The sequence below is a fragment of the Sulfitobacter sp. 1A13368 genome (assembly GCF_043557275.1).
In the GTDB taxonomy this organism is placed as follows: Bacteria; Pseudomonadota; Alphaproteobacteria; order Rhodobacterales; family Rhodobacteraceae; genus Sulfitobacter; species Sulfitobacter faviae.
In genome coordinates, this window is the sequence record NZ_JBIFFR010000003.1 from 1 (window position 1) to 443,379 (window position 443,379).

Below are 443,379 nucleotides of genomic sequence, written 5' to 3' on the forward strand. Positions count from 1 at the left end.
CATAAACCACGACGCATAACTGAGGGTGGGTCAAATCTCGGTGAAAATACCGGGTCAGTTCTCAGTGACAATCAACATCCAACAGGCCCAAGAGAGCGTCTAAGACTGACGTTCTGGCCCCACTGGTTGACGTGACAATGCCTACCTTGCAAATCTCATCGATAACCACGATGGGGTTCCCGACGCCCTTCTCTAGGATAGTCTGTACCGGTCGGCCGGGGGTGGAACTGCCCCAAGTGCGCTGGCTGCCCACCACGCTGAAGCCTTCCGTGGTGGCTGATACGTCAATAACCACGGAAGGCGTTTGGCTGAGTTCGCCCAAACGCCGAGCAAGATGGGATTTTCCGATCCCCGGCGGGCCGACCATCAGGGTTGGCGAGAACTTGATCCCTACCCCGCCAGATTGAACGTGCCTGCGCATATCAAACCAGATCTTTTCCGTTACCGGCTGCATCCAGGGCATTTCGTCGTGAAGGGCCGCTCCTAGGACGTCTACTTCATCCTCAGTCACAGGGCCTTTTAAGGTTACGCCCTTCGATACGTTCTTTAGAGGGGTGCGGTCCTCGTTCCTAAAGGTGCGCAGCGAAACGTAGTCCTTGCGGAGGTCGCGAATGAATTTTGCGCGGCGTTTGATCTTCACTTCATCTTCCGCACTCAACTCGATTTCGAGCTGATTGGCCTTCCTCATACGAAGGTGCACGAGGCGGGCCGTAAGGCGGCTTTCGACGCGGTCGTTTTCTACGGCAAAATGACGGACTCGGGAGAGAAAGGGAACTTTAACTGTCATGGAGGCCATCCGAAATAAATAATCAGATGGAGCTTCGCAGCACTGTAGCTATGGGAAAATGTGGACGCAGCCCCGCAAAGCCCCGGAAAAGGGGTATATCAATCGTTGAATGATATGAGGACGCTGCATGACATGGTTGTACTGATATGGACTATTGGGCTGTTTGGCAAGAGCGGATATGAGCTCCGTAAGCATGGCTCATCCGTTGAAAATTTCGAGACCTCTTCGCATCCACATGAACCGTTGGGGACAAGAGTTTTTCGCTCATGATGCCTTAAGTTGTAGCACCTTGAGGCTGATGGCATGCCTTAGAAACCGGAAACGACCCATTTGCCAATGCTGGGAGCCTCAATTTTAGATATCATGACCGGGGAGTTCCGGGCATAAATTTCGACAGGACTGAGGGCTGATACTGAAACAAATCGGTGAGCGGATAGATGGCCGAGATAATATTCCTCGATTTTGAAGCCTCAAGCTTGGGGGACGAAAGCTGGCCAATTGAGCTTGGTGTTTGCTGGCTCGATAATCAGGAAAAACTGCGTACGGTCTCGAAGCTCATCAAACCTCATTCCGACTGGAAGTTGAGCGCTTGGTCTGAAGCAAGTCAACGGGTACAAGGCATTGGCCTGCAGGAACTAAAAACTGCGGAACAGGCTACCGATGTAGCCCGATGGGCACTCGAACGCTTAAGCAGTTCATTGTTGTTAAGCGACGCCCCAGATTTTGACTTAAGATGGTTGAATCGCCTATTGGCCACTATAGACGCATGTGACGCCTTAAGAATAGAGAGCATACAAGAACACGCCGCAGCACGTTTTTCGGGTGGTGCCCTTGGGATGTTCCTCAAAGCCTACACTAGTAGTCGCTTTACTCATCGTGCAGCAGCAGATGCCCTCCGCCTTGGTCAAGCATGGAGATCAGCTTTGCGAAAACAGCGGCAGCGGACTAAGCCGCGCTAGCTCCGCAGTACCACAGTCAATGGCCTGCGAACCTGCGCACCGGCACGTCAAAACCTCACTAGTCATGAACGGACGCGGCGCCGCAGCTAACTAGTTGCCTCCCTTCGAAGGAAATGCAAGCATACTTTACCGAAAGCGCAATGTTAGGCATAATTGGTCGCGTCCCTAGAGTACGGTGCTTGCGGTGCAAACTTATAGGCTTCGTGTGCAGAATTATGCGAAGTGGGCGTGCCGAATTATTGGTCACAAGTCCTATTTTTTGCCAATGAAATCAGTGATAAGTGTGCAACGCTATACGCACCCCTACAGGGGGTGTAGGCGGGCGTATAGCCTCTGCCCCGCTGCCAAGTCTTAAAACGATAATCCGCCGCGCCGCTTAAACAGCGGCGCGGCGGATTTTTTTATATCAGGCGAGTTACCCGATGATACCGTTCAGCGTCTCGGAGGGGCGCATCACGCGGGCGGTTTTCTCCGCGTCGGTGTGGTAGTAGCCGCCCAGATCGACAGCCGTGCCTTGGGCCGTTGCAAGCTCGGACAGGATGTCGGCTTCCTTGTCGGCCAGTTCCTTGGCGACGGGCGCGAACTCTGCGGCGAGGTCCGCGTCATCGCTCTGCGCGGCGACGGCTTCGGCCCAGTAGCGCGCGAACCAATAGTGGCTGTCGCGGTTGTCGGGCTCACCCACCTTGCGCGAAGGGGAACGACCGTGGTCGAGGATGCCCTGCGTCGCGGTTTCCACGGCATCGCCCAGCACGCGCGCCTTCTCGTTGCCGCGGGCATCGGCGAGGAACTTCAGGCTTTCGCCAAGGGCGCAGAATTCGCCGAGGCTGTCCCACCGCAGGTGGTTCTGCTCCATCAACTGCTGAACGTGTTTGGGGGCAGAGCCGCCCGCGCCGGTCTCGAACAAGCCGCCGCCGTTCATCAGCTTCACGATGGACAGCATCTTGGCCGAGGTCGCCAGTTCTAAGATCGGGAAGAGGTCGGTCAGGTAGTCGCGCAGCACGTTGCCGGTGATCGCGATGGTGTTCTCGCCCTTGGTGATGGTCTCAAGCGAGGCGCGGGTCGCTTCGCGGGGGGCCATGATCTCGAACTTGTCGGCAACGCCCTGTGCCTCAAGGATGGGCTTGACGTAGGAGATCAGCTCGGCGTCATGGGCGCGGTTTGCGTCCAGCCAGAAGATCGCGCGGCAGCCCTCAGCCTTTTGGCGCGAGATGGCGAGGTTCACCCAATCCTCGATCGGCGCCTTGCGCGCGGAGGAAGAGCGCCAGATGTCACCGGCGTCGACCTTATGCTGGTGCAGCACGGTGCCGTCGTCGAGGATCATCTTGACGGTGCCCGCTTCGGCCAGTTCAAACGTGGTCGGGTGGGAGCCGTATTCCTCGGCCTTCTGCGCCATCAGGCCGATGTTCTGCACCGTGCCTGCGGTGGCCGGGTCGAGCTTGCCGTTCTCCTTGAAGAAGTTGATCGCCTCGTCATAGACGGGTGCATAGGAGCTGTCGGGGATCACGCAGTTGGCGTCATGCTCCTTGCCGTCCGGGCCCCAGCCCTTGCCGCCGGCGCGGATGAGCGCGGGCATGGAGGCGTCGATGATCACGTCGGAAGAGACATGCAGGTTGGTGATGCCCTTGTCGGAATCGACCATATACATCGGCGGACGTTCTTCCATGCAGGCGTCGATGTCGGCCATGATCTCGCTCTCGCCCTTCACGCGCTCCAGCAGGTCGCCGAGACCGGAGTTGGGGTTCACGCCCAGATCTTTGAGCTTTGCGCCATGCTTTTCAAAAACCGGCGCTAGGTAGGTTTTGACCGCGTGACCAAAGAGGATCGGGTCGGAGACCTTCATCATCGTGGCTTTGAGGTGCAGCGAGAAGAGGATGCCGTCTTCTTTGGTCTTCTCGATCTGGGTGTTGAGGAAGTCCTTCAGCGCGGCCGCGCTCATGAAGGTCGCGTCGACCACGGTGCCGGCAGGATACTCAAGCCCCTCTTTCAGCACCTTTTCCCCGTCCGCGGTTTCCAGCACGATCTTGGCGCCAGTCGCAGCATCAAGCGTGGCCGAAACTTCGTTGGAGAAGAAATCATTGCCCGACATGGATGAGACATGCGTCTTGCTGTCGGCGGCCCAGTCCCCCATGCGGTGCGGGTTGGATTGGGCAAAACTCTTGACGGCTTTGGCCGCGCGGCGGTCGGAGTTGCCTTCGCGCAGGACCGGGTTCACGGCGGAGCCTTTGGTGCCGTCATATTTGGCGCGCACGGCTTTTTCTTCGTCTGTGCTCGGCTCTTCGGGGTAGTCGGGTAGCGCGTAGCCTTGTGCCTGAAGCTCTTTGATCGCGGCGACCAGCTGCGGCACGGAGGCAGAGATGTTCGGCAGTTTGATAACATTGGCCTCGGGCGTCTTCACCAGACGGCCCAATTCCGCCAGATCGTCCGACTGGCGCTGTTCTTCGCTCAGATGCTCAGGGAAGGTCGCGAGGATACGGCCCGCGAGGCTGATGTCTTTCGTGCCGACGCTCACACCGGCGGCTTCGGCGAACTTCTTGATGATCGGCAACAGCGAGGCAGAGGCCAGCTCCGGCGCTTCGTCAACTTTGGTGTAGATGATATCGGACATGATTGCTCCAAATTGCTGCATTTGCTGCCCTGATAGCGGAAGAGGCGGCGAAGGTCGACGGTATACCGCAGTATGCGGTGGGGTCGTTTCAGGAAAAAGCGGATTTCAGCCTTTTGAACGGGTCACCTAGCGCAACCCGCGCACTGCCGCCTAGCGGGCCACGCTGCGCAGTTGCAGAATCTGCATCCCAATCGCCATGGCCGGGCCGATCCCCACCGCGAAAAGCAGCGTGCCGAGGCCCAGGGTGCCGCCCAAGGCCCAGCCGATGGCGACGACGGACAATTCGATGCTCATGCGGACCAGCGCGATGGGTTTGCCGGTGACCCGTTGCAGCCCCGTCATCAACCCGTCCCGTGGCCCGGGGCCAAGGTTTGCCACAAGATAGATCGCACCGCCAAAGCCGGTCACGAAGACGCCGGTCAGCGCCAGAAAGGCATTCGCCAGATAGCTGTCGAAGTGGGGCAGGATCGGCAGCGCATATTCCAGCACCAGCGCCACGATCACCGCGTTCAGAATGGTGCCGATACCGGGCGTCTGCATCAGCGGGATCCAGAGCAAAAGAACCACGGCGCTGATCAGGAAGGTCGCAAAGCCAAGGCTCCACCCCGTGATGCGGGTCACCCCTTCGGCGAAGACGGTCCAAGGGCTGACGCCGACGCCCGCCGTGACCAAAAGCGCCTCGCCCAAGCCAAACATCACCAGTCCCAGAACCAGAAACACCATCGAGGCCAATGGCGGCCTGAGCGTGAAGGCTTTAGGCGAACTCCACCGCAGCCGGGGAACAGAGGTGACAGACAGGAAACTCACGGCGCGACCTTTGGCGGGATGCTCAAGATGCCCTGTTGTTCCAGTTTACGTCAGAACCGGCAAGATCAATCTAGCCTGTGCCCCTCACCGCCAGTGCGAAAAGCCGAAGGTCATATAATCCTTCTGATAGGCCTCCGCCGTCAGCGCCTCGATCTCATCGTCATAGATATCGCCGAGCGTGAAGGGGCCGGGTTCCACCATCTGGGGCACGGCGGGGACGGTGGCATGGCCCTGCCCCGCAGCCAGAGCGGGGAGTTCGCTGGCCAACTCCTCTTCGCGGAGGATGCGGTCGGGCAGGCAGAACGCCCCGAACCCCGCAATGGCTTGGGCCTGAGAACACCATGCAGCATCCACCCGGATCGAGGTTTGCCCGGCCAGATTGCCTTTGAGAAACTTTAGGAAGGCGACAAAGGCTGCGCGATGCGCCTCGCGGTCATATTCGGCGTCGGGGCCATCCTTTGGCAGCGGCACCTTGTAGCGCCGCATCAGCGTGTTGCGCAGCTGGCGGTAACTGCCCTCCCCCGTGGTCAGGATATGGCGGCAAAAGGCATCATGCGCGCGCAGGGCGGGATGGCGCAGCACGGTAAAGCCGCGATGCCCGCGCATTTTGCGTTTCCACTGCCGCAGCTCTTTTTGCGACATCTTCTCGCGCAGTGCCTCACGCGGGACGCCATCGAGGGCGGCGAGCCAGTCCAGCACCTGATCCTGCGGGCCGGATTTAATCGGCAGATAGATCAAGCCGCTGGTCGCCGCCGCCACATAAGAGGGCACGTTCGGCCCGCGCCGTGGCTCGAAATTGGGGGTGCGGGTCAGATCGAAACGATCGAGCCGCGCCAGCGCCTCCAGCATCTCGTCATAGTTGCTGACCTTGGCCGAGATCGGGCTGGGGTTCTGTTTCTTGAGGTTCTTGTCCAGCCCCTCCAACTGCTCATCCACGCCAAGATAGCGTGCAAGCCCGTTCATCACCTCAACGCTTTGCAGGTCTTCGTAAGCCACGTAAAATGCCGTCTGGCCGGAGGTTTGCAAACGGTTCAGCAGCGTGATCTGGAACTGCTGAAGGGCATCCAAATGGGCGCTGAACTCATCTGCATCGAAGACGGCCTGCGCCACCTTCTGCGCCTTCATATCGGTCAGTTTCCACTGCCCCGTGGCCTGCGCGATCTTCCAACTGACATAGCTTTCGACCGGGTTGCGCGTGAGCACGATCTTGGCGCAGCGCTGATCCTCGACGATCTCATCGAAAACACGCGGATCGTGGTCGTGAAAATAGCGGAAGCCGCCCAAAGCATCCTGCTGTCCCCGGATCGCCGCCAGCAGCTTTTTGGGGTTTTCGTCCCGCGTGGCCTGATCAACGCCAAGGATGGGCTCGCTTTTGGGATAGCCCATGAAGAAAGGGTTGAACGCCTCCCCATGACAGGCGATCCCGGCAAAGGCGTTCAGGTTCGCCTCTAGGAAGTTGGACCCGGTCCGCATCTCGGCGAAGACCACGAAACTGTCGAATTTGTCGCGCATGGGTTATTTCACCAGATAGGGTTTGGGGGAAGGTTTGGCATCGGCGCTGCCCCCTTGGGCGACCGAAAAATCGCCGACCAAATAAGGGTGCATGCCTTGGTTCTTGAGGTTCTGGAGGAACTGGCCGAAGCCGTTCAGATCAACCATGCGCGGCGCCTCTGACAGGCGGCGCAGACGGGGGCGGCCAATTTCGTCAAGGATATCTTGCAAAGGCTCCATCGGCGCTTCGATGAAATCGGCCATGGTCCAGACCCGCACACGCGCCTTGGTATAGGGCGAATTCAGTACATCCAAATGCGTGCTTTCCGTCTTCTGCAGCTTGGCGGCCAGACGGCGGATATCTGCGAAATCAAGGTTCGAGCGGAACAGCGGCACCGCCCAAGCGCCGGTGATGACCGAAATATGCGCGTTCGGGTCCTTGGCCACACGCCAGTTGATGTCTTGATTGTCCATCGGGCCGAACTGAAAGCACTGACGCTCGCCCCGGGTGTTCCAAATCAGATTGGTCAAGAACGCACTGGCGTTGTGATCGCGCAGCACCGGGTTGTCCGACAAGGCACCGTTCAGCGCGGTTTCCCCGCCCGCGAAATGCACCCGGTCGGGGGCAAAGAGATGCCCATGCACGCGCGCCCCGCTGGCCCGGCTGAGCCAATGTTCAAAATCCTCGAAAATCTCGGTAAAGCCCTGAAACATCGAATAGGGCGCGGCAGTGACGCCATTCTCCCAATCCTCGTTTGGAAAACGGCTTTGCATATAAAGCCCCGCACGGCCCCGGGTGCGCCGCTCCACCGCCTTGGCAAAGATGCGGTCGATCTTGCCGGGGTTCGGCTCGGTCTTTTTCATCGCACCGGCAGGGTCGGTCAAGAAGGCCTCATAGAGCCTGTCGGCATGGGGCCAAATCTTGCGTGCTACGAAACAATCAGAGCGGCGCAAAAGCTGGAGGTGATCGTCGTAAAAGATATGCGGTTTGCCCTGAAAATCGAACTTAGACAGGGTCAGCGACCGGCTTTCGATCTTGCTGGAATAGAGCCGTGCAAGGGTCTGGAAATAGCTTTCGTCCGGGATCCAAACATGGCGAAAGAACTTGTCATAGGTGGGCCGGTCGGGGTCTTGCAAGATCGCCGACAGGGTGCGCCGGGTCAGGCACCACCATTGCGAGCCCATATGCGGCACGATCCCGCGCGGCATCCGGCGTTTTAGCCGCAGTAGGCGCTGCACCTCGACCGCGCGGTCGAACAGATAGCGGTTGCGCCGCCATGAAAAAGGGAAGCGCAGGGTAAACCGCTCTGCATCCAGCCCGCCCACGGTCCAAGGCACATCTGCCGTAGTGGCGCTTTCGATGAAATCGGTCTGGGGACGGTCGTCAAGATAGTCGATCAACTCCTGCACCGGGCGCAGCGGCAGGCAAGAGCCGGAGGCCAGATAGACATGGCGCACCTTGGGAAAGCGCGAGAGCATCATCTCCGCCGCCCCCTGAGAGGCGGCAACGATCCCCCAAGTGCCCCATTCGCAGCGCTTGCGCGGGCTAAAGCAGACATCCTTGAGATCCGACAGCGCCGCCACAAAGGCATCATGCGCCCGCCGGGGCACCGCCTTGTCGATATGGATCACCACCGGACAGCCCGCCGCCGCCCAATGCCGCGCGACCTGCTCGGCCCGGTCAAAAGCGTTGTGCACCAACATGACGATCCCGACGCTCATGCCCAGTTCCCCTTGGACATGAGGCCCAGGATCTCAAGCTGTCGCCAATTGATGTAGCGTTCCGACCATTTGCACCAAAGCTGCGGGTCGTCTTTCAGCTGTTCGGCATAGGCTTTGTATTCGACCGAAGCCGCGTAATGCTCGCTACGCTGCAACTCCTCCGCCGCCTTGGCCCCGAAGGTGTCGAGGAATTTGGCGTGCAAGAGGACGCCCGAGGCTTTCTCTCCGCCCCATTCGTCATAGACCTGATTAAGCCCGCGCGGCAGCAGCATATGGGTCGAGCTGACATAGGCATAGCGCCGATCCCATTTGACCAGCGGCACCTTGTTCAGCGCGGGCGCCTTGGCAGGCGCATCGGGGAAGAACACCCGCGCCCGTGGACCGCCCTGTATCCAGAGATTCCCAAACCGCCGATTGCGCGAAATGGTGTAATTGCCACTGTCGAACCATGCGGCGATCTCAATCGGGTTCTGCCCCGCCTGATAGGGCTCCTCGTCAAGCCGCCCCTTGGGATACATATCCAGCAGCATCGCCGAAAAGCTCTTGATCGAAGAGGCATCAAGCCAATCGGTCAGCGCCCGCAGGGGGCGCGTGTCACAAAAGGGGTAGACCAAAAACTCATCCGGATCGACCGTCAGCGCCCAATGGCCATGGGCGTATTTCATCTGCAACCAGTTCAGCCAATCCACCCCAAAGCGGGCGCGTTTGTAGCTGGCCTTGGCGCTCCAGACCGAGACATCGGGTTGCTTGGCCAGATAGTCGAGCGCGCCATCGTCGCTGTCATTATCGACAAAGAAGAAATGCCCGACGCCCATCTCGCGGTAGTATTTCAGGAAATAGGGCAGCCGGATCGCTTCGTTGCGCTGCGTGCAGAACAGCAGAATATCGTCGGCTTTGATCTGCGCCGTCCGGTTCGCCACAGAGGTCAACTCGCGCCGCTTGCGGAAGGCGCGGATGCGCCAGCGCTTGCGTTGCAGCCGCAACCGATATGACTGAATTAAGCCCAAACCGCCCCTTACCTATCGCGTCTGACCGCCCCTCTACCGCGCCATCACGTCGACTTTAACACGGTCTTGAAGTGTTCGGCCCATGTTGGCGCGATAAAAGTCGTCGCAGGGCGCGGGTCTGGCACAGATGCGGCCCATTCTTCGATTGTTCTGATCCATGAATAGGGTTCGCTCAGGGGCGCGTAAACGGCTTTGTCACCCAAGACCTCATGCAAGACCGGCAAATCGTTGCATAAAACACGCGTTCCAAGGCTCAGCGCCTCTGCCGGGGGCAGGCCAAACCCCTCTGCATGGCTGGGGAAGAGCATCCCCGCCGCCCCCTGCACCAAGGCCGCCAATCCTGTGTCGCTAAGGTTCGCTAGCTCTTGCGCAGAGCCGTTTTCGGGCAGCCGGTCGAGCCGGCCGAAAACCGCGCTGTTGTTCCACCCCCGCGCCCCGCAGATCAGCAAAAGCGGCGCATCGGGCCCCATCTTTTGCCACAGGTCCAGCAAAAACCCGTGGTTCTTGCGCGGCTCGATCGTACCGACAACGACGAAATAGGGACGCTCTGGCGGAAGCCCTGCAGGCAGCTCGCCAGCATCGGGCGCGGGCAGATCGACGCCAAGATGCGCGACGACGGCAGGCGGAACCCGCCCGCGCATCTGCGCCTCGCTGCGCTGACGCGTGTCTTGCGAGTTATAAACCACCAGATCGGCCTGCGCGCTCACCCGGTCGATCTTGGCCCGAAACGGCGCAACGGAGCCGGGGCGTTGGTAGGCGGGATATTCCAATGGGATCACGTCATGGATCAGAACGGCACTTCGCCCCCGCGCCTGTTTCACGGCGCCCAAAACCCGATCCGTCAGATTGCTGTGCCCGACATTCAGATAGGCAAATCCCGGCGGCAGATTCCGAGCGAGCATCGCGGGCAACCCGGCCGGAACGCAGCGCGCGACCGCCAAACGCCGCAAGTCGCTTTCCGCCCGGCTCAGCGCCACAGTACGCCCCCGCGGCAGGCGCGAAAGCAGATCCGCCCGCCCCCAAGGAACGCGGCTCGCAACCCGATCCTGAAAGCCCCGCATCCCATCGCGGTCCAGCAGGACATAGCCCAAAGCAGTGCGCGCCACTCCAAAAAGCGGCGCGTCCTCTGTCAAAAGATGTGAGAGATAGGCCAGTTCGACCCGATCCACCCCCGTCGCGCCCCGCCCGACCCGTCGCAAACTGCGCGTCAGGTCCAACAGCCGCGCGGGGGGAGATTGCTGCTGCAAAGGCCCGCTTCTTGCCCCTACTGCGCCGCGCGGTCGACTTGCGAGATGCCTTGCAGATAGGCCGCAAGATCGTCGCGCAATTCTTCACGGGCAAGGCCGAAGGCCACGGTCGCTTGCAAAAAGCCCGCTTTAGAGCCGCAATCGAACCGCTGCCCGCGGAAACGGAAGCCATAGACATCGCGGTCTTGCTCAATCTCTTGCGCGATCGCATCGGTCAATTGAATTTCACCGCCCGAGCCGGATTTCAGCTTGTTCAGGTTCTTTAAAACAGTCGGCGCCAGAATATAGCGTCCGATCACCGCAAGGTTCGATGGTGCTTCGTCGACGGCAGGCTTCTCAACCATGCCATTGACCTTCACACGATCACCGCGTTCTTCGCTGGTATCGAGAATCCCGTAAGAGGATGTGCGGGAAGGTTCCACCTCCATCGCGGCGACCATGCTGCCGCCGGTTTCTTCATAGGCCTCGACCATCTGTTGAAGACAAGGTTTTTCCGCCGCGATCACGTCATCCGGCAGCATAACGGCAAAGGGCTCATTGCCGATCAAACGGCGCGCGCACCAGACTGCATGGCCCAAGCCCAGCGCCTTGTGCTGGCGAATATAGGCGATTGCGCCGCTGTCCATATTGGTGCTTTGCAGCGTCTCCAGAAGCTCGGTCTTGCCCTTTTTGCGCAACTCCTGCTCAAGCTGCGGGGCGTGATCGAAGTAATCTTCCAGCGCGCCTTTGCCGCGCGAGGTCACGAAGATGAACTCCTTGATCCCGGCGGCGCGCGCCTCATCGATTGCATATTGAACCAAAGGCCGGTCGACGAGGGTCATAATCTCTTTCGGCACCGATTTGGTGGCGGGCAAAAAGCGTGTCCCCATGCCTGCAACCGGGAAAATCGCTTTTGTAACCTTCTTGCGCATTTTAATCCTTACCACTTATTCGAAATATACAGAACGCCACGGTCAATCCACCTGCGCTTCCTATCGGCGACAATCCTCGCCGAAACCGCGCTGTCTGGCAACTCGCTTAACTTCCCTTTGCAGCCTGTCGAGGCGCCGAGTTAAGCGGAAAACCGCGTCATCCCGTGTGGACTTTCCGTATATTCCACCTGTTTGCAGCCAAATAGCGTGGGCCGGATCAAAGGCAACGCGATGATAAAGCGCCGTCGGCGAAAGGTTGATGAGGGTCACGATCTCACCCGATAATGCCCGTTTTGCAGCCTTTGCCCGGTCTCGCGCCAGATTAATAGGCCGGGTGAACATGGCCACGCTGCGCCGGGCGCGGGCGGGAAAGGGGCGGAAAGCGCTGCTGGCTGTCTGCGGCAGGGTAACGCGGACGATAGGGCGCTTCCCCCCTTCGGCGTGCCCCTCGTCCAACCTGCGCAGCAGCCTTGGCACATCACGCGGCTCCAACCCGCCGCTTACCAGATGGCGCAGCAAACGGCGGCGCTCTTGGGCGCGAAGATGTGCCCAGTGCGCGGCACGGTCCTGTCTGGGCAGATGTTTACGATGGAACACAGCCCAACTCGCCCCGATATCGAAAAGATCGCGCGGCACGCGGTTGGCGCTTCGCATGGCATTGGCGGCGAAACCGTGGTGGACCTCGGCCAGTGGCACGATTGCCGTGGCATGGCCCGCCCGCGCCAGCCGCATGTTCAGATCGGTCTCATCAAGATAGTAGTGAAAGGCCGGGTCAAAGCCGCCCATTTCCACCAAGACTTCGCGCCGAAAGGCCATATTGGTGCCTTCGGTCTTGATTGCCCCCCCGGGCGAAGGGTGCAGGATGCTCGGAGTTTCAGGGTCGACATCGAGCGTTTCCGGCTCTCCGAGACCATTCAACCGGCGCGCACGATATTGGAACGAGATGCCGTTTCGCCCCCGGACGAAGCCGGTCATCGCCGCAACCTCGGGCTGTTGCGCAGGCTCCAGCAGGTGGCGCAGCCATTGCGGCTCGGGCACCGCGTCATCGTCGATAAAGGCCACGACCTCCCCCGCAGCCTCGGCAATCCCAAGGTTGCGCGCGACAGAGATATTCGGCCTGTCGAAAGGGACAAGTTTCAACGCCCCGGCGAAATGCATGGCACGGGCCACGGCAATCCCGGCAGGATCGGTCACGATGATGACCTCGAAAGGGGTATATTGAAGCTGTTCCACCCCCGTCAGGCAGCGCCGCAATGCTTCGGGCCGATTCCGGCTGGCGATCACGATGCTGACAGGCACGCCGCTTTCGAGCGTGGCACTGACGGGGGTGGCGGTCATTCCAGACCCATTTTCGCCATCATGGCTTCGAGCTTTGGCACGTCTTCGGGGTTGTTCAACTCCCAAAACTCGCGCCCCTTGGCCTCGACCTCCGCACAGAGTACGGCGCGGCCATTTTCAAGAAAACGCAACTGCTCCAACCCTTCCAACTGCTCCAAGGGGCCGACAGGCCAGCTTGGGTATTGGGCCAGTGCATCGGGGCGGTAGGCATAGACGCCGACGTGGTGGAAGACCGGGGTCATATCCGTCTCTGCGAAGGGCTTTCCGGTATAGGGAACGACCTCTTTCGAGAAGTAGAGCGCTTGATTATCGGCGCCGAAAACCGCCGTGGTGCCGCCCACGCGGCCCGCTTTGCGGTCGGCCAGAAGACTGTTCAACGTGGCCCCGTCACAGCGCAGAACCGGGGTGGCGATCTCGGCCTCGGGGTTGTCTTTCAACCCCTGCACCAACCCCTCGACAAACCAATGCGGCGTCAGCGGGGCGTCGCCCTGCAAGTTCACCACGATGTCATAACCCCCGCCCAGCGCGGCATGGGCTTCGGCACAGCGTTCGGTGCCGTTCGCGCAGGCCTCCGAGGTCATCACGACCTCGGCACCGAAACCTTCGGCGGCCTCCCGAATGCGGTCGTCGTCGGTAGCCACCACCACGCGGTCGACGCCCGACACCGCGCTGGCGGCCCGCCAACTGCGTTCGATCAGGGTCTGTTTCTGGCCCGACGCCCCGGTGAGCGCCACCAGCGGCTTGCCGGGGTAGCGGGTGGAGGCATAGCGGGCGGGGATGACGATCAGGACAGACATCAGCCCGCCTTCAACTCAACGCCCGGGGCATGGGCGATGAAGAAAGGGTTGGCGAAGTCTTCCTTGCCGTAGGTCAGCGGCGTGAGGTCGTCAAAGCGCACCACCGCGCCGCCTGCCCCGTTCAGCACCGCATGGCCCGCGGCGGTGTCCCACTCCATCGTGCGGCCCAAACGCGGGTAGAGATCGGCCTCTCCCGTCGCGACGAGACAGAATTTCAACGACGACCCCGCAGAAGTCATGTCCCGCACAGCGTATTTACCGATGTAATCATCGGTCGCCTGATCGCGGTGGGATTTGGAGGCGACGACCATCAGGGCCGCATTGTCGGGGTTAGAGACTGAAATCGCTTTGGTTTCGCCCACCGGCCCTTTGTCGAATGCGCCGGACTCTTCGACCGACTGGCCGTCGGCTTGGGTAAAGAACATCCGGGCTTTGGCGGGGGCATAGACCACGCCGCGCGTCGGCACGCCGCCTTCGACCAGCGCGATGTTCACCGTGAAATCCCCGCGGCGGTGGACGAACTCTTTGGTGCCATCCAGCGGATCGACGATGAGAAAGGTATCGCCCTTGGCGGAATGGGTCGCAGCCTGCTCTTCGGTCACCAACATCACATCGGGAAAAGCGGCGCGGAGCCCGTCGGAAATGATCGCATCGGCGGCTTCGTCGGCGGCGGTGACGGGGCTGTCGTCGGATTTCGATTTCACCTCGAAATCGTCCTGACCGTAGATCTCCATGATCTTGTCCCCGGCTTCCAATGCCAGCCGCCGCATTTCCGCGACCAGTTTCTCGTAATCCATTTTGCCTCCGGCCCTGCGGGCTGTCGTTGCTTCAATTTACTGTTTCCCTTATGCTGCGGAGCTAACGGAACAGCAAGAATTCCGTGCCTCGCTAGGGCTTCGTCAAGGACGCGCGCATGTTCCAGTCTTCCAGAAAGCCGAAATCCGGCATCGGTTCTGCCCTCGCCATCGCGGAACTGGTGTACCATTCCGTGGTGCGCAACGTGCGCAAACAGCACAACAATGCCTTTATCGCCATCGCGATGAACATGCTGCAAACGGTGATGTTCGTACTGGCCTTCTATGTGATGTTTTCGATCCTCGGGATGCGCGGCTCTGCCGTGCGGGGTGACTTCCTCATCTATCTCATGTCGGGGATTTTCCTCTACCTCACACATGTGAAAGCTTTGGGCGCGGTCGCGGGGTCTGAGGGACCGGCAAGCCCGATGATGCAGCACGCCCCGATGAACACGATCATCGCCATCGCATCGGCGGCAGTGGGCTCGCTCTATATCCAAGTGCTGTCGCTCTTCGTGATCCTGTTCATCTATCATGTGGCGGTCACCCCGATCACCATAGATCAACCTTTTGCCGCTTTCGGGATGATGCTGACCGCATGGTTTACCGGCTGCGCGCTCGGGCTGGTGATGCTCGCGATCAAACCGTGGTTTCCGTCCTTCGTGACGATTTTCTCTACCGTCTATCAACGCGCCAATATGATCGCCTCGGGGAAGATGTTCCTCGCCAACTCCCTGCCCGGCTATATGCTGGCGATGTTTGACTGGAACCCGCTGTTTCACAGCATCGACCAAGCGCGCGGCTTTGCCTTCATCAATTACAACCCGCGCTACACCAGTTGGGAATATCCGCTTTGGGTGGGTCTGGTGCTTTTGATGATTGGGCTGATGGGCGAATTCTATACCCGCCGCCATGCGTCCATCAGTTGGAACGCCCGGCGATGAGACTTCTGGCGCTCTTCCTCTGCCTTTGGGCACTGCCTGTCTGGGCGACGCAGGATGCTTGGCCCGCCCTGCATGACGTTAGCGGTGTCGCGGCGGATGACGTATTGAACATTCGCCAAGCCCCGAGTGCCAGCGCCCCGATCATCGGCAACTTCGAGCCTGACGCGCAGAACATCGAAGTGATCCGCCCCGATGACCATCACGGCTGGGGCTTGGTCAACACGGGCGAAGGGAGCGGCTGGGTCTCTCTGCGTTTCCTCACCCGGCAAGCGGGCCAATGGGCCGGTGCGATGCCACCCGTGGCCCATTGCGGCGGGACGGAGCCGTTTTGGTCTTTTGAGGTGACCGGCGAGGCGTTGAGCTACGATGCCATGGTGGGCGGTGCACGCGATTACCGCATCACGCAGTCTGGCCCGGCGCAGGGGCGGCGCGACAGTTTTCACATGATCGCCGAGGGGCGGCAGGGCGCGGCCATCGCCACGCTTACGGCGCGGGCCTGTAGCGATGGCATGTCGGATCGCGCCTATGGGCTGGCGGTCGACTTCCTTCTGCAGGGAAATGATGGCTGGCAACATCAGACAGGGTGTTGTTCGCTTAGCCACTGAAGCGACGGACTTTTTGAATAAGTCCGTCGCCGTTCTCTTTCAAAGAAAACGCTACTCCACCACGCGCAGCGTCAAGTTGATCCGCCCGCCTTTGGGCAGCAATGTCGAGGTGCCGGGTTTGATCCGGTCCACACCGTGATAGGTCAGCCGCGCGTCACCGCCCATCACCACCACATCGCCCGATTGCAGCCAGATCGATTCCGTCTTGCCCCCTCGGGTCAGGTTGCCGATCCGAAACAACCCATCATCCCCCAGAGAGACTGAGACCACAGGCCACTGAAAATCCGCCTCGTCCCGGTCTTGATGCAGCCCCATACGCGCATCGGCATCGTAGTAGTTGATCAGGCAGCATTCCGGGCGGCGCTCCAACCCGGTCAACTGATCCCAAATCGCCATAATCGGGACCGGGATCTCGGGCCAAGGCTGGCCGTCGGGATGTTCGGTGACGTAACGATACCCACGCCGATCCGAAAACCAGCCATAGCGCCCTGCCGCGCTCATCCGGACCGACATGCGCCCGCCGCGCGGCACTTCGGGGCGAAAGAACGGCGCCTGACGCACCACGCCGCGCACCGCCTCCAGCACCTCCTGCTGGGCCGCTCTTCCTAGAAATTCCTTGTGAATATCAAAGCCCCGGAGGCGCAAAGCAGTCATTTTTCGTTCTTCCTCACTCGTTTAGCAAAAACATCACGGAATCGCGACCATCCAGACCAGCCAATGGTTGCAGGGTGCAAATACCCTCCCTATATACGCTCCGAACCGTCGAAGGCACGTGGTCTTCGATGTCAACAGATCGGGGCAGGATGCCAAAACGGGTCCGCGCCTCGTGTCATCGCCTTAGATTCAAAGAGGGATCGAAACATGTCCAAAGTAATCGGTATTGACCTTGGCACCACCAACAGCTGTATCGCCATCATGGATGGCAGCCAGCCGCGTGTGATCGAAAACGCCGAAGGCGCGCGCACCACGCCGTCGATCGTCGCCTTCACCGACGATGAACGCCTTGTCGGCCAGCCGGCGAAACGCCAGGCGGTCACCAACCCCGAAAACACAGTCTTTGGCGTCAAGCGCCTGATCGGCCGCCGCAACGACGATGCGGACCTGGCCAAAGACAAAAAGAACATGCCGTTCAACGTCATCGACGGCGGCAACGGCGACGCATGGGTCGAAGCCAAGGGTGAGAAATACTCCCCAAGCCAAATCTCGGCCTTCATCCTCGGCAAGATGAAAGAAACCGCAGAAAGCTATCTGGGTGAGGAAGTCTCTCAGGCGGTTATCACCGTGCCTGCCTACTTTAACGACGCCCAGCGTCAGGCCACCAAAGACGCCGGCAAGATCGCCGGTCTCGAAGTGCTGCGCATCATCAACGAGCCGACAGCCGCCGCGCTGGCCTACGGTCTCGACAAAGAGAACACGCAAACCATCGCGGTCTATGACCTTGGCGGCGGTACATTCGACGTAACCATTCTTGAGATCGACGACGGCCTGTTCGAAGTGAAATCCACCAACGGCGACACCTTCCTCGGTGGTGAAGACTTTGACATGCGCATCGTGAACTATCTTGCGGAAGAGTTCAAAAAGGCCAACGGCGTCGACCTGACGCAAGACAAGATGGCGTTGCAGCGTCTGAAGGAAGCTGCTGAGAAGGCGAAAATCGAACTGTCCTCCTCCAGCCAGACCGAGATCAACCAGCCCTTCATCTCGATGGGCAAGGATGGCTCGCCGCTGCACATGGTCATGAAGCTGACCCGTGCCAAGCTGGAAAGCCTCGTTGGTGACCTGATCAAAGCTTCGATGAAGCCCTGCGCCGCCGCGCTGAAGGATGCCGGCCTGTCCGCGTCCGACATCGACGAAGTCGTGCTCGTGGGTGGTATGACCCGTATGCCGAAGGTGGCCGAAGAGGTCTCCAAATTCTTCGGCAAGGAGCCGCACAAGGGTGTGAACCCGGACGAAGTCGTGGCCCTTGGTGCCGCCATTCAGGCCGGTGTTCTGCAAGGCGACGTGAAGGACGTGGTCCTGCTCGACGTGACCCCGCTGTCCCTCGGTATCGAGACGCTCGGTGGTGTCTTCACCCGTCTGATCGACCGTAACACCACGATCCCGACGAAGAAGTCTCAGGTCTTCTCGACCGCCGAAGACAACCAGAACGCCGTGACCATCCGGGTCTTCCAAGGTGAGCGTGAGATGGCTGCCGACAACAAGATGCTCGGTGCCTTCAACCTTGAGAACATCCCGCCTGCGCCCCGCGGCATGCCGCAGATCGAAGTGACCTTCGACATTGACGCCAACGGCATCGTGTCGGTCGGCGCGCTCGACAAAGGCACCGGTAAGGAGCAGAAGATCACGATCCAAGCTTCGGGCGGTCTGTCGGATGCGGACATCGAACAGATGGTCAAGGACGCGGAAGAGAATGCCGAGGCGGACAAGTCCCGTCGCGAGCTGATCGAAGCGAAGAACCAGGCGGAATCGCTGATCCACTCGACCGAGAAGTCGCTGGAAGAGCATTCCGACAAGGTCGACCCGACCACCGTCGAGGCGATCGAACTGGCCATTGCCGCGCTGAAAGACGAGCTGGAAACAGACAACGCCGACAAGATCAAGAACGGCATCCAGAACGTCACCGAATCCGCCATGAAACTGGGCGAAGCCATCTATAAGGCCGCTCAGGAAGAGGGCGGCAGTGAGGACACGGCGCAGCCTTCGGATGCTCAGCAAGCCCAAGGTGGCGATGACGACATCCTTGATGCTGAGTTCGAAGATCTGGACGACGACAAGCGCGCGTAAGCGTGTGAAACGGAACCTGTGAAAGGGCCGGTCCGTCAGACGGGCCGGCCTATCACGTTCCAGCGCAGGAGCATGATAACCCATGGCAAAACGTGACTACTACGAGGTGCTTGGCGTTGCCAAAGGGGCCTCTGCCGACGAGATCAAGAAAGCCTATCGCCGCAAGGTGAAGGACCTCCACCCCGACCGCAACAAAGACAACCCCCAAGCCGAAGCCCAGTTCAAGGAAGTGGGCGAGGCTTATGACGTGCTCAAAGACGGTGACAAGAAAGCCGCCTATGATCGCTATGGCCACGCCGCCTTTGAAGGTGGCATGGGCGGCGGGCGTGCCGGCGGCGGCATGGGCGGCGGTCAGGGCGATTTCTCTTCGGCCTTTTCCGACGTCTTCGACGATCTCTTCGGCGACTTCATGGGCCAACGTGGCGGTGGCGGCGGACGCCGTGCCGCACGCGGGGCTGATTTGCGCTACAACCTGCGCATCTCGCTCGAAGATGCCTTTTCCGGCATGCAAAAGTCGATCACCGTCCCGGCCTCCGTCCAATGTGACGCCTGTGACGGCAGCGGTGCCGAAGGCGGCGCGGAACCTTCGACCTGCCCTACCTGTTCGGGCATGGGCAAGGTGCGCGCGCAGCAAGGTTTCTTTACCGTCGAGCGGACCTGCCCGACCTGTTCCGGCATGGGGCAGATCGTCAAGAACCCTTGCAAGAAATGCCGCGGCGCGGGCCGGGTTGAGAAAGAGCGCACGCTCTCGGTCAACATCCCCGCAGGCGTCGAGACCGGCACCCGCATCCGTCTCGCTGGCGAAGGCGAAGCGGGCATGCGCGGCGGGCCCTCGGGTGATCTCTACATCTTTATCGAGGTGGCCGATCACGAGTTGTTCGAACGCGACGGGCCGAACCTCTTCTGCCGTGTTCCGGTGTCGATGAGCACTGCCGCTCTGGGTGGCAATATCGAAGTGCCCACCATCGACGGGGGCCGTGGCCGCGTGCAGATCCCCGCGGGCAGCCAATCGGGCCGCCAGATGCGTCTGCGCGGCAAAGGCATGCCGCCGTTGCGTGGCGGTGGCGTGGGTGACATGATCATCGAACTGGCGGTCGAGACCCCGGTGAACCTGACCAATAGGCAGAAAGAACTGCTGCGGGAGTTCGAGGGCGAGGCCCAGAACAACAACCCCGAGAGCAGCAACTTCTTCTCTTCCGTCAAATCCTTCTGGGATTCGATGAAGGGTTAACCATTGGGGGGAGCCGTGGATGCGGCTCCCTTTTTTCGGCAGCGTGGTGAACGAAGTTTTAACCGTCCGTTAACCGAATAATAACCACTTTGGCGCGACACTCCGGGCATGACCCGTGCCCCGAGAACCTTGGCTGATCAGCCCCTCCCCTATCTGCTGGACGAAGCGCACAGCCCGCCGTCCAATACGGGCAAGCAACCTTCTTATATCGCGGATCACCGCCAACGCCTGCGCAGCCGTTTTATCGATGGCGGCGCGGCCGCCATGCCGGACTACGAGATGTTGGAACTTGTCCTCTTCCGTGCCATCCCGCGCCGGGATGTGAAACCGCTGGCCCGCGAACTGCTCGACCGGTTCGGCGATTTCAATCGCGTCATCACCGCCCCCGCCGCCCGGCTGCGCGATGTCAAAGGGGTCGGGGAGGCGGTGATTGTGGAGCTTAAGATCATTGAGGCCGCGGCACAGCGGCTGGCCCGGGCGAAGGTGCTGCAAAGGCATATCGTCTCTTCATGGGATGCGCTGCTGGACTATTGCCACACCACCATGGCCCATCTGGAGATGGAGCAGTTTCGAGTCCTCTACCTCGACCGGAAAAACATCCTCATCGCCGATGAAGAACAAGCGAAAGGCACGGTGGACCATGTGCCGGTCTACCCGCGCGAGGTTGCCAAACGTGCGCTTGAGTTGAACGCCAGCGCGATCATCCTCGTGCATAATCACCCCTCGGGCGACCCCAGCCCGTCACGGTCCGACATTGATATGACCCAACAGGTCGCCGCCGCCTGTGACGCCTTGGGGCTGACCCTGCATGACCACCTGATCATCGGAAAATCGCGCGAGCTCAGCTTTCGCAGTGAGGGGCATCTATAGTGGGGTGCGGTTAGCGCACCCAAACCTCGACTCGCCGGTTTGCTTGACGGCCCCATTCGCTGTCGTCACAGGCAATCGGCATCGCCTCCCCAAAGGCATCGACCCGCAGATCAATGCGCGACAGATTGGCGGTGACCGCAGCCGCGCTGACCGCGCGCTGCACCGCTTCGGCCCGGCGCAAGGCGATTTCGCGGTTGGCCCGCGCGGCCCCCTCGCCATCGCTGAAGCCCACGAACATCAATCGCCGCGCATCATACTGCCCCTGTTCCAAGGCCCGCGCCAATTGCTGCACGTTGGACCGCGACTGCGCATCAAGCCGGATCGACCCCGCCTCGAAGCGGAAAGAGGTGGTGAGCCGCGCCATCGGCACCAGCGTCGCCGTCATGCGCTGCAACTCCTCTAGCGGGGTTTCGACCCCCGCCGTGATGATTGCATTGGCAAAGCGGTTGCCCTGTTCCTCAACCGGGATTTCCTCGGGCGTTTGATCTACGAAACCGGCCCGGCGGATCACGATCTGGGCCGAAGGGCCGCGGGTGAAGGCCAGAAACTCGCGCGTGATCAACGGCAAGCGCCGGGCGGGGAAATAGAGGAACATCGGCGCGGTCAGCGGGTAGTCTTCGGTTTTGATCGTGCGCCGTGCGGCATCCAGCGCAAAACCGCAGTTGCCGCCAAGGGTCAGCACCTCGGTCTCACCCTGTTCGGCATAGCTGGTGATGCCAAGGGCAAAAACATCCCGCGCGACCGCTTCAGCCAGCGCATCGGGCATGGCATGGCGGGTGACATCGGCGCTCAGTTCCAGCCCGGCGGGGGTGAGCACCTGATCCACGATGGCTTGGCTCAACCCGCTGTCGGCGGTGGGCAGATGCAACTCAATCGGTGCGTCCGGCCCGCCGAGGCGCTGCCAATTCTTGATCTCGCCCGAGAACACCCGCGCCAAGGTCAGCGGCGAGATTTGTTTGACCGGATTGGACGGGGCGACCACGGGCACCACCGCATCAAGCGCCAGAACCCGGCTGCGATTGGCACCGGTCAGATCGCCCAAGCCTGCCTCGCGGGCATTGATCCGCTCTTCGCGGCGCACCTCGCGCAGGGCCATGACGACATCGGCCTCATCCGCCAGCAGATCGGCAAAGCCTTCGTTGGTATTGCTCGCCCGGAAATCGAACCGCGCGGCAAGCTTGCCGTCATCCTCACGCGAGAGCAGCAGCGCGAAGCGCCCGCTGTCCCCCTCTTCGCGGCTGACGGTATAGCCTTGGCGCGCGGCGAAGGCCTCGATCAGCGCGGGCATCAGCACCGCTCCCATGGTAGCGGAGCCCGAGAAGCGCACCTCGGCCACGAAATCTGCAAGGTTGGGGCAGCCCGGACCGGCGCAAGAGACACCGCTGCTGTCGACGGTCAACTCGCCATAGTCCGTCTCGACGCGGTAGAATTCGCCGTCGAACCCCAGCAGGGTGCCGCTGAGTTCGACGCTGCCATCGCGCGAGGTCAGTGCGATGTCCTGCGCCGCGGTTGCGCCCGCCGTAAAAAGCAAAAGTGCGGCGCTGATCGCCGCACGTTTCAACCCGTTCATCTAGACCTACCCGGTTGCGTCAGTTCTGCGCGACTTTCAGGTCTTGGAGCAAATTATTCAACACCAGAAAGTTGCCGACCGCGTCACAGTCCGGCACGGCGAGGGTCAGGTTCTGGGTTTTCACCGGATCATCGCCGCGCAGCTCCAGCGCCTGTGCTTCGATCTCAAGCCCGCAGTTCGCCTCGCTCACCTCAGCCTCCACGCTGAGCGCAACATCGCCCTCCTGCGCCGCTTTGGCGACCGGGAAGCTATAGACTTCGGCCATCAGCGGCTCAGAAGCCTCAATGTCGCCATTGCGGGTCATGAAGCCCCCTTCGCCCAGTACGGCGGCAGTCATATCGCGCGGCGCACCGGACCAGACGTGGCCCGCCTCACCGTAATCCGCGCCAAACTCGCGGGCGTGCAGCTCGAACCCCGCCGTGCCTTTCCATTGCAGCACGACGCGGTTGAAGTCAGAGAGTTCAGGGACCGAAGTCTGCGCCACCGCGCCATCACCGTTGCCGAAAGCGAGGATGAAAACAGCCTCTTCCGCCAAGGCCGGGACGGTGACGGACAACTGCCCTTGGTCATCGGTCACTTCGGTAAAGATCATCCCGTTGTGGTGCACGGTCAGCCGCTCATTTGGCAGGCAGGCGGCATCGAGGGTGAGTTTCACCATCGCGGCGGCGACGGCATCCGCTTCGGCAATGATATCGCAGGTCGCGGGGATCGCGGCGCCGTGGCTTTCCGGGGCGGGCGGCAGGCTTTGAGGCGCTGCGGCCTTAACCACGCGGTCATCCAGCGTTGGCAGCGCAATGGGACTGTCGAGCGCGGCAGAGGTCAGGGTGATGCCTTCAACTTCAAGCAACGCGCCATTGTCGGCCACCGGGCGCTGCGCCTCAGCCGCGCCATAGCGTTGCTGCGCGGTGTCGGAGCTTTGCATGACATAGCCAATGCCCACAGCACAGGCCAGAGTGCCGACAGCTGTCAGAATTTCTTTCGTGCGCCACATGACAAGTCTCCTTCAACGGATTCGTTAGAGACTTTATGGGCGCGGATCAGGGCCGGGGTATGGCCCTGATCCGCCAAGTTATGGGCGAAAAGGTGACGCCGCTCAGGTGATCTGACCGTGGCAGTGTTTGAACTTCTTGCCAGAACCGCAGGGGCAGGGATCGTTCCGGCCCGGGTTGCCCCATGTGGACGGATCGTTCTCGTCAAAGCCGGGGGCTGCGGCCTCGGCCTGTTCAGAGGCCTCATCCGCCGCTTCGCTCGCCGCAGCCTGCATGGCAGCCTGACGGGCGGCCATTTCCTGCATCATCTCGCGACGCTGCTCTTCGCTCATCGGCTGAATCTGGCCCAGCTTCTGGGTCACGTCCTGCCGCAGACTGTCGAGCATCGTCTCGAACAATTGGAAGGCTTCGTTCTTATACTCGTTCAGCGGGTCGCGCTGCGCGTAGCTGCGGAAGCCCACGACCGAGCGCAGATGTTCAAGCGTCAGCAGGTGATCGCGCCATTTGGTGTCGATGGCCTGCAACAACAACTGTTTCTCGATGTTGCGCATGTTCTCTTCGCCAAAGGCCTCGGCCTTCTTGGCCATTAGCTCATCCGTGGCTTTCATTAGACGTTCGCGGATCACCTCATCATCCACGCCATCCTCTTCGCACCATGCAATGATCGGCACGTCGACGTTCAACTGTTCGATCACCGCGGCATAGAAACCTTGGGTGTCCCACTGATCGGCATAAGTCTTGGGCGGCATATAGGTGTCGATCAGATCGTCGATCACCTGCTCGCGCATGTCGGTAACGATCTCATTGAGGTTGTCCGCCTCCATGATCTCGCGGCGCTGGCCAAAGATCACCTTGCGCTGCTCGTTCATCACGTCGTCGAACTTCAACAGCTGCTTGCGGATGTCGAAGTTGCGGCCCTCAACCTTGGCCTGCGCACGCTCCAGCGATTTGTTGACCCATGGGTGCACGATGGCTTCACCATCTTTCAGGCCCAACGTCGTCAGCACTTTCTCAAGCCGTTCCGAACCGAAAATGCGCATCAGGTCATCTTCGAGCGACAGGAAGAACGAGGTGCGGCCCGGGTCACCCTGACGGCCCGAACGGCCCCGCAACTGGTTGTCGATGCGGCGGCTCTCGTGACGCTCAGAGGCCAGAACGTAGAGACCACCGGCCTCCAGCACCTTCTGCTTCTCTTCGGCGTGCTGCGCTTCGATCTGGGCGCGGATGTTGGCCGGGTCGGCCTCAGGATCGGCATCCAGCGCGTCGAGCACTTTCAATTCGACGTTGCCGCCCAACTGAATATCGGTGCCGCGGCCCGCCATGTTGGTGGCGATGGTCACCGCGCCCAGCTTGCCCGCTTCGGCGATGATCTGCGCCTCTTGCTCGTGCTGGCGGGCGTTGAGCACATTGTGCTCGATCCCGGCGGCGGTCAGCATGGCGCTGAGCTGTTCGGACTTTTCGATTGAGGTGGTGCCGACAAGGCAGGGCTGCCCCTTGGCGTGGGCCTCTTTGACCCGTTCGATCATCGCCTCGTATTTCTCACGCGCGGTGCGGTAGACGGCGTCGTCTTCGTCCACACGGGCGATTGGCACATTGGTCGGCACTTCGACCACGCCGAGGCCGTAGATCTCGGCAAATTCTTCGGCTTCGGTCAGGGCCGTGCCGGTCATGCCGCCCAGTTTGTCGTATAGGCGGAAGTAGTTCTGGAAAGTGACGCTTGCGAGGGTCACGTTCTCGGGCTGGATGTCGACGCCTTCCTTGGCTTCGATCGCTTGGTGCAGACCGTCCGACAGGCGGCGGCCCGGCATCATGCGGCCGGTGAATTCGTCGATCAACGTCACCGCGCCATCGCGCACGATGTAGTCCTTGTCGCGCTGGAACAGCTTGTGCGCCCGCAGACCTTGGTTGACGTGGTGCACGATGGTCGTGCTTTCGGGATCGTAAAGGGTCATCCCCTCTTCGATCAATTCCCGCGCGCGCAACTGCTCTTCGAGGAACTCATTGCCCTCGTCGGTGAAGGTGACGTTGCGGGTCTTCTCGTCCAGCTCGTAATGCTCATCGGTGAGCGAGGGGATCAGCGCGTCGATGATCTGATACATCTCGGAACGGTCCTGCGACGGGCCGGAGATGATCAGCGGCGTCCGCGCTTCGTCGATCAGGATACTGTCGACCTCGTCCACGATGGCAAAGTTATGCCCGCGTTGCAGCATGTCCGACAGGTTCGACTTCATATTGTCGCGCAGGTAGTCGAAGCCCAACTCGTTGTTGGTGGCATAGGTGATGTCGCAGGCGTAGGCCGCGCGTTTCTGGTCCTCGGGCATGCCAGAATAGGCGACACCCGTGGTCAGGCCCAATGCGCCGAAAACCTTGCCCATCCATTCGGCGTCGCGTTTGGCGAGGTATTCGTTCACGGTCACCACATGCACGCCCTTATGCGTAAGCCCGTTGAGATAGGCCGCGAAGGTCGCGGTCAGGGTCTTGCCCTCACCGGTCTTCTGCTCGGCGATATTGCCCTGATGCAGGAAGATGCCACCCAGAAGCTGCGTGTCGAAGGCGCGCAGGCCGAGGGTGCGGCGGGCGGCTTCGCGGCAGTTGGCAAAGGCTTCGGGCAGCAGATCGTCAAGGCTTTCGCCCCCGTCGGCCCGTTTGGCCAATTCCGCGGTGCGCGCTTTGATCTCGTGGTCGCTTAGCTTTTCAAACTCGGGCTCCAGCGCATTGATCCGTGCCACAAGCGGCCGGGTCGCCTTGATCTTCCGGTCGTTTGGCGTGCCAAAGACCTTTTTGGCGATTGTTCCGATACCCAGCATGTAATCTCCCGCCGAAGTTATGATGTCTTGCGCCGATCTGGTTGCCGAGCGCCATGGCAGCCCATAGATAGTGGATGAGCCCGCGCCTCTCAGCGCCATAAGGCGATGTAAGGGGCGTGCCATACACTGTCAATGTAGCACCCTTGCTACGAAGGAAGCGATTGGACCCAACCATGCAAAAACCCCTCACTTTTCTGTCGTCTTTGGCGCTTGCCGCCGCTGTGGCGCTGCCTGTGGCCGCCCAGGACGAACCGGGTCTCGACACGGTTGTTGCCACCGTCAACGACACTGAAATCACGCTCGGGCATATGATCGTCGCCCGCGCGAGCCTGCCCCAGCAGTACCAACAACTGCCCGAGGACGTGCTGTTCAAAGGTCTGCTGGACCAGCTTGTGCAACAGACGGCCCTCGCCGACAGCTTTACCGGCGAATTGCCGCCGCGCGTGACCCTGTCTCTCGAGAATGAGACCCGCTCGCTCACCGCCGGTGAGGCGATCGAAGGCGTCATGGCTGAGCCGGTCAGCGACGAAGAATTGCAAGCGGCCTATGACGCGCAGTACAGCGACGCAGAGCCTGAGCCCGAGTTCAACGCCTCGCATATCCTTGTCGAAACCAAGGAAGAAGCCGACGCGATCAAAGCAGAACTCGACGGCGGCGCGGATTTTGCCGAGCTTGCCAAAGAGAAATCGACCGGCCCCTCCGGCCCCGGTGGCGGTTCCTTGGGTTGGTTCGGCCCCGGCATGATGGTGCCCGCCTTTGAAGAGGCTGTGACCGGCATGGAAGCTGGCAGCGTGTCGGAACCGGTGGAAACCCAGTTCGGCTGGCATGTCATCAAACTGAACGAGACACGCACCGCCGAAGCCCCCGCACTGGAAGACGTGCGCGAAGAGCTGGAAACCCAAATCCGCCAGACCAACGTGCAAGAGGCCATCGAAAGCCTGACCGACTCCGCCGAGGTTGACCGCAGCGCGGCCGAAGGCATCGACCCTTCCGTTCTCAACAACATCGAATGGCTGAACTAACTCATGGCTAAATCCCTGGCTGTCTCGCCGCTCGCCCCGGCCCGTTTTCCCGACCTGCCGGTTATCGACGGCGTGACTTTCGCCACCATCGCCGCTGGCGTGCGCTATCAAGGGCGCACCGATGTGATGTTGGCGAAGCTGGCACCCGGCAGTGCTGTGGCGGGGGCGTTCACGCGCTCTGCCACCCGCGCGGCCCCGGTGCTGGACTGCCAGGCAAAGATCGGCGGCGCCTCTGACGAGGGCGCCGCCATCGTCGTGAACTCCGGCAACGCCAACGCCTTTACCGGGCGCGGCGGCACCGACGCGGTCGAAGCGATCACCGCCGCCGCTGCCGAGGCCTGCGGCGTGCCGCAGGCGCGGGTCTTCACCTCCTCCACCGGTGTCATCGGCGACCCCCTACCGCATGAACGCATCACCGCCGTGCTGGGTGATCTGCACGACCAGCTTGACCCCGCGGGCATCGAGGACGCGGCGCGCGCCATCATGACGACGGACACTTTCCCCAAAGGGGCCAGCGCCAAGGTTGAGATCGGGGGCAAAACCGTCTCTATCGCGGGGATCGCCAAAGGATCGGGCATGATCGCGCCCGATATGGCCACTATGCTGGTCTATATCTTTACCGATGCGGTGCTGGCGACGGACGAGCTGCAACAGCGCCTTTCAACCCATACCGAAACAACGTTCAACTGCATCACCGTCGACAGTGATACCTCCACCTCCGACGCGCTGATCATGGCCGCAACAGGCGCCTCCGGTGTCGACGTATCGGGCAATGAAGCCTTTGACGCGGCGCTGCGGGTCGTGATGATGGACCTCGCACATCAGGTCGTCAAAGACGGCGAAGGCGCGCAGAAATTCGTCGAGGTGGCCGTGACCGGTGCCTCCAACGATGACGAGGCCAAGATCCACGCCATGGCCATCGCCAACTCCCCCCTGATCAAAACCGCAATCGCGGGCGAAGACCCCAACTGGGGCCGCGTCGTCATGGCCATCGGGAAATCCGGGGCCGCGGCGGACCGTGATCGTCTGTCGATCCGTTTCGGCGATATCGAAGTCGCGCGCGACGGATGGCGCAGCCCAGACTACTCCGAAGAGGATGCCGCCGCGCATATGAAGGGTCAGAACATCACCATCGGCGTCGATCTGGGCCTTGGCGAGGGGCAGTGCACGGTTTGGACCTGTGACCTGACCCACGGCTATATCGACATCAACGCCGATTACCGGTCCTGACCAGATGAAGACAGTGCTGGTTTCCGCCGCGGCCTTGATCGACATCGATGGCCGCGTGCTTTTGACCCAACGCCCCGAAGGCAAGCCGATGGCGGGCCTTTGGGAGTTTCCGGGCGGCAAGATCGAACCCGGAGAGACGCCAGAAGCGGCGCTGATCCGCGAGTTGCATGAGGAACTGGGGATCGAGACATGGGAATCCTGTCTTGCCCCGCTGACCTTTGCCAGCCACAGCTACAGTGATTTCCACCTTCTGATGCCGCTGTTCGCCTGTCGCAAATGGGGCGGCACTCCAGTTTCGCGCGAGGGGCAGACCCTGAAATGGGTGCGCCCAAACGAAATGCGCGCCTATCCGATGCCCGAGGCAGACGTGCCGCTTATATCAATATTGCGTGATTGGCTCTAGCGTAGAGTGGCAGAATTGCACTAGTGATCGCCAATCGCTCGGCATGTTGCGGATTTTTTAACCGAATGCGCACCATCCTGAGGCAGAGTTGTAACATCTGTATGAAAGGGTGCCGACATGTTGAGAACCATCGCAATCGGAAGTTCCATTTACGTTCAGGGTATCTTTGTAAAAATGTTGGCGGGCGGTCGCATGGCCGTTCAGGTCGACGGGAAGATTTTCGAAGGCAAGCCTGTCTGAAAAATCCCATCGGAACGCCTATTGAGGTGAACAAATAGGCGTTCCACCGCGTTTTCCCCGAGCATTTGGCAGGGGAACTTATGTCATCGAAGCGCGCTATCGTTATTCTGAATCGCGGTTCAGGCCGTCAAGACGGTGACCAAGCCGAAAACACGATCCGCTCCGCCTTTGCGCGGCATGGGATCACGGCGGAATTCATTCACATCGACAAACGCAACGACCCTGCCAGCGCCGCGCGGGAGGCGCTGTCTAGCGGCGAGGGGATCATTGCCGTCGCGGGTGGGGATGGCACAATCTCGGGCGTATCCTCGGCCATGGTTGACCACGACCGTCCGCTCGGCATCATCCCGCAGGGCACCTTCAACTATTTCGCGCGGTCGATGGGCATTCCAGAGAACCTTGAAGAGGCGGTCGACGTCATCGCCGCTGGTGACAGCCGCCCGGTGCATGTGGCGACGATCAATGGTGAGACCTTCTTGAACAACGCCAGCATCGGGGCCTATCCCGCTATCCTCAAAACGCGCGAAGGCATCTACCGCCGTTGGGGACGCAGCCGGATCGCCGCCTATTGGTCGGTGATCAAAGCCTTGATGGATTTCCGCACCTCGCTCAAACTGACCATCGTGGTCGACGGGAAAGAGAGCCAGTTGCGCACCCCGCTCGTTTTCGCAGTGAACAACGCCTTTCAGCTAGATCAAATGGGGCTTGATGGGCAGGACTGCATCGCGCGCGGTGATATGGTGCTGCTGGTCGCCCCTGATACCTATCGTTTCGGCCTGCTGCGCCATGCGGTGGCGCTGGCGACAGGCCGCGCGAAACACCACACGGACTATGAAATGCTCTGCGGGTCCGAGATCGAGATACGCATGAAGCAGCGCAAACGCTATGTCGCGCGGGACGGAGAGATTGCGGTGATGCGCGGCCCGTATCGGCTCACCCGTGCCAGTTCGCCCATCCATATCTTTGTGCCCTCCACGACTGGAAAGGCCGTGCGATGAGCCGTTTGATTCACCTATCCGACCTGCACTTCGGCAAGGACCGCCCCGACCTTTTGGTGCCGCTCCTAGAGGCGGTGAATGGCTATGACCCCGATCTGGTGATCATCTCGGGCGACCTGACCCAACGGGCGCGGGAAAAGGAATATCGCGCCGCGCGGGCCTTTATCGACAGGATCAACGCACCGGTGCTGAGCGTGCCGGGCAATCACGATATTCCGCTGCACCGCCCCTTTACCCGGTTTTTCGCCCCGTGGCGCTATTACCGGCGTTGGATCGATCACGACCTTACGCCGGTGCATGAGGGGGCGGATTTTGTCGCCGTGGGGATCAACACCGTCGACCGGTTCAAATGGCAGACCGGCAAACTGGGCCTGCGCCGTTTGGGCCGCGCCTGCCGCGCCTTGTCGCGCGGGGGGGAAAAGACCCTGCGCATCGCGGTTTGCCACCATCCGCTGGATCACCCCAACGAGACCCACAAGAAACCCATCCCCGGCGCGAAACGCGCGCTGAGGCGGCTCTTGGACTGCGGGGCCGACCTGATCCTCTCGGGTCATCTGCACATCTGGCACGCGGGCACCTTTGCCCATCCCGCGCCGGAGCGTGACGGTCATCTGGCGATCCAACTGCACGCGGGAACCAGCCTGTCTTCGCGCCAGCGGGGGGAGCCCAATGACTTCAACCTGATCGATATCTCGCCCCTGCACGTCAATCTGGCGCGGATCAGTTTCGATAACAGTAAGAAGGCCTTCACAAAAGCAGAGGCCCGGCAATTCGACCGGGCCTCTGGGGAATTCATCTTGTAAGCACTCGGCTTAGGCCAAGGTGCGGGTCACTTCTTCGCGCTCGAAAATCTCGATCACATCGCCGGGGCGGATGTCTTCGTAGTTCTCGAATGCCATGCCGCATTCCTGACCGGACTGAACCTCGGGCACTTCGTCTTTGAAGCGCTTAAGCGTTTTCAGCGTGCCTTCGTGGATCACGACGTTGTCGCGCAACAAACGCACACCGGCGCTGCGGCGGGCGACGCCTTCGGTGACCAGACAGCCTGCGACTTTGCCCACACCGGTGACCTTGAAGACTTCTTTGATATTGGCGTAGCCAATGAAGTTCTCTTTGATCTCGGCGCTCAGCAAACCGCTTGCGGCCGCTTTCACGTCATCCACAAGGTCATAGATGACCGAGTAGTAGCGGATTTCGACACCCTTCTGGTTCGCCGTGTTCCGGGCCGAGGCATTGGCACGCACGTTGAAACCCATGATCGGCGCGCCGGAGGCTTCGGCAAGGCCGACATCCGTCTCGGTGATCGCGCCCACACCGGAGTGCAGAACCCGAACGCGGACTTCGTCGTTGCCGATTTTCTCCATCGCCTGAACGATCGCTTCGGCAGAACCTTGCACGTCGGCTTTGACGAGGATCGGCAACTCGCTGACGTTCTCGTCCGCCTTGGCGTTGGCCATCAGCTGTTCCAGCGTCGTGGCGGCACCGGCAGCGGCGCGCTTATCCTTAGCGGCCTGCGCACGATACTCGGCAATCTCACGGGCCTGCGCTTCGGTCTCGGTCACGTTCAGCACGTCCCCGGCCTCGGGCGTGCCGTTGATGCCCAGCACCTCGACAGGCACCGAAGGCCCGGCTTCTTTGACGCGCTCGCCTTGGTCGTTGATCAGCGCACGGACCTTACCGTATTGCTCACCCACGACGAAGATATCGCCCTGACGCAGCGTGCCGTTCTGAACCAGCACAGTCGCGACGGGGCCGCGGCCCACGTCAAGCTGCGCTTCGATCACCGCACCCACGGCGGCCCGGTTCGGGTTCGCCTTCAGTTCGAGGATTTCCGACTGCAGCGCGATGGCTTCGAGCAGATCGTCCAGACCTTGGCCTGTCGCTGCCGAAACTTCGACGTCTTGCACATCGCCCGACATCTTCTCGACGATGACTTCGTGCTGAAGCAGATCGGTACGAACCTTGTCGGCATTGGCGGCGGGTTTGTCGATCTTGTTGATCGCCACGATCATCGGCACCTTGGCCGCTTTTGCGTGGGCAATCGCTTCGATCGTCTGCGGCATCACGGCGTCATCCGCCGCGACCACCAGAACCACGATATCCGTGACCTGAGCCCCGCGCGAGCGCATGGAGGTGAAGGCCGCGTGGCCGGGCGTGTCGAGGAAGGACAGCACGGTGCCGTTGTCGGTTTTCACCTGATAGGCACCGATGTGCTGGGTGATGCCACCGGCTTCGCCGGCCACGACCTTGGCGTTGCGGATCGCGTCCAGAAGCGAGGTTTTGCCGTGGTCGACGTGGCCCATGATCGTGATGACCGGGGGACGCGATTGCAGATCCTTCGGATCGTCCTCGACCTCTTTGATGACATCTTCGACATCGGCGTCGGAAACGCGCACCACTTTGTGGCCGAATTCCTCAATGATCAGCTCGGCTGTATCGGCGTCGATGGTTTCGTTCTGGGTCACCATCAGGCCGTTTTGCATCAGCGCCTTGACCACCGCGCCGGTCTTCTCGGCCATACGGTTGGCGAGTTCAGAGACCACGATGGCGGGCGGCAGTTGCACGTCGCGCACGATCTTTTCACGCTCGACCTGACCACCCATCGCTTTTTGACGCGCACGTTCTTGCTTGCGCTTCATCTGCGCCATGGAACGCTGACGACCACCTTCGCCACCGGCAAGCGCCTGATTGACGGTCAGCTTGCCCGCGCGGCGGCTGTCGCCACCCTTGCTGCGCTTCTTGCTGTCGTCGCGGTCACGGTCCGTGGTTTTGCGCGGTGTAGCGGCGGGCGCAGGTTTGTTGCCCGGCTCGCGTGCAGCGGCAGGTTCCGGCGCGGGGGCAGCAGCAGCTGCTTCGGCCTCTGCCTTGCGGCGCGCGTCTTCTTCGGCCTTGGCCTTGAGGCTTTCTTCGCGCTCACGCTCTTCGCGTTCCTTGGCCTCAATCTCGGCCCGGCGGCGCTCACGCTCTTCGGCGCGGGCTTTTTCCTCGGCTTCACGCTGCGCGGCTTCCTCGGCCTCACGGGCCTTGGCGGCCTGAACGGCCTTCAGACGGCGCTCCATCTCGGCATCGGTGATGCCTGCGGGGCGCTTCTTGGGATCGCCAATCGGCCCGGCGCCCGGACCTGTTGATTTCTGGCCACCCGGTTTGGGCACCACAACACGCTTGCGCTTGGTTTCGACCACAACGTTTTTGGTACGCCCGTGGCTAAAGCTTTGCTTTACGTTCCCCGGACGTGCGCCACCGCGCAGACCCAATGTTTTCTTGCCGTCACTATCGCTCATGAAGCTCGTCTATCCTTTCGGATGGCCGTTGCCACCCTCGTTTACGCGCACGCCTTTAAGTCTACCGGCTTCCTCTACAACACGTTGCGTGAGTCCACCAGAGGCGAGCGCCCCATGTATCACAGTTTGGCGACCGAATGCCAAACCCAATTCATCGGCTGTCAACCAACCGATGTAATGACCATAGTGTGGGGTGCTCAGCTTGGACTTGCCGCGCCCTGACCCATCTACGGCCTGTATCAATACTTCGGCCTCTTCGGTTTGCAACCAACCCTTGACCTTTTCGTAACCGGCGACCGCCTTGCCCGCCTTGCGCTGGAGCGAGATCAACTCGACCACCCGGCGCGCCAACTGCTGCTCGACTTCGTCGACCAGCCCGTCGGGCAGGGTGACCGGCTGTTTCGCCGAGCGGGAAAAAGCCTTTTTCTTGATGGCCAATTCCAGCGCCGCACGATCCGCCGCGACATAGATGCCCCGGCCCGGCAGTTTACCCAGAATATCCGGGTAAACCTGATTGTCCGGGCCGACCACGAAACGGATCAACCCATGTTTCGGCTGCACCTCGCCCGTGGCGATGCACTTGCGTTCCGCACCGTCCGAGCGGTCATTCGAGGCGCCACCGCGTCCCATGTGCAACCCCCGAGGCCCGCTTAGGCCTCGGCCTCCTCGGCGGTTTCGCCGTCTGTTTCTACGTCGTCTTCTTCCGCATCGTCCTCAAGCTCGGTCGGGTCGACCCAGCCCAGCATGACGCGGGCGGTCATGATCATGGCCTGCGCATCTTCGAGGCTGACATCGAAGGGCTCAAGCGCGCCGTCGTCTTTGACACGCTCGCCGTTGACCGTGGTCCAGCCGCCAGCCAGTTCCCAATCGGCACAGGTGGCGAAATCTTCCAGCGTTTTGACGTCGTCCTTGGCCAGCGCTTCTATCATTTGGGGGGTCAGCCCCTCAAATTCAACCAGGCTGTCTTCGACACCCAATGCGCGGGCGTTATCGAGCGCCGCTTTGTTCTGCGCTTCGAGCACATCGCGGGCACGGGCCTGCAACTCACCCGCCGTGTCTTCGTCCACACCGTCGATGACCAGCAGCTCGTCGACTTCGACATAGGCCACTTCTTCGAGGTTGGTGAAACCTTCGGAGACAAGAAGCTGGGCAAAGAATTCGTCGAGATCGAGGTTGTCCATGAACAGCTTGGTGCGCAGTTCGAACTCGGCCTGACGGCGCTGGCTTTCCTGCTCTTCGGTCATGATGTCGATGTCGAGACCGGTCAACTGGCTAGCAAGACGCACGTTCTGACCACGACGACCAATGGCGAGCGACAGTTGCTCTTCGGGCACGACCACTTCGATCTTGCCGGCTTCTTCGTCCAGAACCACTTTCGACACTTCCGCAGGCTGCAGCGCGTTCACAAGGAAGGTGGGCTGGTCTTCGTTCCACGGGATAATGTCGATCTTCTCGCCCTGAAGCTCGTTCACAACGGCCTGCACGCGCGAACCACGCATACCAACACAAGCACCGACGGGGTCGATGGAGCCGTCATGCGAGATCACGGCGATCTTGGCACGCGAACCGGGGTCGCGGGCAACCGCTTTGATCTCGATGATGCCGTCGTAGATTTCGGGCACTTCCATCTTGAACAACTCGGCCATGAATTCAGGCGCGGTGCGGCTCAGGAAAATCTGCGGGCCGCGCTGCTCGCGGCGCACGTCTTTGATGTAGACGCGGATGCGGTCGTTCGGGCGATAGCTTTCGCGGCCAATCTTCTCGTTCCGGCGCAGGATCGCTTCGCCCGCGCCCACGTCGACGATGACGTTGCCATATTCCTCGCGCTTGACCAGACCGTTGATGATGGTCCCGGCGCGGTCTTTGAATTCTTCGTACTGGCGGTCACGCTCAGCTTCGCGGACCTTTTGCAAGATCACCTGCTTGGCCGACTGCGCCGCGATCCGGCCCATTTCAACCGGAGGCACTTCCTCGACGAAAGTGTCGCCAACCTTGGGGTCGGCCATGTACTGCTTGGCCTGCTCTACGGTGAACTCGGCCTGATAGTTCTCAAGCTCATCATCCTCGACCACGGTGCGGACGCGGGTGAAGGTGGCCTTGCCGGTCTTGCGGTCGATGTCGACCCGGATGTCCATCTCGGCGCCATAGCGGGACTTGGCGGCACGGGCGAGGGATTCCTCCATCGCTTCGACGACCAGACCGGGGTCGATCATCTTCTCGCGCGCCACCGCCTCGGCGGTTTGCAACAGCTCAAGCTGGTTTGCAGATGTAATGGCCATTAGGTGTCTCCCTCAGCAGACTCTTCAGTCTCGATATCATCAAAATCGGTTTCGTCGATCGCACCAGACGCTTTGCGCTGGCGGAGCATTTCCTTGATCAGGTCGTCAGTCAGCACCAGCTTGGCATCGCTGAGCCAGTCGAACTGCAATCCGATGGTGCCTTCTTCGACATTGATCAGCACTTCGCCACCCTCGACGCCAGCCAGCTCACCCTTAAAGCGGCGGCGGCCGTCGATCAGCTCGGTGGTTTCGATCTTGGCCTCATAGCCTTCGAAAGCATCGAAATCTTTAAGCCGCGTCAGCGGTCGGTCGATGCCGGGGCTCGACACTTCAAGCGAATACTCATCCAAGATCGGATCTTCGACATCCAGCACGGCGCCGATGGCCTGCGAGATCTTGGCGCATTCATCCACTTCGATCCCGCCCTCGGGCCGGTCGGCCATGACTTGCAGGGTGGTGGACTTGCCCGACATCAGGCGCACGCGCACCAGTTCAAAGCCCATATCCTCGATCACCGGGGTGATGATCTCGGCCAGGCGGCGGTCGATGGCGGCTTTGGCGATCAGGTCATTCGACATGAGACATCCATTTTCACTGGGCACAAAAAAACGGGCGCGCGGCCCGTTCACGAATTCGGTGGAGCCTTCGGTGTGGACCCGAAAGCGCCGCTGTTGAAGGGGATATAGGCCGAATGCGGCGAAACTGCAACCCCTCTCAGCCGAACCACCACCGCTCGGGCGCGCGCAGGTTGTCCATCGGCGCTTGGCGTCCGGGGTTCGGCGGCTGGCGCAGATCGTCCGACAATGCGCTGACCCCGCCTGCGCTATCAGCCTGAAGGGTCACATCCCCCCGGTCGCGGTAACGGGGCCGCGCGGGTAAATCCGCTGCATCAACAAGCCCTTCGCTCAGCGCCTGCGCCCGCACCTCACGGGCGGGGAGCGACACCAGTTCGACCGTATCGAACCACCCGGCGGTGCCGTCCTTGTAATGCATCTCTACCCGTTCGGCCAAAACCTGACGTCCAGCGGAAAAGCGCCGCAGACGGTAAAGGCCGGTGCCAATCCCGGCCTCGGGCGCATGTGCGGGGCGGATCACATAGCGCGATTGCGCCAGCAAGAGCGGCAGGTCAGGATTCGCCGCCGCCAATGTGACCTGCACTTGCAGATCGTCCTGAACGGCGACCTCGGCCCCGGCCAGAAGACCGCGCAGACTGGCGACCACATCGCGGGCGGTCAGGGGGCTGCCGTCGTGAAAACGCACATCGGGGCGCAGATCGAACTGCCACTGCCGGGCGCCATCGCTGGCCTGCCAACCGGTCGCCAACTCACCCTTGAGGATGCCATTGCCGGTGACTTCGGTCAGCGTGTCAAAGATCATCCCCTGCCGCGCGACCTGCATGAAGAGCCCATCGCCATGGACCCAAGTATCCTCTCGCGTGGCACCTGAAAGCGCCAGCCGCAGACGGCCCCCGCGCCGGGGCGGCTCCCCCGCGCTAGCACCTGTCGCGGCCAGCAGGGCCGCCGCCGCACCGGTGGTGAAAAGCGCCCGGCGATCCAGCAGAGAGTTGCGCCCACTCATCGCTGTCCGATCCTATCCATCGTGCGCACCAATTCGGCACTGATCCCCGGCTCCGACAAGGCGTGGCCCGCATCCCGGATCATCCGCAGGTCGGCATTGGGCCAACGTTCGGCCAGCGCATAGGCGCCCGCAGGCGGGCAGATCATGTCATAGCGCCCCTGCACGATGACCCCCGGGATATGCGCGATCCGCCCCATATGTTCGAGGATCTGACCGTCGAACTCCAAAAAACCATTGTTGGTAAAATAATGGTTCTCCAACCGCGAAAAGGCCCGCGCATAGGCCGATGGCCCGCCATGCGACACCCCATCGGAATGCACCGAGGCCAGCGCGTTCTCCCAAGCCGCCCATGCGCGGCCATAGTCCTGCTCGACCCGCAGATCGCCCGAGAACAGCCGCCGGTGATAGGCCGCAATCAGATCGTCCCGCTCATCTTCGGGGATCAGGTTCACGAAACGCGCCCACAGTTCGGGCCAGAACCGCCCGGCCCCGCCGCCGTAGAACCAATCAAGCTCGGCCTGCGTCATCAGAAAGACGCCGCGCAGGATCAGATGGCGCACCGCTTCTGGGTGTGCTTGGGCATAGATCAGCGAAAGCGTCGCGCCCCAAGAGCCGCCGAAAACCATCCATTTGTCGATGCCAAGCGTGGTGCGAATCAGCTCGATATCCGCGACCAGATGCCATGTCGTGTTGTCAGTGACCGAGGCATGCGGGGTGGACCGCCCGCAGCCGCGCTGATCGAACAGCACCACGCGGTAAACCTTAGGGTCGAAATACCGCCGCATCGCCGGGCTGCAACCGCCGCCGGGGCCGCCGTGGAGCACCACGACAGGGATGCCCTCGGGGTTGCCGCATTGCTCGACATAGACCTGATGCCCCTGCCCTACGGACAACATCCGCTGGTCGAAAGGCTCAACCGGCGGATAAAGATGCGGCGCGCCGCGTTTTTGGTCGGGATACTTATCCATTGCCGCCCTATATAGTCATTGAACCCAAAAGAGCACAGGGAGATCAGAATGCAAGCGGATCAATCAACCATCGACCCCGCCGAGATCGCCAAATTCGAAGCCATGGCCGCCGAATGGTGGGATCTGAACGGCAAGTTCAAGCCGCTGCACATGCTGAACCCCTGCCGGTTGGACTATATCACCAGCCAGATCGCGGGGGAGTTCGACCGCGACCTGACGGCCCCTGCCCCCTTCGCGGGGCTGCGGATCCTCGACATCGGCTGCGGCGGCGGGTTGCTGTCCGAACCGATGGCGCGGCTCGGGGCCGATGTGGTGGGCGCGGATGCGGCGGCGGGCAACATCCCCGTGGCGCAGATCCACGCGCAGCAATCGGGGCTAGAGATCGACTACCGCCACACCACCGCCGAAGACATGGCCGAGGCTGGTGAGAAATTCGATGTGGTGCTGAACATGGAGGTGGTCGAACATGTCGCCTCTCCCATCGACTATCTGATCGCCTGCCGCCGCCTGCTGAAACCCGGCGGGCTGCACATCTGTTCGACCCTGAACCGCAATCCAAAGTCCTTTATGATGGCGATTGTCGGGGCCGAGCATGTGATGCGCTGGCTGCCCAAGGGCACCCATGACTGGAACAAGTTCATCACCCCAGATGAGCTTTTCGACCTGCTGAGCCGCGCGGGGCTTGAGCCTGTGGACCGCAAAGGTTTCGTCTTTAACCCCGTCGCATGGTCGTGGCGGCTTTCGGATCGGGATTTAAGCGTGAACTACGTCACCGCCAGCCTTAATCCGGGCCTCAACCCTGGCTCAACTGACGTCTGAGCGCGCGCAGGATCGGGAGCGTGGCGCGGACCTGTTCTTCGCCAAGCTCCCCCACCACGTTCGAGATCATCGGCGTGATCGCATTCACCGCCGCATCCCGCGCCTGCCGCCCGGCGGGGCTGATCGCGACCATCTTGCGCCGCGCGTCGTCCCAATCGGGGCGGATATGAACGTAACCGGCCCATTCGAGCTTGCTCAATGTGTTCGTCATCGCCCCGCGCGTGACGTTGAAGGTCTCGGCCAGTTGCGCGGGCGAGCGTTCGCCGCCGTGCCATGAAAGCGAGTTCAGCACCGAGAAATGCGAGATCTCCATCCCCCGCGGCAACACCCGTGTCAGGCGACTGCGCACCGATTGGTCGGCGGCCAGCAATTCTCCGAACAACATGATCGCAAGGGTGTTTTTATCGTCGGTCATTTTCGGTCCGGTCAGGGCGCGGCAAAGGGGCGGCGGTTGGCAAGGCTGGGCACTTTGGCGCGGGCCTTGTCACATTCTTCCATGTCCATGTCACAAAAGTAAACGCCGGGGGCTGTCCCGGCATCCAACACCACCTCCCCCCAGGGGGCCACGACCAGAGAATGCCCATAGGTGTCGCGGGTCTTATGCGCGGCGCTGGCATGGGTGCCGGTTTGCGCCGGTGCCAGCACATAGCAGCCATTCTCGATCGCCCGCGCCCGCAGCAGACTGTGCCAATGCGCGGCCCCGGTGACCGGAGAGAAGGCCGCAGGCATGGTCAGGATACGCGCGCCCGCCTCGGCCAACGCCTGATAGAGCGCCGGAAAACGCATGTCATAGCAGATCGACATGCCGATCTTGCCAAAAGGCGTCTCGGCCACCACGGCTTTGTCGCCGGGGCGGTAGCCTGCGGACTCGCGGTAGCTTTCAGTCTCATTGATATCCACATCGAACATATGGATCTTGTCGTAACGCGCCACGATCTCGCCCTGCGGAGAGATCACGAAAGACCGGTTGGCAAAGCGCCCGTCGCCGCCGCGCGTTTTCAAACCAAGCGACCCAATCAGCAGCCAGATGCCCGCCTTTGCCGCCTCTTCGCGCAGAGCGGCAAGGGTGACATCGTCTTCCTCATAGGCCAGCACGGCCTGCTGGTGGCTGCGGCTGGTGCTGACGCAATTCGTCACCTCGGGGGTCAGGACAAACTCGGCCCCGCCCGCCACCGCCTCGCCCAGCAGGGCGCGGGTCTCGATCAGATTGGCGGCGGTGTCATCCGAGACGTTGAGTTGCAGCAGCGCGATTTTCATCTGTCGCTCAGCAATGCATCCAACTTGCCGGCACGGTCCAGCGCATAAAGCTCATCGCATCCACCGACATGCACATCGCCGATGAAAATCTGCGGCACGGTGCGGGCACCGCCGGCGCGCTGGATCATCTCTTTCTTGCGCTCTGGCTCCGACAGCACATCGACTTCGTCAAAGGCTGCGCCCTTCTGGGTGAGCAGACGTTTGGCGGAATGGCAAAAACCGCAGAGCGGCGACGTGTAGATTTCGACAGGTTGCATAGGATCACCCTTTGAACAGTTAACGTTGCACAGTGATCTAGGTCTCTTTGGCCACGCGCGCCAGTGCCAGCACGAAAACGGGGCCGGACCCGGCGGCCAGACAAGCCTGCGTGCAGGCGGTCAATGTGGCGCCGGAGGTAAAGACATCGTCCACCAAGATCACCGGTCGCGTTATGATACGGTGCCGCCGCCGAGGATGCACGCGGATCGCCTGTTCCAACACGCGATACCGGGCTGCACGGCCCAAACCCTCCAACGAGGGCGTATGCCGGACCCGCTGCAACAGATCGGGGCACCAGCGGAGCCCGGTTTCCGCCGACAGCGCCTTGGCCAGCAGAGCCGATTGATTGTACCGCCGTTTTAGCAAGCGCAGCCAATGCAGCGGCACCGGCGCGATCAGCGCCTCTTGCGGCAGGATGCCTTGGGCCGCCTGCGCCATCCAGCGGGCCGCGGGGCGGGCGATCTCTTGCCGGTCGCTATGTTTCAGCGCCAGAACCAGCCTTCGCCCCATATCGCGGTAGATGAGCGCCGTGCGCCCCTGCGCCCAAGGCCGCGGCGTAGCAAGACAGGCATCACAATGGGGTGAACTCACATCCCCGCCGCCGGGCAGGGGCACGCCGCAGGCATCGCAGACCGTTCCCCCGATGAAGGCCGTATCGCGCCAGCAGGCGCCGCACAGGCCGAAATCCGCATCGACAAGCCCCCCGCAGCCCAGACAACGCGGCGGGTAGATAAGCGACACTGCTGTTTGAAGTCCCCGTGGCGGCATTCTATGTGTTCCCCATGACAGCACAGCCCACCCTGACCGACCCCAAGGCCCTCGCCCAGCACCGCGCCCGCGCGACGGCGCGGGGCATGTTCCTGCAACAGGCAGCCGCCGATGAGGTTCAGGATCGGCTGAGTTTGGTTAAGAAAACGTTTACCGCACCGGCCATCGTGACCGCCTTCCCCCAAATCTGGGCAGAGGCGTTCCCTAAGGCTAAGATCGTCGCCGAGGCCGAGGTGCTGGCACTGGAACCGCAGGCGCATGATCTGGTGATCCACGCCATGGGGCTGCATTGGGCGAATGACCCCATTGGCCAGTTGATCCAATGCCGCCGCGCGCTGCGCCCTGACGGGCTGTTACAGGCCGTGGCGCTTGGCGGGCAAACCCTGCATGAGTTGCGCGCCTGCCTTGGGCAGGCCGAAGCCGAAGTGACCGGCGGCCTGTCGCCCCGCATCGCCCCGATGGGAGAGCTGCGCGATCTGGGCGCGCTGCTGCAACGCGCCGGGCTGGCCCTGCCCGTGGCCGATAGCCAACCGCTGACCGTGGAATATGATGACGCATGGGCCCTGATGCGTGATCTGCGCGAAATGGGAGAGACCAACGCCCTGCAAGCCCGCCTGCGCCGCCCCACGGGCCGCGCCGTGCTGACCCGCGCGGCTGAGCTTTACGCCACGCATTTCACCGCCGCCTCGGGCCGGATCATGGCGACTTTCGACATGATCTTCCTTGCCGGTTGGGCACCGGACGAAAGCCAGCAGAAACCTTTGCGCCCTGGATCAGCGCAGCAACGGCTGGCAGATGCGCTGAATAGTCGCGAGGAACCCCTCCCCGATTGACCCAATCGGCAAAGCGGCTATCTCTGCGCGGATGATATGCGAGGAAACCCCCATGCAGGCAGCCCAGCCCCAATCCGCCCAAGCCGACGCCACCCGGCCCGAACACGGCCCCGGCGATCACCCCAAAGTCCCGCGTCCCAAGGTTGGTGTTCTGCTCGCCAACCTTGGCACGCCGGATGGCTATGACTATTGGTCGATGCGCCGTTACCTGAGCGAGTTCCTTTCGGACCGCCGGGTGATCGACTACAGCCCGTGGAAATGGCAACCGCTGTTGCAGACGGTGATCCTCACCAAACGCCCCTTTGCCAGCGGCGCGGCCTATAAGTCCATCTGGAACGAGGCCGAGAACGAAAGCCCGCTGGCAACGATCACCAAATCGCAAACCGCCAAGATCAAAGCGGCGCTTGAGGCGCGCTACGGGGCCGATGTGATGGTCGATTACGCCATGCGCTATGGCAACCCGTCGACCCGCTCCAAGGTCGAGGCGATGGTCGCCGCTGGATGCCAGAAGATCTTGTTTTTCCCGCTTTATCCGCAATATGCCGGGGCGACGACCGCAACCGCGAATGACGCTTTCTTTGCCGCTCTGGCGAAGGAAAAATGGCAACCCGCTTCGCGCACCGTGGCCCCCTATTTCGACCGGCCCGACTATATCGAAGCGCTGGCGCAATCGGTTGAGCGGGCCTATGCCGCGAAGGACAAGAAGCCCGATCTGCTGGTCTGCTCCTACCACGGTCTGCCGCAGCGCTATCTGATGGAGGGCGACCCCTACCACTGCCAATGTCAGAAAACGACGCGCCTGCTGAAAGAGCGTTTGGGCTGGCAGGACAGTGAGATCATCACGACCTTCCAGTCGCAGTTCGGCCCGGAGGAATGGCTGCAGCCCTATACGGTTGAAGAGGTCGCGCGTCAGGCCAAGGCGGGCAAGAAAAGCATCGCCGTCTGCGCGCCTGCCTTCTCGGCCGATTGCATCGAAACGCTGGAAGAGATCAACGAAGAGATCAAAGAAAGCTTTGAAGAGGCAGGCGGCGAGGATTTCACCTATATTCCCTGCCTGAACGACGATGCGGCGCATATCGAAACGCTGACCACAATCATTACCGAGAACTTGGGCGGCTGGCTGGACTAAGCCCCCGCCTTGGGGTCGCTGCGGCGGCCCCTTTTTTAGAACTTTGCGCAGAAAACAAAAAAGGCGGTGCATTGCACCGCCTTTTCCGTTTTATCGTCAGTTCCGATTAGTCGGAAGCAACAGCTGCGGCAACAAGAGCCAGCAGGATCAGGGGAACCAGGATGCCCGAGGACGAACCTGTTGTTTCTTCCACGATGACCGGTGCTTCTACGATCGGCTCGGCCAGCGAACCAGCAAAAGCAGTCGATGCAGCAGCGGACAGAGCAGCGGCGAGAACGAGTTTCTTCATAACATAACCTCCAGAATAGGCGTGCTGTATCATATACATACACGCACCCAAGACTTACCTCGTAATCCTGTTCTAAACAGTATCGGCAAAAGTTTGCAAACCCGGAATCAGCTATTGCATCAAGGAATCAGGGGGATGTCGTCAAATAAGCAACACCTGCGTGCCGACCTTTGTCAGGGCAAAAAGTTCGGCGATATGTTCGTTATAGAGCCCGATGCAACCATTGGAAGACTTACGACCAATTTTTCTTGTGTCGTGGGTTCCGTGGATACGATAGTAAGTCCAGCTGAGGTACAGCGCATGGGTGCCCAGAGGGTTGTCCGGGCCGGGGCCGACATAGGGCGGCCATTCGGGATTGCGCTTGAGCATCGACGGCGTGGGACGCCAGCTTGGCCCCTCGACCTTTTTGATGACACGGGTCCGGCCACGGCGCGTGAGGTCTTCGGTCAGCGGCACCGAAGAGGGGTAGAGTTTGTAAACGCTCTGATCCTCAGACCAGTAGTGCACCGCCCGGCTGTCGATATCGACCAGCACCGCGCCATTGCGCGTGTTGCTGAAATAGGGGCGCCAATCCAGCATCCGGAAACTTGAGACATTGCGCTTGACCGCTTCGGTCAGGTCACGCTCCGTCTCGGTCGTGGCGGTGGAGTTGAAGGAAGAGGTGCTTTGCGCCAGCGCGGGTGTGGCAAGCATCGCGGCGCTGCCAGCAAGGAAGCCACGGCGGCTCTTGATCGAAAAACGGTGAGCGGACATGGAGCGTCTCCAAAACTGAAATTATGCTAATTAATGCCAATTATATGGCTCGAAAGACGCAGTTTCAATTGAAACCGGGACTGCACGGCAGAGTCATGCCTATGTGCGTTTGAACTGCAACGCGCCCCGATGTAAGGCAGAAAAAACTTCATTGCGTGGAGCGCTCATATGATCCGTATCCTGTCCATTCTACTGGCGCTGACGGTTGCGCTATCTGCCTGTACCCCGTCCAGCACGACCAGCGGCAAAGCTGGCGGCACCTACCGCATCAGCCGCTCCGACGCGGGTACGATCCAATTCCGCATGCTCGACTCCGTCAATGCGCTGCGCAGCTCTGCCGGAGTGACGCCGCTGGCGCTGGATGCCAAGCTGAACGCCGCTGCCGCCACCCATTCGCGCGATATGGCGGTGCAAAACCGCCCCTGGCATTTCGGCTCTGACGGGTCCTCGCCCATCGATCGCATTCAGCGCGTGGGCTACACTGGCGGTCTGGTTGGCGAGGTGATCTCGGAAACCTATGAGACCGAGCTTGAGACCCTCGCCGCATGGATGGAGCAACCCGACACGCGCCGCATCTTGATGGCCCCCGATGGCCGCCAGATGGGTTTCGCATGGCATCAGGAAAACGGTGGCAAGATCTGGTGGACGCTGGTCGTCGGCAACTGATCTTTCACTGAACGAGCGTTTGATCCGGCCCCTGCGGGGGCCGGTGTCGTTTTGGCCGAGCCTTAAGGTGTAATCAGGATCGGCGTGCCATCGCGCACCATCGCGTAGACATCCTCGATTTCCTTATTGGTGACCGCGATACAGCCCCACGTCCAATCGTGCTTTTCCTTCTTCCGCGGGTCTTTCTGCCCGTGGATAAAGATATCGCCCCCTGGGCTTTTGCCCATGGCGCGGGCGTTTTCGATATCGCGCGCATTCGGGTAATCGATCCCGACGGAAAGGTGGAAACGGCTGTTCGGATTGCGACGGTCGATTCGGTACAGCCCTTCGGGCGTGCGACCATCCCCCTCAAAGGCTTTGTGGCCCACCGGAGCGAAGCCCAGCTTGATCCGGTAATCTTCGAGCACGCGGTTATGGTGCAACAGCATCATGCGGCGTTGGCTTTTGTTCACAACCACATAGGTCACTTCGGGACCGGTGTAGCGTTTGAACTTACTGCTACTGCACGCGCCAAGCGCCACCATAGCGGTGCCGCCAAGTATCATCGTCCTGCGTTTCATCACTGTGCCCTCAACGCCCCGGCCATTCCGGCCCTTTTTATCCGCGATACCATAGAGAGGGATTAATTTCACTCAAAAAGCAGTGATCCGCGGCGTCATATGGGGCCGTGGCTCAGCTTTCAGGCAGGGTCAGACAGGCGGCGAGTTCCACATGGGACGACCAGCGGAACTGGTCGACCACCTGCACCCAGTCCAGCCGATAGCCTGCCGCGACCATGTTCTGCACATCGCGGGCAAAGCTCACCGGATTGCAAGAGACATAGGCCACGCGCGGCACCTCGGCGCGGATGATCTCGGCCACCTGCGCTTCGGCCCCCGCGCGGGGCGGGTCGAGCACCACGGCATCGATCTTGGCCAGTTCATCCGGAAGGAGCGGTCGGCGAAACAGGTCGCGTGCCTCGGCAGAGAGCGGCTTGGCCCCCTTGGCCCGACGCCAGCCCCCTTCCAGCGCGGCGATCATCTCGGCATCGCCCTCCACCGCATGCACCCGCGCCTGCTGCGCCAAGGGCAGGGCAAAGGTGCCGCAGCCCGCGAAAAGATCGGCCACAACCTCGGCCTCGCCCACCGCATCCCTGACCGCGTCGAGCAGGGACGATTCGCCATGACGGGTGGCCTGCAAGAAGGCGCCCGGCGGCGGCGTGACCGGCGCATCGCCAAAGCGCTGTACGGGCGGCGCGCGCATCGCGATCACCTCGCCATCCCATGTCAGCCGAGCCAGAGATAGAGCCTCACAAGCCTGCGCCAATTGCTGGCGCAGCGGCCCGTCGAGCGCTTTGCCATTGGCGACAGAGACGTCCAGCCCCTCTTCCGACAGGGTGACCGTGACGGCCAATTCGGCCTTTCGGCTGGCGCCGATCAGCGCGAGTTCTTCGGCGACCTTCAGCCCCGGCAGCAAGGCGGGATCGACCAACTGACAGCCCGGCACCTCGATCAGCACGTCAGAGGCGCGGCCATGAAAGCCCGCCATGGCGCCCTTTTTCGTCCGCCGCGCGGCAAAGGTCGCCCTGCGGCGCGATTGCGCTTGGGAGGTTTGGATGGGGCGAAATTCTGTCTCTAACCCATGAGCCGAAAGCGCATTGCGCACCACATCGACCTTCCAAGCCGCCACGAAATCATCCGTGGCATGCTGCAACTGGCAGCCGCCGCAGGATTTGAAATGGCGACAGGGCGGTGCGACCCGCTGGTCGGAGGGGGTGACGATCCGCACATCGCGAAGCTGCTGCCCGTCGACAACGCCGGTGACGGTTTCCCCCGGCAGGGTCATCGGGGCAAAGATCGGACCTTCGGCGATGCCATCGCCGTGGTGGCCAAGACGCAAGATTTCATGTTCAGTCATAGCCTGCCCATAGCGCGCCAAAGGCGACTGGGAAAGCCTATTCCGCCGCCTTCACATCCAGAAACCCGCCCGACTGCCGATGCCAATAGCGCGCATAAAGCCCGTCTTGGGCAAGCAAATCGGCATGGCTGCCAATCTCTGCAATGCGACCTGCGTCCAGCACCATGATGCGGTCCATCTCGGTCAGGGTCGACAGGCGGTGGGCGATGGCCAGCACGGTTTTGCCCTCCATCACACGGTCTAGGGTTTGCTGAATGGCGGCCTCCACCTCGCTATCAAGGGCGCTCGTCGCCTCGTCCAGCACCAGTATCGGCGCGTCTTTCAGGATGGCGCGGGCCAAAGCGATGCGCTGGCGCTGGCCGCCGGAAAGCTTCACCCCACGCTCCCCCAAATGCGCGTCATAGCCGTGGCGACCTTTGTGATCTTCTAGTTGCTGAATGAACTCATGCGCCTCGGCGCGTTCGGCGGCGGCAATGACCTCGGCCTCGGTCGCATCGGGGCGGCCATACAGGATGTTGTCCCGCGCGGAGCGGTTGAACATCGCCGTCTCCTGCGTGACCATGCCGATATTGCGCCGCAGACTCTCTTGGGTCACCGTCGTAGTATCCACCCCGTCGATCAATATTTTGCCCTGCTCCGGTTCATAGAGCCGCAACAGCAGCGCCACGAGGGTCGATTTCCCCGCCCCCGAAGCACCGACGATGCCCAGCTTCTCACCCGGCCTGATGGTCAGTGAAATCCGGTCGATCCCACCCGTTTGGCGGCCATAGGCAAAGCCGAGATCCCGCAGTTCGATCTGCCCCGCCTCAACGACCAGATCCTTTGCATCAGGCCCATCGTCCAGCCTCACACGCGGCGTCAGGGTCCGCATGCCGTCTTCGACCTCACCGATGTTGGAATAAATCGCCATCAGCGTGAAAGACACCCAGCCGGTCATCTGCGCGATGCGGATCGCGATGGCGCCGGAGGCGACGATATCGCCCTCGCTTGCCAATCCGCGCTGCCACAGCAGGATCGTCCCGCCCAGCAACAGAACCGGCAAAAGCCCCGCAAGGCTCATCAGCGCCAGACGGAACCCGGCGGCGAGATAGCCGAACTCCAAGGCCCGGGCACGGAAGCTCTGCATCGCGGAAAGTGCCGCGCGGTCTTCGTGATCGGCATGGGCGAAAAGCTTCACCGTCTTGATGTTGGTGATCGTATCGACCACCTGCCCCGACACCATCGCCCGCGCCCCGGCCCGTCCCGCGGCCCGTTTGCGCACGCGCGGCAAGAACCAGTTGATCAGCGCCAGATACATCACCAGCCAGACGGAAAACCCAACCGCCACACGCCAGTCGATCGCCAAAAGCAAGGCGACCGACCCCGCCAGAGAGGCAAGCGCAAAGGCCACCACGTTGATCACCTCGGCGGCCACATCCGTCACCGCCCGCGCGGCCTGCATCTGCTTTTGCGCAATGCGCCCGGCGAAGTCTTCGTCAAAAAAATTGACGTTCTGCCCCAGCGTCCAACGGTGCAGCCGCGACAACACCAGCGGGTTTACATTGGGTTGCACCATGATCGCGTTGGAGGCCGAGGAGAGGCCAAACAGCACGGGACGCGCCACAAGGAAAAACGCAATCGCGCCCAAGACCAGAACCAGACTGCTGCCCTCAAAAAACCGCTCCGGCCCCGCGCTGACCGTGGCATCGATCACCTTGCCCAAAATCCACGCTGTGCCCGCCTCCATCGCGCCAGCGGCGGCAGATAGAAAGGCGGCGAGCCAGAGCACCGGCCAAGCGCCTGCAAGGCACCAGCGGATGAAGGCCCAGAGGGTCTGCGGTGGCGGCCCCTCGGCGGGGCGAAACGGGTTGATCCAGTTCGAAATGCTCACGTTTTTTCATCCAATGCGAGAAAACCGCCCGACTGACGGTGCCAGAAAGCTGCATATAGGCCAGCTTTCTGCAAAAGCGCGTCATGGCTGCCCTCTTCGACGATACGGCCCTGATCCAGAACCAGAATTCGGTCCATCTCGGCAATCGTCGACAGCCTGTGCGCGATGGCGATGACGGTCTTGCCCGCCATCATGCCATAGAGCGCTTCCTGAATGACGGCCTCCACCTCACTGTCGAGCGCGCTTGTCGCCTCATCCAGCAACAAGATCGGCGCGTCCTTGAGGATCACCCGCGCCAGCGTGATCCGCTGCCGTTGCCCACCGGACAGTTTCACGCCCCGCTCACCCACCCGCGCGTCATAGCCCGCGCGCCCTTCAGGATCGGTCAGATCGAGGATAAACTCATGCGCCTGCGCCTGTTTCGCCGCCGCGATCATTTCGGCCTCGCTGGCGTCGGGACGGCCATAGAGAATATTCTCGCGCACCGAGCGATGCAGCAGCGAGGAATCCTGCTGCACCATACCGATATGCCGCCGCAAACTCTCTTGCCGGACCTGTGCGATGTCCTGCCCGTCGATCCGGATTTCGCCCGTTTCGGCGTCGTAGAATCGCAGTATCAGCTTCACGAGGGTCGATTTTCCCGCGCCCGAGCGGCCCACAAGGCCAATCCTCTCGCCCGGCTGCACGGTGATATTGATGTCCTGAACCCCGCCGCTATCGCGCCCGTAGTGATGGCTCAGCCCCGCCATTTCAATCCGCCCATCGGTGAGTTTCAGCGGCGGCGCATCGCGGCGGTCGGTGAGGGCGAGGGGCTGGGCAATGGTCTCCATCCCTTCGGCAACGACACCCAATTCGCGGAAAAAGCTCGACAGCGCCCACATGATCCAGCCGGTCATGGAGTTAAGCCGCAGCGCCAGCGCGGCGGCAGCGGCGACGACACCGACGCTTGCCTCCGCGCCCATCCACAACACCAAGGCCCAGCCGACGACGCCCACGATCAACATGCCGTTGAGAAGGGTGAGCACCACATCCATGATGGTGAAGATACGCATCTCACCTTGAAACGTGCGCCGCGCCTCTTCGATGGCCTCGCCCGCGAAATCGACCTCCAGATCATGATGCGCGAACATCTTGACCGAATGGATATTGGTATAGGCATCCACCACACGCCCCGTCACCTGCGACCGCGCGTCCGACGCCGCTTTGGACGCAGGGCCGACCCGTTTGATCGTCCAAGCCACCAAGCCGCCATAGAGGATGAACCACCCCAAAAGCGGCACTAACAAACGGATATCCGAGGTAGAGAGCAGGATCGCCGCGCCGATCATATAGGCCAGCGAATAAGAGATCGCGTCAAAGACCTGAAAGACCACCTCCCCCGCTGCTGGTGGGGTCTGCATAATCCGGTTGGCGATACGCCCGGCGAAGTCATTCTCGAACCAGCCCACGGATTGCCGCAAGACATGGCGATGCGCCCGCCAACGGATCAACGTGCCGAAGTTCGGCAAGATCGCATTGTTCAAAAGCATCACATCGACCGCCTGCACCATGGGCCGCAGCAACAGCACGGCCAGCGCCACGAGGATCAGCTCGGTCCCATGTTCCGCCCACATCTGCGCAGGATCGCTGCCCAGCAGATCGACGATGCGGCCCATGTAGTAGATCAGGCCAACCTCAATCGCGGCGACGAGGATTGCCATCAGCCCGGCGAGGGCAAATACCTTTTTGAACGGCTGCGCATAGTCCCGCAGGAAGGGCCAGAGCCCTTGGGGCGGCACGTCCTTCTCGCGATAGGAGACATAGGGATCGACGAGGTTTTCAAAAAAGCGAAACATGGGGAGACCTTGAAAAACAGACGTGCAAAATGTTCGGCACCGCCCAAGAGTAGAGCCGCAAAGGGGCAATGGTTATGCCAGCTTAGCTGAACCAGATCCCGAGGTACATTTCGCCCATCTCCCTTGTAATGGGCTTTGGATAGACGAATTTCCCCGCGAGTCGACCTAGCTGCGCCGCGCCAATAGGTCCGCCCGGGTCAAGGTGAAGCCGGAGTCGACCCAAAGCTGCTCCAGCCGGGCAAGCTCTTGGCCCAAGGCCGGGCCTTTGAACGCGGGCATCAGGTCTTTGGCCGTTACTGGAAACCGAGCCGCCGCGGCGGTTTTTATTGTCTCTAACATGGCGGTTTCGGGCATCTGTTCCGCCATACAGCCCCGCAGCAAAGCCGCGCCAATGGCCACATCCGCCCCATGACGATAGGCAAGCTCAGGCAATGGTGGCCCTGCGAAGCCCTGCTCTTGCAGCATGGTGAGATGTTTGGCCTCTGCTTTGCTCAACCGCAGACGGTCGGTCAAACCCTCCCCGCCCAGCGCGGCCAGACGCACCAGCCAATCGGGATCAAGGCCAAGCTCTTGTTCGAAATGGACCAGCAGGGAAATCCAACGGTCATCACTCCCCGGTAAAAGCACGGGCAAAGCACCGGTTTGCCGCATCAGAGCCAGTGCGGGGGCAGGATCAGGCGCGCGGAGGAGTTTTTTGAACTCCTGCCCCACACGTTCCGCCGAGAGCGTCTCGAGCCCATCCAAATTCGACGCGATGGCATCCAGTGCCTCAGGCTCTGGCCCCACTTCAACGTCACCATACCACGCCATGAAGCGGAAATAGCGCAGGGTGCGCAGGTAATCTTCGCGGATACGCTGACCTGCGTCCTCGATGAAACGCAACCGGCGCGCGCGCAGGTCGGGCAGCCCGCCCAAGGGGTCGATCACACGGCCCTCGGGCGTGGCATAGAGCGCGTTCATCGTGAAATCCCGACGACGCGCATCGTCGGCGATATCGGTGGAAAAGGCGACGACAGCCCGGCGGCCATCAGTTTCTACATCGCGGCGAAAGGTGGTGATCTCAAAAGGTTTGCCTCCCGAGACCAGCGTCACCGTGCCATGGTCGATCCCTGTCGGCACGGCCTTGACCCCGGCGGCCTTAGCCAGCGCCATCACCGTTTCAGGCGTCGCCTCGGTAGAAAGGTCCACGTCGCTGTCTGGCAGTCCCAGCAGAGCATCGCGCACGCAGCCGCCGACGAAATAGATAGGATGCCCGCCATCCTGCACCACGCGGCAAACCCGCTGTGCGTCTTCGTCATGTAGCCAGCGCGTGCCGGTCGGAATCATTGGTTCATTCGTGTCGCCCATGCCCGCAACATACGCGCGGTCGCGCCCCAGATGTAATAGGGGCCGTAGGGAACGGCGTAATAATACCGCCGCTGGCCGCGCCAACGCCGGGAATGGACAAGGTAGTTGCTGGGGTCGAGTACATGGTCGAGCGGCACGCGAAACACCTCTTCGACCTCGCCGGGTTCTGACACCACGGTGAAATCGCGCGTCACATGGCCGATCACGGGGGTCACGCTAAAGCCGGTGACCGTCTCATGAGCCGGAAGCACGCCCAAGACATCCACGCTATCGCTCGGCAGGCCAATCTCTTCGCGGGCTTCGCGCAGGGCGGCAGCGATGACATCCGCATCCCCGCCGTCTTGCTTGCCCCCCGGAAAGGCGATCTGCCCGGGGTGATGTTTTAACGCCGAAGACCGTTTGGTCAGGATCAGTTCCAGCCGCGCACCGGTATCCACCACCGGGGCCAGCACCCCCGCAGGGCGCAGGGCACGCCCCTCGGGGAGGGTAACCTCTGGGTTCAAATCGAAATCAGAGGATTCCACCCCGGTCTGGGCAAGCGCCTCACGAAAGGTCTGGAACCGGTCGCTCACCTTAGGCCTTGGCGTCGAAACCGACCGTGGCCGGATCAAGGTCGTAATGCGCGCCGCAGAATTGGCAATCGGCGGTAACCCGACCTTCGTCCGTAGTCATCTTTTCGATATCACGGGCCGAGTAGATCGACAGGCTTTGCCGCACGCGGTCTTCGGAACAGGTACAGCCGAAACGCACCGGCTGGGGGTCATAGACCCGCGGTTGTTCCTCGTGAAACAATCGCAGCAGCAGATCGGTCGGCGGAACGCTGGGGCCGATCAGCTCCAAATCCTCAACGGTGCCGAGCAGGATGTTCACCCGGTTCCAATCCTCGGCCTCATCGCCCTCGACCAAGTCATCGGCCTTGAGGATATCACCGCTCCCCTCGCCCGAGGCCGCCAACGGCGAGCCTTTGGGCATATGCTGCAACATGATGCCACCGGCGCGCCAATGCTCCGGCTCATCCGGGCCGGACGATTTGCCAAAGCTCAGGGAAAAGCGGGTCGGCAACTGTTCGGACTGGGCGAAATAGGCTTCGGCACAGGCGGCCAGAGACCCACCGGCCAGCGGCGTGATGCCCTGATAGGGGGTCATGCCTTGGCCTTGGTCGATCATGATCGCAAAATAGCCTTCGCCGACCTGCTCGAACGGGGCGTCATCGGTCAGCCGGTCCGCATCATAGCTGGCATAGGCGCGGATGCGCGCAGGCTCGCCTTCCTTCTCGGGGCCGTAGTAATCGGTCGCGATCATCCGAACGGCACCTTTGGACTGCACTTGCAGCGACAGCTTCCAACGCAGTTTGATCGTCTGGCCGATCAATGCGGTCAGCAACGCCATCTCGGCCACCAGCGCTTCGACCTGCGGCGGATAGTCGTGCTGTTTCAGGATGCCTTCCAACACGCCATCAAGCCGCGCCACGCGGCCGCGCATGTCGACATCATCAAGCTGAAAGGGCAGAACGGTATCGTCCCACGCGATTTTAGTTCCTTGGGTCATCGGGTTTCCTTATCGGGGGCCGCTTGGCATACCGCGTCTATATAGGCGCAGCAACCCATGGAAAAAGGGGCAGCATATGATCCGACGTACAGGTGAGACACCACAGCCCAGCCAACGCTACACGCCGCGACCCGGCGTCTATGCCATTCTGCCGCTGCAACGCCGCTTTCTGATGACGCTGGAAATGGCGGAGGAGACCGAGGTGCAACTGCCCGGCGGCGGTATCGAGGCGGGGGAATCCCCGCTTCAAGCGCTGCACCGCGAGGTGCTGGAGGAAACCGGCTGGCGCATCGCCCGCCCGCGCCGGTTGGGAGCCTTCCGCCGCTTTACCTATATGAAGGATTACGACCTCTGGGCGCAGAAGATCTGCCACGTCTATGTCGCCCATCCCGTGCGCCAAATCGCCGCCCCGACAGAGCCGCATCACGCCACGCTGGTGCTATCGGCCAGCGAGGCGCTGGCAACCCTCACCAATGAAGGCGATCGTCTGTTCCTGCAACGCCACCTGCGCTAGGCGTTGCCGTGATACTCAAGCAATATCCCCGAGACATCATCGGGGAAATCGCGGCTAGCAGCGAATTCCGACAGCTTCCAAACCAGCGCACTCAGCAACGCCGGGCCGCTGAACCGGCGCAATTCGCCCAACATGCGCGCCAAACCCTCTTCGCCCAACATCTCCCCCCCCGGATCGGGGCATTCCGTCACCCCATCAGATAGGACCAACAAACGATCCCCCGGCGCCATCTGAAGCTTATAGTCCTCGAACCCGACTCCAGAAAGCAGCCCGACAGGGAAGCCCCCGGTGCCCGACTGTTCGACCCGCCCATCCGAGCGCAGCAAGGCGGGATGCGGATGCCCCGCCTGCGCGACAGTGACCTCCCCAGACGTGAGATCCGCAATCGCGAGCATCAGGGTGAAATAATGCTCCGTCTCCATCTCATGAAGAACAAGATCGTTCAGTTCCGCAATCACTTCGCCCGGTGGTCGCGCCGCGTAGGTCCCCCCGGGCAAAAGCGTAAGCGCAAGGTTCTGATCCGGCGTGGCCGCCGACAGATACCCCGCCAGCCGCGCCGTCATCAGGGCCGAACTGATCCCATGCCCAGACACATCCAAGCCAAACAGCCCCACGACCCCCGGCCGCACCGGGAAATACCCCACCAAATCCCCGCCAACATGCCCGGCAGAGCGCAGCATCATCGACAGATTGCCCCCCTCCATGGCGCGATAACGCTCCCGGAGCAGCGATTGCTGGAATTTCTTCGCCTCGACCAAATCCTTGTCGATCCGCGCATGCACCTGCCGCAGAATATCCAAAGTCTCGGTAGTCAGCTGGTTTTTCTGCGTCAGCTCCCGCTGCATGGCCAGAAAACGCGCCCCCGCCATTAGACGCGCGCGTAGCTCCGGCAGACCGGCGGGCCGTATCAGAACATCATCAGCCCCCGCATCAAGGGTGCAGTCCACCCCCTCCTGACTATCGGCCAACAGAATGACATAACTGCCGCGCCCTTGCGAAAGCTCCCGAAAAGCCCGGCAAAAATCGAGCCCCGATATCGCCCCACTGCAAAGTACGATATCAGGCCACCCCTGCGCGCAAAGGGCCAACGCCTCGGCTTCCGAGGCGGCAGAGACCACCTCATACCCCCATCCCTTCAGCGCGGTCGAAAGACAGGCCCGCCGGGTCTCATCCCCCTCGACCACCAAAACCAAGGACGCCACAGCAGGTGTCGCCACTGCTTCGGAAAGGCTGGGGATATCCAATTTCATGCGACACGATCCTGACAGACCCTGTCGAGTTAGCCTACCAAGCCTTTCCAGAAGGTGAATCCTTCCGGTCTTCCGCCCCTACAGAACGAACTGCGCCAAGGTTTCGTCGTTGGTGATATCCGTATAGGTAAAGCCCGATTGCCCCAACTGCTCGAGAAACGGTTTGAAATTTTCAGGCCGCCGCGTCTCGATCCCGATCAGGACCGAGCCAAAGTTTCGCGCCGATTTTTTCAAATACTCAAAGCGGCAAATGTCATCCTCCGGCCCCAGCAGCATCAGGAATTCCTTCAACGCCCCGGGCCGCTGCGGCATGCGCAGGATGAAATATTTCTTCACACCCGAATAGCGCTGCGCCCGCTCCTTGACCTCCGGCAAACGCTCGAAATCGAAATTACCCCCCGAGGCCACGCAAACCACCGTCTTGCCCACAATCTGATCGGCCACCTCACCGAGCGCATCGATCGATAGCGCGCCTGCCGGCTCCAACACGATGCCTTCGACATTCAACATCTCGTTGATCGTCACGCAGATCCGGTCCTCAGGCAGATGCACCACATCCGCCGGGTTCACCCCGCGCAAACGCTCAAAGGTCCGCGCGCCGATCTTGGCCACCGCAGCACCATCGACAAAGTTGTCGATCGGAGAAACATCAACCGGCGCCCCGGCTTCCAACGCCCGCGCAAGGCTCGGCGCACCGGCGGGTTCGACGAATGTATAGTCGCAGGCATCCCCGAAATAGCTGACCACCCCCGAAGACAGCCCGCCGCCGCCCACCGGCAAGATTACCCGGTCGGGCACCCGGCCCAACTGCGCGGCAATCTCCACCGCGACCGAAGCCTGCCCCTCGATCACGTCGTCATCATCGAAGGGCGACAGAAAATGCGCCCCCTCCTCCCGACAGAAATCCTGCGCTGCGGCCAGCGTGGCGTCAAAATAATCCCCCACCAGCCGGATCTCGACATTCTTACCGCCGAACATGCGGGTCTTCTGCACCTTCTGCTGCGGCGTCGTCACCGGCATGAAGATCACGCCGCGCACCCCGAAATGACTACAAGCAAAAGCCACCCCCTGCGCATGGTTCCCGGCAGAGGCACAGACGAAAACCCCCTGCCCCGGGATCACCTTGCGCATCGCATTGAAGGCCCCGCGCAGCTTGTAGGAGCGCACCGGGCTCAGATCCTCGCGCTTCAACCAGATATCCGCGCCAAATCGCTCCGACAGATGTTCATTGCGCAAAAGCGGTGTCGCCGGGAACAATGCCCGCAGCGCCTCTGCCGCCGCCTGTGCTTTTCGTGCAAATTCATCCGCCATCTGTGCTCTCCTTGCTGCCGTTCGTCGATAGGCGCGCAGCCAGCATAGGTCAACGCGGGCTTCAATCTTGCCCGCGCCCGCGAAAACCGCTACCTCGCAGGGCGAACTTGAAAGGAAACCCGTCATGTCCGCGCCCAAGAAAGTCGTGCTTGCCTATTCCGGCGGCCTCGATACCTCGATCATCCTCAAATGGCTGCAAACCGAATATGGCTGCGAGGTGGTGACCTTCACCGCCGATCTCGGCCAAGGCGAAGAGCTGGAACCGGCCCGCAAAAAGGCCGAGATGATGGGCATCGCGCCTGAGAACATCTACATCGAAGACGTGCGTGAGGAATTCGTCCGCGACTTCGTCTTCCCAATGTTCCGCGCCAATGCGGTCTATGAAGGTCTCTACCTCCTCGGCACATCCATCGCCCGCCCGCTGATCTCTAAGCGTCTGGTCGAGATCGCCGAAGAAACCGGCGCCGATGCCGTCGCCCACGGCGCCACCGGCAAGGGCAACGATCAGGTCCGCTTCGAGCTGGCCGCCTATGCGCTGAACCCCGACATCAAGGTCATCGCCCCCTGGCGCGAATGGGACCTGTCGAGCCGCACCAAGCTTCTGGCCTTCGCCGAGCAGAACCAGATCCCAATCGCCAAGGACAAGCGCGGCGAAGCGCCCTTCTCGGTCGACGCCAACTTGCTGCACACCTCCTCCGAAGGTAAGGTGCTCGAAGACCCGGCGGTCGACGCGCCCGACTACGTCTACCAGCGCACCGTGAACCCCGAAGACGCCCCCGACACGCCCGAATACGTCGAGATTGGATTCGAGCGCGGCGATGCGGTCAGCATCAACGGCGAAGCCATGTCCCCCGCCACGATCCTCACCAAGCTCAACGAACTTGGCGGCAAACACGGCTGCGGCCGCCTCGATCTGGTCGAAGGCCGTTTCGTCGGCATGAAGTCCCGCGGCATCTACGAGACCCCGGGCGGCACTTTGCTCTTGGAAGCGCACCGCGGCATCGAATCCATTACCCTCGACCGCGGCGCCATGCACCTCAAGGACGAGCTGATGCCGAAATACGCCGAGCTTATCTACAACGGCTTCTGGTACAGCCCCGAACGGACCATGCTGCAAGCCGCCATCGACGCGAGCCAAACCCATGTCACCGGCACCGTGCGCCTCAAGCTCTACAAAGGCCATGTCCGCACCGTCGGTCGCTGGTCCGATCACAGCCTCTACTCCGAGGCCCATGTGACCTTCGAAGACGACGCTGGCGCCTACGACCAGAAAGACGCCGCAGGCTTCATCCAACTAAACGCCCTGCGCCTCAAACTCCTCGCCGCCCGCGACAAACGCAGCAAAGGCTGAAGCACGGGACCCCAATCCCCCTTCATCCTTTCTCAAATACCACGGGGGTCCGGGGGCAGCGCCCCCGGCGGCCAGCCCCAGATAGAAACGCAAAAGGCCCGGACGCTCCCGCCCGGGCCTTTCTCTGAGCCGCCTACCGGATCAATCGGCAGTGACAACCGTCATCACCAGCTCCCCATTCGGTTTGATCGGCCCGTCTTCCTTGGCGCCCAACGTATATTCGAACACGCCGGTTTTCATGCCACCATCTTCGGAATGCACCATCAACATTAGCATGTCGCCCGAAGCTACGTCCTCTTGCAGGATCGCGACGACATCCATGTTCTCACCCGCGCGCAGCGGCGCATAGCCGACCACGGGGCCGGGCTTCATGTCGGCGTCGGTGCGGTGCACAACCAGCCAGCCATTCTCGCCCGCCATCACCTTATCGGCAGTGACGACGCCATTCGATACATCCTGACCCGAGGCTTCGACCATGGCCATTGCATGGGCATCCGCCCATGCGCCACCGGCGATCATGGACAGGGCGATTGCGGTGCTTGCAAATTTTTTCATCTGGTTTTCCCTCCGTTTGAAATAGCACCGTAGTCACGACAGCCCCGCGAAATAGTTTCGCGGTCTTCAGGAATTTTTCAGACGTTCCGCAAACAGCCGCTCATAGTAGGGCATGGCGGCCTCCAGAACTTCCGCCTCTGCTCCTTTAAGCTCGGGCAGTTCCCCCTCCGGCCCCGCGAAACCGGTGCTGCGATGGATCGCCCCATACCAATGCGGCGCCCAAACCCCATCCTCGGCCCGCCGCCCGGCGGGCCAATGCAGCATCGCAGGATCAAAGGGCAAGTCGATGGCGGCGCAAAGCCTGCGCAGCATCCCCTCCGGATCCGCGCGGATATCACCGCTGTCGATGACAAGTCCGCCCAACCGTTCGAAGAGCATGACTTGCCGGTCAAATCCGATATCCGCCAAACGGGGCGCTTCGCGCTTTTCCGCATAGCTTGCGATCACCCGGGCGGGATGGCGGATCAGGTGGATGTTCATGCAATCCTCGGCCCAATCGAGCGGGAAACTGTCGATCATATGCTGCGCCATATGTTTCATATAAAGATGCCGGGTGCCGTCTTGCACAAAGCCAATAGGCACAAGCGCGGGGTCTTGCTCTTGCGCCGCCAGAACCGCGTCGCGCATTGGATGATCCAGCCCCGTCGCCTTGAGATAAGCCGCGTAGAACGGCTCATCCATCGAGGTGAAATCCGCACGCGCTCCGAAACTATACATCATCGCAGTGCTGAGATTGCGTGGCCCTGACCACATCGCAATACGCATGAAAGGCTTCTCCCATTGCCGTTTCACCCGGAACGCTAGAAAGAACGCGCCCGCGCGCCAAGTGGTAAATTGCCTTCACCAGAGCGTGACTTTCCCCGCCCCGGCCTTGCGCTATCTCCGCCCCAGCGGCAAGCCTAGGCCTGAGGAGGACCGAAATGTTCCAAAAATCAATGTTCAAACCCGCCATCCTGACCCTTGCGATCACTCTGGGCCTCGCCGCGCAGAACCGACCTGCGGCGGCAGCGGAGACCGAGGTGCTGACTGTAGCGGGCGGCTGCTTCTGGTGCGTCGAAGCCGATTTCGAATCCGTCAAAGGCGTGAAAGAGGCCATCTCGGGCTTTGCCGGGGGCCGCACCAAGAACCCGACCTACAAAGAAGTCACCGGCGGCAACACCGGCCATTACGAAGCGGTGCAGATCCAATTCGACCCGGATGTGGTCAGCCGCAAGACACTGCTTGATCTCTTCTTCCGCTCGATTGACCCAACAGATGCAGGCGGGCAATTCTGTGACCGGGGCGAAAGCTACCGGACCGCGATTTTCGCGGGCAGCCCCGCCCAGAAAAGCGCGGCAGAGGCTGCCAAGGCAGAAGCGCAGGCCGCCCTTGGGACCAAGGTCGTGACGCCGATCCTTGGCGATGCGCCCTTTTACCCGGCCGATGATTATCACCAGGACTACTACAAAAGCAGCGACCGGCTGGCGTTCAGCAGTGTCGGCGTGGCTGTGAAAAAATCGGTCGCCTACAAACGCTACCGCAAGGGCTGTGGCCGTGACGCCCGCGTGAAACAGCTTTGGGGCAGCGCGGCCCCCTTCGTGAAGTAACCGCGCTCCAAAAGCCTAGCTGCGAAAATCGTGATCCCGGATCTCTTTCAGATCGGGGATCACATCCGCCGTGCCATGACGCGTGACCATCAAGGCCCCGGCGCGCATGGCCAGTTCAATCGCCTGCGGCATGGTCATCCCCCGGTCCAACCCGGCCAGCAGATAGCCGGTGAAAGTATCGCCCGCGCCGGTCGTATCCACCGCATCGACTTGATAGGCGGGGAAGCTTTCGACCAGATGTGCCTTGTTAGAGACCCATTCACAGCCCCCCGCCCCCAGCGTCACCACGATGTCGTCGATCGGCAGCTGCCGCAGCTCGCCCCCCGTCGCGGCCCGTAGCTGCGCCGCCTCGACCTCGTTCAGCACCAATAGGTCGATCTGTTCGAGGATCGCCGTCACCGCATCCGCATCGAAAGGGGCTGCGGCATAGGCCAGTCGCAGGCCTAGAGTTTTCGCCGTTCGCGCCGCGAACCGCTGCCCGTTGGTTTCATTCTGCATCAACAGCCAATCGCCCGAGGAAGCCTCGCTCAGCGCGGCCCCGATCATCTCGTCGGTGATCTCGTGATTGGTGCCGGGGAAGATGACGATATTGTTCTCCCCCCCCAGATCGACGGCAATGTTGGCGTGACCGGTCACGCCCTCCATCAAGGTGATATGCGCCGTTTCGACCCCATATTCCAAAAGCCGTTCCAGCGCCCAACCGCCATCGGCGCCCAACGCGCCGACATGCATCACCCGCGTCCCGGCCCGGGCGGCGGCGACCGACATATTGGCCCCCTTCCCACCCAGCCCCTGCCGAAAATCACGGGCTGAAATGGTCTCTCCCGGTCCCGGCAGATGGGGCAGCAGATAGAAGTTATCCGCGTTGATAGAGCCGAGGTTCCAGATCATCAGCCCACCTTACAGGCCGCGAGAATGGCCATGTTAAGGATGTCATTCGCCGTCGAGGTGGAAGAGCAGATCTGAATCGACTTATCGAGGCCCGTAAGGATCGGCCCGATCACCGTCGCCCCCGCCATCTCCTGCATCAGCTTGACCGAGATGCTGGCCGAGTGCCGCGCTGGCACCACGAGGATGTTCGCAGGCCCCGTCAGCCGCGAGAACGGATAATTCGCCTGACTGGCCGCGTTCAGCGCCACGTCGACGGTCATCTCACCCTCATATTCGAAATCCACCCCGCGCTGATCCAACACCTCGGGCGCGAGGTGCATCTTCTCGGCGCGTTCCGACACGGGATAGCCGAAGGTCGAGAAGCTGACGAAGGCGACCCGAGGCTCCAGCCCAAGATGCCGCGCCACGCGCGCGCCGCTTTCGGCGATATTCGCCAGATCGTTCTCATCGGGCCATTCATGCACCAAGGTGTCGGCGATAAAGACGATGCGCCCCTTGTGCAGCAACGCGGTGATGCCCGCGGCCCCGGCCTCGGCATTGGCATCGAAGACGTGGTTGAGCCGCTCCAAGACATGCGCCGACTTGCGGGTCGCCCCGGTCACCAGACCGTCGCCATGACCATGCGCCAGCATCAGTGCGGCAAAGACATGGCGGTCGCGCGAGGCGAGGCGGTGGATGTCCTTGCGGTCGAACCCCTTGCGCTGCAAACGGCCATAAAGAAAGTCTTTGTAGGTCGCCAGATGCTGGGTGTTGGCGGCGTTCACCACCTCCAACTCGCGCACCGCGTCGGCCATGCCTGCTTCTTCGAGCTTGGCGCGCACGTCGTCCTCCCGGCCCACCACCAGCGCCTTGCCCAAGCCTGCGCGCTGGTACATGACCGCCGCGCGCAGCACCTTGGGATCGTCCCCCTCGGCAAAGATCATCCGCGCCTGATTGGCCCGGGCGCGGGCGTTGATGCCGCGCAGGATGCTCGCCGTCGGGTCCATCCGCGACTTCAGCCCGACCTCGTAGGCGTCCATGTCGATGATCGGGCGCCGCGCGGCCCCGGTGTCCATGCCCGCCTTGGCCACGGCGGGCGGAATGCGGTGGATGAGGCGCGGGTCGAAAGGCGTGGGAATGATGTAGTCGCGGCCAAAGCTCAGCGTGCGGCCATAGGCCAGCGCCACCTCGTCTGGCACATCCTCGCGCGCCAGTTGCGCCAGCGCATGGGCGCAGGCGATCTTCATCTCGTCGTTGATGGCCCGGGCATGGATGTCGAGCGCGCCGCGGAAAAGATAGGGAAAGCCCAGCACGTTGTTAACCTGGTTCGGGTAGTCCGAGCGCCCGGTGGCGACGATGGCGTCCATGCGGACCTCATGCGCCTCTTCGGGCGTGATCTCCGGGTCCGGGTTGGCCATGGCGAAGATCACCGGGTTGTCGGCCATCGAGGCCACCATCGCAGGCGTCACCGCCCCCTTGACCGAGACGCCGAGGAAGACATCCGCGCCCTTCATCGCCTCTTCGAGCGTGCGCAGTTCGGTATTGGCGGCATGGGCCGATTTCCACTGGTTCATGCCCTCGGTGCGACCCTGATAGATCACACCCTTGGTGTCGCACATGATGCAGTTGTCGTGTTTCGCGCCCATCGCCTTGAGCAGTTCCAAACAGGCGATGCCCGCCGCCCCCGCGCCGTTGAGCACAATCTTCACGTCCTCGATCTTCTTGCCCGAGAGGTGCAACGCGTTGATCAGCCCGGCGGCACAGATCACCGCCGTGCCGTGCTGGTCGTCGTGGAAGACGGGAATGTCCATCTCTTCCTTCAGGCGCTGCTCAATAATGAAACACTCGGGCGCCTTGATGTCTTCGAGGTTGATCCCGCCGAAGGTCGGCCCCATCAGCTTGCAGGCGTTGATGAAAGCCTCGGTGTCCTCGGTATCAAGCTCGATGTCGATGGAGTTCACATCCGCGAAGCGCTTGAACAGAACCGCCTTGCCTTCCATCACCGGTTTGGAGGCCAGCGCGCCGAGATTGCCAAGCCCCAACACCGCCGTCCCGTTTGAGATCACGGCGACCAGATTGCCCTTGTTGGTGTAGTCATAGGCTGTCTCGGGGCTTTCGGCGATGGCCTCACAAGGGACGGCCACACCTGGGGAATAGGCAAGGCTCAGGTCACGCTGTGTGGTCATCGGCACGGTGGCCGAGATCTCGAACTTGCCGGGTGTCGGTTCGAGGTGAAAGGCAAGCGCCTCTTCAGAGGTGATACGGTTCTTTCTCGTCACGACATTACCTTTCTTCTGCTTAGGGATCTTCTTAGCCACGATCCGAGTTCAGCACAACGCAAGCCCCACGTCAGTGCAAATCGCATGACAAAGACCGCCCAAGGCCCCGCACCCCCTTTCGCTGCGCCGGGGGGTTTTGTAGGGTCCGCGCGGCAACAGGGGGCAGCCGTGCAGACAGAAAAAGTAACGCCAATGATGGCGCAATATCTCGAGCTTAAAGCGGACCACGCGGATGCGTTGCTGTTCTACCGCATGGGCGATTTTTACGAGATGTTCTTTGACGATGCCATCGCCGCGGCAGAGGCGTTGGACATCGCGCTCACCAAACGCGGCAAGCATCAGGGCAAGGATATCGCCATGTGCGGCGTGCCGGTGCATGCCGCCGAAGGCTACCTGCTGACGCTGATCCGCAAGGGGTTTCGCGTCGCCGTCTGCGAGCAGATGGAAAGCCCCGCCGAGGCCAAGAAGCGCGGCTATAAATCGGTGGTGAAACGCGACGTGGTGCGGCTGGTGACGCCGGGCACGTTGACCGAGGAAAGCCTGCTTGAGGCGCGCCGGCATAACTACCTCGCCGCCTTTGCCGAGGTGCGCGATGCTTGTGCGATGGCTTGGGTCGATATCTCGACCGGTGCGTTTCACGTGATGCCGCTGGCCCAAGTCCGGTTGGGGCCGGAACTGGCGCGGCTATCGCCCTCGGAACTGATCGTCTCAGAGGCGAAAGAGACGGAATTGCACGAGGTTGTCTCTGATTTCGGGATCGCACTGACGGGTCTGGCCCGTTCGGCCTTTGACAGCACCAGTGCGGAAAAACGGGTCTGCGACCTGTTTGATATTGCAACGCTAGAGGCTTTCGGCAGCTTCACCCGCGCCGAAGTCTCCGCCATGGGAGCGGTAATAGAATACCTCACTATCACCCAACGCGGCAAGCTGCCCCTGCTCCGCCCGCCTCAGAAAGAGGCCGAGGCCCGCACCGTTCAGATTGACGCGGCAACGCGGCGCAATCTGGAACTGACGCACTCGCTGAACGGGGGCCGCGCCGGGTCTTTGCTGTCGATCATGGACAATACCGTCACCGCCGGGGGCGCGCGCCTGCTGGAGCGGCGGATCTCAAGCCCTTCGCGTGTTGTCGATGTGGTCACCTCCCGCGCCGATGCGGTCAGCTTTGCCTATGACAATGCCCGCGTTGCCGAAGACATTCGCCAACGTCTGCGCAATGTGCCGGACCTTGACCGGGCGCTGTCACGCCTCTCGCTCGACCGGGGTGGACCGCGCGACCTTGCCGCGATCCGCAATGGGTTGATCGAAGCCGAGGCTTTGCACCTAAGCCTGACACAACAGGATCTCCCCGACCTGCTTCGCGAAGCTGCGGAAGGGTTGCAGGGCCATGGAGATCTTATTGACCTGCTGGATCACGCGCTGGTGGCCGAGCCCCCGCTGATGGTGCGCGACGGCGGATTCATCGCCCCCGGCCATGACGCCGACCTCGACGCCGCGCGCGAGCTGCGCGACGAAGGCCGCAGCGTAATCGCGGGCATGCAGCAGCAGTTCGTCTCTGATACGGGGATTTCGTCGCTCAAGATCAAGCACAATAATGTGCTGGGATACTTCGTCGAATGCACCGCGGCCCATGCCGAGAAGATGCTGAACCCGCCGCTGTCAGAGACCTTTATCCACCGGCAGACCACGGCCAACCAAGTGCGCTTTACCACTGTCGAACTGTCCGAGTTGGAGACGAAAATCCTCAATGCGGGCAACCACGCGCAGGAGATCGAAAAGCGGCTCTACGAAAGCCTTCGGAGCGCAATTCTAGAGCATGCCGCAGAGATCGGACAAGCCTCTGCCGGGTTGGCCGAGGTCGATCTGGCCACCGGTCTGGCCGACCTCGCGCGGAGTGAGAATTGGACCCGCCCGCGCGTGGATATGTCCCGCGCCTTCGACATCCAAGGCGGGCGGCATCCGGTCGTGGAACGCGCTCTGACCCAGCAATCGGGCGAGCCTTTCATTGCCAATGACTGCGACTTAAGTGCCGAGGGTGAAGCCGCGAATATCTGGCTCCTGACCGGTCCGAACATGGCGGGTAAATCGACTTTCCTGCGCCAGAACGCGCTGATCGCTCTGATGGCGCAGATGGGCAGTTTCGTGCCCGCCACTTCGGCGCATATCGGCGTTGTCAGCCAGCTCTTCAGCCGCGTCGGTGCCTCGGACGATCTGGCGCGGGGCCGCTCGACCTTCATGGTCGAAATGGTCGAGACCGCCGCGATCTTGAACCAAGCCGATGACCGCGCGCTGGTGATCCTCGACGAGATCGGGCGCGGCACGGCCACCTACGACGGCCTCTCTATCGCTTGGGCCACGTTGGAACATCTGCACGACGTGAACCAGACCCGGGCACTTTTCGCCACCCATTACCACGAGATGACGGCACTGGCCGGCAAACTGCCGGGGGTCGACAATGCCACGGTGGCGGTCAAAGAATGGGAGGGTGAGGTCGTCTTCCTGCACGAAGTGCGCAAGGGCGCTGCGGACCGCTCTTATGGCGTGCAGGTGGCGCAACTGGCGGGCCTGCCCGCCCCGGTGATCGCCCGCGCCCGTGTGGTGCTGGAGGCACTGGAGAAAGGTGAGCGCGAAGGCGGCGCGACGCAAAAGACCCTGATCGACGATCTGCCGCTCTTCGCGGCTAGCCCGCCCCCGCAACCAGCCCCGGCGAAAACGTCGCCTGTTGAGGAAAAGCTGAAAGAGATCATTCCCGATGAACTCTCCCCGCGTGAAGCGCTTGAGCTGATCTACAAACTAAAAGAGGCGGCCAAGTCCTGACCGCCTCTTTCGAAAGTGACTGACTGCGCGCTTAGCTCGCCGGGGTCGAAGACACCCCAACCTGCGCCGGGCGCAGCAGACGGTCGTGCAGCATGAAGCCTTCGGCGGCGACCTGAATGATCTCGCCCGCCACGGTGCCGGGCACGGGCGCTTCGAACATCGCTTCGTGATGCTTGGGGTCGAACTTGTCGCCAACCTCGGGCGCGATCACTTCGATGCCGTGCTTTTTGAAGACGTTCAGAAGCTCGCGCATCGTCAGTTCCACACCTTCCAGAAGCGGGCCAAAGGCCTCTTTCTGCTCATCGGTGGTGGTTTCCAGCGCGCGTTTCATGTTGTCATAAACAGGCAGCATGTCACGGGCCAGCTTCGAGCCGCCATAGTTCTCGGCCTCGCGACGGTCCTTGTCGGAGCGTTTGCGCGCATTCTCGGCATCGGCGAGCGCGCGCATGAAACGGTCGCGGTACTGGTCACGTTCGGCGCGCAGTTCCTCTACCGCAAGGGCTTCTTCGTCGATCTCGGCCATGTCTTCGGCGTATTCTTCAGCTTCGGCGCTGTCGATCTCGTCCAAAAAGTCGTTTTCTTTCGGCTCTGCCATGTTCCACCTCTAGTTCCGGTCGGAAATCAGCTTTCCCACCAGTTGTGCCGTGTAGTTCACAATCGGCACGATACGTCCATAATTTAAGCGTGTCGGGCCAATGACACCCACGGCGCCGATCACCTTACGATCAGCGTTCATATAAGGGGAAACGACCAGAGAGGAACCCGAAAGTGAGAAAAGTTTGTTTTCCGAGCCGATAAAAATTCGCACACCGTCCCCATCTTCGGCCAGTTCGAGGAATTCGGCGATGTCCCGCTTGCGCTCAAGATCATCGAAAAGACTGCGGATACGGTCAAGGTCTTCGGCCTCCGCCTCTCCGCCCAGCAGATTCGACCGACCGCGCACGATCAAACGCTCGGAATGCTCCCCTTCCGCGTCCCACAGCACCGCACCGCTCTCGACAAGCTGCTGTGCCAGCACGTCGATCTCCTGACGGCGCTTAGAGATCTCCTGCTTGATGCTGCGCTGCAACTCGCTGAGGGTTTTGCCTTCGACGAAAGCATTCAGGAAATTCGCCGCCTCGCGCATCGAACTGGGTGTCTGCCCGGGTGGCGGCGTGAATAGCCGGTTCTCCACATGGCCGTCGGAGAAAACAAGCACCACCAAGGCTCTATCAGGCGAGAGAGAAACGAATTCGATATGTTTGATCGGCGCTTCATGCTTCGGCGTCAACACGAGCGACGCACCATGCGTGACGCCCGACAGGGCCGATCCGATCCGGTCCAACAGCCCGCCGACATCAGAGGAATTATTCCCCAGTGTCGCGTCGATCTTCTCCCGGTCAAGCTCTGTCGGATCGCCGATCTCGATCATCCCATCGACGAACATCCGGAGCCCTAGCTGTGTCGGAATGCGCCCGGCTGAAACATGAGGGCTATCCAACAGGCCCATATATTCGAGATCCTGCATTACATTGCGGATTGTCGCCGCCGAGACCTTTTCGCTGAAGTCCCGCGTCAAGGTGCGCGACCCAACCGGATCGCCACTTTCCAGATAGCCCTCGACCACCCGGCGAAACACTTCGCGGGATCGGTCATTCATGTCTTTCAGCAATTCAGGCGTGTTTTTCATCGGTGCTCGCTCTCTTGTCTAATAAAGGTACAAGCCGGGCAAACGTCAATCGGGGTTGCATCAAAGCCTTGTGGGGCGGTATCCCCGGGCAACATCAAAAAGGATATGTCATGCGTCCCTCTGGCCGGAAACTCGATGAAATGCGCGCCGTCTCGATCGAGACAGGTTTCACCAAACATGCCGAAGGGTCGGCCCTGATCAAGATGGGCGATACCCATGTGCTCTGCACCGCAACGATCGAAGACCGCGTGCCGCCCTTCATCAAAGGCTCAGGTCTGGGGTGGGTCACTGCGGAATATGGCATGCTGCCCCGCGCCACTAACACGCGGATGCGCCGCGAAGCCGCCTCCGGCAAACAAGGGGGTCGCACGGTCGAGATCCAGCGCCTAATCGGTCGTGCCCTACGGGCCGGGGTCGACCGCTCAGCCTTGGGCGAGCGTCAGATCACCGTCGATTGTGACGTGCTGCAAGCCGATGGCGGCACCCGCTGCGCGTCCATCACCGGCGGCTGGATCGCGCTGCGTCTCGCCGTGAACAAGCTGATGAAAGCGGGCGATGTCGTTTCTGACCCGCTGGTCGATCCGGTCGCGGCGGTAAGCTGCGGCATCTACGCAGGCCAGCCGGTGCTCGATCTCGACTACCCCGAGGATTCCGAGGCGGGCGTCGATGGCAACTTCATCATGACCGGATCCGGCAAGCTGATCGAAGTGCAGATGAGCGCCGAAGGCTCGACCTATACCCGCGACCAGATGAACCAGCTAATGGACCTGGCCGAGAAGGGCGTCGGCGAACTGGCCACCATCCAAAAATCGGTTACCGCATGACCCGCAAGTTCACCCAAAATCGCATTCTGATCGCCACCCATAACGCCGGCAAACTGGCTGAAATGCGCCAGCTCTTCGCCCCCCACGGGGTCGAGGTGGTGGGCGCGGCAGAGATGAACCTGCCCGAGCCGGAAGAGACCGAAACGACCTTCGTCGGCAACGCCCGGATCAAAGCGCATGCCGCCGCCAAGGCGACCGGCTTGCCCGCATTGGCCGACGATTCCGGCATCGAAGTCGAAGCGCTCGACAATGCACCAGGCGTCTATACCGCCGATTGGGCCGAAACAGAGAATGGCCGCGACTTCGTCATGGCCATGACCAAGACGCGCAATCTGCTAGAAGAAAAGAACGCCCCTCACCCCCGCCGCGCCCGTTTCTGCGCGACCCTAGTCTTGGCATGGCCCGACGGCCATGACGAGGTTTTCGCGGGCAAGGTGAACGGCACACTGGTTTGGCCGATGCGCGGCGAACAGGGTCACGGCTATGACCCGATGTTCCAACCTGACGGCCACGAGGCCACCTTTGCCGAAATGGACGCCGAGCAGAAAAACAGCATCAGCCACCGCGCCGATGCCTTTGCGAAACTGATTGCAGGCTGTTTTGGCTGAAGATTGGGAACAGGGCGGCTTCGGCCTCTATATCCATTGGCCATTTTGCGAGGCGAAATGTCCCTATTGCGACTTTAACAGCCACGTTAGCCGCCAGATCGACCAAGCAGCTTGGCGGGATGCCTATCTCGCCGAGCTTCAGCGCGCTGCGGATGAGACACCGGGGCGCGTGCTCAATGCCGTCTTTTTCGGCGGCGGCACGCCAAGTCTAATGGACCCCGATGTCGTCGCAGACATCATCAGCGCCATCCGGGGCCACTGGCCCACGGCAAACGATCTGGAAATCACCCTCGAAGCCAACCCCGGCTCAGTCGAAGCGGGCCGCTTTGCCGCCTACAGACAAGCCGGAGTGTCCCGCGTGTCGATGGGCATTCAGGCGCTGAACGATCCGGATCTCAAACGTTTGGGTCGTCTGCATACGGCAAAAGAAGCGATGACCGCCTTCGACATTGCCCGCAGTACCTTTGACCGCGTGAGCTTCGATCTAATCTATGGGCGGCAAGACCAATCCGCCACGGAATGGGAAGCCGAGTTAAAACAGGCTCTATCCCTCGCGATAGACCATATATCGCTCTATCAGCTCACGATCGAACAAGGCACCGCCTTTGGCGACCGTTACGCCCGCGGAAAACTTCGCGGCCTGCCTGACGAAGATCTCGGCGCGGATATGTTCACCCTGACCCAAGACATCTGCAATGACATGGGCATGCCTGCTTACGAGGTGTCAAACCACGCCCGGGATGGCGCCCAATCGCGTCACAACCTGATCTATTGGCGCTATGGGGACTATATCGGCATCGGCCCCGGCGCCCATGGGCGGCTGACGCTGGACGGGCAGAAATTCGCGACAGTTGCTTATAGCAATCCACAGCGGTGGCTCGACGGTGTCGCAAAAGGCGAAACGGAGAAACCCCGGACTGCCCTGAGCCGAAGCGAACAGGCGACCGAGTTTCTCCTGATGGGCCTGCGCCTAAAAGAAGGCGTCGACCTTAGCCGTTACGCCGATATTGCCGGGCATGACATCGACGAAAAGGCCGTCAATCACCTGCAAGACATCGGCATGGCAGCACGCGAGAAAGACAGGTTAATTGTTTCAGATCAAGGCGTTATGGTCCTAAACGCCGTGATCGAAACGCTTCTGCCTTAAGAGCCGCCTAGGAGGCGGCAGATCTCATCCAGCTGGTCAAGCGTGGTATAGTGCAACGTCACCTTACCCGCTTCCTGACCCGGTTTATGGTCCAAACTAACCTTCATACCGAGGTTGGCTGACAGATCGCCTTCAAGCGCCTGCGTATCGGCATCCTTCGCTGGGCGCTGCGAGAGACGCTCCTTATTTACCATATTACCACGCTCGCCGGCCTGATCTTTCTTAACCAAAGCCTCGGTCGCGCGGACGGAAAGGCCGCCTTTGATGACCTGCTGCGCCAGTTTCAGCGGATCCTTCGCCGGAATCAGCGCCCGCGCATGGCCCGCGCTCAGTTCATTCTGGCGCACCATCTCTTGCACCGGATCTGGCAGGTTCAGCAGACGCAATAGATTGGCAATATGGCTTCGGCTTTTCCCAAGGGCTTCGGCCATCTTCTCCTGAGTATGGCCGAACTTATCCATCAACTGACGATAACCCGCCGCTTCTTCGACCGAATTCAGATCTGCCCGCTGGATGTTCTCGATAATCGCGACTTCCAGCACTTCGACATCGGTGAACTCGCGCACGATCACCGGAAGGCTATGGACCTTCGCGATCTGCGAGGCCCGCCAGCGCCGCTCACCCGCGACGATCTCAAAATTGCCATCGGCCAAAGCGCGGACGATCAGAGGCTGAATGACCCCCTTTTCTTTGATTGAGGCCGCGAGATCATCAAGATGCTCTTGCTCAAACCGCTTACGAGGCTGATCCGGGTTCGGTTTAATTCGCTCGATCGGAACGAACTGCTCCGCCGCCGCGGCCCCCTTGGCGGCCACGCTCTCTGTCTCCGCTACGTCTGCCATCAGTGCCGAAAGCCCCCGGCCAAGGCCCCGTTTGCGCTCTTGTTTGTCTGCCATACTGCCACCTTATTAACCATTGTTTCTTGTCAGCTCCGCCGCTAAATCGCGGTAGGCTTGGGCCCCTTTCGATGTGGGATCATAACTCAAAACGGGCATGGCAAAGCTCGGCGCCTCGCTCACCCGAACATTGCGCGGAATCACGGTTTGGAACACCAGTTCACCAAGGTTCGCCCGCGCGTCATTCTCAACCTGTTGCGACAGATTATTGCGGCGATCATACATGGTCAGTAGAACGCCCTCAATCCGCAGGTCTTTATTCCCGCTTTGCCGGACCTCTCTTATCGTCAACATGAGCTGAGAAAGCCCTTCCAACGCAAAAAATTCGCTCTGCAAAGGCACCAGGACCGAATGCGCCGCGATCATCGCATTCACCGTCAATAGGTTGAGTGAAGGCGGGCAATCGATCAAGATATAGTCGAACTTGAACTGATCCATTTGCGTCTGCCGGAGTGCGTCGTGCAAAAGGAAACTTCTCTTTTCATTCGAAAAGAGTTCGATGTCCGCAGAGCTGAGGTCAACCGTCGCCGGAACGATGAGCAGCCCTTCCGTTTCGGTGCGTTGAATGACATCCTGCGGAAGGCTATCGTCCAGCAAGAGATCATATGTCGTAAATTCGCGATCTTCGACTTCGATACCAAGCCCCGTAGAGGCGTTGCCTTGCGGATCCAGATCAACCACCAGAATACGCTTCCCCGCTTCCGCAAGCGCAGCGGCCAGATTGATAGTCGTCGTCGTTTTACCAACGCCGCCCTTCTGGTTTGCAACCGCAATGATTTTCGGTCCAGCTGGACGAGAAAGGTCAGACACGGGCGATATCCTTAATCTTTAGAATGGCAGCGTCCGAATTGGTCTTGCTGGTTACCGTCTCTAGGTCGTAAGTCCAATCCTGCCGCGCCTCAAGGTCTTCACGTTGCCAGCTTTGACCTTTAGGGAAAAGTGCAATGCCTCCGCGTTTAAGATGCAACTTGGCGAACCCTAACAGCTTCGTCAGATCGGCTAAAGCGCGGGCAGATAGCACGTCTGCTTCGAGACATTCGAGTTCTTCGATTCTCTCGGTTTTCACCTTTGCCGCAAGATCAAGTTCTCGAATGGCCGTCCGCAGAAAAGCTGATTTCCTTTGATCACTTTCAACCATGACTACATCGAAATTGCGTTCTGCTTGATTGAGGATCGAAATAACAATGCCCGGGAAACCTCCGCCGCTACCTAGGTCTACCCATTTCCCTGGCCCTGGAACAAGCTCAAAGATTTGGACGGAATCTAGAATATGGCGAGACCAAAGGTCGTCCAAGCTGCTCTTGGAAACCAAGTTAATCTTCGGATTCCATTTCCTCACGATTTCGGCAAAGGCTTTCAGCTTTTCCAATGTTTCACGTGAAACATCGAGGTCATTTTCGATGCTCATGCTGACTTCTTTCCGGCCCCGCGCTTCACACGAGCAAGTATCAAAGTCAGCGCGGCTGGTGTCATTCCATCAATGCGAGCCGCCTGTGCCATTGTTTCCGGACGCGCGGAAGATACCTTCGACTTCAGCTCGTTAGAAAGGCCTGCAAGATCATCGAAGGAAAAATCAGACGGTATACGAACGTTCTCGTCTTTCTTAAGCACATCGATCTCTTTCTGTTGTCGAGCGATGTAGGTTGCGTAGAGCGCGTCCCGTTCAATCTGCCGACGTATCTCGAATGGAGTTTCTTCCAGGCTGCGATCAAGTGGCAGCAAATCTTCAAACTCCACATCGGGAAATGCGAGAACCTGATAGCCGCTACGCTTTGAACCATCTTGGTTGACTTTGATACCGGCGCTCGCAAGCTCTTTCGGCGTATACTCCGTACCTTCCAGCTTCGCTTTTGTCTCCTCTAGGGAGGAAACTTTCTTCTCGAAGCTATCTCGGCGCGCGTCAGAAATACAGCCTAATTGAATCGCCAAAGGAGTTAGCCGCTGATCCGCATTGTCTGCCCGTAGCGACAGGCGGAACTCGGCCCGAGATGTGAACATCCGGTAGGGTTCCGTAACGCCCCGGGTCGTCAGATCATCGACCATAACCCCAATATAGCTTTCGGAACGGGTAAATGTCACCGCATCCCGGCCTTGGGCGCTAAGGGCGGCATTCAAGCCTGCTACGAGTCCCTGCGCGGCCGCTTCCTCATAGCCCGTCGTACCATTGATCTGTCCGGCGAGATAGAGGCCGGGTACGGTACGGACCGAAAGCGTCGATGAGAGAGCGCGAGGATCGACGTAGTCGTATTCGATCGCGTAACCGGGTTGCAGAATAGTTGCGTTCTCAAGGCCTACCATGCTTCGGACATAAGCTTCCTGCACATCCGCCGGGAGGGAGGTCGAAATGCCGTTTGGATAGACGGTATGATCATCCGCGCCCTCGGGCTCGAGAAAAACCTGATGCGACTCTTTATCGGCAAAACGGACGACCTTATCTTCGATCGAAGGGCAATAGCGCGGGCCTACGCCATCGATATGCCCGCCATACATTGCGGACCTATCGAGATTCTCTCTGATGATCTGATGAGTTTTCTCGTTCGTATGGGTAATACCACAGGCGACCTGGGAGGCTGAAACCTTATCGGAGAGAAAGGAAAACAGGACGGGGTCATCGTCCCCGGGCTGCGCTTCCAATATATCCCAATTGATCGTGCGGCCATCCAGCCGAGGTGGTGTCCCCGTCTTTAGTCGGCCCATCGTGAGATTAAAGGAATCGATCCGTTCGGCCAGTTTAACCGACGCTTTATCGCCCATGCGGCCGCCTTCGTGCGATACGTCGCCGATATGAATGACACCACGGAGGAAGGTCCCCGTCGTAAGAACCACTGACGCCGATTTTATGGTCGTTCCGTCTGCCAAGACTACCCCGGTAACGACTTCGCCGTCCATCAGGAAGTCGGTAACCTCTCCTTCAATGATGTCGAGATTCGCTTGCGCCTCAATCTCGCGCAGCATCTCTTTCCGGTAAATTTTCCGATCTGCCTGAGCGCGGGGACCCTGAACGGCGGGGCCTTTTCGACGGTTTAGCAAGCGGAATTGGATACCGGCCCTATCGGCAACGCGGCCCATCACGCCGTCCATCGCGTCGATCTCTCGTACCAGATGGCCCTTCCCTAGTCCCCCGATCGCAGGATTACAGGACATGACACCGATCCCATCGCGGCTCATCGTGACGAGTGCTGTTTGTGCGCCAACCCGCGCCGACGCGTGGGCTGCTTCCGCGCCCGCGTGGCCACCACCGATCACGATCACATCAAAATGTTTCACGTGAAACACTCCATCATTTACCTACGCAAAAGCTGGTGAAAATCTCATCCAGCAGGTTCTCGACGTCTATGCGGCCCACTAGGGTTTCCAGCGCGCGGATCGCGAACCGAAGCTCCGCAGCAGCCAAATCATAGAAATTAGGTCCGCGAGTCAGGATAACATCTACTTCAGCCAAACACGAGACGGCTTGCTGCAAAGCGACGCGATGCCGCTCATGGGTTGCCAGTCCGATGCTCGAACTGCGTTCCGAGAGCGTAGATTGAATGCGGTCAATGAGTTCCGACACGCCCTGCCCGGTCTTCCCTGAGATACCGTTCGCTTCAATACCAACGAGATCTGCCTTGGGGTGGAGAACAATATCCTCTTCCTCTGGTGTAAGGGCCAAGGCCTCACCCGGCGCCGCGAGGAACACCCGCAGATCTGCCGCCCCGGCGCGTTCGATTGCGCGCTCGATCCCGATGGCTTCAACTTTATCTTCGCTCTCACGCAGACCCGCCGTATCCAACAGGGTGACCGGCAGCCCGCCGAGGTCCATTCGAACTTCGATGACATCGCGGGTAGTGCCCGCGATTTCAGAGGTGATCGCTGCGTCGCGTCCCGCTAGCGCATTCAAGAGCGTCGACTTGCCTGCATTTGGCGCACCGATGATCGCGACCTCGAAGCCGTTTCGAACCCGTTCGGCGACATAGGTGCCTTCCGCTTCGGCCTGCAATTCCTTGCCGACCTTCGAGAGCAGCGCCTCTACCTCGGGGGTGACATCGACAGGCACCTCTTCGTCCGCGAAGTCGATCGTGGCCTCCAAAAGCGCAGCGGCGCGTATCAAATCTTTCCGCCAATCTTCGACCCGTGCGCCGAGGTGGCCCGATAAAACGCGAATCGCTTGCTTTCGCTGTGCTTCTGTTTCGGCTTCGATGAGATCTGCCAGCCCTTCAACCTGCGCGAGATCCAGCTTTTCATTCTCTAGCGCACGGCGAGTGAACTCCCCCGCTTCGGCCATCCGAGTTTCGGGGAAGGTCGAGAGCAGGGAAAGCATCGCCCGAACCACGGCGATAGAACCATGCAATTGAAGCTCGACCACATCCTCGCCAGTGAAGGAGTTTGGCCCGGGGAAGCTCAGGACCAAAGCTTGGTCGATAACCTCTCCGCCCGTGCCGCGGAGGTTTCGCAACACGCTTTCGCGTCCTTCAGGACGTTTGCCGGAAATCTCCTGCGCGATCGCGAAGGACTGTGGGCCGGAAATGCGGATCACCGCAACCCCGGCACGGCCCGGCGCTGACGCTTGGGCGAATATCGTGTCCATATTTCACTAACCTATTGTTATTACGAAATAACTCAGGTGTTCATGGAGTCGAAGAAGTCAGAATTCGACTTAGTTTGCTTTAGCTTGCCGAGCAGGAATTCGATGGCATCGGTGGTGCCCATCGGGTTGAGGATGCGGCGCAGCACGAAGGTTTTCTGCAGGTCCACTTTGTCGACCAGAAGGTCCTCTTTCCGGGTGCCGGACTTGAGGATGTCGATCGCCGGGAAGACGCGTTTGTCGGCGATCTTGCGGTCCAGCACGATCTCGGAGTTGCCGGTGCCTTTGAACTCTTCAAAGATCACTTCGTCCATGCGGCTGCCGGTGTCGATCAGCGCGGTGGCGATAATGGTGAGCGAGCCGCCCTCTTCGATGTTCCGCGCGGCCCCGAAGAAACGCTTCGGCCGTTGCAGGGCATTAGCGTCGACACCACCGGTCAGGACCTTGCCAGAGGACGGCACCACGGTGTTGAAGGCGCGGCCCAGACGGGTGATCGAATCGAGCAGGATGACAACGTCGCGCTTGTGCTCGACGAGGCGCTTGGCCTTTTCGATAACCATCTCGGAAACGGCGACGTGGCGCGTGGCGGGCTCGTCGAAGGTGGAGGAGACGACCTCCCCCTTCACTGACCGCTGCATGTCGGTGACTTCCTCGGGCCGTTCGTCGATCAGCAGGACGATCAGGTAGCACTCCGGGTGGTTCTTTTCGATGCTGTTGGCGATGTTCTGCAGCAGCACGGTCTTACCGGTGCGCGGCGGGGCCACGATCAGCGAGCGCTGGCCCTTACCGATGGGTGAGACCAGATCGATGATCCGCGCGGAGCGGTCCTTGATCGTAGGGTCATCAACCTCCATCGTCAGACGCTCGTCGGGGTAAAGCGGCGTGAGGTTCTCGAAGGCAACCTTGTGGCGCGCCTTCTCGGGCGCCTCGAAGTTGATCTTGGTGACCTCGGTCAGCGCGAAATAGCGTTCGGTGTCATCGGGCGCCTTGATCAGCCCCTCGATAGTGTCCCCGGTGCGCAGCGACCATTTGCGGATCATGTCGGGCGAGACGTAGATGTCATCGGGGCCCGGCAGGTAGTTCGCCTCCGGCGAACGCAGGAAGCCGAATCCGTCCTGCAGCACTTCCAACACGCCGTCGCCCGAGATCTCCCAACCGTCATCCGCGCGTTCGCGGAGAATCTGGAACATCATCTCGCCTTTACGCATGGTCGAGGCGTTCTCGATCTCCAGCTCTTCGGCCATGGCGAGCAGGTTTTTCGGCGTCTGCGCCTTGAGATCAGCGAGGTTCAGCGTTTCGGTTGTCATGGAGCATCCTGTTCAGCCGCAGCAGAATGCGGGCTGGTCGATCATTTGAATGTGGCAAGCAGAAACCGCCCCGGACGGGACAGTGGCGCAGATATAGGCGGCAGCGCGGCTTGAGTCAATTGCCTCAGAATTTCACGACCACCGAGAAGACGATCACGATCATCAGCAGCGTCGGCACTTCGTTTAAAAGCCGGAACTGACGGCCCGTGACGGTACTGCAGCCGCTTTCGACGGATTTGACCTGTTTTTTCAGCCAAACATGGAAAACCGTCATGGCGATGACACTGGCCCCCTTGGTCCATGGCCAGATCATCGTCCAATCCACGATTCCGGGCGTCAGAACGAGGGCGAGGCCGAAAACCCATGTCGCCATCATCGCGGGCCGCATGATGAACTGAGCGAGCTTGAATTCCATCATCGCGAAAGTCTCGTGCATCCGCCCGGCGGAGCCCGCCTGTTCGACATGATGCACGAAGAGGCGCGGCAGGTAGAAGAGCGCCGCCATCCAACTGATGACCGACACGATATGGAGCGCTTTGATCCATGGATAAGCGAGGCTGAGAAGATCGAACATGGGGAAGGCTCCGGTGTGCGTGCTTCTTTCTTAATAAATAAGAAAAGAGAAAAGATGTAGTTGATTGTAGGGCGCCTGAATCCTGTGGATTAATGATTTATACCGCCGCTTATCAACAGGTGAACAAACTTCGCGGCCCCCTGTGGATAAGCCGGCCCCGATTCGAGAATGTCGAACTTTCTCAAGATCTTGCTCGCGTATTTTCCGGGGGACAAAATGTATCAAAGCGGGGATAACCGGTGAAGTCTCGTGGTTATACGCACAAGCGGCTTATCCCTATTCATCGGGGTGGGAATCGGCGACAAAAACCGCGACTCGGGGCGAGATCTGCGGGCTTGTGCTGTCAACTTTTATCTCGCAGAACAAATCCTCAAGATTTGCGCCAGATCATCACAGGGTTATCCACATGCCGCAGAAAATCATCCTCGCCTCCGGCTCGGAGATCCGGGCGCAGCTTTTGGCGCAGGCCGCGATCCCGCATGAAGTGATCCCAGCCAAGATTGACGAAGAGATGATAACCGCCGCGCTGCGGGCCGAAGAGGCCAAGCCGCGCGACCTCGCCGATACCTTGGCTGAGATGAAAGCCCGCAAAGTGAGCGAGCGGCACCCCGGCGCGCTGGTTCTTGGCTGCGATCAGGTTTTGCAACATCGCGGAGAGATGCTGCACAAGCCGCATGATCGGGACGAGGCGATTGCGCAGCTTCACCGGCTGCGCGGGGATCGGCATTCGTTGCTCTCTGCCGCCGTGCTTTATGAAGACGGTGAACCGCTCTGGCGGCACGTCGGTCAGGTGCGGCTGCGCATGCGTGAGGCCAGCGACGCCTATATAGAAGACTACGTCGCGCGAAACTGGGAGAGCATTCGCCACGCGGTGGGCTGCTACAAGCTCGAAGAGGAAGGCGTGCGGCTCTTCACCCAGATTGAGGGGGATTACTTTCACGTCCTCGGTATGCCATTTCTTGAACTGCTGAATTACCTGACGCTGCGCGGAGACCTCACGACATGAGCCTGCCCAAAATCCCCCTCGCCGGTGTGATCGGATCGCCCATCGCGCATTCCAAATCCCCGCAGTTGCATCGCCATTGGCTGGAGACCTATGGCATCGCCGGTCATTACGTGCCGCTTGATGTCGCGCCCGACGATCTGGAAGAGGTGCTGAGAACGTTGCCCAAGATGGGTTTTGTCGGGGTGAACCTGACGATCCCCCATAAAGAAGCGGTGATGGAGATCGCGGATCTTATCACCGACCGTGCCACTCTGATCGGCGCGGCCAATACGTTGATCTTTCGCGCCGATGGCAAGATTCATGCGGATAATACGGATGGCTACGGCTTCATCGAAAACCTCAAGGCCGGTGCGCCGGATTGGGATCCGAAGGCCGGACCGGCGGCGGTCTTGGGCGCGGGGGGCGCCGCGCGGGCGGTTGTCTCGTCGCTTTTGGATGCTGGCGTGCCTGAGATCTGCCTGTCAAACCGCACCCGCGTCCGGGCAGAGCAGTTGCAGCGCGATTTCGGCGGCCGGGTCAAAGTCGTCGATTGGGTGCAAGCGGGCAATATGATCGATCACGCCAGTTTGTTGGTGAACACCACATCGCTTGGCATGATCGGCAAAGGCGCCTTGCGGGTGCCTCTGGATGGGCTGCGCTCCGGCACGGTGGTGACGGATCTCGTCTATGCCCCGCTGCGCACCCATCTGCTTGAAACGGCTGAGGATATGGGCTGCGTCACGGTCGACGGGCTGGGCATGTTGTTGCATCAGGCGGTCCCGGCGTTCGAGCGTTGGTTCGGCCAGCGGCCCGAGGTCGACCGCGCCACGCGAACGGCGGTGCTGCGCTGATGTTTCACCTCGGGCTCACCGGCTCCATCGGCATGGGCAAATCGACCACGGCAAAGATGTTTGCCGAGGAAGGCTGCGCCGTTTGGGACGCCGACGCGGCGGTGCACCGGCTTTATGCCCCGGGCGGGGCTGCCGCGGCGCCGATGCAGACGGCTTTCCCGGAGGCCATCGAGGGCGATGGCGTCTCTCGTGCCGCATTGAAAGAGATCATCGCCGCCGATCCGACCGCCCTGCCCCGGATTGAGGCCATCGTGCATCCGCTGGTGGCCAAAGACCGGGCGACGTTTCTGGCGCAGGCGGATAGCGACATCGCCGTGCTCGACATCCCGCTGCTGTTCGAAACCGGCGGCGAGGCTGCGATGGACGCCGTGGCCTGCGTGACGATCCCGGCAGAGGTGCAACGCGAGCGCGTACTGGCGCGTGGCACGATGACGGAGGCGCAATTCGACGCCATCCGCGCCAAGCAAATGCCCGCCGAAGAGAAGTGCGCCCGCTCGGACTATGTGATAGTGACCGACACGCTCGACCATGCCCGCGCGCAGGTGCGGGCGGTGATCCGCGACATCAGGGAAAGACTGCGCCATGCGTGAAATCGTGCTCGATACCGAAACCACCGGCTTTGACCCCGAAAGCGGCGACCGCATCGTCGAGATCGGCGCGGTCGAGTTGATGAACCATATGGCCACGGGCGAGACCTATCACCAATACATCAATCCCGAACGCTCCATGCCCGAGGAAGCCTTTCAGGTGCACGGGCTGGGCGATGACTTTTTGCGCGACAAGCCCAAGTTCGCGCAGATCGGGCGGCAGTTTCTCGACTTTATCGGCGATTCCAAGCTGATCATCCACAACGCCGCCTTCGACATCAAATTCCTGAACGCCGAACTGCGCTGGATGGGCCTGCCGCAAATCCCGTGGGAACAGGCGCTCGACACGCTTGAGATCGCGCGCAAACGCTTTCCGGGCTCACCCGCTTCGCTCGACGCTCTGTGCCGCCGCTTCGGCATCGACAACACCTCGCGGACGCTGCACGGCGCTCTGCTCGACAGTGAGATCTTGGCCGAAGTCTATCTGGAACTGATTGGGGGGCGGCAGCCGGATTTCGCGCTGTCCTCGGCGCCGGAGCGCAAGACGGGCGAGCCAGAGACGCGCTGGACCCCGAAACCGCGGCCCACGCCCCTGCCCTCGCGTCTGACAGAGGCCGAAGCCGCCGCCCATGCCGAATTTGTCGGCAAACTGGGCGACGACGCGCTGTGGAAACAGCTTGGCTGACGCTTAGGCGTCGGCTTTTGGCGGGTTTTCGGCCTGACGGCGTGCCACTTCGTTGCGATAGAGCGATAGGAAGTCGATGTTCTCAAGGTTCAGCGGCGGGAAGCCACCGTCACGCGTCACGTCGCTGACGATGCGGCGCAGGAAGGGGAAGATCATGCGCGGGCATTCGATCAGCAGATAGGGGTGCATCTGCTCTTCCGGCACGTTTTCGACTTGGAAGATACCGACATAGTCGATTTCCAGCACGAAAAGCGTCGCGTCGCCGTCTTTCGCCTTGGAGGTGATGTTCAGCTTGATCGCGGTCTCATACTGGTTGTCGCCCGAACGCTTTTTGGCGTCGAGGTTGACCTGAACCTGCACGTCGGGCTGTACATCCGCCGGGGCACCCTTTTGCGCCATGATGTTCTCGAACGACATGTCGCGGATGAACTGGCCCATCACGCGCATCTGCGGCTGCTTAGGTTGTGCGGTTTCGTTTTCTGCCATTTTCTGTGTCCTGTTGTGGTGAATTTCTTAAATCTACCCGGACTTAACAGGTCGGCACGGGCCGCTCAATCCTTAGTCCAGCCCGAGGGGCCCCTGGTCTGGCGCGGCTGTTCGGGAATTTCGTGAAAATCCCCGTCGATCACATCACCGCGCGGATCGCCGCGGCGTTGCGGCCCGGGCCGCGGCCCCATGCCGCCGGGGGTGCCAAAGCTTTGGACCTTCACCCGGTCGCGGATCGCGCGATAGGCGGCGGCGCGAAAGCGCGGCACCAGAAAGGCAAAGCCAACAGCATCGGTGAAGAACCCCGGCGTCAGCAGCAGCGCGCCGGAAAACAGGATCATCGCGCCATGCACCAAAGGCTCGGTCGGGTCGCGCAGATCATTGAAGGAACTGCGCAACTGCCCAAGCGCAAGCGCACCCTGAGACCGCACCAACCATGTGCCCAAAATGGCGGTCGAAACCACCACGGCCAGCGTCCAGCCAAGGCCGATGGCGCCACCGACTTGGATGAAAAGCGTGATCTCGATCAGAGGCACGGCGATAAATGCGATCAATAGCCACATGCGGCGGAGTCCTTTCGCTGGGGGCAGAGTGGACTTGCCCCGGTCGAACACCTACATAAGAGCTTAACTCGCATGTTTCCATGCCACCCCTGAATGAGGTTTCGATGAATTCTCCCCTGATACAGCTTCTGGTGCTTGCCGGTATCGCCGTATTCCTGATCCTGCGGCTGAAAAACGTGCTTGGCACGCGTGAGGGTTTTGAAAAGCCCCCGGTCACCGATCAAACGCCAACCGCCCGCAGCGGCCCCGCGTTCGAAGTGATCGAAGGTGGTCCGGATCTCGATATCACCGACCACGTTCCCGAAGACAGCCCCTCGGGCAAGGCCTTGGCCGAGATGAAGCGGGTCGAGCCGTCCTTTGGTGTCAGCGATTTCCTGCAAGGCGCGCGCGGCGCTTATGAGATGATCGTCATGGGCTATGAGCGGGGCGATTTGGCCGAAATTCAGCCGTTTCTGGCTGATGACGTCTATGAAAGCTTTGTTGACGGCGTCGCCGCGCGGGAGGACCAAGGTCTGACGATCGAGGCGACTTTCATCGGCGTGCGCGAGATGGAACTGATCGACGCCAAGATGGACGAGACCACGAAAGAAGCCGAACTCACCATCCGCTTCGTCGGCGAGCTGACCTCGGAGGTTCGCAACCGCGAGGGCGAGGTTGTCGAGGGCAGCAGCAAAGAAATCAAACGCCAAAAAGATACATGGGTTTTTGCCCGTGTCATGGGCTCGGATGATCCGAATTGGCTGTTGGTTTCCACAGACGGGTAGCGCGTGTGCTTGGCGCACTGGCGCTGTTGGGCGGTGTGTCGATGAACACGCCGTCCGCAGCAGAGGTGCATTATACCGTCATGGATTTCGACCAGCTTGAGGGCTGGGCCGAAGATGACCACGCCGCCGCCTTTGAGGTTTTCACCAGTACCTGCGGCGACATGAAAGACGTCGATTGGCGCGCGCTCTGTAAGCTGGCCAAGGATGGCCCCGACCCGCGGCAGTTTTTCGAATTGTTCTTTCGCCCCGTTCTGATGGAAGACGGCAAAGACGCGCTTTTCACTGGGTATTTCGAACCTGAGTTGGATGGTGATCTCTACCCCTCTGCCCGATTTCAATATCCCATCTACGCCATGCCCCCCGAGGCCGAGCAGATCCGCCCCTGGCTCACTAGACGCGAGATCCTAGATGGCGACGTGATGCGCGACCGCGGGCTTGAGATCGCTTGGGTCGATGACCCGGTTGAGCTTTTCTTTCTGCAAATTCAGGGTTCTGGCCGTATTCGCCTGCCCGATGGCAGCTATCTGCGGGTGGGCTATCGCGGCGCGAATGGTCATGATTACCGCTCGGTCGGGGTCGAATTGGTGCGGCGCGGGGTCTATGAGGCGCATCAGGTCAGCGCCGATGTCATCAAGAACTGGGTGCGTCGCAACCCCGAAGATGGCCGGGAACTGCTCTATCACAATCCCTCTTACGTATTCTTCCGCGAGGTCAGCCGCGTGCCCGCCGACAAGGGGCCGCTGGGGGCGATGAACCGATCCATCACCGCCATGCGCAGCATCGCGGTGGACCCGTCGCACGTGCCGCTCGGCGCGCCGGTCTGGATTGAGAAAGACGGGAAGAAACCCCTGCGCCGTCTGATGGTCGCGCAGGATACAGGCTCGGCCATTAAGGGCGCGCAGCGTGCGGATGTTTTCTTTGGCACCGGTGACAAAGCGGGCCGCGCGGCGGGCCGTCTGCGTGATCCGGGGCGGATGATGGTCTTGATGCCCATCCAACGCGCCTATGCTTTCCTGCCGGAGAGCGCGATATGAAACGGCGCCGCTTGAACGAAGACGATCTCGAACTTTGGCGCCGGGTGACCGAGCGGACCGAGAAGCTGGAGTTAAATAAGCTGTTCACGCCCGAGATCGACGCCCCCGCCCCTGCCCCGCCGCAGGTTCGGCGCGCCAAGATCGCCCTGCAGGGCAACAAGCCGCAGCCCAACATGAAAAAGCGCAGCAATGACCTGCGCCCGACGTTGGCCGAACAGATGAAAGCTGCGCCGGTTCAGATGGACCACAAGGCTTACGGAAAGCTCAAACGTGGCAAGCTGCGGCCCGAGGGCCGGATCGACCTACATGGCATGACCCTCGACCGGGCGCATCCGGCGCTCAATGGTTTCATCATGGATGCCCATGCCCGGGGTAAAAGGTTGGTGCTGGTGATCACCGGTAAGGGCAAGCGGCGCGACGACGGTGGCCCGATCCCCGTGCGCGACGGGGTGTTGCGCCATCAGGTTCCGCAATGGCTGTCGATGCCCCCGCTTAGCAGCCTCGTGCTTCAGATCGCGCAGGCCCATGTCAGCCACGGCGGCGGCGGGGCCTATTACGTTTACCTACGGCGCAACCGCTAGCCGCGCAGCAGCGGTTTGTAGTGCGCAATAGCCCATGCGGCCAAACCAGCCGCCAGCAGATAGTAAAGCGCAATTGGCAACATTTGCTGCGGGAAATCGACGCCCAAGTCGATAAACAGCCCCGTCACCCCCGGCCCGATGGCCGAGCCAAAGACCATCAGCGCGGCGGCGACCGCTTTAATCGACCCCACATGACGGGTGCCGAAATACTCGGCCCAAAAGGCCGCCGGGGCGGTGGATTGCATGCCTTGCCCCATGCCGAAAATCAGCAAACCGATCCCGGCCATCCAGAGCGTGTCGGCATAGGCCAGCACTGCGAATGACAGGGCAAAGGGCAGCATCATCACCGGCACCACGCGGCTGACGCCAAAGCGGTCAATCGCCCATCCCGAGAGGAAGGTCGAAGCCACGGCAGAGAGCGTATAGACCGGCATCAACGCCACGAATTCGACCAAGACCCAGCCCTTCACTCGGGTCAGATGCACCTGCTGAAAGAACAGAGCGGTGCCCCATGCGGCGGGGCCGATGGCCAGCGGAATGATCATCCAGAACAGGCCCGAGCGGAACATCTCTGCCCGGGTCCAATGTCGCCCTTTCATGCCCGCGCGCTGTGCCTGATCCGCCATGCTTTGCGGAGTGCGCTCTTGCCGCAGCAGCATCAGGATCACGGGGATCGTCAGCAACACCAGCACGGCGGCCAGCACCCAAAGGCTGCGCCAGTGAAAGCTGGCGAAAAGCGCCACGAAGATCACCGGCAAAAATGCCTGACCAGCGGCGAAACCCATCGAGGATAGGGAAAGCGCTTTGCCGCGTGAGGCTTCGAACCAGCGCACCATGGCGACCTGCCCAAGCTGAGACATCATCCCCTGCCCGGTCAGCCGCAAGGCGTAGATGACAAAGATCAGCGCAATCCAATTCGGCACCGCTGCCATCGCCAGACAAGCCCCCGCCAGCGCCAGCATCACGCCAAGGGCCAGCACCCGCACGCGAAAGCGGTCCGTCAGCACCCCGGCCCAGACCATGGTGATGGCCGAAAACGTCGTGCCGATGGTATAGATGCCGCCCCATTGGCCGTCGCTTAGGCCAAAGTCGCCCTTCACCGCCCCCGCAAAGAGCGAGATGAAATAGGTTTGCCCATAGGACGAGGTGAAGGTCAGCAGGAAACCGGCCAGTAGAAACAGCCAGTTGCGCTGCAGAAATGAGAGGTATTCCATGCCCCTTTCATCGCCGGGGCATGGAGGAAAGGAAAGCCCTAAAGAACGTAGCGGCTGAGATCGGTGGAGCGGGTCAGTTCGCCAAGGTTCTTTTCAACGAAATCGGCATCGACGGTGATCTCTTGCCCCGAGCGATCAGGCGCGTCGAAGGAGACTTCTTCGAAGACCCGTTCCATCACCGTGTAAAGCCGCCGCGCGCCAATATTCTCGACCGAGGTGTTGACCTCTGCCGCGATCTTGGCCAGCGCCGCGATGCCCTCTTCGGTGAAGGTCACGGTCAGTTCCTCGGTCCCCATCAGGGCGGTGTACTGCCGCGTCAGCGCATTGTCGGTTTCGGTCAGGATGCGGACAAAATCATCCTCGGTCAGCGCCCGCAGTTCGACGCGGATCGGCAGACGTCCCTGCAATTCGGGCAAAAGGTCCGAAGGCTTGGCGATATGGAACGCGCCCGAGGCGATGAAGAGGATATGGTCGGTCTTCACCGGGCCATATTTCGTCGAAACGACGGTGCCTTCGATCAGCGGCAGCAGGTCGCGCTGCACCCCTTCGCGGGAAACATCGCCACCGCGCGCGTCAGAACGGGCGCAGACCTTGTCGATCTCATCAAGGAAAACGATGCCGTTCTGCTCGACCGCTTCAATGGCGGCGCGGTTGACGGCTTCGTCGTCGAGCAGCTTGTCGGCCTCTTCGCCCACCAGCACGTCATAGCTATCGGCCACGGCCATGCGTTTTTTGGTGGTGCGGCCCCCCATGGCTTTGCCGAAAATATCGCCGAGGTTCATCATCCCCATGCCTTGCTGGCCGGGAATGTCCATCATCGGGAAGGGGCTGGAGGTATCGGCGACCTCAAGCTCGATCATCGTGTCGTCGAGTTCGCCTGCGCGGAGCTTCTTGCGGAACATCTCGCGCGTGCCGTCGCGGGCATCGGTGCCGGCGATGGCGTCGATGACACGATCCTCAGCGGCTTGTTCGGCCTTAGCTTTAACGTCTTCGCGCATGAACTCGCGGGTCATGGCGATAGAGCTGTCCACGAGATCGCGGATGATCTGTTCCACGTCGCGGCCAACATAGCCGACTTCCGTGAATTTCGTCGCCTCAATTTTAATGAAGGGCGCGCGGGCGAGCTTCGCCAAGCGGCGGCTGATCTCGGTCTTGCCGACGCCGGTGGGGCCGATCATCAGGATGTTCTTTGGGTAGACTTCGTCGCGCAGGTCATCGCTCAATTGCTTGCGGCGCCAGCGGTTTCGCAGGGCCACCGCCACGGCGCGTTTGGCGTCGTTCTGGCCGATGATATAGCGGTCCAGTTCGGATACGATCTCGCGGGGGGTCAGGTCGGTCATGCGGTGATTTTCTCCACGGTGAGTTTGCCGTTGGTGTAGACGCAGATGTCAGCGGCGATCGCCATGGCATCACGGGCAATGGTTTCGGCGTCCCGGTTGCTGTCCATCATGCCGCGCGCGGCGGCGAGGGCATAGTTCCCGCCCGATCCGATGGCGGCGACCTCATGCTCCGGCTCCAGCACATCGCCCGCGCCGGTGATGACCAGCAGGTCTTTCCCGTCGGTGACGATCAGCATCGCTTCGAGCTTTTGCAGGTATTTATCGGTGCGCCAGTCCTTGGCCAATTCGACACTGGCACGGGCCAATTGACCCGGTGTCGCTTCCAGTTTGGCCTCCAGCCGTTCCAGCAGGGTAAAGGCATCCGCGGTGGAGCCCGCGAACCCCGCCACCACGTCATAGCCGCCGGGGCTGAGCTTGCGCACCTTGCGCGCGGTGCCTTTGATCACGGTCTGGCCGAGGCTGACCTGTCCGTCACCGGCAATCACCACTTCGCCGCCTTTTTTGACGCCAATGATCGTGGTCCCGTGCCAACCGGGGAAATCGTCGTTCTGTGCCATGGGGCCTCCTGTCGCTTGGCGCTCTATATGGCCCCCGTGGCAGGGCAGGACAAGGGCAGCGCCGGTTGCGCGTGGGGCAGGGCTGCCGTTCGTGATGCGGGGGCACGCTTGCGGTGATGTGGCCAGAGGCTTTGCCCAAATGAAAAGGGCGCCCCGAAGGACGCCCGTTTTCGTAACTCAATGCCTAAGGCGTTAACCTTAGATGGATTCTTCGATCCAGCTTTGCAGGGCCGCCTTCGGGCGCGCGCCGGCGAGGTTGGACACGACCTGACCGTCCTTGAAGATGAACAGCGCCGGGATACCGCGCACGCCGACTTGGGCGGGCGAGTTCGGGTTTTCGTCGACGTTGACTTTGACGATCTTCACGCGACCGTTCATTTCATCCGACAGCTCTTCCAGCGAAGGGCCAATCTGTTTGCACGGGCCGCACCATTCGGCCCAGAAATCGACCAGAACCGGAATGTCCGAATTTTTGACTTCGGCGTCGAAAGTGTCGTCGGTGACTGCGACGGTTGCCATGATGCTCTCCTGACAGGAATGGGTTGAGGCCTGAACCTATGAATGCGCGGCAGTGGCGTCAAGATATGGCAGGGCACGCAGGGCATTTGTCACGATATCGTTGGGTAACACCATAAGCGCGGGGGTCGCGGTCCATAGAATGGCCGTCTCGATCCGCCGATCCGGGTAGATCTGGCGCAGCATATGAGCATAGGCCCCCATCTGGCGCAGCAGCCCGTCGGGGCAGGCCTCAGCCGTGCCGGGGACCACGCGGTTGGTCTTGAAATCGACAGCAAGGATGCGATCCTCGGCGATCACCAAACGGTCGATCGTGCCATGCAGGCGCTGGTCTCCGAGGCTGCCGGTCACGGGCACTTCGGCGAGGGTTGTCTCAGCGAACAGCGGGGCGAGGGCAGGGGTGTTCAGCACCGCTTCCGCCTCATCTTCCGCGCGGGCGATCATCTCGGCGGGGTGTGTGCGGGCCAACCGCTCTAGAAAGACTTCCCGGGCATCCGCGCCCATCAGTGGCAGATGTTCCAGCAACTCATGAACCAGCGTGCCATAGCTCAACGCAGTGTCCATATCGAGCCCGGCCTCACCCGCAAGCGCCTTGGCTCCGCCGAGATCCGAGGGCGACAGGGTCTTGTCCTCTCCCTTGGGGGAGGGGGCGGGGCGGGCGAAAACAGGGTCTAACCTGGGCGTTGTGACGGTTTTCTCTGGCGTCTCTATGATGTCGAGCGCATCCCAATCGCCCTGTTGATAGCGCAGCGTGCCATCGTCGCCCAAAGGCTCGGCCCGGAGCCGGGCCAGAGCGGCTGCGGTGATTTGATACCAAGAGGATTCATCTTTCGACAATTCCCCCGCCGCTGCCACGATCAGCCATTTTTCGGCCCGCGTCATGGCGACATAGAACAGGCGAAGTCGCTCTTGCAGCGCGGCCTCTTTCATCTCGTCCAGCCGGACGCGCATGGGCTGGGGCATGTCATCCGCCGGGGCTTTCCAGACGGGGGTGCCGTCAACGGTGATGATCTCATCCTTGATCGTCACATCGCGCCGCCCGGTGTCGGGCAGGATCACGATTGGCGCTTCCAGACCCTTGGCCCCGTGCACCGTCATCACCCGGATCTGGTTCGACGCGCTGTCGATCTGGCGTTTGATTTCCAGATCATCGGTCTGCATCCATTGCAAGAACCCGGTCAGGCTGGGCACCGTGCCGCGCTCGTAAGACAGCGCTTGGCTCAGCATCGCGTTGATCCCATCCTCGGCCTCTGGCCCCAACCGTGCCAGCAGTTTGCGGCGCCCATCGTGGCGGGTGAGGATGCGTTCGACCAGATCGTAGGGGCGTAGGTAATCGACCTGCCCGCGCAGGTCGCGCAGCACGGCGAGGGTGGCGGCGTGGGCCTCGGTCTGGTTGCGCAGCGCTTGCCAGAGGTGATCCTCCTTACGGTAATGGGCGAGGGTGAAAAGCTCTTGTTCCGACCAGCCGAAAAGTGGCGATTTCAGCGCGGTGGCTAGCGATAGATCGTCGTCCGGCGTTGCAAGGAACGACAGGATCGCCGCCAGATCGCGCACCGCCAGTTCGGCCCCAACCTTGAGCCTGTCGGCCCCGGCGATGGGCAATTCCGCCGCCTTGCAAGCGCGGATGATCTCGGAAAAGAGGGCCGAGCGGCGCTGCACGAGGATTAGAAAATCCCCCGGTTGGATGCGCCGCCGCGCTAACCCGCCCTTGCTGTCATCGGGGAGGTAATGCTCCTCGGTCGTCAACTCCTTGATGCGGCGCGCGATGCGTTCGGCCAGTTGCACCGTGTGATGCCGCGCGCTGCGTCGGTCGACGGGATCGGTCCAATCGCCTTCTTCGTCAGGGCCTGCCTTTTCGATGAAGGGCCAAAGATCGACGCGGCCGGGCAGGCGATCTTTGAAGGCCATATGGCCGTCATTGGTAAAGCCGGTCTGGATCGCGGGGTCGAAAACCCCATCGACCGCTTGCAAAATCGCCGAAGAGGAGCGGAAGGAATAGGCGAGGCTGCGGCGCTGGAAAAACTGCCCGGCCTCACCGATCTTTTGTTCGAATGTCGTGCCTTTGCGGTCCAGCTCTTCGGGGTCCGCGCCTTGGAAAGAGTAGATCGATTGCTTCTTATCGCCCACGACGAAGAGGGTGCGATCCACCTCGTTACGCGCCCCGGCGCCGGAGTAAAATTCATCCGTCAGCCGTTCGATCACGTCCCATTGCCGGGGCGAGGTGTCCTGCGCCTCGTCGACAAGGATATGGTCGATGCCGCCGTCGATGCGGAACAGCACCCAAGCGGCCACGGCCTTGTCGGTCAGCAATGCGCGGGCTTTGAGGATCAGATCGTCAAAGTCGAGCCAGCCGCGTTTTTGTTTCTCATCCGCGTAGCGTTCAAGAAAGCGGGCCGCGAAACGGTGCAGCACATAGGATTTGCGCGCCGCCTTTAGCGCCAGCCGCGCTTCGCGGGCATCTTCGACGCGTTGCATCAATTGCTCAAGCTGCGGCATCTGGTCGGCGATAACCTTTTGCGTCGGCTTGGTCGGGAAACTGCCGATCTTGGCGGTGAAGGGCGCCTTGGCGCCGCTGCCGGTCAGGAGGATGTTTTCAAGCTGGTGCAGGGCGGACAGATCATAGCGGTCGATCTCTTGCAGCGCCGCGCCCGCCTTGCCGTCATTGCCGCCTTTCGCCAGCAGATAGGGGATGATCTCGGCCATCATCGCCGCTTCGCTGCCAAGGAAAACCGAGGCCGCGATCTTGTCTTCGGTCAGGTCTTCGGGCTGGGCGAAAAGCGCTAGGATCTCGGCCCAAGAGCGGGGCGTGCTGAAGGCATCACGCTGGCCCACGATGCTGCGGGTGAGGCTGGCGAAATCTTCGCCCGTGTAGTGCCGCGCAATCTCGGCGACCAGCGGGGCGTCTTCGCCTTCGGCCATCTCATCGACGATCTCGGCCCGCAGCAGATCGGCGGCGCGGTCTTCGATCTCGGTGAATTGCGGGCTGACCTGCGCCTCCAGCGGGAAGCGGCGCAGAAGGGCCGCGCAGAAAGAGTGGATGGTCTGAATTTTCAGCCCGCCGGGCGTCTCGATCGCGCGGGCAAAAAGGGTGCGGGCATTGCGCAGTTGCTCGGGTGTCAATTCGCCCTGAACGCCAAGATCGGCCAAGGCGCTGCGCAGTGCCGCGTCCTTCAGCATGGCCCATTCGCCCAAACGTTTGAACAAGCGGTTCTGCATCTCCGAGGCGGCGGCCTTGGTATAGGTCAGGCAAAGGATGTGCTGCGGCTCCACGTCGTCGAGCAGCAGCCGTGCCACGCGGTCGGTCAGCACGCGGGTCTTGCCAGAGCCCGCGTTGGCGGTCAGCCAGGTGGAGGCATCGGGCCGCGCCGCTTCGATCTGGGCGCGGGTGGCATCGTTGAAATCACGCATCATTCCAGATCCTCCGGTCGGGCGGGGCTGGTGCCATCCCATTCCCCGAACCGCGCCAATTGGTCAAAGTTTCCGGCAAAGGCATCGCTTTGCACCATCCGCCGCGCGGTAAAGCCCTGACCCTCATCGAGGTAGCGCGAGAGCAGCGCGTGCAGACCGGCCAGCACCTCTTGCGGGTTTTCCTCCTCCAGCGGGGCGGGGACTTCGACGGGTTTCGACCCTAGACCGATAAAGGCGGCATGGGCCACATGGGCCACGCCCACCTCGGGAAAACCGCCCCGTTCGACCATCGCCGCTTCGATCAAGAGTTGCTTGTCGAACAGCCGCTGCTCCTTTTTGCCGGGCGGGGTGCCGGTTTTGTAGTCGTAGATCAGCACATCGCCGTCATCGGTCTGGTCGATCCGGTCGGCAAAGCCGCTGAGGGTAAAGCCGAGGTCGGCAAAGGTGTAGCTGCCCCGCGCGCCCTGTTCAAAAGCGACGGGGCTAGAGAACTCGGCGCGTTGGCTTTCGCGGGCGATGAACCAATCGGCGATCCGGTCGATACGGGCCAGCCACATGGCGCGGGCGGCGGGCCAGGGGGCTTCTTCCTCCAGCACCTCGGCGGCCACTTGCATCAGCGTGTCGCGGGTCAACCGCGCAGGATCGCGGGCCACCAGTTTGACGAAATCCTCCATGATGCGGTGCAGGACGATGCCGCGCACCGGCGCATCCGGCGATTGCACCAGCGGGTTGATCGGACGCAGTTTCAGGCTGTGTTTGGCATAGATCGCGTAAGGATCGCGGATCAGCGTCTTGATCTCGGTTACCGACAGTTTGCGGGGGCGCGCCGCGCGCGGCGGGCGGGGCGAGGGGCGCGTGGCCGGGGCGGTGCGCTCCACCGCTTCCAAGGCGCGCACCTGATCCAGCCAGTGGTTGCCACGCTGCTGCATGGCCTTCCACGCCTCCGGCCCGCCGGTGTCGCCCAAGCCGCCCAACAGGTTGCCCAAGCGGTTCAGCCAGCGTGATGGCACCATCTCGGCCTCGTCCGAGCGGATCGCGCGGGTGATCCAAACCTCGGGGCTGGCGATGGCCTGTTGATAGTCATGCGCCGACAGGCCGATACGCCGTTCGGGCAGCAGCAGCCCGGCCTTCTCGCGCATCTGACGGTTGAGCCATGGATCGGGCGGCGGCGCTTCGGGCCATGTGCCTTCGTTCAGACCGCCGAGGATGACCAGCTCGGCCCCCTGCACCCGCGCCTCCATCGTGCCCCAGATCATGATATCGGGATGCGGGGTATCGGCCTCGCGCACCTCTTCTTGGGCCAAGAGCGCGCCCAAGAGATCGGCATAATCGGCGGCGTTCATCGCCCCGCCGTGGGGGGCATGTTCCGTGAGGTTCGCCATCACCGCCTCGGCCGCGATGCCCGCGCCTTGCTGCCAAAGCAGGTGGTCGGGATCGGCGGATTGCCCGGCGGCGATCCTTTCGGCCAGCGCCAGATGCGCGGCGACGCATTCGGGCAGGGGCCGCTCTCCGGGGGTGTCGTGGCCGGGAAAAACCTCGCCCAGCCAAGCGACCCAATTGCGGAACCCGCTGGGGTCTTCCATCCGTTTCGCGGCGCGCTCTGCAATCTCGGCCAAGCCTTCGGCGTCGGGGTAGGGCAGCCCATGGCGGCGGATCTCATCCTCCAAGCGCTGGGTATAGAGCTGGTGGAAATTCCGCCCCGCGCCGCTGTGGGTCAGCGGGTGTTTCAGCAGGGTCAGCAGCGCTTCGGCATCCAGTTTTCGGACAAACAGCGCCGCCACATGGCGTAAGAACCGCCCCGGCGGGGAGAGTTGCAGCGGCATCCCGGCGCTGTCGTCGGGCAGAATGCCCCACCGGTCGAGCGCTGCGGTGACCTGCCGGGTGAGCATCCGGTCGGGGGTGATCAAGGCGGCCTTCACGCCTTCCTCGGCAGCTTGGCGCAGGCGCAGCGCGATGGCCAAAGCCTCGACCCGGGGGGTGGGTGCTTCGATCAGGGTAATGTCAGCGGTGGCACCTTGCAGGTCTTCCAGCTTCGGCCCTTCGTTCAGCCAAGCATGGGTGACGGGCGCAGGCCGAAGCGAGAGCGACACCAGCTTGTTGCGGGCGGTGGATACCGGAGGCATCTCGCACCACGGCGCGACCGCGCCACGCGCCACGCCGAGCATGTTCATCAGCTTGCGGAAGCGGTATTGTGGGTGATCCTCGGCCAGAAGCGCCTGATCCAACTCGTTCCAAACGGCGGTCGGCATCTCGAAATCGAACCCCGGCAGGATGATCGCGCCTTGCGGCAGGCGGGCCACGGCCTCCATCAGCAGCGCCGTGGTCCCGCGCGACCCGGTGGAGCCAGCAAGGATCACAGGATGCTGCGGCGGGCTGTCCTGCCAGCGGGCGATGATCCGGGAGACCAACTGCCGCCGACGTGCCTCGGCATCCGGGCGGGTGGTGGTTTGGCCGAGATAATCATGTGCAATGGCAAGGAACCGCTGCGCCCGCTCCCAATGGGCGGAGAGGTGGCCGACATCCAGCCCGGCCACCGTTTCGGGCGAGACCCCTTCGCCCTGCATCTCGTCGATCAGCCCCGCAAGACTGTCCGACAGCGCATAAAGCGAAGCGCGCGGCGCGAGATCCGGCGCGGCATCCAGCAAGTGCGACACCAGTTGAATGAGTTCCAACCGCCGTTGCAGCGGCGGTGTCGGCGCGGGCAGCGCAATACCGGGGGCCAATGCATCAAGGTCGGTGATCAGCCGGATGCGCGGTAGAAACCCCGCCGGGCCCGCATCGAAATCATGGCGCAACCGGCGGGCCATGCGGTTGGTGTTGACCAGCAGTTCGACACGGGCCATCGCCTCGGGCGGGCCATTTTCCAACCGGTCGCAAAGCCCGCGCACCAGTCCGCGCGGAAAGTCGACACCGGGGGCAAGGCCAAAGACGCGGGGGCTGTCCTGAGGCTCAAACATCGGCACCTGCCAATAGGCTTTCGGCAAGGGGAATGCCGCCCGGGTGCCCCACATCGCACCAGCGCCCGGGATAGGGCAGGCCAAAGAGCGTTTCGCGCTTAAGCATCATGTCCCACAACAGGTTGAGCGAGAATGCCTTGGCGTCGATATCGGCCAGCAGGTCGGTCTTGATGATCTGCACCCCGCCATAGACCTCACCCGGCCCGCGTTGCAGGCGGCCATCCGCGGCGCGGGTAAAGTCGCCCGTGCCGCCATGGCCAAGGGTGTTCTCCAACGGCACGGTCATCAAAAGCGCGTCCATCCGTGCCGGATCCCATGCGTTGCGGAGCATTTCGAGCGGGTTCGCCCCGGCCCAGATCGCGTCACTGTTCATGGTGAAAACGGGGCCCGTCCCCAACAGCGGCAACGCGTTGCGCAGCCCGCCGCCGGTGTCGAGAATCTGGGGCGTTTCGATCACCGTTTGTACATCCTGTGCTTTCAGATGTGCCTCTAACTGGTCGGGCAGGTAGTGCAGGTTCGCCACGATCCGCGCAGGCGTAATCCCGCGGGCAAGGTCGAGCGCATGGTCAATCAAGGGGCGCCCGGCGACCGGCACCATGGGCTTGGGCTGGTTCTGGGTGAGATGTTTCATACGCGTGCCGAACCCGGCCGCGAACATCATGATGGCGTCGGGATTGTCGCGCATTGGCTTTTCAGTTGCTCCAGAAATTCGGGGGTCGGCGGGGGCAGCACGCCTGCGATTGCCTCCGCCGCATCGGCAAGCGCGGGATGGCGCAGGTTATGTTGCAGATGCTGCCAGACGCGGGGGATTAGATCGACGTAATGCGGTTTGCCATCGCGCAGACAGAGGCGCGCAAAGATGCCCAAGATGCGCAGATTGCGCTGGGCGCCAAGCAGTGCATAGGCGCGGCGGAAGGGGGGGGCCGCCTGTCCGGTTTGGGCAAGGTAATCGTCGATGATCTGCGCCTCCACCGCCCGGGGCACATCGCGGCGGGCGTCTTGGAGGATCGAGACGAGATCATAGGCCGGGTGGCCGAGCAGCGCGTCTTGAAAATCCAGCAAACCGACCCGCGCCGCCCCTTCGCGCTCTGGCAGCCAGAGCAGGTTCTCGGCATGATAATCGCGCAGGATCACGACCTTTGGGCTGTCATCCAGCGCAGCGGCGAGGGGGTGGAAAGCCTCAGCAAAAGCGGCGTTTGCCTCTCGTCCACCCGCGGGTGCGTAGTAGTCGAAGGCGGGGGCTGCCATATCCGTCAGCCAATCGGCATCGCAAATCGGCAGTTCCGGCAGGGGGGCGGCGTGCAGTTTCACCAGCACGTCGGCGGCGGCGCGGTAGAGGGGGAGTTCCCGAGCCGGATCCGCGGCCATGAGCCGCGCAAAGAGGTCATCGCCGAGGTCTTCGATCAGCAGCAGACCGTTGTCATTGTCCGCATGATAAATCTCGGGCGCGCTGAGGCCACAGTCTGCCAGATGCGCGGCGACATGACGGAAGGGTCGCACGTCTTCACCGCGTTCCGGTGGGGCGTCCATCAGGATGGCCCGCGCTCCATTCGCTTTGCGCAACCGGTCATACCGCCGGTTGGAGGCATCGCCTGCCAGCAGCTTGCGGGAGGCTTCGGCCCAGCCCGCGGTTTGCAAAAAACCTTTGATCAATGCGGCGCGTTCGGTCATTTGCGCCACGCCGCCAGCTTCTCGGCCCAATCGCCGCCGGACCATTCTGCGGTCAGCCTGCGGCTGTCTTCTTCGGTGCCGGGGCTAAGGCTGATCTCTAGGGCATCGGCTGGGGCGAGCGGGCCCAGCCGATCCGGCCATTCCACCAAACAGATCGCATCGTGAAAGGCGTCGATCAGCCCGAGCTCCTCAATCTCATGGGTGGAGGTCAGCCGGTAGAGATCGGCGTGCCAGATCGCGCTGCTTGCCGTGTCGTAGGTCTGCACCAAGGTGAAGGTGGGCGAGGGGATATCCTCGGGGTGGTCGAGCAATTCGGTGATCAGCGCGCGGGCGAAATGGGTCTTGCCCGCGCCGACATCGCCGCTGAGCAGGATGACATCGCCGGGAGACAGGCGGCGGGCCAGTTGCCGGGCGCGCCCAGCGGTGTCATAGGGGCCGCTGAGCAGGAGGGAAAGGGTATCGTCGGACATGCCCCATGCTTAGCGTCCCGACGCGCAGCCGCAAGATTAAAGCGGCTGGGAGTGACCTAGTTGGAGGGTTGCCGCCGGTCGGCCGCCGAAGGAGCGTTAGTAGGCTCCGACCGGTCCGCGCCGACGGGGATCGGACAAAAGCGTATGAGCGTGGCACCCGATGCGATGGCCGAGACCTCGCAAGAAAGCGGCGCGCCCTGATGCGGGTAGATGGGCATGTTCCAGCCCGCGCGGTCGCCCCTGCCCATGACGAATTCCACAACATCGGGCCAGAGTGGATTGGCCGCCGACATTTCCTGCCAGACCCGGATCGCATCGTTGATGGTGATCTCGGCAAAGCTTTTGTCCGGGTCCTGTTTCCACCGGGCGCGATAGGCGGCGTTGCAAAAGGTCAGCACGCCGGAGGCGGAGAAGACGGCGAAACCATCTTCGAGCGTGTCGAGCAGGCTTTGGCTCTGTTCAAGTTCGGCCCGAAAATTGCGGGTCAGGGTCACCTCGGCGGTGATGTCTTCGATCAGGAAAGCGGTGGCGCCATCGGGGTGGGGCCGGCCCCGGATGCTGTAGGTCTGGCCGTTCTCCAGCGACCAAGTCTCTTGATAGCGGCCATCGGTTGCGGCGGCGATAACTTCGGCGATTTCGTGACGCCAATTCTTGTAATTCTTCGGCTCCGGCATGCGGCGGCTTTCGCGCAATTGGTCGAAGAAAGAGACAATCGTAGGCCGGGCGCTGAGAAATGGGGCAGGCAGATCGGTCAGGTCGACCAGCGCGGGGTTAAACAGGGCCAATTGCCCGTTGCGGTCAAAAATCGCGAGCCCGATGGACAGATGCGCAAAGGTTTTGGCGAGGGTTTGGACAAAGTTGCGCTGCGCCTCTTCGGCGGCGACCACGGCATTGATGCAGGTGGCGTGGTAGACCTGCACATTATCCTCGGTCGTGGTGGTGAGCGCGTACCAATCGGGCTTTTCCCCATCGCTACGCCGCAAGCAGACGCGGTTGGGATGGTCGGGCGAGGGGGTGCTGAACAAGGCGGCGCCGCCGCAGTCCGGGTCGGGTTGGACTTTGCGTTTCAAGGCCCCGTAGGCCCGGTTGTGCCAGATGATACGCCCGCTCGCGTCGGTCTGCCACGCGGGGTTCGGGCTGGTTTCGCTGGCCCGGCGCAGTGCGGCGAGTTTCTGAAACGTCCCTTCCGTGATCTCTTCGGTCGCGCGGGTCTGGGGCAGGTGCAGCCAGCAGAGCGCGTCGCGCCATGTGATGCGCAGCTCTGACGGGCTGTCGCCATCCTCTGCCCTAAGGGTCAACTTGCCGGTGGCCCCATGCCGGGGCGTGCGGGGAAATTCGGGAAACCGCGACAGCAGCGCATCGCGAATATCTTCCCACTGGTGATAGCCGGGTGCGAGGGCAAAGCGGGTCAGCGCGTCGTTGGAGCCATGAACCAACTGGCCCTCTTCGAACAGCAGGCTCATATCATCGATGCCGGGGGGTGCCGCCGCCGGTCGCCCCGCAGCCGCGCCGAGCCACCAAAGAGCGGCCAGCGCGGTGACGGAGGCGGCGGCAAGCACGATGATGACATCCGGCAATGCCACGACGGAGACCCCTTTCGGCAAATGCGACGCCCTATTTTGAGCCCCAATGGTTAACGGTGGGTTAACAAACGCGCCAATCCCGCCCTCAAGCCGTCAGACGCTGGTTCTCGCCCATCACGCTGTCATCGGGGCCAAGGTCCAGCAGGCGGCGTGGCCAGACGACTTCGACCACAGCACCGCTGCCAGCGGGGGGCAGCCCGCGCAGCCAACCGCTGTCCGATCCATTGGCAAAGCGCAACCGCGCGCCGGAGCGTTCGAGGAAGGTCTTGGCGATGAACAGCCCCAGCCCCATGCCCTCATATTCAGGCCGCGCCGTCTCGTTCGATGCACCTCCTCGGCGGCGCAAAAACGGGTCGCCGATGCGGCCCAGATGCTGCGGCGGGAAGCCCGGCCCGTTGTCGATGATCCGCACCGAGATATCCTCGGCGGACCATTCGGTTTCGATCCAAACCGTGGTTTCGGCAAAATCCACGGCGTTCTGCACCAGATTGCGCAGCCCGTGGATGATCTCGGGCTTGCGCGGGATCGTCGGGGCGCGGGCCGGGTCTCGGGCCATCGGATTGTCGGAAAAAATCACCGTCTTGCCGCGCTCCAGATGCGGCTCGGCGGCCTCTTTCACCACGGCGGTCAGCTGCGCGCGCTGCATGTGCAGATCGTCTTTCCCGATGCGGCCCATGTCGCGCAGGATATCCCGGCAGCGGTCGGCCTGATCGCGGATCAGCGCTGCGTCTTCTGCCAGATCGGGACGGTCTTCCAGATCGCCCAGCAGCTCGGTGCTGGCCAATTTGATCGTGGCAAGCGGCGTTCCCAATTCATGGGCGGCGGCGGCAACGACGCCGCTGAGGTCCGAGAGCTTCTGCTCCCGTGCCAGCACCATCTGCGTGGCCGATAGTGCGTCGGCCATGGAGTGGACCTCGGTCGTAACGCGCCGGGAATAGGCACTGGTAAAGACGATGGCGATCAGCAGCGCCGCCCAATGGCCAAAGACGAAGATGCCGGGCTGTCGCAGCACATCGCCTGATTGCGTCACCAACGGCAGATGCCACAGCGCCAGCACCGAGGCCGCGATAATCGCGGTGCCGCCCAGAACCAGTGTCGAGCGCAGGCTGAGCGCGGTGGCCGAGATCGTCACCGGTGCCAGCAGCAGAAGTGCAAAGGGATTGTGTAGCCCGCCGGTCAGCGCCAAAAGCGCGGTAAGTTGCAGCAGGTCGAAGAGCACCATGGCGAGGTTCTCGCGCTCGGACAGGCGTTTGTTCTGCGGAAAGACGAAGGCCGCGACGAGGTTGCCCACCACCGAGGCCCCGATCGTCAGATAACAAAGGCCAAAAGCCAGTTGCAGCCCAAGCGCCCATTGCGCCACGGTGACGGCGGTCAACTGTCCGGCGATGGCGAACCAGCGCAGCAGGATCATCGTGCGCAGGCGGATCCAACTGGCGCGGGTGCGCCCATCGAGGGGCCGGATATTTGCCTGCGTCATCTTAGCCCCATCACTTTATTGCGTCTTGCATCACCTGCCATCTAGCGTAGGTCTGCGGCGAAACACGATCAAGACCGGCCAGCACGGCGGAGGACTGACATGAAACGAATGATTGCATTTGGCGCAGCTGGGGTTGCGGCGGTATTTCTGGCCGGGACGGCTTTCATGGTGCTGCGGGGCGAGGACGATCCCTATGCCACCTGCCGGTCGAGCCAAGTGGCGGGCGGTGATATCGGCGGGCCGTTCGAGCTGGTCAACAGCGCGGGCGAAACCGTGACCGATGCCGATGTCATCAAAGAGCCAGCCTTGCTTTATTTCGGCTATACTTCCTGCCCCGATGTCTGCCCGCTGGACGTGGACCGCAACGCGGCAGCGACCGAAATTCTGGATGAGCGCGGCCAGAGCATCACGCCGGTCTTCATCACCGTTGACCCTGCGCGCGACACGCCAGAAGTGGTCGGTGATTTTGCCGAGGTGATGCACCCGCGTATGGTCGGGCTGACCGGCTCGCCCGAGCAAATCAAAGCCGCCAGCCAAGCCTACCGCACCTATTACAAAGTGCACCCCGAAGACGAGAATGGCGAATACCTCGTCGATCACTCGACCTTCAGCTATCTGGTCATGCCCGAAGAAGGCGTTGTCGACTTTTTTCGCCGCGAAGTACGGCCCGAAGAGATGGCCGACAGCATCGGTTGTTTTCTGGATCAACGCTGAAATTGACCCGCCGCCTTGGCCGCCCCATATTAGCCTTTGAGAGGGGATGTTGATGCAAGATATTTCTGACTTAGGCGCGGACCGCAGCTTGCTTTTGGTCGATGACGATGAGCCGTTTCTGCGCCGCTTGGCCAAGGCGATGGAGAAACGCGGCTTTGAGGTGGAAACCGCAGGGTCCGTCGCGGCGGGCAAAGCCATCGCCACAGCGCGCCCCCCGGCCTTTGCCGTGGTCGATCTGCGGCTTCAGGATGGCAATGGGCTCGACGTGGTCGAAGTGCTGCGCGACAAACGCGCCGATGCGCGGGTCGTCGTGCTGACGGGCTATGGTGCGATTGCCACGGCAGTGGCGGCGGTGAAATCCGGGGCGACGGATTACCTGTCTAAACCCGCTGACGCCAATGACATTGTGAATGCGCTTTTGGCCACTGGAGGGGACCTGCCCGAACCACCGGAAAACCCGATGAGCGCGGACCGCGTACGGTGGGAGCATATCCAAAGGGTCTATGAGCTTTGTGACCGCAACGTCTCGGAAACTGCGCGGCGGTTGAACATGCACCGGCGGACCTTGCAGCGCATCTTGGCAAAACGCTCGCCGCGCTAAAGCTCGAACCGTTTCCAGATTTTATCAACGCGGGTGCCATCGGCCAATGTGCAGTTTGGCAGCCGTTTGAAATCCTCGAAGCCGCGGCTTTGGTAATAGGCCAGCCCGCCCTGATTGTCGGCGCGGATGATGGCATGGATATGGGCATAGCCCAAGTCACGCGCGGCCCGCTTTGTCTGTTCGAACAGGGCCGAGCCGATGCCGAACCCCGTCTCTCCCAACCGTACGAAAGTTGCGACGTCCACACCGCCTTCGGGCAGGTCAGGGTGGGGTTCGATGTACTGAAAGCCTTTGATCTCACCGCGCCCATCTTCCGCCAGATACCACGCGCTGTCGGGCGCGGCCATCCAACCTTGCAACTCGCGCGGGGTGACGGGGCTGACCATGGCGGTGGTGCCGCCCTTGGCGATGATCGCGTTCAGCAATTCGGCCAAGGCGCGGGTATCGAGCGCCCCGGCGCGGCGGATGTGGATCACGCCATTTCGCGCAGCAGCGCTGCGTGGCGTTCGGTGAACTCGGCCCGTACCTCGACCGGCGGGCGGAGCAGGATGCTCAGCCCTTCCATCAGCGCCGCATCGGGGCGGCCAAAGAAACGGGTCGCCTCGGCCTCGGAAAAGCCGGCGATCTGGCTGGCCTCCATCCAAGCGCTGACGCGGTCGGCTTTCTTGATCTGCTGCTTGACCCGCACGGGCAAGCTGGCGGGGAGGCCAAAGCGGACATGCACGGCAGTGGTCAACCGTTCATCCAAAGCGCGATAATCCGGCCCGACGGCGGCCTTCACGGGTGAGATCATGTCGCCGATCACATATTCCGGCGCATCATGCAGCAACGCGGCGAGGCGCCATTTCGCAGGCGCACGGGGGGCGATGCGGGCGAAAATCGTTTCCACCAGCAGCGAATGTTCGGCCACCGAATAGGCATAGTCGCCCCGTGTCTGCCCGTTCCAGCGTGCGACAAAGGCCAGACCATGGGCGATGTCTTCGATCTCGACATCGACCGGCGTGGGGTCGAGCAGATCGAGCCGCCGACCTGACAGCATCCTTTGCCATGCGCGTGGTTTCTGCGCCATTCGCGGGGGTCCTTACCTCGTGAGCCTTGGGAACAAATCCCTGTCAAACCTGTTCATCCCACGAAGGAGATGATCATGAAACCCGTTTTTTCCGGTACGATAGTTGCAGTTACCTTGGCCACCCTCGCCGGTGCTGCACAGGCAGAAGAAGTCTGCATGCCCGCCAAGGAAATGAAGTCTGCCCTGATCGATTGGTACGGTGAAGAGCCGGTGCCGGGTCAGCGTAAAGACAACAGCCAGCTTTGGGCATCGGATCAGTCGGGGACATGGACCTTGGTCAAGACTTTGGCCGATGGCAATGCCTGCGTGCTGGCTCAAGGCGATGATTGGATGGCGGGCCTGTCGGGTGATAAGCAACTGGCCGCTCTTCTGGACTGATCCGGCGCGGCCTTCCCCCATTCACATTGAGAATTTGCGGCGAAGGTGCTAACCGCCCTGCAACACTTTAAACAGGAGCGCCGCATGGCCCACGACTATATTGTTAAGGATATCAATCTGGCGGCCTACGGGCGTAAAGAGCTGGACATCGCCGAGACCGAAATGCCGGGCCTGATGGCGCTACGCGATGAATACGGTGACAGCAAGCCGCTGAAAGGCGCCCGGATCGTCGGCTCTTTGCATATGACCATCCAGACCGCCGTTCTGATCGAAACGCTGGTCGCCCTTGGCGCCGATGTGCGTTGGGCGTCTTGCAACATCTTCTCGACCCAAGACCACGCTGCCGCAGCCATCGCCGAAGCGGGCGTGCCGGTCTTCGCCATCAAAGGCCAGTCGTTGGTCGAGCATTGGGATTACCTCGACAAATCTTTCATGTTCCCCGAAGGCCCGAACCTGATCCTCGACGATGGCGGCGATGCGACGCTCTACATCCTTCTCGGCGCGCGTGTGGAGAATGGCGAAGACGAGCTCATTGCCGTGCCGAAGTCCGAAGAGGAAGAGGCGATCTTCGCCCAGATCAAGAAGCGTATGGCGGAAAGCCCCGGCTGGTTCACCAAGATGCGCGACCAGATCAAGGGCGTGTCTGAGGAGACCACCACCGGCGTGCACCGTCTCTATGATCTCGTGAAACAGGGCCAGTTGCCCTTCCCCGCGATCAATGTGAACGACTCTGTCACCAAGTCGAAGTTCGACAACAAATACGGCTGTAAAGAGAGCCTCGTCGACGGTATCCGCCGCGCCACCGATACGATGATGGCGGGCAAGGTCGCCGTTGTGATGGGCTATGGTGACGTGGGCAAAGGCTCCGCCGCGTCTCTGCGCGGTGCGGGTGCCCGCGTGAAGGTCACCGAAGTCGACCCGATCTGCGCGCTGCAAGCCGCGATGGACGGTTTCGAGGTCGTGCTGCTGGAAGACGTGGTCGGCACCGCCGATATCTTTATCACCACCACCGGCAACAAAGACGTGATCCGCATCGAGCATATGCGCGAGATGAAGGACATGGCGATCGTCGGCAACATCGGCCACTTCGACAATGAAATCCAAGTTGCGGCTCTGAAAAACCACAAGTGGACCAACATCAAAGAGCAGGTGGACATGATCGAGATGCCGAATGGCAATCGTCTGATCCTGCTCTCTGAGGGTCGCCTGCTGAACCTTGGTAACGCCACCGGCCACCCGTCTTTCGTGATGTCTGCTTCCTTTACCAACCAAGTGCTGGCGCAGATCGAACTGTGGGAAAACACCGACAAATACGAGAATGACGTCTACATCCTGCCCAAGCATCTGGATGAAAAAGTTGCCCGTCTGCACCTCGACCGGATCGGCGTGAAACTTTCGAAGCTGAACCCAGAGCAAGCGGCCTATATCGGCGTGACGCCCGAGGGGCCGTTCAAGCCCGAGCATTACCGCTACTAAGCCGCGAAGAGTTCCCTCTTTCAGCATGTTTCAGCGCCGTCCCGGAGATCACCGGGGCGGCGTTTTTTTGTCAAGCAACTGCGATATATAGGAAAATCAGATCAATCGGCGGATTCAAGCACATATCTGCCAGCGGCGGAGGACGGGCGGAACATAGTCAATCGGGCGGTGTTTCATCCCCAGACCATTCAAAAGGAGTATCGAAGATGAAACGTACATTCCTGAAGTCCACCGTCGCCGCCCTCGCTCTGACCGCGGGCACCGCATTCGCTCAGACCGCCGACACCGATGCCGGTGCCGCCGCGGAAGCCGAGGCCACCATCTCGGGCGAGAACGTCACCAACACGGCCAACGATCTGACCGCCACTGTTGAGCAGCAGGCCGAGCGAACCGCTGAGATGTCGCGCGAAAATTCCGACGACTACGAGGGGACCAACGACCCCAACACCACCGATGAAATCCTGACCGCTCCGACACAGGGCGCAGAGTTCGAAGGTGATACCGAAGTCGACAACGAAGCGGAACTGACCGCCGAGACCGATGGCGTGACGCCGACAACCGATGCCGAAGCGGATCTGGCCGGAAACGCCGATTCAGAGTCGAATTCGACCCTGAGCACCGACACCAGCGGCACCGTCACCACCGAGACTGACACCGATCTGGCCGCCGACGAAGATGCCGATTTCGACAATGAAACCACAGCCGAGATCGAAGGCGAAGCCGAAACCGATCTGGATGAGAATGTCGCTTCCAACACCGAAGCGGACATGGAAACAGATGTGACACGCACCGACACCGGCATGAGCAACGCATTTTCCGGCATGGTCGTGGGTGATCTGGTCGGCCTGACCGTGGTCGAAGCCGATGGCGACAGCATTGGTGATGTCGACTATGTCATCAAGACCGACGATGGCTATGCCGCTGTTGTTGGCGTGGGCGGCTTCCTTGGCCTTGGCGAGCACACCGTCGCCGTACCGCTTGAGGAAATCTCCATGGCAGCCGAGAACGACCTGAAGCTGAGCTCCTGGACCAAAGCCGAGCTGGAAGCCCAGCCGGAAGTCGATGAAGACAACATCGAAGGTCTGGAAGACGACGTCCGCCTTGACGACGCCTCCTAAGCGACAGCCGATATCCTGACTGAGAGGCGCCCAATTCGGGCGCCTCTTTTTCTGGCGCCTCCGGGGTCAGCCCGCCGCGCCCGAAATAAATCTTTTGCAATACAGGGATATGGCCTTAGGCTCCGGTCTCAGGAACCCCTGACGGGCCGAAGACACTATTGGGAGAGATTTTATGGGCAAGCGTGACGAATGGATCGCCAAATACGCCGAAGACCTGAAGAACAAATGCGGCATGGAACCGGATATGGACCTTTTGACCAAGGTGACCATCGGCTGCGGACCGTCGATCTATAACGCCGACGCGCAGACGGTGTCTTCCAGCGATACGGCTGAGTTGAACACCGTAAAGGACAACTTCCTGATCAAGAAACTCGGCCTGCCGGATGATGAGCATCTTATGGGCGGCATTCAAAAAGTGATCGAGACCTATGGCCGGTCCGAGCGGAACAAGTACCGCGCGGTGGTCTATTACATGCTGATCAAACACTTCGGCAAAGAGTCCGTCTACGCCTGAAGGGCGGTGGGAAACCCTACCAAAACCTTACCTCAGACGCGCGCTTGGTTAAGCGCGCGTTTCGTTTTTGCGCGGGCTTTGATACAGTCGAAAGTTGAGTAAATCACCGGTTTCTGCTATCTCTCTTATATCGGCCAGAGCGGCTGGTAAGAGTTACGAACATGTGTGGTGGTTATGGGAGCACATGGGGTGAGAAGGGTTCTGGCGGGGTGCCGGAACCCTTTTTCGTTTTTCCGATGGCCGCGCCGGTATTAGGGCGCGGTCTTGCCCAAGGCGCAGATAAGCTGCCATTCCGCTTCGGTCACGGGCTGCACCGATAGACGCGAATTTTTCACCAGAACCATGTCCTCCAGCCTTGGGTCCGCTTTGATCGTATCCAAACTGACCGGCTGGTTGAACGACCGCACCGCTTTGATGTCCACACATTCCCAACGCGGGTCATCGGTGCTGCTGTCGGGATGAGCCTCGGCGCAGACTTCGACGATGCCGACGATCTCACGATCTTTCTGCGAGTGGTAAAAGAACCCGAGGTCGCCGACCTTCATCTCACGCATGAAGTTGCGGGCCTGATAGTTGCGCACACCGTCCCATTCCTCGCCCGCGTCGCCCTTGGCCTTTTGGTCGGCCCAGCTCCAAGTTGCGGGTTCGGATTTGAACAACCAATAGGCCATCAGCCGATCACCCGGTTCCAATGGGTCAGGGTCACGCTTTGGAACAAGCCGGCCTTGGCGTAGGGGTCATTCGCGGCCCAATCCTCGGCTGCGGCCATATCGGGCACGTCCAGAATGATGAGCGAACCGATCATGCCGCCTTCAGCATCCAAAAGCGGGCCAGCCTGCGCCACGGCATCGCTGGATTTCAGATAGGCCAGATGGTCGGGCCGGTTCTCCTGACGGATCGGCAGGCCATCGGCTTTGTCATGGGCGATCAGGGCAACAAACATATCATTCTTCCTTTAGGGGGCGTGTCAGCAAAGATTTCATGGCGCCAGCCACATCTAACTGGTTGTCGAGCAATCCGGCAACCGCGCGGGTGATCGGCATATCGAGTGCCGCTTCGCGGGCCAGCGCATCGACGGCGCGGGCGGTCGCGGCCCCTTCGACCGTGGTCGATGGGTCAAAGGGGGTGCCTTGGCCCAGCGATTGCCCCAAACGGTAGTTGCGCGATTGCTCGGAGGTGCAGGTCAGCGTCAGATCACCAAAGCCCGAAAGCCCGGCCAGCGTTGTCGGCTCGGCCTTCAGATGCGCGGCGAGGCGCTGCATTTCGGCATAGCCGCGGGTCATCAGCGCGGCGCGGGCGCTTTCGCCCAATCCGGCCCCTATCGCGGCCCCGCTGGCGATGGCGACGACATTTTTCAGCGCCCCGCCCAATTCCGCGCCGGTGGTATCCGTGGTGCGGTAAAGCCGCAGGTTTGCCGTGGTGAGTTCCGCTTGCAGCTGTTCGCCCGCCGCAGGGTCTGCACAGGCCAAGGTGAGCGCGGTGGGCAGGCCCCGTGCGATATCGGCGGCAAAGCTGGGCCCCGTCAGGATCGCGGCGGTCGCTTCGGGAATGGTCTCTTCGATCACACTGACCGGCCCCACGCCGCTGCTGAGTTCGATGCCTTTGCAGCAGGCGACCAAATGTTTCCCGTGAAGCGCTGCGCGATGTTCCTCCAACACGCTGCGCAGCTTTTGCATCGGCACGGCCAGCAAAAGGGTCTCGGCCTCAGCCGCTTGGACAAGGCTTTCGGTCACGCTGAGCCTATCGGGGAAAGGACAGCCGGGCAGGCGTTTGGCGTTCTCTCGCCGCGCGGCCATGTCCCCCGCGTCACGCGCCCAGAGTGTTACCGGCCTCTTGCCCGCAAGCGAAATGGCCAGCGCCGTGCCGAATGCCCCCGCGCCGAGGACGGAAACGCTCATGCCTTGGCCCCCTTCTTGCCGCTGCCCAACATCGACGGGCGCGCGGTGTCCAGCGGCCAGCGGGGCCGCGCGGCAAGGGTCAGGTCATCGGCATCCCGCAGCGCGGCCTGCTCTCCCGCCGCGAAGGCGATCATCGCGGCGTTGTCAGTGCAAAGCGCCAGGGGCGGGGCGACAAAGGCGGCCTCTTGCGCTGCCGCAACAGTCTCTAACGCGGCACGGATGGACTTGTTCGCCGCCACGCCCCCCGCCACGCAAAGGCTCCGCGCGCCCTGTGCCGGGTACTCTGCAAAGGCGCGGCGCGTTTTATGGGCCAGCACATCGACCACGGCGGCTTGGAACCCCGCGGCGAGGTCCGCTTGATCCTGTCGCGTTAGCCCGCCACGCTCTGCCACGCATTTGTCGCGCGCGCGCAGCACAGCGGTTTTCAAACCCGAGAAGGACATGTCGCAGCCCTCGCGATCCAGCAGAGGGCGCGGCAGAGCAAAGCGTTTCGCATCGCCCTCTTGGGCGCATTTTTCGATCGACGGCCCGCCCGGCTGGGGCAGGCCCAACAGCCGCGCGACCTTGTCAAAGGCCTCACCCGGGGCATCGTCGATGGTACCGCCGAGACGGTCGAAACTTTCCGGCCCGCGCACCAGCAGAAACTGACAATGCCCGCCCGAGACCAGAAGCATCAGATAGGGATAGGGCACATCATCGGTCAGCCGCGGGGTCAGCGCGTGACCCGCGAGGTGGTTCACCCCGTAAAGCGGTTTGCCCGTCGCCGCCGAGAGCCCCTTGGCGCACATCACGCCCGACACTACGCCGCCGATCAGCCCCGGCCCGGCGGTCACCGCGATGGCGTCGATCTGCGGCAGGCCGATCCCGGCTTCGGCCAAGGCATCCTCGACACAGTGGTCCAATTTCTCGGCATGGGCGCGGGCGGCGATTTCGGGGACGACGCCGCCAAAGTCGGCGTGCAGCTCGGTCTGGCCCGCCACGACCGAGGCCAGCACCTTGCCGCGCCCGTCCTCGTCCATACGCACCACGGCGGCGGCGGTATCGTCGCAACTGCTTTCCAAACCAAGGATCAAGCGGGTCTGAGACTGGGTAGAGGGCATGGGGGCTTTCCGTTGCAAGGCACCTGTACCGCAGGTAACACCGCTCTCACGCGCAAACAATGCCGGAGCCTTGCGATGCCGCAGCCAAGATTGCTTCTGACCCGTCCCCAGCCCGGTGCCGCGCAGTTTCTGGATCGGCTCTCGCCTGCGCTGCGCGACGGGGCCGTGATCTCTCCGCTGATCGAGATTACCGCAACGGGTGAGCCTGTCGATCTTTCGCCCTATGCCGGGGTGATCTTTACCTCGGCCAATGCCGTGGCCCATGCGCCTCTGGGGGAGGGGCGGCCTGCCTATTGTGTCGGCCCGCAGACCACGGCGGCGGCGGGCAAAGCGGGCTGGCAGGCGCAGATGGTCGGGTTGGATGCCGAGGCGCTGATCGCGACCTTGGCGGAACGCCCCCAGATCGGCCCGCTCTTGCACCTTGCCGGGCGGCACCGGCGGGCAGATATTGCCGGAATTTTAAGCGCCGCAGGTCTGAAAGTGGAAACCGCCACGGTCTATGACCAGACACTTCTGCCGCTCTCCACCGCCGCGCAGACCCTTCTAAAGGGCCCTAACCCTGTCATCGTGCCGCTGTTTTCTCCGCGCAGCGCGCAGCATTTCGCCCGCGAAGCAAGCTCGACGGAACGGGTCATCGCCCTGTCGATCAGCCGCGCCGCCGCTCAGGCGCTTGAAGCTCTGCCGCTCTATGCGCATGATGTCGCCACAGAACCCACCGGCGAGGCCATGGCAGAGACCGTTGAAAAACTATTCCGCTGCACCACCTTGCCTTGAGGGGCATAGGTATGCCGGGTAAGCTCGCCATTGCGAGTGAATGACAGGTTCAGAATCGAAAGGCGTGAGGCGTGGCAAAACCCAAAAAGACGGTCAGCAAAAGCGAAGCGGACAAGACCACAGCCGATCAGACGCCTCCCGCGGCGGACAAGGCGACCACGGCAGAGAAGGCCGAGGCCGCGAAGCCCAGCCAGACCGATGGTAAGGGGGCGGAGACGGCAAAACCCGACGCGCCGAAAACCGAGGATGTGAAGCCCGACGCGGCGAAAACCGAAACGGGCAAGGCCGACCCGTCGAAAACACCCAGCACCACGCCCACAACGGATAAAGCAACGGCAACGCCCGCCGCTGCGGCTAAGCCGGACGACAAAGCCCCGGCCAAGCCCGAAGGCGCCACACCCGTTAAAGACAAGCCCGAGAGTGCCACACCGGCGAAAGAGACGAAGCCCCAGACGGCTTCGCCCAAGGACGACCCCAAGACAAGCGCCACCAGCGCTGCACCCAAGGACAAACCGGTGCCCAAAGACAAACCGGCCGCTGATCCCGCGCCCTCACGCGCCTCGGCGGCCGCGTCTAAGCCGAGCGGTAGCTCATCCAAACCCGCGCCGGAAAAGGCCGAAAAGCCAAGCGCTGCCACGTCCAAACCGACGTCCCCACCTGCATCGACCTCGGTCCCTGAGCCTGCCCCGAAAGAGCGTAAGCGCAGCGTGTTCTTCCCCATGCTGCTCGGCGGTGCCATCGCTGCGGGCCTCGGCTTTGCCGCATCGGAGTATGACGTCTTGGGCACCCGGGCACAAAGCGCGGCAGAATTGCAGAGCGCGATGGAAGCGCAGCAGGCCCGCATCGCGGAACTGGAAGCCCGCGTTGAAGAGCCTGCCACCCTTCCGGAAAGCCTGCCGCAGGTCGACGCGCTGCGCGAGGAACTGACCGGCAGCCGCGAGGCCCTCTCGGCGCTGCAAAGCCAATTGGCCGAGATCGACAGCCGCCTCACTACTGTTGAAAAGCAACCCGCCACCGGCGGTGACAACCAAGTCGCGGTCGCGGCTTTTGAGCGTGAGATGGAAGCTTTGCGCGCCTCCGTCGCCGAACAGCGCAGCGAGATCGAGAGCCTGCTGGAAAACGCTCAGACCGCCGAAGAGGCTACCGCCGCCGCGGCGGAAGCGGCCCGTGCCCAGACTGCGATGACCCAGATGAACGCTGCAATCAGCGCCGGTCGCTCCTTCGAAGCGCCGTTGGCCGAGTTGCAGCAGGCCGGGGTCGAGGACATACCCGAAACCCTGCGTGAAAGCGCCGCGGGCGGTGTCGTCACCCTCGCCAATCTCCAAGCGCGCTATCCCGATGCCGCGCGGCAGGCGCTGGCCACCGCCCGTGCCGCCGTGCCGGAAGAGGGTGAAGGCGGCTTTGGCAACTTCCTGAAACGCCAACTCGGCGCCCGCTCGGTCGCGCCGCGCGAAGGGACGGATGCCGATGCTGTCCTGTCTCGCGCCGAAGCGGCGGTGCGCGATGGCCGTTTGACCGATGCGCTGGCCGAGATCGACACGCTGCCAGCCCCCGCGCAGGATGCGATGGCGGAATGGCTCGCCGATGCCCGCGGGCGTCAGGCGGCTGAAACCGCCGCCAATGAACTCTCCCAACGCCTGACGGCCAACTGAGGAACGAAAAATGCTCTGGTCTCTTATTAAAATCGTTCTTTTTGTCGTGCTGGTCGCCGCTCTGGCTTGGGGTGCAGGTTTCCTGTTGGAAAGCGAAGGTGGCATTCAGCTGACCGTGGCGGGCACGGAATATACCCTTGGGCCGCTGCAATCGGTGATCGCCGTTTTGCTGCTGATGCTTGCGGTTTGGGTGTTGCTCAAGATCGTGTCGCTGCTCTCGGCGGTCTGGCATTTCCTGAACGGCGATGAGACGGCGCTGTCGCGCTACTTTGACCGCAACCGCGAGCGTAAGGGCTATGAGGCGCTGTCGGACGGGTTGATGGCGCTGGCCAGCGGCGAGGGTCAGGTCGCGATGGCCAAGGCGGCCAAGGCCGACCGCTATCTCAAACGCCCGGCGCTGACCAATCTGCTGACCGCGCAGGCGGCGGAGTTGGCGGGGGACCGTCGCAAGGCCGAACGGACCTATCGCAAGCTGGTCGAAGACGAAAAGACCCGTTTCGTCGGCGTGCGCGGTATCATGAAGCAGAAGCTGGCCGACGGAGATACCGAAACGGCGCTGAAACTGGCCGAGAAAGCCTTCGCGCTGAAGCCCAAACATGAGGAAACCGGCGACACGCTCCTGAAGTTGCAGGCCGAGAAACATGATTGGACCGGTGCGCGTGGCACTCTGCAGGCCAAGTATAAAAACGGCCATCTGCCGCGCGATGTGCACAAGCGCCGCGACGCGGTTCTGGCGCTTTCCGAGGCGCGCGAGGTCATCGACGAGGGCAACAGTGTCGAAGCCCGTGAAGCCGCGATCGAAGCCAACCGCCTGTCGCCTGATCTGGTGCCCGCCGCGGTGATGGCTGCGCGCAGCTATATCGCGCAGGACAAGCCGCGCAATGCTTCCAAAGTGCTGCAAAAAGCGTGGAGCGTGCAGCCGCACCCCGATCTTGCCGCCGCCTTCGCCGAGATTCAGCCGGATGAGACACCGCCCCAGCGGATCAAACGGTTCCGCGCGCTGACCAAATCTCAGCCCGACCATCCCGAGACCAAGATGCTGCTGGCCGAACTGCACATCGCAAACGAAGACTTCCCCGAAGCGCGCCGGGCGCTTGGCAATCTGGTTGAGACCGATCCCTCGGCCCGGTCCGTCACCCTGATGGCGGCGATCGAGCGGGGCGAGGGCGCGCCGGACACCGTGGTCAAAGGCTGGCTGACACGCGCACTAAACGTCTCGCGCGGGCCGCAGTGGATTTGCGAGAACTGCCATCACATCCATGCCGAATGGGTGCCGATCTGCGAAAACTGCAAGAGCTTCGACACGCTGGAATGGAAGACGCCGCCGCTGTCGGAGGTGGCCATGCCGAGCGGTGTTCAGATGCTGCCCCTGATCGTCGGCGCGCCTGAAACGACCCCAACAGAAGGGGCATTGACCACGCGGCCGGAGGATATCGAAGAAGCGGAACTGGTGACCGAACCGGAAAAGCCGACCGATCCCGAGACGTCCAAGAAAGCGCCGGACCCTACAGCTTGATGTCGTAGGTAACCCAGTTGGTCCGGGCGGCCAGCCTGTCATAAACACCACGGCCGCGGTAGTTATCCTCGGCCGTGATCCAGCGGACGAGGCTCCAACCGCGTTTCTGGGCGATCTTCTTCACCTCTCCGATCAGCGCATCGGCAGCCCCGCTGCCACGGGCTTCGGGAGACACGAAAAGATCGTCGAGGAAACAGCCCGTCGCCGCAGCAAGCGGTCGGGCGAAATGCCGAAAATGGGTCAGTCCGATCACCCGTCCTTCAGCATCTTCGCAAACCAGCCCTTCGACCTCGGTCAGCGGATCATGCAGCCAAGACCAGACCCGCGCGCGCATCTCCGGCGTCTGCTCGACTTTATAGAATTCGGCATAGCCTTGATAAAGCCGCTCCCAATCGGCGCGGTCATGGTCTCTCACGGTTCGGATGGTAAGGTCGGACATGGCGGGCTCCCTTCGCTGGCTGCGCGATCTTTGCCCCAGTTGGTTCAGAAATCCAGCCCAAGGTCCAGCGTTGTCGCAGAATGTGTCAGCGCGCCCATAGAGATATAGTGCACCCCCGTCGCCGCGACCTCGGCCAAGCGCGGCAGGGTCATGTTGCCCGAAGCCTCCAGCACGATGCGCCCTTGCGCCATTTCGACCGCTTGCGAGAGCGTTGGCGTGTCCATATTATCCAACAGCACCACATCCGCGCCGCCTTCGTCCAAGACCTCTTGAAGCTGCGCCAGCGTGTCGACCTCGATCTCGACCCGGATCATATGCGAGGCATTGGCCTTGACCGCCTGCACCACAGGCCGGATGCCCCCGGCGGCGGCGATGTGGTTGTCCTTGATCAGGATCGCGTCAGAGAGGGAGAAGCGGTGGTTGAACCCGCCGCCATGCAGCACCGCTTGCTTCTCGACCATGCGCAGCCCCGGCGTGGTTTTGCGGGTGCAGGTGATCCGGGTCTCGGTCCCCTTCGTCTCGGCCACACAGGCCGCGGTGAGGGTGGCAATGCCCGAGAGCCGCCCGGCGAAATTCAGCGCCACACGTTCCGCCGAGAGGATCGCGGCGGCGGAGCCTTCGATCTCCATCAGCGTGTCGCCTTTGGCGATTTCGCTGCCGTCTTCTTTTAGCGTGCGCACCTCAAGCGTAGGGTCGACAAGGTGGAAGGCCAGCCGCGCGATCTGCATGCCAGAGACGACCCCCTCGGCGCGGGCGCGCAGCCGGGCGGTATAGGTCGTGCCCTCGGGAATTACGCTGCGGGTCGTGACGTCACCATAGGTGCCGAGGTCTTCCATCAAGGCGGCGCGGACCAGCGGCTCAAGGATCAGGTCGGGCAGGGCGGTGGTCATCTTCAGGCGTCCTCGGGGTTGGAGCGGCGGGCGGTGGCCTCGGCCAATGTCATGAAGCTGCGGGCGGCTTCGGGGAGCGTTTCGGGATAGTCCGTGCGGCAATGCGCGCCCCGGCTTTCGCGGCGGGCGAGGGCGGCGGTGGCGATGAGCGTGGCGGTGGCGGTCATGTTTTGCAACTGGGCACAATCGGGTTGCGCCGCTTCGATCTCGGCGATGGCCGTCAAGGCGCGGTGCAAGCCCGCCGCATCCCGCAGCACGCCGACCTCTGCGGTCATGGTTTGGCGCAGACGGGTGACGAGGGTCTCGTTCGGTGTCTCACCAGCAGACAACTCCGGCAGCTGTACGGCGTCATCGTCGCCCGCCTCGCATTCCTCAAGCATGTCCTGCGCCGCGCGGCGGGCAAAGACCAGCGCTTCGAGCAGCCCATTGGAGGCCAGACGGTTCGCGCCGTGCAGCCCGGTCGAAGACGCCTCTCCGCAGACCCAGAGCCCGGCGAGGCTTGAGCGGCCATGCGCATCGGTCGCGACACCGCCCATATGGTAATGCGCCGCGGCGGCGACGGGGATGGGCTGGGTCACCGGGTCGATGCCATTGCGCGCACAGGCGGCTGCGACGGCGGGGTAATCGGTCAGCACCGCCGCGCCCAAGGCCGCGCGGGTGTCCAGCATGGGGCGGAGCCCCGCTTGGGTCTGGGCAAAGATGGCGCGGGCCACGACATCGCGCGGGGCAAGCTCAGCAAGGGGGTGAACCGCCTCCATAAAACGCGCGCCTTCGCGGTTGATCAGATGCGCCCCGGCCCCGCGCAGTGCTTCGGTCGCCAAAGGGGCGGGGTCTTCGCCGCAATCGATGGCGGTGGGGTGGAACTGTACGAATTCCGCATCGGCAATGAGCGCGCCCGCGCGGGCGGCCATGCCGATCACCTGCCCGCGAATGCGGGCCGGGTTGGTCGTCAGCGCATAAAGCCCGCCAGACCCGCCGCCTGCCAGCAAGACCCCTGCGCCGTGCAGCATCACGGGGGCGGAGCCTTCGGGCCGTGCCAGTTCGACCTCGACCCCGGAGACCTTGGTACCGTCACTTTCCAAACCGCGGGCCAGCACCCCTTCGAGCACTTGGATCGACGGTGTTTCGCGCACCTTTTCGATTAGGGCGCGCATGATCTCGGTCCCCGCTTGATCGCCTTGCACGCGCACGACGCGGGCAAAGCTATGCGCCGCCTCGCGTGACATGACATAGCCACCATCGGCGCTGCGGTCGAAGGCGGTGCCGAAATCGGTCAGGGCGAGGATATGGGCGCGGGCCTCATCCGTTACGGTGGCGGCGACGCGCGGCTCGACCGTGCCCGCTCCGGCTTTGATGGTGTCGAGCGCATGGGCCTCGGGGCTGTCGGCCTGCGCCATCGCGGCGGCCACGCCGCCCTGCGCCCAAGCGGAACTGGCCCCTGACCCCAAAGGATCGGGCGAGATTAGCAAAACTGGGCGCGGCGCAAGACAAAGCGCGGCATAGAGCGCGCCCAGACCGGCCCCAACGATGATGATCCTGCCGGTTGTAATCTGCTCCACGCGCGCGCCCTTCAGAGGCCGAGTTCGCGGGAGAGGTCGATCATCCGTTGCACGGCCACCCGCGCCTTGCTGGCAACCTCGGCCTCTACCTCGACGGCGCCGGACATCGTGTGCAGCGACCAGAGCACCTTTTCCAGCGTGATCTTCTTCATGTAGGGGCACATGTTGCAGGGACCGACGAAATCGACCTCGGGCAATTCATCGGCGATGTTCGACGCCATGGAGCATTCGGTGACCAACATCGCCTTGGCCGGTTTTTCGCGGTGCACATAGTCGAGGATGCCGCTGGTCGAGCCGGAAAAATCCGCCTCCGCCACCACGTCGGGCGGGCATTCCGGATGCGCGATGATGCGGGTGTCGGGGTTCCACTCGCGGTAGTCGGCGATGTCTTTCGCGGTATAGCGTTCGTGCACGATGCAGGCGCCGTCCCACCAGACGATGCGCTTTTGCGGCACCTGTTTGGCGATGTTCTGGGCGAGGTATTTGTCCGGCGTCATGATGATCGTCTCTGCCTCAAGCGCAGCCACGATCTGCGCCGCGTTCGACGAGGTGCAGCAGATGTCCGACGCCGCCTTCACCTCGGCCGTGGTGTTGACGTAAGTGACAACCGGCGCGCCGGGATATTGCGCGCGCATCCGTGCGACGCCCTCGGCGGTAATGCTTTCGGCCAGCGAGCAACCCGCTTCCATGTCGGGGATCAGCACGGTTTTTGCGGGGTTCAGGATTTTCGAGGTCTCGGCCATGAAATGCACGCCGCATTGCACGATGACATCGGCCTCAACCTCGGTCGCCTTGATGGCGAGTTGCAGGCTGTCGCCGACGAAATCCGCGATGCCGTGATAGATGTCGGGCGTCATGTAGTTATGCGCGAGGATGACCGCGTTGCGCTCTTTCTTGAGCTTGTTGATCGCGGCGACATAGGGCGCATGAATGGCCCAATCGGGGGGCGAGACGACACGATCCATCTTGGCGTAGATATCGGCCATTTCAGCCGCCAGCGCTGGCGATGGCGCGAGGTCATAATGGCGCTCAAGCTCGCTGGGCGAAAAGATTTCATCACGCATGGTCGGTCCCCCTCCGGCCTTGGCGCGTGTCACGGCACCGCGCTGGACACCACACCCGGCGTGCTGGCCATAGACGACTGGCGGGGTTTGGGCAAGCCAATACCCTTTATGACAAGGGGTTGCTTGCTGGGGGCGTTAGGTGAATTTGCGGAACAAACGGGTCTGGTCGAACATGTCTTCCAGCCGTTCGGCCCGGTCCTTCGTATCGGCCCAGTTGATGTCCTGCATGGCCGAGATCACGCTCTCTACCAGCAGCAGCGTGGCCGCCGCGCTGTCCCAAGCTGAGGGCGCGACGATCCGGCTGGAGAAACAGATATCGGCAAGGCTATGCACCGGAGAGCGCCATTGATCCGTGAAGAGGATGATCTTGGCCCCTCGCGCATGGGCCATTTCCGCCAGCTTCAGCGTGTTGTTCTCATAGCGCCGCACGTCGAAAATGACAAAGACATCGCCTTCGCCCACGTCCAGCAGGTAATGCGGCCAAGCGTTTGATGTGGATTGGATATGTGTCACCCGGGGGCGGATGATCTGGGCGTGGAGGAACAGATACTCGGCCATCACATGGGTAATGCGCCCGCCCACGATATAGAGCGGGTGCGCGGTGTCGGCGATCATCGCGCAGGCACGGTCAAAGGTGGCCGGTTCGATCTGGCCGAGGGTGTGGCGGATGTTGTCTATCACCGCGTCGGTGAACCGGTTCAGCACATGGCCCGAGGGTGCGCCTTCAGCCCATGTGTCATGTTTGGCGATGGGGTTCTTGGCCTTGGCTTTAAGCTCTTCGCGCAGCTCGTTCTGAAACTCGGGATAGCCCTTGAACCCCAGCTTTTGCACCATCCGCGCCACGGTGGGGGTCGAGACATTGGCATCCTTCGCCAGCGCCGTCAGCGGGCCGAGGCCAGAGGCGGGGTAGTTTTCCAGAATCGAATGGGCGAGTTGCCGTTCCGCACGGGTCAGCCGGTCCAGCTCCTGCTGGATACGGTCGGAAATGGTCAGTGTCGGTTCAGCCATGGATGCCCCTCTTTTGACGAGTAATAACACAAACTGAACCGCGTTGTAATAAATTTGACATTATTCTGTTGACAGAAGCCCCCCGCCCGAATGAGGTTTGAACTAACTGAGGGGGACAGGGTGTCAGAACAGTCAGATCTTTCGAATGAAGCCGTCGAGGTGATCAATGCCGGGGCCAAGGCCCCGCTGGTGTTGGTCTGCGAACATGCGGCGCGTGAGATACCGGCCTGCTACGACGGTCTGGGGCTGGATGCCGCGGCCCGCGAAAGCCATGTGGCTTGGGATCCCGGTGCCTTGGGCGTGGCCCGGGCCATGGCGCAGGATCTGGATGCGGTGCTGGTGGCGGGGCGCGTCTCGCGTCTGGTCTACGATTGCAACCGCCCGCCCGAAGCCCCGGGCGCGATGCCAGCGCAGAGCGAGATTTTCGCGATCCCCGGCAATGCCACGCTTGATGACGCAGGCCGGGCCGAGCGGGTGACGCGCTATTACGAGCCTTTCCGCAAGACTTTGGCCGCGACGATCAAGCGGGTCGAGGCGCCTGCGATCGTCACGGTGCATAGTTTCACGCCCATCTACCACGGCAAACCGCGCAGCGTAGAGATCGGGATCCTACACGACAGCGATACGCGCCTTGCCGATGCGATGCTGGCCGTGGCGGCGGAGTTCACAGATCTGAAGGTTGAGCGTAACGAACCCTACGGCCCGCAGGACGGGGTGACCCATACGCTGAAAGAACATGGGCTCGCCCATGGTCATCCGCATGTCATGCTAGAGATCCGTAATGACCTCATCACGACCGAAGCCGAACAGCGGCAGATGGCCGAGATGATCAGCAATTGGCTCCGTGCCGCCATGGCTCGGCCCGAGATGGAGGAGGTCAAACCATGAGGTTCATCCGGGGCTATATCCGAGGCATCGACGCGATGAACCGGCGGATCGGGCGGATCATGATGTATGGCATCTTTGTCCTGATGGGGGTGCTGTTGTGGTCCACCGTCAGCAAAGCCTTCTTCGTCCCCTCGCTTTGGACGCTGGAAATGGCGCAGTTCGTCATGGTGGGCTATTACATTCTGGGCGGTCCCTATTCGATCCAACTGGGGTCGAACGTGCGGATGGACCTGCTCTATGGCGATTGGTCGCTGCGCCGCAAAGCGTGGTTTGACCTCTTCACCGTCTTCTTCCTGATCTTCTATCTCTGCGTGCTGCTCTATGGCGCAGTAAGCTCTACCGCCTATTCGCTGGGCTACTGGGGGACCGAGCCGTTCAGCTTTTTCGGTGGCCTGATCACCGGTAGTGAAGAGGTTGGCCATATGGAGCAATCCAGTTCCGCATGGCGTCCCTATCTCTGGCCGATCAAGGTCGTGATGATCGTCGGCATCTTTCTGATGCTGCTGCAATGTCTGTCCGAGCTCGCGAAAGACGTGCTGCGGCTCAAGGGTGAGGCCATCTGATGTCCTATGAAATGATTGCGACATTGATGTTCTCGTCAATGATGCTGATGCTACTGACCGGCCAGCGGGTGTTTGGCGCCATCGGCTTTATCGCCGTGGTTTCGGCGCTGCTGCTCTGGGGTGACAAAGGCGGCTATGACATCGGTTTCGCCGCCGCGATGAAGCTGATGAAATGGTATCCGCTGCTGACGCTGCCGATGTTCATCTTCATGGGCTATGTCCTCAGCGAGAGCCGCATTGCCGATGACCTTTACCGCATGTTCCACGTCTGGATGGGCGGGGTGCGCGGCGGGCTGGCGATTGGCACGATTGGCCTGATGGTGCTGATCTCGGCGATGAATGGGCTCAGCGTGGCGGGTATGGCGATTGGCTCGACCATTGCGCTCCCGGAACTGCTGAAACGTGGCTATGACAAAAGGATGGTCACGGGGGTGATCCAAGCAGGGTCCAGCCTTGGCATCCTCGTGCCGCCTTCGGTGGTGCTGGTGCTTTACGCGATGATCGCGCGGCAGCCGGTGGGGCAGTTGTGGCTGGCCGGGGTTATCCCGGGGTTGATGATGGCAGCGATGTTCATCGCCTATATCGTCATCCGCTGCCGGATGAATCCCGAACTTGGTCCCATCCTCTCAGCCGAGGATCGCGACATTCCCCGTGCCGAGAAACTGCGCCTTCTGCGGGCGGGCATCCTGCCGCTGGTGATCTTTGCGGTGATGATGGTGCCTTTCGTCAACGGTTGGACCAGCTTGGTCGAAAGCTCGGCCATCGGGGCTGCGGCGGCATTTTTTGCAGCGGTGCTCAAGGGCCGCATGACCCGCGAGGTTTTCGAGAACTCCGTCCGCAACACCTTGGGCATCACCTGCATGTTCATGTGGATCATCCTCGCCGCCCTCGCCTTTGGCGCGGTCTTTGACGGGCTGGGCGCGGTAAAGGCGATTGAGAGCCTGTTTACCGAGAAGATGAACCTCAGCCCCTGGATGATCCTGATCATGATGCAGCTTAGCTTCATCATCATGGGCACCTTCCTTGATGATACGGCGATGCTGGTCATCGTGGCGCCGCTCTATGTGCCCTTGGTTGGTGCGCTGGGCTTTGATCTGATCTGGTATGGTATCCTTTATACGATCACCACGCAGATCGCCTATATGACGCCGCCCTTTGGCTATAACCTGTTCCTGATGCGCGCCATGGCCCCGCCAGAGATCACGCTGCGCGACATCTATGCGTCGATCACGCCCTTTGTGCTGGTGATGGTCTTGGCGCTGATACTCGTCATGGTCTTCCCGGAGATCGCGACATGGCTGCCCGATTACATCTACGACAAATAACAATGAGAGCCGCGCAAAGACGGCCTGACATTTCAACAAAGGAGAGACGTATGACCACTCGCAGAAAGTTTCTATCCGGGGCCGCCGTCGCCGCCCCTGCGGCCCTCGCCGCGCCCTCCATCGTGCATGCCCAAGCGCCGATCAAATGGCGCATGCAGACCTATGCCGGCGCCGCTCTGGGTGAGCAGGTGACCAAACCGGCGGTCGATTACATCAACGCCGCCGCCAATGGCGAGATGGAGATCGAACTGTTCTACGCCGACCAGATCGTCCCCACCGGTGAGCTGTTCCAAGCCATGCAGCGCGGCACCATCGACATGGTGCATTCGGATGACGATTCCATGGCCTCGCCCACGCCGCTGCAACAATTCGGCGGCTACTTCCCCTTCGCCACCAAGCACATTCTCGACGTGCCGGTGCTGTTCAACCAGTACGGTTTGGGCGAAATCTGGAAAGAGGAATATGCCAAGGTCGGTGTTGAATGGCTGTCGGCTGCGGGCCAAGACCCCTGTAACTTCAACACCACCAAAGAGATCAAATCGGTCGCCGATCTGGACGGTCTGAAGCTCTACACCTTCCCCACCGCGGGCCGCTTCCTGTCGAAGTTCGGTGTGGTGCCGGTGAACATTCCTTACGAGGACGCAGAAGTCGCCGTGCAGACCGGCGAGCTCGACGGCATGGCGTGGTCCGGCATCACCGAAGACTACACCGTCGGCTGGGCCGATGTGACCGACTACTTCCTGACCAACAACATCTCGGGTGCTTGGATCGGGTCGTTCTTCGTCAACCAGCAGCAGTGGGCCGATTTGCCGGATCACCTCAAGCAGCTGGTCATGGCGGGGATCGAAGCGGGCCACACCTACCGTAACCAGTGGTACTGGGGCGGCGAGGCGCGTCTGCGGGCGCAGGGCGACAAGCTTAAGCTCAGCACCGTGCCTGCCGACGAATGGGCCGAGGTTGAAAACGCGGCCAAGGACTTCTGGACAGAGATCGCCGAGGAAGGCGAAGTGCACGCCAAGATCGTGCAGATCTTCCGCGACTATAACGAAGTCATCAACAAAGCCGGTCCGCCCTACACCAACGGCTGAACCGACAACCGGGGGCGCGCTGTCTGCGCCCCCGCCTTACCCCCTGAAGTGGACAGAACATGCCCGGCACACTGACATTCGACGCGCTGAAAAAACTGGTCAAAGAAGGATCCGTCGATACGGTTCTTGCGTGCCTTGTGGACATGCAAGGCCGGTTGATGGGCAAGCGCTTCCATGCCGTCAACTTCGTCGAGACCTCTTATAAAGAAACCCATTGCTGCAACTACCTGCTGGCCACCGACCTTGAGATGGCCACGCCCGAGGGCTTTGCCTCCACTTCGTGGGAGACGGGTTACGGCGACTATGTGATGCAGCCCGACCTCGACACGATCCGCCCGGTGCCGTGGCTGGAGGGCACGGTGATGGTGCTTTGCGACGTGCTGGATCACGATACGCACCAGCCGGTGCCGCATTCCCCGCGCGCCATGCTGAAGAAGCAGATCGCGCGGCTGAAGGAACTGGGTTTCGACGCCATGATGGCGACCGAGCTGGAGTTCTTCCTTTTCGAGCAGAGCTTTGACACAATCCGCAAGGGCGGCTACCGCGACCTCACGCCGATCAGCGGCTATAACGAAGACTACAACATCCTTCAGACCACCAAGGAAGAGAACGTGATGCGCCCGCTGCGCAACCATCTCTTCGCTGCCGGTCTGCCGATTGAGAACTCCAAGGGCGAGGCCGAGGCCGGTCAGGAAGAGCTCAACATCCGCTATTCACAGGCGCTTAATTGCGCCGATTATCACACGATTGCCAAACATGCGGTCAAGGAGATCGCGTGGCAGCAGGGCCATGCGGCAAGCTTCCTGCCCAAGTGGCACAAGGACCGCGTCGGCTCTTCCAGTCACGTCCATCAGTCGCTGTGGAAAGACGGCGAAGCGGCATTCTATGACAGCGAGGGTGAGTTGGGCATGTCCGACTTGATGCGCCACTATATGGCCGGTCTGATCGCCTATGCGCCGGAATATACCTATTTCCTCGCCCCCTATGTGAACAGCTACAAACGCTTCGCCAAAGGCACCTTCGCCCCGACCAAGACCGTCTGGTCCGTCGACAACCGCACCGCGGGGTTCCGCCTCTGCGGGGCAGGGACAAAGGGCGTGCGGGTCGAATGCCGTATTGGCGGATCGGACCTAAACCCTTATCTGGCGCAGACGGTCATGCTGGCTGCCGGAATCAAAGGGATCGAAGACAAGATGGAGCTTGCCCCGCCCACACGCGGCGATGCTTATGGCGAGTCCGACGCTGTCGATATCCCCCAGACCCTGCGGGCAGCAACCGAGACCCTGCGCGGCTCGACGTTCCTGCGCGAGGTCTTGGGCGACGATGTAGTGACCCATTACACCCGCGCGGCGGAATGGGAGCAGGAAGAATATGACCGGGTGGTGACCGATTGGGAAATCGCCCGCGGCTTTGAAAGGGCCTGAGAATGACGACGGTAAAATGTATCTCTCCGATTGACGGTTCGGTCTATGCGGAGCGCGAAACCCTGAGCACGCAGGCAGCGCAAGACGCTGTCGCCCGCGCGCGCCGCGCGCAAAAGGCATGGGCCGCGCGGCCCTTGCAGGAGCGTGTCGATCTGGTGATGGCTGCGCTGAAAGAGATTGAGAATTCCACCGACCGGATGACCGAGGAGCTGGCCCACCAGATGGGCCGCCCGGTGCGCTATGGCGGTGAGTTTGGTGGCTTGCAGGAGCGCACCAGCCACATGGCCAAGATCGCCCCCGATGCGCTGGCGCCCAAGGTGATTGAAGACAGCGACGCCTTCAGCCGCAAGATTATGCGTGAGCCGCATGGCGTGGTTTTCGTCGTCGCGCCGTGGAACTACCCCTATATGACCGCGAACAACACCATCGCGCCTGCGCTGATCGCGGGCAATTCGGTGATCCTGAAGCACGCCTCGCAGACCATTCTGGTCGGTGAACACCTCGCCGATGCCTACCGCGCCGCGGGCGTGCCGGAGGATGTGTTCCAAAACGTCGTGCTGAGCCATGACACCACCTCGGCGCTGATCGCCGACAACGCCTTTGATTTCGTCAACTTCACCGGCTCTGTTGGCGGTGGTCAGGCGATGGAACGCGCCGCGGCGGGCACTTTCACCGGTGTCGCCACCGAGCTTGGCGGCAAAGACCCCGCCTATGTCCGGGCCGATGCCAACCTCGACGCGGCAGTCGATGGCGTGATGGACGGGGCGATGTTCAACGCGGGCCAGTGCTGCTGTGGGATCGAGCGGATCTATGTGCACGAAAGCCTCTATGACGCCTTTGTCGAAAAGGCCGTGGCATGGGTGAATAACCTCAACCTCGGCAATCCGCTGGATCAGGCCACGACGCTTGGGCCGATGGCCAATGTACGTTTCGCCAATGAGGTTCGCGCGCAGATTGATGAGGCCGTGGCGGCAGGTGCCAAGGCGCATATCGATAGAATGCCCGCCGACGATGGCGGTGCCTATCTGACGCCGCAGGTGCTGACCGATGTGACCCACGAGATGCGCGTCATGCGTGACGAAAGCTTTGGCCCCGTTGTCGGCATCATGCCGGTCAAGGACGATGAAGAGGCCATTGCGCTGATGAACGACAGCCAATTCGGTCTGACCGCCGCGATCTTTACCGCCGATGCCGAGGCTGCCGAGGCCATCGGCCAGCGGTTGGAAACCGGCACCGTCTTCATGAACCGTGCCGACTATCTGGACCCGGCGCTGTGCTGGACCGGCTGCAAGCAAACCGGGCGCGGCGCGGGCCTGTCTGAACTGGGCTATCACGCGCTGACACGCCCCAAATCCTACCACCTCAAGAAAGCCTGAGACATGTCCCTGACTGCCAATTGGTCTTACCCCACCGCCATCCGTTTCGGCGCGGGCCGGATTAAAGAGATTGCCGAGGCCTGCGCCGCTGCGGGCATCAAGAAGCCGCTGCTGGTCACCGACAAGGGGCTGGCCTATCTGCCCATCACCCAGGCCACGCTGGACCTGATGGAGGCCGAAGGTCTGGGCCGCGCGATGTTTTCGGACGTTGACCCGAACCCGACCGAGATGAACGCCGAGGCGGGCATCAAGGTCTACCGCGACGGCGGCCATGACGGTGTGATCGCCTTTGGCGGTGGCTCCGGTCTCGATCTGGGCAAGGTCATCGCCTTCATGGCGGGCCAAACCCGCCCCCTGTGGGATTTCGAGGATATCGGCGATTGGTGGACCCGCGCCGATGCGGATGGCATCGCGCCTATCGTGGCCGTGCCGACGACCGCCGGCACAGGCTCGGAAGTGGGGCGCGCCAGCGTCATCACCAACTCCCAGACCCATGAGAAAAAGATCATCTTCCACCCCAAGATGCTCCCCGCTGTCGTGATCTGCGACCCAGAACTGACCGTCGGCATGCCGCCGATGATCACCGCAGGCACTGGGATGGACGCGTTCGCCCATTGTCTGGAAGCCTTCTGCTCGCCGCATTACCACCCGATGAGCCAAGGCATGGCGCTGGAAGGGATGCGTCTGGTCAAGGAATACCTGCCCCGCGCCTATGCCGATGGCAGTGATCTTGAGGCGCGCGGCCATATGATGTCCGCAGCCGCCATGGGCGCTACGGCGTTCCAAAAGGGTCTGGGCGCCATCCATGCCATCAGCCACCCGATCGGCGCGGTGCATCACACGCATCACGGCACCACCAACGCCGTGGTCATGCAGCCGGTTCTGCGCATGAACCGCCCCGCGATTGAGGAGCGTCTGGCCAAGGCGGCGGCCTATCTCGATATCGTGGGCGGCTTTGACGGGTTCTACGATTTCGTCGGCAAGCTGAATGAAGAGTTGAACATTCCCAGCTCGCTGACTGCCCTTGGCGTGACCGACCCCGACATCGACGCGCTGGTGGCCTCGGCCCTGCAAGACCCAAGCTGTGGCGGCAACCCGATTGAACTGACCAAAGAGAATGTCACGCAGCTGCTGCGCGACTGCTTCTGATCCGAAACAAAAAGGGGGGCCAGATGGCCCCCCTTTCGCACTGCGCTGAATGCGCGAATTACTCGGTTGCCTCTGCCGCCGCTTCGGTTTCGGTCACCTCCGGCCCGACGGAGACCAGATAGGCCCAAACGTCTTTCGCGTCTTCTTCGTCTCTCAGACGGTAAGACATTTTCGACTTGGCCCGTTTCGTATCAAGATACTCGGCCAAAAACCCCTTGGGGTCGGCGACGTAGCCTGTGAAACTCTCTTCGTCCCATGTCAGCCCGGCTTCGCCCGCAGCCACGATGGAATCGCCATAGCGGTAGTCTTCGACGGAACCCGCCACACGGTTGTAGATCCCATAAAGGTTCGGCCCCGTACGGCCCCCTTTTTGGATATCGTTGCCCTCATCATCCGAGATCATGTGGCAGCTTTTGCATTTACGAAAGACCTTTTCCCCGGCTTCGGCGTCACCGGAGGCATGGCTTTCCGCCCAAAGGGGCGTGGCCCCGAGGCAGATGGCGAAGATCGACGCGATACGCATGTTCATTGTGAGTTCCTTTGTCTGTCTGGCTTGAAACTAGCGTTTGGGGCGAAGGGGTAAAGGATGTTCACTGCGCCAAAAGGTAGCACGGGCGCAGGGCGGGCCGGTTAGCGGTTGAGACTAGGGGGAAATCCCCCGATAACTGCCGGTGAATTTCTTCTGCGCCGAGGGTGAGATGAACACAACGGTAAGCCGCATCTGATGGAGATCATGGTCCCCGCCTGGGTCGACGGCACCCTGCAACCGGTCGAAAAGCTCGCCGCGCATGAACGCGGTTTGCGGCATATGGCGGTTTCGGTCTTTGTCATCTCCAACGGCAAGCTGCTGATGCAGCGGCGCGCGCTTGGCAAATATCACACCCCCGGTCTCTGGGCGAACACCTGCTGCACGCATCCGCATTGGGATGAGCCGCCCGAGGACTGCGCCGCGCGGCGTTTGGACGAAGAGTTGGGGATCACCGGGCTGGTCTTGCAGCACCGGGGCCGGGTCGAATACCGCGCCGATGTCGGCGGCGGGCTGATCGAACATGAGGTGGTCGAGGTCTATCTCGCCCATGCCGCGCCGGATCTGACGATTACGGAAAACCCCGATGAGGTGTTGGCGACGCGCTGGATTACCCTTGGCGATCTACATGCCGACCTCGCGCAGCGCCCCGATGCATATACGCCTTGGCTGCGGATCTACATGGCCGAACACGAAGGTCTGATCCTTGGCGGCGGGGCGATGGAATAACAGAAAGGCGGGCCAGAGATGACCGACGACATGCAAGACCAAAAGACACGCGCGGCGGATTGGTTCCGCAAGCTTCGCGATGATATCGTTCAGGCGTTCCACGACATCGAAGCGCGTCATGTGGGCGAGGAAGAGGCCGGGCGTTTCGTGGTCAGCAACACCACCCGCACTGCCCCCGATGGATCGGACGCCGGTGGCGGTGAAATGTCGGTGATGCGCGGGGGCCGTGTGTTCGAGAAGGTGGGCGTGAATATCTCCACCGTCTACGGCGAGCTGGGCGAGCGGGCGCAGGCCGCCATGGCCGCGCGCAAGGGGCTGCCCGGCATGGCCGAAGATCCGCGTTTTTGGGCCTCGGGCATCAGTCTGGTCGCGCATATGCAAAACCCACATGTGCCTGCGGTGCATATGAACACCCGCATGTTCTGGACCCCGCATGCATGGTGGTTTGGCGGCGGCGCGGATTTGAACCCTTGTATCGAGTATGACGAGGACACCGACCATTTCCATGCCGAGATGAAGGCCGCCTGCGACCCGCATGGGGCCACGCTCTATGATGAGTTGAAGGCATGGGCGGATGAGTATTTTTACATCCCCCATCGCAAACGCGCGCGGGGTGTGGGTGGCATCTTTTACGATGACCGCAACAGCGGCGACTGGGAGGCGGATTTCGCGCTGACACAGGATGTGGGTCGCGCGTTCCTGCCCGCCTATGTGCCCGTGGTCGACAAAAGGCGCGAGATGCCGTGGGACATGGACGACAAGGACGTGCAACTGCGGCACCGGGGGATCTATGCTGAGTATAACCTTGTCTACGACCGGGGGACGAAGTTTGGTCTGGAGACGGGGCATGATCCGGACGCTGTGCTGATGAGCCTGCCGCCGATGGCGAAGTGGGTTTGAGCTAACCACCCCGGCCCGGAATCAAGCCGCAGGCGCCGGGCCATCGCCTGCCCGCCCGGACGGGTAGGAGATTTGGTATGGCTTGGCGTGACCTCGAGGGCGCACATCAAGGCTGATAGATAAAGTGGCTATAACAGCCGTCAGATCGCCCACCCGCGGGCAGGCGATGGCCCTCGATCTAAACTTTGGGCGTTGGCTTGTTACCCCCGCGTCCCGCGAACGGTATCAATCATCAACTGCACATTCTCCGGATCCGCATCCGGCGTGATCCCATGCCCCAGATTAAAGATATGCGGCCCCTTCGACAACGCATCGCAAATCGCCCGGGTCTCCTGCACCAGCGCATCCCCGCCCGTCACCATATGCGAGGATTTCAGGTTGCCCTGCACACAGCCATGCGGCTGCACATGTTCGGCCACCCACTCCGCACTCACGCCGTCGTCGACGGCGATACAGTCCGCCCCGGTGGCGGCATGTAGATTGGCGAAACGCGCCCCGGCTCCACGCGGGAAGGCGATCACGGGCACGCCCGGATGACGCGCCTTCAGCGCGCTGATGATCTGGCGCAGCGGCTCTGTCGAATAGCGGTCGAAATCCGTGCCTTCCAGCGATCCGGCCCAACTGTCGAAGAGCTTTACCACCTCGGCTCCCGCCTTGATCTGCATGTCGAGGTATTCGATCGTCGCCAGCGTGATCCGCTCCATCAGCGCATCGAACACCTCGGGGTTCTCGTCCTTTAGCGCATGGGCTGGCCCCTGATCCGGCGTGCCTTTGCCCGCGATCATATAGGTCGCCACCGTCCAAGGCGCGCCTGCGAAACCGATGAGCGTCGTCTCTTCGGGCAGTTCGCGCGACAGGATGCGCACGGTCTCGTAAATCGGGACGAGGTGGTCGTGAATGGCGTCCGCTGGTTTCAGCGCTTCCGTCTCGGCCTTGGTGGTGATCGTCGACAGTCGCGGCCCCTCTCCGGTGACGAACCACAGATCGGCGCCAAGCGCCTGCGGCACCAGCAGGATGTCGGCGAAAAGGATCGAAGCGTCGAAACCATAGCGGCGGATCGGTTGCAACGTCACCTCGGCGGCCAGTTCCGGGTTGTAGCACAGCGACAGGAAATCGCCCGCCTCGGCCCGGGTCGCGCGATACTCGGGCAGGTAGCGCCCGGCTTGCCGCATCATCCAGATCGGCGGTGTCGGCAGGGTTTCGCCCGCAAGGGCGCGCAGGATGGTCTTATTCGCAGTCATTATGGCGTTCCTATTTGTGGCAAACCCGTAGGTAGCGCAGGTACAGCAGTTGTCAGTTCATGTCGACGGGGGTAGGGATGCGTCATGACGTATCAGCTTCCCACCCCGGCCCGGCCTCTCAACATCGGCACACGCGGATCGCTTCTGGCGCTCGCGCAGGCGAATGAGGTGCGCGACCGGCTCGCCGCCGCCTTCGATCTCCCGTTCGAGGCTTTCTCCATCGTCGTGATCAAGACCACGGGCGACAAGATCATCGACCGCCCGCTGAAAGAGATCGGCGGCAAGGGGCTGTTCACCCGCGAGATCGAGGCCGCGCTGCTGGACGGCTCCATCGACATCGCGGTGCATTCGATGAAGGACATGCCGACGCTTCAACCCGAGGGGCTGCTGATCGACACCTATCTGCCGCGCGAGGATTGCCGCGACGCTTTCATCTCGCCGCATCTGAAATCCATCGCCGAGTTGCCCGAAGGCGCGGTCGTCGGCACCTCCAGCCTGCGCCGCCGCGCGCAAGTGAAACTGCGGCGGCCTGATCTGGAAGTGGTCGAGTTTCGTGGCAACTTGCAGACTCGTTTGAAAAAACTTGATGACGGTGTGGCCGAAGCGACCTTCCTCGCCATGGCCGGGCTGAACCGCTTGGAAATGGACGACGTGCCACAGGCTGCCGTTCACCCTGACGACATGCTGCCTGCCATCGCGCAGGGGGCCATTGGGGTTGAGCGGCGCGAGGACGACAGCCGCGCCGCCGAGATGCTTTCGGCGATCCATGACCGCAAGACTGGCGAACAGCTTGCCGCCGAACGCGCGTTCCTCGCCACCCTAGATGGCTCTTGCGAGACACCCATCGCCGGTCTGGCCGAACTCAACGGCAGCGAGATGCGCCTGCGCGGTCAGGTGCTGCGCCCCGACGGGTCTGATGCCATCGGCGATGACGTGACCTGCGCCATTTCCGACGGCGCCGCGGCGGGTGAGGCGATGGCCCGCAAGCTTCTGGCCGAGGCCGGACCGGGATTCTTTGACTGGCGCGAATGATCGGCAATCTCTTCACGCTGAAACAGCTTGAAGCGCTGATCTGGGTCGCTGATCTTGGTAGTTTCCGCCGCGCCGCTGCGCATCTGAACACGACACAGCCCAATATCTCGGCCCGGATTTCCGGGCTGGAGGCAACCTTGGGCGTCACCCTGATGCAGCGCGATGCCGGGTCGATCCGGCTCACCGAAAAGGGCACCGCACTGCTGGCCCAAGCCCGCCGCGTCCTGCGCGAAGCCGAAGCACTGGTCGAGACCGCCGCGCGGCCCGACCTGATCGACGACAGCCTCCGCCTTGGGGTGACCGAAGTGGTTGCCAGCACATGGCTGCGCCCCTTTCTGCGCGCGCTGGCCGATGCCTATCCCAATCTCACTGTCGAACTTACCGTCGATCTGTCGCGCGATCTGGATCAAGAGCTTGCCGCCCATGCGCTTGACCTGACCCTGCAAACCGCACCCTTCTCGACCCTGGCGAGCGGGCGGCTGGATCTGGCGACCTATGACTACATCTGGGTCGCCGCGCCGGAATTGGCCGCCCAGATCGGTCCCGCGCCCGACTTCGCCGCCATGCTGCGCCATCCGGTGCTAGGCCATGCGCGGCATACGCAGGCCCATTCCGATCTGATCGGCCATTTCGACGGCACGACTGCGCCGAAGGCCCGTTTGGTGCCCTCCAGCAGCCTGTCGGCGGCGATGAACATGGTGCTCGACGGGATGGGCGTGGCCGTGATGCCACGTGTGATGGTGGCAGGCGCGCTGGCCGATGGGGCGCTGCGGATTCTACCCGCCGCGTGGCACCCGCGCCCGCTGCAAGTCGCCGCGCGTTATCACGCGGATCGCACCCCCGCCTATGTCGCCCGCGCTGCCGAACTGGCCCGGGATTGCGCCCGAAGCTTCGATGCTGAGGATCGAAAAAACCTTTCGCACCCATAGAATATAATAATTTGTACCGATGCTGTGCCCACCCCTATCCTGCGCCCAAACAGGAGTGAGACATGGCATCAACCATCCGACTGGGCGTAGACATCGGCGGCACCTTCACCGACGTGGTGCTGGAAAAGGGCGGCGAGAGTTTCTCAACCAAGGTGCTGACCACCTATGCCGCGCCCGAGAACGCGATCATCGACGGGATGCATCAGGTCTGCGCCAAGGCCGGGATCACGCCCGCCGACCTCACGCAGATCATCCACGGCACCACGCTGGCGACCAACGCGCTGATCGAACGGCGCGGCGCCAAGACGGCGCTGATCACGACCCAGGGCTTCCGCGACGTGATCGAGATGCGCACCGAAAGCCGGTTCGAGCAGTATGATCTGAACCTCAACCTTCCCGAACCGCTGCTGCCGCGCCAGATGCGCTACACGGTGGAAGAGCGTGTCGATGCCACGGGGGCGGTTCTGCACCCGCTCGACCGGGCCGAGGTCGAGGCGCTGGCGGACCGCATCGCCGAAGCGGGTTATGAAAGCGTCGCGGTCGGGCTGATCCATTCCTATCTGAACGACGCGCATGAACGCATGGTCCGCGAGGTGCTGGAAGAGCGTCTGCCCGGTGTCATGGTGTCGATCTCCTCCGAGGTCTCGCCGCAGATGCGCGAGTACGAGCGCTTCAACACTGTGGTCGCCAACGCCTATATCAAGCCGCTGATGAAGAGCTACCTCGGGCGGCTCGAAGGGCGGCTGCAAGAAGAGGGCGTCTCCTGCAACATCTTCCTGATGCATTCGGGCGGCGGCATCATCTCGATCGAAAGCGCCGCCGAATTCCCGGTGCGGCTGGTGGAGTCGGGCCCGGCGGGCGGGGCGGTCTTTGCTGCTAACATCGCCGCGCGCTATGGGCTCGACAAGGTGCTGAGCTTCGACATGGGCGGCACCACGGCCAAGATCTGCCTGATCAAGAACCAGACGCCCAAGACCAGCCGGGTCTTCGAGGTGGCGCGGACCTATCGATTCAAAAAAGGCTCCGGCATGCCGATCTCGATCCCGGTGATCGACATGGTGGAGATCGGCGCGGGCGGCGGCAGCCTCGCCCATGTGGACGCCATGCGGCAGATCCGCGTGGGGCCGGAAAGCGCGGGCTCCGAGCCTGGGCCGGCCTGTTACGGGCGCGGCGGTCAGAAGCCCGCCGTGACCGATGCCGATCTGGTGCTTGGCAAACTCGATCCCGACAATTTTGCCGGCGGTTCGATCCGGCTCGAGACCGGCAACTCCGAGACGGCGCTGAGCCAAGCGATCGGTCAGGAACTCGACATGGACGCCGCCACCGCCGCCTTTGGTTTGGCCGAGGTGGTGGACGAGAACATGGCCAATGCCGCGCGCGTGCATGCGGTGGAAAACGGCGAAGACCTCAGCGATTACACGATGATCGCCTTCGGCGGCGCGGCCCCACTGCATGCCGGGCGGCTGTGCGAGAAGCTCGGGGTCGAGCGCCTGCTGGTGCCGCCCGGCGCCGGGGTCGGCTCGGCCATCGGCTTTCTGCGCGCGCCCTTCAGCTTCGAGGCCAACCGCTCGGTCTACATGAAGCTGTCGGATTTCGACGCGACCCGGATCAAGACGCTGCTGGTGGAACTGAGGGACGAGGCCACGGGCTTTGTCCGCAATTGCGATGCCGGGGCCGAGATCCTGTCGGAATACAAGGTCTACATGCGCTACAGCGGGCAGGGCTGGGAAATCCCCATCGTGCTGGACGAGGCGGACGCGCTAAACCCCGATGCCGCGCGTTTCGAGGCTTTGTTCGAGGCCGATTACGCCAAGCTTTTCGGCCGCACCGTCGAAGGCTTGGACATCGAGATCACGGTCTGGTCGGTCAATGCCACCACGCCGCCCGAGGCGGTCGCCCGCACCGCAGAGCAGTCCCCGGGTGCGGCGGCGGATGTGGCTCTAACACGGCGCATTTTCGACCCGGCGCTTTCTGAGTACTGCGAGGCCGACGTCGTGTTGCGCGGTCAGATGGCCCCGGGCCAGACCGCCCAAGGCCCCGCCGCCATCACCGAGGATGAGACGACGATCATCCTGCCCGCTTCGCGCCGCGCCATCTGCCAGCCCGACGGCTGCATCGACATCACCGTGAAAGGGTAAGCCCATGGCACAGACACATTCCAACGTCGCCTATCAAGTCATGTGGAACCGCCTCATCTCGGTGGTCGAGGAACAGGCGCAGGCACTGGTGCGCACTGCCTTCTCGACCTCGGTGCGCGAGGCGGGGGACCTTTCCGCGGGCGTCTATGACACCGACGGTCAGATGCTGGCGCAGGCGGTCACCGGCACGCCGGGCCACGTCAACGCCATGGCCGACGCGGTGGCGCATTTCATCCGCCGGACCGGGCGGGAGAACATCCTCGAAGGCGATGTCTATATCACCAACGACCCTTGGGAGGGCACCGGCCACCTGCATGACATCACCATGGTCACGCCCTCCTTCCACCGCGGCAAGCTGGTGGGGTTCTTCGCCTGCACCGCGCATATCGTCGACATCGGCGGGCGCGGGTTCGGCGCGGATGCGGCGAGCGTCTACGAGGAAGGTCTTTACCTCCCGATCATGAAGTTCGCCGATGCGGGCAAGGTGGACGAGACTTTGGTGCGGATCATCCGTGGCAACGTGCGCGAACCGGACCAGCTTATCGGTGACATCTACGCACTGACCACTTGCAACGAGATCGGGCATCGCCGCTTGGTCGACATGCTTGAGGAGTTCGACCTCGACGATCTCACCGGCATTGCGGAATTCATCCTCGAAAACTCCCGCCGTGCCACGTTGGAGCGGATCGCGGCGCTGCCCCGGCAGCAGGCGACTGGGGAGATGACGATTGACGGGTTTGACACGCCGATCACGCTGAAGGTCAAAGTCAGCATCGAAGAAGATCACATCCTCTCGGACTTCACAGGCACCAGCGGGATCGACAAGAAGGGCATCAACTGCCCGCTGGTCTATACCAAGGCCTACGCCTGCTACGCGTTGAAATGCGCCATCGCACCGGAGATTCCGAACAACGCCGCCTCGCTGGAGCCGTTCCGGATCACCGCGCCCGAGGACACGATCGTCAACGCCGTGCACCCCGCCCCCGTGGCGCTGCGGCATATCGTGGGGCATTTCGTGCCCGACACGGTCTATGCCGCGCTCGATCAAATTCTGCCAAACCTCGTGCCAGCCGAAGGCGCGGGCTGTCTGTGCAACTTTCAGGTCAGCCTGCGGCCCCGCACCGATACGCAAGCGCCCGCAGGCGCGCGCCGGGCCGAGGTGCTGACCTTCAACTCTGGCGGCTCGGGCGCCCGGCCGCAGCATGACGGGCTCAACGCCACGGCCTTCCCATCCGGCGTGATGACCATGCCGGTGGAGGCCACCGAACATGCCGGGCCTGTGGTGATCTGGCGCAAGGAGTTGCGCCCCGACAGCGGCGGCGCGGGTCGCCAGCGCGGCGGGCTGGGGCAATATATGGAAGTCGGTGCGCGCGAGGGGCATGAGTTCGACATGCAGGCGATGTTCGACCGCGTCGACCACCCCGCGCGCGGGCGACAGGGCGGCAAGCCCGGTGCGCCCACCACCATCGCCCGCGACGACGGCACGCCGATGCGCGGCAAGGGCAAGCAGTTCGTGCCGCATGGGGCGAAGGTGATGATGGCCTTTCCGGGTGGTGCCGGCTACGGCCCCGCCGAGGAACGCCCCAAGGCGCAGGTCAAACGCGACCTTCTGCGCGGCTATATCAGCGCCGAAGTGGCGGCGGCGGACTATGGGCTGAGCGCCGAGGACATCCGCGAGGTCCAAGACGCCATCCGCAAGGGCGCGGAACTGTGAAAGAGTGGCCGCTCAAAGGCTTATAAGCGCGAGGGGTCATTGACTGTTACAAAGCGCGGGTGTTCCTTGGCGGCATTATGCCAAAAGGAACACCCGTGATGTATGTGATTGATCCCCCCAAGCAAAGCAGCCTTGCCGTTCAAGGCACCAGCGACCGTTTCCCGGTGCGCCGCGTCTTTTGCGTAGGCCGCAACTATGAGGCGCATGTGCTTGAGATGGGCAATGACATGCGCGACCCGCCGTTCTTTTTCACCAAACCCGCCGATGCCACGCTGGATACCCCCTGCACCGTGCCCTATCCGCCGCTGACGGAGGATTTCCATTTCGAGGCAGAGCTTGTCATCGCCATCGGCAAGGGCGGCGCGAATATCGCGGAGGCCGATGTGATGGATCACATTTGGGGCGCATCCGTGGGCATTGATTTCACCCGCCGTGACCTTCAGGCGCAGGCCAAAAAGATGGGCCGCCCGTGGGACTGGTCCAAGGCCTTTGACAATTCCGCGCCCATTGCGCCGATCCTGCCCATGGCCGATGTTCCCTCGGTCGAGAAGGGTCGCCTATGGCTCGCGGTGAACGGCGAGATGAAGCAGGAGGCCGATCTGTCGCAGATGATCTGGTCGGTGCGAGAGCATACCGCCACCCTGTCGCAGGCCGTGACCTTGGCTCCGGGTGACATCATCATGACCGGCACGCCGGCCGGTGTCGCGGCGGTGCAGCCCGGCGATGTGATCACCGGGGGGGTCGACGGCATCTCCGAGTTCGAAGTCACCGTCGGCCCGCGCGCCTAAAGCGCGTCGCCCGGTCTAGGCCCCGGCCAGCGTGCGTTCGGCCCGCGCGCGGGCTTGGGCCGCCAGATCGGGCAGACCGGTCTTTTCATAGACCTCGCCCAGCATCAGGTTCAGCGGCACGCCATCGGGGTCATAGGTCCGGCGCATCTCAAGCACCTGCTGCGCGGCAGAGGCCCGTCCATCGCGCACCAGCGCGTCGAGGTGGATTTGCTCGAACAGGTCCCGCTGCGCATGGCTGCCGCCACATTCGGCCATGCGGGGCAGGGCCATGCCAAGCTCGCGGATCGCCGTGGCCCACTCCCCCTTGGCATGGGCGGCGATGCCCCGGGCGGCGGGCAGCGCGACTTCTGCCCATGCGGCGTGGTCATGGGCGGCAATCTCACTCGCACGACCTTCAATCGCGGTGAGCATCTCCGCCGCCTCGGTCCGCCCGGTGCGGCAAAGGGCATAGAGATATTGCAGCGTGAGGAAGGGGCTCACCGTATCCGCCCCCCGCGCCGCCACATGGTCGGCCACATCGCCCCAACGGTCGCCCACATCGACGCCCGCGAATTCCATCCGCGCCAGCAGGGACACGGCGCCGACTTGGTCTTGGGAATAGTCCTTTTCCAGCCCCCAGATATGCTGGTCATAGGCGGCGCGCACATCGTCGTGACGGCCCTGCGACAGGTAGAACAGCGCCAGATGCCACCAATTGTGGCTCCGCATGAAGGAGTTCAGATCGCTCCACGTCTCGGCCACGCTTTCCATGAAACGCGCGCCTTCGGCGACGCGGCCTTGCGTTAGCATCACATGGGCCAGCGCGTGATGCGCCCAAGGCTCATCATGGCGCAATTCCATCGCCCGGCGGGCAGCAGCCTCGGCCCGGTCGAGCAGATGGCATTGCTCATAACCAAAGGCGATCATGCCGTGGGTATAGGCGATGTCTTCGGCCTCGGGCAGGGATTTCAACGCTAGGCGCAACATGCCTGCGGCATCGCCGGTGTTGAACAGGTGGTATTGCGCCAGTTTCAGCATCGCCAGATCGCGCGGCCATTTATCGGTAATGGCATCACAGGCGGCGACGAGGGCGGGCACATCGCCGTCGATCCAATGCCCAACGGCGCGGATCACTTCTTGTTCGCGAGCATTCGCGCCGGGGGCTGCCTTGGCGCGGTCCAGATAGGGGCGGGCTTTCTCGGGCGCGATCGGGTGTTCGAGGAACATCCACAAGAGCGCGGCATAGGCATTGACCAGCGGCCCGTTGGGGTCGGCATCGGCGGCGGCGATGATGCCCGCGGCCTTGGGTTGGTAGGACAGGAAGCCGTGGATGAAGTCATTGATCGCCTGCAAGGTTTCCGGGCGGTCGGTAGAGGTTTCCAATCCGTAAAGGTCTTGTGTCATCTCGGGTCTCCGGCGGTGTCGTGGAATTGGCGCAGATGTTGGGCGACGGCCTCGGCGGCGTCCCAATGGATCGAATGGCCCGCCTCGGGCAGGGTGGTCTGGGTCACATTTGGGATCTCCGCAAAAGCCTCCTCGGCGGCGGCGCGGGGGATCAGCAGGTCTTCGGCCCCGTGGAGCACTTGGGTCGGGCAGGTCAGATCAGCGGGCCGTACCGTGGGGCGGAAACCGCGCAGCGCTTCGAGTTGATGGGCCATGGCATCCGCGCTCTGCGCATGGGGATAGGCCAGTGCTGCGGCGAGGGCGGCCTCGGTATTGTCAGGATCGGTGAAGAAACCGGGGGCGAAAATCCAAGGGTAGAGCGCGCGCAGCCAAAGCTGCTCCCCTTCCGGCGCGCGACGCACGGCGAGCAGCGCATCGAAGACTGCCATGGTCCGGGGTGCGCGAACCGGGGCAGAGGCGAGAACGCTCAGCGCTTGGATGCGATCCGGCGCGAGGCCAAAAAGCTCCATCGCCATCAGCCCACCCATCGAATGGCCGACAACGTGAAAGGTGTCATGCCCCAGATGATCCATCAGCGCCAGCGCATCCCGAGCCATCTGCGCGACAGAGGTTTCGGCATCCCAAGGGGTCGTGCGCCCGGTGCTGCGGTTGTCGGGCCGGATCAGGGTGAAGTGATCGGAAAGCAGCGGGGCCAAAGCGCCCCAACTCGCGCTGTCGCTCAGCATCCCGGCCAGCATCAAAAGCGGCGGGCCGCGCCCGTCGACCTCATAATGAAGTGAAATATCGGAGAGGGGCAGATCAGGCATTCAACGTGCTCCAACAAGGCAAAAGATCCCCATCGGCGGGGGTGGCCGCATAGATGGCGCGGGCGATGGCGCGCGACAGGCAGAGGGCCGCGGCATGGCCGATCAGCGCCACATCCCCCGCAGGCCGCGCCGCGGTCGAGAGAGAGAAGACCAGATCGCCGTCATTGGGCATATGTGCAGGCACCACGGCGCGGGCGATGCCGTCATGGGCCGCCACGGCGACGCGCTGGCATTCGGCCTTGGTCAGCGTGGCGTCGGTGGCGACGATGGCGATGGTGGTATTGGCGCGGGCCGACATGGCCGCCATCTTGCGGCTCTCGAAGCTCAGCCCCAACCCGGCGGATGGGTCCGGCCCCAGCCCGCCGAACTCTCCGTCGATCTCAAAGGGGGCGGCGTGGAAATAGCGGTCACCGGGGGTGGTAACGGCGCCCACCGGATTGGCCCCGACAAGCGCGCCGACCGTGCTGCCATCTGGCAATTGCAAACTGGCGGAGCCGAGGCCCCCTTTAACCATCGCGCTCAGCGCCCCGGTGCCCGCACCGACCGAGCCGATTTGAAAATCTTCGCCCGCCGCTTCCAAGGCTTGGCGGCCAAGATCGGCATAGGGGTTCTGCGCCCAATCCTTATCGCCGCCGTTCAGCAGATCGAAGAGGATCGCGCCGGGCACCAGCGGGATCAGCGCGTCGCCCACGCGAAAGCCGCGGCCCTGCGCGCGCAGGGCATCGACCACGCCCGAACAGGCATCCAGCCCATAGGCAGAGCCGCCCGAGAGCACCAGCGCATCGACCGCCGCGACGGTTTTGTCGGGGGCCAGCAGGTCTGTCTCGCGCGTGCCGGGCGCGCCGCCCATGACGTGGACAGAGGTGGTGAAGGGCGCATCGCCGATCAGCACGGTGCTGCCGGATTTCAGCCGCGCATCCTGCGCATTGCCCACCTTCAGCCCTGCCACATCGGTGATCAGGTTGCGCGGGCCGGGACGCATTGGCGCGCTCATGGCAGGCTCTTCACGTGAAACATCCCCGTAAGGGTGCGCATGGGGCAGGGGGCAAACAAGGGCATCGTCACTCCGGCGTTAATTTCGGGCGGAGTTTGCGCGCTTCCCCGGCGGATGCCAAGGCCCGAGGTGGGACAGGATGCCCCCGCCGGAGGGACGCCATAAAAATGGGCGCGCAGGTTGCCCCGCGCGCCCGATCCGTCCGGTGTGACCGTTTGGTTTACTTCTGCTCTTCGGCGACAGCGGCGGCGACGGCCTCTTCAAAGATGGCAAGCCCCTCTTCGACGATGGCGTCGGAGGCTGTCAGCGGCACCATCACGCGCACGGCGTTGCCATACATGCCACAGCTCAGCAGCAGCAGGCCGCGCTTCAGCGCATGGGCAATGACGCGTTTGGTGAAATCGGCGTCGGGCTTGGCGCTGTCGAAATCGGTCACGAACTCAACGGCGACCATGGCGCCAAGGCCGCGGATGTCCCAGAACCGGAAGGGGGCGGAACGCTCGCCAATCTCGGCAAAGCGGGCTTTGAGCGTTTCGCCCATCGCGGTCGAGCGGGCCAGCAAACCTTCGTCTTCGATCGCCTCGATGGCTGCCAGTGCCGCCGCGCAGGCCACCGGGTTGCCGCCATAGGTGCCGCCCAAGCCGCCGGGGGCCATAGCGTCCATCACATCGGTGCGGCCAATGACACCGGCCAGAGGATAGCCACCTGCCATGGATTTCGCCACGGTGATCAGGTCTGGCACCACGCCGGAATGCTCGATCGCGAACCATGTGCCGGTGCGGCCAAAGCCCGCCTGCACCTCGTCTGCGATCAAAAGGATGCCATGCTGGTCACAGATCGCGCGTAATTCCTGCATCATCTCGAATGGCACGGGGGTGTAGCCGCCTTCGCCGAGCACCGGCTCGATGATGATCGCGGCGACACGTTCGGGCTGGGCATCGGTGAGGAAGAGGTTCTTCAGCCCGGTCAGTGCGTCCTGCACGGCGATCCCGTCGCGGACAGAGGGGAAAGGAGCGCGGAAGACATCCGCGGGGAAGGGGCCGACGTCTTTCTTGTAGGGCGTGACCTTGCCGGTCATGCCAAGCGTCAGCAGGGTACGGCCGTGATAGCCGCCGGTGAAGGCGATGACGCCCGGGCGGCCGGTGGCGGCGCGGGCGATTTTCACGGCGTTCTCAACGGCTTCGGCGCCGGTGGTGACCAGCAGCGTCTTCTTGGGCGCGTCACCGGGGGCGAGCGCGTTCAGCTTCTCGGCCAGATCGACATAGGGCCCGTAGGGCACGACCTGAAAGCTGGTGTGGGTGTAGTGGTCTTCCTGCGCCTTGGCGGCCTCGACCACCTTGGGGTGACGGTGCCCGGTGTTCAGCACGCCGATGCCGCCGACGAAGTCGATGTAGCGGTTGCCTTCCACGTCCCACAGTTCGGCGTTCTCGGCATATTTCGCGTAGATCGGTGCGGCGGAAGCCACACCGCGCGGCACGGCGGCATCGCGGCGCGCGATGAGATCGGCGTTGGTCTGACCGTCGGGCTGGGTCGCGGGGTTGGTTTCGACCACGGAGATCTGCGGCGCGGCTTTGGCTTTGGCCGCGGATTTCCGGGGTGATTTCTTGACGGTGCTGGACATGGAACAGATACCTTATTGCGAAAGAGAGAGGGCAGTGACGTGTCGTTTAAAAAATCCATATTCCGTTTAATATAATTGTCAATCGCGATCGCAGCCTCTATCTAACAATTCCCGTGACCCCCCGGTTGACCCAAGGCCGTGCCCCGTAGCGGCGGCGCGGGGGCCTACAAAGGACAAGCCATTGAACGTCGGCGATAAACTCAGAGCGATCCGCAAGAAACACGGGCTCTCCCAACGGGAGCTTGCGGCCAAGGCCGGGCTGACCAATGGCACGATATCGCTGATCGAAAAGAACCGAACCAGCCCCTCGGTCGCGTCGCTCAAAAGCCTGTTGGACGCGATTCCCATCAGCATGGCCGAATTTTTCGCGATTTTAGAAGAAGACGACAGCGCCAAAGTCTTCTACCGCGCGGAGGAGTTGACCGAGATTTCACCAAGTCATCAGGGCGGCGTATCCCTGCGTCAGCTGGGCAGTGCCGCGCATCACGCGCTTCAGGTTTTGCATGAAACCTATGAGCCCGGCGCCGATACCGGACCTGAGTTTCTGAGCCATGAGGGCGAAGAGGCGGGGGTCGTGGTGCGCGGGAGCATCGAAGTAACGGTGGATGGCGCGGTCAGCTTGCTTCATGCCGGGGACGGATATCTGTTCGACAGCCGCCTGCCGCATCGGTTCCGCAACACCGGGTCCGAAAGTTGCGAGATCGTCAGCGCCTGTACCCCGCCCAGTTTTTAAAAAAAGGTGCCCCATAAATATCGACCGCCCCGAGCATTCTGCTCGGGGCGGTCGATAGGGGGTGTCAGGTCTTAGTAGTCTGACCGGTAGTTCGACCTTTGGGTCTCCGGTTGCTGTTTTTCGCGCCCGGTGCGGTCCTCATCCGGGTGAAGTTCCCTTCGGCCCGTGGTGAGGGCAAGGATGATGACCGCCGCTAAGGTCAGGATGGTCAGACCGCCGAGAAAAAGCTCCGTGGTCATCTCCGTGTTCCTTTTTAGCACTGCGTTTCAGGTGCTCAACCGCGCGCAGGCCAAAGGGTTCCGACAAATTTTTCGCCTATGACGAGTCTGTGATCGCTCCGCCACGTTTTGGGCCAGATTCCATTGGGGCTTTGGCGCCTCAGTAATCGTAGATCATTTTACTGTCGGTCGGGACGTGGAAGTTCACCCTGATCTGATAGATGTCGTCGTTGGTTTCGACCTCGACCTGGCCGTTCAACTGGCGGGTAAAGGCGAGGATTAGACGCGAGCCTAGCCCGGTGCCGGATTTCACCTCTTCGGGGTTGCCGATGGTGTTGCGCACTTCGAGCATCGCCTGCTCTGGCCCGGTTTGGATCAGTTTAAGCGAAATGAAGCCTTTGCCATGTTCGACCGTCGAGACGTATTTAAGCGCATTGGTCAGCGCCTCAGAGACAAGCAGGGTCAGCGGCGCGGCATCGTCGGCGTCGATCTTGATCGGCTCGAAGGACTGTTCGACCTTCACGCCAGAGCCGGATGGCAAGCCGACTGAGAGCATCTGGCCCACAATCTCACGCAGCAATTCGCTGGCATTGACGCGGACCAGATCGTCATTCTGATAAAGGTTCTTATGCACCGTGGCGAGGCTGAGGATACGGTCTTGCAACCGGCGCAGCACGAAACGCGCATCTTCGCTTTTGGCCTGCCGGATCTGCATGTTCATGATCGAAGAAATCAGTTGCAGGTTGTTCTTAACCCGGTGGTGCACCTCTTTCAGCAGGATGTTCTTCTGCCGAAGGCTGTCTTCCAACGTCGCCTCGTCCCGCAGGATGGATTCCGCCATGCCAACAAAAGCAGCCTCCATCTCGACCAATTCGGTGGGGACCGAGGGGCCGAGCGTCCCACGCGGGAGAGTACGGTTCAGCGCAAAGCGCCGCATCTGCCGCCCGAGTTTGCGAATATGGTTGATCGCCAGACGGTTCAGCGCCCAGAAGGCCACGATAAGGCTCGCCAGCCACATAACGATGGGCAAAAGCGCGCTGAGGCGGGTCGAAACGCCAGTATCCAAAAACGGGGTGTTGCTGGGCCAAACGCTGAGCGCGAAGACCGTGTCGGGCACAATCGGCACGATCACATAGGCGCGTTCTTGGCCATCGGAATTTTGCGAAAGAAAGACATTGGGCTCTTTGGTGGTCAGCAGCGACAGGGCGACATCGTTGGGATATTCCGTCTTGGCCACCTCAAGCCCGTTTTCGGTGGTAAGGATATGACCCATCTTATTGAGGGTCATCATCGCAACGCTGCTGTGTTTGGTCTTGGGCTCGCGGATCGCGTTGATGGCATCCTCGGGGATGCTAAGCGCCATGAAGCCGATCAACTCGCGCTCTTCGTAGACCGGCGCGTTGATCAGCGTGACCACTTGGTTGCTGACCGCCCCCTGCAACACTGGCACCGCGCGGCGGACGGGGTTTTCCAGCAGGGTCTGGAAATTCTCATCCTGCGAAAAGTCATGATCCTGCCCCGTGGAGGAGCAGGTCATTTGTCCGTCTAGCCCGATGAAACCCACAAGCGAATAAATGTCTGACGCCTGTTTGTATTCCCTAAGGAAGGCCGTGCATTCCTCAGGATCTTCCCGCCTGAGCCGCACGATGGCGGTGAGAGCTTCTGCCGCGCCAAAGGCCTCTTGGATCACCCGGCGTTCCGCCGCGGAGGCTTGTTCCGTCACGGCGATCAGCGATAGCTCCGCGCTTTGGCGACTCTGATCCGCGATCTGCCGTGTCTGTACAACCGCGATCAGCCCGATGGGCAAAAGCGCGAGAGACAGAAACAGCAGGATACGGATCGTCAGCCCACGCATCAGATCACCGCTGAAGAAGCCAGATGTCATATTTAAAAAGAGGAAACTTTAGATGCGGATAGGACAGACATTGTTGCGTCATCGGTCATTTCAAGCGACTCGTCGTCATGGTGACCCAGCAGTTCGGCAAGGCGGGCACGCGCCCGGTTGGTACGGCTCTTGATAGTGCCGACAGCGACCCCACACATCTCCGCAGCTTCTTCGTAAGAGAAACCGGAGGCCCCGACAAGAAGCAGCGCTTCGCGTTGTTCGTCCTTCAAAAGGGCCAGCGCTTTGCGGAAGTCGGTCATCTGCATGTGGCCATCGTGCGCGGGCTTTTCGGCCAGCCCATCGGTCAGCACGCCATCCACGTCCGAGACTTCGCGCTTCGCCTTGCGGCGCGAGGAATAGTAGGTGTTGCGCAGGATCGTGAAGAGCCAAGCACGCATATTCGTGCCTTCTTGGAACTTTTCGATGTTGGTCCACGCCTTGACCAACGTGTCCTGCACCATGTCGTCTGCCGTGGCACCATTGCGTGTCAGGCTGATGGCAAAGGCCCGCATGGCCGGCAGATGTTCTACCAGCTCGTCGCGCGGATCGGGACGGGTCATCATGACGTTCCTTTTTCTGAATCCTGTTCCTTCAACTTCTGAAGCAGATCCTTGAAACGATCAGGGATGCCTTCTTCGAGCGTCTCATCGAAGACCCGTTTGAGGTTGTCGTCGATGACGCGCTCGCGCTCGTCCTTGTTTCCTGAATTCACTAACATCACCTCTGGCATCGTCGTCTCGTTTGAATAATTATGCATGCATACTGGAACCAAACACAATGTCGACGTGTTTGGTTCCAAGAAAAGTAAAAAGGATTCGACTAGATGAACGATGCGACACAAAAGACCAGCATCAGCGATGAACTGGGAGCCAACATCCCCTACCTTCGCCGGTTCGCGCGGGCGATGACAGGCAGCCAGACCAGCGGCGACACCTTTGCTGCGGCAGCCCTCGAAGCCATCTTGGTTGATCGCTCGGTGCTCGATGGAGTAGATACAAAGACGGGTCTTTTCAAGGTTTTGTACGGTATTTGGGCCAGCGCAGGTGCCCCGGTCGAAGAGGGCGAAAGCGGCCCGCGGGCCAAGGCACAACGCCATCTTTCCAGCCTGACCAACAACAGCCGCGAAGCGCTTTTGTTGCACACGATCGAAGGCTTCTCTCATGGGGAAATCGCCAAGATCATCGGTGTGGATGAGGCCGAAGCGGGCGAGTTGATCCAGATCGCCCATCGCGAAATGGCCGACAGCACCTCGGGTTCGGTGATGATCATCGAAGACGAAGCCATCATCGCGATGGACATTGAATCCATCGTGGCCGAGATGGGCCACCGGGTGACCGGCATCGCCCGCACCCGCGAAGAGGCGGTGAAACTGGGCAAGGCCGACGTGCCGGACCTGATCCTCGCCGACATCCAGCTGGCCGACAACTCCTCGGGCATCGACGCGGTGAACGACCTGCTGAACGAGCTGGGCATGCGACCGGTGATCTTCATCACCGCCTTCCCCGAACGTCTGCTGACCGGCGACAAGCCCGAGCCTGCCTTCCTGATTTCCAAGCCCTATTCGGTGGATCAGGTCGTCTCGGCTGTGTCGCAAGCGATGTTCTTTTCCTCCACGGAAACGCTCAACGCCTGAAGCTGAGCCGCGAAAACAGGGTTCCCCGCGCGCAACGTCGCGCAGGGAACCCTTTGCATTAGAAGCGCGTGCCGCCTAACATCACCCAAACATTCAGGAGGCTTGCATGGCCAAGACCACAACCGCTGCCGCAAAAGAGGTGACGATTGACGATTTGTCGGATCAGATCGCACTTCTCAAAAAAGACATCGCATCGCTGACCGAAACCCTGGGCGACTATGGCAAGGCCAAGTCGGAAGAGATGCGGGACAATGCCCGCAATGCAGCGAATGATTTCGCCGATACGGGGCGCCTCAAGGCGATGGAAGTTCAGCAACAGGCCGAGGAATTCCTCAAGGCCCAGCCCGGAACCGCTTTGGGGATTGCCGCAGGCATCGGTTTTCTTGTCGGTCTTGTGACGGCCCGCCGCTAAATGCTGTCTTCGGTGATGCAACATCTGCGCGGCTCCCTGCGACGGGCGCTGCGCACTGCCATGCTCAGCGCCGGGGCCGTGCTTTTTCTGCTGATCGGCCTGCTGTTTCTCACGCTGGCGGCATGGCTTTACCTCATCACCGTCACCACCGCGCTCACCGCCGCGCTGATCCTCGGCGCGGTTTACTTCGGTATGGGCTTTCTCTTGCTCGCCATCGCCGGGTCAGCTGGTGAGGCCGCGGCGCAGCCGTCCCGGCAAGAAGACTCCGCCGCCTCCGATCATGATGGCTTGAAGAACCTGGTCATGGCATTTCTGGCTGGCATAACCGCGGGTCAGAAAGCGCGCCGTTAACCGCGGCCAGCAGGTTGCTGCTGGAAAACGGGCGGGTGATGAATTTCAACCGCTCGCCCACCTTCGCCAGCCGTGGCGTATCGTTCATGATGCAGATGATCGGAAACCACTCCTGCAAGTTCGACAGTTCCGACAAATGCTGATGCAACTGTTCGCGCCGCAGCGACAGGACCGCGAATTCCGTGTCGTTGACGTTGTCCACCAAGGCGCTGAGGTCAAAGCTTTCCAATACTTCAATTTGAGATTGCGGAAACGCGGCAGAAAGCGTTTCATTTATGTCTGAACAGACCAATGGGTCCGGTTCGTAGATCAAGATCGACATGGTCTTCCCCCGGGTAAGCAAAGTCGTCGGTGTAGGGGGTGCGCAAAACACGCGCATTAAACTAAGACATATGAAGGCAAATTTTATCTAATGACGACACACTGCCGCTATTGTCCCCTTCGGCGCAAGGATGCTTTCCTGCCGATGTCGAAAGAAGAAGTGAGCTTCATGGAGAAGTTCAAGTCGGGTGAGCTGACCGTCGAACCGGGCACGCCGATCCTGATGGAAGGGTCGAACTCGCCCCAGCTTTACACGGCGCTCACCGGAATGGGCATCCGCGACAAGACGCTGGAGAACGGCAGCCGGCAGGTCATCAGCTTTGTCTTCCCCGGCGATTTCATCGGGCTACAGGCAGGCATCATGGGCGAAATGGGCCATTCCGTCGAAGCCCGCACCCATATGCGGCTCTGCGTTTTCAACCGCAGTGAGTTCTGGAATTTCTTCAAATCTCACCCCGAACGCGCTTTTGACATTACTTGGCTGGCCGCCATCGAAGAGCATTTCATGGGCGAAGTCCTCGCCACCATCGGCCAACGCAGCGCGATGCAGGCCATCGCTTGGGCGATGGTCAAGATTTTCGAACGCGGCCAGTCGCTCGGGATGGTCACCCACAACCAGATGCTGCTGCCCTATTCGCAACGCGATCTGGCCGATGCGCTTGGCCTCTCGGTGGTGCACACCAACAAGACCCTCGGCGCTCTGAAAGAACGTCAGTTGCTGTCATGGTCCGACAGGGTGCTGCAAATCAACGATCTCGCCGCCTTGGCGAAAGAGGGGATGACCGATCCGGAAAGCCGCCAAAAACGCCCGCTGCTCTAACCGTCAGTCCTGCGCCACATCGATATAGGTATCCGCTGCCTCCGCCCCGCGTTGCCCGCGCGGCTTGGCCGGGCCAACGGTGCTGTCAGGCCGCGTCCGCCGCTCCACCTGCGCGTTCAACGCGGCCCCAAACAAGATCAGAAAGCTGCTGATCCAAAGCCAGATTAACATCGCGATCACCGCCCCGATCGAGCCATAGACCTGATTGTAATTGCCGAAATTGGCCACATAATAGGAAAAACCGATGGAAAGCACCGCCCAAGACAGCACCGCCAAGATCGCCCCGCTGCTGAGCCACGGCAGCCGCGCCGCCCGCCGGTTTGGGCCAAAGCGGTAAAGCACCCCAACCCCGGCAAACAAAACCACCGTCGCCACGGTCCAACGCAAAAGGTCGGCCACCGCATTGCCAAAGGGGCCAAGCGGGATGAAGGCCAGAATGATCGGCGCGATCACTACCGCCAGCAGCGCCACGATGCCGACCGCCACAAGGCTAACCGTCAAGAGCAGGGCATGAAGGTAGTGTTTCGCGGCATTGCGGTTGCGCTCGTTGTAAACGGCGTTCAATCCGATCACCATCGCCCCCACCCCGGCCCGGGCGGACCAAAGCGCCACAAGCAATGACACGATACCGGCCCAACCCAGCCTATCGGCCCGCGCGGTGACCAAGCCGGTCACCTGCGTATTGATGATGTCATAGACATCATCCGGCAGCAGCCCGCGCACTTCCTCCAATTGGGCGACGACGACGACAGGGTCTGAAATCAGCCCCAAAAGCGCGATCAATGCGGCCAGCGCCGGAAACAGCGACAGCATGGCGAAAAACGCCACCCCGGCCGAGATCAGCGCAAGGTTGTCCTCCGCCGCCTGTTTCAGGCTCGCTTTGAAAGCATCCCAATAGATCGCCGGTCGGGTCGGGGGTCTGCGCAACACCAATGCCATTCCTCTCAATTCGGCCCCGACCTTGATCGGGACCGCTTTGCCTCAACTGTCCTCCACATCGTCGCGGACCTGGCCCCAGGCAACAAGGGTGAAGACCACCGTGCCGCCAATGATGTTGCCCACAAGCACCGGCAGGAAGAAGCCAAAGATCGCCTGACCGACCCCCAAGCCGCCATGCAAAAGCAGCGCCGCCATCTCGACCGATCCGGCGACAATATGGGTAAAATCCCCCGCCGCGATCAGCCATGTAAAGGTCAGGATCAGGAAAAAAGCGGTCTCATCCGCCTGCGGAAGCATCCAAACGATCAGCGCCACGATCACGCCCGCCGGAATGCCGCGCCAGAATGCCTCCGATACCCCCATCCCGGTGGCATGTTCCGAAAGGCTGATAATGGCGGGCAGAATGTTTTCTGGAATCGCAGGCGTATAAATAAACAGCGCCGCCGCCGCAAAGGCCCCGACGACATTCGCCCCCAATACAACACCCCAAAGCCGCAACAGGCTGCACAAAACACCCAAACTACGCTCCTGCATCAGCGGCAAGACGGTGGTGATGGTGTTCTCGGTAAACAACTGCATCCGGCCCATGATGACCGCGATGAAACCCAAGGAATAGCCAAGGTTCTCTAGCAAAAACCGCCACTCCGCATCCGGCAGATAGGTCCGGAAAATTGCCTCGCCCAAGACAGAAAGACTGATCAGCATCCCCGCAGAAATCCCCGACCAGATCAATGACCGGTTGGTGCGGTTCAACTCATCGCGCCCCTCGCGGCGGATCACCTCATAGATCAGCTTGGGCGACAGCGCCGCCGCATCACTGACAGAGCGTTCTTCCGCCTCCTCCTGCACAGCAGAGGTCGGGGGTTTCTTCTGGATCAGTGGGGCCATGCGTGTTCTTCCTAAAAACTATGGACATAATGAACATAGCCCGCTGCAGCCTTCTGCACAGTAAAAAGACCGCAGCCCCACGCCGCACCACCAGCGGCCCTGTCGAGCCTCCCCCCTTCACCTTCATCCTTTCTCAAATACCGATCCCGCACTCTCAACCAGCCGGATCAGCCGCGTTCATCCCCACCGGCCCGCAAGGCCAACCCCTCAACAATCGCCGTCAGCGCCGCCCCCCGATGCAGTTCCGCCCGTGGAAAGCGCGCCCGCATCTCGTCTTCGACCACCGCCATCAGGCTCGACCCGCCGACAAAGATCAGCCGGTCCACTGCCTCGGGCGCGAGGCCTGCCTTCTGCGCCGTCGCCTCTGCTGCGTCCCCCATCTGGACGGCGAGTTTCGACAGCCGCTTGCGCATCCAATCGCGGGGCAGGGGCAAGGTCGCGCGGGGTTTGAGCATCGACACATCGATCACCGGATCAGCATCCCCCGCGCCCCCCGCACCATTGGCGCGGATTTTGCCCGCTTCGACAGCAAAGGCGAGGTCATGGCCAAGCTCTTCATCAAGCACTTTGACCAGGCGGGCCAGACGTTTGGGATGTTCGGCGAACTTATGGAGTTCCGCCGCCGCCTTACGGGTCTCCGGCCCATAGAGAAACGGAATTTTCGCCCAAGTGGCCAGATCGTTAAAGATCGCATTGGGCGCGATATGGGTGTCACCCCCGAAAGCGTGGCGAATTTCGCTGCCCATGCCAAGCTGCGGCATCACCCGCCCGATCGACAGGGACCGGTCGAAATCGGTCCCGCCCAGCCGAATGCCGTGGCTTTCCAGAATGTCGATCTCATCATTCCCGCGCTGGAGGAAAAGCGTGAAATCCGAGGTGCCGCCGCCGATATCGATAACCAGCCCCAGATCCCCCGGACGCAAGGCCGCGCGATTGGCAATCGCGGCGGCTTCGGGTTCGTTCATGAAGTCCACATGATCGAAACCCGCCCGGCCATAGGCCTCGCGCAGGTCTGTCAGGGCTTGGGCATCGCGGGCGTCATCGGCGGAATGAAAGCGCACGGGGCGTCCCGAGAGCGTCCTGTCGAAGTGCATTCCTGTGGCGGCCTCGGCCTGCGTTTTGACCCGCGCCAGAAACCGCGCAACAATGTCGATAAAGTCGAGTCTTTCGCCCAAGAGCGCCCTTCGTTCGCGCATTAGCCGGGTGCCAAGCAGGCTTTTCAAGCCGCGCATATAGCGGCCCTCGGCCCCGGCCAGCAGCGCGTCGGATGCCGCGGCACCGATCCGCATTTCCCGCGCCTCGAAATCAAAGAAGACCGCCGTCGGAAGGGTCTGTGCCTCGGCCTCCAGCGAGATCAGTCGCGGGGTGCCGCCGATGGCGATGCCCGCCGCGGTGTTGGAGGTTCCGAAATCAATCCCCAGCGTGGCCATGATGTTCTCCTGATGCCTTTTCACGGTCGGCCCGACGCGCGGCGCGCCCGTGCAAAGCACCCGCGATACCCTTCTCGCGCGCGCTTGGCAACGAAGGCTGGCGTGCCGCGTGGCTTTTGGCTAGCCTCGCAAAAAAATACGCCAATATGGGAGACTTTCATGAACCGTTTGAACCGTTTGATGACCGGTGTGGCCAGCGCCGCATTGGCCGCTGCCGCCACAACGGCCCTTGCCAAGGACGACATCACCGTCGCCATGCAGCTTGAGCCGCCGCACCTCGATCCGACCTCCGCCGCTGCGGGCGCCATCGACTCGGTGCTATATACCAATGTTTTCGAAGGGCTGACCCGCTTCATGGGCGACGGCTCTGTCGTGCCGGGGCTGGCAGAATCTTGGGAGATTTCCGAAGACGGGCTGACCTATACCTTCAAGCTGCGCGAGGGGGTTACCTTTCACGATGGCACCACGATGGATGCCGAGGACGTGAAATTCACCCTCGACCGGATCAATGCCGAAGACAGCGCCAACGCGCAAAAGGCCCTCTATTCCGCGATTTCCGAGGTAAATGTCATCGATCCCCAGACCGTTGAGGTCACACTGAGCGAGCCGAACGGCAACATGCTTTTCAACCTCGCTTGGGGCGATGCGGTGATCGTGGCGCCGGAATCGGTCGAGACGATCAAACAGACCCCAATCGGCACCGGCGCATTCAAGTTCGAAAACTGGAACCAAGGCGACAAGATCACCCTGACCCGGAATGAAGACTATTGGGGCGAAGCGCCCGCGCTGGCCAGTGCGACGTTCAAGTTCATCTCGGACCCGACAGCGGCTTTCGCCTCCGTCATGGCTGAAGATGTCGATGTTTTCACCGGCTTCCCCGCGCCTGAGAATATCCCCCAGTTCGAAGCCGACCCGCGGTTTCAGGTTCTGATCGGCTCGACCGAAGGCGAAACGATCCTGTCGATCAACAATCAGCGAGAACCTTTCAATAACGTCGAAGTCCGCGAGGCCGTGGCCCATGCCATCGACCGTCAGGCGATCATCGACGGGGCGATGTTCGGCTATGGCACGCCCATCGGCACCCATTTCGCACCGCATAACCCAGACTACGTCGACCTGACACAGATGAGCGCCTACGATCCCGAAAAGTCCAAGGCGCTGCTGGCCGAGGCCGGTTTCCCCGATGGGTTCGAGACGACATTGCACCTGCCGCCCCCCTCCTACGCCCGCCGCGGGGGTGAGATCATCGCCGCGCAGCTGGCCGAGGTTGGCATCAAGGCGCAGATCACCAATGTCGAATGGGCGCAGTGGTTGGAAACCGTGTTCAAGGGTAAGGATTTCGGCCTGTCGATTGTCAGCCATACCGAGCCGATGGACATCAACATCTATGCCAACCCGGACTATTACTTTCAGTATGACAATGCCGAATTCCAGTCTCTGATGACCGAGTTCAACAAGACCGCCGACCCCGCCGCGCGGAGCGAAATGCTGGCCAAGGCGCAGCGTATCATCGCCGAAGACTATGTGAACGGTTACCTGTTCCAGCTCGCCTTCCCGACGATTGCCAAGGCCGGTGTCGAAGGGCTTTGGGTGAACGCACCGACACAGGCGACCGATCTGACCGGCGTCAGCTGGGCGGAATGATCTGAAAGGATCATGTCGAGACACCAAAAAAGGGCGCGCCGTGAGGCGCGCCCTTTGAAATTAGAGGCGAAGACCTATTAGTCTTTGCCACGCATGCCAGCAGCGGCTTCGCTTACCAGCGCGTCAGGGTTCTGGTTGCAGACGACCATGAAGTCTTCCATTTCCTGCTGCATGTCCGTGTCGGCCATCACGTCGGCGTCTTCGGAATCTTCAACGGCTTTGGTGTTGTCGATCAGGGAATCTTCGGTCTCTTCGGAATCTGTCGCTTCTTCAGCGGAGATATCGCTCGGCTCGGAACCGTCGCTCTTGGTTTCGGTGATCATGGAGCCACCGTGGCCGCCATCTTCCAGCTCGGCGATTGCCATGGAAGCGACTTTCATTTTGTCGTCATCGCTCAGTTCTTGGTACTGGGCGCAGGTCATGGTGGCCATGTCCATGTGAGCGGCGGCAAATGCGGGTGCGGAAACGGTGCCCAGAAGGCTGGCGATCGCAAGTGTTTTCAAAGTCGTTTTCATTTTCATTCTCCAGTTTTGTCTGTTCTCCCGAAAACAACACCGCATAACCGATATGGTTCCAGCGCATAGCGATAAGCCCCGCGAAAACCGCGCCCAAAGCGGCTAAGAGCATGCCTTGAATGGATTCTTTCGGCGATCATTCGGGGCGCAGCTTGCCGAACATCCAAAAAATGATCACTTTTTTCTTTCTCGCGCGGGAAACTGCACGCGGGCTCTGGACCCTCCCGAGCGTGCCGCCTAACCTCCGCGCTATGTTGCGCTATGCGTTGAAAAGATTTCTCTCCCTGCTCATCAGTCTCGCGGTCGCGTCGCTGGTGATTTTTATGGTGATCGAGGTCGCCCCCGGCGATCCGGCGTCCTTTATGCTGGGCCTGAATGCCCAGCCCGAAACGCTGGCCGCGCTGCGCAGTGAACTGGGTCTCGATCAGTCCCGGCCCGAGCGTTATTTGGAGTGGGTTGGCGGCATGTTGCAGGGGGATTTCGGTACCTCCTACACCTATCGGACCCCGGTGACCGAGATGATCGGCGACCGGCTTTGGGTCTCTGTGCCCTTGGCGCTTTATGCGCTTTTCCTCTCTGTCGTCGTGGCTTTTCCGGCGGGCATCTATGCCGCCTCGCGCCGCGGTCGGGCGGGGGATGTGGGCGTGATGGGGGCGACGCAATTGGGCGTGGCGGTGCCGAACTTCTGGTTCGCCATGATCCTTGTGCTGATCTTTTCGATCAACCTGCGCTGGTTTTCGGCGGGCGGTTTCGTTGGCTGGGACAAGGGGCTTTTTGCCGGGTTGCATGCGCTGACCCTACCCGCGATTGCGCTGGCCCTGCCACAGGCGGCGATCTTGGCGCGGGTCATGCGCTCGGCCCTGTTGGACGTTCTGGGCGAAGATTTCATGCGCACCGCGCGGGCCAAGGGGCTGACGGCGCGGCAGGCGCTTTGGCGGCACGGGCTGCGCAATGCGCTGATCCCGGTGCTGACCATCATCGGGCTGCAGTTCTCCTTCCTGCTGGCCGGGTCGATCATTATCGAACAGGTCTTTTACCTGCCGGGGCTCGGGCGGCTGGTGTTTCAGTCGATCTCGGCGCGGGATTTGATCGTGGTCGAGTCGGTCGTGATGCTCTTGGTCTTTTCGGTGATCTTGGTGAACTTCCTTGTCGATCTGGCCTATGCCGCCGTCGATCCCCGGTTGAGGGCCCGCACATGAACCGCAACCTGTTTCTTGGGGCCGTGCTGACCTCGGTCTTTCTGCTGGCCGCGCTGATCTCCTTTGTTTGGACACCCTATGACTATGCCGGGCTTGATATTGCGAACAAGCTGCGCAGCCCGTCGTTGGCGCATCCCATGGGCACGGATCACTTCGGTCGCGACATTCTGAGCATGATCATGGTCGGTGCGCGCACCTCTATCGCCGTCGCGCTGGTGGCGGTGGGCATTGGCATGGGCGTGGGTGTGCCGTTGGGGCTTTGGGCTGCGGCGCGGCGCGGCAGCCTTGTGGATGAGGTCATCATGCGCGGCAATGATCTGGTCTTTGCCTTTCCGGCCATTGTCATCGCCATTCTGATCACGGCGGTCTTTGGCGCCGGGGCGATCAATGCCATTATCGCGATCGGCATCTTCAACATTCCCGTTTTCGCCCGCATCACCCGCGGTGCCGCGCTGTCGCTGTGGCAGCGGGAGTTCATCATGGCGGCACGGGTGGCAGGCAAATCCGCGGCGCGTATCTCGTTCGAGCATATCCTGCCCAATGTCGCCAATCTGCTGATCGTGCAGGGGACCATCCAGTTCTCTCTCGGCATCCTCGCCGAGGCGGGGCTGAGCTATGTCGGCCTCGGCGCGCAGCCGCCGGTGCCGTCTTGGGGCCGGATGCTGGCCGATGCGCAGACCATGGTCAGCATCGCGCCGCATATGGCCCTGATGCCGGGTTTCGCAATCATCCTGACGGTGTTGGGGCTGAACCTGATGGGTGACGGGCTGCGCGACCTGCTTGATCCCCGCCTGAGGGTGGCACGCACATGACGCTTCTTTCTGTCTCCAACCTTTCGCTCTCTATCCACGGGCTGCGCATCCTCGACGGGGTGACCTTTTCCGTCGCACCGGGAGAGATCGTGGCCGTGACCGGGGAAAGCGGCTCGGGCAAGTCGATGACCGCGCTGGCGGCGATGCAGCTGCTGCCCAAGGGCGCGACGACGACCGGGCATATCATGCTGGGCGAGGACGATCTGACCCAGATGGACGAGGCAGCGCTTTGCGATATGCGCGGCAATGACATCGGCATGGTGTTCCAAGAGCCGATGACCGCGCTCAACCCGGTGCAAAGCATCGGTCGCCAAGTGGCCGAAACCATCCGGGTACATGAACCCAGCGTCTCGCGGGCCGAGGCCGAGGCCCGCGCCGCCGATACGCTGACCCGCGTCGGCCTGCCCCAAGACCGCTTCCCCCTGTCGCGCTATCCGCATGAGCTAAGCGGCGGGCAGCGCCAGCGGGTGGTGATCGCCATCGCCATTGCCCTGCGCCCCCGTCTGCTGATCGCCGATGAGCCGACCACCGCGCTGGATGTCACCACGCAGGCGCAGATCCTCGCCCTGCTGACCCGATTGGCGCGCGAAGACGGCATGGGGCTGTTGATGATCACCCACGACCTTGCCGTCGTGGCGGATATGGCCGACCGGATCATCGTCATGCGCAAGGGGCAGATCGTCGAACAGGGGGAGACGCAGGCCCTGCTGCACAACATGCAGCACCCCTATACCAAAATGCTTTTCGACGCCTCCCGCCATGAGGTGAACCTGCCCGCCCCGCCCGCACCTCAGCCGCTTTTGGAGGTCAAAGGCGTCTGCCGCGATTACCATCTGCCGCGCAAGACACTGTTCGGCGCGCCCGGCACCTTCCGCGCGGTGGACAACCTCAGCTTTACCCTGAACCGTGGGGAACGTTTGGGGCTGGTGGGCGAATCCGGTTGCGGGAAATCGACCCTGACTCGGGCGATTTTGGGGCTGGAGCCGGTGCAAGAGGGCAGTATCACGGTCGATGGCCAGCCGGTCTTTACCGGGACGCAGCCGAACCTTGCCGTGCGGCGCAAGATGCAGGTGGTGTTTCAAGACCCTTTCGGCAGCTTCAATCCGCGCCACCGGGTCGACCGTTTGGTGACCGAGCCGTTTCACCTGCTCGACACCCCGCCACAGGGGGCCGAGCGTTCCCGCGCGATTGACGAAGCGCTGACCGCCGTGGGACTGCGCCCGGCGGATGCACGGAAATACATTCACGAATTCTCCGGCGGGCAGCGCCAGCGGATCGCCATTGCCCGTGCGCTGATCATCCGGCCCGAGTTGATCCTGTTCGATGAGGCCGTCAGCGCGCTTGATGTCTCGGTCCGGGCGCAGATCCTTGATCTGCTGGCCGATCTTTGCAGCCATTATGACCTGACCTATCTCTTCATCTCGCATGACCTTTCGGTGGTGCGCACGGTGACGGACCGGGTGCTGGTGATGCAGTCCGGCAAGATCGTAGAGGCCGGAGAGACCGCGCAGGTCTTTGACGCGCCGCAGCACGCCTATACCAAATCGCTGATCGCCGCTGCCCCGGTTCTGCCCGACTCGCCCCAGCCCGTCGGGTAGGCTTTGCGGCCCTTCGTGTCAGCCGCATTGATTGCGATGAAAAACCGACCTAACGTGAAATCGGGGATTCCCGCCACGGGGGCATGTCTGCTCGCGGCCCGAACGGCGCGTTTGAAATTTCCCTGCCCAGTCAATTGCCTGAAGGCTGCGGCGCTCTACTTGTGCATGCAATGGCGGAGGCCTAAAGGGTGGTCCGCCAAATATAACAATGGGAGACATCTTATGAAAATGTTCAAAATGCTCGCGATGACCGGTGCCATGGTGGCCGGCACTGCGGCCATGGCTCAAGAAAAGTTCATCACCATCGGCACCGGTGGTCAGACGGGCGTTTACTTCGTCGTTGGTCAGTCGATCTGCCGTCTGGTGAACCGCGGCACCGCGGATCACAACCTGAAATGCACCGCGCCTTCCACCGGCGGGTCGATCGCCAACATCAACGCGATCAAAGCGGGCGACATGGACATGGGCGTGGCCCAGTCCGACTGGCAGTTCCACGCCTACAACGGCTCCTCCCAGTTCGAGGGTGACAAGTTCGACAACCTGCGCGCGGTCTTCTCCGTGCATGGTGAGCCCTTCAACGTCATCGCCCGTGCCGACAGCGGCATCGAGTCCTTCGACGACCTCAAAGGCAAGCGCGTCAACATCGGTAACCCCGGTTCCGGTCAGCGCGCCACTATGGAAGTCGTGATGGACGCCAAGGGCTGGACGCTGGACGATTTCGCACTGGCCTCCGAGCTGAAACCGGCCGAACAAGCCGCCGCTCTGGGCGACAACAAGGTGGATGCGATCATCTACACCGTGGGTCACCCCAACGGTTCGATCCAAGAAGCCGTGTCGACCGTCGACGCCAAGCTGATCCCCGTGGACGGTGATGCGATCCAAGGTCTGATCGACGACAACCCCTATTATGCCGAGGCCACCGTGCCGGGCGGCATGTATAAGGGCACCGACGAAGACGTGAAAACCTTCGGCGTGAAAGCCACCTTCGTGACCTCTGCCGATGTTGACGACGAAGTCGTTTATCAGGTGGTCAAGGCGGTCTTTGACAACTTCGACCGTTTCAAGCGTCTGCACCCTGCCTTTGAGAACCTGACCCAAGAGGAAATGATCTCGGGCGGTCTTTCCGCGCCGCTGCACCCCGGCGCCGAGAAGTATTACAAAGAGCAAGGTTGGCTCGAGTAATCTATCCGTGACATGATAGCTCTGGCGGCGGTACGCTGCCGTCAGAGACCCGAAAAAAACAATATGCGCATCCGCCCCAAGGTGGAGCCGACAGGGGGACGATATGTCTGAGAAGGACCAGCAAAAGGCGGCGGCTGTTGAAACCGCCGCGACCGGTGACCGGGGCGGATTGAGCCAGGCGGAACTGGACGAACTTGTCGCTTCTTCTGACACGGGTGGGCGTTCTGTCAGCGGGTTGATGGGCACTTTGCTGCTGCTGGTGGCCTTGGCTTGGTCCCTTTTCCAACTCTACATCGCCTCGCCCATCGGCCTTTTCAACGATACGCTGGCCCGCTCCATTCACCTTGGCTTTGCCGTATTCCTTGGCATCATGGTGTTTCCGGCCACGCGCACCAGTTTTCAGGTGGCGCTTGGCGTCATCGTTCCCATCGTTCTTGCCGCCCTCTTTATGGTCAGTACGAAGGATTCCACCGCGGTCTGGTGGATCCCGATCCCGGCGGCCTTTGTGGTCGCGACAGTGCTGCTCGGCTCGCCCAAGAACCGCATTCCGATCTGGGAATGGGCCTTGGCCATCGTCGGCACCTTTTGCGCGCTGTATCTCTTTATCTTTTACCGTGACATCGCCAACCGCGTCGGCGCGCCGATCCTGCCGGATTATATCGCGGGGGTGACCGGCCTGTTAATCCTGCTCGAAGCCACCCGCCGCGCCCTTGGGCCTGCGCTGATGATCGTGGCGAGCGTTTTTCTCTTCTACACCGTGCTTGGCCCCTATATGCCAATCATCATCGCCCATAAGGGCAACAGCCTTTCGGAGATCGTGAACCACCAGTGGATCACGACCGAAGGCGTCTTTGGCATCGCGCTTGGCGTGTCGACCTCCTTCGTCTTTCTCTTCGTGCTTTTCGGCTCGCTGTTGGACCGTGCGGGGGCGGGCAACTACTTCATTCAAGTCGCCTTCAGCCTCATGGGCCACATGCGCGGCGGTCCGGCCAAAGCTGCCGTTGTGGCCTCGGCCATGACCGGCCTGATCTCGGGCTCATCCATCGCCAACGTGGTGACCACGGGCACCTTCACCATCCCGCTGATGAAGAAAGTGGGCTTCAACTCCGAAAAAGCAGGCGCGGTCGAGGTGGCTTCGTCGGTCAACGGCCAGATCATGCCGCCCGTCATGGGGGCTGCGGCCTTCCTGATGGTCGAATACGTCGGCATTCCCTATTTCGACGTGGTCAAACACGCCTTCCTGCCTGCGGTGATCTCTTACATCGCGCTGGTCTACATCGTGCATCTTGAGGCGATGAAAGCCGGGATGCAGGGTCTGCCGCGTGCCTATACGCCCAAGCCGCTAGTGCAGCAGCTTATCGGCATCGCCTTTGCAATCATCGCGATCTGCGCGCTGTCCTTTGCGGTTTACTACCTGATGGGCTGGATTCGCCCGGCCTTCCCCGAAACGGCGGGCTATATCATCTTTGTCTTCCTCACGGCGGTCTATGTTGGCCTACTTTATGTTGCGAGCAAGGAAGAACCGCTTGAGATGGAAGACCCCAACGCCGAGGTGACGACCCTGCCGATGCCGGGGCCGACTGCGCGGTCCGGTCTGCATTTCATCCTGCCTGTCGTGGTGCTGGTCTGGGCGCTGATGGTCGACCGCTTGTCGCCCGGCCTCTCGGCCTTTTGGGCGGCTGCCTATATGATCTTCATCCTGCTGACGCAGCGCCCGCTTATGGCGATGTTCCGGGGTGAAAGCCAGTTCGTCAATGATGTCAAAGCCGGGTTCCTTGACCTGATCGACGGTCTGGTCACCGGCGCGCGTAACATGATCGGCATCGGCATCGCCACGGCGACAGCGGGCATCATCGTCGGCGCGGTCAGCCAGACCGGTGTCGGCTCGGCGCTTGCGGATGTGGTCGAAGTGCTCTCGGGCGGCAATATCCTTGCCATCCTGTTCCTCACCGCGATCCTGTCGCTGATCCTTGGCATGGGCCTGCCCACCACGGCGAACTATATCGTTGTCTCGGCGCTGCTGGCGCCGGTGATTGTGACGCTGGGCCAGCAGAACGGGCTGATCGTGCCGCTGATCGCGGTGCATCTCTTCGTCTTCTACTTCGGCATCATGGCCGATGTGACCCCGCCGGTGGGTCTGGCAAGCTTTGCCGCCGCCGCCGTTTCGGGCGGTGATCCGATCCGCACAGGTCTGGTCGCTTTCTTCTACTCCTTGCGCACTGCGGCGTTGCCGTTCCTGTTTATCTTCAACACGGAATTGCTGCTGATCGGGGTCACATGGGGGCAGGGGTTGTTCATTTTTGTGGTGGCCACCGTGGCCATGCTGCTTTTCGCGGCGGCGACCCAAGGTTTCTTTCTGGCCCGCAACCGTTTCTATGAAACCATCGCGCTGCTGCTCATCGCCTTTACCCTGTTCCGCCCGGGCTTTTGGATGGACATGATCTATCCCCCCTATAGCGAGGAAGCTCCGACCGAGATCGTTCAGGCTGCTGAAGAAACCCCCGCGGGCGAACGGCTGCGGCTGCGCATCTCGGGCGTGAACGATCTGGGCGATCCGTTGGAGTTCGTGGCGCTGCTGCCCATCGGCGAAGGTGAGACTGGGGCCGAGAAGCTGGAGGCCGCGGGGCTCATGTTCCGCGAGGATGGCGACAAGATGATCATCGACGATGTCCTCTACGACAGCCCGGCGCAGGGCGCGGGCCTTGATTGGGATCAAGAGGTGCTGCGGGTGCTAAAACCGATGCCACAACCCAGCAAGTACTGGATGTTCATCCCCGCCCTGCTACTTTTGGCGCTGGTGGTCTTCTTGCAACGGGGCCGTGCCGCGCAGGCCCCCCGTAAGCCCGCGACAGCCTGAGGAGGGCGCATCATGTTCGATAACATCCTGCTGACCGTTGATCTGAGCGACCCGAAATCATGGGAAAAGGCGTTGCCGCAGGCGATTGATATGATCCGCCTCTCCCAAGGCACGCTGCATATCCTCTCGGTCGTGCCGGACATGGGCACGCCGCTGGTCGAAGGGTTCTTTCCCGCAGATTACGAGAAACAGGCCACGGGCCGCGCGGCCAAGGCGCTTGAACAACTGGTCGAGCGTGAGGTGCCTGATGACGTAAAGGTGAAGCAGCACCTGAAATTCGGCAAGATCCACCGCGAGGCGCTGAAAACGATAAAGAAATCAAATGCCGATCTGGTGGTCATGGGGTCCGAACATCCCGACAGCCTGCGCGAATTCCTCGTCGGCTCCAACGCCGACCGCATTGTGCGTCGTTCCCCTGTTTCCGTTCTGGTCGTGAGGGCGTAAGACACGTGCGTCGCGGAGATAGGCAAGGAAATGGTCCATTGCGCCGCGTAGTTCGGAGTATTCACGCATGACCCCTTTCGCGATTGCCGGCGTGCAAATGTACGTCAATGCCTTGCAGCCTAATGTCGAGGGCATGATCCAGCGGCTCGACATTCTGATGGCGCGTTTCCCTTGGACACAGATGGTGCTGTTCTCCGAACTGGCACCTTTCGGCCCGCTTGACCGGTTTGCCCTGCCGCCCGAGAATGAGACGATCGAACAGTTTCAGGCCGCCGCGCGGCGGCATCGGGTTTGGCTGATCCCCGGTTCGATGTTCCTCAAGCATCCCGAGGATGGCCGCGTCTATAACACCTCGGTCGTCATCAACCCCGAAGGCGAAGTGGTGCGCCGCTATGCCAAGATGTTCCCCTTCCGACCCTATGAGGCCGGGATCGCGGCGGGCAATGAATTCTGTATTTTCGATGTGCCGGATGTGGGCCGCTTTGGCCTGTCGATCTGCTATGACATGTGGTTCCCCGAAACGACGCGGCAGTTGACCTCGCAAGGGGTCGAGGTGTTGCTGCACCCGGTGCTGACCGGCACCACCGACCGCGATGCGGAACTTGCCATCGCGCGCGCCACGGCGGCGCAGTTCCAGTGCTATATCTTCGACGTTAACGGTCTGGGCGCGGGCGGTGTGGGTAAATCCTGCGTGGTCGATCCAACCTCGATGGTGCTGCACCAATCGGCAGGGCAAGAGGATATGTTCCCGATCGAGATCGACCTCAACATGGTGCGCCGTCAGCGTGAGACGGGGATGAAGGGGCTGGGCCAACTGCTCAAATCCTTCCGCGACCGCCCGACAGACTTCCCGGTCTATGACCGTGACAGCGGCGCGGATGCCTTCCTGCACACCCTTGGCCCGCTTGAAATCCCGCAACAGGGCAGCCGCGCGGGGCTGCATGTCGATGTGCCCGCCCAGCAGGTGCCTGCCGAAATCCCGACCTATAAGGGCAAGAACGGTTTCCCGCCTGAGCCGCTTGCCAGCCCCACCGCCGGGACGGCGCCCGAGGTGGCCCAGACACCGGCGCCCGTGGCCCCGGCTGCGGGCACGCCCGACCCACAGACAACGCCCGACACGCCCGGGCAGAACGACAATACCAGCGGCTAGGCCGGGGTTAGGTTCGCACAAAGCGCTACCTGACGCATCGGTCGGCCCTCCAGCAGAGGACGACTGATGCATTCTATGAACGACTATTCCTCGGCCATTCAACTGCGGTCGGATCGGTGGAGCGCCCTGCGCGCCGCCGCCGCCGCCATGTCACGCGATCCGAAAGGCAAGGGCGCGGCGCAGGGGCGCAAGGAAATCGAGGCGCTGTTTGAGTCACTGGCCCTGATCGAGCCCTATTGGGCCTTTCCGGGCATGTCCGCTTTTGACCACATGCGTCGCCAGTTCGCCCACGGCAATTTCGAAGATCTGGCCTTTGCCGTGAACCGGGTGACGCGGGCGCTAACCACCGGCGCCTATCGCCGTCGCACCATCCCGTTGGAACGCGACAGTCTGGATCAGGACGAGCATGACGACGAGGCGATGCTGCCGCCCGAGGCGCGGGCGCTGGCGAAACCCTATTTCGAAGTGCTGATCGTCGACAATGTGAACGAACAGCAGGAACGCTGGCTGCGCAGCAATGTCTCCCGCATGCGCCGGACCGAAGACCCGTTCATCTACGAAGCCGTCGTGGTGCCCAGCCTCGAGGACGCGCTGATCGCGGTGATGTTCAACCACAATATCCAAGCCATCGTCGTCCGCCCCGGGCTCACGTTGAAATCGAAAGTCGATCAACAGATCCTGACCCGCTACCTCGCCCGCGCGGGCGGGCAGGATGAGATAGACGCACTTCAGCCTGAGAGCTATGGCCCAGAGCTTTGCCGCATGATCGCCAAGGTCCGGCCCGAGCTTGATGCCTATCTGGTCACCGAACGCTCGGTCGAGGATATCGCGGGGCTCGATCTGGGGATTTGTCGGCGGGTCTTCTACAATCAAGAAGACTTCATGGAGCTGCACCTCAACATCCTGCGCGGGGTGCAGGCGCGCAACAAGTCGCCCTTCTTCACCGCGCTGGTGGAGTATTCCAAACAGCCCACCGGCGTCTTCCACGCCATGCCGATCAGCCGCGGCAAGTCGATCACCCGCAGCCACTGGATTCAGGACATGGGGGCGTTCTACGGGCCGAATATCTTCCTTGCAGAGACCTCGGCGACATCGGGCGGCCTCGACAGCCTGCTAGAGCCGCATGGACCGATCAAAGAGGCGCAGGAACTCGCAAGCCGCGCCTTCGGCTCTAAACAGACGTTTTTCGCCACCAATGGCACGTCGACCTGCAACAAGATCGTGGTGCAGGCGTTGGTGCGGCCCGGCGACATCGTGTTGGTCGACCGCGACTGCCACAAGAGCCACCACTACGGCATGGTGCTCGCGGGCGCACAGGTCAGCTACCTCGACAGCTATCCGCTTAACGAATACTCGATGTACGGCGCGGTGCCGCTGCGCGAGATCAAGGAGCGGCTCTTGGAGCTGAAGGCGGCAGGCAAGCTCGACCGGGTGCGGATGCTGCTGCTGACCAACTGCACCTTCGACGGGCTGGTCTATAACGTCGAGCGGGTGATGGAGGAATGTCTGGCGATCAAGCCCGACCTCATCTTCCTCTGGGACGAGGCATGGTTCGCTTTCGCCCGGTTTAGTCCCACATATCGCCAGCGCACCGCGATGAACGCGGCCAATACCCTGCGGGCGAAGTTCAAGTCCGAGGTCCATGCCGCCGCCTATGAGGCCCAGCAAAAGACCCTGAAGGACGCGGATGATGAGACCCTGCTCAACACCCGGCTGATCCCCCCGCCGCAGGCGCGGGTGCGGGCCTATGCCACGCAATCGACCCATAAGACGCTGACCTCACTGCGGCAGGGCTCGATGATCCACGTCAACGATCAGGACTTCAAAGGCGAGGTCGAGCAGAGCTTTCACGAAGCCTATATGACCCACACTTCGACCTCACCGAACTACCAGATCATCGCCTCGCTCGACGTGGGGCGGCGTCAGGTCGAACTCGAAGGGTTCGAGTTTGTCCAACGACAGGTCGAAGCGGCGATGTCGATGCGCCGTGCGATCAGCGAACACCCCCTCTTACGCAAGTATTTCAAAGTGCTCTCCGCCGGGGACATGATCCCCGAACAGCACCGCGAAAGCGGCGTCACCAGCTATTATGACGTTGAGCAGGGCTGGACCGACATGTGGGATTGCTGGGAGCAGGATGAATTCGTGCTCGACGCGACCCGCGTGACCCTCGCCGTGGGCGGCACGGGCTGGGATGGCGATACCTTCAAGACCCAGATCCTGATGGATAAATACGGCATCCAGATCAACAAGACCTCGCGCAATACCGTGCTGTTCATGACCAACATCGGCACCACGCGCTCGTCCGTGGCCTATCTGATCGAAGTGCTGGTGGAGATTGCCAAATCGCTCGACGATCTTTTGGACGATGCCAGCCGGATGGAGCGGCTGTCATTCGACCGGCGCGTCACCAATCTGATGGAGAACTACCCGCCGCTGCCGGATTTCAGTTGCTTCCACGAAGCCTTCCGCGCCGCAGACACGCCCGAAGGCGACATTCGCACGCCCTTCTTCCTCGCCTATGATGAGAAAAACTGTGACTACCTCGACCTGAACGGATCCTTGCAAGAGGTGATGGACGCGGGCGACACGGTGGTCTCGGCCAGCTTCATCATCCCCTATCCGCCCGGCTTTCCGATCCTCGTACCCGGACAGGTCGTCAGTCAGGAAATTCTCGACTTCATGCGCGCGCTCGATGTCAGCGAGATCCACGGATACCGGCCCGATCTGGGCCTGCGCGTCTTTACCGCGGAGGCATTGAAACGCGTGCGCCGCAAAGACCTTTCTTCTTCACCCGTTTGACCAAAAGGACCTACGACATGGCAAAAATTCTCAAGAATATCTCCGAAATCCGCCGGTTCTTTCACCGAAACGAGGACCCGGTCTATTTCATCTCGGCCACCAACTTCAATCTGCTGGGCCTCGATGAATGGGTGAAGAATTTCAAGTACATCTGCTACATCGACTGCTACGGCGGCAAGCATCCCAACGTCTTCTGCCCCTCGGAACAGCCCCATGCGGAGTTCCAGAGCATCGAGGACATCAACAACTACCTGCTGCAGCACAAGGAGGTCATCGACTTCATCAAGCGCCGCGGCGGCAAGCCCAAATTCGTCTTCCTGATGTTCGACGAGGAAACCGAGCGCCTGAGCAAGGAGTTGGGCGCCGAGGTCTGGTTCCCGAAAGCCAAGCTGCGCCAGTCGATGGACAACAAGATCGAGACGGTGCGCATCGGCAACAAGGCCGGCGTGCCTTCGGTGCCCAACACGCTGAGCGAGGTGAAAAGCTACGACCACCTCCGCGAGATCTGCGAGAAGGCCGATCTGGGCCATGACCTCGTGCTGCAATCGGCCTATGGCGACAGCGGACATACGACTTTCTTCATCAAGTCCGAGGCCGATTTCCGCCGCCACGAGAGCGAGATCGTCGGCGAGGGCGAGATCAAGATCATGAAGCGGATCGACTGTCGCGGCGCCGCGATCGAGGCCTGCGCCACCAAGGAAGGCACCATCGTTGGGCCGCTGATGACCGAACTGGTCGGCTTCAAGGAGTTGACCCCCTATCGCGGCGGCTGGTGCGGCAACGAGATCCTCGCCACCGCCTTCCCGCCCAAGGTTCGCGAGAAGGCCCGCGATCTGACCTTCAAGTTCGGGGAGCAACTGCGGAAAGAGGGCTATCGCGGCTATTTCGAGCTCGATTTCTTGATCGACAAGAAAACCGGCGACCTGTGGTTGGGGGAGTTGAACCCGCGGATCACCGGCGCAAGTTCCATGACCAACCACGCGGCCTTCGCCCATGCCGACGCGCCGCTGTTCCTGTTCCACCTGCTGGAGTTCAGCCGCAAGAAGTTCACCCTCGACGTGGATGAGCTGAACGCCCGCTGGGCTGACCCGGACAATATCGACGGTTGGAGCCAGATGGTCATCAAACACACCGAAGACAGTGTCGACATCTGCACCGAAGCGCCCGAGACCGGGATTTACAAGATGAAGGAAGACGGCAGCGTGGTCTTTGACCGTTTCGACTATCACCGCCGCGCGGTCGAGAGCGAGAACGAAGCCTTCTTCCTGCGCATCTTGCAACCGGGTGACTATCGCTACGAGGGCGCGGATATTGGCATCCTCGTGACGCGGGGTCGGTCGATGACCAAGTCTTTCCAGTTGAACGAACGCGCGAAAAAGTGGATTCATGGGATCAAACGCAGCGTGGATGGCAAACCCTTGCCCACCGCCTCGGCCGGTCCAGAGCTTTCTGATCCGGCGTTCAAAATCCTGTAACGAGATGAAAGGCCGCGATGTACTGGCGCGCATTGTCCGAAGACCAGCCCGGCCAGAAATGGGCCGGTCTCTTCGCGGCCTATTGGCCTGATTATCACGCATGGTGGTTGAAGGAGGGGGAGGCCGCGCGCCCGACCTATGCCCAATGCCGCCGTGCGCTGGCCCAGCATATGCCCGAGATGCTGCCGCTTTATGACCAGCTTTGCAGTCTAGCAGGCGGCGGCGATCACGCGGCGCGCTTCCTTAGTTTCTATTGCCCGCCGCCCTATCTCTCGGCCTGTTCGCAGGCGATCTGGGCGGGGAAAGAGCCGGTCATGGTGCGCAACTATGACTATAACCCCAATGCCTTTGACGCGATGGTGCTGCGCACCGGCTGGCAGGGGCGGCAGGTCATGGGCACCTCCGACGGGCTTTGGGGGCTGGTCGACGGGGTGAATGATGCAGGGCTGTCGATCTCGCTCACCTTTGGCGGGCGACGTGTGGTGGGCGAAGGCTTCGGCGTGCCGCTGATCCTGCGTTATGTGTTGCAGACCTGCGAAACCGCGCAGGAGGCGGGCGAGGTGCTGGCGCGGGTGCCCACGCATATGAGCTACAACGTCACCGTACTCGACCGAAAACGCAGTTACCTGACCGCCATGATGGCCCCCGATCGCCCCGCTGTCATCACCCGCGCCGCGGTGGCGACCAATCATCAAGAGAATGTGGAGTGGATCAGCCACGCCCGCTTTACCGCCACGGTCGAGCGGGAGCGCTACCTGTTGCAACGTCTGCGTCTGCACCGCGACCCGGAGGAGAAGTTCATCGGCGCCTTCCTCAAGCCGCCGCTTTATTCCACAGCCTTCAACGCCGGTTTTGGCACGCTTTACACTGCCGTCTACCGTCCGCGCAAACGCGAGATGGAGTTGCGCTGGCCCGGCACGACATGGGCGCTGTCGCTGACGGATTTCACCGAAGGGGCGCGGCAGGTCTTGGTGCCGGGGGCGGCATGAGCGGGGCGGCGCGCAAAGGGCCGCTGTCCTCGCTTAGGGTGGTGGAGTTTTCCGGCCTTGGCCCTGCGCCGCTGGCGGGGCAACTGCTGGCCGATCTAGGCGCGGATGTCATCACGGTTGACCGCAAAGCCGCCCCGGCGGACCCGTCGGACATCAACCGGCGCGGCAAGCGGTCGGTGGTGTTGAACCTGAAAACCGCCGAAGGGATCGCCGCGGCGAAGGCGCTGATTGCCTCTGCCGATGTGCTTGTCGAAGGGTTCCGCCCCGGCGTGATGGAACGTTTGGGCCTTGGCCCCGACGACTGCCCTGAGGCCCTGATCTATGGCCGCATGACCGGCTGGGGCCAGACCGGCCCATGGGCACAGACGGCGGGGCATGACATCAATTATCTGGCTCTAACAGGGGCACTTCATGCCATGGGCCGCGCCGATACGCCCCCGGTGCCGCCCTTGAACATGGTGGCGGATTACGGCGGCGGGACGATGTTCTTGCTGTTCGGCATCCTTGCAGCCGTGATCGAACGCGGGGTGACCGGCAAGGGCCAAGTCGTCGATGCCGCGATGGTCGATGGGGTGCCTGCGATGATGGGGCTGATCCATGGCATGCTGGCCCAAGGCGCGTGGACCGAAGAACGTGCCGCCAATTGGCTTGACGGGGCCGCGCCGTTTTACCGTTGCTACACCTGTGCGGATGGGAAATTCATCTCGGTCGGGGCTTTGGAGCCGCAGTTCTACGCGGTCCTGTTAGAGAGGTTGGGCCTGCCTGCGGAGCTTGTCGAGAGCCAGAATGACAGGACGACATGGGAGGCGCGTATCGCTGAGTTCTCCGCGATCTTTGTTACCCGCGCCCGGGACGACTGGGCGGCGCATTTTGACGGCTCGGATGCCTGCGTGGCCCCGGTGCTCAGCTTTTCCGAAGCGCCGGATCATCCACAGATGGCGGCGCGGGGCAATGTGGTGAGGGTCGATGGCGTGCTTCAATCGGGCCAAGCGCCGCGGTTTGACGGTGCCGCACCGCAGATGCCCAGCCCCCCACGGGCCATCGGCGCGGATACCGATGCGGTGTTGGCGGAGCTTGGCCTCCCGCGAGACCGCGCATGAAAAACCCCCGGCCAAAGGACCGGGGGTAAATCTCGTTACAGAGGCAAGGCTCAGGCCGCTTTGCGGTCGTGTTTGCCCTCTTCGATTTCCTCGACGATCTTGGCGACGAAAGCGTCGAGATCCTCGGGCGAGCGGCTGGTCACGATGCCTTGGTCGGCCACCACTTCGCTGTCTTCGTAATGCGCGCCGGCATTCTTCACATCCGTCGCGATGGAGGGGAAGGAGGTCGCCTTGCGGCCCTTGATGATGCCCGCCTCGATCAGCAGCCACGGGGCGTGGCAGATGGCGGCGACGGTTTTGCCGCTGTCGTGGAACTTGCGGATCAGAGCCACCGCGTCTTCGTTGGCGCGCAGCAGGTCGGGGTTGATTTGGCCACCGGGCAGCACGATGCCTTGGTAGTCGTCGACATTCACGTCCCGAAGGGCGAGGTCTGCGGGCACGGTGTTGCTCCAGTCATCTTCATCCCAACCCTTGATCTCATTGCCGTCGGGCGTGGCTACATGGACGGTGGCGCCGCGGTCGCGCAGGTCGTTCAGGGGTTTTTCCAGTTCGGACTGCTCAAAGCCATTGGTGGCGAGGATCAGGATCTTTGCATTGGTGATATCAGTCATTGCTTTCTCCTTTGTCATTTCTGCTAGACCAACGGTCTGCATGGCCGCCTGTTCCCCTCACATTCGCGCGAGGGCGATGATCCGCCGGTGCAGATGCGCCACAGGGCGGTGAATATTTGTTGATACGTCAAAGGGCGGCATCATATATGCGTTCAGAATGGATCGCCCCGACACCCCCCTTGCCGAATTGCCCATGGACGAATTGATCGTCTGTCCGCAATGCGACGCCGTCTATCGGCTGCGCCGCCCCGCCCATGGGGAGCGGGCGAGTTGTGAGCGGTGCCATACCGCCCTGATCACGCCCCGCAGGAACGCCGGGTTGCAGATCATCGCCGTGGCGGTGGCGGTCATGGTCTTGATCATCGGGGCGGCGGTCTTTCCCTTCCTGACGATCGACGCGGCGGGGGCCAGCAACGCGGTATCGGTGCTGGATGCAGCACTTGCCTTTTCCGGCGGGCCGATGATCCTCTTGTCGCTGGCCACGGCGGCGCTGATCTTTTTCATCCCGCTCTTGCGGGTGCTGCTGACGCTCTATGTGCTGATCCCCGTGGTGCTGGATCGCCCGCCCGCGCGCCATGCCGTCGCCGCCTTTCGCTTGTCGGAGGAACTGCGCCCTTGGTCGATGGCCGAGGTTTTTGCCATCGGCTGTGCCGTGGCGCTGGTCAAAGTGGCCGATCTGGCCGATGTGGGCTTTGGCCCCGCGTTTTACATGTTCGGCGCGTTGGTGATCCTCGTCATCGCGCAGGACAGATTCTTATGCAAATGGTCCGTATGGAACTCTCTGGAACATCCCAAGACATCGTGAGCGCACGGGAGTTGGGCATCGTGGCCTGCACCCGCTGTAACAAGCCCGCGCCGATGGGCACAAAGCTTTGCAGCCGCTGTGGCAGCAAGCTGGTCTCGCGCGATCGGATGAGCCTTCAGCGTGTCTGGGCGTTCTGGACGGTGGGGCTGATGTGCTACATCCCCGCGAATACCTATCCAATGCTTAAAACCCGCACGCTGTTTCAGGTCGAGGAAAGCACGATCATCGGCGGCGCGGTGGAACTGGCGCAATATGGCAACTGGGGGATCGCCCTGATCATCCTCTTCGCCTCTGTCGCCATTCCGTTGGCCAAATTCATGGCCGTGGCCTTTCTTGCGATCAGCGTCAAACGGCGCTCGGTCACCTCGCAGCGCCAGCGGTATTACCTTTACGAAGTGGTTGAGTACATCGGGCGCTGGTCGATGATCGATATCTTTGTGGTTGCGATTTTGTCGTCTCTGGTGCAACTCAAGACATTGGCCGCCATCAATCCCGGTACCGCGAGCATCTTTTTTGCCCTCTCCGTGATCTTTACCATGCTGGCGGCACAAGCGTTCGACACCCGCATGATCTGGGACGCTCAGACCAAGGACGAGGGCCCGAAAACCAATGACTAAGACGCCTCCCGACGTACCGATTTCCCCGACCCGCAAAATGTTTCTCAGCGGGGCCTCGGTGATCTGGATCATCCCGATCCTCGCCTTGATCGTGGCGCTTTTCGTGGCCTATCGGTCTTATAGCGAGCGCGGCCCGGTGATCGTCGTGGAATTCGAAGAGGGCGCGGGTATCTCTGCTGGCGAGACCGAGTTGCGCTTTCGCGATGTGACGGTCGGGGTGGTCGAGAAGGTCGGCTTTACCTCGGGTTTGGACCGGGTGACGGCGCATATCCGCGTCGACAAGGACGTGGCGCCTTATATCGACAATGGCGCGGTCTTCTGGGTCGTGCAGCCCGAAGTCACCGCGCAGGGCATTACCGGTCTCAGCACGGTGCTGAGCGGTGTCTATATCGAAGGGTCGTGGGACCAACAGGTCGGCCCGGCGGCGGAGCGCTTTCAGGGATCGTCGACTGAGCCGTTGATCCGCGGCGGCCAAGGCGGGCTTGAGATCGCCTTCCGCTCCACCGCGAACGGGCATCTGACCGACAATGCGCCGATCCTTTACAAGGGCATCGAAGTGGGCCGCGTCGGCTATGCCAAGATCGCCCCGCGCGGCAACTACGCCATTGTCGAGGCACTGATTTTCGAAGAGCACCGCCAGTTGATCAATGAATCCACCCGCTTTTGGGACGCATCGGGCTTTAGCGTCAACATTGGCCCCGCGGGGGCCGAGATCGACTTTTCTTCGTTGGCGACCCTCGTCGGCGGCGGCATCACCTTTGACACTTTCGTCTCGGGCGGGGCGCAGGTGTCTGACGGCACGGTGTTTGAGATTTACCCCGACAAGGAAACCGCGCGGAACTCTGTCTTTAACGCCTCCGAGGTCGATCCGCTGAAGCTGAGTGTCGTGTTCGACGACAATATCTCGGGTCTGATCGTCGGCGCCCCGGTTGAGATGAGCGGGCTGGAGATCGGCGAGGTCGAGACCCTCTCGGGGCTGGTAGACTTCGAACGTTTCGGCGACAGCCGCGTCCGGCTGAACGCCATCCTGTCGATCCAGCCCGCGCATCTGGGGATGCAGGATGACGTCACCGCCGAAGCCGCGCTGGCGTTCTTGAAAGAACGTGTGGAAAACGGCCTGCGCGCGCGGCTTGCCTCGGCCAGCCTTCTGACGGGTGGTCTGAAGGTTGAATTCGTGAGGGTGGAAGACGCACCCGAAGCGTCGTTGGCCGAGACGGAGAATGGCCTTGCCCTGATGCCGACCACGGAAAGCGATGTTTCCGATGCCGCGGCCACGGTCGAAGGGGTCTTTACCCGCATCAACAGCCTGCCGATTGAAGAATTGCTCAACAGCGCGATTACCTTCCTTAACTCGGCAGAAGCTTTCGTTTCGGACGAGGATCTGCGCGAAACCCCGCAGGATGTGCGGACCTTGCTGGGCGAACTGACCGGGCTGGTCTCCTCCGAAGAGGTCAAGAACGTGCCGGTGGCCCTGAACGGCACGCTGGTACGGATCGAAGAACTGGTGGCCCAGCTTGAAGAAGAGCGGATTGCCGAACGGCTTTCCACCGCGCTCGAAGGGGCGTCGGATGCGGCGAATGCGGTGTCGTCGTCGGTTGAGGGCGTGCCGGAGTTGGTGGAGCGCATTCAAGCGGTGGCGGCCAAGGCCGAAACGCTTGAGGTCGAAGAACTGGTCGTCGCACTCACCGACCTCACCGAATCCGCCGATGCGGTGATCGGCACCGAAGATGCGGTGGCCCTGCCGGGCGCATTGAAACGCGCCTTGGACGAATTGAACGCCACATTGGAAGAGCTGCGCGAAGGCGGCGCGGTCGAGAATGTGAACCGCACTTTGGCCTCGGCCCGCAACGCGGCGGACAATATCGCCCTCTCGGCCCAAGACCTGCCGCAGGTGGTCGAGCGTTTGACCGCGCTATTTGCCCAAGCCAGCCGCACCATCGAAGGCTATAACCAAGGTGAACAGCTGAGCCGCAGCGCCGAACGCACCCTGCGCGACATTCAGAAAGCTGCCGATGCCCTTGCATCTTTGGCGCGGACCATCGAACGTAACCCCAATTCTCTATTGCTGGGACGGTAACGCATGACATTTGCAAGACCCTTGATCACCCTCGGCCTGCTGGCTGCCTTGGCAGCCTGTGGCGGCACAGCTGAACGTTTCCCCGTCCGCGCCCCGGCGGTGACAGAGAAGACCTCCATCGCCTTCAGCTCTGTCGAAGTGCGCGACGTGTCTTTGCCGACCTACGCCGCCGCCGAAGAGATTTCGGTGCAATTGGCCGATGGCCGTCTGGTCAGTTCGACCGATGTGCTTTGGGCCGATGCGCCCGAACGGGCCGTGGCGCTGGAGCTTAGTCAGAACCTTGCGCGGATGACGGGGCGGCGCATCGCATCCGAGCCTTGGCCGTTCGAGGCTTTCCCCGATGCCAGCCTCGAAGTGCGCTTTGCCGAACTGGTGGCCACCGAAGCCGGAGAATTCCGCGCCTTCGGTCAGTATTTTGTGGCCGTCCGGGATGAGCGTCGGGAGCGGTCGGGCCTGTTTGACCTCAGCGTGCCGTTCAATCCCGAAGGTGGCGCAAACGCCATCGCCGCGGCGCGGGGGCAACTCGTCCTTGATCTGGCCCGCTATATCGCGCGGAACGGGTTGAAGTAGGGTCGAGCGCCGGAAGTCTACCGGCGACGCGCTTTGTTCCGTCTGTTCGGAAAATTCTGAATAGTCTTGATTTGTGCCTCGCCTTGTCTATCTACCGTCAACGCGCCTGCCGTGGACGGGGAATGATGGATAGCACCGACCAAATCGACCAAGTCCGCGATGACTTCATCACCCGCATGGGCGTCGTTGCCATGGGCGAGGGGTTGCCGCGCATGGCAGGGCAGGTCTTTGCGATGTTGGTTTTCGAGGGCGAGCCGATCGCCTTTGGCGCGCTGTCGCGCCGCCTTTCCGTCAGCCGCGCCACGATCAGCACCTCCATTCGCCTGCTCGAAGAGCGGGGCTTGATCCGGCGTGTGAACAAGACGGGCGACCGGCATGATTACTTCCAACTCGCCGATGACGCCTATGCCGCGATGACGAAATATGCGCTGGCAGGGGCCCGCCACGCCAAATCCGAGATTAACGATACGATCCGCAAGCTGCCCGAGGAGGCCGAAGGCGTGCGCCAAAGGCTCGATACTTTCGCCGCCTTCTATGACACGATCAGCGCCGCGCTTGATGACGTAGCAACCCGGGTGAGCAAACCCAAGTATTAACGCGCGCCTGATCATAGGGCCGCGGTGATGGAGTTCGATCAATGAGTGACACATCTCAAGAGCGCCAGACGCTTTCATTCGACAGCGATGCCGGCTCGAAACGGTCGAAGTTCATCGCCGGTGGGATCGCGCTGTTGATCGCTCTTTGGATGGGCAGCGGCTATATCATCCCCTCCGAAGAGATCGAAGAAGCCGCGCCTGCGCCCATTGCTCCCGAAGCGGTGACAGTGGCCGTGCGCGGCTCTCAGGCGGACAGCGTGACGCAGGTCTTCGTAGCTGAAGGGCAGGCCTTGCCGGACCGCGATACGATGGTCCGCGCCGAAGCGGGCGGTGAGATCGCCGAGGTGCTGGTGGACAAAGGCGATGTCGTCGAAGCGGGCGCGCTGATCGCGCGTCTCAGCACCACGGCGCGCGATTCCGATCTGGCCCGCGCGCGTGAGGAATTGAGCCGCGCACAGCGCGAATACGACAATGCCCAAGCGCTGCTGGACCGCGGTGTCTCGACCGTGGACCGCGTGAGCCAAGCCCGCGCGACCTTGGCCGCCGCTCAGGCCTCGGTCACCGCCGCCGAAGAGGCGCTGAACAACACCGAAATCCGCGCCCCCTTTCCCGGCCGGTTAGAGATGCTCGATATCTCAGCGGGAGAGTTCGTCTCCACCGGTGAGGAAATCGCGCGGCTGGTCGACAACACGCCGCTGACGATCCAAGTGCAGGTGCCCCAGCAGTCGCTTAAAGACATCAAAGAGGGGCAAAACGCCGAGGTTGTCTTCATCACCGGGACAGAGGCGCAGGGCGAGGTGCAATTCGTCTCAAGCAGTGCGAGCGCCGAAACCCGGACCTTTACCGCCGAAGTCAGGGTCGAAAACGCCGATGGTGCGATCCCCGCGGGCATTTCGGCCCGCGTGCGCATCCCCACGGGCGAGACACGCGCGCATTTCGTCTCTCCGGCGATCCTGTCCTTGGACACCAATGGCACCTTGGGCGTCAAAACGGTGAACGATGAGGATAAGGTTGTCTTTAACAAGATCGCCATCGTGCGCGCCCAGACCGATGGTATCTGGATCGCTGGCCTGCCGGATGAGGCGCAGATCATCACCATCGGACAGGGTTTCGTCAACGACGGGGAAACGGTCAACCCGCAGCCCGAAACCGGTGGCGAAAGTGAGGGTGAAGCGCAGCCCATGACGGGTGTGCCCGAGATTGACGAGTTGGAAGACCAGCCAACCGGCGACGGCCAGATCACCGGCAGCGCCGAAGCCGCCCAGCCGGAGCAAGTGGAATGAACACGCTGATCGACGCCGCTTTCAGCCGCGCCCGCGTGGTGATCCTGAGCTTGGTGATGATCTTGGCGGTCGGGGCCTATGCCTATGTCGGTATCCCCAAGGAAAGCTCGCCCGAGATTCCGATCCCGACGCTCTATGTCTCCACCTCTCTCGAAGGCATCTCGCCCGAGGACAGCGAGCGGCTGCTCGTAGAGCCGCTTGAGACCGAACTCAGCGCGATAACCGGGTTGAAACAAATCACCTCGAACGGGGCCGAGGGCCATGCCTCGGTGCAATTGGAATTCGAGCCGGGGTTCGATTCAGATGAGGCGCTCGACAAGGTGCGCGAGGGCGTGGACCGGGCCAAGTCGGACCTGCCCGAAGACGCCACCGATCCGGTCGTGACCGAGATCAACACGGCGCTTTTCCCGATTCTGACCGCGATCCTTTCCGGCCCGGTGCCGGAACGGACGCTCAACTCCATTTCCGAAGAGTTGAAGGACGCGATCGAAGGGCTGTCCGGCGTGCTTGAAGTCGATGTCGGGGGGGAGCGGACCGAGCTTTTGGAGGTGCTGATCGATCCCACGGTCTTTGAGACCTACAACATCTCTTTCGAAGAGCTGATCAGCCAGATCAACCGCAACAACCGCCTGATCGCGGCGGGGGCGATTGAAAGCGGCGCGGGGCGGCTGGTGCTCAAGGTGCCGGGGCTGATCGAGAATGTCGAAGACGTTATGTCTCTGCCGATCAAGGTGCGCGGCGATACGGTGGTGACTTTTGCCGATGTCGCCACGATCCGCCGAACCTTCAAAGACCCGACTGGCTTCGCCCGGATCGACGGCCAGCCCGCGCTGGCGCTTGAGATCAAGAAACGCTCGGGCGCGAATATTATCGAGACGGTCGCGGCGGTGCGCGAATTGATTGACGAGATGCGCGCGGAATGGCCCGACAGCATCACCGTCAAATACACCCAAGACGAATCCGAGCAGGTCCAAGACATGCTCAGCGATCTTGAGGCCAATGTTATTGCGGCGGTGATCCTTGTGATGATCGTGATTGTCTGGGCCTTGGGCGTCCGCTCGGCCCTGCTGGTGGGCTTGGCCATTCCGGGGGCCTTCTTGGCCGGGGTCACGGCGCTTTGGGTCATGGGCTATACGATGAACCTTGTGGTGCTGTTTTCGCTGATCCTTGTGGTGGGGATGCTGGTGGACGGGGCCATCGTGACCACCGAACTGGCCGACCGACGCCTACAAGAGGGGCATTCGCCCCGCGCCGCCTATGCCCATGCCGCCAAGCGTATGGCATGGCCGATCATCGCCTCAACGGCGACGACGCTCAGCGTGTTCTTTCCGCTGCTGTTCTGGACCGGCACGGTGGGGGAGTTCATGAAATTCCTGCCCATCACGGTGATCCTGACCCTGACAGCCTCGCTTTTCATGGCGCTGGTCTTTATCCCCGTGGTCGGTGGCATCATCGGCAAGCGGCCCCCGCAATCGGCCAAGGATAAGGCCACGCTCTATGCCGCCGAACAGGGCGATCCGCGTGACCTGAAGGGCTTTACCGGTGGCTATGTCAAACTGCTGCAATTCGCGATTCTACGCCCGTGGATGACCCTGATCCTCGCTATTTCCATGCTGATGGGCGGCTTTACGGCCTATGCGCAATTCGGCAACGGCATCACCTTTTTCCCCGATGTAGAGCCTGATTTTGCGCAGGTGCAGGTGCGCGCGAGGGACAATTTCTCGATCTACGAACAAGACGCGCTGGTGCGGCAGGTCGAACAGCGCCTCTTTGCCTATGACGAGATCGCCAGCGTCTATGCCCGCACCGGCAGCAGCAACCGCGACAGCGCCGATCTGATCGGCACCATTCAGGTTGAGTTCACCGAGTGGGACGAACGCCGCCCCGCCGCCATCATCGGCGAGGAAATCCGGACCGAGATGGCGGCCATTCCGGGGATCGACGTGCAGGTGCAGACGGCATCGAACGGCCCCTCGGCGGGCAAGCCCGTCAATCTGCGGATCGAGGCGCATGACCCGCAGGTGCAGCAGCAGGTGGTGGATCAGATTCGCGAGAAGATGGCCGATATCGGCGGTTTCACCGATGTGACCGACTCGCGCCCCCTGCCGGGGGTGGAATGGCGCATCGCGGTGAACAGGTCCGAGGCCGCGCGGTTCGGGGCCGATATCTCGACCCTGGGGCAGGCGGTGCAACTGCTGACGCGGGGCATCACGGTCGCGGATTACCGGCCTGACGATGCCGAAGGCTCCATCGACATCAACGTGCGCTTCCCCTCCGATGAGCGCACGCTGGAAGAGTTGCAATCGCTGCGTGTGCCGACCTCCGCAGGGTTGGTGCCGATCTCGAACTTCGTGACTTTCGAGCCGAGTCCGCGGACCGGCACGATCACGCGGGTGGATCAAGAGCGGGTGGTCACGATCGAGGCCAATGTCGCGCCCGGTGTCTTGGTGAACGACCAGACCGTCGCGCTGCGCAGCGCGATCGACGCGATGGACTTGCCGCCGGGTGTCGAAGCCTCCTTCGCCGGGGAGGCGGAGGACCAGCAGGAATCGATGATCTTCCTCGTCGGTGCCTTCATTACCGCAATTTTCCTGATGTTCGTGATCCTCGTGATCCAATTCAACAGCTTTTACCAAGCCTTCGTCGTCATGTCGGCCATCGTCTTTTCGATTGCCGGGGTGCTCTTTGGCCTGCTGATTACCGGACGGCCCTTCGGGGTGGTCATGGGCGGCATCGGGGTGATCGCGCTGGCGGGGATCGTGGTGAACAACAATATCGTTCTGATTGACACCTATAACGATCTCAAGAAACTGGGGCTGTCGCCGCTAGAGGCCGCCTTGCGCACCGGGGCGCAGCGTTTGCGGCCCGTGGTGCTGACCTCGGTCACCACGGCGCTTGGCCTGATGCCCATGGTGATCGGCCTCAACATCAACTTCTTCACGCGCGAAATCGTCTATGGCGCGCCTTCCACCCAATGGTGGACCGAGCTGAGCTCGGCCATCGCGGGCGGTCTGGTGGTTGCCACGGTGCTGACGCTGGTGGTGACCCCGGCGATGTTGATGCTGGGAGAGAAGAAAGCGAAACGCGCAAAGCCGACCCCGCCAGAGCCGGAACCGGTCGCCGTCTAGCGTAAGGTTAGGCGGCCCAAGATCAAGCGGCCCAAAATCAAGCCGCCTTATCGGCCTTGTCTTCGGTCAGGATCGTGTAAAGCGTGGCCGGGTCGGGGTTCGACCGCAACTTGGTGCAGATGCTGGTGTCGCGCAGCGTGCGGGCCACCAGTGCCAGCGCCTTGAGATGCTCCACCCCCGCATCTTCGGGGGCGAAGAGGGCAAAGGCCACGTCGACCGGTTGCCGGTCGACCGAGGAGAAATCAATCGGCTTGTCCAGCAAGACGAAGGCACCGACAACCTTATCGATCCCGTCCATCCGCGCGTGGGGCAGGGCAACGCCATGGCCGACACCGGTCGGCCCGAGGGTTTCGCGCGTCATCAGCGCGTCCACCACTTGGCCGGCCGGCAGCCCATAGGCTTGCTGGGCGAGTTCGCCGATATCCTGCATCAGACGCTTCTTGCTCGAAGCCGAAGTCAAAACCTTCACGGCCTCTGGCTTGAGGAGTTTGCCGAAATCCATTCCGCTCGCCCTGCTCTGTGGCGGAAGTTACCGCCGTGGGTTACGAAGGGTCGATCCAGCCGATGTTGCCGTCTTCGCGGCGGTACACGACATTCATCCCTTCCTGGCCTTCCTTGCGAAACAATAGCACCGGATCGCCCGACAATTCCATCTGCATCACCGCTTCGCCGACAGACAAAGTTGGCACCTTCGTCTGCATCTCTGCAATGATCATGGGTTGGAGGGTATCAGGTTCCTGGGCATCTGAATCGCTGTCTGACGCGAGGATATAGGAGGACGCCCCCAGAAGTTCAACCGGTTCGGCGCGTTCTTTGTGATGGTCCTTCAGGCGGCGCTTGTAGCGGCGCAGCTGCTTCTCCATCTTTTCGCAGCAGCTGTCGAAGGCGGCGTAGATCTCTGTCGCCTTGGCCTTGGCCGACGCATTGAGACCGGTGGAAAGATGCACGGTCGCCTCGCAGGCAAATTCGTGGCCCGTTTTGGAAAACACCACCATCGCATCTGTCGGGCGTTCGGCATATTTGCTGACCGCCTCGTCCAGTTCGGTCCGGACATGTGTCCGAAGCGCGTCGCCAATGTCGATCTGTTTGCCACTGATCTGATACCGCATATCGTCTCCTTGTCTTTCTTGTTCCGAACATTGCCAAACGGTCCACATGCGTGGAGCGCGACAACTTTCAGGTATGGAGGAATGGCGCTGCGACCAGGATGATTTTGACCGTTCCTTCGCGGGAAGGGCGATGCAGGATCAAACAGGAACGCGATGTCACCATAGCTCAATGAGGCCGCGTTTCGGTTTGAAAGTCAATGGCGCCGATGCGCGCGCCATCCTTTTATCGCTACAATCAGAGCGGTTTTCCGCATCATGCGAGCAAGGCTTCGCCGAGGGCTGGAAGGCCCGGGAAAACGCGCTAAGTCCTAGGAAATACGGAAATTATCGCCAAGGTAGACGCGGCGGACATTCTCGTTTTGCACAACTTCTTCGGGCGTTCCGGACATCAGAACTTTGCCCTCATGCAGGATATAGGCGCGGTCTACGATCTCTAGCGTTTCGCGCACATTGTGGTCAGTGATCAGCACCCCGATGCCGCGTTTCTTGAGGTCAGCGACCAGTTGCCGAATGTCCCCGACCGAGATCGGATCGACCCCGGCAAAGGGTTCATCAAGCAGCAGATAGTTCGGGTTGGCGGCCAGACAGCGGGCGATTTCCACCCGGCGCCGCTCCCCGCCTGATAGCGCCAGGGCAGGTGCGCGGCGCAGGTGTTCGATGGAAAATTCGGTCAGCAACTCTTCCAGCCGTTCGCGGCGCTGGTGGCGGTGTTTGACCCGGATATCGAGGATCGCGCTGATGTTGTCTTGCACCGACAGCCCGCGAAAAATGCTCATCTCCTGCGGCAGATAGCCGATGCCAAGCTGCGCGCGGCGGTACATGGGCAGGGTGGTCACATCTTTACCATCCACGGTGACGCGCCCGCCTTCGGGCGTGACCAGACCGGCCACCGCGTAGAAAGTGGTCGTCTTGCCCGAGCCGTTCGGCCCCAAAAGCGCCACGACCTCCCCCCGGTCGAGCGCCATCGAAAAGTCGCGGATCACCGCTTTCTTGCGGTAAGACTTGCGCAGATGCTGAATGCGCAGGCCGGAATCGCCCCCGGCGACTTTCAGCTCGGGCGGCATCAGTTGTCGCTGCCGGGCTGCAAAATGGTCTTCACGCCACCCGACATCTGCGCCGTGCCGTCGTTCAGGTTCACCGTCATTTCCTGCGCGCTCAGCGCACTGGGGCCTTGGGTCATCAGCACATCGCCGCGCATCACCAAGGTGCCAGCGTCGATGTCGTAGTCGGCGCGCTGCGATTCAGCGGCGTCCTCCCCCGCGACCAAGACCACGCCGCCGGTCGCCTCCAGCTTGGCAATGCCCTGATCCGAGGCGCGATAGACGACCTCGACCTTACCGGCGGAAAGGGTCATTTCACCCTGAGAAATCAATACATTGCCCGTGAAGACGGCGGTGCCCGTGGCATTGTCGACCGACAGGTTATCGGCGGTCACTTCGACGGGTTGGCTGGTGTCTTGCTCAAGCGCGCCGAAGGCGACATTGGCAGATTGTGCAGAGACAGGGGCGGCCTGCAGCGCGAAAAACAGCGGCAGCATCAAAATAAACAAATGTCTCAAGGCAGTTACTCTTTCGTTGCTTGCGGCGTGTATATCAGTTTCACACCCTTTGTGAAAAGCAATTGCGATCCGGCGCTGTTCTGCCGGTTGGTGATGGCCATGCTGCCGGCGGTGATCTCGCCCGCGGGGCTGGTGGCGCGCACCGGACCGGGCGATTGCAGGTCCAGCGTGGTGAGGTTCGAGATCATGCGCTCGGACAGGATTTCGTAGCCGGTTGAGGTGCTAACCCGCACATCGCCCGCCAGTTCCGCCTCCTCTGCCCCAGTGTCGAACCGCCCGCTGTTGGAGTGCAGCGTGATTTTGGAGCCGCCTTCTAGGTCCAGCGTCGCCTCGATCTCTTCGGCCTCATTTGTGCCGGTCTCCCCGCCTGGGGTGGTCAGCTTTTCGGCAGAGAAAGAGATCAGATCGCCATCCGCCGTGGTGCCGGAATAGAAAGGGCCGGTGATCTGTTGGTCGCGCAGCCGTTCCTGAACCTCTTTATCCGCGAAAGGGATCACGGCCTGCGGTTCAATCGCCCGCGACAGCAGGAACAGGGTCGATAGCAGCGCCAGCGCGATCAGCGGAAAGAGCACTTTCAGCCACGACACGACGCGAGAGTGGCGATCCCCCTTCATCCCGCGTCACCCCAGCCCGACGCGCAGGCAGTCGTGGATATGCAGCAGCCCGATGGGCGATTTGCCGTCGTTCTGCGCGGGGTCGGTCACGATAAGGCAGGTGATCTTGCGGCTGTTCATCACGCCCACGGCCTTTTCGGCCAATTCGTCGGGGGTAATGGTCACGGGCCCGGGGGTCATGACGTCGCGGGCGGTCATGGTCATCAAGCCATCCAGATGCCGGGCGAGGTCACCCATGGTGATGATCCCGGCCAGCGCGCCTTCCGCATCAGTCACGCAGACCACGCCAAAGCCCTTGCGGCTGATCTCGCTCAGCGCCTCGGGCATCGGGGCGTCGGCGGTGACGAGCGGCAGCTTATCGCCCACATGCATCAGATCGGCCACGCGGCTCAGCCTTGCACCCAGCTTGCCGCCGGGGTGAAAGTCGCGGAAATGCTCGGCGGTGAAGGCGCGGTTCTCCATCAGCGCCACGGCCACGGCATCGCCCATCGCCAGCGTCAGCGTGGTCGAGGTGGTGGGCACCACGCCGGTGCCGCAAGCCTCTGCCCTGCGGGGCAGTTCGAGCACCACGTCGCTATGGCGGCCAAGGCTGCTTTCGGGGCGGCTGGTGATGCCGATGAGCGGAATGGCATAGCGACGCGAATAGGCGATGAGGTTGGCCAGCTCCGGCGCTTCGCCCGAGTTGGAAATCGCCAGCACCACATCGGCGGCTGTGATCATGCCCAGATCGCCGTGGCTCGCTTCGGCCGGGTGGACGAATTGCGCGGGCGTGCCGGTGGAGGCCAGCGTCGCCGCGATTTTATTGCCGATATGGCCCGACTTGCCGATGCCGGTGACGATCACGCGGCCCTTGCAGGTGCGCATCAGGTCAACCGCGGCGCGAAAGCGGTCATCAAGGCTGTCGGCCAGCAGCGTCAGCGCGTCGGCTTCGCAGCGGATCACCCGGCGGGCGGTGTCGAGGAAAGGTGTGTTCATGCGTGTGCGAAGATGTCCGTGTCCGGCCATCCCTCCAGATCCAGCCGGGCGCGCATGGGCAGGAAATCGAAACAGGCCTGCGCCATGTCCATCCGGCCTTCGCGTATCAGGCGTTTGTTAAGTTCATCGCGCAGCCGGTGCAGGTAAAGCACGTCAGAGGCGGCATAGTCGATCTGCGCTTGGGTCAGCTCTTCGGCCCCCCAATCGCTGGATTGCTGCTGTTTCGAGATATCGACGCTCAGAAGTTCTTGGCAAAGCTTCGCCAGCCCGTGCCGGTCGGTATAGGTGCGCACCAATCGGCTGGCGATCTTGGTGCAATAGACCGGCGTCGCGGTGGCGCCAAAGGTGTTGAGCATCGCGGCAATGTCGAAGCGGCCATAGTGGAACAGCTTCAGCACATGAGGGTTCTCCAGCAGTGCGCAGAGGTTCGGCGCCTCGGTCTGGCCCTTGGCGACCTGCACCAGATGCGCGTGACCATCGCCGCCCGAAAGCTGCACGACACAGAGCCGGTCGCGATGCGGATGCAGCCCCATCGTTTCGCAATCAATCGCGACCATCGGCCCAAGGTCGAGGTCATCCGGCAGGTCGTTCTGATAGAGGAAATTTGTCATGAGCACGTCTATATCCTGCTTGTCCGGCATGGGAAAGCAGGGCTTTGCGCCGCGTCAGGCGGTGGCCAGATCCTGCAGTGCGGGGCGCGGGTAGCGGCGCAGAAGGCGGTCGACCAGCAGATGGCAGCGGTAGCCGGGCCATTCGGGGCGGATCAGCCCGCCGGGCAGGGCGGGATGCTTTAGCACCAATCGCCGCCAATTGTGCACGATCAGGCAGCGCAAGACCGCGACGTCCAAGGGGGTGAGTTGCTCTGGCGCGGGAAGCTCGGCATCCAAGGCCGTAAGCGCGGCCAAGAGTGCTTCATAGTCATCCTCAAGCTCGGCGGGTTCCACTGCGCGGCGCAGCCACTCGGGCGGTGGCGTGCCGGGCAGGGCAAGGCAACCCTTCGGGGCTGCGCTCTCGGCGCGCCCGACATAGGCGCGGGGCAGGGCGGCGATGAACCCCGCCTCTCGCAAGGCGCTGTCGGTCTCGCGCCCGTTCTCCTCGGTCACGACCATCTGCCAAGGCTCCGTCAGGTCCGGGGGCGCGGCGTAGATGCGCGGACTGGCAGCAGCGCTTTCCGCGCGGCCTTGGGCGGTCAGGCTGTGCTGGCTAATCCGCCCCACCTTTTGCGACTGTAGCCAGCCGTCATTGCGCAGCCGGTGCAGCGCCACGCGGCTTGCCTCGGGCCGCACGTCGAGCGCGGCCATGATCTGCGACAGCACCGGCCCGTCGATCGCGTCGCCCTGTCCCTGTGCCAGATCGCCGAAGAGGCTGACCATCAGCGACCAGACCCGCTGACCGCCAAGGCCAGCGAGCGCCGCGACGACCGAGGGGGCGTGGTCAGACGGCATTCATCGTCAGCAGGTCGTATTCTGCGACCGCCTCCTCGCGCTGGTTGGTGAGGGTCACATGCCAGCGCACCTCGCCATATTCCTCGTTGCGCGGGGTCTTGTGCTTGACCGAAAGCCGCACCTTGATGCTGTCGCCAGCCGAAACCGGTTCGAGAAACCGCAGGTTGTCTAGGCCGGTGTTGGCCAGAACCGGGCCGGGATCGGGCTGCACGAAGAGCCCGGCAGCGAAGCTTAGCAGAAGGTAGCCATGCGCCACGCGCCCCGGGAAGAACGGATTTGCGGCGGCGGCTTGGTCGTCCATGTGCGCATAGAAGGTGTCGCCAGTGAAATGGGCGAAGGTCTCGATATCTTCCAGCGTCACTTCGCGGCTGGGGGAATGGAAGGTCTCGCCCAGATCCAACTCGGTGAAGCGGCGGGTGAAAGGATGGGCGCGGTCGGTGACTTCCTCGGCTCCCGGCACCCATTGTTTGCCGATGGCCGTCAGGATGTCGGGGCTGCCCTGCACAGCGGTGCGCTGCATGTAATGCATCACGCCGCGCACGCCGCCCAGCTCTTCACCGCCGCCCGCGCGGCCCGGTCCGCCGTGCACCATATGCGGCAGCGGAGAGCCATGACCCGTCGCCTCGCCCATCGACTTGCGGTTGTTGAAATAAAGCCGTCCGTGGAAGGCCGCGGAGCCCATCGTCAACTCGCGCGCGACCTCGCCGTCGTTGGTGATGATCGACGCCACCAGCGAGCCTTGGCCGCGATTGAGAAGCCGCGTCGCATGGGCCAGATCGCGGTAGGGCATGAGGGTGGAGACGGGGCCGAAAGCCTCGGTGTCATGGACGCGCTCGGCGGCATCGGGATCGGCGCAGTGGAACAGCATCGGCGGCAGAAAGGCGCCCTTGTCGCGGTCGGCGCCCTTCACGGTGAAGTTGTCGGGGTCGCCGAAAACGCGCTCGGCTTCGGCGCTCAGCAGCCCGACTTTTTCCAATACGTCGCGTTTCTGGCTGCCCGAGACCAGCGCGCCCATGCGCGTGTCCTCGGCCCGCGGATCGCCGATGGTGGTCTTGGCGAGGCGTTCGGACAGCGCCGAGATCACCGCGTCGATCTGCGCTTGCGGCACCATGATGCGGCGAATGGCGGTGCATTTCTGCCCCGCCTTGGCCGTCATCTCGCGCTGCACTTCCTTCACGAAAAGGTCGAACTCCGGCGTGCCCGGCACGGCATCGGGGCCGAGGACGGAAGCATTCAGGCTGTCTTGTTCAGAGGTGAAGCGCACAGAATTTTCCATGAGCTTCGGATTGCCACGGAGCTTCAGCGCCGTGTCGGCGGAGCCGGTGAAGGCCACGGCATCCTGACAACCAAGCAGGTCGAGCATGTCGCCCAAGCCACCGCTCACGAATTGCAAAGCACCCTTCGGCAGCAGCCCGCTGTCCAGCATCAGCCGCACGCAATGCTCGGTGACATAGCAGGTGGCGGTGGCCGGTTTCACGATCGCGGGAACGCCGGCCAGCAGGGTCGGCGCGAGTTTTTCGAGCATGCCCCAGACCGGGAAGTTGAAGGCGTTGATATGCACCGCGACGCCCTGCAGCGGGGTGCAGATGTGCCGCCCCATGAACTGCCCCTCGCGGCCCAGTTGCTCGGGCGCGCCATCGAGGTAGACATGGGCGTCCGGCATCTCGCGCCGGCCCTTGGAGGCGAAGACCAGCATCGTGCCGATTCCGCCATCCACGTCGATCTTGTGGTCCGAGAGCGTGGCCCCGGTGTCGTAGCTCAGATCATAAAGCGCCTGTTTGTGCTCCATCAAATGCAGCGCCAGCGCCTTCAGCATGCGCGCGCGGTCGTGGAAGGTCATGGCGCGCAGGGCAGGGCCGCCATGCTCGCGGGCAAAGCCCAGCATGGCGGCCGCGTCCAGCGCGTCGTTGCCCGCCTGCGCGATCACCTCGCCGGTAATGGCGCTGGCAATGTTGCGGGCGCCGGCCCCGGGGGCCAGCCATTCGCCGGCGGCGTAACTGTGGATATCGCGCATGTCGGCTCCTTCAGTGGGTGTCGTAGTCGATGGTGAGTTTGTCGCTCAGCGGGTAGCTCTGGCAGGTCAGCACATAGCCGCGTTCGACTTCGTAATCCTCCAGCGCGTGGTTCGAGATCATCTCGACTTCGCCTTCCAGCACCTTGCCCATGCAGGTCGAACAGACCCCGGCCTTGCAGGAGAACGGCGCCTCCTGCCCGTTCTCCAGCGCCGCTTCGAGGACCGACTGCCCCTTCTGCATAGTGAAGCTGCGCCGCGCGCCGTCGATGATGACGGTGATCTCGGTGCCCTTCTGGCCCTCGCTGCGCTTGGCCATTTCCTGTTTCGCCAGACGGCCCTGCTGGCTTTCGCTGAACAATTCGAACTTGATCTGCTCGTCGGTCAGCCCATTGGTCTTCAGCGCCTCAGCGATGGCCAGCATCATCGGCTCCGGCCCGCAGATGAAGGCGGTGTCGATGTTGTCGATCTGAATCCAATGCTTGAACAGCGCGTTGCATTTGTCCTGATCGACGCGGCCCTCGAAAAGCTTCATGTCCTGACCGGATTCGAGGATATGGATCACCGTCAGGCGGCCCATGTAGCGGTTCTTGAGGTCTTCGAGTTCCTCGCGGAACATGATCGTGTTCACCGCGCGGTTGGCATAGACCAGTGTGAAGGTCGACTGCGGCTCGCGCTTCAGCACCGTCTTCAGGATCGACAGCACCGGGGTGATGCCCGAACCGCCCGCAAAGCCGAGGTAGTTCTTGGCCACCTCCGGTTCGATCGGGGTGAAGAACTTGCCCTGCGGCGGCATGGCGTGCAGCACGTCGCCGACCTTGAGCTCTGTATTGGCATAGGTCGAGAAGGCCCCGCCATCGACGCGTTTGATGCCGACCTTCAGCTCGCCGTCGTCGAGCCCCGCGCAGATCGAGTAGTTGCGGCGCAGCTCAGTGCCGTCGAAATCCTGCTTGAAGGTCAGGTACTGGCCTTGGGTAAAGGCAAAGGCCTCGGGGTCTTCCGGCTTTAGCGTCAGTACCACCGCGTCGCGGATGGTGTGGTGAATGTCGGTGACGGTGAGAGGGTGGAACTGGCTCATCGGGGCCTCAGATACATTTGAAATAGTCAAAGGGTTCGCGGCAGTCGCAGCATCGCCATTGCGCCTTGCAGGGGGTCGAGCCGAACTGGCTGATCCGCTCCACCGCTTTCGATTTGCAATGCGGGCAATGCTGCGGCCCGCCTGCGGGGCGGGGCGGCGCGATGCCATAGGCTTCGAGCTTGGCGCGGCCGGTGTCGCACATCCACTCGGTGGTCCAGGGCGGGGAAAGTTGGCGTTTAAGCTTTAGATTCTCGATGCCGTGGTCGCGCAGCGCCGTCTCGATATCGAGGTTGATGATGCTGGTCGCGGGGCAGCCCGAATAGGTCGGCGTGATGGTCACGATCAAGGTTTCGCCCTCCCAAGCGACATCGCGGATAATGCCGAGATCGGTGAGCGAGATCGCCGGGATCTCGGGGTCCGGAATGGCCGACAGCCAAGCCCAAACAGTCTCTAACGAGGGTTTTTGCCCGCCCCCCACATGGTTGCGCCGGGCGGGCGGGCGCACCACCCCCGGCACCGGCGCAGGGGCCGGCCGGCTGTGGGGGGCCGGCCGGCTGTGGGGGGCCGGTTTCACCATGTGGCGTCCGGGTAGGCGCGTTGCAGCCATTGCATCTGGGTCAGCATATGGCCCAGATGTTCACTGTGCCGCGCGCCGGTCTTCCCGCCTCGATGGGCAAAGTCGTCCTCGGGCTTACGCAGGGTTGCCGCCGCCAACGTGTCGCCCACCAACTGGTCATAGCCTGCTCGCAGGCTCTCAGGCTCGGGCGCGATGCCCGCCTCGGCCATCGCCGCATCGACGTCGTCGCCGATGAACATCTCGCCCACGTAGGGCCAGAGCAGATCGAGGGCCGCCTGCATGCGCCGGTGGCTTTCCTCGGTTCCGTCGCCAAGGCCGATCACCGTGTCTGAAGAGCGTTCGAGGTGGTAGGTGACCTCTTTCGCCGATTTCTCAGCGATGGCGGCGATTTCCTTGTCGCTGGAATCGATCAGCGCGGTCAGTTGCGCCAAATGCCAGGCGTCGAACAGGAACTGCCGCATCATGGTCTGGCCGAAATCGCCGTTGGGCTGTTCGACGAGCAGGACATTGCGGAAATCCCAGACATCGCGGTGAAAGGCGAGCTTGTCGGCATCGCGGCCTTCGCCCTCGACCTCGCCCGCCAGACCCAGCCAAAGCTGGGTCTGGCCGATCAGGTCGAGCGCCACGTTCGCCAGCGCGATGTCTTCCTCCAACACCGGGGCCACGCCGCACCATTCCGAAACGCGGTGCCCGAGCACCAGCGCGTTGTCACCCATGCGACAGAGGAATTCGAACTTGGGATCGGTGCTCACATCGCCCCCACTTCGTCGGGAATGTCGTAGAAGGTCGGGTGGCGGTAGACCTTGTCGTTCGCGGGCTCATAGAGCGCGCCCTTCTCCTCGGGCGAGGAGGCGGCGATGGCGCTGGCTTCGACCGCCCAGATGCTCACGCCTTCGTTGCGGCGGGTATAGACGTCGCGGGCGTTCTTGATCGCCATTTCCGCATCGGCCGCATGCAGGCTGCCGACATGGCGGTGGCTCAAACCGTGCTGGCCCCGGATGAAGATCTCCCACAGGGGCCATTCGGTGGCGCGCGCCTTGCCGTGGGGCGCGGCCTCGGTGCCGTCGTATTCGCTGGATTCAGGGCTGCTCATGTCGCTTACTCCGCTGCCATTTGTCTGCTGCGCTTTTTCTCGGCGTGGGCCAGAAGCCCCTCGCGCACCCAACGGCCTTCCTCCCAGGCCTTGTTGCGCGCCGCCAGCCGTTCGGTGTTGCAGGGGCCATTGCCCTTGAGCACCTGATAGAACTCTTCCCAGTCCGGTTCGGCGAAATCGTAGTGGCCGGTCTCCTCGTTGAACTTGAGGGTCTCGTCGGGGATCGTGAGGCCGAGGTATTCCGCCTGCGGCACCGTCTCATCGACGAACTTCTGACGCAGCTCGTCATTGGTGTTCATCTTGATCTTCCACGCCATCGATTGCGCGGAATGGACCGAATCCTTGTCCGAAGGGCCGAACATCATCAGCGCCGGGAACCAGAAGCGGTTAAGCGCGTCTTGCGCCATCTTGCGCTGCGCGGGGGTGCCGTTGGCCATCTTCATCATGATGTCGAAGCCCTGACGCTGGTGGAAGGATTCCTCCTTACAGATACGCACCATGGCGCGGGCGTAGGGGCCGTAAGAGGTCCGCTGCAGCGGCACCTGGTTCATGATCGCGGCACCGTCGACCAACCAGCCCACGGCGCCCATGTCTGCCCATGTCAGGGTCGGATAGTTGAAGATCGAGGAATACTTCATCTTCCCGGACAGCAGATCGCGGGTCATCTGGTCGCGGGTCACGCCCAGCGTTTCCGCCGCGCAGTAGAGGTAGAGGCCGTGGCCGGCCTCGTCCTGCACTTTTGCGAGAAGGATCGCCTTGCGCTCCAATGTGGGCGCGCGGGTGATCCAGTTGCCCTCGGGCAGCTGGCCGACGATCTCGGAATGCGCATGCTGTCCGATCTGGCGGATCAGGTTCTTGCGATAGCCCTCGGGCATCCAGTCCTTCGGCTCGATCTTGCCGCCCGCGTCGATGCGTTCCTGAAAGGCGCGCTCTTCGGGGTCCATCTCGTCAAGGGATTTGACGCCCTTGCCGGTGGATTTGATCATCTGTGCATACATCGGTCCGTTCCTTTCGAGGAAAGAAGTGTCAGCCAGCGTTTTCGAGGATCAGGGCGACGCCCTGACCCACGCCCACACACATGGTACATAGCGCGTATTTGCCGCCTGTCCGCTTGAGCTGCAGCGCCGCGGTCATCACCAGACGCGCGCCGGACATGCCAAGCGGGTGGCCGATTGCGATGGCGCCGCCGTTGGCGTTCACATGGGGCGCGTCATCCGGCACGCCAAGAGCGCGCAGGGTGGCGAGGCCCTGGCTCGCGAAGGCTTCGTTGAGTTCGATCACGTCCATCTGCTCGATCGTGAGACCCGCGCGGTCCAGTACCTTGCGCACGGCAGGGATCGGGCCGATGCCCATGACGCGCGGTTCAACGCCTGCAGCAGACATCGCCACGAAGCGGGCGATGGGGGTCAGGCCGTGGTCCTTCACGCCCGCTTCCGAAGCCAACAGCATCGCTGCCGCGCCGTCGTTCACGCCCGAGGCATTGCCGGCAGTAACAGTGAGATCCGCGCCGTTGATGCCGCGCAGCTTGCCGAGTTTTTCCAACGTGGTGCCAGGGCGGGGGTGTTCGTCGCTGTCGACGACGATATCCTCGCCCTTGCGCTGCGGAATGGTGACCGGGGCGATCTCCTCGGCAAAGATGCCTCTCTCGGCGGCGGCGGCATAGCGTTCCTGGCTGCGTGCCGCGAAGGCGTCCTGATCTTCGCGCGAAACGTCGTAGTCTGCGGCGACGTTGTCGGCGGTTTCCGGCATGGAATCCACGCCGAACTGCGCCTTCATCTTCGGGTTCACGAAGCGCCAGCCGATGGTCGTGTCATAGACGGCATTGTTGCGCGAAAAGGCGGTCTCGGCCTTGGGCATGACGAAGGGCGCGCGCGACATGCTCTCGATCCCGCCGGCGATGGCGAGGTCCATGTCGCCCGCGCGGATCGCCCGGGCGGCGGCGCCGACGGCGTCCATGCCGCTGGCGCAGAGACGGTTGATCGTGGCACCCGGCACATCGACCGGCAGACCGGCCAATAGCGACGCCATGCGTGCCACGTTGCGGTTGTCCTCGCCCGCCTGATTGGCGCAGCCCATGATCACGTCATCGACCCGCGCCCAATCGACGGAAGGGTTCCGCTCCATCAGCGCCTTCAACGGTACGGCGGCCAGATCATCGGCGCGAACCGAAGAGAGGGCGCCGCCGTAACGGCCAATGGGGGTGCGCTGCGCGTCGCAGATGAATGCCTGCATGGGGGTCTCCTGTTGTTGCACCGCAATCTACACATCGGGGCGATTCGGTTCAATAAAAATGTTACGGAATGAAATTAGAGGGTCGATTTTGGTAACACGTCACCGCCCTGTCACCAAAGCTTTGCCAAAGAGTCACGCATTCGTCGGCCATCTGTCACGCGCCGGGGGTTCTGTGCTGCCATCGCCACCCTCAGAGGAAGCTCAAGATGACCAAACTGATCCGCCCGACCCGCCGTGCTGTGCTGGCGGGCTCCACCGCCTTTGCCGCAAGCCTTGCCATGCCCAGCCTCAGCCGTGCGGCCTCGCGCCCGGTGTTTACCCATGGGGTGCAATCGGGCGATGTCGACACGCAGTCCGGCATGATCTGGACCCGTACCGACCGCCCGGCACGGGTGCAGGTCGAAATCTCCACCACCGAAAGCTTTGCCAACGCGCGCCAGCTTGCGCCGATGAATGCGTTGCCGAACCACGATCTGGCGGTGAAACGTCTGGTCGAAGGGCTGCCCTCGGATCAGGATATCTTTTACCGCTTCACCGCCGCCGATCTGAGCGACATCAACGCCACCTCCGAGCCGATCATCGGCCAGTTCCGCACCGCGCCCACCGCGCGCCGCGACGTGCGCTTTGCTTGGTCCGGTGACACCGCCGGTCAGGGCTGGGGCATCGACGATGAGGGCATGCGCACCTATGCGACCATGGCCAAACACCGCCCCGACTTCTTCCTGCATTCCGGTGACACCATCTATGCCGATGGCCCGCTTGAGGATGAGGTGCAGCTTGACGATGGCGCGATGTGGAAGAACACCACCATCATCGACGAGAAGCGCAAGGTGGCCGAGACGCTGGACGAATACCGCGGCCAGTGGAAATACAACCTGATGGACGCCCATGTGCGTGAGATGAACGCCCATGTGCCGACCTTCATGCAATGGGACGACCATGAAGTCGTGAACAACTGGTCCTCCTCGCGCAGCCTGATGGAAGACGACCGCTATAGCGAGAAGTCGATCCATGTCCTCGCCGCGCGCGCTTCGCAGGCCTTCCATGAGATGACCCCGCTGCGCATCACTCCTGCCGAGCCGGGCCGGGTCTATCGCAAGATCAACTACGGTCCGATGCTGGATGTCTTCTTCCTCGACCTGCGCAGCTACCGGGGGCCGAACAGCGAGAACATGCAGACCGAGATGTCGCAGGCCACCGATATCCTCGGGGCCGAGCAGATGGCATGGCTCAAGCGGGAGCTGACCAATTCGGCGGCCACGTGGAAGGTCATCGCCTGCGACATGCCCATCGGTCTGGTCGTCGGCGGCGGGGCCGAGGCGGTTGCCAATGGCGACAATGGTGCCACCAAGGGCCGCGAGCAAGAGATTGCAGGGCTGCTGCGTTTCATCAAGACCGCGCAGGTCGACAACGTGGTCTGGTTCACGGCGGATGTGCATTACACCGCCGCGCATTACTACAATCCCGACAAGGCGCAGTTTCAGGACTTTGACCCGTTTTGGGAGTTCGTCTCGGGCCCGCTGCACGCGGGCACCTTTGGTCCGAACGAGTTGGACGGTACCTTTGGCCCCGAGTTGAAATACGTCAAAGCACCGGAAGAGGGTCAGGTGAACCTGCCGCCTTCTGCTGGTCTGCAATTCTTTGGGTTGGTCGATATCGACGCCAAGACCCAGCAGATGAAAGTGCGCCTGATGGACCGTGCCGATACGGAGCTTTATTCGGTGACGCTCGACCCTAAAGGGGCGGCGATCTAAGCGCCCTCCGCTTGGCACAGTGAGAGGATCGCCCGGATGCGGGCGATCCTTTTCGTTTCAGTAGTCGACGCCGCGCTGTGCTTTGATGCCCGCTTTGAACGGGTGTTTAACCTCGGACATTTCGGTCACCAGATCGGCATAGTCGCAAAGCTCGGGCCGGGCGTCGCGGCCTGTCAGCACCACGGCTGTGCGCTTGTCGCGGGCATCCAGCCCGGCGATCACATCTTCGATCTTGAGGTATTCATAGCGGATGGCGATGTTGATCTCATCCATCACCACAAGGTCATAGTCCCCGCTCTCCATCATCTCGCGCGCCTTGCCGAATGCGGCCTCGGCGGCGGCGATGTCGCGGTTGCGGTCTTGGGTGTCCCAAGTGAAGCCTTCGCCCATCGTGTGCCATATCACCTCGTCCAGCCGTTCAAAGAACAATCGTTCGCCGGTTTTCCATTTGCCCTTGATGAACTGCACCACGCCGACGCGCTGCTTCCAGCCAAGCGCACGCACCACGACGCCGAAGGCGGAAGAGGATTTGCCCTTGCCCGGGCCGGTATGGACCAGCACCAGACCCTTGTCCGGGTCTTGCAACTCGGCCACCTTGGCGCGCTGTTCGGCCTGACGCTGCTGCATCTTTTCCTTGTGATCTTTCGGATCCGCGTCGCTCATCGGTCATCTCCTCTATCCGGTTTTGGGGCACCATAGGGAGAGGCCGGGCCGGGCGAAAGCCCGCATTCGATCACGCTTTGGGATCGGTGACAGACCGCGCCTTGCCCCGTTCCATTCCCAACTGCCGCTCGCGCCAGATCACCAGCGCGCCCGCGCTGATCACCAACGCCGCGCCGGCCAGCATCATCACCGTGGGCAGTTCGGCAAAGAAGACATAGCCCAGCAAAATGGCGAAAAGCATTGAGGTGTAGTCATAGGGTGCCAGCATCGAGGCCGAGCCAAAGCGATAGGCCGAGGTGATCAGGATCTGCGCCACCCCGCCGATCAACCCGGCGAGGACCAGCAGGACAAAGGTTTGCAGATCGGGGATGACCCAGCCGAAGGGCAAAGTGCAAAGCGCCAGCAGGGAGGCGGTGCAAGAGAAGTAGAAGACGATCGCGGCGGTGTCTTCGTTCTGCACCAATTGACGAATGTGGATCTGCACGAGGCTGCGCACCATTGTCGCCATCAGGATCAGCAACGCGCCGATGGTGGCTGTCTGCTCCATCGTGCCGATGCTGGTGAAACGCGGCCAGAGGATGATCATCACCCCCACCAACCCGATCGCCACAGCACTCACGCGGATCAGTCGGATTTTTTCGCCCAGCAACACGGCGGCGAGGATGACGGTGAAAATCGGTGTGGCAAAGCCAATGGCCGTGACCTCGGGCAGGGGCAGCAGGCCGAGGCCGGTGAAGGTCAGCCCCATCGCCGTGGTGCCGAACAGCCCGCGCCAGACATGGCCCATCGGGTTTTGCGTCTTCAGCCCGCTTTTCAATTTGCCGCGCTGCGCCAGCCAGATCAGGATCACTGGAATGGCAAAGAAGGAGCGGAAGAAGACCGACTCTCCCGCGGGAACCTCGTCGGCCAGCGATTTGATGATCGCGGACATGCAGGTGAAAAGCAGGATCGCCGTGATTTTCAGTCCGACACCAAGGGCGGGGCGGGCGGAGAAATCATCGACTTTCATGCTTTGATCCTCACGCCTCGGGGCCAATTATGCCGCGGTTCTGGCCAATCTGTCCGCGATGCAGCAGCAGGTGATCCAGCAGCACGCAGGCCATCATCGCCTCGCCCACCGGCACCGCGCGGATGCCGACGCAGGGATCGTGGCGGCCCTTGGTGATGATCTCAGTCTCTTCGCCCTGTTTCGTGATCGTGCGCCGCGTGGTCAGGATGCTGGAGGTCGGCTTCACCGCGAAGCGCAGCACCACATCCTGCCCGGTGCTGATCCCGCCCAAGATGCCGCCCGCGTGGTTCGAGGAATATTCCGGCCCATCGGGTCCCATGGTGATCTCATCGGCATTCAATTCGCCGGTCAGCATCGCAGCCGACATGCCCTCGCCGATCTCCACGCCCTTGACGGCATTGATGCTCATCATCGCGGCGGCCAGATCGGTGTCGAGCTTGCCATAGACCGGCGCGCCGAGGCCCGCAGGCACGCCGCGCGCCGTGACTTCGATGATCGCGCCGACGCTGCTGCCCGATTTGCGCAGCCCGTCGAGGTAGTCGGCCCAGTCCGCCGCCGCCTTGGCATCCGGCACCCAAAAGGGGTTTTGGTCGATCTGGTCCCAATCGAACGCCTTGCGGTCGATCTTATGCGGCCCCATCTGCACCATATAGCCGGTGATCTGAAGCTTTGGGGCCAGCGCCTTGATCGCCTCCCGTGCCAGACCGCCCGCCGCCACCCGCGCGGCGGTCTCCCGGGCCGAGGAACGGCCACCCCCGCGATAGTCGCGGATGCCGTATTTTTGGAAATAGGTGATGTCGGCGTGACCGGGGCGAAACTTGTCCTTGATGTCGCCGTAGTCTTTCGAGCGTTGATCGGTGTTCTCGATCATCAACTGGATCGGCGTGCCGGTGGTGACCCCTTCAAAGGTGCCCGACAGGATCCGCACCTCATCCGCTTCGCGCCGCTGAGTGGTGTATTTGTTCTGGCCCGGTTTGCGCTTGTCGAGCCACTGCTGGATCATGCCCTCGTCAATCGGCACGCCGGGAGGGCAGCCGTCGATGGTCGCCCCAAGGGCGGGCCCGTGGCTCTCGCCCCATGTGGTGACCCGGTAAAGATGGCCAAAGCTGTTGATCGACATGGGCGGACCTCCTGTTGTCAAACCCTTAGCCGGGGCAGCGCCCTGCCTCAAGGGGATTTGCCTTGCCAATTGTGTGGGGGGCATCTACCCCTGACGCTACCTCGGGGGGCCTTTGGGCTGAGATGTGCATGCTGTGCGGACCCGTTGAACCTGAACCGGTTAACACCGGCGGAGGGAAGGTCAGGACAAACATCCACCTTTTACCTTTCGCCGCAAAAGGAGGATGCGATGAAGTATCTTACACTTGCTGCGGGCGTCATGGGCGCATCGGCCGCATGGGCCGAGACGCCTGAACTGACGGTCTATACCTACGACAGTTTCGTCACCGAATGGGGGCCGGGCCCGGCCATCGAAGAGGGGTTCGAGGCCGAATGCGGCTGCGATCTGAAATTCGTTGGCATGGGCGATGGCGCGGCCTTGCTGGCGCGGCTCAAGCTTGAAGGCGCACGGTCGGACGCGGATATCGTGCTGGGGCTGGACACCAGCCTCGTCGCCGCCGCGAAAGAGACCGATCTGTTTGGGCCGAGCGGGTTGCAGGCCGACTATGACCTGCCGATCACTTGGGAAGACGAAGTTTTCGTGCCCTATGACTGGGGCTATTTCGCCTTTGTTCACGGCACCGATCTGGACGCGCCCGGTAGTTTCAAAGCGCTGGCCGAGAGCGATCTGAAAATCGTGATCCAAGACCCGCGCTCTTCGACGCCCGGTTTGGGGCTGCTGATGTGGGTCAAAGCGGCCTATGGCGATGAGGCGCCCGAGGTTTGGACGGGACTGGCCGACAATGTCGTGACCGTGACAAAGGGTTGGTCCGAAGCCTATGGCCTCTTCCTTGAAGGCGAGGCTGACATGGTGCTGAGCTACACCACTTCCCCCGCTTATCACCTGATCGCGGAGGAGGACGACAGCAAGACCGCAGCGCTGTTCGACGAAGGCCACTACATGCAGATCGAAGTGGCGGGGAAGCTTGCCGGGTCGGATCAGCCGGAACTGGGGGATCGGTTCTTGCAATACCTCGTCTCTGATGCCGCGCAATCGGTGCTGCCGACGACCAACTGGATGTATCCCGCCGTGACGCCCGAAGGCGGTCTGCCCGCAGGGTTCGAGGGCATGATCCAGCCCGGCAAGGCGCTGTTGGTGCCGAACGACGAGGTCCCCGCGCTCCGTGAGGAGGCTTTGGACGAATGGCTGACCGCGCTGTCGCGTTAAGCGGCAAGACGGGGCTTTTCGCCGCCGCGCTGGTCGCAGGGCTGATCCTTGCCGCTTTGGTCGCCGTCTTCGCGGCGGCCGATGTGGGCGCAGGGCTTGGCCCGGCGGATTGGGCGGCGGTGCGGTTTACCGCGACACAGGCGGTCTGGTCGGCAGTGCTGTCTGTGCTGCTGGCCGTGCCGGTGGCGCGGGCGCTGGCGCGGCGGCGGTTTTGGGGGCGCGGCGCGCTGATCACGCTGCTGGGCGCGCCCTTCATTCTGCCGGTGATCGTGGCGGTGCTGGGGCTGCTGACGGTCTTTGGCCGCTCGGGCGTGCTCAACCAATTTGGCGCGGCTCTTGGCCTGCCGCCGGTGTCGATCTACGGGCTGCATGGTGTGGTACTGGCGCATGTCTTCTTTAACCTGCCGCTGGCGACGCGGCTTTTGCTGCAAGGCTGGCAGAGCATCCCTTCTGAGCGGTTTCGGCTTGCTGGGCAGCTGCAGATGACGCCGCGTGCGTTGTTTCTGGCGCTGGAATGGCCGATGCTGCGGCAGGTGCTGCCCGGCGTGGCGGCGCTGATTTTCGTGATTTGCCTGACCAGTTTCGCCGTGGCGCTGACGCTGGGCGGTGGGCCGCGGGCGACGACGATTGAATTGGCGATCTATCAGGCCTTTCGGTTTGACTTTGATCTGGGGCGTGCCGCGCTTCTGTCCGTGGTGCAGCTTGTTCTGGCTGGCGCAGCGGCGGTGGCGGCGCTTTGGCTGATCCCGCCGATCAGCTTGGGCGGCGGGTTGGACCGCCCCCTGCGCCGCTGGGATGCGCGGGGGGGCGTGCAGCGGGCGTTGGACGGGTTGGTGATCGCGCTCGCCGCGCTGTTTTTGCTGCTGCCGCTGGGCGCCGTGGTGCTGCGCGGGCTGGCGGGGATCGCGGAACTGCCTGCCTCGGTCTGGCAGGCCACCGGGAATAGCATTCTGGTGGCGGGGTTGAGTGTGGCGGTGCTGGCCCTGCTGGCGCTGCCGATGGCAGGCTGGATCGCCACCCGGCGGCGCGGCGGGGTGGAGGCGATTGGCCTGATGGGGCTTGCGGCCTCTCCGCTGATGATTGGCACGGGGTGGTTCATCCTGATCAACCCTGTGCTCGACCCGGCACGGCTGAGCCTGCCGGTCACCGCCTTGGTCAACGCGCTGATGGCGCTGCCCTTCGTGCTGCGCATTCTGGTGCCGCGCCTGCGCGAGACCTTGCAGGATTATGGCCCCCTGACCCAAACCCTCGGCATGACAGGTTGGGCGCTGTGGCGGCTGCTGGTCCTGCCGCGTCTGCGCCCGCAATTGGGCTTTGCCGCCGGGCTGACGGGGGCGCTGTCGGTGGGGGATCTCGGCGTGATCGCGCTTTTCGCCGATCAGGAACGTGCGACGCTGCCCTTGCAGATGTATCGTCTGATGGGCGCCTACCGGATGGAGGCCGCGGCGGGCGCAGCGCTGCTTTTGCTGGTCTTGGCGCTGGCGGTGTTTTTCATCTGCGACAAATGGGGGCGCTGGCATGCTGACGCTTGAAGACATGCGCATTGAGCGGGGCGAGTTCTCCCTCGTGGCCGATATGACACTGGCGCAGGGGCGCAACTACGCGGTGATCGGCCCCTCCGGGTCGGGCAAGTCGACCCTGCTGGCGGCAATCTGTGGGTTCGTGCCGGTGGCGGCGGGGCGGTTGTTGCGGGAGGGGGAGGAGATCACGGATCAACATCCCGGCCAGCGCGGCATGACGATGCTGTTTCAGGACAACAACCTATTCCCGCATCTCACCGTGCGGCAGAACGTCGGCCTTGGCCTGCGCCCCGACCTGCGGCTGAAAGCGGCGGATCGAGAGGCGGTCGATGCCGCCCTCGCGCGGGTGGGGCTCAGCGATCACGCCGCCAAACGCCCCGGCGCGCTGTCGGGCGGGCAGCAAAGCCGCGTGGCGCTGGCGCGGGTGCTGGTGCAGGCGCGGCCTTGGGTGCTGTTGGATGAGCCCTTTGCCGCGCTCGGCCCGGCGCTTCGGGTCGAGATGCTGGATTTGGTCCAAGACCTCGCCCGTGAGACCGGCGCGGGGCTGATCATGGTGACCCATGCCCCCGATGACGTGCGCCGCATCGCGGATGAGGTCATCTTTGTCGAAGGCGGGCGCGCACATGCGCCGGGACCGGCGGCGGAATTGCTCGACAACCCGCCCCCGGCCTTGCGCGCCTATCTCGGCTAGGCGGCGGAAATTTTTGAAATTTTCGCGCCGATTTCTTTTGAAGAAAACGTCTCCAGCGCTTGGGTCATGCCAAGGGCGGCCTGCGCGGCCTCGCGGCCCTTGGTGACGAAATGATCGCGGTAGATCGCGTTGTGATGATCCGTTTCCTGATAGTGGTGCGGCGTGAGCGAGACCGACAGCACCGGCAGATCGCAGTCGAGCCCCACGCGCATCAGCCCATCGACCACCGCCTGCGCCACGAAGTCATGCCGGTAAATGCCGCCATCCACCACGAAGGCCGCGCAGATCACGGCGTCGTAGCGCCCGGTCTTGGCCAGACGCTGCGCCATGAGCGGCAGTTCAAAGGCACCGGGAACGGCAAAGCTGTCCACCTGCGCGGCGTCGATAACTTCGGTAAACCCGTCATAGGCGCGGTCGACGATATCCGCATGCCAGCTTGCACGCACAAAGGCGAAACGGGCGGAACGTTCTTGTGTCATGGTGATCTCCTTTAGGTTCAGACACGTCCACCCAAGGCGATCACGCGCAAAGACCGAGGCTTCGCCCCCGTCCTTGTTCGCATTCTCTTTCATCCGGACTGTGACCGTCGGCTCTGGAGTTGCACCAGATCTGCTGACACCTTCGAAAAGGCCGCTCGCGGGCTTGCGGAGACCGCTTACCGCCGGTGGGGAATTTCGCCCCGCCCTGAGAATGATGTCAGGTTGCCAAGTTGCGCAAGGCTCTGCAATACCAAAAGAAACGCATAGGAGGCACCATGCACCCCAATCCGATCTACCGCAAAGAGGGCCGCGACCGGAACCTTGCCTTTGCCCGTGACACCGGCTTTGGCGTGTTGGCGATAAACGCCGACGAGGGGCCGTTGATGGCGCATGTGCCGTTTATCTTGAACGAAGCCGGGGATTTGGCTGCGTTGCATCTGGTGCGCTCAAACCCCATCGCGCGGGCGCTGAAAACCCCGCAGCCGGTGCGTTTGGCGGTAACGGGGGCCGACAGCTATGTCTCGCCCGACTGGTACGGGATCGAGGATCAGGTGCCGACATGGAACTATGTAGCCGTGCATCTGACCGGCACGCTCGCGCTGCGCCCGGCAGAGGAACTGCCCGATCTGCTGGCACGGCAATCGGCGATCTACGAGGCGCGGCTGGCCCCAAAGACCCCGTGGAAGATGGACAAGATGACCCCCGAGGCGCGGGACAAGATGCTGCGGATGATCGTGCCTTGCCAGTTCCGCGTCACCGGGATCGACGGCACATGGAAGCTGGGCCAGAACAAGGATGCGGCCGTGCGTCTCGCGGCGGCGGAGCAGATGGCGGCGCATGGGGTCGGCACGGATCCGGCAGTGATGGCGGCCCTGATGCGCGGGGTGTGATCGCCGTTGCGTCCGGCGCGGCGCCGTTGAATAGTGCGGGCAACCAAGGGGGGACTTCACGTGAAACTATTTTATTCTCCAACCTCGCCCTATGTCCGCAAGGTCATGGTACTGCTGCATGAGACCAGCCAGCTAGACGATGTCGCGCTGGAGCCGACTTCGGGCACGCCGCTGGCCCCGGCCGAAGGCTTTGCCGCGCGCAACCCGCTGACCAAAGTCCCCGCGCTGGAGCGGCCGGACGGCTGCACACTTTATGACAGCCGGGTGATCTGCGCCTATTTGGATGACCGCGCCGGGGCGGGGCTTTACCCCCAAGGCACAAGCAGGTGGGACACTTTGACGCTGGAGGCCACGGCGGATGGGATGCTCGATGCCGCGCTTGCCATGGTCTATGAGGGCAAGCTGCGCCCCGAAGACAAACGTATGTCCGAATGGGTTGAAGCCCAATGGGGCAAGGTTGAGCGGGCCTGTAAAACACTGAACAATCAATGGGCTGCACATTTGGCCGGGCCGTTGGACATGGGGCAAATCGCGGTTGGTTGTGCCTTGGGGTATATCGATTTTCGCCATGGCGCGCGGGATTGGCGGGCCGGAAACCCTGATCTGGCGGCATGGTTCGATGCCTTTGATTCGCGTCCCGCGATGACCCATACCGCGCCGCCGCAGTAAGCGTGCCGTAATGATATTGCCACAATCGCGGTATTTTTGCCGCGTTGTGGCGCGGTTGATCCAAGATGCGCGGCTTTGACATCTGGACGGGCGCGGTCCATCCCGGTAGATAGCGGCGAGAAGTCAGGTGGCAAGGTGACGCCACCCCTATGTCTGTCGGCCAAAGTTGGCCAAGAATTGGAGTAAACCCGTGTCCCAAGCAGAAGAACACGCAGGCACCCGGAGGGATTTCCTGTATTACGCGACAGCCGGTACAGGTGCCGTCGCCGTTGGTGCCGCCGTCTGGCCGCTGGTCAACCAGATGAACCCCTCTGCCGACGTAAAGGCGCTGTCGTCCATTCGTGTGGATGTGTCCGGCGTCGAAGTCGGGACGCAGCTGACCGTGAAATGGCTGGGCAAGCCGGTGTTCATTCGCCGCCGCACCGAGGCCGAGATCGAAGAGGCAAGCGCTGTTGACGTGTCCAGCCTGCCTGACCCCATCGCGCAGAACGCCAACCTGGGCGGCGACGTGCCCGCCACGGATGCCAACCGCGCCTTGGACGAAAGCGGCGAGTGGCTGGTTCAGATGGGCGTTTGCACACACCTCGGCTGCGTGCCCTTGGGTGATGCTGGCGACTTTGGCGGCTGGTTCTGCCCCTGCCACGGGTCGCACTACGATACCGCGGGCCGCATCCGTAAAGGGCCGGCTCCGCGCAACTTGCCGGTGCCTGTCGCCGAATTCGTGGACGAGTCCACGATCAAACTGGGTTAAGGGAGCGGAAGAGAGATGTCTGGAATTCCTCACGACCATTACGAGCCGAATTCGAACGGCGAAAAGTGGCTGCACCGCCGCCTTCCCATCGTTGGCCTGTTGTACGACACATTGATGATCCCCACGCCCAAGAACCTGAACTGGATGTGGATCTGGGGCATCGTGCTGACTTTCTGTCTGGCACTGCAGATCATCACCGGCATCGTTCTGGTGATGCACTACACGCCGCATGTCGATCTGGCCTTCTCGTCGGTTGAGCACATCATGCGCAACGTGAACGGCGGCTATATGATCCGCTATCTGCATATGAACGGCGCGTCGCTGTTCTTTATCGCGGTCTATGCGCATATTTTCCGTGGTCTCTACTACGGGTCCTACAAAGCCCCGCGTGAGATCACATGGATCATCGGCATGTTGATCTATCTGCTGATGATGGCCACCGGCTTTATGGGCTACGTTCTGCCTTGGGGTCAGATGTCCTTCTGGGGCGCTACGGTTATTACCGGCCTCTTCGGTGCGATCCCCTTCGTGGGCGAAGGTCTGCAGACCTTCCTACTCGGCGGACCTGCCGTTGATAACGCGACGCTGAACCGCTTCTTCTCGCTGCACTACCTGCTGCCCTTCGTGATTGCGGGCCTTGTGGTTCTCCACATCTGGGCCTTCCACACGACCGGCAATAACAACCCCACCGGGGTCGAAGTGCGCCGCACCTCGAAGGAAGACGCCAAGAAAGACACGCTGCCGTTCTGGCCCTACTTCGTGATCAAGGACTTGTTCGCGCTGGCCGTGATCCTGACGCTGTTCTTCGCGGTTGTTGGCTTCATGCCGAACTATCTGGGCCACCCGGACAACTACATCGAAGCCAACGCTCTGGCGACGCCTGCACACATCGTGCCGGAATGGTACTTCCTGCCTTTCTACGCGATCCTGCGGGCCTTCACCTCTGAGGTTTGGGTTGTGCAGATCGCGTCCTTCGTGACCGGTGGCATCATCGACGCCAAGTTCTTCGGCGTGCTGGCGATGTTCGGTGCGATTGCCGTGATGGCGCTGGTGCCATGGCTGGACACATCCTCTGTACGTTCGGGCCGGTATCGTCCGATGTTCAAATGGTGGTTCGCCCTCTTGGTGATCGACTTCTTCGCCCTGATGTGGCTGGGTGCGATGCCCGCAGAAGAGCCCTATGCGAGCTTCTCACTGATCGCTTCGGCCTATTGGTTCGCCTACTTCCTCGTGATCCTGCCCCTCTTGGGCGTGATCGAGAAGCCGCTGGCGCAGCCTGAAACCATCGAAGCCGACTTTGACGCGCATTACGCGCCGAAGGCAGGCGGCACCAAGACGCTTGTGAACCCGGCGGAATAAGGATCATGACCATGATGAAGACCAACCTCCTTTCTGCCGTGGTAACTCTGGGCCTTGCCCTGCCGGGGACGGCGGTGCTGGCGCAGGACACAGCGACAGAAGAAGAACTGCTAACAACTCCGGCGGAAACGCCGGAGGCCGAAGCCGAAACCGCGCCTGCTGAAGCGCCAGCGGCGGAAGAGGCACCTGCTGAAACTGACGCGCCCGCAGCCGAACCCGAGGTCGACGCGGCCCCGGCTGACGAACCCGCGGTTGAGGCAGCCCCTGCTGAGGACACCGCAACCGAAGAGGCACCTGCTGCCGAGGCTCCGGTTGATGACGCACCAACTGAAGAGGCGACAACCGAAGAAGCTCCGGCTGAAACGGCGCCTGCCGAGGAAGCACCAGTAGCGGAAGAGGCCCCGGCCGAAGAAACCGCCACTGAGGATGCTGCCACCGAGGAAGCGCCCGAAGAGGTTTCTGCCGAAGACGCCGAAGAAGCGCCTGCCGAGGAAGTCGAAGCCACGGACGAAGCGCAATCGACAGCCGAGGAAAACGCTGAAAACGAAGTGATCGCCGAAGACGATGTTGCCGGTCAGGCGCATAGTGATGACCCCAACGTGGGTGTCATGGAAGCGGAAGACCACGGCGAGGAAACTGCCGCTGAAGATCACGCCGGTGACGACGATCAGGGTGACGATTCCCACGCCACACCGCATATCGACAACATCGATTTCTCTTTCGATGGTCCGTTCGGCGGTTACGACGTAAACCAGCTCCAGCGCGGTCTGCAGATCTACACCGAGGTTTGCGCGGCCTGCCACGGTCTGGAGTATGTCGCGATGCGGACATTGTCGGACGAAACCGGTCCGAACATGCCCGAAGAGCAGGTGATCGAATACGCCAAAGGCTATGACGTCTATGACGCCGAGCTGGACGACACCCGCCCCGGCACCCCGGTTGACCACTTCCCCGGCTCCAACCTGCCGAACGCACCTGACCTCTCGCTGATGGCCAAGAAACGCGCCGCGTTCCACGGCCCCTACGGTTTGGGCATCAACCAGTTCCTCAAAGGGATCGGCGGGCCGGAGTATATCACAGCGCTTCTGACCAGCTACACCGGCGAAGAGAAAGAGCAAGCGGGCACGGTTCTCTATGAGAACACCGTTTTCCCGGGCGGCTGGATCGCCATGGCGCCCCCGCTTTCGGATGAGCTGGTCGAGTTCGCGGATGAGCATGCCAACGACGTGCAGCACATGGCCGAGGACGTCTCTGCCTTCCTGATGTGGACCGCCGAGCCGAAGCTGGGCGCACGCAAACAAGCTGGCTTTGCCGGGGTTGTTCTGCTGGGTCTGCTCTCGGTCCTGCTCTATCTGACCAACAAGAAGCTCTGGGCGCCGGTCAAGAACCGCCGTAAGGACGGCTGATCGGGCCACGGCTTTTGGAAATGAGAAGGGCGCCGGGAAACCGGCGCCCTTTTTTGTGGCCATGCGTTATGATGGCGGCCATTGGACCTAGAACCTCTCAACAGGTTCCGCCCGGTGGCACAGCGGGCATCGCCCTCCCTCCCCCCGGAGGGCGATTTGGCTAGGTGTCATGATGCGGAGTCGTCTCGAGTACGGAAGCCATTCCGACCGCAGTCTCGTTCCATCGCTCCCCGGAGGGGATGCCCTTCGCGTTAGGCGGTCAGCTGCGTTCCTGAAATTCCGGTGATCTCAGCCTGCACGATCTCACCTTCAAGCTGCGGCGCAGCAAAGCTCACCTCGGTGAACTGCGCCGTGCGGCCCATGTGGGGGTTCTCCATCAACACGTCATGCGTGCGCCCGACCTGCGCCTCCAGATGCCGTTGCACCTGCCGTTCGCCAGCCGCGCGAAGCCGGGCCGCGCGTTCCTTGATCGCCGCGCCATTCACGGCGGGCATCCGCGCCGCGGGGGTGCCGGGGCGGGCGGAGTAGGGGAAGACATGCAGCCATGTCAGGTCGCATTCCTCGACCAGTTTCAGCGAGTTCTCGAACATCGCCTCGGTCTCGGTCGGGAAACCTGCGATGATGTCCGCGCCGAAGGTCATGTCGGGGCGCAGCGCGCGGGCCTCTTGGGCAAAGCGGATCGCATCGTCGCGCAGGTGACGGCGCTTCATGCGCTTGAGGATCATGTCGTCGCCATGCTGCAGCGACAGATGGAGATGCGGCATCAGGCGCGGCTCGGTGGCGATGGCCTGCATCAGGTTCTCGTCCACCTCGATCGAATCGATTGAAGAGATCCGCAACCGCGGCAGGTCGGGTACCAGCTTCAGGATGCGCATCACCAAGTCGCCAAGCTTCGGCGTCGCCGGCAGATCGGCGCCCCAAGAGGTCAGGTCGACCCCGGTCAGCACCACCTCGTTGAAGCCCTTGTCCACCAGCCGCTTGATCTGGTCCACGACCACGCCCGCGGGCACTGAGCGCGAATTGCCGCGGCCATAGGGGATGATGCAGAAGGTGCAGCGGTGATCGCAGCCGTTTTGGACTTGCACATAGGCGCGGCTGCGGGTGCCAAAACCGTCGATCAGGTGGCCCGCGGTCTCGGTCACCGACATGATGTCGTCGACCTGCACGGTCTCGGTCTCGCCGATGAAATCGGCGGCCATGCCCTGCCACGTCGCACCCTGCATCTTCTCGGTGTTGCCGATCACGGCATCGACCTCAGGCATGGCGTTAAAGGTTTCGGGTTCGGTCTGGGCGGCGCAGCCGGTCACGATCAACCGCGCCCCGGGATGCGCCTTGCGCAGCTTGCGGATGTCCTGCCGTGCCTTGCGGACCGCCTCGGCCGTGACCGCGCAGGTATTGACCACCACGGCGTTCTCGAGGCCCGCCTGTTCGGCCAGTTCCTTCATCGCCTCGGTCTCATAGGCGTTGAGGCGACAGCCCATGGTGCTGAAGATCGGGGCGCTCATGTCAGGCTCTCCAGAAACTCGGGGGTGAAGGTGCCGGAGAATACATGGGCGGTCGGCCCCGTCATCCAGACGCCATCCTCGCGCCAATCGATGTGCAGTGTGCCGCCGTCGAGGTCGATGCGCACGGCACGGCCTGTCAGACCCCGGCGCGCGGCGGCCACGGCGGTGGCGCAGGAGGACGAGCCCGAGGCCAGCGTGACGCCCACGCCGCGTTCCCAAACGCGCATGCGGATGTGATCCGGCCCAACGATCTGCGCGACCTGCACATTGGTGCGTTCAGGGTAAAGCGGATCATGCTCGGCACGAGGGCCGAGATCGGAGAGGTCCATCGCCTCGGCATCATCGACGAAGAAGGTGCAATGCGGGTTGCCCATGCCGGTGGCGACGGGGGCGCCGTCGATCGGCAGGTGCAGCGTGTCCATTTCGCGCGCCAATGGCACCTCGTCCCAATTCAACTGCGGGTGGCCCATGTTGACGGAGGTCAGGCCGCCCCCGGCGTCCTTCGCCGCCAGATCGCCCCGCGCGGTGGTCAAATGCAGCGAATCGCGGCCTGTGTCGTCCATCAGGTAGCGTGCGATGCAGCGCGTGGCATTGCCACAGGCGGCAGAGAGGGAGCCGTCGGAATTGTAAAAGGTCAGATGCGCGTCGCCCGTCCCGCGCGTAATCACCGCAAGCTGATCGAATCCCACGCCAAATTGCCGGTGCCCGATGGCCTGCGCCATCGCCGGGGTCACGTCGATTGCCTCCGCGCGTGCATCAAACACGACGAAGTCATTGCCTAGCCCATGCATTTTCATGAAGGGCAATCCGGGGGTCTGATCGCTGTACATTCGGGGCATATAACCCCGGCATGAAAACTAATCCAGCATCTCGCATTATTTTCGTAATTAAGGGCTTGACCCTGCCGCCCGTAATTTCTAGTTACCCGCCTAGTGGGCCGTTAGCTCAGTTGGTAGAGCAACTGACTTTTAATCAGTAGGTCGATGGTTCGAACCCATCACGGCTCACCACTCACCCCCCTCCTTAAATGGTCATGGATCAGGTGTTTGGTGCCGCCCTCGGGCGGTTTTGCTTATTCCTGACCGCGCAGCCGGGCCGAGCGTCGGCGCAGGGCTTCCAGCACAAAAAGCATCGTCGCGGAGAGCACCACCAGCAGCGTCGCCACCGCCAGAATCGTCGGGTTGATCTGTTCGCGCAGGCCCGAGAACATCTGCCGTGGAATCGTGCGCTGTTCGGGACCGGCGAGGAAGAGCACCAGCACCACCTCGTCAAAGGATGTGACAAAGGCAAAGAGCCCGCCCGAGATCACGCCGGGGCGGATGAGCGGAATCACCACGTCCCAGAACACCTTGATCGGCGAGGCGCCGAGGCTCAGCCCCGCCACGAAGAGCGAGCGGTCGAAGCCGCTGAGCGTGGCGGTGACGGTGATGATGACAAAGGGCACGCCAAGGGCGGCATGGGCGATGATCAGCCCGGTGAAGGTGCCCACGAGGTTGAACTGCGTGTAGAAAAAGAACATGCCCGCCGCGATGATAATCAGCGGCACGATCATGGGCGAGAGCAGCAGCGCCGTGATCACCCGTTTGAACGGCATCCAAGGCGAGGCGAGGCCCACCGCCGCCAGCGTGCCCAGCACCGTGGCGATGCTGGCCGCCGCGATGCCGATGACGAAGGAATTGCGGATCGCGATGCGCCATTTCTGATCATCGACGATCTCCTGATACCAGCGCGTCGAATAGGCGTCCGGGTCGAGCGACAGCATGCCTTGGGTAAAGGTAAAGAACGGCTCGGCATTGAACGATAGCGGCATGATCACGAGGATCGGCAGCATCAAGAACACCAGCACCAAGGCGGCCATGATGCGCAGGCCGTAGTGCCCCGCCTTGTGCCAGATCGTGTAATAGTCGGGCAGTTGGCTCATGACATCATCCCAGCTTAAGGTTGTCGGTGCCGACGAAACGGTCGAACAGCCAGTAGAGAACGAGGATCAGGATCAGCAGGAGCGAACCAAGCGCCGCTGCCAGTTCCCAGTTGTTCGATACCTGCATGTGGAAGGCGATGATGTTCGAGATCATCTGCCCATCGGTGCCGCCCACAAGTGCAGGCGTGATGTAGTAGCCGACCGAGATGATGAAGACCAAGAGCGCCCCGGCAGACAGGCCCGGCAGGCTCATCGGCAGGTAAATTTTGTACCACGCGCCGATCGGATTAGACCCCATGGAAATCGCGGCGCGCATGAAGCTCGCGTCGATCCCGCGCATCACCGCATAGAGCGGCAGCACCATGAAGGGCAGCAGGATGTGGGTCATGGCGAGGATGGTGGAGAACTCGTTGTAGAGAAGCTCGATCGGCTCGTTGATCAGCCCGGCCCAGAGCAGGGAGGAGTTCACAACGCCGCCCGCTTGCAAGAGCGCGATCCAGGCGGTGGTGCGCACCAAGAGCGAGGTCCAGAAGGGCAGCAGGACGAAGACCATCAGGAAGTTCGCCGTCGCGGGGCTGGCCTGCGACATGTAGAAAGCCAGCGGATAGCCCAGCAGCATCGTCAGCCCGGTGATGATCAGAGCCATCTTCAGCGTTTTGGTATAGAGCTGTTTGTAAATCTGCGTGTCGCGTTGGACGATGTCCCCTTCGGAGTCGTATTCCATATCGACAGCGGTGAGGTAGTAGCTCGACGTATAGACCTGCCCGGCGCTGCGGATCGCGCGCCAAGTGGCGGGCTTGGCCCAACGGTCGTTCTTTTCCAGCAGCATCTCGGCGCCATTGGCGGCAAGCTCGGCATCCTCGGCGCGGCGCAGGCCCCGGGCGGTGGATTTGATGACGCTCGACATGCCCGGCAGGGCGCGGTTGATCTCATCGGCGAACCTGCCGGAGGTGCGGTTGTTTGCCATGCGCTTCATGTCGATGGCCATCTGGGTGATGACCGCCGTGTCGGGCAGGCTTTCGCCCTCCCAGTCTTCGAGCATCTCCAGCGTTTCGGGCACCAGTTCGGCCACGGTGGGGTTGTAGACGCTGCGGAACAGCATCGTGGTGATCGGTGCGACAAAGGCGAAAAGGATGAAGAGCAGCAGCGGCACCACGAAAAGAAACGCCTGCAGGCGGCGTCTGCGCATTTGGCGACGGGCGTTGGCGGCGTCTTGGGAAGTGAGGCTGGACACGCGGTTACTCTTCTATAGGGGTTGGGTGCCCCGCGCCCGGTCAGGCGCGGGGCAGGGGGCTTATTGCAGCAGCCATTCGTTGAACTTCTCGCCCAACGTCTCGCCATAGTCGGCCCAGAAGATGCCATCGGCTTTGACGCCTTCGTCAAGATGCGCGGTGGGCAGGTCTTGTTTCACGTCCTCGGGCAGCAGCGCTTGGGCAGAGGCGCGGGTCGGGCCATAGGCCACGTCCTGCATGCCCGAGAGCGGCACGGTGCCTGTGGCGAACTTGATGAACTCCATCGCCTCTTCTTTCTTCTCGGTGCCTTTCATGATCGCCCAGACGTCGAGGTCATAGATGTGGCTGTCCCAGACGATCTCGAAGGGGGCGCCATCATCCTTGATCGCGGCGAAGATGCGGCCATTGGCCGATTGCACCATGGTCGCCCCGCCGTCGTTCAGCAGCACGGGGGCCTGCGACCAGCTGTCGTACCAAGTGATGTCGTCCTTGATGGTGTCGAGTTTGGCAAATGCGCGCTTCTGCCCCTCTTCGGTGGCCAACACCTCATAAACTTCTTCCGGGGCGACGCCATCGGCCAGCAGCGCCCATTCCATGTTGACCTGAGGCCGCTTGCGCAGACCGCGTTTGCCGGGGAACGCCTCGATATCAAAGAAGTCTTCGATGGTTTTGGGGCCTTCGCCGTTCTCGGTGTTTACGGCAAAGACGACGGACCAGACGATATTGCCCACGCCGCATTCATTGGCCAGCGCGTCATCGATGAAGTCATCCGCCGCTGGGGTGCCATCGTCGCCATCGGGCAGAACGGATTGGTCGATCACTTCCAGATAGCCCTCGGCACAGGCGCGTTCGAGGTCGATCACCTCGATGTCGACGACATCCCACAGGATGTTGCCCGCCTCGACCTGCGCCTTCATCTCGGCCACGCCGCCGCCGTAGTCTTCGAACAGGATGTTGGTGCCGGATTTATCCATATAGGGCTGGATCATATGCTCCATCTGCGCGGCGCCATAGGCCCCGCCAAAGGACGTCACCGTCAGATCCTCGGCCAAGGCGGGGCTGGCGATCAGCGCCGCGGTGGCCAGATAACTCAGATGCTTCTTCATCGGTCTCTCCTTGTCATGTCCAGGTTTTATGCGGGGCCCCGGTTTGCCCCCGGTCGCCCTTAATTGGCAAAGGCGATGCAGTCTTTCGTCAGGGACAACAGCTGCGCCGTCGCGCCCTCTTCGAACTCGGGCGCGGACAGGTCGTTGAGCACTTTGACGATAATGTCGGTGCCGTCCGGCAGGCGGAAATAATAGCGGATGAAATCGCCCACATAGATGCGGGTGACGAAGGTTGCCGTCAGCGCGTTGTCATGGGCGTGGGTCGTGGGATGGATGAACAGTTTCTCGGGCCGGATGGAGACGCGGCATTGCGCGCCTTCGGTCAGCCCTTCGGAGGTTTGCGTGGTGATCGTGCCGGTATCGGTCTCGACCTTGGCGATCTCGCCTTCGATCCGGGTGACGCGGCCCTGCACGAAGTTGTTCTCGCCGATGAACTCGGCCACGAAGGCATTCACCGGCCGCTCGTACAATTCCGCGGGCGGGGCACATTGCTGCACCACACCGTCGTTGAAGACGGCAATCCGGTCGGACATCGACAGCGCCTCGGTCTGGTCGTGGGTGACGTAGATGACGGTAAAGCCGATCTGCTTGTGCAGGCGGGTGATCTCAAACTGCATCTGCTCGCGCAGGTTCTTGTCGAGCGCGCCAAGAGGTTCGTCCATCAGGATGAGCGTCGGCTGGAAGATCATCGCGCGGGCCAGCGCCACGCGCTGCCGTTGCCCGCCCGAAAGCTGCCCGGGGCGACGGTCGCCAAAGGCCGAAAGCTCGACCAGCGACAGATACTCGGCCACACGCTCTTTGATATCCGCCTTGGACATTTTCCGCACGCTCAGCGGATAGGCGAGGTTTTCGGCCACGGTCATATGCGGGAACAGCGCGTAGTTCTGGAACACCATGCCGATGTTGCGCTTGTTCGGCGCGGTCTTGTTGATCGACCGGCCATTGATCGCGATATCGCCCGAGGTGACGCTTTCAAACCCCGCCAGCATCATCAATACGGTGGTTTTGCCCGAGCCCGAGGGGCCAAGAAGGGTGATGAACTCCCCCTCCTGCACATCCATGTCGAAGCCTTTGACGACGAGATTTTCCTGATCGTAGCTCTTCTTGACGTTATCAAAACGCAGAAAAGTCTCTGCTTTGGTGTCTTTCATTGTGTCGCGGCTCTCCCTGTCGCTGGGGGGAGTTAAGCAGGTGCGATGATTCTAAACAATATGTTGCACCATTTAAGAGAATCGCGCCCTTCCCCGCGCTTATCGCGTGAGCATCTAGCCTCCTGTGGCGGCAGGATCGGCGGCTTTCGCCACGTTCTGCGAGAAATCGGTGGTAGAGCACCTATGTAGAAAGCTGACCACGCGGGCAGACTGTCCGGCAGGCGAAACCGATCAAAAGGAGAGGCACCGATGGGCAAGCGTATCGCAATCGTAGGGGGCGGCTATCTGGGGGCCGAACTGGCCAAGGCGATGGACCAGATCGCCGAGGTGACCTTGATCGAGCCGCGCAGTCATTTCGTACATGCCTCCGCGATGATCCGCGCCGTGGTGCAGCCCAGTTTGGTCGAGGAATCGCTGATCCCCTATGACCGGTTGCTGAAGCGGGGCCGCGTCGTAGCGGCGCGGGCGACTGGTGTCGATGGCGAGGGTGTCACGCTGGAGGACGGCACGCGGGTCGAGGCGGAGTATATCGTCGTCGCCACCGGCTCGGACTACGCGACGCCGTTCAAGCCGAAGGGTGCAGATATCGACGGGCTGAGGGCCGCGAACCAAGAGACGCGTGAAAAACTGCTGGCGGCCAAGACCGTGGGCATCATCGGCGCGGGCGCTGTCGGGGTCGAGCTTGCCGGTGAGATCGCCCATGCCATGCCCGACAAAGAGATCACCCTGATCACCAAAGACGACAAGCTTTTTGCCGGAAAGCCCGACAGCCTCGGCGCCTCGCTGAGCAGGAAGCTGAAACGCGCCGGGGTGGAGCTGATCCTCGGCAAGAAGGCCGAAGGGCTCGCCTCCATGACAGAGCCGCATGCGGGCAGCCTCACCCTCGATGGCGGGGCGGCGCGGAGTTTCGATCTGATCTTCCCCGTGCTGGGCGCGCGCGCCGCCTCTGAGTTGTTGAAGAACCTGCCGGGGGCCGAGGTCACCGCCGCGGAGCGGATGAAGACCGACGGCTATCTGCGCCCCTCATCCCTGCCCAATGTCTTTGCCGCGGGGGATGTGGCGGACCCCGGCGACAATATGACCATCGTCGCGGTCAGCCGGCAGTTGCCTTGGCTGAGAAAGACCCTCACCGGGCTGATCACGGGCCGCAAGCTGGCGGATATGAAAACCTATCGCCCTTGGGGCGCGGAGGCACCGATTCTGCTGCCTTTGGGGCCGGTGCGCGGCAATAGCTTTTTGATGCTCTTCACCGCGGGCGATTGGGTGACGCAAAAGATGAAGGGCGCGCATCTCTTTGTATCGAAGTACCAAAAGCTGCTGAACAGGCATTAACCGCAGCCCGAGGGTGGGGCGCTCTATACCTTAGAATAGGGCGCTTATCCCGACGCCAGCAGGCATTGCGCGGCAAGATGTGTGAAGGTTGAGACAAGTCAACTCAGGAGCACAAGCCATGTCCATTCAGTTCAGCAACAGTTTCGACGCCGCCCAAGCCGTTAGCGAAATCACCCCGATCACCGCCTGCGTCAGCATGGGCAAATACGCGACCGCACAGGGGGAGCTTATCTGGCAAAGGGGTGAGATCGCCTGCGTGCGTTCCGACTCGGCGATGTTCGTCGGTAAACGCATTTAAGCATTCACGTCATATTAAGTCTCGCACCACTAGGGTGACCCTTGGGGCGTGATTAAAGTGTAAGGCGGGGCGTGATGAACTGGAATGCTATCGTTATCGACGATTCTGAAATCGCGCGACAGTTCATTCAGGCGTCCCTCGCCGAGGTCGGGTTTTCCTGCGTGGCGGACTATGGCTGCCCCGCCCAAGCTCTGGTCGCGCTGGCGCAGAAGCGGATCGCGACGGATGTGATCATCACCGATTTCATGATGCCCGCGATGGATGGGCTTGAGTTCTGTAGCCATGTCAGGGGCCTGCCGTTCTATCGGGGCATCCCGGTCGTCATGATCTCCACCCGGAAAGACGCCAATCTGCTGCGCCGCGCTTTGGCGGCGGGGGCAAGCGATTGTTTGAAAAAGCCTTTCAGCTTGGCCGAGCTTGCTGCGCGGCTACAGCTTTGCCTGCAAAATGCGGGTGTCCGCGTCCAATAGGGCCGTGCGTGACCGGCGGTCGCAGCGCCCCCGAGGGGGTAGCGTCGGGGCCGTTTAAGGCCTGATCTACAGTCAATCATTTGTCGGGGAATATGGTGCCCAGGAGAGGCATTGAACTAACGTATCATCTAGTGTCAGCCTGCTTCATCAAACATCCAAACCTTTGTTTTTAATGCGTTTGGTTGTATCATTCTGTTTCATCCGGTCCCATGCTATGCTACATATAGGGGTGGATTGAGAGGGGGATAGGAATTTGGCGGCATTGAACAAGCTTTCTTCGGCCAAGGTCAGAACCGCCTCTCCCGGCAAGTACTCAGACGGGGGAGGGCTTTGGCTGGTAAAGCGCGAAGATGGCGGCGCTCAGTGGGTGCTGCGTGTTACTGTTCATGGGCGACGGCGTGAGATGGGTATCGGCAACCTTCAGGCTGTTTCCTTGAAAGAAGCGAGAGCGGCGGCAGAGAAGTGGCGGGCGGTGGTTCGAGAGGGCAAAGACCCCATCAAAGAGCGTGACCGGCTAAAGCGATTGGCCGCTAAGGATGAGCACACACTCTCATCAGTGGCGCTGGAGGCATTCGAGGCTCGCAAGGCTCAGCTTAAGGGTGACGGTAAGGCCGGGCGCTGGTTCTCCCCGCTCGAACTGCATGTGCTTCCGAAAATCGGCAAGGTTCCTGTCGAGGAAATCGACCAGCAGGATATCAAGAACGCATTAGAACCCATCTGGCACGAGAAGGCGGACACGGCCCGCAAAGCAATGAACCGCCTGAACATCACGCTTGAGCATGCAGCAGCGATGGGTCTCAATGTGGATCTTCAGGCAATCATGAAAGCGAAAGCGCTTCTGGGAAAGTCGCGTCACAAGGCAAAGAACATTCCCTACATGCCTTGGCCTGAGGTGCCAGCCTTCTACAAAAGCCTTGCTGAGCAGACGCCGACCCATCTTGCATTGCGCCTGCTGATCCTCACCACGGTTCGGTCATATGGAATTCGTTTCTGTCATTTGGATCAAATCGAAGGGGACGTATGGACCGTACCCGAAGATAACATGAAGGGGCAGGTGGGTGCTGTAACCGACTTCCGAGTGCCGCTATCGAAAGAGGCTCTCGCTGTCATAGAACTGGCGAAGCCGCTGGCGCGGGATGGATACCTGTTCCCAGGTGTTCGGAGGGCTGTAATTTCGGATGCTGCGATGAGCCGCCATATGGAGCGGCAGGGGTTGGAGGCTCGTCCGCATGGGTTCCGATCAAGCTTCAAGACCTGGTGCGAAGAAACTACCGACGTACCCGAAGTGGTTGTTGAAACGTCATTGGCGCATGTCGATGGCAACAAGGTCAAGCGGTCTTACCGCCGTACTGACCTGCTAGAGCGCCGCCGTCCGCTAATGGCGCGCTGGGCGAACCACGTAACTGGCAAGAACGCCAGCAAGGTGATCAAGATTGCGTAGTCCCAGATTCGTAAATTTTCCCTTAATCGCTCTCTGCTACGAATGGGATCATTCATTTAACAAAGAGATAACGATGACTGATAAAATTCTACGCTGCCGGGACGTACAGGAGGTGACTGGTCTCAGCAGGTCAACAATTTACCGGATGATGGATCGGGACGACTTCCCAAAGGCTACGAAGCTGGGAGTTCGCGCCATTGGCTGGCGTCAGAGCGTGGTTGCCGACTGGATTGAGGGGCGGTGCCATGAGCAGTAAGTGCAAGCGGCGGCTTCAAAGCGGAAAGGTTCAATTAGAGGCGTTTGTTGGCAGGACGCAGGGGCGAAATCACGTCACCTCATGCCGGGTGGCCACTAACGTGAGGAGTGCTCAAAGATGACGCGTATTCTATCGAAGAACGAAGTCAGTGCTGTGAAGTTTTCTGTACGTGTCGTTGGGACTTGGGCGGGTGACAATAGGATCAGCGTTCCGGCGCTTGACCCCACCCTCAGAGAAGTCGTCACCGCATTTGAACCTGTGTACCAGCAGCGGGGTGCATCGGACAGAACCCTTCTAGGATACGACATCGTTGGAGTGGATAGTGAAAGGATTGTATCCTCCTTCTTTGGTAACCTACGCGCCCATGAGTTTCTTTTGCATATTGCCAAAATTAATATTGGTCTCGGATATCCACTCCCGGATGTGCTAAGGCAACTAGTCATTGAGAAACTGAGCGGAGAAGCCGCTAGTCCGTCAGACGGCGGCATGAGGAACGTAGCTGAGCGAAACATCCTTTTTGTGATGATGGCAGAGTGGATGAAAGAAAAATGCGGTCTTCCCAAGGTAAGTGATGCAAAATTTTCCGCAGCCGAAGCCTTGTGGGCTGCGGGTACAGTGTTTGGCGTTCCCGTTACGAAGTCACAGATTTCAAAAATACTTAGAGAAAGTAAGCGCTTAAGGATTCATTCCGAAGCTCATTCCGACGTTCTGGGGGTGCCCACGTCGTCCAGTCCGGTGGTGAATGCATTATTGGGTTGGACCGCTGACGCAGACAGTTCAAAATTTGATGAACCAATAAAAAATGCTTTTTCCATGCTGGGGCATCCCTTGAGCGCGGATGACTGAACTGACTACAAGCATCTCTAGCTAAAGCGCAAGTTTGCTTCACCACGACAACAAAAGGTGAAGCATGAAATACCTCAACCTGAACCAATTGTCTGACAAAATGGGAGGCCGCTCGCGGTCCTCCATCTATCGCGATGTCGACGAAAACCGCATTCCGGCACCCATCAAAATCGGGAGCCGCCTGTATTGGGTGGAAAGCGAAGTTGACGACGCGATTGCCGCCTCCCAACCGCAAGCCGCTTAATGCAAACCCCCGCCGAATCCAACGGATCAAGCAGGGGCGCTAATCATTCGACAGTCTTGGCGGACTATCCGAATTTTAGCCGCGCTTGGTCCAAAACTCAAGGACCGATTAAATGAGCAGCAACACAACGATTAACGGCAATCCCCCGGCAAACGCCCGCCGGAACAACCGGTGGCGCGACTTCCCGAACACCATCAGTCCGGCCCAGTATCGGGTCACTGATGAAGATGGCGAGACCCGTACTGTCACAGTGTCCAAGAACAAGCGTCGGGTGCTGGAAGGGCTGATGCAAGCGCCCATGTACTGTGCCAGCCCCGTTCGCATCTCGGACTTGGTTCACATCCTCAAGCGTGACTACGGCGTAGACATCGCAATGGACCTCTACGCCAATGACAGCGACACCGACCGCGCCAAATTTGGGGTCTACACCCTTAAGAGCAAAGTTGAGTTGATCAACGGAAATGGGGGCGCATGCTGATGGCCCTCAAAATACAGATTGCCCGCTTGCAACGCCTCTATGGCCTGACCGCAACCCAAGCCCGCCTTGTCGCTGGCCTGCACTACGGGGAGGGCGTTTGATGGACGGGTTGCACATGCCCGCGAACGACCGGGGCCATAGCGCCTCGGTCAACCGCACCGCCCACCGTATCGATAGCGTATCCCGGTCGCTGGGTTACTGCTTGCTGCTGGATAACCTTGACGCGTGGCTTAGCCTTCCCGCCATCCTGCGCGCCCGTCTCAGCACGACAGAGCGGGCCGCGCTGGCCTATGTTTCGCTGAAAGCTTTGCTGCCACAGGATGCGGAGGCTGTCGCAGAGGCGGCGCTGGGCGGCGTTATGCCCTCGGCAGCAGGGCAACCCATCGCGCCCCTGTTCAACCACATGGACGAGGCAGCATTCTGGGCCGATATGGCGGTCCCTGACGAGCGGGAGGCCTATTGCCTCGCCAGCTTTAAGGCGATGCCCTACGAGCGCCAAGCGGCCTTCCTCGACTTCGTACAAGGGAGGCAGGCAGCTTGATGCGCGATTTCACAGCTATGGCAGTGCAACTGGATCATCACCGGGCAGAGCATCCGACCGACACTCATCGCTTGCCCACGCCTTTTATCTGGCAGGACCCCAACAGCTTGCCCCGCCGCCCGTGGGTCTATGGGAGGCACCTTCTGCGCAAGCAGGTTGCCGTGACCGTTGCCCCCGGTGGCGTAGGCAAGTCCTCTCTGACCATCGTGGAAGGGCTTGCGATGGTTTCTGAGCGGGAACTGCTGGGGGAGTGGACGGCCAAAGGCTTGAACGTCTGGCTCTACAACCTTGAAGACCCGCGCGACGAGATGAACCTGCGCATCACAGCGGCCATGCAGCACCATGATGTGCAGCCCGATGAGGTCGAAGGACGGTTGTTCGTAGACACCGGGCGCGAACGCGAGCTTTGCACTGCGGTACAGACCCGCGAGGGCGTCGTGATCGTTAGGCCTGAGATTGAGGAACTGGCGCGGGAAATCGCTGAGCGGCAGATTGACGTAATGATTGTTGACCCGTTCGTGTCGTCGCATCAGGCGGGTGAGAACGACAACGTCGCCATTGACCTCATCGCCAAGGAATGGGCGCGTCTGGCGGATCGGTGCAACTGCGCGATTGAGTTGGTTCACCATACCCGCAAGACCAACGGCGTAGAGGCCACAACAGAGGACAGCAGAGGCGGTTCAGCCCTTCTGGCGGCTGCACGGTCTGGCCGGGTCCTCAACCGCATGACAGCGGACGAGAGAGAGCAGGCGGGCATTCAGCCCGATGACCTGACCACCTATTTCACTGTGACCCGCGATAAGTCCAATCTTGCGCCCGTAGGAAAGCGCACATGGCGGCGTATGGCTTCCGTCGAGTTGGCGAACGGTGAAAGCGTCGGAGTGGCTGAAGCTTGGGAATGGCCGGATACCTTCGACGGCTTCACCAGCAAGGACCTCTTGGCTGTACAGCATGCCATTGAGGGCAAGCAACCGCGATACTCGGATCAGTCGGGGAAAGATTGGGCCGGGGTGGTCGTTGCAGAGGTTCTGGGGTTGGATGCTGCGAAGGACAAGCGCCGGATCAAGAAAATGATCGAGGCTTGGCTCCATTCCGGCGCGCTTGTGAAAGGCACCAAGACCGGCCCCATCAGAAAGCCAGTGCCGACGATTGAGGTTGGCGAATGGGCAAACGAATGATGTGCGTCACCACCCCCGAAAAGCAGGTGACGCAAGGTGACGCAAACACCCCCCAAAACCACTGCGTCACCACCCCTCCCCCTAAAGGGGGGGAGGGGGTGGTCACGCGCTCAGTTGGTTCTCACGAGGTGGTGACGCAAACCGACCTGTCTCAGCAGCAAAAACATTCTCACGAAAGGCATTCGGCATGAGCAAAAAGAACGACCGAAACAGCGGCGCGAAAACGGAAGGCCGGAACGCTGACGGCACCTTCGCCCCCGGCAACCCCGGAAAGCCCAAAGGATCACGACACAGGGCCACACAGGCCATCGAAGCAATGCTGGAAGGTCAGCAGGAAGCATTGACGCAGAGAGCCATCGATAAGGCGCTGGAAGGCGATGTCACGGCTCTCCGTCTGTGTCTCGACCGTATCGCGCCTGCCCGCAAGGATTCACCGGTTTCCTTTGCCCTGCCAGAGATTGAAACGGCAGAGGACGCAGCCAAGGCCGCAAGGGCCATTCTCAAAGCAATCGCAGAGGGCGACGTGACGCCATTGGAGGCAGCGACTGTCATGGCAGTGGTCGAGCAGTTCCGCCGCACCTTGGAAACCACAGAGATTGAGCGCCGGATCACGGCATTGGAGGCAGAAAAATGAATATCAAACGACGCCTAGAAGCGATGGAGCGGAAGTCGGGAGGCTTAGACTACCTCATCGTGTATTTTCGAACGGTCTTTGAGGCCAAAGGCGGTGGTATCGAGGGAGAAATTTGGAAAGCCTCGATTGTTACAGGCCCTCATGCAGGCGCTTTCGTTGAACGCGATAGCGCAGAAGCGTTGGAGGATTTTCAGGCACGTTGCCAAGCAATTTCTCGGGGAGAGATTGATCCAAATGAGAAGCCGCTTACGACCCAAGAAAAGGACGTTATGGCTTTGGAAAACAATGAAAATAGGGTAGAATATGCCATGGAAAAGGGGCGAGAAAATGAGTGACCAAGATTACGAAAAGCTGGCACGACAAGCGGCGGAAGCCCGTAGGCAAAAGGCGTTGAAAGAAGGCGCACAGGGTCAGGCGCAGACAGAGATTTCACCGGAAAAGCAGGCTGCGATTAAAGCCGCGCAACGCCGGATGGCAATCGCGAAGGCTGAGCAACGACGCCGTGCCGCTGAAATGTCAGGGATGAGCAATGCGGCTTTGACTGCTTTGCTTGAGGCCGAGGCCATGGCTGCGATTGAAGGCAGGTCGCTATCTCCTGTCCCTGATGGTCCTTGGACGCGATACGCGGATGATAGCGGACAGCAGACCGGTATGGTTGGGCAAACCATGAGCGGCGTTAATGAAGGCATTGCTGGCATTCTTGGCGCACCAGTGGACCTGATGACCGGCGCGATCAACATGGGCAAGCAGGGTGTGAATGCCTTGGCGGGCACGGACTTCAAACCCATCGAAAGCCCGGTCGGCGGTAGCGGTACATTCCGAGACCTGCTCGCCCCCACAATTTCAGAGGTTGAACCACAAAACGCAGCAGAACGGTTCGGGAGGAGGGTCGGCATGGAAGTCGGCGCGATGGCGGTGCCGGGTGGTATCATGCTTCGCGGTGCCAAAGCCCCTCTGGCCGTAGCGGGTGGGGAGGCAGCGAGTGCGGTGGGATCGGGCATTGCTGGCCAGACGTCACGTGAGATTGCGCCTGAGAACGATACTGCCGATTTCATCGCCTCCCTTGCTGGCGGGTTGTCTCCGGTGGCCGCAAGTCGGGCAATGCGTCCAAGCCCCAAGGCTCCAACGCTTGAAGAACTACAGGCACAGAGTAGTGCTGGCTATGACGCTGTGCGAGAATCCGGTGCAACGCTCAGCCCACAATCTGCCGATGCTTTGGCCGGAAGCATTGAAGGCACGTTCGGCACCCGACCGGCAACTCGACGCATGAACCCCAAGGCGGCGATTGCGGCAGAGGAATTGGCCGGAGATATGCGCCAGCGTCCGCCAACAATTGCTGAGGTGGATGAGGCGCGCCAGTGGATCGGCGATAACGTGGCAGGATCGAACGAGGCAGGCGAACGTCGCCTTGGCGTGATGATGAAAGATGCGATTGATAGCCACCTAGATCAGTTGCAGCCCGGTGATGTTACCGGGACCAACAGAGCGAGCGAAGTGGTGGAGGCGCTGACTGGTGCCCGCGAGAAGGCGCGGCGGGTATACAAGTCGCAACTGTTCGAAGCCGAGGATACCGGCTTGGTAGCAAAAGGACTGCGCCGTGCTGCGACTACAGGGACCGGAGGGAACGAGATAAACGCAATCCGTCAGAACGTGCGCAGGGTGCTGGAGAACCCAAAGCTGCGTAGGGGGTTCAGCGAAACTGAATTGCAAGCCATGCGTGACATTGCAGACGGGACGCCCACGCAGAATGCCTTGCGCCTCATTGGTCGCCTAGCGCCAACTTCCGGTGCTCTATCGCTTGGGGGTTTCACTGGTGCAGCAGGTGCAGCAGGAGCAACCGGAAACCCGCTGTTCATCGCACCCGGTATAGCGGGTCAGACCGCGAAATATCTGGGCGAACGTAACACCCGCAAGAAAATCGCGGCGCTGGGTGAGTTAATCCGCAATGGCAAGCCTCTACCCAAGAAAACCGCCAGCGCCCTTGAGAGCCGCGTTATAGCCGCTCTGTTGGCACAGAAAGCCCTCATGCCTAGCGTTGGCGCGGAAGGTGACCAAAGCGCAGTGGTTCGCGCCCTGTCTGGTGCGGTGGCGCAGTGAAGCACTCAGGGAGAGAACCGTTTGAGCGACCAATGCGGCCTGATCGGGTGGATGCCATTCGACAGGCCGCAGAGGCACTTGCTGCTGATCCTGTGGGGCGAGCAATTGCGAAGGAATGCAGAACGTTCGAGGAGTATTTCATATGCCTCACCTGGAACATCTACGATGCGCTGGGCGAACTTGGGCCAGATACAATGGTGGCAGAAGTGCAGTTTGGCATGGCTGAGGCGGGAGACGTGTGCAGGGCAGAGTTTAATGCCTCTACGCCCAGCGCGTAGCTTACCAGAGGGTTACGCCCCAGTCGAAGTACCAAACCGCCCCGATCCAAACGACGTAGAATGCCCCTATCCAGTAGGAATTCGTAGCAACGTCTAGGGCGGCCTTACTTTGCAACCATTGGGCTATCTTGCTTCGCATTGCGCAATTCCTCCGCTTCATGAGCTAAAGATAGGCGCTCATTCATTAACCCGCAAACTATACCCACTTCCAACTACGGCTGCTTCATACGTGGCTTGAGGAGTTATGCAGAGAATTTGGAACTTCTTATCTAAATCCTGCATGCGCTTATTGTGTGCGTCGAGGTCGCCTGCGATGAAACCGTTGTGGCCGAACATGCGAGCGAAGCTGCTAAATTCCTCTAGTGATTTTCCGTCAACAACGCCTGCGGCTTGTCTGGTATCTGCAATTGCCTTTACGCAGGCTACTTTGGACTTTGTTTTGGGTTCCAGAGACCTGAAGAGGACAATTTTAATCTCATCGTTGTCCCAATCGTACGCAGCATATCCATTGCCATTGACTGCCTGAATTCGCAGCGAGAGTTTGTACAATCCGAAATCCAACAATGTGGCAGGGGTGTTCATAAGATAGTTTGTCGTGGCATCTGGCCCAGCGAAAGCCGTTGGTGCTGCCAAGACAATGCTAGCTGATACAAAGGCTCTCACGTTTCTCGAAAAGCGTCGCGCATTCCTATGCAGCTTCCTAGTTGCCATTGTCCCACCTCAATCCATCCAAACCAATTTCTCCAGAGGACCAAACTTTACCCAATCTAGCAACCTACAGAGATGCAATCGCGGCCAACTGCGGCGGCCTTCTGTGCTCCTTCACGCGGTTGTTGTAACGCTTTTCCGCAATCTAGTTAGAAGAAGACCGGAGATAAGTATCGCAACATCTGAGAAATCCCGCTTCCAATGTTGTGTTACATTCCTCCGGTCTTGTCGTACTCAACCTTGGGAGTAACGGGGGGAGGCGGCTCAATATGGCTAGCGGCTATCTACTCGTCTCTGCTAATTGCGACACCGGGACCTGTGGCGACTTCTCCGCTATCCAAGAACTGAACGCCTTGAGCTTCTAAGGCGAGACGCAGGTGCTGTACCGTCGAGGCCTTACCTTCCCCTTTATCGACCTTGTTTAAGGTGTTCCGGTGCAAACCCGCGATTTCAGCGAGGTCAGGATTGCTTAAGCCCAATGCGGACTTGGCCATTTTGAACTGTTCCGGGGTCATGAGAATCCTAATATGTGCTACCAGCATATTTAATGTGTTGACAGCATGTGCTGTCAGTATTAATTGTATGCTATCAGCACATGAGAGGCAATCGCCATGACGAACTCCGCTACTTACAACCGCAAAGCCATTATGACCGCAGCTTGGGAAATCGTCCGCAACGCCAACGTGGCCCTGTACGGGTTTCGGGTGATTATGCGCCGCGCCCTCAAAGCCGCATGGGCGAACGCGAAGCACGAACGTGCGATGAAAGCGCGGGATGACCAGCAGGCTAAGGCATCGCCCGAGGTGGCCCGCATCCAGAGCGAAATTGCTGTCCTTGAAAGCAAAACCCATTGGGAGCAGCCCGACTATGCCCGCATCGGTGTCCTGCGAGCCGCACTGAGAGCAGCACAGGAGCACGACGGCGCAGCCCAGGACTATGCCGCCAAGCGCGACCTGATCGCTTCTGCTGGTGGCCGTTTCTGCGCTGTCACCTTCACGAAGGCTGATGGCACTGAGCGCACCATGCAGGTGCAGCCCGCGACCTTGCAGCGCCATGTGAAAGGCGATGCTGCCACAGGGGCCGGAAAGCGGGCCGTAGAGACGCGCAAAGCTCGCCACCCTCATCTGCTGCCTGTCTGGGACGCAAAGGCCCGAGCGCCCCGCTCTGTGAATCTGGCGACCATCTCACGCATCGCCGTTGATGGGGTTGTCCACGAATACCGCGCCTGAACTGCCTGCCATCTAACAACCGTGACCGAACACCATACGAACGGAGGAAATCTACATGTCAAATTTCACGAACGCCCTACAGGCTGTTTACGATGCCCGCCAAGCCCATGAGGTTGCTATCGCAGCCAGTGACGCTCATCAGGCCGCGAACGGGGGCAAGATGTCACCTGTGAAAGAAGATGCAGTCGGGGACGCCGCAGAGGCTGTAGGCAAGGCCGAACGCGCCCTTATGGCCATTGAGCCGCAAACCCCGATGGATGCCTTGCGGAAGGTGAAGGCCCTCATCTGCGATGGCATGCTCGATGAAGCCATTGACGCCCTTCGCGCCGATGCTGAACGCCTGACCGAAGATGAACCCGATCCGCTGGTTGATCTGGACGCCCGGTGCCGTCCACTGCGGAAGCTCATCAACAGCGTGGACAGCCGCGATCCGTTGCTTGATGACATGATGGAAGAGCTGCACCGCGTCGAAGATGAAATGCTGAAGCATGTGCCGACCACCGCCGATGGGCTTGCCGCATTGGCTAACCTTCTTTGGGAGACCGAAGGTCCAGTCTCTCATATCGGGTCGCCCGAATGGCAGGCTTCAATGAAGAATCCTACCTACCTCGCAATGCTAAATCTGCGCACCGGCGCGCGGCGTCTGGCAGGGGAGGAAGCACAATGAACACGAACCTCGCAACCGCAATTTCCAATGCATACGACCTGAGCAGCATTCTCCGCGTCTGTGTCCGCTCCCTTGAAGGGGACGCGCCCGAGCAACCGGGAGACGGGGAGGCTACAGCGCACACTGTCAAGCTGGCGGGGAATATGGTGGGCGACCTGATCAGCACCCTTGAACTGGTTGAACTAAGAGGCGAACGCCCAGACGAGGATGCCAGCCAAAGGACAGGTGCTGTTCAACTGCTGGATAAATGGAATGCAGCCAGACGCAGTAGAAGTGCATTATTGCAGGAACTGCCTGATGAGCATGGGGCTGAACCGGCTGAGTTGAGCGAGCTTGATGAGAACATCGAGTGGCTTGCAGAGCGCATTTCCTGCTTTGAGCCGAAAACGGATGCGGATGCTGCCGCCATGCTCGAATGGTGCGTAGAAGATTGCGCTGGCCAGTTGCTCTGTGAGCAGTACCCGCGCGCCCAGAAGGCCGTGATCGAATACCTGCGGGCCAAGGCCTAGCAAACCCGCCTGCGCCTCTCTACCGGGGCGTGGGCAACGCGGTGGGGGCCGCATTGGAGGCTGTCAGAAATGAACTGCTACACCAACAACCGGAACTGGTCCGACAGGTTCTTGCCTGAGATAAAGCAACTGATCGGTGGCTACCTGTTGGAAACCGCTGCCGATCCTTTCGACCATATCCAAGCCACCGACCTGATGATGCTTGATGCCCGCGACATGCGGGTTGCAGCACGGGTCAGGCGTCCTGGCTACGCTCAGCGCTACCCTTACCAGTTCACCATACGCTCAGCAGTGGCATCTGGCGCTCAGACAGAGCTTTCCAAGATTGTGAACGGCAATGGCGACTGGATGTTCTACGGACATTCCAACGCCGACCAGACGGGCTTAGAGGCGTGGTGGCTCATCGACCTACGGGCGTTCCGTGCTGCACTCATCCGCAACCGGGTGAACGCCCCGCAGATTATCATGGGTGATCAACGCAATGCAGACGGGACGCGGTTTAAGTGGTTTGATCTTCGGTCGTTTCCGGCTGATCCACCGTTGGTGGTGGCATGCTCTGCAAGGAATTAGCGCGTTATTATAGCTCCAATAGCCGTTAAGAGTTGTCCTCCGCGCTCTTCACTTGCTCTTGGGTAAGTTCGCCGATCATCTCGGACAGTGGACTCAGGTCCAACTGCCCACCAAGCAAGGACTTGTCAACTTTCATTAACGCCTCAACATAGGCTCCTCGCACCGCCGTGAGGCGGGCTGGCAGAATGGGGGTTCCCGGCAGCCATCCGCCCAATTTGACGCACAGGACGAAGTAGCATGCGGCTCTCGCTGTTCGGCCGTTCCCGTTGATGAATGGGTGTATATAATTCAGTCGCCATAGCACGAATGACGCGAGCGCTACTGCATCGACGTCCGCCCAGTTGCGGTTAACGTCGTTCACAAAGTCATCCATCAGAGCGTTCACGCGGAACATCTGAGGTGGTTGGTGCTCACCTACAACAACTTCGCAAGGGCGGTACTCACCTGCATTCACGTGAAGGCAGGCAATCGCATGAAAATTCAAAGCCTTGATAACATTCTGTGAAAGATAGGGCTTTCCGCTTTCCAGTGCGGCTCCGACTATTGATTTTAAGAAGCTAAACTGGCGATCCCCGTTGGAAATCGCCATTGATTGATAGATGGAATTCGATTCCGACTCCGCAATGTCAAATAAGATCAAAAAAAACCCCCAAGTTAGGCAGCCGCACCTTCAAGTTTGGAGAGTTCTTTCTCGACTTTCTCCTGAGTAATGGAAGTCTTCCCATCGTCGAGTGTAGCCAAGATGAACGACACTCTCTGGTTATGGACCTCTTTAGCTGTCATTTTCTTACGAGTAGCTTCAGTGAGAGTTTGAATCAGGGTTTTGTCTGTTTGTGGAAAGTTCATGTCTGTCTCCCTTCGATGCGGAAGCGTGCATTTTCTGCTAGTTTTCGCTTTACGCAAAATGAGTGAACACTGAAAATCTGTCATATCCAAGAAAAAACGACTTAGATAGTCCCGATTCTCCGCGCTCGGTTAGTCAACTAACGCATTTGAGTCAATGTTTGTTCCGGGTGTTCCAGTAGCGAAGAGCCGCCTTTCTGCATCCTTCAGCCCTTTCCGGGTGAAGCGGGTGGACACAGGGGTGGATTGAAAAGCCGCTGTTCAGTAAAAGCGCATACTTATCAACTATTTATCGCGGAATTATGGTGCCCAGGAGAGGACTCGAACCTCCACACCGTTGCCAGTACTAGCACCTGAAGCTAGCGCGTCTACCATTCCGCCACCTGGGCACGTATCGTGTGGGGTGCTCTAAGGCTCAGCCGGGTGACTGTCAATCGCAATTTGTGCGAAAATCGGAAAATCCTGCGCGCGAGGTGCTGCAACCGGGGGTTTGGCCTTGTGACAGGGGCAGTGCGCAGGTACATCCTGTCAGAGAATTTATCTACAGGAGCGGCAGAATGTCTAAGCTGGTCACGATTTATGGCGGTTCGGGGTTTGTCGGACGCTATATCGCGTATCGCATGGCCAGAGCTGGTTGGCGGGTGCGGGTGGCGGTGCGCCATCCCAACGAGGCGCTCTTTGTGCGGACCTATGGTGTGGTCGGCCAGGTCGAACCTGTTTTGTGCAACATCCGCAACGATGGCTCCGTGGCCGACGCGCTGCGCGGCGCGGATGCGGTGGTGAACTGCGTGGGCATTCTGGTCGAGACCGGCAAGAACAGCTTTGACGCCGTGCAATCCGAAGGGGCCGAGCGTATCGCGCGCATGGCCGCCGCCGAAGGGATCGGTCATTTCGTCCATGTCTCTGCTATCGGCGCGGATATGGAGGCCGAGAGCGACTATGCCCGCACCAAAGGCGAGGGCGAGGCGGCCATTCTCAAGCATATGCCCCATGCCGTGATCCTGCGCCCCTCGATCATGTTCGGGCCAGAGGACGAATTCTTTAACCGTTTTGCAGGCATGACCCGCACCGGCCCGATCCTGCCGGTCGCCGGTGCCTCGACCCGGTTCCAGCCGGTGTTCGTCGATGACGTGGCCAAGGCGGCGGAAAAAGCACTGGAGGGGCAGGTCGCTTCGGGCGTCTATGAACTCGGCGGTCCCGATGTGGATACCTTCCGCGGGTTGATGCAGCGCATGCTTAAGGTGATTCGCCGCCGTCGGTTGGTGCTCAACATGCCGTGGTTCCTCGCCAAAATCGTCGCCTTCGGGTTCGATATGGTGCAGACGGCTACCTTTGGGCTGTTCACCAACAAGATGCTGACCCGCGATCAGGTCAAGAACCTGCGCAAGGACAATGTCGTGGCGGAAGACGCGCGCGGCTTTGCCGAGCTTGACATCACCCCAACCGCGATGGATGCGGTGCTCCCCGACTATCTCTGGCGGTTCCGGCCCTCGGGGCAATATGACGCCATCAAAGCATCGGCACGTAATCTGCGGCAGGGATAATGGAACAATCGACCACTCTGATCGCCGCCTTTCTGGGTTTGCTGGAGGGGCTGACAGAGTTCATCCCCGTATCTTCGACCGGGCATCTTTTGATGGCCGGTCATTTCTTGGGTTTCGAAAGCGCCGGACGGACCTTTGAGGTCGTGATCCAATTGGGCGCTGTGCTTGCCATCCTGACGGTCTATTCCGCGCGGCTTTGGGCGGTCTTCTCGGCAGCACCCCATGATCCACAGGCGCGGCGGTTCATCTGGTCGGTGCTTCTGGCCTTTCTGCCAGCGGTCGTGATCGGCGTTTTGGCGCATGACTTCATCAAAACGGTCCTTTTCGAAACGCCCTTGCTGATTGCTGTCATGTTGGTACTGGGCGGGGTGGTCCTGCTGGTCGTGGACCGCATTGCCCCTGCGCCGACCCATTCCGATGCGACCAAATTCCCGCTCTTCATGGCGTTTAAGATTGGGGTGATCCAATGTCTCGCCATGGTGCCGGGCACTTCGCGGTCGGGCGCGACGATCGTCGGGGCTTTGTTGTTGGGGGCCAGTAAGCGGGCGGCGGCAGAATTCTCCTTCTTTCTGTCGATGCCGACGATGGCGGGCGCTTTCGCCTATGACATCTATAAGAACCGCGATGTGCTGGATGCCTCGGCCATGGGCGAGATTGCCGTGGGCTTCGCCATGGCCTTTATCTCTGCCGTTTTCGTGGTGCGTTGGGTGCTCGATTACATCAGCCGCTATGGCTATGCGCTTTTCGGGTGGTGGCGAATCCTTGTGGGCGGGGTGGTTATCCTCGCGCTTTGGGCTGGGTTTTAGTGGGTAGGTCCGCATCGGACCTTAAATGATGCATAAAAATGATGGCCGAGCCGCTCATTTGCTCGGAAAGAAGTAAATAGGTCAGCATTGCTGTCTTTTATTTACTTTGGCGCTCTCGTATACGAGCCTTCTGACGGAATTTGTCGAAGGAACGGGTATATGGCGAAGCAGGTCATGCTAAAATTTACAGACGTTGCGCGGGATATGCCCGAAAAACGCCCGCCCGATTTGCGCCGGACGGATTTCGATGAAATTTACGCCGAATATGCGGATGCAAAAGCGGCCGAGCAATCGAGCCGGTGCAGCCAATGCGGCGTGCCCTACTGCCAAACCCATTGCCCCCTGCACAACAACATCCCCGACTGGCTGCGCCTGACCGCCGAGGGGCGTCTGCAAGAAGCCTATGAGATCAGCCAAGCCACCAACACCTTCCCCGAGATCTGTGGCCGCATCTGTCCGCAAGACCGGCTTTGCGAAGGCAACTGCGTGATCGAACAGTCGGGTCATGGCACCGTCACCATCGGCTCGATCGAGAAATACATCACCGACACCGCTTGGGAGCAGGGCTGGGTCAAACCCGCCGCCCCGCGCGAAGAACGGCCCGAAAGTGTCGGCATCATCGGCGCAGGCCCGGGCGGTCTGGCGGCGGCGGATATGCTGCGCCGCGCGGGCGTGCAGGTCACCATCTATGACCGCTACGACCGGGCCGGCGGCTTGCTGACCTATGGCATTCCCGGCTTCAAGCTTGAGAAAGACGTGGTTGAGCGCCGCAATGCGCAGTTGGCCGAAGGCGGCGTGACCTTTGAGTTGAACTGCGATGTCGGTGTCGACATCAGCTTTGGCGCGATCCGGGGCAAGCATGACGCCGTGATCATCGCGACTGGCGTCTACAAAACCCGTGAGATCGAAGCCCCCGGTGTTGGCGGTTTCGGCGTGGAGCGCGCGATCGACTTCCTCACCGCCTCCAACCGCAAGAGCTTTGGCGACACGGTCGAAGAATTCGAAAGCGGCCGTCTGAACGCCGCGGGCAAGAAGGTTGTCGTGATCGGCGGCGGCGACACGGCGATGGACTGCGTGCGCACCTCGATCCGTCAGGGTGCGGAAAGCGTCAAATGCCTCTACCGCCGCGACCGGGCCAATATGCCGGGCAGCCAGCGCGAGGTGCAAAACGCCGAAGAAGAAGGCGTGATCTTTGAATGGCTGAGCGCGCCCAAGGGCTTCGTCGGCGATCCGGTGACCGGTGTGATGGTGCAAAAGATGCGCCTCGGCGCGCCTGACGTCACGGGCCGCCAGTCGCCCGAGGTGATCGAAGGCGCCGACTATGTCGAAGAAGCCGACATGGTGATTATGGCCCTCGGCTTTGAGCCCGAAGACCTGCCGACGCTTTGGAACGAGCCGGAGCTGCCGGTCAACCGCTGGGGCACGATCAAGGCCGATTACGTCACCGGGGCGACCGCGCTCGACGGGGTCTATGCCGTGGGCGACATCGTGCGCGGGGCGAGCCTTGTGGTTTGGGCGATCAAAGACGGGCGCGACTGCGCGCAGGCGATCCTTGACGATTTCAACGGCGCGCAGCGCATCGCGGCGGAGTGATGGTATCGGGGCGGCCCTGCCGCCTCGCCCCCTGCGGCGCTGCCCGAGACCAAGAGTAAAATAGACGTGACGCCCGATGGCCCTGCCATTGCCAGCGCGCACGAGAACAAAACCAAGGCCCAAGTCAAAGCAGGATTTGCGGCGTTTGTGGAAGGAACCAAGCCATGACCAAATATGATGACGCCTGGGTGGCCCGCGAAGAAGCCAAACGCGCGATGATGGCCGAAAAGGGAATGTATAGTTTCGAGGAAGAGCATTCCTCCTGCGGCGTGGGCCTCGTGGTCAACATCAACGGCGAGAAGACCCGCGAGGTCGTGGTCAACGGGATCAACGCGCTCAAGGCGATCTGGCACCGCGGCGCGGTCGACGCCGACGGCATGACCGGCGATGGCGCGGGCATCCATGTGCAGATCCCCGTGCCCTTCTTCTATGAGCAAGTCCGCCGCACCGGCCACACCCCGCGCGAAGACGAGTTGATCGCCGTGGGTCAGGTTTTCCTGCCGCGCACCAATTTCGCCGCGCAAGAGACATGCCGGACCATCGTGGAGACCGAAGTGCTCCGCATGGGCTACTACATCTATGGCTGGCGCCATGTGCCGGTCGACATTTCGGTGCTGGGTGAAAAGGCCAATGCGACCCGGCCCGAGATTGAGCAGATCCTGATCTCCAACGCCAAGGGCGTGGATGAAGAGACATTTGAGCGTGAGCTCTACGTGATCCGCCGCCGCATCGAGAAAGCCGCCATCGCGGCGCAGGTGCCGCAGATGTATATCGCTTCGATGTCCTGCCGCTCGATCATCTACAAGGGCATGATGCTGGCCGAACAGGTGGCGGAGTTCTATCCCGACCTGAAAGACGACAAATTCATCAGCGCCTTCGCGATCTATCACCAGCGCTATTCCACTAACACTTTCCCGCAGTGGTGGCTGGCGCAGCCCTTCCGCATGTTGGCCCATAACGGTGAGATCAACACCCTCAAGGGCAATATGAACTGGATGAAGAGCCATGAGATCCGCATGGCGAGCGCGACCTTTGGCGAGATGGCCGAGGACATCAAGCCGATCGTGGCCTCCGGCTCCAGCGACTCCGCGGCGCTTGATTCCGTGTTCGAAGTGCTGGTGCGCGCGGGCCGCTCCGCGCCGATGGCCAAGACGATGTTGGTGCCGGAATCCTGGTCTAAACAGGCCGTGGAACTGCCGCAGGCGTGGCGCGACATGTACTCCTATTGCAACTCTGTCATGGAGCCTTGGGACGGCCCCGCCGCCCTAGCGATGACCGATGGCCGCTGGGTCTGCGCCGGGCTTGACCGCAACGGGCTGCGCCCGATGCGCTATGTCGAAACCTCGGACGGCATGTTGATCGCCGGTTCCGAAGCCGGGATGGTGCCGCTGGACGAGGCGCGCGTCGTGGCCAAGGGCGCGCTTGGCCCCGGCCAGATCATCGCGGTGGATATGGCAGAGGGAAAACTCTTCCATGATACTGAAATTAAAGACAAACTGGCCGCCAATCAGCCCTTCGGCGAATGGGTCGGCAAGATCACCGAGATGGATGGTGTCCTTGCCGGTGTCACCGAAAAACCGCTGTTCGAAGGCGCCGAGTTGCGCCGCCGTCAGGTGGCCGCGGGCTATACCATCGAAGAGCTGGAGCAGATCCTTGCGCCGATGGCCGAGGACGGCAAGGAAACGCTGGCCTCGATGGGCGACGACACGCCTTCGGCGGTGCTTAGCGGCCAGTACCGCCCCCTGAGCCACTTCTTCCGCCAGAACTTCAGCCAAGTTACCAACCCGCCAATCGACTCCTTGCGCGAATTCCGGGTGATGAGCCTCAAGACACGGTTCGGCAACCTCAAGAACGTGCTCGACGAAGACAGCTCCCAGACCGAGATCATCGTGCTCGACAGCCCCTTTGTGGGCAACGCGCAGTTCGATGAGCTGATGGCCCAGTTCAAAGTGCATACAGTCACCATCGACTGCACCTTCGAGCCCGGCAACGGCAACCTGAGCGCCGGTCTGGCGCGCATCCGGGCCGAGGCGGAAGACGCCGTGCGCTCGGGCGCGGGGCATCTGGTGCTGACCGATCAGCACAGCGGTGCTGACCACGTGGCGATGCCGATGATCCTTGCCACCAGCGCGGTGCATAGCCATCTGGTGCGTAAGGGGCTGCGGACCTTTACCTCGCTTAACGTGCGCTCGGCAGAATGCGTCGATCCGCATTACTTCGCCGTGCTGGTCGGCTGCGGTGCGACCGTGGTGAACGCCTATCTGGCCGAGGATTCCCTCGCCGACCGGATTGAGCGCGGGCTGCTGGACATGACCCTGACGCAGGCGGTGCAGAAATACCGTGAGGCGATTGACCAAGGTCTGCTCAAGATCATGGCGAAGATGGGGATTTCCGTGATCTCGTCCTATCGCGGCGGTCTGAACTTCGAAGCGGTGGGCCTGTCCCGCGCCATGTGTGCCGAGTATTTCCCCGGCATGACCAGCCGCATCTCGGGCATCGGTGTCGTCGGCATCCAGCGCAAGGCCGAAGAGGTTCACGCCAAGGGCTGGCAGGGCGATGGGGTCGTGATGCCCATCGGTGGCTTCTACAAGCTGCGCCGCTCGGGCGAAAAACACGCTTGGGAGGCGAGCAGCATGCACATGCTGCAAATGGCCTGCAACAAAGCGTCCTACCAGATGTGGCAGCAGTATTCGAAAAAGATGCAGAGCAATCCGCCGATTCATCTGCGCGACCTTTTGGACATCAAGCCGCGCGGCAACCCGGTGCCGTTGGAGGAGGTGGAAAGCATCACCTCAATCCGCAAGCGTTTCGTAACGCCGGGGATGTCGCTGGGGGCGCTGTCGCCCGAGGCGCACAAGACCCTGAACGTGGCGATGAACCGTATCGGTGCCAAATCCGACAGCGGTGAGGGCGGCGAAGATCCGGCGCATTTCGTGCCAGAGGCCAACGGCGACAACCCCTCGGCCAAGATCAAACAGGTCGCCTCGGGCCGTTTCGGTGTGACGGCGGAGTATCTTAACCAGTGCGAAGAGTTGGAGATCAAGGTCGCGCAGGGCGCCAAGCCCGGTGAGGGCGGCCAGCTTCCGGGCATGAAGGTCACCGACCTGATCGCGCGGCTGCGGCATTCGACGAAGGGGGTGACCCTGATTTCGCCCCCGCCGCACCATGATATCTACTCGATCGAAGACCTCGCGCAGTTGATCTACGACCTCAAGCAGATCAACCCGCGCTGCAAGGTGACGGTGAAGCTGGTGGCCTCCTCCGGCGTCGGCACGATTGCTGCGGGCGTGGCCAAGGCCAAGGCCGACATCATCCTGATCTCGGGCCACAACGGCGGCACCGGGGCATCGCCTGCGACCTCGATCAAATATGCGGGTCTGCCGTGGGAGATGGGCCTCACCGAAGCGCATCAGGTTCTGTCGATGAACAACCTGCGCGACCGGGTGACCCTGCGCACCGACGGCGGGCTGCGCACCGGGCGCGACATCGTCATGGCGGCGATGATGGGGGCCGAAGAATATGGCATCGGCACCGCCGCACTCATCGCCATGGGCTGCATCATGGTGCGCCAGTGCCAGTCCAACACCTGCCCCGTCGGCGTTTGCACGCAGGACGAAGCGCTGCGCGGCAAGTTCACCGGCAATGCGGATAAGGTCGTGAACCTCATCACCTTCTACGCGCAGGAGGTACGGGAGATCCTCGCCTCCATCGGGGCGCGCAGCCTTGATGAGGTCATCGGCCGTGCGGACCTGCTGACGCAGGTCAGCCGAGGCTCGGCGCACCTTGATGATCTCGACCTGAACCCGCTGTTGATCACCGTCGATGGCGCGAATGAGAACGTCTATGACCGCGACAAGCCGCGTCAGGTTGTGCTCGACACGCTGGACGCGCAGATCGTCCGCGATGCCGCGCGCTTCCTTGAGGACGGTGAGAAGATGCAACTGTCCTATGCCGTCCAAAACACGCACCGGACCGTCGGCACGCGGGTGTCGAGCCATATCGTCAAGCGCTTCGGGATGCGCAATTCGCTGCAACCGGACCACTTGACGGTGAAGCTGACCGGCTCGGCTGGGCAGTCGCTGGGGGCCTTCGCGGCGCCGGGGCTAAAGCTCGAAGTCTCGGGCGATGCCAATGACTATGTCGGCAAGGGTCTGTCGGGCGGCACGATCGTGGTGCGGCCTTCGATGGCGAGCCCGGTGGTGGCGTCGGAAAACACGATCATCGGCAACACGGTGCTCTATGGCGCGACGGCGGGATACCTCTTTGCCGCGGGCCGGGCCGGCGAGCGTTTCGCCGTCCGCAACTCGGGCGCGCATGTGGTGATCGAAGGCTGCGGCAGCAACGGGTGCGAATATATGACCGGCGGTGTGGCGGTGATCCTTGGTGAGATCGGCGCGAACTTCGCTGCCGGGATGACCGGGGGGATGGCCTATCTCTATGATCCCGAAGGCTCGGCCCATAAGTTGATGAACGCCGAAACCATCGTGACATGCCCGGTCAGCGTCGATCATTGGCTCGATCAGTTGCACGGTCTGCTGGAGCGCCATGTCGCCGAGACCAAGAGCCGCAAGGCCGCTGATATCCTTCAGCATTGGGAGACCGAGAAGCACAACTTCTTGCAGGTTTGCCCGAAGGAGATGTTGGTGCATCTGCCCGCGCCGCTCAGCGTGGAAGAGGCGGCGGTTCCGGCGGAGTAACCTTTGCCCCGCGCGGCTCCGGTCGCGCGGGCAAGCAATGGCCCGGCGCATGCGGCTTGCTTCCGGGCCGGGGGTGGTAGACGGAACGGGATGCGCTACCTCCTCCGCATCGGAGGACTCCATGCATAAAATCCTAGTCGCCCTCGCCCTAGTCACCGGCCTTGCCGCCTGCACCGACACTGCCCCGCGCGGCGGGGGTGACATCCTCGTCTTGGGCGATTCCATCATGGCGTGGAACGGGGGCCGCGCCATCCCCGATGTCATTGCAAACCAAACCGGCCGAAGCGTCACCAGCCGCGCTGTGCCGGGCGCTCAGTTCGACAATGCCTCGACCGTGGCCTCTGCCGTCGGCTTTGACATCCAGCAACAGTTCCCCGGCGGGCGCTGGAACTGGGTGGTGGTCAATGGCAGCGCGAATGACCTGAACGCCGATTGCGGCTGTGGCGCCTGCGGAGCCGCTGTCGATGCGCTGATTGCGCCGGATGGTCAAAGCGGTAGCATCCCTGCCTTTCTGCAACGCCTGCGCGCCCAGACCGGCGCGCAGGTCATGTGGATGGGCTATTACGCGGGCTCCGGTTCGGGCGCCTTCGCGGGCTGCCGTGATGATCTGGTCGAAATCGAATCCCGCATCGCCCGCTTCGCCGCGCGCCGCCCCGGGATCCATTTCGTCGATTCCGAAGATGTGATCGACCGGGGGGATCGCGACCTCTTCGTTCGCGACAATGTGCACCCCTCGGCCCGTGGCTCGGCCCGGATCGGGGCCTTCCTCGCGCAAGAGATCACCGCGCGTGAGAGCCGTTCACAAAATCCCGCAGACGGCCTATAGCTGATCCATGGCGACACGGAAAAAGACCGCCCCCAAGGGTAAGAAATCGAGCAAGAGCAGCCCCTCGCTCAAGAAACGCGCGCGCCGTTGGGCCTTGCGCGCCCTGGCGCTGGCCTTTCTCTTGGCGGTGCTGTTGGTGCTGCTGTTCCGCTTCGTCAATCCACCCACGGGTTTCTACATGTTCTCGGAATCGCGCCGTTTGGGCGGGGTGCAGCGGGACTGGGTGCCGCTGGAACAGATCGCCCCCGTGATGGCCCGCGCCGCCGTGGCGGCGGAGGATGCGAATTTTTGCAACCACTGGGGTTTTGACATGCAGGCGATTCGTACCGCGATCGAGAACGGTTCGGCCCGCGGGGCGTCGACGATCAGCCAGCAGACGGTCAAGAACGTCTACCTCTGGCATGGCCGGTCGTGGCTGCGCAAAGCGCTTGAAGCCGGGATGACCCCGCTGGTCGAAACCCTCTGGCCCAAGCGGCGGATCATCGAGGTCTATCTGAATGTGGCCGAGTTCGACGAAGGTGTCTTTGGCGTCGGGGCGGCGGCGCCGCATTACTTTGGCGTCGCGGCGGCAGACCTGAGCGCCACGCAGGCCGCCCGCCTTGCCGCGATCCTGCCCGACCCGAAAGAGCGTTCCGCCTCGCGCCCCGGTGACTTTACCCGCAAGCGCACGGCGCAGATCATGGACGGGGCGGCGACCATCCGCGCGGACGGTCGCGCCGCCTGTTTCGAGAGTTGAAAATCCCCGCGCCAGCAGGCATGGAAGAGTGCAATCCCTTTAACCACACGGACTTTATATGACGGCTCGCTTGTTTCACGTTCCCTTGTCCCCCTTCTGTCGCAAGGTGCGGCTTAGCCTTGGGGAGAAGAAGATCGAGGTGGAACTGGTCGAAGAGCGCTATTGGGAGCAAGACCCCGATTTCCTGCGCCGCAACCCTGCGGGCAAGGTGCCTGTGCTGCGGCTTGACGGGATCATGATGGCGGAAAGCGCCGCGATCTGTGAGTATATCGAAGAGACCCGCCCCGAGGCGTCTTTGCTGCCCAGTGACCCGGTGCAGCGCTTGGAAGTGCGACGTTTGGTCAGTTGGTTCGACGACAAGTTCCACGACGAGGTGACCTCGAAACTGCTGTATGAGCGGGTCAACAAGAAGGTCACCAAACAGGGCTACCCGGACAGCAAGAACGTCAAGGCCGGGGCCAAGGCGATCAAATATCACCTCGATTACATGGCGTGGCTGCTGGATCACCGCCGCTGGCTGGCGGGCGACGTGATGACGCTGGCCGATTTCGCCGCCGCCGCGCATCTGTCGTCGCTCGACTATATCTCAGACGTGGATTGGAACCGCTCTGACGTGGTCAAGGATTGGTACGCCAAGATCAAGTCGCGCCCGGCTTTCCGCTCGATCCTCGCCGATCAACTGCCGGGCTTCCCGCCTCCGCTGCATTACAACAACCTCGACTTCTGATGCCTGCCGCCCCCCGCGCCGAGATCGGGCCGGAGGCTCTGAAGGCGCGGGTGGTGGCCCGGGCGCTTGAGGAAGGCTTTGTCGCCTGCCGCATTTGCCGCCCCCAAGACGTGCCCGAGGTGCCCGAACGGCTCGCCCGCTTTGTCGAGGCCGGGTTTCACGGGCAGATGGGCTGGATGGAAGAGCGGATGCATTGGCGCGGCAATCCCGCCGCCCTCTGGCCCGAGGCGCGGTCGGTCATCATGCTGGCCGAAAGCTACACCCCCGAACATGACCCCCGCGCGGTGTTGGAGCATCCCGACAAGGGCGGGATTTCGGTTTATGCGCAGGGGCGCGATTACCACGATATCGTCAAGAAACGGCTGAAGCGGCTGGCGCGTTGGCTGATGGAAGAGGCGCGCGTGCTCGATCCGGAGGTGAAGGTTTTCGTCGATACCGCCCCGGTGCCGGAAAAGGCGCTCGCGCAGGCCGCGGGGCTCGGCTGGCAGGGCAAACACACCAACCTACTTAGCCGGAAGTTCGGCAATTGGGCTTTTTTAGGCTCTGTTTTCACCACCCTCGATCTGCCGCCCGACGACCGGGAGGTGGACCACTGCGGCTCTTGCCGGGCCTGTCTTGACGCTTGCCCAACGGATGCCTTCCCCGCGCCCTATCAACTCGACGCACGGCGCTGCATTTCCTATCTGACGATCGAACATAAAGGGCCGGTCGATCTGGACCTGCGCGAGAAGATGGGCAACCGGATCTATGGCTGCGACGATTGCCTTGCCGCTTGCCCGTGGAACAAGTTCGCCGTGGCGGCCAGCGATATGCGCTATCACGGTCCGGCGGTGCAACCCGCCGATCTGGCCGAGCTCGCGGGCCTTGACGATACCGCTTTCCGCGCGCGCTATTCCGGCTCTCCGATCAAACGGATCGGGCGGGATCGTTTCGTGCGCAACGTGCTCTATGCCATCGGCAATTCCGGGCTGGCGGGGCTGCGCCCTGTGGCGCAATCACTGACCGAAGACGCTGACCCCACCGTGGCCGAGGCCGCGCGTTGGGCGGCGGCGCGTTTGGCATAGGAGGCACGCCCATGGCGGTGTTATTGGGCGTGGACACGGGCGGCACCTATACGGATGCGGTGCTGATCCGCGATGAGACCGAGGTGATCGCCACCGCCAAGGCGCTGACAACCCGTGCCGATCTGGCCGTGGGCGTGGGCAAGGCGGTCAGCGCGGTTTTGGCCCAATCCGGCGTGGCGGCGGAAGAGATCGCCATGGCCTCCCTCTCGACCACGCTGGCGACCAATGCTCTGGTCGAGGGGCAGGGCGGGCGCGTCGCCTTGATCTATGTCGGGTTTCGGGCGGCGGATCTTGAAGCGCATGGGCTGTCGGAGGCGTTGCGGGGCGACCCATTTCTGCTGCTCTCCGGCGGGCATGATCACGCGGGGGCAGAGGCGGCGCCGCTGGACGAACCGGCTTTGATCGCTTTTTTAGAGACGCATAAGGCTGAGGTCAGCGGCTTTGCCGTGGCCAGCCAATTCGCCACGCGCAACCCCGCGCATGAGCAGCGGGTCGCAGAACTGGTGGCAGAGGTCACGGGGCGCCCCGTCTCGGCCTCTCACAGTCTCTCGGCCAAGCTGAACGGGCCGAAACGGGCGCTTACGGCGTTGTTAAATGCGCGTCTGATCGGCATGATCGACCGGCTGATTGGCCGCGCAGAGGATCAATTGCGCCATCTGGGCATCCACGCGCCGTTGATGGTGGTGCGCGGCGATGGCGCCCTGATGTCGAGCGGGCAGGCCCGCGAACGGCCCATCGAGACCATCCTCAGCGGCCCTGCGGCATCGCTGGTGGGCGCGCGCTGGTTGACCGGGGCAGAGACGGCGCTGGTGTCTGATATCGGCGGCACGACGACCGATGTGGCCCTATTGCGCGACGGTCGCCCGGCGATTGACCCGGCAGGCGCGCAGGTCGGTCCCTATCGAACCATGGTCGAGGCGGTCGCGATGCGCACCCACGGGCTGGGCGGTGACAGCGAGGTGCATTTCACGTCTCAGGGTCTAACCGCAGGCGTGACCCTTGGACCGAAGCGGCTGTTGCCGATCTCTCTCATCGCGGTCAACGCGCCGGAGGTGGTGCATAACGCCTTGGACGCGCAGCTGCGCCGCAGCGTGGTGGCAGAGCACGATGGCCGCTTTGTCCGTGCCGTAGAGGGGCAGGGGGCCGAAGGTCTGGCCCCGCGCGACATGGCACTGTTGGAGCGGATCGGCGGCGATGTCTGGCCCTTGGGGGATGTGCTGCGCAATCGGGTCGATCAAAGCGCTTTGGCGCGGTTGGTCGCACGCGGGCTGGTGCAACTGGCGGGGGTGACGCCCACGGATGCGAGCCATGTGGCGGGGCATCTTTGTGCATGGGATGCCGATGCCGCGCGCAAGGCGCTGACCCTGTTCGGGCGCAAGCGCGGTGGTTCGGGGCTGCGGTTCTGCCCCGATCCTGATGACCTCGCCCAGATCATCCTCGACCGTCTGACCGAGCAGACGACTTTGGCCCTGTTAGAGACTGCATTCGCCGAAGAAACCCCCGGTTTCGACCTGCCGCCAGAGGTTCTGGCCCGCCATGTGTTGATGCAGCGCGGCCTGTCGGGACATCGCGGCGTGCTGCGGATTGATGCGGGGCTGAACCTGCCTGTCGTGGGATTGGGCGCCTCGGCGGCGACCTACTACCCGGCGGTGGGCAAAAGGCTGGGCAATGAGATGATCTTGCCCAAATACGCCCATGTCGCCAATGCTATCGGCGCGGTGGTGGGCCGGGTCATCATGCGCGAAAGCGCGACCATCACCGTACCGCAAGAGGGGGTGTTTCGCCTCCACCTCGCTAATGGCCCGCAGGATTTCCCGACCGCTGAATGCGCTTTGTCCCAAGCGGAGCGCGCTTTGACCGAAGCCGCCCGTGCCCGCGCGGGGGCAGCCGGGGCGGCGGAGATTGAATGCGATGTGACGCGGGATATTCGTCTGGCGGATGTCGAAGGGCGGGAAGTCTTCGTCGAGGCCGCGCTTACGGTCGAGGCTTCGGGCCGCCCACGGGTGGCGGTGGGCTAACCCCCGGCGCGGGGCCGGGGGCAGCGGTTCATTTAGCGGCGTCGCGTTTAGGTAGGACCCAATCGGCGCGGGGGAAGTGGCAGGTGTAGCCGTTGGGCAGACGCTCAAGGTAGTCCTGATGCTCGGGCTCGGCCTCCCAGAAGTCGCCCACCGGCTCAACCTCGGTCACCACTTTGCCGGGCCAGAGGCCGGAGGCTTCGACATCGGCGATGGTGTCTTCGGCGACGGCTTTCTGTTCGTCGTTCACATAGTAGATCGCCGAACGGTAGCTCATCCCGATGTCGTTACCCTGACGGTTCACCGTGGTCGGGTCGTGGATCTGAAAGAAGAATTCCAGCAACTCGCGGTAAGAGGTCTTCGCGGGGTCGAAGATGATCTCGATCCCTTCGGCATGGGTGCCGTGGTTGCGGTAGGTCGCGTTGGGCACGTCGCCGCCGGTATAGCCGACGCGGGTCGAGACCACGCCGGGGCGGCGGCGGATCAGATCCTGCATGCCCCAGAAACAGCCCCCGGCCAATACTGCGCGTTCGGTTGTCATGTCACATTCTCCACTTGGTTGAGATATTCGCCATAGCCTTCGGCTTCCATGTCGTCACGGTGGATGAAGCGCAGGGAGGCGGAATTGATGCAATAGCGCAGCCCGCCCCGGTCGGGCGGGCCATCGGGGAAGACGTGGCCAAGGTGGCTGTCGCCGTGTTTGCTGCGCACTTCCGTGCGGACCATGCCGAGCGAGGCGTCTTCCAGTTCTTCCACATAGGCAGGCTCGATCGGCTTGGTGAAACTGGGCCAGCCGCAGCCGCTTTCGTATTTGTCGGACGACGCAAACAGCGGCTCGCCCGAAACGATGTCGACGTAGATGCCCGGTTCCTTGTTGTCGAGGTACTTGCCGGTGCCGGGGCGTTCGGTGCCGCTGCGTTGGGTAACGTGGAATTCTTCGGGGCTCAGCGCGTCAATCGCGGCGTTGGTTTTCTCGTATTGGGGCATGGCGTCCTCCGTTCATGAGCTTGGCCTATTAGATGGGGTGTGGCGGTGAAATTCAAAGGGGGTGCGCCTCACACTGGCGTTATGCCCTGCGCTGGCGCGAGACTTGGACGGCGAGGATGCCGCCCGCGATGATCGCGACCCCAAGGATGTCGCGCGGCCCCAGCGTTTCGCCCAGCAGCAGCGCTGCGATGGCCACGCCGAAGAAGGGGTTGAGGAAGTGAAAGGTCGCCGCCCTTGTGGCACCGATGCGGTTGACCAGCCAGAACCAGACCACAGTGGCGGCCAAGCCGGGCACGAGGCAGGTATAGGCGAAGGCAAGCGTCAGGCGCAGGCTGGGGTCGATCCGGGGCGTTTCGAACAGCGCGGTGGCGATGGAGAGAGCGACGCAACCGACGAGCATTTGCAGGCCCACGACCATCAGGAAGTTGCCGCCCGAGGTCGCGCCGCGCACCAGCAGGGTGGCGGCGGTGAGAGCCACAACGCCGATGGCGCAGAGGATGAGGCCATAGAGGTCCACTTGCCCGCCAAGGCGCGCGCCCATGATGATGGCGACGCCGATGACACCGGCAAACAGTCCTGCGATGCCCAGAGGGCGCAGTTTTTCACCCAAGAAGGCCCAAGCGGCGAAACCGACCAGCAGCGGCATGGTGGAGGCGATGATCGCGGCGAGGGAAGCCTCAATGGTCTGCATGGCGATGAAGTTTAGGCCGAGGTAGACCGCGTTTTGCAGCACGCCGAAGATGATCGTCGCCCGCCATTGCGCAGGGGTGAGCCGCCAGCTTTGCCCCAAGGCCAGCGCAATGCCGACGCCGATCAGGCCCGAGATCAGGTAGCGCAGGGAGAGGGCCAGCAGGGGAGAGGCGTCCATCACGATGATGCGGGCTGAGGTGAAGGCCGAGGACCACATCACGGCAAAGGCCAGCCCCATGAGAATTGCGCGGATGTCCATGAAATGCCCCCTGTGCTGAACTTGCTAAGGAATGGCGGGTTTGCAGGGGGAGGGCAAGGTGGGTTTGGTAAGATGTGCCACCCGGCCCGGAAACAAGCCGGAGGCGATGGCCCTCCATCAATCCCACAACAAAAAAGGGCCGCCCGAAGACGACCCTTTCGTAAACGCTCAGCCCAAGGCTTACTCGTTCACGCTGTCCTTCAGCGCTTTCGCGATGGTCATCTTGACCACTTTGTCGGCGTCTTTCTTGAACTGTTCGCCAGTGGCGGGGTTGCGGACCATCCGCTCGGGGCGCTCACGGCAATAGATTTTGCCAACGCCCGGCAGGGTCACGGCACCGCCGGCGGACACTTCACGGGTGATCAGGTTGCAAACGGCGTCGAGCGCTGCGCCTGCGGATTTCTTGTCGGTGTCCATCTCTTCTGCCAGAGCAGCAACGAGCTGGGTCTTGGTCATCGGTTTTGCCATTTTATTCTCCTTAGACTGCCCGCTTTTTAGGGCCTCATGGCCGGAATGTAACGGTATGTTGTGGGATAACACAACGAATTGTGGCGCCATAAACGCGAAAACATGCGATTTTCCGCTGTTTCTAGCCCTATAGGAACGCCGTTTCGTCGAAGGACCGAAGTTTCCGGCTGTGGATCCGCTCCAGCGGCATGCGGCGCAGCAACTCCATGGCGCGGATGCCGATCATCAGATGGCGGGCGACTTGGGTTTTGTAGAAGTCCGAGGCCATGCCGGGCAGTTTCAACTCCCCATGCAGCGGTTTGTCCGACACGCATAGCAACGTGCCATAGGGCACCCGGAAGCGATAGCCATTGGCGGCGATGGTGGCGCTTTCCATATCCAGCGCCACGGCGCGGGACTGGCTCAGCCGTTGCACCGGGCCGGACTGGTCGCGCAGTTCCCAATTGCGGTTGTCGATGGTGGCGACGGTGCCGGTGCGCATGATGCGTTTCAGCTCATAGCCCTCTAGCTGGGTGACCTGCGCCACCGATTGCTCCAGCGCGATCTGGATCTCGGCCAGCGCCGGGATCGGCACCCAGACCGGCAGGTCGTCGTCGAGAACGTGATCCTCACGCAGGTAGCCATGCGCCAGCACGAAATCGCCAAGGGCCTGCGTGTTGCGCAGACCGGCGCAGTGGCCGACCATCAGCCAGGCATGCGGGCGCAGTACGGCGATATGGTCGGTTGCGGTCTTGGCGTTGGAAGGCCCGACACCGATGTTGACCAGCGTGATGCCAGACCCATCCGCCCGCTTGAGGTGATAGGTCGGCATCTGCGGCGTCTTCAGCGTTTCGGCCAAGGGCGCATCGGGATCGGTGATCTCGGCATTGCCGGTCGAGACGAAGGCGGTATAGCCGCTTTCCGGGTCGCGCAGCATCTCGCGGGCGTATTGCTCGAACTCCGTCACATAGAACTGGTAGTTGGTGAACAGCACATGGGTCTGGAAATGCTCAGGATCCGTGGCCGTGTAATGCGCCAGCCGTGCGAGGGAGTAATCGACCCGCTGCGCGGTGAAGGGCGCAAGCGGGCGCACGTCATCCTCGGGCACATAGGTGCCGTTAACGATATCGTCATTGGTCGTCGACAGATCCGGCACGTCAAAGACATCGCGCAGGGTGAAGTCCGCCGCCCCCTCCTGCGGCACGTTCAGCGCGTTGTCGCCGGACATGGCGAAATGCACCGGGATCGGCGTGGTCGAAGGGCCGACAATCACCGGCTGGTCGTGGTTTTCGATCAACAGGCCGATTTGCTGGATCAGGTAGTTCCGAAACAGATCGGGCCGGGTGATCGTCGCCGCAAAGGTTCCGGGAGAGGAGACATGCCCGAAAGACAGCCGCGTATCCACATGCGCATAGGAGGAGGTGCGAAACCGCAGCTCAGGGTAAAAGGCGCGGACGCGGGCATCGGGGGCCGAGCTCTCCATCGCCTTGGCAAAAGACTCCCGCAGGAAGGTGGTGGCTTGCTGATAGAGTTCGGTCAGACGGTCCACGGCAGCGGTCGCATCGCGGAAGCTTTCCGGGTTCGGGGTGTCCGGGGTCAGGATCGTTGTCATGTTTGCGGCTCTAACAAAGGTATGATTTCAAAGTTCTGCACATCGACCAGCCCAAGGTCCGAGATCCGCAGTTCGGGGATCACCACAAGGGCCAAGAGCGAATGCTGCATATAGGCGTTGTTCAGCTTGCAGCCACAGTCGATCATCGCCTGAACAAGGGCTTCGGCATCGGCGGCGACCTCAGCGGCGGGACGGTCGGACATCAGCCCGGCGATCGGCAGGGCCACCAGCGCCAGTTCCTCGCCTTCGCGGAAGATGGTGATGCCACCGCCCACTTCGCGCAGACGGTTGGCGGCGCGGGCCATCTCCTCGGCATCGGTGCCGACGACAATCATGTGGTGGCTGTCATGCGCCACGGTTGAGGCCATGGCCATGCGCCCTTCATAGCCGAAGCCAGAGACGAAAGCGTTGGTCACCGTACCCGTCGCGCGGTGGCGTTCCACCAACGCGATCTGGCAGACCTCGCCCGTGCCCTGCACGCGGCCCTCGGTCACCGGCAGTTCGAACTTCAGCGCGCGTGTGGGCGCTTGGTTTTCGACCACACCGATGACATTGGCGGTGACGGCATTGGCGCCTTCGGGGGCGGGGATGTCGAAGTCCGCCGCCGCGAGGTCACGCGCCATGTTCACCGTGTTGCGCGCGGTGTCTGGCCAATCGAAATGCGGGCAGTCGACAAGGCATTTGCCGTCTTCGGCCACCACTTCGCCGCGCGCGATCACTGTCTCGACCGGGAAACTCGCAAGGTCCGAGGTCAGGATCACATCCGCCCGACGGCCCGGCGTCAGCGAGCCGATTTCGCGCTCCAGCCCGAAATGCGTCGCGGTGTTGATCGTCGCCATTTGCAAAGCAATCAACGGATCGCAGCCACAGTCGATGGCATGGCGCAGAACGCGGTTCATATGCCCTTCGTTGGTGATCGTGCCCGAGTGGCTGTCATCGGTGCAAAGGATCATATTGCGCGGATCGAGGCCTTTTTCGGTGATCGCGGTGATCTGCGTCTTCACGTCGTACCAGGCCGACCCCAGCCGGATCATCGACCGCATCCCCTGCCGCATCCGCGCCACGGCGTCGGCCTCGCAGGTGCCCTCGTGATCGTCCGCCGGACCGCCCGCCACATAGGCGGCAAAGGCGGGGCCAATGTCGGGGGAGGCGTAATGCCCGCCCACGGTCTTGCCCGCCCGTTGCGTCGCTGCGATCTCGGCCAGCATCTGCGGGTCGGCATTGCTGACGCCGGGGAAGTTCATCATCTCCCCCAGACCGACAATGCCGGGCCATGTCATCGCCTCGGCCACATCCTCGGCGGTGATCTCAAAACCCGTGGTCTCCAGCCCCGGGGCGGAGGGCGCGCAGGAGGGCATCTGCGTGAAGATGTTGATGGGCTGCATCAGCGCCTCATCATGCATCATGCGCACGCCGTCGAGGCCCAGCACATTGGCGATCTCATGCGGGTCGGTGAAGGCCGAGGTCGTGCCATGCGGGATCACCGCGCGGGCGAACTCGGCGGGGGTGAGCATCGTGCTCTCGATATGCATATGTCCGTCGCAAAGGCCGGGCGCCATGTGGCGACCTTTGGCCTCAATGATACGCGTGCTCTCGCCCCGGCAATGGCTGGCGTCGGGACCGACAAAGGCGATGCGCCCGGCGGCGATGGCGATGTCATGGTCGGGCAGGCATTCGCGGGTGTGCACATTGACCCAAATGCCGCCGGTGATGATCGTATCGGCCGCGCGCCGTCCGGCGGCGACCTCGACCAATTGCGCGGCCACATCGGGCCAAGAGGGGAACGTTTTATCTGTCATGTCCAAAGGTGACATAGGGCCGGGGGAGGTTCAAGCGATCACGCCATCGGAAAGGGCGCGCGATGTTGCCAGAGCGCGCCGCTTGCGGCTAACTGGCGCGCAAGGCTTTTACGGAACGATTATATGAATTTTCTCTTTGTGCACCAGAACATGCCCGGCCAATACCGGGAATTGATACAATGGCTGGCGCAGGCGGGCGGGCATCGCATTTATTTTCTGACCCAACGTCAAAATGCGCCGCAGCTGCCGGGGGTCGAAACCCGTGTCTACCGCCCCCATCACCGACCCGACGAGAAGGCCTATGGTCTCTCGCGCATTTGGGAGGAAGCCTCAGGCAATGGGTTCGGCGCCGTCAACGCCGCCCAGCAGATCGAAACGCGAGAGGGGTTTCGCCCCGACATCATCATCGGTCACGTCGGTTGGGGGGAGTTGAGTTTCTTCAAACAGCTTTGGCCGGATGTGCCGATCATCGGTTATTTCGAGTATTACTATAACATGACCGGCGGCATGGTGGGCTTTGACCCTGCCGAGAAAATCTCGGCCCATGCGCCCTACCTCAACCATGCCCGCAACATCGTACCGCTGGCCAATATCGAAACCGTCGATCTGGGCCATTGCCCGACCTATTGGCAACGCGACCGTTTCCCCGAGAGCTTTCACCGCAAGCTCTATGTCTGTCACGACGGTATCCGCACCGATCAGCTTTTGCCCGACCCGGATGTGAGCCTGCGTCTGGGGCGTTTGGCGCGGCCCGTGTCGCGCGAGGATGAGATCATCACCTATGTCGCGCGCAATCTGGAAAAGACCCGCGGTTTTCACACGATGATGCGCGCGCTGCCGCGTATCTTGGCCGAGCGGCCCCATGCGCGGGTGGTGATCGTCGGCGGCAATGAGGTCTCCTACGGCAAACAGAGCGATCACCCCGGCGGTCTGCGCGGAGAGATGGCGGCAGAGTTGCAGGATCGGGTCGATTGGGACCGCGTGCATTTCGTGGGCAAAGTGCCCTATCCCGACTTCAAGAAGCTGGTGCAGATCAGCCGCTGTCACATCTATCTGACGATGCCCTTCGTGCTGTCTTGGTCCCTGCTCGAGGCCATGTCGATGCAGGCCACGATCGTCGCCTCGGATGTGGCCCCGGTGCGCGAGGCCGTGACCCATGGTGAAACCGGCCTGCTGGTGGATTTCTTCGACCCCGATGCGCTGGCAGCGCAGGTGGTAGAGGTGCTCGCCCGTCCGCAGGATCACGCCCATCTCGGCCCGGCGGCGCGGGCTCATGTGGTTGAGAATTACGATTTCCTAACCCGCTGCTTGCCCGAACACCTCGCGCAGATCAATGCATTGGTGCCCGAGGGCAAGCGGATAGGCTAGGGTCAGTTGCTGAGGTTTCCGGCGGTATTCACCAGTCCGAAGACCGATCCGACAAGACCCAGAATGGTGCGGGTGTCCGACAGCGGGCTTTCCGTCGCGAGCACCAGATCGCCGGATTGAATGTGAAAATTCCGCGCCGAGAACAGCCCGTCGGATGTGGTCAGGTCCAGCGTGAACACCACCCGCGTGCGGCGCGGGCCGCGCACGCCCGCACTCACCGCGCTGGCGGGGTATTCGCGCAGGATCAAGATGCCTTCGGGATCGGCGCGGGATTCGTTCACCCCGCCGATGATTGCCAATGCGTCCAGCGCCGAGACTTCGTCGCGGTTGAAGGGAAACTGTGCTTCCCGCCCGGCGGCACCTAGCGACAGGAAGTAGCGGCGGTCATCTTCGATGATCAGCTTGTCGCCTCCGATCAGCCGGGTATCAAGGCTTGGGTTCTCATAAAGTCGGTCAATCGAGGTGGTATAGATATTGGCGCCGCGCAGCAGTTTGACCTGCGGGTTTTCGATACTGGAGAGCACGCCGCCGCCAGCCGAGATTGCAGCGAGAACGGTAAAGTTGTTGTCCGGCATCAGGATGTTGCCGGGCTTGTTGACCCCGCCCACGAGGTCCACCGAATTGCCGCGTCCTTCGGTCATCGCCAGTTGCACCTGTGCGGAGGGCACGATCCCCTCAAGCTGCCGTTGAAGCAATTGACGGGCCGAATCTGGCGTGCGGCCAGAGACTTTGATCTTGCCGATATAGGGCATGAAGATGGTCCCGCTTTCCGAGACGCGAATGCCGGGCAGGGTGGCGACTTGTTGAGCCGGGGAGGTCAGCAAGGAGTTATCGCCGCTGTCCCAGATCAAAAGGTCCAGCCGATCACCGGGGCGGATGACTTGGGCATTTGACCCCCGGCTGGCGCCGATCCAACTATGGCGCTTACTATCGGTTCGGGGCCAATGGGCAACATGGGGCAGAAAGGCATGGGTTACCGGATAGACAGCGATATCCGCATCTGGAGTCTCCGCCGCCCGTGTCACCTCTTTCTGAATGGCGGCACCGCGCGGAAGGTTTGCGCAGGCCGCGAGAGAAGATGCCAGCAGGATCGAGAGGAACAGCTTGCTGAGGTGCTTCATAAGATGCGCATCGCTTCCGAATGTTTTGCCGGCAAACCGGGGTATTTGATCAATGTCTAATGTAAAATAACGGGTCTCGCAGAATGCTGCCTGCGCGGCCTATGATTACAATTCTAATTCGGCAGGATAATGGCTGAACCTATGGCGTCAATGATTTCAATGGGCAATGCGGCTTCGGGCAGGGGGTTGGCAATCGACGGAGTCCTCTTACTTGGTGCGACGGGCCGATTGGGCGGCATGCTGCGCCGTCATTGGCCAGAGCCGCAGGGTCTGCGCAGCCAGTCGCGGGCACCGCGCCCCGGTTTTTATGATTTCGATTTGCCAGATGCAGAAGAGAGCCCAAGCGACGCGGCCCTCGCAGCCGCGCGTGGGGCAAGAGCGATCATCTCTTTGGCGGGTGTGACACCGGCCCGCGCGGGTGCTTGTGATGCCGCTTTGGAAGACAATGCGACCCTCGCCTTAGCTGCGTTGAAACTGGCAGAGACGGCGGGGGTCCCGCGGCTTCTCGTCGCCTCATCGGCGGCGGTCTACGGTGCAGAGGACGGCCCGCTGCAAGAGGAACTGTCCTGCGCTCCGCTGTCGGATTACGGTAGGCAGAAGCTTGCGATGGAAAAGGCGGTGCAAGAGGCGAGCGGCGAGACCGCAGTCACTGCGCTACGGATCGGCAACGTAGCGGGGGCGGATGCGATCCTCGGGGGCTGGCGGCCGGGTATGCAGATTGATCGCTTCACCAATGGTCGCACGCCAAGCCGCAGTTACATCGGGCCGGTGACCTTGGCGCGGGTGCTGCACGCGCTCTGCCGAGCAGACAAACTGCCGCCCATTCTGAACATCGCGGCCCCCGGCGCGGTGGAAATGGGGGCGTTGCTGGATGCGGCGGGGCTGGCGTGGGAGGCCAAACCCGCCCCTCCCGCCGCCATTCCCGAGGTGCGGCTGGATACGAATGCACTTGAACGCCACGTCGATTTCACGCCAGAAACTCAAACGCCCGCCGGTTTGGTGCATGAATGGCAGCAGGATATGAACAAACGATGAAGACCCATCAATGACTTTGCGCAAGCGCATTTTCGATCTGTTCTTCGCCAGCCTTCTCGTTGTCATCTTGGGGCCGATCCTGCTGGGCTTGCTGGTCTGGCTGCTGGTCAAAGAGGGGCGGCCACTTTTCCATGTGGCCGAGCGGATGAAAACGCCGGAAGAGAGTTTCAAGCTCTGGAAACTGCGCACGATGACGGTGGCCGAAGAGGATCAGGGCGTGTCGGGCGGCAACAAGGCCGCGCGGATCACGCCCACGGGCGCATGGCTCAGGGCGCGGCGCTTGGATGAGTTTCCTCAGCTGTGGAACATCCTGCGCGGTGATCTGAGCTTTGTCGGCCCCCGCCCGCCGCTGCGCGAATATGTTGAGCGTTTCCCCGAGGTCTATGCCGACGTCCTGAAATCCCGGCCCGGGGTGACCGGTCTGGCCACGATCCGCTTTCACAAACATGAAGAACGGCTGCTGTCACGCTGCGAGACCGCGGCAGAGACCGATCGTGTCTATTGTCGCACCTGCGTCCCGCGCAAGGCGCAGCTTGATCTGATCTATCAGCGCCATCAAAGCATCTGTTTTGACTTTGCCCTGATGTTGCAAACCGTCCAGAACTTCTTCAGCCGTGGTTAACGTTTTCAGTCATCGGGCGAGACGCCGCTGAGCAAATGTGTTAAGAATTGGTTTTGTTAACCAAAGCGTGGCATTGTTTGCCGCATATTTAAGCAATTGTAGATTCGGATGGCGATGTATTATGCGCGTTTGGCCGTTTTCCCCCTTAGTGTGGTGCATCGGCGCCAAGGACAGAAGATGGTAGTGCGCAGGTGGGGAACGCAGTGCATTCTCGAATACAGCCGTAAACAGGGGAGCGGCGCATGCTGAGCATTATCAAGTCGCTGACCAAGCGGCAAAAGCGCGTAATCATGCTGACGCTCGATTCCTGTCTGATCCTGCTGGCTGCCATCCTCGCGCTGGCGGTGCGCGGATTGCCTGAACCCTTCCTCGATGCCTTTTTCAGCTACGCCCTCACGCTACCTCTCACCCTGATCGTCGGTATCATCGTTTCGATCCGCTTGGGGGTCTGCACCACGCAACTCAATGCCTATGAAACCGCAGCGGTCGGAAGCACCGCGATACTCGGGACCACCCTTGCGGCCGTATCTCTGCTGGGCGCGTCCCTTCTGGGGCTGGATTTCCCAATCGGCGTACATGTGATGTTCGGGGCGATCTTTTTCTCGCTGGTGGTGCTGTCGCGGGTCATCTTGTTGCATATCGTGTTGCAAATCTACCGGACGGGCGACGCGCGGTGCCGCGTTTTGATCTACGGCGCAGGCACCACGGGGACGCAACTGGTTTCGGCCCTGCGCGGCCATGAAACGATCGAACCGATTGCTTTTGTTGATGACAATATCGCGCTTCAGGGGCTCAACGTCTCGAAGCTGCCGGTCTATTCCCCACGGGGCATCGCTGAACTTACCGTCGAAAAGCAGATCGATCGCGTGTTGCTTGCCGTGCCTTCGCTCAGCACCCCCAAACAGGCCCAGATCGCTCGGCGGTTGGAAAAGTTGGGTCTTGAGGTGCAGACCCTCCCCTCCTTCGCGCAGCTGATCGGCGAAGAGGCTTTGGTCGACAAGCTCTCCCCCGTCTCTCCGAGCCGCTTTTTGAACCGGGATGAGGTCACCCCTATGATCAACGAAGGGGGCGAGAGCTATGCGGGTAAAGTGGTTTTCGTCTCGGGTGCAGGGGGCTCCATCGGGTCGGAACTGTGCCGCCAAGTGTTGCTTTGTCGGCCCACCAAACTGGTGCTTTTCGAGTTGAGCGAACTGGCCCTCTATAACGCCGACATGGAGATCCGCCAGTTGGCCGAGGGCAGCGATATCGAAATCGTCTCGGTCTTGGGGACGGTGACGGATACCCGGCAGCTGCGCAAAGTGCTGTCGCAACACGGGGTGAATGTGGTTCTTCATGCCGCGGCCTATAAACATGTGCCCTTGGTCGAGGCGAACCCGCTGTCGGGGCTGGTGAACAATGTCATCGGCACCCATGCTTTGGCCGAACAGGCTGCCCGGGCGGGGGTGGAGCGTTTCATCCTCGTATCCACCGACAAGGCCGTGCGCCCGACCAATATCATGGGCGGGTCCAAGCGCCTTGCCGAACTCGTCATTCAGGATATGGCGCGCAAATATGGCGGCCCGGGCGGTGTCATCTTCTCCATGGTCCGCTTTGGCAATGTTCTGGGGTCCTCCGGGTCGGTCGTGCCACTGTTCCAAGAGCAGGTCAGCCGCGGTGGCCCGTTGACGGTGACAGACCGGGGTGTGGCGCGTTACTTTATGACGGTCGAAGAGGCTGTGCGCTTGGTCCTACAGGCCGGATCGCTGGCCCAGGGAGGCGAGGTCTTTGTTCTGGACATGGGCAAACCCGTGCCGATCCTCAAACTGGCCCGGCAGGTGATCGAGACCGCCGGATACACCGTGCGGGACGAAGACAACCCCGATGGCGATATCGAGATTGAGATCACCGGTCTGCGCCCCGGCGAAAAGATGACCGAAGAGCTCACGTTGAGCGGTCTGCTGATCAATACGGCCCATCCCAAAATCTATTCCGCGCGGGAAAACGGGCTGCACGAACTCGAAATCGCCTCGGCCCTGCGAGACCTGCGTGAGGCGCTGGTGGCGAATGACGAAGCGCTGGCGCGTCAAGTGGTCTACCGTTGGGTTGAGGGGTTCGCCCCGCCTGAGGCGTTGCGAAGGTCCTCATAGCGAAGTGCATGGTAGTCTCGCTACCAGCGGAGCGCCGGGGTTAATCGCGCAGGTTCTAATGATCGCAGCGGCTCGACCTTTTGAAAGAGTAAATCCACCGCTTGCCGCTTGTGGTTGCGGCCCAAGCGGGCCACTTTGGCGGTATGGATAAAACGCTTCTTTCCCTCGGCCATGGCTATAGCGCGCGGGCCTTGGCGGCCCGGTTGCTCCCGCAAGGCTGGCGCATCATCGGCACGACCCGCAGCCGCGAAAAACTGGATGAGATTGCCGCGACGGGGGTGGAGCCGATGCTTTGGCCCGGCAGCGATCTGTCTTCGCATTTGCAAGAGGTGCCCAACCTATTGGTCTCTGCCGGGCCGGGGCCGGAAGGGGATCCGGTTCTGCTGGATCTGCAGGATGAAATCACCGCAGCGGCCCCCCATTTGCGGTGGGTCGGCTATCTGTCGACCACCGGCGTCTACGGCGACCATGGGGGCGATTGGGTGGATGAGACGACACCGCTCACCCCCTCCACCCGGCGTGGCGCGGCGCGGGTGCAGGCCGAGGCGGCATGGGGCGCGATCCCCGGCCTGCCGCTGCATATCTTCCGGCTCGCGGGCATTTACGGCCCCGGGCGCGGACCATTCGCCAAGGTGCGCAAAGGCACGGCGCGGCGCATCATCAAGCCCGGGCAGGTCTTCTCGCGTATTCATGTGGAGGATATCGCCCAAGCCTTGGACCTGTCGCTGGCCAAGCCGCAGCCGGGGGCGATCTATAACCTTTGTGACGATGATCCGGCCCCGCCGCAGGATGTGATCGGCCATGCCGCCGCGCTTTTGGGCCTGCCCTTGCCCCCGGCGGTGGACTTCGACAAGGCCGAGATGACCGCCATGGCCCGCAGCTTTTACGCGGAGAGCAAGAAGGTCCGGAACGATCACGCCAAGGCGGCGTTGGGCTGGCAACCGATCTATCCCGATTACCGCTCTGGTCTGGCCGCGCTGCTGGAGGCGGAAGACTGAATCCGAGGCACCGCCAGAGGCTCTGAATGCGTCAAGACGAACACACGTTGGCCCATTTGCTGGATAGCATGGAGCGCGCGGCAGAGAAGGAAGCGGTGTCGATCAACGACGTGCTGCATGAGATCGGGGACCGTTCGATCACCCCCCTGATCCTGATCGTCGCCTTGCTGCTGGTCTCGCCCCTGTCGGGCATTCCCGGCGTCTCGACCCTCGCGGCGGTGACGATCATCTTGCTGGCCGTGCAGGCCGTGACCGGACGGCGCAGGCTTTGGATGCCACAGTTCTTGTTGCGGCGTGAGGTGGCAGGGCATCGGTTGAGCGGCTGCGTAAGGTTTCTGCGTCGGCCCTGCGCCTTTGTCGACGGACGTTGCAAGCCGCGCCTTCAGTTCCTCACAACCGGGCCGATGCGTTTCATCACACTTGTCGTGGTCACGATCATCCCGCTCGGCTGGCCCTTCATGGAGGTGCTGCCGATGATGTCGTCGCTCGGGGCGGGCACCGTGGCGTTGTTGGCTTTCGGGCTATTCACCCGCGACGGGCTCTTCGTGCTTTTGGGCTATCTCTGCGTGGCGATTACGTTGGTCGCGGGCGGCCTGCTGGTGCTGACCGCCGCAAGTTAGGCGCGCTGCGCGTCCAAGTCGCCAATGCCCAACACCTCAAGCACCCTGGCGGTGATCTGTTCGGCGTTCATCCCCGCCACGGCATACATATCCGCCGGGCTGGCCTGATCGATGAAGGTATCGGGCAGCACCATGGAGCGGAACTTGAGCCCCTTGTCGAACACCGCCTCATCCGCCAGCAATTGCGCGACATGGCTGCCGAAGCCGCCGACTGCGCCCTCTTCGATGGTGATCAGGGCTTCGTGGTCTGCGGCCAGTTTCAGGATCATGTTGCGGTCGAGTGGTTTGGCGAAACGCGCATCGGCGATGGTGGGGGTGATGCCCTTGGCGCTGAGCGCTTCGGAGGCCTTTTCGACCTCCTCCAACCGCGTGCCAAAGGACAAAAGCGCGACTTTGCTGCCTTCGCGGATCATCCGGCCCTTGCCGATTTCCAACGGCGTGCCGCGCTCCGGCATCTCGACCCCGCGCCCTTCGCCGCGCGGATAGCGGAAGGCGATGGGGCCGTCGTCATGGGCGGCTGCGGTGGCGACCATATGGCGCAACTCGGCCTCATCGGCGGCGGCCATGACCACGAAACCCGGCAGGTTGGCGAGGAAGGCCACGTCGAAGGCGCCCGCATGGGTCGGCCCGTCGGCGCCCACGAGCCCCGCGCGGTCGATGGCGAAACGCACCGGCAGGCGCTGGATTGCGACATCATGCACGACTTGGTCGTAGCCGCGTTGCAAAAAGGTGGAATACATCGCGCAGAAAGGTTTCATCCCCGCCGCGGCGAGGCCCGCGCAGAAGGTCACGCCATGCTGCTCGGCGATGCCCACGTCGAAGCAGCGGCTGGGATAGCGTTCGGCAAAAAGGTCGAGGCCGGTGCCATCGGGCATGGCGGCGGTCACGGCGCAGATCTTGTCATCCTCGGCGGCCTCGGCCAGCAGGCTGTCGGCGAAAACGCGGGTGTAGCTCGGCGCGTTGGAGGGGGCTTTCTTTTGCTCGCCCGTCACCACGTTGAACTTGGCCGTGGCATGGCCGCGATCCCGCGCGGCTTCGGCGGGGCCATAGCCCTTGCCCTTCTGCGTCTGGATGTGGACCAGGATCGGCCCGATCGCGCGTTGATGGACGGTGCGCAGCACCGGCAGCAACTGGTCCATGTCATGCCCGTTGATCGGCCCGAGGTAGGAAAACCCGAGGTTCTCGAAGAGCGTGCCGCCCACGGCCATGCCTTTGAGCATATCCTTGGCCCGTTTGGCCCCCTCGCGGAAGGGCTCGGGCAGCAGGCTCACCGCGCCTTTGGCGGCGGCTTTGAAGTCCTGAAACGGCGCTTCGGCGTAGAGGCGGCTCAGGTAGCTCGACATCGCGCCGACGGGCGGGGCGATGGACATCTCGTTGTCGTTGAGGATGACGATCAGGCGTTTCTTTAGGTCGCCCGCGTTGTTGAGCGCCTCATAGGCCATGCCCGCGCTCATCGCGCCATCGCCGATCACGGCAATCGCGTCGCCCAGCCCTTCGGGGATCACGCCGCCCAGATCGCGGCCCACCGCAAAGCCGAGCGCGGCTGAGATCGATGTCGAGCTATGCGCCGCGCCAAAGGGGTCGTAGGGGGATTCGCTGCGTTTGGTGAAGCCCGACAGCCCGTCCTTCATGCGCAGGCTGCGGATACGGTCGCGGCGTTCGGTGAGGATCTTGTGGGGGTAGCATTGGTGACTCACGTCCCAGATGATCTTGTCGCGCGGGGTGTCGAAGACCGCATGCAAAGCGACGGTCAGTTCGACCACGCCAAGCCCCGCGCCCAGATGTCCGCCGGTTTCCGACACGGCCGAGATCGTCTCGGCCCGCAATTCGCGCGCGACTTGGGTCAGTTCGGCATCGGACAGGTGTTTCAGGTCCGCAGGGCGGGTGACCTGATCAAGCAGGGGTGTGGCGGGTTTGTCACTCATCGGGGCCTCTCTGGTGCCGCATTGGCGCATGTGCCGCCCGGCTAGCTGTCGCGGGCAATAACGAAGGCGGCAGCGGCTCGCAAGCTCTGCGCCTCTGGTCCATATTCAGATAGGGCGTCGCAGGCCATGTCCACCAATTCGGCGGCGCGGGTCTTGGCTCCGGCCAGCCCGAGGTGGGACACGAAAGTGGCCTTGCCCGCCGCGTCGTCCTTGCCGACCGCCTTGCCGACCGTTTCGGCGTCGCCTTCGACATCAAGGATGTCATCCGCGATCTGAAAGGCGAGGCCGAGGTGTTTGGCGTAAGTCCCAAGGGCGGTGGCATCAGCACCGGCCATCCGTGGCCCGGCCATGGCGGACCATTCGATCAAGGCACCGGTCTTGCCTGCCTGAAGCGCCGTGATCTCGGCCAGCGACAGCGGCGCGGGGGCGGTTTCGGCGGCAATGTCCAACGCCTGTCCGCCGACCATGCCACCGACGCCTGCCGCTTGGGCGAGGCTGGTCATCAAGGTCAGACGCGCCTCTGCAGGGCAGGGCGCTTGGCCAAGGAGTTCAAAGGCCAGCGTTTGCAGCGCGTCACCGGCCAGAACGGCAGTGGCCTCATCCCATTTGCGGTGCACTGTGGGCTGGCCCCGGCGCAGATCGTCGTCATCCATGCAGGGCAGGTCGTCATGCACCAGCGAATAGGCATGTAGCGCCTCGATGGCTGCCGCTGCCGGGGCGGCCATGCCGGGGGCGATGCCATGCAACCGGGCGGATTCGATCACCAGAAAGCCGCGCAGCCCTTTGCCGCCGCCGCAGGCATAGCGCATCGCCTCGGCCACGGGGCCGTCATGCGCGCCGAGTGCGGCGTCGATCTGCGCTTGCGCCAGATCGCGGGCATGGGCGAGCGCCTCTGCCAAGGGACGGGGGGTGGTCTCTTGCATGTGGGCGGTCAAAGCCCTTCGACGGGTTTCAGCCCATTCGGGTTGCCATCGCCGTCAAGCGTGATCGCGGCGACCTTCTCTTCGGCCTCTTTCAGCTTGGTCTCGCAGCGCGCCTTAAGCTTGGCCCCGCGTTCGTAAAGCGCGATGCTTTCGTCCAATGCGACATTGCCGTTTTCAAGCTGGCCCAAGACTTTCTCAAGCTCAGCCATGGCGGTCTCAAAGTTCATCTCTTCTACGGGTGTGTCGGACATTGCGCGCCTCGTTGTCGGAATTTCGCGCGACAATAGAACTTCGCGCCGCGCATTGCCAGCGGGCTTGCGTGATGAATTTTACCGGCCCGTTTGAGCAGGCGGGGCGGGGTCAGTCCGGGGCCAGCATATAGCCCGCGCCGCGCACGGTTTGCAGGTATTGCGGCTGTTTCGGGTCGCTCTCGATCTTGCGGCGCAGGCGGGTGATTTGAACATCGACCGCGCGTTCCTGCGCTTGGCCCCGGTCGCGGCCCAACTCTTCGACCAGTTTGGACCGGCTGAGCGCGACACCGGGCTGCGCGGCGAAAATCTTCATCAGCTGCACTTCGGTCGCGGTGAGGCGCACCAGATCGTCGCCCTGCCACATCTCACCCCGCTCCATGTCATAGCGGATCACGCCGAGCGACAGCACTTTTGGCGCGGTGTCGGCAGCAGAGGTGTCGGGCATCCGCCGCAGGATGGCGTTGATGCGCAGCAGCAGTTCCTTCGGCTCGAAGGGTTTGGGCAGGTAGTCATCCGCCCCGGCCTCAAGACCTTCGATGCGGTTGTCGGTCTCGCCCTTGGCAGTCAGTAACAGGATTGGGGTTTGCAGGGTTTCGCGCAAAGATCGGGTCAACGCCATGCCGTCTTCGCCGGGCATCATCACGTCAAGCACGATGAGGTCGAATTCCAACCCCGCCAGCACCCGCCGCGCATGGGCCGCATCGCGGGCCGTGCTGACCAAAAAGCCGTTCCGCATCAGGAATTTCTTCAACAGGCTGCGAATCCGCTCATCGTCGTCGACGACCAGCAGGTGCGGGTCGAGATCGTTCATGGGGCGCTTTCGCGCAGCCGGTCAAAGCTTTGGCGCATTTCGGGGTCCATCATGGCCTCCAATACCGTTCTGAAACCGGCCACGGCTTCGGGTCCGGCGGTGCGAAAGGCCAGCCGCATGCGCGCGCGCTGAGCGTCTGATAGCTCCTGTTCCAGCTTGCGACCCTCGTCGGTCAGGAACAGATGCCGCTCGCGCTTGTCATTGCGGCCAACCTTGCTCTGTACCAGACCATCGGCGATCAACGTGCGCAAGACACGGTTGAGCGATTGTTTCGTGACCCCAAGGATATTGAGCAGGTTGTTCACCGTCGTACCCGGGGCGCGGTTGATGAAGTGGACGGCGCGGTGATGCGCGCGGCCATAGGCCATATCGGCCAGAATCCGGTCAGGATCGGCGGTGAATCCGCGATAGGCAAAGAACATCGCCTCGATCCCCTGCCGCAGTTGTTCGTCCGTCAAAAACAGCAGGCTGTCGCCGCTGCTAGGGGCCATCATGCGCCCGTCAGCCATAGTGTGTCTCATTCTCTCTCGGGCCTGTTGAGGATCAGTTTACGTCAGCGTTGTTGACATTCCAATAGTGAAAGGCTATCGAATCTCGTGTTTTGCGCAATTAAATGTCTGCATCTGCCGATTGTTGCGCAATTTTTGAAAAGATAGCGCGTCATTTGGAGGGGAAACACCATGGCAGGCGGATATGACAACCGGGATGGGCACATCTGGATGGATGGCGAAATGGTGGATTGGCGCGAGGCCAATGTCCATATCCTCACCCATGCGCTGCACTATGCGTCTTCGGTGTTCGAGGGCGAGCGCGCCTACAACGGCAAGATCTTCAAAAGCCGCGAGCACTCTGAGCGTCTCAAGCGGTCGGCGGAGATGATCGATTTCGAGATCCCCTACACGATTGATGAAATCGAAGCCGCCAAGGCCGAAGTCCTCGCCGCCTCTGGTCTGCAAGACGCCTATGTGCGTGCGGTCGCTTGGCGTGGTGTGGGCGAAGACATGGGTGTCGCCTCGGCCCGCAACCCGGTCCGCATGGCCATCGCGGCTTGGGAATGGGGTGCCTATTACGGCGACGCCAAGATGAAGGGCGCCAAGCTCGACATCTCCAAATGGAAGCGCCCCTCGCCCGAGACGATCCCGAGCCATGCCAAAGCGGCGGGTCTCTATATGATCTGCACCATGTCCAAACATGCGGCCGAGGCGAAGGGCTGCTCGGACGCGATGATGTATGACTACCGCGGCTATGTGGCCGAAGCGACAGGCGCGAATATCTTCTTCGTCAAGGATGGCGAAGTGCACACGCCGACGCCCGATTGCTTCCTCAACGGCATCACCCGGCAGACCGTGATCGACATGCTGCGCGAGAAAAACATCAAGGTCCACGAGCGCCACATCATGCCCGAGGAACTGGAAGGTTTCGAGCAGTGCTGGCTGACCGGCACCGCCGCCGAAGTGACCCCGGTCGGCCAGATCGGCGACTGGCATTTCGAGGTCGGCGCGCTGACGCGTGAGATCGCCTTGGACTATGAAAAGCTGGTGCGCAGCTAAACGCTGCCGCTGAACTTTGCCAAAGTTACGCCGCCGTCCTGCAAACCCTTGCGGACGGCGGTTGCAATTTGAACGGCCTCTGCGGTGTCGCCATGGAGGCAGATCGTGTCGATCCGGGTGGGAATGTGCTTGCCGCTCTCGGTGATGATCGCGCCTGCCTTGACCATCTCCACCATCCGCGCCGCTGCCGTTTCCGCATCATGGATCACCGCACCGGGCTTGCTGCGGTCGACCAGCGTCGCATCGTCGTTATAGGCGCGGTCGGCGAAAATCTCTCCGGCCCATTTGCAGCCCAGTGATTTCACCGCCCGTTCCTGCGCCGTGGCGGCCAGCACCATGACGATGAGGTCGGGCGCCACGCTCAGCGCCGCCTCATAGAGGTCGCGGGCCAGTTCCTCATCCTCAGACGCCATATTCGCCAGCGCCCCGTGCAGTTTCAGGTGGCGTACCTCAGCGCCGACGCTGCGTGCCATGCCGACGCTCGCGGCGACCTGATAGCGGATCTGGTTCTGCAAGGTGCCGCGCGGCACCGAGAGGCGGTTGCGGCCAAAACCGGCGAGGTCCATGAACCCCGGATGCGCGCCGATGCCGACGCCGTTTTCATCGGCCATGCGCATCGTCCCCGCCATGACGTCGGCGTCGCCCGCATGCCCGCCACAGGCGATATTGGCCGAGGTCACGACGCGCAGAAGCGCCGCGTCGTCGCCCATTTTCCAAGGGCCAAAGCTTTCGCCCATGTCGGCGTTGAGATCGACGGTTGTCATGTCTGCTCCTTCTCGAAGGGGTCGGCGGTGGCCGAAACCACGCCGGAGATCAGTTGATAGCCCAAGAGGTCACGGATGCGCGCCGGATCGCGCAACAGCGGTTGGCGGCGCTTGGGCAGGGCAGCAAGGTCAGCGCGGTGGCGCGTCTCGGCGGCCAGCGCTTCGTCGAGGTCGACGAACGCGAAGTGCAGCGCAGCACCCGGCTGCGCCTGCGCCACGATCGGCAGGTCGCAGGGGATCACCGTGCCGATGCGGGGGTAGCCGCCGGTGGTCTGGCATTCGCACATCAGCACGAAAGGGGCGCCGTCGCCGGTGATCTGGATGTCACCGGGGGTGATGACTTCGGACACGATGGTCAACTGCCCGCCGGTGGCGAAACCTTCGCCGTCATGATCCATCCGTGCGCCCATCCGGTTGGCGCGCGGATCACGGCGAAAGGTGGTTTCGGTGAACCGCTGGCGGGTTGCCTCGTCGAAGGCATCGGTCTGCATGGAGGCCACGATGCGCACCCGCTCGGCCCCGAATCGGCTGTCGCGGGGCAGGGTGAGGTTCGCCTCGCCGCCCTTATCGACCCCTAGCGGCAGGGTCTCACCACTTTGCAGCAGCGCGCCGATGCCAGCGGCCAGATGGCTGGCGCGGGCATTCATCACCGGCGCCACGTCAAACCCGCCGCCGACATGGAGGTAGCCATAGGCCCCGTCCCGCGCGCCGCCGATGGTCAGCTTGGCCCTGGCGGGCAGGAGGTGGCTGGCGTTCCAGGCGACCGGCTCGCCGTCGATGCTCACCTGCATCTGCGCCCCGGTCAGGGCGATGCGGGTGTCCTGATCGACCTCGAAACTGCCGCCGCTCCCGGCCATCTCAAGCGCGGCGCTGTCGGGATCTTGCCCCAGCAGGGCGGCCCCTTCGTGCAGGGAGGTCGGGTCCGCCGCGCCGCCATGGGTTAGGCCAACGGCGCGATAGCCGGTGCGACCAAGGTCTTGGATGGTCATGGCCGGACCGGCTTGAAGGATGGTCAGCGTGCCGCTCATGTCAGCGCCTCCCGCTCCGCGCCGCCGGTGGGGTCGTCGGCGATGCGGTCGAACTCTTGCCGGGTGATGGATGGGAAGATCAACTCATCGCCCGGGGACAGCGGAAAGGGCATATCGCTGCCGGGGCGGAAGGTGCGAAAGGCGGTTTGCCCGATGTGCCGCCAGCCGGTGGGGGAGGCATTGGTGAAGATGATCAACTGCCGGATCGCCGCGACCAGCGACCCCGGCGGCACCGATTTGGTCAGCCCCTGCTGGCGCGGAATGTCCCAATGCGGGGGCAGTTCGCCCATATAGGGCTGGCCGGGGGCGAAGCCGATGGTCAGCACCCGGACCCGCGCCTGTGACAGTTCCGCAATGGCCGCGTCGGGGTCGAGGCCCGCGGCCGCGGCGGCCTCCTCCAACTGCGGTGCGAGGTCGGTGCTATAGACCGTGGGCACATGCCACAGGCTGCGCCCGGCGGGAAGGGCTTCGGCGAACCAGTCGCGGGTTTCGAGCAGGTCGCGCAAGCGGTCGGTCATGGTGGCGATGGCCTCTTGAGAGACTTCGAACTGCACGAAGGTCGACACCAGCGAGGTGCTCGTCTCACTCACCTCGGGCCAGTCCTGTTCCTCCACCGCCGCGCGAAAGGCGAGGGCGGCGCGGTTGGCGGGTTCGGACATCTTCTCGGCAAAGGTGACCAATAGGCCGGAGAGGCCGACACTGCGGATGCGGGGCCAGTCAGTCATTGCGAAGCATCCTTTCGTAAAGGCGCGGCAGCAGCACCGGGGTCAGATACATCGGCAGTTGCCAGCAGCCGATAAAGATCATCAGCGGCGCGATGACCTCCGCAGGCAGCGCCACGAGAAACAGCGCGATATTGCGGTTGCCCGCACCGATCGCCAGTGGTCCGGCCACGGCGCGCAGCGGGCCGCGCCGGGTCAGCAGCAATGTGCCCGCCTGCAACAGATAGCTTAGGGCGAAGGCCAGCAGCGTCCAGCCCGCCACGGCCCATGGATCGCTGCGCAGCGCCGGGTCCAGCGCCGCCATCAACCCCACCACGATGACCGAGAAGGCGAGCACCGATGCGCCATCCAGCGCCTCGGTCTGGCGCGGGGTGGGATGGGGCCGTAAGACATGGCGCAGGGCAAAGCCCAGCCCCGTCGCGCCAAGGATCACCGCCAAGAGCCGCAGGGCGGCGAGGGCGATTTCCGAGGCCGGGCCGAGTTGCGGCAGGGCCGCCAGCACCGGCAGGACGGTCAGCGGAAAAGCAGCGGTGCCCAGCACCATGAGCTGCATCATCCGCCCCGCGTCGAGCCGCATGAGCAGCGCGAGGTTCACGCTGCCCGTCAGCGCCGGGGCCGCCGCGGCAAGCGTCACGGCCAATGCCGCAGGGGTCTGCCCCAGCCCGGCCAGCACGAAGCCCGCCAGCAGCAACAGGGGCAGCAGCGTCTGCAAGGCCAGCACCGAGGCCAGCCCCCAGATGAGATCGCGCACTGCACCAAGGGCCGCGCGGTGCCCGATCCTGAGCGCGGTGATCGTCAGCAGGGCCGCCACCATCTGCGGCAACCACCCGGCCAGCGCCGCCGCAAGGCTGGGCAGGGCCAGCCCCGCCAGCAGCCCGACGATCAGGCAGGCCCGCGCATGGCGCGAGGCCAGTCTCAGCATATAGCGCATGGCCCTTCACCGCTAAACCGGTGCGCTGCGCAGGTTTTCGGGCAGCCATGTCGCCACCTCGGGGAACCAGATCAGCACGAAGACCATAAAGACCATGATCGCGAACATCGGCAGCGCGGCCTTGGTGATATAGCCCATCTCGTGATTGGTCATGCCTTGCAGCACGAAGAGGTTGAAGCCAATCGGCGGGGTGATCTGCGCCATTTCGACGACCACGACCACGAAGATACCGAACCAAATCAGATCGATGCCCGCGCCGCGCACCATTGGCTCGACCACCGCCATGGTCAGCACGACCGAGGAGATGCCGTCGAGGAACATGCCCAGCACGATGTAGAAGACCAAGAGCGCCATCAGAAGCTCGAAGCGCGACAGCTCCATCGCCGCGATCCCGTCGGCCAGCGCGCGGGGCAGACCGGTGAAGCCCATCGACAGTTTCAGGAAGGCCGCGCCCGCAAGGATCAGTGCGATCATCGCAGAGGTGCGCATCGCCCCCATCAGGCTCTCGCGGAAGCTGTGCCAGTTCAGCGAGCCTTGGAATAGCGCCAGCGTGAGGGAGCCGATGACGCCGATGGCCGCCGCCTCGGTCGCCGTGGCAAAGCCGAGGTACATGGACCCGATCACGACCGTGATCAGCGCAAAGACCGGCAGCAAGAAACGCGAGTTGCGCAGCTTTTCGCCAAAGCTCATCCCGGTCTCCGCATCGGGGTTCCAATCCTTCGACAGCATGCTGGTGACGGCGACATAGCCCATGAACATCAGCGCCAGCAGCAGGCCGGGCAGGACGCCCGCGAAGAAGAGTTTGGTGATGCTTTCGTTCACCGTTACGCCGTAGACGATCAGCGCCAGCGACGGCGGGATCATCAGCCCCAGCGTGGCCGCACCTGCAAGCGTGCCGATGATCATCTTTTCAGGATAGTTGCGCGCGCGCAGTTCGGGGATCGACATCTTGCCCACGGTGGTCAGCGTCGCGGCGGAAGAGCCCGACACGGCGGCAAAGACCGTGCAGCCGACGATATTGGTATGCACCAGCCCGCCCGGCAGTTTCGCCAGCCAAGGCGACAGTCCGCGGAACATGTCTTGCGATAGCCGCGTCCGGTAAAGGATTTCGCCCATCCAGACAAAGAGCGGCAGCGCGGTCAGCGTCCAGCTTGAGGAACTGGCCCAGATCGTGGTGATCATGGCGTCGCCCACGGGGCGGGTGGTGAAAAGCTCCATCCCGACCCAGGCCACGCCCATCAGGGCGAGGCCGACCCAGACACCGGTGCCGAGCAGGAAGAAGAGAACGATCAGAAACAGGGTAATGGCATAGATCTCGGTCATGGCGTCATTCCCCGAAGCTTTGATCGACTAGGTCACGGGTGACGCGGTGGTCGCCCTTGAAGATGAGGTGCAAAAGATTGTCTGTCAGCGCGATGGCAAGGATGCCGCCGCCGATCACCATGACGGATTGGGGTATCCACAGCGCGGTGGCGTCTTGGTCTTGGCTGACTTCGTGGAACTTCCACGACCAGTAGACGAACCAATAGGCGTAGTAAGTGAAATACCACGCCACCGCCGCCGCCACGGCGAAACACCAGATATCCAGCAGCCGCTTTCCGCCCGCGCTCAGCGCGTTAAGCAGGATCGACACGCGGATATGCGAGCCGCGGTTGAGCGCATTGGCGAAGGCAAGGAAGCTGGCCCCGGCCATGGCATAGCCCGCATAGCTGGCAGCGCCCGGAAAGACATTGCCGGTCCAACGGGCGACCATCTGGGCCACGATCAAGGTAAGGATGGCTACCAGACAGAGCGCGGCAAGCGCCCCCGCCCCGGTATATAGCCCGTCCAATAGTTTGCGCAGCGCCTTCATGCGGCTCTCCCTCCGTCAAATCATGCCCGGGCATGAGAACGGCGGCCCGGGTGACGGGCCGCCGCAGGTTTCGTGATTATTGCATCGCCTTGTAGTCGTCGACGATCGCCTGACCGTCTTCGCCCGCGGCTTCGAGCCATTCTTGCGTCATGGTCTCACCCACCTCACGCAGGCCCGACATCAGCTCTTCGCTGGCCGGTTCCACGTTCATGCCGCCTTCGCGCAGCCCGTCATAGGTGAACTGGGTGTAGTCCTTGGACGCTTGCAGGCCACGCTCTTCGGCCTCGGTCGCGCAGGTGGTGATCGCCTCTTTGTTCGCGTCCGAGACCTCGGCCCAAACATCGGCGTTGATCATCACATAGTTGCGCGGCAACCATGCGTCGACTTCGTAGAAATGCGTCAGGCTCTCCCAGACCTTCTGATCATAGCCGGTGGCGCCCGAAGAAATCATCGACTCTGCCACACCCGTGGCGAAGGCTTGGCTGACTTCGGCGGCCTCAATGGTGACGGGCGACATGCCGGTCAATTCAGCCAGACGCGCGGTGGTGTTGTTGTAAGAGCGGAACTTCACGCCCTTCATGTCCTCGACCGAGTCGACTTCTTTTTTGAAGTAGAGCCCTTGGGGCGGCCATGGCACGTTATAAAGCAGGACAAGGTTCTGCTCTTCCAGAACGGATTCAACCTTGGGCTTGGCGGCTTCCCAAAGCTGGGCGCTCGCCTCGAAAGAGGGCGCGAGGAAGGGGATGGAATCAAAGCCGAAGACCGCGTTCTCGTTCTGGTGGCCGGAGAGCAGGCGCTCGCCCAGTTGGACCTGCCCGGTCTGGATCGCGCGCTTGATGTCCGCGCCAGCAAAGAGGGCGCCGCCCGGGTGCACGGTGATCTCGATCTCGCCGCCGGTCTTCTCGCCCACGCATTCGGCGAATTGCACACCGTTCTCGGAGTGAAAGTTCGAGGCCGAATAGGCCATCGGCATGTCCCATTTCTCGGCCGCGAAGGCGGGCATGGCGGTGCCCAGCGTCAGGGCGGTCATCGCCGCGCCGGCCATCAGTCTTGCTGTCAGTGTCATATGGTTTCTCCCTTGTTGTTGCAGTCCCACGCTTGGCGTCATCCGTCGAAGCGTTGGGGGTGATACGGGGTCAGATCCGTGTTTGGCGTCTGCCCCGTGATCAATCCGGCGATCAGTCGGCCCGTTTTCGGACCGCCCGTCAACCCGATGTGATGGTGCCCGAAGGCGGTGTAGACCCGGCTTGTCCCGATCTGCCCGATCAGGGGCAGCGAGTCGCTGGGGGCGGGTCGGTGCCCCAGCCATTCGATCTCTTCCTTGGCGGTGAGATGGGGAAAGGCGGCCTTGGCCTGACGGCGCAGCAGCGCCAGTGGGGCTTTGGACGCGCCCGCTTCCAACCCGCCGAACTCGACGATCCCGGCACAGCGCAGCCCTTCGGCCATGGGCGTGGCGACGAATTTGCCCGCCGCCATCATGGTGGGGCGCGATGGGCCGCCCTCGGCATCCTTGAAGACGATGTGGTAGCCGCGTTCGGATTCCAGCGGCACGTTGATCCCCAGTTTGCGCATGAGCGGTTTCGACCAGACACCAGTCGCCAGCAGCACGTCATCGCAGGGCAGGGAGCCTTGATCGGTGAGGACCGAAGTGACTTCTTCGTCGGTGATCGCCACGTCCTGCACCCCGGCCTGTCGGATGGTGCCGCCCATCCCCTCGAAGGCTTTGGCCAGCGCCCGGACATAGCCGCCGGGGTCGGCGATGAAACCGTGGTCGGCCAGCCGTGCGATGCAGGTGATCTGTGGGCCATAGGCCGGGTCGAATTCCCTAACCGCGCCGCCTTCGATGATTTCCGGCTCGAAACCCGCCTCGCGGCGCAGCGCCCAGGTGTAGGCCTCAGCCTCAAAGGCAGCGCGATTGGTATAGGCAAAGCAATAGTCGCTGTCGCGGACCCAGTCCTCCAGCCCCAGATCGGCGCAGAGGGCTTTGTGCTGCGCCACGCTGTCGCTCACGATGGGCACCAGCCCGGCAGAGATGCGGCGGGTGTCGCGGTCATTGGCGTGGGCCATGTAGCGGCGCAGCCATGGCAGCAGGCGGGGCAGATAGGGCCAGCGCAGGAACAGCGGGAACTCAGGGTCGCGCAGCATCCCCGGTGATTTGCGCAGCAGGCCCGGCCCGGTCACCGGCGCGACGCCCGCCGCCGCCAGCACGCCGCCATTGCCATGCGAGGTGCCGCGCCCCGGCTCGGCCCGGTCGACGAGCGTTACCGCCGCCCCGGCGCGGCGCAGCCAGATCGCGGCAGAGACGCCGACGATTCCGGCGCCGATAACGACGACATGCTGGCTCATGGGTGGCGGCTTTCGATTTCGCGTTGAGTCATAGCTTGTTTCCTTTGGGGCATCTTTTACACAAAAAATCACCACGTCAACAAAATGCTGATAAAATGTCATCGTTAGACTTTCGCTTGTCTCGCCCTGCCCGCAAAGGCACCCTGCGCCCAAACGGAGGGCATATGACAAACGAGACGGGCGCGCGGCTGGGAATCCTCATGCTGGACACGCGGTTTCCCCGCATTCTGGGGGATGTCGGCCATGCGGGCAGTTGGGATTTCCCGGTGCGCTATGCGGTGGTGCCCGGGGCCACGCCTGAAGCGATCGTGTGCGACGATATCGACCCCTTCGTGCAGGCTTTCATCGCCGCGGGGCGCGACTTGATCGCCGAAGGCTGCACCGGCATTGCCACCACCTGCGGGTTCTTGGCGCTGATCCGGCCTCGCCTCGCCGAAGCGCTGGGCGTGCCCGTTGCCGCCTCGGCGTTGGAGCAGGCGGGGCAGATCGCGGCCTGCCTGCCGCTGGGGCAAAGGGTCGGCATCTTGACGATCTCCGCCGCCACGCTTTCGCCCGCCCATCTGCGCGCGGCGGGGGTGCCCGAGGGCAGCCCGGTGGTGGGGACGGAGGGCAGCGGCTTCGCCCGAACGATCCTCGGCAATCTGCCCGACCTCGACGTGGCGCAGGCGCGGGCCGAGATGGTGCAGGCGGCGCAGCGGTTGGTGGAGGCCCACGCGGATGTCGGGGCGATCCTTTTGGAATGCACCAACATGGTGCCATATGCTACGGATATCGCGGCGGCGACCGGGCGGCCCGTGCACTCGATCCACAGCTATCTCAACTGGTTTCACGCAGGGTTGCTGCCGCCCCGTTTCGGCTAATGCGGCAGGCGCAGCCAGCCGTCGGTGAAGCTGACCTGGCGCACCCCAGCCAGCGGGAGGAGGCGGTGCAGCTCTGCCTCGAAGGCCGCTTGCCGCCCCTTGCCCCAGCGAACCCCGCGTTCGGGCCAGAGCGCGGTGACGCGCAAGACGTCCAGATCGCGATGCGCCTTCATATCGACCCGTCCCACCAACCTGTCGCCCTGTAGCAGCGGGAAGACATAATAGCCGTATTCGCGCTGCGCCTCGGGCACGAAGACCTCGATCCGGTAGTCGAAACCGAAAAGCCGGGCGGCGCGTTTGCGGTCGCGCAGGGCGGGGTCGAAGGGGCTAAGCACCCGGAGCCGTTTGGGCGGTTCGCGGGTAAGGGCGGGGTCATCGGCCCAGCCGGGGCGGGCAAAGGCAGGGCGCAGGCTGCCGTCGGCGGCCTCAATGTCGATCTCCTCCAGCCGCCCCGCGGCTTGTTCTGCCGCGCACCAGCCGCGCGCCTCGGCGGGGGAGATATGGGCCCAGAAGGCGGCCAATTCCCCTGCCGTGGCAAAACCCAAGCGCGCCAGCGCCTGATCGCAGCACCAGTCGATCGTCTGCTCTATGTCGGGGGCATGCGCCGGGTCACGCAGCGCGGCGGGCACCACCCGCTCGGTCAGGTCATAGCGCTTGCGAAACCCCTCGCGCCCGGTCACGGCCAGCGCGCCGCTGCGCCACAGATACTCCAGCGCGGTTTTCGACGGATGCCATTGCCACCAGCCCCCGCTGCTGCGCGGCTCGCCCCGGCCCACGTCGGATGAGGTGACGCTGCCCTCGGCCCGGACCTGCGCGAGCACGTTTTGCATCTGTGTTTCGAAGTCGTGCCGCTGCCAATCCTTCCAGCGGCCCAGCAACTTGGCCGCATCGCGGGTTCGGCGCAGATGCCATTGCGGATAGAATCCCATCGGGATGACGGCGGCGTCATGGGTCCAATGCTCAAAGAGCGCCCGGTCTTTTTCATAAAGCCGCTTGAGCGCAGCGGGGCGATAGCGCGGACGGCGGGCGAACAGGATCAGATCATGCGCCCGCGCCACCGTGTTGATGCTGTCGAGTTGCACAAAACCCAGATCATGGATCAGCTTGAGCAGTGCCGCGCCCTTGGCCGGGCCCTGCGGCGGGTCGGACAGCAGGTGACGCGCCAGAAACAACCGCCGCGCGGCGGCATTGGCGAGCCTTGGGCGGCTCACCCCTGACGACGGCGGCGCAGGGTATCGCCGAGTGACAGCGTCGGGGTCAGGGTGACCTGGGTTTGCATCTCAAGGTCCGGCTCGGGCTGGGTCTGGTTCAGGATGATCCGCGCGGCGGCCTGGCCGATCTCGTTCCGGCAAGCGTCCATCGTCGCCAATTGACGCGGCAGACCTTGCAGCAGCTCGACGTTGTTGAACCCGGCAAGGCCGATCTGACCGGGAATGTCGATGCCTTGGTCGATCAGATGCAGCAGCCCGCCCGCACCGATCATGTCGTTGGAGTAATAGAGGAAATCAAGGTCGGGCGAGCGTTCGAGCATCTCTTGCGTCATCTCGCGCCCCTTGGCCAGCGCGGAGCCGCCGGAGTAAAAGGCCCGGTCTTCGATCTCGACCCCCGCCTTGGCGAGCCCTTCGGTAAAACCTTCAAACCGTTTGCGCGCGCGGTGGTCGAGGGGCATTTTCGTGCCCATGAAGCCAATCCGCTCATAGCCCTCGCGCAGGATCGCCTGTGCCATCTCGCGCCCGGCGCGGCGGTGGGAGATCCCCACCATCGCATCGACAGGTTTGCCATCGGTGTCCATGATCTCGACCACCGGAATGCCCGCATTGCGCAACATGGCGCGGGTGGCGTCGGAATGCTCCAACCCCGCGATGATCACCCCCGAGGGCCGCCATGAGAGCATCTCATAAAGCACCCGCTCTTCCTTCTCGGGCAGGTAGTCCGTCACCCCCACCACCGGCTGCAGCGGCGTGTCTTCGAGCACTTGGTTGATGCCGTTCAGAACTTCGGGGAACACCATATTGCCCAGCGAAGGGATCACGACCGCCACAAGGTTCACGCGCTGGCTGGCCAGCGATCCGGCGATCTGGTTGGGCACATAGCCAAGCGCCTTGGCGGCGGCGAGAACACGGTTGCGGGTGGCCTCCGACACGTCGCCGCGTTTGCGCAGGACGCGGCTGACCGTCATCTCGGAAACGCCGCAAGCATCGGACACATCACGGAGGGTCAACGGGCGTTTGGGGGGTGTGGTCAATTTGGTTTTCCTGTTTGCCTCACCCATAGGTAGCGCGAAGCGGGAGGCGCGATCAAGCATTGCCGCAGCCCTGCTGCGAGGCGCAGTCATTCGGTTGCCAATCTGCCGATGACATCGCCAGACGCTTGCGTTAAACCCAAGCCTGTCGGCCCCGTGGCTCAACTGGATAGAGCAGCCCCCTCCTAAGGGGCAGGTTGCAGGTTCGAATCCTGCCGGGGTCGCCATTCGGCGCGTAGGGCGCTGCCGACCATCCTCACCCCCTTGTGCCTTGAAATCCCCATCCGGTCTGTCAGATTGCCCCGGATATAATCAGGAATGGCAGAGGCTTTGATGAAAACAGGAACTTTTGTGATCGGGGCGGCCTTGCTGGCCGTTGCGGGGTGTACGGTGCCGGCGAGTGGGCCGCAGGGCGGCTCGGCCCGCATGGGCAATCTGCCGGAGGCGGTGGTGAGCCTTGCCGCGCCGAACCAAGATCTGTCGACGGCGCGGTTGCTGCCGGAGGATGGCTGCTATTGGTATCAGCACAACGGCCCGGTCGAGACGACGCTGGTGCCGCTGCGGGCGGTAGGCGGCAAGCCGATCTGCACCAAACGCCAAGCCTGACATAGAAACGGGGGCTGCCAAGCGGCCCCCGTTATTCGTTCCAGCTTAGCTGCTGGCGACAACGCTTTCTTCCGCCGAGTAGAGATAGGCCGTCGAGCCGGTCTGCACATTCGGGTAGAGCTGGTTGATATGCGCCATGATCATCCGCACACAGCCTGAGCTTGCCCGGCCGCCGATGCTCTGCGGCTGCGGGGTGCCGTGGATGCGCAGATAGGTGTCGCGGTTCCCTTCAAAGAGGTAAAGCGCCCGCGAGCCGAGGGGGTTTTCAGGGCCGGGCGGCACGCCGTCTTCAAGGCCCGCGTAAAGCTCGGGATCGCGCTTGATCATGTTTTGGGTGGGCGTCCAATGCGGCCATTGCACCTTGCGTTTGATCGTATAGGTGCCCGGCTCATAAAGATTGCCACGCGCGATCGCCACGCCGTAGCGCATGGCGGTTCCGCCCTCTTCGATATGATAGATATAGCGCGCCACCGCATCGACGTGGATGTCGCCGACGCGCAGGTTGTCATTCGCCACGACGCGCTGCGGCAAGAAGCGCGGGTGGACGCCCCAAGGGTTGCTCGTCGCCGGGTCAAAGCCCGCCGGGGTGACCTGCGCATCCCAAGCGGCCTTCTCTGCCGCGCTTGGGCGCGTGCGGGCCATCAGGGGGGTGGCAATCGCGCTGGAAAATAGCGCCGTGGTGGTCTGAATGAAATGACGTCTTGTCAGCATGTGGTCGCTCCGTGGTTGACCTCTCTGCGCGGGGCAGGGTCGTATGCGTGTATGAGAGACTAACGGCCTTTCTCCGCTGGAGGTTCAAGGAAGAAGACGGTTGCTGAAGATATTGTGATCTAAAACACACGGTTTTCACCGAAAAAACGGGGCGCGGGCGGGTGGGCGCGCGCCCCGAATGCTGCGGGGTAGGAGGTAGGAAGGGCTTGGTCAGCCGCGCCCGCGGTAGGGCGGCACCCCTTGATCGGGGATCCAGACGCCCTCGGGCAGGGGGCCGGTTTGCCAGAAGACGTCGATGGGAATGCCGCCGCGCGGATACCAATAGCCGCCGATCCGCAGCCATTGCGGGGCAAGGAACTCGGCCAACCGTCGGGCGATGGAGATGGTGCAATCCTCATGAAAGGCGCCGTGATTGCGGAAGGAGGTCAGAAACAGCTTGAGCGATTTCGATTCCACCAGCCACGGGCCGGGCACATAGTCGATCACCAGATGGGCAAAGTCGGGCTGGCCGGTCATCGGGCAAAGCGAGGTGAACTCCGGCGCGGTGAAGCGCACGTTATAGGCCACATCGGCCTGCGGGTTCGGCACACGCTCAAGCTCGGCCTCTTCGGGGCTGGCGGGGATGCGGGTTTCCCCGCCGAGCTGTTTAAGATTGCTGTAGATGTCGTCGGACATGGGGTCTCCATCGGTCAGACGCCGCGCTTGTTGCCCCAGATCAGGACATGAAGCTGCGGCAGGATACGGGGGGCGAACCAGTGATCGGTCATGGCAAGCTCGGTTAGCCAGCCCAAACGGTCGGCCAGCGCCTGCGGGTCCACCGGCGTGGCGGGGTCGACCTCGGGGTTGCCGGGTTGAAGGTAGAGCGGGATATCGAGGTGATGGGCATGCACTTCGCGCGCCCAATGGTAGTCGATCTCGTCGAAGATCACGATCTTCATCACCTGCTGCCGCGCCTGCGCGCCGAGGGTCCGGCAGGCGTCGAATGCGTCCCAGTCGACACGCTCACCGCTTGATGGCGGCTTGGGGGAGAGCACAAGCGTATCGAGATCGGCAAACCATGGCCGCGCGATGGAGCCTTGGGTCTCACAGGCGAAGCGATAGCCCGCGGCCTTGCCCATGCGGATCAGCGGGCCGAAATCCTGTATCGCCGGGTTGCCGCCCGAGAGGGAGACGGTCAGCGGTTGGTCCTTGGAAAGCTTGCGGATCCGGCGCCAGATGTCCTCGGTCGACATGGGGGTCCAGCTATGGCGGTACTGGCTGTCGACGGCATGCAGGCTGTCGCACCAGCTGCACCGATAGTCACAGCCGCCCGCGCGGACGAATACCGTCGGCTCCCCGATCAGCGCGCCTTCGCCCTGAATGGTGGGGCCGAAAATCTCGGCAATGCGCAGGGTCATGGCCGGTATTCCGCCCATGTTTTCGGGGTCTCGCTGACCAGCACGGCAGAGGTCTCGGGCCAGCGGGCGGCGCACCAGTCGTGGAAATGTTTCGCCATGTTCTCGGCGGTGGAGGGGCCGTCCAGCACATCGTTCAGATGCCGGTGGTCGAAGTGATCGTCGATATAGGTCTTGAGCGGTTTCAAGTCGTGGTAATCGCGCACGAAACCATCGGTATTGAGCGTCTCCGCGGCCAGTTCGACCACAACGATGTAGTTGTGCCCATGCAGCCGCGCGCATTGATGATCGTCGGGCAGGTGGCCCAACTGGTGGCTGGCGGAGAAGTGGAATTCCTTGCGAATACGGAACATCAGCCTTTCCCCTGCGCGGCAAGGGCCGTGGTCCAATAGTCGGGGTCGGCGTAGACGGTCGGGTCTGTGACCTCGGCCAGATGAAAGGCTTCGCGCCGCTCGACACAGGTGCCGCAGCGCCCGCAATGGACCGCGCCGCCCTTGTAGCAGGACCACGTCTCAGCGAAGGGCGTGCCATGCTGCGCGCCTTGGCGGACGATCTCGGCCTTGCTGTGCTCGACAAAGGGCGTGTGCAGCCGCACATCGGCATAGCCGTCGAGCGCGGTCTGCTGCATCGCATCGAAGGCGCGGGTGAAACTGGGGCGGCAGTCGGGATAGATGAAGTGATCGCCGCCATGCACGGCGGTGGCCACGGCCTCATCCCCCTGCGCGGCGGCAATGCCAAAGCCGATGGACAGCATGATCGCATTGCGGTTCGGCACGACGGTGATCTTCATCGTGTCTTCGGCGTAATGCCCATCGGGCACGTCGATATCGTCGGTCAGGGCGGAACCCGATAGCGCCGCACCGATCCCGCGCATGTCGATCAGGTGAAACGGCACGCCCAGCCGTTCGGCCGCCGCCCGGGCGAAATCGACCTCTTTGCGGTGACGCTGGCCATAGTCGAAGGAGACGAGCCGGGTGAGGTGATGCACCTCGGCGGTGATATGCGCAAGCGACACGGAATCGAGTCCGCCTGAGCAGATGACAAGTGTTTTCATTTTGGGGCCCTTGTTTTGATGTCCGGGTAGGCTGCGACCGGATGGCGGGGCTTATTTCAGAATTTGCGCGGATTGCAAGCCTCACGCGCGGGCGGGCAGCCGCCGCAGAGGCAGGAGGGTTTCCGCCAAAACCCGATAAAATAAGGATTTTGGCCTTAACGATTAAACCTAAGTTAACTTTAGACAATGCCGAATTCGCGCTATGGTGGGGCTATGTTGAAAAGCACCCAAAGCGTCACGCTCGACGCCAGCCATTATGAATTGATCGAGGCGATGACCGATGAGGTGGTCATTCTTGACGCCACCGGCAAGATTGTCGCGGTCAATATGGCGTGGAAACTGTTTTGCGAAGAGAACGGCGGCGACGCGGGAACGCATTACGTCGGGGCCAATTACTTTGACATCTGCGAAGCGGCGGCCATGGGTGCCGTGGTGCAGGCGGAAACGGTTCTGGAGGGGCTGCGCCAAGCGCTGAAAACCGGGACTTCCTTCGAGGGGGAATACCCCTGCGATGGGCCGGGGGTGCGGCGCTGGTTTCAACTCAACGCCAACCGCTTGACGATCCAAGGCGCGCCTTGCCTGCTGTTGCAGCACCGCAATGTCACGACGCGCCGCATGGCGCATGACGATATCGAACGTGCCCATGTGCAGGCGGAAACCTTTGCCGCCCTCGTGGCCACCACGGGCGAAGCGATCCTGACCTATGACATGGAAGGCCGCATCATCAGCTGGAATCCAGCAGCCGAGCGGCTCTACGGCTATACGGAAGAGGAAGCTTTGGGCCAGTCGGTCGAGCTGTTGTATCCACCGGATTGGCCGACGCGGGTGCTTGAGTATCGCGATCAGATCATGGCCGGCAAGCTGCGCCAGTTCAATGCGGTGCGCGTGGCCAAGGACGGCACCGAGCGCCATGTCACCATCGCCTGCACGCCCATTCGGACACTTTCGGGGGATATCGTCTCGATCTCGAACATCCACCATGATGTGACCGCGACGCGCAAGGCCGAAGAGGTGCGCGATCTCGTCTCGCGTGAGGTCATCCACCGGGCCAAGAACATGCTCTCTCTGGTCACAGCGATGCAGCGGCAGACGGCGAGTTCGGCGGCCTCTCTCGCGGAGTTCAACAAGTCTTTCGGGGCCCGTATTCAGGCGCTGGCCCGGTCCACCGATTTGCTGGTCGATGGCGGCTGGTCTTCCGTGGACCTGGCCGAACTGGTGCGCGCGCAGTTGGACCCGTTTTTGCATTTGCAGGCCAAGGCGGTGGATGTGGATGGCCCCTCTGTCGCTTTGGGACCGCAGGCGTTGCAACTGATCGGTATGGCGCTGCATGAGCTGGCGACGAATTCCACGAAATACGGGGTGATGAGCGACGGCTGCGGCGATATCCAATGCCACTGGTCCCATACCGAAAAGGGCGGGCTGCGTTTCCAGTGGATCGAGACCGGCATCACCATTGACCCCTCTGCCAAGAAAGCCACCGGTTTCGGGAGCAAGGTTCTGTCTGTATTGGCTCCCGCGATGGTCAATGGCGCGGCGGAAACCGTGACCAGCGCAAACGCCCTGACTTGGACCGTCACGATCCCTGCCGCGCATATGGGTAAACTGGCCTGAGCGGCGGCGCGCTGCCGCGCTGCGCAGGGTTGCCGGTTGACCTAAATCACCCCGTTGCGGAACTCTCCTGCGCTGGAAACTTGTTCCTCCTTTGAGATGTCGTTTGAAAAGGCAAAAGGAGGCTAGGATGGCCGAAGGGCAGGGCAAGACCGCGAAACTCTACCGGATGGTGATGGAGCAACACCTCTGTCCCTTCGGGTTGAAATCGAAAGACCTGCTGGAGCGGCAGGGCTACCACGTCGAAGATCACCACCTTACGACCCGCGAAGAGACCGATGCCTTCAGGGCGAAAGAGGGTGTGGAGACCACGCCGCAAACCTTTATCGAGGGGGAGCGGATCGGCGGCTACGACGATCTGCGCGTGCATTTCGGTTTAGACAAGCCCAAGGAAGAGCAATCGGACACCAGCTATCAGCCCGCTATCGCTATTTTCGGTGTGGCCTTCCTGATGGCACTGGGGCTCTCTTGGTATGCATTCGGCAGCATCTTCACACTTCGGGCCTTTGAGTGGTTCATCTCGATCTCCATGTGTTTCCTCGCCGTTCAAAAGTTGCAGGACATTGAGAGCTTCTCGACGATGTTTCTGAACTACGACCTGCTGGCCCAGCGGTGGGTGCCCTATGGCAAGGTCTATCCGTTCGGGGAGGCGCTGGCGGGTATTTTGATGACCGCCGGGGCGCTGACCTGGCTCTCGGCCCCCGTGGCGATCGTGATCGGCGCAATTGGCGCGGTTTCGGTCATCAAGGCGGTCTATGTCGACAAACGTGAATTGAAATGTGCCTGCGTCGGCGGGTCGAGCAATGTGCCGCTTGGGTTCGTCTCGCTTACCGAGAACGTCATGATGCTGGGCATGGGGGTCTGGATGCTGCTCAAGGTCTACGGCTGAGTGGAGCAGAGCGATCCGAGTTTCTGGCTTTGGGAGCTGTGGGGGGGGGGTATCTGGTCGGGCTGAGAGGATTCGAACCTCCGACCCCCTGCTCCCGAAGCAGGTGCGCTACCAGGCTGCGCTACAGCCCGACCGATGTGCAGCGCAATAGCGCAGCTTGGCGGGTTTGGCAATTGGTCAGTTGCAGGGATTTTGCGTGGCGTTTGGGGGAAGCGGGGGGAATTGGGGGCGCTGCCCCCGCAGCCTGCGGCTGCTCCCCCGAGGGTATTTGAGAAAGGATGAAGGGAAGGGGGCGGGGCGTGAAACCCCGCCTTGGTTTCTTATAGGCTGGCGTTGAGGGCCTTGAGGATGGCATCGCCCATTTCCTCGGTCGTGATGGGGGTGCCGCCTTCGGGGCCCATCAAGTCGGGGGTGCGGGCGCCATCGGCCAGCGCGCGTTCGACGGCTTTTTCCAGACGGGCGGCTTCTTCGCCTTGGTCGAAGGAATAACGCAGCGCCATGGCGAAGCTGAGGATACAGGCGATTGGGTTGGCCTTGCCTTGGCCCGCGATGTCGGGGGCGGAGCCGTGGACCGGCTCGTAGAGGGCCTTGGGGCGGCCACCGGCATTAGGCGCGCCGAGGCTGGCGGAGGGCAGCATGCCGAGGCTGCCGGTCAGCATGGCGGCGCAGTCGCTGAGGATGTCGCCGAAGAGGTTGTCGGTGACGATCACGTCGAACTGCTTGGGTGCGCGCACGAGCTGCATGGCGCCGTTGTCGGCATACATGTGGCTGAGTTCGACATCCGGGTATTCGGCATCGCGCACCCGTTGGGTGACTTCGCGCCACAGGATGCCGCTTTCCATGACGTTGGCTTTCTCCATGGAGCAGACTTTGTTGCCGCGGCGGCGGGCGAGTTCAAAAGCGGAGCGGGCGACGCGCTCGATCTCGCTTTCGGTGTAGCGCTGCGTGTTGATGCCGACGCGTTCGTTGCCTTCCTCGAAGATGCCGCGCGGCTCACCGAAATAGACGCCGGAGGTGAGTTCGCGCACGATCATGATGTCGAGGCCCGCGACCACGTCTTTTTTCAGCGAGGAGAAATCGGCAAGCGCGTCAAAGCATTGTGCCGGGCGCAGGTTGGAGAAGAGGTCCATTTCCTTGCGCAGGCGGAGCAGGCCGCGTTCTGGTTTCACGGAGAAGTCGAGGTCGTCGTATTTCGGGCCGCCCACGGCGCCCAGCAGCACGGCGTCGACTTCGAGGGCGCGGGCCATCGTGTCATCATGCAGCGGGGTGCCGTGTTTGTCATAGGCCGCGCCGCCGACCAGATCATGCTCTACGTCGAAGGCCAGATCGCGCTTTTCGCCGAACCAGTCGATGATGCGCGTGACCTGCGCCATGACCTCGGGGCCGATGCCGTCGCCGGGGAGGATGAGCAAGGATGGGTTGGCCATGGGAAACTCCTGAAAATACGGTTGGAGATTGGGTAGCCTGCGGGTTCCGGAGGGTCAAGATAGGGGGCGTCAGCGGGTGAGGTCGACCCAGAGGAGGGCATGGCGGCTGGCGCTTTCGCCCTTGGGCCAGATGAGGCCAGCGTCACTGACTTCCCAGTCGCGCGAGGGCAGGATGTAGTCGACGCGCATCGGGCCGGTTTGGGACCAGTTGACTGTGGGACGGTGCGGCAGGGGGTCTTGTAGCGCAGGATGGGAGAGGAGGGCGGCAATGGCTTCGCCGCGCCCGTCGCCGCGCTGCGGGTCGAGATTGGCGTCTCCCAGCAGGACGAAGGGGGGTGTCGGGGGCGTGCCGATCTTTCCGGCGAGGTGGTGGAGCCAGAAGGTGGTTTCGTCATGGTTGCGGCGGCCATTGCGGTCTTCGGGGCCGTCGAAGACCGGCGGGGTGGCGTGGTAGGTCAGCAGCGTGACGGGGCCCTCCGGGGTTTGGATCGGCAGGGACCAGTGGCCGTTGGAGGAGAGGCGCTGCGCGGCGTGGGCCTCAACCCCCGCGAAGGGGGCGCCGTCGATCATCGGGTAGAGTGTATCGGGGAGGTCGCGCCAGAGGAGGGTGCTGAAATCTTGGAACTCGGCCTCTCGGATCGGGTGGCGTGAGAGGATCGCCATGGCGCCTTGGCCGAAGAAGCGGCCATAGCCTTGGGCGTCACGGGGGGTGCCGAGCTTGCCGTCACCGTCGAGGTCGACGCCGCTTTGGCGGCCTGCATTGGGCGGTGCGGCGAAGCGGTGGGGATAGGGCGCGCCCGCGGCGGAGAGGGCATCGGCGAGGGCATTGAGGGCGGCCTGTTCGAGATCGTAGTCGATGCCTTGTAGCGCGATGATATCGGGATCGGCGCTGGTGATGGTTTCGATCACGGAGGCGACGGCGGGATCGTCCCCGCGTAGGATATCGCGCAGGAGCAGGCCCGGCCCTTTGCGCGACAATTCTGTGTTGAAGGTGGCGATACGCAGCGGTTCGGCCTGCGCGGTGCCGGTCAGCAAGAGCAGCGCCAGCAGAAAGCGGATCAGGCGGCCTGCATATGCGCTTCGGCGTAGGCGCGGCGGCGTTTGTCGTGGATCATCTCGGCCACCCGCCCCATGGCGATGCCGCGCATGATCATACTGGCCGGAAGGAATGCCCATGCGCTTATTGTCCAGATCATGGTTTGATGATTGCTCAGTGAGATCGGATCTAGCAGATCGGCGGTGGCCTTGACCACTGCGGGGATGAAGAAGGGCAGAAGGAAGCCAAGCGCGATGTTGATCCGCGCGTCCCGTTGCAGCCGGTAGAGCACATCGCCCCCAGCGGTTGGATCGAAAAGTGGCAGGTTCACCCAGACGTTAAAAGCGCCTTGGCGTGCGGGCCAGCCCATGACACGCACCAGCACCACGAAGGTCGCCAATGCGATGAGCGAGACCAGATAGGCCAGACCCGCCGCTGTGCGGATCAGGTTGACCGCCTCGAGAGGGGCGTCGGCGGGCATCATCAGCACCACAAGACGCACCGGGGAATAGGGGAAATCAAGCGCATTGCCCAGTATCGTGCCAAGCGCGGTGAGCGCGCCGGTCAGCAGGGTGGGGGTCGTTTGGCCCCGCGCGATAAGCGACAGGACGAGGATCGTGAAGAGCAGGCTGATGAAGCGGAGCCGATTGAAAGGCGGCGCGTCGCGAAATTCGACGATGCCGGGCTGGCGGGCGTTGTATTCCATGAAGGTCAGGATCGCCGCGATACAGGCGAGCAGCACGGTGATCTGGCTGGATTCCGCATCGGCCCCCGGCAAGAGAAGCGCCGGGATGGCAATCAATAGCGCCACCAATAGGCCACGCGTCGCCGCGCCTGTCATTCGTCCGATCACTGCTCTGCCCTTTCAAACTGGCCAGCCGCGATACGATGCCGCGTGCTTGTTCCAACTTGATGCCCCCGGTTGATGGGGTGTGCCTCATTATGGTCCAATTTTTGCCTTCTTTCCGCACATGCCTCAAGGCTCCGCGAAGAGAAGAGCAGGATACTGGGGTATTTTGAGGGAGGGGGTGGTGCCTTCTTGCATCAATTCCGTGGCGGTTTGATGGCAGGCGGCAACATCTTGTGGGCGCGCGGTTTGCGCCCACAAGTTTGATCATGCAGGCCGGGCGTTAGACCCAAGGGCGGCTTTGGCCCAGCGAATCCTCGTAGCTGTCGATGGCGGCACCTTTTTCGAGCGTGAGGCCGATGTCGTCCAGCCCGTTGAGAAGGCAGTGCTTTTTAAAGGCGTCCACTTCGAAGGGGAATGTCTCACCATCTGAGGTGGTCACGGTCTGGCCTTCCAGATCGATGGTCATCCGCGCGTTCGATCCCTTTTCGGCGTCTTTCATCAGCACGTCGACCTGCTCTTGCGGCAGGGCGATGGGCAGGATGCCGTTCTTGAAGCAGTTGTTGTAAAAGATGTCGGCGAAGCTGGGTGCGATGACGCAGCGGATGCCGAAATCAAGGATCGCCCAAGGTGCGTGTTCGCGCGACGATCCGCAGCCGAAGTTGTCGCCCGCCACGAGGATCTGCGCGTCGCGATATTGCGGTTGGTTCAGCACGAAATCGGGGATTTCGTTGCCTTCGCGGTCATAGCGCATTTCGTCGAACAGGTTCACGCCAAGGCCGGAGCGTTTGATCGTCTTGAGAAAGACCTTGGGGATGATCATGTCGGTGTCGATGTTCACCAGCGGCATGGGAGCCGCGGTGCCGGTGATTTCTGTAAACTTTTCCATCGGGGTATCCTTCGGAGAATGCGGGAACCGCGCCGCCTGACGGCGCGTTCTAGGCAAATGGTATATCAGGAGGGCATGGCATGTCGTACCAAACCTGCACGAAGGTGGAATGGGACTGGGGCAATGGCACCGGGACCGGCAAGATCGTCAAGAAATACACGCAGAAGATCACCCTGAAGCTGCAGGGCAGCGAGGTGACCCGCAAGGCGAGCGATGACGAGCCGGCCTATAAGATCGAACAGGACGACGGCAGCGAAGTGCTGAAGTCCGGCAGCGAGCTGCGCAAGGCCGACTGAGCCCTGCGCAACGCGCCCGGTATCCATACCCCGGTCGCTCACGCCAGGTCGCGCAGGTCGGTCAGGTGACCGGTGAGTGCGGCGGCGGCGGCCATGCCGGGTGACACGAGATGCGTGCGGCCCTTATAGCCCTGACGCCCCTCGAAGTTGCGGTTCGACGTGGCCGCGCAGCGTTCGCCGGGAGCAAGCTGGTCGGGGTTCATCGCCAGACACATGGAGCAGCCCGCGAGACGCCATTCGAAACCGGCCTCGCGGAAGATGTCCGCCAGCCCTTCCTCCTCGGCCTGCGCCCGGACGAGGCCGGAGCCCGGCACGACCATGGCACGCAGACCGTCCTTGATCTTCTTGCCCTTCAGCACTTCAGCAGCGGCGCGCAGGTCTTCGATGCGGCCGTTGGTGCAGGAGCCAATGAAGACGGTGTCGATCTCGATATCGGTGAGCTTTTGACCCGGTTTCAGGTCCATATACTCCAGCGCACGTTTCACCGCGTCGACTTTGCCGCCCTTGAAGTCTTCGGGCGAGGGGACCGTCGCGTCGATCGGCAGCACGTCTTCGGGCGAGGTGCCCCATGTGACGACCGGTGCGATGTCTTCGCCCTTGAGCGTCACGACCTTGTCCCAATGGGCGTCCTCGTCAGAGAAGAGGGTTTTCCACCAGTCCATCGCCGCTTCCCACTGTGCGCCTTTCGGAGCGTGGGGGCGGCCCTTGCAGTATTCGAATGTCTTTTCGTCCGGCGCGATGAGGCCAGCGCGTGCGCCGCCTTCGATCGCCATGTTGCAGACGGTCATGCGGCCTTCCATCGACAGGTCGCGGATCGCCTCGCCGCAGTATTCGATGACATAGCCGGTGCCGCCCGCGGTGCCGGTGGCGCCAATGACCGACAGGGTGATGTCCTTGGCCGTGACGCCGGGGCGCAGCTTGCCGGTGATCTCGACCTTCATGTTCTTGCCCTTGCGCTGGATCAGCGTCTGGGTGGCCAGAACATGTTCGACCTCCGAGGTGCCGATGCCGTGGGCCAGCGCGCCGAAGGCGCCATGGGTCGCGGTGTGGCTGTCGCCGCAGACCACGGTCATGCCGGGCAGGGTCCAGCCTTGCTCGGGGCCGACGATATGCACGATGCCTTGGCGCACGTCCGAGACGGGGTAGTAATGCACGCCGAATTCACGCGCGTTCTTGTCGAGGGCGGAGACCTGAATGCGGCTGTCCTCGGTCATGGCTTCGGGGTCTTCGCGGCCCTCGGTGGTCGGCACGTTGTGGTCCGGCACGGCGATGGTCTTGTCCGGGGCGCGCACGGTGCGGCCCGACATGCGCAGCCCTTCAAAGGCCTGCGGGCTGGTCACTTCGTGCACCAGATGGCGATCGATATAGAGCAGGCAGGTGCCGTCATCGGCTTCGTGGACGACATGGGCGTCCCAGATTTTATCGTAAAGCGTCTTGGGGGACATGATGGTCCTCTCCCGTGGTTTGGAATGGCTATGGGTGTGGCTGAGAGGGGGTGGCTTATAGTCGCGCCAGAACGCTATGCGTCGCGCCGAAAAAGCGTTCGCGCAGACGCGCACGGTCGCAAAGATCAAACACCAGTATCATGGGGCAAGGGATATAGCGCCTGAGCGAGTCTCGCAAGGTGTCGTGATCGTCTTGGAGGCAGGGGGTGGGCTGCGGGTCATCTTGCCCCGGCGCAAAGCCTGTGCGACCGTGATCCTCCCTAGCTGCAAAGGCCGACCATGATCCCTGAAAGCCACCCGTTTTCGAACTTCCTGCTGTCGCTTCAGGCTCTGTTCGACGGGGTGCTCGGCTTTGGGGAAAGCATTCTGAGCCCCGGCTGGCGGCAAAACCAAATCCTGATCCTGCTGGTGCTGGTGGCGTTGGCGTGGGTGCTGCACCGGGTCAGCGGCGTGATGCTGCAAAACTGGGTCCGCTCGCGCGAGGGGTGGTCCAAGTGGCAGTTGCGGGTGGTGGTGCAGGTCAAACGACGCTTGGGGTTGATCTGGTTCGCGCTGCTGGCGGGGCTTTTGTATCAGGTGATGCAGAATGTGACATGGCCGTCGCGGTCCTATCTCATCGGATTGGCGGCGACGCTGGCGGCGATCTATGTGGGCATCGCTTTCGCCGCGCGTCTGGTGCGCAACCGTCCCTTGCGGCGCATGGTGACATGGGGGCTGTGGATCTATGCCACGCTCTACATGCTGAACGTCGCCGATGATGTGGCCGTGTTTCTGGACGGCGTCGCGCTGACTGTGGGCGAATTCCGCCTCTCGGTGCTGACCATTCTGACCGCGCTGGTGGTTGTCGGCGCGCTTTTGACCATGGCGCGGCTGGTCAGCACGACCACCGCCGCGACGATCCGCAAGAACGAAGACATCAGCCCCTCCATGCAGGTGCTGGCCGTGAAGGGGGTGCAAATCCTCCTCTACGGGCTCGCGTTCTTTATCGGGGTGCGGGCGGTGGGGATCGACTTGACCGGGCTTGCGGTACTGTCGGGCGCAATCGGCGTGGGCCTTGGTTTCGGTCTGCAAAAGGTGGTATCGAACCTCGTCTCGGGCGTGATCATCCTGCTCGACAAGTCGATCAAGCCCGGCGATGTGATCAGTCTGGGCGAGACCTTTGGCTGGATCCAAACGCTCGGCGCGCGCTATGCATCTGTGGTGACGCGGGATGGCAAGGAATACCTGATCCCGAACGAAGACCTGATCACCGGGCAGGTGGTGAACTGGTCCCACTCTAATGACTTTGTGCGGCTCGATATCTATTTCGGCACGGCCTATTCCGACGATCCGCATCTGGTGCGCAAACTGGCGGTGGAGGCGGCCAAGGGCGTCGACCGGGTGCTGAGCTACAAGGCGCCGGTCTGCCATATTGTTGGCTTTGGCGATTCGTCGGTGGATTACATCCTGCGCTTCTGGATCAAGGATCCGACCGGCGGGCTGACCAACATTCGCGGCAATGTCTATCTGGCGCTTTGGGATGCGTTCAAGGAACACGGCATCTCCATCCCCTTCCCGCAGCGCGAGGTAAAAGTCATCGAAGACAGTCAACTGGCCCTGTCGCGCGCCGCGGCATCGCGGGATATGCCTGAGTGAGCGGGGATTTGCGCCGTGGTTAACGCTATGGCTACGCGATCCATTGAAAAATAAACCCCGGGTCGCTAAATTGGGGCTGCTCGGCACCGGGGCAAGCGTTCAGCATTGATGGTGCTATTTACGAAGGAGGACAATGTCCTGTCTCTTAACGTTGACGCAGCGCAGGCTGCTGACCATGGGGCTGCAATGACTGCCGCCTCGCAAATCGCAACCAGCGACGACCTGCTGGCGCTTATCCTTTCCTCGCTGAATGACGACAAGGCCGAAGATATCGTGCAGATCGATCTGCGCGGCAAGACGGCCATCGGCGACTATATGGTGATCTGCTCGGGCCGCTCCACGCGGCAGGTTTCGGCGATCTCGGAAAAGCTGGCGCAGGCCGTCAAAGACGCCACCGGACGCACGTCCAAGATGGAAGGCCGCGAAACCGGCGACTGGGTCTTGATCGACACAGGCGACGTTGTCGTGCATGTCTTCCGGCCCGAAGTGCGTGAATTCTACCAACTTGAAAAGATGTGGCTGGGCGGCGACGACGCGGCCACAGCGGCACCGCACTGATCCCGCTTTGCGGGCCTAGGTCATGCGAGTTCACATCTGTGCCATGGGCCGGCTTCGCGCCGGTCCGGAAAAATCCCTTGTCGATGATTATCTGACCCGGTTCGACCGGACCGGGCGCGGTCTGGGCCTTGGCCCCGCGCGCGTGGTCGAGATGGAAGACAAGAAGAACGGCGGCATGGCCGCCGAAGCCGTGCTGCTGCGGCGCGCGATCCCTCAAGGGGCGGTGATCTGCGTCTTGGATGAACGCGGCAAGGTCGAAACCTCCCCCGCATTTGGCGAACGGCTTGGCAATTGGCGTGACGCCGGGCGGGGGGATTTGGCTTTTGTCATCGGCGGGGCCGATGGCATCGACCCCAGCCTGCGGGCAGAGGCGGATCATGCACTCTCTTTTGGCAAGATGGTCTGGCCGCATATGCTGGTGCGGGTCATGCTGGCCGAACAGCTTTACCGCGCCGCCGCGATCCTCTCGGGCGGGCCTTACCACCGGGTCTGAAAGGGCGCAGGTCAGGGCAGCGGGATCGTCACCAATTCCGAAGACCAGCCGCTGACACTGTCGCGCGCTTGAATGCTGACCTCCGTCATCCCTTCGGGGATGCGCACGCCAGAAAGCGAGCGGGTGAAGGGCTGCTCTTTCACATGCGGATGTGCCAGATTGCGGGTGCCCAAGGGTTTCCCATCGGGGTCCAGAATGCGCCAAGCGTCGGCATAGTGGTCCCAACCGCTGTCGTTATGCCGAATGGTGACGTCAAACTTCCACAAATCGCCCTGTCGATCGACCGTGACATTCAGAATGGCGGGCGGATCGGCGAAACCCGGCGCGGCAAAGGCCAAGAAGGCGAGAATGAGGCTACGTTTGAACATGGGACACCAATAAAACAACGAACTGAATATAGCGCATTTCGGAAAGGTTCCAAGGTAGGCGGAAGTTGGGCCCGGTGCAATTCACCCTGAAGCCGCAATTTAGTGGTGCAATTGCACCAAGCGCGCGGCAAACTGGCCAAACCCGCGCCATAGGCTCTATGCTGCGGGCCAGAGGAGGGACCGCAATGCAGATGCCAACACCCGATGCCGGGATCATTGCGCGCAAGGCGCGGGTCGTGGCGCGGCTGCGCGCGGCGCTGCCCCGCGATGCCGTGATCGACGATGCGCATGAGACCCGCGCCTATGAATGCGACGCGCTGACGGCCTATAAATGCCCCCCCTTGGCCGTGACCCTGCCTGCCAGCACCGAAGAAGTCTCGTCAATTCTGGCGATCTGCCACGAGGAGGGCGTGCCGGTGGTGCCGCGCGGCTCTGGCACCTCGCTTGCCGGTGGCGCCTTGCCCACTGCCGATAGCGTGGTGCTGGGGGTGGCGCGCATGGCCGAGGTGCTTGAGGTCGATTACGACAACCGTCTGATGCGCGTGCAGACCGGGCGCACCAACCTCAGCGTCACCGGCGCGGTGGAGGAAGACGGCTTTTTCTACGCGCCTGACCCCTCCAGCCAGTTGGCCTGTGCCATCGCGGGCAATATCGCGATGAACTCGGGCGGGGCGCATTGTCTGAAATACGGTGTCACGACCAACAACCTCTTGGGCGTCACCATGGTCATGATGGACGGCGAAGTGGTCGAGATCGGCGGCGGCTATATGGACGCGGGCGGGCTGGACCTTTTGGGCGTGATCTGCGGCTCCGAAGGGCAGTTGGGCGTGGTGACCGAAGCCACCCTGCGCATCCTGCCCAAACCCGAGGGCGCGCGGCCCGTGCTCATGGGCTTCGACGACAACGCCGTGGCCGGGGCCTGCGTCAGCGATATCATCAAGGCGGGCGTCTTGCCCGTGGCGATCGAATTCATGGACCGCCCCTGCATCGAGGCGACGGAGGCTTTCGCCCATGCGGGCTATCCGATGTGCGAGGCGCTGCTGATTGTGGAGGTCGAAGGCTCGGATGCCGAGATCGACCACCAGTTGGCGCTGATCACCGAGATTGCCCGCCGTCACAACCCGGTGGAACTGCGCGAAAGCACCAGCGCCGAGGAAAGCGCCGCGATCTGGCTGGGGCGCAAGTCCGCCTTTGGCGCCATGGGGCAGATCAACGACTACATGTGCCTCGATGGCACCATCCCGGTGAATGAGCTGCCCATGGTGCTGCGCCGCATCGGTGAGATGTCCGATGACTATGGCCTCAAGGTCGGCAATGTTTTTCACGCGGGCGACGGCAATATGCACCCGCTGATCCTGTTTGACGCCAACAAACCCGGCGATCTGGAGAAATGCGAGGCCTTTGGCGCCGACATCCTGCGGCTCTGCGTCGAAGCGGGCGGTTGCCTGACCGGGGAGCATGGGGTTGGGATCGAAAAGCGCGATCTGATGCATGAGCAATACGCCCCCGCGGATCTTGAGGCGCAATTGATGGTGAAGGATGTCTTTGACCCGGCATGGCTGCTGAACCCGGCCAAGGTCTTCCCCCTCGACGTGACGGAAGGGCGGCGCGGCAGCGGCGCGTCGGTGGCGGCGTGACGGTGACTTCCGAGGCGGAGCTGGCCGAGGCGATTCGTGGCGCAGAGGGGCCCCTGTCCCTGCGGGGCGGCGATACGCGCGGCATGGCGGGGCCGGGCGCGGCGCTGTCGCTTGCCGGTCTGCGGGGGATCACCCTTTACGAGCCGGGCGCGCTGACGCTGGTCGCGCAGGCAGGCACGCCGGTCTCCGAGATCGAGGCCGCTTTGGCCGCCGAGGGGCAGCGGCTTGCCTTTGAGCCGATGGACCACCGCGCGCTCATGGACCGCAGCGGTACCCCGACCATCGGCGGAGTCTTTGCCGCCAATGTCAGCGGGCCGCGGCGGCTTGCTGTTGGGGCGGCGCGGGATTTTCTCTTGGGGGTGCGGTTCGTCGATGGGCAGGGGGCCATCATCAAGAATGGGGGCCGGGTGATGAAGAACGTCACCGGCTATGATCTGGTCAAGCTGATGGCCGGGTCGCAAGGCACCTTGGGCGCGCTGACCGAAGTCTCGCTGAAGGTCCTGCCAAAACCTGAAACCAGCGCGACGCTCGTGCTGTCCGGGCTGGACGACGCCGCCGCCATCGCCGCGATGGCGCAGGCCATGCGCAGCCCCTTCGAAGTCACCGGCGCGGCCCATGACCCGGCGCAGGGCCGAACGTTCCTGCGGTTGGAGGGTTTCGAGACCTCAGTCACCTACCGGATCGGGCGGCTGAAGGATCTGCTCGCCGCCACGGGGGGCGAGATCGAGGTGCTCGCAGAAGGTAGCTCAGAGACCCTCTGGCGTGATCTGCGAGATGTGGCACCTTTCCATGGGTCGGCGGGCGATGTCTGGCGTGTGCATTGCCGCCCGACCGAGGCCCCGGCGCTTGCCGCTAAGGCCGGGGCGGAGGCGCGGCTTTATGATTGGGCCGGGGGGCTGCTATGGCTGCGCATGGCTCCCGGCACGGACCTGCGCGCGCGCTTGGGGCAGTATGACGGCCACGCGACCTTGTTGCGGGCCGAGGCGTCGGGGGCGCTGCCACGACAGGAACCCGAAGCGCCGGGGGTGGCGCGGTTGACGGCGGGGCTCAGGGCCAAGTTCGACCCCCGTGGCCTGTTCAACGCCGAAGCCTTGGCCCGCAGCGCATGACTTTGGTGCTGGTCTTCCTCTTTGTCTTTCTGATCGGCCCCTTTCTGTTCAAGGCGCTGATCGCCGTGCCGCCTTCGCTTCGGGCCATCCGCGCGTTGGCGGCGATGGTGCTGGTGACCTTTCTCATCGCGCTTGCCCTGCGCTATGGTCTTCTGCGCTATTGGGGCGACAGCGCTTGGCTGTTGGGGGCCATCGCCTTGGCGCTCTGGGCCGCTTGGATCGGGGTGATTGCGCTGGTGGTCCAAGCGCTGCGCTGGGCCGATCCGCGCCCGGCAATGCGCCGGTGGAGCGGGGTGCTGGGAGCCGTGGGCACGACGGTGCCGTGGTTCGGCCTCGTCCTCGCCAATCTGATGCGCAGCACATAGGAACGGAGCCGCCATGCAAACCACCTTTACCCCCGCGCAGTTGCAGGATCCTGACACGCAGCGCAGCAACGAAATCCTACGCGCCTGTGTGCACTGCGGCTTCTGCACGGCGACCTGCCCGACCTATCAGGTCTTGGGCGATGAGTTGGACAGCCCGCGCGGTCGCATCTACCTGATCAAGGACATGCTGGAGAACGACCGCGACCCGGATCCAAAGACGGTTCAGCATATCGACCGCTGCCTCTCTTGCCTCGCCTGTATGACGACCTGCCCCTCGGGGGTGCATTACATGCATCTGGTCGATCACGCCCGCGCTTATATCGAGGAACGCTACAAACGCCCCATGGGCGAACGCGCCCTGCGCTGGATGCTGGCGCGGATTCTGCCCTATCCCACACGCTTTCGGCTGGCGCTGCTTGGGGCCAAGATCGGGCGGCCCTTTGCCCGGCTGATGCCCGACGCGCGGCTGCGCGCCATGCTGGAGATGGCGCCCAAGACGGTCCCCCCGGTCAGCCGCAATGACGACCCGCAGAGTTTTCCGGCTAAGGGCAAGCCAATGCGCCGGGTGGCCCTGATGACCGGCTGCGCCCAAAAGGCGCTGAACACCGATATCAACGACGCCACGATCCGGCTGCTGACCCGCGCGGGCTGTGAGGTGGTGGTGGCCCAAGGGGCGGGCTGTTGCGGCGCGCTGACCCATCACATGGGCAAGACCGATGAGAGCCACGCCCACGCCGCCCGCAACATCCGCGCATGGCGGGCCGAGATGGACGGCGAGGGGCTGGATGCCATTGTGATCAACACCTCGGGCTGCGGCACCACGGTCAAGGATTACGGCCATATGTTCCGCAATGACCCGCTGGCAGAGGATGCGGCGCGGGTCTCGGCCCTTGCAAAGGATGTGACGGAACTTCTGGCGGAGCTCGACTTGCCCTTCGCCGAACCGGCAGAGCCGGGCATGGTCGTCGCCTATCATGCGGCCTGCTCGCTGCAGCATGGGCAACAGATAAAGGCCACGCCGAAGACCCTGCTGAAACAGGCGGGATACACGGTGGTGGAACCGGCGGACAGTCACCTCTGCTGCGGCTCGGCGGGCACCTATAACCTGATGCAGCCCGAGATTTCGGCCAAGCTCAAAGAGCGCAAGATCAAGACCTTGGAGGCCAAATCACCGGATGTGATCGCGGCGGGCAATATCGGCTGCATGATGCAGATCGGATCGGGCACCGGGGTGCCGGTGGTGCATAGCGTCGAACTGCTCGATTGGGCCTGCGGTGGGCCAAAACCACCCGCGCTCAGCCGTGATCCTGACGCGCCTGCACAGGTGCCGCGTTTACGTTAAGCCCGCGCCGTATTTTCGCCGCAACTCCCCTATATCCGCCAAGGAAACATGGTTTTGAGGTGCATTTTGCGACAATTGTTGGCGGCTATCTTCGGCGTCTTTACCCTTGCCACGGCAGCGCTGGCCCAAGACAGCGCGCTCAAAGCGCTCGACAACGGTGTCGACGCCGCCGCGTGGGAGGCGGTGGGCCGTCTCGACATCGGCGGGACCGGCTTTTGCACCGGCACGCTGATCGCCCCGCGTCTGGTGCTGACCGCCGCGCATTGCCTGTTTGACCGCGAAACCAAGGCCCGGATCGACCATGGTGAGGTGCAGTTCCTCGCCGGTTGGCGCAATGGCCGCGCCGGGGCCTACCGCGACATTCGCCGCGCCGTGGTGCATCCAGATTACGTCTACGACGGTGAGGTCTCTTCGGGACGGGTGCGCAATGATCTGGCGCTTCTGGAACTCTCCCGCCCGATCCGCAACACCACCATCCGGCCCTTCGGCACCGCCGCGCGTCCGCGCCCCGGCGACCGTGTGGGCGTGGTCAGCTATGCCCGCGACCGGGCCGAGGCACCATCATTGCAAGAGGTCTGCAAGGTGCTGGCCCAGCAAGAGGGGGTCTTGGTGACCTCCTGCGCGGTCGATTTCGGCTCTAGCGGCGCGCCGATCTTTAGTTTCGTCGCAGGCGAGGCGCATATCGTCTCCGTCGTTTCGGCCAAGGCCGAGGTTGAGGGCGCGCAGGTCTCGCTCGGCACCGCGCTTGGCGCGCCTTTGGCGCTGCTGCAAGCGGAACTGGTGGCGGGCAAGGGCGTGTTTCTGGATTCCAACCCCGCAGGCAAGCGCATCCGCGTCGGCGAAGAGCGCGGCACCGGGGCGAAATTCATCCGCCCGTAATTCTGCGCGGCAGGACTTGAAAGCGCGCAAACCCTTTCCCACATGAGCTTTGCCGAGGTGCCTCAATAGGGCTTCGGCGCTTGAAAAAACCGGGTCTGTCCAATGGTGGAAGGCCCGATATGTCAATCGCTCACTGATGAGGATGAACACATGCGTAGCTTTGATTTCGCACCCCTTTACCGCTCCAGCGTTGGTTTCGACCAGATCGCCAACATGATGGACCGGGTTCTGACAAATGATGGGGCCACCCCCAGCTATCCCCCCTACAACATCGAAAAGCTCGACAATGATGCCTATCGCATCTCGATCGCCGTCGCCGGTTTCTCGGACAGCGACCTGAGCGTCGAAGTGCGTGAGAAGGCGCTGATCGTTTCGGCCCGCAAGGCGGATGAGGATGAGGCCAAGACCTATCTGCACCGCGGCATCGCCACCCGCGCCTTTGAGCGTCGCTTCCATCTGGCGGACCACGTTCAGGTCATCGGCGCGGCCCATGCCAATGGCATGCTGCATATCGAGCTTGAGCGTCAGGTGCCCGAGGCCCTGAAACCGCGCCAGATCACCATCTCTTCCGAGGTGAAGGCGATCGACAAGGACGTGGTTGACGCCAAATCCGTGAACTAAGCGCGGCCGTTCCAGCGCTTTGCGAAGGCCCGCTTTTGGCGGGCCTTTTTTGTGGGCGGTCGCCTCCCAAGCTCAATCCTTTCGTGGGTGAATATCTGCCGAAGCCTAGGGGCGAAAACGGCGGCTTTCTGCTGCGCGGGGGGCGGGGTGAAACCAAGCAAAAGCTGTCGGGTTGAGTGGGGGACCGGGCAGGCGTGCCCGGACAACAGCGTGCAGAGTACCGCACGCGCAATGAAAGGAAGAACCATGACGACCTATGCAAATTCCCTACGCAAGCTTTCCCTGACCACGGCTGTCGCCGCTCTTATGGCGGCCCCAGTCGCCGCACAGACGCTGGACGCGGGTGTCGGCACCGATGCGACCGCCGATCTGGCGGGCACGGAACTGGACACAACATCCGGGGCCGAGGCGAATGGCACCCTGACCACCGAACAGTCCATCGACCAAACCGCGACCTCGGACATTGATACGGATGCCGATATCGCGCTGGATGGCAGCACCGTGGCCGTCGCCTCAGATGATACGGTCATCGGCACCATCTCGAACGCAGAGCCGCAAGCGGACGGTTCCATGCGCTATTCCATCGATCTGGCCGAAGAATTCGCCGCCGATAGCGACCGTGCGGTCGTGCAGATCGACCAAGATGTCGACGCCGATGGCCAGCTGTTCATCGGCATGACAGGCGAAGAATTCGCCGCGGCCCTGTCCCAGCAAGTGAATGCGGACGGCGCGGCGCAGACCCGGACCAACTAAGACGGGTCACCCTAGGGCGTATCTCTCCCCCGCCCGAAGGCCGGCAGCATGAAAGTGCTGTCGGCTTTTTCATGTTCGGGCTGGGGCCATCGGGTTGCAAACTCTCCGGGACAGGACTACTCCGCGTTGGTTATGATATAACATATCGAATCATGACGCAGGCCAAACCACGGAGAACGACATGCCCCAAACATCCGCATCCCCGCTATTCTTCCTGACGCTCAGCGCGGGCCTTGCCCTTTCGGCCCCGGTCTTGGCTGAGACGAAAGAGGCATCGCATGACCACGATCATTCCCATGCGCATGACCATGCCCACGACCAGAACGACATCTACAAAGGCTACTTTGACGACGCGCAGATCAAGGATCGGCCCTTGTCGGATTGGGCGGGCGACTGGCAATCGGTCTACCCGCTGTTGCAGCAGGGCGCGCTGGACGCGGTGATGCACCACAAGGCCGAGCACGGCGACAAGACGGCGGCGGAGTACAAGGCCTATTACGAGGTCGGCTATGCCACCGATGTGGACCGCATCACCATCGACGGTAATGCCGTGACCTTCTTCCGGGAAGGTGATCCGGTGCAAGGGCGCTATGCCAGCGATGGTTATGAGGTGCTGACCTACAAGAAGGGCAACCGCGGCGTGCGCTATGTCTTTGCCAAAGAGGGCGGCGATGCCGAAGCGCCGGAGTATATCCAATTCAGCGACCATATCATCGCGCCGCAAAAGGCCGATCACTATCACCTCTACTGGGGCGACGACCGCGCCGAGGTTTTGGAAGAGTTGACCAACTGGCCGACCTATTTCCTCGCCGAGCTGAGCGCGTCTGAGATCGCGGCGGATATGCAGGCGCATTAAGGGCGGCCCGCGGCATGACTGGCAAAAAGCGAAACCTGCGCAGCGGGCTGAAACAGCGGCGGCGTCAGGGGAACCCGATGGCGGCCTTTGACCAACTGCCGCCGCCCCTGCGGGCATGGCTTGCGCAGGCGGCGCTGCCGTGGTCGCCCCGTTCGGCGCATCGGCTGTGGTGTCGGGCGTTGCAGCGTTGCGAAGGTGATGTCGCGCAGGCGGTCTCGCATCTTTCGCAGGCGGAGCGCCGGATGCTGGCACAGGACCGGCTGACGCAATAGCCCGATGCAAAACGGGGCGCGCCATGGCACGCCCCGTTTCTTTAACTTCTGCCGGTGCTTAGACCGACAGGCAGACGTATTTCATTTCAAGATAGTCTTCGATCCCGTGGTGCGATCCTTCGCGCCCGAGGCCGGATTGCTTGACCCCGCCAAAGGGCGCAAGCTCGGTCGAGATGATGCCGGTGTTCACGCCAACGATGCCATATTCCAGCGCCTCGGCGACCTTGTAGACGCGGCTGAGGTCCTTGGCGTAGAAATAGGACGCAAGGCCGAAGATCGTGTCGTTGGCCATGGCGATCACGTCATCGACGTCCTCGAACTTGAAGAGCGGCGCGAGGGGGCCGAATGTCTCTTCCTTGGCGACCTTCATGTCCTGCGTCACGCCGGTGACGATGGTGGGCCCGAAGAAGTTGCCGCCCATGTCGTCCTTGGCGTTGCCCAGAATGATTTCCGCGCCGTTCTCGACCGCATCCTTGATATGCTCTTGCACCTTGTCCGAGGCTTCGGGGTTGATGAGCGGGCCCAGATCGGTGCCTTCTTCGAGGCCGTCGCCGACCTTCATCTGGCTCACGCGGTCCTTCAGCTTGGCCGCGAAGGCGTCATAGACGCCCGCCTGTACATAGATCCGGTTGGCGCAGACGCAGGTCTGGCCGTTGTTGCGGAACTTGCACATGATCGCGCCCTCGACCGCCGCGTCGAGATCGGCGTCGTCGAAGACGATGAAGGGCGCATTGCCGCCCAGTTCCATCGAACATTTCATCACCTGATCGGCGGCCTGTTTCAGCAGGATGCGCCCGACCTCCGTGGAGCCGGTGAACGTCAGCTTGCGCACGGCGGGGTTCTCGCAGAACTCCTTGCCCACGGCGGAGGAGGAGGAGGATGGCACCACGTTGAACACGCCCGCCGGGATCCCTGCGCGTTCCGCGAGCACGCCCATGACGATGGCCGAGAGCGGCGTCTCCGCCGCCGGACGCGCCACAAAGGAACAGCCCGCCGCCAGCGCTGGCGCGGCTTTGCGGGTGATCATCGCGTTGGGGAAGTTCCACGGGGTGATCGAGGCCGCGACGCCGATGGGCTGTTTCATGACCATGATGCGCTTGTCGCGCTGGTGGCCGGGGATCATCTCGCCGTAGACGCGCTTGGCCTCTTCGCCGAAGAATTCGATGAAGGAGGCGCCATAGGCGATCTCGCCCTTGGCTTCGGCCAGCGGCTTGCCCTGCTCGGCGGTGAGGATGGTGCCCAGATCGTCTTGGTTCTCCATCATCAGGTCGAACCATTTGCGCAGCACGGCGGCGCGTTCCTTGCCGGTCCAGCTGGCCCAGTCCTTCTGCGCCTTCTCGGCTTGGGCAATCGCGCCCGCGACCTGCGCGCGGCTGAGGTCGGCGACCTGTGCGATGACATCGCCCCGCGCGGGATTGGTCACGTCAAATGTACCGTCGTCGCCTTCAACCCATTGGCCGCCGATATAGGCGCGGGTTTCAAGCAGGCTGGGGTCTTTCAGCAGTGATTTCAGATCCGTCTTAGCATCAGTCATGTCATCTCTCCGCTATTCTCTATAGCCTCCAAAGCAACAACGAGTATGATTGTCCAGTTAAGTTTGATCAAATCCGGGGTGGGAGACCCAAATGATGCTAGATGACGCCTATGCAAACGCTGCCTATATCGACGGGGCCGACGACTTTCCGCCCCGCTGGGAAAAGGAGGCAGAGGCATTCCGCGCGTCACTGGGGGCGCGGGCGCAGCTTAACGTGCGCTATGGCCCGTCAGACCGTCAAAAGTTCGACTTCTTCCAGCCCGAGGGTGTCTCGCGCGGCACGGCGGTCTTCGTGCATGGCGGTTATTGGAAGGCTTTCGACAAGAGCTATTGGTCGCATCTGGCCGCTGGTCCTTTGGCGCGGGGCTATGCCGTGGCGGTGCCGTCCTATGACCTCTGCCCCGAGGTGCGTATTTCCGAGATTTCCACCCAGATCGCCGCGGCGCTGACCGAAGTGGCGAACCGCACGCAGGGCACCATCGTGTTGTCGGGCCATTCGGCGGGGGGCCATTTGGTGGCCCGCATGACCGACCCGCTGCTGCTGGGGGCCGAGGTGCGCGACCGGATCACGCGGATCGTGCCGATCTCCCCCGTGGCTGATCTGGCGCCCTTGTTGCAAACCGAAATGAACGACACTTTGCGGCTGGATGAGGCCGAAGCCGCCGCCGAAAGCCCGATCAAGATGACCCCGCCCCATGGTGTGGATGTGACCGTTTGGGTCGGCGCGGCGGAGCGGCCCGTCTTCCTCGAACAGGCCGAGAATTTCGCCCGCAGTTGGGGCGCGAAACATGTGGTGGCCGAGGGCAAGCACCATTTCGACGTGATCGATCCGCTGTCAGAGCCGGACAGCGACCTGACCAAAGCGCTGCTGGGCAGCTAAGGTCCGCATTTTGCGACAAATGCCTCGCCTTATTGCGCGTAAGGCATTTGCCGCAGTGCCGCGGAAACACTATGTCAGAAGGGCAAAGGCCCCTGTCCGGCCGCGCGACCTAATGGAAAGGGCCGAAGATGAGAATCGTTAAATGGGTGTTCTGGGTGACCGTCTGGGTGCTGGTGGGGGCGTTCTTCCACTATACGCTGCCGCAGACCGATATCGTCCGTGTCACGGACACCTATGAAAAGCGTATCGACTTCGGCAACAATTCGATCTTCTGGTCCGGCTCATCGACCGATAGCGCGGGGCAGGCGGTCAACCGCGATGTCTTTTTCATCCAGACCCGCCGGGCCAAGGGCGATGTCATGGTCTACCGCAACGAAGACACCGGCTGGGGCTGGCCGCCCTATTTCAAGTTCGACACCGCCAACCTTCAGGCCGAGGCGGCGGATGCGCGCAGCACCACTGGCGCGCCGCAGTACTATGCGCTGAAACACTACGGCTGGCGCAGTGAGCTTTTGTCGATCTACCCCAATGCCATCTCGCTCCGCCCGGTCGAGGGGCCGGAGGCGGGCAAGGGCATCCCTTTCGTGACCATCATCGTGCTGACCCTTGCCGCCGCGCTGTTCTATGCGATCTGGGTGCGCTGGCGGCGGTTCCGCCGGGCGCGGCTGGACCCCAAGATCGAGGCGATCGAGGATGACATCGCCGCGCGGCGGGGCCGTTTTGCCCGTTGGCGCGCTGAGCGGCGCGCCCGCAAGTAACCTCACCACGAACTGTCAGCGCTGAGCGGGGCAAGAAGCGCCCCGCATTCAGATAAATTCTGGTATTCCATCCTATATGGACATCATCCTCGTCACCACGGTCATCGCGTCGCTCTTTGTCGTCATCGGCTTGGCCGAGCCCTTGGCCGCGCGATTGCGACTGCCGTTCAGCGTGATCTTGGCGGTCGTTGGCATCCTCATCGGGGCTTCGGCGATCTTTTTCCTGCGCACTGATCTGACGGATGCGTTGAACCCGGTGGCGGCGGCCATTCTGGGGCTGCCGATCCGGTCGAACGTCTTTCTATACGTCTTCCTGCCGACGCTGTTGTTTCAGGCGACGCTGGGGATGAACCTGCGCCGTATGGTCGACGATTGGATGCCCATTCTGGTGCTGGCGGTCGTGGCCGTGGTGGTGGCGACGGTCAGCATTGGCTACGCGCTGTTTTGGGTCAGTGCGATCCCGCTGGCGGCCTGTCTGCTGATCGGGGCAATCGTCTCAACCACGGATCCTTCGGCGGTGGTCTCGATCTTTCGGTCGATCTCGGCCCCGCGGCGGCTGGCGCGGATCATCGAGGGCGAAAGCCTGCTGAACGACGCCGCCGCCATCGCGCTTTTCGGCCTGTTCATGGGCTATGTCATGCTGGGCATTCCCGACCCGGAACTGGGCAGTGCGCTTGCGCAATTCCCGATGCTGATCGCAGGCGGGGCGCTGGTGGGCTGGCTGGGCGCGCGGATCGCGGTTTGGGTCATGGCGCTGTTTGCGCGGCATGAATTGGCGCAGCAGTCGATCTCGGTCGCGCTGCCCTATCTGGCCTATATCGTGGCCGAGCAAAGCGTCGGCGCGTCGGGGGTGATCGCCGTGGTGGCGGCGGGGCTGACGCTGAACCTCACCGCGCCGGGGCGGCTGCCGCCACAGGCGCTGACCAACCTGCGCGAGCTTTGGGACGTGTTGGCCCATTGGGCCGGGGCGCTCATCTTTATCCTCGCCGCACTGCTGATCCCGCGGTTGTTGGAAGAGGTCCGGCTAGAAGATTTCTTTCTCATCGCCGTCGTGGTGGTGGCTGCCATTTTCGCCCGCGCGGTGATCCTTTTCGGGCTGCTGCCCCTGCTGACCGCGGCCAAGCTTTCGCCCATGGTCGAGCGGCCCTACCGGGTGGCGATCCTTTGGGGGGGCTTGCGCGGTGCGGTGACATTGGCGCTGGCGCTGGCGGTGACGGAAAGCGTGCGGGTGCCGGATGACATTCAGCGGATCGTGGGTATCTTGGCCACCGGCTTCACGCTCTTCACCCTGCTGGCCCAGGGTACGACGCTGCGTTGGATCATCGGACGGTTGGGGCTCGATCAACTCTCGCCCATCGATCACGCGCTGTCGCGGCAGGTCATCGCGGTGGCCTTGCAAACCGTGCGCGAGGACGTGGCCCAAACAACCGAGAATTACGATCTGAACCGCGACATCGTGCGCTCCGAGGCGAAACGGTTTGGCGAGCGGCTTGAGACAGCGGTCAAGACCGCGGAGGAGGCGACCGATATCCTCGACCGCGACCGCATCGCGCTTGGGCTGATCGCGCTGGCGGGGCATGAGCGTGACACGATCCTTGCGCGGGTGCGCGAGCGGACGATCTCGGCCCGGATGGCGGATCTGGTACTCTCGGATGCGGACCGGCTAATCGAAGGGGCGCGAACCCAAGGGCGCAGCGGCTATCAACGCGCGGCGCGGCGCAGCGTGGCCTATGGGCGCACATTTCGCGCGGCGGCGGTGCTGCACGGGCGCTACGGCGTGTCGGGGCCGCTGGCGCGGATGACGGCGGATCGCTTTGAAATGCTGCTGTCGCAACGGTTGATCCTGCGGGATCTGGGCACTTTCATCGATGGCCGCATTCGCCGGATCCACGGGCGGCGGGTGGCGGAATTGCTGCACGACCTGTTGGCGCGCCGCATCGAAGGGATTGAGACCGCGCTGGAGGGGCTGCGCTTGCAGTATCCCGGCTATGCCGAGGAGCTGGAACGGCGTTTCATCCGCCGCACGGCACTGCGTTTGGAAGAGCGTGAATATACATTGATGCGCGAAGACGGTCTGTTTGGGGCCGAGGTCTATACCGCCTTGATGCAGGAACTGGCGACCCGGCGCACCGCGGCAGAGGGGCGGCCGGGCCTTGACCTCGCCGTGCGGCGGGGCGCTTTCATCGAGCAGTTTCCGCTGTTTGCGGATCTGGAGGAGGGCGCGCTCAAACGGCTGAGCCGGGCGCTCAAGACCCGCTATGTCGATATCGGCGACGTGGTTTTGCGCAAGGAAAGCCCCGCGCGCAGCGTGTTTTTTATCGCCTCAGGTGCTGTCGAATTGGAAAGCGCGGGTCAGACTTGGCGTTTGGGGCGGGGGGAGATGTTCGGCCAGATGGCCATCCTGACGAACCGCGTCCGTCGGGTGGATGTGCGCGCCATCGCGCCGACCACGCTTTTGGTTCTGGACGAGGACCGGTTCCGCCGCCTGCTGGAACGGAGCGCGGCCCTGCGCGAGGCGGTGCGTGCCAGTGCGGAGAAGCGCGGGATCGATCCGGTGGATCTGATCTCGGGCGGGCGGGGGTAGCTCGGCGCGTCAAACGCTGGTGGGGCGTTTGGGGGCGGTGTTGTGCAGGGTATTTGAGAAAGGATGAAGATAGGGGGCGGCCGGTAGAGGCGGCCGCACCTTTGGCTGGGGTTAGTCGTCGGGGGTGATTTCGCCGGTGGTGGCGTCGATCAGTAGTTCGCGTTCGCCGGTGGCGTCGGTTAGTTCGACTTCATAGACCATGCGGTCATCTTCATCGTCGAGTGAGACTTCCTCGATCCATGTGCCGTCTTGCCCTTCCAGCTCGGTCAGTGCGGTCATCAGCACATCGCGGGCCGTGCCAGCGGCGCGCAACTCATCTTCTTGGAAGAGGCCGCTGAGGAAGCTTGTGAGCTGCTCTTCGGATTGCTTCATCACATCGCCGGTGGCGGCGTTGACGGTGACTTCGTACACGGATTCGCCGCGGACCAGGTCGATCTCATAGACCAGCGCGTCGCCTTCGGTTTCGATTTCGGCTTCCAGCACGCCGCCATCGATGCTGCTTTGCGCGGATTTGATGGCTTGGGACATGCTGATGCGCTCGGCCTCAGGGGCGGTCTCTTGCGCGAAGAGGGCTGCGGGGGCGAGCAGGAGCGATGTGGCGAGGGCGGTGAACTTATGTGTCATGGAAAACCTCTTGCGTTGTGGTGCGTCGGGCCGCGGGGCGGCGTTCTTGGTTCAACGCTTGGCGCGGGGGGCTGTTCCAACCGGTAGGGGCGGGCGGCGCTAATCTGCGAAGAGGCCTGCGGGCTGGACGATCGCGCGGGCTTCGTCTTCGGTCACCTTGAGGAAGCAGGCGAGGGCTGCGGCGTTGGTTTCGGGGTTGGCGTATTCGGAGAGGCGGCTGTAGTTTGCGAATTGGGCGTCGCGGATTTGGTCGACCTCATGCAGCATGTTCCCGCGGATCGTGGGAAGCAGGCGGGACAGGTTTTCTTGCGATGTTTGCGCGCCGCTCAGGCCGATGCGCCGGGCGTGGCCGCTGAGATAGGCGTCGGTCAGTTTGCATTCGACTTCGAGCATGCGCACCTGCGCGCGGTCCGAGGCGAAATCGCGCAGCAGGTCGAGGTTCGACGTGTCGATGCAGACGATCAGCCGGGTGCTGTCGTAGTAGTCGTAGAGCATCCGCATCAGGGCGCGGCGGTGGCGGGTGCGTTTTTCCAGCGTGGTTTGAATGCCGCCGAGGTCGGGCAGGGGGGTGTCTTCTTCGTTGAAGAGGAAATCCACCGCTGGGAGGCCGGTTTGCTGGCGTATCCGTCCCACGAGCCGTTTTGCCACATGCCATTTCTTGGCGATAATGATCAGCAGTTCACGCTCGCGGCCAAGGCTGGATTCCCTTTCCCAAAAGCGGGGGGCGAAGCGGCGGCCAATGCGGCCCCGCGCGGTGAGGAATTCGAACAGGTTGCGGCCTTCGTCGCTGATCTGGAAAGGCACGCCTTGGGCGGCGTAGAGCAGGCCGAGGCGGCGTTTGAGGTCCAGTGCCTCGGGGCTGATTTTGCGGGCGAAGAGGTGGTTCTGGCCGAGCAGCAGGTCATAGTGGTCATTGTAGAAGGTGACCGGCATGCCGTAGTCGGAAAACAGCAGAAAGGTCGGGCTGCGATTGGCGATTTCACCTTCGGGGACGAGGTGGCGCACGAGGGTTTGAAAGAAGGTCTCATCCGGGATCCACGTGCTGCGGAAAAAGCGGATGACGTCGGGGCGCTCGTGGCTGAATGCCATCAGCGCCTCGACGGTGCGGCGGCGCAGGCACCACCATTGGCTGCCGATCTGCACCTGAAGGTCGCCCGGGATCTTGCGGGTCAGGCCGAGACGCTTTTGCGCCTCGAACATCGCATAAAAGCGTTTGCGCTGTGTGCGTTCGTTGAACCAATGGCGATAGATCAGCCGCTCTTCTTTCCAGCCGGTCTTGATCCAATCGCTTTCGAAGTAATCCACGCTTTCGATGAAATCTGCGTCATTTTCATCGAGGAACCGATGCGCGTATTCGGCGGATTTGATCGCCATGCAATCGCCAGAGAGCAGGTAGAAATGCGTGGCCCGCGGGAAGGCTTCCATCGCGGCGGTGAGCGTGTCGAGCGTGGCTTGCACCAGTGACCATTCGCCCCAGCCGCAGCGGATGCGTTTGCGCGGGAAGGTGACATTGGGGTTGTCGCGCAGGGCCGCGGTGATCTGGGCGTAGTCTTCGGCGCTGGCGGAGGCGTCGAAATGGATCGCCATGCAATCGCCCACGGCGGTCAGCCGCTCGGCTTGCCGGATGATGGCCTCCGGATCCTTGTGGCACAGCAGGATATAGGCAATTTTCGCCATGCAGGATACCGAATGTCCTTGTCGCGGCCCGCTTGCATCGGCCTTTTGTCGTGGATCACCTTTCTAGTTAATCCTGAAGACCGATTGAATAAACAGCATTTCTTTGCTTTTTTGCACCGAGGTCTGACTGTTGCTTAAAACAGCCAGCGCCAGCAGGAGGCAGGACGCGCATGGGTTTTCCCGGAACATGGATGACGGAAAGTGAGAGCATGGTGTACCGCGTGGTGCCGAAATGCGCGTGCTCGACCATCGGGCAGATCATGTATTATTCCGATCATGGAGAGTTCTTTGACGGGGACATTCATGATGCCAAGACCGGGATCCACAAATGGGCCTTGGACGGATCGCAGGGGCCGATCACCGAGAATGTGACGGCGTGCAAGTCCTATGCCTTTACCTGTGTGCGCAACCCTTACACGCGGATCCTGTCGTCTTTCTTTGACAAGATTTGCGGCATTCAGCGCAACGGGCGGCGCTATCGCGGCAATCTGGTGCCGCTGCTGGTGCAGAAATATGGGATCGACGTAGGCGGTGAGGACGGCAAGCAGGAGTTCGACCAGATCGCGAGCTTCCGGCGGTTCCTGCTGTTCGCCCGCGATACCATTCGTTGGCGGCGGCCAATGGACCCGGACATTCACTGGTCGGCGGTCTCGGGCCATGTCAGCACCTTTATCGTCAACGGCGGCACCTACGACCAGATCTTCTGGACCGAGCGGTTCAACGATGGGATGCAACAGGTGCTCGATGCCGTGGACACGCCGCACCCCGTCGATCTGGCGGCGATCCCGCGCTTTAATGAGAGCGAGGGCCATGGGCCCAAGCGGGCGCATCCGGTCGAGGATTACTTCGACGATCTGTCCATGCATCTGATGCGCGAGATCTACAAACGCGACTTCGATCTGTTCAAATATGACTTCGACAACCCCGGCAATAAGCAACCCCTAGGGGAGATCGATTTGGATGAGGTGCACGCCAAACTCGGTGACTGAGCGGCAGCATCTTGCACCGGGGCGGGGGGCGCTCTACATGCTTTGGCATGTCACAGGTCAAATCCAGTTCCAAATCCGATCCGAATTACAAGGTGATCGCCGAAAACCGCCGCGCGCGGTTTGATTACGCGATCGAAGAAGATATCGAATGCGGTATCATCCTTGAGGGATCCGAGGTGAAATCCCTACGCGAAGGCGGGGCGAATATCGCCGAGAGCTACGCCGCCGTGGAGGATGGCGAGCTGTGGTTGGTGAACTCCTATGTGGCGCCCTACAAGCAGGCCAAGACCTTTCAGCATGAAGAACGGCGCCGGCGCAAACTGCTGGTCAGCCGCAAGGAATTGGCCGATCTGTGGAACGCGACGCAGCGCAAGGGCATGACGTTGGTGCCTTTGGTGATGTATTTCAACCATCGCGGCATGGCCAAGATCAAGATCGGCGTGGCCAAGGGTAAGAAGCTGCATGACAAGCGCGAGACGGCGGCCAAGCGCGATTGGTCGCGGCAGAAGCAGCGGTTGCTGAAAGATCACGGGTAAGATGCGCGGCAGGCCCGGAATCAAGCCGTAGGCGCCGGGCCATCGCCTGCCCGCCTATCACGCCAGAGGCGCGCCAGAATACACTAGGCGCACCTTTGGTGCGACCGGGCTGGCGATTTGGTGAGGCGGGCGCCTTCTTGACGGCACACATCAAAGTTGAACCATAAAGTGGTGCCAACAGCCCGTAGCATCGCCACTTCACGGGCAGGGGATGGCCCTCCTTACACCTCTCACCGCCCCCCTTCCACTTGCCAGCATCCCCCGCCGGTTATAGGCATGGGCAACGCCTGCGACGAAGGAGGCCCCCATGGCCGACGATCCCAAGACATTGGTTTCAACCGATTGGTTGGCTCAGCATCTGAAAGACCCGGACCTGCGCATCCTTGATGCCTCGTGGTATCTGCCCGACGCCGGGCGCGATCCGAAGGCGGAGTATGACGCCGCGCACATCCCCGGCGCGCGCTTTTTCGACATCGACGATATCTCGGACGCGCGTTCGGACCTGCCGCATATGGCCCCGCCGATCGAGAAATTCATGTCGCGGCTGCGCGCCTTGGGTGTGGGTGACGGGCATCAGGTGGTGGTCTACGATGGCGCAGGCCTGATGTCGGCGGCCCGGGTCTGGTGGCTGTTCCGCCTGATGGGGCAAGAGAATGTCGCCGTGCTGGATGGCGGGTTGCCGAAATGGCAGGCCGAGGGGCGCGAGACCGAAGATATGCCCCCCGTGCCGCGCGACCGCCATATGACCGTGCGCTTCCAGAACCAATTGGTGCGCGATGTGACACAGGTGGCCCATGCCTCCAAACTCGGCGATCCGCAGATCGTCGACGCCCGCGCCGCAGCACGTTTCCGCGGCGATGCGCCTGAACCGCGCGAGGGGCTGCGCGCAGGCCATATTCCCGGCGCGCGCAACGTGCCCTTCACCGAATTGCTCAACGACGACAAGACGATGAAAACCCCCGTAGAGACCCGCGCCATTTTCGAGGCGGCGGGCGTGGACCTGTCGAAACCCGTCATCACCTCCTGCGGCTCGGGCATCACCGCCGCCGTGCTGGCGCTGGCGCTGGAGCGGCTGGGCCACCGCAAATGGTCGCTCTACGATGGCTCATGGGCGGAATGGGGCATGTTCCCTACCGTGCCCGTGGCCACCGGCGCGGCTTAATCCTTTACCGTTACCTTCCAACCGGAGAACCCCATGTTCGAGACGCTCAAGGCGCAACCCGCCGATAAGATCCTCGCCCTTGTACAGGCCTACCGCGAAGATCCGCGCGACACGAAGATCGACCTCGGCGTCGGTGTCTACAAAGACGCCAGCGGCAACACCCCGGTGATGCGCGCCGTCAAAGCCGCTGAGCAGCGCATCTGGGAAAACCAAGACACCAAGGTCTACACCGGTCTTGCGGGTGATCCGACCTATACCAATGCGATGGCTGCGCTTGTTCTGGGCGATGCCGTGCCGCGCGGCGCGATTGCCGCTGCCGCCACCCCCGGTGGCACCGGTGCCGTGCGTCAGGCCTTTGAACTGGTGCGTATGGCCAACCCCGAAGCGCGCGTTTTCGTCTCTGATCCGACATGGCCGAACCACCTGTCGATCCTGTCCTATCTGGGCATGGAAGTGGTGAACTACCGCTATTTCGACAGCGCGACCGGCGGCGTGAACTTCGACGGCATGATCGAAGACCTCAAGACCGCCAAGAAAGGCGATGTGGTCCTGCTGCACGGCTGCTGCCACAACCCCACGGGCGCGAACCTCAACAGCGCGGAGTGGGACGCGGTGATCGAAGTGCTGCAAAGCACCGGTGCCGTGCCGATGATCGACATCGCCTATCAGGGCTTTGGCGACGGGCTGGAAGCGGATGCCGCTGCGACGCGCAAAGTGGCCGCCTCGGTGCCTGAGTGCCTGATCGCGGCAAGCTGCTCCAAGAACTTCGGTATCTACCGCGAACGGACCGGCATTCTGATGCTGGTGGCTGCCGAGGCGGCGCAGGGGCTGAACCAAGCCACTTTGGCCTTCCTCAACCGCCAGAACTACAGCTTCCCGCCCGATCACGGCGCGCGGATCGTGTCGACCATCCTGACCGATGACGAGCTCAAGGCCGATTGGATGGCTGAGCTTGAGGATGTTCGCAACGCCATGCTGGGTCTGCGTGAGCAGCTTGCGGGTGAGTTGCAGAAACTCTCTGGCTCGGACCGCTTTGGCTTCCTTGCCCAGCACCGGGGCATGTTCTCACGCCTTGGCACCACGCCGGATAAGGTCGACGCGCTGCGCGAAAAACATGGCATCTATATGGTCGGCGACAGCCGGATGAACATTGCCGGGCTGAACCAAAACAGCGTGCCGATCCTTGCCCGTGCGATCATCGACGTCGGTATCTAACCGCGCAGCGGGCCGCGCATGTCGCGGCCCGGTCAGCCTTCGATTGTTGCGGAACAATCGCCCGATGCCTCTATTCTGGCCTGTTTTAATCAAAACTTGGTCGAAATGGCATGTTTGGATAGCTTGAGTGAAAACTCAGGGTCGGGCCAATTTTAGAATCATTATTACAGTGCATCCGCTTGGATGTGAGCTTGCCAGCGGTAGAGCTGGTGATCGTGACAGCCACGCTTGTCACTGTGTTGGGCTATTGGGTGCGTGGGCACAGCAGCCTACCCGGTAAACATTGGTTTTTGCTGGCCATTCTGGCCATGGATTTCTGGCTTTTGTCGGTCGGGGTCGAACTTTCCGCCACCTCTGCCGCCTGCGCCTTTGGGGTCAGCCGCCTTGCGTGGATCGGTTTTGTGCTGCTGCCGACCTTCTGGGCTTTCTTCCTCTATGAATATGCGCTCGGGGCCAAGGTGCCGCGATGGCTGGTGCCGCTCTGCGCGGGGCTTGCGCCTGCGCTGATCACCCTCGCCGCGGTGACGAGCGGTTGGCATGAGACATTCTATGGCCCCGAAACCAAGTGGTTGCTGAGCGAAGACGGAGCCTATGTCCAATCCGACCACGGCCCGCTGTTCTTCATCGCGATCACCTATCTTTACATGGTCATCATGGCGGCGGCGGTCGTGGCGGGGCGGGCGGTGCGTTCGGCCAACCCGGCGGTGCGCAGCTTTTTCCTCAAGCTTTTTGCCGCGACGCTGATCCCCATGGTGGCCAATCTGGCCTATATCTTGGGCGGCATCACCTTGTTCAATACTGATCCGACGCCTTTCTCATTCGCGCTTTCGCTGACGCTGGTGGTCTGGCTGGTGGCCGATAACCGCTGGATCGACGTCAACGCAATCGCGCGCGAACTGTTGTTCTACAACAGCACCGATCCGGTTTTCGTGGTCGACCCGAGCGGCGCCGCGATTGAGACCAATCCAGCCGCCGCCGACCTCTTGCGTCGGGAGGCCGATCCCGAGGCCGCGCTGAGCGCCTTTGGGGAGTTGGGGCCGATCATCCGCTATCTCGCGGCCCATGGCAGCCTGCCCGATGTGACCGATATCCAACTGGGCCACCGCCATTTCGCCGTGCGCGCCCATGCGATTTCTCTGGGTGCGGGGCAAAAACAGGTGGGCTGGGCCGTGGCGCTCTTGGATGTGACCGTGCAAAAGATCGCCGCCGAAAAGGCCATCGCCGCCGAGCAGATGCAGGCGCAGTTCCTCGCCACGGTCAGCCATGAGCTGCGCACCCCGCTGACGGTCATCAACGGCGCGCTTGGTCTGTTGTTGCAGGGCAGGGCCAAGGTGAGCGATGCGCAAAAGGCGCGTTTGCTGGCAAAGGCTGCGGGTAGCTCTGAGACGCTGACGACCCTGGTCAATGATCTGATCGACACGCAAAGCCTCAGCAGCGCGGAGTTCAGCATCGACCTGCACCCCGCCGCTCTCGCCCCGCTGGTGCAGAAGGCCGTGGCGCGGGCGGAAAGCCTGCAACCGGAGAAGGATATCCGCTTTCGCTGCGAGATGCCTGAGGCGGTGCTGACGGTGCAAGCCGATGCCGAGCGGTTGGGGCAGGTTTTTGGCAATGTGTTGTCGAACGCGGTGAAATTCTCTGCCCCGGGCGGGCAGGTGGAGGTCAGCCTTCAGCAGTCCGAAGGCATGGCGCATGTGCAGGTCAGCGACAGCGGCTGTGGCATCCCGCCGGGCGCGGAGGAGCAGGTCTTTGCGCCCTTTTTGCAGGTCGACGGCTCCGACACCAAGGTCGCCTATGGCAGCGGTCTGGGAATGCATATCACCCGGCAGATTCTGGACCGGCACGGGGGCAGCATCCGCTATGTCAGCGCCCCGGGTGTCGGCACGACCTTTACCATTTCTTTACCTCTAGTGGCCTAACGCAAACCGCCCGGCCATTGCTGGCCGGGCGGTCGATTGTTTGGCGATGTCGCCGGGGCTTAGCCCTTGGCGAACTCGGGGTAGGCTTCCATGCCCAGTTCCGACATGTCCAGACCGGTGATCTCGGCCTCTTCGCTGACACGGATGCCACCGGCGGCTTTCAGGATCAGCCAGACGACGAAGCTGACGATGAAGACAAAGAGGCCAACCGCGGCGAAGCCGATGATCTGTGTGACGAAGGATGTGCCTTCGGTATAGACCGGCACGACCAGCGTGCCCCAGAAACCGGCGATCAGGTGAACCGGGATCGCGCCGACCACGTCGTCGATCTTGAACTTGTCGAGCATCGGCACGGTCAGCACCACGATGACACCACCCACGGCACCGATCCAAAGCGCACCAAACAGCGTCGGGTCAAGCGGCCCTGCGGTGATCGAGACGAGACCGGCCAGCGCGCCGTTCAGCACCATGGTCAGGTCGACTTTCTTGTACATCACCTGCGTCAGGATCAGCGCAGCCACGGCACCGGCGGCAGCGGCCATGTTGGTGTTGGCAAAGATCTGCGCCACGGCGTCCACGTCTTCGATGGTGCCCATGGCAAGCTGCGACGCGCCGTTAAAGCCGAACCAGCCCATCCACAGGATGAACGTGCCCAAAGTGGCGAGGGCAAGGTTGGAACCCGGCATCGGCACGACGCGGCCATCCTTGCCGTATTTACCCAAACGCGGCCCCAGAACGATGGCCCCGGCGAGGGCGGCGAAACCACCAGCGGCGTGCACGAGGGTCGAACCGGCGAAGTCGCTGAAGCCCATGGCGGAAAGGAAACCGCCGCCCCACTGCCACGACGCTTCGATCGGGTAGATGAAGCCGGTCAGCACGACCACGAAGATCAGGAAGGGCCACAGCTTGATCCGCTCGGCCAGCGCACCCGACACGATGGAGGCGGTGGTGGCGCAGAACATCAACTGAAAGAAGAAGTCGGACGCGTTGGAGTAGCCGCCCGCGTCGATCTCGGATTTGATGTCTTTGGTGGCGAAGGTGCCAAAAACGCCTTCCATGATCCAATTGCCGTCACCGGGATACATGATGTTATAGCCGACCAGCCAATACATGACCGCGGCAAGCGCAAAGAGGCCCATGTTCTTGGTCAGCTGCGTGGTGACGTTCTTGGAACGCACCAGCCCCGCTTCCAGCATGGCGAAACCCGCCGCCATCCAGAAGACGAGGAAGCCGCCGATCAGGAAAAGCAGGGTGTTGAAGATGAAGGTCGTATCCGCCAGCGTCGCGTATTCCGCGTCCTGTGCCAGCGCCAGCCCGGGCAGGGCGCTGACCGCCGCTGCGAGGGGAAGTATTAAGATGGGTTTCATATGGTCGTTTCCTGTCTGCGGGTCCGAATGCGTGCTTACCGAAGCGGGCGGCTGCCCGTGCAGCATGAGAAAACCGGATATCGGGCGCTCTTGGACAGGTTTGCCTGCCATATTTGCGCCATTGCGTGGCAGTGCCGCCTAAAAAGCGGGCGCAGGCTGGAATCTGCCTATAAATTAATCAGACATTTGACGCCGATTGGACCTTGCAGCGCTAAACAAACCGCTGCAGTCAGGCTAAAGTGGCGAAAAATAGGGCCGAGCAGGCGATTTTATGACCGACAAGAACAAGCGCAAACGCCCTTTGGTGGCCGACAAGCGGTATCCCGGTAAGGCCAAACCCAAGGCCAAGACCGCGGCGCGGGGCAAACCGGCGACGCGCAAGGCCGCGCCCGCCCGTCGCAAAGCCGCCCGTCCCAAACGCCCCCGGCGCGGCGGTATCCTCGGCTTTTTCGCGGGGGTGGCCCGTTGGATTTGGCGGCTGATCTGGACCATCACATGGCGGGTTAGCCTTGTCATCTTCCTCGTGCTCGCCTTGGCGGTTGGCTATATCTACACCACGATCCCGCCGCTCGAAACGCTGCTGGATGGCCGCGCGCGCGGGTCTGTCACTATGCTCGACCGTGAGGGAGAGGTCTTTGCTTGGCGCGGCGACCAGTTTGGCGGCGTGGTCTCGGCGGAATCGGTTTCCAAACATCTGAGAAACGCGGTCATCGCCACCGAGGACAAGCGATTCTATCGCCATCTGGGCGTCAGCCCGCGGGGCATCGCCTCGGCGGTGCGCATCAACCTGAGCGAGGGGCGCGGGCCGCTTTCCGGCCACGGCGGCTCGACCATCACCCAGCAGACGGCCAAGCTGCTTTGTCTGGGGGAACCCTATGACCCCAGCAGCGGCATGACGGAAAAGGAATATGAGGCGGAATGCCGTCGTTCGTCCTTGGGTCGCAAGGCCAAGGAAGCGCTCTTTGCCATCGCGATGGAGCTGAAATACACCAAGAACGACATCCTCTCGATCTACCTTAACCGCGCCTATATGGGCGGCGGTGCCTTTGGGGCAGAGGCCGCGGCGCAGCGGTTCTTTGGCAAGCCAGCCGCCGCCCTCTCGCCCGCCGAAGGCGCGATGCTGGCCGGTCTTCTGACCGCGCCCACGACGCTTTCGCCCACTAACAATCTGGACCGATCGCAAAGCCGCGCCGCCACGGTGATCCGCCTGATGGAAGAGCAAGGCTATCTCTCTGCCGCCGAGGCTGATGAGGCCATCGCCAACCCCGCGCAACTGTCCGAGGCGGCAGAGGCCGAGGCGGGCGGTTATTTTGCCGACTGGGTCATGTCTTCTGGGCCGGAATTCTTTACCCGCAACACCACCGAAGACGTGATCATCAAGACCACCCTTGATCAGCGCATCCAACGCGCAGCCGAGGAAGGCTTGAAATGGGTGTTTGAGAATAAAGTCCGCGAAGGCTCCAAGGCGCAGGCGGCGATCGTGGTGATGTCTTCTGATGGCGCGGTGCGTGCGCTTGTGGGCGGGCGCAAGACCAAGGTCGCGGGCGCCTTTAACCGCGCCACGCAGGCGATGCGTCAGACCGGTTCGGCTTTCAAACCCTTCATTTATGCCGCGGCGCTCGATCTGGGCTATTCGCCCGATGACATCATCGTGGATGAGCCCTATTGCCTGAACATACCCGGCTCGGGACAATGGTGCCCCAAGAACTACACCAAGAGTTTCAAGGGGCCGGTGACCCTGACCGAGGCGCTGAAAAGCTCGCTGAACATTCCGGCGGTGAAAGTCTCGGAAAGCGTGGGCCGCGAGACGGTGAGTTCGGTCGCCACCCAGTTCGGCATCAAAAGCGATCTGGCCGCCGGTCCGGCACTGGCGCTTGGCGCATCGGAGAGTACCCTGCTTGAAATGACCGGCGCCTATGCCGGTATCCTCAACGGCGGCTCATCGGTGACGCCCTACGGGTTGGTCGATCTGCGCCTTCTGGGCGAGACGGAGCCGCTGATGGGCACCGGCGGCGGCATCAACGAACGTGTGATCCAAGAAGATGCCGCGCGCCAGTTGGTCTATATGATGGAAAAGGTGATCTCCGAAGGGACCGGCCAGCGCGCCAAGTTTGGCGGGCGGCAACTCGCGGGCAAGACCGGCACCACCTCGGCCAATAAGGATGCTTGGTTCGTGGGCTTCTCGGCGGATTATGTGGCCGGGGTCTGGATGGGCTATGACGACAATACGCCGCTCACCGGGGTCACGGGCGGGGGCCTGCCCGCAGAGATCTGGCGCGAAACCATGAGCCGCGTGCATGAGGGGATGCCCCTCAAGGAGTTGCCGATGCAGGCGCCCGCCCCGCCCAGCAACCTGAGCGAGGCACAGCCCGAACCGCAGCCCCAGCCGCAACCGCAGGGCGGTGGCAACCATGGCGGCGGCGCGGACAATGTGATCGACCGGGTTCTGCGCGATATCTTTGGCGGCGGCAGCAGCGGCAGCGGGGCAAGCGCGCCCGCGCCGAACTTCCTTGACCGCTGAGGCGGTCGGGGGCGGGCCGAAAAATCAATAGCATTGGGTTGTCAAACTCAGTATCAATTCCCCAAAGGCGGGAAGGTGCTGCGCGCGGGCCGGGCAGCGTTGAAAGGGTTTGATGCAAAGCGATGTGGTGAACAGGGGGCTGTCCGAGCTGCGTCGCGTGCGCAGGCGCAGCCGCGGGCTTTATTGGGCGGTGGCCTTGTTCAGCCTTTTTGCCAATATGCTCATGCTCACCGGCCCGCTCTATATGTTGCAGGTCTATGACCGCGTGCTCGGCTCAGGGTCAGAGGAAACGCTGATCGCCCTCTCGGTCCTCGTCGTCTTTCTTTATGCGGTGATGGGGCTTTTGGACTACACGCGGGGCCGGATCATGGCGCGGGTGGGGGCGCGGTTTCAATCCGATCTCGACCGGCGGGTGTTCGACGCGGTGGTGCGCAAATCCGCCGTGGCCCCGGATGTGAAAACCAACGCGGGCCTTGCCGATCTCGAAGCCGTGCAGCGCCTCATGACCTCCCCGGTGCTGATGGCCGCCTTTGACGCGCCATGGACGCCGATCTTCTTTGCCGCGATCTTTCTGTTCCACCCGATGTTGGGCTGGCTGGCCTTGGGCGGTGCCGCCGTGCTGGTGGCAATCGCGGTGGCCAATCAAATGCTGTCGCGCGAAAGCCAAGCCCGGGCTGGCATCTCGGGGCAGGCGGCGGATGCCATGTCGGGCCAGATCAGGGTAGAGGCCGAGATGGTGCAGGCCATGGGGATGCGCGATGCCGCCTTTACCCGCTGGCAGCAGGCCCGGGGGCAGGCGCTGGCGCAGCAGGTGAAATCGACCGACGTGGGCGGCACCTTTACCGCGATGACCAAGACGCTGCGGCTGTTTCTGCAATCCGCCATGCTGGGCCTCGGCGCTTGGCTGGTCTTGAAAAACCAGATGACGCCGGGCGCGATGATCGCGGGCTCGATCCTCTTGGGCCGGGCGCTGGCGCCGGTGGAACTGGCGTTGAACCAATGGCCGGTGGTGCAGCGGGGCCGGGCCGGTTGGGCCAATCTGGCACAGCTTCTGGGTGCGGTGGGGGAGGAGCCCGCGCGCACCGCCTTACCACAGCCAAAGGCGAAACTCGCCGCAAAGGCGCTGACCGTCGTGGCACCGGGTGAGAAGCAGGCGGCGCTCAAGTCAATCAACTTCACCGTTGAGCCGGGGCAGGCGGTTGGCGTGATCGGCCCCTCGGGGGCGGGGAAATCGACCTTGGCCCGCACGCTCACCGGGGTCTGGCCGCCTGCGGGCGGGTCTATCCGCCTCGACGGGGCGGCGCTGGAGCATTACGGGAGCGAGACTTTGGGACGGCATATCGGATATCTGCCGCAGCGCGTTCAGCTGTTCGACGGCACCATTGCCGAGAATATCGCCCGGCTCTCCCCCAATCCTGACGACGCCAAAGTGGTTAAGGCGGCCAAGATGGCGGCGGCCCATGAGATGATCCTCGAATTCCCGCAAGGCTATGACACGCCCATCCGCGCGGGGCAGGTGCGGCTTTCGGGCGGGCAGATGCAGCGGATCGGGCTGGCGCGGGCGCTGTATGATGACCCGGTGATCGTCGTGCTGGATGAGCCGAACTCGAACCTCGACAATACCGGCTCTCAGGCGCTGAATCACGCGATCCGGCAGATGAAGGCCAGCGGGCGGTCCGTGCTGATCATGGCGCATCGCCCGGCGGCCATTCAGGAATGCGACACGCTGCTGGTGCTGGATAACGGCATGCGCAAAGCCTTTGGCCCCAAGGATGAGGTGCTGGCCGGGATGGTGCAAAACCACCGCGAGATCCAGAAAGCGCCCGCGCGCTCGGGGGGCGTGGTATGAACGCCCGCGAGGACAAGCGCTGGTCGGCGACGCGGCCCCTGATCCTTGGGTTCATCGGGCTGCTTTTGCTCTTCGGTGGTTTTGGCACATGGGCGGTGACCAGCCAAATCGCCGGGGCGGTCGTGGCCTCGGGCAGGATCGAAGTCGACCGCAACCGGCAGATCGTCCAGCATGAGACCGGCGGCGTGGTGGCCGACATCCTTGTGGATGAGGGCGACAGCGTCGCTGCCGGGGATGTGCTGCTCCGGCTGGATGCGGAGCAGTTGACTTCGCAATTGGCCATTGTCGAAGGGCAGCTTTACGAGCTTATGGCCCGCAGGGGACGGCTAGAGGCGCAGCGCGATGAGGTCGAGACGGTCACATTTGACGAAGAGTTGCTAACAGCCGGGGCGACGAACCCTGACGTACAGGAATTGGTGGACGGCCAGCGGAACCTTTTTGACGCGCGCCGCGTCAGCGTGGCGCAAGAGCTTGAGCAATTGGGCAAACGCCGGGCGCAGATTAACGCGCAAATCCGCGGGGTCGACGCGCAGGAGGCCGCGCTTTCGCGGCAGTTGGAGCTGATCGAAGAGGAGTTGGCCAATCAGCAATCGCTGCTGGACCGGGGCCTGACACAGGCCTCTGCCGTGCTGACGCTGATGCGGGAACAGGCCCGCCTGCGCGGCCAGATCGGAGAGCTTTCGGCGCAAAAGGCGCAGTCGCAAGAGCGGGTGACCGAGATCGACATCGAACGGCTCAAACTGCGCTCCGCCGGGCGGGAAGAGGCGATCACCCAGCTGCGTGATCTGCGCTACCGTGAGTTGGAGATGGCCGAGCAGCGCCGCGCGCTGAGGGCCGAGATCGACCGCCTTGATATCCGCGCGCCGGTGTCGGGGGTGATCTATGGCATGCAGGTGCAGACCCCGCGCTCGGTCGTGCGCGCGGCGGAGCCGCTGATGTATCTCGTCCCGCAGGACCGTCCGCTGATCATCGCCTCGCAGGTGCAGACCATTCACATCGATCAGGTCGCCGTGGGCCAAGAGGTGAACCTGCGTCTTTCGGCACTAAACCAGCGCACCACGCCGGAGCTAGTGGGCAAGGTCTTGCAGGTCTCTGCCGATTCCATCGAAGATGACGCCACCGGTCAGAGCTATTACCGGGCCGAGATCGCGCTGAACCCCGGTGAGACGGATAAGCTTGAGGCGGGCACCATCCTGCTCCCCGGTATGCCGGTTGAGGCTTTCATCCGCACCGGTGAGCGCTCTCCCATGGCCTATTTGCTGAAACCGATGGCCGACTATTTCGCCCGCGCCTTCCGCGAAAGCTGAGGCGGGGTAGGTAGCAAAGGGGCTTTCCCTTGGCGCGGCGGGCGGTTAGCGTCCGCCCAGAACCGCAACCAAAGGAAGCCCGTCATGTCCCTGACCGCCCGCCTTGCCGATCTCGGCATCACCCTGCCCGACGCGCCCGCACCCGCTGCGAACTATGTGCCCTTCGTGGTCACCGGCAATACCGTCTATGTCTCGGGCCAGATCTCCAACGGGCCGGATGGGTTGATCACCGGGCGTTTGGGCGCCGATATGGATGTCGACGCCGGTGCCGCCGCCGCGCGCAGCTGTGCGCTTAGCCTTCTGGCGCAGGTCCGCGCCGCCTGTGATGGCGATCTGGACCGGCTTAAACGGGTGGTGAAACTGACTGGCTTCGTAAACTCCACCGCCGATTTCACGGACCAGCCCGAGGTGATCAACGGCGCATCCGATTTCATGGTTGAGGCCTTGGGCGATGCGGGCCGTCACGCCCGCTCGGCGGTCTCTGCCGCGTCGCTGCCGCTGGGTGTCGCGGTCGAAATCGAAGGCATCTTTGAGATCGAATGACCCTTCCTGCCGCCTTTTTGAACATTCCGCTGGCGCATCGCGCGCTGCATGACCTTGCCGCTGGACGGCCCGAAAACAGCCGCGCCGCCGTGCGCGCGGCTGTCGATGCGGGGCTAGGCATCGAGATCGACCTGCAACTCAGCGCCGATGGCAAGCCGATGGTGTTCCACGATTACGGGTTGGAACGGCTGACGGCAGAACAGGGGGCGGTTCGGCTGCGCGACGCAAATGCCCTTGCCGCGATCCCGCTGAGGGGCGGTGATGAGGGGATTCCGACGCTTGAGGACATCCTCGACATCGTCGCCGGGCGCGTGCCGCTCTTGGTGGAGTTCAAGGATCAGGACGGTGCCATGGGGCCGGATGTTGGTGCGCTTGAGGCCGCCGCGGCGGAACTGCTTGGCCGCTACCAGGGTGATCTGGCGGTCATGTCCTTCAACCCGCATTCGGTGCGTGCGCTGGCCCGGCTTTTGCCCGAGGTGCCGCGCGGCCTGACCACCAGCGCCTATCGCCCCGATGAATGGCCGCTGCCCGAAGCGACCTGCGACCAACTGCGCGAGATTCCCGATTACGCCGACAGCGGGTCTTGTTTCATCAGCCATGAGGCCGACGACCTGAACCGCCCCCGCGTGGCAGAACTCAAGGCCGAAGGGGCGGCGGTGCTCTGCTGGACGATCCGCAGTCAAGCGGAGGAAGAGATCGCGCGTCAGGTGGCGCAGAACGTGACCTTTGAGGATTATCTGCCGCGCCCGCGCCCTTGATCTGCGAGGCCGAGGCCACACATAGGACCCAAGGCAGGCAAGGCTCAGATGAACGCGCAGGAAATCGAGATTACCGTGGTGCCGGAATTGGCGCAGATCGGCCAAGAGGATTGGGACGCCTGCGCCTGTCCCGAGGCCGCGGACGGGGGCCGTCCGCGCGACCCTTTCACCACCTATCGCTTCCTCTCGGCGCTTGAGCGCAGCGGCTCGGTCGGCCCCGGCACCGGTTGGCAGCCGCAGTATCTGGTGGCGCGGATCGCAGGCCAAGTGATCGCCGTGGCGCCGATGCATGCCAAATCCCACAGCCAAGGCGAATATATCTTCGACCACAACTGGGCCCATGCCTATGAGCGCGCGGGCGGGCGCTATTACCCGAAACTCCAGATCGCAGTGCCGCATACCCCCGCCACCGGGCGGCGTTTTCTAGTGCGGCCCGGGTTCGAAGAGGCGGGCACGGCCGCGCTGGTTCAAGGCGCGGTGCAGTTGACCGACAACAACGGCCTGTCCTCGCTGCATGTGACCTTTTGCACCGAGGGCGAAGTCGGGCGTGCCGAAGAGCTTGGCCTGATGAGCCGCAAAAGCCAGCAGTTCCATTGGCACAACCGCGACTACGCGGATTTCGACGGGTTCCTCGCCAGCCTGTCCTCGCGCAAGCGCAAGAACATCCGCAAAGAGCGCGCGCAGGCGCAGGACTTCGGCGGCAAGATCCATACCATCACCGGCGACCAGATTGAGCCGGAACATTGGGATGCCTTTTGGCAGTTCTACCAAGACACCGGCGCGCGGAAATGGGGCTCACCCTATCTCACGCGGGAATTTTTTGACCATGCGCAGGAAAGCCTGCGTGACGATATTGCATTGGTGCTGGCCGAACGTGACGGGCACTGGGTGGCCGGGGCGCTCAATTTCATCGGGCGCGAGACGCTCTTTGGCCGCTACTGGGGCTGTACCGAACATCACCCCTTTTTGCATTTCGAACTGTGCTACTATCGCGCCATGGATTTCGCCATTGCCCATGGGCTTGCCCGTGTCGAGGCGGGCGCGCAGGGCGAACACAAGCTCGCGCGGGGCTATCTGCCTTCGCCCACATGGTCGCTGCATTGGATGCGCGACCCGGGCTTTGCCGCCGCCGTGGGGGAGTATCTGCAGGCCGAACGCGACGCCGTGGACGAGGAGATCAGCGTGCTGACCGACTACGGACCTTTCAAAAAGACGACGATCGAGGAACAAGAATGACCGAGAGATTGAGCATCGAAACCCGAAAGACTCTGCTTCAGCCGCTGTTCAACACGGGCTGGGAGATGGTGGAAGGCCGGGATGCGATCCACAAGACCTTCAAGTTCAGTGATTTCGTGGATGCCATTGGCTGGATGACAAGGGTAGCAATCTGGGCGGAAAAATGGAATCACCATCCCGAATGGAGCAATGTTTACAACCGCGTGGAGGTAACGTTGATCACCCATGAAGTGGATGGGCTCAGCTCGCTCGACGCGAAGCTGGCGCGTAAGATGGATGGTCTCTTTGGGGCCGGCAAAGACTGACGGAGAGACCGGATGCAAGATTTGTTTGAAACCGAGTTGTGGCAGGGCAAGACAGTTGCCGATCTGCTGACGCTGGAGTTCTTGGCCAGCGCGGCGGGGTCGGTGATCGCCGCGATTGCCATTCTGTTGCTGGGCTGGATCATCTCCAGTTGGCTGCAACACCGGGTGGAAAATCTGGGCAAGCGGCACAAGCATCTTGATGAGATGCTGTTCGAATTTCTGGCTTCCATCGTGCGCTATGTGGTGCTGGGTTTCACTGTTCTGTTCGTGCTCAATACCTTCGGGGTCAAGACGACATCGGTCGTGGCGGTCATTGGTGCCGCGGGTCTGGCGATTGGTCTGGCCCTGCAAGGCACCCTGTCGAACGTGGCCGCGGGCGTCATGCTGATCCTGTTCCGCCCGATCAAGATCGGCGATTTCGTCGTGATCGCGGGCGAGATGGGGACGATCAAACAGATCAACCTGAACTACACGGTTCTCGCCGATCTCAGCAACGTGCAGGTCATCGTGCCGAACTCCGAGGTTTGGGGCAATGTGATCACCAACTATTCCGTCAACCCGACGCGCCGGGCGGAGTGGACCTTTGGTGTGGGCTATGGCGCGAACCTCAAGACCGCCGAGGATATCATCCGCAGCACGATCATGTCGGATGAGCGCGCGCATACGGATCCCGAGCCCTTCATTCAGGTGAACAACCTCAACGATAGTTCGGTGGATTTCCTTGTGCGGGTCTGGTGCAGCGCGGATGATTATTTTGCCTTCAAGGCCGATATGACCCGCAAGGTCAAAGAGGCGTTGGATGAGGGCGGGGTGGATATCCCCTTCCCCACGCGCACAATCGTTCAGGCGGCGGAGTAAGGCGTCTGAAGGGCGTTGCCTGCTGAAACGAAGGGCATCGCCCTCCCTGGGGGGCGATGAGGGGCTCGCTGTATGGCGGGCCGGTTCACCCTAAATTGAGGTTCCGTCTGCCAGACCCTTGCAAAATCGCCCTCCGGGGGGAGGGAGGGCGATGCCCGGTGTGCCACCGGGCGGGTCGTTGGCAGCGCCTGATCCGCTCAGTCGCTGCCCGTCACTTTACATATTATCCAGCAACGCTTCGCCGCCGGAAATCTCGCAGGTGCCTGCGCTTTCTTCGGGCTGCCAGAGCGTGACCTTACCGTCTTCGACCAGCATCGCATAGCGTTTGGACCGGCCCACCAGCCCGGCGCCCTCGGCGTCGAACTCCATGCCGATGGCGCGGGTGAATGCGCTGCTGGCGTCGGCGAGCATGGTGATCCCGGCCTCTGTCGCGCCGGTCGCCTCGCCCCAAGCCTTCATCACGAAAGGATCGTTGCAGGAAATGCAGATCACCTCATCCACGCCCTTGGCGTCGAACTGATCTTTGGTGCGCACGAAGCTGGGCACATGGGCAGAGTGGCAAGTCGGCGTGAAGGCGCCCGGCACGGCAAAGATCACCACTTTGCGGCCTTTGAGCTTGTCGGCCATCTGCACCGGCTCGGGCCCGTCGGCGCCCATCTGAACCAGTTTCGCGTCCGGCAGCGTCGAACCTTGAGAAATCGTCATGGGATAGCCTCTCCTGTCATTGCGGTTGTCTTGGGGCCAGATATAGGCTTTGACCGCGACTGAGACCAGATCAATCGGGGGATGGCAGATGCAGCATGTGGTGGTGATCGGAGCCGGGCAGGCGGGAGCGTCATGCGTGGCAAAACTGCGAAGCGGCGGGTTCGAGGGGAAAATCACCCTCATCGGCGCCGAGCCATGCCCCCCTTACCAACGCCCGCCCCTGTCCAAAGGCTACCTGCTGGGGGAGATGAGCCAAGAGCGTCTCTTGCTCCGGCCCGAGGCATTCTACGCCGATCAGGGGATCACGCTGAAAACCGACTGCCGCGTCACGGAGATTGACCCAGAGGCGCGGGTGCTGAGCACCTCTGACGGCGCGGTCGCCTATGACGAACTGGTGCTCGCCACCGGCTCGACCCCGCGCCGCTTGCCCGCGGCGACCGGCGGAGCGCTGGAGGGTGTCTTTACCGTGCGCGATCTGGCGGATGTCGATGCCATGGCCCCGCGTTTCGTCAAGGGCGCGAAGGTGCTGATCGTCGGCGGCGGTTATATCGGGCTGGAGGCGGCGGCGGTCGCGGCCAAGCTGGGGCTTGAGGTCACGCTGGTGGAAATGGCCGACCGGATCCTGCAACGGGTCGCGGCGCCGGAGACCAGCGATTATTTCCGCGCCCTGCACGAAAGCCGCGGCGTGCGCCTGCGCGAAGGCGTGGGGCTGGCGCGGCTCTTGGGCGAGGGCCATGTCACCGGCGCACGGCTGAGCGACGGGACAGAGATCGCCGCCGATTTCGTCATCACCGGCGTCGGCATTGAGCCCGACATCGCGCTGGCCGCGGCGGCGGGGATCGAGATCGACAATGGCATCAAGGTCGATGCGCAGGGGCAGACGAACTTGCCCAACATCTGGGCGGCAGGGGACTGCACCTCTTTCCCCTATCGCGGCGGGCGCATCCGGTTGGAAAGCGTGCCGAACGCCATTGATCAAGCCGAAGTCGTGGCCGAAAACATCCTCGGCGCGGGCAAGGAATACATCGCCAAACCGTGGTTCTGGTCTGACCAATATGACGTGAAACTGCAAATCGCCGGGTTGAACGCAGGCTATGACCGCGTCGTCACCCGCCGGGGCGCGGGCAGCGCGTCCTTCTGGTATTACCGCGGTGAGACGTTGCTGGCCGTCGATGCGGCGAACGATCCACGGGGCTATATGGTCGGCAAACGGTTAATTGAGGCCGGCAAATCGCCCGATCCCGCCTTGGTCGCGGACCATCAGACGGACCTCAAGGCGCTGCTGCGGGCATGAGGATCATCGCTGGGAAATACCGGGGCCGCCCACTGGCGGCACTTGGCAAGGGCGACGCCGGGGCGCATCTGCGCCCGACCTCGGACCGGGTGCGCGAAAGCCTTTTTTCGATGCTGACCCATCACGACGTGATCGAAGGCGCGCGGGTGTTGGACCTCTTTGCAGGCACCGGCGCGCTTGGGTTCGAGGCGCTGTCGCGTGGGGCCGCATCGGTTTGTTTCGTCGAGAATGGCCGCAGCGGGCAGCGGCTGATCGGGGAGAATATGCGCAAGCTGGACACGGTGGCGGACACCCAACTGCTGCGCCATGATGCCACCCGGCTGGGGCCGTGGACGCAGGCGGCTTTCGATCTGGTCTTTCTTGACCCGCCCTATGGCAAGTTCATGGGGCAAAAGGCGCTTGTCGCGGCGGCCGAAGGTGGCTGGCTCGCCCCCGGGGCGATGGTCGTCTGGGAAGAAAGCGCCCCCATGCAGGCGCCTGAGGGATTCGCCGGGATCGACACGCGCAAATATGGCGATACCCATGTGACCCTGTTGGAAAGGGCCACCAACTAACGGGGTTCCCCAGGTTCAGCCCGCGTGAGGTTGTACCTTGTCTTTTCCGACAAAATAAGTCACCTATTGCCCGAAGGCCCGATACGCCCTGTGTCGGGACCATGGTGATTTTCAAGGAAGGACATCCGATGCGTCTCAAAGCGTCCACGGCCATTGCGCTGATCACATTTGCCGCCGCCCCGGCATTCGCCCAAGGCAAGGCCGAGGTGCTGGACACCTATGCCGACATCGCGCAGGCCGGATACGAAGACAGCCTGACCACCGCGCAGACCCTGCAAGCCGCAGTCGAGACGCTGATCGCCTCCCCCTCTGCCGAGGCGCTTCAGGCGGCGAAAACCGCATGGCTGGCCGCCCGCGTGCCCTATCAGCAGACCGAGGTGTTCCGCTTCGGCAATGCCATCGTCGATGACTGGGAAGGCAAGGTAAACGCATGGCCGCTGGACGAAGGTCTGATCGACTATGTCGACGCCTCCTATGGCGGTGAGACGGATGAGAACCAACTGGCGGTTCTAAACGTCATCGCCAACCCGACATTCACGCTTGGCGGGGAAGAGGTGGACGCAACCGAGATCACGCCAGAACTGCTCGAAGGGCAGTTGCATGAGGCGGGCGCGGTCGAGGCCAATGTCGCCACCGGCTACCATGCCATCGAATTCCTGCTCTGGGGCCAAGACCTGAACGGCACCGACCACGGCGCGGGCGACCGTCCTTGGACCGATTACGCAGCGGGTGACGACTGCACCGGCGGCAATTGCGACCGCCGTGGGCAATACCTCAAGGCCGCCACCGATCTCTTGGTCAGCGATCTGGAATGGATGGCCGGTCAATGGGCCGAAGGCGGTGAGGCGCGCGCCACCGTGCTGGCCGACGAAGACGCCGGGATCGACGCGATCCTGACCGGCATGGGCTCGCTCTCCTACGGCGAACAGGCCGGGGAGCGGATGAAGCTGGGCGTCATGCTCAACGACCCCGAGGAAGAGCACGACTGCTTCTCGGACAACACCCACAACAGCCACTACTACGACGGGTTGGGTGTGCGGAACGTCTATCTGGGCGAATACCTGCGCGTCGATGGGCGTGTGGTCTCGGGCGCGTCGCTGTCCGATCTGGTGGCCAGTGCCGATGCCAGCGTCGATGAAGACCTGCGCGCCAAGCTGAACGCCTCCATGGTGGAGCTGGGCCAGATCAAGACCGCCGCCGAAGCGGGTTTCAGCTATGACATGATGCTTGAGCGCGGCAATGCCGAGGGCGAAGCACTGATCATGGGCGCGGTCGACGCGCTGGTGAACCAGACCCGCGCCATTGAACGCGCGGTGACGGCTCTGGGCGGTGACGAGATCGCCTTTGAAGGCTCCGACAGCCTCGACGCGCCGGAGGCCGTCTTCCAGTAATCCTAAACTTTCCCCCGGGCCGCGCGTGTCGCGGCCCGGGGCCAGCCAAGGAATACGCAACACCATGATTGTTTGTCACTGTCAGAACATCACCGATCGCGACATCAACAATGCCATCAACTGGATGCGCGCCTCGGACGCGCGAACGGTTATTACTGCCGGCAAAGTATACCGCGCTTTGGGCAAAGCAGCCGATTGCGGGGGGTGCATGCCTCTCTTCTTGTCTACCATGCGCGGAAATGGCAACTTTTCCGTGCCTGTGCTGAAAACCACTCTACGTCAGGCGAAACCAAACAAGGAGACAGGTTCATGAAGGGCGACGACAAGGTCATCGAATATCTCAACGCTGCACTGCGCAGCGAATTGACGGCGGTCAGCCAGTACTGGCTGCATTACCGGCTGCAAGAAGACTGGGGCTATGGTCGGCTTGCCGATAAATCGCGCGAGGAAAGCATCGAAGAGATGAACCACGCCGACAAGCTGATCGAACGGATCATCTTCCTCGAAGGGCACCCCAACCTGCAAAAGCTGGACGCGCTGCGCATCGGTGAGACGGTCAAGGAATGTCTGGAGGCCGATCTCGCCGCCGAGCATGAGGCCCGCACCCTCTATATCGAAGCGCGCAATCACTGCGATCAGGTGGGCGACTACGTTTCGAAGAACCTGTTCGAAGAATTGATCGCCGATGAGGAAGGGCATATCGACTTCCTCGAAACCCAACTGGCGCTTCAGGCGGAACTGGGCGAGGCCGTCTATGGCCAGCTTCAGGCCAAGCCGACAGACGACAGCAAGTAACCACGACAGGCAGGCCCGGTTTCGGGCCTGCCGCTTATCCAAGGCATTCCCCATGCGATTCCTTATTCCGATGCTCACGGTGGCCGCCGCGAGCATGGCCGCCGCCGCTCCGCAAGCATTGGAGGAACCGCATCTCAAGGTGATCCCCCGCACCGGGGAAGAGGCCGCCCGGATCGCCAAGGTCACCGCCCCCGCGACCGAATTCGACAAGCCCGAACCCTTTGAGACGAACCCCGCAGGGGCCGCCACGGTCAGCCCGCGCGGCAATGCCGATGCGTTTTCGCTGCCTTCGGGCAACATCCCTTTCGAGCGGGAGTTGGATTTCAAGGTCGGCAACGGGCTGTTCAAAAAGCTTTGGGTCTCTTCGCCCTCGTCGACGCTGGCCTCTGACGGGCTGGGGCCGCTTTTCAACGCGCGTTCCTGCCAGCGCTGCCACCTGAAAGACGGGCGCGGCCATCCCCCCGAGGGACCTCAGGATGACGCGGTGTCGATGTTCCTGCGCATCTCGGTTCCCACGCCCCCCGAAGAGGCGATGAGCGAGATTGAGGCGTTCCTGCTCTCGGTCGGCGACAAGACCCCGCGCACGCGGCCCGATCCGGTCTATGGCGGGCAATTGCAGGATTTCGGGGTGGCGGGCCATCCGGCGGAATACCGTCTCGGCGTGAGTTATGAAGAGGTGGAGGTCGCCCTGTCGGATGGGGAGACAGCAAGCCTGCGCCGCCCAACCTACAGCGCCGAAGACCTCGGCTATGGCCCCTTGGCCGAAGGCGCGATGCTCAGCCCCCGCGTCGCCCCGCCGATGATCGGGCTTGGCCTGCTAGAGGCGATCCCGGCGGCAGATATCTTGGCGCTGGCCGACCCGGAGGACGCCGATGGTGATGGCATTTCGGGCCGGGCGCAGATTGTCTGGTCCTTTGAACACGCGCGTCCGATCCTGGGCCGTTTCGGCTGGAAAGCCGGGGCGCCGACGATCCGCGAACAATCCGCCAGCGCCTTTGCAGGCGACATTGGCATTTCCTCCCCCATTTTCGACGCGGCATGGGGCGATTGCACGGCGGAGCAGACCGCCTGCCGCGCGGCACCCCATGGGGATGGTGACGACCGTGGCACCGAGATCGACGCCGAAGGGCTGGATCTGGTGACATTCTACAGCCGCAACCTGGCCGTGCCCGCCCGCCGCGATGTCGGCGCGCCTGAGGTGCTGCGCGGCAAGGCGGTGTTTCATGAGGTCGGCTGCACCTCCTGCCACCAGCCGAAATTCGTGACCGAACGGTTGGAGGACCAGCCCGAGCAGAGCTTTCAGCTGATCTGGCCGATGACCGATCTTTTGCTGCATGACATGGGCGAAGGGCTGGCCGACAACCGCCCCGAGGGCCGCGCGAACGGGCGCGAGTGGCGCACCGCGCCGCTCTGGGGCATCGGCTTGACCGAACAGGTCAACGGCCATACCCAATTCCTGCACGATGGGCGGGCGCGGTCGCTGCTCGAAGCGGTGCTCTGGCACGGCGGCGAAGCCCAGCCCGCCCGCGATGCCGTGGTCGACATGCCCAAAGCCGACCGTGACGCCCTGATCCGCTATCTGGAGAGCCTCTGATGCGCAGCCTGCTGACCGCCACATTCCTTCTGACCGCCGCCCCCGCCCTCGCCGGGGTGGAAGAGGTGATCCAAGATCACGCGCTGCCCGGCACCGCCCGTTTCGCCTCGGCCACGGCGGCGCTTCATGCGGCGGCGCAGGCCGATTGCACCGATGCCGCCCTGCGCCCGGCCTATCAGGAGGCTTTCGACGCATGGCTCGGCATCGCGCATTTGACCCTCGGACCGCTAGAGGAAGACGGGCGCGGGCTGGCCATCGCCTTTTGGCCCGATACGCGCGGCATGGTGGGGCGCAGCGTGGCGCGGATGGTGGCCGAAGAAGACCCGATCGCGACAAGCGGGGATTACGCCGAAGTCTCCATCGCCGCGCGGGGGCTCTTTGCGCTGGAACGGCTGCTTTATGACGATGACTTCGCAGGCTACGGGGCCGAGAGCTATAGCTGCGCATTGGCCCGCGCGATGGCGGCCGACCTGGCCAATTTGGGCCGCGAGGTCGACACCGCATGGCGTGAGGGTTTCGCCGCCGCGCTCCGCAGCGCCGGGGAGGCGGGCAATGACCGTTTCCTCAGCCCGCGCGAGGCATCGCAGGCGCTTTACACGGCTTTGGCAACCGGGCTCGAATTTGTCGCGGACCAACGTCTAGGCCGCCCGATGGGCAGTTTTGATGCGCCGAAGCCGCAGGTGGCCGAGGCGCGCCGTTCGGGCCGTAGCCTGCGCAATGTGGTCCTGTCGCTCGAAGCATTGCACGGACTGGCAGACACGCTGTCGGACGCGCCCACCCCCAAGACCGATGCCGCATTCGACCGCGCCTTGAGCGCCGCGCGTGCATTGGAAGACCCCGTTTTTGCCGGGGTGGTCGATCCGATCAGCCGTATCCGGGTCGAGGCGCTGCAAAACGATGTGCGCGCCATTTCCGAGGCGGTGGGGGCAGAGATCGCCCCGGCGCTTGGCGTCTCGGTTGGGTTCAATTCGGCGGATGGGGATTGATGCCCTCACGCCGCCATTTCCTCGCCGGTCTCGCCGCCGCGTCGAGCTTGCCCGCAATGGGCTGGGCCGCCGCGGGAAGCCCCGTCTACCTTGCCGCCGCGCGTGACCCTTCGGGGGCCTATGCGCTTTTCGGGCTGGACGGGTCCGGCCACGACATTTTCCGCATTCCGCTGCCCGACCGGGGCCATGCCGCTGCCGCCCATCCCACCGCGGCCGAGGCGGTCGCCTTTGCCCGCCGCCCGGGCCGGTTCGCGCTGGTGATCGACTGTGAGAAGGGCCGTGTGGCCCATCGGCTCGACGCGCCAGAGGGGCGCCATTTCTACGGGCATGGGGCGTTTTTGCAAGGCGGGGCCATCCTCGCCACCAGCGAGAATGAGATCGACACAGGCGAAGGGCGCATCGGCCTGTGGTCCCGCGCCAAGGGCTATGCCCGGATCGGAGAGATCGCCTCGGGCGGGGTCGGCCCCCATGAAATCCGTCGCTGGGCCGAGGATGTGCTGGTGGTGGCCAATGGCGGCATCCGCACCCATCCCGACAGCGGGCGGGAGAAGTTGAACATTGATGTGATGCGGCCCAATCTGTCTTATGTCAGCCTCTCGGGCGAAGTGCTGGAGCAGGTTTCGCCGCCTGATGACCTGCATAAGAATTCGATCCGGCATCTGGCCTTGGCGCCGGACGGGCAGGTGGCCTTTGCGATGCAATGGCAGGGGGAGCCGGGCGACGGCGTGCCGCTGCTGGGGCTGCACCGGCGCGGGGAAGAGCCCATCTTGGCCGAGGCCGATCTGGCCGAGCAAATCGCGATGCAGGGCTACGCGGGCAGCGTGGCATTTGCCGCCGATGGCGGGGCGGTCGGGATCACGTCACCGCGCGGCGGGTGGCTGCATGTCTTTGACAACAAGGGTGCATTCCTCGCCAGTCATCGCCGCGCCGATGTCTGCGGGCTGGCACCGGGCCGGGGGGGCTTCGTGGCTACGGATGGGCTGGGCGGTATCCTGTCGCTGCAAGAGGCGACGCTGTCGCGGCTGACCACGGCCAAACGGGCGTGGGACAATCATTTGGTTGCCATCGACGCATAGGCGGGCAGGGGCCGTGCCCCCGCCGCATTTAGTCGGTCTTGTAGGTCGGGTGGAACAAACCACCGGGCGAGAGGGTGAAGATCTCCACCCCGTCTTCGGTCACGCCCACCGAATGTTCGAACTGTGCCGAGAGGGATTTGTCGCGGGTGACGGCGGTCCAATCGTCGGCGAGGGTCTTGGTCTCGGCCCGGCCAAGGTTCACCATTGGCTCGATGGTAAAGAACATGCCCGGCTCAAGCACAGCGCCGGTGCCCGGGCGGCCATAGTGCAGCACGTTGGGTGGCGCGTGGAAGACCTGCCCCAAACCGTGCCCGCAGAAGTCGGTCACGACCGACATGCGGTGGCCTTCGACAAATGTCTGGATCGCATGGCCGATGTCGCCAAAGGTATTGCCCGGCTTCACCGCTTCGATCCCGCGCATCAGGCTGTCGTGGGTCACGTTGATCAGCCGCTCGGCCTTGCGCGACAGTTTGCCCGCCACATACATGCGGCTGGTGTCGCCGAACCAGCCATCAACGATGACGGTCACGTCGATGTTCAGGATGTCGCCGTCTTTCAGCTTCTTGTCGCTGGGGATCCCGTGGCAGACCACATGGTTCACCGAGATGCAGCTGGCGTGTTTGTAGCCCTTGTAGCCGATGGTGGCGGATTTTGCCCCGGCGGCGTTGACCTTTTCTTCGATCAGGCGGTCCAACTCTCCGGTGGTCTGACCGGGGAAGACATGCTCTGCGATCTCGTCGAGGATTGTGGCGGCGAGACGGCCCGCTGCCTGCATCCCGGCATGATCGGAAGGCTCGTAAATGCGAATGCCGTCGCGCGTCTGGCGGCCTCGGTGTGCGTTGTTCACCGCTCTCTCCATGCTTGTGTTCGCTCCTACTTAACGTGGCTTTCGGGCGAGGGCCAGAGCGGCTCAGCCCGCGAAGGGGATCGGTTGCGCCAGTGTGACGGCCTGGGGCGTGATATGGGTGCCGATGGCGTAGATTTCCAGCTCCGCCGCCCGCGCGGCATGGGAGGCGGCGGCATAGGTCGGGTCGATATCGGCAGCGAGGCGCATCTGCGAGCAATCGGTGCGCTGCACCAGATAGAGCAGCACGGCGCGGTGCCCGGCCTGCGCCATCCGCGCCAACTCGCCCAGATGTTTCGCCCCGCGGGCGGTCACGCTGTCGGGGAATTCAGCCAGCCCGGTTTCGCGTGACAGGGTGACGGATTTCACCTCGACATAGGCATCGGGCAGGCCATCGCTGCTGAGCAGGAAGTCGATGCGGGAGTTTTCGCCGTATTTCACCTCGGGCCGCACCTCGGTATAGGCGGCGAGCGGGGCGACCTCACCCGCGATCAACGCCGCCTTCATCGCGCGGTTGGGCAGGGCGGTATCGACGCCGGTGAAATGGCCGTTTTCATGGTCCACCAACCGCCAGCCGTAGTTCAGTTTTTTCTTTGGATCGTCGTTCGGCTCCAGCCAGATGCGGCTGCCCGGTTCCGCCAGCCCCATCATCGAGCCGGGGTTGGCGCAATGGGCCACCACCTCTTCGCCCGTCTCCTCCAACCTACAATCGGCCAGAAAGCGTTTGTAGCGGCGGATCAGTCGGGCGGGGACAAGTTGGGTTTGAAAGCGCATGGGGCGCGGCCTATACCGAAGGGACGCCATCCTCAAGGAGCCGCCCCATGTCAAACCCCACCGCCGCGATGATCGTGATCGGCGACGAAATCCTCTCGGGCCGGACCCGTGACAGCAATATGCATCACCTTGCGGGGGAGTTGACGAAAGTGGGGATCGACCTGCGCGAAGTGCGCGTTGTCTCGGACGATCATGGGGCGATCATCGCCGCCGTGCAGGCGCTGTCCTCGGCCTATAGCCATGTCTTCACCTCGGGCGGGATCGGGCCGACCCATGACGACATCACCGCCGATTGCATCGCCGCCGCCTTTAACCGCGACATCGACGTGCGCGACGATGCGCGCGAGATTTTGGCAGAACATTATGCCCGCGCGGGGACCGAGATGAACGCGGCGCGCCTGCGCATGGCGCGCATCCCTGAAGGCGCCGCGCTGATCGAGAACCCGGTCTCTGCCGCGCCGGGGTTTGTGGTTGAGAATGTGCATGTCATGGCCGGGGTGCCTGCGGTTTTTCAGGCGATGGTTGCCAGTGTTCTGCCGGGGCTGACCGGGGGGCAGCCGCTGATCAGTGAGACCCTGCGCATCGACCGCGGCGAGAGCGATATCGCCGGGCCACTGGGGGCGCTGGCCGAGGAATATCCGCATCTGTCCATGGGCAGCTACCCGTTTCAAAAGGACGGTGTCTTTGGCGCCCATGTGGTGATCCGGGGCAGCGATCCGGGGATGGTCGAAGCCGCGATGGACAAGCTCAAGGCCGCCTTCGCATGAGTGAGGCGCAGGCGTTTTTCGACGCGGGCGACGCGACTTGGCCCGCCGCGCGGCGCTTCGAGCACGGCCCCTGGACCCTGCGCGAAGGGCAGGGCGGCGGCAAACGCGTCTCGGCGGCGACGGCACGCGGGGCGGTCACCGACGCCGACATTCCGGTTGCCGAAGCGGCGATGCGCGAGATGGATCAGCGCCCGCTGTTCATGGTGCGTGCGGGGGAAGATACCCTCGACGCGCTGCTGGCTGCGCGGCGCTACGAGGTGGTCGATCCGGTCACGGTGCTGAGCCTGTCGATCACCCGCCTCACCGATATTCCGATGCCCCCGGTCACCGCCTTTTGCATTTGGGAGCCGCTGGCGATCATGTCCGAGGTCTGGGCCGCCGGCGGGGTCGGCCCCGCGCGGCTTGCCGTGATGGATCGTGCCGCAACCAAGACCGGCATCCTTGCCCGCTGGAACGAGAAACCCGCAGGCGTGGCCTTTGCCGGGGTGCACAATGATATCTGTATGGTCCACGCGGTTGAGGTGCTGCCCCATCAACAACGCCAAGGCGTGGCGACTTGGCTGATGCGGGCCGCCGCCCATTGGGGGCAGGCGCAGGGGGCCGCGCGGCTGTCGGTGCTCTGCGTCGATACCAATACCCGCGCGCAGGCGCTCTATGCCAAGCTGGGCTTTGCCCCGGTCGGGCACTATCATTACCGTCAAAGCACTGAGTAAAGGATAAGACCATGGCCAACGATATGCCCACCGCCCTTGATCTGCCGATGGTCGATCCGCTGCCCGAGGCGACGCAGAAGTATTTCGACGTCTGTCAGGAAAAGCTCGGGATGGTGCCCAATGTGCTGCGCGCCTATGCCTTTGACATCGACAAGCTGAACGCCTTTACCGGCATGTATAACGATCTGATGCTGGGCGACAGCGCGCTCAGCAAACTTGAGCGTGAGATGATCGCGGTGGCGGTGTCTTCGGTCAACAAATGCTACTATTGCCTCGTGGCCCATGGGGCGGCGGTGCGCGAAATGTCGGGCGATCCGCAATTGGGCGAGGCGCTGGTGATGAACTACCGCGTGGCCAAGATTTCGCCCAAACAACGCGCCATGTTGGATTTCGCGGTCAAGTTGACCGAGGCCAGCGCCAAGGTTGAGGAGGCCGACCGTCAGGCCCTGCGCGACGTAGGCTTCACCGATCGTGACATCTTTGACATCGCCAGCGTGGCGGGTTTCTTTAATATGACCAACCGGGTGGCCAGCGCCACCGACATGCGCCCCAACGACGATTACCACGCGCAGGCGCGATGATCCGGGCGCGCGTCGCTGCGGCTCTGGCCGGGGTGCTGCTGGCGGCCCCGGCGGCGGCGCTTGAACTGGCGCTGCCCAGCACCGCGCGGCTGACGGCGGAACGCAACACCGCGCCGGATCGCTACGCCGCGCCCGTGGGCGTTTATGCCGAGGGGCAGGTGGCGCGGGTCCATGTCGATGGCGACGTGCGCCGCGCCGCTTGGCGGATGGACACGCCGGGGCTGACTGCCTTGCAGGTGATGCGCCCGCTGCGGCGGCAACTTGAAGAGGCGGGGTTTGACATCGTGCTCGACTGCGCGGCGCGGGACTGCGGTGGGTTCGATTTCCGCTTTGCGATAGAGGTGCTGCCGGGGCCGAACATGTATGTGAACCTGCGCGCCTTTCACTTCATCACCGCCCTGCGTCGGGCGGATGATGGCACACCAACCGAGGCGATCAGCATCCTTGCCAGCACGGCGGCGACCTCGGCCTATGTGCAGATCATCCAAGCCCGCAGCGGCGATGCGCCGGAAGATGGCACCCCCCCCGTCACGCCCGCCCCAACCGGCGCGGTGCCCCTTGCCACCGCCACGGAGGATTTCGCAACGGTGCTGAAGGCCGAGGGGCATCTGGTGCTCAACCGGTTGGAGTTCGAGACCGGCACCTCCGCGCTTGGCCCTGGCCCCTTTGCGACCCTCGCGCGGCTTGCCGAATTGCTCAAGGCAGAGCCGGGTCTGCGGGTGGCGCTGGTCGGTCATACCGATGCGGTGGGCAGTTTGGACGCCAATACCGCCCTGTCACGCAAACGGGCAGAAGCGGTGCGGGATCGGCTGGTTCAGAGCTATGACGTGGCCCCCGGCCGGCTGGAGGCGCAGGGCGCGGGCTATCTCGCGCCGCGTGACAGCAACCTAACCGAAGCGGGGCGCGAACAGAACCGGCGGGTCGAGGTGGTGGTCCTCTCGGTGCAATAGCCTAGGTCGTGACCGTCATCTGAGTGGCCAGCAGCAGGTTCGTCTCGCTTGAACTCACCCCCTGAATGCGGCGGATTTGGCCCAGCACACTGTCGAGTTCTTCGACGGTCTCCGTCCCCGTCTCGACAATCAAATCCCATTTGCCATTGGTCGCATGGATCGCCTGCACCGCGGGCATGCCTGCAAGAATGCGTTTGATCCGGTCGGTGCCCGCGCCTTCGATGGCCAAGAGCGTATGGCCTCGGATCGGGCTGTGGCGCATGTCTTCTTTCAGGATCAGCGTGAAGCCCAGAATCGCGCCGGAACTGACCAGACGTTCCACCCGCGCGCGCACCGTCACCCGCGACAGACCCGTGGTGGCCGCCAGCGCGGAATAGGACATGCGCGCGTCGCGGCGCAGTTCCGCGATGATCTTGTTGTCGATCTCGTCCATGGGGGATCCCGTTTGCTTTGTTGAATAGGGTTTACGGCAGCGCGGGCAGGCTGGCCAGTCTTTGGGGATGCGCAATTGACGACGCCGGGGAAACCCATAATCTGCCGCGGAAAGGAACATTTCCATGCAAAGCCGCGCGCCCCTGTTCACCCCGGTCCTGATGGTCGGATGTATCATCATCATGATCAGCTTCGCCGTGCGGGCCTCCTTCGGCGTGTTCCAGATCCCCATTGCCGAGGAATTTGCATGGGCACGCAGTGAATTCTCCCTCGCCATCGCGATTCAGAACCTCGCTTGGGGCATCGGGCAGCCGATCTTTGGCGCGCTGGCCGAGAAGATTGGCGATAGGCGGGCGATTATCATCGGGGCGGTGGTCTATGCGGTGGGGCTGCTCTTGTCGGCCAATTCCGCGACGCCGATCGAGCACCAGACATACGCTTGGCTTGTCGGCTTCGGCATCGCGGGCACCGGGTTTGGCGTGATCCTCGCCGTGGTGGGGCGCGCGGCCTCGGACGAGAACCGCTCGATGGCGCTGGCCATCGCCACGGCGGCGGGCAGCGCGGGCCAAGTCTTTGGCGCGCCGGTGGCGGAATGGATGCTAAGCTTCATGTCATGGCAGATGACCTTCGTCAGCTTCGCGGGGGTGATCCTGCTGATGCTGCTGACCTTGCCGATGATGCGCGCGCCTGCGATGGCGAGCCGGGCCGAGCTTGAGGAATCGATGGGCCAGATCCTCGGCAAGGCCTTCCGCGATCCCTCCTATACGCTGATCTTTCTGGGCTTCTTTTCCTGCGGCTATCAACTCGCCTTCATCACCGCGCATTTCCCGGCCTTCGTGACCGAAATGTGCGGCCCGATCCTTGCGGGCGGCGTGCTGCACAACATCGGTATCACCACCACCTCGGCGCTCGGCGCGGTGGCGATCTCACTCATCGGGCTCGCCAATATCGCGGGGACGTTGCTGGCAGGCTGGGCGGGCAAACGCTATTCCAAGAAATACCTGCTGGCGGGGATCTACGTCGGGCGCACGGTGATCGCCGCGGCCTTCATCATGTTCCCGATAACGCCGATGACGGTGATCCTGTTCTCTGTGGGCATGGGCGCGCTCTGGCTCGCCACGGTGCCGCTGACCTCCGGCCTCGTCGCGCATATCTATGGGCTGCGCTACATGGGCACGCTTTACGGCATCGTTTTCTTCAGCCACCAGCTGGGCAGTTTCCTCGGCGTTTGGCTGGGCGGGCGGATGTACGACATCTACGGCAGCTACACCGCCGTCTGGTGGGTTGGCGTGGCCGTGGGGGCGTTTAGCGCCGTGGTGCATCTGCCGATCCGCGAGAAACGGCTCGAGGGGCTGGTGACCGCTTAACGCGCGCGCCAGCGTTCGAGGATGTGGTTGGCGGTCATCAGGTCCAGATGCGCGCCGCCGCCGTTTTTGAACAGGGTGATCTCATCGTCGTTTTGCCGAGTGAAGCGCGCAAGGTCGTAGTAATCCGCGACTAAGTGGTCGCGGGTGATGGTGCCTGCCTCAAGCGGGATGTTGATCTCTCCGATATGGCCGATGGTGGTGTCGAAACTGTCGACGTAGACGCGGGCGCGCAGCAGCGCCGTGTCGTCCACCTCGCGCATGTCGGGGCGGTAGGCGCCGATGAGATCGACGTGCTGGCCGGGCTGCAACCAATCGCCCTCGATCAGCGGGTCGGTCGACATGGTGGCGGAGGTGACGATATCTGCGGCGCGCACGGCCTGCTCTAGATCGGTCGCCACGTTGATCTTGAGCTCTGTGGCCATCGCCTCGGCGTTCTTCGCGGTGCGGTTCCAGACCGTGAAACGGGCCTGCGGGAAGGCCGCGGAATAGGCGGCGTGCAGCGCCCGACCTTGGGTGCCCGCGCCGACGATCAGGATGTTCTCGCTGTCCGGTCGGGCAAGACGGCGCGCGGCCAAGAGGCTGTCACCCGCGGTCTTCCACTTGGTGACAAGGTGGAAGTCCACGATGGCGGAGAGCGTGCCGGTTTCGTCATCGAAAAGCGAGACGCCGCCGTTGACCATCGGCACCTCGCGGTCCGGGTTGCCGGGGAAGATCGTGGCGGATTTCACCGCGATGCCCAGCCCGTCGATCCAGGCCGACCGGCTTAAGAGCGTGTCCTTGCCGCGGTAGAGGAACGTGTCGCCGATCTCGGCCTTCGGCAGGTCGTGGCCCGCGGCCAGCGCATCGGTAAGCGCGATCCAATCCAGCAGCGCCTCGCCCGCGTCGAAGGAGATGTTCGGAATGTCGGTCATGCGGCCTCCTCGCGGCTCAGCAGGCCGGCGGCGACCAGACGGTCGGCCCAGCCCTGCGGCCCGGTGAAATGGTGGGTTTGCCAGCCCCGCGCGGCGGCGGCGGCGATGTTGTCGGCGCGGTCGTCGGTGAAAAGCAGGGCTTCGGGCGGCAGGTCGCTGCCCTTTTCCACGGCCTCGTAGATTGAGGGCGCGGGTTTGATCATGCCGAGGTGGCCGGAAATGAAATCACGGTCGAACTCGCGCAGGAAAGGGTAATGGGTCGCGGCCAGATCATAGCTTTGAATGCCGAAGTTGGTGAGCGAGAAGACCGGGACGCCACGCGCTTGCAGCGCATTCTTCAACCGCAGGGAGTGGTCGATCACCGGGGCGGCCATCTCGATCCAGCGGTCGTGCCAGAGGCGGATTTCATCGCCCCACTCAGGCGTCGCCTCGGCCATGGCATAGATCGTGTCGCGGAAATTCTCGCCGCTGTCGACGCGGTCGTTCATGCCGTGCAGGTCCACGGCGTCGAACATGGCGCGGCGGCGATCTTCGCCGATGACGCTGTCGTAAAACCGCTCCGGTTGCCATTCGATCAATACGTTGCCGATGTCGAAAACGACCGCCTGTGGTGTCATATCACTTGCCCTAACAATTGCTTAACGCGGGCCTACCCCCGCGCCGCCGCGCGCAGTTCCCGCTCCAATGCTTCGAGGAAACGGGAGCGGTCGGCCTTTGTAAACCCCTTGCCGCCGCCTTGGCGAAAGGGGTCGGCGGCGCGCAGGTCGGCCATCAGGTCGCGGGTGGCCAGCACGTTGCCGATATTGCGCGCGGTCAGCGCCTCGCCATTGTGTTTCAGCACCCTTGCGCCCGCTTCGACGCATTTGGCGGCCAGCGGGATGTCCCCGGTCACCACCACGTCGCCCGGCCCGCACCGCTCGGCGATCCACATGTCGGCGATGTCGGGCCCGTCGGGCACGATCACCACCTCGACCAACGGATTTTGCGACATGCGCAACCCGCCGTTCGAGACGAGGAACATCTTGATCTTGTGGCGGGTCGCGACCCGCTCGGCCTCGGCCTTCACGGGGCAGGCGTCGGCGTCGATGTAAAGCACGGTCATCGTTCAGCCTGCGTAGAGCGCGTCGGCATGGAAGGCGACGTGATCTTCCATGAAGCTCGCCACGAAGAAATAGCTGTGGTTATAGCCCGGCTGCATGCGGAAGCTGCCCTGCTGGCGTTTGGCGGCCATGGCCTCGGCCAGCGTTTCGGGCATCAAGAGGTCAAGGAACTGGTCGCTGCTGCCTTGGTCGATCAGCACCGGACCGTCGAAGCCCTTTTCGCGCATCAGGAGCGTACTGTCGTGTTTCGTCCATGTGCTCTCGTCGGACCCGAGGTAGGCGCTGAGTTGTTTTTTGCCCCAATCGCTCGCCGTCGGGTGGGTGATCGGCGCGAAGGCGGAGACTGAGAGGAAACGCCCCGGCAGGTTCATCGCCAGCGTCAGCGCGCCGTGCCCGCCCATGGAGTGGCCGGTGATGCCTTGACGCTCCATATCGAGGGCGAAATTCTCGCTCAGCAGGGCGGGCAACTCCTCGGCCAAATAGTCCCACATCTGGTAGTGCGCCGCCCAAGGGTCTTGGGTCGCGTTCACATAGAACCCCGCGCCTTTGCCAAGGTCGTAAGCATCGTCATCGGCCACATCGTCACCACGCGGGGAGGTGTCGGGGAAGACCAATGCGATGCCGTGTTCGGCAGCCCAAGCCTGCGCGCCCGCCTTGGTCATGGCGTTCTCATGGGTGCAGGTCAGCCCTGAGAGATACCACAGCACCGGGACCGGACCGTCCTGCACCTCGGCGGGGAGAAACAGGCCGAATGTCATGTCGCAGCCGCAGGAGTCGGAGGCGTGGGAGTAGACCCCCTGCGTGCCACCGAAACAGGCGTTTTCCGAGATGGTTTTCATGGCAGCGTTCCTTTCGAAATTGGATATGTCACAGGGCCGAGACCCAACCTACGACAAGGCTGACGGTCACGATACTAACTGTGGTTGAGACGAGAATGGCGGCAGAGACCCGCTGAGGGGCGACGCCGTAGTGTTGGGCGAGCATATAGACATTGCCCGCGACCGGGAGGGAGGCCGTGGCGATGATGACCCCGGCTTTATACGGGTCGACGCCGAAGAGAAACAGCGCGCCAAAGGCCACGAAGAGCGGGTGCAGCACCAGTTTGCAGAAAGTCAGCCAGCCCGCGATCTCGATCCGTTCGGCGGATTTAGAGGCCAGCGAGGCGCCGATGGCAAAAAGGGCACCGGGGGTGGCGGCGCCGCCAAGGATGGCCAGAAATTCGTTCAGCGGCACGGGGATCGGGATGCCGAAGCCGGACCAGAGGAACCCGAGTGTAATGGCGACGATCATCGGGTTTTTCAGCAGGCCAATCCCGACGGTTTTGAGTGTCGCCAGCCGCAATTGCCCCTCGCGGGAGCCGGTGATCAGGATCACGATGAGGCTGGAAAAGATGATCATGTCGACGGTCAGCGCCAGCAGCACGGGGCCGATGGCATCCGGCCCTAAGAGCAGCGTCAGCATCGGCACGCCCAGAAAGCCGGTGTTGCCGATCACGGCGCATTGCGCCTCGATCCCATTGGTGGCCACATCGAGCCCGCGCAAAAAACCGACGAGGCTGGCGATGGCATAGACGAAGGCCGTCCCCCAGAGGTAGGCGGCGACAAGGCGGCTGTCCCAGACCTCGGCCAAGGACAGATTGGCGGAAAAGCGGAACAGCATCGCCGAGAGGGCGAAGTAGAAGACGAATTTGGTGAGATAGGCCGTCGCTTCGGCAGAAAAAAACCGCGTGCGCCCGGCCCAGTAGCCAAGGCCGATCAGCGCAAAGAACGGCAGGGTTTTCAGGAAGATCGCGACCATGGGTCAAGCATTAGCCAGCCCGCCCTTGGGGTGCAATGGGGCAGGGCGTGGGTCTTGGCCGAACCGATCGACACCACCTGCGCGCTCAAGGGGTTGCGGCCAGCGGAATCGCCTCGGGCGGCTCCGTGATCTCGCTGCCACAGCAGTCCCATCGGCAGGTTCCAGCAAACGCAAAGCGCCCCACCCTTGGCGGGGCAGCGGAGGGAGCTACCTGTTGCAGGATGGACGCCACCCGAAGAACGAGGTTTGGAATATGAAAGTAGTTTTCTTGGCACCTCTAGTGCTGGCCGGTTGCGCCGAATTATCGACAGCGCCGGTGCAGAACCCGATCCCGGCGCCCGCGCCTGTGGCGACCACGCCCGCGCCGCCACCGGCTGCCTCTGAGCCATCGGCCCCTGCGCGGTCCGAAACCCCCAGCAGCCCGGCCAAGCCCAAGCCGCTGCCGGATTCGGTGGTCAATGCGGTGAATGACACCTCCAGCCCCTCTGAGGACAACGGTCAGGAAGAGCTCGCAGCCGCCGAGCGCCCGACCGACACCTGCAAAGAAGGCAGTTGGTGGGGGCTGATCGGCCGCCCGAAGTCGGCGGCGAGCATCGTTTCCGAGCCCAAGCGCGTTTATACCGAGGGCGACCCGGTGACGATGGACGCCAATCCCAACCGCACCAACATCGTCTTGGACGCGGAGGGGAAAATCGCCAAAGTCACCTGCGGCTAGGGCAGTCCCCTAGCCCTTGGGGCGGTTGTCGAGAATACGCACGGCTTTGCCCTCGGACCGGGCAACGCCGCCCACGTCCATGACCTCAACCGTGACCGAAATGCCGACGGTCTGTTTGATCTGTGCCGACAGCGCTTTGATCGCAGCAGCCCGGGCATCGGTGGTGACGCTGGCGTCAGCGCATTCACACAGCACGCGCATCTGATCCATCCGGTCGGGGCGCGAGAGTTCGATCTGGAAATGCGGAGCCAAGCCCGGCGTGGCCATCAGCGCCTCTTCGATCTGGGTGGGGAAGACGTTGACGCCGCGGAGGATAATCATGTCGTCGCTGCGCCCGGTCACCTTCTCCATCCGCCGCATGGAACGCGCGGTGCCCGCCAGCAGCCGGGTCAGATCGCGGGTGCGGTAGCGGATGATTGGGAAGGCCTGTTTCGTCAGCGAGGTGAAGACCAACTCGCCCATTTCGCCATCCGCGACCGGGGCGCCCGTCTCGGGGTTGATGATCTCGGGGTAGAAGTGATCTTCCCAGATGTGCAGCCCATCCTTGGTCTCCACACATTCCATCGACACGCCCGGCCCCATGACTTCGCTGAGCCCGTAGATGTCGACTGCATGCATGTCGAAGGCCTGCTCGATCTCCTGCCGCATGGCGTTGGTCCAAGGCTCAGCCCCGAAGATGCCGACTTCGAGCGAGGATTGGCGCGGGTCGATGCCTTGTTTGGCAAATTCATCCAAGATCGACAGCGCGTAGGACGGGGTGACCGTGATGCCCTTGGGGGCAAAATCTTCGATCAGGCGCACTTGGCGCGGGGTCATCCCGCCCGAGATCGGCACGGTCGACAGGCCAAGCGCATCGGCCCCGAGGTGGATGCCCAAGCCGCCGGTGAACAGCCCATAGCCATAGGCATTGTGCAGCATGTCGCCCGGGCGCATCCCCGCCGCGCGCAGGGAGCGGGCGACGACTTGCCCCCAGTTCGCCAGATCATCCTTGGTATAGCCCACCACGGTCGGCTGCCCGGTGGTGCCGGAGGACGCGTGAATGCGCGCCACCTGATCGCGCGGCACGGCGAACATGCCAAAGGGGTAATTGTCACGCAGGTCAGTCTTTACCGTGAAGGGAAAGCGCGAAAGATCGGAAAGCTGTTTCAGATCATCGGGATGCACGCCCGCATCGTCGAAGCTTTGCTTGTAGAAGGGCACGTTGTCATAGGCATGGCGCAGCGACCATTTCAGACGGTCCAATTGCAGGGCGCTGATCTCGTCCCGGCTGGCGATCTCAATCGGCTCGAGCGTATCCTTCGCGGGGGTCAGGTCTTTCATCAGGTCGGCTCCTCCTCGGTAAATAGCTGGCCCTTGATGCTGCGGGAGAGCCCGCGAAACAGGGCCACGACACGGTCATCCTCGCCCGTGACGGTCACGTCATAGATGCCCGACCGACCGCTGCGCGACACTTCGCGTGCGGTGGCAGTCAGCCGCTCCTCCGGCTGGCCGGGGCTGAGATAGGTGATCTGGTTCTGCTGGGCGACAGTGGTCTGGTTGTAGCTGTTGCAGGCAAAGGCAAAGGCGCTGTCGGCCAACGTGAAGATGAAACCGCCGTGGCAAATCCCATGCCCGTTCAGCATGTCCGGGCGCACCGACATCGACAAAACCGCGCCCCCGGGGGTGACCTCGTCGATCCTCATGCCCAATCCGGCCGAGGCGGAATCTCGGGCGAACATCACCTCGGCACATTTGCGGGCGCGGGCGTCTGGGGTCATTCCGTCATGCCTTTGTGTTTCATTTTCAAGATTGGTTGCACAATTCTGTAACGCTTTCAAGAAATTTTGAGGGGTGCTTTCGGCCATGTCAGGGCTTGATTTGGCCCCCGTCAGGGTCAACTGTAAAGCCATGAGCATAGAGCCCCCATCGCCGATCACGGCTTTCGAGCGCCCTGCCGAACAGGTCGCCTTTCACCGCACCGAACTGTCGCTGATCCTATCGCTCTACGGGCGTATGGTCGCGGCGGGGGAGTGGCGGGACTACGGGATTTCGCACCTTAAGGACGTGGCCGTCTTTTCCGTCTTTCGCCGCACGGCTGAGATACCGCTTTACCGGATCGAAAAGCGGCCCAAGCTGCGCAACCGGCAGGGGATGTATGCGGTGGTGGGCACGGGTGGGCAGGTGCTGCGCCGGGGCCATGACCTGAAGGCCGTGCTGCGCGTGTTGGAGCGCAAGCTGATCCGAGCAGTAGATTAAACGCCGGGGCGGCGATGTGCCGTCACCGGGCCGTCCCCGCCCGCTTCGATCCGGGCGATGGCCTCGGCGATGTTTTCATAGCTCACGGCCATGGCGTGGGCATTGGCGTGGATCATCGTCTCGCCGTCCACCACCAGCGCCACATGGCCTTTCCAGAACAACAGATCATTGCGTTGATAGGCGTCGCTGACGGGGGCGCCCACGGTCTTTTCCTGTTGGTCGCTGTCACCGGGGCAGGGGATGCCGCAGGCCAGCAGCGCCGCTTGCACGAGGCCCGAACAATCGATCCCCCAACGGCTGTTGCCGCCCCAGAGATAGGGCGTGCCAAGGAACAGCGCGGCGATCTGCGCGGGGTCGGCCTCTCGGCTCTCGACGGGGGCAAGATGGCCCAGCGGAATGTGCCCCTGCGGGGTTTCGGCGAAATCCTTGGTCTCTGCCGTCACCGTGACGCGCGCACCGTAGCTGAGGCTCAGCAGGTCCGGCGATTTCAGATCGGCGTCGCGATAGGCATGGGTGGCAGGCACGCAGACGCGGTGGGTGGCGCTGCGCGGGGTGCCAAGGGTGCTTTGCAGAACATGCCCGCAATAGCCATCCTTCTCGGCCTGCACATAGGTCCAGCCCGACGCCTCATGCAGCACGGTCACCTGCTCGCCGAACAACAGCTGCCGGTCGCGTGGCCCGTCAGGGCGGCGGCAGAGGTCGGCCACCGGCACCGCCACCTGCGCAGGGCGGTTCTGGGTCGCCAGCGCCGGGTCCGGGGTAAGACGCGGGTCGCTCATGATTTCAGCAAGGCAGGCAGGGCGGCATAGATCGCGCGGGTGCCTTGGCCGGTGCCGCCTTTTGGGCGGGCGGGGGCGTCGGCAGGTTGCCAGCCGTAGATGTCGAAATGCGCGTATTTGCTGTCGGTCACAAAGCGGCGCAGGAAGAGCGCGGCGGTGATCGACCCGGCAAAGCCGCCCTTGGGCGCGTTGTCGAGGTCGGCGATGCCGGGCTCGATCAGCGCCTCGTAGGCGTCATGGAAAGGCATCCGCCAGACCGGATCGGCGGACCCGGCAGCGGCGCTTTCCAAAGCCGAGACGAAGGCGGCGTCGTCACTGTAATAGGGCGCAAGGTCCGGCCCCACGGCCACCCGCGCGGCCCCGGTCAGCGTCGCCATTGAGATGATCTGATCGGGCCTGTCTTCATCCGCCAGCGCCAGCGCATCGGCCAGCACCAGACGCCCCTCGGCATCGGTATTGTTGATCTCAACCGTCAGCCCCTTGCGCGAAGTCAGGATGTCGCCGGGGCGGAAGGCGTTGCCGGAAACGGAGTTCTCAACCGCCGGGATCAGCACGCGAAGCTGCACCTCCATGCCGGTGGCCATGATCATATGCGCCAGCCCCAGCACGGCGGCGGCCCCGCCCATGTCCTTTTTCATCAGCGCCATCGACGCGCCGGGCTTGAGGTTCAGCCCGCCGGTGTCAAAACAGACGCCCTTGCCCACCAACGTCAGCTTTGGCCCCGCCTCGCCCCATGCCATGTCGATCAGCCGCGGCACGCGGTCGGCGGCGCGGCCCACGGTGTGGATCATCGGCAGATTGTTTTCCAGCAGGGCATCGCCGGTGGTCACTTCGATCTGCGCGCCATGCTGCTCGGCCAGGTTGCGCGCGGCGGCTTCAAGGTCGGGCGGCCCCATGTCGGAGGCGGGTGTGTTGATCAGGTCGCGGGTCAGCATCTCACCCGTGGCCAGCGCGGTGATCTGTTCGGCGTCGACCCCCTCGGGCGCGACGAGGCGGGCGGTCAGCGGGGGCTGGTCGCGGTAGCGGTCAAATCGGTAGCCCGCCAGCAGCCAGCCAAGCGCCTCTGTCGCCGCCTGATCCTCGGGCAGGCCGCTTTCGATCCGGTAATCCCCGGCAGGAAGCTTGGCCGCAGCGGCGGCGAGGTGAAACCGGCCCCGGCGGCGGGCAGCCTCGGACCCGTAGCCCGCCAGTGCCTTCACCGGCGCGCCCTCGGCACCCGGCACGACAAGCGCCTGACCAAGGCCGCCCACAAAGCCGCTGGCTTTCACCCATGCCTGCACAGCGCCGGGCTGATCGGCAAGCCAGCCTTCAAGCGCGGTCTCGCTCAAGACATGAAGCGGCAGGGCATTGGCGGAGGGGGCGGCGAATTCGGCGGACATGACAAACCTTTGCAAATCTGGATTTGCGCGCAGCCTACCTTTTCCATCGCCACCCGCAAGCGATCAGATCGTGATCTCTGGCAGGTCCCATATCGCGGTCAGCGACCGTTCGCCGCTGCGGATCAGGCGCGACAGCGTGGCCGCGGTGGCGATGTCATCCCCGGCGTCGATACAGACCATCACATCCGCCGCCACCCGGGCGACGAGCGCCATGCCGATTTGATCGGCGATGGCGATCAGGCGGTGCACGCTTTTGCGCAGCCCGGCGCGGTCTTGGCCCTCGTGCAGCCTTTTGCAATGGGACAGGCGCAGGGCCAATTCCTCCATCGCGCGGCAGAGAACATCTTCGGCCCCCACCTCACCCAGTTGTGTGTAGAGCAGCGCGAGCCGCTCTTGATCGACGCAGACCTGTTCGGTCGGGCGAATTTGCATAAGTTGCATTCCAGTCATCCTTCGATCGCCCCCACGGCCTAGGGGCAATATGGCGCATGAAGGTGTGCAAAGGGTTGCGATGATTGTGCCTTTTCTCTCGAATTCGTATGGCATTTGCGCTATCTGCGCTAAAACCGCATCACGCATTAGGGGACGTTTACACATGGACAAGGCCAAGGCTCTGCCGTCGTATCTGTTGCAACGCTATCAGGGGTGGAAGGCGACCGGCTATGCCGAGAACCAAACATGGTATCGCCGATTGGCCGCCGAGGGGCAGCGCCCGCGTGCGATGGTGATCTCCTGCTGCGACAGCCGCGTGCATGTGACCTCGATCTTCGGCGCGGATCAGGGTGAGTTCTTTATTCACCGCAACATCGCCAACCTTGTCCCGCCCTATGAGCCGGATGGCAAGCAGCACGGCACCTCGGCTGCGGTAGAATATGCCGTCAATGCGCTGAAGGTCGCGCATCTGATCGTGCTGGGCCATTCCAGTTGCGGCGGCGTGGCGGGCTGCATCGAAATGTGCAAAGGCAACGCGCCCGAGCTTGAGAACCAAGACAGTTTCGTGGGCCGCTGGATGGACCTGCTGCGCCCGAAATACGAGACGGTGGAAAAGGTCGAAGACCCGGCAGAGCAGCAGCTTTTGCTGGAGCGTCAGGCGGTGCTAACCTCGCTCGAAAACCTGATGACCTTCCCGTGGATCAAGGAAAAGGTCGAAGACGGCACGCTGAGCCTGCACGGCCTGTGGACCGACATCGGCGAGGGCAGCTTGGAATATTATGACGCCAAGGCGCAGAAATTCGAGCCGGTCTGACGCTTGCGCAGACAGATGGCAGAGACGAAAAAGGGGGCCGCTTGGCCCCCTTTCTTATTCCTAAGCTGGGGCTGAACCTCAGCCCTTTTTCAGCACTTCGCGGCCCAGCAACTCAGCGATCTGCACGGCGTTCAGGGCGGCACCCTTGCGCAGGTTGTCGCTGACGCACCACAGGTTGATGCCGTTGTCGATGGTGCTGTCCTGACGGATGCGGCTGATGAAGGTGGCGAAATCGCCGACGCATTCCACCGGTGTGACGTAGCCGCCGTCTTCGCGCTTGTCGATCACCATGATGCCCGGCGCTTCGCGCAGGATGTCGCGGGCTTCGGCCTCATCAAGGTGGTCTTCGAATTCGATGTTGATCGATTCCGCATGGCCCACGAAAACCGGCACGCGCACGCAGGTCGCGGTGACCTTGATCGACGGGTCGACGATCTTCTTGGTCTCAGCGACCATCTTCCATTCTTCCTTGGTCGAACCGTCTTCGAGGAAGACGTCGATATGCGGAATCACGTTAAAGGCGATCTGCTTGGGATAGACCTTGGCCTCGTAATTGTCGGTCGGGTTGTAGACCGATTTGGTCTGGTCCCAAAGCTCGTCGATGGCCTCTTTGCCCGAGCCGGAAACCGACTGGTAGGTGCTGACCACGACGCGCTTGATCTTGGCGCGGTCATGCAGCGGCTTCAGCGCCACGACCATCTGCGCGGTGGAGCAGTTGGGGTTGGCGATGATGTTCTTTTTGGAATAACCGTGCACGTCTTCGGGGTTCACTTCCGGCACGATCAGCGGGACTTCGTTGTCGTAGCGGTAGAGCGACGAGTTATCGATCACCACGCAGCCCGCTTTGGCAGCGGCAGGCGCGTATTTCTTGGTCGCTTCAGAGCCCACGGCGAAAAGCGCCATGTCCCAGCCAGTGAAATCGAAAGTGTCGAGGTCTTTGGTCTTAAGGGTCTTGTCCCCGAAGGTGATCTCGGTCCCGAGCGAACGGCGGCTGGCAAGGGCCACGATCTCGTCCACGGGGAACTGACGCTCCGCAAGGATGTTCAACATTTCACGGCCCACATTGCCTGTGGCACCGACGACGGCGACGCGATAACCCATTTGATTACTCCAGTCTGTCCAATTTAATTTGACGCCATTTAACGTGCCTGCGGGGCATTGGCTAGGGCCAGCCGCGTGAGGGCAGGGCAGGGCGGTGCTTTGCCGGGGTTACAGAACCTTGATGACGTCCTTGTTGATCGCCAGCATATAGCCGCGCCGGGCGATGTTCTTGACCAGCAATTCCGACACCAGCTGGTTGCCAAGCGTGTCGCGCAGGCGTTTGATCCGCGTGGCGCCTGCGGCCTCATCACAGTCGGCAGGGCTGCGGCCCGAGATCATGCCTTCGATCTCGGAGCCCGACAGCACGTCATCATCCATCCGCGCCTCGGCAAGGACCGACATCGTCTCCATCGCAGCAGCCGTCAGTTTGAAGCCGAGGTTGTTGAGATAGACGGTATTCTCTTCCCGGCTGATCAGCAGAGAGTTCACCTGAATGCCCGTCCGCTCAATCTGGGCCATGCGGCGGTTGAAGCCGATCAGCATGAACAGAAACACCATCGCCGCGACCAGCATGGCGCTGGCAAAGACCAAGAGCACCACGATCACGATGCGATAGCTGGCCAAAGTCTCGGAAAAGGCGGTGCCGGACTGGGCGAGGATTTCCAGCAGCTTGATCTCGGCTTGGGTGGTCAGATCGTCGTTTTCGATAAATATCCGCTCAACCCGGGCGTTAAAGACGTTCGCATCGGGCAGAGCCCAGAGCAGGACAACCGCCCCTACCAAAAGCACGGCGACCACGGCGGCGATGCCGCCGATCACGAAACGCCCGCCAAATCTGCGCATGTCAGAAGCGGAGGTAGAATGTTCCTGCACTGTCTTTCCTTTGATCCAAGCCTTCGTCACCGAAAACAGACAGCACATTCAACAATGTCCAGCCCTCCGCTGCAAGACGCGGCGTGAGTTCGGTTTCGGCGGAGGCTGGCTCACAGGCCCCGGAGATCTGCGCCACCCCATAGTGAAGGCGCAGCGGATTGTCTTGCTTGGCCTTGTAATCGGCAAAGCATCCGGCCGTTGCCGCAGCGGGCAGGGCCAGAATGACCGCCAGCGCGGTCAGCAAGGAGAGACATGGGTTTTTCATATGTTTTTAATGCGCTTTCGCCCGCTGATATTCAATAACCAAGGCGTTTTGAGCGTCTTGTTATTGGATAACGACCCCCTGTTATTGCCTGTCTTTGGCCCTCATCCCAATTTGGTGGCACCAACAGACACACGAACCGATACGCGGCCCCCGAGTTATGGCCGCAGAGGATCAAGGGCGCAGCGAAACGCGCCGATAACGAGAAGGGACCAGACCCATGTACCGCAAGTTCATTGCTACCATCGCCGCCCTGTCGGTTGCCATCACTGCCTTTGGCGCCCGCCCGGCTGCTGCCGATGAAAAAGAGGTGCTGCGCACGCTCGCCGCGATTGCGGGTGTCGCGATCGTGGGCAAGATGATCTACGACAACAACAAAGAGCGCAAAGAGCGCGAGACCGTGACCCGCCGCCGTGCCGCGCCGGTCTATGAGGCGCCCCGGTATTACCCGACGGTTTCCAAGCGGCCCCATCAGCGCCCCTATGTTGACCCGCGCCCCGCGCCGCGTCGCGGCGACTGGACCCGCCCTGAGCGCGACCGTACCACCTACCCTGAGCGCGAAGTGCGCCCCCTGCCGGACCGGGTGGACCGCAAGCTGCTGCCGCAGCAGTGCTTCCGCAGCTATGAGGGCGATGAGGGCAAGGTCATGATGTTTGGCGAGCCCTGCCTTGAAAAGAATTACTCCTATGCCGATCGCCTGCCCCGCTACTGCGCCAAACGCGTCAGTACCGCCGAGGGCGCGCGCTACGGCTATGACGCCCGCTGTCTGCGCGACTCGGGTTACAGCTTGGCGCGTCGGTAAATCCGGCGTGCCTTGACCGAGCGGCACGTCCCTGTCGCTCGGGTTTTGAAAGGGGGGGTGTTCGGGCGCCTCCCCTTTCTCTTTTTTGTTGCACCTTAGGGGCGCATGCGGTTTCACCAGCCCCATGATACCTGACTATGAACTCGAACGCGGGGCGATGACCCGCGGCTTTCGCACCATCGCCGGTGTGGACGAAGTGGGCCGTGGCCCGCTGGCCGGGCCGGTCACTGCCGCTGCCGTGGTCTTTGCCGAAGGGCAGATCCCCGAGGGGCTGAACGATTCCAAGAAACTGACCGCCCGCGCCCGTGAAAAGCTTTATGAAGAGATCATGTCGGTCGCCGTGGTCTGCGTGGCCCATGCCACGGTCGAAGAGATCGAGGAACACAACATCTTGCGTGCCAGCCATCTGGCCATGACCCGCGCCTTGGCCGGATTGGCCTGCAAAGCGGACTATGCGCTGATCGACGGCAATATGCTTCCGCGTGATTTGGCGCTGCCCGCGCAACCTGTGGTGAAGGGCGATGCGCGCTGTCTGTCGATCTCAGCGGCTTCTATCGTTGCGAAAACCGTGCGCGATAACCTCATGGTGGATTTGGCGCAACAGCATCCGGGTTACGGCTGGGAAACCAATATGGGCTATGGCTCGAAAAGCCACATCGCCGCCCTGCAGGATCTTGGTGTCACCCCACACCATAGACGTTTGTTCAAACCGGTACACAATATCTTGTATCAAGCCAATTTGTTAACCGATTGATTCAAAAAAGAAATTGACCACGATTCTCTGATGGCTCATTTTATCCACAACCAATGAGCGCTTAAGCGCCGGGTAATGAGGCAGAGATATGAAAACGATGACAAAGGGCGCTGCGGCGCTTCCCTTGAACACTATTGTTGCGGGCGATTGCATTGAGGCAATGAACGCCCTCCCAGCAGAATCGGTGGATCTGATCTTCGCGGATCCGCCCTACAACTTGCAGTTGCGAGGTGATTTGCATCGCCCCGACAACTCCAAGGTCGATGCAGTTGATGACGAATGGGACCAATTCGCCAGCTTCAAAGCCTATGACGAATTCACCCGCGCATGGCTTAAAGCCGCGCGGCGTCTGCTCAAGCCCGATGGCGCAATCTGGGTGATCGGCAGCTATCACAACATCTTCCGCGTCGGCGCGGCGCTTCAGGATCAGGGCTTTTGGATCCTCAACGATGTGGTCTGGCGCAAGTCGAACCCGATGCCGAACTTCCGTGGCAAGCGCTTTACCAATGCCCATGAGACGATGATCTGGGCCGGGAAGAGCGAGAACAGCAAATACACCTTCAACTATGAGGCGCTGAAGGCGCTGAACGAAGGCATCCAGATGCGCAGCGATTGGGTGCTGCCGATCTGCACCGGCCATGAGCGTCTGAAGGATGAGTCGGGCGAAAAGGCGCATCCGACGCAAAAACCCGAAAGCCTGCTGCACCGCATCCTTGTCGGTTCGACCAACCCCGGCGACGTGATCCTCGACCCGTTCTTCGGCACCGGCACCACCGGCGCCGTAGCCAAGATGCTGGGCCGCGATTTCATTGGGATCGAACGTGAGGAAGCCTATCGCAAGGTGGCTGAAAAGCGGATCTCGATGGTGCGCAAATTCGATAACGAAGCACTGCAAACCACCACCTCCAAACGCGCCGAGCCGCGTGTGCCTTTCGGCCAGTTGGTCGAGCGCGGCATGCTGCGCCCGGGCGAGAACCTCTATTCCATGAATGGCCGCCACAAGGCCAAGGTCCGCGCCGATGGCACCCTGATTGGCAGCGATGTCAAAGGGTCGATCCATCAGGTGGGCGCGGCCTATGAGAAAGCACCCAGCTGCAACGGTTGGACCTATTGGTGCTACAAGAAAGACGGCAAGAATGTCCCCATCGACATTCTGCGTCAGCAGATCAGAGCCGAGATGGCGAACTGATCCACCCCGGATAATCGAACACCGCCGGCACCCGTGGCCCCTCTGCGTGAGGGGCATGCACACGGGTGCCTACCTTGACCCCGCCCGATGGCGGGGTTTTTTTGAATCAGCCTGTAAGGCTGGCCTAATGCATCTGCCGGTTGCGGCCCTGAAGCGCGCGCAGCGCAGCGGCGAGGTAGCTGGCATCGAAATCGCATTTATTCACCACATAGAGCACCCCGGCAGAGGCGGCTTTCTCCCACATGACCGGAGAGGGCCAATCGCTGAGCATGATGACGGGGGTTTGGGCGTGGCGATGATCACAGGCCAGTTCCAGCGCGAAATTCGCGCCCAGCCCATCGGGCAAGTTGTTGTCGAGCAGGATCAGCGCCTTGTCCCCGGCGCTGAGCGCCCGGCGTGCCGCTTCGATGCTGGGGGCGAATTCGACCTGCATCCCGCCATAGGCGCGGGCCAGAACGCGGCGCAGCCTTTCTCGGTCAAACTCACTGTCTTCGACGATCAGACAGGTGCCATCATAGGCCGCCCGCGCGGGTGTTTGTTGGTGCTGCATCAATACCACTCCACTGGTAACAATCGCAGCTTTTCTGGCAGGCAAAGTTTAACTTTGCGTTGCCGTGTTCAAAGCCGGGGCAGGGGGGTGCTGGCCTTGTTGTAGGCTTTCCAGTCGGTGATCTCGGGGTAATACATCTCGCGCCATTTGCGCACCCGCGGGTTCATGACGCGCCGCCACAGCGGCGGCACCATGGCGGCCATGGTCATCACCGGGTAGCCATAGGGAAGCTGCGGCGCATCGCCCGTGCCGTAGGTCTGCAAGACCGGAAAACGCCGGTCGGGTTTGTAGTGGTGATCGGAATGGCGTTGCAGGTTGATCAGCAGCCAGTTGCTGGCCTTATGTGCCGCGTTCCACGAATGGCGTGGCTGGACATGTTCATATTTTCCGCCGCCCAGATGTTTGCGCGTCAGCCCGTAGTGTTCGATGTAATTGACCAGTTCCAATTGCCAGATCGCCACCCCGGCTTGAACAAGGAACAGGCCCAGCCCGCTCCAACCGCCCAAGATCAGCGCCAGCAGCAAAAAGGTGGCTTGCAGCGCCCAGTATTTGAAAAAAGGATTGCCCGGGTCGGTCCAAGGCAGCCCCTTGCGGGCCAGCATGTTCTTCTCCGCTTGAAAGGCCGAGGTCAGCGACTCGCGCAGCACGCGGGGGTAGAAGCGATGAAACCCTTCGTTGTAGCGCGCCGTCACCGTGTCGCGCGGGGTGCCGACATGGCGGTGGTGCACCAGCAAATGCTCTGACCGAAAATGCGAATAAAGCACCATGGCCAGCAGGATATCCGCCAACCGTCGCTCGGTCTTGTTGCGTTGGTGCATCAGCTCATGGCTGTAGTTGATCCCGATGGTGCCGGTGATGACGCCGACGCCGAAGAACAGAAAGATCCGCTCTGCCGTGCCCAGATGCCCGGCGCGTGTGGCGTAGTAGATCAGGCCAAAGACGGTCAGGAATTGCAGCGGAGTCCAGAGCAGGGTGACGAGGCGGTACCAATAAAGATCATCCTCCGTCGCCTCCAGATCGGCGTTGTCGAGGTTCAGCCCCAGCACCGCGTCGAGCATCGAAAACAGATACCATGTCACCAGCGGCAGCAGTGCGATGGTCCAGCCGCCCTGCGCCGCACAGAACCACGCCAGCGGAATCAGCAGCAGGGACATCCAGAAAGGCAGGGCGCGCGACAGACGGGCGAGGTCTTGGGCGGCGATGATGCGGTTGGCCATGGGGCACCTCATAGTTGCGCGCCAGATATACCGCAGTTTGCCCGAGGCTCAAAGCCTGACGCGGCGCTAGCGCGCGAGGTCGAAGGCTTTGCGCATGACGGTGGGCAGATCGCTGGGGCGGAACTGGTTCTGGCCGATGAATTCACCGTTTTGCGGCGCGGCATCGTGGCCGACCCGCGCGTGCTGTACTGTCAGCATCAGATGGAAATGGGTGAAGGTGTGGCGCACCTCACCCGGCAGGGCGTGCCAATCGGCGGCCAAGGGCGGCGTGCCGTCGGGGCGCGGCTCGGATGTGTCGACCCAGTCGGAGCCGGGCCAGCCGAGCATGCCGCCAAGCAGCCCCTTCTCGGGCCGCGTCTCCAACAGCCAAGCGCCATCCTCGCGCTCTGCCAGATAGACCGTGCCGTGCCTAATGGGTTTCGGTTTTTTCGGCGTCTTCTTGGGTAAAAACGTCGCCGTGCCTTCCGCTCGCGCGGCGCAGGGTTCGCGCCAAGGGCAGATGCCGCAGGCGGGGGATTTCGGGGTGCAGATCGTGGCGCCGAGATCCATCACCGCTTGGGCATAGTCGCCGGGCCGGGCCGCCGGAGTCAGGGCGGCGGCGCGGGCCATCAGCTCGGGCTTGGCGGCGGGCAGGGGCGTGTGGATGTCATAGACCCGCGCCATCACCCGCTCCACATTGCCGTCGAGCACCGCATGGGGCAGATCGAAGGCGATGGAGGCAATCGCCGCCGCCGTATAGGGCCCGATCCCCGGCAGTTTCAGCAGCGCGTCGTGATCCGCAGGGAAATTGCCACCATGCTCATCCACCACCACCCGCGCGCATTTCAGCAGGTTGCGGGCGCGGGCGTAATAGCCAAGCCCGGCCCATTCGGCCATCACATCGGCATCCTCGGCACCGGCGAGGGCGGCGACATCCGGCCAGCGGGCGGTGAACCGTGCGAAGTAATCCTTTACCGTGGCCACGGTGGTCTGCTGCAACATGACCTCGCTCAGCCAGATACGGTAGGGGTCGGGCATGACCCCGGCGATCCGGTCCTGCGGCGGTACCCGCCATGGCAGGGCGCGGGCATGGGTGTCGTACCACTCAAGCAGGATCGGCGGCAGCTCGCTGACGCGGGTTTTCTCACGCAATGTTTAGGCCTTTCGACGGGGCAGGGGCTGGTGACGCTGGGGCAAATGGTTATGTATGTCAGCACATTCGGGAAACAAAGCCATGCCGCCACGTCGTACGACTACAAAAGGGTTCAAACGCACCAACAGCCTGCTCTCGCAACAGATCCGCAAGGCGAGCGAGACGCGCGGCTTTGCGCAATCGCGTCTGCTGACCCATTGGGCCGAGATCGCGGGCGAGGCAACCGCCGCCATCTCGCGCCCTGTCGAGGTCAGCTATGGCCGCAAGGAGGGCATCGGTGCCACCCTGACCCTGCTGACCACCGGGGCCAATGCGCCCATGCTGGAAATGCAGAAAGAGCAACTGCGCGCGCGGGTCAACGCGGTCTACGGCTACAACGCCATCGCGCGGGTGCGGATCACCCAGACGGCGGCGACCGGATTTGCCGAGGGGCGCGTCGCTTTCGATCACAAGCCCAAGGGCGAGAAGCCCCGCCCCAACCCCGCGTTGCAACAAAAAGCAGCCGAAGCCGCCAAGCCGGTGGCCGATGAGGGGCTGCGCGAGGCCCTTGCACGTCTGGGCGAGAACATATTGAACAAGAACCAAAGCTGACGATCTGATAGCTGGTCAAACGGAAGGAACATCCTATGAATCGCAGAAACGTAATCCTTGGCGGTCTTGCCACCCTTGGCGTCGGCGGCTGGTTCGCTGCCAGCAGCTTTGGCTCGGCCCCCCTCGGCAGCACTGCGCTGACCCCCTTCGTCGGCGCTGCGAATGCGCAAACGACCGAGGGCGAAGTCGACACCTCCGGCATCACCGAGATGGTCTTGGGTGATGAGAACGCGCCGGTGACGGTTGTCGAATACGCCTCTTTCACCTGCCCGCATTGCGCGACCTTCCACAACGACACCTTCAAAAAGCTGAAGGCCGATTACATCGACAGCGGCAAGGTCAAGTTCATCTACCGCGAAGTCTATTTCGACCGCTACGGTCTCTGGGCCTCCATGGTGGCGCGCTGCGGCGGTCAGGAGAAGTTCTTTGGCATCGCTGACCTGATCTACAAATCGCAAAGCGAATGGACCCGCGCGGGCGAACCTGCCGCCATCGTCGATGAGCTGCGCAAGATTGGCCGTCTGGCCGGCCTTGATAACGAGACGCTGGATGAATGCCTGAAAGACGGTGAAAAAGCCGAGGCGCTGGTGGCATGGTACACCGAGAACGCCAAAGAGGATGACATCTCGAGCACGCCGAGCTTTGTCATCGACGGCAAGAAACACGCCAACATGTCCTATGCCGACATGAAGGAAATCCTCGACGAAGCGCTGGCTGGCTAATGACCGCACCGCTTGCAGGACTGAAAGTCGTCGAATTGGCGCGTGTTCTGGCTGGCCCTTGGGCCGGTCAGACACTGTCGGACCTCGGATGCGAGGTGATCAAAGTGGAAAGCCCGGCGGGGGATGACACCCGCCAATGGGGGCCACCCTTCGTCACCCGGGACGAGGATGTCACCGCTTCCTATTTCCACTCAACCAACCGGGGCAAAGCCTCGGTCACCGTGGATTTTCGCACTGAGGAAGGTCAGGCGCAGGTCAAAGAGCTTTTGGCCGATGCGGATATCCTGATCGAGAATTTCAAGACCGGGGGATTGGCGAAATACGGGTTGGACTATGCCAGCCTGTCTGCCCAGTTCCCGAAACTGATCTATTGTTCGATCACGGGTTTCGGCCACACGGGGCCGTATGCCCATCGCGCGGGTTATGATTTCATCATTCAAGGCATGTCCGGCCTGATGTCGATCACCGGGGAGCCGGACGGCCAGCCGCAGAAGTCCGGCATGGCGATCACCGATATCTTTACCGGGGTCTATGCCAGCACCGCGATTCTGGCCGCCGTGCACCAGCGTAACCAAACCGGCGTCGGCCAGCATATCGATATGGCGCTTTTGGATTGCGCCGTGGCGATCACCGGCAATCAGGCGATGAACTATCTTACCACCGGCAAGGCACCGACACGGATGGGCAACGCGCATCCCAACCTGACGCCTTATGAGGTGTTTGAGTGTTCAGATGGTCATCTCATCATCGCCACCGGCAATGACGGGCAGTACCAGCGCCTGTGTCAGTTGCTGGGGCTGGATGACATGGCCACCGCACCGGAGTACCTCAAGAACGCCGACCGGGTCGCCAACCGGCCCGAGATGATCCGCCGCCTGACCGGGGCGACCCGTCTGCGCAGCCGTGACGACCTTTTGGCCGCCTGCGAAGCGCATGGCGTGCCTGCCGGTCCGATTAATGACATGGCCGATGTCATGGCCGATCCGCAGGTCGTGGCGCGGGGCATGCAGATCGAACTCGACGGTGTGCCGGGGCTGCGCTCGCCCTTCACCTTTTCGGGGGCCGAGCTTTCGCTGCACCGGCCCGCGCCGAAACTGGGCGAAGACAACAAGGCCTAAGGCGGTGGCAGCCTGTCCAGCGCTGCGTGCAGCGCGTTGCCTTCGGGCAGGGCCAGGCGCACCGGCAGGGTCAGCACCTTGGCGCGGAACTCTATCGGCAGGCGCACTGCGTCTTTCTCGGTGGTGACAAGCTGTGCGCCGCGCATCGCGGCCTCGGCCTCCAGCCGCAACATCAGCCGCGCGGTGAGCGGCTGGTGATCCTCCAGTGCCTCGGCGTGGAGGATCGTCGCCCCCAGCCCGCGCAGCGTGGCGAAAAACTTCTCTGGATGGCCGATGCCTGCGAAGGCGAGGACTTGGGAGTCAGACCAATCCATCCCGGTTTGCAGTGGGGCGAGTTCGGCGCGTGCATGGGGCAGGTCCGTCTTGGGCAGCCGTTTCGCAAAGCGCGCCTGCGCCGCCTCATCCCCGATAGAGAGCAAGAGATCGGCCCGCGCCAGCCCCGCCGCGACAGGCTCACGCAACGGCCCGGCGGGCAGGCAGAGGCCGTTGCCGAACCCTTTGACCGCATCTACCACGACGATGCTCAGGTCCTGCACCAGCGCGGGGTTCTGAAAACCGTCATCCAGCACCACCACCGTTGCCCCCGCCGCCTCGGCGGCCTGCGCCCCCGCCGCGCGGTCACGGGCGACCCAGACCTCTGCAAAGGCGGCCAACAGCAGCGGCTCGTCCCCGACCTCCTCTGCGCCGTGCTGTGTGGGATCGACCCGCACCGGCCCCTCCAGCGTGCCGCCATAGCCGCGTGAGACGACATGCGGGCGGTGGCCGCGCTCCAGCAGATATTGCAGCACCGCTATCACCGTGGGCGTCTTGCCGGTGCCGCCCGCGTTGATATTGCCGACGCAGATCACCGGCACCCCCAGTCGTAGCGGCGTGCCGCCCGCCAGTCGCCGCGCGGTCGCCGTAGCATAAAGCGCGCCCAGCGGTTGCAACAGCCGCGCGCGCCAGTCGGGGCGGGGCAGGTGCCAGAAATCAGGCGCGCGCATCGGATGCTCCCGCTTGTTCGTCGAGCCGGTCTTGCACCATTTCAATCACCCTATCGGCCAGTTCGGCCCCTTCGCTGATCACGTCCCAGCCCGCATGGGCCATCGTGGCCGCCTGATCCGGCGCGATCAACCGCGACACCGCATTGCCGAGCGCGCCCGCGTCATTCACGATCCGCGCCGCCCCCGCCGTGGCGAGCCGCCCGTAGGAGGGTAGGAAGTTGCGCACCTTGGGGCCGTATAGGACCGCCGAGCCAAGCGCCGCGGCCTCAAACGGGTCGCAGCCGCCGTGGCCCGAGACCAGCGAAGACCCGAGGAAAGACACCGGCGCCACCCGAAAGAACAACCCCCGGTCGCCGGGATCGTCCGCCACCATGACCTGCGTCGTCTCGTCGGGGTAGGGGTCATCGCCCCACCGCATCGTGGTGAACCCCCGCGCGCGGGCGCGCTCATAGGCGATATCGGCGGTCGGGTAATCATGGGTGTGCAGGATAAGGAGCAAGCGGTGCGACAGGCGCAGCGCTTGGCGATGGGCGGTGAGCACGACAGGTATCTCTTCGGCCAGCACTTGGGTGGCATACCAAACCGGACGCCCGACCAGACAGGCCGACATATCCGCCAAATCCGATTCCGCACAGCGCAGCGCCTGACCACCCGCCAGCAGCGGCGAGGTCACCTGCCCCTTGCTGCGCGGCAGGCCCAGTTGCACGAGACGGCGCAGCACGGCGGGGGAACGGGCCAGCACCTGATCGAAAGCCGCCAGCAACTGCCGCGTCACATCGGGCAGCCAGCGGTCGCGGCGGCCATCGAAACCGGCGCTGTCGGCGTCGATCATCATCATCGGGCAGTCGCGCGCTGCGGTCTCCAACACGAGGTTGGGCCTCAGCCCGCCCCATGTCCACAGGCAGAAATCGGGCCGCCAATGGTCAAGGAACCGCGCCACGTTGTCGGGGTGTTCGCTGGGGGCGGGGAGGATGAACAGATCGCGCGTATCGCTCGTTGCCAGGTCTTGGGCCGCCGCGCTTTCCGAGAGGGTGACCAGCACCGCGACCCGGTCGCGCATCGCCATGAACCGTTTGGCAAGGTCGAGCACGGCCAAAACATTGCCCGCTTCGGCGGCATGCATCCAGACCAGCTCACCTTCGGGGCGCGGTATATAGGGCGGCGCGTCTTCGGCCCCGCCCCGGCGCACGAGGGCGCGATAGGCTGCAAGCCCCAGCGACCGCGCCGCCATGGTGGTTTATTCCAGCTCTTCGGTGGGCGAGGCCGATGTCTCTTCGTCGCGCAGGCGGTGCAGATGGGCGATGTAATAGCGCATATGCGCGTTATCGACGGTACGATGCGCTTCGGATTTCCATGCGTCATAGGCGCTGGCATAATTGGGGAAGATCCCGACGATATGGATGTCGTCGACATTCTTGAACGCGTTCTTGGTGGGATCGACAAGTTCGCCACCGAAAACAAGGTGCAGGCGTTGGGTCATGGAGCTGTCCTTTGATCTGTCAAAGCTGCGGTGCTGCGCATAGTGCCTAGCAGATGAGGCCGGTCACGCAAGGGCGTCGATCAGCGCGCGCTGCACCGAAGGGCCACCCGCCACGATGCCATCGACACGCGGGTCGCGGTTGTTGAACCTCAGCGCCCCGCCCGTCGCGGTGGTGCAGGTACCGCCCGCCTCGGCCACGATCAACGTGCCTGCGGCGATGTCCCATTCCCATGTGCGGCGCAGGGTGATCATCGCGTCGAAAGAGGCATCGGCCACCAGCGCCATACGGTAGGCGAGCGAGGGGCGGTAGCTGCGTTTGAACACCGGTGCCGCGCCGCCGTGCCAGCGTTCGGCCACCAGCGCGGGCCGCGCGGCAAGCACTGTCGCCTCGGCCAGATCCCTGACCTCGGAGGTGCGGATCGGCGCGCCGTTCAACGTGGCGCCACCGCCCCGGCGCGCGGCATAGAGCATGTCGCGCATTGGCAGATAGACCACTGCCGCCGTCACCGCGCCGCCCTCGGCCACCGCCAGCGAATGGGCCCAAGTGTCGGACCCCTCGACAAAGCTGCGGGTGCCGTCGATCGGGTCGATGATGAACACCCGCTCATGCCTCAGCCGGTCGGTATTGTCCTCCGTCTCCTCAGACAGCCAGCCATAGTCGGGCCGCGCGCCGCGCAACTCCGACAGCAGCAGATCGTTCACTGCCAGATCGGCTTCGGTCACCGGGCCTGCGTTATCGGGCTTGTCCCAGCGTTTCGCCGTGGCCCCGACAAAGCCGCGCGCCACGGCACCCGCCTTGCGGGCGGCGTCGATCAGGAGGGTGAGATCGTCCTCAGGCACCGGCAAGGGTCATTCCCGGCACCAGCAGCGAAGGCACGACGCGGCTAAGATGCATGCGCGCGTCATTGGCGGGGATCATCGCCCGCAGCATGTCGCGCAGATTGCCCGCGATGGTGCATTCGTTGATCGCATGGGTGATCTCACCATTCTCAACCCAGAGGCCAGAGGCGCCGCGCGAATAGTCGCCCGTGTTGGGGTTGATCGTGCTGCCGATCATGGAGGTCACCAAAAGCCCGGTACCCATCTCGGCGATCAGATCGTCGCGGCTGGCCTCGCCTTGGGTCAGCGCAATATTCCAGTTCGACGGCTGCGGGCCAGAGCCGGGGCCGCGCGCGGCGTTGCCGGTGGGGCTGAGTTCCAGCTTGCGGGCGGTGGCGAGGTCGAGTGTCCAATCTTGCAAGATGCCCTTTTCGACGATGGCCCGCCGCTGGGTCGGCAGCCCTTCGGCGTCAAAGGGGCGCGAGCCGGTGGCGCGGATGCGGGTCGGGTCTTCGATCAGGGACAGGGCTTCGGGCAGCACCTGTTCGCCCTTGGCATCGCGCAGGAAAGACGCGCCGCGCGCAATCGCCTGACCGTTGATCGCCCCCAAGAGATGCCCGATCAGCGAGGCGGCGATGCGTTCGTCAAACAGCACCGGGTAGCTGCCGGTGGGGGGCTTGCGGGCATCGAGCCGCGCCAGCGCGCGTTCGCCCGCGCGTGTGCCGATCTCCTGCGCGTCGCGCAGATCGGCCTGAAAGATGCGGCTGTCGCCGTCGTAGTCCCGCTCCATCCCGGTGCCGCTGCCTGCGATGGCGACACAGGACAGCCCGCGTTCGCTGCGGGCATAGCCGCCCTCGAACCCGTTTGTCGCGGCGAGGTAAATCTCTTGCGCGCCATAGCCTGCGCCTGCCGATTGCACTTGGCTGACCCCTTTGACGGCCAGCGCGGCGGCTTCGGCGCGGGCGGCGTCCTCTTGCAGGGCTTCGGGGGAGGGTTCGGGCGTGGGGTCGCAAAGCTCCAGCCCTTCGGCATCGCGGCGAGGTGAGAGTTGATCGGGATCGGCCAGCCCGGAATAGGGGTCTTCGGGCGCTTCTCGGGCCATGGCGACGGCGCGTTCGGCCATCTCTTCGATCGTGCGCGATGACGTGTCGGAGGCCGAGACATTGGCCGAACGTTGGCCGACGAAGACCCGCAGCCCGATGTCCGTCCCTTCGGAGCGTTCGGCCTGTTCCAGCGCCCCGCCGCGCACTTCAATCGAGACAGAGCTTGCCGTGATCGCCATGGCATCGGCCGCATCCGCCCCGGCCTTGGTGGCCGCGTGAAGGAGGGACTTGGTCAATGCATCAAGGGCGTCTGGCATGGTCTGGCTCCTTTTGGGGTTGGAAAAGGGGTAATCCCCTGCCCCGCGGGGGGCAAGGGCTGGGCTCTATTTTCCCAGATAGGGCAGGCGCGGCGCAGGGCCGCGCCGCCGGTTATTTGATCTGCTGACCGTTGGCGAGGATGCCGCCCTCTTCGGTGAACTCAATTCTGGAGGTCAGGGAATCTTCGCCCTCGCCCGGTACGGTGAAGAGGCCCATCATCATCCGCGCGCCCATCGCCTGATCCTGCGGCACGAGGCCCATCGCCACCAATTTGTCGAGCAGGGCCACGCCGCCGACCAGCGACAGGTCCAGCGCGCCCACGGGTTTCGGCATGCCGGGCACGGTTTGCATATCGTCATTGTCAAAGGTGATCGCGCCCGAGGCGTCGAACTCGGCCCCGGCCACGTCCAGCGACACTTCGTTCACCTTCAGCGCGTGAATCTCGCCCGGGGCCTCATCGCCCATGGTGGCGGTGACTTCGGGGTCCATCAGTTCGAACAGCAGTTTGGCCTTGCCCGACAGGTCCACGACCAAGGTCGCCGGATCGCGGGGCAATTGGCCGGTGGGGTCGAAGATGCCCCAGATCATGTCCGACATCTCAAAACGGTCGAGTGTGACGCCAAAGGCGAAATCCTGCGGCTCTTCGGACTTCAACACCGGCATTTTGAGGTTAAAGGCGCTCTCTGCCATGCTGAACTGGATCGGGAAGGGCATGTCGGCGGCGGTCACGCTGACTTCGATGTCCTGCTGGCCGCCGTCATAAGAAAGCCCCTCAGGCCCCATGGCCACGCCGAGTTTTGCCCCGGTCGAGCTTGAGATCAGTTGAAACTCCCCATTCTCAGGGTCGGAAACCTGCATGTCGGTGCGGCCCGCGCCAGCGGTAAAGCTGCCGTCGAAGGCAAGGCCTTCGCGCATCATCGCGGCCACGTCGGCGCCTGCGTCGATCATCGGCAAGGTGCCGCTGCCGTCAAAGACCACCTGATCGACCCCGCCTGTGACGGCGACGCGGGCCGGGTCTTCGGGGGTTTTCATCACCACGTCATATTGCAGGCTGTCGATGCGGCCCGATTGGCCATAGCGGCGCGTCTCGGTCCCGGTCATCTCGGTCCGGCTGCTGACGCCGGTGCCGATCAGAGTGAACTTGGCTTCTTCCTCGGTATAGCTTTGCTCGCCCACTTTGAGCCCGGCCAGCGTGAGCGAAATGCTGTCGGCGGCATAGTCGTATTGCAGTGCCTCGGCGCTGCCGCTGGCGCGCATCACCGGCGCGGTCTGGGCGTAGTTCAATACCATCGACACCGGTTCATCCTCGGGCGTTTCGGGCGCGACGTTGATCGTCATCGGCATGACGGTGGGCATGCGGATATTGACCGCCCCGTCGCCTTCGGGCTCAAAGCTCAGCGTGCCGAGCGACATGGAGAAATCGCCGCCCTCTTCGGCCATGTCCATCGTCAGGGTCACATCGCTGACGGTCAGGTAATCGCCGTTGAAGGCTTCGCTCGCCTCGACCTCATAGCCCATGCTCTCCATATACTGGCGCCAATCGCCCCAGACGTCGGAAGGGGTCAGATCGGCCCAGAGGGGCGTCGAAGCCAGCGTGACCGGCAGGGCGAGGAACAGCGACGCGGTGGAAATGCGAGACATCGGAAAATCCTTTTCGGCAATGAGTTACGCATAGGGTCTGCCAATCCCCGCGCAGGGTCAAGCGATGCGAGGCTGGACCCGGGTTGATCGGCAGATTACCACAGCCCTCAAGCAATGTACAAAACAAGCGGAAGGATCCCCCATGGACATGACAGGCAAGACGATCATGATTACCGGCGCCAGCCGGGGCATCGGCGCCGCCGCCGCGCGCGTGTTCGCCGAGGCGGGCGGCAATGTCGCCCTGTTGGCGCGCAGTCAGGATGCCATCGCCGAATTGGCCGGAGAATTGGGCAAACAGGCCATCGCCATCCCCTGCGACGTGACCCGCTATAACGAGATGACCTCGGCGGTCGAGACCACGCGCCGGGCCTTTGGTGGCCTCGACGTTCTGATCAACAATGCAGGCGTGATCGACCCGATTTCGCTCATGGGAGAGGCCGATCCTGCGGATTGGGCCAAGGCGATCAACATCAATGTCACAGGGGTCTTCCACGGCATGCGCGCGGCGCTGCCCTTGATGAAGGAAAACGGCGGCGGCACGGTGCTGACGATCTCTTCGGGCGCGGCGCATAACCCGGTCGAGGCTTGGAGCCACTACTGCGCGTCAAAGGCGGCGGCGAATATGCTGACCCAGTGTTTGCACCACGAAGAGGGCGGCAACGGCATCCGCGCCATCGGCCTGTCTCCCGGCACCGTGGCCACCGACATGCAGCGCGACATCAAGCACAGCGGCGTGAACCCGGTCAGCCAGTTGGATTGGGACGTGCATATCCCCGCCGATTGGCCCGCCCGCGCGCTGCTGTGGATGTGCGGCCCGGAGGCGGATCGTTTCTTGGGCGATGAGATTTCCCTGCGCGACGAAGGCATCCGCAAGGCGGTGGGCCTAATATGATCGAGCTTGACCGCGCGGGCGACATCTGGACCGTCACGATCAACCGCCCCGACAAGGCCAATTCCCTGACCCATGCCATGCTGGTCGAATTGGCCGAGATCATGGAAGCGGCGCAGGCCGCCCGCGCGGTGATCCTGACCGGGCGCGGCAAGGTGTTTTCTGCCGGGGCCGATCTGGAAGAGGCGCGGGCCGGGCTGGCCAAGTCTGACGTCTGGGAGCGTCTGTCGGGCGCGGTGGCCGCCCTGCCGGGGCTGAGCATCGCGGCACTCAACGGCACGTTGGCGGGCGGTGCGATGGGCATGGCGCTGGCCTGTGATCTGCGCATCGCGGTGCCGGGGGCGAAGTTCTTCTATCCTGTGATGAAGCTGGGCTTTTTGCCGCAGCCCTCTGACCCGGCGCGGATGGCCGCGCTGATCGGCCCTGCGCGGACCAAGCTTTTGCTGATGGGCGGGCAAAAGATCACGGCCGAAGAGGCGCTGACTTTTGGCCTGATCGACCGCATCGTCGCGGCGGAGGAGGTGCAAGATCACGCGCAGGCGCTGGCCGCCGACACAGTGGCGGCAAGTCCGGACATCGCGCAGGAAATCAAACGGATGTGCGGCCCCGCCTAACGTTTGCGCGTGCCTCCGGGCACTTTAGAGCGGAAGCCCGGCGGGCGTTTCGCCACCCATGCGGCGAATTTGGCAAGCCTCGGATGACTGCGCAGTGCTTCGGGCGTGTTATAGTGCCGCGCCAGTTCGGTCTCGGTCAGGGCGGCGTGCACCTCTCGGTGGCAGATGTGATGCATCAGCACCGTCGGCCCGCCCTTGCCGCCGCGCAGTTTGGGGATCAGGTGATGCAGGCTCTGCGGCACGTCCTCGGGGATGGGCCGGTGGCAGAGCGGGCAATGTGGCACGGTTTCGCCTTGGGTCACGGTCTTCCCTTTCGCTTGCATTGCAGGGCCACGGCAGGCAAGAGGATGTGTCAAATCCTCCCTAAGGCAAGGACAGGCCCATGGCTTCCCCGTCAGACAAGCAGACCCAAGGGCGCGCCGCGTGACCCGCGCCTTGGTCATCGGGGGCGGCCCGGCGGGGCTGATGGCGGCAGAGGTCATGGCGCAGGCGGGGCTGTCGGTCACGCTTTGTGAGGCGAAACCTTCGGTCGGGCGCAAGTTTTTGATGGCAGGCAAATCCGGGTTGAACCTGACCAAGTCCGAGCCCTTGGCCCCCTTCCTCGCCGCCTACGAAGAAGCGCAGCCAGCCTTGCGGCCCATGCTGGAGGCTTTCGATGCCCAAGCGGTGCAGGACTGGGCCGAAGGGCTGGGGCAAGCGGTCTTTACCGGCTCCACCGGGCGGGTTTTCCCCCGGGCGATGAAGGCCTCGTCACTGCTGCGGGCATGGCTTGCGCGGCTGGCTGAAGGCGGGGTGACGATCAACACCCGCTGGCACTGGCGGGGCTGGGAAGGGGATGCATTCACCTTTGATACGCCCGGCGGGCGGGAAGCGGTCGAGGCCGATGTGACGGTGATGGCCCTTGGCGGGGCGAGTTGGCGGCGGCTTGGCGCCACTGGCGAATGGGCGCCCCTGCTGGTGGCGCGTGGCGTGGACCTGCAGGATTTCGCCCCGGCCAATGTCGGGCTGCTGGTCGATTGGTCACCACACATGACCCGTCATTTCGGCGCGGCGCTAAAAGGGGTGGCGTGGCGCGCGGGCCCCTACCGCTCGCGCGGGGAGGCGGTGATCTCGGCCCGTGGGCTGGAGGGGGGCGGCATCTATAGCGTCTCACGCGGGCTGCGCGAGGGGCAGGGGCTGACGCTTGATCTACTGCCGGACTTGCGGGCCGACGAGGTGGCGGCGCGTTTGGCAAAGCCGCGCGGCAAGGACAGTCAGGCCAACCATCTGCGCAAACGGCTGAAGCTGAGCCTCGCCCAGATCGCGCTGCTGCAAGAGATGGCCCGCCCGCTGCCGCAGGAGGCCGAGGCGCTGGCCGCCTTGCTGAAAGACCTGCCTATCGCCCACGCCGGGCTGCGCCCGATGGATGAGGCGATTTCGACGGCGGGGGGGATACGGCTCGACGCGCTGAACGCGGGGCTGATGCTGCGTGCGCTGCCGGGCGTCTTTGCCGCAGGGGAAATGCTGGATTGGGAAGCGCCCACGGGCGGCTATCTGATCAACGGCTGTCTGGCGACCGGCCATTGGGCAGGCCGCCATGCTGTGGAATGGGCGCGGGGTTAACCGTTTTCCTTGGTCATCGCGGCGAGGAAAGCGGGGCGCTCGCGCAGGGATTTCGCCCAGAGGTTCAGCTTGTCATCCACCCGTGGAAACTTCGCGCCGATGGACCAGTTGATGCAATGCACCGCCAAGAGGTCGGGCAGGGTGATCTGATCCCCCATCAGGAACGGCCCCTCAAGCCGGTCGGACAGGGTTTTGGCGGCGCGTTCGAACTCGGCCTTCAGACTGTCCTTGATCGCTGGCACGCGGGCCTCTTCGGGGAAGACGAAACTGTGCTTTGCCGCGGCCCAAAGCACCGCGTCGAATTCGTCGATCAGCCAAAAGGTCATCGCATCCTGCCACGCCCGCGCGGGCGTTCCGGCGGGGGCGGTGAGCGCTCCGTGTTTGTCGGCGAGATAGGTCATGATGGCAACGGAATCGGTCAGCACCTCATCGCCATCCACCAGCGCCGGGATCTTGCCCGAAGGGTTGTATTTGCGCGCCTCGTCCGAGCGGGGTGCCGCGGGGTTCAAATCGTAGGGCTGGCCCAATTCTTCGAGCATCCACATGACGCGAAAGGCGCGGGTCTTGGTGCCGCCGATGACTGTGTACATTGAATTTCCTCTCCCAAAATCAACGTTGTGCGCCCAGCATCGCCAGACGGATAAAGGCCCGCTCTACCAGCGCCAGCGCCGGGGCGTGCTGGCCTGCGGAGCGCAGCTTGAGGTCCGTCTCGGTCAGCACCGCCAGCGCGGTTTCCAGCTTTATCGCGCCCCAGTTGCGGGCTTGGCGCATGGCGCGGTCGCGGTCGCGCACGCCGTAGATCGGCGCGCCGGGGTTGGCGGCGATGCGGTAGAGAGTGCGGAAATGCCGGGTGGCCATGATGGTCAGGGTCACCGGGTTCACGCCTTGGCCTTGCAGCTTGCTCATCACCGGGCCAATCTCAGCGGCGCGGGTCTCGGCCACCACATGCAGGATGTCGTCGACCTCGGCCTCGGTCGAGGTGGGGGCGCAGGCGGCGATGTCATCAAGGCCGATGGGAGTGCCGTCGCCCAGTTTATAAAGCGTGATCTTCTCCAGCGTCTGCCGGAAATCGCCGGGGTCGAGGGTGCGGGCCAGATCGGTCAGGGCGGCCATGGCGTCGGCCTCAGGCGTGAGCTTCGCGTCCTTTAGCATCTGCTCGATCTCGGCCCGGTCGGGCGGGTTGTCGTAGATCGCGGTGGCAAAGGCGTTGGGGTGGCTCTCAAAGGCCTTCAGCACCTTTGAGGTCTTCTTGAGATCGCCGCCGGTGACCACGATCTGCGCATCGCCGGGCTGCCATTCCTTCAGCGCGTCGAGCAGGATTTTGGCGATATTGTCATTCGCCTCTTCCACCAGCGCGGCACGCGGGCCGGGGAAGAAACCGACCGCCTTGATCGCATCCAGCAGCATCGCCGGATCGCGGCGCAATTCGCCCGCGGGCATCCGGCTGAGGCGCATTTCCTCTTCGGCATTGGGGCCGAGCAGGTTTTTCAGGAATTCCTGCCGTTTCAGCGCCACGCGCATCGCGTCGCTGCCATAGATCAACAGCCCCGTGCGTGCGGGATCGGGCCGCGCGAAATAGGGTTTCGCCTCGCGCGGGGGCAGTTTCATTGGGGCAGGTCGGCCGCATAAAGGCGGCTGATCACGAGGTCCGCGAGGATGGTCATCAGACGTTCCTGCGCGTCCAGTTCCGCCGCGCGGGTCGCCACGGTGGTGCCGGTGGCGGAATAGCCGGTGAAGCTTTCGACCTTGCCCGAGGTCACGATCTGCCCGCTGTCGAGGTCACGCAGCGCATAGGCGGTGGTGCCGACAAGGTTGTAGCGCCGCGTGTTGCCTTCGCTGTCGATGGCCAGCCCGTCTTCGACCGTGGTGGTGGTCAGCGCCAGCCCCCAGCGGGGGGTGGCGGCACGGCCAAGGCGGCTTTCCACCTCGCGCACCAGAAAATAGCCAAAGCGGTCTTCCGGCGCGTCCACCAGCACGCGGTTTTGCAATGCCGTGCCCGCGCCGCCGGGTCCATAGACCGGCTCGAACCCGCAGGCGGCAAGCGCCAGTAGGGGCAGGGCCAGCAGGAAGCGGCGGCGCATATGGGTGGTCTTAGGCAACGACATTCACAATCCGTCCGGGCACGACGATGACCTTTTTCGGCGTGGCCCCGTCCAGCGTTCGAATGACAGCTTCATGCGCCAGCGCGGTTTTTTCAACCTCTTCCTTCGGCATATCGGCGGGCACTTGGATTTCCGCCCGGCGTTTGCCGTTGATCTGGATCGGCAGGGTCACGGTGTGGTCGACCAGCATCTTCTCATCCGCCTTCGGCCAAGGCGCCTTAGTGATCAGCCCTTCGCCGCCCTGATGCGCCCAAATGTCTTCCGACAGGTGCGGGGTCATCGGCGACATGAGCTGCGCCAGCGTCATGATCGCTTCGCGCTGCGCGGCATAGCCCGCCTTGGATTTCTGCAAGGTCGCGGTGAAGGCATAAAGCTTGGCAATCGCGGCATTAAAGCCAAAGGATTCGATGCCCATGGTCACGTCATGGATCGTCTTATGCATGGCGCGCAGCAGCTCGTCGTCGCCCGAGCCCGCCGCCTCGCGGTCCATCTCGGCCACGCGGTCACAGATGTTCCACACGCGCGAGAGGTGTTTATAGGCGGCTTCCGCGCCGGAGGCGGTCCATTCCACGTCCCGCTCGGGGGGCGAATCGCTCAGCACGAACCAACGCGCGGTATCGGCGCCGTAGTTCGAGATGATGTGCAGCGGGTCGACGACGTTCTTCTTGGACTTCGACATCTTGGCGGAAGGGATGATCTCAACCTCGGTGCCATCGGCAAGTTTGCCATCACTCACCTCTTCGGGCAGGTGATAGACCGGGCGGCCATTTCCGTCGCGGGTCTGGTAGATCTCATGCGTCACCATGCCTTGGGTAAAGAGCGCGTCGAACGGCTCCACCGCGCTTTCGGGCAGGTGGCCGGTGATCTGCATCGCACGAGCAAAGAAGCGCGAGTAGAGCAGGTGCAAGATCGCATGTTCGATGCCGCCGATATATTGATCGACGTTCATCCAGTATTGCGCGTCTTCCATGACGGTCGGCGTCTCGGCACGCGGCGCGGTGAAACGGGCGAAATACCACGAACTGTCGACGAAAGTGTCCATCGTGTCGGTCTCGCGCAGGGCGTCCTTGCCACAGGCGGGGCAGGCGCAGTTGCGCCATGTCGGGTGCCGGTCGAGCGGGTTGCCCGGCGTGTCGAAGCTGACATCGTAAGGAAGCTCGATCGGCAGGTTTTCTTTCTTTTCCGGCACCACGCCGCAGTCGTCGCAATGCACAACCGGAATCGGGCAGCCCCAGTAGCGCTGGCGCGAGAGGCCCCAGTCGCGCAGGCGGTATTTGGTGACGCCTTGGCCGATGCCATTGTCTTCGCAAAAGGCGATGGCGGCATCGACGGCCTCTTCGCCGGTCTGCCACTGGTCGCCCGCGAAGCCCCGGTTGTAGAACACCTTTTCGGTCTTCGGCGGGACGAAAGCGGCGTCCAGCTCGGGCGCGGCATCCTCGGACGGCAGGAAGGTAGAGATAATCGGCAGGTCGTATTTCGTGGCGAACTCGAAGTCGCGCGGATCATGCGCCGGACAACCAAAGATCGCGCCGGTGCCATAGTCCATCAGGATGAAGTTGGCGATATAGACGGGCAGTTCATGGGCCGTGTCGAAGGGGTGGCGGACGCGGATGCCAGTGTCCATCCCCAGCTTCTCGGCGGTCTCGATGGCCTCTTCCGTGGTGCCGCCCTTGCGGCACTCGGCGCAGAAGGCCGCCACGGTTTCGTCGTCCCGCTCCAGCGTTTTGGCCAGCGGGTGGTCGGGCGAAATGCCGACAAAAGACGCGCCCAGCAGCGTATCGGGGCGGGTGGTATAGACTTCGATGCGGTCGAAGCCCTCGGGTGCTTCGATGGTCGAGAAGGCAAACTGCAGCCCGCGCGATTTGCCGATCCAGTTCGCCTGCATCAGCTTTACCTTCGCGGGCCAGTTGTCGAGGCTGTCGAGCGCAGAGAGCAACTCTTCGGAGTGGTCCGAAATCTTAAAGAACCACTGCGTCAACTCGCGCCGCTCCACCGGCGCACCAGAGCGCCAGCCGCAGCCGTTTTCGACCTGCTCGTTGGCCAGCACGGTCATATCGACCGGATCCCAGTTCACCACCGCGTTCTTGCGATAGACGAGGCCCTTCTCGAGGAAGTCCAAAAACAACGCCTGCTGCTGGCCGTAGTAGCCGGGATGGCAGGTGGCGATCTCGCGGCTCCAGTCAATCGACAGGCCGAGAGGTTTCATCTGCTTTTTCATCTCGGCGATGTTGTCATAGGTCCAATCCGCCGGGTGGCCGCCGATCGCCATGGCGGCGTTCTCGGCGGGCATGCCGAAGGCGTCCCAGCCCATCGGGTGCAGCACGTTATGCCCGGTGGCGATCTTGTAGCGCGCGATCACGTCGCCCATCGTGTAGTTGCGCACATGGCCCATGTGGATGCGCCCCGAAGGGTAGGGGAACATCTCAAGCACATAGTATTTCGGCTTGTCGGCGTTGCGAACGGCCTGAAAAACGCCATCCTTTTCCCAGGCTTGCTGCCAGCGGGCTTCGATCTCGGCGGGGGTATAGCGGGGCATGAGGGGACCTTCGTGACATGAAAAACGCCGGGCTGCTGTTTTCACAAGGCCCGGCGCTGGAACGGTGTTGAGTTAAGCGGGCTCAGAATTTGCTGTCGGACACGCGCATTTCCCGCGCCCGGCTGAGGATCGCATCCTCGACCGCGCGGGTGGTGGCCCGTGCCACGGGCTGGCCGCCCGAAGATTGCAGCGCCACATTGAGCGAGCGTGCGTCCAGCGCCGGATCGTCGATCAGAACGGTCGCGCGATAGGCGCGGCCCCCGCCCGGCGGGGTGCCATAGCCTGTGACGATCACCCCGGTGAAAGGATCAACCGATTGCACAGGCAGGAAGTTCAGCACTTCGAGCGAGGCCGACCAGAGGTATTTGTTCACCGAAACGCTGGTGTCGGTGTTCTTGCGGTTGAAGATCGACCAAATCGTATTGTCGGGATTGGTCTCAATGTTATTGGGGTTGTTCGGATTGGTGTATTGATCCGGCCGATCTGTGGCCGGGCTGCCAAAGCTCCCGCCACAGGCGGTCAGCGCGCTGAGCGCCAGAACGGAGATTGCCATCTTGCAAGCGGTACGAAGGGCCATTGCAGCTTTCCTTTGCCTGTTTGCGCTCCGGTCTATCCAAGCAGGCCCTTATCGGCAAGGTCTATGTCATAGGAGCGCGCTGCGCGGCATCGGCGCCGCCATAGGCAAAGCCGCGGCTCTGGGGTGAAGGAACTGTGGCATAGCTGCACCAACCCCGGCGACATTGCGGGTGGGGAGGCCGTGAACCTTGCCAAGTGCAGGGGATTGGGGGCAAACAGCCTGCATACCCTTACCGGATTCCCCGGTCTGGGCATATGAATTCAAACCGAGGGAAAACTCATGAAAAAAGTTCTCTTCGCTACAACAGCCCTGGTTGCGACCGCCGGTGTAGCAGCAGCAGACGTGACATTCGGCGGCTACGGCCGTTTTGGTGTCCTGTACACGGACGACGATTCCGCAGGCACGGACTCCACAGATATTACCAGCCGTTTCCGCCTGCAGATCGACGCAACGGCAGAATCCGATGCTGGCGTTGTTTTCGGTGCACGTGTTCGCCTTGAAGGTGAAGAACGCGATGCAGCCGGCGGCAAGCGTCCTGAGTTCAACGGTGTGCGCTATTTTGCGCGTTCCGGTGGCTTTGAAGTTGGCGTTGGTAACATCTTCGGTGCTCTGGAATCCATGCCGGGTCAGTACCCTGTCGACATGGGTCTGACAGGCTTGGGCTATGACTATGTTGCATTTGATGATCGTGGTGACCAGTATTCCTCTGGTACTCTGGGTAACTCTGGTGACAACGCTGTTGAAGTTCTTTACTCCGCGGGCGATCTGGCTGTGCATGTGTCGGCATCCGATACAGACGACCGCGTTGCCGGTTACGTTGCTTATACATGGAGCGGCTGGACCTTTGCGGTTGGTGGTCAAGATTCCGACGAGGCAAGCGACACCGAGTGGACAGCGACAGCTGGTGGTTCCTTCGGCATCGCCGACGTAACTCTGGCATACGCTGACAACGGCACAGCTGGCGATCGCATGGTTCTGGCGGGCCGTTTTGAGGTTGGCGCGGCTACCGATATCGAAGTTTACGTATCGGACAACGATGGTGGGGCCGAAGATGGCACCAGCTATGGTGTAGACTTCAATCATGACCTTGGTGGCGGTACTTCGCTGCGTGGCGGTGTAGTCAAGCTTTTGAACGACGACGTTCAGGCCGACATGGGTGTTCGCTTCAACTTCTAAGTTGAACGACATACTGTGAATATTGGGGCAGGCCTTTCAGTCTGCCCCTTTTCTTTTGCCTACCGCTGTTGTTTTCTGCGCGCCTGACATGGAGGGCCGAAAATGAGTCTGAGCGACATCCAAAACCGCATCTCGAAAGCCGAAGCCGATGCAGGCCGCGCGGCGGGGTCGGTCAAGCTGATCGCCGTCAGCAAGGTTCAGCCCGATGCGCGTGTGCGTGCGGTCTTGGAAGAGGGGCATCGCTCTTTCGGAGAGAACCGCGTGCAAGAGGCGGCGGGCAAATGGCCCGGTTTTCGCGAGGATTTTGACGGGATCGATCTGCACATCATCGGCCCCTTGCAAAGCAACAAGGTTCGGCAGGCGATGGAACTGGCCGAGGCGATCCACACGGTCGACCGCCCCAAACTGGCCAAGACCATCGCGCGGTTGGCGCAGGAAATGGGCCGCTGCCCCGACCTCTTTATTCAGGTGAATACGGGCGAGGAAGAGCAGAAGGCGGGCGTGATGCCCCGCGACGCGGATGCGTTTATCACCGAGTGTCGCGCGCTGGACCTGCCGATTAAGGGGTTGATGTGCATCCCGCCGGTGGACGAGGCGCCGTCGCTGCATTTCGCCCTGCTGGCCAAGATCGCCGCGCGCAACGATCTGACCGGCCTGTCGATGGGCATGAGCGGCGACTTCGAGCAGGCCATCGCACTGGGCGCCACCCATGTGCGTGTGGGCTCCGCCATCTTCGGCGAGCGGGTTAGCGGATAATCAACCGCGTTGCCGGACCCACATGCGCGGCGATCTTGTGGAGGTCGCTCCGTGCAAAGGCGATGCACCCCTCGGTAGGATAGCCCGGCCGCCGCCATTGATGGATAAAGATCGCGGAGCCGCGTCCTGCCGTGGCATCGGGCCAGTTCCAATCGGTCAGGATCACCAGATCATAAAGCGGATCGGCGCGGCGCAGGGCCTCATGACTATGGGGGTAGGGGGAGCGGACGCGATGGTTGTAATCGGGTTGGCCACTGGCGTCGGACCACAGATCGCCCGGACCGATCGGCTGGGCCCAAGCGCTTGGCGCCGGGATGCGGTCAGGCCGGTAGAGCATCCCCACAAGACGATGCACCCCGCGCGGCGTGGCGCCATCGCCTTCGCGTTTGTCATCGGTCAGCCCGCCCTTGCCGATGCTACAGGCATAGCGCCGCCCCTGAAACCGCAGCCCCGTCGGCGTGACCACCATGTCGTTCGGGGTCATAGCAGATGCCCCGATTTCGCGGCTTTGGTGGCCAGATAGGCGCTGTTGTGGCGGTTCTCGCCCACGGCCAGCGGGACACGCTCGGTCACGGCGATGCCGCTTTGCTCCATCATGCCCACCTTGCGGGGGTTGTTGGTCAGCAGGCGCACGGCGGAGAACCCCATCGAGCGCAGGATGTCGGCACCGAGGCGGAAGTCGCGCTCGTCATCCTCGAACCCCAGCCGGTGATTGGCCTCGACGGTGTCAAACCCCTGATCCTGCAGGGAATAGGCGCGCATCTTATTGGCAAGACCGATGCCGCGGCCCTCTTGGTTGAGGTACAAAAGCACGCCATGCCCCTCGCCGCCCATCTGCGCCAGCGCGGCGCGCAGTTGTGGGCCGCAGTCGCATTTCAGGCTGCCCATCAGATCACCGGTGAAACAGGCCGAATGCAGGCGACAAAGGACCGGCGTGTCGCGGGCAGGGCGGCCGATTTCGATGGCGTAATGTTCTTCGCCGCCATCCTCGGGGCGGAAGATATGCAGACGCCCGGCCTCGGAGACCTCCATCGGCAGGCGGGCGTTCACCACCGGATGCAGCGCGCTGCGCTCGGCAAGGATCGGGGCGGCGGCGGTGAGGTCAATCAAGGTCAGACCATGCGTCCGCGCGAAATCGGTCCCCTGCGGCAGATCAAGCACCAGTGCGGCGGGCAGCATCCGGGCGGCTTTCACCAGATCAATCGCGGCGCGATGCGCCGCCGTATGGCCACCCCGCGCGGTCTGAAGTGGCCCTTTCATCGGGGCGCGCAGGTCATCCGCCGGATCGGCGATGCTTTGCACCCAAGCAGGTGTCGCCCCCTCAGGCAGCAGCACCCGGGCGAGATTGCCATCATAGGCCCGCGCCTTGAGCGTTTCGGCCCGCCGCGCGGTGATCGCCAGCACCGGCGCACCGCCCAAGGCCAGCACATCCGCAAGGCGTTGCGCGGTCAGCGTCTCTGCCGCCAGCACGAGGGCGGCCTGCGCCGCATCCGCCAGAATCACGGGCACGCCCATGCGCAGATCGGCCCGCGCACGCGCCAGTTGTTCGGTGATGTCCGGGGCGAAACTCATGGTTTGTTGCAACTCCGCAAAGGCTTCCCCGTCTATCTAGGTTATATCGCAAGGAATTGAAACATTTCACGCTTTGTTGACACGAGGCTGTGAGACAGTGGTCACATCCCTTGTCCGGGCCCCGCCCAAGGCGCATGTATAAGACAACAGACGGAGAGACAGATGGCCCAGCTTAAGAAAATCCTGCTTGTCGATGACGACGATGACCTGCGCGAAGCGCTGAGCGAGCAGTTGATCATGACCGAGGATTTCGACGTTTTCGAAGCGGCCAATGGCACCGAGGCGATGACCAAGGCGAAAGAGGCGCTTTACGATCTCATCATCCTCGACGTGGGCCTGCCCGATACCGATGGCCGCGAGCTGTGTCGCCTGATGCGCAAACAGGGGGTGAAAAGCCCGATTCTGATGCTCACGGGCCATGACACCGATGCCGACACGATCCTCGGCCTTGATGCCGGGGCGAATGACTATGTCACCAAGCCGTTCAAATTCCCGGTCCTGTTGGCCCGCATCCGCGCGCAGCTGCGCCAGCATGAACAGTCCGAAGATGCCGTCTTCCAGCTGGGGCCCTATACGTTCAAACCCGCGATGAAGGTGCTGACGACGGAGGACGACCGCAAGGTGCGTCTGACCGAGAAAGAAACCAATATCCTCAAGTTCCTTTACCGCTCCAACGACGGTGTGGTGCCGCGCGATGTGTTGCTGCATGAGGTCTGGGGGTATAACGCGGGCGTCACGACGCATACGCTTGAAACCCATATCTACCGCCTGCGGCAGAAGATCGAGCCTGACCCCTCGAACGCCCGTTTGCTGGTGACGGAATCCGGTGGCTATCGCCTGATGGCATAAAAACCGGGAACCAATTCCGACCCCCGTGGTTGGAATACCTGAGAGGCGGGGTTTTCATGACCCGCACCTCGGTTTGAAGCCCGACTTTTGTACCCGGGTAAAGGTACATACCTCCCTGTTGGACTGGCCGGGCCTTTGTGCCCGGTCTTTTTTTGGGGGGGGAGATCGTCGCCCCGGACCGAAATCAAGCCGTGGACGATGGCCCTCACCGCAAGGAAGCCCCATTTCCGCATGGCACCCCCGCGCCGCCCGCGTTACTGTGCCGAACCACCCCCAGACCGGAGCCTCCCCCATGTCCTTTACCCTCGCCACTTGGAACATCAACTCCGTCCGCCTGCGCGAGCCATTGGTGCTGAAACTGCTGGCCGAACACGGGCCGGATGTCCTCTGCTTGCAGGAATGCAAAAGCCCCGTGGACAAGATCCCCGTCGAGGCGTTCAAGGCGGCGGGCTACACCCATATGGTGGCGCGCGGGCAGAAGGGCTACAACGGGGTGGCGATCCTGTCGAAACTGCCGCTGGTGGACGCGGGCGATCAGGATTTCGCCATGCTGGGCCACGCCCGCCATGTGGCGGCCAAGCTGGAGAACGGCGCGACGATCCACAACTTCTACGTCCCCGCAGGCGGCGACAAACCCGACCGCGAGATCAATGAGAAGTTTGGCCAAAAGCTCGATTACCTCTCTGAGATGCGCGACTGGTTCCATGGCGACAAGCCCGAGAAGTCGATCCTTGTGGGGGACCTCAACATCGCCCCGCGTGAGGATGACGTCTGGGATCATAAGAAGCTGCTAAAGATCGTCAGCCACACCCCGGTCGAGGTCGAAGCGCTTGGCGCGGTGCAGGATGCGGGCAATTGGGTCGACATCACGCGGCAGGATGTGCCGGAGGGCAAACTCTATAGCTGGTGGTCCTACCGCGCCGCCGATTGGGATGCCGCCGACAAGGGCCGCAGGCTGGATCATATCTGGGCCACATCGGATATCGCGCAGGCCGGGCACTCTAGCCACATCGTCCGCGATGCGCGCGGTTGGGAGAAACCCAGCGACCACGCGCCGGTTTTTGCCAGTTTTCACCTTTGAATCGCGCCCCTGCACGTCCATATAAGGCCAAACGCGATTAGCGAGGATAACAGCATGACCGACCTGAACCTTTCCACCGCCGCCCCCGCGGATGCCGATCTGATCAAGGACACGACCGAGGCGACCTTCATGGCTGATGTGGTCGATGCCTCGCAAACGGTGCCGGTGATCGTTGATTTCTGGGCGCCGTGGTGCGGCCCTTGCAAGACGCTTGGCCCGATGCTGGAAGACGCCGTGCGCGCGGCCAAAGGCGCGGTGAAGATGGTGAAGGTCAACGTCGATCAGGCCCAGAACATCGCCGGTCAGTTGCAAATCCAATCAATCCCGACGGTCTATGCCTTCTACAAAGGCCAGCCGGTCGACGGTTTCCAAGGCGCGCTGCCGCAGTCCGAGATCAAAGCCTTCGTCGACCGTGTGGTAAAAGCGGGGGGCGGCGAAGCGCCCGGTGACACGCTGGCCGATGCCGTCGCCGCCGCCGAAGAGATGCTGGCCGAAGGGGCCGCCACAGATGCGGCGCAGACCTTTGCCGCGATCCTAGAAGAAGACCCGATGAACGCGCCTGCCTATGGCGGCATGGTCCGGTCCCATATCGCCATGGGCGCCTTGGATCAGGCCGAGGCGCTGCTGAACGGCGCGCCGATTGAAATCTCCAAGGCTCCCGAACTTGAGGCCGCCCATGCCCAGTTGCAACTGGCCCATCAGGCCGCCGATGCCGGCCCCGTGGCCGAGCTGACCGAGAAGGTCGAGGCCAATCCCGACGACCATCAGGCGCGCTTCGATTTGGCTCAAGCGCTCTATGCCCATGACAATGCCGAGGCTGCCGTCGAGCACCTGCTAGAGCTTTTCCGCCGCGATCGGGAGTGGAACGAAGGCGCTGCCAAGACGCAACTTTTCACTATTTTCGAGGCACTTAAGCCCAATGATCCGGTGGTGCTGAATGGCCGTCGCAAACTGTCATCAATGATATTTGCCTGAGGCCTCGGTCGCGCTAAGTCCCTTGTCATGATCAAGCCAGCAGAACTGCCCAAGACTATTGCGATCTTTCCGTTGGCAGGGGCGCTGCTGCTGCCCCGCTCACGGCTGCCGCTGCATATCTTCGAGCCGCGCTATCTTCAGATGATCGAAGACGCGCTCAAGACAGACACGCGGTTGATCGGCATGGTCCAGCCCAACGAACTGCCCGGTCGCGACGGCCATGGGCTGCACCAGATCGGCTGCGCGGGCCGCATAACCCAGTTTTCCGAGACCGAGGATGGCCGCTATATGGTGACCCTTGGCGGCATCTCGCGCTTTCGCGTGGTGGAGGAGATCGAGGGCTTTTCCCCCTATCGCCGCTGCGATGTGAATTGGTCGGGCTTTGACCGCGATCTGGGCGAGGATGAGGTCGACGACAGCTTTGACCGGGCGCGGTTTCTTGACCTTCTGGGGCGCTATTTCGACAGCCGCGGGCTTTCCGCCGATTGGGACACGCTGAAAGACGCCGAAGATGAGTTGCTGATTAACTCCCTGTCGATGATGCTGGAGTTCGAGGCCGAGGATAAACAGGCGCTGTTGGAAGCGCCTTCGCTGGAGACCCGGCGGGAGACATTGGTGACATTGATCGAATTCGCGATGCGCGGCGGTCAGGAAGAGGGCTTGATGCAATGACAGATGCGACCGTTCAATTTGACCGCCGGATGCTGGAGGCATTGATCTGCCCGCGCACGCAGACGACGCTGACCTATGACGCGGAAAAGCAAGAGCTGGTGTCGAAAGCCGCCAGCTTGGCCTATCCGATCCGCAATGGCATTCCCGTCATGCTGCCGGACGAAGCGCGGAGGCTGTAACGCCCCGCCGCTCCGTTACAGGGGCTTGCCACGCATCAACCGGGGCAGCTCCCCCGTCAGCCCTGCGGCTTCGCGGATAAAGGTTCGGCGCAGGCCGGGTAGGGCGTTGATTGCGGCCATGCCCAAGTCGCGGGCCAGCCGCAAGAGCGCATTATCGTTTGAAAACAGCCGGTTGAAACTGTCGGTCGCCAGCGCGAGGCTGGCATTGTCGAAACGCCGCCATTCCTGATAGCGTGCGAGGACCGCGTCGTTTCCGGGGTCTTCGCCCCGGCGAACCGCATCGGAAATCACCTCAGCCAAGGCTGCCACATCGCGCAGTCCCGCGTTCAAGCCCTGACCTGCAATGGGATGCACCCCATGCGCCGCGTCGCCCAAAAGCGCCACGCGCGAAGCGGTCATGGAATGGGCCAGCGACAGGCCCAGCGGATAGCTGTAGCGCGGGCCGGTCAGCGAAAGCTCCCCCAAAAAACTGCCAAAGCGCGGGCGCAGCACCTCAAGGTATTGCGCATCCGGCAGGGCGTTGATCGCGGCGGCATTGGCGCTGGCTTCGCTCCAGACGATCAGGGAGCGGTTGCCGGTCAGCGGCAGGATCGCCAGCGGGCCGGGGGGCATGAAGAATTGATGCGCGATGCCGTGGTGCGGCTTTTCATGATCCACCACGCAGACCAGCGCCGTCTGACCATAGGACCATGCGACACGCTTGATGCCCGCGCGTTCCGCCGTGCCGCTGCCGCGGCCATCGGCCCCCACCGCCAGCCGTGCGCGCAGGGTCTTGCCGCCCTCAAGCGTCAGAGTGATGCCGGTCGGCGCCACCGATTGCCCCGTAACGCGGGTGTCGTTCATCATCGTGATCGCCGGATCGGCGGCAGCCGCTTTCAGCAGCGCGCGGCGCAGGTGGCGGTCTTCGACCATCTGGCCCATCGGGCCTTCTTCGATCTCGGCATGATCGAAATGCATGAACATGGGCGAGGGGCCGGTTCCGGCACGCCCATCGGTGACCTTGATCTCCAGCATCGGCTGGGCGTCATCCGCGATGTCAGGCCAGATGCCGATGCCTTCCATCAACCTGACCGAGGTCAGCGCTAGCGCATAGGCGCGCCCATCGAAGGCGGCATTCTCAAACGTTTGCGCGGGCTGGGCGTCAATCACCGCCACGCGCAGTCCCGCGCGGCTGAGGGCCAAGGCAAGGGCGGGGCCGTTCAGCCCACCGCCGATGATCGCGATATCGTGGTCAAAATCCATGGCCCTAGATATGACCTGCGCGCGGGGATTGTCCATGCGCCGAACGGTCGCTAGGTTCGCCAAGAACAGCGGTAAGGGGCACGACATGCAAGAATGGTTGGAAATGACGGCGGCGGATTTGGGGCGCGGGATCGCGGCGGGCGATATCGACCCGGTGGCGCTTTGCGATGCCTATCTCGATGCCATCGACGCACATCCGATGCGCGACCGTATCTATGCCCGCGTCACCCCTGACCGCGCCCGCGCCGAAGCCGCCGCGGCGGCTGAGCGGGCCCGCGACGGCCAGCGCCTGTCACCGCTCGACGGGGTGCCGATCTCTTGGAAAGACCTCTTCGATACCGCCGGAACGGCCACCGAGGCGGGCTCCAAACTGCTGGAAGGCCGGGTGCCAGAGCGTGACGCCGAAGTGCTCGCCAGCGCGACGGCCTTGGGGCTGGTCTGCTTGGGCAAGACGCATATGAGCGAATTGGCCTTCTCGGGCCTTGGCCATAACCCCAGCACCGCCACACCGCCCTGCGTGAACGAGCCGGACAGCGTCTCGGGCGGGTCGTCCTCAGGCGCGGCGGCTTCGGTTGCCTTTGGCTTGGCGGCGGCGGCGATCGGGTCGGATACTGGCGGGTCGGTGCGCATCCCGGCGGCGTGGAACGATCTGGTGGGGCTCAAGACCACCGCAGGCCGTGTCTCCCTTGCCGGGACCGTGCCGCTCGCGGCGAAGTTCGACACGGTTGGCCCGCTTTGCCGTTCGGTCGAAGATGCGACGCTGCTGCTTGCCGCCTTGGAGGGGGGCAAGCCTGCCGATCTGCAAGAGAGCGAGTTGGAGGGCTGCCGTTTCGCGGTGCTGACCAATGTGGTGATGGATGAGCTATCCGATGAGCCCAAAGCGGCCTTTGACGCGGCGGTAGCGCGGTTGCGCGAGGCCGGTGCCACAGTCGATGAAATCACCGTGCCCGAAGTCGAAGAGGCGATGCCGCTGAGTTCCTGTCTCTACACCACCGAAGCCTATGGGTTGTGGCGCGATGTGATCGAAGCCGACCCCGATGCCATGTTCAGCGAAATTCTTGAGCGTTTCCGGTTGGGTAAGGGGTTCTCCGGCCCCGATTACGTCGCCGCTTGGGCCAAGCTCGATCTGGCGCGGGCAGGCTATGACCGGGCCGTGGCGGGCTATGACGCCGTGTTGGTACCCACTGCACCCATGCTGCCGCCGAACATCGAACGGCTGAACAGCGATCACGACTACTACCTCGCGCAGAATCTCCTGTCCCTGCGCAACACGCGAGTCGCGAATCTAATGGGGCTTTGCGCGCTTACCTTGCCGACCGATACGCCCTCTTGCGGCATTTCTCTGATGTGCGCACCGGGGGCCGAAGAACAGCTTTTGCGCCTTGGTGCGGCGGCTGAAGCGGCCCTGCGCGAGGCCTAAGAGCGCACGACCGAAAAGCCACAAGGGCGGCAAAACTCCCCGGTTTTTCTGGACGGGAGAGGCGCCCTTGGGTACCTTGGGGCAAACGGGGCGCGAATGATCCCGATCCGAGGCAGTTTTGATGATGTATACCGAGCGGTTTTCGAACCTTCCGGCCCACGTGTGGCCGCGCCTGCGCGCATTGCTTGACGGGCATGAGGGCGGCGGCACGCCGATCCATATGACCATCGGCGAGCCGAAACATGCGTTTCCGGCATGGGTGACCGATGAGATCACGAAACACGCCGCAGGGTTCAACAAATACCCGCCGAACGACGGCTCGCCCGAATTGCGCGCGGCCATCGCTTCATGGATCGGGCGGCGTTACGGGGTCGAGATGGACCCCGACAGCGAGGTGATGGCCCTGAACGGCACGCGCGAGGGGCTCTATAACGCCGTCATCGCGCTTTGCCCGCCCACCAAAAATGGGGAGAAGTCGGCCATCCTGATGCCGAACCCCTTCTACCAAGTCTATATGATCGGTGCGATTTCCGGTGAGGCGGACCCGATCATGGTCCCCGCCACTGCCGAGACCGGGCATCTGCCAGATTTCGCGAGCCTGCCTGAAGAGGTGCTGCGCCGCACCACGGCGGCCTATCTCTGCTCCCCCGCCAATCCGCAGGGCGTTGTCGCCTCGCGCGATTACTGGGCCGAGCTGATCGCGCTGGCTGAGAAGTATGATTTCCTGATCTTCGCCGATGAATGCTATTCCGAGATCTACCGCGACACGCCGCCCACCGGGGCGCTGGAGGTGGTCAAAGAATTGGGCACCGACCGCAACCGCGTGGTGATCTTTCACTCGCTGTCGAAACGCTCGAACCTGCCGGGGCTGCGGTCGGGCTTTGCCGCCAGCGGGGGCGAGACGATGCGCCAGATCAAACAGTTGCGCAACTACGCGGGCGCGCCATTGCCGCTGCCCTTGCAGCAGGCCGCCGCCGCCGTTTGGGCCGATGAGGCGCATGTGGAAGAGAACCGCGCGCTCTATCAAGAGAAATACGCCATCGCCGACCGCATCTTTGGCAATGTGCCGGGCTATGTGAGCCCCGAGGCGGGGTTCTTCCTCTGGCTTCCGGTCGAGGATGACGAGGCCGCGGCGCTGAAACTCTGGCGCGAGACCGGCGTGCGGGTGCTGCCCGGCAGCTATCTGGCGCAGAACGTCGCCGGGGGAAACCCCGGTCAGAATTACATTCGGGTCGCCTTGGTGGCCCCAAAAGACGAAACGACGCGCGGGTTGGAAGCGATCCGCGACTGTCTGTATTCGGCATAAGCGAGGGACGACATGGCATATCAGACACGGGGACGCGATCCATTGCTAGACAGCAACATGGCCGAGGCAATCGAAAAGCGCGGTCGTGAACTGCTGGGGTTGGCGCTGATCATGCTGGGCATCATGGCCGCCATGATGATCGGCAGCTACACGCCCGACGATCCCAACTGGATGGTCTCAACCGATGCGCCGGTGCAGAACTGGATGGGCCGGATCGGTGCCTCTATCGCCGCGCCGCTGTTCATGATCGTCGGTTGGGGCGCTTGGGGCATCGCCATCGTCCTGCTGTTCTGGGGCGGACGTTTCGCGTTGCATCAGGGCGATGACCGCGCGCTTGGGCGGTTGATCTTTGCCCCCATCGCCGTCGCCCTTGGGGCCATCTATGCAGCCACACTGGCCCCCGGTCAGGAATGGCTGCTGACCCATAGCTTCGGTCTGGGCGGGCTTTTTGGCGATACCGTCATGGGCGCGCTGCTGACGATCCTGCCCATCGGCTCGACCCTGACGGTCAAGCTGATGTCGCTTTTGATGGGTGTTGCAATTCTCGCGTTGGGCGCCTTCGTCTTGGGCTTTACCAAGGCCGAGCTGTTCCGCATTGCGCGGTTCCTGCTGGTCGGTCTGATCATGGCCTATGCCGGGCTGATGACGCTTCTGGGCCGTGGCGCCAATGGGGCCGTCGTGGCCGCGCAGAACCTCTCGGCCCGTCAGGCCGAACGTCGTGAGCGCCGCCGTCAGGAAGCCGAAGACGCCGAAGCCTGGGCCGCGCAGGAAGCCGAACAGAGCTATGCCGCAGAGCACGCTCCGGTGGCCGAGCCGGAAGCCGAACCGCGCAGCCTGTTCGGTCGGATGCCCGGGCTGATCAAACGGCCCGAACCCGAAGACGACATGCCCGAGCCGGAACTGATCGAGACCTACAGCGATGCCATCGTGGATGAGACACCGGGCGAAGAGCGCATCAAAAGCAAGATCGCCGATGTGATCAAGAACCGCGTGCGCCATGCCAATGCGATCCACACGCCGACGACCGCGCCCTTGACCAAGGGCCGGGGCCGTGGGCCGGACCCGCTGGTGCTCAACACCAGCCAGCCTGCCGCCCAGCCCGCCGGGCTGCGTGCCGAACCGCCCTTGACCGCCGAACCGGCCACCCTGCGCCCCGAGCCGCTGCTGCGCAGGCCGCAGGCCCAGCCCGCGCCCGCCCCGACGCCCGAGCCGATGGTTCAGGAACCGGCAGCGCAAGCGCCGATGATGGCCGCGCCCTATGAAGACACCGTGGCGTCTGAGACCCTGCCGTTGCAGCAAGCGCCCGCGCCTGAGGCGATGAAAATCCCCGTGGCGGAGCCGCGCAAAGTGGTGCAGCAGCCCGCCCGCAAACCCGTCCAGCCCTCGAAACAGGCGCAGGTCGAAGCGCAGCCCACCCTGACCTTCGACGACACGCACCCCGGTTTCGAACTGCCGCCGCTGAGCCTTCTGGAAAGCCCCGAGAGCGTGCAGCGCCTGCACCTCAGCGATGAGGCGCTTGAGGAGAACGCGCGGATGCTGGAAACCGTTCTAGACGACTACGGCGTAAAGGGCGAGATCGTCGCCGTGCGTCCCGGTCCGGTCGTCACCATGTACGAGCTAGAGCCCGCTCCGGGCCTCAAGGCCAGCCGCGTGATTGGTCTCGCGGATGACATCGCGCGTTCCATGGCCGCCCTTTCGGCACGTGTCTCCACCGTGCCGGGCCGCTCGGTAATCGGTATCGAACTGCCCAATGAGAACCGCGAAAAGGTGATCCTGCGCGAGATCCTCTCGAGCCGCGATTTCGGCGACGGCAACCACCGGCTGCCGCTGGCGCTTGGCAAGGACATCGGCGGTGATCCGGTTGTCGCCAACCTCGCCAAGATGCCGCACCTGCTGATTGCGGGGACCACAGGCTCGGGTAAATCCGTGGCGATCAACACGATGATCCTGTCGCTGCTCTACAAGCTGACGCCGGAAGAATGCCGGATGATCATGATCGACCCCAAGATGCTGGAATTGTCGGTCTATGACGGCATCCCGCATCTGCTGAGCCCCGTCGTCACCGACCCCAAGAAAGCCGTCGTGGCGCTGAAATGGGTCGTGGGCGAGATGGAAGAGCGCTACCGCAAGATGTCCAAGATGGGCGTGCGCAACATCGAAGGCTACAACGGCCGCGTGCGCGAGGCGTTGTCAAAGGGCGAGATGTTCTCCCGCACCGTCCAGACCGGCTTTGACGAGGAAACCGGCGAGCCGATCTTCGAGACCGATGAGACGACACCCGAGGCGCTGCCCTATATCGTTGTCATCGTCGACGAGATGGCCGACCTGATGATGGTCGCGGGCAAGGAGATTGAGGCCTGCATTCAGCGTCTGGCGCAAATGGCGCGGGCGAGCGGAATCCACCTGATCATGGCCACACAGCGCCCCTCGGTCGACGTGATTACCGGCACGATCAAGGCGAACTTCCCCACCCGGATTTCCTTCCAAGTGACCTCGAAAATCGACAGCCGGACCATCTTGGGCGAAATGGGGGCCGAGCAACTCTTGGGCATGGGCGACATGCTGTATATGGCAGGCGGTGCCAAGATCACCCGCTGCCACGGCCCCTTCGTGAGTGATGAAGAGGTCGAAGAGATCGTCAACCACCTCAAGCAGTTCGGCGAGCCGGATTATGTCTCGGGCGTGGTCGAAGGGCCATCCGAGGATAAGGAAAGCAATATCGACGCGGTGCTTGGCCTTGGCGGCAATACCGATAGCGAAGACGCGCTTTATGACACCGCCGTGCAGGTGGTGATCAAAGACCGCAAATGCTCCACCTCCTACATCCAGCGCAAACTGGCGATCGGCTATAACAAAGCCGCGCGTCTGGTCGAGCAGATGGAGGAAGAGGGGCTGGTCTCACCGGCGAACCATGTTGGCAAGCGTGAGATTCTGGTGCCGGAACAGGCATAGGTCTGCCTCTTCCCCCCCTCTGGGGGGCGACAATCAGAAACACCGCCGGGCCACTCTCCCGGCGGTGTTTTTTTTGGGGCAGGGCGGGCGATAGCGAAAAACCGCGCCCTGATATCGAATATCAGGCCCGCCCGCCCTATGTCAGAACGTGAGGCAACACAGGACGAACAACATGCGTAAACTTACTTCTGCGATTCTGGCGGTTGGACTGGCCGTATCGGCCCCCCTCGCGGCGGCGGCGCAGCAACTGTCGCTGAATGAGATTTCGGGCTATCTGAACCAGCTTCGCACCGCCGAGGGCGACTTTACCCAGATCAACGACGACGGGTCGATCAGCACGGGCACGATCTATATCAAACGCCCCGGAAAGGTACGTTTCGAATATAACGCGCCGGATTCCGGGCTGGTCGTCGCGGGGGCGAATACGGTCGTGATCTACGACAAGAAGTCGAACCAACCGGCTGAGACCTATCCGCTGGCGCGAACACCGCTGTCGATCATCTTGGCCGACAACGTCAATTTGGGCCGCGCCAAGATGGTGACAGGCCACAGCTATGACGGCACCGCCACCACGGTCACGGCCCAAGACCCGGCCAACCCGCAATATGGCAACATTCAGATGAAGTTCACCGGCAACCCGGTGCAGCTGCGTCAGTGGATCATCAACGATGGCAATGGCAGCGCCACAACCGTTGTGCTGGGGGACATGCAGGTGGGGGGAAACATCTCTAACAGCCTGTTCGACACCGGCGGCGCACGGGCTGGCGGCAAACGCTAAGCGGCCCTGCTGAAACGAAAAACGCCCCGGCCGATCAGGCCGGGGCGTTTTGCATTGGGTCGGATCGTTTTTACCAGCGGCCCAAACGGCAGCCTGCGATCTGTCTCTCGTAAAGTTTCGCGCGGGAATCGACCTTGCCCGCGACCCCGACCAGCCACGCCTTGCTGTTGTAGCTCTTGCGGGCAAAACCGGTGTGGCCCTCGTGATAGGCGAGGTATTGGTTACGGGCGTCGTGAAGGGGGACGCCGTTCCGCTCCCGCGTCAGGTTCATGTACCAGCCCATGAAATCGCTCGCGTCGCGAATCCGGTCGCGTTTGGCGCGCCAGCGGCCCTCGGATTCCAGATACTCATCCCATGTCGCGTCCAAAGCCTGCGAATAGCCAAAGGCGCTGGATTGGCGGCCCATTGGGATCACACCCAGCACATATTTGAACGGCGTCCGGGCATCCGCCACGAACTTGCTCTCTTGATGGATCGTGGCCATCTGAACGTGGATGGGGACACCCCATTTCCGCTCGGTCGCGCGGAATGCGCGCAGGTAGTCGGGGTGATCTTTCAGGATCGTGCAGGCGTTATCCAGATCACGCGGGGCCGTTTGAGGCCCGCCGCCGCAGGATGCCACCAGCAGTACGATCATCATTGCGCAAAAATGCTTGCTCATCTGCCTCTCGCCTCTCGTTTTTTGTTAGGGGACGTTTTTTCGGAGGAGTTTAACCGATTCACCCTCACCATCACATCACTAAATTGGGAAAATGCGCGGCCGGCTGGGCGGTATTGCGCTGACTGCGCAGCCCTGCGCAGGCGGTATTTCGCAGGAGGCCGGCAAAGCAGTTGCGCCCCCGGGCGGTAGGCTGCCGCAAACCCACTGTCGGCGCGGCGTTCACAGTCTGTTTCCCCGCGCAGAGCCGCTGTGATTGGACAAAAGCCCCTTGAAAGGGCTACCGTCGAGGGGTAGGGGCAGCATGTTATGATACGAACACGCGCAAAATATCACCTCGGGCAGATTGTCCGTCACAAGAAGCATCCCTTTCGGGGCGTGATTTTTGACGTCGACCCGGAATTCGCCAACACCGAAGAATGGTATGAGGCGATCCCCGAAGAGAACCGGCCGGTGAAAGATCAGCCGTTCTATCATCTCTTGGCCGAGAACGATCAGAGCTACTATGTGGCCTATGTGTCGGAGCAGAACCTCGTGGCCGATTATTCGGGGGAGCCTGTGGACCACCCCGATATCCCCGATCTGTTTGGCCCCTTCACCGACGGTGCCTATCCGCTGCATTTCCAGATGAACTAAGCCCGGCGGGCTGTTTCCCAGCCCGCCAGAGGTCTTCATCAATAGCCTAAGGCGCAGCCGTCCTTGCGCGGATCGCTCGCGCCTTCCAGTACGCCATCTTCTCGGATGCGGATCGCCTGTGCCCCGCCGATCGCCGTTTCGGGCACTTCGACCTTATGGCCCAGATCGCTCAAGCTTTGGCGCACATCGTCGCCAAAGCCGCGCTCGACCTTCATCACCTGCCCATCGGCAAAGGCGCGGGGTGCGTCGATGGCGCTTTGCACATCCATGCCGAAATCGGTGAGGTTCGAGGCAAGGCGCGCATGGCCGCAGGGCTGATAGGCCCCGCCCATCACGCCAAAGGGCATGGCCACCCGGCCATTCTCGCGGATCATGCCGGGGATGATCGTATGCATCGGGCGTTTGCCGCCTTTCAGCTCATTCGGGTGGCCTTCCTCCAATGTGAAACCCGCGCCACGGTTTTGCAGCAGGATGCCGAACTTGTCCGAGGCGATGCCAGAACCGAAGCCGTGGAAAATCGAATAGATGAGCGAGACCGACATGCCGTCGCCGTCGACCACGGTGATATAGATCGTGTCTTTATGCACCGCTTCGCTGATCGGGGCGGCGGCGGCCATGGCGCGTTTGGGGTCGATCAGGGCCGCAAGGGCGCGGGCGGTCTCAGGCGCCAGCATGTGCTCAAGCCGGGTGGTGTGGTCCGGGTCGGCCAAAAAGCGGTTGCGCGCGTCATAGGCCAGTTTGGTCGCCTCGGCTTCGATATGCAGCCGCTCGGCCCCCAGCGGGTCCATCCCGGCGATGTCGAAGTGATCGAGGATATTCATCAGCAATAGGGCGGTCGCCCCTTGGCCGTTGGGCGGGTGTTCGACCACTTCGAGGTCTTTGTACTGGCCTGACACGGGCGTCGTGACCTCGGCGCGGGCCTTGGCGAAATCCTCGGCGCTGTGGCTGCCGCCTGCGGCTTGCAAGGTGGCGATCATGTCCTCGGCGATCTCTCCGGTGTAGAAGGCATCGCGGCCCTGCGCGGCCACACGGCGCAGCACTTCGGCCTGTCCCGGCGCGCGGAAGATGTCGCCGGTGCGGGGCGTTTTGCCGTTGATGAGGAAGTGGTCCCGCGCGCGCCCCTGAAGGGTGCCGCCATCGGTGGCCCAGTCAAAGGCCACGCGCGGGGCGACGGGCACCCCCGCCTCGGCATAGTGGATCGCGGGGGCGAGCAGGGCGTCCAACCCCAGTTTGCCTGTGCTCTCGGAAAGGTGGCAGAAAGCGTCGATGGCCGTAGGGATCGTCACGGCATCCGCCGAGCGGAGCGGCACCGTCTGCTCGCCCTTGTCCCGCAGTTTGGCGGCATCCAGCGCCGCCGGCGCGCGGCCAGATCCGTTGAGGGCGTGGACCTCCTCGCTGCCTGCCGGGGAGTAGAGCACGAAACAGTCGCCGCCGATCCCGGTCATCTGCGGCTCGCAAATGCCGAGCAACACCGCCCCGGCGATGGCCGCGTCCATCGCATTGCCGCCCCGCGCAAGGATATCGACCGCCGCCCGCGCCGCCAGCGGATGGGATGTGGCGCAGATGCCGTTGGTGGCCAAGACCGGTGACCGGCCGGGAAGGTGAAAATCGCGCATGTGCTGCCCCTCGCTGAATTACGTCAGCGTGACCCTAGACGGAGATCTCGGTTCTGCCAATGCGGGGGAAAGTTCCTCGGCACCGCGTACTGGGTGGGGGCTATTAAACACGGCACCGAGGGAAGCCATATGCAGCTACAACACCGTTTATGACCGGCAACCAAGGCGCAATTGTGATCCCAGCGGGGCCGTTTTGGGAAATATGCGGGACGCGCTGCCGCAGATGTTAACGCGGCGGTAACCCAACCGGGAGCCGCAGGTCGATCCGGTTCTCTTGGGCCAAGCGGCGATAGGTCAGGTCTTTCGCCAGATCGCGGATCAGGAACCAGCCAAAGCCGCCTTCCGGCAGGTCGCAAACGGGGCGGTCGATCTCTTGCGGCAGGCCCAAGGGCACTTGCAGATCGGGCATCGGCAGCCCTTCGTCCGACACGGCAAGGTGCAGGCCGTCGGGCGCGTGATGGAAGGTGATATGGATGGGGCCGGGGTGGTCCGGGTCGGCGTAGGCGTGTTCGACAATGTTGTTCAGCATTTCGGCGACCACCAGACGTACTGTGCAGACCTCCTCGGCCTCTAGCGTGAGGCAGGCGAGCGCGTCCATCAAAAGCGTCAAAGCTTCTCGCGCCGCGTGGGGGCCGCTGTGAACGGTGATCTCGAACGGGCAGAGCGCAGACCGCGCGGCGGGCAGCCGCATAGCGCTATCCCCGATACGCTGTAAGGGCGGCGTCCAGCGTGTGAAAAATGCCGAAAACCGTACCCATACGGGTCAGGGTAAAGACCTTTTCCACCGCCGGGGTCAGCCCGGCCAGCACCAGCGCGCGCTTTGGCGCGAGATGTTTCATAACCGCGATGATCGCGCCCAGCCCGCTGGAATCGATGAAATTCACCCGGTGCAGATCAAGGATCACCACCGGCGGCGCATGGGCCGTGGCGCGGCGCATGGCATCCTTGAACTCCAACGCGGCGGCGGCATCGATGCGGTCGTGCAGCACGCTGACGAGGCAAAAGCGGTCTTCTGTTTTCGCGGAAACTTCCATAAACATGCCTCAAGACTTGAAGTTCGAGACGTGATTAGCCGTAAAACCTTACCATCCGGTATGCGGTGCAACTCTAGGAGAACGTGATGCGCAATGTCGTGATAACCGGTGCAGCCAGAACCCCGATGGGCGGTTTCCAAGGGGCCTTCGAGGGGCTGACCGCCGCCGAATTGGGCGGCAGCGCGATCAAGGCGGCCCTGGGCAAGACGGATCCTGCCGAGGTGCAAGAGGTTCTAATGGGCTGCGTGTTGCCCGCGGGGCAAGGCCAAGCGCCCGCGCGTCAGGCCGGGTTCAAGGCCGGTCTGGGCGAAGAGGTGCCGGCCACCACGCTCAACAAGATGTGCGGCTCGGGCATGAAGGCGGCGATGATGGCCTTTGACCAGATCGCGCTTGGCCAGACCGATGTGATGGTCGCGGGCGGCATGGAAAGCATGACCAACGCGCCTTATGTGCTGCCGAAAATGCGCGGCGGCGCGCGGCTGGGGCACGGTCAGGTGATCGACCACATGTTCCTCGATGGTTTGGAAGATGCCTATGACAAAGGCCGCCTGATGGGCACCTTTGCCGAGGATTGCGCCGAGCGTTTCCAGTTCACCCGTGAAACCCAAGACGACTATGCGCTGGCGTCGCTATCGCGCGCGATTGAGGCCCAAAAGGGGGGTGCATTCGCGGATGAGATCGCTCCGGTCGAGGTGAGGTCGCGCAAAGGCAGCACCACGGTCAGCGCTGACGAACAGCCCGCAAGTGCCCGGCCCGAGAAGATCCCCCAGCTAAAACCCGCCTTCCGCGAGGGCGGTACGGTGACGGCGGCGAATTCCTCGTCGATCTCCGATGGGGCGGCGGCTTTGGTTTTGGCGGACGAGGACAGCGCCAATGCCAAAGGGCTGCACATCCGTGCACGGATCGTGGGCCACGCCAGCCATGCCCAAGCGCCGGGGCTTTTCACCACAGCACCCGTGCCCGCCGCGCAAAAGCTGCTGGAGCGGATCGGCTGGAAGAAAGAGGACGTCGATCTGTGGGAGGTCAATGAGGCCTTCGCCGTTGTGCCGCTGGCTTTTATGCATGAAATGGACCTTTCGCATGACATCGTGAACGTCAACGGCGGTGCCTGCGCGCTCGGCCATCCCATCGGTGCCTCGGGCGCGCGGATCATGGTGACCCTGTTGAACGCGCTGGAAAAGCGGGGGCTGAAGCGTGGTGTCGCGGCGATCTGCATCGGCGGTGGCGAAGGCACCGCGATTGCGATCGAACGCCCCTGATCCTACGGGCCGACTAGAGTATTTATGGGGGAGGCGGTTCGCCTCCCTTTTCCCGTCTGCAATATGAGTATCCCCATGACCGTCGACTACCAAACCCTCGCCAAGACCATCGCCGCCCTGACCGAGGGCGAAGACGATGCCGTGGCCCTGATGGCCACCATCGCCTGCGAGGTGCATCACGCGGATGACCGCTTTGACTGGACCGGCTTTTACCGGGTGACCGCGCCCGAATTGCTGAAGATCGGCCCCTATCAAGGCGGGCATGGCTGTCTGGTGATCCCCTTTTCGCGCGGGGTCTGCGGGGCTGCCGCGCGCACGGGCGAGGTGCAGTTGGTCGAGGATGTGGATGCCTTCCCGGGCCATATCGCCTGCGCCTCGTCGACACGCTCGGAACTGGTGCTGCCGGTCTGGAACGGGGCAGGGGAGTTGCTCGGCGTCTTCGACATCGACAGCGACCAGCCAAACGCCTTTACCCAAGCGGATGCCGATGCGTTGAGCGCGATCCTCAAGGAGAGTTTCGCCGCTGTCGCCTGACGGCCATGCTCCGCTTGATTCGGGGGGCGGCATCTGCGAGGGGAAGCCATGGATAGCGAATATAACCCGCCGCAGGACCCGTTGGTCATTCTACATGAAGACGCCGAAGTTCTGCTGGTCGACAAACCGTCAGGGCTGCTCAGCGTGCCGGGCAAGGGCGAACATCTGGCCGATTGCCTGATCGCGCGGGTGCAGGCGGTCTTCCCTCAAGCGCTGCTGGTGCACCGGCTGGATCGCGACACCTCGGGCGTGATGATCTTTGCCCTGACGCCCCATGCGCAGCGTCACCTTGGGTTGCAGTTCGAAAAGCGCATGACCCGCAAGACCTATGTCGCGCGGGTCTGGGGGGTGCCGGCGGAGAAATCCGGCAGCGTCGATCTGCCGCTGATCGTCGATTGGCCCAACCGCCCCCGGCAGATGGTCTGCCATGAGACTGGCAAACCCGCGCAGACCGATTGGAAGATGGTCAAGAACGATGGGGAAACCGCGCGCCTTCGGCTTTTCCCCAAGACCGGGCGCAGCCATCAGCTGCGCGTGCATATGCTGGCGCTTGGGCATCCGATTTTGGGCGACCCTTTCTATGCCACGGGGCCCGCGCGGGATTTTCCGCGGTTGATGCTGCATAGCGAGGAATTGCGGTTCAACCATCCGCAGGGTGGCGCATCGACGAAGGTGCGGGCCAAGGCGCCTTTTTGAGCTGCGCTCCGTGCCCGGCCTTGCGCCGTGAGGTGGGGGCGGGATTGGTATTTGAGAAAGGATGAAGGGGAAGGGGGGCCGTGGCGCTGCGGTGAAGTCGGGCTTTGTGGCGATCGGGGGGTGAAACCGGCGGGGTTTGCGATTACCTCTGACCTATCTGTTCACAGATTGACCCGGAGGATATCATGGGCTTGCGTATCAACGACACTATTCCCGATCTTACAGTCGAAACCGATCAGGGCAGCTTTTCCCTGCATGAGTTCGTCGGTGACAATTGGGCGATCCTGTTCTCCCACCCCAAGGATTTCACCCCTGTTTGCACCACCGAGTTCGGCGCCGTGGCGCGGCTTTCCGAGGAATGGGAAAAGCGCGGCACCAAGGTGATCGGTGTCAGTGTCGACGACGTCGAGGAACATAAGAAGTGGAAGGGCGATATCGAGAAGGTTGCAGGGGCCGAGGCCGGTTTCCCGATCATCGCGGATGCGGGGCTGGAGGTGTCGAAAGCCTTTGATATGCTGCCTGCGGAGGCCTATCTGCCCGATGGCCGCACGCCCAATGACAGTGCCACGGTGCGGTCGGTTTTCATCATCGGGCCGGATAAGCAGTTGAAGCTGAGCATGACCTATCCGATGAACGTGGGCCGGAACTTTGCCGAGGTTCTGCGGGCTTTGGACGGGTTGCAGACGGCGGCGAAGAACGCAGTGGCGACGCCTGCGGATTGGCAGGTGGGTGAGGATGTGATCATCCCCGCGACGGTGTCGGATGAGGACGCCAAGGCGAAGTTCGGGGCGTTCGAGACGGTGTTGCCCTATTTGCGCAAAGCGCAGCTGCCGGGCTGACCTGCCCTTAGCGATGGCCGAGCTTATGGGCGAAGGCCATCGCTTTTTCATGTAGTAACCTACGCTGTTTGCGCAGGCCATAGAGGGCGGAGCGCCGGTATTGCCCTCTGTTTCCTCCAGAACGAGCGGAAATGTCGCTGTCGAACCGGCCTGCTGTAACGAGGCTTTGGGCCGTGGCCAGCCCCATGTCGGAGCGCGTGAGGACCTGTCTGAGCATGTTATCGGCGGGGCAGAAGATAGGTTCGGAGGCGGCGAGGAACGCCTCGGCCCCGGCACGGTTCCAGATGAGCGCGTGGGCGAGCATCGGAAAGTAATGGGCGCGGAGTACCGGAATGCCTGCGACTTCGGCCATGGGGCTGGTGATTTTCAAACGGGTCGCGCCCAGATTTACGCAGTGCCAATCGGTGCGGGGGCGCAGCCATTCTATCAGCTCTGGCACGAAGGTTCGGAATCTGGGTTCAAGGGCGATGTCATCTTCGAAGACGAAGCCAAGCTCATCCCCGCTCTCTAGGAAGGCGGCGGCGGCGCGTTGGTGCGAGACGTAGCAGCCGACCTCGCCTTGGGTCATCGACCGCCCCATGAAACGCCGGGCCTTGCGATCGTCATAGGGGGCGAATTGGGCCAGATCGATCTCGCGCCCGTCGAAGGCATCCACGCGGACCGCCTCGATCTGTGCGGCGTCCAGTTCGGCCTTCGCACTGTCCAGTCGCTGGGGGGAGGCGGCCAGATTGATGACGAATCCCTTTGGGCGCTGTGACATCGATGTGACCTCATTCCTGCGGCGCGCGGGGCGATGACAGGCTTATACGGGTTAAACTTTGGGGGTGGGCCGCCCGCGCAGCCAGTTCTTGAACCGTTTGAAGGCGGAGGGCGGTTTGTGGGCGACGCTGACAAACCCGATGTGCTGGCAAGCGCCGGGTTTCAGGAAAGCGGTGAATTTACCCTGTTTGCGCAATTGGCGCGAGATGTGGCTTTCGCGTTTGAAACCGCTGAAGCCGCCGACCTCTTTCCAAAGGGAAAGCGGGGCCAGATGCGGATTGAAGGTATAGCCGTACCATTTGGGGCTGAGCGCATCCATCCGCGCATAGGGGATGCCGGCGCATTCTTCGGTGACGATCTGGGCGCGGGCCGTGTCTTCGATGAAGAAGTTATCAGTGTCGCGGAAACAGACCGAAGAGACATCGGGATGCGCTTCCAGTAGCCGTAGTGCATCGTCGAGGAAATCATGGCGGGTGAATTCCCAATCGTCTTCCATGTGAAAGACATAAGGGGTGCGCACCTTGGCATACATGGCGTCGACGGCGGGGTGGTGGCCGACCTGTTTGCCCAGATCGATGCGTTGCCCATGAGGGCAGAGCTGGTCGAAGACCGCGCTGGTTTCGGCATCGCCGAAGTCGTTGATGCCAATGATCGGCAGCTTGCGCAGCTCGGGGCCGAGGCTTTCGAGTGTTTGTTGCAAGACATCGGGGCGCAGCCCCATGGTGATGCAAATCGTGACCAGATTTTCTGCGCGCATGTCTCGTACTGCCCTGAGGGGAAACTGCGGACCCCCGGTGAGGGTCCGCAGCAGGTTTTGATTAACCCTCTGCCGCTTCTTTCTTCTCAGCAGTGATCTCTTCGCCGGTCTCCTGATCGACGACTTTCATCGACAGGCGCACTTTGCCGCGATCGTCGAAGCCCAGAAGCTTCACTTTCACTTCCTGACCTTCCTTCAGAACGTCCGAAGGGTGGTTCAGGCGGCGGTTTTCGATTTGGGAAACATGCACCAGACCGTCGCGCTTGCCGAAGAAGTTCACGAAGGCGCCGAAATCGACGATCTTCACGACGGTGCCTGTGTAGATGGCACCTTCTTCGGGCTCGGCCACGATCGAATGGATCATGTCGTAGGCCTTCTTGATCGCGTCGCCGTTCGGGCTGGCGATCTTGATGGTGCCTTCGTCGTTGATGTCGACCTTGGCGCCGGAAACCTCGACGATCTCGCGGATCACCTTGCCGCCCGAGCCGATCACTTCGCGGATCTTGTCGGTCGGGATTTGCATGGTCTCGATGCGGGGCGCGTGGACGGAGAAGTCCGCGGCGCCCGAGATCGCCTTGTTCATTTCGCCGAGGATATGGATCCGGCCTTCTTTGGCCTGGGCCAGGGCTTTCTCCATGATCTCGGGCGTGATGCCGGCGACCTTGATGTCCATCTGCAGCGAGGTGATGCCGGCTTCGGTGCCTGCGACCTTGAAGTCCATGTCGCCGAGGTGGTCTTCGTCACCCAGGATGTCCGACAGGATCGCATAGGAGCCGTCATCTTCGAGGATCAGACCCATCGCCACACCGGCCACGGCCGATTTCAGCGGCACGCCCGCGTCCATCATGGACAGGGAGCCACCGCAGACCGATGCCATCGACGAGGAGCCGTTGGATTCGGTGATCTCGGAGACGAGACGGATGGTGTAGGGGAAGTCTGTTGCCGCGGGCAGAACCGCCTGCAGGGCGCGCCATGCGAGCTTGCCGTGGCCGACTTCGCGGCGTCCGGGAGGGCCCACGCGACCCACTTCGCCGACCGAGTAGGGCGGGAAGTTGTAGTGCAGCAGGAAGTTCGATTTGAAATTGCCGTGCAGCGCGTCGATGAACTGCTCGTCGTCGCCGGTGCCGAGCGTGGTCACCACGAGGCCCTGCGTCTCACCACGGGTGAAGAGCGCCGAGCCGTGGGTCCGCGGCAGGATGCCGGTTTCGGCCACGATGTCGCGAATCTCGTCGGTGCGACGACCGTCGATGCGCTTGCCGGTTTTCACCACGTCGCCGCGCAGGATGCTGGCCTCAAGGCCCTTCATCGCGGAGCTGAGGTTCTTGTCCTCAAGCTGCTCTTCGGTGAGCTTGCTCTTGATCGTCTCACGGGCGGCAGCAACGGCGGCGGTGCGTTCTTGCTTGTCCACGATCGCGAAAGCGGCGCGCATTTCGTCTTCGCCAGCGGCTTTCACGGCAGCCGACAGATCGGAATAGTCTTCGGGCTGGAAGTCGAAGGGCTCCTTCGCGGCTTCCTCGGCCAGATCGATGATCAGGTCGATGACCGGCTGGATCTGCTCATGCGCGAATTTCACGGCGCCCAGCATTTCCTCTTCCGACAGCTCATAGGCTTCGGATTCGACCATCATCACCGCGTCCTTGGTGCCCGCGACCACGAGGTCGAGGCGCTGGTCGGGGTTGGTGCGCAGGTCTTGCATGTCGTCGATGGTGGGGTTCAGCACATAGTCGCCACCCTCATAGCCCACACGGCAGCCCGCGATCGGACCCATGAAGGGCGCGCCCGAGAGTGTCAGCGCGGCGGAGGCGGCGATCATGGCGACCATGTCGGGGTCGTTGACCAGATCGTGGCTCAGCACGGTGCACATCACCAGAACTTCGTTTTTGAAGCCGGGGACAAAGAGCGGGCGGATCGGACGGTCGATCAGACGCGCGGTCAGTGTTTCCTTCTCGGTGGGGCGGGCCTCACGCTTGAAGAAGCCACCCGGTACTTTACCGGCGGCATAGTATTTCTCTTGGTAGTGCACGGTCAGGGGGAAGAAATCCTGCCCGGGCTTTTGCTGACGTGCGTACGTCACGTTGGCCATGACGCTGGTCTCACCCAGCGTGGCAATCACCGACCCGTCCGCCTGACGGGCAACCTTACCGGTTTCCAGTGTCAGCGTCTCTTCGCCCCACTGGATCGATTTTTTCGTTACATTAAACATCTACGTTTCCTTTTTGGCCCATTGGCCATTGCATAGGGGCCGTATTGCCCCTGACTCCGGTATCTTCTTTTTCAGGCGCTGGAGTCCGGGCGCCGGATTTCAGATTGCGCGGGCATACATGTTTTCATGGCAAATGGGAAGTGTTCTGTCGCCTCGGGGCCATAAGCGGCGGGTTCTCTCCGCCGCAGCGCGCTGAGGTCTGCGCGCAACAAAAAACCTCCCGGCGGGGGCCGGGAGGTTTTGGTCGTCCTGTCACCGGAACTTCCGGCGGCTTGCGCGCGATTAGCGGCGCAGGCCGAGGCGTTTGATCAGGTCCTGATAGCGGGACTCGTCTTTGGCCTTAACGTAATCCAGCAGCTTGCGGCGCGTCGCGACCATTTTCAAAAGACCACGGCGGCCGTGGTTGTCTTTCTTGTGGGTCTTGAAGTGCTCGGTCAGCGTGGTGATGCGCGAGGTCAGAATGGCAACCTGAACTTCGGGCGAACCGGTGTCGCCTTCTTTGGTGCCGAATTCTTTCATGACTTTTGCTTTTTCTTCAGCAGTGATCGACATCGGGGTCTCCTTTCGAAAAGAGTTAAAATGGATGGCGCAGGCCGGGATGTCGTCCAGCGCAGGCCCATGGAGATATCACCCGCTGACGGAATCAGCAGGCGATGGGGGCGTATAGGAGGAATTTTCGCCTTTGGCAAAGGGTGATTTGCGCATGGGCTCCGCCCCGCCTTAGGCCGCGAGGCCGAGGTCGAAGGCTGCAGAGAGTGGGATCAACGCGATATCGTCGAGCGTGACGTTGTCCCCCGCCACCCGCGCGACGATGATATCGTCCAGCAGGACGAGGGTTTGGCCCGCATCCTCCGGGTCGGGCAGGATGGAGAGCGGCGGCTCCGCCCCGCCCGCGCTGCTGTCGTCCCAGACAAAGAGCAGCGAATCGTCCGCTGCGTGGTAGTCCGTGATCTGCGCGGCCCCGCCTTGGCCGATCCAGTCTCCCAAGGCGATCTGATCGGTGCCGTCGCCCGAGGTCACCACATCCCCGGCGCCCGCGATGATCAGGTCGTCGCCGCCGCCGCCGTTCAGGAAATCGGGGCTTTGTAGGTCATCCGCCCCGGTGAGCGTGTCGTCGCCCCAGCCGCCAAAAAGCGTATCCATGCCCGCGCCGCCGCGCAGCGCATCGTCGCCAAGCCCGCCTTGCAGGGCATCGTTTCCGGCATCGCCCTCCAGCAGGTCGTCCCCCGCCGCGCCTTGCAGCGCATCATCGCCCGCCCCGCCATAGAGAAAGTCATCGTCATTGTGGCCAAAGAGGCTGTCGTTGCCCGTGCCGCCAAACAGGTCGTCATCACCGTCATTGCCGTGCAGGGTGTCCCCGCCATCGTTGCCATGTAGCGTGTCATTGCCGTCATGCCCGTGCATGTCATCGTCGCCACCAGCGCCATGGAGCAGATCATTCCCACCATAGCCGCCAAGCTGATCGTCGCCGGTGCCGCCCTGCACCGTCTCGCCGGTATCGCTGCCTGAAAGGATATCTCCGACTGAAGTCGTGCCGTCGGGCGGGGTGTCCGCCTCCGGCATATCCTCTTCAGAAGGTGTTTCGATTTCCACGAAAGTGACGGCACCGACCGCCATCAGACCCATTACCCCAGCCAGCCACAACATCCGCAGTTCCACCCGTTGATTGCTTGATGCCCCACACATCGTCCCAGCTTCAAAAGGGCATGTCGTGGCTGTAAAATCAAAGGAATAGCGGGGAAATGGTTAACGAATGCCTGCCCGCGACGGGGACTCGGGCTGCCACAGAACCGGCTCTTGTGTGTAGGGCAGGTACAGCGGATGGCGGGGATGCCCGGCTTTGGAGAGGCCGAGGTGGTAGAGCGGTTTCGCCCCCTCAGCCAGTCGTGCGGCGACGGCCAGACCGCGGCCCAGATGGGCGCCATGCACGCCCCAAGCGGCGATGATGCGGTCGGCCCAATCGGCCCCCTCGACCAGCGTGGCGTCATTGTCGGGGCCGATGGGATCGGCCGCTGCGCGCATGTCGCGCGGGTCGGTGGCGCGGAAGGCGAAGATATTGGTCACCCGGAAGCCGCCAAAGCCCAGCACCCGCGCCCGACGCTCGCAGCGCTCGACCGTCGGGTCGTTCTGCACTTCGGTCGCGGTGGAAGGGTTCAGCATCACGAACATCACCCGCGGCGCGCCTGTTTCCCAGATCCGGGTAAGGCTGTAGCGGTATTGCTCGCAGGGCGAGTAGACCGCGGTCGAAGGGGCGTCGCCCTTGGTGTGGCTGCGGGTGATCAGGGCCATTCAGCCCTCGTTCGCGTCCGACGACAGGTTGAACACCCGGCTCGGGTGCAATTCCCCCGCCTTGAAGCGGCCCACGGCGACAGGCTGCCCATCGAGCGAGGCCCAGCATTCATCGCCATATTCCACGTCATGGGCGATGACCATGCCGGGGTTGCCGTTGCGCAGGCGGGTGGCGCCTTCGGGGGTGGCTTTGACCTCGGGCAGCTCGGCCAGCCCTTCGGCCAGTGGCAACAGATAGGTGTCGAGTTCCGGTGTCCGGGCCAGCTCATCGACCTGCGCCAGCGTCAGGGCGTTGCCTGCCTCGAACGGGCCGGACCATGTGCGGCGCAATTCGCGGACGTGGCCGAGACAGCCAAGCTTCTGCCCCAGATCGCGCGCGATGGAGCGGACATAGCCGCCCTTGCCGCAGACCATTTCAAGGGTGACATGATCGGCATCGGGGCGGTCGACCAGCAGCAGGCTTTCCACCCATAGGGGGCGGGCGGCGATCTCCATCTCTTCGCCGTCGCGGGCGCGTTTATAGGCGCGTTGGCCGTCGATCTTTACGGCGGAGAACTGCGGCGGCACCTGCTGGATGTCACCGATGAAGCCGTTCAGCGCATCCTTGATCGCGGCGTCATCGGGGCGCAGGTCAGAGGTGCCGATGGCTTCGCCTTCGGCGTCGTCGGTATTGGTGGCGATCCCCAAACGTACGGTGAACTCATAGGCTTTGAGCGCGTCGGTGATATAGGGCACGGTCTTGGTTGCTTCGCCCAAGGCGATGGCCAGAACGCCAGTCGCTTCGGGGTCGAGCGTGCCTGCGTGGCCCGCCTTCTTGGCCTCCAGCGCCCAGCGGACCTTATTGACCACGGCGGTCGAGGTGGGGCCAGCGGGTTTGTCCACCACCAGCCAACCGGAAATATCGCGACCCTTGCGTTTGCGTGCCATGTCTTGCCCCTTCGCTTTTGTGGTGCTGCCCTCTATCGGAGCCGCGCCGCGCTGCCCAGCCCCCAAGCGGGGAAAAGCTTACTTTGCGGGCGTCACGATGCCCACGATCGGCCCCAAGGTGGTGAAGCCCGCCCCGCTGCGGCGGAGGCCGGGTGCGCGCAGGCGCGAGATATTGCCGTCAAAATACAGCGCGTTAGGCAGGTCCAACTCATCCCGGTAGAGCCGGGCGAATTCGTGAAAGGTGACCACATCGTTGGAAATCGCGAAAACCGCGCGTTTGCCATCTGCCGTGGTGCCAACGCCGTTCCGGATATAGCGCGAGGTGCTGTCGGGCAGGAATCGCGGGTGTAGCGCCCCGTCGATCACCAGCATCGGCCCCGATTGCGTGGCAAAGCGGCACTCGGGCTTGTCCTTGAGGTAACGCTTGGTCTCGATTACATCGGCGCGGCCCTCACGCAGGCAGAAAACACCATTGGGCAGCAGGCCGAAATTGCCGGGGCCAGCACTGTCGATCACGCCGCGCGTCTCGACCCCTTCTTCGATGTAATGCCCAACCGGAGAGCGGTCTTCGTGGTACATGCCTGCGTTCATGGCAAAACCAAGCCGCAGCCCCTGCGCTTTCAGCGCCTCGTCAAGCGAGCCGAAGAACCCATAGGGCGCGCCCGCCTCATTGTTGAGAAAGAGCCGCAGGTCGTCCCGTTCCAGATCGACTTCACAGACCGTGTAGGAACTGCCGTCAAAGGTAATGTTGCGGCATTCGGCCGCGTCCGCAGGCGTGCCTTTCAGCGCCAGAAGCGCGAATGCGATCAGGCCCGCGCGGATCACTGATCCGGCGCGCCGTCGGCACTGTCATCGGCGCCGTCGTCATCGGGGGCATCCGCATCGCGGCGCACCACCTCTTGGTTCAGCATGCGGCGGGTGTCGTCCATCCGGTCAAAGGTCTGGTCCAGCTGAAAGCGCAGATCGGGCGAGAACTTGAGCGTCAGTTTCTTGGCGACCTGACGGCGCAATTCGCTTTTGTTGCGGGCCAGCAGTTTGAGAACCTCATCCTGACCCTCCCCGCCCAGGGGCAGCACATAGGCCGTGGCGATCTTGAGGTCGGGAGAGATGCGCACCTCGCCCACGGTGATCGACATCCGATTGAGATCGGTGTCGTGCACATCCCCGCGTGCGAGAACATCGGACAAGGCGCGGCGGACGGTTTCGCCCACGCGGAGTTGTCGTTGCGACGGGCCGGGGCCCTCATGAAACTTGTTCTTTGCCATGCCCCCCATCTAAGGCTTCGGTTGCACTTTGCCAAGCGCTCCGCGACGGGCTAAACCGGCCCTGCCAGTCACGGCCAGAACCGCAGGAGACCGAGTATGACACAGACCCCCGGCATTGCCGTCACCGGCGCCTCTGGCCGCATGGGCCAAATGTTGATCCGTGAGATCAACGCCAGCGAGAAAATGCATCTGGCCGCGGCGCTGGAGCGTCCGGGCCATGACTGGATTGGCCGCGATCTGGGCGAGGCGATGGGCGGCACGGCCTCGGGCGTGACTGTGACAGACAATGCGGCAGAGGCTTTTGGCAAGGTGCAGGCCGCCATCGACTTCACCGCGCCGCAGGCCACCATCGCTTTTGCCGGTGAGGCCGCCAAGGCCGGGATCGTCCATGTCATCGGGACCACCGGCATGACCGAAGATGAGATCGCGCAGCTTGCCCCTGCTGCCGAACAGGGGGCCGTCATCGTCCGCGCTGGGAACATGAGCCTCGGCGTGAACCTGCTGACGCAGCTCACCCGGCAGGTCGCCGCCGCGCTGGACGTGGATTACGACATTGAGATCATCGAATCGCACCACAATCAGAAAGTCGATGCCCCCTCGGGCACCGCATTGATGCTGGGCGAAGCCGCCGCCGAGGGGCGCGGTGTCAAACTGGCGGATGTTTCGGACCGGGGCCGCGATGGGATCACCGGTGCACGGCAAAAGGGCGATATCGGTTTCACCGCGATCCGGGGCGGCGATATCGTGGGCGAACATGACGTGATGTTCGCCGCCGCCGGAGAGCGGATCATCCTGCGCCACGTCGCCTCGGACCGTGCGCTTTTCGCCCGCGGGGCGCTCAAGGCCGCGCTTTGGGGGCAGGGCAAAGCGCCGGGGGAATATGACATGTTGGACGTGCTTGGCCTGAAGGGCTGAGGCGCAGGCAAATTATCTGAAACTTTACCTTCCTTGGCTACGTGAGTGCCTCAGGCAACTCACCCCAAGGGAGGTTTCGATGAAGATTACCTTTGCACTGGCCGTGACAGCGATGCTCGCGGCTGTTGGTCTGCCCGCTGCGGCGGAATATGCCCGTATTCAAAATAAGTCAGACTTCATCGCCGCAGTGAATGGCAAAAGGCTAACCCGCCCGCTGGTCGATCTGCGGGTCACCTCCGGCGGGGCCATTTCCGGCAAGGGCGCGGTTTGGGAGGTCACCGGCAAGTGGTCGTGGCAAGACGGCTATTTTTGCCGCACGCTGGTCTGGGGCGGCAAGGACTTGGGCTATAACTGCCAATTGGTCGCCCGCGATGGCGCGAAACTCCGCTTTACCTCCGACAGGGGCGCGGGGGAGTCGGCGGTGCTGACCCTGCGCTGAAGCGCTTAAAAATCGACGGCGATGCCCTTCTTTTCCCAATCGCCATAGCGCACAGGCTCTGGCCCATCGCGCCCGCCAAGTTCGGTGGGCATGTCGAGCGCGGCTGCCGCCTCACGCCGGGCAGCGGCCTCGGCCAAAGCGCGCCGGGCGGCGGCGGGCAGATCGGGGCCGGGGGCTGGCGTCGGGTCTGGCGGCGTGTCGGGGATCGGTTTCGGCCCGGGTTTGGGCTGCGGGGGCAGGTCCGGCGCGGGGCTGGGCGTGGGATCAGGGCCGGGTTTGCTGTCGGGAATGGGGCGTTGATCGGGCATCATGGTCCTCTTGAGCCAAGTTCTCCCTTGATATACGTCGCCCGCTGGCCCAGACAACCCGGCAACCCCTCAAGCCAGACCCAGATAGGATATGACCATGGCAGACACAGGCGTTCAGGCCCGCAGAAGCGCGGTTTATCTGCTGGATCAGATTTTGGGCGATGAGCCGCGGCTGATGTCCGAGCTTCTTGCCGCGGGCGCGCTGGACAAGCTGCCCCCCGATGATCGGGCGCGGGCGCAGCGTCTGGCGCAGGACACGCTGCGCGGGTTGGAACGGGCGGACCGGTTGCTGCAAAAGCACCTGCAAAAGGCCCCGCCGCTGACCGTGCGCAATGTGCTGCGGGTCGGCACGGTCGAGCTTTGTCAGGGCGGGGCCGCGCATGGGGTGGTGAATGCGATGGTGAACCTCGTCTCGCAACACCGCACGCTGAGCCATCTCAAGGGGCTGACCAACGCCGTGCTGCGCAAGATCGCCGCTCAGGGGCCCGAGGCGTGGGGTGCCCTGCGCGCGCCGCGTCTGCCCAAATGGCTGCGCGGACCGCTGGCCGAGGCTTGGGGCACCGATGCCATGGCCGCGATGGAACAGGCGCATTTCGCGGGCGCACCGCTTGATCTGACCGCGAAGGGCGACGCCGCCGCGTTGGCAGAGGCCGTGGGGGGCACGCTGCTGCCGACAGGCTCGGTTCGGGTCACGGATGCCGGGCAGGTCTCAACCATGCCGGGCTTTGCCGAGGGCGATTGGTGGGTGCAAGATGCCGCCGCCGCGATCCCGGTGCGGGTGCTGGCCCCGAAGGAGGGCGAGACGGTGCTGGACCTCTGCGCCGCGCCGGGGGGCAAGACCATGCAGCTTGCCGCTGCGGGGGCGGTCGTTACCGCTGTCGACCAGTCGCATCCCCGGATGCAGCGGGTGAAGGAAAACCTTGCCCGCGTGGGGTTGAAGGCCAAGACGCTGACCAAGGATGCGCGCGCCGTGCAGGGCACATTCGACGCCATTCTGCTGGACGCGCCATGCTCCGCCACCGGCACCATCCGCCGCCACCCGGACCTGCCCTATGCCAAGGACGGATCTGAATTCGGGGATCTGATCGAGTTGCAATCCGAGTTGATCGACCATGCCTGGAGCCTGCTCAAGCCCGGCGGGCGGTTGGTGTTCTGCACCTGTAGCCTGCTGCCCGACGAGGGCGAAGTGCAGGTCGACGAAGCCTTAGAGCGGCATGGCGACATGACCGTCGACACCGCCGCGCTGGAACTGCCGGGGGTCGAGGCCGATTGGCACACCGAAGAGGGCGGGCTGCGGCTGCGCCCCGATTTCTGGGCCGATCAAGGCGGGATGGACGGGTTCTATATTGCCTGTCTGCGCAAGGACTGACCCTCACGCCTCGTCGGGTGGGGAGGGCACGGCGAGATAGGCCGCTTTCGGGATGTCGATGAGGCCGCGGAGCCCTAGCGTGGCGGCATCTGCTGCCGTGAGTCCGCCAATGGCCGCGCGCACCGCCGCGGCTGTTGCCACCGCATCGGCACCCGCTGCCGCAATATAGGGCAGGCCGGGGGTCGGGGCCGTGCGTTCCAGCACCCGCAGGTCGCCCGCGAAAGCGTCATGGCTTTCGATCAGCCGCCAAGACACCGCATCCAGCGCCGCAATATCCGCGCGTCCCTCGGCTACGGCCTTGGCCGAGGGGCGGTGACCGTGGCTTTGGCTACGCTGTGCAAACCAAAACCCCCGCGCCCGGCAATGCGCGTAAGGGGCTGCATAGCCTGATTGCGAGAACGTCTGATTGTAGGTGAAGCGCGCCGCGTGGAAATCGGAAATTGTTTCACGGGGATCATTGGCGCGGACGACGAAAACGCTGTTGTAATACCCCGGCGGGCAATCTTCGACGCCAAAGTCCGGCGTGCCGATCAGCGTGACACGGTCGTGCAGCCACAGGCGGTAAGGCATCCCGCAGGTCTGGGAGAGGGTGAGGTCGGGCGCTGTCCAGACGGCGAATTCCTCGGCATCATTGCTCAGCCTTTCCGGGGCCGGGATGCCCTGCGCGCGCAGGGCGTCACGGATCATGGCCCAGAAGCGCCCTGTCGCCTCGGCGGTCTCGGGGCGCAGGTACATCATCAGGCTGGCGATCATCGGCGGCTCCGCTTGGGGTGTGCCTGTTTAGGCCGCGCCGCCGCGCGGTGGCAAGCGTCGGTTCCCCGCCGATCCCCCGGCGCGCGGGGAAAATCCGGTGACTCATTGTGGGGCCGCGGTTATGCTGTCGCCAAACGCCAGCAGAGCGTCAGGGGCAGCTTGATATGATTAATCTTTCCAGCGACATGGCCCGCAGGGCGCGGTTTCTGAACCGCTGGCACGCTTGGCGTGCGACCCGGGGCCGGGGGCGGGTCGTCGCGTTCACCTCTTCGCCCGAGCCGCGCACCATCGGCTCTTTCGCGCGGGGGCGGCAGTTGATGGCGGGCAATTACCTCTTTGCCGGCAGCCTGCTGACCGCACCGCAAACCGCCATGTGGGACCTGACCCCGCCTGACCCCGCCTTTGCCGCGGAATTGCACGGTTTTGCATGGCTCGATGACCTTGCCGCCGTGGGCGATGCGCGGGCGCGGGGGGCGGCGCAGGCGTGGCTTTGGGGCTGGATCGACCGTTTCGGGCGCGGGCAGGGGCCGGGCTGGATCCCGGCGCTGACCGGGCGGCGGTTGATCCGTTGGATCAATCACGCGCTTTTCATGCTGCGCGGGACCGAGACGGAGCAGAGCGACGCCTTCTACCGATCCCTCGAAGGGCAGACCCGGTTCCTGTCGAAACGATGGCGCGGGGCGGCTCCCGGCCTGCCGCGTTTCGAGGCGCTGGCTGGGCTGATCTACGCCAGCCTGTCGTTGGAGGGGCTGGCCGAACTGGCCGATCCGGCGGTTAAGGCCCTCGCCCGGGAATGCGCCAGCCAGATCGATGCCGAAGGCGGGCTGCCCACGCGCAATCCCGAGGAACTGCTGGCCGTCTTCACTCTGCTGACATGGGCCGCCGCCGCGCTGAGCGATGCGGGCCGCAGCACGCCCAAAGAGCATCTGACCGCGATCGAGCGCATCGCGCCGACCCTGCGCAGCCTGCGTCATGCAGATGGGGCGCTGGCGCGGTTTCACGGCGGCGGGCGCGGCATGGAGGGCTGGCTGGACCACGCGCTGGCGGCGGCCAAGGTCAGGACGCGGCAGCCCGATGGGCTGGCCATGGGCTTTGCAAGACTGTCCGCAGGCCGCACCAGCGTGATCGTCGATGCGGCAGCCCCGCCAAGCGGTGCGGCCTCGACCAACGCCCATGCCTCGACATTGGCATTCGAGCTGACCTCGGGGCGGCGGCCCTTGGTGGTGAACTGCGGCTCCGGCGCGTCCTTCGGGCTGGAGTGGCGGCGGGCGGGGCGCGCCACGCCGTCGCATTCGGCCCTGTCGCTCGTCGGCCATTCCAGCGCGCGACTGGCAGAGCCTGACCCCCATAGCGGGGCGGAGGCGCTGATCGCGGGCCCGCGCCATGTGCCCGTCGAGATCGGCGAGGCGGCGGACGGGCTGCGTTTCGAAGGCGCGCATGACGCCTATCTGCGCAGCCACGGGCTGACCCATGCGCGGCGGCTGGAGTTGACCGCAGACGGGCGCGGCCTTTCGGGGGAGGATATGCTGCTGGCGATCGAGGGGGCGGAGAAGCGGCGCTTTGACAAAGTGCTGAACACCACCCAGTCGAAGGGCATCGCTTTCGACATCCGGTTTCACCTGCACCCGGATGTAGATGCCACGTTGGACCTTGGCGGGGCTGCGATCTCAATGGCGCTTAAAAGCGGGGAGATTTGGGTGTTTCGCCATGATGGCACGCATAATCTGTCTTTGGAACCGGGGGTTTACCTTGAGACGACCCGCTTGAAACCGCGCGCCGCGCAGCAGATCGTGCTCTCGGGCTATGCCATGAACTATGCCACGCGGGTGCGCTGGTCGTTGTCAAAAGCGCAGGAAACTGCGATTGGCGTGCGAGATTTGTCGATCGACGATCCCTATGCTGATGAAGACTGACCAAGGAACCAGCCCCATGCCCGACCTCTATCCCATCAAACGCGCCCTGCTTTCCGTATCCGACAAGACCGGTCTTTTGGACCTTGGCAAGGCCTTGGCGGCGCGGGGCGTCGAATTGCTCAGCACCGGCGGCACCGCGAAAGCGCTGCGCGACGCGGGGCTGAAGGTTCTGGATGTGGCCGATGTGACCGGCTTTCCCGAGATGATGGACGGGCGCGTGAAAACGCTGCACCCGGTCGTGCATGGCGGTCTGTTGGCCCTGCGCGACAATGACGAACACGTCGGCGCGATGAACGAACATAACATCGGCGCGATCGATCTGGTGGTGGTGAACCTCTACCCCTTCGAGGAAACCGTCGCCAAGGGCGCGGAATATGCCGAGGTGATCGAAAACATCGACATCGGCGGCCCGGCGATGATCCGCTCGGCGGCCAAGAACCATGGGTTCGTCAACGTCGTGGTCGACGTCGAAGACTACGCCGAGGTCATCGCCGAGATGGAGGCCAACGACGGCCAGACCTCCTATGCCCTGCGCCAACGTCTGGCCCAGACCGCCTATGCCCGCACCGCCGCCTATGACACCGCCGTCAGCACTTGGATGGCCGCGCAGGTCGATGCCACGCCGCGCCGTCGCACCTTCGGCGGCACGCTGGCCCAGACCCTGCGCTATGGCGAGAACCCGCATCAGCAGGCGGCCTTCTACACCGATGGCTCGAACGCTCCCGGATTGGCCAACGCCGTGCAGCATCAGGGCAAGGAACTGTCCTACAACAACATCAACGACACCGACGCGGCCTTTGCGCTGGTAAGCGAGTTCGACCCCAAGGACGGCCCCGCCTGCGCCATCATCAAACATGCCAACCCCTGTGGCGTGGCCCGTGGCGAGACGCTGCTCGAAGCCTACACCCGCGCCTTCGACTGTGACCGCACCTCGGTCTTCGGCGGCATCATCGCGCTAAACCAGCCGCTGGACGGGCCAACGGCAGAGGCCATCGCCGCGATCTTCACCGAAGTCGTCATCGCCCCCGGCGCGGACGAGGATGCCAAGCGCATCTTCGCCGCCAAGAAGAACCTGCGCCTGCTGACCACCGAAGGCCTCGCCGATCCGACCGCCGCCGAACTGGCGGTGCGGCAGGTCTCAGGCGGCTTTCTCGTGCAGGACAAGGACGTGGGCCGGATCACGCGCGATGACCTGAAAGTGGTGACCAAGCGCAAGCCGTCGGATCAGGAACTGGACGACATGCTCTTTGCCTGGACCGTGGCCAAACACGTCAAGTCCAACGCCATCATCTACGTCAAGGACGGCGCGACCGTGGGCGTGGGCGCGGGCCAGATGAGCCGCGTGGACAGCACCCGCATCGCCGCGCGCAAGGCCCAAGACATGGCCGAAGTGATGGACATCGACGCCCCCCTGACGCAAGGCTCGGTCGTGGCCTCCGATGCTTTCTTCCCCTTCGCGGACGGCCTGATCACCGCCGCCGAGGCCGGTGCCACGGCGCTGATCCAGCCCGGCGGCTCGATGCGGGACGACGAGGTGATCGCGGCGGCGGATGAGGCGGGGCTTGCCATGGTCTTCACCGGCATGCGCCACTTCCGGCACTAAACGGAGGGGAGCCCCATGCGGACATTCGGCATCGCGGCCTTCGTGGCCTTTCTGATCGACCAGATCAGCAAATATGTGGTCATTCACATGATGGAACTGGCGCGTGTCCGCTCCATCGAGGTGCTGCCGCCGGTGCTGAATTTCCGATATGGGGAAAACCGGGGCATTAACTTTGGCCTCGGCGGCGACATGAGCCAATGGGTGCTGATCGTGGTGGCGCTGGCGATCTGCGCGGGCGTCACCCTGTGGCTCTGGCGCAGCCCGCATGGGCGCTGGGCGCAGCTCAGCGGCGGCTTGCTGGTCGGCGGGGCGCTGGCGAATGTGGCGGATCGGCTGATCTACGGCTATGTGCTCGATTTCCTGAACAACTCCTGCTGCGGCATCAATAACCCTTTCGTCTACAACTTGGCGGATGTCTTTATCTTTGCCGGGGCCTTGGGGCTGATCCTCTTTACCGGAGAGCCGAAAAGCGCGCCCAAACGCCAGGGCAAAAAAGGTCAGTGACATTGCCCGCTTGCCTGCGATATTGAACAAGCAGACCCCGAAAGGAGACACCATGCGCCGCATTGCCCTCATCAGCTTGATCCCGCTGGCCCTCGCCGCCTGCAGCAATCAGGGCCTTCGCGATTTGCAGCCGACTTCTGAAGGGCCTGATGAGTTCCTGATCCAACCGGTCAAGCCGCTGGAGCGCCCCGACAACTTGAACACCCTGCCCACGCCTGCGCCGGGGCAGGCGAACCTGACCGACCGCTCGGCGGTGGCCGAAGGGGTGGCGGCATTCGGCGGGCGTTTGGATACCTCTGCTGGCATCCCGGCGGGGGATGCGGCGCTGGTCCAACATGCAAGCCGGATGGGCGTGCAGCCCGGCATCCGTGAGAGCTTGGCCGAGGCCGACGCGGAATTCCGCAAGCGCAAGGGCCGTTTCACCCAATTCCGCATCGTGCCGGTTGACCGCTACGGCCAAGCCTACAAGCGCATGATCCTCGACGCGCATAGCGAGGCAGAGCGCTGGCGCAAGGCAGGCGGACGCACGCCGTCCTACCCGCCGCAGGACACACGTTTTCGCTAGGCTTCTTGAAAGTAGCGCCAGACCGCGTAGGTAATGCGGCAGGCGATATATTTCGAGGTAAGCAATGATCCGACTGCCGATGATGGCGGCCCTGGTGGCAACGCTTTTCACAGCCCCCGCCGTGCAGGCGGGGCAGACCGAGAACGAAGCGGTCACCCATTTCACCCTTGATAACGGCATGGAGGTCGTGGTCGTCGAAGACCACCGCGCCCCGGTCGTGCAGCAAATGGTCTGGTACCGCGCAGGTTCGGCGGATGAACCCAAAGGGTCATCGGGCGTGGCGCATTTCCTTGAACACCTGCTGTTCAAAGCCACCGACAAGCTGGAAGCGGGCGAGTTTTCCGCCACCGTGGCCGCCAATGGGGGCCGCGATAACGCCTTTACCAGCTACGATTACACCGCCTATTACCAGCGCGTCGCAGCGGACCGCCTCGGCTTGATGATGGAGATGGAGGCCGACCGGATGAAGAACATCCGTCTGACCCCCGAAAACATCGAGACCGAACGTGACGTGATCCTCGAAGAGCGCAACCAGCGGACCGAGAACAACCCCGCCGCGCTGTTCAGCGAGCAGATTAACGCCGCGCAATATCTCAACCACCGCTACGGCGTGCCGATCATCGGCTGGAAACATGAGATGGAGGAGTTGGACCTCGAAGATGCGCTGTCGTTCTATGAGCTCTACTACTCACCCAACAACGCGATCCTCGTGGTCTCGGGCGATGTAACGCCGGAAGAGGTGCGCGAACTGGCCGAGGCCACCTATGGCCAAATCCCCGCCAACCCCGCCTTGCCGGAGCGTCTGCGCACCGAAGAGCCGCCCCAGATCGCCGAGCGCCGGTTGATCTACAAAGACGCCCGCGTGGCCCAGCCCTATGTCCGCCGCTCCTACCTTGCGCAGGAACGCGACAGCGGCGACCAGGAGGAAGCGGCGGCGCTCCTGCTGCTCAGCGAATTGCTAGGCGGCGGCACCACGTCCTACCTTGCCGAGAAACTGCAATTCGACGAACAGATCGCCAACTACACCGGCGCTTTCTACAAGGCCGACACGTTGGACGACACGACCTTTGACCTTGTCGTGCTGCCCGTGCCCGGCGTCAGCCTGCAACAGGCCGAAGAGGCGCTGGACGAGGCGCTGGCGCAGTTCATGGAGGCCGGGGTCGACCCCGAACACCTTGAACGCCTGAAGGCGCAGTTGCGCGCCGATCAAATCTATGCCCGCGATGACGCGGACCGCGTGGCGCACCGCTACGGTTCGGCCCTCGCCATCGGCCTCACGGTCGAAGACGTGCAGGCATGGCCCGATGTGCTTCAAGCCGTCACCGCCGAGGACATCATGCAGGCCGCCCGCGACCTGTTCGACAAACGCGCATCGGTCACCGGCTGGCTGATGAAGGAGGACGCGCAATGAGACTGATCTACGCCCTGATCCTGACGGTAATTGCCGCACTCCCCGCCCGCGCCGAGGTCGATATTCAGGAGGTGACCAGCCCCGGCGGCATCACCGCTTGGCTGGTCGAGGAGCCTTCGATCCCCTTCGTGGCGTTGGAAATCCGTTTCCGTGGCGGCGCGTCTCTCGATGCCCCCGGCAAACGCGGTGCGATCAACCTGATGACCGGCCTCTTGGAAGAAGGGGCGGGCGAGATGGACGCCCGCGCCTTCAGCCGCGCGACCGAAGCGCTGGCCACGAACCTCAGCTTTGATGTCTCTGACGATGCGCTTTCCGTCTCCGCACGTTTCCTGACCGAGAACCGCGCGCCCTCGATCGACCTTCTGCGCGCGGCCCTTCAGGAGCCACGTTTCGACGAAGACGCCATTGAGCGCGTGCGCGGCCAAGTGATTTCGAACATCCAGTCGAACCAGAAAGACCCCAACAAAATCGCCCAACAGACCTTTGACCGGATCGCCTTTGGGGATCACCCCTATGGCAGTTCGCTCAATGGTACGTTGGAAAGCGTCGCGGGCCTGACCCGTAACGATCTGCTCGCCGCGCATCGCGCGGTGCTGGCGCGGGACCGCATCATCGTTGGCGTGGTGGGCGACATCACACCCGAAGAATTGGGCCAGATGCTCGACAAGCTGTTGGGGGGGCTGCCCGCCGAAGGTGCGCCGATGCCGCCCCGGGCCGAGGTCGATATCCCCAGTGGCACCACGGTCGTCGATTTCGCCACGCCGCAATCCGTCGCGCTCTTTGGTCAGCCCGGCCTCGCGCAGGACGATCCCGATTGGTTCACCGCGACGGTGCTGAACCACGTCCTCGGTGGCGGCGGTTTCGAATCCCGGCTGATGACCGAGGTGCGCGAGAAACGTGGCCTGACCTACGGCATCTATTCCTACCTCGCCCCGCGTGATCTGGCCGAGACCTACCTCGGCTCTGTCAGCTCGTCCAATGACCGCATCGCCGAAGCGATCGAGGTGATCCGCGCCGAATGGGCCAAGGCCGCCGCCGAAGGCATCACGCAAGAGGAACTGGACGCGGCCAAGACCTATATCACCGGAGCCTATCCGCTGCGCTTCGATGGGAACACGCCCATTGCCAACATCCTCGTCGGCATGCAGATGCTTGGCTTGCCGACCGACTATATCGCGACCCGCAACGACAGGGTCGAGGCGGTCACGCTTGAAGATGTCAAACGCGTCGCTGCCGAGCTGTTGGAGCCCGAAAACCTGCATTTCGTTGTCGTTGGCCAGCCCGAAGGGCTAGAGGCCGCAGACACAGCGCAGGACTGAAAAAAGCGCCGCTCCCGACAGGGGCGGCGCTTCTGCGTAGGCAGGGCGGCGGGCGTTACTCGCCGTAGGGCACCCAGATATTCTTGACCTCGGTCGCGGCCTGTAGGAAGTCGCGCCCCGCGCCCTCGGCCCCGAACCAATCCCGCGCCATGCCGTGGTTGACCCAGCTGCGTTTGATGTTGCTCGCGGCCCCTTTCTCCACAATGCCGGAAAGCGCCGCGGCGCCGAAGGACCAGACCGCATCCACATCCATATGACGCGCCATCGCCTCGGCCAGATCCGTTTGTGGTCCGGTCAGGATATTCACCACGCCCGCGGGCACGTCCGATGTCTCAAGCACCTGAACGAAGTCCGTCGCCGCCAGCGGGAAGGGTTCGGAGGCCGAAAGGATCACCCGGTTGCCCAGGGCGATGGCGGGGGCCATGCAGGAAATCAGCCCCAGCAAAGGCGCCTCGGCAGGGCACAGCGCCCCGATCACGCCCACGGGTTCCTTCATCGCCAGTGCCACGCCGCGGATCGGCACGCCGTGAACCTGACCGTCGTATTTATCGGCCCAAGCGGCATAGGTGAAAAGCCGGTCGATGGCCGCATTGACCTCCCTACGGCCCGTCTTCGTGCCCTGCATCGCATCCAGACGTGCTGCGAATTCATCCCCCCGTGCGGAAAGGTTCTCGGCAATGTAGTACAGGATCTGCGCCCGCAGATGGCCGGTGGTTTTCGACCAGCCCTTCGCCGCATGCGCCGCCTCGACCGCATTGCGCAGGTCCTTGCGGTTGGCGAGGCTCACATGCCCCAACAGACCGCCCGACTTGCCCCAAACCGGCGCGGAATAGCCGCCATCGGGCCGCGCCTGTTTGCCACCGATAAAGAGCTTCGCAGTCCGGTCGATCCCATCCTCCGGCGCACCCTCACCTGAGAAGGCTTCGATCTCCTTCAAAGGCTTCCGCGCCGTCTTGGGCTTGGTATAGCCCGCCAGACCTTCCCAACCGCCCTCGCGGCCAAAGCCGCTTTCACGCTTGCCGCCGAACCCGGCTGCGGCATCCATCATATTGGTGCCATTGACCCAAACGATCCCGGTCTCCAACTTCGGCGCGATGTCGAGGGCAAGGTTCACATTCTCGGTCCAGACCGTCGCCGCCAGACCGTAGCGCGTGTTATTGGCCAGCTGCACCGCCTCGCCGGGCGTGCGGAAGGTGGTGGAGACCAGCACAGGCCCGAAAATCTCTTCCTGCATCAGCCGATCCGCCGGGTTCAGCCCGGTAATCAGGGTGGGCGGATAGAAACAGCCATTCTCCGGCATCGTCCCCGGTGCCACGAAACGCTCACCGGCGGTATTGGCCTCGACCATTTCGCTCACGCGCTTGTATTGCACCGGGTCGACCAGCGCGCCCACGTCAATGCTTTTGTCCAAGGGATCGCCAACGCGCAGTTTCTCCATCCGTGCGCGCAGCTTGGCATAAAACCGATCCGCGACCGGCTCATGCACCAGCAAGCGCGACCCGGCACAGCAGACCTGCCCCTGATTGAACCAGATCGCATCGACCAGCCCTTCGACTGCGCTGTCCAGATCGGCATCATCGAAAACGATGTAAGGCGATTTGCCACCCAGCTCCAAGGTCAGCGCCTTGCCGGACCCCGCCGTCACCTCGCGAATGCGGCGGCCAACGGCGGTGGAGCCGGTAAAGGCGATCTTGTCGATATCGTCATGGCCGACGATCATCTCGCCCACGGTGCCATCGCCCGTCACGATGTTGACCACACCCTTGGGCAGCCCGGCCTGACGGCAGATATCGGCAAACAAAAGCGCGGTCAGCGAGGTGTATTCCGCAGGCTTCAACACCACGGTATTACCCATCGCCAGTGCGGGCGCGATCTTCCACGCCAGCATTAGCAGGGGGAAGTTCCAGGGGATGATCTGCCCGCAAACCCCAAGCGCCTGCGCATCGGGCAGTTCGCTCTCCATCAACTGCGCCATGCCCGCGTGATAATAGAAATGCCGCTGCGCCAATGGCACGTCAATATCGCGCGCCTCACGAATGGGCTTGCCGTTGTCCAAGACCTCCAAGACCGCAAACAAACGCGCGTGTTTCTGCAACAGCCGCGCCAGCGCATAGATATGCCGCGCCCGGCCATGGCCGCCAAGCTTCTCCCACTTGGGCTGCGCCTTGCGCGCCGCCTTCACGGCGGCATCCACATCGCCCTGCGACGCCTGCGTCAAACTGGCCAAGACCTCACCCGTCGCCGGGTTCGTGCTGTCAAACCCCGCCCCCGGTGCGGTGAAGGCGCCATCGATGAAATGGCCAAACCGCCCGCCCTGATCGACGATCCACGCCAGCGCATCTGCCGCCGATTCCGGGGCTGGCCCGTATTCCATGCTTTCGAATATGTCGGACACGCTCATGCCTTCATCCTTTTCCAAATACCTTCCCGCAGCCTGCAACGGGCTCAGGCGGTCGCGTGGCGGTAAGCCGCCGAATAATTGCCGGTCACATGATGCTCCAACTGCCGCTCGATATCGCCCAAGAGCGAGGACGCCCCAAAGCGGAACAGGTCAGGCTGCAACCAACGGTCGCCCAGCTCTTCCTTCATCAGCGCCAGATAGGTGATCGCATCCTTGGCCTTCGAGATGCCGCCCGCGGGCTTGTAGCCCACGCGCACGCCGGTGCGCGCGTAATACTCGCGGATCGCGCGGATCATGACGAGGCTCACGGGCAGGGTGGCGTTCACGCTTTCCTTGCCGGTCGAGGTCTTGATGAAATCGGCCCCGGCCATCATGCAAACCAGCGACGCGCGCGCCACATTGCGCAGCGATCCCAATTCGCCGGTGGCGAGGATCGCCTTTACATGGGCCTCGCCGCAGGCCTCGCGGAAGGCGCGCATTTCATCGTAAAGCGCCTGCCAGTCGCCCGAGAGCACATGACGGCGCGAGATCACGATGTCGATCTCACTCGCACCGGCCTCAACACTCATCTCGATCTCGCGAATGCGCAGTTCCAAGGGCGACAGCCCTGCCGGGAACCCGGTCGAGACGGCGGCGATGGGAATGTTCGTGCCCTTCAGCGCGCGCCGCGCGGCGGGGATCATCTCGTGATAGACGCAGACCGCGCCGGTGGTGATCGGCGCCATGCCAAGCGCCTCGAGCAGATCGGGCGCAATCGGTTGGCGCGCCTTGGCGCAAAGCCGCTCGACCCGGCGTGCGGTGTCGTCGCCCGAAAGGGTCGTCAGGTCGATACAGGTCACCGCGCGCAGCAGCCACGCGGCTTGGTGGTCCTTTTTCAGCGAACGGCGGGCGGGCAGGGCGGTGGCGCGGCGCTCGATCGCCGAGGTATTCGCCTGCACCGAGCGCAGCCAATCCATATCAAGCGGCATCGGTTCGACGCGGGGGGCGGTGACCTGGGGCAGATGGCGCGGCGCGTCGGTCTCTGTCTCACGGTGCTGCGGGGTCGTCTGGGTGGCCATCGGGGTCTCTCCGGTTTGGTCAGGCGCGCAAAATGGCATGGGGCAGGGGCCAAAGCAAGCGACGCTAACCCCGCGTCACCGGTCGAATGCCTGAAAAACAGGCGAAATGTGGAAATTGTTAATGAGAACCATTCTCAACTGTTGACTTAATTGAGAATCGTTCTCACTAATACCTCCATGACACATGCATCTGATCCGTTTCGCCCGTCCCGCCGCACCGCTTTGATCGGCAGCCTGAGCGCATTTGCCCTGCTCGGGGCCGCGCCCGCTGCCTTTGCCGCGCCAAAGCTCAACGTCGTTGCGACCACCGGCATGATCGCTGACGCCGTCCGGCGGATCGGTGGCGATCTGGTGGAGGTCCGCTCGCTCATGGGGTCGGGCGTTGATCCGCACAGCTACCGCCAGACGCGCAGCGACATCGTGGCGTTGACCCGGGCCGATCTGGTGCTCTGGCACGGCCTTTACCTTGAGGCGCAGATGGAGCGGTTCTTTGAGGATCTGGGCCGGAAACGCGCCGTGATCGCCGTGGCCGAAGCCCTGCCCAAGGAGGGGCTGCTAAGCCACCCGGATTACGAGGGCCGCTATGACCCGCACGTCTGGATGGACCCCAACACATGGATCGCCGTGGTGGATGAGGTGACCCGCGCGCTGAGTGAAGCACATCCGGCGGGGGCCGAGACTTTTGCCGCGAATGCCAAGACCTACCGCGCGGAACTGGACCAACTCGCCGCCTATGCCGCCGAGACCGTGGCGCAGGTGCCCGAAGGCCAGCGCGTCTTGGTCACGGCGCATGATGCCTTTAGCTACTTCGGACGCGCCTTCGGCTTCGAGGTGATCGGCATTCAAGGCATCTCGACCAACAGCGAGGCGGGGCTCAATCGCATCTCTTCGCTGGTCGATGAGCTTGTCGAACGCGAGATCGGCGCGGTTTTCGTCGAAACCTCGGTGTCCGACCGTAACATGCGCGCACTGGTCGAGGGGGCTGCGGCGCGCGGTCATAAGGTCGTGATCGGCGGGTCGCTTTATAGTGACGCCATGGGGGAACCGGGCAGCTATGAAGGCACTTATATCGGTATGATCGATCACAACGTCACCACCATCGCCCGCGCGCTTGGCGCGCCGGTGGATGCGGGCGGGATGACCGGCAAGCTGGCACAGGGAAGCTGATTCATGACACTCGAACTCGCCAGCACGCGTGAGACCGCGCCGACCGCCCGCGCCGACAGCCCGCTCGCCCTGCGTGGGATGACCGTTTCCTACGGGCAGAAGCCTGCGGTCTTTTCGGTGGATATGACCGTCGAGCCGGGCAAGATGACGGCGATCATCGGGCCGAACGGGGCGGGGAAATCGACGCTGCTCAAGGCCGCTTTGGGCATCCTTACCCCGCTGGCGGGCACCGCCACCGTCTATGGCAAGCCGGTGGCCGAGCAGCGCCACCGCATCGCCTATGTGCCGCAGCGTGCGAGCGTGGATTGGGATTTCCCAACCCGCGTGATCGACGTGGTGCTGATGGGGCTTTACCCGCAACTGGGCCTTCTGGGCCGCATCCGCCCCGTACACCGCGCCCGCGCCGCCGATTGTCTGGCCCGCGTCGGGATGGAGGATTTCGCCACCCGCCAGATCGGCCAACTCTCGGGCGGCCAGCAGCAGCGGGTGTTCCTTGCGCGGGCCTTGGCGCAGGATGCGGATCTCTACCTGCTCGACGAACCCTTTGCCGGGGTCGATGCGGCGACGGAAAAGGCGATCATCGCGGTGCTTAAATCCCTGCGGGATGCCGGCAAGACGGTCGTCGCCGTGCATCATGATCTGTCCACGGTGCCTGAGTATTTCGACAATGTCTTCCTGATCAACACCCACCGTGTGGCCGAGGGCAGCGTCGCGGAGGTCTTCAAGTCCAACCACCTACAAGACGCCTATGGCGGGCGTTTGGCGGGCGCGCAGATGGATGCTTTGCAACTGTCATGATCTGGGACGCGCTGACACTGCAACTGGGCTATAATGCCACGCTGGTGACGCTGGGTGCCACGCTTTTGGGCATGGCGGCAGGCGTTGGTGGCACCTTCTTGTTTCTGCGCAAACGGGCGTTGGTGAGCGATGCAATTTCGCATGCGACACTGCCCGGCGTGGCGCTGGCCTTCATGGTGATGGTCGCTTTGGGCGGCGATGGGCGCAATCTGATCGGCCTGCTGCTGGGGGCTGCGCTGTCGGCGGGGGTGGGGCTGCTCTTGGTCTCATGGCTCAGCAACCGCACGCGACTGGCCGAAGATGCGGCGATCGGTTCGGTCCTGTCGGTTTTCTTTGGCCTTGGCATCGTGTTGCTCACGGTGATCCAGACCATGAGCGCGGGGCGTCAGGCGGGGCTGGAGGATTTCCTTTTGGGCTCCACCGCCGGGATGCTGCGCAGCGATGCGCTGATCATCGCCGTGGCGGCGGCGCTGACGCTGGCGCTGGTGCTGCTCTTGCGCCGCCCGCTGACGCTGGCCTCTTTCGATCCCGAATATGGCACCGCCATCGGGCAGAACGTGCCGCGCACGGATCTGGCGATGATGGGGCTGGTGCTGGCCGTGACGGTGGTCGGGCTCAAGATCGTGGGGCTGATCCTGATCGTGGCGCTGCTGATCATCCCGCCCGTCACCGCGCGTTTCTGGAGCGAGCGGACCGACCATGTGGTGTTGATTTCGGGCGCGCTCGGCGGCATTGCGGCCTATATCGGCGCGGCGCTGTCAGCGGCGCAGCCGAACCTGCCGACGGGGCCGATCATCGTTCTGGTGGGCTTCGCGCTCTTTGCGCTATCGCTGCTGTTGGCACCGGGGCGCGGGGCACTGTCGGCGCTACTGCGGCACCGGCGCTATCAGCGTCGGGTCCATCTGCGGCAGGGGCTCTTGGCCTTGGCCCATGGGCAGCCGATCTATGAACATCTCACCCTGCGCCTGCTGCGGTCCGAGGGCTACGCCCTGCCCGATGGGGTCGCCACCAAGGCGGGCCGGGGCCGCGCGGCCAAGGCGCTGCGCGATGAAACCCGCTGGCAACTGATCCGCCGCGATCCAGCTTACGAGGCGGCGGCCCAGCAATATGACGGTCTGACCCCCATCGAGACGGTGCTGACCGCCGACCAAATCCGCGAAATCGACAGCCGCATCGACATGCGCGGCGGGGTGATGGCATGAACGGTTCCGAATTCGTCCCCCTGTCTTTGGTGCCGATGCTGACGGGCATCTTCGTGGCGGTGGCCTGCGCCTTGCCGGGGAACTTCCTTGTCCTGCGCCGCCAAGCGTTGATCGGCGATGCAATCAGCCATGTGGTGCTGCCGGGGATCGTCGTGGCGTTCCTGCTGACCGGTGTGGTCAGCACTTGGCCGATGCTACTGGGCGCAGCGGGGGCAGCGTTGGTCGCCGTGCTGGCCATCGAAGGCGTGCGGCGTTTGGGCAAGATCGAATCCGGCGCGGCCATGGGCGTGGTCTTTACCGCGATGTTCGCGGGCGGCGTGCTGCTGCTGGAACAATCCGACACCAGCAATGTGCATCTCGACGTGGAACATGCGCTTTATGGCAACCTCGAAAGCCTGATCTGGCTGGATGCGACCGGCTGGGGATCGCTGCTCGACCCCGAGGCGCTGGCGACCATCCCGGTGGAGCTGCCGCGCATGGCGATCACGTTTCTTTTCGTTGCGCTTTTCACGGCGGTGTTCTGGCGTCCGCTCAAGATCAGCACATTCGACGAAGGCTTTGCCCGCACCATCGGGATGAAGACCGGCCCCTTGGGCCTCGGGCTGGTGATCGTTGCCGCCATTGCCGCCGTGGCCGCCTTTGACGCGGTGGGCAGCATCATCGTGATCGCCATGTTCATCTGCCCGCCCGCTGCGGCGCGGATGATGACCAACCGGCTGGAGCATCAGATTGCATGGTCGGTGGGTTTTGCCACGGTGGCCGCGATTTTGGGCTATGTCTTGGCAGGTTACGGGCCGCTGTGGATTGGGCTGCGGGATTCGGTCTCGGCGGCGGGGATGATCGCGACTGTCTCAGGGCTGATCCTTGGCGCCGCGGCAGTGATGGGGCCGCATCGGCATAGAGGCGCCGCCGCGCCCACTGCTTAACCGAATCGCAACGATTCGTTTTATCGGCGACTGATTCGCTTTTGCTTTGACCTGTGATTCGTCCTGCGTCTATACAGGTGACAAGCTCCGCCGGAGACGACTTGTACCCGGGTCGCCCGCCGCTCTGATAAGACCGGAATAACAAAAGCACCAGTGCGCCGAGTAGCCGACCCAGCAGCGGATCGCCCCACCTTTGGCGGCGGTCCGCTGACTTTGCCCAGAACCTCTGATACCCGGCTCTCATAGACGCATTCACATCTGGCAGAATCAAAAGCCGCCATGCTAGGTCTTGCGGTATGCCCAGCCCGACCCCCAATATAAGCGAAGTTCGCCCCGTCATCCGTCAGTTGGACGATTCCGCGATCAACCGCATCGCCGCGGGCGAGGTGGTCGAACGGCCCGCCTCGGCGGTCAAGGAATTGGTCGAGAACGCCATCGACGCGGGCGCGCGGCGCATCACCGTGGAATATGCCGATGGCGGCAAGACGATGATCCGTGTCACGGACGATGGCTGCGGCATCGCGCCCGAAGATTTGCCGCTGGCCCTGTCGCGTCATGCGACCTCTAAAATCGACGGCTCCGACCTGCTGGATATCCACACCTTCGGCTTCCGCGGCGAGGCGTTGCCCTCGCTCGGCGCTGTCGGGCGGCTCACGATAACCAGCCGCACGGCTGGGTTCGACGGGGCCGAGATCACCGTCGACGGGGGCCGCATGGGCGAGGTGCGCCCGGCGGCGTTGAACGGCGGCACCATCGTCACCCTGCGCGATCTGTTCTTCGCCACGCCTGCGCGGCTCAAATTCCTGCGCACCGACCGGGCCGAGGCGCAGGCGATTGGCGATGTCATCAAGCGGCTGGCCATGGCCGAGCCCTTCGTGCGTTTCGTGCTGCGCGATGTCTCGGGCGACGGTAAGGGCCGCGATGTGTTCCGCGCCGAGGCCGAACAGGGCGATCTTTTCGATGCGCTGCATGGCCGTCTGGCGCAGGTGCTGGGCCGGGAGTTTGCCGAGAATGCCCTGCCTATTGATGCGATGCGCGAGGGGCTGCATCTGACCGGTTTCGCCGCCCTGCCGACCTACTCGCGCGGCTCTGCCGTGGCGCAATATCTCTTCGTGAATGGCCGCCCGGTGCGGGACAAACTGCTGACGGGCGCCCTGCGCGGCGCCTATTTCGATTTCCTCAGCCGCGACCGTCACCCGGCGGCGGCGCTTTTCGTGGAATGCCCGCCGACGCTGGTCGATGTGAACGTGCATCCCGCGAAATCCGAAGTGCGCTTTCGCGATCCGGGGTTGGCGCGCGGGCTGATCGTCTCGGCCCTGCGCCACGCGCTGGCCGAAGCGGGCCACCGCGCGTCGACCACCGTGGCGCAGGCGACCCTGGGCGCGATGCAGCCCGAGCCGCAGGGCGCGCGGGTCTACCAGATGGACCGCGCCGGCATGGACCGCCCCAGCCCCGCCGCACGGGAGGCCGCCTATCAGGCGCAGGCCCCCGGCTTTGCCGAGACCGCAGGCGTTTGGGGCCGGGTGGAGGGCACGCCGCTGCCCGAGACCCCCGCGCCGAGCCACGTCGCCGCCCCCGAAGCCGAAGAGGCCGCGCCCGCCCCTGATTACCCGCTTGGCACCGCGCGGGGGCAGGTGCACGAAAATTACATCATCGCCCAGACCGCCAATGGCATGGTCATCGTCGATCAGCACGCGGCGCATGAGCGGCTGGTCTATGAGAAACTCAAGCGCCAGATGAACGAGAACGGCGTCGCGGCCCAAGCGCTGCTGATCCCCGAAATCGTCGAACTGTCCGCCAATGACTGCGCGCGGCTGCTGGAACTGGCGGAGGAACTGGCGAAACTCGGCCTCGGCATCGAAGCCTTCGGCGGCAGCGCCATCGCGGTACGCGAGACGCCTGCGATCCTCGGCACCGTGAACGCCCGTGCGCTGATCCTCGACGTGCTCGATGAATTGGCCGAGGGCGAGAGCAGCAACATCGTTCAGGCCAAGATCGAAGCGATCCTGAGCCGGGTGGCTTGTCATGGCTCGATCCGCTCGGGCCGCTGGATGCGCGCCGAAGAGATGAACGCGCTCTTGCGCGAGATGGAGGCGACGCCGCATTCGGGCCAGTGCAACCACGGGCGGCCCACCTATGTTGAACTCAAACTCGCCGATATCGAACGGCTGTTCGGGCGCACTTGATGGAGCTTGGCGGCACGACGTTGAACCTGTCTGACCCTGTGACGCTCTTGGCCTTTGCGGGCGCGGGGCTGCTGTTGCTCATCGTCATCCTGCTGATCATGGCGGTGCGCGCCGCGGGTCGTTCGGCCCGTGTGACCGCCCCCTTGGCACAGCAGATGCGCGTGCTTGGCGGCCATGTGCAGCAATTGGGGCAGGGGCAGGAGCAGTTGCGCGGGGGGCTGCAAATGGTCTCGGACACGCAAAGCAATACCCAAGCGCAGATGATGCAGACGATGGAAGCGCGGCTGGCCTATGTGCAGCAGCAGATGCAGGACCGTCTGGCCGACAACGCCGCCCGCTCGGCCCGCTCGCTGGCCGAGATGCAGCAGCGCATGACCGAGACGCTGCACGGCTCGTCCAAACGCACCACCACAAGCCTTGCGCAGTTGCAGGAACGGCTCGCCTCCATCGACAAGGCGCAGGACAATATCACCAAACTGTCGGGCGACGTGCTGTCGCTGCAAGACATCCTGAGCAACAAGCAGACGCGCGGGTCTTTCGGTGAAATCCAGTTGCGGGATATCGTGTCGAAAGCCCTGCCAAGCGACAGCTATTCGCTGCAAGCCACGCTCAGCAACGGCAAGCGGCCCGATTGCCTGATCCATCTGCCCAACCCGCCGGGCCCGATCGTGATCGACAGTAAATTCCCGCTGGAGGCCTATGAGGCCCTGCGCCGCGCCAAGACCGAAGCCGAGACCCGCGCCGCCGCCCAGCAGATGAAGACCGCCGTGCGGGTGCACCTGAACGCCATTTCTGACAAATATATTCTGGAGGGGGAGACGGCTGAGGGCGCTCTGATGTTTTTGCCCTCCGAGGCGGTCTATGCTGAGCTGCACGCGAACTTCCCCGAACTGGTCCGCGAAGGGTTTGAGAAACGTGTCTGGATCGTCAGCCCGACCACCTGCATGGCCACGCTCAACACCATGCGCGCCATTCTGAAAGACGCGCGGATGCGCGAACAGGCGGGGGCGATCCGCAAGGAACTGGGCAACCTGAACAAGGATGTCGAGCGCTTGGCGACCCGGGTGGGCAACCTCGACCGGCATTTCACCCAAGCGCGGCGGGACGTGGAAGAGATCAAGGTCAGCAGCGAAAAAGCCGCCAAACGCGCGGGGCGCTTGCATAATTTCGACTTCGAAGAACTGGCAGAAGCCAAAACCGAGGCTATTGTTCCCCTAAGGACACCCGAAGGGAACGGCTGAATGAACGACGTGGACATTACCGGGATGACGCTGGAGGCGATGCAGACGCGGGCCGCCGCGTTGCGCAGCGATATCTTGCAAACACCGGTGGTGACGCTGTCTTCTCCCATGATCGACGAGGTGCTGGGCGGCGCGCGGGTCGCGCCCAAGCTGGAGTGTTTTCAGCATACCGGCACCTTCAAGGCCCGCGGCGCGCTGTCGGTGGCGCGACAGCTTGACGATGACACCCGCGGGCGCGGGATCACCGCGGCCAGCGCGGGCAACCACGCCATCGCCGCAGGCTGGGCCGCCGCCAAGCTGGGCATCAGCGCCAAGGTGGTGATGCAGGACAACGCCAATCCCTTTCGCGTCGCCCTCGCCCGTGCCACCGGGGCCGAGGTCATCCTGAAACCCGCCGGGCAAGAGACCTTTGCCGAGGCCGAGCGGCTGGTGCGCGAAGAGGGGCGGTTCTTTATCCATCCTTTCGAGGGGCTGCACACCTCGCTCGGCACCGCCGGGGTGGGGCTGGAACTGATGGCGCAGGTGGCGGATTTGGACGCGGTCGTCGTCTCTGTCGGCGGTGGCGGGCTGATCAGCGGTGTCGCCGCCGCGGTCAAGGCGATCAACCCCGCTTGTCGGGTCTATGGCGTGGAGCCCGAGGGCGCCGACAGCATGTCGCAAAGCCTCGCCTCCGGTGCGCCGGTGACGATCCCTGAGGTCAACACGATCGCCGACAGCCTTGGCCCGCCGATGGCGCTGCCTTTCGGCCATGCGCTTTGCGCGGTCTATGTCGACGATGTGGTGACGGTCAGCGACGATGCGATCTGCGCCGGGATGGTGGTGCTGCAACAGGCGGCGAAACTGGCGGTGGAACCTGCCGCCGGGGCCGCGATGGCGGGGGCGCTCGGCCCCCTGCGCGGGCAACTGTCAGGGCGGCGGGTCGGCGTGATCGTCTGCGGGGCCAATATCGACACCGACAGCTATTTGGGCCAACTCAGCCGCGGGCAAGCGGCGCTCGACAGCCTGCTGTCCTAGTGCCCTCCAAGGGGCTTTGCACGTGGTCGCGGTGCTGCGTGCATTTTCCAAGAAAATCTATCGGGCGCTGCAACTTTAACTCCCCTTTACCCGTGGGTGCCCCATATCCAAAGTTCCGGACCAAAGCAGGACGCCTATGCCTTTCGAAGCTCTGAACGACAGTACCCTCCCTCAACAGCCGCTTGGGCGGCGTGTCGCCGTGATTGGCGGCGGGATTTCAGGCATGGGGGCGGCGCATATGCTGGCACCTGCGGACCGCGTCACCCTCTATGAGGCGGGGGCCAAGATCGGCGGCCATGCGCGGACGGTGATCGCGGGCAAGAATGGCGATCAGCCGGTCGATACCGGGTTCATCGTGTTCAACTATGCCAACTACCCGCATCTTGCCGCGCTCTTTGCGGAGTTGGACGTGCCGGTCGTACCCTCGAACATGAGCTTTGGCGCGTCGATTGATGGCGGGCGGCTGGAATATGCGCTGACCAATTTCAACGCCGTCTTCGCCCAAAAACGCAATATGTTCAGCCCGCCGTTTCTGCGGATGCTGCGCGACATCGTGCATTTCAACAAGAACGCGCTTGCCGTCTCGCGCGATCCTTCCATGACCATTGCGGAGTTTCTCGAACAGCTGGGCACCGGGCCATATTTCCGCGACTTCTATCTGTCGCCCCTTTCGGGCGCGATCTGGTCCACCCCGACGGAAAAGATCATGGATTTCCCGGCCCATGCCATGGTCAATTTCTTCGAGAACCACGCGCTGTTGAACTATTCCGGCCAGCATCAGTGGTACACGGTAAAGGGCGGCTCGCGCCAATATGTCGACCGGTTGGAGAGTGCCCTGCGCGCCAAAGGTGTCGACCTGCGCACCGACAGCCCTGTGCAGGCGGTGCGCCGCACGGCGCAGGGGGCCGAGGTCCGCGCCTATGGCGGGGAATGGGAGACTTTCGACGAGGTGATCTTTGCCACCCATTCCGACGACACGCTGGCGATGCTGTCCGATCCGACGGAGGCTGAGCAACGCGCCCTCGGGGCAATCCGCTACCAACCCAATGACATCGTGCTACACGCTGACGCCAGCATCATGCCCAAGCGGCGCTCTACTTGGGCGTCGTGGGTCTATGCCGAGGATCGCGAGCAGAAGTCCGACCGGATCGACCTGACCTATTGGATGAACTCGCTGCAACCGATCCCGCAGGATGATCCGCATTTTGTGACGCTCAACACCAAACGCACCATCCGTGAGGAGTTGATCTATGACCAGGTGACCCTGCGCCATCCGGTCTATGACCTTGCCGCCTTGGGCGCGCAGGACGAGGTACGCGCCTTCAACGGCAGCCATAACACATGGTTCTGCGGGGCATGGCTGCGCAATGGTTTCCACGAAGACGGGCTGGCCAGCGCGGTGGATGTGGTCGAACGGATGCAAGCCGCGCGGGCGGCGCCCTTGGCGGCGGAGTGACGGCACAGGTCGATCATATCCGCGGCCAGACCTTCCATGGCCGCAAGGGCGCGGTCGAGAACCGTTTCCGCTATTCGGTCGACTATGTGATCTGCGACGCCGAGGCCGAGGCGCTGGCGACGCCTGCGCTTTTCGCCCGCAATGGTGGAAATGTGACCAGCCTGCACGACAGCGACCACGGCGGCGCGCCGGGGCAGGGACGCGGCGCCCTTTGGGTACGCGAGGTTTTGGCGGCGCATGACATCACCGCGGTCGCACGGATCGAACTGTTGGCACAGCCGCGGGTGCTGGGCCATGTCTTCAACCCGGTCAGCTTTTGGCTCTGCCGTCGGGCCGATGATGCGCTGATTGCCGTGATTGCCGAGGTCACGAATACCTATGGCGACCGGCATTCCTATCTCTGCCATCACCCCGATCTGCGCCCCATCGCGCCCGAGGATCGCTTGCGGGCCGCAAAGCTCATGCATGTCTCGCCCTTTCAGGACATCTCGGGCGGCTATGTCTTTCGCTTTGACATCAGTGCTGAGCGGATCGGCATCTGGATCGATTTCACGGATGGGGAGAACGGGTTGATCGCCACCTTGACCGGGCCGCGTGCGCCGCTGACGAATGGCCGTATCCTCTGGTCGCTGCTGCGCCGCCCCTTTGGGGCGCGGCGGGTGCTGGCGTTGATCCATTGGCAGGCGCTGAAACTCTGGCTCAAGGGTGCGGGGTTCCGCAACCGCCCCGAGGCGCCTGCGGTCGAGGTTTCCCGCGATGCGGCCCATGGCGCGGGTGGGCGATGAGGGCGCGCGCGGCCTGGCTGCCTGCCTATGCGCTTTACGCCGCATTGCTCGCCGCGGCGGGGCTGCCAATCTACATTCACGCGCCGAAGTTCTATGTCGATGAATATGAGGTTTCGCTGACGGCGCTTGGCTCTGTGCTTTTTGGATTGCGGCTATTGGACGTGGTGCAAGACCCCGCGCTTGGATGGCTGGCCCAAGCGCTGGGCCACAAACGCGGGCTGGCGGTGACGGTGGCGGGGGCGGTGATGGCGCTGGCGATGCTGGGGCTTTTCGCGGTGCCCGCCCCGGTGGCGCCCGTGCTGTGGTTCGCCCTGATGCTGACGCTGGTCTTCTCGGCCTTCAGCTTTCTGACCATCTGTTTCTATGCCCAAGGGGTGGCCAAGGCCGACAGCCTGCCGGGGGCCGGGCATCTGACCCTTGCCCGCTGGCGCGAGACAGGGGCGCTTTTGGGCGTCTGTCTGGCCTCGGTTGCGCCCCTGCTGTTGGGCTTAACGCTGGATCGCCCCTTTGCTGGCTTCGCGGTGGGCTTCGCGGTTTTGGCGCTTTGGGCCACGGTCGCGATGCGCGGGGAATGGCGGGCGGCGGGGCTGCCAAGCGCCAGTGGTTTCGGCACCGTCTTGCGTGACAGGCAGGCGCGGCGGCTGTTGCTGATCGCGCTGGTCAATGCCGCCCCGGTTGCTGTGACCTCGACCCTGTTTCTCTTTTACGTCGAACTGGCGCTTGAGGCACCGGGATGGGAGGGGCCGCTCTTGCTGCTGTTTTTCATCGCAGCGGCGGCGGCAGCCCCGCTTTGGGGGGTGCTGGCCGAACGCCACGGCCCGCGCCGGGTGCTCTTGGCGGCGATGGCCTTGGGCATCGCCGCTTTCGGCGGGGCGCTGTTTCTGGGTCCGGGGGATGTGGTGCTTTTCGCCTTAGTCTGTCTGGCTTCCGGCGCGGTCTTGGGAGCCGACCTCACCCTACTGCCTGCCATGTTCGCCAGCCGCATGGCGCAGATTTCCCCCTCGGCAGCCGAAGGCTTTGGCCTTTGGTCTTTCGTGTCCAAACTGACCTTGGCTTTCGCGGCGGCGGCCCTACTTCCCGCACTAGAAGGTGCAGGGTTGCAGACCGCGACGGGAACCAGTTCCGACACATCCATCTCCCTGTTGATCTGGTTCTATGCCGGTGTACCTTGCGCCCTGAAATTGCTGGCGATCGCTCTTCTCGCCGGTGCAAAAGACGTGGAGACATCGTGACAGAGCCGCTGATCTTTATCGCTGTCGGGCTGGGCCTTGGTCTATTGCTCACCTTCCTGCGCCGCCGGTTGGGGGAGTTTCACGGGCAATCGCCCAGCGACTATGTGGATTCCTTCCCCGTCTTCGACCTGCGTTTGCATCTGCGCGATGAGATGATCTGCGAAGGCGTGATTTTCGGCCCCCTTGGCCGGGTCACCAGCAGTTTTACGGCTAAGTTCGACGTGTCTTGGGAGGGCGATGTCGCCACGGTGGCCGAGAGTTTTCGCTATAACGATGGTTCGCGTCAGCAGCGCGAATGGACCGTGACACTGGGCGAGAATGGCCGTTTCACCAGCACCGCGCCGGATGTGATCGGGGTGGGGCAGGGCGTTCAGGCTGGTCCGACATTGCAGTTGCGCTATCGTATCCAACTGCCCGAGGAACTGGGCAGCCATGTGCTGAAAACCGTCGATTGGATGTATCTCACCCCCGATGGCACCATCGTCAATCGCAGCCAGTTTCGGAAGTTCGGGATCAAAGTAGCAGAATTGGTCGCCACCCTGCGACCGACGGAGGAAAGATGAAAGACTGGCAAGGCAAGACCTATTGGCTGGTGGGCGCGAGCGACGGGCTTGGCGCGGCGCTGGCGCATCAGCTGAGCCGCACCGGGGCCGAGGTGATCCTCTCGGCCCGGTCCGAAGATAAGCTGACCGAGCTCGCGCAGGCGCTGCCGGGGCGGGCGCGGGTGCGGGTCTTGGATGTGACCGATGACGAAGACGTCGCACAGGCGGCCAAGGATGTGGGGCCGATCGATGGGTTGGTCTATCTGGCGGGGGCCTATTGGCCCTTCGGCGCGCAGGAGTGGGACGCGAAACATGGGGTGACCATGGCCGATGTGAACTTCACCGGCTTGATGCGCGTCTTGGGGCAGGTGGTGCCGCAGATGGTCGCCCGCGATCACGGGCATATCGTCATCACTTCCAGCCTGACCGCCTATCGCGGGCTGCCCGGCTCCATCGGCTATACGGCCTCCAAGGCGGCGACGCTGTCCTTGGCGGAATGCATGCATGCCGATCTGCGCAAGACGGGCGTGCAGGTGCAGGCGATCAACCCGGGCTTTATCAAGACCCAGTTGACCGACAAGAACGATTTCAAAATGCCCTTTTTGATGGAGCCCGATGATGCCGCGCGCCGTGTGTTCGAGCATATGAACAGCGACAGTTTCAAACTGGATTTCCCTTACGGCTTCTCACTGCTGTTCCGTTTGGGGCGCTTTCTGCCGGATTGGCTGTATTACCGGTTCTTTTCCTGAAGGTCAGACCTCGGCGACATGCTGAGTGAACAGATCTCGCGCACGTTGCCAGACGGCATGATCCGTCTTTGACAGCGCCCGCAGGGTCGGCAGCAACTGGCCCGCGAAATCCTCTGAGCTTTCGCGCGGCAGCATGGATGGCAGGTTGTCGATGGCCATGACATCCAGCGGCGGCGCGTCATGCACGCGCAGCGCTGGCTCCGCCCAAGTGGTCGCGCGGTCATAGACCTGCACCGGGTTGAAGGCACTGTCGGGGTCGCAGGCGATGTCGCCGATCACGCGCAGGGCGCGCTTTGCCTCGGGGGCATCGGGGCGGACGAAGGCGGGGGTGTCTGGCCCTGCGAGGATGCAGTTGAAGAAATAGGCGTGGTCGAGGATTTCGGGGAAGGGCCCGCCGTGGGCGGTCTCTGCCATGTCCCAGCCGGTGACGGGGATGCCCAGAGCCGCGCAAAGATCGCTCGCCCCGCGTCCCACCCGGCCCAAGGCCCCGATGACCAGCGCGCGGTCGCCGGTCGCGTCGACTTGGGCAAGTTCTTTGCTCAATGCGGCTTTCAGCGCTTCGGCGTCAGCGTAGGGCGCAACCGGGCCGCAGGCCTCGCCGCGCAATTGTGCAATGCGGCATTTGACCGAGACGGCTGCCCCAGCAAAGCCCGCCCAATAGCCAAAGGCGGCAACGCGGCGGCCATTGTCATCGGTCAGATATTCCAGATCCAGCAGCGTGCCACCGCCCGCCTTGAACCGCTGCAACAGTTTGTGGCCCGAGGATTGGCCCTTGTAGGCATGGCCGAACATGATGTGCGTATGCGGCAGGGGCGTGCCGTCTTCGGGCAGTTCCTTCAGGCCAAAGATCACCGCATCGCGCGGGGCGTCGGGCCAGCTATGGGCCGGAACGATCTCACAGCCCGCCTGCGCATAGGCGGCGGTGGGGATCACGCGGCTGTCGCTGTCTTCGACGCTCACCTTCGTGCCGGATGCGATCAGCGCGGCGGCCCCTTCGGGCGTCAGCCCGGTGCGGGTCTCATTGTCGCGCTGCTCGGCGCGTAGCCATAGGTGGGTCATGCCAAGAATCCTTTCGCGCGCATGGCCTTGACGCTGTCGCGGTCTTCCATCCGGGCGGCGAAGGCGTCGAGCCGTGGGTAGGCCGCGCGGTCGACCCCGTCACCGGCCAGCCACCCCGAGACGACAAAGAGATAGGGATCGGCCAGCGACAGGGCATCGCCCGCCACGAAGTCACCCCTAAAGGCGTGGTTCTCAATATAGGCGGCGCAATCGGCCATGGTCTGCGGCACCTTGGCTTTCATATCGTCAAAGCTGGATTGCTGATCGGCCCAGCGGTGGCCGCGCATTTTATGCGCGTGGGCCACATGCATGGTCGAGGCGAGGTAATACATCACCCCGCGCATATGCGCCGCGCGTTCAGGGTCGGCAGGGACCAGCCCTGCCTCGGGCGCGCGGGCGGCGACATAGTCCAACAGCGCGCCGGTCTCGGTCAGGGCGCTGCCCGCTTCGGTCACGAGGGTCGGCACGCGGCCCTTGGGGTTCAGCGCCAGATAGGCTGCTGCGGTCTGTTCGGCGCTGGCGAAATCGACCTTCACCGGCTCATAGGCCAGCCCCGCTTCTTCGAGGGCGATGGCAACGGCGACCGAGATCGTGCCGGGGGCGTAGTGAAGTTTCAGCATGGGTCAGCCTTTCGCGGGCGAGGGGTTACATATGCGTTTGTGCAAGGCGGCGGTCGGGCCGGTCAAGATGCGGCACCGCGTTGAACAGCACCGGCGACCAATGCCCGCCGATGGGAAAGAGCCGGTGCATTGAGGTATGCATGATCGCCAGCGCCAGCCGTGCCATCGCCGGAATCCCCACGCCCATCGCCTGTGCCATCGCCAGAGAGATCAGCCCGCCCGAGGTCACAACCAGCGCCGGGCCTTCGCCCTCGGCAATCTCGGCAAGGACGGATTGCACCCGCGTCTCGAAACTCTCATAGGTTTCGGGCGTATCGGCAAGTTTGCCCGCTTTCCAATAGTCAAAGACCTGCGGCAGGTGGTGCACGAATTCGCCCTCGCGGGGGAAGGGCACCTTGTGCTGCTGCTCCATCAGATTGGCGAGGGTGAAATACTCCAACTCGTTCAACCGCGCGTCGCGGATCGGCTCCAGCCCGGTGTTCATCCCCTCCGCCGTTTCGATATGACGGGTCAGCGTGCCGGTATAGAGCCTTGTGTGGTAGGTCTCGCTCTGGCGCAGATGGTCGCCCAGCCACGCGGCTTGCTCATGGCCAAGCGGGCTGAGTTGATCATAGCTCAGCTCGTCCTTGGCGGTGGAATTGGCTTGGCCGTGGCGGATCAGGGTAATGTGGGACATCAAATGGCTTTCACTGTTCGCCCAAGTGATAGGGCAGCTTGTCTGGCCATACAATGCACTGCGCCCCAATGCACCGCCGCGGCGTTTATCCGTGACGGGGTGTCGGGATTGGCCCCTGACAAGCGCCGGATTTTGCCTATAGTTTGGGCAATAGCCAAGGGGAGGGGGCAGCCATGGCCGAGAGGATCACATTCACGCTTGATGGGCAGACCGTCGAGGCCGAGGCCGGCATGACCATTTGGGAAGTCGCGAACGGTCGGGGTTTGAAAATCCCGCATCTGTGCCACAAACCCGCCCCCGGCTACCGCCCCGATGGCAATTGCCGCGCCTGTATGGTTGAGATCGAGGGCGAGCGCGTGCTGGCGGCGTCGTGCATCCGCGAGCCTGCCGAGGGGATGGTCGTCACCACCAACAACGCCCGGGCCGAGAGTGCGCGCAAGATTGTGATGGAGCTGCTGCTGGCCGACCAGCCTGCGCAGGACGTGGCGCATGACAAGTCGAGCCACATGCGCGAGATGGCGGCGCTGAATGGCGTAGAGGAAAGCCGTTTTCCCAAGTTGGAGCGCGACCGCGTGCCGCTTTTGGACGACAGCCATGTCGCGATGCGGGTTAATCTCGACGCCTGCATCCAGTGCAACCTCTGCGTCCGCGCCTGCCGCGAGGTGCAGGTCAACGACGTGATCGGCATGGCGGGACGCGGCCATGACGCCTATCCGGTCTTCGACATCGACGATCCCATGGGTGCCTCAACCTGCGTGGCCTGCGGCGAATGCGTGCAGGCCTGTCCCACCGGCGCGCTGATGCCCGCCAGCGTGGTGGACGAGGCGCAGGTCGGCGACTCTGCCGACTATGACAAGGAGGTCGCCAGCGTCTGCCCCTTCTGCGGCGTGGGTTGCCAGATCTCGCTGAAGGTGAAGGACAACAAGGTCAAATATGTCGAGGGGATCAATGGGCCAGCGAACGAGGGGCGGCTCTGCGTCAAGGGGCGCTTTGGCTTCGACTACATCCACCACGAGCACCGCCTGACCAAGCCGTTGATCCGCCGCGACGACGCGCCCGCCAAGGGACTAAACGTCGATCCGGGCAACTGGGGCGAGGTGTTCCGCGAGGCGTCTTGGGACGAGGCGCTGGATTTTGCCGCCAAGGGCCTGAAAGGGCGCGGCCGTGAGGTGGCGGGCTTCGGCAGTGCCAAATGCACCAATGAGGAAGCCTATCTGTTCCAGAAGATGATCCGGCAGGGGTTTGGCCACAACAACGTCGACCACTGCACGCGGCTGTGTCACGCCTCCTCAGTCGCGGCGCTGATGGAGAATGTCGGGAGCGGCGCGGTCACCGCCACCTTCAACGAGATTGAGAACGCCGATGTGGCCATCGTGATCGGTGCCAACCCGGTGGAGAACCACCCCGTCGCTGCGACCTATTTCAAGCAGTTCACCAAGCGCGGCGGCAAGCTCATCGTCATGGACCCGCGCGGGCAGGGCCTGCGCCGGTTTGCGTCGCATATGCTGCAATTCCGCCCCGGTACCGACGTGGCGATGCTGAACGCGATCATGCACGTGATCGTGGAGGAAGGTCTCTATGATGAGCAATACATCAAAGCCTATACCGAGAATTGGGAGGCCGAGAAGGCGCACCTGAAGGATTTCCCGCCCGAGGCCATGGCCGCCGTCTGCGGCATCGAGGCCGAGGTGCTGCGCGACGTGGCGCGCATCTTTGCCGGGGCCAAGGCGGGGATGATTTTCTGGGGCATGGGGGTGAGCCAGCACATCCACGGCACCGACAATTCGCGTTGCCTGATTTCTCTGGCGCTGATGACAGGCCATGTCGGCCGCCCCGGCACCGGGCTGCACCCCCTGCGCGGGCAGAACAATGTGCAGGGCGCCTCGGACGCGGGCCTCATCCCGATGTTCCTGCCCGACTACCAGCCCGTCGGCGACGACGGCGTGCGCTCGGCCTTCGCCGAGGTTTGGGGCTCGGATGATTTCAGCGCCGAGAAGGGGCTGACGGTGACCGAGATCATGGACGCGGTGCACGACGGTGAGATCAAGGCGATGTATGTGCTGGGCGAGAATCCGGCGATGTCGGACCCGGATGTCGATCACGCGCGGGCGGCGCTCGCGAAGCTCGACCACCTCGTGGTGCAGGACATCTTCCTGACCGAGACGGCGAATTACGCCGACGTGATCCTCCCCGCCTCGGCCTTCGCCGAGAAGTCCGGCACGGTGACCAATACCAACCGGCAGGTCCAGATGGGCCGCCCGGCGGTGACACCCCCCGGAGACGCGCGCGAGGATTGGTGGATCGAGGTGGAACTGGCCAAGCGGCTGGGGCTGGGCTGGTCCTACGAAAGCCCGGCGGAGGTCTTTGCCGAGATGAAGCACAACATGGCCTCGCTCGACAATATCACATGGGACCGGCTGGCGCAGGAAAATGCGGTGACCTACCCGTCGCTCAGCGAAAACGATCCCGGGCAGGCCATTGTCTTTAGCGAGGGGTTCCCCCGGCCCGAAGGTCGCGCCAAATTCACCCCCGCCGCGATCGTGGCCCCGGATGACGCGCCGGATGACGCCTATCCGATGATCCTGACCACCGGGCGGCAGTTGGAGCATTGGCACACCGGCTCGATGACCCGGCGCTCCAAGGTGCTCGACGGACTGGAGCCGGAGGCGAATTGCTCGCTCCACCCCTCGACCCTGCGCCGCCTTGGCGTGACCCCGGGGGGGCATGTGCGGCTGTCGACCAAGCGCGGCAGTATCGAGATCATGGCCCGTGCGGATCGCGCCGTGGCGCCCGACATGGTCTTCCTTCCCTTCGCTTATGTCGAAGCGGCGGCGAATATCCTGACAAATCCAGCGGTTGACCCCTATGGCAAGATCCCGGAGTTTAAGTTCTCTGCCGTCAGGGTGGAGGCGGCGAAAGGGGCCGTCGCCGCCGAGTAAGGAAAGTTTAGAAGAATGAAGATTGATGCCGCCCGTTTCTTGAAAGACCTGCACGATCTGCGCGCCATCGGCGCTGCGGGTGTGGGCAAGGGCGTGGTGCGCCCGGCCTATTCCGCCGCCGATGTGGAGGCGCGGGAGTGGCTTGCCGGGCGGATGCGCGATGCGGGGCTGACGGTCGAGGTCGACGCGATGGGCAACCTCTTTGGCCTGGCCGAGGGGCCGTCGATCCTGCTGGGGTCGCATTCCGACAGCCAGCCCGAAGGCGGCTGGCTTGATGGGGCCTTGGGCGTGATCGCCGCGCTTGAAGTCGCCCGGGCGGCGGGTGAGGCCGGAGGGCCTGCGGTCTCGGTCGTGTCATTTCAGGACGAAGAGGGGCGCTTTGGCGTGACCACCGGGTCGACGGTCTGGTCCGGCGCTTTGGATCAGGCCGAAGCCGACGGCTTCAAGGATGACGCCGGGGTGAGCTTGGCCGAGGCGCGCCGCGCGGTGGCGGGCATGCTCACCGGCCCCGTCGATCCCGCGCAGTTCACCGGCTATATCGAGTTGCACATCGAACAGGGGCCGACGCTGGATGACAGCGGTGAGCGGATCGGCGTGGTCAGCGACATCGTCGGCATCCGCGACATGAAGGTGACCTTCGAGGGCCAGCAGAACCACGCGGGCACCACCCCGATGGCGGTGCGGCGCGATGCTTTTCAGGCGGTGTCGGAGTTTAACAGCCTGCTGAACGACCGGCTGCGCAATGTGGTGACGCCGAGCACCGTCTGGACCATCGGCCATGTCAGCCTGCACCCCAATGCCTCGTCCATCGTGCCGGGCAAGGCCGTGTTCTCCATGCAATGGCGCGACGGGGATAGCGACCGTCTGGGGCGGATGGAGAGGATCATTCGCGAAACCGCCGAAGAGGTTGCCAAGGGCCGCGGGATGGATCTGTCCTTTGGCCCGATGCTGGGGCTGGAGCCGGTTGCCATGGACGCGCGGCTGCGCGATGCGCTGGCGGAGGCGGCTGAAGCCGTGGCTCCCGGCAAATGGCGCAAGATGCCCTCGGGTGCCTTGCACGACGCGACAAACGTGGCGCGGCTGATGCCCGTGGCGATGTTGTTCGCGCCGTCGATCAACGGGATCAGCCATGCTTTCGAGGAGGACACGGATGAGGCCGATTTGGTCGCGGCAGTCGAGGTGTTGGGGCGGGCGGTGGCGGCGCTTTAAACGCGCTCAGTCCCAGTCCACGTCGCCGAGGAAGATATAGCCCGCCCCGTAGATCGTCTTGATCAGTTGCGGGTTCTTCGGGTCTTCGCCAAGTTTCGTGCGCAGCCGTGAGATGCGCACGTCCATCGCTCGATCAAAGCTTTCGGAGGCAACACCGCCAAGGCTTTCTTGCATCTGGGCGCGGCTGATCAGCCGCTTCGGCGCGTCGAGGAAGAGCCGCAGCACCTCGCCCTCGGCGTGGGAGAAGGTGACCTCGGCGCCCGTGGCATCCTGTAGCACATAGCGGTCGAAATGCGCGGTCCAGCCGTTGAACCGCGCCGTGGTGCCGGCCTGCGGCGTCGGCTTGGCGCTGCGCAGGCGGGCGCGGATGCGGGCCACGACCTCAGCCGGGTCGAAGGGTTTGATGATGTAGTCGTCGGCGCCAAGCTCCAGCCCCGTGACCCGGTCCTGCACCTGCGCGCGGCCCGAGATGATGATCACGATGGCACCTTGCTCCAGTGCCAGACGGTGCACCAGCGTCAGCCCGTCGGTGTCGGGCAGCGACAGATCGACAAGGCAGACATCGGGCGTATGGCTCGCCAATGCGGCCTCAAAGGCCCGCGCGCGGCCAAAGCTGAGCGTGTCGAAGCCCGCTTCCTCCAGCGTGTCCGACAGCATCTGCCGGATCTCGGGTTCGTCATCCAGAATGGTGACCAGCGGGCGCGGGGCGGTATCACGGCTCATGGGGCGGTGGCTTTCAATGGGGCGATCAAGGCTTGCAGATCGTCTTTTTCAAAGGGTTTGCGCAGCACCGGCGCGAGGGTCTGGGCCTCAACGAAAAGCGGGTGATCGGGGGGCAGGGAGGTCATCAGCAAAAGCGGCAGGCTGCTGCCGACGCGGCGGGCAAGGTCGATCCCGGTGCCCTCGCCCGAAAGCTGAATGTCCGACAGCACCAGTGTGATGTCGGGCAGATCGGCGATGAGGGCGGTGGCCTCATCCGCGCTGGTGGCCTCAATCACCGAATGGCCCTGATCCATGAGCATGTCGCGCACGACGGCGCGGATATCGGTGGTGTCCTCGACCAGCAGCACCAGCCCGGTGGTGGCGGGCACGGCGACGCGGTAGGGCAGGCGCAGGCTGATCTGCGCGCCGCCCTCGGGCGCATTGCTCAACCGCAGATCGCCGCCTGAGGATTTGGTCATGTCATAGACCATCGACAGGCCCAGCCCTGACCCCTCGCTGCCCTTGGTGGTAAAGAACGGCTCGACCCCGCGTTCCAGCGCCGAGGGCGCAAAGCCCGGCCCGGTGTCGTGGATCACCCATTCGATCCATGTGTTATGCACCAGCCGTTGGGTCAGCGTGATCGTGCCCCGCGCGCCGCAGGCGTCGCGGGCATTGAGGATGAGGTTCAACAGCGCATCCTGCACCCGGCCTTTGTCGAGCAGCACTGCGCCCTCGGGCACGTCATTGCGCACCGCCAGCGCGCATTTCGGCGGCAGCGTGGGGGCGGCGAGGGTCGAAAGCTCACTCAGCAAAGCGGCGGGGTCGGTGGCCACGGGGCGCAGGGCGCGGGGTTCGGTCACATCGGCGATGGAGCTGAGCAGCGTGCCGCCCCGCCGTGCGGCGGCCAAGGTGCCTTCGACCAATTCACCCGCTTGTGGCGGCATGTCGGGCAGTCGGGCCAGTTTCGATTGCATGCCGAGGATGATCGTCAAAAGGTTCGAGAAGTCATGCGCCAGCCCAGAGATCATCCGCGAGGCCAACTCGCGTTTCAGCGTCTGTTGCAGGGCGACACGGGTCTGGGTCTCTTCGGTGATGTCCATCGACAGGATATAGACCCCGCCGCGCCCGTCGGGGGTAAAGGCACCGCGGATGCGGCGGGCGGATTCATCATGGGTGAATTCGATCACCGCCGGGCTGCCCGCATAGGCTTGGGTCAGCGCGGGCTTGATCCGCGCATAGGCCGCCGCCCCAAGCGCGTCACTGATATGCAGCCCGTAGATGTTGCTGGGCCGCCCCGGCATCACGCTGCTGAGCCGGCGGTTGGAGTAGATGTAATGCCCGCTCGCGTCGACATGGGCGATATGGGCGGGCATCATCTCGGTCGTCAGCCGGGTGCGGGCCTCGCTTTCGGTGACCTGCCGCTTGGCCTCTTCCAGCGCGGTAATCGTCGCCTCCAACTGGCGGTTCGTGGCGGCCAGTTGTTCGGCATGGGACAGCAGTTGATCGCTCAGCGCGTCCGACCGTGCGCGCAACAGCGCCTCTTGCCGCTTGGTGTTGGTGATGTCGGTATAGACGGTGACCCAGCCGCCCTGTGGCAGGGGCGAGCCTTCGACACTGATGGTGCGCCCGTTCGAGCGGGTCCGCTCCATGTAATGCGGCACGAAGGCGCGGGCCTGTTCCACCCGTTCGGCCACGAAGGCGTCGACATCCCCCACCTCGCCATACTCGCCGGTGCCAGCCAGATGGCGGATCGTATCCTCGAAGGGCGCGCCGGGGGTCACCAGCCGGTCCGGCAGGTCGAACATGGATTGAAACGGGGCGTTGCAGACCGCGAGCCGAAGGTCGCTGTCATAGATGGTCAGCGCCTGAGCGATCAGGTTCAGACCGGCATTGGTCAGCGCTTTGGTTTGGTCGTCGGTGATCTGCATCGGCATCCTTTCGCATAGGGCTAGCACCGCGCGGGCGAAAGGCAAAGAGCCGCGCGTAAATCGCGCTTGACCTTCTTGCGCTGGAGGCCCCGAGAAGCGCGCCGAATGGGAACCGGAAAGGCAGAGCATGAACAAGAAAATCGGAGCAGGCGCAGCGGCGGCACTGGTCTTGGCAGGCGGATATATCTGGTGGCAGGCCGAAGAGGCCCCGGCCCCCGCTGCCAGCGGCGCGGCCATGGTGAAAGTCACCGTGCCGGAGAGCCTGAGCGGCCCCGCGCAGATTGGCGCGCGGGCATTCAAAGCGAAATGCGCCGCCTGCCACGGGGTCAACGCCGCCGGGCGCGAGGGGGTTGGTCCACCGCTGATCCACAAGATCTATGAGCCCAGCCACCACGGCGATGCATCCTTCATGGTCGCGGCCACCAATGGCGTGCGCCAGCATCACTGGTCTTTCGGCAATATGCCCCCGGTCGAAGGGATTACCCCGGCAGAGGTGGAATCCATCGTGACCTATGTGCGCGAAGTGCAGCGCGCCAATGGGATCGACTAGCGGAAAATGGGCCGCGGGGGCGCTGTAACAATTCGTTAAAATTCGGAAAAGATCAGGAAAAAGTTGACCTCCACAAAAAAGAGAACGTCACTTGTGGGATCATAGAATCGCACAAGCGATCGAACCCGCCGGGGAGGGCGGGCATGGGAGGAAGACAATTTGGCCAAGCCGCTGACGCGTGCCGACGGACCTCAGTCCGTGCCGGCGCTGTTGCACCGCAACGCAAGTGAATTCGCAAACGCCCCCGCTTACCGGGAGAAGGAATACGGGATCTGGCAAAGCTGGACCTGGTCGCAGACCCGCGACGAGGTCGAGGCGCTGGCCCTCGGGTTTCTGGAACTGGGGCTGAACGAGGGCGATTTCGTCGCCATCATTGGGCGCAACCGTCCCTATCTCTACTGGGCGATGATGGCCGCGCAGATGGCCGGGGCCGTGCCGGTGCCGCTCTATCAGGACGCCAATGCCGAAGAGATGGCCTATGTCATGGGCCACTGCGGCGCGCGCCTTGCCGTGGTGGGCGATCAGGAACAGGTCGACAAGATCATCGAGGTGCAGGACCAGCTGCCCGACTTCGAGCGGATGATCTACCTCGACCCGCGCGGCCTGCGCAAATACGACCATTCCAAGCTCGACCAATATACCGCCGTGCAGGAGATGGGCCGCGCCAACCGCGAAAAGCATATCGCCGAGTTGGAGGCGCGTCAGGCCAAGCTGGATTACGATTCCACCGGCGTGATGCTCTATACTTCGGGCACCACCGGCAAGCCCAAGGGCGTGGTGCTGAGCAACCGCAACGTGATCGAGACGGCGAAGTCGTCGTCGGAGTTCGACGACCTCAAGCGCAATGACGAGATTCTCGCCTATCTGCCGATGGCATGGGTGGGGGACTTTATCTTCTCCGTCGGCCAAGCGCTCTGGACCGGTTTCTGCACCAACTGCCCCGAAAGCGCCGACACGATGCATGTCGACCTGCGCGAGATCGGGCCGACCTATTACTTCGCCCCGCCGCGCGTGTTCGAGACGCAGCTGACCTCCGTCATGATCCGCATGGAAGACGCGAGCCGGTTCAAGAAATGGCTCTTCGACACCTTCATGGCCCATGCCCGCAAGGTCGGTCCCGCCATTCTGGACGGCAAGAAAGTGTCCGCTTGGGACCGCGCGAAATACGCACTGGGCGAGCTGATGATCTATGGCCCGCTGAAGAACACCCTCGGCTTCAGCCGCGTGCGCGTGGGCTATACCGCCGGTGAGGCGATCGGGCCGGAGATTTTCGATTTCTACCGTTCGCTCGGCATCAACCTGAAACAACTCTACGGCCAGACCGAGGCGACGGTGTTCATCACTGCCCAGCCTGATGGCGAGGTGCGCAGCGATACCGTGGGCGTGACCTGCCCCGGGGTGGAGCTGAAAATCGCCGATAACGGTGAAGTCTTCTACCGTTCGCCCGGCGTCTTCGTGGAATACTACAAGAACCCGGAAAGCACTGCATCGACCAAGGATGCCGAAGGCTGGGTCGCAACCGGCGATGCGGGCTTCATCGAGGAAGGTTCGGGCCATCTGCGGATCATCGACCGCGCCAAGGACGTGGGCCAGATGGCCGACGGCAGCCTGTTCGCGCCGAAATACGTTGAGAACAAGCTCAAGTTCTTCCCCAACATTCTCGAGGCCGTAGTCTTCGGCAACCAGCGCACTGAATGCACCGCCTTCATCAACATCGACCTCACGGCGGTGGGCAACTGGGCCGAGCGCAACAACATCGGCTACGCCTCCTATCAGGAACTGGCGCGGCATCCGCAGGTGATGGACACGATCCAGTCTCATGTTGAAGAGGTTAACCGCTCGGTCGCCGAGGATGAGATGCTTTCGGGCTGTCAGGTGCACCGCTTCGTCGTGCTGCATAAAGAACTCGACGCCGATGATGGCGAGCTGACCCGCACCCGCAAGGTGCGCCGCAAGATCATCGAAGAGAAATACGCCGACATCATCGCCGCACTCTACGACGGCTCCGACAAGGTCAGCACCGAGACGGAAGTGACCTATGAGGACGGCCGCAAGGGCTCGATCAAGGCGACGCTCGAAATTCGCGACGCCGCGGTGCAGCCGGTCAGCCGCCGGATGGCAGCAGAATGAGCGCGGCCAGCGCCGGACAGGCGGGAACTATGGAAAGGGACAGCGTGAAAGATCAGGCTGACAGCTATGTCACCGACGACGGCCGCACCATCGGCCCGACGGTGATGGAGATGAAGAACATCACCCTGCGCTTCGGCGGCGTGGAGGCGATCAAGGATATTTCCTTCGACATCCGCGAGGGCGAGATCCGCGCGATCATCGGGCCGAACGGGGCGGGCAAGTCCTCGATGTTGAACGTGATCAGCGGCTTCTACGTGCCCCAAGAGGGCGAGGTCTGGTACAAGGGCGCGCGCCGCCCGGCGATGAAGCCCTATCAGGTGGCCCAGCAGGGCATCGCCCGGACCTTCCAGAACATCGCGCTGTTCGAGGGCATGTCGGTGCTCGACAACGTGATGACGGGGCGTCTGACGCAGATGAAGACCGGGATGCTGGCGCAATCCTTCTGGAAAGGCGCAGCCGAGCGTGAAGAGATTGAGAACCGTGAAATCGCCGAGAAGGTCATCGACTTTCTGGAAATTCAGGCGATCCGCAAGACACCCGTGGCGCGTCTGCCCTACGGTCTGAAGAAACGCGTCGAACTTGCCCGCGCGCTGGCCGCCGAGCCGACGATCCTGCTTCTGGACGAGCCGATGGCCGGCATGAACGTCGAAGAGAAGGAGGACATGAGCCGCTTCATCCTCGACGTGAACGACGAATTCGGCACCACTATCGCGCTGATCGAACACGACATGGGCGTGGTCATGGACCTGTCCGACCGCGTCGTGGTGATGGATTACGGCCGCAAGATCGGCGACGGCTCGCCCGACGAGGTGCGCAACAACCAAGAGGTGATCGACGCCTATCTGGGGGTGGCCCATGACTGAGCGCTGCACGATCACCCGCAATGACACTGCCGTTCTGACTTTGGGGAGGGCCAATGATGCCTGAGCAACTGGCGTTTACGATCGAGGTCTTTCTCAACGGGCTGATGGCCGGGGTGCTTTACGCGCTCGTGGCGCTTGGCTTCGTGCTGATCTACAAGGCTTCTGGCATCTTCAACTACGCCCAAGGTGTCATGGCGCTTTTCGCCGCGCTGACGCTGGTGGGGATCATGGAAGGGCAGGTGCCTTTCGGCCATCTGATCAACGCGATCCTTGGCACCGAAGTGCATCACTTCGGCTGGCACATTCCGGCGTTTCTTGCCATCGTGCTGACCATGGTCGTGATGATCGTGCTGGCCTATTGCGTGCAGCGCTTTGTCTTTCGCTACCTCGTGGGGCAAGAGCCGATCATCCTTTTCATGGCGACCATCGGTCTGGCCTATTTCCTCGAAGGGGTGGGCGACCTGATGTGGGGGTCCGAGATCAAGACGCTCGACGTCGGCCTGCCGCAGGGCATTAACGTCTGGATTGACGAATTCACCTTCAATGCCACCGGCTATGGCTTTTTCATCGACAACCTCGATATTGTGGCCTCCATCGTCGCGGCGATCCTCGTGATCGGGCTGGTGATGTTCGCGCAATACACCAAACAGGGCCGCGCCATGCGGGCTGTGGCGGATGACCACCAAGCCGCGCTGTCGGTCGGTGTTTCGCTGAACTTCATCTGGATCTTGGTCTGGTCGCTGGCGGGTTTCGTGGCCCTCGTCGCGGGTATCATGTGGGGGGCGAAATCCGGCGTGCAGTTCTCGCTGTCGCTGATTGCCTTGAAAGCGCTGCCGGTGCTGATGCTGGGCGGCTTCACCTCGATCCCCGGCGCCATTGTCGGCGGGCTGATCATCGGCGTGGGCGAGAAACTGTTCGAGTTCCTGATCGGCGCCCCTTTCCTTGGCGGCGCGACCGAGAACTGGTTCGCCTATATGCTGGCGCTGGTCTTCCTTGTCTTCCGCCCGCAGGGCCTCTTCGGGGAGAAGATCATTGAACGGGTTTGATACAGGCTACCCGGAAACTGTCCGGGGGACAGTTTCGCCTGTTCAAAGGGCGAAGCCCCGGATTGACAACGGCTTGGTGCGCGGCACGCGCGCACCCTATGGCACGGCATTGCAGGCAAGTGCAGTGCAAATGACTACCGCAGAAGGGAAAGCAGTCTAATGTTCTATCGTGAAGCGGGCGATTTCAACACATCCTACGCCCAGGACCAGCAGACCTTCCCGATCCGGTTCGACCGGTACCGCTACTATCTGGTGCTGTTCATCGCGGTCTTCGTCGTACCCTTCGTGGTCAACGACTACTGGGTGAACTCGCTGTTCCTGCCCTTCCTGATCTACGCCATCGCGGCAATCGGGCTGAACATCCTCGTGGGCTATTGCGGGCAGGTGAGCCTCGGCACCGGGGGCTTCATGGCGGTGGGGGCTTATGCCTGCTACAAGCTGATGACGGCCATGCCCGAGGTCAGCATGTTCATCCACATCCTGCTGGCGGGCGGCATCACCGCCGCTGTGGGCGCGCTCTTCGGCCTGCCGAGCTTGCGGATCAAGGGGTTCTACCTCGCCGTGGCGACGCTGGCGGCGCAGTTCTTCCTCGTGTGGCTCTTCAACCGGGTGCCGTGGTTCTACAACTACTCCGCCTCCGGCCAAATCAGCGCGCCCGAGCGGGACACCTTCGGCATCCTGATCACCGGCCCCAATACCGAAGCCTGGGCGACCTATATGTTCTGCCTGATCTTCACCGTGGGCTCGGCGCTGGTGGCGCGCAACCTGACGCGCGGCTCGGTAGGCCGCAAGTGGATGGCGATCCGCGACATGGACATCGCCGCCGAGATCATCGGGGTGAACCCGCTGCGTGCCAAGCTTACGGCCTTTGCGGTCAGCTCCTTCTTCATCGGCATCTCCGGCGCGCTCTTCTTCTCGATCTATCTGGGCGCGGTCGAAGTGGGCGAAGCCTTCGGCATCAACAAATCGTTCCTCGTGCTCTTCATGATCATCATCGGGGGCTTGGGCAGCATCTTCGGTAGCTTTGCCGGGGCGGCGTTCCTCGTGCTCTTGCCTGTCTTGCTCAAGATCGTCGGCGTCGACTGGCTGGGCTGGCCCACGGATATCGTGGCGCATCTGCAGCTGGTGATCGTGGGCGGACTGATCGTGGTCTTCCTGATCGCAGAGCCGCACGGGCTGGCGCAGCTGTGGCGCGTGGCCAAGGAAAAACTGAGATTGTGGCCCTTCCCGCACTAAGCGGGAGCCATGAAAAGCGAGGCCGGAGGGAGGAAACCCGGCCCAAACACCCAAGTCGGACAATCCAAGGGAGGAAACACCGATGAAATACAAACTGGGAACACTGGCCGTAGCTGGCCTGATGGCCGCAAGCCCCGTGATGGCGGACCTTGTCTTTCCGTCGCTGAGCTATCGCACCGGGCCCTACGCGGCAGGCGGCATCCCCTTCGCCGACGGGTATGCCGATTATTTCACCCTGCTTAATGAGCGTGACGGCGGCATCGGTGGCGAGCCCATCCGCGTCCCGGAATGCGAGACCGCCTATAACACCGAGAAGGGCGTGGAATGCTACGAATCCACCAAGGGTGAAGGCGCGTTGGTCTATCAGCCGCTCTCGACCGGCATCACCTACCAGTTGATCCCCAAAGTCACCGCCGATGACATCTCGATGCTGACCTCCGGTTTGGGCCGCACCTCGGCCAAGAACGGTGATGTCTTCAGCCATGTCTTCAACTTCCCGGCCAACTACTGGGATGGCGCTTCGGTCGCGGTGAAGCACATCATGGAGCAGGAGGGCGGCAGCCTTGAGGGGAAGAAGATCGCGCTGGTCTACCACAACTCCGCCTATGGCAAGGAGCCGATCCGCACCCTACAGGAACTGAGCAAGAAACATGGTTTCGAGCTGAAGGAAGTGCCTGTTGACCACCCCGGTCAGGAGCAGAAATCCCAGTGGCTGCAGATCCGCCGTGACAAGCCCGACTATGTGATCATGTACGGCTGGGGCGTGATGAACCAAGTTGCCGTTCAGGAAGCCGCCAACATCCGCTTTCCGATGGACAAGTTCATCGGCATCTGGTGGTCCGGCTCCGAGAACGACGTGCTGGCCGCGGGCGCCAAGGCCGATGGCTACAAGGCGCTGACCTTCCACAACGTCGGTTCCGATTACCCGCTCTATGACGACCTTCAGGAATACGTTGTCGACGCGGGCAAAGCCGCGGGCGCAGGCGATCAGGTCGGCTCCGTTCTGTACAACCGTGGCATCTACGCCGCGATGCTGGTGGCCGAGGCCGCGCGCACCGCGCAGGAAATCCACGGCGTGACCGACATCACCAGCGGCCAGATGCGCGACGGGATGGAACAGCTTGAGATTACCGAAGAGAAGATGGCGGCGCTTGGCCTGCCGGACTTCGGGCCCGAGTTCAGCGTCTCTTGCGAGAACCACGGCGGCGAAGGTTTCGTGGCCGTGACGCAGTGGGATGCCGAGGCCAAGGAATGGAACCTCGTGTCGGACTTCATGCAGTCCGACCAAGACGTGATCCAGCCGCTGATCGATGCCGACAGCTCGGCCTATGCCGAGGAAAACGCCATCGAGGGCAACTGCTAAGAACCCTGCTCCCGGCCACCTTTCGGGTGGCCGGGGACATCTTCGAACCCCAAGAAAGGTCATGCCCATGCTGGATGCCGCCAACACCAATGACGTCGCAGTCGACAACCTGCTCGAGGTCAACAATATCGAGGTGATCTACAACCACGTCATCCTCGTGCTGAAGGGCGTCAGCCTGAACGTGCCCAAGGGCGGCATCACCGCGCTTCTGGGCGGCAACGGCGCGGGCAAGACGACGACGCTCAAGGCAATCTCGGGTCTGCTGGCCTCGGAACGTGGCGAGGTCACCAAGGGCTCGATCAAGTACCGCGGCGGCGCGATCCAGCATCAGGACCCCGCCGAGATCGTGAAACAGGGGGTCGTGCAGGTCATGGAAGGCCGGCACTGCTTCGAGCACCTCACCATCGAGGAAAACCTGCTCACCGGCGCCTATACGCGCAGCGACGGCAATGCCGCGATCCAGCAGGACCTTGAGATGGTCTATAATTATTTCCCCCGTCTGAAGGAGCGCCGCCGATCACAGGCCGGCTATACCTCGGGCGGCGAGCAGCAGATGTGCGCCATCGGCCGCGCGCTCATGTCGCGCCCCGAGACGATCCTTCTCGACGAGCCGTCGATGGGTCTGGCTCCGCAGCTGGTGGAGCAGATCTTTGAGATCGTGAAATCGGTCAACGAACAGGAGGGCGTGACCTTCCTGCTGGCCGAGCAGAACACCAACGTCGCCCTGCGTTTCGCCCATTACGGCTACATCCTCGAATCGGGGCGCGTGGTGATGGACGGTCCCGCCAAGGACCTGCGCGAGAACCAGGACGTGAAGGAATTCTACCTCGGCATGTCCGACGAAGGCCGCAAGAGCTTTCGCGACGTGCGCAGCTACCGCCGCCGCAAGCGCTGGCTGAGTTAACCGGCCCCCCGGACCCGAAGGAAAGACCAAGACGAGACCTGAGCGGGCCTATGCCCTCTCCAGTGATGCCATAGCAGGAAAGTGACAGGGATGCTGACCAAGCCCCATTTCGACGATCTGGAAACCCGCAGCGCCGACCAACGGGCGGCCGATCTTGCGCAGGCCTTGCCGCAGCAGATCGCCCGCGCGCAGAGCTTGGCGGGCTATGGCGACACGTTCAAGGGGGTGGATGCCGCGCAGATCACTTCTGCCGAGGCGCTGGCCGATCTGCCGGTGCTGCGCAAATCCGAACTGGGCAAGGCGCAGGCCGGCCAGCCGCCCTTTGGTGGTTTCACCACCAAGCCGGTGCATGACTTCTCCCATGTCTTCCAATCCCCCGGTCCGATTTATGAGCCGTCGAGCAACGATCCCGACTGGTGGCGCATGGGGCGGTTCCTGCATGCTGCCGGGATCGGCGCGGGCGACGTGGTGCACAATTGCTTTGGCTACCATCTGACCCCCGCGGGCATGATTTTTGAGAGCGGCGCACGCGCCGTTGGCGCCACGGTGCTGCCCGCCGGGACCGGCCAGACCGAGCTTCAGGTCACCGCGGCGCGCGACGTGGGCTCCACCGCCTATGCCGGCACGCCGGATTACCTGAAGGTGATTCTTGAGAAGGCCGATGCCATGGGGGTGAAGCTGAACATCACCAAGGCGGCGGTCGGCGGCGGGGCGCTCTTCCCCAGCCTGCGCGCCTTCTATCAGGAGCGCGGCATCACCTGCCTGCAATCCTACGCCACCGCTGACTTGGGCAATGTCGCCTATGAAAGCCCGGCGATGGAGGGGCTGATCGTCGATGAGCAGGTCATTGTCGAGATCGTCACCCCCGGTACCGGCATTCCGGTGGCCCCGGGCGAAGTGGGCGAGGTTGTGGTCACCACGCTGAACCCCGATTACCCGCTAATCCGCTTCGCCACTGGCGACCTCAGCGCCGTGCTGGAGGGTGAAAGCCCCTGTGGGCGCACCAATATGCGCGTCAAGGGCTGGATGGGCCGCGCCGATCAGACCACCAAGATCAAGGGCATGTTCGTCCGGCCCGAGCAGGTGGCGGCGCTGGTCGCCCAGCACGACGAGATCGAGAAGGCCCGCGTCATCGCCAGCCGCGAAGGCGAGGCCGATGTCATGACGGTGCAGATCGAGACCGCCGGAGAGGATAAGGCCGCCTATGCCCAATCCGTGGCCGATCTGCTCAAGCTCAAGGGCCGTGTCGAACTGGTTGCCCCCGGTAGCCTGCCGCGCGACGGGCTGGTGATCGAGGATACCCGCAACTACGACTGAGACGCGGCGTCGCGGCCTCTGGCATTTCCGAGTGAAATCGTCGAAATAGAGCGCATGACGCTGAACCCCGCCTCCACCGAGACGCCCCACCTGCGCCGCGCCCGCGACGGGCTGCGCGCCCTGTCGGCCGTCGCCCTGACCGTGGCCGTCTTCTGTGCGCTGCCGATGCTGGCGGTGCTGATCGCCGCCCTGAGCGGCGGGACGGAGACGGTGCAGCACCTGATCGACACGGTGCTGGGGCGCTACACGGTCACGACATTGCTCTTGGTGCTGCTGGTCTCTCTAGGCACCTTCGCCATCGGTGTGGGGGCCGCGTGGCTGGTCACGATGACACGTTTTCCGGGGGCGAAACTTCTCGAAATCGCGCTGGTGCTGCCGCTGGCCTTCCCGGCCTATGTGCTGGCCTATGCCTACACCCATGTGCTGGACCATCCCGGCATCGTGCAGACGGTGCTGCGCGACGTCACCGGCTGGGGGCCGCGCGATTACTGGTTCCCCGAAATCCGCTCGCTCG

At 62.7% G+C, this 443,379-nt stretch carries 436 protein-coding genes, 4 tRNA genes and 2 riboswitches (1 of these 442 only partly in view); of the genes, 226 read left to right on the forward strand and 214 right to left on the reverse strand.

Going from position 1 to position 443,379, the window contains the following annotated elements:
• Positions 1 to 61 precede the first annotated feature (61 nt).
• Complete coding sequence (locus ACGYK4_RS07075) at positions 62 to 787, reverse strand: AAA family ATPase (RefSeq protein ID WP_394455791.1); 726 nt, start codon at positions 785 to 787, stop codon at positions 62 to 64.
• A 437-nt stretch (positions 788 to 1,224) separates the two neighbouring features.
• Here ACGYK4_RS07075 and ACGYK4_RS07080 point away from each other — a divergent pair, with 437 nt between their 5' ends.
• A complete protein-coding gene (locus tag ACGYK4_RS07080; RefSeq protein ID WP_394434453.1) occupies positions 1,225 to 1,746 on the forward strand; it encodes a hypothetical protein in 522 nt (173 codons plus the stop codon).
• A gap of 415 nt (positions 1,747 to 2,161) precedes the next feature.
• On the opposite strand, the gene ACGYK4_RS07085 is transcribed toward ACGYK4_RS07080, so the two are convergent.
• The 10 genes from ACGYK4_RS07085 to cysQ all read right to left on the reverse strand — a co-directional run bounded on the left by ACGYK4_RS07085 (position 2,162) and on the right by cysQ (position 14,468).
• Positions 2,162 to 4,351 carry an NADP-dependent isocitrate dehydrogenase gene (locus tag ACGYK4_RS07085; protein WP_394455792.1) on the reverse strand — a complete coding sequence of 730 codons (2,190 nt, stop codon included), beginning with the start codon at positions 4,349 to 4,351 and terminating at the stop codon, positions 2,162 to 2,164.
• Positions 4,352 to 4,501: 150 nt separating this feature from the next.
• Positions 4,502 to 5,158: a YitT family protein gene (locus tag ACGYK4_RS07090; RefSeq protein WP_394455793.1), complete on the reverse strand. Its 657-nt coding sequence runs from the start codon at positions 5,156 to 5,158 to the stop codon at positions 4,502 to 4,504.
• 84 nt (positions 5,159 to 5,242) lie between these two features.
• A complete protein-coding gene (locus tag ACGYK4_RS07095) occupies positions 5,243 to 6,670 on the reverse strand; it encodes a nodulation protein NodH (protein ID WP_394455795.1) in 1,428 nt (475 codons plus the stop codon).
• A 3-nt stretch (positions 6,671 to 6,673) separates the two neighbouring features.
• Positions 6,674 to 8,371: a beta-1,6-N-acetylglucosaminyltransferase gene (locus tag ACGYK4_RS07100; protein ID WP_394434445.1), complete on the reverse strand. Its 1,698-nt coding sequence runs from the start codon at positions 8,369 to 8,371 to the stop codon at positions 6,674 to 6,676.
• The gene (locus ACGYK4_RS07105; protein ID WP_394434443.1) at positions 8,368 to 9,378 is read right to left on the reverse strand and encodes a glycosyltransferase family 2 protein; all 1,011 of its coding nucleotides are present in this window, start codon (positions 9,376 to 9,378) and stop codon (positions 8,368 to 8,370) included. The genes ACGYK4_RS07100 and ACGYK4_RS07105 overlap by 4 nt, the downstream gene beginning before the upstream one ends.
• A gap of 44 nt (positions 9,379 to 9,422) precedes the next feature.
• Positions 9,423 to 10,625 carry a glycosyltransferase family 4 protein gene (locus tag ACGYK4_RS07110; protein ID WP_394455797.1) on the reverse strand — a complete coding sequence of 401 codons (1,203 nt, stop codon included), beginning with the start codon at positions 10,623 to 10,625 and terminating at the stop codon, positions 9,423 to 9,425.
• A 17-nt stretch (positions 10,626 to 10,642) separates the two neighbouring features.
• Positions 10,643 to 11,536, reverse strand: a complete 894-nt coding sequence (gene galU / locus ACGYK4_RS07115; protein ID WP_394455798.1) for a UTP--glucose-1-phosphate uridylyltransferase GalU — start codon at positions 11,534 to 11,536, stop codon at positions 10,643 to 10,645.
• 60 nt (positions 11,537 to 11,596) lie between these two features.
• The gene (locus ACGYK4_RS07120) at positions 11,597 to 12,874 is read right to left on the reverse strand and encodes a glycosyltransferase family 2 protein (protein ID WP_394455800.1); all 1,278 of its coding nucleotides are present in this window, start codon (positions 12,872 to 12,874) and stop codon (positions 11,597 to 11,599) included.
• Positions 12,871 to 13,671, reverse strand: coding sequence for a 3-deoxy-manno-octulosonate cytidylyltransferase (locus ACGYK4_RS07125; protein ID WP_394455802.1), 801 nt, complete (start codon positions 13,669 to 13,671; stop codon positions 12,871 to 12,873). The genes ACGYK4_RS07120 and ACGYK4_RS07125 overlap by 4 nt, the downstream gene beginning before the upstream one ends.
• Positions 13,671 to 14,468, reverse strand: a complete 798-nt coding sequence (gene cysQ / locus ACGYK4_RS07130; protein WP_394455804.1) for a 3'(2'),5'-bisphosphate nucleotidase CysQ — start codon at positions 14,466 to 14,468, stop codon at positions 13,671 to 13,673. The genes ACGYK4_RS07125 and cysQ overlap by 1 nt, the downstream gene beginning before the upstream one ends.
• A gap of 116 nt (positions 14,469 to 14,584) precedes the next feature.
• Between cysQ and ACGYK4_RS07135 the strand changes: the two genes are divergently transcribed.
• Together ACGYK4_RS07135 and ACGYK4_RS07140 are read left to right on the forward strand one after the other, a co-directional pair.
• Entirely contained in the window at positions 14,585 to 15,409 is an 825-nt protein-coding gene (locus ACGYK4_RS07135; protein ID WP_067264256.1) for an ABC transporter permease, read from the forward strand.
• Positions 15,406 to 16,014 carry a COG3650 family protein gene (locus ACGYK4_RS07140; protein WP_394430271.1) on the forward strand — a complete coding sequence of 203 codons (609 nt, stop codon included), beginning with the start codon at positions 15,406 to 15,408 and terminating at the stop codon, positions 16,012 to 16,014. Before ACGYK4_RS07135 ends, ACGYK4_RS07140 begins: the two co-directional genes overlap by 4 nt.
• 51 nt (positions 16,015 to 16,065) lie before the next feature.
• Here ACGYK4_RS07140 and ACGYK4_RS07145 read toward each other — a convergent pair whose 3' ends face one another.
• The gene (locus ACGYK4_RS07145) at positions 16,066 to 16,668 is read right to left on the reverse strand and encodes an alpha-ketoglutarate-dependent dioxygenase AlkB family protein (protein WP_394455806.1); all 603 of its coding nucleotides are present in this window, start codon (positions 16,666 to 16,668) and stop codon (positions 16,066 to 16,068) included.
• A 207-nt stretch (positions 16,669 to 16,875) separates the two neighbouring features.
• Here ACGYK4_RS07145 and dnaK point away from each other — a divergent pair, with 207 nt between their 5' ends.
• The 3 genes from dnaK (at position 16,876) to radC (ending at position 20,899) form a co-directional block, all read left to right on the forward strand.
• Positions 16,876 to 18,798 (forward strand): molecular chaperone DnaK, encoded by a 1,923-nt coding sequence (gene dnaK, locus ACGYK4_RS07150; protein WP_271688593.1) that lies wholly within the window; start codon positions 16,876 to 16,878, stop codon positions 18,796 to 18,798.
• Between the two features lie 82 nt (positions 18,799 to 18,880).
• Positions 18,881 to 20,029, forward strand: a complete 1,149-nt coding sequence (gene dnaJ / locus ACGYK4_RS07155) for a molecular chaperone DnaJ (protein WP_394455807.1) — start codon at positions 18,881 to 18,883, stop codon at positions 20,027 to 20,029.
• Positions 20,030 to 20,137: 108 nt separating this feature from the next.
• Positions 20,138 to 20,899, forward strand: coding sequence for a DNA repair protein RadC (gene radC, locus ACGYK4_RS07160; RefSeq protein WP_394455809.1), 762 nt, complete (start codon positions 20,138 to 20,140; stop codon positions 20,897 to 20,899).
• A gap of 10 nt (positions 20,900 to 20,909) precedes the next feature.
• Here radC and ACGYK4_RS07165 read toward each other — a convergent pair whose 3' ends face one another.
• The 3 genes from ACGYK4_RS07165 to secA form a co-directional block, all read right to left on the reverse strand.
• Entirely contained in the window at positions 20,910 to 22,469 is a 1,560-nt protein-coding gene (locus ACGYK4_RS07165; protein ID WP_394455810.1) for a phosphate ABC transporter substrate-binding/OmpA family protein, read from the reverse strand.
• Between the two features lie 19 nt (positions 22,470 to 22,488).
• Entirely contained in the window at positions 22,489 to 23,460 is a 972-nt protein-coding gene (locus ACGYK4_RS07170) for a hypothetical protein (RefSeq protein ID WP_394455812.1), read from the reverse strand.
• Between the two features lie 102 nt (positions 23,461 to 23,562).
• Positions 23,563 to 26,265, reverse strand: coding sequence for a preprotein translocase subunit SecA (gene secA / locus ACGYK4_RS07175; RefSeq protein WP_394455813.1), 2,703 nt, complete (start codon positions 26,263 to 26,265; stop codon positions 23,563 to 23,565).
• 173 nt (positions 26,266 to 26,438) lie between these two features.
• On the opposite strand from secA, the gene ACGYK4_RS07180 reads away from it, so the two are divergent.
• From ACGYK4_RS07180 to ACGYK4_RS07200, 5 genes are all read left to right on the forward strand, one after another.
• The gene (locus tag ACGYK4_RS07180; RefSeq protein ID WP_394430281.1) at positions 26,439 to 27,287 is read left to right on the forward strand and encodes a peptidylprolyl isomerase; all 849 of its coding nucleotides are present in this window, start codon (positions 26,439 to 26,441) and stop codon (positions 27,285 to 27,287) included.
• A 3-nt stretch (positions 27,288 to 27,290) separates the two neighbouring features.
• Positions 27,291 to 28,517, forward strand: a complete 1,227-nt coding sequence (gene argJ / locus ACGYK4_RS07185; RefSeq protein ID WP_394455815.1) for a bifunctional glutamate N-acetyltransferase/amino-acid acetyltransferase ArgJ — start codon at positions 27,291 to 27,293, stop codon at positions 28,515 to 28,517.
• A 4-nt stretch (positions 28,518 to 28,521) separates the two neighbouring features.
• The gene (gene mutT / locus ACGYK4_RS07190) at positions 28,522 to 28,920 is read left to right on the forward strand and encodes an 8-oxo-dGTP diphosphatase MutT (RefSeq protein ID WP_067264286.1); all 399 of its coding nucleotides are present in this window, start codon (positions 28,522 to 28,524) and stop codon (positions 28,918 to 28,920) included.
• A 320-nt stretch (positions 28,921 to 29,240) separates the two neighbouring features.
• Positions 29,241 to 30,158: a diacylglycerol/lipid kinase family protein gene (locus tag ACGYK4_RS07195; RefSeq protein WP_394455817.1), complete on the forward strand. Its 918-nt coding sequence runs from the start codon at positions 29,241 to 29,243 to the stop codon at positions 30,156 to 30,158.
• Entirely contained in the window at positions 30,155 to 30,961 is an 807-nt protein-coding gene (locus ACGYK4_RS07200; protein WP_394455818.1) for a metallophosphoesterase family protein, read from the forward strand. Before ACGYK4_RS07195 ends, ACGYK4_RS07200 begins: the two co-directional genes overlap by 4 nt.
• Positions 30,962 to 30,970: 9 nt before the next feature.
• On the opposite strand, the gene infB is transcribed toward ACGYK4_RS07200, so the two are convergent.
• The 6 genes from infB to pip form a co-directional block, all read right to left on the reverse strand.
• Entirely contained in the window at positions 30,971 to 33,439 is a 2,469-nt protein-coding gene (infB, locus tag ACGYK4_RS07205) for a translation initiation factor IF-2 (protein WP_271692644.1), read from the reverse strand.
• 9 nt (positions 33,440 to 33,448) lie between these two features.
• Entirely contained in the window at positions 33,449 to 34,069 is a 621-nt protein-coding gene (locus ACGYK4_RS07210; RefSeq protein WP_271688604.1) for an RNA-binding protein, read from the reverse strand.
• A gap of 20 nt (positions 34,070 to 34,089) precedes the next feature.
• Positions 34,090 to 35,718, reverse strand: coding sequence for a transcription termination factor NusA (gene nusA / locus ACGYK4_RS07215; protein WP_067265353.1), 1,629 nt, complete (start codon positions 35,716 to 35,718; stop codon positions 34,090 to 34,092).
• The gene (gene rimP, locus ACGYK4_RS07220; protein WP_067265355.1) at positions 35,718 to 36,296 is read right to left on the reverse strand and encodes a ribosome maturation factor RimP; all 579 of its coding nucleotides are present in this window, start codon (positions 36,294 to 36,296) and stop codon (positions 35,718 to 35,720) included. The genes nusA and rimP overlap by 1 nt, the downstream gene beginning before the upstream one ends.
• Before the next feature lie 136 nt (positions 36,297 to 36,432).
• Positions 36,433 to 37,296 (reverse strand): ABC transporter substrate-binding protein, encoded by an 864-nt coding sequence (locus ACGYK4_RS07225; protein ID WP_394455820.1) that lies wholly within the window; start codon positions 37,294 to 37,296, stop codon positions 36,433 to 36,435.
• Positions 37,293 to 38,264: a prolyl aminopeptidase gene (gene pip / locus ACGYK4_RS07230; RefSeq protein WP_394455822.1), complete on the reverse strand. Its 972-nt coding sequence runs from the start codon at positions 38,262 to 38,264 to the stop codon at positions 37,293 to 37,295. The genes ACGYK4_RS07225 and pip overlap by 4 nt, the downstream gene beginning before the upstream one ends.
• Before the next feature lie 48 nt (positions 38,265 to 38,312).
• Here pip and ubiG point away from each other — a divergent pair, with 48 nt between their 5' ends.
• A complete protein-coding gene (gene ubiG, locus ACGYK4_RS07235) occupies positions 38,313 to 39,083 on the forward strand; it encodes a bifunctional 2-polyprenyl-6-hydroxyphenol methylase/3-demethylubiquinol 3-O-methyltransferase UbiG (RefSeq protein WP_394455823.1) in 771 nt (256 codons plus the stop codon).
• Here the strand turns inward: ubiG and ACGYK4_RS07240 are convergent.
• The 4 genes from ACGYK4_RS07240 to ACGYK4_RS07255 are packed head-to-tail and all read right to left on the reverse strand — an operon-like array spanning position 39,058 to position 41,366.
• Complete coding sequence (locus ACGYK4_RS07240; protein WP_067265366.1) at positions 39,058 to 39,498, reverse strand: MarR family winged helix-turn-helix transcriptional regulator; 441 nt, start codon at positions 39,496 to 39,498, stop codon at positions 39,058 to 39,060. The two genes, ubiG and ACGYK4_RS07240, sit on opposite strands and share 26 nt — an antisense overlap.
• A gap of 11 nt (positions 39,499 to 39,509) precedes the next feature.
• Positions 39,510 to 40,340, reverse strand: a complete 831-nt coding sequence (locus ACGYK4_RS07245; RefSeq protein WP_394455824.1) for a carbon-nitrogen hydrolase family protein — start codon at positions 40,338 to 40,340, stop codon at positions 39,510 to 39,512.
• The gene (gene grxC, locus ACGYK4_RS07250; RefSeq protein ID WP_067265371.1) at positions 40,337 to 40,597 is read right to left on the reverse strand and encodes a glutaredoxin 3; all 261 of its coding nucleotides are present in this window, start codon (positions 40,595 to 40,597) and stop codon (positions 40,337 to 40,339) included. Before grxC ends, ACGYK4_RS07245 begins: the two co-directional genes overlap by 4 nt.
• 37 nt (positions 40,598 to 40,634) lie before the next feature.
• Complete coding sequence (locus tag ACGYK4_RS07255; RefSeq protein WP_394455826.1) at positions 40,635 to 41,366, reverse strand: ComF family protein; 732 nt, start codon at positions 41,364 to 41,366, stop codon at positions 40,635 to 40,637.
• 14 nt (positions 41,367 to 41,380) lie between these two features.
• On the opposite strand from ACGYK4_RS07255, the gene ACGYK4_RS07260 reads away from it, so the two are divergent.
• Positions 41,381 to 42,199 carry a methyltransferase domain-containing protein gene (locus ACGYK4_RS07260; RefSeq protein WP_394455828.1) on the forward strand — a complete coding sequence of 273 codons (819 nt, stop codon included), beginning with the start codon at positions 41,381 to 41,383 and terminating at the stop codon, positions 42,197 to 42,199.
• Between the two features lie 52 nt (positions 42,200 to 42,251).
• Positions 42,252 to 43,328, forward strand: a complete 1,077-nt coding sequence (gene hemH / locus ACGYK4_RS07265; RefSeq protein ID WP_067261125.1) for a ferrochelatase — start codon at positions 42,252 to 42,254, stop codon at positions 43,326 to 43,328.
• 106 nt (positions 43,329 to 43,434) lie between these two features.
• Here hemH and ACGYK4_RS07270 read toward each other — a convergent pair whose 3' ends face one another.
• The gene (locus ACGYK4_RS07270; RefSeq protein WP_067261136.1) at positions 43,435 to 43,617 is read right to left on the reverse strand and encodes a hypothetical protein; all 183 of its coding nucleotides are present in this window, start codon (positions 43,615 to 43,617) and stop codon (positions 43,435 to 43,437) included.
• Positions 43,618 to 43,758: 141 nt separating this feature from the next.
• On the reverse strand, positions 43,759 to 44,370 hold the full coding sequence (locus tag ACGYK4_RS07275; protein ID WP_271692654.1) for a L,D-transpeptidase: 612 nt from the start codon (positions 44,368 to 44,370) through the stop codon (positions 43,759 to 43,761).
• Between the two features lie 168 nt (positions 44,371 to 44,538).
• Here ACGYK4_RS07275 and ACGYK4_RS07280 point away from each other — a divergent pair, with 168 nt between their 5' ends.
• Positions 44,539 to 45,036, forward strand: a complete 498-nt coding sequence (locus ACGYK4_RS07280) for a CAP domain-containing protein (protein WP_394455830.1) — start codon at positions 44,539 to 44,541, stop codon at positions 45,034 to 45,036.
• Between the two features lie 62 nt (positions 45,037 to 45,098).
• On the opposite strand, the gene ACGYK4_RS07285 is transcribed toward ACGYK4_RS07280, so the two are convergent.
• From ACGYK4_RS07285 to ACGYK4_RS07315, 7 genes are all read right to left on the reverse strand, one after another.
• A complete protein-coding gene (locus ACGYK4_RS07285; RefSeq protein WP_168612924.1) occupies positions 45,099 to 45,596 on the reverse strand; it encodes a murein L,D-transpeptidase family protein in 498 nt (165 codons plus the stop codon).
• A gap of 112 nt (positions 45,597 to 45,708) precedes the next feature.
• A complete protein-coding gene (locus tag ACGYK4_RS07290) occupies positions 45,709 to 46,932 on the reverse strand; it encodes a class I SAM-dependent RNA methyltransferase (RefSeq protein WP_394455831.1) in 1,224 nt (407 codons plus the stop codon).
• 37 nt (positions 46,933 to 46,969) lie between these two features.
• Positions 46,970 to 48,802, reverse strand: coding sequence for an ABC transporter ATP-binding protein (locus tag ACGYK4_RS07295; protein ID WP_394455832.1), 1,833 nt, complete (start codon positions 48,800 to 48,802; stop codon positions 46,970 to 46,972).
• Positions 48,799 to 50,637, reverse strand: coding sequence for an ABC transporter ATP-binding protein (locus ACGYK4_RS07300; protein WP_394455833.1), 1,839 nt, complete (start codon positions 50,635 to 50,637; stop codon positions 48,799 to 48,801). The genes ACGYK4_RS07295 and ACGYK4_RS07300 overlap by 4 nt, the downstream gene beginning before the upstream one ends.
• A gap of 165 nt (positions 50,638 to 50,802) precedes the next feature.
• On the reverse strand, positions 50,803 to 51,963 hold the full coding sequence (locus tag ACGYK4_RS07305) for a CCA tRNA nucleotidyltransferase (protein ID WP_394455834.1): 1,161 nt from the start codon (positions 51,961 to 51,963) through the stop codon (positions 50,803 to 50,805).
• Positions 51,960 to 52,556 carry a CoA pyrophosphatase gene (locus ACGYK4_RS07310; protein ID WP_394430312.1) on the reverse strand — a complete coding sequence of 199 codons (597 nt, stop codon included), beginning with the start codon at positions 52,554 to 52,556 and terminating at the stop codon, positions 51,960 to 51,962. Before ACGYK4_RS07310 ends, ACGYK4_RS07305 begins: the two co-directional genes overlap by 4 nt.
• A 1-nt stretch (position 52,557) precedes the next feature.
• Positions 52,558 to 53,532: an Hsp33 family molecular chaperone HslO gene (locus ACGYK4_RS07315; protein WP_394430314.1), complete on the reverse strand. Its 975-nt coding sequence runs from the start codon at positions 53,530 to 53,532 to the stop codon at positions 52,558 to 52,560.
• Positions 53,533 to 53,608: 76 nt separating this feature from the next.
• Between ACGYK4_RS07315 and ACGYK4_RS07320 the strand changes: the two genes are divergently transcribed.
• A complete protein-coding gene (locus tag ACGYK4_RS07320) occupies positions 53,609 to 54,046 on the forward strand; it encodes an NUDIX domain-containing protein (RefSeq protein WP_394430316.1) in 438 nt (145 codons plus the stop codon).
• Here the strand turns inward: ACGYK4_RS07320 and ACGYK4_RS07325 are convergent.
• Both ACGYK4_RS07325 and ilvA read right to left on the reverse strand, forming a co-directional pair.
• On the reverse strand, positions 54,043 to 55,296 hold the full coding sequence (locus tag ACGYK4_RS07325; RefSeq protein WP_394430318.1) for a SpoIIE family protein phosphatase: 1,254 nt from the start codon (positions 55,294 to 55,296) through the stop codon (positions 54,043 to 54,045). The genes ACGYK4_RS07320 and ACGYK4_RS07325 overlap by 4 nt on opposite strands.
• Positions 55,297 to 55,374: 78 nt before the next feature.
• Complete coding sequence (gene ilvA, locus ACGYK4_RS07330) at positions 55,375 to 56,607, reverse strand: threonine ammonia-lyase IlvA (protein WP_394430320.1); 1,233 nt, start codon at positions 56,605 to 56,607, stop codon at positions 55,375 to 55,377.
• A 124-nt stretch (positions 56,608 to 56,731) separates the two neighbouring features.
• Between ilvA and ACGYK4_RS07335 the strand changes: the two genes are divergently transcribed.
• Positions 56,732 to 57,958: an argininosuccinate synthase gene (locus ACGYK4_RS07335; protein WP_067267886.1), complete on the forward strand. Its 1,227-nt coding sequence runs from the start codon at positions 56,732 to 56,734 to the stop codon at positions 57,956 to 57,958.
• A gap of 141 nt (positions 57,959 to 58,099) precedes the next feature.
• Here the strand turns inward: ACGYK4_RS07335 and ACGYK4_RS07340 are convergent, their stop codons facing one another.
• Together ACGYK4_RS07340 and ACGYK4_RS07345 are read right to left on the reverse strand one after the other, a co-directional pair.
• Positions 58,100 to 58,513 carry a hypothetical protein gene (locus tag ACGYK4_RS07340; protein WP_067267884.1) on the reverse strand — a complete coding sequence of 138 codons (414 nt, stop codon included), beginning with the start codon at positions 58,511 to 58,513 and terminating at the stop codon, positions 58,100 to 58,102.
• 66 nt (positions 58,514 to 58,579) lie between these two features.
• Positions 58,580 to 59,278, reverse strand: a complete 699-nt coding sequence (locus ACGYK4_RS07345) for an HAD family hydrolase (RefSeq protein ID WP_394455835.1) — start codon at positions 59,276 to 59,278, stop codon at positions 58,580 to 58,582.
• A 155-nt stretch (positions 59,279 to 59,433) separates the two neighbouring features.
• On the opposite strand from ACGYK4_RS07345, the gene msrA (ACGYK4_RS07350) reads away from it, so the two are divergent.
• Positions 59,434 to 60,099, forward strand: a complete 666-nt coding sequence (gene msrA / locus ACGYK4_RS07350) for a peptide-methionine (S)-S-oxide reductase MsrA (RefSeq protein ID WP_394430326.1) — start codon at positions 59,434 to 59,436, stop codon at positions 60,097 to 60,099.
• A gap of 15 nt (positions 60,100 to 60,114) precedes the next feature.
• Here the strand turns inward: msrA (ACGYK4_RS07350) and ACGYK4_RS07355 are convergent, their stop codons facing one another.
• Positions 60,115 to 60,990: a ribokinase gene (locus tag ACGYK4_RS07355; protein ID WP_394455837.1), complete on the reverse strand. Its 876-nt coding sequence runs from the start codon at positions 60,988 to 60,990 to the stop codon at positions 60,115 to 60,117.
• The gene (locus tag ACGYK4_RS07360; RefSeq protein WP_209216896.1) at positions 60,990 to 63,248 is read right to left on the reverse strand and encodes an NADP-dependent malic enzyme; all 2,259 of its coding nucleotides are present in this window, start codon (positions 63,246 to 63,248) and stop codon (positions 60,990 to 60,992) included. The genes ACGYK4_RS07355 and ACGYK4_RS07360 overlap by 1 nt, the downstream gene beginning before the upstream one ends.
• A 192-nt stretch (positions 63,249 to 63,440) precedes the next feature.
• Between ACGYK4_RS07360 and mutS the strand changes: the two genes are divergently transcribed.
• Complete coding sequence (gene mutS / locus ACGYK4_RS07365; RefSeq protein ID WP_394456132.1) at positions 63,441 to 66,062, forward strand: DNA mismatch repair protein MutS; 2,622 nt, start codon at positions 63,441 to 63,443, stop codon at positions 66,060 to 66,062.
• Between the two features lie 31 nt (positions 66,063 to 66,093).
• Here mutS and ACGYK4_RS07370 read toward each other — a convergent pair whose 3' ends face one another.
• A complete protein-coding gene (locus tag ACGYK4_RS07370) occupies positions 66,094 to 66,657 on the reverse strand; it encodes a nucleotide exchange factor GrpE (RefSeq protein ID WP_067267873.1) in 564 nt (187 codons plus the stop codon).
• 9 nt (positions 66,658 to 66,666) lie between these two features.
• Positions 66,667 to 67,731 (reverse strand): heat-inducible transcriptional repressor HrcA, encoded by a 1,065-nt coding sequence (hrcA, locus tag ACGYK4_RS07375; RefSeq protein ID WP_394430331.1) that lies wholly within the window; start codon positions 67,729 to 67,731, stop codon positions 66,667 to 66,669.
• Positions 67,732 to 67,841: 110 nt separating this feature from the next.
• On the opposite strand from hrcA, the gene rph reads away from it, so the two are divergent.
• Genes rph through hemW form a run of 3 tightly spaced genes read left to right on the forward strand, consistent with a single transcriptional unit; the run spans position 67,842 to position 70,310 of the window.
• Positions 67,842 to 68,555: a ribonuclease PH gene (rph, locus tag ACGYK4_RS07380; RefSeq protein WP_271688630.1), complete on the forward strand. Its 714-nt coding sequence runs from the start codon at positions 67,842 to 67,844 to the stop codon at positions 68,553 to 68,555.
• Entirely contained in the window at positions 68,552 to 69,163 is a 612-nt protein-coding gene (gene rdgB, locus ACGYK4_RS07385; RefSeq protein WP_394455839.1) for an RdgB/HAM1 family non-canonical purine NTP pyrophosphatase, read from the forward strand. Before rph ends, rdgB begins: the two co-directional genes overlap by 4 nt.
• Positions 69,156 to 70,310, forward strand: a complete 1,155-nt coding sequence (gene hemW / locus ACGYK4_RS07390; protein ID WP_394455840.1) for a radical SAM family heme chaperone HemW — start codon at positions 69,156 to 69,158, stop codon at positions 70,308 to 70,310. Before rdgB ends, hemW begins: the two co-directional genes overlap by 8 nt.
• Here hemW and ACGYK4_RS07395 read toward each other — a convergent pair.
• From ACGYK4_RS07395 to ACGYK4_RS07425, 7 genes are all read right to left on the reverse strand, one after another.
• Positions 70,307 to 71,206: a ParB/RepB/Spo0J family partition protein gene (locus tag ACGYK4_RS07395; RefSeq protein WP_394455842.1), complete on the reverse strand. Its 900-nt coding sequence runs from the start codon at positions 71,204 to 71,206 to the stop codon at positions 70,307 to 70,309. The two genes, hemW and ACGYK4_RS07395, sit on opposite strands and share 4 nt — an antisense overlap.
• A gap of 12 nt (positions 71,207 to 71,218) precedes the next feature.
• Positions 71,219 to 72,016: a ParA family protein gene (locus tag ACGYK4_RS07400; RefSeq protein WP_394455843.1), complete on the reverse strand. Its 798-nt coding sequence runs from the start codon at positions 72,014 to 72,016 to the stop codon at positions 71,219 to 71,221.
• Positions 72,009 to 72,614 (reverse strand): 16S rRNA (guanine(527)-N(7))-methyltransferase RsmG, encoded by a 606-nt coding sequence (rsmG, locus tag ACGYK4_RS07405; RefSeq protein WP_394455845.1) that lies wholly within the window; start codon positions 72,612 to 72,614, stop codon positions 72,009 to 72,011. Before rsmG ends, ACGYK4_RS07400 begins: the two co-directional genes overlap by 8 nt.
• The gene (mnmG, locus tag ACGYK4_RS07410; RefSeq protein WP_394455847.1) at positions 72,611 to 74,482 is read right to left on the reverse strand and encodes a tRNA uridine-5-carboxymethylaminomethyl(34) synthesis enzyme MnmG; all 1,872 of its coding nucleotides are present in this window, start codon (positions 74,480 to 74,482) and stop codon (positions 72,611 to 72,613) included. The genes rsmG and mnmG overlap by 4 nt, the downstream gene beginning before the upstream one ends.
• 4 nt (positions 74,483 to 74,486) lie before the next feature.
• On the reverse strand, positions 74,487 to 75,773 hold the full coding sequence (gene mnmE, locus ACGYK4_RS07415; RefSeq protein ID WP_394455848.1) for a tRNA uridine-5-carboxymethylaminomethyl(34) synthesis GTPase MnmE: 1,287 nt from the start codon (positions 75,771 to 75,773) through the stop codon (positions 74,487 to 74,489).
• Between the two features lie 32 nt (positions 75,774 to 75,805).
• Positions 75,806 to 77,077 carry a transcription termination factor Rho gene (gene rho, locus ACGYK4_RS07420; protein ID WP_067267859.1) on the reverse strand — a complete coding sequence of 424 codons (1,272 nt, stop codon included), beginning with the start codon at positions 77,075 to 77,077 and terminating at the stop codon, positions 75,806 to 75,808.
• Between the two features lie 124 nt (positions 77,078 to 77,201).
• Positions 77,202 to 77,651 carry a CopD family protein gene (locus ACGYK4_RS07425; protein ID WP_394455849.1) on the reverse strand — a complete coding sequence of 150 codons (450 nt, stop codon included), beginning with the start codon at positions 77,649 to 77,651 and terminating at the stop codon, positions 77,202 to 77,204.
• Between the two features lie 406 nt (positions 77,652 to 78,057).
• Here ACGYK4_RS07425 and ACGYK4_RS07430 point away from each other — a divergent pair, with 406 nt between their 5' ends.
• Genes ACGYK4_RS07430 through dnaQ form a run of 4 tightly spaced genes read left to right on the forward strand, consistent with a single transcriptional unit; the run spans position 78,058 to position 80,759 of the window.
• On the forward strand, positions 78,058 to 78,657 hold the full coding sequence (locus ACGYK4_RS07430; protein WP_394430349.1) for a Maf family protein: 600 nt from the start codon (positions 78,058 to 78,060) through the stop codon (positions 78,655 to 78,657).
• On the forward strand, positions 78,654 to 79,487 hold the full coding sequence (locus ACGYK4_RS07435) for a shikimate dehydrogenase (protein WP_394430351.1): 834 nt from the start codon (positions 78,654 to 78,656) through the stop codon (positions 79,485 to 79,487). Before ACGYK4_RS07430 ends, ACGYK4_RS07435 begins: the two co-directional genes overlap by 4 nt.
• Positions 79,484 to 80,077, forward strand: coding sequence for a dephospho-CoA kinase (gene coaE / locus ACGYK4_RS07440; RefSeq protein WP_394430563.1), 594 nt, complete (start codon positions 79,484 to 79,486; stop codon positions 80,075 to 80,077). Before ACGYK4_RS07435 ends, coaE begins: the two co-directional genes overlap by 4 nt.
• Positions 80,070 to 80,759 carry a DNA polymerase III subunit epsilon gene (dnaQ, locus tag ACGYK4_RS07445; protein WP_271688639.1) on the forward strand — a complete coding sequence of 230 codons (690 nt, stop codon included), beginning with the start codon at positions 80,070 to 80,072 and terminating at the stop codon, positions 80,757 to 80,759. Before coaE ends, dnaQ begins: the two co-directional genes overlap by 8 nt.
• Positions 80,760 to 80,762: 3 nt before the next feature.
• On the opposite strand, the gene secB is transcribed toward dnaQ, so the two are convergent.
• Positions 80,763 to 81,245, reverse strand: a complete 483-nt coding sequence (secB, locus tag ACGYK4_RS07450) for a protein-export chaperone SecB (protein ID WP_394430355.1) — start codon at positions 81,243 to 81,245, stop codon at positions 80,763 to 80,765.
• Between the two features lie 65 nt (positions 81,246 to 81,310).
• On the reverse strand, positions 81,311 to 81,808 hold the full coding sequence (locus ACGYK4_RS07455; protein ID WP_394430357.1) for an FxsA family protein: 498 nt from the start codon (positions 81,806 to 81,808) through the stop codon (positions 81,311 to 81,313).
• Positions 81,809 to 81,912: 104 nt separating this feature from the next.
• Here ACGYK4_RS07455 and ACGYK4_RS07460 point away from each other — a divergent pair, with 104 nt between their 5' ends.
• The 3 genes from ACGYK4_RS07460 to ACGYK4_RS07470 are packed head-to-tail and all read left to right on the forward strand — an operon-like array spanning position 81,913 to position 84,187.
• Positions 81,913 to 82,572 (forward strand): Tim44/TimA family putative adaptor protein, encoded by a 660-nt coding sequence (locus tag ACGYK4_RS07460; RefSeq protein ID WP_394430359.1) that lies wholly within the window; start codon positions 81,913 to 81,915, stop codon positions 82,570 to 82,572.
• A gap of 41 nt (positions 82,573 to 82,613) precedes the next feature.
• Positions 82,614 to 83,606 carry a murein transglycosylase A gene (locus tag ACGYK4_RS07465; protein WP_394430565.1) on the forward strand — a complete coding sequence of 331 codons (993 nt, stop codon included), beginning with the start codon at positions 82,614 to 82,616 and terminating at the stop codon, positions 83,604 to 83,606.
• Complete coding sequence (locus tag ACGYK4_RS07470) at positions 83,603 to 84,187, forward strand: Smr/MutS family protein (protein WP_394430361.1); 585 nt, start codon at positions 83,603 to 83,605, stop codon at positions 84,185 to 84,187. Before ACGYK4_RS07465 ends, ACGYK4_RS07470 begins: the two co-directional genes overlap by 4 nt.
• Here the strand turns inward: ACGYK4_RS07470 and ACGYK4_RS07475 are convergent.
• The 11 genes from ACGYK4_RS07475 to regB all read right to left on the reverse strand — a co-directional run bounded on the left by ACGYK4_RS07475 (position 84,184) and on the right by regB (position 99,380).
• Positions 84,184 to 85,401 (reverse strand): MFS transporter, encoded by a 1,218-nt coding sequence (locus tag ACGYK4_RS07475; protein ID WP_394430363.1) that lies wholly within the window; start codon positions 85,399 to 85,401, stop codon positions 84,184 to 84,186. The genes ACGYK4_RS07470 and ACGYK4_RS07475 overlap by 4 nt on opposite strands.
• A 38-nt stretch (positions 85,402 to 85,439) precedes the next feature.
• The gene (gene hslU / locus ACGYK4_RS07480; RefSeq protein WP_067267727.1) at positions 85,440 to 86,741 is read right to left on the reverse strand and encodes an ATP-dependent protease ATPase subunit HslU; all 1,302 of its coding nucleotides are present in this window, start codon (positions 86,739 to 86,741) and stop codon (positions 85,440 to 85,442) included.
• Positions 86,738 to 87,298 (reverse strand): ATP-dependent protease subunit HslV, encoded by a 561-nt coding sequence (hslV, locus tag ACGYK4_RS07485; protein ID WP_394430365.1) that lies wholly within the window; start codon positions 87,296 to 87,298, stop codon positions 86,738 to 86,740. Before hslV ends, hslU begins: the two co-directional genes overlap by 4 nt.
• Before the next feature lie 198 nt (positions 87,299 to 87,496).
• Positions 87,497 to 87,817, reverse strand: a complete 321-nt coding sequence (gene trxA / locus ACGYK4_RS07490; RefSeq protein ID WP_007118424.1) for a thioredoxin — start codon at positions 87,815 to 87,817, stop codon at positions 87,497 to 87,499.
• Positions 87,818 to 87,853: 36 nt separating this feature from the next.
• Positions 87,854 to 91,225, reverse strand: coding sequence for a double-strand break repair helicase AddA (addA, locus tag ACGYK4_RS07495; protein ID WP_394455851.1), 3,372 nt, complete (start codon positions 91,223 to 91,225; stop codon positions 87,854 to 87,856).
• Positions 91,222 to 94,179 (reverse strand): double-strand break repair protein AddB, encoded by a 2,958-nt coding sequence (gene addB, locus ACGYK4_RS07500; RefSeq protein ID WP_394455852.1) that lies wholly within the window; start codon positions 94,177 to 94,179, stop codon positions 91,222 to 91,224. Before addB ends, addA begins: the two co-directional genes overlap by 4 nt.
• Complete coding sequence (locus tag ACGYK4_RS07505; protein ID WP_394455854.1) at positions 94,172 to 94,864, reverse strand: nucleotidyltransferase family protein; 693 nt, start codon at positions 94,862 to 94,864, stop codon at positions 94,172 to 94,174. Before ACGYK4_RS07505 ends, addB begins: the two co-directional genes overlap by 8 nt.
• The gene (locus tag ACGYK4_RS07510) at positions 94,837 to 95,850 is read right to left on the reverse strand and encodes an aminoglycoside phosphotransferase family protein (protein WP_394456134.1); all 1,014 of its coding nucleotides are present in this window, start codon (positions 95,848 to 95,850) and stop codon (positions 94,837 to 94,839) included. The genes ACGYK4_RS07505 and ACGYK4_RS07510 overlap by 28 nt, the downstream gene beginning before the upstream one ends.
• Entirely contained in the window at positions 95,847 to 96,320 is a 474-nt protein-coding gene (gene tsaE, locus ACGYK4_RS07515) for a tRNA (adenosine(37)-N6)-threonylcarbamoyltransferase complex ATPase subunit type 1 TsaE (RefSeq protein ID WP_394430374.1), read from the reverse strand. Before tsaE ends, ACGYK4_RS07510 begins: the two co-directional genes overlap by 4 nt.
• A 56-nt stretch (positions 96,321 to 96,376) precedes the next feature.
• A complete protein-coding gene (locus ACGYK4_RS07520; RefSeq protein ID WP_394430376.1) occupies positions 96,377 to 97,903 on the reverse strand; it encodes a PAS-domain containing protein in 1,527 nt (508 codons plus the stop codon).
• 85 nt (positions 97,904 to 97,988) lie between these two features.
• Positions 97,989 to 99,380 (reverse strand): sensor histidine kinase RegB, encoded by a 1,392-nt coding sequence (gene regB / locus ACGYK4_RS07525; protein WP_394430378.1) that lies wholly within the window; start codon positions 99,378 to 99,380, stop codon positions 97,989 to 97,991.
• Between the two features lie 99 nt (positions 99,381 to 99,479).
• Here regB and ACGYK4_RS07530 point away from each other — a divergent pair, with 99 nt between their 5' ends.
• Both ACGYK4_RS07530 and ACGYK4_RS07535 read left to right on the forward strand, forming a co-directional pair.
• The gene (locus ACGYK4_RS07530; RefSeq protein WP_394408053.1) at positions 99,480 to 100,094 is read left to right on the forward strand and encodes an SCO family protein; all 615 of its coding nucleotides are present in this window, start codon (positions 99,480 to 99,482) and stop codon (positions 100,092 to 100,094) included.
• A 46-nt stretch (positions 100,095 to 100,140) separates the two neighbouring features.
• Positions 100,141 to 100,695: an ActR/PrrA/RegA family redox response regulator transcription factor gene (locus ACGYK4_RS07535; RefSeq protein ID WP_067268317.1), complete on the forward strand. Its 555-nt coding sequence runs from the start codon at positions 100,141 to 100,143 to the stop codon at positions 100,693 to 100,695.
• Here ACGYK4_RS07535 and ACGYK4_RS07540 read toward each other — a convergent pair.
• Together ACGYK4_RS07540 and ACGYK4_RS07545 are read right to left on the reverse strand one after the other, a co-directional pair.
• Positions 100,692 to 101,171 (reverse strand): GNAT family N-acetyltransferase, encoded by a 480-nt coding sequence (locus ACGYK4_RS07540; RefSeq protein WP_394455856.1) that lies wholly within the window; start codon positions 101,169 to 101,171, stop codon positions 100,692 to 100,694. The two genes, ACGYK4_RS07535 and ACGYK4_RS07540, sit on opposite strands and share 4 nt — an antisense overlap.
• Positions 101,168 to 101,764, reverse strand: coding sequence for an HD family hydrolase (locus tag ACGYK4_RS07545; RefSeq protein ID WP_067268313.1), 597 nt, complete (start codon positions 101,762 to 101,764; stop codon positions 101,168 to 101,170). Before ACGYK4_RS07545 ends, ACGYK4_RS07540 begins: the two co-directional genes overlap by 4 nt.
• A gap of 75 nt (positions 101,765 to 101,839) precedes the next feature.
• On the opposite strand from ACGYK4_RS07545, the gene ACGYK4_RS07550 reads away from it, so the two are divergent.
• From ACGYK4_RS07550 to ACGYK4_RS07565, 4 genes are all read left to right on the forward strand, one after another.
• Positions 101,840 to 102,142, forward strand: coding sequence for an S-adenosyl-L-homocysteine hydrolase (locus ACGYK4_RS07550; RefSeq protein WP_394455858.1), 303 nt, complete (start codon positions 101,840 to 101,842; stop codon positions 102,140 to 102,142).
• A gap of 84 nt (positions 102,143 to 102,226) precedes the next feature.
• A complete protein-coding gene (gene ahcY / locus ACGYK4_RS07555) occupies positions 102,227 to 103,618 on the forward strand; it encodes an adenosylhomocysteinase (protein ID WP_271688656.1) in 1,392 nt (463 codons plus the stop codon).
• 206 nt (positions 103,619 to 103,824) lie between these two features.
• Positions 103,825 to 104,736 (forward strand): PRC-barrel domain-containing protein, encoded by a 912-nt coding sequence (locus ACGYK4_RS07560; protein WP_394430389.1) that lies wholly within the window; start codon positions 103,825 to 103,827, stop codon positions 104,734 to 104,736.
• 172 nt (positions 104,737 to 104,908) lie between these two features.
• The gene (locus ACGYK4_RS07565) at positions 104,909 to 105,250 is read left to right on the forward strand and encodes a DUF2853 family protein (RefSeq protein ID WP_394455859.1); all 342 of its coding nucleotides are present in this window, start codon (positions 104,909 to 104,911) and stop codon (positions 105,248 to 105,250) included.
• Positions 105,251 to 105,501: 251 nt separating this feature from the next.
• Here the strand turns inward: ACGYK4_RS07565 and ACGYK4_RS07570 are convergent, their stop codons facing one another.
• The 4 genes from ACGYK4_RS07570 to tsaD are packed head-to-tail and all read right to left on the reverse strand — an operon-like array spanning position 105,502 to position 108,248.
• Entirely contained in the window at positions 105,502 to 105,921 is a 420-nt protein-coding gene (locus tag ACGYK4_RS07570; protein ID WP_209216929.1) for an EVE domain-containing protein, read from the reverse strand.
• Positions 105,921 to 106,193 (reverse strand): YciI family protein, encoded by a 273-nt coding sequence (locus ACGYK4_RS07575; protein ID WP_067268301.1) that lies wholly within the window; start codon positions 106,191 to 106,193, stop codon positions 105,921 to 105,923. Before ACGYK4_RS07575 ends, ACGYK4_RS07570 begins: the two co-directional genes overlap by 1 nt.
• A gap of 1 nt (position 106,194) precedes the next feature.
• Positions 106,195 to 107,148: an NAD(P)H-dependent glycerol-3-phosphate dehydrogenase gene (locus ACGYK4_RS07580; protein ID WP_394455861.1), complete on the reverse strand. Its 954-nt coding sequence runs from the start codon at positions 107,146 to 107,148 to the stop codon at positions 106,195 to 106,197.
• Positions 107,145 to 108,248, reverse strand: coding sequence for a tRNA (adenosine(37)-N6)-threonylcarbamoyltransferase complex transferase subunit TsaD (gene tsaD / locus ACGYK4_RS07585; protein WP_394455863.1), 1,104 nt, complete (start codon positions 108,246 to 108,248; stop codon positions 107,145 to 107,147). Before tsaD ends, ACGYK4_RS07580 begins: the two co-directional genes overlap by 4 nt.
• 75 nt (positions 108,249 to 108,323) lie before the next feature.
• Between tsaD and ACGYK4_RS07590 the strand changes: the two genes are divergently transcribed.
• The 3 genes from ACGYK4_RS07590 to ACGYK4_RS07600 all read left to right on the forward strand — a co-directional run bounded on the left by ACGYK4_RS07590 (position 108,324) and on the right by ACGYK4_RS07600 (position 112,190).
• Positions 108,324 to 109,022: a uroporphyrinogen-III synthase gene (locus tag ACGYK4_RS07590; RefSeq protein WP_394455864.1), complete on the forward strand. Its 699-nt coding sequence runs from the start codon at positions 108,324 to 108,326 to the stop codon at positions 109,020 to 109,022.
• 71 nt (positions 109,023 to 109,093) lie between these two features.
• Complete coding sequence (locus ACGYK4_RS07595; RefSeq protein WP_394455865.1) at positions 109,094 to 110,674, forward strand: hypothetical protein; 1,581 nt, start codon at positions 109,094 to 109,096, stop codon at positions 110,672 to 110,674.
• Positions 110,675 to 110,684: 10 nt separating this feature from the next.
• The gene (locus ACGYK4_RS07600) at positions 110,685 to 112,190 is read left to right on the forward strand and encodes a heme biosynthesis protein HemY (RefSeq protein WP_394455866.1); all 1,506 of its coding nucleotides are present in this window, start codon (positions 110,685 to 110,687) and stop codon (positions 112,188 to 112,190) included.
• On the opposite strand, the gene ACGYK4_RS07605 is transcribed toward ACGYK4_RS07600, so the two are convergent.
• The 5 genes from ACGYK4_RS07605 to ACGYK4_RS07625 form a co-directional block, all read right to left on the reverse strand.
• Positions 112,180 to 112,629 (reverse strand): GNAT family N-acetyltransferase, encoded by a 450-nt coding sequence (locus ACGYK4_RS07605; protein ID WP_394455868.1) that lies wholly within the window; start codon positions 112,627 to 112,629, stop codon positions 112,180 to 112,182. The genes ACGYK4_RS07600 and ACGYK4_RS07605 overlap by 11 nt on opposite strands.
• Positions 112,630 to 112,673: 44 nt before the next feature.
• Positions 112,674 to 113,519: a carboxylating nicotinate-nucleotide diphosphorylase gene (gene nadC, locus ACGYK4_RS07610; protein ID WP_394455869.1), complete on the reverse strand. Its 846-nt coding sequence runs from the start codon at positions 113,517 to 113,519 to the stop codon at positions 112,674 to 112,676.
• A 2-nt stretch (positions 113,520 to 113,521) separates the two neighbouring features.
• Positions 113,522 to 115,078: an L-aspartate oxidase gene (locus ACGYK4_RS07615; protein ID WP_394455871.1), complete on the reverse strand. Its 1,557-nt coding sequence runs from the start codon at positions 115,076 to 115,078 to the stop codon at positions 113,522 to 113,524.
• A gap of 11 nt (positions 115,079 to 115,089) precedes the next feature.
• Positions 115,090 to 116,142: a quinolinate synthase NadA gene (gene nadA, locus ACGYK4_RS07620; protein ID WP_394455872.1), complete on the reverse strand. Its 1,053-nt coding sequence runs from the start codon at positions 116,140 to 116,142 to the stop codon at positions 115,090 to 115,092.
• A gap of 135 nt (positions 116,143 to 116,277) precedes the next feature.
• A complete protein-coding gene (locus ACGYK4_RS07625) occupies positions 116,278 to 117,150 on the reverse strand; it encodes a MurR/RpiR family transcriptional regulator (RefSeq protein WP_394430412.1) in 873 nt (290 codons plus the stop codon).
• A 120-nt stretch (positions 117,151 to 117,270) separates the two neighbouring features.
• Here ACGYK4_RS07625 and ACGYK4_RS07630 point away from each other — a divergent pair, with 120 nt between their 5' ends.
• The 7 genes from ACGYK4_RS07630 to ACGYK4_RS07660 are packed head-to-tail and all read left to right on the forward strand — an operon-like array spanning position 117,271 to position 124,963.
• Positions 117,271 to 118,038 carry an N-formylglutamate amidohydrolase gene (locus ACGYK4_RS07630; RefSeq protein WP_394430414.1) on the forward strand — a complete coding sequence of 256 codons (768 nt, stop codon included), beginning with the start codon at positions 117,271 to 117,273 and terminating at the stop codon, positions 118,036 to 118,038.
• Positions 118,035 to 118,601 carry a TRAP transporter small permease subunit gene (locus ACGYK4_RS07635; protein WP_067268278.1) on the forward strand — a complete coding sequence of 189 codons (567 nt, stop codon included), beginning with the start codon at positions 118,035 to 118,037 and terminating at the stop codon, positions 118,599 to 118,601. The genes ACGYK4_RS07630 and ACGYK4_RS07635 overlap by 4 nt, the downstream gene beginning before the upstream one ends.
• The gene (locus tag ACGYK4_RS07640; RefSeq protein WP_067268276.1) at positions 118,601 to 119,926 is read left to right on the forward strand and encodes a TRAP transporter large permease subunit; all 1,326 of its coding nucleotides are present in this window, start codon (positions 118,601 to 118,603) and stop codon (positions 119,924 to 119,926) included. Before ACGYK4_RS07635 ends, ACGYK4_RS07640 begins: the two co-directional genes overlap by 1 nt.
• A 50-nt stretch (positions 119,927 to 119,976) precedes the next feature.
• Positions 119,977 to 121,014, forward strand: a complete 1,038-nt coding sequence (locus ACGYK4_RS07645; RefSeq protein WP_394455873.1) for a TRAP transporter substrate-binding protein — start codon at positions 119,977 to 119,979, stop codon at positions 121,012 to 121,014.
• Between the two features lie 59 nt (positions 121,015 to 121,073).
• Positions 121,074 to 122,438 carry a glutamine synthetase family protein gene (locus ACGYK4_RS07650; protein ID WP_394430418.1) on the forward strand — a complete coding sequence of 455 codons (1,365 nt, stop codon included), beginning with the start codon at positions 121,074 to 121,076 and terminating at the stop codon, positions 122,436 to 122,438.
• Positions 122,439 to 122,440: 2 nt separating this feature from the next.
• Positions 122,441 to 123,814 carry an aldehyde dehydrogenase family protein gene (locus ACGYK4_RS07655; protein WP_394430420.1) on the forward strand — a complete coding sequence of 458 codons (1,374 nt, stop codon included), beginning with the start codon at positions 122,441 to 122,443 and terminating at the stop codon, positions 123,812 to 123,814.
• Between the two features lie 3 nt (positions 123,815 to 123,817).
• Positions 123,818 to 124,963 carry an iron-containing alcohol dehydrogenase gene (locus ACGYK4_RS07660; protein WP_394430422.1) on the forward strand — a complete coding sequence of 382 codons (1,146 nt, stop codon included), beginning with the start codon at positions 123,818 to 123,820 and terminating at the stop codon, positions 124,961 to 124,963.
• Between the two features lie 58 nt (positions 124,964 to 125,021).
• Here the strand turns inward: ACGYK4_RS07660 and ACGYK4_RS07665 are convergent, their stop codons facing one another.
• The gene (locus tag ACGYK4_RS07665; RefSeq protein ID WP_394408100.1) at positions 125,022 to 125,492 is read right to left on the reverse strand and encodes a c-type cytochrome; all 471 of its coding nucleotides are present in this window, start codon (positions 125,490 to 125,492) and stop codon (positions 125,022 to 125,024) included.
• Positions 125,493 to 125,687: 195 nt separating this feature from the next.
• On the opposite strand from ACGYK4_RS07665, the gene idi reads away from it, so the two are divergent.
• Both idi and hemF read left to right on the forward strand, forming a co-directional pair.
• On the forward strand, positions 125,688 to 126,218 hold the full coding sequence (gene idi, locus ACGYK4_RS07670; protein WP_394455874.1) for an isopentenyl-diphosphate Delta-isomerase: 531 nt from the start codon (positions 125,688 to 125,690) through the stop codon (positions 126,216 to 126,218).
• A gap of 18 nt (positions 126,219 to 126,236) precedes the next feature.
• Positions 126,237 to 127,118 (forward strand): oxygen-dependent coproporphyrinogen oxidase, encoded by an 882-nt coding sequence (hemF, locus tag ACGYK4_RS07675; protein WP_209216943.1) that lies wholly within the window; start codon positions 126,237 to 126,239, stop codon positions 127,116 to 127,118.
• Positions 127,119 to 127,318: 200 nt separating this feature from the next.
• On the opposite strand, the gene hemE is transcribed toward hemF, so the two are convergent.
• Positions 127,319 to 128,359: a uroporphyrinogen decarboxylase gene (gene hemE / locus ACGYK4_RS07680; RefSeq protein WP_394455876.1), complete on the reverse strand. Its 1,041-nt coding sequence runs from the start codon at positions 128,357 to 128,359 to the stop codon at positions 127,319 to 127,321.
• Positions 128,360 to 128,443: 84 nt separating this feature from the next.
• Between hemE and hemC the strand changes: the two genes are divergently transcribed.
• The 5 genes from hemC to ACGYK4_RS07705 all read left to right on the forward strand — a co-directional run bounded on the left by hemC (position 128,444) and on the right by ACGYK4_RS07705 (position 134,960).
• On the forward strand, positions 128,444 to 129,391 hold the full coding sequence (hemC, locus tag ACGYK4_RS07685) for a hydroxymethylbilane synthase (RefSeq protein ID WP_394455877.1): 948 nt from the start codon (positions 128,444 to 128,446) through the stop codon (positions 129,389 to 129,391).
• Complete coding sequence (locus ACGYK4_RS07690; protein WP_394455878.1) at positions 129,388 to 130,320, forward strand: LysR family transcriptional regulator; 933 nt, start codon at positions 129,388 to 129,390, stop codon at positions 130,318 to 130,320. Before hemC ends, ACGYK4_RS07690 begins: the two co-directional genes overlap by 4 nt.
• Before the next feature lie 62 nt (positions 130,321 to 130,382).
• Positions 130,383 to 132,458, forward strand: a complete 2,076-nt coding sequence (locus ACGYK4_RS07695) for a hydantoinase/oxoprolinase family protein (protein WP_394455880.1) — start codon at positions 130,383 to 130,385, stop codon at positions 132,456 to 132,458.
• A gap of 4 nt (positions 132,459 to 132,462) precedes the next feature.
• Positions 132,463 to 134,172, forward strand: coding sequence for a hydantoinase B/oxoprolinase family protein (locus ACGYK4_RS07700; protein WP_394455881.1), 1,710 nt, complete (start codon positions 132,463 to 132,465; stop codon positions 134,170 to 134,172).
• Between the two features lie 98 nt (positions 134,173 to 134,270).
• Complete coding sequence (locus ACGYK4_RS07705) at positions 134,271 to 134,960, forward strand: fumarylacetoacetate hydrolase family protein (RefSeq protein ID WP_067262780.1); 690 nt, start codon at positions 134,271 to 134,273, stop codon at positions 134,958 to 134,960.
• A gap of 15 nt (positions 134,961 to 134,975) precedes the next feature.
• On the opposite strand, the gene ACGYK4_RS07710 is transcribed toward ACGYK4_RS07705, so the two are convergent.
• The 4 genes from ACGYK4_RS07710 to gabT form a co-directional block, all read right to left on the reverse strand.
• A complete protein-coding gene (locus ACGYK4_RS07710; RefSeq protein WP_394430438.1) occupies positions 134,976 to 136,343 on the reverse strand; it encodes a tetratricopeptide repeat protein in 1,368 nt (455 codons plus the stop codon).
• The gene (locus ACGYK4_RS07715; protein ID WP_394430440.1) at positions 136,340 to 137,149 is read right to left on the reverse strand and encodes an alpha/beta fold hydrolase; all 810 of its coding nucleotides are present in this window, start codon (positions 137,147 to 137,149) and stop codon (positions 136,340 to 136,342) included. Before ACGYK4_RS07715 ends, ACGYK4_RS07710 begins: the two co-directional genes overlap by 4 nt.
• On the reverse strand, positions 137,142 to 138,131 hold the full coding sequence (locus tag ACGYK4_RS07720) for a P1 family peptidase (protein ID WP_394456136.1): 990 nt from the start codon (positions 138,129 to 138,131) through the stop codon (positions 137,142 to 137,144). The genes ACGYK4_RS07715 and ACGYK4_RS07720 overlap by 8 nt, the downstream gene beginning before the upstream one ends.
• Positions 138,132 to 138,363: 232 nt before the next feature.
• Positions 138,364 to 139,764: a 4-aminobutyrate--2-oxoglutarate transaminase gene (gene gabT, locus ACGYK4_RS07725; protein ID WP_394455882.1), complete on the reverse strand. Its 1,401-nt coding sequence runs from the start codon at positions 139,762 to 139,764 to the stop codon at positions 138,364 to 138,366.
• Between the two features lie 181 nt (positions 139,765 to 139,945).
• On the opposite strand from gabT, the gene ACGYK4_RS07730 reads away from it, so the two are divergent.
• On the forward strand, positions 139,946 to 140,497 hold the full coding sequence (locus ACGYK4_RS07730) for a cupin domain-containing protein (RefSeq protein WP_209216952.1): 552 nt from the start codon (positions 139,946 to 139,948) through the stop codon (positions 140,495 to 140,497).
• A gap of 71 nt (positions 140,498 to 140,568) precedes the next feature.
• Here ACGYK4_RS07730 and ACGYK4_RS07735 read toward each other — a convergent pair whose 3' ends face one another.
• The 4 genes from ACGYK4_RS07735 to ACGYK4_RS07750 all read right to left on the reverse strand — a co-directional run bounded on the left by ACGYK4_RS07735 (position 140,569) and on the right by ACGYK4_RS07750 (position 143,330).
• Positions 140,569 to 140,736, reverse strand: a complete 168-nt coding sequence (locus ACGYK4_RS07735) for a hypothetical protein (protein WP_271688683.1) — start codon at positions 140,734 to 140,736, stop codon at positions 140,569 to 140,571.
• A gap of 139 nt (positions 140,737 to 140,875) precedes the next feature.
• Positions 140,876 to 142,600 (reverse strand): sensor histidine kinase, encoded by a 1,725-nt coding sequence (locus tag ACGYK4_RS07740; RefSeq protein ID WP_394455883.1) that lies wholly within the window; start codon positions 142,598 to 142,600, stop codon positions 140,876 to 140,878.
• Between the two features lie 2 nt (positions 142,601 to 142,602).
• Entirely contained in the window at positions 142,603 to 143,160 is a 558-nt protein-coding gene (locus ACGYK4_RS07745; RefSeq protein ID WP_067264157.1) for an RNA polymerase sigma factor, read from the reverse strand.
• The gene (locus tag ACGYK4_RS07750) at positions 143,160 to 143,330 is read right to left on the reverse strand and encodes a NepR family anti-sigma factor (protein WP_197470876.1); all 171 of its coding nucleotides are present in this window, start codon (positions 143,328 to 143,330) and stop codon (positions 143,160 to 143,162) included. Before ACGYK4_RS07750 ends, ACGYK4_RS07745 begins: the two co-directional genes overlap by 1 nt.
• Positions 143,331 to 143,423: 93 nt before the next feature.
• Here ACGYK4_RS07750 and ACGYK4_RS07755 point away from each other — a divergent pair, with 93 nt between their 5' ends.
• The 3 genes from ACGYK4_RS07755 (at position 143,424) to ACGYK4_RS07765 (ending at position 144,996) form a co-directional block, all read left to right on the forward strand.
• Positions 143,424 to 144,233, forward strand: coding sequence for a response regulator (locus ACGYK4_RS07755; protein ID WP_067264155.1), 810 nt, complete (start codon positions 143,424 to 143,426; stop codon positions 144,231 to 144,233).
• Positions 144,234 to 144,339: 106 nt separating this feature from the next.
• Positions 144,340 to 144,645, forward strand: a complete 306-nt coding sequence (locus tag ACGYK4_RS07760) for a YqjD family protein (RefSeq protein ID WP_067264153.1) — start codon at positions 144,340 to 144,342, stop codon at positions 144,643 to 144,645.
• A gap of 15 nt (positions 144,646 to 144,660) precedes the next feature.
• Positions 144,661 to 144,996 (forward strand): phage holin family protein, encoded by a 336-nt coding sequence (locus tag ACGYK4_RS07765; protein ID WP_394408133.1) that lies wholly within the window; start codon positions 144,661 to 144,663, stop codon positions 144,994 to 144,996.
• Here the strand turns inward: ACGYK4_RS07765 and ACGYK4_RS07770 are convergent.
• Positions 144,947 to 145,318, reverse strand: a complete 372-nt coding sequence (locus tag ACGYK4_RS07770) for a hypothetical protein (protein ID WP_394408136.1) — start codon at positions 145,316 to 145,318, stop codon at positions 144,947 to 144,949. The two genes, ACGYK4_RS07765 and ACGYK4_RS07770, sit on opposite strands and share 50 nt — an antisense overlap.
• A gap of 90 nt (positions 145,319 to 145,408) precedes the next feature.
• On the opposite strand from ACGYK4_RS07770, the gene ACGYK4_RS07775 reads away from it, so the two are divergent.
• Positions 145,409 to 146,137, forward strand: a complete 729-nt coding sequence (locus ACGYK4_RS07775; RefSeq protein ID WP_394455885.1) for a Crp/Fnr family transcriptional regulator — start codon at positions 145,409 to 145,411, stop codon at positions 146,135 to 146,137.
• Positions 146,138 to 146,140: 3 nt separating this feature from the next.
• Here ACGYK4_RS07775 and ACGYK4_RS07780 read toward each other — a convergent pair whose 3' ends face one another.
• The 3 genes from ACGYK4_RS07780 to ACGYK4_RS07790 form a co-directional block, all read right to left on the reverse strand.
• Positions 146,141 to 147,076: a YihY/virulence factor BrkB family protein gene (locus ACGYK4_RS07780; RefSeq protein WP_394455887.1), complete on the reverse strand. Its 936-nt coding sequence runs from the start codon at positions 147,074 to 147,076 to the stop codon at positions 146,141 to 146,143.
• A gap of 42 nt (positions 147,077 to 147,118) precedes the next feature.
• Entirely contained in the window at positions 147,119 to 147,964 is an 846-nt protein-coding gene (locus ACGYK4_RS07785) for a formate/nitrite transporter family protein (RefSeq protein ID WP_394439631.1), read from the reverse strand.
• A gap of 167 nt (positions 147,965 to 148,131) precedes the next feature.
• Positions 148,132 to 149,394 carry an Hsp70 family protein gene (locus tag ACGYK4_RS07790; protein WP_394455889.1) on the reverse strand — a complete coding sequence of 421 codons (1,263 nt, stop codon included), beginning with the start codon at positions 149,392 to 149,394 and terminating at the stop codon, positions 148,132 to 148,134.
• Between the two features lie 159 nt (positions 149,395 to 149,553).
• On the opposite strand from ACGYK4_RS07790, the gene ACGYK4_RS07795 reads away from it, so the two are divergent.
• On the forward strand, positions 149,554 to 151,038 hold the full coding sequence (locus ACGYK4_RS07795) for an ABC transporter substrate-binding protein (RefSeq protein WP_394455891.1): 1,485 nt from the start codon (positions 149,554 to 149,556) through the stop codon (positions 151,036 to 151,038).
• A 77-nt stretch (positions 151,039 to 151,115) separates the two neighbouring features.
• Here the strand turns inward: ACGYK4_RS07795 and ACGYK4_RS07800 are convergent, their stop codons facing one another.
• A complete protein-coding gene (locus tag ACGYK4_RS07800; RefSeq protein ID WP_394455893.1) occupies positions 151,116 to 151,553 on the reverse strand; it encodes an HdeA/HdeB family chaperone in 438 nt (145 codons plus the stop codon).
• 251 nt (positions 151,554 to 151,804) lie between these two features.
• On the opposite strand from ACGYK4_RS07800, the gene ACGYK4_RS07805 reads away from it, so the two are divergent.
• The 11 genes from ACGYK4_RS07805 to ACGYK4_RS07855 all read left to right on the forward strand — a co-directional run bounded on the left by ACGYK4_RS07805 (position 151,805) and on the right by ACGYK4_RS07855 (position 167,161).
• Entirely contained in the window at positions 151,805 to 152,752 is a 948-nt protein-coding gene (locus tag ACGYK4_RS07805) for an ABC transporter permease (RefSeq protein WP_322329653.1), read from the forward strand.
• Positions 152,749 to 153,564 carry an ABC transporter permease gene (locus ACGYK4_RS07810; protein WP_067268208.1) on the forward strand — a complete coding sequence of 272 codons (816 nt, stop codon included), beginning with the start codon at positions 152,749 to 152,751 and terminating at the stop codon, positions 153,562 to 153,564. Before ACGYK4_RS07805 ends, ACGYK4_RS07810 begins: the two co-directional genes overlap by 4 nt.
• Entirely contained in the window at positions 153,561 to 155,162 is a 1,602-nt protein-coding gene (locus ACGYK4_RS07815; RefSeq protein ID WP_394455895.1) for an ABC transporter ATP-binding protein, read from the forward strand. The genes ACGYK4_RS07810 and ACGYK4_RS07815 overlap by 4 nt, the downstream gene beginning before the upstream one ends.
• 222 nt (positions 155,163 to 155,384) lie before the next feature.
• On the forward strand, positions 155,385 to 156,344 hold the full coding sequence (locus ACGYK4_RS07820; protein ID WP_067268205.1) for a TAXI family TRAP transporter solute-binding subunit: 960 nt from the start codon (positions 155,385 to 155,387) through the stop codon (positions 156,342 to 156,344).
• 103 nt (positions 156,345 to 156,447) lie between these two features.
• Positions 156,448 to 159,201 carry a TRAP transporter permease gene (locus ACGYK4_RS07825; protein WP_394455897.1) on the forward strand — a complete coding sequence of 918 codons (2,754 nt, stop codon included), beginning with the start codon at positions 156,448 to 156,450 and terminating at the stop codon, positions 159,199 to 159,201.
• 12 nt (positions 159,202 to 159,213) lie between these two features.
• The gene (locus tag ACGYK4_RS07830; RefSeq protein ID WP_394455898.1) at positions 159,214 to 159,645 is read left to right on the forward strand and encodes a universal stress protein; all 432 of its coding nucleotides are present in this window, start codon (positions 159,214 to 159,216) and stop codon (positions 159,643 to 159,645) included.
• A 67-nt stretch (positions 159,646 to 159,712) separates the two neighbouring features.
• Entirely contained in the window at positions 159,713 to 160,795 is a 1,083-nt protein-coding gene (locus ACGYK4_RS07835; protein WP_394419895.1) for a nitrilase-related carbon-nitrogen hydrolase, read from the forward strand.
• Between the two features lie 66 nt (positions 160,796 to 160,861).
• A complete protein-coding gene (locus ACGYK4_RS07840; RefSeq protein ID WP_394455900.1) occupies positions 160,862 to 163,597 on the forward strand; it encodes an aminotransferase class I/II-fold pyridoxal phosphate-dependent enzyme in 2,736 nt (911 codons plus the stop codon).
• 17 nt (positions 163,598 to 163,614) lie between these two features.
• On the forward strand, positions 163,615 to 165,072 hold the full coding sequence (locus ACGYK4_RS07845) for a biotin carboxylase (protein ID WP_271692737.1): 1,458 nt from the start codon (positions 163,615 to 163,617) through the stop codon (positions 165,070 to 165,072).
• A gap of 17 nt (positions 165,073 to 165,089) precedes the next feature.
• Positions 165,090 to 166,061, forward strand: a complete 972-nt coding sequence (locus tag ACGYK4_RS07850; protein WP_394455901.1) for a C45 family autoproteolytic acyltransferase/hydolase — start codon at positions 165,090 to 165,092, stop codon at positions 166,059 to 166,061.
• Complete coding sequence (locus ACGYK4_RS07855; RefSeq protein ID WP_394455902.1) at positions 166,058 to 167,161, forward strand: CaiB/BaiF CoA transferase family protein; 1,104 nt, start codon at positions 166,058 to 166,060, stop codon at positions 167,159 to 167,161. Before ACGYK4_RS07850 ends, ACGYK4_RS07855 begins: the two co-directional genes overlap by 4 nt.
• 50 nt (positions 167,162 to 167,211) lie before the next feature.
• Here ACGYK4_RS07855 and ACGYK4_RS07860 read toward each other — a convergent pair whose 3' ends face one another.
• On the reverse strand, positions 167,212 to 167,772 hold the full coding sequence (locus tag ACGYK4_RS07860; RefSeq protein WP_394455904.1) for a type 1 glutamine amidotransferase domain-containing protein: 561 nt from the start codon (positions 167,770 to 167,772) through the stop codon (positions 167,212 to 167,214).
• A gap of 157 nt (positions 167,773 to 167,929) precedes the next feature.
• Between ACGYK4_RS07860 and ACGYK4_RS07865 the strand changes: the two genes are divergently transcribed.
• The 7 genes from ACGYK4_RS07865 to ACGYK4_RS07895 all read left to right on the forward strand — a co-directional run bounded on the left by ACGYK4_RS07865 (position 167,930) and on the right by ACGYK4_RS07895 (position 176,848).
• Complete coding sequence (locus ACGYK4_RS07865; RefSeq protein ID WP_067268191.1) at positions 167,930 to 168,577, forward strand: paraquat-inducible protein A; 648 nt, start codon at positions 167,930 to 167,932, stop codon at positions 168,575 to 168,577.
• Entirely contained in the window at positions 168,535 to 169,194 is a 660-nt protein-coding gene (locus ACGYK4_RS07870) for a paraquat-inducible protein A (RefSeq protein WP_394456137.1), read from the forward strand. Before ACGYK4_RS07865 ends, ACGYK4_RS07870 begins: the two co-directional genes overlap by 43 nt.
• A complete protein-coding gene (locus ACGYK4_RS07875; protein WP_394409365.1) occupies positions 169,187 to 171,271 on the forward strand; it encodes an MlaD family protein in 2,085 nt (694 codons plus the stop codon). Before ACGYK4_RS07870 ends, ACGYK4_RS07875 begins: the two co-directional genes overlap by 8 nt.
• A gap of 3 nt (positions 171,272 to 171,274) precedes the next feature.
• The gene (locus ACGYK4_RS07880; RefSeq protein ID WP_394430475.1) at positions 171,275 to 171,841 is read left to right on the forward strand and encodes a membrane integrity-associated transporter subunit PqiC; all 567 of its coding nucleotides are present in this window, start codon (positions 171,275 to 171,277) and stop codon (positions 171,839 to 171,841) included.
• Positions 171,842 to 171,963: 122 nt separating this feature from the next.
• Positions 171,964 to 172,437: a GbsR/MarR family transcriptional regulator gene (locus tag ACGYK4_RS07885; RefSeq protein ID WP_394455906.1), complete on the forward strand. Its 474-nt coding sequence runs from the start codon at positions 171,964 to 171,966 to the stop codon at positions 172,435 to 172,437.
• 41 nt (positions 172,438 to 172,478) lie between these two features.
• Positions 172,479 to 173,720: an efflux RND transporter periplasmic adaptor subunit gene (locus ACGYK4_RS07890; RefSeq protein ID WP_394430479.1), complete on the forward strand. Its 1,242-nt coding sequence runs from the start codon at positions 172,479 to 172,481 to the stop codon at positions 173,718 to 173,720.
• Positions 173,717 to 176,848 carry an efflux RND transporter permease subunit gene (locus tag ACGYK4_RS07895; RefSeq protein ID WP_394430481.1) on the forward strand — a complete coding sequence of 1,044 codons (3,132 nt, stop codon included), beginning with the start codon at positions 173,717 to 173,719 and terminating at the stop codon, positions 176,846 to 176,848. The genes ACGYK4_RS07890 and ACGYK4_RS07895 overlap by 4 nt, the downstream gene beginning before the upstream one ends.
• A gap of 37 nt (positions 176,849 to 176,885) precedes the next feature.
• Here the strand turns inward: ACGYK4_RS07895 and ACGYK4_RS07900 are convergent, their stop codons facing one another.
• The 15 genes from ACGYK4_RS07900 to pcaF form a co-directional block, all read right to left on the reverse strand.
• On the reverse strand, positions 176,886 to 177,350 hold the full coding sequence (locus ACGYK4_RS07900; protein ID WP_067630567.1) for a PTS sugar transporter subunit IIA: 465 nt from the start codon (positions 177,348 to 177,350) through the stop codon (positions 176,886 to 176,888).
• 40 nt (positions 177,351 to 177,390) lie between these two features.
• Positions 177,391 to 177,957 (reverse strand): ribosome hibernation-promoting factor, HPF/YfiA family, encoded by a 567-nt coding sequence (hpf, locus tag ACGYK4_RS07905; protein WP_067267651.1) that lies wholly within the window; start codon positions 177,955 to 177,957, stop codon positions 177,391 to 177,393.
• A 308-nt stretch (positions 177,958 to 178,265) separates the two neighbouring features.
• Entirely contained in the window at positions 178,266 to 179,024 is a 759-nt protein-coding gene (gene lptB / locus ACGYK4_RS07910; RefSeq protein ID WP_136720275.1) for an LPS export ABC transporter ATP-binding protein, read from the reverse strand.
• Positions 179,021 to 179,494, reverse strand: a complete 474-nt coding sequence (gene lptA, locus ACGYK4_RS07915; RefSeq protein ID WP_394374296.1) for a lipopolysaccharide transport periplasmic protein LptA — start codon at positions 179,492 to 179,494, stop codon at positions 179,021 to 179,023. Before lptA ends, lptB begins: the two co-directional genes overlap by 4 nt.
• 26 nt (positions 179,495 to 179,520) lie before the next feature.
• Positions 179,521 to 180,129 (reverse strand): LPS export ABC transporter periplasmic protein LptC, encoded by a 609-nt coding sequence (gene lptC / locus ACGYK4_RS07920; RefSeq protein ID WP_209216978.1) that lies wholly within the window; start codon positions 180,127 to 180,129, stop codon positions 179,521 to 179,523.
• Positions 180,130 to 180,135: 6 nt separating this feature from the next.
• Positions 180,136 to 181,104, reverse strand: coding sequence for an SIS domain-containing protein (locus ACGYK4_RS07925; protein ID WP_394455907.1), 969 nt, complete (start codon positions 181,102 to 181,104; stop codon positions 180,136 to 180,138).
• Entirely contained in the window at positions 181,101 to 181,715 is a 615-nt protein-coding gene (locus ACGYK4_RS07930) for a ribonuclease D (protein WP_067267658.1), read from the reverse strand. The genes ACGYK4_RS07925 and ACGYK4_RS07930 overlap by 4 nt, the downstream gene beginning before the upstream one ends.
• A gap of 54 nt (positions 181,716 to 181,769) precedes the next feature.
• A complete protein-coding gene (locus tag ACGYK4_RS07935; protein WP_394455909.1) occupies positions 181,770 to 182,549 on the reverse strand; it encodes a PaaX family transcriptional regulator C-terminal domain-containing protein in 780 nt (259 codons plus the stop codon).
• Positions 182,539 to 184,563 (reverse strand): phenylacetic acid degradation bifunctional protein PaaZ, encoded by a 2,025-nt coding sequence (paaZ, locus tag ACGYK4_RS07940; protein ID WP_394455911.1) that lies wholly within the window; start codon positions 184,561 to 184,563, stop codon positions 182,539 to 182,541. Before paaZ ends, ACGYK4_RS07935 begins: the two co-directional genes overlap by 11 nt.
• A gap of 10 nt (positions 184,564 to 184,573) precedes the next feature.
• Complete coding sequence (locus ACGYK4_RS07945) at positions 184,574 to 185,638, reverse strand: 2Fe-2S iron-sulfur cluster-binding protein (protein ID WP_394430489.1); 1,065 nt, start codon at positions 185,636 to 185,638, stop codon at positions 184,574 to 184,576.
• A gap of 7 nt (positions 185,639 to 185,645) precedes the next feature.
• Positions 185,646 to 186,143: a 1,2-phenylacetyl-CoA epoxidase subunit PaaD gene (paaD, locus tag ACGYK4_RS07950; RefSeq protein WP_394455913.1), complete on the reverse strand. Its 498-nt coding sequence runs from the start codon at positions 186,141 to 186,143 to the stop codon at positions 185,646 to 185,648.
• Between the two features lie 65 nt (positions 186,144 to 186,208).
• Positions 186,209 to 186,931, reverse strand: a complete 723-nt coding sequence (gene paaC / locus ACGYK4_RS07955) for a 1,2-phenylacetyl-CoA epoxidase subunit PaaC (protein WP_394430572.1) — start codon at positions 186,929 to 186,931, stop codon at positions 186,209 to 186,211.
• Between the two features lie 32 nt (positions 186,932 to 186,963).
• Positions 186,964 to 187,308, reverse strand: coding sequence for a 1,2-phenylacetyl-CoA epoxidase subunit PaaB (gene paaB, locus ACGYK4_RS07960; protein WP_259983744.1), 345 nt, complete (start codon positions 187,306 to 187,308; stop codon positions 186,964 to 186,966).
• Positions 187,309 to 187,313: 5 nt separating this feature from the next.
• Entirely contained in the window at positions 187,314 to 188,306 is a 993-nt protein-coding gene (gene paaA / locus ACGYK4_RS07965) for a 1,2-phenylacetyl-CoA epoxidase subunit PaaA (RefSeq protein ID WP_394430494.1), read from the reverse strand.
• A 28-nt stretch (positions 188,307 to 188,334) separates the two neighbouring features.
• Complete coding sequence (pcaF, locus tag ACGYK4_RS07970) at positions 188,335 to 189,540, reverse strand: 3-oxoadipyl-CoA thiolase (RefSeq protein ID WP_394455915.1); 1,206 nt, start codon at positions 189,538 to 189,540, stop codon at positions 188,335 to 188,337.
• Between the two features lie 206 nt (positions 189,541 to 189,746).
• Between pcaF and ACGYK4_RS07975 the strand changes: the two genes are divergently transcribed.
• Positions 189,747 to 191,294 carry an alkaline phosphatase D family protein gene (locus ACGYK4_RS07975; RefSeq protein ID WP_394430498.1) on the forward strand — a complete coding sequence of 516 codons (1,548 nt, stop codon included), beginning with the start codon at positions 189,747 to 189,749 and terminating at the stop codon, positions 191,292 to 191,294.
• Positions 191,295 to 191,351: 57 nt separating this feature from the next.
• On the opposite strand, the gene cobO is transcribed toward ACGYK4_RS07975, so the two are convergent.
• From cobO to aroC, 3 genes are all read right to left on the reverse strand, one after another.
• Complete coding sequence (cobO, locus tag ACGYK4_RS07980) at positions 191,352 to 191,957, reverse strand: cob(I)yrinic acid a,c-diamide adenosyltransferase (protein WP_394455917.1); 606 nt, start codon at positions 191,955 to 191,957, stop codon at positions 191,352 to 191,354.
• Positions 191,958 to 192,027: 70 nt separating this feature from the next.
• Positions 192,028 to 192,966 carry a DMT family transporter gene (locus tag ACGYK4_RS07985; protein ID WP_394455918.1) on the reverse strand — a complete coding sequence of 313 codons (939 nt, stop codon included), beginning with the start codon at positions 192,964 to 192,966 and terminating at the stop codon, positions 192,028 to 192,030.
• A 10-nt stretch (positions 192,967 to 192,976) separates the two neighbouring features.
• A complete protein-coding gene (aroC, locus tag ACGYK4_RS07990; protein ID WP_394455920.1) occupies positions 192,977 to 194,086 on the reverse strand; it encodes a chorismate synthase in 1,110 nt (369 codons plus the stop codon).
• A 92-nt stretch (positions 194,087 to 194,178) separates the two neighbouring features.
• Positions 194,179 to 194,280: riboswitch (TPP riboswitch) on the forward strand.
• 34 nt (positions 194,281 to 194,314) lie between these two features.
• Between aroC and thiB the strand changes: the two genes are divergently transcribed.
• From thiB to ACGYK4_RS08005, 3 genes are read left to right on the forward strand one after another with little or no spacing between them, the layout of a single operon-like run.
• A complete protein-coding gene (thiB, locus tag ACGYK4_RS07995; protein WP_394455921.1) occupies positions 194,315 to 195,292 on the forward strand; it encodes a thiamine ABC transporter substrate binding subunit in 978 nt (325 codons plus the stop codon).
• Positions 195,268 to 196,824: a thiamine/thiamine pyrophosphate ABC transporter permease ThiP gene (locus tag ACGYK4_RS08000; RefSeq protein WP_394430504.1), complete on the forward strand. Its 1,557-nt coding sequence runs from the start codon at positions 195,268 to 195,270 to the stop codon at positions 196,822 to 196,824. The genes thiB and ACGYK4_RS08000 overlap by 25 nt, the downstream gene beginning before the upstream one ends.
• Complete coding sequence (locus ACGYK4_RS08005) at positions 196,811 to 197,503, forward strand: ATP-binding cassette domain-containing protein (RefSeq protein WP_394430506.1); 693 nt, start codon at positions 196,811 to 196,813, stop codon at positions 197,501 to 197,503. Before ACGYK4_RS08000 ends, ACGYK4_RS08005 begins: the two co-directional genes overlap by 14 nt.
• Here the strand turns inward: ACGYK4_RS08005 and ACGYK4_RS08010 are convergent.
• Positions 197,500 to 197,982, reverse strand: coding sequence for a 6,7-dimethyl-8-ribityllumazine synthase (locus ACGYK4_RS08010; protein WP_394455922.1), 483 nt, complete (start codon positions 197,980 to 197,982; stop codon positions 197,500 to 197,502). The two genes, ACGYK4_RS08005 and ACGYK4_RS08010, sit on opposite strands and share 4 nt — an antisense overlap.
• A 77-nt stretch (positions 197,983 to 198,059) precedes the next feature.
• Positions 198,060 to 198,199: riboswitch (FMN riboswitch) on the reverse strand.
• Positions 198,200 to 198,257: 58 nt separating this feature from the next.
• On the opposite strand from ACGYK4_RS08010, the gene ACGYK4_RS08015 reads away from it, so the two are divergent.
• The 5 genes from ACGYK4_RS08015 (at position 198,258) to ACGYK4_RS08035 (ending at position 203,057) form a co-directional block, all read left to right on the forward strand.
• Positions 198,258 to 198,872, forward strand: coding sequence for an FMN-binding negative transcriptional regulator (locus tag ACGYK4_RS08015; protein WP_394455923.1), 615 nt, complete (start codon positions 198,258 to 198,260; stop codon positions 198,870 to 198,872).
• A 60-nt stretch (positions 198,873 to 198,932) separates the two neighbouring features.
• Complete coding sequence (locus ACGYK4_RS08020) at positions 198,933 to 199,541, forward strand: glutathione S-transferase (RefSeq protein WP_394455925.1); 609 nt, start codon at positions 198,933 to 198,935, stop codon at positions 199,539 to 199,541.
• Positions 199,542 to 199,731: 190 nt separating this feature from the next.
• The gene (gene petA, locus ACGYK4_RS08025; RefSeq protein ID WP_271688723.1) at positions 199,732 to 200,292 is read left to right on the forward strand and encodes a ubiquinol-cytochrome c reductase iron-sulfur subunit; all 561 of its coding nucleotides are present in this window, start codon (positions 199,732 to 199,734) and stop codon (positions 200,290 to 200,292) included.
• A gap of 15 nt (positions 200,293 to 200,307) precedes the next feature.
• Positions 200,308 to 201,651, forward strand: a complete 1,344-nt coding sequence (petB, locus tag ACGYK4_RS08030; RefSeq protein ID WP_394455926.1) for a cytochrome b — start codon at positions 200,308 to 200,310, stop codon at positions 201,649 to 201,651.
• Positions 201,652 to 201,662: 11 nt separating this feature from the next.
• Complete coding sequence (locus ACGYK4_RS08035; RefSeq protein WP_394455927.1) at positions 201,663 to 203,057, forward strand: cytochrome c1; 1,395 nt, start codon at positions 201,663 to 201,665, stop codon at positions 203,055 to 203,057.
• A gap of 251 nt (positions 203,058 to 203,308) precedes the next feature.
• On the opposite strand, the gene mtaB is transcribed toward ACGYK4_RS08035, so the two are convergent.
• Both mtaB and dapF read right to left on the reverse strand, forming a co-directional pair.
• A complete protein-coding gene (gene mtaB / locus ACGYK4_RS08040) occupies positions 203,309 to 204,562 on the reverse strand; it encodes a tRNA (N(6)-L-threonylcarbamoyladenosine(37)-C(2))-methylthiotransferase MtaB (RefSeq protein WP_394455929.1) in 1,254 nt (417 codons plus the stop codon).
• Positions 204,559 to 205,392, reverse strand: a complete 834-nt coding sequence (gene dapF, locus ACGYK4_RS08045) for a diaminopimelate epimerase (protein ID WP_349580605.1) — start codon at positions 205,390 to 205,392, stop codon at positions 204,559 to 204,561. The genes mtaB and dapF overlap by 4 nt, the downstream gene beginning before the upstream one ends.
• A 104-nt stretch (positions 205,393 to 205,496) precedes the next feature.
• On the opposite strand from dapF, the gene ACGYK4_RS08050 reads away from it, so the two are divergent.
• A tRNA-Lys gene (locus ACGYK4_RS08050) sits at positions 205,497 to 205,572 on the forward strand.
• Between the two features lie 62 nt (positions 205,573 to 205,634).
• On the opposite strand, the gene ACGYK4_RS08055 is transcribed toward ACGYK4_RS08050, so the two are convergent.
• The 4 genes from ACGYK4_RS08055 to ACGYK4_RS08070 are packed head-to-tail and all read right to left on the reverse strand — an operon-like array spanning position 205,635 to position 209,972.
• Positions 205,635 to 206,483, reverse strand: coding sequence for an ABC transporter permease (locus tag ACGYK4_RS08055; RefSeq protein WP_394455931.1), 849 nt, complete (start codon positions 206,481 to 206,483; stop codon positions 205,635 to 205,637).
• A gap of 4 nt (positions 206,484 to 206,487) precedes the next feature.
• A complete protein-coding gene (locus tag ACGYK4_RS08060; RefSeq protein WP_394455933.1) occupies positions 206,488 to 207,717 on the reverse strand; it encodes an ABC transporter permease in 1,230 nt (409 codons plus the stop codon).
• A 60-nt stretch (positions 207,718 to 207,777) separates the two neighbouring features.
• Positions 207,778 to 208,821: an ABC transporter substrate-binding protein gene (locus ACGYK4_RS08065; protein ID WP_394430521.1), complete on the reverse strand. Its 1,044-nt coding sequence runs from the start codon at positions 208,819 to 208,821 to the stop codon at positions 207,778 to 207,780.
• 59 nt (positions 208,822 to 208,880) lie between these two features.
• On the reverse strand, positions 208,881 to 209,972 hold the full coding sequence (locus tag ACGYK4_RS08070) for an ABC transporter ATP-binding protein (RefSeq protein WP_209219605.1): 1,092 nt from the start codon (positions 209,970 to 209,972) through the stop codon (positions 208,881 to 208,883).
• Between the two features lie 249 nt (positions 209,973 to 210,221).
• Here ACGYK4_RS08070 and ACGYK4_RS08075 point away from each other — a divergent pair, with 249 nt between their 5' ends.
• The 13 genes from ACGYK4_RS08075 to ACGYK4_RS08135 all read left to right on the forward strand — a co-directional run bounded on the left by ACGYK4_RS08075 (position 210,222) and on the right by ACGYK4_RS08135 (position 219,787).
• A complete protein-coding gene (locus ACGYK4_RS08075; RefSeq protein ID WP_394455935.1) occupies positions 210,222 to 211,304 on the forward strand; it encodes an NAD(P)/FAD-dependent oxidoreductase in 1,083 nt (360 codons plus the stop codon).
• A 118-nt stretch (positions 211,305 to 211,422) separates the two neighbouring features.
• On the forward strand, positions 211,423 to 211,602 hold the full coding sequence (locus ACGYK4_RS08080; RefSeq protein ID WP_067265753.1) for a hypothetical protein: 180 nt from the start codon (positions 211,423 to 211,425) through the stop codon (positions 211,600 to 211,602).
• Between the two features lie 74 nt (positions 211,603 to 211,676).
• A complete protein-coding gene (locus ACGYK4_RS08085; RefSeq protein ID WP_394455937.1) occupies positions 211,677 to 212,072 on the forward strand; it encodes a PleD family two-component system response regulator in 396 nt (131 codons plus the stop codon).
• 253 nt (positions 212,073 to 212,325) lie between these two features.
• Entirely contained in the window at positions 212,326 to 213,513 is a 1,188-nt protein-coding gene (locus ACGYK4_RS08090) for a tyrosine-type recombinase/integrase (RefSeq protein WP_394455939.1), read from the forward strand.
• Positions 213,514 to 213,586: 73 nt separating this feature from the next.
• Positions 213,587 to 213,769, forward strand: a complete 183-nt coding sequence (locus ACGYK4_RS08095; protein WP_067265748.1) for an AlpA family transcriptional regulator — start codon at positions 213,587 to 213,589, stop codon at positions 213,767 to 213,769.
• Between the two features lie 117 nt (positions 213,770 to 213,886).
• Positions 213,887 to 214,615, forward strand: a complete 729-nt coding sequence (locus ACGYK4_RS08100; RefSeq protein WP_394455941.1) for a hypothetical protein — start codon at positions 213,887 to 213,889, stop codon at positions 214,613 to 214,615.
• 64 nt (positions 214,616 to 214,679) lie between these two features.
• Positions 214,680 to 214,859, forward strand: a complete 180-nt coding sequence (locus tag ACGYK4_RS08105; protein ID WP_067265745.1) for an AlpA family transcriptional regulator — start codon at positions 214,680 to 214,682, stop codon at positions 214,857 to 214,859.
• A gap of 112 nt (positions 214,860 to 214,971) precedes the next feature.
• On the forward strand, positions 214,972 to 215,337 hold the full coding sequence (locus tag ACGYK4_RS08110; RefSeq protein WP_067265742.1) for a hypothetical protein: 366 nt from the start codon (positions 214,972 to 214,974) through the stop codon (positions 215,335 to 215,337).
• A gap of 100 nt (positions 215,338 to 215,437) precedes the next feature.
• Positions 215,438 to 215,878, forward strand: a complete 441-nt coding sequence (locus ACGYK4_RS08115; protein ID WP_067265740.1) for a hypothetical protein — start codon at positions 215,438 to 215,440, stop codon at positions 215,876 to 215,878.
• 17 nt (positions 215,879 to 215,895) lie between these two features.
• Positions 215,896 to 217,056: an AAA family ATPase gene (locus ACGYK4_RS08120; RefSeq protein WP_394456138.1), complete on the forward strand. Its 1,161-nt coding sequence runs from the start codon at positions 215,896 to 215,898 to the stop codon at positions 217,054 to 217,056.
• 187 nt (positions 217,057 to 217,243) lie between these two features.
• The gene (locus ACGYK4_RS08125) at positions 217,244 to 217,690 is read left to right on the forward strand and encodes a DUF5681 domain-containing protein (protein ID WP_394455944.1); all 447 of its coding nucleotides are present in this window, start codon (positions 217,244 to 217,246) and stop codon (positions 217,688 to 217,690) included.
• Positions 217,687 to 218,025: a hypothetical protein gene (locus ACGYK4_RS08130; protein ID WP_394455946.1), complete on the forward strand. Its 339-nt coding sequence runs from the start codon at positions 217,687 to 217,689 to the stop codon at positions 218,023 to 218,025. Before ACGYK4_RS08125 ends, ACGYK4_RS08130 begins: the two co-directional genes overlap by 4 nt.
• Complete coding sequence (locus tag ACGYK4_RS08135; protein ID WP_394455948.1) at positions 218,018 to 219,787, forward strand: hypothetical protein; 1,770 nt, start codon at positions 218,018 to 218,020, stop codon at positions 219,785 to 219,787. The genes ACGYK4_RS08130 and ACGYK4_RS08135 overlap by 8 nt, the downstream gene beginning before the upstream one ends.
• A gap of 455 nt (positions 219,788 to 220,242) precedes the next feature.
• Here the strand turns inward: ACGYK4_RS08135 and ACGYK4_RS08140 are convergent, their stop codons facing one another.
• Positions 220,243 to 220,647, reverse strand: coding sequence for a hypothetical protein (locus tag ACGYK4_RS08140; protein ID WP_276153801.1), 405 nt, complete (start codon positions 220,645 to 220,647; stop codon positions 220,243 to 220,245).
• 410 nt (positions 220,648 to 221,057) lie between these two features.
• Positions 221,058 to 221,288: a helix-turn-helix domain-containing protein gene (locus tag ACGYK4_RS08145; protein ID WP_276153802.1), complete on the reverse strand. Its 231-nt coding sequence runs from the start codon at positions 221,286 to 221,288 to the stop codon at positions 221,058 to 221,060.
• 96 nt (positions 221,289 to 221,384) lie between these two features.
• On the opposite strand from ACGYK4_RS08145, the gene ACGYK4_RS08150 reads away from it, so the two are divergent.
• The 4 genes from ACGYK4_RS08150 to ACGYK4_RS08165 all read left to right on the forward strand — a co-directional run bounded on the left by ACGYK4_RS08150 (position 221,385) and on the right by ACGYK4_RS08165 (position 223,748).
• A complete protein-coding gene (locus ACGYK4_RS08150; protein WP_276153803.1) occupies positions 221,385 to 222,002 on the forward strand; it encodes a hypothetical protein in 618 nt (205 codons plus the stop codon).
• A gap of 55 nt (positions 222,003 to 222,057) precedes the next feature.
• Positions 222,058 to 222,669, forward strand: a complete 612-nt coding sequence (locus ACGYK4_RS08155) for a hypothetical protein (RefSeq protein WP_276153804.1) — start codon at positions 222,058 to 222,060, stop codon at positions 222,667 to 222,669.
• Positions 222,666 to 223,178: a hypothetical protein gene (locus ACGYK4_RS08160; RefSeq protein ID WP_276153805.1), complete on the forward strand. Its 513-nt coding sequence runs from the start codon at positions 222,666 to 222,668 to the stop codon at positions 223,176 to 223,178. Before ACGYK4_RS08155 ends, ACGYK4_RS08160 begins: the two co-directional genes overlap by 4 nt.
• Positions 223,179 to 223,247: 69 nt before the next feature.
• Positions 223,248 to 223,748, forward strand: a complete 501-nt coding sequence (locus ACGYK4_RS08165) for a hypothetical protein (protein WP_394455950.1) — start codon at positions 223,248 to 223,250, stop codon at positions 223,746 to 223,748.
• Positions 223,749 to 223,773: 25 nt separating this feature from the next.
• Here ACGYK4_RS08165 and ACGYK4_RS08170 read toward each other — a convergent pair whose 3' ends face one another.
• The 3 genes from ACGYK4_RS08170 to ACGYK4_RS08180 form a co-directional block, all read right to left on the reverse strand.
• The gene (locus ACGYK4_RS08170) at positions 223,774 to 224,388 is read right to left on the reverse strand and encodes a Fic family protein (protein WP_394455952.1); all 615 of its coding nucleotides are present in this window, start codon (positions 224,386 to 224,388) and stop codon (positions 223,774 to 223,776) included.
• Between the two features lie 14 nt (positions 224,389 to 224,402).
• Positions 224,403 to 224,594 carry a hypothetical protein gene (locus ACGYK4_RS08175; protein ID WP_394455954.1) on the reverse strand — a complete coding sequence of 64 codons (192 nt, stop codon included), beginning with the start codon at positions 224,592 to 224,594 and terminating at the stop codon, positions 224,403 to 224,405.
• 300 nt (positions 224,595 to 224,894) lie between these two features.
• A tRNA-Leu gene (locus tag ACGYK4_RS08180) sits at positions 224,895 to 224,980 on the reverse strand.
• 168 nt (positions 224,981 to 225,148) lie between these two features.
• Between ACGYK4_RS08180 and ACGYK4_RS08185 the strand changes: the two genes are divergently transcribed.
• From ACGYK4_RS08185 to ACGYK4_RS08225, 9 genes are all read left to right on the forward strand, one after another.
• Positions 225,149 to 226,135: a complex I NDUFA9 subunit family protein gene (locus ACGYK4_RS08185; protein ID WP_394455955.1), complete on the forward strand. Its 987-nt coding sequence runs from the start codon at positions 225,149 to 225,151 to the stop codon at positions 226,133 to 226,135.
• The gene (locus tag ACGYK4_RS08190) at positions 226,135 to 226,941 is read left to right on the forward strand and encodes an undecaprenyl-diphosphate phosphatase (RefSeq protein WP_394455957.1); all 807 of its coding nucleotides are present in this window, start codon (positions 226,135 to 226,137) and stop codon (positions 226,939 to 226,941) included. The genes ACGYK4_RS08185 and ACGYK4_RS08190 overlap by 1 nt, the downstream gene beginning before the upstream one ends.
• Before the next feature lie 159 nt (positions 226,942 to 227,100).
• Complete coding sequence (locus tag ACGYK4_RS08195; RefSeq protein ID WP_394455959.1) at positions 227,101 to 228,534, forward strand: NAD(P)-dependent oxidoreductase; 1,434 nt, start codon at positions 227,101 to 227,103, stop codon at positions 228,532 to 228,534.
• A gap of 164 nt (positions 228,535 to 228,698) precedes the next feature.
• Positions 228,699 to 233,231, forward strand: coding sequence for a glutamate synthase large subunit (gene gltB, locus ACGYK4_RS08200; protein WP_394455961.1), 4,533 nt, complete (start codon positions 228,699 to 228,701; stop codon positions 233,229 to 233,231).
• Positions 233,232 to 233,352: 121 nt separating this feature from the next.
• Positions 233,353 to 234,057 carry an SGNH/GDSL hydrolase family protein gene (locus ACGYK4_RS08205; protein ID WP_394455963.1) on the forward strand — a complete coding sequence of 235 codons (705 nt, stop codon included), beginning with the start codon at positions 233,353 to 233,355 and terminating at the stop codon, positions 234,055 to 234,057.
• Between the two features lie 7 nt (positions 234,058 to 234,064).
• Positions 234,065 to 234,793 carry a monofunctional biosynthetic peptidoglycan transglycosylase gene (gene mtgA, locus ACGYK4_RS08210; protein WP_168612441.1) on the forward strand — a complete coding sequence of 243 codons (729 nt, stop codon included), beginning with the start codon at positions 234,065 to 234,067 and terminating at the stop codon, positions 234,791 to 234,793.
• Between the two features lie 58 nt (positions 234,794 to 234,851).
• Positions 234,852 to 235,520 carry a glutathione S-transferase family protein gene (locus ACGYK4_RS08215; RefSeq protein ID WP_067263858.1) on the forward strand — a complete coding sequence of 223 codons (669 nt, stop codon included), beginning with the start codon at positions 234,852 to 234,854 and terminating at the stop codon, positions 235,518 to 235,520.
• Positions 235,520 to 236,584, forward strand: coding sequence for a tRNA epoxyqueuosine(34) reductase QueG (gene queG / locus ACGYK4_RS08220; RefSeq protein WP_394455964.1), 1,065 nt, complete (start codon positions 235,520 to 235,522; stop codon positions 236,582 to 236,584). The genes ACGYK4_RS08215 and queG overlap by 1 nt, the downstream gene beginning before the upstream one ends.
• Positions 236,585 to 236,595: 11 nt before the next feature.
• A complete protein-coding gene (locus tag ACGYK4_RS08225; RefSeq protein WP_394455966.1) occupies positions 236,596 to 238,602 on the forward strand; it encodes a hydantoinase/oxoprolinase N-terminal domain-containing protein in 2,007 nt (668 codons plus the stop codon).
• Between the two features lie 28 nt (positions 238,603 to 238,630).
• On the opposite strand, the gene msrA (ACGYK4_RS08230) is transcribed toward ACGYK4_RS08225, so the two are convergent.
• The 6 genes from msrA (ACGYK4_RS08230) to ade form a co-directional block, all read right to left on the reverse strand.
• Complete coding sequence (gene msrA / locus ACGYK4_RS08230) at positions 238,631 to 239,140, reverse strand: peptide-methionine (S)-S-oxide reductase MsrA (protein WP_394430541.1); 510 nt, start codon at positions 239,138 to 239,140, stop codon at positions 238,631 to 238,633.
• Positions 239,137 to 239,586: a peptide-methionine (R)-S-oxide reductase MsrB gene (msrB, locus tag ACGYK4_RS08235; protein WP_067263849.1), complete on the reverse strand. Its 450-nt coding sequence runs from the start codon at positions 239,584 to 239,586 to the stop codon at positions 239,137 to 239,139. The genes msrA (ACGYK4_RS08230) and msrB overlap by 4 nt, the downstream gene beginning before the upstream one ends.
• Before the next feature lie 79 nt (positions 239,587 to 239,665).
• Positions 239,666 to 240,535: a DMT family transporter gene (locus ACGYK4_RS08240; RefSeq protein ID WP_168612445.1), complete on the reverse strand. Its 870-nt coding sequence runs from the start codon at positions 240,533 to 240,535 to the stop codon at positions 239,666 to 239,668.
• Between the two features lie 180 nt (positions 240,536 to 240,715).
• Positions 240,716 to 241,003: an HU family DNA-binding protein gene (locus ACGYK4_RS08245; RefSeq protein ID WP_007118569.1), complete on the reverse strand. Its 288-nt coding sequence runs from the start codon at positions 241,001 to 241,003 to the stop codon at positions 240,716 to 240,718.
• Between the two features lie 127 nt (positions 241,004 to 241,130).
• The gene (locus tag ACGYK4_RS08250) at positions 241,131 to 242,594 is read right to left on the reverse strand and encodes an AMP nucleosidase (protein WP_067262140.1); all 1,464 of its coding nucleotides are present in this window, start codon (positions 242,592 to 242,594) and stop codon (positions 241,131 to 241,133) included.
• A complete protein-coding gene (gene ade / locus ACGYK4_RS08255) occupies positions 242,591 to 244,393 on the reverse strand; it encodes an adenine deaminase (protein WP_394455968.1) in 1,803 nt (600 codons plus the stop codon). The genes ACGYK4_RS08250 and ade overlap by 4 nt, the downstream gene beginning before the upstream one ends.
• 123 nt (positions 244,394 to 244,516) lie before the next feature.
• On the opposite strand from ade, the gene ACGYK4_RS08260 reads away from it, so the two are divergent.
• The gene (locus ACGYK4_RS08260; protein WP_394455969.1) at positions 244,517 to 245,761 is read left to right on the forward strand and encodes a glycosyltransferase family 4 protein; all 1,245 of its coding nucleotides are present in this window, start codon (positions 244,517 to 244,519) and stop codon (positions 245,759 to 245,761) included.
• Between the two features lie 2 nt (positions 245,762 to 245,763).
• Here the strand turns inward: ACGYK4_RS08260 and ACGYK4_RS08265 are convergent, their stop codons facing one another.
• A complete protein-coding gene (locus ACGYK4_RS08265) occupies positions 245,764 to 246,882 on the reverse strand; it encodes a polysaccharide biosynthesis/export family protein (RefSeq protein ID WP_394455970.1) in 1,119 nt (372 codons plus the stop codon).
• Between the two features lie 141 nt (positions 246,883 to 247,023).
• On the opposite strand from ACGYK4_RS08265, the gene ACGYK4_RS08270 reads away from it, so the two are divergent.
• From ACGYK4_RS08270 to ACGYK4_RS08290, 5 genes are all read left to right on the forward strand, one after another.
• Entirely contained in the window at positions 247,024 to 247,917 is an 894-nt protein-coding gene (locus ACGYK4_RS08270; RefSeq protein ID WP_394430550.1) for an NAD-dependent epimerase/dehydratase family protein, read from the forward strand.
• A 10-nt stretch (positions 247,918 to 247,927) separates the two neighbouring features.
• Positions 247,928 to 248,539, forward strand: coding sequence for a sugar transferase (locus ACGYK4_RS08275; protein WP_394430552.1), 612 nt, complete (start codon positions 247,928 to 247,930; stop codon positions 248,537 to 248,539).
• 242 nt (positions 248,540 to 248,781) lie between these two features.
• Positions 248,782 to 250,665 carry a polysaccharide biosynthesis protein gene (locus ACGYK4_RS08280; RefSeq protein ID WP_394455971.1) on the forward strand — a complete coding sequence of 628 codons (1,884 nt, stop codon included), beginning with the start codon at positions 248,782 to 248,784 and terminating at the stop codon, positions 250,663 to 250,665.
• Positions 250,666 to 250,808: 143 nt separating this feature from the next.
• A complete protein-coding gene (locus tag ACGYK4_RS08285; RefSeq protein ID WP_394430556.1) occupies positions 250,809 to 251,663 on the forward strand; it encodes an SDR family oxidoreductase in 855 nt (284 codons plus the stop codon).
• A gap of 26 nt (positions 251,664 to 251,689) precedes the next feature.
• Positions 251,690 to 252,283, forward strand: a complete 594-nt coding sequence (locus ACGYK4_RS08290; protein ID WP_394430558.1) for an exopolysaccharide biosynthesis protein — start codon at positions 251,690 to 251,692, stop codon at positions 252,281 to 252,283.
• On the opposite strand, the gene dxs is transcribed toward ACGYK4_RS08290, so the two are convergent.
• The 5 genes from dxs to ACGYK4_RS08315 all read right to left on the reverse strand — a co-directional run bounded on the left by dxs (position 252,280) and on the right by ACGYK4_RS08315 (position 256,702).
• A complete protein-coding gene (gene dxs, locus ACGYK4_RS08295; RefSeq protein ID WP_394455972.1) occupies positions 252,280 to 254,208 on the reverse strand; it encodes a 1-deoxy-D-xylulose-5-phosphate synthase in 1,929 nt (642 codons plus the stop codon). The two genes, ACGYK4_RS08290 and dxs, sit on opposite strands and share 4 nt — an antisense overlap.
• A gap of 41 nt (positions 254,209 to 254,249) precedes the next feature.
• Complete coding sequence (locus tag ACGYK4_RS08300; protein WP_394455974.1) at positions 254,250 to 255,131, reverse strand: polyprenyl synthetase family protein; 882 nt, start codon at positions 255,129 to 255,131, stop codon at positions 254,250 to 254,252.
• A gap of 8 nt (positions 255,132 to 255,139) precedes the next feature.
• On the reverse strand, positions 255,140 to 255,382 hold the full coding sequence (locus tag ACGYK4_RS08305; protein ID WP_067264990.1) for an exodeoxyribonuclease VII small subunit: 243 nt from the start codon (positions 255,380 to 255,382) through the stop codon (positions 255,140 to 255,142).
• A 109-nt stretch (positions 255,383 to 255,491) separates the two neighbouring features.
• A complete protein-coding gene (locus ACGYK4_RS08310) occupies positions 255,492 to 256,193 on the reverse strand; it encodes a response regulator (RefSeq protein WP_394455975.1) in 702 nt (233 codons plus the stop codon).
• Positions 256,190 to 256,702, reverse strand: coding sequence for a MarR family winged helix-turn-helix transcriptional regulator (locus ACGYK4_RS08315; protein WP_394455977.1), 513 nt, complete (start codon positions 256,700 to 256,702; stop codon positions 256,190 to 256,192). The genes ACGYK4_RS08310 and ACGYK4_RS08315 overlap by 4 nt, the downstream gene beginning before the upstream one ends.
• Before the next feature lie 171 nt (positions 256,703 to 256,873).
• Between ACGYK4_RS08315 and ACGYK4_RS08320 the strand changes: the two genes are divergently transcribed.
• Positions 256,874 to 257,743, forward strand: coding sequence for a branched-chain amino acid aminotransferase (locus tag ACGYK4_RS08320; protein WP_394455978.1), 870 nt, complete (start codon positions 256,874 to 256,876; stop codon positions 257,741 to 257,743).
• Here the strand turns inward: ACGYK4_RS08320 and ACGYK4_RS08325 are convergent.
• The 8 genes from ACGYK4_RS08325 to ACGYK4_RS08360 all read right to left on the reverse strand — a co-directional run bounded on the left by ACGYK4_RS08325 (position 257,740) and on the right by ACGYK4_RS08360 (position 265,488).
• A complete protein-coding gene (locus ACGYK4_RS08325) occupies positions 257,740 to 258,507 on the reverse strand; it encodes a LamB/YcsF family protein (protein WP_394430587.1) in 768 nt (255 codons plus the stop codon). The genes ACGYK4_RS08320 and ACGYK4_RS08325 overlap by 4 nt on opposite strands.
• Positions 258,504 to 259,535 (reverse strand): biotin-dependent carboxyltransferase family protein, encoded by a 1,032-nt coding sequence (locus ACGYK4_RS08330; protein ID WP_394430589.1) that lies wholly within the window; start codon positions 259,533 to 259,535, stop codon positions 258,504 to 258,506. The genes ACGYK4_RS08325 and ACGYK4_RS08330 overlap by 4 nt, the downstream gene beginning before the upstream one ends.
• Positions 259,532 to 260,260: an allophanate hydrolase subunit 1 gene (locus tag ACGYK4_RS08335; protein WP_394455979.1), complete on the reverse strand. Its 729-nt coding sequence runs from the start codon at positions 260,258 to 260,260 to the stop codon at positions 259,532 to 259,534. The genes ACGYK4_RS08330 and ACGYK4_RS08335 overlap by 4 nt, the downstream gene beginning before the upstream one ends.
• Positions 260,253 to 261,188 carry a hypothetical protein gene (locus ACGYK4_RS08340; protein WP_394455980.1) on the reverse strand — a complete coding sequence of 312 codons (936 nt, stop codon included), beginning with the start codon at positions 261,186 to 261,188 and terminating at the stop codon, positions 260,253 to 260,255. The genes ACGYK4_RS08335 and ACGYK4_RS08340 overlap by 8 nt, the downstream gene beginning before the upstream one ends.
• 12 nt (positions 261,189 to 261,200) lie before the next feature.
• Positions 261,201 to 262,511 carry a TRAP transporter large permease gene (locus ACGYK4_RS08345; protein ID WP_394430595.1) on the reverse strand — a complete coding sequence of 437 codons (1,311 nt, stop codon included), beginning with the start codon at positions 262,509 to 262,511 and terminating at the stop codon, positions 261,201 to 261,203.
• Between the two features lie 4 nt (positions 262,512 to 262,515).
• Positions 262,516 to 263,040 carry a TRAP transporter small permease gene (locus tag ACGYK4_RS08350; protein ID WP_394455983.1) on the reverse strand — a complete coding sequence of 175 codons (525 nt, stop codon included), beginning with the start codon at positions 263,038 to 263,040 and terminating at the stop codon, positions 262,516 to 262,518.
• Positions 263,041 to 263,116: 76 nt separating this feature from the next.
• A complete protein-coding gene (locus ACGYK4_RS08355; protein ID WP_271688759.1) occupies positions 263,117 to 264,106 on the reverse strand; it encodes a TRAP transporter substrate-binding protein in 990 nt (329 codons plus the stop codon).
• A gap of 38 nt (positions 264,107 to 264,144) precedes the next feature.
• A complete protein-coding gene (locus ACGYK4_RS08360) occupies positions 264,145 to 265,488 on the reverse strand; it encodes an NAD(P)/FAD-dependent oxidoreductase (RefSeq protein ID WP_394455984.1) in 1,344 nt (447 codons plus the stop codon).
• Positions 265,489 to 265,550: 62 nt separating this feature from the next.
• On the opposite strand from ACGYK4_RS08360, the gene ACGYK4_RS08365 reads away from it, so the two are divergent.
• Entirely contained in the window at positions 265,551 to 266,246 is a 696-nt protein-coding gene (locus ACGYK4_RS08365) for an aspartate/glutamate racemase family protein (RefSeq protein WP_394455986.1), read from the forward strand.
• Here the strand turns inward: ACGYK4_RS08365 and ACGYK4_RS08370 are convergent.
• Positions 266,243 to 267,457 carry a winged helix-turn-helix domain-containing protein gene (locus ACGYK4_RS08370; RefSeq protein WP_394455987.1) on the reverse strand — a complete coding sequence of 405 codons (1,215 nt, stop codon included), beginning with the start codon at positions 267,455 to 267,457 and terminating at the stop codon, positions 266,243 to 266,245. The two genes, ACGYK4_RS08365 and ACGYK4_RS08370, sit on opposite strands and share 4 nt — an antisense overlap.
• Positions 267,454 to 268,491 (reverse strand): LacI family DNA-binding transcriptional regulator, encoded by a 1,038-nt coding sequence (locus ACGYK4_RS08375; protein WP_394430604.1) that lies wholly within the window; start codon positions 268,489 to 268,491, stop codon positions 267,454 to 267,456. The genes ACGYK4_RS08370 and ACGYK4_RS08375 overlap by 4 nt, the downstream gene beginning before the upstream one ends.
• A gap of 147 nt (positions 268,492 to 268,638) precedes the next feature.
• Here ACGYK4_RS08375 and ACGYK4_RS08380 point away from each other — a divergent pair.
• Positions 268,639 to 268,715: transfer RNA gene (locus tag ACGYK4_RS08380), tRNA-Arg, on the forward strand.
• Between the two features lie 106 nt (positions 268,716 to 268,821).
• Complete coding sequence (locus tag ACGYK4_RS08385; protein ID WP_394455989.1) at positions 268,822 to 269,094, forward strand: hypothetical protein; 273 nt, start codon at positions 268,822 to 268,824, stop codon at positions 269,092 to 269,094.
• 45 nt (positions 269,095 to 269,139) lie between these two features.
• Here the strand turns inward: ACGYK4_RS08385 and ACGYK4_RS08390 are convergent, their stop codons facing one another.
• The 5 genes from ACGYK4_RS08390 to queC form a co-directional block, all read right to left on the reverse strand.
• A complete protein-coding gene (locus ACGYK4_RS08390; protein WP_394409554.1) occupies positions 269,140 to 269,805 on the reverse strand; it encodes a L,D-transpeptidase in 666 nt (221 codons plus the stop codon).
• A gap of 210 nt (positions 269,806 to 270,015) precedes the next feature.
• On the reverse strand, positions 270,016 to 270,480 hold the full coding sequence (queF, locus tag ACGYK4_RS08395; protein ID WP_271692815.1) for a preQ(1) synthase: 465 nt from the start codon (positions 270,478 to 270,480) through the stop codon (positions 270,016 to 270,018).
• Positions 270,481 to 270,494: 14 nt separating this feature from the next.
• Positions 270,495 to 271,202 (reverse strand): 7-carboxy-7-deazaguanine synthase QueE, encoded by a 708-nt coding sequence (gene queE / locus ACGYK4_RS08400; RefSeq protein WP_394449537.1) that lies wholly within the window; start codon positions 271,200 to 271,202, stop codon positions 270,495 to 270,497.
• Positions 271,199 to 271,552: a 6-carboxytetrahydropterin synthase QueD gene (queD, locus tag ACGYK4_RS08405; protein ID WP_394430639.1), complete on the reverse strand. Its 354-nt coding sequence runs from the start codon at positions 271,550 to 271,552 to the stop codon at positions 271,199 to 271,201. Before queD ends, queE begins: the two co-directional genes overlap by 4 nt.
• Entirely contained in the window at positions 271,552 to 272,253 is a 702-nt protein-coding gene (gene queC / locus ACGYK4_RS08410; protein WP_394455991.1) for a 7-cyano-7-deazaguanine synthase QueC, read from the reverse strand. The genes queD and queC overlap by 1 nt, the downstream gene beginning before the upstream one ends.
• A gap of 213 nt (positions 272,254 to 272,466) precedes the next feature.
• Here queC and ACGYK4_RS08415 point away from each other — a divergent pair, with 213 nt between their 5' ends.
• Together ACGYK4_RS08415 and ACGYK4_RS08420 are read left to right on the forward strand one after the other, a co-directional pair.
• The gene (locus ACGYK4_RS08415; protein WP_394455993.1) at positions 272,467 to 273,864 is read left to right on the forward strand and encodes a sensor histidine kinase; all 1,398 of its coding nucleotides are present in this window, start codon (positions 272,467 to 272,469) and stop codon (positions 273,862 to 273,864) included.
• A 127-nt stretch (positions 273,865 to 273,991) separates the two neighbouring features.
• Positions 273,992 to 274,750 (forward strand): MauE/DoxX family redox-associated membrane protein, encoded by a 759-nt coding sequence (locus ACGYK4_RS08420; RefSeq protein ID WP_394455994.1) that lies wholly within the window; start codon positions 273,992 to 273,994, stop codon positions 274,748 to 274,750.
• A gap of 54 nt (positions 274,751 to 274,804) precedes the next feature.
• Here the strand turns inward: ACGYK4_RS08420 and ACGYK4_RS08425 are convergent.
• The 5 genes from ACGYK4_RS08425 to leuD form a co-directional block, all read right to left on the reverse strand.
• Positions 274,805 to 274,881, reverse strand: a tRNA-Pro gene (locus tag ACGYK4_RS08425).
• A gap of 189 nt (positions 274,882 to 275,070) precedes the next feature.
• On the reverse strand, positions 275,071 to 276,177 hold the full coding sequence (gene leuB / locus ACGYK4_RS08430; RefSeq protein ID WP_394455995.1) for a 3-isopropylmalate dehydrogenase: 1,107 nt from the start codon (positions 276,175 to 276,177) through the stop codon (positions 275,071 to 275,073).
• Positions 276,178 to 276,246: 69 nt separating this feature from the next.
• Positions 276,247 to 277,212 (reverse strand): endonuclease/exonuclease/phosphatase family protein, encoded by a 966-nt coding sequence (locus tag ACGYK4_RS08435; protein ID WP_394455997.1) that lies wholly within the window; start codon positions 277,210 to 277,212, stop codon positions 276,247 to 276,249.
• A 23-nt stretch (positions 277,213 to 277,235) separates the two neighbouring features.
• Positions 277,236 to 278,066 carry a hypothetical protein gene (locus ACGYK4_RS08440; RefSeq protein ID WP_394455998.1) on the reverse strand — a complete coding sequence of 277 codons (831 nt, stop codon included), beginning with the start codon at positions 278,064 to 278,066 and terminating at the stop codon, positions 277,236 to 277,238.
• A 277-nt stretch (positions 278,067 to 278,343) separates the two neighbouring features.
• Complete coding sequence (gene leuD / locus ACGYK4_RS08445) at positions 278,344 to 278,949, reverse strand: 3-isopropylmalate dehydratase small subunit (RefSeq protein WP_067268508.1); 606 nt, start codon at positions 278,947 to 278,949, stop codon at positions 278,344 to 278,346.
• Positions 278,950 to 279,029: 80 nt separating this feature from the next.
• On the opposite strand from leuD, the gene ACGYK4_RS08450 reads away from it, so the two are divergent.
• Positions 279,030 to 279,245, forward strand: a complete 216-nt coding sequence (locus ACGYK4_RS08450) for a DUF2945 domain-containing protein (RefSeq protein WP_394456000.1) — start codon at positions 279,030 to 279,032, stop codon at positions 279,243 to 279,245.
• A 38-nt stretch (positions 279,246 to 279,283) separates the two neighbouring features.
• On the opposite strand, the gene leuC is transcribed toward ACGYK4_RS08450, so the two are convergent.
• Positions 279,284 to 280,690 carry a 3-isopropylmalate dehydratase large subunit gene (gene leuC, locus ACGYK4_RS08455; protein ID WP_394456001.1) on the reverse strand — a complete coding sequence of 469 codons (1,407 nt, stop codon included), beginning with the start codon at positions 280,688 to 280,690 and terminating at the stop codon, positions 279,284 to 279,286.
• A gap of 279 nt (positions 280,691 to 280,969) precedes the next feature.
• Here leuC and ACGYK4_RS08460 point away from each other — a divergent pair, with 279 nt between their 5' ends.
• From ACGYK4_RS08460 to rlmH, 3 genes are all read left to right on the forward strand, one after another.
• Positions 280,970 to 282,325 carry a mechanosensitive ion channel family protein gene (locus ACGYK4_RS08460; protein ID WP_394456003.1) on the forward strand — a complete coding sequence of 452 codons (1,356 nt, stop codon included), beginning with the start codon at positions 280,970 to 280,972 and terminating at the stop codon, positions 282,323 to 282,325.
• A gap of 186 nt (positions 282,326 to 282,511) precedes the next feature.
• Positions 282,512 to 282,883: a ribosome silencing factor gene (gene rsfS / locus ACGYK4_RS08465; protein WP_067268516.1), complete on the forward strand. Its 372-nt coding sequence runs from the start codon at positions 282,512 to 282,514 to the stop codon at positions 282,881 to 282,883.
• A gap of 22 nt (positions 282,884 to 282,905) precedes the next feature.
• Positions 282,906 to 283,376: a 23S rRNA (pseudouridine(1915)-N(3))-methyltransferase RlmH gene (gene rlmH / locus ACGYK4_RS08470; RefSeq protein ID WP_394456005.1), complete on the forward strand. Its 471-nt coding sequence runs from the start codon at positions 282,906 to 282,908 to the stop codon at positions 283,374 to 283,376.
• A gap of 11 nt (positions 283,377 to 283,387) precedes the next feature.
• Here the strand turns inward: rlmH and ACGYK4_RS08475 are convergent, their stop codons facing one another.
• The gene (locus ACGYK4_RS08475) at positions 283,388 to 283,744 is read right to left on the reverse strand and encodes a hypothetical protein (RefSeq protein ID WP_271692826.1); all 357 of its coding nucleotides are present in this window, start codon (positions 283,742 to 283,744) and stop codon (positions 283,388 to 283,390) included.
• 185 nt (positions 283,745 to 283,929) lie between these two features.
• Here ACGYK4_RS08475 and ACGYK4_RS08480 point away from each other — a divergent pair, with 185 nt between their 5' ends.
• From ACGYK4_RS08480 to ACGYK4_RS08520, 9 genes are all read left to right on the forward strand, one after another.
• A complete protein-coding gene (locus ACGYK4_RS08480; protein ID WP_394456007.1) occupies positions 283,930 to 285,381 on the forward strand; it encodes an FAD-linked oxidase C-terminal domain-containing protein in 1,452 nt (483 codons plus the stop codon).
• Positions 285,378 to 286,490 carry an FAD-binding protein gene (locus ACGYK4_RS08485; RefSeq protein WP_394456008.1) on the forward strand — a complete coding sequence of 371 codons (1,113 nt, stop codon included), beginning with the start codon at positions 285,378 to 285,380 and terminating at the stop codon, positions 286,488 to 286,490. The genes ACGYK4_RS08480 and ACGYK4_RS08485 overlap by 4 nt, the downstream gene beginning before the upstream one ends.
• Positions 286,487 to 286,855, forward strand: coding sequence for a hypothetical protein (locus ACGYK4_RS08490; RefSeq protein ID WP_394456010.1), 369 nt, complete (start codon positions 286,487 to 286,489; stop codon positions 286,853 to 286,855). The genes ACGYK4_RS08485 and ACGYK4_RS08490 overlap by 4 nt, the downstream gene beginning before the upstream one ends.
• A gap of 13 nt (positions 286,856 to 286,868) precedes the next feature.
• Positions 286,869 to 288,197: a glycolate oxidase subunit GlcF gene (gene glcF, locus ACGYK4_RS08495; protein WP_394456011.1), complete on the forward strand. Its 1,329-nt coding sequence runs from the start codon at positions 286,869 to 286,871 to the stop codon at positions 288,195 to 288,197.
• Between the two features lie 48 nt (positions 288,198 to 288,245).
• Positions 288,246 to 289,076: a serine protease gene (locus tag ACGYK4_RS08500; RefSeq protein ID WP_271692831.1), complete on the forward strand. Its 831-nt coding sequence runs from the start codon at positions 288,246 to 288,248 to the stop codon at positions 289,074 to 289,076.
• 150 nt (positions 289,077 to 289,226) lie between these two features.
• Positions 289,227 to 289,697 carry an Hsp20 family protein gene (locus ACGYK4_RS08505; RefSeq protein WP_067268529.1) on the forward strand — a complete coding sequence of 157 codons (471 nt, stop codon included), beginning with the start codon at positions 289,227 to 289,229 and terminating at the stop codon, positions 289,695 to 289,697.
• Between the two features lie 246 nt (positions 289,698 to 289,943).
• The gene (locus tag ACGYK4_RS08510; protein ID WP_394430665.1) at positions 289,944 to 290,450 is read left to right on the forward strand and encodes a hypothetical protein; all 507 of its coding nucleotides are present in this window, start codon (positions 289,944 to 289,946) and stop codon (positions 290,448 to 290,450) included.
• 181 nt (positions 290,451 to 290,631) lie between these two features.
• Positions 290,632 to 291,306 (forward strand): metal-binding protein ZinT, encoded by a 675-nt coding sequence (locus ACGYK4_RS08515; protein WP_394430667.1) that lies wholly within the window; start codon positions 290,632 to 290,634, stop codon positions 291,304 to 291,306.
• A 14-nt stretch (positions 291,307 to 291,320) separates the two neighbouring features.
• Entirely contained in the window at positions 291,321 to 291,578 is a 258-nt protein-coding gene (locus ACGYK4_RS08520) for a DUF6525 family protein (RefSeq protein WP_394408456.1), read from the forward strand.
• Positions 291,579 to 291,636: 58 nt separating this feature from the next.
• Here ACGYK4_RS08520 and ACGYK4_RS08525 read toward each other — a convergent pair whose 3' ends face one another.
• Positions 291,637 to 293,112, reverse strand: coding sequence for an NAD-dependent succinate-semialdehyde dehydrogenase (locus ACGYK4_RS08525; protein ID WP_394430670.1), 1,476 nt, complete (start codon positions 293,110 to 293,112; stop codon positions 291,637 to 291,639).
• 91 nt (positions 293,113 to 293,203) lie between these two features.
• Here ACGYK4_RS08525 and ACGYK4_RS08530 point away from each other — a divergent pair, with 91 nt between their 5' ends.
• From ACGYK4_RS08530 to ACGYK4_RS08540, 3 genes are all read left to right on the forward strand, one after another.
• On the forward strand, positions 293,204 to 293,992 hold the full coding sequence (locus ACGYK4_RS08530; RefSeq protein ID WP_394430672.1) for an alpha/beta hydrolase: 789 nt from the start codon (positions 293,204 to 293,206) through the stop codon (positions 293,990 to 293,992).
• A gap of 128 nt (positions 293,993 to 294,120) precedes the next feature.
• On the forward strand, positions 294,121 to 294,750 hold the full coding sequence (locus ACGYK4_RS08535) for a DUF1523 family protein (RefSeq protein WP_394430674.1): 630 nt from the start codon (positions 294,121 to 294,123) through the stop codon (positions 294,748 to 294,750).
• Positions 294,751 to 294,826: 76 nt separating this feature from the next.
• Entirely contained in the window at positions 294,827 to 297,334 is a 2,508-nt protein-coding gene (locus tag ACGYK4_RS08540; protein ID WP_394430676.1) for a cation:proton antiporter, read from the forward strand.
• Between the two features lie 111 nt (positions 297,335 to 297,445).
• Here the strand turns inward: ACGYK4_RS08540 and ACGYK4_RS08545 are convergent, their stop codons facing one another.
• Both ACGYK4_RS08545 and ACGYK4_RS08550 read right to left on the reverse strand, forming a co-directional pair.
• Positions 297,446 to 297,958 (reverse strand): PepSY domain-containing protein, encoded by a 513-nt coding sequence (locus tag ACGYK4_RS08545; protein ID WP_394430678.1) that lies wholly within the window; start codon positions 297,956 to 297,958, stop codon positions 297,446 to 297,448.
• 99 nt (positions 297,959 to 298,057) lie between these two features.
• Complete coding sequence (locus ACGYK4_RS08550; RefSeq protein ID WP_394430680.1) at positions 298,058 to 299,635, reverse strand: DUF5928 domain-containing protein; 1,578 nt, start codon at positions 299,633 to 299,635, stop codon at positions 298,058 to 298,060.
• Between the two features lie 170 nt (positions 299,636 to 299,805).
• On the opposite strand from ACGYK4_RS08550, the gene ACGYK4_RS08555 reads away from it, so the two are divergent.
• The 5 genes from ACGYK4_RS08555 (at position 299,806) to ACGYK4_RS08575 (ending at position 305,453) form a co-directional block, all read left to right on the forward strand.
• A complete protein-coding gene (locus ACGYK4_RS08555) occupies positions 299,806 to 300,624 on the forward strand; it encodes a sulfotransferase family protein (RefSeq protein ID WP_394430682.1) in 819 nt (272 codons plus the stop codon).
• A 47-nt stretch (positions 300,625 to 300,671) separates the two neighbouring features.
• Entirely contained in the window at positions 300,672 to 301,160 is a 489-nt protein-coding gene (gene smpB / locus ACGYK4_RS08560; protein ID WP_209218524.1) for an SsrA-binding protein SmpB, read from the forward strand.
• A 307-nt stretch (positions 301,161 to 301,467) separates the two neighbouring features.
• Positions 301,468 to 302,322, forward strand: coding sequence for a 3-mercaptopyruvate sulfurtransferase (gene sseA, locus ACGYK4_RS08565; RefSeq protein WP_394456013.1), 855 nt, complete (start codon positions 301,468 to 301,470; stop codon positions 302,320 to 302,322).
• A gap of 33 nt (positions 302,323 to 302,355) precedes the next feature.
• Positions 302,356 to 303,537 carry an amino acid aminotransferase gene (locus ACGYK4_RS08570; RefSeq protein ID WP_067266822.1) on the forward strand — a complete coding sequence of 394 codons (1,182 nt, stop codon included), beginning with the start codon at positions 302,356 to 302,358 and terminating at the stop codon, positions 303,535 to 303,537.
• A gap of 191 nt (positions 303,538 to 303,728) precedes the next feature.
• Complete coding sequence (locus tag ACGYK4_RS08575; RefSeq protein WP_394456014.1) at positions 303,729 to 305,453, forward strand: histidine kinase N-terminal 7TM domain-containing protein; 1,725 nt, start codon at positions 303,729 to 303,731, stop codon at positions 305,451 to 305,453.
• Positions 305,454 to 305,512: 59 nt separating this feature from the next.
• On the opposite strand, the gene ACGYK4_RS08580 is transcribed toward ACGYK4_RS08575, so the two are convergent.
• The gene (locus ACGYK4_RS08580) at positions 305,513 to 306,820 is read right to left on the reverse strand and encodes an ammonium transporter (protein WP_394409632.1); all 1,308 of its coding nucleotides are present in this window, start codon (positions 306,818 to 306,820) and stop codon (positions 305,513 to 305,515) included.
• A gap of 271 nt (positions 306,821 to 307,091) precedes the next feature.
• Here ACGYK4_RS08580 and ACGYK4_RS08585 point away from each other — a divergent pair, with 271 nt between their 5' ends.
• The 8 genes from ACGYK4_RS08585 to ACGYK4_RS08620 all read left to right on the forward strand — a co-directional run bounded on the left by ACGYK4_RS08585 (position 307,092) and on the right by ACGYK4_RS08620 (position 316,197).
• Positions 307,092 to 309,341, forward strand: a complete 2,250-nt coding sequence (locus tag ACGYK4_RS08585) for a transglycosylase domain-containing protein (protein ID WP_394430689.1) — start codon at positions 307,092 to 307,094, stop codon at positions 309,339 to 309,341.
• Positions 309,342 to 309,453: 112 nt separating this feature from the next.
• Positions 309,454 to 311,190, forward strand: coding sequence for a type I secretion system permease/ATPase (locus tag ACGYK4_RS08590; RefSeq protein WP_394430691.1), 1,737 nt, complete (start codon positions 309,454 to 309,456; stop codon positions 311,188 to 311,190).
• Entirely contained in the window at positions 311,187 to 312,497 is a 1,311-nt protein-coding gene (locus ACGYK4_RS08595) for an HlyD family type I secretion periplasmic adaptor subunit (RefSeq protein ID WP_394430693.1), read from the forward strand. Before ACGYK4_RS08590 ends, ACGYK4_RS08595 begins: the two co-directional genes overlap by 4 nt.
• 84 nt (positions 312,498 to 312,581) lie before the next feature.
• Complete coding sequence (locus tag ACGYK4_RS08600) at positions 312,582 to 313,040, forward strand: RidA family protein (protein WP_394430695.1); 459 nt, start codon at positions 312,582 to 312,584, stop codon at positions 313,038 to 313,040.
• A complete protein-coding gene (locus ACGYK4_RS08605) occupies positions 313,037 to 313,798 on the forward strand; it encodes a glycerophosphodiester phosphodiesterase family protein (RefSeq protein WP_394456016.1) in 762 nt (253 codons plus the stop codon). The genes ACGYK4_RS08600 and ACGYK4_RS08605 overlap by 4 nt, the downstream gene beginning before the upstream one ends.
• Positions 313,799 to 313,846: 48 nt before the next feature.
• Entirely contained in the window at positions 313,847 to 315,034 is a 1,188-nt protein-coding gene (locus tag ACGYK4_RS08610; protein WP_394456018.1) for a GNAT family N-acetyltransferase, read from the forward strand.
• A complete protein-coding gene (locus tag ACGYK4_RS08615) occupies positions 315,031 to 315,339 on the forward strand; it encodes a 4a-hydroxytetrahydrobiopterin dehydratase (protein WP_394456020.1) in 309 nt (102 codons plus the stop codon). Before ACGYK4_RS08610 ends, ACGYK4_RS08615 begins: the two co-directional genes overlap by 4 nt.
• A 12-nt stretch (positions 315,340 to 315,351) precedes the next feature.
• Positions 315,352 to 316,197, forward strand: coding sequence for a mechanosensitive ion channel family protein (locus ACGYK4_RS08620; RefSeq protein ID WP_394401907.1), 846 nt, complete (start codon positions 315,352 to 315,354; stop codon positions 316,195 to 316,197).
• A 216-nt stretch (positions 316,198 to 316,413) separates the two neighbouring features.
• Here ACGYK4_RS08620 and ACGYK4_RS08625 read toward each other — a convergent pair whose 3' ends face one another.
• On the reverse strand, positions 316,414 to 316,902 hold the full coding sequence (locus ACGYK4_RS08625) for a peroxiredoxin (protein ID WP_394456021.1): 489 nt from the start codon (positions 316,900 to 316,902) through the stop codon (positions 316,414 to 316,416).
• 88 nt (positions 316,903 to 316,990) lie between these two features.
• Here ACGYK4_RS08625 and ACGYK4_RS08630 point away from each other — a divergent pair, with 88 nt between their 5' ends.
• From ACGYK4_RS08630 to ACGYK4_RS08665, 8 genes are all read left to right on the forward strand, one after another.
• The gene (locus ACGYK4_RS08630; RefSeq protein ID WP_394456022.1) at positions 316,991 to 318,196 is read left to right on the forward strand and encodes an NAD(P)/FAD-dependent oxidoreductase; all 1,206 of its coding nucleotides are present in this window, start codon (positions 316,991 to 316,993) and stop codon (positions 318,194 to 318,196) included.
• A complete protein-coding gene (gene rsmD, locus ACGYK4_RS08635) occupies positions 318,193 to 318,750 on the forward strand; it encodes a 16S rRNA (guanine(966)-N(2))-methyltransferase RsmD (RefSeq protein ID WP_394456023.1) in 558 nt (185 codons plus the stop codon). Before ACGYK4_RS08630 ends, rsmD begins: the two co-directional genes overlap by 4 nt.
• 128 nt (positions 318,751 to 318,878) lie before the next feature.
• Positions 318,879 to 320,141: an imelysin family protein gene (locus ACGYK4_RS08640; RefSeq protein ID WP_394456025.1), complete on the forward strand. Its 1,263-nt coding sequence runs from the start codon at positions 318,879 to 318,881 to the stop codon at positions 320,139 to 320,141.
• A gap of 64 nt (positions 320,142 to 320,205) precedes the next feature.
• The gene (locus ACGYK4_RS08645; RefSeq protein ID WP_394456026.1) at positions 320,206 to 320,454 is read left to right on the forward strand and encodes a bacterioferritin-associated ferredoxin; all 249 of its coding nucleotides are present in this window, start codon (positions 320,206 to 320,208) and stop codon (positions 320,452 to 320,454) included.
• The gene (bfr, locus tag ACGYK4_RS08650) at positions 320,451 to 320,936 is read left to right on the forward strand and encodes a bacterioferritin (protein WP_136720255.1); all 486 of its coding nucleotides are present in this window, start codon (positions 320,451 to 320,453) and stop codon (positions 320,934 to 320,936) included. Before ACGYK4_RS08645 ends, bfr begins: the two co-directional genes overlap by 4 nt.
• 52 nt (positions 320,937 to 320,988) lie before the next feature.
• The gene (locus ACGYK4_RS08655; RefSeq protein WP_394456027.1) at positions 320,989 to 322,530 is read left to right on the forward strand and encodes a di-heme oxidoredictase family protein; all 1,542 of its coding nucleotides are present in this window, start codon (positions 320,989 to 320,991) and stop codon (positions 322,528 to 322,530) included.
• Positions 322,530 to 323,516, forward strand: a complete 987-nt coding sequence (locus tag ACGYK4_RS08660) for an imelysin family protein (protein WP_394456028.1) — start codon at positions 322,530 to 322,532, stop codon at positions 323,514 to 323,516. The genes ACGYK4_RS08655 and ACGYK4_RS08660 overlap by 1 nt, the downstream gene beginning before the upstream one ends.
• Positions 323,516 to 324,592 carry a DUF1513 domain-containing protein gene (locus ACGYK4_RS08665; RefSeq protein ID WP_394430711.1) on the forward strand — a complete coding sequence of 359 codons (1,077 nt, stop codon included), beginning with the start codon at positions 323,516 to 323,518 and terminating at the stop codon, positions 324,590 to 324,592. Before ACGYK4_RS08660 ends, ACGYK4_RS08665 begins: the two co-directional genes overlap by 1 nt.
• 28 nt (positions 324,593 to 324,620) lie before the next feature.
• Here ACGYK4_RS08665 and map read toward each other — a convergent pair whose 3' ends face one another.
• Positions 324,621 to 325,451: a type I methionyl aminopeptidase gene (map, locus tag ACGYK4_RS08670; RefSeq protein ID WP_271688803.1), complete on the reverse strand. Its 831-nt coding sequence runs from the start codon at positions 325,449 to 325,451 to the stop codon at positions 324,621 to 324,623.
• Between the two features lie 51 nt (positions 325,452 to 325,502).
• On the reverse strand, positions 325,503 to 326,210 hold the full coding sequence (gene sfsA / locus ACGYK4_RS08675) for a DNA/RNA nuclease SfsA (protein WP_394456029.1): 708 nt from the start codon (positions 326,208 to 326,210) through the stop codon (positions 325,503 to 325,505).
• 47 nt (positions 326,211 to 326,257) lie between these two features.
• On the opposite strand from sfsA, the gene ACGYK4_RS08680 reads away from it, so the two are divergent.
• The 4 genes from ACGYK4_RS08680 to ACGYK4_RS08695 are packed head-to-tail and all read left to right on the forward strand — an operon-like array spanning position 326,258 to position 329,221.
• Positions 326,258 to 326,977: a competence/damage-inducible protein A gene (locus ACGYK4_RS08680; RefSeq protein ID WP_394456031.1), complete on the forward strand. Its 720-nt coding sequence runs from the start codon at positions 326,258 to 326,260 to the stop codon at positions 326,975 to 326,977.
• The gene (locus ACGYK4_RS08685; RefSeq protein ID WP_394456033.1) at positions 326,974 to 327,690 is read left to right on the forward strand and encodes a GNAT family N-acetyltransferase; all 717 of its coding nucleotides are present in this window, start codon (positions 326,974 to 326,976) and stop codon (positions 327,688 to 327,690) included. The genes ACGYK4_RS08680 and ACGYK4_RS08685 overlap by 4 nt, the downstream gene beginning before the upstream one ends.
• Before the next feature lie 11 nt (positions 327,691 to 327,701).
• The gene (locus ACGYK4_RS08690) at positions 327,702 to 328,271 is read left to right on the forward strand and encodes a peroxidase-related enzyme (RefSeq protein WP_394456034.1); all 570 of its coding nucleotides are present in this window, start codon (positions 327,702 to 327,704) and stop codon (positions 328,269 to 328,271) included.
• Positions 328,268 to 329,221, forward strand: a complete 954-nt coding sequence (locus ACGYK4_RS08695; protein ID WP_394456036.1) for an OmpA family protein — start codon at positions 328,268 to 328,270, stop codon at positions 329,219 to 329,221. Before ACGYK4_RS08690 ends, ACGYK4_RS08695 begins: the two co-directional genes overlap by 4 nt.
• Position 329,222: 1 nt before the next feature.
• Here the strand turns inward: ACGYK4_RS08695 and ACGYK4_RS08700 are convergent, their stop codons facing one another.
• The gene (locus ACGYK4_RS08700; RefSeq protein WP_067262523.1) at positions 329,223 to 329,654 is read right to left on the reverse strand and encodes an Lrp/AsnC family transcriptional regulator; all 432 of its coding nucleotides are present in this window, start codon (positions 329,652 to 329,654) and stop codon (positions 329,223 to 329,225) included.
• Between the two features lie 124 nt (positions 329,655 to 329,778).
• Here ACGYK4_RS08700 and ACGYK4_RS08705 point away from each other — a divergent pair, with 124 nt between their 5' ends.
• Positions 329,779 to 331,020, forward strand: coding sequence for an MFS transporter (locus ACGYK4_RS08705; protein ID WP_394456038.1), 1,242 nt, complete (start codon positions 329,779 to 329,781; stop codon positions 331,018 to 331,020).
• On the opposite strand, the gene ACGYK4_RS08710 is transcribed toward ACGYK4_RS08705, so the two are convergent.
• Genes ACGYK4_RS08710 through ACGYK4_RS08730 form a run of 5 tightly spaced genes read right to left on the reverse strand, consistent with a single transcriptional unit; the run spans position 331,017 to position 334,828 of the window.
• Positions 331,017 to 331,931, reverse strand: a complete 915-nt coding sequence (locus ACGYK4_RS08710) for an ornithine cyclodeaminase family protein (RefSeq protein ID WP_394456040.1) — start codon at positions 331,929 to 331,931, stop codon at positions 331,017 to 331,019. The genes ACGYK4_RS08705 and ACGYK4_RS08710 overlap by 4 nt on opposite strands.
• Positions 331,928 to 332,548, reverse strand: coding sequence for an HAD-IA family hydrolase (locus tag ACGYK4_RS08715; RefSeq protein WP_394430722.1), 621 nt, complete (start codon positions 332,546 to 332,548; stop codon positions 331,928 to 331,930). The genes ACGYK4_RS08710 and ACGYK4_RS08715 overlap by 4 nt, the downstream gene beginning before the upstream one ends.
• Positions 332,549 to 332,580: 32 nt before the next feature.
• Positions 332,581 to 333,033 (reverse strand): YaiI/YqxD family protein, encoded by a 453-nt coding sequence (locus ACGYK4_RS08720; RefSeq protein ID WP_394430724.1) that lies wholly within the window; start codon positions 333,031 to 333,033, stop codon positions 332,581 to 332,583.
• A gap of 3 nt (positions 333,034 to 333,036) precedes the next feature.
• Positions 333,037 to 333,870, reverse strand: coding sequence for an S-formylglutathione hydrolase (gene fghA / locus ACGYK4_RS08725; protein WP_394456042.1), 834 nt, complete (start codon positions 333,868 to 333,870; stop codon positions 333,037 to 333,039).
• A 28-nt stretch (positions 333,871 to 333,898) separates the two neighbouring features.
• Positions 333,899 to 334,828, reverse strand: coding sequence for an AEC family transporter (locus ACGYK4_RS08730; protein WP_271688814.1), 930 nt, complete (start codon positions 334,826 to 334,828; stop codon positions 333,899 to 333,901).
• 253 nt (positions 334,829 to 335,081) lie between these two features.
• Here ACGYK4_RS08730 and ACGYK4_RS08735 point away from each other — a divergent pair, with 253 nt between their 5' ends.
• Positions 335,082 to 335,543, forward strand: a complete 462-nt coding sequence (locus ACGYK4_RS08735) for an I78 family peptidase inhibitor (RefSeq protein ID WP_394430728.1) — start codon at positions 335,082 to 335,084, stop codon at positions 335,541 to 335,543.
• Positions 335,544 to 335,552: 9 nt separating this feature from the next.
• On the opposite strand, the gene paaK is transcribed toward ACGYK4_RS08735, so the two are convergent.
• The gene (gene paaK, locus ACGYK4_RS08740; RefSeq protein ID WP_394456044.1) at positions 335,553 to 336,863 is read right to left on the reverse strand and encodes a phenylacetate--CoA ligase PaaK; all 1,311 of its coding nucleotides are present in this window, start codon (positions 336,861 to 336,863) and stop codon (positions 335,553 to 335,555) included.
• Complete coding sequence (gene paaI, locus ACGYK4_RS08745; RefSeq protein ID WP_067266022.1) at positions 336,863 to 337,300, reverse strand: hydroxyphenylacetyl-CoA thioesterase PaaI; 438 nt, start codon at positions 337,298 to 337,300, stop codon at positions 336,863 to 336,865. Before paaI ends, paaK begins: the two co-directional genes overlap by 1 nt.
• A gap of 130 nt (positions 337,301 to 337,430) precedes the next feature.
• Between paaI and ACGYK4_RS08750 the strand changes: the two genes are divergently transcribed.
• A complete protein-coding gene (locus ACGYK4_RS08750; RefSeq protein ID WP_209218493.1) occupies positions 337,431 to 337,778 on the forward strand; it encodes a DUF2794 domain-containing protein in 348 nt (115 codons plus the stop codon).
• On the opposite strand, the gene ACGYK4_RS08755 is transcribed toward ACGYK4_RS08750, so the two are convergent.
• From ACGYK4_RS08755 to ACGYK4_RS08765, 3 genes are all read right to left on the reverse strand, one after another.
• Positions 337,775 to 338,557 carry a C40 family peptidase gene (locus tag ACGYK4_RS08755; protein ID WP_394456046.1) on the reverse strand — a complete coding sequence of 261 codons (783 nt, stop codon included), beginning with the start codon at positions 338,555 to 338,557 and terminating at the stop codon, positions 337,775 to 337,777. The genes ACGYK4_RS08750 and ACGYK4_RS08755 overlap by 4 nt on opposite strands.
• Complete coding sequence (locus ACGYK4_RS08760) at positions 338,554 to 339,936, reverse strand: leucyl aminopeptidase family protein (protein WP_394456048.1); 1,383 nt, start codon at positions 339,934 to 339,936, stop codon at positions 338,554 to 338,556. Before ACGYK4_RS08760 ends, ACGYK4_RS08755 begins: the two co-directional genes overlap by 4 nt.
• 63 nt (positions 339,937 to 339,999) lie before the next feature.
• Positions 340,000 to 340,377, reverse strand: coding sequence for a hypothetical protein (locus ACGYK4_RS08765; RefSeq protein WP_209218490.1), 378 nt, complete (start codon positions 340,375 to 340,377; stop codon positions 340,000 to 340,002).
• A gap of 154 nt (positions 340,378 to 340,531) precedes the next feature.
• Between ACGYK4_RS08765 and ACGYK4_RS08770 the strand changes: the two genes are divergently transcribed.
• Positions 340,532 to 341,182 carry a carbonic anhydrase gene (locus tag ACGYK4_RS08770; RefSeq protein ID WP_209218489.1) on the forward strand — a complete coding sequence of 217 codons (651 nt, stop codon included), beginning with the start codon at positions 340,532 to 340,534 and terminating at the stop codon, positions 341,180 to 341,182.
• A 78-nt stretch (positions 341,183 to 341,260) separates the two neighbouring features.
• On the opposite strand, the gene ACGYK4_RS08775 is transcribed toward ACGYK4_RS08770, so the two are convergent.
• From ACGYK4_RS08775 to ACGYK4_RS08785, 3 genes are all read right to left on the reverse strand, one after another.
• Positions 341,261 to 342,283: an aspartate-semialdehyde dehydrogenase gene (locus ACGYK4_RS08775; protein ID WP_067266005.1), complete on the reverse strand. Its 1,023-nt coding sequence runs from the start codon at positions 342,281 to 342,283 to the stop codon at positions 341,261 to 341,263.
• Positions 342,284 to 342,391: 108 nt separating this feature from the next.
• Positions 342,392 to 343,066, reverse strand: coding sequence for a transcriptional regulator (locus ACGYK4_RS08780; protein ID WP_394456139.1), 675 nt, complete (start codon positions 343,064 to 343,066; stop codon positions 342,392 to 342,394).
• Position 343,067: 1 nt separating this feature from the next.
• Positions 343,068 to 343,361 carry a hypothetical protein gene (locus ACGYK4_RS08785; protein WP_067265999.1) on the reverse strand — a complete coding sequence of 98 codons (294 nt, stop codon included), beginning with the start codon at positions 343,359 to 343,361 and terminating at the stop codon, positions 343,068 to 343,070.
• Between the two features lie 217 nt (positions 343,362 to 343,578).
• On the opposite strand from ACGYK4_RS08785, the gene ACGYK4_RS08790 reads away from it, so the two are divergent.
• The 3 genes from ACGYK4_RS08790 to ACGYK4_RS08800 all read left to right on the forward strand — a co-directional run bounded on the left by ACGYK4_RS08790 (position 343,579) and on the right by ACGYK4_RS08800 (position 346,103).
• Positions 343,579 to 344,160: a hypothetical protein gene (locus ACGYK4_RS08790; protein ID WP_394456050.1), complete on the forward strand. Its 582-nt coding sequence runs from the start codon at positions 343,579 to 343,581 to the stop codon at positions 344,158 to 344,160.
• A gap of 124 nt (positions 344,161 to 344,284) precedes the next feature.
• Positions 344,285 to 344,914, forward strand: a complete 630-nt coding sequence (locus ACGYK4_RS08795) for a ribonuclease HII (protein ID WP_067265994.1) — start codon at positions 344,285 to 344,287, stop codon at positions 344,912 to 344,914.
• Between the two features lie 88 nt (positions 344,915 to 345,002).
• Positions 345,003 to 346,103: a site-specific DNA-methyltransferase gene (locus ACGYK4_RS08800; RefSeq protein WP_394456052.1), complete on the forward strand. Its 1,101-nt coding sequence runs from the start codon at positions 345,003 to 345,005 to the stop codon at positions 346,101 to 346,103.
• A gap of 124 nt (positions 346,104 to 346,227) precedes the next feature.
• On the opposite strand, the gene ACGYK4_RS08805 is transcribed toward ACGYK4_RS08800, so the two are convergent.
• From ACGYK4_RS08805 to mutY, 3 genes are all read right to left on the reverse strand, one after another.
• Positions 346,228 to 346,653 carry a response regulator gene (locus ACGYK4_RS08805; protein ID WP_394401936.1) on the reverse strand — a complete coding sequence of 142 codons (426 nt, stop codon included), beginning with the start codon at positions 346,651 to 346,653 and terminating at the stop codon, positions 346,228 to 346,230.
• Positions 346,654 to 346,721: 68 nt separating this feature from the next.
• Positions 346,722 to 347,870 carry an alkane 1-monooxygenase gene (locus ACGYK4_RS08810; protein WP_394456054.1) on the reverse strand — a complete coding sequence of 383 codons (1,149 nt, stop codon included), beginning with the start codon at positions 347,868 to 347,870 and terminating at the stop codon, positions 346,722 to 346,724.
• A 66-nt stretch (positions 347,871 to 347,936) separates the two neighbouring features.
• Positions 347,937 to 349,001 (reverse strand): A/G-specific adenine glycosylase, encoded by a 1,065-nt coding sequence (gene mutY / locus ACGYK4_RS08815; RefSeq protein WP_394456056.1) that lies wholly within the window; start codon positions 348,999 to 349,001, stop codon positions 347,937 to 347,939.
• 82 nt (positions 349,002 to 349,083) lie between these two features.
• Between mutY and ACGYK4_RS08820 the strand changes: the two genes are divergently transcribed.
• The 3 genes from ACGYK4_RS08820 to ACGYK4_RS08830 are packed head-to-tail and all read left to right on the forward strand — an operon-like array spanning position 349,084 to position 351,433.
• On the forward strand, positions 349,084 to 349,593 hold the full coding sequence (locus ACGYK4_RS08820; RefSeq protein ID WP_271688827.1) for a DUF721 domain-containing protein: 510 nt from the start codon (positions 349,084 to 349,086) through the stop codon (positions 349,591 to 349,593).
• A 35-nt stretch (positions 349,594 to 349,628) separates the two neighbouring features.
• Complete coding sequence (locus tag ACGYK4_RS08825) at positions 349,629 to 350,315, forward strand: DsbA family protein (RefSeq protein ID WP_394430751.1); 687 nt, start codon at positions 349,629 to 349,631, stop codon at positions 350,313 to 350,315.
• Entirely contained in the window at positions 350,315 to 351,433 is a 1,119-nt protein-coding gene (locus ACGYK4_RS08830; RefSeq protein ID WP_394430753.1) for a CaiB/BaiF CoA transferase family protein, read from the forward strand. Before ACGYK4_RS08825 ends, ACGYK4_RS08830 begins: the two co-directional genes overlap by 1 nt.
• Here ACGYK4_RS08830 and lpxK read toward each other — a convergent pair.
• The 6 genes from lpxK to ACGYK4_RS08860 all read right to left on the reverse strand — a co-directional run bounded on the left by lpxK (position 351,430) and on the right by ACGYK4_RS08860 (position 357,717).
• Positions 351,430 to 352,416, reverse strand: a complete 987-nt coding sequence (gene lpxK, locus ACGYK4_RS08835) for a tetraacyldisaccharide 4'-kinase (RefSeq protein ID WP_394456058.1) — start codon at positions 352,414 to 352,416, stop codon at positions 351,430 to 351,432. The two genes, ACGYK4_RS08830 and lpxK, sit on opposite strands and share 4 nt — an antisense overlap.
• Positions 352,403 to 353,647, reverse strand: a complete 1,245-nt coding sequence (locus ACGYK4_RS08840; RefSeq protein ID WP_394430757.1) for a 3-deoxy-D-manno-octulosonic acid transferase — start codon at positions 353,645 to 353,647, stop codon at positions 352,403 to 352,405. Before ACGYK4_RS08840 ends, lpxK begins: the two co-directional genes overlap by 14 nt.
• A 6-nt stretch (positions 353,648 to 353,653) precedes the next feature.
• The gene (locus tag ACGYK4_RS08845; RefSeq protein ID WP_067262181.1) at positions 353,654 to 353,896 is read right to left on the reverse strand and encodes a DUF4170 domain-containing protein; all 243 of its coding nucleotides are present in this window, start codon (positions 353,894 to 353,896) and stop codon (positions 353,654 to 353,656) included.
• A gap of 63 nt (positions 353,897 to 353,959) precedes the next feature.
• The gene (locus ACGYK4_RS08850; RefSeq protein WP_394430905.1) at positions 353,960 to 354,736 is read right to left on the reverse strand and encodes a 3'(2'),5'-bisphosphate nucleotidase CysQ; all 777 of its coding nucleotides are present in this window, start codon (positions 354,734 to 354,736) and stop codon (positions 353,960 to 353,962) included.
• The gene (locus ACGYK4_RS08855; protein WP_394456062.1) at positions 354,729 to 356,075 is read right to left on the reverse strand and encodes a TldD/PmbA family protein; all 1,347 of its coding nucleotides are present in this window, start codon (positions 356,073 to 356,075) and stop codon (positions 354,729 to 354,731) included. Before ACGYK4_RS08855 ends, ACGYK4_RS08850 begins: the two co-directional genes overlap by 8 nt.
• A 112-nt stretch (positions 356,076 to 356,187) precedes the next feature.
• Complete coding sequence (locus tag ACGYK4_RS08860) at positions 356,188 to 357,717, reverse strand: DUF2125 domain-containing protein (protein WP_394456063.1); 1,530 nt, start codon at positions 357,715 to 357,717, stop codon at positions 356,188 to 356,190.
• Positions 357,718 to 357,859: 142 nt separating this feature from the next.
• On the opposite strand from ACGYK4_RS08860, the gene ACGYK4_RS08865 reads away from it, so the two are divergent.
• Positions 357,860 to 358,609, forward strand: a complete 750-nt coding sequence (locus tag ACGYK4_RS08865; protein WP_394456065.1) for an SDR family oxidoreductase — start codon at positions 357,860 to 357,862, stop codon at positions 358,607 to 358,609.
• Positions 358,606 to 359,220 (forward strand): enoyl-CoA hydratase/isomerase family protein, encoded by a 615-nt coding sequence (locus ACGYK4_RS08870; protein ID WP_394456067.1) that lies wholly within the window; start codon positions 358,606 to 358,608, stop codon positions 359,218 to 359,220. Before ACGYK4_RS08865 ends, ACGYK4_RS08870 begins: the two co-directional genes overlap by 4 nt.
• On the opposite strand, the gene ACGYK4_RS08875 is transcribed toward ACGYK4_RS08870, so the two are convergent.
• Positions 359,217 to 359,522 carry an HNH endonuclease gene (locus ACGYK4_RS08875; RefSeq protein ID WP_231886283.1) on the reverse strand — a complete coding sequence of 102 codons (306 nt, stop codon included), beginning with the start codon at positions 359,520 to 359,522 and terminating at the stop codon, positions 359,217 to 359,219. The genes ACGYK4_RS08870 and ACGYK4_RS08875 overlap by 4 nt on opposite strands.
• 121 nt (positions 359,523 to 359,643) lie before the next feature.
• On the opposite strand from ACGYK4_RS08875, the gene ACGYK4_RS08880 reads away from it, so the two are divergent.
• On the forward strand, positions 359,644 to 360,822 hold the full coding sequence (locus ACGYK4_RS08880; RefSeq protein WP_394430767.1) for a TIGR03862 family flavoprotein: 1,179 nt from the start codon (positions 359,644 to 359,646) through the stop codon (positions 360,820 to 360,822).
• On the opposite strand, the gene ACGYK4_RS08885 is transcribed toward ACGYK4_RS08880, so the two are convergent.
• The 5 genes from ACGYK4_RS08885 to ACGYK4_RS08905 all read right to left on the reverse strand — a co-directional run bounded on the left by ACGYK4_RS08885 (position 360,819) and on the right by ACGYK4_RS08905 (position 366,037).
• Complete coding sequence (locus tag ACGYK4_RS08885; RefSeq protein ID WP_394456069.1) at positions 360,819 to 361,412, reverse strand: glutathione S-transferase family protein; 594 nt, start codon at positions 361,410 to 361,412, stop codon at positions 360,819 to 360,821. The two genes, ACGYK4_RS08880 and ACGYK4_RS08885, sit on opposite strands and share 4 nt — an antisense overlap.
• Before the next feature lie 19 nt (positions 361,413 to 361,431).
• Entirely contained in the window at positions 361,432 to 362,430 is a 999-nt protein-coding gene (gene holA / locus ACGYK4_RS08890) for a DNA polymerase III subunit delta (RefSeq protein WP_394456071.1), read from the reverse strand.
• The gene (lptE, locus tag ACGYK4_RS08895) at positions 362,427 to 362,927 is read right to left on the reverse strand and encodes an LPS assembly lipoprotein LptE (RefSeq protein ID WP_271688836.1); all 501 of its coding nucleotides are present in this window, start codon (positions 362,925 to 362,927) and stop codon (positions 362,427 to 362,429) included. Before lptE ends, holA begins: the two co-directional genes overlap by 4 nt.
• Positions 362,914 to 365,460, reverse strand: a complete 2,547-nt coding sequence (leuS, locus tag ACGYK4_RS08900; RefSeq protein WP_394456073.1) for a leucine--tRNA ligase — start codon at positions 365,458 to 365,460, stop codon at positions 362,914 to 362,916. The genes lptE and leuS overlap by 14 nt, the downstream gene beginning before the upstream one ends.
• An 82-nt stretch (positions 365,461 to 365,542) precedes the next feature.
• Entirely contained in the window at positions 365,543 to 366,037 is a 495-nt protein-coding gene (locus tag ACGYK4_RS08905; protein ID WP_067261722.1) for a DUF3576 domain-containing protein, read from the reverse strand.
• Positions 366,038 to 366,316: 279 nt separating this feature from the next.
• On the opposite strand from ACGYK4_RS08905, the gene ACGYK4_RS08910 reads away from it, so the two are divergent.
• Entirely contained in the window at positions 366,317 to 367,213 is an 897-nt protein-coding gene (locus ACGYK4_RS08910; protein ID WP_271692891.1) for a porin, read from the forward strand.
• A gap of 102 nt (positions 367,214 to 367,315) precedes the next feature.
• Positions 367,316 to 367,969 (forward strand): YggS family pyridoxal phosphate-dependent enzyme, encoded by a 654-nt coding sequence (locus tag ACGYK4_RS08915; protein ID WP_394456075.1) that lies wholly within the window; start codon positions 367,316 to 367,318, stop codon positions 367,967 to 367,969.
• Here the strand turns inward: ACGYK4_RS08915 and ACGYK4_RS08920 are convergent.
• Positions 367,959 to 368,453 (reverse strand): L,D-transpeptidase, encoded by a 495-nt coding sequence (locus tag ACGYK4_RS08920; protein ID WP_394456077.1) that lies wholly within the window; start codon positions 368,451 to 368,453, stop codon positions 367,959 to 367,961. The genes ACGYK4_RS08915 and ACGYK4_RS08920 overlap by 11 nt on opposite strands.
• The gene (ribA, locus tag ACGYK4_RS08925) at positions 368,450 to 369,541 is read right to left on the reverse strand and encodes a GTP cyclohydrolase II (protein ID WP_394456079.1); all 1,092 of its coding nucleotides are present in this window, start codon (positions 369,539 to 369,541) and stop codon (positions 368,450 to 368,452) included. The genes ACGYK4_RS08920 and ribA overlap by 4 nt, the downstream gene beginning before the upstream one ends.
• Positions 369,542 to 369,703: 162 nt before the next feature.
• Here ribA and ACGYK4_RS08930 point away from each other — a divergent pair, with 162 nt between their 5' ends.
• From ACGYK4_RS08930 to ACGYK4_RS08950, 5 genes are all read left to right on the forward strand, one after another.
• A complete protein-coding gene (locus tag ACGYK4_RS08930) occupies positions 369,704 to 370,390 on the forward strand; it encodes a response regulator transcription factor (protein ID WP_067261731.1) in 687 nt (228 codons plus the stop codon).
• Positions 370,391 to 370,682: 292 nt separating this feature from the next.
• Positions 370,683 to 371,471, forward strand: a complete 789-nt coding sequence (locus ACGYK4_RS08935) for an exodeoxyribonuclease III (protein ID WP_394456081.1) — start codon at positions 370,683 to 370,685, stop codon at positions 371,469 to 371,471.
• A 54-nt stretch (positions 371,472 to 371,525) separates the two neighbouring features.
• Positions 371,526 to 372,446: a thioredoxin gene (gene trxA / locus ACGYK4_RS08940; RefSeq protein WP_067261734.1), complete on the forward strand. Its 921-nt coding sequence runs from the start codon at positions 371,526 to 371,528 to the stop codon at positions 372,444 to 372,446.
• Positions 372,447 to 372,473: 27 nt separating this feature from the next.
• Positions 372,474 to 373,118, forward strand: a complete 645-nt coding sequence (locus ACGYK4_RS08945) for an LON peptidase substrate-binding domain-containing protein (RefSeq protein ID WP_394430784.1) — start codon at positions 372,474 to 372,476, stop codon at positions 373,116 to 373,118.
• Positions 373,115 to 373,297, forward strand: coding sequence for a Trm112 family protein (locus tag ACGYK4_RS08950; protein ID WP_067261737.1), 183 nt, complete (start codon positions 373,115 to 373,117; stop codon positions 373,295 to 373,297). The genes ACGYK4_RS08945 and ACGYK4_RS08950 overlap by 4 nt, the downstream gene beginning before the upstream one ends.
• 15 nt (positions 373,298 to 373,312) lie before the next feature.
• On the opposite strand, the gene ACGYK4_RS08955 is transcribed toward ACGYK4_RS08950, so the two are convergent.
• On the reverse strand, positions 373,313 to 374,539 hold the full coding sequence (locus ACGYK4_RS08955) for an FAD-dependent oxidoreductase (protein WP_394430786.1): 1,227 nt from the start codon (positions 374,537 to 374,539) through the stop codon (positions 373,313 to 373,315).
• 85 nt (positions 374,540 to 374,624) lie between these two features.
• Between ACGYK4_RS08955 and ACGYK4_RS08960 the strand changes: the two genes are divergently transcribed.
• From ACGYK4_RS08960 to ACGYK4_RS08975, 4 genes are all read left to right on the forward strand, one after another.
• A complete protein-coding gene (locus ACGYK4_RS08960; protein ID WP_394430788.1) occupies positions 374,625 to 375,959 on the forward strand; it encodes an amidase in 1,335 nt (444 codons plus the stop codon).
• A 121-nt stretch (positions 375,960 to 376,080) separates the two neighbouring features.
• Positions 376,081 to 377,265 carry an aminotransferase class I/II-fold pyridoxal phosphate-dependent enzyme gene (locus ACGYK4_RS08965; protein ID WP_394456083.1) on the forward strand — a complete coding sequence of 395 codons (1,185 nt, stop codon included), beginning with the start codon at positions 376,081 to 376,083 and terminating at the stop codon, positions 377,263 to 377,265.
• A 12-nt stretch (positions 377,266 to 377,277) separates the two neighbouring features.
• Positions 377,278 to 380,217 (forward strand): DNA translocase FtsK 4TM domain-containing protein, encoded by a 2,940-nt coding sequence (locus ACGYK4_RS08970; protein WP_394456084.1) that lies wholly within the window; start codon positions 377,278 to 377,280, stop codon positions 380,215 to 380,217.
• Between the two features lie 172 nt (positions 380,218 to 380,389).
• Positions 380,390 to 380,995, forward strand: coding sequence for an outer membrane lipoprotein carrier protein LolA (locus tag ACGYK4_RS08975; RefSeq protein ID WP_394430792.1), 606 nt, complete (start codon positions 380,390 to 380,392; stop codon positions 380,993 to 380,995).
• A 70-nt stretch (positions 380,996 to 381,065) separates the two neighbouring features.
• Here ACGYK4_RS08975 and ACGYK4_RS08980 read toward each other — a convergent pair whose 3' ends face one another.
• Entirely contained in the window at positions 381,066 to 381,656 is a 591-nt protein-coding gene (locus ACGYK4_RS08980; RefSeq protein WP_394456086.1) for a lytic transglycosylase, read from the reverse strand.
• A 306-nt stretch (positions 381,657 to 381,962) separates the two neighbouring features.
• On the opposite strand from ACGYK4_RS08980, the gene hspQ reads away from it, so the two are divergent.
• Positions 381,963 to 382,289: a heat shock protein HspQ gene (hspQ, locus tag ACGYK4_RS08985; protein ID WP_067261750.1), complete on the forward strand. Its 327-nt coding sequence runs from the start codon at positions 381,963 to 381,965 to the stop codon at positions 382,287 to 382,289.
• 38 nt (positions 382,290 to 382,327) lie between these two features.
• Here the strand turns inward: hspQ and ACGYK4_RS08990 are convergent, their stop codons facing one another.
• The 3 genes from ACGYK4_RS08990 to ACGYK4_RS09000 form a co-directional block, all read right to left on the reverse strand.
• On the reverse strand, positions 382,328 to 383,905 hold the full coding sequence (locus ACGYK4_RS08990) for a gamma-glutamyltransferase family protein (protein WP_394456088.1): 1,578 nt from the start codon (positions 383,903 to 383,905) through the stop codon (positions 382,328 to 382,330).
• A gap of 226 nt (positions 383,906 to 384,131) precedes the next feature.
• Positions 384,132 to 384,596 (reverse strand): ATP-binding protein, encoded by a 465-nt coding sequence (locus tag ACGYK4_RS08995; RefSeq protein WP_394456089.1) that lies wholly within the window; start codon positions 384,594 to 384,596, stop codon positions 384,132 to 384,134.
• Positions 384,597 to 384,600: 4 nt separating this feature from the next.
• Complete coding sequence (locus tag ACGYK4_RS09000; protein ID WP_271688851.1) at positions 384,601 to 384,939, reverse strand: STAS domain-containing protein; 339 nt, start codon at positions 384,937 to 384,939, stop codon at positions 384,601 to 384,603.
• An 86-nt stretch (positions 384,940 to 385,025) separates the two neighbouring features.
• Here ACGYK4_RS09000 and ACGYK4_RS09005 point away from each other — a divergent pair, with 86 nt between their 5' ends.
• The 4 genes from ACGYK4_RS09005 to ACGYK4_RS09020 all read left to right on the forward strand — a co-directional run bounded on the left by ACGYK4_RS09005 (position 385,026) and on the right by ACGYK4_RS09020 (position 388,267).
• The gene (locus ACGYK4_RS09005) at positions 385,026 to 386,198 is read left to right on the forward strand and encodes a thiolase family protein (RefSeq protein ID WP_394430800.1); all 1,173 of its coding nucleotides are present in this window, start codon (positions 385,026 to 385,028) and stop codon (positions 386,196 to 386,198) included.
• Positions 386,199 to 386,273: 75 nt separating this feature from the next.
• Positions 386,274 to 386,732, forward strand: coding sequence for a GAF domain-containing protein (locus tag ACGYK4_RS09010; RefSeq protein ID WP_394430802.1), 459 nt, complete (start codon positions 386,274 to 386,276; stop codon positions 386,730 to 386,732).
• 48 nt (positions 386,733 to 386,780) lie between these two features.
• Positions 386,781 to 387,428: a pseudouridine synthase gene (locus tag ACGYK4_RS09015; RefSeq protein WP_394430804.1), complete on the forward strand. Its 648-nt coding sequence runs from the start codon at positions 386,781 to 386,783 to the stop codon at positions 387,426 to 387,428.
• 185 nt (positions 387,429 to 387,613) lie between these two features.
• Positions 387,614 to 388,267: a peroxiredoxin gene (locus ACGYK4_RS09020; protein WP_394430806.1), complete on the forward strand. Its 654-nt coding sequence runs from the start codon at positions 387,614 to 387,616 to the stop codon at positions 388,265 to 388,267.
• A gap of 7 nt (positions 388,268 to 388,274) precedes the next feature.
• On the opposite strand, the gene ACGYK4_RS09025 is transcribed toward ACGYK4_RS09020, so the two are convergent.
• From ACGYK4_RS09025 to rbfA, 9 genes are all read right to left on the reverse strand, one after another.
• Positions 388,275 to 389,027: a glycosyltransferase family 25 protein gene (locus ACGYK4_RS09025; protein ID WP_394430808.1), complete on the reverse strand. Its 753-nt coding sequence runs from the start codon at positions 389,025 to 389,027 to the stop codon at positions 388,275 to 388,277.
• A 51-nt stretch (positions 389,028 to 389,078) separates the two neighbouring features.
• Entirely contained in the window at positions 389,079 to 389,783 is a 705-nt protein-coding gene (locus tag ACGYK4_RS09030) for a glycosyltransferase (RefSeq protein ID WP_394430810.1), read from the reverse strand.
• Between the two features lie 61 nt (positions 389,784 to 389,844).
• The gene (gene pnp, locus ACGYK4_RS09035) at positions 389,845 to 391,986 is read right to left on the reverse strand and encodes a polyribonucleotide nucleotidyltransferase (RefSeq protein ID WP_394430812.1); all 2,142 of its coding nucleotides are present in this window, start codon (positions 391,984 to 391,986) and stop codon (positions 389,845 to 389,847) included.
• 282 nt (positions 391,987 to 392,268) lie between these two features.
• Positions 392,269 to 392,538 (reverse strand): 30S ribosomal protein S15, encoded by a 270-nt coding sequence (gene rpsO, locus ACGYK4_RS09040; protein ID WP_067266742.1) that lies wholly within the window; start codon positions 392,536 to 392,538, stop codon positions 392,269 to 392,271.
• Between the two features lie 168 nt (positions 392,539 to 392,706).
• Positions 392,707 to 393,633 carry a calcium-binding protein gene (locus ACGYK4_RS09045; RefSeq protein ID WP_394430814.1) on the reverse strand — a complete coding sequence of 309 codons (927 nt, stop codon included), beginning with the start codon at positions 393,631 to 393,633 and terminating at the stop codon, positions 392,707 to 392,709.
• Positions 393,634 to 393,732: 99 nt separating this feature from the next.
• On the reverse strand, positions 393,733 to 394,269 hold the full coding sequence (locus ACGYK4_RS09050) for a DUF1643 domain-containing protein (RefSeq protein WP_394430907.1): 537 nt from the start codon (positions 394,267 to 394,269) through the stop codon (positions 393,733 to 393,735).
• Between the two features lie 6 nt (positions 394,270 to 394,275).
• Entirely contained in the window at positions 394,276 to 395,202 is a 927-nt protein-coding gene (truB, locus tag ACGYK4_RS09055; protein WP_394430816.1) for a tRNA pseudouridine(55) synthase TruB, read from the reverse strand.
• Positions 395,203 to 395,280: 78 nt separating this feature from the next.
• Complete coding sequence (locus ACGYK4_RS09060; protein WP_394409851.1) at positions 395,281 to 396,027, reverse strand: phosphodiester glycosidase family protein; 747 nt, start codon at positions 396,025 to 396,027, stop codon at positions 395,281 to 395,283.
• Positions 396,024 to 396,467: a 30S ribosome-binding factor RbfA gene (gene rbfA, locus ACGYK4_RS09065; protein WP_394409854.1), complete on the reverse strand. Its 444-nt coding sequence runs from the start codon at positions 396,465 to 396,467 to the stop codon at positions 396,024 to 396,026. Before rbfA ends, ACGYK4_RS09060 begins: the two co-directional genes overlap by 4 nt.
• 96 nt (positions 396,468 to 396,563) lie before the next feature.
• Between rbfA and dapB the strand changes: the two genes are divergently transcribed.
• Positions 396,564 to 397,382: a 4-hydroxy-tetrahydrodipicolinate reductase gene (gene dapB, locus ACGYK4_RS09070; protein WP_394430818.1), complete on the forward strand. Its 819-nt coding sequence runs from the start codon at positions 396,564 to 396,566 to the stop codon at positions 397,380 to 397,382.
• Positions 397,383 to 397,461: 79 nt separating this feature from the next.
• Positions 397,462 to 397,821, forward strand: coding sequence for a dihydrodipicolinate reductase (locus tag ACGYK4_RS09075; RefSeq protein WP_394430820.1), 360 nt, complete (start codon positions 397,462 to 397,464; stop codon positions 397,819 to 397,821).
• Between the two features lie 5 nt (positions 397,822 to 397,826).
• On the opposite strand, the gene ACGYK4_RS09080 is transcribed toward ACGYK4_RS09075, so the two are convergent.
• Entirely contained in the window at positions 397,827 to 398,129 is a 303-nt protein-coding gene (locus ACGYK4_RS09080) for a DUF1674 domain-containing protein (protein ID WP_394456091.1), read from the reverse strand.
• A 97-nt stretch (positions 398,130 to 398,226) separates the two neighbouring features.
• On the opposite strand from ACGYK4_RS09080, the gene ACGYK4_RS09085 reads away from it, so the two are divergent.
• On the forward strand, positions 398,227 to 399,498 hold the full coding sequence (locus tag ACGYK4_RS09085; protein WP_394430824.1) for an RsmB/NOP family class I SAM-dependent RNA methyltransferase: 1,272 nt from the start codon (positions 398,227 to 398,229) through the stop codon (positions 399,496 to 399,498).
• A gap of 3 nt (positions 399,499 to 399,501) precedes the next feature.
• Here ACGYK4_RS09085 and ACGYK4_RS09090 read toward each other — a convergent pair whose 3' ends face one another.
• Positions 399,502 to 400,251, reverse strand: a complete 750-nt coding sequence (locus ACGYK4_RS09090) for a phosphate/phosphite/phosphonate ABC transporter substrate-binding protein (RefSeq protein ID WP_394430826.1) — start codon at positions 400,249 to 400,251, stop codon at positions 399,502 to 399,504.
• Positions 400,252 to 400,415: 164 nt separating this feature from the next.
• Here ACGYK4_RS09090 and ACGYK4_RS09095 point away from each other — a divergent pair, with 164 nt between their 5' ends.
• From ACGYK4_RS09095 to ACGYK4_RS09120, 6 genes are all read left to right on the forward strand, one after another.
• Positions 400,416 to 402,164, forward strand: coding sequence for a heparinase II/III family protein (locus tag ACGYK4_RS09095; RefSeq protein ID WP_394456093.1), 1,749 nt, complete (start codon positions 400,416 to 400,418; stop codon positions 402,162 to 402,164).
• A gap of 16 nt (positions 402,165 to 402,180) precedes the next feature.
• Positions 402,181 to 403,767: a bifunctional phosphoribosylaminoimidazolecarboxamide formyltransferase/IMP cyclohydrolase gene (gene purH / locus ACGYK4_RS09100; RefSeq protein WP_394456095.1), complete on the forward strand. Its 1,587-nt coding sequence runs from the start codon at positions 402,181 to 402,183 to the stop codon at positions 403,765 to 403,767.
• A gap of 15 nt (positions 403,768 to 403,782) precedes the next feature.
• Complete coding sequence (gene lspA / locus ACGYK4_RS09105) at positions 403,783 to 404,271, forward strand: signal peptidase II (protein ID WP_394456096.1); 489 nt, start codon at positions 403,783 to 403,785, stop codon at positions 404,269 to 404,271.
• A 52-nt stretch (positions 404,272 to 404,323) separates the two neighbouring features.
• A complete protein-coding gene (locus ACGYK4_RS09110) occupies positions 404,324 to 404,836 on the forward strand; it encodes a DUF3035 domain-containing protein (protein WP_394430834.1) in 513 nt (170 codons plus the stop codon).
• A 64-nt stretch (positions 404,837 to 404,900) separates the two neighbouring features.
• Entirely contained in the window at positions 404,901 to 406,247 is a 1,347-nt protein-coding gene (locus ACGYK4_RS09115) for a M16 family metallopeptidase (protein WP_394430836.1), read from the forward strand.
• Entirely contained in the window at positions 406,244 to 407,566 is a 1,323-nt protein-coding gene (locus ACGYK4_RS09120; protein ID WP_394456097.1) for a M16 family metallopeptidase, read from the forward strand. Before ACGYK4_RS09115 ends, ACGYK4_RS09120 begins: the two co-directional genes overlap by 4 nt.
• Before the next feature lie 55 nt (positions 407,567 to 407,621).
• Here the strand turns inward: ACGYK4_RS09120 and ACGYK4_RS09125 are convergent, their stop codons facing one another.
• Positions 407,622 to 409,967: an aldehyde dehydrogenase family protein gene (locus ACGYK4_RS09125; RefSeq protein ID WP_394456098.1), complete on the reverse strand. Its 2,346-nt coding sequence runs from the start codon at positions 409,965 to 409,967 to the stop codon at positions 407,622 to 407,624.
• Between the two features lie 44 nt (positions 409,968 to 410,011).
• A complete protein-coding gene (deoC, locus tag ACGYK4_RS09130) occupies positions 410,012 to 411,025 on the reverse strand; it encodes a deoxyribose-phosphate aldolase (protein ID WP_394456100.1) in 1,014 nt (337 codons plus the stop codon).
• Between the two features lie 177 nt (positions 411,026 to 411,202).
• Here deoC and ACGYK4_RS09135 point away from each other — a divergent pair, with 177 nt between their 5' ends.
• From ACGYK4_RS09135 to ACGYK4_RS09190, 12 genes are all read left to right on the forward strand, one after another.
• Positions 411,203 to 412,192, forward strand: a complete 990-nt coding sequence (locus tag ACGYK4_RS09135) for a metal ABC transporter solute-binding protein, Zn/Mn family (RefSeq protein WP_394456101.1) — start codon at positions 411,203 to 411,205, stop codon at positions 412,190 to 412,192.
• Positions 412,193 to 412,195: 3 nt separating this feature from the next.
• On the forward strand, positions 412,196 to 412,990 hold the full coding sequence (locus ACGYK4_RS09140) for a metal ABC transporter ATP-binding protein (RefSeq protein WP_394449736.1): 795 nt from the start codon (positions 412,196 to 412,198) through the stop codon (positions 412,988 to 412,990).
• On the forward strand, positions 412,987 to 414,192 hold the full coding sequence (locus tag ACGYK4_RS09145) for a metal ABC transporter permease (protein ID WP_394430846.1): 1,206 nt from the start codon (positions 412,987 to 412,989) through the stop codon (positions 414,190 to 414,192). The genes ACGYK4_RS09140 and ACGYK4_RS09145 overlap by 4 nt, the downstream gene beginning before the upstream one ends.
• Positions 414,189 to 415,118 carry a metal ABC transporter permease gene (locus ACGYK4_RS09150; protein WP_394408699.1) on the forward strand — a complete coding sequence of 310 codons (930 nt, stop codon included), beginning with the start codon at positions 414,189 to 414,191 and terminating at the stop codon, positions 415,116 to 415,118. The genes ACGYK4_RS09145 and ACGYK4_RS09150 overlap by 4 nt, the downstream gene beginning before the upstream one ends.
• A gap of 296 nt (positions 415,119 to 415,414) precedes the next feature.
• Positions 415,415 to 417,304: a DNA mismatch repair endonuclease MutL gene (gene mutL, locus ACGYK4_RS09155; RefSeq protein ID WP_394456103.1), complete on the forward strand. Its 1,890-nt coding sequence runs from the start codon at positions 415,415 to 415,417 to the stop codon at positions 417,302 to 417,304.
• Positions 417,301 to 418,545: a DNA recombination protein RmuC gene (locus ACGYK4_RS09160; RefSeq protein WP_394456105.1), complete on the forward strand. Its 1,245-nt coding sequence runs from the start codon at positions 417,301 to 417,303 to the stop codon at positions 418,543 to 418,545. Before mutL ends, ACGYK4_RS09160 begins: the two co-directional genes overlap by 4 nt.
• Complete coding sequence (locus ACGYK4_RS09165) at positions 418,546 to 419,559, forward strand: pyridoxal-phosphate dependent enzyme (protein WP_394456107.1); 1,014 nt, start codon at positions 418,546 to 418,548, stop codon at positions 419,557 to 419,559.
• A gap of 136 nt (positions 419,560 to 419,695) precedes the next feature.
• Entirely contained in the window at positions 419,696 to 421,015 is a 1,320-nt protein-coding gene (locus tag ACGYK4_RS09170; RefSeq protein WP_394456109.1) for an NAD(P)/FAD-dependent oxidoreductase, read from the forward strand.
• Complete coding sequence (locus ACGYK4_RS09175; RefSeq protein WP_394430854.1) at positions 421,012 to 421,800, forward strand: DUF1365 domain-containing protein; 789 nt, start codon at positions 421,012 to 421,014, stop codon at positions 421,798 to 421,800. The genes ACGYK4_RS09170 and ACGYK4_RS09175 overlap by 4 nt, the downstream gene beginning before the upstream one ends.
• Positions 421,797 to 423,032 carry an MFS transporter gene (locus tag ACGYK4_RS09180; protein ID WP_394456110.1) on the forward strand — a complete coding sequence of 412 codons (1,236 nt, stop codon included), beginning with the start codon at positions 421,797 to 421,799 and terminating at the stop codon, positions 423,030 to 423,032. The genes ACGYK4_RS09175 and ACGYK4_RS09180 overlap by 4 nt, the downstream gene beginning before the upstream one ends.
• The gene (locus ACGYK4_RS09185; protein ID WP_067267771.1) at positions 423,029 to 423,595 is read left to right on the forward strand and encodes a DUF3833 family protein; all 567 of its coding nucleotides are present in this window, start codon (positions 423,029 to 423,031) and stop codon (positions 423,593 to 423,595) included. The genes ACGYK4_RS09180 and ACGYK4_RS09185 overlap by 4 nt, the downstream gene beginning before the upstream one ends.
• Positions 423,592 to 424,323, forward strand: coding sequence for an SDR family NAD(P)-dependent oxidoreductase (locus tag ACGYK4_RS09190; protein WP_394430858.1), 732 nt, complete (start codon positions 423,592 to 423,594; stop codon positions 424,321 to 424,323). The genes ACGYK4_RS09185 and ACGYK4_RS09190 overlap by 4 nt, the downstream gene beginning before the upstream one ends.
• Before the next feature lie 3 nt (positions 424,324 to 424,326).
• Here ACGYK4_RS09190 and ACGYK4_RS09195 read toward each other — a convergent pair whose 3' ends face one another.
• The 3 genes from ACGYK4_RS09195 to ACGYK4_RS09205 are packed head-to-tail and all read right to left on the reverse strand — an operon-like array spanning position 424,327 to position 426,678.
• A complete protein-coding gene (locus ACGYK4_RS09195; protein ID WP_394456112.1) occupies positions 424,327 to 425,382 on the reverse strand; it encodes a saccharopine dehydrogenase in 1,056 nt (351 codons plus the stop codon).
• Positions 425,379 to 426,002: a glutathione S-transferase family protein gene (locus ACGYK4_RS09200; RefSeq protein ID WP_394456114.1), complete on the reverse strand. Its 624-nt coding sequence runs from the start codon at positions 426,000 to 426,002 to the stop codon at positions 425,379 to 425,381. The genes ACGYK4_RS09195 and ACGYK4_RS09200 overlap by 4 nt, the downstream gene beginning before the upstream one ends.
• 25 nt (positions 426,003 to 426,027) lie before the next feature.
• A complete protein-coding gene (locus tag ACGYK4_RS09205) occupies positions 426,028 to 426,678 on the reverse strand; it encodes a histidine phosphatase family protein (RefSeq protein ID WP_209218422.1) in 651 nt (216 codons plus the stop codon).
• Positions 426,679 to 426,851: 173 nt separating this feature from the next.
• Between ACGYK4_RS09205 and fdhF the strand changes: the two genes are divergently transcribed.
• Both fdhF and ACGYK4_RS09215 read left to right on the forward strand, forming a co-directional pair.
• On the forward strand, positions 426,852 to 429,617 hold the full coding sequence (gene fdhF, locus ACGYK4_RS09210) for a formate dehydrogenase subunit alpha (RefSeq protein ID WP_394456115.1): 2,766 nt from the start codon (positions 426,852 to 426,854) through the stop codon (positions 429,615 to 429,617).
• A gap of 15 nt (positions 429,618 to 429,632) precedes the next feature.
• Complete coding sequence (locus tag ACGYK4_RS09215; protein ID WP_394456117.1) at positions 429,633 to 430,826, forward strand: hydantoinase/carbamoylase family amidase; 1,194 nt, start codon at positions 429,633 to 429,635, stop codon at positions 430,824 to 430,826.
• A 6-nt stretch (positions 430,827 to 430,832) separates the two neighbouring features.
• Here the strand turns inward: ACGYK4_RS09215 and ACGYK4_RS09220 are convergent, their stop codons facing one another.
• Positions 430,833 to 431,549, reverse strand: coding sequence for a response regulator transcription factor (locus ACGYK4_RS09220; RefSeq protein ID WP_209218419.1), 717 nt, complete (start codon positions 431,547 to 431,549; stop codon positions 430,833 to 430,835).
• Positions 431,546 to 433,456 (reverse strand): PAS-domain containing protein, encoded by a 1,911-nt coding sequence (locus tag ACGYK4_RS09225; protein ID WP_394456118.1) that lies wholly within the window; start codon positions 433,454 to 433,456, stop codon positions 431,546 to 431,548. Before ACGYK4_RS09225 ends, ACGYK4_RS09220 begins: the two co-directional genes overlap by 4 nt.
• 127 nt (positions 433,457 to 433,583) lie before the next feature.
• Here ACGYK4_RS09225 and ACGYK4_RS09230 point away from each other — a divergent pair, with 127 nt between their 5' ends.
• The 9 genes from ACGYK4_RS09230 to ACGYK4_RS09270 form a co-directional block, all read left to right on the forward strand.
• Positions 433,584 to 434,006 carry a c-type cytochrome gene (locus ACGYK4_RS09230; RefSeq protein WP_394430872.1) on the forward strand — a complete coding sequence of 141 codons (423 nt, stop codon included), beginning with the start codon at positions 433,584 to 433,586 and terminating at the stop codon, positions 434,004 to 434,006.
• 159 nt (positions 434,007 to 434,165) lie between these two features.
• The gene (locus tag ACGYK4_RS09235; protein ID WP_394430874.1) at positions 434,166 to 436,136 is read left to right on the forward strand and encodes an AMP-binding protein; all 1,971 of its coding nucleotides are present in this window, start codon (positions 434,166 to 434,168) and stop codon (positions 436,134 to 436,136) included.
• 44 nt (positions 436,137 to 436,180) lie between these two features.
• Complete coding sequence (locus ACGYK4_RS09240; protein ID WP_394430876.1) at positions 436,181 to 436,999, forward strand: ABC transporter ATP-binding protein; 819 nt, start codon at positions 436,181 to 436,183, stop codon at positions 436,997 to 436,999.
• Between the two features lie 56 nt (positions 437,000 to 437,055).
• Positions 437,056 to 438,045, forward strand: coding sequence for a branched-chain amino acid ABC transporter permease (locus ACGYK4_RS09245; protein WP_394456120.1), 990 nt, complete (start codon positions 437,056 to 437,058; stop codon positions 438,043 to 438,045).
• 159 nt (positions 438,046 to 438,204) lie between these two features.
• Positions 438,205 to 439,281 (forward strand): branched-chain amino acid ABC transporter permease, encoded by a 1,077-nt coding sequence (locus ACGYK4_RS09250; protein WP_067267750.1) that lies wholly within the window; start codon positions 438,205 to 438,207, stop codon positions 439,279 to 439,281.
• A gap of 82 nt (positions 439,282 to 439,363) precedes the next feature.
• Positions 439,364 to 440,644 carry an ABC transporter substrate-binding protein gene (locus tag ACGYK4_RS09255; protein WP_209218414.1) on the forward strand — a complete coding sequence of 427 codons (1,281 nt, stop codon included), beginning with the start codon at positions 439,364 to 439,366 and terminating at the stop codon, positions 440,642 to 440,644.
• A gap of 67 nt (positions 440,645 to 440,711) precedes the next feature.
• Entirely contained in the window at positions 440,712 to 441,548 is an 837-nt protein-coding gene (locus tag ACGYK4_RS09260; RefSeq protein WP_067267747.1) for an ABC transporter ATP-binding protein, read from the forward strand.
• Between the two features lie 90 nt (positions 441,549 to 441,638).
• Complete coding sequence (locus ACGYK4_RS09265; RefSeq protein WP_394456122.1) at positions 441,639 to 442,865, forward strand: phenylacetate--CoA ligase family protein; 1,227 nt, start codon at positions 441,639 to 441,641, stop codon at positions 442,863 to 442,865.
• 165 nt (positions 442,866 to 443,030) lie between these two features.
• Positions 443,031 to 443,379: the 5' end (the start) of an ABC transporter permease gene (locus tag ACGYK4_RS09270; protein ID WP_394430911.1), read on the forward strand. Its footprint extends 1,211 nt past the window's final position; the window shows 349 of its 1,560 coding nt (coding positions 1-349); it begins with the start codon at positions 443,031 to 443,033; the stop codon falls past the right edge of the window.

Bases quoted from the DNA above. Each gene is read 5' to 3' on its own strand.
- ACGYK4_RS07075 (WP_394455791.1), bottom strand. From the start codon at position 787: ATGACAGTTAAAGTTCCCTTTCTCTCCCGAGTCCGTCATTTTGCCGTA.
- ACGYK4_RS07080 (WP_394434453.1), top strand. From the start codon at position 1,225: ATGGCCGAGATAATATTCCTCGATTTTGAAGCCTCAAGCTTGGGGGAC.
- ACGYK4_RS07085 (WP_394455792.1), bottom strand. From the start codon at position 4,351: ATGTCCGATATCATCTACACCAAAGTTGACGAAGCGCCGGAGCTGGCC.
- ACGYK4_RS07095 (WP_394455795.1), bottom strand. From the start codon at position 6,670: ATGCGCGACAAATTCGACAGTTTCGTGGTCTTCGCCGAGATGCGGACC.
- ACGYK4_RS07100 (WP_394434445.1), bottom strand. From the start codon at position 8,371: ATGAGCGTCGGGATCGTCATGTTGGTGCACAACGCTTTTGACCGGGCC.
- galU (WP_394455798.1), bottom strand. From the start codon at position 11,536: ATGCGCAAGAAGGTTACAAAAGCGATTTTCCCGGTTGCAGGCATGGGG.
- ACGYK4_RS07120 (WP_394455800.1), bottom strand. From the start codon at position 12,874: ATGACCGCCACCCCCGTCAGTGCCACGCTCGAAAGCGGCGTGCCTGTC.
- ACGYK4_RS07125 (WP_394455802.1), bottom strand. From the start codon at position 13,671: ATGTCTGTCCTGATCGTCATCCCCGCCCGCTATGCCTCCACCCGCTAC.
- cysQ (WP_394455804.1), bottom strand. From the start codon at position 14,468: ATGGATTACGAGAAACTGGTCGCGGAAATGCGGCGGCTGGCATTGGAA.
- ACGYK4_RS07135 (WP_067264256.1), top strand. From the start codon at position 14,585: ATGTTCCAGTCTTCCAGAAAGCCGAAATCCGGCATCGGTTCTGCCCTC.
- ACGYK4_RS07140 (WP_394430271.1), top strand. From the start codon at position 15,406: ATGAGACTTCTGGCGCTCTTCCTCTGCCTTTGGGCACTGCCTGTCTGG.
- ACGYK4_RS07145 (WP_394455806.1), bottom strand. From the start codon at position 16,668: ATGACTGCTTTGCGCCTCCGGGGCTTTGATATTCACAAGGAATTTCTA.
- dnaK (WP_271688593.1), top strand. From the start codon at position 16,876: ATGTCCAAAGTAATCGGTATTGACCTTGGCACCACCAACAGCTGTATC.
- dnaJ (WP_394455807.1), top strand. From the start codon at position 18,881: ATGGCAAAACGTGACTACTACGAGGTGCTTGGCGTTGCCAAAGGGGCC.
- radC (WP_394455809.1), top strand. From the start codon at position 20,138: ATGACCCGTGCCCCGAGAACCTTGGCTGATCAGCCCCTCCCCTATCTG.
- ACGYK4_RS07165 (WP_394455810.1), bottom strand. From the start codon at position 22,469: ATGAACGGGTTGAAACGTGCGGCGATCAGCGCCGCACTTTTGCTTTTT.
- ACGYK4_RS07170 (WP_394455812.1), bottom strand. From the start codon at position 23,460: ATGTGGCGCACGAAAGAAATTCTGACAGCTGTCGGCACTCTGGCCTGT.
- secA (WP_394455813.1), bottom strand. From the start codon at position 26,265: ATGCTGGGTATCGGAACAATCGCCAAAAAGGTCTTTGGCACGCCAAAC.
- ACGYK4_RS07180 (WP_394430281.1), top strand. From the start codon at position 26,439: ATGCAAAAACCCCTCACTTTTCTGTCGTCTTTGGCGCTTGCCGCCGCT.
- argJ (WP_394455815.1), top strand. From the start codon at position 27,291: ATGGCTAAATCCCTGGCTGTCTCGCCGCTCGCCCCGGCCCGTTTTCCC.
- mutT (WP_067264286.1), top strand. From the start codon at position 28,522: ATGAAGACAGTGCTGGTTTCCGCCGCGGCCTTGATCGACATCGATGGC.
- ACGYK4_RS07195 (WP_394455817.1), top strand. From the start codon at position 29,241: ATGTCATCGAAGCGCGCTATCGTTATTCTGAATCGCGGTTCAGGCCGT.
- ACGYK4_RS07200 (WP_394455818.1), top strand. From the start codon at position 30,155: ATGAGCCGTTTGATTCACCTATCCGACCTGCACTTCGGCAAGGACCGC.
- infB (WP_271692644.1), bottom strand. From the start codon at position 33,439: ATGAGCGATAGTGACGGCAAGAAAACATTGGGTCTGCGCGGTGGCGCA.
- ACGYK4_RS07210 (WP_271688604.1), bottom strand. From the start codon at position 34,069: ATGGGACGCGGTGGCGCCTCGAATGACCGCTCGGACGGTGCGGAACGC.
- nusA (WP_067265353.1), bottom strand. From the start codon at position 35,718: ATGGCCATTACATCTGCAAACCAGCTTGAGCTGTTGCAAACCGCCGAG.
- rimP (WP_067265355.1), bottom strand. From the start codon at position 36,296: ATGTCGAATGACCTGATCGCCAAAGCCGCCATCGACCGCCGCCTGGCC.
- ACGYK4_RS07225 (WP_394455820.1), bottom strand. From the start codon at position 37,296: ATGAGTGGGCGCAACTCTCTGCTGGATCGCCGGGCGCTTTTCACCACC.
- pip (WP_394455822.1), bottom strand. From the start codon at position 38,264: ATGGATAAGTATCCCGACCAAAAACGCGGCGCGCCGCATCTTTATCCG.
- ubiG (WP_394455823.1), top strand. From the start codon at position 38,313: ATGCAAGCGGATCAATCAACCATCGACCCCGCCGAGATCGCCAAATTC.
- ACGYK4_RS07240 (WP_067265366.1), bottom strand. From the start codon at position 39,498: ATGACCGACGATAAAAACACCCTTGCGATCATGTTGTTCGGAGAATTG.
- ACGYK4_RS07245 (WP_394455824.1), bottom strand. From the start codon at position 40,340: ATGAAAATCGCGCTGCTGCAACTCAACGTCTCGGATGACACCGCCGCC.
- grxC (WP_067265371.1), bottom strand. From the start codon at position 40,597: ATGCAACCTGTCGAAATCTACACGTCGCCGCTCTGCGGTTTTTGCCAT.
- ACGYK4_RS07255 (WP_394455826.1), bottom strand. From the start codon at position 41,366: ATGCCGCCACGGGGACTTCAAACAGCAGTGTCGCTTATCTACCCGCCG.
- ACGYK4_RS07260 (WP_394455828.1), top strand. From the start codon at position 41,381: ATGACAGCACAGCCCACCCTGACCGACCCCAAGGCCCTCGCCCAGCAC.
- hemH (WP_067261125.1), top strand. From the start codon at position 42,252: ATGCAGGCAGCCCAGCCCCAATCCGCCCAAGCCGACGCCACCCGGCCC.
- ACGYK4_RS07270 (WP_067261136.1), bottom strand. From the start codon at position 43,617: ATGAAGAAACTCGTTCTCGCCGCTGCTCTGTCCGCTGCTGCATCGACT.
- ACGYK4_RS07275 (WP_271692654.1), bottom strand. From the start codon at position 44,370: ATGTCCGCTCACCGTTTTTCGATCAAGAGCCGCCGTGGCTTCCTTGCT.
- ACGYK4_RS07280 (WP_394455830.1), top strand. From the start codon at position 44,539: ATGATCCGTATCCTGTCCATTCTACTGGCGCTGACGGTTGCGCTATCT.
- ACGYK4_RS07285 (WP_168612924.1), bottom strand. From the start codon at position 45,596: ATGAAACGCAGGACGATGATACTTGGCGGCACCGCTATGGTGGCGCTT.
- ACGYK4_RS07290 (WP_394455831.1), bottom strand. From the start codon at position 46,932: ATGACTGAACATGAAATCTTGCGTCTTGGCCACCACGGCGATGGCATC.
- ACGYK4_RS07300 (WP_394455833.1), bottom strand. From the start codon at position 50,637: ATGTTTCGCTTTTTTGAAAACCTCGTCGATCCCTATGTCTCCTATCGC.
- ACGYK4_RS07305 (WP_394455834.1), bottom strand. From the start codon at position 51,963: ATGATTCCGACCGGCACGCGCTGGCTACATGACGAAGACGCACAGCGG.
- ACGYK4_RS07315 (WP_394430314.1), bottom strand. From the start codon at position 53,532: ATGACCCAAGGAACTAAAATCGCGTGGGACGATACCGTTCTGCCCTTT.
- ACGYK4_RS07320 (WP_394430316.1), top strand. From the start codon at position 53,609: ATGATCCGACGTACAGGTGAGACACCACAGCCCAGCCAACGCTACACG.
- ACGYK4_RS07325 (WP_394430318.1), bottom strand. From the start codon at position 55,296: ATGAAATTGGATATCCCCAGCCTTTCCGAAGCAGTGGCGACACCTGCT.
- ilvA (WP_394430320.1), bottom strand. From the start codon at position 56,607: ATGGCGGATGAATTTGCACGAAAAGCACAGGCGGCGGCAGAGGCGCTG.
- ACGYK4_RS07335 (WP_067267886.1), top strand. From the start codon at position 56,732: ATGTCCGCGCCCAAGAAAGTCGTGCTTGCCTATTCCGGCGGCCTCGAT.
- ACGYK4_RS07340 (WP_067267884.1), bottom strand. From the start codon at position 58,513: ATGAAAAAATTTGCAAGCACCGCAATCGCCCTGTCCATGATCGCCGGT.
- ACGYK4_RS07345 (WP_394455835.1), bottom strand. From the start codon at position 59,278: ATGCGTATTGCGATGTGGTCAGGGCCACGCAATCTCAGCACTGCGATG.
- msrA (WP_394430326.1), top strand. From the start codon at position 59,434: ATGTTCCAAAAATCAATGTTCAAACCCGCCATCCTGACCCTTGCGATC.
- ACGYK4_RS07355 (WP_394455837.1), bottom strand. From the start codon at position 60,990: ATGATCTGGAACCTCGGCTCTATCAACGCGGATAACTTCTATCTGCTG.
- mutS (WP_394456132.1), top strand. From the start codon at position 63,441: ATGATGGCGCAATATCTCGAGCTTAAAGCGGACCACGCGGATGCGTTG.
- ACGYK4_RS07370 (WP_067267873.1), bottom strand. From the start codon at position 66,657: ATGGCAGAGCCGAAAGAAAACGACTTTTTGGACGAGATCGACAGCGCC.
- hrcA (WP_394430331.1), bottom strand. From the start codon at position 67,731: ATGAAAAACACGCCTGAATTGCTGAAAGACATGAATGACCGATCCCGC.
- rph (WP_271688630.1), top strand. From the start codon at position 67,842: ATGCGTCCCTCTGGCCGGAAACTCGATGAAATGCGCGCCGTCTCGATC.
- rdgB (WP_394455839.1), top strand. From the start codon at position 68,552: ATGACCCGCAAGTTCACCCAAAATCGCATTCTGATCGCCACCCATAAC.
- ACGYK4_RS07395 (WP_394455842.1), bottom strand. From the start codon at position 71,206: ATGGCAGACAAACAAGAGCGCAAACGGGGCCTTGGCCGGGGGCTTTCG.
- rsmG (WP_394455845.1), bottom strand. From the start codon at position 72,614: ATGAGCATCGAAAATGACCTCGATGTTTCACGTGAAACATTGGAAAAG.
- mnmE (WP_394455848.1), bottom strand. From the start codon at position 75,773: ATGGACACGATATTCGCCCAAGCGTCAGCGCCGGGCCGTGCCGGGGTT.
- rho (WP_067267859.1), bottom strand. From the start codon at position 77,077: ATGACAACCGAAACGCTGAACCTCGCTGATCTCAAGGCGCAGACGCCG.
- ACGYK4_RS07425 (WP_394455849.1), bottom strand. From the start codon at position 77,651: ATGTTCGATCTTCTCAGCCTCGCTTATCCATGGATCAAAGCGCTCCAT.
- ACGYK4_RS07430 (WP_394430349.1), top strand. From the start codon at position 78,058: ATGCCGCAGAAAATCATCCTCGCCTCCGGCTCGGAGATCCGGGCGCAG.
- ACGYK4_RS07435 (WP_394430351.1), top strand. From the start codon at position 78,654: ATGAGCCTGCCCAAAATCCCCCTCGCCGGTGTGATCGGATCGCCCATC.
- dnaQ (WP_271688639.1), top strand. From the start codon at position 80,070: ATGCGTGAAATCGTGCTCGATACCGAAACCACCGGCTTTGACCCCGAA.
- secB (WP_394430355.1), bottom strand. From the start codon at position 81,245: ATGGCAGAAAACGAAACCGCACAACCTAAGCAGCCGCAGATGCGCGTG.
- ACGYK4_RS07455 (WP_394430357.1), bottom strand. From the start codon at position 81,808: ATGTGGCTATTGATCGCATTTATCGCCGTGCCTCTGATCGAGATCACG.
- ACGYK4_RS07460 (WP_394430359.1), top strand. From the start codon at position 81,913: ATGAATTCTCCCCTGATACAGCTTCTGGTGCTTGCCGGTATCGCCGTA.
- ACGYK4_RS07465 (WP_394430565.1), top strand. From the start codon at position 82,614: ATGAACACGCCGTCCGCAGCAGAGGTGCATTATACCGTCATGGATTTC.
- ACGYK4_RS07470 (WP_394430361.1), top strand. From the start codon at position 83,603: ATGAAACGGCGCCGCTTGAACGAAGACGATCTCGAACTTTGGCGCCGG.
- ACGYK4_RS07475 (WP_394430363.1), bottom strand. From the start codon at position 85,401: ATGGAATACCTCTCATTTCTGCAGCGCAACTGGCTGTTTCTACTGGCC.
- hslU (WP_067267727.1), bottom strand. From the start codon at position 86,741: ATGACCGACCTGACCCCCCGCGAGATCGTATCCGAACTGGACCGCTAT.
- hslV (WP_394430365.1), bottom strand. From the start codon at position 87,298: ATGGCACAGAACGACGATTTCCCCGGTTGGCACGGGACCACGATCATT.
- trxA (WP_007118424.1), bottom strand. From the start codon at position 87,817: ATGGCAACCGTCGCAGTCACCGACGACACTTTCGACGCCGAAGTCAAA.
- addA (WP_394455851.1), bottom strand. From the start codon at position 91,225: ATGATGCGTGATTTCAACGATGCCACCCGCGCCCAGATCGAAGCGGCG.
- addB (WP_394455852.1), bottom strand. From the start codon at position 94,179: ATGTTTGAGCCTCAGGACAGCCCCCGCGTCTTTGGCCTTGCCCCCGGT.
- ACGYK4_RS07505 (WP_394455854.1), bottom strand. From the start codon at position 94,864: ATGCGCGACAATCCCGACGCCATCATGATGTTCGCGGCCGGGTTCGGC.
- ACGYK4_RS07510 (WP_394456134.1), bottom strand. From the start codon at position 95,850: ATGACCGAACGCGCCGCATTGATCAAAGGTTTTTTGCAAACCGCGGGC.
- tsaE (WP_394430374.1), bottom strand. From the start codon at position 96,320: ATGTCCGACGATACCCTTTCCCTCCTGCTCAGCGGCCCCTATGACACC.
- regB (WP_394430378.1), bottom strand. From the start codon at position 99,380: ATGACGCAGGCAAATATCCGGCCCCTCGATGGGCGCACCCGCGCCAGT.
- ACGYK4_RS07530 (WP_394408053.1), top strand. From the start codon at position 99,480: ATGAAACGAATGATTGCATTTGGCGCAGCTGGGGTTGCGGCGGTATTT.
- ACGYK4_RS07535 (WP_067268317.1), top strand. From the start codon at position 100,141: ATGTTGATGCAAGATATTTCTGACTTAGGCGCGGACCGCAGCTTGCTT.
- ACGYK4_RS07545 (WP_067268313.1), bottom strand. From the start codon at position 101,764: ATGGCGCAGAAACCACGCGCATGGCAAAGGATGCTGTCAGGTCGGCGG.
- ACGYK4_RS07550 (WP_394455858.1), top strand. From the start codon at position 101,840: ATGAAACCCGTTTTTTCCGGTACGATAGTTGCAGTTACCTTGGCCACC.
- ahcY (WP_271688656.1), top strand. From the start codon at position 102,227: ATGGCCCACGACTATATTGTTAAGGATATCAATCTGGCGGCCTACGGG.
- ACGYK4_RS07560 (WP_394430389.1), top strand. From the start codon at position 103,825: ATGAAACGTACATTCCTGAAGTCCACCGTCGCCGCCCTCGCTCTGACC.
- ACGYK4_RS07565 (WP_394455859.1), top strand. From the start codon at position 104,909: ATGGGCAAGCGTGACGAATGGATCGCCAAATACGCCGAAGACCTGAAG.
- ACGYK4_RS07570 (WP_209216929.1), bottom strand. From the start codon at position 105,921: ATGGCCTATTGGTTGTTCAAATCCGAACCCGCAACTTGGAGCTGGGCC.
- ACGYK4_RS07575 (WP_067268301.1), bottom strand. From the start codon at position 106,193: ATGTTTGTTGCCCTGATCGCCCATGACAAAGCCGATGGCCTGCCGATC.
- ACGYK4_RS07580 (WP_394455861.1), bottom strand. From the start codon at position 107,148: ATGAGCGTTTCCGTCCTCGGCGCGGGGGCATTCGGCACGGCGCTGGCC.
- tsaD (WP_394455863.1), bottom strand. From the start codon at position 108,248: ATGCCCTCTACCCAGTCTCAGACCCGCTTGATCCTTGGTTTGGAAAGC.
- ACGYK4_RS07590 (WP_394455864.1), top strand. From the start codon at position 108,324: ATGCCGCAGCCAAGATTGCTTCTGACCCGTCCCCAGCCCGGTGCCGCG.
- ACGYK4_RS07600 (WP_394455866.1), top strand. From the start codon at position 110,685: ATGCTCTGGTCTCTTATTAAAATCGTTCTTTTTGTCGTGCTGGTCGCC.
- ACGYK4_RS07605 (WP_394455868.1), bottom strand. From the start codon at position 112,629: ATGTCCGACCTTACCATCCGAACCGTGAGAGACCATGACCGCGCCGAT.
- nadC (WP_394455869.1), bottom strand. From the start codon at position 113,519: ATGACCACCGCCCTGCCCGACCTGATCCTTGAGCCGCTGGTCCGCGCC.
- nadA (WP_394455872.1), bottom strand. From the start codon at position 116,142: ATGCGTGATGAAATCTTTTCGCCCAGCGAGCTTGAGCGCCATTATGAC.
- ACGYK4_RS07625 (WP_394430412.1), bottom strand. From the start codon at position 117,150: ATGGCTGAACCGACACTGACCATTTCCGACCGTATCCAGCAGGAGCTG.
- ACGYK4_RS07635 (WP_067268278.1), top strand. From the start codon at position 118,035: ATGAGGTTCATCCGGGGCTATATCCGAGGCATCGACGCGATGAACCGG.
- ACGYK4_RS07640 (WP_067268276.1), top strand. From the start codon at position 118,601: ATGTCCTATGAAATGATTGCGACATTGATGTTCTCGTCAATGATGCTG.
- ACGYK4_RS07645 (WP_394455873.1), top strand. From the start codon at position 119,977: ATGACCACTCGCAGAAAGTTTCTATCCGGGGCCGCCGTCGCCGCCCCT.
- ACGYK4_RS07650 (WP_394430418.1), top strand. From the start codon at position 121,074: ATGCCCGGCACACTGACATTCGACGCGCTGAAAAAACTGGTCAAAGAA.
- ACGYK4_RS07655 (WP_394430420.1), top strand. From the start codon at position 122,441: ATGACGACGGTAAAATGTATCTCTCCGATTGACGGTTCGGTCTATGCG.
- ACGYK4_RS07660 (WP_394430422.1), top strand. From the start codon at position 123,818: ATGTCCCTGACTGCCAATTGGTCTTACCCCACCGCCATCCGTTTCGGC.
- ACGYK4_RS07665 (WP_394408100.1), bottom strand. From the start codon at position 125,492: ATGAACATGCGTATCGCGTCGATCTTCGCCATCTGCCTCGGGGCCACG.
- idi (WP_394455874.1), top strand. From the start codon at position 125,688: ATGGAGATCATGGTCCCCGCCTGGGTCGACGGCACCCTGCAACCGGTC.
- hemF (WP_209216943.1), top strand. From the start codon at position 126,237: ATGACCGACGACATGCAAGACCAAAAGACACGCGCGGCGGATTGGTTC.
- hemE (WP_394455876.1), bottom strand. From the start codon at position 128,359: ATGACTGCGAATAAGACCATCCTGCGCGCCCTTGCGGGCGAAACCCTG.
- hemC (WP_394455877.1), top strand. From the start codon at position 128,444: ATGACGTATCAGCTTCCCACCCCGGCCCGGCCTCTCAACATCGGCACA.
- ACGYK4_RS07690 (WP_394455878.1), top strand. From the start codon at position 129,388: ATGATCGGCAATCTCTTCACGCTGAAACAGCTTGAAGCGCTGATCTGG.
- ACGYK4_RS07695 (WP_394455880.1), top strand. From the start codon at position 130,383: ATGGCATCAACCATCCGACTGGGCGTAGACATCGGCGGCACCTTCACC.
- ACGYK4_RS07700 (WP_394455881.1), top strand. From the start codon at position 132,463: ATGGCACAGACACATTCCAACGTCGCCTATCAAGTCATGTGGAACCGC.
- ACGYK4_RS07705 (WP_067262780.1), top strand. From the start codon at position 134,271: ATGTATGTGATTGATCCCCCCAAGCAAAGCAGCCTTGCCGTTCAAGGC.
- ACGYK4_RS07710 (WP_394430438.1), bottom strand. From the start codon at position 136,343: ATGACACAAGACCTTTACGGATTGGAAACCTCTACCGACCGCCCGGAA.
- ACGYK4_RS07715 (WP_394430440.1), bottom strand. From the start codon at position 137,149: ATGCCTGATCTGCCCCTCTCCGATATTTCACTTCATTATGAGGTCGAC.
- ACGYK4_RS07720 (WP_394456136.1), bottom strand. From the start codon at position 138,131: ATGCGTCCCGGCCCGCGCAACCTGATCACCGATGTGGCAGGGCTGAAG.
- gabT (WP_394455882.1), bottom strand. From the start codon at position 139,764: ATGTCCAGCACCGTCAAGAAATCACCCCGGAAATCCGCGGCCAAAGCC.
- ACGYK4_RS07735 (WP_271688683.1), bottom strand. From the start codon at position 140,736: ATGACCACGGAGCTTTTTCTCGGCGGTCTGACCATCCTGACCTTAGCG.
- ACGYK4_RS07740 (WP_394455883.1), bottom strand. From the start codon at position 142,600: ATGACATCTGGCTTCTTCAGCGGTGATCTGATGCGTGGGCTGACGATC.
- ACGYK4_RS07745 (WP_067264157.1), bottom strand. From the start codon at position 143,160: ATGACCCGTCCCGATCCGCGCGACGAGCTGGTAGAACATCTGCCGGCC.
- ACGYK4_RS07750 (WP_197470876.1), bottom strand. From the start codon at position 143,330: ATGCCAGAGGTGATGTTAGTGAATTCAGGAAACAAGGACGAGCGCGAG.
- ACGYK4_RS07755 (WP_067264155.1), top strand. From the start codon at position 143,424: ATGAACGATGCGACACAAAAGACCAGCATCAGCGATGAACTGGGAGCC.
- ACGYK4_RS07760 (WP_067264153.1), top strand. From the start codon at position 144,340: ATGGCCAAGACCACAACCGCTGCCGCAAAAGAGGTGACGATTGACGAT.
- ACGYK4_RS07765 (WP_394408133.1), top strand. From the start codon at position 144,661: ATGCAACATCTGCGCGGCTCCCTGCGACGGGCGCTGCGCACTGCCATG.
- ACGYK4_RS07770 (WP_394408136.1), bottom strand. From the start codon at position 145,318: ATGTCGATCTTGATCTACGAACCGGACCCATTGGTCTGTTCAGACATA.
- ACGYK4_RS07775 (WP_394455885.1), top strand. From the start codon at position 145,409: ATGACGACACACTGCCGCTATTGTCCCCTTCGGCGCAAGGATGCTTTC.
- ACGYK4_RS07780 (WP_394455887.1), bottom strand. From the start codon at position 147,076: ATGGCATTGGTGTTGCGCAGACCCCCGACCCGACCGGCGATCTATTGG.
- ACGYK4_RS07785 (WP_394439631.1), bottom strand. From the start codon at position 147,964: ATGGCCCCACTGATCCAGAAGAAACCCCCGACCTCTGCTGTGCAGGAG.
- ACGYK4_RS07790 (WP_394455889.1), bottom strand. From the start codon at position 149,394: ATGGCCACGCTGGGGATTGATTTCGGAACCTCCAACACCGCGGCGGGC.
- ACGYK4_RS07795 (WP_394455891.1), top strand. From the start codon at position 149,554: ATGAACCGTTTGAACCGTTTGATGACCGGTGTGGCCAGCGCCGCATTG.
- ACGYK4_RS07800 (WP_394455893.1), bottom strand. From the start codon at position 151,553: ATGAAAACGACTTTGAAAACACTTGCGATCGCCAGCCTTCTGGGCACC.
- ACGYK4_RS07805 (WP_322329653.1), top strand. From the start codon at position 151,805: ATGTTGCGCTATGCGTTGAAAAGATTTCTCTCCCTGCTCATCAGTCTC.
- ACGYK4_RS07810 (WP_067268208.1), top strand. From the start codon at position 152,749: ATGAACCGCAACCTGTTTCTTGGGGCCGTGCTGACCTCGGTCTTTCTG.
- ACGYK4_RS07815 (WP_394455895.1), top strand. From the start codon at position 153,561: ATGACGCTTCTTTCTGTCTCCAACCTTTCGCTCTCTATCCACGGGCTG.
- ACGYK4_RS07820 (WP_067268205.1), top strand. From the start codon at position 155,385: ATGAAAATGTTCAAAATGCTCGCGATGACCGGTGCCATGGTGGCCGGC.
- ACGYK4_RS07825 (WP_394455897.1), top strand. From the start codon at position 156,448: ATGTCTGAGAAGGACCAGCAAAAGGCGGCGGCTGTTGAAACCGCCGCG.
- ACGYK4_RS07830 (WP_394455898.1), top strand. From the start codon at position 159,214: ATGTTCGATAACATCCTGCTGACCGTTGATCTGAGCGACCCGAAATCA.
- ACGYK4_RS07835 (WP_394419895.1), top strand. From the start codon at position 159,713: ATGACCCCTTTCGCGATTGCCGGCGTGCAAATGTACGTCAATGCCTTG.
- ACGYK4_RS07840 (WP_394455900.1), top strand. From the start codon at position 160,862: ATGCATTCTATGAACGACTATTCCTCGGCCATTCAACTGCGGTCGGAT.
- ACGYK4_RS07845 (WP_271692737.1), top strand. From the start codon at position 163,615: ATGGCAAAAATTCTCAAGAATATCTCCGAAATCCGCCGGTTCTTTCAC.
- ACGYK4_RS07850 (WP_394455901.1), top strand. From the start codon at position 165,090: ATGTACTGGCGCGCATTGTCCGAAGACCAGCCCGGCCAGAAATGGGCC.
- ACGYK4_RS07855 (WP_394455902.1), top strand. From the start codon at position 166,058: ATGAGCGGGGCGGCGCGCAAAGGGCCGCTGTCCTCGCTTAGGGTGGTG.
- ACGYK4_RS07860 (WP_394455904.1), bottom strand. From the start codon at position 167,772: ATGACTGATATCACCAATGCAAAGATCCTGATCCTCGCCACCAATGGC.
- ACGYK4_RS07865 (WP_067268191.1), top strand. From the start codon at position 167,930: ATGGATCGCCCCGACACCCCCCTTGCCGAATTGCCCATGGACGAATTG.
- ACGYK4_RS07870 (WP_394456137.1), top strand. From the start codon at position 168,535: ATGGTCCGTATGGAACTCTCTGGAACATCCCAAGACATCGTGAGCGCA.
- ACGYK4_RS07875 (WP_394409365.1), top strand. From the start codon at position 169,187: ATGACTAAGACGCCTCCCGACGTACCGATTTCCCCGACCCGCAAAATG.
- ACGYK4_RS07880 (WP_394430475.1), top strand. From the start codon at position 171,275: ATGACATTTGCAAGACCCTTGATCACCCTCGGCCTGCTGGCTGCCTTG.
- ACGYK4_RS07885 (WP_394455906.1), top strand. From the start codon at position 171,964: ATGATGGATAGCACCGACCAAATCGACCAAGTCCGCGATGACTTCATC.
- ACGYK4_RS07890 (WP_394430479.1), top strand. From the start codon at position 172,479: ATGAGTGACACATCTCAAGAGCGCCAGACGCTTTCATTCGACAGCGAT.
- ACGYK4_RS07895 (WP_394430481.1), top strand. From the start codon at position 173,717: ATGAACACGCTGATCGACGCCGCTTTCAGCCGCGCCCGCGTGGTGATC.
- ACGYK4_RS07900 (WP_067630567.1), bottom strand. From the start codon at position 177,350: ATGGATTTCGGCAAACTCCTCAAGCCAGAGGCCGTGAAGGTTTTGACT.
- hpf (WP_067267651.1), bottom strand. From the start codon at position 177,957: ATGCGGTATCAGATCAGTGGCAAACAGATCGACATTGGCGACGCGCTT.
- lptA (WP_394374296.1), bottom strand. From the start codon at position 179,494: ATGCTGCCGCTGTTTTTCGCGCTGCAGGCCGCCCCTGTCTCTGCACAA.
- lptC (WP_209216978.1), bottom strand. From the start codon at position 180,129: ATGAAGGGGGATCGCCACTCTCGCGTCGTGTCGTGGCTGAAAGTGCTC.
- ACGYK4_RS07925 (WP_394455907.1), bottom strand. From the start codon at position 181,104: ATGAACACACCTTTCCTCGACACCGCCCGCCGGGTGATCCGCTGCGAA.
- ACGYK4_RS07930 (WP_067267658.1), bottom strand. From the start codon at position 181,715: ATGACAAATTTCCTCTATCAGAACGACCTGCCGGATGACCTCGACCTT.
- ACGYK4_RS07935 (WP_394455909.1), bottom strand. From the start codon at position 182,549: ATGCCGTCTGACCACGCCCCCTCGGTCGTCGCGGCGCTCGCTGGCCTT.
- paaZ (WP_394455911.1), bottom strand. From the start codon at position 184,563: ATGCGCGATATCCACAGTTACGCCGCCGGCGAATGGCTGGCCCCCGGG.
- ACGYK4_RS07945 (WP_394430489.1), bottom strand. From the start codon at position 185,638: ATGAGCCAGTTCCACCCTCTCACCGTCACCGACATTCACCACACCATC.
- paaC (WP_394430572.1), bottom strand. From the start codon at position 186,931: ATGGGTGACAACGCGCTGGTGCTCGGGCACCGCGTTTCGGAATGGTGC.
- paaB (WP_259983744.1), bottom strand. From the start codon at position 187,308: ATGAGCAGCCCTGAATCCAGCGAATACGACGGCACCGAGGCCGCGCCC.
- paaA (WP_394430494.1), bottom strand. From the start codon at position 188,306: ATGTATGCACAGATGATCAAATCCACCGGCAAGGGCGTCAAATCCCTT.
- pcaF (WP_394455915.1), bottom strand. From the start codon at position 189,540: ATGCAGGCATTCATCTGCGACGCGCAGCGCACCCCCATTGGCCGTTAC.
- ACGYK4_RS07975 (WP_394430498.1), top strand. From the start codon at position 189,747: ATGACCAAACTGATCCGCCCGACCCGCCGTGCTGTGCTGGCGGGCTCC.
- cobO (WP_394455917.1), bottom strand. From the start codon at position 191,957: ATGAGCGACGCGGATCCGAAAGATCACAAGGAAAAGATGCAGCAGCGT.
- ACGYK4_RS07985 (WP_394455918.1), bottom strand. From the start codon at position 192,966: ATGAAAGTCGATGATTTCTCCGCCCGCCCCGCCCTTGGTGTCGGACTG.
- aroC (WP_394455920.1), bottom strand. From the start codon at position 194,086: ATGTCGATCAACAGCTTTGGCCATCTTTACCGGGTCACCACATGGGGC.
- thiB (WP_394455921.1), top strand. From the start codon at position 194,315: ATGAAGTATCTTACACTTGCTGCGGGCGTCATGGGCGCATCGGCCGCA.
- ACGYK4_RS08000 (WP_394430504.1), top strand. From the start codon at position 195,268: ATGGCTGACCGCGCTGTCGCGTTAAGCGGCAAGACGGGGCTTTTCGCC.
- ACGYK4_RS08005 (WP_394430506.1), top strand. From the start codon at position 196,811: ATGCTGACGCTTGAAGACATGCGCATTGAGCGGGGCGAGTTCTCCCTC.
- ACGYK4_RS08010 (WP_394455922.1), bottom strand. From the start codon at position 197,982: ATGACACAAGAACGTTCCGCCCGTTTCGCCTTTGTGCGTGCAAGCTGG.
- ACGYK4_RS08015 (WP_394455923.1), top strand. From the start codon at position 198,258: ATGCACCCCAATCCGATCTACCGCAAAGAGGGCCGCGACCGGAACCTT.
- petB (WP_394455926.1), top strand. From the start codon at position 200,308: ATGTCTGGAATTCCTCACGACCATTACGAGCCGAATTCGAACGGCGAA.
- ACGYK4_RS08035 (WP_394455927.1), top strand. From the start codon at position 201,663: ATGATGAAGACCAACCTCCTTTCTGCCGTGGTAACTCTGGGCCTTGCC.
- mtaB (WP_394455929.1), bottom strand. From the start codon at position 204,562: ATGAGCGCCCCGATCTTCAGCACCATGGGCTGTCGCCTCAACGCCTAT.
- dapF (WP_349580605.1), bottom strand. From the start codon at position 205,392: ATGTACAGCGATCAGACCCCCGGATTGCCCTTCATGAAAATGCATGGG.
- ACGYK4_RS08055 (WP_394455931.1), bottom strand. From the start codon at position 206,483: ATGAGCCAACTGCCCGACTATTACACGATCTGGCACAAGGCGGGGCAC.
- ACGYK4_RS08065 (WP_394430521.1), bottom strand. From the start codon at position 208,821: ATGAAGAAGCATCTGAGTTATCTGGCCACCGCGGCGCTGATCGCCAGC.
- ACGYK4_RS08070 (WP_209219605.1), bottom strand. From the start codon at position 209,972: ATGAAAGACACCAAAGCAGAGACTTTTCTGCGTTTTGATAACGTCAAG.
- ACGYK4_RS08075 (WP_394455935.1), top strand. From the start codon at position 210,222: ATGGGCAAGCGTATCGCAATCGTAGGGGGCGGCTATCTGGGGGCCGAA.
- ACGYK4_RS08080 (WP_067265753.1), top strand. From the start codon at position 211,423: ATGTCCATTCAGTTCAGCAACAGTTTCGACGCCGCCCAAGCCGTTAGC.
- ACGYK4_RS08085 (WP_394455937.1), top strand. From the start codon at position 211,677: ATGAACTGGAATGCTATCGTTATCGACGATTCTGAAATCGCGCGACAG.
- ACGYK4_RS08095 (WP_067265748.1), top strand. From the start codon at position 213,587: ATGACTGATAAAATTCTACGCTGCCGGGACGTACAGGAGGTGACTGGT.
- ACGYK4_RS08100 (WP_394455941.1), top strand. From the start codon at position 213,887: ATGACGCGTATTCTATCGAAGAACGAAGTCAGTGCTGTGAAGTTTTCT.
- ACGYK4_RS08105 (WP_067265745.1), top strand. From the start codon at position 214,680: ATGAAATACCTCAACCTGAACCAATTGTCTGACAAAATGGGAGGCCGC.
- ACGYK4_RS08110 (WP_067265742.1), top strand. From the start codon at position 214,972: ATGAGCAGCAACACAACGATTAACGGCAATCCCCCGGCAAACGCCCGC.
- ACGYK4_RS08115 (WP_067265740.1), top strand. From the start codon at position 215,438: ATGGACGGGTTGCACATGCCCGCGAACGACCGGGGCCATAGCGCCTCG.
- ACGYK4_RS08120 (WP_394456138.1), top strand. From the start codon at position 215,896: ATGGCAGTGCAACTGGATCATCACCGGGCAGAGCATCCGACCGACACT.
- ACGYK4_RS08125 (WP_394455944.1), top strand. From the start codon at position 217,244: ATGAGCAAAAAGAACGACCGAAACAGCGGCGCGAAAACGGAAGGCCGG.
- ACGYK4_RS08130 (WP_394455946.1), top strand. From the start codon at position 217,687: ATGAATATCAAACGACGCCTAGAAGCGATGGAGCGGAAGTCGGGAGGC.
- ACGYK4_RS08135 (WP_394455948.1), top strand. From the start codon at position 218,018: ATGAGTGACCAAGATTACGAAAAGCTGGCACGACAAGCGGCGGAAGCC.
- ACGYK4_RS08140 (WP_276153801.1), bottom strand. From the start codon at position 220,647: ATGAACACCCCTGCCACATTGTTGGATTTCGGATTGTACAAACTCTCG.
- ACGYK4_RS08145 (WP_276153802.1), bottom strand. From the start codon at position 221,288: ATGACCCCGGAACAGTTCAAAATGGCCAAGTCCGCATTGGGCTTAAGC.
- ACGYK4_RS08150 (WP_276153803.1), top strand. From the start codon at position 221,385: ATGACGAACTCCGCTACTTACAACCGCAAAGCCATTATGACCGCAGCT.
- ACGYK4_RS08155 (WP_276153804.1), top strand. From the start codon at position 222,058: ATGTCAAATTTCACGAACGCCCTACAGGCTGTTTACGATGCCCGCCAA.
- ACGYK4_RS08160 (WP_276153805.1), top strand. From the start codon at position 222,666: ATGAACACGAACCTCGCAACCGCAATTTCCAATGCATACGACCTGAGC.
- ACGYK4_RS08165 (WP_394455950.1), top strand. From the start codon at position 223,248: ATGAACTGCTACACCAACAACCGGAACTGGTCCGACAGGTTCTTGCCT.
- ACGYK4_RS08175 (WP_394455954.1), bottom strand. From the start codon at position 224,594: ATGAACTTTCCACAAACAGACAAAACCCTGATTCAAACTCTCACTGAA.
- ACGYK4_RS08185 (WP_394455955.1), top strand. From the start codon at position 225,149: ATGTCTAAGCTGGTCACGATTTATGGCGGTTCGGGGTTTGTCGGACGC.
- ACGYK4_RS08190 (WP_394455957.1), top strand. From the start codon at position 226,135: ATGGAACAATCGACCACTCTGATCGCCGCCTTTCTGGGTTTGCTGGAG.
- ACGYK4_RS08195 (WP_394455959.1), top strand. From the start codon at position 227,101: ATGGCGAAGCAGGTCATGCTAAAATTTACAGACGTTGCGCGGGATATG.
- gltB (WP_394455961.1), top strand. From the start codon at position 228,699: ATGACCAAATATGATGACGCCTGGGTGGCCCGCGAAGAAGCCAAACGC.
- ACGYK4_RS08205 (WP_394455963.1), top strand. From the start codon at position 233,353: ATGCATAAAATCCTAGTCGCCCTCGCCCTAGTCACCGGCCTTGCCGCC.
- mtgA (WP_168612441.1), top strand. From the start codon at position 234,065: ATGGCGACACGGAAAAAGACCGCCCCCAAGGGTAAGAAATCGAGCAAG.
- ACGYK4_RS08215 (WP_067263858.1), top strand. From the start codon at position 234,852: ATGACGGCTCGCTTGTTTCACGTTCCCTTGTCCCCCTTCTGTCGCAAG.
- queG (WP_394455964.1), top strand. From the start codon at position 235,520: ATGCCTGCCGCCCCCCGCGCCGAGATCGGGCCGGAGGCTCTGAAGGCG.
- ACGYK4_RS08225 (WP_394455966.1), top strand. From the start codon at position 236,596: ATGGCGGTGTTATTGGGCGTGGACACGGGCGGCACCTATACGGATGCG.
- msrA (WP_394430541.1), bottom strand. From the start codon at position 239,140: ATGACAACCGAACGCGCAGTATTGGCCGGGGGCTGTTTCTGGGGCATG.
- msrB (WP_067263849.1), bottom strand. From the start codon at position 239,586: ATGCCCCAATACGAGAAAACCAACGCCGCGATTGACGCGCTGAGCCCC.
- ACGYK4_RS08240 (WP_168612445.1), bottom strand. From the start codon at position 240,535: ATGGACATCCGCGCAATTCTCATGGGGCTGGCCTTTGCCGTGATGTGG.
- ACGYK4_RS08245 (WP_007118569.1), bottom strand. From the start codon at position 241,003: ATGGCAAAACCGATGACCAAGACCCAGCTCGTTGCTGCTCTGGCAGAA.
- ACGYK4_RS08250 (WP_067262140.1), bottom strand. From the start codon at position 242,594: ATGACAACGATCCTGACCCCGGACACCCCGAACCCGGAAAGCTTCCGC.
- ade (WP_394455968.1), bottom strand. From the start codon at position 244,393: ATGACAGATAAAACGTTCCCCTCTTGGCCCGATGTGGCCGCGCAATTG.
- ACGYK4_RS08260 (WP_394455969.1), top strand. From the start codon at position 244,517: ATGAATTTTCTCTTTGTGCACCAGAACATGCCCGGCCAATACCGGGAA.
- ACGYK4_RS08265 (WP_394455970.1), bottom strand. From the start codon at position 246,882: ATGAAGCACCTCAGCAAGCTGTTCCTCTCGATCCTGCTGGCATCTTCT.
- ACGYK4_RS08270 (WP_394430550.1), top strand. From the start codon at position 247,024: ATGGCGTCAATGATTTCAATGGGCAATGCGGCTTCGGGCAGGGGGTTG.
- ACGYK4_RS08275 (WP_394430552.1), top strand. From the start codon at position 247,928: ATGACTTTGCGCAAGCGCATTTTCGATCTGTTCTTCGCCAGCCTTCTC.
- ACGYK4_RS08280 (WP_394455971.1), top strand. From the start codon at position 248,782: ATGCTGAGCATTATCAAGTCGCTGACCAAGCGGCAAAAGCGCGTAATC.
- ACGYK4_RS08285 (WP_394430556.1), top strand. From the start codon at position 250,809: ATGGATAAAACGCTTCTTTCCCTCGGCCATGGCTATAGCGCGCGGGCC.
- ACGYK4_RS08290 (WP_394430558.1), top strand. From the start codon at position 251,690: ATGCGTCAAGACGAACACACGTTGGCCCATTTGCTGGATAGCATGGAG.
- dxs (WP_394455972.1), bottom strand. From the start codon at position 254,208: ATGAGTGACAAACCCGCCACACCCCTGCTTGATCAGGTCACCCGCCCT.
- ACGYK4_RS08300 (WP_394455974.1), bottom strand. From the start codon at position 255,131: ATGCAAGAGACCACCCCCCGTCCCTTGGCAGAGGCGCTCGCCCATGCC.
- ACGYK4_RS08305 (WP_067264990.1), bottom strand. From the start codon at position 255,382: ATGTCCGACACACCCGTAGAAGAGATGAACTTTGAGACCGCCATGGCT.
- ACGYK4_RS08310 (WP_394455975.1), bottom strand. From the start codon at position 256,193: ATGAACGATCTCGACCCGCACCTGCTGGTCGTCGACGACGATGAGCGG.
- ACGYK4_RS08315 (WP_394455977.1), bottom strand. From the start codon at position 256,702: ATGGCTGACGGGCGCATGATGGCCCCTAGCAGCGGCGACAGCCTGCTG.
- ACGYK4_RS08320 (WP_394455978.1), top strand. From the start codon at position 256,874: ATGGCAGGCGGATATGACAACCGGGATGGGCACATCTGGATGGATGGC.
- ACGYK4_RS08325 (WP_394430587.1), bottom strand. From the start codon at position 258,507: ATGACAACCGTCGATCTCAACGCCGACATGGGCGAAAGCTTTGGCCCT.
- ACGYK4_RS08330 (WP_394430589.1), bottom strand. From the start codon at position 259,535: ATGAGCGGCACGCTGACCATCCTTCAAGCCGGTCCGGCCATGACCATC.
- ACGYK4_RS08335 (WP_394455979.1), bottom strand. From the start codon at position 260,260: ATGACTGACTGGCCCCGCATCCGCAGTGTCGGCCTCTCCGGCCTATTG.
- ACGYK4_RS08340 (WP_394455980.1), bottom strand. From the start codon at position 261,188: ATGCGCTATATGCTGAGACTGGCCTCGCGCCATGCGCGGGCCTGCCTG.
- ACGYK4_RS08345 (WP_394430595.1), bottom strand. From the start codon at position 262,511: ATGACCGAGATCTATGCCATTACCCTGTTTCTGATCGTTCTCTTCTTC.
- ACGYK4_RS08350 (WP_394455983.1), bottom strand. From the start codon at position 263,040: ATGAAGGCGCTGCGCAAACTATTGGACGGGCTATATACCGGGGCGGGG.
- ACGYK4_RS08355 (WP_271688759.1), bottom strand. From the start codon at position 264,106: ATGACACTGACAGCAAGACTGATGGCCGGCGCGGCGATGACCGCCCTG.
- ACGYK4_RS08360 (WP_394455984.1), bottom strand. From the start codon at position 265,488: ATGACATTTTATCAGCATTTTGTTGACGTGGTGATTTTTTGTGTAAAA.
- ACGYK4_RS08365 (WP_394455986.1), top strand. From the start codon at position 265,551: ATGACAAACGAGACGGGCGCGCGGCTGGGAATCCTCATGCTGGACACG.
- ACGYK4_RS08385 (WP_394455989.1), top strand. From the start codon at position 268,822: ATGAAAACAGGAACTTTTGTGATCGGGGCGGCCTTGCTGGCCGTTGCG.
- ACGYK4_RS08390 (WP_394409554.1), bottom strand. From the start codon at position 269,805: ATGCTGACAAGACGTCATTTCATTCAGACCACCACGGCGCTATTTTCC.
- queF (WP_271692815.1), bottom strand. From the start codon at position 270,480: ATGTCCGACGACATCTACAGCAATCTTAAACAGCTCGGCGGGGAAACC.
- queE (WP_394449537.1), bottom strand. From the start codon at position 271,202: ATGACCCTGCGCATTGCCGAGATTTTCGGCCCCACCATTCAGGGCGAA.
- queD (WP_394430639.1), bottom strand. From the start codon at position 271,552: ATGTTCCGTATTCGCAAGGAATTCCACTTCTCCGCCAGCCACCAGTTG.
- queC (WP_394455991.1), bottom strand. From the start codon at position 272,253: ATGAAAACACTTGTCATCTGCTCAGGCGGACTCGATTCCGTGTCGCTT.
- ACGYK4_RS08415 (WP_394455993.1), top strand. From the start codon at position 272,467: ATGTTGAAAAGCACCCAAAGCGTCACGCTCGACGCCAGCCATTATGAA.
- ACGYK4_RS08420 (WP_394455994.1), top strand. From the start codon at position 273,992: ATGGCCGAAGGGCAGGGCAAGACCGCGAAACTCTACCGGATGGTGATG.
- leuB (WP_394455995.1), bottom strand. From the start codon at position 276,177: ATGGCCAACCCATCCTTGCTCATCCTCCCCGGCGACGGCATCGGCCCC.
- leuD (WP_067268508.1), bottom strand. From the start codon at position 278,949: ATGGAAAAGTTTACAGAAATCACCGGCACCGCGGCTCCCATGCCGCTG.
- ACGYK4_RS08450 (WP_394456000.1), top strand. From the start codon at position 279,030: ATGTCGTACCAAACCTGCACGAAGGTGGAATGGGACTGGGGCAATGGC.
- leuC (WP_394456001.1), bottom strand. From the start codon at position 280,690: ATGTCCCCCAAGACGCTTTACGATAAAATCTGGGACGCCCATGTCGTC.
- ACGYK4_RS08460 (WP_394456003.1), top strand. From the start codon at position 280,970: ATGATCCCTGAAAGCCACCCGTTTTCGAACTTCCTGCTGTCGCTTCAG.
- rsfS (WP_067268516.1), top strand. From the start codon at position 282,512: ATGACTGCCGCCTCGCAAATCGCAACCAGCGACGACCTGCTGGCGCTT.
- rlmH (WP_394456005.1), top strand. From the start codon at position 282,906: ATGCGAGTTCACATCTGTGCCATGGGCCGGCTTCGCGCCGGTCCGGAA.
- ACGYK4_RS08475 (WP_271692826.1), bottom strand. From the start codon at position 283,744: ATGTTCAAACGTAGCCTCATTCTCGCCTTCTTGGCCTTTGCCGCGCCG.
- ACGYK4_RS08480 (WP_394456007.1), top strand. From the start codon at position 283,930: ATGCAGATGCCAACACCCGATGCCGGGATCATTGCGCGCAAGGCGCGG.
- ACGYK4_RS08490 (WP_394456010.1), top strand. From the start codon at position 286,487: ATGACTTTGGTGCTGGTCTTCCTCTTTGTCTTTCTGATCGGCCCCTTT.
- glcF (WP_394456011.1), top strand. From the start codon at position 286,869: ATGCAAACCACCTTTACCCCCGCGCAGTTGCAGGATCCTGACACGCAG.
- ACGYK4_RS08500 (WP_271692831.1), top strand. From the start codon at position 288,246: ATGGTTTTGAGGTGCATTTTGCGACAATTGTTGGCGGCTATCTTCGGC.
- ACGYK4_RS08505 (WP_067268529.1), top strand. From the start codon at position 289,227: ATGCGTAGCTTTGATTTCGCACCCCTTTACCGCTCCAGCGTTGGTTTC.
- ACGYK4_RS08510 (WP_394430665.1), top strand. From the start codon at position 289,944: ATGACGACCTATGCAAATTCCCTACGCAAGCTTTCCCTGACCACGGCT.
- ACGYK4_RS08515 (WP_394430667.1), top strand. From the start codon at position 290,632: ATGCCCCAAACATCCGCATCCCCGCTATTCTTCCTGACGCTCAGCGCG.
- ACGYK4_RS08520 (WP_394408456.1), top strand. From the start codon at position 291,321: ATGACTGGCAAAAAGCGAAACCTGCGCAGCGGGCTGAAACAGCGGCGG.
- ACGYK4_RS08525 (WP_394430670.1), bottom strand. From the start codon at position 293,112: ATGACTGATGCTAAGACGGATCTGAAATCACTGCTGAAAGACCCCAGC.
- ACGYK4_RS08530 (WP_394430672.1), top strand. From the start codon at position 293,204: ATGATGCTAGATGACGCCTATGCAAACGCTGCCTATATCGACGGGGCC.
- ACGYK4_RS08535 (WP_394430674.1), top strand. From the start codon at position 294,121: ATGAGAATCGTTAAATGGGTGTTCTGGGTGACCGTCTGGGTGCTGGTG.
- ACGYK4_RS08540 (WP_394430676.1), top strand. From the start codon at position 294,827: ATGGACATCATCCTCGTCACCACGGTCATCGCGTCGCTCTTTGTCGTC.
- ACGYK4_RS08545 (WP_394430678.1), bottom strand. From the start codon at position 297,958: ATGACACATAAGTTCACCGCCCTCGCCACATCGCTCCTGCTCGCCCCC.
- ACGYK4_RS08550 (WP_394430680.1), bottom strand. From the start codon at position 299,635: ATGGCGAAAATTGCCTATATCCTGCTGTGCCACAAGGATCCGGAGGCC.
- ACGYK4_RS08555 (WP_394430682.1), top strand. From the start codon at position 299,806: ATGGGTTTTCCCGGAACATGGATGACGGAAAGTGAGAGCATGGTGTAC.
- smpB (WP_209218524.1), top strand. From the start codon at position 300,672: ATGTCACAGGTCAAATCCAGTTCCAAATCCGATCCGAATTACAAGGTG.
- sseA (WP_394456013.1), top strand. From the start codon at position 301,468: ATGGCCGACGATCCCAAGACATTGGTTTCAACCGATTGGTTGGCTCAG.
- ACGYK4_RS08570 (WP_067266822.1), top strand. From the start codon at position 302,356: ATGTTCGAGACGCTCAAGGCGCAACCCGCCGATAAGATCCTCGCCCTT.
- ACGYK4_RS08580 (WP_394409632.1), bottom strand. From the start codon at position 306,820: ATGAAACCCATCTTAATACTTCCCCTCGCAGCGGCGGTCAGCGCCCTG.
- ACGYK4_RS08585 (WP_394430689.1), top strand. From the start codon at position 307,092: ATGACCGACAAGAACAAGCGCAAACGCCCTTTGGTGGCCGACAAGCGG.
- ACGYK4_RS08590 (WP_394430691.1), top strand. From the start codon at position 309,454: ATGCAAAGCGATGTGGTGAACAGGGGGCTGTCCGAGCTGCGTCGCGTG.
- ACGYK4_RS08595 (WP_394430693.1), top strand. From the start codon at position 311,187: ATGAACGCCCGCGAGGACAAGCGCTGGTCGGCGACGCGGCCCCTGATC.
- ACGYK4_RS08600 (WP_394430695.1), top strand. From the start codon at position 312,582: ATGTCCCTGACCGCCCGCCTTGCCGATCTCGGCATCACCCTGCCCGAC.
- ACGYK4_RS08605 (WP_394456016.1), top strand. From the start codon at position 313,037: ATGACCCTTCCTGCCGCCTTTTTGAACATTCCGCTGGCGCATCGCGCG.
- ACGYK4_RS08610 (WP_394456018.1), top strand. From the start codon at position 313,847: ATGAACGCGCAGGAAATCGAGATTACCGTGGTGCCGGAATTGGCGCAG.
- ACGYK4_RS08615 (WP_394456020.1), top strand. From the start codon at position 315,031: ATGACCGAGAGATTGAGCATCGAAACCCGAAAGACTCTGCTTCAGCCG.
- ACGYK4_RS08620 (WP_394401907.1), top strand. From the start codon at position 315,352: ATGCAAGATTTGTTTGAAACCGAGTTGTGGCAGGGCAAGACAGTTGCC.
- ACGYK4_RS08625 (WP_394456021.1), bottom strand. From the start codon at position 316,902: ATGACGATTTCTCAAGGTTCGACGCTGCCGGACGCGAAACTGGTTCAG.
- ACGYK4_RS08630 (WP_394456022.1), top strand. From the start codon at position 316,991: ATGCAGCATGTGGTGGTGATCGGAGCCGGGCAGGCGGGAGCGTCATGC.
- rsmD (WP_394456023.1), top strand. From the start codon at position 318,193: ATGAGGATCATCGCTGGGAAATACCGGGGCCGCCCACTGGCGGCACTT.
- ACGYK4_RS08640 (WP_394456025.1), top strand. From the start codon at position 318,879: ATGCGTCTCAAAGCGTCCACGGCCATTGCGCTGATCACATTTGCCGCC.
- ACGYK4_RS08645 (WP_394456026.1), top strand. From the start codon at position 320,206: ATGATTGTTTGTCACTGTCAGAACATCACCGATCGCGACATCAACAAT.
- bfr (WP_136720255.1), top strand. From the start codon at position 320,451: ATGAAGGGCGACGACAAGGTCATCGAATATCTCAACGCTGCACTGCGC.
- ACGYK4_RS08655 (WP_394456027.1), top strand. From the start codon at position 320,989: ATGCGATTCCTTATTCCGATGCTCACGGTGGCCGCCGCGAGCATGGCC.
- ACGYK4_RS08660 (WP_394456028.1), top strand. From the start codon at position 322,530: ATGCGCAGCCTGCTGACCGCCACATTCCTTCTGACCGCCGCCCCCGCC.
- ACGYK4_RS08665 (WP_394430711.1), top strand. From the start codon at position 323,516: ATGCCCTCACGCCGCCATTTCCTCGCCGGTCTCGCCGCCGCGTCGAGC.
- map (WP_271688803.1), bottom strand. From the start codon at position 325,451: ATGGAGAGAGCGGTGAACAACGCACACCGAGGCCGCCAGACGCGCGAC.
- sfsA (WP_394456029.1), bottom strand. From the start codon at position 326,210: ATGCGCTTTCAAACCCAACTTGTCCCCGCCCGACTGATCCGCCGCTAC.
- ACGYK4_RS08680 (WP_394456031.1), top strand. From the start codon at position 326,258: ATGTCAAACCCCACCGCCGCGATGATCGTGATCGGCGACGAAATCCTC.
- ACGYK4_RS08685 (WP_394456033.1), top strand. From the start codon at position 326,974: ATGAGTGAGGCGCAGGCGTTTTTCGACGCGGGCGACGCGACTTGGCCC.
- ACGYK4_RS08690 (WP_394456034.1), top strand. From the start codon at position 327,702: ATGGCCAACGATATGCCCACCGCCCTTGATCTGCCGATGGTCGATCCG.
- ACGYK4_RS08695 (WP_394456036.1), top strand. From the start codon at position 328,268: ATGATCCGGGCGCGCGTCGCTGCGGCTCTGGCCGGGGTGCTGCTGGCG.
- ACGYK4_RS08700 (WP_067262523.1), bottom strand. From the start codon at position 329,654: ATGGACGAGATCGACAACAAGATCATCGCGGAACTGCGCCGCGACGCG.
- ACGYK4_RS08705 (WP_394456038.1), top strand. From the start codon at position 329,779: ATGCAAAGCCGCGCGCCCCTGTTCACCCCGGTCCTGATGGTCGGATGT.
- ACGYK4_RS08710 (WP_394456040.1), bottom strand. From the start codon at position 331,931: ATGACCGACATTCCGAACATCTCCTTCGACGCGGGCGAGGCGCTGCTG.
- ACGYK4_RS08715 (WP_394430722.1), bottom strand. From the start codon at position 332,548: ATGACACCACAGGCGGTCGTTTTCGACATCGGCAACGTATTGATCGAA.
- ACGYK4_RS08720 (WP_394430724.1), bottom strand. From the start codon at position 333,033: ATGACCGTGCTTTACATCGACGCCGACGCCTGCCCCGTGAAGGCCGAG.
- fghA (WP_394456042.1), bottom strand. From the start codon at position 333,870: ATGAAAACCATCTCGGAAAACGCCTGTTTCGGTGGCACGCAGGGGGTC.
- ACGYK4_RS08730 (WP_271688814.1), bottom strand. From the start codon at position 334,828: ATGGTCGCGATCTTCCTGAAAACCCTGCCGTTCTTTGCGCTGATCGGC.
- ACGYK4_RS08735 (WP_394430728.1), top strand. From the start codon at position 335,082: ATGAAAGTAGTTTTCTTGGCACCTCTAGTGCTGGCCGGTTGCGCCGAA.
- paaK (WP_394456044.1), bottom strand. From the start codon at position 336,863: ATGAAAGACCTGACCCCCGCGAAGGATACGCTCGAGCCGATTGAGATC.
- paaI (WP_067266022.1), bottom strand. From the start codon at position 337,300: ATGACCCCAGACGCCCGCGCCCGCAAATGTGCCGAGGTGATGTTCGCC.
- ACGYK4_RS08750 (WP_209218493.1), top strand. From the start codon at position 337,431: ATGAGCATAGAGCCCCCATCGCCGATCACGGCTTTCGAGCGCCCTGCC.
- ACGYK4_RS08755 (WP_394456046.1), bottom strand. From the start codon at position 338,557: ATGAGCGACCCGCGTCTTACCCCGGACCCGGCGCTGGCGACCCAGAAC.
- ACGYK4_RS08760 (WP_394456048.1), bottom strand. From the start codon at position 339,936: ATGTCCGCCGAATTCGCCGCCCCCTCCGCCAATGCCCTGCCGCTTCAT.
- ACGYK4_RS08765 (WP_209218490.1), bottom strand. From the start codon at position 340,377: ATGCAACTTATGCAAATTCGCCCGACCGAACAGGTCTGCGTCGATCAA.
- ACGYK4_RS08770 (WP_209218489.1), top strand. From the start codon at position 340,532: ATGGACAAGGCCAAGGCTCTGCCGTCGTATCTGTTGCAACGCTATCAG.
- ACGYK4_RS08775 (WP_067266005.1), bottom strand. From the start codon at position 342,283: ATGGGTTATCGCGTCGCCGTCGTCGGTGCCACAGGCAATGTGGGCCGT.
- ACGYK4_RS08780 (WP_394456139.1), bottom strand. From the start codon at position 343,066: ATGCGCAGATTTGGCGGGCGTTTCGTGATCGGCGGCATCGCCGCCGTG.
- ACGYK4_RS08785 (WP_067265999.1), bottom strand. From the start codon at position 343,361: ATGAAAAACCCATGTCTCTCCTTGCTGACCGCGCTGGCGGTCATTCTG.
- ACGYK4_RS08790 (WP_394456050.1), top strand. From the start codon at position 343,579: ATGTACCGCAAGTTCATTGCTACCATCGCCGCCCTGTCGGTTGCCATC.
- ACGYK4_RS08795 (WP_067265994.1), top strand. From the start codon at position 344,285: ATGATACCTGACTATGAACTCGAACGCGGGGCGATGACCCGCGGCTTT.
- ACGYK4_RS08800 (WP_394456052.1), top strand. From the start codon at position 345,003: ATGAAAACGATGACAAAGGGCGCTGCGGCGCTTCCCTTGAACACTATT.
- ACGYK4_RS08805 (WP_394401936.1), bottom strand. From the start codon at position 346,653: ATGCAGCACCAACAAACACCCGCGCGGGCGGCCTATGATGGCACCTGT.
- ACGYK4_RS08810 (WP_394456054.1), bottom strand. From the start codon at position 347,870: ATGGCCAACCGCATCATCGCCGCCCAAGACCTCGCCCGTCTGTCGCGC.
- ACGYK4_RS08820 (WP_271688827.1), top strand. From the start codon at position 349,084: ATGCCGCCACGTCGTACGACTACAAAAGGGTTCAAACGCACCAACAGC.
- ACGYK4_RS08825 (WP_394430751.1), top strand. From the start codon at position 349,629: ATGAATCGCAGAAACGTAATCCTTGGCGGTCTTGCCACCCTTGGCGTC.
- ACGYK4_RS08830 (WP_394430753.1), top strand. From the start codon at position 350,315: ATGACCGCACCGCTTGCAGGACTGAAAGTCGTCGAATTGGCGCGTGTT.
- lpxK (WP_394456058.1), bottom strand. From the start codon at position 352,416: ATGCGCGCGCCTGATTTCTGGCACCTGCCCCGCCCCGACTGGCGCGCG.
- ACGYK4_RS08840 (WP_394430757.1), bottom strand. From the start codon at position 353,647: ATGGCGGCGCGGTCGCTGGGGCTTGCAGCCTATCGCGCCCTCGTGCGC.
- ACGYK4_RS08845 (WP_067262181.1), bottom strand. From the start codon at position 353,896: ATGACCCAACGCCTGCACCTTGTTTTCGGTGGCGAACTTGTCGATCCC.
- ACGYK4_RS08855 (WP_394456062.1), bottom strand. From the start codon at position 356,075: ATGCCAGACGCCCTTGATGCATTGACCAAGTCCCTCCTTCACGCGGCC.
- ACGYK4_RS08860 (WP_394456063.1), bottom strand. From the start codon at position 357,717: ATGTCTCGCATTTCCACCGCGTCGCTGTTCCTCGCCCTGCCGGTCACG.
- ACGYK4_RS08865 (WP_394456065.1), top strand. From the start codon at position 357,860: ATGGACATGACAGGCAAGACGATCATGATTACCGGCGCCAGCCGGGGC.
- ACGYK4_RS08870 (WP_394456067.1), top strand. From the start codon at position 358,606: ATGATCGAGCTTGACCGCGCGGGCGACATCTGGACCGTCACGATCAAC.
- ACGYK4_RS08885 (WP_394456069.1), bottom strand. From the start codon at position 361,412: ATGTACACAGTCATCGGCGGCACCAAGACCCGCGCCTTTCGCGTCATG.
- holA (WP_394456071.1), bottom strand. From the start codon at position 362,430: ATGAAACTGCCCCCGCGCGAGGCGAAACCCTATTTCGCGCGGCCCGAT.
- lptE (WP_271688836.1), bottom strand. From the start codon at position 362,927: ATGTCGTTGCCTAAGACCACCCATATGCGCCGCCGCTTCCTGCTGGCC.
- leuS (WP_394456073.1), bottom strand. From the start codon at position 365,460: ATGCCCCGCTATACCCCCGCCGAGATCGAAGCCCGCTGGCAGCAAGCC.
- ACGYK4_RS08905 (WP_067261722.1), bottom strand. From the start codon at position 366,037: ATGGCCCTTCGTACCGCTTGCAAGATGGCAATCTCCGTTCTGGCGCTC.
- ACGYK4_RS08910 (WP_271692891.1), top strand. From the start codon at position 366,317: ATGAAAAAAGTTCTCTTCGCTACAACAGCCCTGGTTGCGACCGCCGGT.
- ACGYK4_RS08915 (WP_394456075.1), top strand. From the start codon at position 367,316: ATGAGTCTGAGCGACATCCAAAACCGCATCTCGAAAGCCGAAGCCGAT.
- ACGYK4_RS08920 (WP_394456077.1), bottom strand. From the start codon at position 368,453: ATGACCCCGAACGACATGGTGGTCACGCCGACGGGGCTGCGGTTTCAG.
- ribA (WP_394456079.1), bottom strand. From the start codon at position 369,541: ATGAGTTTCGCCCCGGACATCACCGAACAACTGGCGCGTGCGCGGGCC.
- ACGYK4_RS08930 (WP_067261731.1), top strand. From the start codon at position 369,704: ATGGCCCAGCTTAAGAAAATCCTGCTTGTCGATGACGACGATGACCTG.
- ACGYK4_RS08935 (WP_394456081.1), top strand. From the start codon at position 370,683: ATGTCCTTTACCCTCGCCACTTGGAACATCAACTCCGTCCGCCTGCGC.
- trxA (WP_067261734.1), top strand. From the start codon at position 371,526: ATGACCGACCTGAACCTTTCCACCGCCGCCCCCGCGGATGCCGATCTG.
- ACGYK4_RS08945 (WP_394430784.1), top strand. From the start codon at position 372,474: ATGATCAAGCCAGCAGAACTGCCCAAGACTATTGCGATCTTTCCGTTG.
- ACGYK4_RS08950 (WP_067261737.1), top strand. From the start codon at position 373,115: ATGACAGATGCGACCGTTCAATTTGACCGCCGGATGCTGGAGGCATTG.
- ACGYK4_RS08955 (WP_394430786.1), bottom strand. From the start codon at position 374,539: ATGGATTTTGACCACGATATCGCGATCATCGGCGGTGGGCTGAACGGC.
- ACGYK4_RS08960 (WP_394430788.1), top strand. From the start codon at position 374,625: ATGCAAGAATGGTTGGAAATGACGGCGGCGGATTTGGGGCGCGGGATC.
- ACGYK4_RS08965 (WP_394456083.1), top strand. From the start codon at position 376,081: ATGATGTATACCGAGCGGTTTTCGAACCTTCCGGCCCACGTGTGGCCG.
- ACGYK4_RS08970 (WP_394456084.1), top strand. From the start codon at position 377,278: ATGGCATATCAGACACGGGGACGCGATCCATTGCTAGACAGCAACATG.
- ACGYK4_RS08975 (WP_394430792.1), top strand. From the start codon at position 380,390: ATGCGTAAACTTACTTCTGCGATTCTGGCGGTTGGACTGGCCGTATCG.
- ACGYK4_RS08980 (WP_394456086.1), bottom strand. From the start codon at position 381,656: ATGAGCAAGCATTTTTGCGCAATGATGATCGTACTGCTGGTGGCATCC.
- hspQ (WP_067261750.1), top strand. From the start codon at position 381,963: ATGATACGAACACGCGCAAAATATCACCTCGGGCAGATTGTCCGTCAC.
- ACGYK4_RS08990 (WP_394456088.1), bottom strand. From the start codon at position 383,905: ATGCGCGATTTTCACCTTCCCGGCCGGTCACCGGTCTTGGCCACCAAC.
- ACGYK4_RS08995 (WP_394456089.1), bottom strand. From the start codon at position 384,596: ATGCGGCTGCCCGCCGCGCGGTCTGCGCTCTGCCCGTTCGAGATCACC.
- ACGYK4_RS09000 (WP_271688851.1), bottom strand. From the start codon at position 384,939: ATGGAAGTTTCCGCGAAAACAGAAGACCGCTTTTGCCTCGTCAGCGTG.
- ACGYK4_RS09005 (WP_394430800.1), top strand. From the start codon at position 385,026: ATGCGCAATGTCGTGATAACCGGTGCAGCCAGAACCCCGATGGGCGGT.
- ACGYK4_RS09010 (WP_394430802.1), top strand. From the start codon at position 386,274: ATGACCGTCGACTACCAAACCCTCGCCAAGACCATCGCCGCCCTGACC.
- ACGYK4_RS09015 (WP_394430804.1), top strand. From the start codon at position 386,781: ATGGATAGCGAATATAACCCGCCGCAGGACCCGTTGGTCATTCTACAT.
- ACGYK4_RS09020 (WP_394430806.1), top strand. From the start codon at position 387,614: ATGGGCTTGCGTATCAACGACACTATTCCCGATCTTACAGTCGAAACC.
- ACGYK4_RS09025 (WP_394430808.1), bottom strand. From the start codon at position 389,027: ATGTCACAGCGCCCAAAGGGATTCGTCATCAATCTGGCCGCCTCCCCC.
- ACGYK4_RS09030 (WP_394430810.1), bottom strand. From the start codon at position 389,783: ATGCGCGCAGAAAATCTGGTCACGATTTGCATCACCATGGGGCTGCGC.
- pnp (WP_394430812.1), bottom strand. From the start codon at position 391,986: ATGTTTAATGTAACGAAAAAATCGATCCAGTGGGGCGAAGAGACGCTG.
- rpsO (WP_067266742.1), bottom strand. From the start codon at position 392,538: ATGTCGATCACTGCTGAAGAAAAAGCAAAAGTCATGAAAGAATTCGGC.
- ACGYK4_RS09045 (WP_394430814.1), bottom strand. From the start codon at position 393,633: ATGTTGTGGCTGGCTGGGGTAATGGGTCTGATGGCGGTCGGTGCCGTC.
- truB (WP_394430816.1), bottom strand. From the start codon at position 395,202: ATGGCACGCAAACGCAAGGGTCGCGATATTTCCGGTTGGCTGGTGGTG.
- rbfA (WP_394409854.1), bottom strand. From the start codon at position 396,467: ATGGCAAAGAACAAGTTTCATGAGGGCCCCGGCCCGTCGCAACGACAA.
- dapB (WP_394430818.1), top strand. From the start codon at position 396,564: ATGACACAGACCCCCGGCATTGCCGTCACCGGCGCCTCTGGCCGCATG.
- ACGYK4_RS09075 (WP_394430820.1), top strand. From the start codon at position 397,462: ATGAAGATTACCTTTGCACTGGCCGTGACAGCGATGCTCGCGGCTGTT.
- ACGYK4_RS09080 (WP_394456091.1), bottom strand. From the start codon at position 398,129: ATGCCCGATCAACGCCCCATTCCCGACAGCAAACCCGGCCCTGATCCC.
- ACGYK4_RS09085 (WP_394430824.1), top strand. From the start codon at position 398,227: ATGGCAGACACAGGCGTTCAGGCCCGCAGAAGCGCGGTTTATCTGCTG.
- ACGYK4_RS09090 (WP_394430826.1), bottom strand. From the start codon at position 400,251: ATGATCGCCAGCCTGATGATGTACCTGCGCCCCGAGACCGCCGAGGCG.
- ACGYK4_RS09095 (WP_394456093.1), top strand. From the start codon at position 400,416: ATGATTAATCTTTCCAGCGACATGGCCCGCAGGGCGCGGTTTCTGAAC.
- purH (WP_394456095.1), top strand. From the start codon at position 402,181: ATGCCCGACCTCTATCCCATCAAACGCGCCCTGCTTTCCGTATCCGAC.
- lspA (WP_394456096.1), top strand. From the start codon at position 403,783: ATGCGGACATTCGGCATCGCGGCCTTCGTGGCCTTTCTGATCGACCAG.
- ACGYK4_RS09110 (WP_394430834.1), top strand. From the start codon at position 404,324: ATGCGCCGCATTGCCCTCATCAGCTTGATCCCGCTGGCCCTCGCCGCC.
- ACGYK4_RS09115 (WP_394430836.1), top strand. From the start codon at position 404,901: ATGATCCGACTGCCGATGATGGCGGCCCTGGTGGCAACGCTTTTCACA.
- ACGYK4_RS09120 (WP_394456097.1), top strand. From the start codon at position 406,244: ATGAGACTGATCTACGCCCTGATCCTGACGGTAATTGCCGCACTCCCC.
- ACGYK4_RS09125 (WP_394456098.1), bottom strand. From the start codon at position 409,967: ATGAGCGTGTCCGACATATTCGAAAGCATGGAATACGGGCCAGCCCCG.
- deoC (WP_394456100.1), bottom strand. From the start codon at position 411,025: ATGGCCACCCAGACGACCCCGCAGCACCGTGAGACAGAGACCGACGCG.
- ACGYK4_RS09135 (WP_394456101.1), top strand. From the start codon at position 411,203: ATGACACATGCATCTGATCCGTTTCGCCCGTCCCGCCGCACCGCTTTG.
- ACGYK4_RS09140 (WP_394449736.1), top strand. From the start codon at position 412,196: ATGACACTCGAACTCGCCAGCACGCGTGAGACCGCGCCGACCGCCCGC.
- ACGYK4_RS09145 (WP_394430846.1), top strand. From the start codon at position 412,987: ATGATCTGGGACGCGCTGACACTGCAACTGGGCTATAATGCCACGCTG.
- ACGYK4_RS09150 (WP_394408699.1), top strand. From the start codon at position 414,189: ATGAACGGTTCCGAATTCGTCCCCCTGTCTTTGGTGCCGATGCTGACG.
- mutL (WP_394456103.1), top strand. From the start codon at position 415,415: ATGCCCAGCCCGACCCCCAATATAAGCGAAGTTCGCCCCGTCATCCGT.
- ACGYK4_RS09165 (WP_394456107.1), top strand. From the start codon at position 418,546: ATGAACGACGTGGACATTACCGGGATGACGCTGGAGGCGATGCAGACG.
- ACGYK4_RS09170 (WP_394456109.1), top strand. From the start codon at position 419,696: ATGCCTTTCGAAGCTCTGAACGACAGTACCCTCCCTCAACAGCCGCTT.
- ACGYK4_RS09180 (WP_394456110.1), top strand. From the start codon at position 421,797: ATGAGGGCGCGCGCGGCCTGGCTGCCTGCCTATGCGCTTTACGCCGCA.
- ACGYK4_RS09190 (WP_394430858.1), top strand. From the start codon at position 423,592: ATGAAAGACTGGCAAGGCAAGACCTATTGGCTGGTGGGCGCGAGCGAC.
- ACGYK4_RS09195 (WP_394456112.1), bottom strand. From the start codon at position 425,382: ATGACCCACCTATGGCTACGCGCCGAGCAGCGCGACAATGAGACCCGC.
- ACGYK4_RS09200 (WP_394456114.1), bottom strand. From the start codon at position 426,002: ATGCTGAAACTTCACTACGCCCCCGGCACGATCTCGGTCGCCGTTGCC.
- ACGYK4_RS09205 (WP_209218422.1), bottom strand. From the start codon at position 426,678: ATGTCCCACATTACCCTGATCCGCCACGGCCAAGCCAATTCCACCGCC.
- fdhF (WP_394456115.1), top strand. From the start codon at position 426,852: ATGGCCGAGAGGATCACATTCACGCTTGATGGGCAGACCGTCGAGGCC.
- ACGYK4_RS09215 (WP_394456117.1), top strand. From the start codon at position 429,633: ATGAAGATTGATGCCGCCCGTTTCTTGAAAGACCTGCACGATCTGCGC.
- ACGYK4_RS09220 (WP_209218419.1), bottom strand. From the start codon at position 431,549: ATGAGCCGTGATACCGCCCCGCGCCCGCTGGTCACCATTCTGGATGAC.
- ACGYK4_RS09225 (WP_394456118.1), bottom strand. From the start codon at position 433,456: ATGCAGATCACCGACGACCAAACCAAAGCGCTGACCAATGCCGGTCTG.
- ACGYK4_RS09230 (WP_394430872.1), top strand. From the start codon at position 433,584: ATGAACAAGAAAATCGGAGCAGGCGCAGCGGCGGCACTGGTCTTGGCA.
- ACGYK4_RS09245 (WP_394456120.1), top strand. From the start codon at position 437,056: ATGCCTGAGCAACTGGCGTTTACGATCGAGGTCTTTCTCAACGGGCTG.
- ACGYK4_RS09250 (WP_067267750.1), top strand. From the start codon at position 438,205: ATGTTCTATCGTGAAGCGGGCGATTTCAACACATCCTACGCCCAGGAC.
- ACGYK4_RS09255 (WP_209218414.1), top strand. From the start codon at position 439,364: ATGAAATACAAACTGGGAACACTGGCCGTAGCTGGCCTGATGGCCGCA.
- ACGYK4_RS09260 (WP_067267747.1), top strand. From the start codon at position 440,712: ATGCTGGATGCCGCCAACACCAATGACGTCGCAGTCGACAACCTGCTC.
- ACGYK4_RS09265 (WP_394456122.1), top strand. From the start codon at position 441,639: ATGCTGACCAAGCCCCATTTCGACGATCTGGAAACCCGCAGCGCCGAC.